This is a genomic window from Candidatus Krumholzibacteriota bacterium (assembly GCA_034520215.1).
Lineage (GTDB): Bacteria > Krumholzibacteriota > Krumholzibacteriia > Krumholzibacteriales > WJIX01 > JAGHBT01.
In genome coordinates, this window is the sequence record JAXHNR010000001.1 from 807,402 (window position 1) to 1,268,774 (window position 461,373).

The 461,373-nt window shown below is 41.3% G+C and carries 400 protein-coding genes, 14 tRNA genes, 1 other RNA gene and 2 pseudogenes (2 of these 417 running past the window's edge); 229 read left to right on the forward strand and 188 right to left on the reverse strand.

Annotated elements, in window-relative coordinates; all coding sequences use genetic code 11:
* The 13 genes from U5O15_03435 to U5O15_03495 form a co-directional block, all read left to right on the forward strand.
* Positions 1 to 229, forward strand: the final stretch of a protein-coding gene (locus U5O15_03435) for a DNA polymerase III subunit alpha (GenBank protein MDZ7859713.1). It extends 3,200 nt beyond the left edge of the window; 229 of the gene's 3,429 nt are visible here — the last part of the coding sequence; the start codon falls outside the window, past its left edge; the stop codon is at positions 227 to 229.
* Positions 210 to 974 carry a hypothetical protein gene (locus U5O15_03440; GenBank protein MDZ7859714.1) on the forward strand — a complete coding sequence of 255 codons (765 nt, stop codon included), beginning with the start codon at positions 210 to 212 and terminating at the stop codon, positions 972 to 974. The genes U5O15_03435 and U5O15_03440 overlap by 20 nt, the downstream gene beginning before the upstream one ends.
* Before the next feature lie 15 nt (positions 975 to 989).
* Positions 990 to 1,949 (forward strand): acetyl-CoA carboxylase carboxyltransferase subunit alpha, encoded by a 960-nt coding sequence (locus U5O15_03445; GenBank protein MDZ7859715.1) that lies wholly within the window; start codon positions 990 to 992, stop codon positions 1,947 to 1,949.
* Between the two features lie 233 nt (positions 1,950 to 2,182).
* Positions 2,183 to 2,353 carry a Trm112 family protein gene (locus U5O15_03450; protein ID MDZ7859716.1) on the forward strand — a complete coding sequence of 57 codons (171 nt, stop codon included), beginning with the start codon at positions 2,183 to 2,185 and terminating at the stop codon, positions 2,351 to 2,353.
* Positions 2,354 to 2,406: 53 nt separating this feature from the next.
* Positions 2,407 to 2,811 (forward strand): hypothetical protein, encoded by a 405-nt coding sequence (locus U5O15_03455; GenBank protein ID MDZ7859717.1) that lies wholly within the window; start codon positions 2,407 to 2,409, stop codon positions 2,809 to 2,811.
* A complete protein-coding gene (gene porU / locus U5O15_03460; GenBank protein ID MDZ7859718.1) occupies positions 2,811 to 6,743 on the forward strand; it encodes a type IX secretion system sortase PorU in 3,933 nt (1,310 codons plus the stop codon). Before U5O15_03455 ends, porU begins: the two co-directional genes overlap by 1 nt.
* 121 nt (positions 6,744 to 6,864) lie before the next feature.
* Positions 6,865 to 7,866: a PorV/PorQ family protein gene (locus tag U5O15_03465; GenBank protein MDZ7859719.1), complete on the forward strand. Its 1,002-nt coding sequence runs from the start codon at positions 6,865 to 6,867 to the stop codon at positions 7,864 to 7,866.
* A gap of 26 nt (positions 7,867 to 7,892) precedes the next feature.
* Positions 7,893 to 11,099 carry an immune inhibitor A gene (locus U5O15_03470; protein ID MDZ7859720.1) on the forward strand — a complete coding sequence of 1,069 codons (3,207 nt, stop codon included), beginning with the start codon at positions 7,893 to 7,895 and terminating at the stop codon, positions 11,097 to 11,099.
* A gap of 20 nt (positions 11,100 to 11,119) precedes the next feature.
* Positions 11,120 to 12,139, forward strand: coding sequence for a hypothetical protein (locus U5O15_03475; GenBank protein ID MDZ7859721.1), 1,020 nt, complete (start codon positions 11,120 to 11,122; stop codon positions 12,137 to 12,139).
* Positions 12,140 to 12,150: 11 nt separating this feature from the next.
* Complete coding sequence (locus tag U5O15_03480; protein ID MDZ7859722.1) at positions 12,151 to 13,026, forward strand: hypothetical protein; 876 nt, start codon at positions 12,151 to 12,153, stop codon at positions 13,024 to 13,026.
* A 223-nt stretch (positions 13,027 to 13,249) separates the two neighbouring features.
* Complete coding sequence (locus tag U5O15_03485) at positions 13,250 to 14,224, forward strand: NHL repeat-containing protein (protein ID MDZ7859723.1); 975 nt, start codon at positions 13,250 to 13,252, stop codon at positions 14,222 to 14,224.
* Complete coding sequence (locus U5O15_03490) at positions 14,221 to 17,622, forward strand: hypothetical protein (protein MDZ7859724.1); 3,402 nt, start codon at positions 14,221 to 14,223, stop codon at positions 17,620 to 17,622. Before U5O15_03485 ends, U5O15_03490 begins: the two co-directional genes overlap by 4 nt.
* The gene (locus U5O15_03495; protein MDZ7859725.1) at positions 17,588 to 19,276 is read left to right on the forward strand and encodes a POTRA domain-containing protein; all 1,689 of its coding nucleotides are present in this window, start codon (positions 17,588 to 17,590) and stop codon (positions 19,274 to 19,276) included. The genes U5O15_03490 and U5O15_03495 overlap by 35 nt, the downstream gene beginning before the upstream one ends.
* A gap of 37 nt (positions 19,277 to 19,313) precedes the next feature.
* On the opposite strand, the gene U5O15_03500 is transcribed toward U5O15_03495, so the two are convergent.
* Positions 19,314 to 20,888 (reverse strand): C69 family dipeptidase, encoded by a 1,575-nt coding sequence (locus tag U5O15_03500; GenBank protein ID MDZ7859726.1) that lies wholly within the window; start codon positions 20,886 to 20,888, stop codon positions 19,314 to 19,316.
* Between the two features lie 347 nt (positions 20,889 to 21,235).
* Between U5O15_03500 and U5O15_03505 the strand changes: the two genes are divergently transcribed.
* Together U5O15_03505 and U5O15_03510 are read left to right on the forward strand one after the other, a co-directional pair.
* On the forward strand, positions 21,236 to 22,288 hold the full coding sequence (locus U5O15_03505) for a DNA repair exonuclease (GenBank protein ID MDZ7859727.1): 1,053 nt from the start codon (positions 21,236 to 21,238) through the stop codon (positions 22,286 to 22,288).
* Between the two features lie 3 nt (positions 22,289 to 22,291).
* A complete protein-coding gene (locus U5O15_03510) occupies positions 22,292 to 24,625 on the forward strand; it encodes a hypothetical protein (protein MDZ7859728.1) in 2,334 nt (777 codons plus the stop codon).
* A 92-nt stretch (positions 24,626 to 24,717) separates the two neighbouring features.
* Here U5O15_03510 and U5O15_03515 read toward each other — a convergent pair whose 3' ends face one another.
* A complete protein-coding gene (locus U5O15_03515) occupies positions 24,718 to 25,662 on the reverse strand; it encodes a thermonuclease family protein (GenBank protein ID MDZ7859729.1) in 945 nt (314 codons plus the stop codon).
* A 498-nt stretch (positions 25,663 to 26,160) separates the two neighbouring features.
* Here U5O15_03515 and U5O15_03520 point away from each other — a divergent pair, with 498 nt between their 5' ends.
* The 15 genes from U5O15_03520 to U5O15_03590 all read left to right on the forward strand — a co-directional run bounded on the left by U5O15_03520 (position 26,161) and on the right by U5O15_03590 (position 42,265).
* A complete protein-coding gene (locus U5O15_03520; protein ID MDZ7859730.1) occupies positions 26,161 to 27,501 on the forward strand; it encodes a hypothetical protein in 1,341 nt (446 codons plus the stop codon).
* A gap of 144 nt (positions 27,502 to 27,645) precedes the next feature.
* Positions 27,646 to 27,807, forward strand: coding sequence for a hypothetical protein (locus tag U5O15_03525; protein ID MDZ7859731.1), 162 nt, complete (start codon positions 27,646 to 27,648; stop codon positions 27,805 to 27,807).
* 124 nt (positions 27,808 to 27,931) lie between these two features.
* The gene (locus U5O15_03530) at positions 27,932 to 28,726 is read left to right on the forward strand and encodes a hypothetical protein (GenBank protein ID MDZ7859732.1); all 795 of its coding nucleotides are present in this window, start codon (positions 27,932 to 27,934) and stop codon (positions 28,724 to 28,726) included.
* Between the two features lie 257 nt (positions 28,727 to 28,983).
* Entirely contained in the window at positions 28,984 to 29,820 is an 837-nt protein-coding gene (locus tag U5O15_03535) for a metallophosphoesterase (GenBank protein ID MDZ7859733.1), read from the forward strand.
* A 141-nt stretch (positions 29,821 to 29,961) separates the two neighbouring features.
* The gene (gatC, locus tag U5O15_03540) at positions 29,962 to 30,300 is read left to right on the forward strand and encodes an Asp-tRNA(Asn)/Glu-tRNA(Gln) amidotransferase subunit GatC (protein MDZ7859734.1); all 339 of its coding nucleotides are present in this window, start codon (positions 29,962 to 29,964) and stop codon (positions 30,298 to 30,300) included.
* 62 nt (positions 30,301 to 30,362) lie between these two features.
* A complete protein-coding gene (gene gatA, locus U5O15_03545; GenBank protein MDZ7859735.1) occupies positions 30,363 to 31,793 on the forward strand; it encodes an Asp-tRNA(Asn)/Glu-tRNA(Gln) amidotransferase subunit GatA in 1,431 nt (476 codons plus the stop codon).
* Positions 31,794 to 31,872: 79 nt separating this feature from the next.
* A complete protein-coding gene (gene gatB / locus U5O15_03550) occupies positions 31,873 to 33,309 on the forward strand; it encodes an Asp-tRNA(Asn)/Glu-tRNA(Gln) amidotransferase subunit GatB (protein MDZ7859736.1) in 1,437 nt (478 codons plus the stop codon).
* A 201-nt stretch (positions 33,310 to 33,510) separates the two neighbouring features.
* Positions 33,511 to 34,143, forward strand: a complete 633-nt coding sequence (locus U5O15_03555; GenBank protein MDZ7859737.1) for a lamin tail domain-containing protein — start codon at positions 33,511 to 33,513, stop codon at positions 34,141 to 34,143.
* Positions 34,144 to 34,443: 300 nt separating this feature from the next.
* Positions 34,444 to 36,135, forward strand: a complete 1,692-nt coding sequence (locus U5O15_03560; protein MDZ7859738.1) for an ATP-binding protein — start codon at positions 34,444 to 34,446, stop codon at positions 36,133 to 36,135.
* Between the two features lie 266 nt (positions 36,136 to 36,401).
* Positions 36,402 to 36,926, forward strand: coding sequence for a cob(I)yrinic acid a,c-diamide adenosyltransferase (locus U5O15_03565; protein MDZ7859739.1), 525 nt, complete (start codon positions 36,402 to 36,404; stop codon positions 36,924 to 36,926).
* Positions 36,927 to 36,932: 6 nt separating this feature from the next.
* Complete coding sequence (gene meaB / locus U5O15_03570; GenBank protein ID MDZ7859740.1) at positions 36,933 to 37,898, forward strand: methylmalonyl Co-A mutase-associated GTPase MeaB; 966 nt, start codon at positions 36,933 to 36,935, stop codon at positions 37,896 to 37,898.
* A gap of 56 nt (positions 37,899 to 37,954) precedes the next feature.
* Positions 37,955 to 39,619, forward strand: a complete 1,665-nt coding sequence (locus U5O15_03575) for a methylmalonyl-CoA mutase family protein (GenBank protein ID MDZ7859741.1) — start codon at positions 37,955 to 37,957, stop codon at positions 39,617 to 39,619.
* A 23-nt stretch (positions 39,620 to 39,642) separates the two neighbouring features.
* Complete coding sequence (locus U5O15_03580) at positions 39,643 to 40,044, forward strand: cobalamin B12-binding domain-containing protein (GenBank protein ID MDZ7859742.1); 402 nt, start codon at positions 39,643 to 39,645, stop codon at positions 40,042 to 40,044.
* Positions 40,045 to 40,171: 127 nt separating this feature from the next.
* On the forward strand, positions 40,172 to 41,353 hold the full coding sequence (locus U5O15_03585; protein MDZ7859743.1) for an acetyl-CoA C-acetyltransferase: 1,182 nt from the start codon (positions 40,172 to 40,174) through the stop codon (positions 41,351 to 41,353).
* A gap of 60 nt (positions 41,354 to 41,413) precedes the next feature.
* Positions 41,414 to 42,265 (forward strand): 3-hydroxybutyryl-CoA dehydrogenase, encoded by an 852-nt coding sequence (locus U5O15_03590; GenBank protein ID MDZ7859744.1) that lies wholly within the window; start codon positions 41,414 to 41,416, stop codon positions 42,263 to 42,265.
* A 121-nt stretch (positions 42,266 to 42,386) separates the two neighbouring features.
* Here the strand turns inward: U5O15_03590 and U5O15_03595 are convergent, their stop codons facing one another.
* Positions 42,387 to 43,940 carry an acyl-CoA carboxylase subunit beta gene (locus U5O15_03595; protein MDZ7859745.1) on the reverse strand — a complete coding sequence of 518 codons (1,554 nt, stop codon included), beginning with the start codon at positions 43,938 to 43,940 and terminating at the stop codon, positions 42,387 to 42,389.
* A gap of 574 nt (positions 43,941 to 44,514) precedes the next feature.
* Here U5O15_03595 and U5O15_03600 point away from each other — a divergent pair.
* Together U5O15_03600 and U5O15_03605 are read left to right on the forward strand one after the other, a co-directional pair.
* Complete coding sequence (locus U5O15_03600; GenBank protein MDZ7859746.1) at positions 44,515 to 45,108, forward strand: hypothetical protein; 594 nt, start codon at positions 44,515 to 44,517, stop codon at positions 45,106 to 45,108.
* Positions 45,109 to 45,150: 42 nt separating this feature from the next.
* On the forward strand, positions 45,151 to 47,994 hold the full coding sequence (locus U5O15_03605) for a M6 family metalloprotease domain-containing protein (protein ID MDZ7859747.1): 2,844 nt from the start codon (positions 45,151 to 45,153) through the stop codon (positions 47,992 to 47,994).
* Positions 47,995 to 48,063: 69 nt separating this feature from the next.
* Here the strand turns inward: U5O15_03605 and U5O15_03610 are convergent, their stop codons facing one another.
* The gene (locus U5O15_03610; protein MDZ7859748.1) at positions 48,064 to 48,237 is read right to left on the reverse strand and encodes a hypothetical protein; all 174 of its coding nucleotides are present in this window, start codon (positions 48,235 to 48,237) and stop codon (positions 48,064 to 48,066) included.
* A 112-nt stretch (positions 48,238 to 48,349) separates the two neighbouring features.
* A complete protein-coding gene (locus U5O15_03615) occupies positions 48,350 to 50,980 on the reverse strand; it encodes a glycogen-binding domain-containing protein (protein ID MDZ7859749.1) in 2,631 nt (876 codons plus the stop codon).
* 169 nt (positions 50,981 to 51,149) lie between these two features.
* Here U5O15_03615 and U5O15_03620 point away from each other — a divergent pair, with 169 nt between their 5' ends.
* The 32 genes and pseudogenes from U5O15_03620 (at position 51,150) to U5O15_03775 (ending at position 79,867) form a co-directional block, all read left to right on the forward strand.
* Positions 51,150 to 51,932, forward strand: a complete 783-nt coding sequence (locus tag U5O15_03620; GenBank protein MDZ7859750.1) for an enoyl-CoA hydratase-related protein — start codon at positions 51,150 to 51,152, stop codon at positions 51,930 to 51,932.
* 141 nt (positions 51,933 to 52,073) lie between these two features.
* A tRNA-Leu gene (locus U5O15_03625) sits at positions 52,074 to 52,158 on the forward strand.
* A 49-nt stretch (positions 52,159 to 52,207) separates the two neighbouring features.
* Positions 52,208 to 53,515, forward strand: a complete 1,308-nt coding sequence (gene tig, locus U5O15_03630; protein MDZ7859751.1) for a trigger factor — start codon at positions 52,208 to 52,210, stop codon at positions 53,513 to 53,515.
* Positions 53,516 to 54,127 carry an ATP-dependent Clp endopeptidase proteolytic subunit ClpP gene (gene clpP / locus U5O15_03635; GenBank protein ID MDZ7859752.1) on the forward strand — a complete coding sequence of 204 codons (612 nt, stop codon included), beginning with the start codon at positions 53,516 to 53,518 and terminating at the stop codon, positions 54,125 to 54,127.
* Positions 54,128 to 54,190: 63 nt separating this feature from the next.
* Positions 54,191 to 55,441 (forward strand): ATP-dependent Clp protease ATP-binding subunit ClpX, encoded by a 1,251-nt coding sequence (gene clpX, locus U5O15_03640; GenBank protein MDZ7859753.1) that lies wholly within the window; start codon positions 54,191 to 54,193, stop codon positions 55,439 to 55,441.
* A 59-nt stretch (positions 55,442 to 55,500) separates the two neighbouring features.
* Positions 55,501 to 57,918: an endopeptidase La gene (lon, locus tag U5O15_03645; GenBank protein MDZ7859754.1), complete on the forward strand. Its 2,418-nt coding sequence runs from the start codon at positions 55,501 to 55,503 to the stop codon at positions 57,916 to 57,918.
* 43 nt (positions 57,919 to 57,961) lie between these two features.
* Positions 57,962 to 59,098 carry an aminotransferase class V-fold PLP-dependent enzyme gene (locus tag U5O15_03650; GenBank protein MDZ7859755.1) on the forward strand — a complete coding sequence of 379 codons (1,137 nt, stop codon included), beginning with the start codon at positions 57,962 to 57,964 and terminating at the stop codon, positions 59,096 to 59,098.
* A 129-nt stretch (positions 59,099 to 59,227) separates the two neighbouring features.
* Complete coding sequence (locus tag U5O15_03655; protein MDZ7859756.1) at positions 59,228 to 59,638, forward strand: hypothetical protein; 411 nt, start codon at positions 59,228 to 59,230, stop codon at positions 59,636 to 59,638.
* Between the two features lie 282 nt (positions 59,639 to 59,920).
* Positions 59,921 to 61,201 (forward strand): adenylosuccinate synthase, encoded by a 1,281-nt coding sequence (locus tag U5O15_03660; GenBank protein MDZ7859757.1) that lies wholly within the window; start codon positions 59,921 to 59,923, stop codon positions 61,199 to 61,201.
* A 243-nt stretch (positions 61,202 to 61,444) separates the two neighbouring features.
* Positions 61,445 to 61,517 (forward strand) — tRNA-Lys (locus U5O15_03665).
* 178 nt (positions 61,518 to 61,695) lie between these two features.
* A complete protein-coding gene (dnaE, locus tag U5O15_03670; GenBank protein MDZ7859758.1) occupies positions 61,696 to 64,455 on the forward strand; it encodes a DNA polymerase III subunit alpha in 2,760 nt (919 codons plus the stop codon).
* A gap of 80 nt (positions 64,456 to 64,535) precedes the next feature.
* Positions 64,536 to 64,609: transfer RNA gene (locus tag U5O15_03675), tRNA-Glu, on the forward strand.
* 173 nt (positions 64,610 to 64,782) lie between these two features.
* Complete coding sequence (gene xerA, locus U5O15_03680) at positions 64,783 to 65,691, forward strand: site-specific tyrosine recombinase/integron integrase (GenBank protein ID MDZ7859759.1); 909 nt, start codon at positions 64,783 to 64,785, stop codon at positions 65,689 to 65,691.
* A gap of 231 nt (positions 65,692 to 65,922) precedes the next feature.
* Positions 65,923 to 66,627 (forward strand): hypothetical protein, encoded by a 705-nt coding sequence (locus tag U5O15_03685; GenBank protein MDZ7859760.1) that lies wholly within the window; start codon positions 65,923 to 65,925, stop codon positions 66,625 to 66,627.
* A gap of 315 nt (positions 66,628 to 66,942) precedes the next feature.
* Positions 66,943 to 67,719: a hypothetical protein gene (locus U5O15_03690; protein ID MDZ7859761.1), complete on the forward strand. Its 777-nt coding sequence runs from the start codon at positions 66,943 to 66,945 to the stop codon at positions 67,717 to 67,719.
* A 131-nt stretch (positions 67,720 to 67,850) separates the two neighbouring features.
* The gene (locus U5O15_03695) at positions 67,851 to 68,801 is read left to right on the forward strand and encodes a hypothetical protein (GenBank protein MDZ7859762.1); all 951 of its coding nucleotides are present in this window, start codon (positions 67,851 to 67,853) and stop codon (positions 68,799 to 68,801) included.
* 199 nt (positions 68,802 to 69,000) lie between these two features.
* A pseudogene (locus U5O15_03700) lies at positions 69,001 to 69,304 on the forward strand (BrnT family toxin).
* The gene (locus U5O15_03705) at positions 69,301 to 69,519 is read left to right on the forward strand and encodes a BrnA antitoxin family protein (GenBank protein ID MDZ7859763.1); all 219 of its coding nucleotides are present in this window, start codon (positions 69,301 to 69,303) and stop codon (positions 69,517 to 69,519) included. Before U5O15_03700 ends, U5O15_03705 begins: the two are co-directional and overlap by 4 nt.
* A gap of 199 nt (positions 69,520 to 69,718) precedes the next feature.
* Complete coding sequence (locus U5O15_03710) at positions 69,719 to 70,636, forward strand: hypothetical protein (protein ID MDZ7859764.1); 918 nt, start codon at positions 69,719 to 69,721, stop codon at positions 70,634 to 70,636.
* Between the two features lie 308 nt (positions 70,637 to 70,944).
* The gene (locus U5O15_03715) at positions 70,945 to 71,184 is read left to right on the forward strand and encodes an AbrB/MazE/SpoVT family DNA-binding domain-containing protein (protein ID MDZ7859765.1); all 240 of its coding nucleotides are present in this window, start codon (positions 70,945 to 70,947) and stop codon (positions 71,182 to 71,184) included.
* Between the two features lie 2 nt (positions 71,185 to 71,186).
* Positions 71,187 to 71,582, forward strand: a complete 396-nt coding sequence (locus U5O15_03720) for a putative toxin-antitoxin system toxin component, PIN family (GenBank protein ID MDZ7859766.1) — start codon at positions 71,187 to 71,189, stop codon at positions 71,580 to 71,582.
* A gap of 288 nt (positions 71,583 to 71,870) precedes the next feature.
* Entirely contained in the window at positions 71,871 to 72,050 is a 180-nt protein-coding gene (locus tag U5O15_03725) for a hypothetical protein (protein ID MDZ7859767.1), read from the forward strand.
* A 4-nt stretch (positions 72,051 to 72,054) separates the two neighbouring features.
* Positions 72,055 to 72,684, forward strand: coding sequence for a hypothetical protein (locus U5O15_03730; protein MDZ7859768.1), 630 nt, complete (start codon positions 72,055 to 72,057; stop codon positions 72,682 to 72,684).
* Between the two features lie 87 nt (positions 72,685 to 72,771).
* Positions 72,772 to 73,680 (forward strand): restriction endonuclease, encoded by a 909-nt coding sequence (locus U5O15_03735; protein ID MDZ7859769.1) that lies wholly within the window; start codon positions 72,772 to 72,774, stop codon positions 73,678 to 73,680.
* Positions 73,681 to 73,759: 79 nt separating this feature from the next.
* On the forward strand, positions 73,760 to 74,101 hold the full coding sequence (locus U5O15_03740) for a cupin domain-containing protein (protein ID MDZ7859770.1): 342 nt from the start codon (positions 73,760 to 73,762) through the stop codon (positions 74,099 to 74,101).
* Between the two features lie 236 nt (positions 74,102 to 74,337).
* Positions 74,338 to 75,114 carry a DUF169 domain-containing protein gene (locus U5O15_03745; GenBank protein MDZ7859771.1) on the forward strand — a complete coding sequence of 259 codons (777 nt, stop codon included), beginning with the start codon at positions 74,338 to 74,340 and terminating at the stop codon, positions 75,112 to 75,114.
* A gap of 2 nt (positions 75,115 to 75,116) precedes the next feature.
* A complete protein-coding gene (locus tag U5O15_03750; GenBank protein ID MDZ7859772.1) occupies positions 75,117 to 75,581 on the forward strand; it encodes a 4Fe-4S binding protein in 465 nt (154 codons plus the stop codon).
* Positions 75,582 to 75,585: 4 nt separating this feature from the next.
* Positions 75,586 to 76,488, forward strand: a complete 903-nt coding sequence (locus U5O15_03755) for a CPBP family intramembrane glutamic endopeptidase (protein MDZ7859773.1) — start codon at positions 75,586 to 75,588, stop codon at positions 76,486 to 76,488.
* 278 nt (positions 76,489 to 76,766) lie between these two features.
* Positions 76,767 to 77,960, forward strand: coding sequence for an XRE family transcriptional regulator (locus tag U5O15_03760; GenBank protein MDZ7859774.1), 1,194 nt, complete (start codon positions 76,767 to 76,769; stop codon positions 77,958 to 77,960).
* A gap of 9 nt (positions 77,961 to 77,969) precedes the next feature.
* On the forward strand, positions 77,970 to 78,467 hold the full coding sequence (locus U5O15_03765) for a DUF4411 family protein (protein MDZ7859775.1): 498 nt from the start codon (positions 77,970 to 77,972) through the stop codon (positions 78,465 to 78,467).
* 266 nt (positions 78,468 to 78,733) lie between these two features.
* Complete coding sequence (locus U5O15_03770) at positions 78,734 to 79,129, forward strand: ORF6N domain-containing protein (protein MDZ7859776.1); 396 nt, start codon at positions 78,734 to 78,736, stop codon at positions 79,127 to 79,129.
* A gap of 456 nt (positions 79,130 to 79,585) precedes the next feature.
* Positions 79,586 to 79,867 carry a helix-turn-helix transcriptional regulator gene (locus tag U5O15_03775; GenBank protein ID MDZ7859777.1) on the forward strand — a complete coding sequence of 94 codons (282 nt, stop codon included), beginning with the start codon at positions 79,586 to 79,588 and terminating at the stop codon, positions 79,865 to 79,867.
* Between the two features lie 155 nt (positions 79,868 to 80,022).
* Here U5O15_03775 and U5O15_03780 read toward each other — a convergent pair whose 3' ends face one another.
* From U5O15_03780 to U5O15_03795, 4 genes are all read right to left on the reverse strand, one after another.
* Positions 80,023 to 80,820, reverse strand: a complete 798-nt coding sequence (locus tag U5O15_03780; protein ID MDZ7859778.1) for an ABC transporter ATP-binding protein — start codon at positions 80,818 to 80,820, stop codon at positions 80,023 to 80,025.
* Positions 80,814 to 81,791, reverse strand: a complete 978-nt coding sequence (locus tag U5O15_03785; protein MDZ7859779.1) for an iron ABC transporter permease — start codon at positions 81,789 to 81,791, stop codon at positions 80,814 to 80,816. Before U5O15_03785 ends, U5O15_03780 begins: the two co-directional genes overlap by 7 nt.
* Positions 81,792 to 81,889: 98 nt before the next feature.
* The gene (locus U5O15_03790) at positions 81,890 to 83,014 is read right to left on the reverse strand and encodes an iron ABC transporter substrate-binding protein (GenBank protein ID MDZ7859780.1); all 1,125 of its coding nucleotides are present in this window, start codon (positions 83,012 to 83,014) and stop codon (positions 81,890 to 81,892) included.
* A complete protein-coding gene (locus U5O15_03795) occupies positions 83,011 to 83,133 on the reverse strand; it encodes a hypothetical protein (protein MDZ7859781.1) in 123 nt (40 codons plus the stop codon). Before U5O15_03795 ends, U5O15_03790 begins: the two co-directional genes overlap by 4 nt.
* Before the next feature lie 118 nt (positions 83,134 to 83,251).
* On the opposite strand from U5O15_03795, the gene nikR reads away from it, so the two are divergent.
* The 27 genes from nikR (at position 83,252) to U5O15_03930 (ending at position 111,331) form a co-directional block, all read left to right on the forward strand.
* Entirely contained in the window at positions 83,252 to 83,659 is a 408-nt protein-coding gene (gene nikR / locus U5O15_03800; protein ID MDZ7859782.1) for a nickel-responsive transcriptional regulator NikR, read from the forward strand.
* Positions 83,660 to 84,642: 983 nt separating this feature from the next.
* Positions 84,643 to 84,834: a type II toxin-antitoxin system VapB family antitoxin gene (locus U5O15_03805; GenBank protein ID MDZ7859783.1), complete on the forward strand. Its 192-nt coding sequence runs from the start codon at positions 84,643 to 84,645 to the stop codon at positions 84,832 to 84,834.
* Position 84,835: 1 nt separating this feature from the next.
* On the forward strand, positions 84,836 to 85,192 hold the full coding sequence (locus U5O15_03810) for a PIN domain-containing protein (GenBank protein ID MDZ7859784.1): 357 nt from the start codon (positions 84,836 to 84,838) through the stop codon (positions 85,190 to 85,192).
* 369 nt (positions 85,193 to 85,561) lie between these two features.
* On the forward strand, positions 85,562 to 86,380 hold the full coding sequence (locus U5O15_03815) for a hypothetical protein (protein MDZ7859785.1): 819 nt from the start codon (positions 85,562 to 85,564) through the stop codon (positions 86,378 to 86,380).
* Between the two features lie 423 nt (positions 86,381 to 86,803).
* Positions 86,804 to 87,838 carry a 4Fe-4S dicluster domain-containing protein gene (locus U5O15_03820; GenBank protein ID MDZ7859786.1) on the forward strand — a complete coding sequence of 345 codons (1,035 nt, stop codon included), beginning with the start codon at positions 86,804 to 86,806 and terminating at the stop codon, positions 87,836 to 87,838.
* The gene (locus U5O15_03825; GenBank protein MDZ7859787.1) at positions 87,838 to 88,665 is read left to right on the forward strand and encodes an FAD/NAD(P)-binding protein; all 828 of its coding nucleotides are present in this window, start codon (positions 87,838 to 87,840) and stop codon (positions 88,663 to 88,665) included. Before U5O15_03820 ends, U5O15_03825 begins: the two co-directional genes overlap by 1 nt.
* A complete protein-coding gene (locus U5O15_03830; GenBank protein MDZ7859788.1) occupies positions 88,665 to 89,411 on the forward strand; it encodes a cytochrome B in 747 nt (248 codons plus the stop codon). The genes U5O15_03825 and U5O15_03830 overlap by 1 nt, the downstream gene beginning before the upstream one ends.
* Positions 89,408 to 90,721, forward strand: a complete 1,314-nt coding sequence (locus U5O15_03835; protein ID MDZ7859789.1) for a Ni/Fe hydrogenase subunit alpha — start codon at positions 89,408 to 89,410, stop codon at positions 90,719 to 90,721. Before U5O15_03830 ends, U5O15_03835 begins: the two co-directional genes overlap by 4 nt.
* A gap of 43 nt (positions 90,722 to 90,764) precedes the next feature.
* Complete coding sequence (locus U5O15_03840) at positions 90,765 to 91,280, forward strand: hydrogenase maturation protease (protein ID MDZ7859790.1); 516 nt, start codon at positions 90,765 to 90,767, stop codon at positions 91,278 to 91,280.
* A complete protein-coding gene (locus tag U5O15_03845; protein MDZ7859791.1) occupies positions 91,273 to 91,620 on the forward strand; it encodes a hydrogenase maturation nickel metallochaperone HypA in 348 nt (115 codons plus the stop codon). Before U5O15_03840 ends, U5O15_03845 begins: the two co-directional genes overlap by 8 nt.
* A gap of 4 nt (positions 91,621 to 91,624) precedes the next feature.
* Complete coding sequence (gene hypB, locus U5O15_03850) at positions 91,625 to 92,305, forward strand: hydrogenase nickel incorporation protein HypB (protein ID MDZ7859792.1); 681 nt, start codon at positions 91,625 to 91,627, stop codon at positions 92,303 to 92,305.
* The gene (hypF, locus tag U5O15_03855) at positions 92,241 to 94,556 is read left to right on the forward strand and encodes a carbamoyltransferase HypF (protein MDZ7859793.1); all 2,316 of its coding nucleotides are present in this window, start codon (positions 92,241 to 92,243) and stop codon (positions 94,554 to 94,556) included. Before hypB ends, hypF begins: the two co-directional genes overlap by 65 nt.
* Before the next feature lie 182 nt (positions 94,557 to 94,738).
* Positions 94,739 to 94,966 carry a HypC/HybG/HupF family hydrogenase formation chaperone gene (locus tag U5O15_03860; GenBank protein MDZ7859794.1) on the forward strand — a complete coding sequence of 76 codons (228 nt, stop codon included), beginning with the start codon at positions 94,739 to 94,741 and terminating at the stop codon, positions 94,964 to 94,966.
* Positions 94,963 to 96,036, forward strand: a complete 1,074-nt coding sequence (hypD, locus tag U5O15_03865; protein MDZ7859795.1) for a hydrogenase formation protein HypD — start codon at positions 94,963 to 94,965, stop codon at positions 96,034 to 96,036. The genes U5O15_03860 and hypD overlap by 4 nt, the downstream gene beginning before the upstream one ends.
* A gap of 71 nt (positions 96,037 to 96,107) precedes the next feature.
* Positions 96,108 to 97,118, forward strand: a complete 1,011-nt coding sequence (gene hypE, locus U5O15_03870) for a hydrogenase expression/formation protein HypE (GenBank protein ID MDZ7859796.1) — start codon at positions 96,108 to 96,110, stop codon at positions 97,116 to 97,118.
* 21 nt (positions 97,119 to 97,139) lie between these two features.
* Complete coding sequence (locus tag U5O15_03875) at positions 97,140 to 97,985, forward strand: ARMT1-like domain-containing protein (GenBank protein MDZ7859797.1); 846 nt, start codon at positions 97,140 to 97,142, stop codon at positions 97,983 to 97,985.
* 167 nt (positions 97,986 to 98,152) lie between these two features.
* The gene (locus tag U5O15_03880; GenBank protein ID MDZ7859798.1) at positions 98,153 to 100,261 is read left to right on the forward strand and encodes a hypothetical protein; all 2,109 of its coding nucleotides are present in this window, start codon (positions 98,153 to 98,155) and stop codon (positions 100,259 to 100,261) included.
* A 52-nt stretch (positions 100,262 to 100,313) separates the two neighbouring features.
* Entirely contained in the window at positions 100,314 to 102,299 is a 1,986-nt protein-coding gene (locus U5O15_03885; protein ID MDZ7859799.1) for a sodium-translocating pyrophosphatase, read from the forward strand.
* A gap of 283 nt (positions 102,300 to 102,582) precedes the next feature.
* Positions 102,583 to 103,698: a redox-regulated ATPase YchF gene (ychF, locus tag U5O15_03890; GenBank protein MDZ7859800.1), complete on the forward strand. Its 1,116-nt coding sequence runs from the start codon at positions 102,583 to 102,585 to the stop codon at positions 103,696 to 103,698.
* A gap of 77 nt (positions 103,699 to 103,775) precedes the next feature.
* Complete coding sequence (locus U5O15_03895) at positions 103,776 to 104,216, forward strand: archease (GenBank protein MDZ7859801.1); 441 nt, start codon at positions 103,776 to 103,778, stop codon at positions 104,214 to 104,216.
* Positions 104,217 to 104,266: 50 nt separating this feature from the next.
* The gene (locus tag U5O15_03900; protein MDZ7859802.1) at positions 104,267 to 105,763 is read left to right on the forward strand and encodes an RtcB family protein; all 1,497 of its coding nucleotides are present in this window, start codon (positions 104,267 to 104,269) and stop codon (positions 105,761 to 105,763) included.
* 45 nt (positions 105,764 to 105,808) lie between these two features.
* A complete protein-coding gene (locus U5O15_03905) occupies positions 105,809 to 106,297 on the forward strand; it encodes a methylated-DNA--[protein]-cysteine S-methyltransferase (protein MDZ7859803.1) in 489 nt (162 codons plus the stop codon).
* A gap of 145 nt (positions 106,298 to 106,442) precedes the next feature.
* Entirely contained in the window at positions 106,443 to 107,396 is a 954-nt protein-coding gene (locus tag U5O15_03910) for an L-threonine 3-dehydrogenase (GenBank protein MDZ7859804.1), read from the forward strand.
* Positions 107,397 to 107,413: 17 nt separating this feature from the next.
* Entirely contained in the window at positions 107,414 to 108,646 is a 1,233-nt protein-coding gene (locus U5O15_03915; protein ID MDZ7859805.1) for an aminotransferase class I/II-fold pyridoxal phosphate-dependent enzyme, read from the forward strand.
* A 372-nt stretch (positions 108,647 to 109,018) separates the two neighbouring features.
* Positions 109,019 to 109,786 (forward strand): hypothetical protein, encoded by a 768-nt coding sequence (locus U5O15_03920; GenBank protein ID MDZ7859806.1) that lies wholly within the window; start codon positions 109,019 to 109,021, stop codon positions 109,784 to 109,786.
* Between the two features lie 122 nt (positions 109,787 to 109,908).
* Entirely contained in the window at positions 109,909 to 110,613 is a 705-nt protein-coding gene (locus U5O15_03925) for a hypothetical protein (protein ID MDZ7859807.1), read from the forward strand.
* A gap of 49 nt (positions 110,614 to 110,662) precedes the next feature.
* Positions 110,663 to 111,331: a hypothetical protein gene (locus tag U5O15_03930; protein ID MDZ7859808.1), complete on the forward strand. Its 669-nt coding sequence runs from the start codon at positions 110,663 to 110,665 to the stop codon at positions 111,329 to 111,331.
* Between the two features lie 95 nt (positions 111,332 to 111,426).
* Here the strand turns inward: U5O15_03930 and U5O15_03935 are convergent, their stop codons facing one another.
* Positions 111,427 to 112,062 (reverse strand): TonB family protein, encoded by a 636-nt coding sequence (locus U5O15_03935; GenBank protein MDZ7859809.1) that lies wholly within the window; start codon positions 112,060 to 112,062, stop codon positions 111,427 to 111,429.
* A 137-nt stretch (positions 112,063 to 112,199) separates the two neighbouring features.
* Here U5O15_03935 and U5O15_03940 point away from each other — a divergent pair, with 137 nt between their 5' ends.
* From U5O15_03940 to U5O15_03950, 3 genes are all read left to right on the forward strand, one after another.
* On the forward strand, positions 112,200 to 112,829 hold the full coding sequence (locus U5O15_03940) for a CDP-alcohol phosphatidyltransferase family protein (protein MDZ7859810.1): 630 nt from the start codon (positions 112,200 to 112,202) through the stop codon (positions 112,827 to 112,829).
* A 34-nt stretch (positions 112,830 to 112,863) separates the two neighbouring features.
* On the forward strand, positions 112,864 to 113,388 hold the full coding sequence (locus U5O15_03945; GenBank protein ID MDZ7859811.1) for a nitroreductase family protein: 525 nt from the start codon (positions 112,864 to 112,866) through the stop codon (positions 113,386 to 113,388).
* 147 nt (positions 113,389 to 113,535) lie between these two features.
* A complete protein-coding gene (locus U5O15_03950; GenBank protein ID MDZ7859812.1) occupies positions 113,536 to 114,984 on the forward strand; it encodes an HD domain-containing protein in 1,449 nt (482 codons plus the stop codon).
* Positions 114,985 to 115,037: 53 nt separating this feature from the next.
* On the opposite strand, the gene U5O15_03955 is transcribed toward U5O15_03950, so the two are convergent.
* Positions 115,038 to 115,439: a hypothetical protein gene (locus tag U5O15_03955; GenBank protein ID MDZ7859813.1), complete on the reverse strand. Its 402-nt coding sequence runs from the start codon at positions 115,437 to 115,439 to the stop codon at positions 115,038 to 115,040.
* 286 nt (positions 115,440 to 115,725) lie between these two features.
* On the opposite strand from U5O15_03955, the gene U5O15_03960 reads away from it, so the two are divergent.
* Positions 115,726 to 116,088: a response regulator gene (locus tag U5O15_03960; protein ID MDZ7859814.1), complete on the forward strand. Its 363-nt coding sequence runs from the start codon at positions 115,726 to 115,728 to the stop codon at positions 116,086 to 116,088.
* Between the two features lie 78 nt (positions 116,089 to 116,166).
* Here U5O15_03960 and U5O15_03965 read toward each other — a convergent pair whose 3' ends face one another.
* The 3 genes from U5O15_03965 to U5O15_03975 form a co-directional block, all read right to left on the reverse strand.
* Entirely contained in the window at positions 116,167 to 116,766 is a 600-nt protein-coding gene (locus U5O15_03965) for a hypothetical protein (protein MDZ7859815.1), read from the reverse strand.
* A gap of 77 nt (positions 116,767 to 116,843) precedes the next feature.
* Positions 116,844 to 117,638 carry a DUF116 domain-containing protein gene (locus U5O15_03970; protein MDZ7859816.1) on the reverse strand — a complete coding sequence of 265 codons (795 nt, stop codon included), beginning with the start codon at positions 117,636 to 117,638 and terminating at the stop codon, positions 116,844 to 116,846.
* 114 nt (positions 117,639 to 117,752) lie between these two features.
* The gene (locus U5O15_03975) at positions 117,753 to 118,103 is read right to left on the reverse strand and encodes a hypothetical protein (protein ID MDZ7859817.1); all 351 of its coding nucleotides are present in this window, start codon (positions 118,101 to 118,103) and stop codon (positions 117,753 to 117,755) included.
* Between the two features lie 58 nt (positions 118,104 to 118,161).
* On the opposite strand from U5O15_03975, the gene U5O15_03980 reads away from it, so the two are divergent.
* Positions 118,162 to 118,686 carry a DMT family transporter gene (locus U5O15_03980; protein MDZ7859818.1) on the forward strand — a complete coding sequence of 175 codons (525 nt, stop codon included), beginning with the start codon at positions 118,162 to 118,164 and terminating at the stop codon, positions 118,684 to 118,686.
* Positions 118,687 to 118,739: 53 nt separating this feature from the next.
* Here U5O15_03980 and U5O15_03985 read toward each other — a convergent pair whose 3' ends face one another.
* A complete protein-coding gene (locus tag U5O15_03985; protein ID MDZ7859819.1) occupies positions 118,740 to 119,870 on the reverse strand; it encodes a tetratricopeptide repeat protein in 1,131 nt (376 codons plus the stop codon).
* 313 nt (positions 119,871 to 120,183) lie between these two features.
* Here U5O15_03985 and hflK point away from each other — a divergent pair, with 313 nt between their 5' ends.
* The 10 genes from hflK to U5O15_04035 all read left to right on the forward strand — a co-directional run bounded on the left by hflK (position 120,184) and on the right by U5O15_04035 (position 131,150).
* Complete coding sequence (hflK, locus tag U5O15_03990) at positions 120,184 to 121,161, forward strand: FtsH protease activity modulator HflK (protein MDZ7859820.1); 978 nt, start codon at positions 120,184 to 120,186, stop codon at positions 121,159 to 121,161.
* Positions 121,158 to 122,099, forward strand: coding sequence for a protease modulator HflC (hflC, locus tag U5O15_03995; protein ID MDZ7859821.1), 942 nt, complete (start codon positions 121,158 to 121,160; stop codon positions 122,097 to 122,099). The genes hflK and hflC overlap by 4 nt, the downstream gene beginning before the upstream one ends.
* 256 nt (positions 122,100 to 122,355) lie before the next feature.
* On the forward strand, positions 122,356 to 125,358 hold the full coding sequence (locus tag U5O15_04000; GenBank protein MDZ7859822.1) for a hypothetical protein: 3,003 nt from the start codon (positions 122,356 to 122,358) through the stop codon (positions 125,356 to 125,358).
* 18 nt (positions 125,359 to 125,376) lie between these two features.
* Positions 125,377 to 126,768: an FAD-dependent thymidylate synthase gene (gene thyX / locus U5O15_04005; protein ID MDZ7859823.1), complete on the forward strand. Its 1,392-nt coding sequence runs from the start codon at positions 125,377 to 125,379 to the stop codon at positions 126,766 to 126,768.
* Positions 126,769 to 126,948: 180 nt separating this feature from the next.
* Complete coding sequence (locus tag U5O15_04010; protein MDZ7859824.1) at positions 126,949 to 127,143, forward strand: hypothetical protein; 195 nt, start codon at positions 126,949 to 126,951, stop codon at positions 127,141 to 127,143.
* Between the two features lie 149 nt (positions 127,144 to 127,292).
* Positions 127,293 to 127,853 carry an LPP20 family lipoprotein gene (locus tag U5O15_04015; protein MDZ7859825.1) on the forward strand — a complete coding sequence of 187 codons (561 nt, stop codon included), beginning with the start codon at positions 127,293 to 127,295 and terminating at the stop codon, positions 127,851 to 127,853.
* Positions 127,854 to 127,871: 18 nt separating this feature from the next.
* Positions 127,872 to 128,480 carry a penicillin-binding protein activator LpoB gene (locus U5O15_04020; protein ID MDZ7859826.1) on the forward strand — a complete coding sequence of 203 codons (609 nt, stop codon included), beginning with the start codon at positions 127,872 to 127,874 and terminating at the stop codon, positions 128,478 to 128,480.
* A gap of 32 nt (positions 128,481 to 128,512) precedes the next feature.
* Positions 128,513 to 129,847: a hypothetical protein gene (locus tag U5O15_04025; protein ID MDZ7859827.1), complete on the forward strand. Its 1,335-nt coding sequence runs from the start codon at positions 128,513 to 128,515 to the stop codon at positions 129,845 to 129,847.
* A complete protein-coding gene (locus U5O15_04030; GenBank protein ID MDZ7859828.1) occupies positions 129,831 to 130,874 on the forward strand; it encodes an LPP20 family lipoprotein in 1,044 nt (347 codons plus the stop codon). The genes U5O15_04025 and U5O15_04030 overlap by 17 nt, the downstream gene beginning before the upstream one ends.
* Before the next feature lie 114 nt (positions 130,875 to 130,988).
* Positions 130,989 to 131,150 carry a hypothetical protein gene (locus U5O15_04035; GenBank protein ID MDZ7859829.1) on the forward strand — a complete coding sequence of 54 codons (162 nt, stop codon included), beginning with the start codon at positions 130,989 to 130,991 and terminating at the stop codon, positions 131,148 to 131,150.
* 117 nt (positions 131,151 to 131,267) lie between these two features.
* Here U5O15_04035 and U5O15_04040 read toward each other — a convergent pair.
* Positions 131,268 to 131,355, reverse strand: a tRNA-Leu gene (locus U5O15_04040).
* 121 nt (positions 131,356 to 131,476) lie between these two features.
* On the opposite strand from U5O15_04040, the gene U5O15_04045 reads away from it, so the two are divergent.
* From U5O15_04045 to U5O15_04105, 13 genes are all read left to right on the forward strand, one after another.
* Positions 131,477 to 131,638 (forward strand): hypothetical protein, encoded by a 162-nt coding sequence (locus U5O15_04045; GenBank protein MDZ7859830.1) that lies wholly within the window; start codon positions 131,477 to 131,479, stop codon positions 131,636 to 131,638.
* Positions 131,639 to 131,788: 150 nt separating this feature from the next.
* Complete coding sequence (locus U5O15_04050; GenBank protein MDZ7859831.1) at positions 131,789 to 132,184, forward strand: response regulator; 396 nt, start codon at positions 131,789 to 131,791, stop codon at positions 132,182 to 132,184.
* A 243-nt stretch (positions 132,185 to 132,427) separates the two neighbouring features.
* A tRNA-Ala gene (locus tag U5O15_04055) sits at positions 132,428 to 132,503 on the forward strand.
* A gap of 62 nt (positions 132,504 to 132,565) precedes the next feature.
* Positions 132,566 to 133,963, forward strand: a complete 1,398-nt coding sequence (locus tag U5O15_04060) for a putative sugar nucleotidyl transferase (protein ID MDZ7859832.1) — start codon at positions 132,566 to 132,568, stop codon at positions 133,961 to 133,963.
* A gap of 67 nt (positions 133,964 to 134,030) precedes the next feature.
* Positions 134,031 to 134,831, forward strand: a complete 801-nt coding sequence (locus U5O15_04065) for a dihydropteroate synthase (GenBank protein MDZ7859833.1) — start codon at positions 134,031 to 134,033, stop codon at positions 134,829 to 134,831.
* Positions 134,832 to 135,436: 605 nt separating this feature from the next.
* Positions 135,437 to 135,724: an HU family DNA-binding protein gene (locus U5O15_04070; GenBank protein MDZ7859834.1), complete on the forward strand. Its 288-nt coding sequence runs from the start codon at positions 135,437 to 135,439 to the stop codon at positions 135,722 to 135,724.
* A 323-nt stretch (positions 135,725 to 136,047) separates the two neighbouring features.
* On the forward strand, positions 136,048 to 136,410 hold the full coding sequence (locus U5O15_04075) for a PilZ domain-containing protein (GenBank protein ID MDZ7859835.1): 363 nt from the start codon (positions 136,048 to 136,050) through the stop codon (positions 136,408 to 136,410).
* A 263-nt stretch (positions 136,411 to 136,673) separates the two neighbouring features.
* The gene (locus U5O15_04080; GenBank protein MDZ7859836.1) at positions 136,674 to 138,728 is read left to right on the forward strand and encodes a response regulator; all 2,055 of its coding nucleotides are present in this window, start codon (positions 136,674 to 136,676) and stop codon (positions 138,726 to 138,728) included.
* Positions 138,729 to 138,763: 35 nt separating this feature from the next.
* Positions 138,764 to 140,125: a sigma-54 dependent transcriptional regulator gene (locus U5O15_04085; protein ID MDZ7859837.1), complete on the forward strand. Its 1,362-nt coding sequence runs from the start codon at positions 138,764 to 138,766 to the stop codon at positions 140,123 to 140,125.
* A 114-nt stretch (positions 140,126 to 140,239) separates the two neighbouring features.
* Complete coding sequence (locus U5O15_04090; protein MDZ7859838.1) at positions 140,240 to 141,724, forward strand: sigma-54 dependent transcriptional regulator; 1,485 nt, start codon at positions 140,240 to 140,242, stop codon at positions 141,722 to 141,724.
* Between the two features lie 329 nt (positions 141,725 to 142,053).
* Entirely contained in the window at positions 142,054 to 143,112 is a 1,059-nt protein-coding gene (locus tag U5O15_04095; protein MDZ7859839.1) for a hypothetical protein, read from the forward strand.
* 46 nt (positions 143,113 to 143,158) lie between these two features.
* Positions 143,159 to 144,334, forward strand: a complete 1,176-nt coding sequence (gene glgD / locus U5O15_04100) for a glucose-1-phosphate adenylyltransferase subunit GlgD (protein MDZ7859840.1) — start codon at positions 143,159 to 143,161, stop codon at positions 144,332 to 144,334.
* On the forward strand, positions 144,331 to 145,599 hold the full coding sequence (locus U5O15_04105) for a glucose-1-phosphate adenylyltransferase family protein (GenBank protein MDZ7859841.1): 1,269 nt from the start codon (positions 144,331 to 144,333) through the stop codon (positions 145,597 to 145,599). Before glgD ends, U5O15_04105 begins: the two co-directional genes overlap by 4 nt.
* Here U5O15_04105 and U5O15_04110 read toward each other — a convergent pair.
* Positions 145,554 to 147,371, reverse strand: a complete 1,818-nt coding sequence (locus U5O15_04110; GenBank protein MDZ7859842.1) for a LysM peptidoglycan-binding domain-containing protein — start codon at positions 147,369 to 147,371, stop codon at positions 145,554 to 145,556. The two genes, U5O15_04105 and U5O15_04110, sit on opposite strands and share 46 nt — an antisense overlap.
* 280 nt (positions 147,372 to 147,651) lie before the next feature.
* On the opposite strand from U5O15_04110, the gene U5O15_04115 reads away from it, so the two are divergent.
* The 28 genes from U5O15_04115 (at position 147,652) to U5O15_04250 (ending at position 181,028) form a co-directional block, all read left to right on the forward strand.
* Complete coding sequence (locus tag U5O15_04115) at positions 147,652 to 148,941, forward strand: GGDEF domain-containing protein (GenBank protein ID MDZ7859843.1); 1,290 nt, start codon at positions 147,652 to 147,654, stop codon at positions 148,939 to 148,941.
* Between the two features lie 105 nt (positions 148,942 to 149,046).
* Entirely contained in the window at positions 149,047 to 150,825 is a 1,779-nt protein-coding gene (locus U5O15_04120; protein MDZ7859844.1) for a ComEC/Rec2 family competence protein, read from the forward strand.
* A 166-nt stretch (positions 150,826 to 150,991) separates the two neighbouring features.
* Positions 150,992 to 151,414 (forward strand): Hsp20/alpha crystallin family protein, encoded by a 423-nt coding sequence (locus U5O15_04125; GenBank protein ID MDZ7859845.1) that lies wholly within the window; start codon positions 150,992 to 150,994, stop codon positions 151,412 to 151,414.
* Positions 151,415 to 151,440: 26 nt separating this feature from the next.
* Positions 151,441 to 153,774, forward strand: coding sequence for an endopeptidase La (gene lon / locus U5O15_04130; protein ID MDZ7859846.1), 2,334 nt, complete (start codon positions 151,441 to 151,443; stop codon positions 153,772 to 153,774).
* 39 nt (positions 153,775 to 153,813) lie between these two features.
* Positions 153,814 to 154,884: a glycosyltransferase family 9 protein gene (locus U5O15_04135; protein ID MDZ7859847.1), complete on the forward strand. Its 1,071-nt coding sequence runs from the start codon at positions 153,814 to 153,816 to the stop codon at positions 154,882 to 154,884.
* Between the two features lie 199 nt (positions 154,885 to 155,083).
* Positions 155,084 to 156,139 (forward strand): lipopolysaccharide heptosyltransferase II, encoded by a 1,056-nt coding sequence (waaF, locus tag U5O15_04140; protein ID MDZ7859848.1) that lies wholly within the window; start codon positions 155,084 to 155,086, stop codon positions 156,137 to 156,139.
* 560 nt (positions 156,140 to 156,699) lie between these two features.
* A complete protein-coding gene (locus U5O15_04145; protein ID MDZ7859849.1) occupies positions 156,700 to 157,386 on the forward strand; it encodes a response regulator in 687 nt (228 codons plus the stop codon).
* Entirely contained in the window at positions 157,387 to 159,156 is a 1,770-nt protein-coding gene (locus U5O15_04150; GenBank protein MDZ7859850.1) for an ATP-binding protein, read from the forward strand. It abuts the gene before it with no gap.
* Between the two features lie 101 nt (positions 159,157 to 159,257).
* Entirely contained in the window at positions 159,258 to 160,118 is an 861-nt protein-coding gene (locus tag U5O15_04155; GenBank protein ID MDZ7859851.1) for a phosphate ABC transporter substrate-binding protein, read from the forward strand.
* 8 nt (positions 160,119 to 160,126) lie between these two features.
* On the forward strand, positions 160,127 to 161,308 hold the full coding sequence (locus U5O15_04160) for a PstC family ABC transporter permease (protein ID MDZ7859852.1): 1,182 nt from the start codon (positions 160,127 to 160,129) through the stop codon (positions 161,306 to 161,308).
* Positions 161,309 to 161,341: 33 nt separating this feature from the next.
* Positions 161,342 to 162,688, forward strand: coding sequence for a phosphate ABC transporter permease PstA (gene pstA, locus U5O15_04165; GenBank protein MDZ7859853.1), 1,347 nt, complete (start codon positions 161,342 to 161,344; stop codon positions 162,686 to 162,688).
* 15 nt (positions 162,689 to 162,703) lie between these two features.
* On the forward strand, positions 162,704 to 163,480 hold the full coding sequence (pstB, locus tag U5O15_04170) for a phosphate ABC transporter ATP-binding protein PstB (protein ID MDZ7859854.1): 777 nt from the start codon (positions 162,704 to 162,706) through the stop codon (positions 163,478 to 163,480).
* Positions 163,481 to 163,489: 9 nt separating this feature from the next.
* Complete coding sequence (gene phoU / locus U5O15_04175; protein ID MDZ7859855.1) at positions 163,490 to 164,152, forward strand: phosphate signaling complex protein PhoU; 663 nt, start codon at positions 163,490 to 163,492, stop codon at positions 164,150 to 164,152.
* Between the two features lie 52 nt (positions 164,153 to 164,204).
* Positions 164,205 to 165,107 (forward strand): DUF3108 domain-containing protein, encoded by a 903-nt coding sequence (locus U5O15_04180; protein ID MDZ7859856.1) that lies wholly within the window; start codon positions 164,205 to 164,207, stop codon positions 165,105 to 165,107.
* The gene (locus tag U5O15_04185) at positions 165,097 to 166,044 is read left to right on the forward strand and encodes a hypothetical protein (protein ID MDZ7859857.1); all 948 of its coding nucleotides are present in this window, start codon (positions 165,097 to 165,099) and stop codon (positions 166,042 to 166,044) included. The genes U5O15_04180 and U5O15_04185 overlap by 11 nt, the downstream gene beginning before the upstream one ends.
* 271 nt (positions 166,045 to 166,315) lie before the next feature.
* Positions 166,316 to 167,014 carry a sugar transferase gene (locus U5O15_04190; protein ID MDZ7859858.1) on the forward strand — a complete coding sequence of 233 codons (699 nt, stop codon included), beginning with the start codon at positions 166,316 to 166,318 and terminating at the stop codon, positions 167,012 to 167,014.
* Positions 167,015 to 167,137: 123 nt separating this feature from the next.
* Positions 167,138 to 167,932 carry a polysaccharide biosynthesis/export family protein gene (locus U5O15_04195; GenBank protein ID MDZ7859859.1) on the forward strand — a complete coding sequence of 265 codons (795 nt, stop codon included), beginning with the start codon at positions 167,138 to 167,140 and terminating at the stop codon, positions 167,930 to 167,932.
* Positions 167,933 to 167,943: 11 nt separating this feature from the next.
* A complete protein-coding gene (locus tag U5O15_04200) occupies positions 167,944 to 169,311 on the forward strand; it encodes a hypothetical protein (GenBank protein ID MDZ7859860.1) in 1,368 nt (455 codons plus the stop codon).
* An 11-nt stretch (positions 169,312 to 169,322) separates the two neighbouring features.
* Complete coding sequence (locus U5O15_04205) at positions 169,323 to 170,168, forward strand: XrtA/PEP-CTERM system-associated ATPase (protein MDZ7859861.1); 846 nt, start codon at positions 169,323 to 169,325, stop codon at positions 170,166 to 170,168.
* A 33-nt stretch (positions 170,169 to 170,201) separates the two neighbouring features.
* Positions 170,202 to 170,969 carry a CpsD/CapB family tyrosine-protein kinase gene (locus U5O15_04210; protein ID MDZ7859862.1) on the forward strand — a complete coding sequence of 256 codons (768 nt, stop codon included), beginning with the start codon at positions 170,202 to 170,204 and terminating at the stop codon, positions 170,967 to 170,969.
* A 14-nt stretch (positions 170,970 to 170,983) separates the two neighbouring features.
* Positions 170,984 to 172,210: a hypothetical protein gene (locus tag U5O15_04215; GenBank protein MDZ7859863.1), complete on the forward strand. Its 1,227-nt coding sequence runs from the start codon at positions 170,984 to 170,986 to the stop codon at positions 172,208 to 172,210.
* Between the two features lie 12 nt (positions 172,211 to 172,222).
* Positions 172,223 to 173,353: an alkaline phosphatase family protein gene (locus U5O15_04220; protein ID MDZ7859864.1), complete on the forward strand. Its 1,131-nt coding sequence runs from the start codon at positions 172,223 to 172,225 to the stop codon at positions 173,351 to 173,353.
* Positions 173,354 to 173,359: 6 nt separating this feature from the next.
* The gene (locus U5O15_04225; GenBank protein ID MDZ7859865.1) at positions 173,360 to 174,865 is read left to right on the forward strand and encodes an oligosaccharide flippase family protein; all 1,506 of its coding nucleotides are present in this window, start codon (positions 173,360 to 173,362) and stop codon (positions 174,863 to 174,865) included.
* Between the two features lie 12 nt (positions 174,866 to 174,877).
* Positions 174,878 to 175,555, forward strand: coding sequence for a glycosyltransferase family 2 protein (locus U5O15_04230; GenBank protein ID MDZ7859866.1), 678 nt, complete (start codon positions 174,878 to 174,880; stop codon positions 175,553 to 175,555).
* Between the two features lie 52 nt (positions 175,556 to 175,607).
* Positions 175,608 to 175,982, forward strand: coding sequence for an EamA family transporter (locus U5O15_04235; protein MDZ7859867.1), 375 nt, complete (start codon positions 175,608 to 175,610; stop codon positions 175,980 to 175,982).
* Between the two features lie 275 nt (positions 175,983 to 176,257).
* Positions 176,258 to 178,645 carry a hypothetical protein gene (locus U5O15_04240; GenBank protein MDZ7859868.1) on the forward strand — a complete coding sequence of 796 codons (2,388 nt, stop codon included), beginning with the start codon at positions 176,258 to 176,260 and terminating at the stop codon, positions 178,643 to 178,645.
* A 16-nt stretch (positions 178,646 to 178,661) separates the two neighbouring features.
* Positions 178,662 to 179,798 (forward strand): glycosyltransferase family 4 protein, encoded by a 1,137-nt coding sequence (locus U5O15_04245; GenBank protein ID MDZ7859869.1) that lies wholly within the window; start codon positions 178,662 to 178,664, stop codon positions 179,796 to 179,798.
* Positions 179,799 to 179,810: 12 nt separating this feature from the next.
* Positions 179,811 to 181,028 carry a glycosyltransferase family 4 protein gene (locus tag U5O15_04250; GenBank protein MDZ7859870.1) on the forward strand — a complete coding sequence of 406 codons (1,218 nt, stop codon included), beginning with the start codon at positions 179,811 to 179,813 and terminating at the stop codon, positions 181,026 to 181,028.
* Between the two features lie 59 nt (positions 181,029 to 181,087).
* Here U5O15_04250 and U5O15_04255 read toward each other — a convergent pair whose 3' ends face one another.
* The 4 genes from U5O15_04255 to U5O15_04270 are packed head-to-tail and all read right to left on the reverse strand — an operon-like array spanning position 181,088 to position 185,275.
* A complete protein-coding gene (locus U5O15_04255) occupies positions 181,088 to 182,542 on the reverse strand; it encodes a trehalose-6-phosphate synthase (protein MDZ7859871.1) in 1,455 nt (484 codons plus the stop codon).
* Positions 182,535 to 183,332 (reverse strand): trehalose-phosphatase, encoded by a 798-nt coding sequence (gene otsB / locus U5O15_04260; GenBank protein MDZ7859872.1) that lies wholly within the window; start codon positions 183,330 to 183,332, stop codon positions 182,535 to 182,537. The genes U5O15_04255 and otsB overlap by 8 nt, the downstream gene beginning before the upstream one ends.
* Before the next feature lie 27 nt (positions 183,333 to 183,359).
* Positions 183,360 to 184,601, reverse strand: a complete 1,242-nt coding sequence (locus U5O15_04265) for a glycosyltransferase (protein ID MDZ7859873.1) — start codon at positions 184,599 to 184,601, stop codon at positions 183,360 to 183,362.
* Complete coding sequence (locus tag U5O15_04270; protein ID MDZ7859874.1) at positions 184,601 to 185,275, reverse strand: DUF5752 family protein; 675 nt, start codon at positions 185,273 to 185,275, stop codon at positions 184,601 to 184,603. The genes U5O15_04265 and U5O15_04270 overlap by 1 nt, the downstream gene beginning before the upstream one ends.
* Before the next feature lie 248 nt (positions 185,276 to 185,523).
* Between U5O15_04270 and U5O15_04275 the strand changes: the two genes are divergently transcribed.
* Complete coding sequence (locus tag U5O15_04275) at positions 185,524 to 186,255, forward strand: sugar phosphate nucleotidyltransferase (GenBank protein ID MDZ7859875.1); 732 nt, start codon at positions 185,524 to 185,526, stop codon at positions 186,253 to 186,255.
* On the opposite strand, the gene rfbD is transcribed toward U5O15_04275, so the two are convergent.
* Positions 186,256 to 187,110 (reverse strand): dTDP-4-dehydrorhamnose reductase, encoded by an 855-nt coding sequence (rfbD, locus tag U5O15_04280; GenBank protein MDZ7859876.1) that lies wholly within the window; start codon positions 187,108 to 187,110, stop codon positions 186,256 to 186,258.
* Positions 187,111 to 187,132: 22 nt separating this feature from the next.
* Positions 187,133 to 187,588 carry a dTDP-4-dehydrorhamnose 3,5-epimerase family protein gene (locus U5O15_04285; GenBank protein ID MDZ7859877.1) on the reverse strand — a complete coding sequence of 152 codons (456 nt, stop codon included), beginning with the start codon at positions 187,586 to 187,588 and terminating at the stop codon, positions 187,133 to 187,135.
* Positions 187,589 to 187,959: 371 nt separating this feature from the next.
* On the opposite strand from U5O15_04285, the gene U5O15_04290 reads away from it, so the two are divergent.
* The 51 genes from U5O15_04290 to leuS all read left to right on the forward strand — a co-directional run bounded on the left by U5O15_04290 (position 187,960) and on the right by leuS (position 239,035).
* A complete protein-coding gene (locus U5O15_04290; GenBank protein MDZ7859878.1) occupies positions 187,960 to 189,066 on the forward strand; it encodes a DegT/DnrJ/EryC1/StrS family aminotransferase in 1,107 nt (368 codons plus the stop codon).
* Positions 189,067 to 189,157: 91 nt separating this feature from the next.
* Entirely contained in the window at positions 189,158 to 189,880 is a 723-nt protein-coding gene (locus U5O15_04295; protein ID MDZ7859879.1) for a sugar transferase, read from the forward strand.
* 25 nt (positions 189,881 to 189,905) lie between these two features.
* Complete coding sequence (locus tag U5O15_04300) at positions 189,906 to 190,949, forward strand: Gfo/Idh/MocA family oxidoreductase (protein ID MDZ7859880.1); 1,044 nt, start codon at positions 189,906 to 189,908, stop codon at positions 190,947 to 190,949.
* Positions 190,930 to 191,577: an acyltransferase gene (locus U5O15_04305; protein ID MDZ7859881.1), complete on the forward strand. Its 648-nt coding sequence runs from the start codon at positions 190,930 to 190,932 to the stop codon at positions 191,575 to 191,577. The genes U5O15_04300 and U5O15_04305 overlap by 20 nt, the downstream gene beginning before the upstream one ends.
* Before the next feature lie 12 nt (positions 191,578 to 191,589).
* A complete protein-coding gene (locus tag U5O15_04310) occupies positions 191,590 to 192,741 on the forward strand; it encodes a glycosyltransferase (protein MDZ7859882.1) in 1,152 nt (383 codons plus the stop codon).
* Positions 192,742 to 192,795: 54 nt separating this feature from the next.
* A complete protein-coding gene (locus tag U5O15_04315; protein ID MDZ7859883.1) occupies positions 192,796 to 193,893 on the forward strand; it encodes a glycosyltransferase family 4 protein in 1,098 nt (365 codons plus the stop codon).
* Between the two features lie 86 nt (positions 193,894 to 193,979).
* A complete protein-coding gene (locus U5O15_04320) occupies positions 193,980 to 194,567 on the forward strand; it encodes an SPOR domain-containing protein (GenBank protein MDZ7859884.1) in 588 nt (195 codons plus the stop codon).
* Positions 194,568 to 194,587: 20 nt separating this feature from the next.
* Positions 194,588 to 195,601: a galactose-1-phosphate uridylyltransferase gene (gene galT / locus U5O15_04325; GenBank protein MDZ7859885.1), complete on the forward strand. Its 1,014-nt coding sequence runs from the start codon at positions 194,588 to 194,590 to the stop codon at positions 195,599 to 195,601.
* Between the two features lie 28 nt (positions 195,602 to 195,629).
* Positions 195,630 to 197,141 (forward strand): glycogen/starch synthase, encoded by a 1,512-nt coding sequence (locus U5O15_04330; GenBank protein ID MDZ7859886.1) that lies wholly within the window; start codon positions 195,630 to 195,632, stop codon positions 197,139 to 197,141.
* Positions 197,142 to 197,162: 21 nt separating this feature from the next.
* Positions 197,163 to 197,238 (forward strand) — tRNA-Gly (locus U5O15_04335).
* 12 nt (positions 197,239 to 197,250) lie between these two features.
* Positions 197,251 to 197,323 (forward strand) — tRNA-Cys (locus U5O15_04340).
* Positions 197,324 to 197,468: 145 nt separating this feature from the next.
* A tRNA-Leu gene (locus tag U5O15_04345) sits at positions 197,469 to 197,554 on the forward strand.
* Between the two features lie 353 nt (positions 197,555 to 197,907).
* Positions 197,908 to 199,284, forward strand: coding sequence for an HD domain-containing protein (locus U5O15_04350; protein ID MDZ7859887.1), 1,377 nt, complete (start codon positions 197,908 to 197,910; stop codon positions 199,282 to 199,284).
* Between the two features lie 207 nt (positions 199,285 to 199,491).
* Entirely contained in the window at positions 199,492 to 199,797 is a 306-nt protein-coding gene (locus tag U5O15_04355) for a hypothetical protein (protein ID MDZ7859888.1), read from the forward strand.
* A 222-nt stretch (positions 199,798 to 200,019) separates the two neighbouring features.
* The gene (gene dnaK, locus U5O15_04360; protein ID MDZ7859889.1) at positions 200,020 to 201,945 is read left to right on the forward strand and encodes a molecular chaperone DnaK; all 1,926 of its coding nucleotides are present in this window, start codon (positions 200,020 to 200,022) and stop codon (positions 201,943 to 201,945) included.
* A gap of 50 nt (positions 201,946 to 201,995) precedes the next feature.
* Positions 201,996 to 202,072, forward strand: a tRNA-Val gene (locus U5O15_04365).
* A gap of 33 nt (positions 202,073 to 202,105) precedes the next feature.
* A complete protein-coding gene (gene thrS / locus U5O15_04370; protein ID MDZ7859890.1) occupies positions 202,106 to 204,028 on the forward strand; it encodes a threonine--tRNA ligase in 1,923 nt (640 codons plus the stop codon).
* Between the two features lie 181 nt (positions 204,029 to 204,209).
* The gene (gene infC, locus U5O15_04375) at positions 204,210 to 204,755 is read left to right on the forward strand and encodes a translation initiation factor IF-3 (GenBank protein MDZ7859891.1); all 546 of its coding nucleotides are present in this window, start codon (positions 204,210 to 204,212) and stop codon (positions 204,753 to 204,755) included.
* The gene (gene rpmI / locus U5O15_04380) at positions 204,736 to 204,933 is read left to right on the forward strand and encodes a 50S ribosomal protein L35 (GenBank protein ID MDZ7859892.1); all 198 of its coding nucleotides are present in this window, start codon (positions 204,736 to 204,738) and stop codon (positions 204,931 to 204,933) included. Before infC ends, rpmI begins: the two co-directional genes overlap by 20 nt.
* A gap of 60 nt (positions 204,934 to 204,993) precedes the next feature.
* A complete protein-coding gene (gene rplT, locus U5O15_04385; protein ID MDZ7859893.1) occupies positions 204,994 to 205,350 on the forward strand; it encodes a 50S ribosomal protein L20 in 357 nt (118 codons plus the stop codon).
* Complete coding sequence (pheS, locus tag U5O15_04390; protein MDZ7859894.1) at positions 205,347 to 206,387, forward strand: phenylalanine--tRNA ligase subunit alpha; 1,041 nt, start codon at positions 205,347 to 205,349, stop codon at positions 206,385 to 206,387. The genes rplT and pheS overlap by 4 nt, the downstream gene beginning before the upstream one ends.
* Before the next feature lie 4 nt (positions 206,388 to 206,391).
* Positions 206,392 to 208,791: a phenylalanine--tRNA ligase subunit beta gene (gene pheT / locus U5O15_04395; protein MDZ7859895.1), complete on the forward strand. Its 2,400-nt coding sequence runs from the start codon at positions 206,392 to 206,394 to the stop codon at positions 208,789 to 208,791.
* A 12-nt stretch (positions 208,792 to 208,803) separates the two neighbouring features.
* Positions 208,804 to 209,088, forward strand: a complete 285-nt coding sequence (gene zapB / locus U5O15_04400; GenBank protein MDZ7859896.1) for a cell division protein ZapB — start codon at positions 208,804 to 208,806, stop codon at positions 209,086 to 209,088.
* An 80-nt stretch (positions 209,089 to 209,168) separates the two neighbouring features.
* On the forward strand, positions 209,169 to 209,465 hold the full coding sequence (locus U5O15_04405; GenBank protein ID MDZ7859897.1) for a cell division protein ZapA: 297 nt from the start codon (positions 209,169 to 209,171) through the stop codon (positions 209,463 to 209,465).
* A 68-nt stretch (positions 209,466 to 209,533) separates the two neighbouring features.
* Positions 209,534 to 209,717, forward strand: a non-coding RNA gene (gene ssrS, locus U5O15_04410) — 6S RNA.
* A gap of 126 nt (positions 209,718 to 209,843) precedes the next feature.
* Positions 209,844 to 211,412: a ribonuclease Y gene (gene rny, locus U5O15_04415; GenBank protein ID MDZ7859898.1), complete on the forward strand. Its 1,569-nt coding sequence runs from the start codon at positions 209,844 to 209,846 to the stop codon at positions 211,410 to 211,412.
* A gap of 135 nt (positions 211,413 to 211,547) precedes the next feature.
* Positions 211,548 to 212,339 carry a TIGR00282 family metallophosphoesterase gene (locus U5O15_04420; GenBank protein ID MDZ7859899.1) on the forward strand — a complete coding sequence of 264 codons (792 nt, stop codon included), beginning with the start codon at positions 211,548 to 211,550 and terminating at the stop codon, positions 212,337 to 212,339.
* On the forward strand, positions 212,339 to 213,241 hold the full coding sequence (locus U5O15_04425; GenBank protein MDZ7859900.1) for a bifunctional 5,10-methylenetetrahydrofolate dehydrogenase/5,10-methenyltetrahydrofolate cyclohydrolase: 903 nt from the start codon (positions 212,339 to 212,341) through the stop codon (positions 213,239 to 213,241). Before U5O15_04420 ends, U5O15_04425 begins: the two co-directional genes overlap by 1 nt.
* A gap of 134 nt (positions 213,242 to 213,375) precedes the next feature.
* Positions 213,376 to 214,833 carry an exodeoxyribonuclease VII large subunit gene (xseA, locus tag U5O15_04430; GenBank protein MDZ7859901.1) on the forward strand — a complete coding sequence of 486 codons (1,458 nt, stop codon included), beginning with the start codon at positions 213,376 to 213,378 and terminating at the stop codon, positions 214,831 to 214,833.
* A complete protein-coding gene (gene xseB, locus U5O15_04435) occupies positions 214,815 to 215,042 on the forward strand; it encodes an exodeoxyribonuclease VII small subunit (protein ID MDZ7859902.1) in 228 nt (75 codons plus the stop codon). The genes xseA and xseB overlap by 19 nt, the downstream gene beginning before the upstream one ends.
* Entirely contained in the window at positions 215,035 to 215,925 is an 891-nt protein-coding gene (locus tag U5O15_04440; protein MDZ7859903.1) for a polyprenyl synthetase family protein, read from the forward strand. Before xseB ends, U5O15_04440 begins: the two co-directional genes overlap by 8 nt.
* A gap of 1 nt (position 215,926) precedes the next feature.
* Entirely contained in the window at positions 215,927 to 216,367 is a 441-nt protein-coding gene (locus U5O15_04445; GenBank protein ID MDZ7859904.1) for a divergent PAP2 family protein, read from the forward strand.
* A gap of 19 nt (positions 216,368 to 216,386) precedes the next feature.
* Positions 216,387 to 218,288 (forward strand): 1-deoxy-D-xylulose-5-phosphate synthase, encoded by a 1,902-nt coding sequence (dxs, locus tag U5O15_04450; GenBank protein ID MDZ7859905.1) that lies wholly within the window; start codon positions 216,387 to 216,389, stop codon positions 218,286 to 218,288.
* Positions 218,285 to 219,142: an NAD(+)/NADH kinase gene (locus U5O15_04455; protein ID MDZ7859906.1), complete on the forward strand. Its 858-nt coding sequence runs from the start codon at positions 218,285 to 218,287 to the stop codon at positions 219,140 to 219,142. The genes dxs and U5O15_04455 overlap by 4 nt, the downstream gene beginning before the upstream one ends.
* Positions 219,115 to 220,860: a DNA repair protein RecN gene (gene recN, locus U5O15_04460; protein ID MDZ7859907.1), complete on the forward strand. Its 1,746-nt coding sequence runs from the start codon at positions 219,115 to 219,117 to the stop codon at positions 220,858 to 220,860. Before U5O15_04455 ends, recN begins: the two co-directional genes overlap by 28 nt.
* Positions 220,838 to 220,911 (forward strand) — tRNA-Arg (locus U5O15_04465). Before recN ends, U5O15_04465 begins: the two co-directional genes overlap by 23 nt.
* Before the next feature lie 286 nt (positions 220,912 to 221,197).
* Positions 221,198 to 221,503 carry a hypothetical protein gene (locus U5O15_04470; protein MDZ7859908.1) on the forward strand — a complete coding sequence of 102 codons (306 nt, stop codon included), beginning with the start codon at positions 221,198 to 221,200 and terminating at the stop codon, positions 221,501 to 221,503.
* 126 nt (positions 221,504 to 221,629) lie between these two features.
* Positions 221,630 to 222,685, forward strand: a complete 1,056-nt coding sequence (locus U5O15_04475; protein ID MDZ7859909.1) for a sensor domain-containing diguanylate cyclase — start codon at positions 221,630 to 221,632, stop codon at positions 222,683 to 222,685.
* A 45-nt stretch (positions 222,686 to 222,730) separates the two neighbouring features.
* On the forward strand, positions 222,731 to 223,669 hold the full coding sequence (locus U5O15_04480) for an SDR family oxidoreductase (GenBank protein MDZ7859910.1): 939 nt from the start codon (positions 222,731 to 222,733) through the stop codon (positions 223,667 to 223,669).
* 57 nt (positions 223,670 to 223,726) lie between these two features.
* Positions 223,727 to 224,680 (forward strand): SLBB domain-containing protein, encoded by a 954-nt coding sequence (locus U5O15_04485; GenBank protein MDZ7859911.1) that lies wholly within the window; start codon positions 223,727 to 223,729, stop codon positions 224,678 to 224,680.
* A gap of 22 nt (positions 224,681 to 224,702) precedes the next feature.
* The gene (locus U5O15_04490) at positions 224,703 to 226,370 is read left to right on the forward strand and encodes a GNVR domain-containing protein (protein MDZ7859912.1); all 1,668 of its coding nucleotides are present in this window, start codon (positions 224,703 to 224,705) and stop codon (positions 226,368 to 226,370) included.
* Positions 226,371 to 226,375: 5 nt separating this feature from the next.
* Positions 226,376 to 227,080, forward strand: a complete 705-nt coding sequence (locus tag U5O15_04495) for a CpsD/CapB family tyrosine-protein kinase (protein ID MDZ7859913.1) — start codon at positions 226,376 to 226,378, stop codon at positions 227,078 to 227,080.
* Between the two features lie 49 nt (positions 227,081 to 227,129).
* The gene (locus U5O15_04500; protein ID MDZ7859914.1) at positions 227,130 to 228,242 is read left to right on the forward strand and encodes a DUF5683 domain-containing protein; all 1,113 of its coding nucleotides are present in this window, start codon (positions 227,130 to 227,132) and stop codon (positions 228,240 to 228,242) included.
* A gap of 20 nt (positions 228,243 to 228,262) precedes the next feature.
* Entirely contained in the window at positions 228,263 to 229,225 is a 963-nt protein-coding gene (locus U5O15_04505; protein MDZ7859915.1) for a hypothetical protein, read from the forward strand.
* Between the two features lie 771 nt (positions 229,226 to 229,996).
* A complete protein-coding gene (locus U5O15_04510) occupies positions 229,997 to 230,800 on the forward strand; it encodes a sugar transferase (protein ID MDZ7859916.1) in 804 nt (267 codons plus the stop codon).
* 105 nt (positions 230,801 to 230,905) lie between these two features.
* Positions 230,906 to 232,948: an ATP-binding protein gene (locus tag U5O15_04515; GenBank protein MDZ7859917.1), complete on the forward strand. Its 2,043-nt coding sequence runs from the start codon at positions 230,906 to 230,908 to the stop codon at positions 232,946 to 232,948.
* Positions 232,949 to 232,955: 7 nt separating this feature from the next.
* Positions 232,956 to 234,380 (forward strand): sigma-54 dependent transcriptional regulator, encoded by a 1,425-nt coding sequence (locus U5O15_04520; protein MDZ7859918.1) that lies wholly within the window; start codon positions 232,956 to 232,958, stop codon positions 234,378 to 234,380.
* On the forward strand, positions 234,367 to 234,912 hold the full coding sequence (locus tag U5O15_04525) for an LptE family protein (GenBank protein MDZ7859919.1): 546 nt from the start codon (positions 234,367 to 234,369) through the stop codon (positions 234,910 to 234,912). The genes U5O15_04520 and U5O15_04525 overlap by 14 nt, the downstream gene beginning before the upstream one ends.
* A gap of 2 nt (positions 234,913 to 234,914) precedes the next feature.
* Entirely contained in the window at positions 234,915 to 235,958 is a 1,044-nt protein-coding gene (gene holA / locus U5O15_04530; GenBank protein MDZ7859920.1) for a DNA polymerase III subunit delta, read from the forward strand.
* Between the two features lie 43 nt (positions 235,959 to 236,001).
* Positions 236,002 to 236,337, forward strand: a complete 336-nt coding sequence (gene trxA / locus U5O15_04535) for a thioredoxin (GenBank protein MDZ7859921.1) — start codon at positions 236,002 to 236,004, stop codon at positions 236,335 to 236,337.
* 184 nt (positions 236,338 to 236,521) lie between these two features.
* Positions 236,522 to 239,035: a leucine--tRNA ligase gene (leuS, locus tag U5O15_04540; GenBank protein ID MDZ7859922.1), complete on the forward strand. Its 2,514-nt coding sequence runs from the start codon at positions 236,522 to 236,524 to the stop codon at positions 239,033 to 239,035.
* 135 nt (positions 239,036 to 239,170) lie between these two features.
* Here the strand turns inward: leuS and U5O15_04545 are convergent, their stop codons facing one another.
* Positions 239,171 to 239,833, reverse strand: coding sequence for a tetratricopeptide repeat protein (locus tag U5O15_04545; GenBank protein MDZ7859923.1), 663 nt, complete (start codon positions 239,831 to 239,833; stop codon positions 239,171 to 239,173).
* A 462-nt stretch (positions 239,834 to 240,295) separates the two neighbouring features.
* On the opposite strand from U5O15_04545, the gene U5O15_04550 reads away from it, so the two are divergent.
* The gene (locus tag U5O15_04550; GenBank protein MDZ7859924.1) at positions 240,296 to 242,761 is read left to right on the forward strand and encodes a SpoIIE family protein phosphatase; all 2,466 of its coding nucleotides are present in this window, start codon (positions 240,296 to 240,298) and stop codon (positions 242,759 to 242,761) included.
* Between the two features lie 583 nt (positions 242,762 to 243,344).
* Here the strand turns inward: U5O15_04550 and U5O15_04555 are convergent.
* The 21 genes from U5O15_04555 to U5O15_04655 form a co-directional block, all read right to left on the reverse strand.
* A tRNA-Arg gene (locus U5O15_04555) sits at positions 243,345 to 243,418 on the reverse strand.
* Positions 243,419 to 243,481: 63 nt separating this feature from the next.
* The gene (locus U5O15_04560) at positions 243,482 to 243,994 is read right to left on the reverse strand and encodes an adenine phosphoribosyltransferase (protein MDZ7859925.1); all 513 of its coding nucleotides are present in this window, start codon (positions 243,992 to 243,994) and stop codon (positions 243,482 to 243,484) included.
* Positions 243,995 to 244,013: 19 nt separating this feature from the next.
* The gene (locus U5O15_04565; protein ID MDZ7859926.1) at positions 244,014 to 244,826 is read right to left on the reverse strand and encodes an RNA polymerase sigma factor RpoD/SigA; all 813 of its coding nucleotides are present in this window, start codon (positions 244,824 to 244,826) and stop codon (positions 244,014 to 244,016) included.
* 12 nt (positions 244,827 to 244,838) lie between these two features.
* Positions 244,839 to 245,402 (reverse strand): M23 family metallopeptidase, encoded by a 564-nt coding sequence (locus U5O15_04570; GenBank protein MDZ7859927.1) that lies wholly within the window; start codon positions 245,400 to 245,402, stop codon positions 244,839 to 244,841.
* 58 nt (positions 245,403 to 245,460) lie between these two features.
* Positions 245,461 to 245,537, reverse strand: a tRNA-Pro gene (locus U5O15_04575).
* Between the two features lie 80 nt (positions 245,538 to 245,617).
* Positions 245,618 to 246,106, reverse strand: coding sequence for a small multi-drug export protein (locus U5O15_04580; GenBank protein ID MDZ7859928.1), 489 nt, complete (start codon positions 246,104 to 246,106; stop codon positions 245,618 to 245,620).
* Between the two features lie 109 nt (positions 246,107 to 246,215).
* Positions 246,216 to 246,977, reverse strand: coding sequence for a 5'/3'-nucleotidase SurE (gene surE / locus U5O15_04585; GenBank protein MDZ7859929.1), 762 nt, complete (start codon positions 246,975 to 246,977; stop codon positions 246,216 to 246,218).
* A gap of 84 nt (positions 246,978 to 247,061) precedes the next feature.
* Complete coding sequence (locus U5O15_04590; GenBank protein ID MDZ7859930.1) at positions 247,062 to 247,766, reverse strand: glycosyltransferase family 2 protein; 705 nt, start codon at positions 247,764 to 247,766, stop codon at positions 247,062 to 247,064.
* 42 nt (positions 247,767 to 247,808) lie between these two features.
* A tRNA-Pro gene (locus U5O15_04595) sits at positions 247,809 to 247,885 on the reverse strand.
* A 91-nt stretch (positions 247,886 to 247,976) separates the two neighbouring features.
* Complete coding sequence (locus U5O15_04600; protein ID MDZ7859931.1) at positions 247,977 to 248,342, reverse strand: MerR family transcriptional regulator; 366 nt, start codon at positions 248,340 to 248,342, stop codon at positions 247,977 to 247,979.
* Between the two features lie 35 nt (positions 248,343 to 248,377).
* Positions 248,378 to 249,415: an NAD(P)H-dependent glycerol-3-phosphate dehydrogenase gene (locus U5O15_04605; protein ID MDZ7859932.1), complete on the reverse strand. Its 1,038-nt coding sequence runs from the start codon at positions 249,413 to 249,415 to the stop codon at positions 248,378 to 248,380.
* A complete protein-coding gene (plsY, locus tag U5O15_04610) occupies positions 249,416 to 250,030 on the reverse strand; it encodes a glycerol-3-phosphate 1-O-acyltransferase PlsY (protein ID MDZ7859933.1) in 615 nt (204 codons plus the stop codon).
* A gap of 1 nt (position 250,031) precedes the next feature.
* The gene (gene der, locus U5O15_04615) at positions 250,032 to 251,360 is read right to left on the reverse strand and encodes a ribosome biogenesis GTPase Der (protein MDZ7859934.1); all 1,329 of its coding nucleotides are present in this window, start codon (positions 251,358 to 251,360) and stop codon (positions 250,032 to 250,034) included.
* 12 nt (positions 251,361 to 251,372) lie between these two features.
* Positions 251,373 to 252,665, reverse strand: a complete 1,293-nt coding sequence (locus tag U5O15_04620; GenBank protein MDZ7859935.1) for a DUF512 domain-containing protein — start codon at positions 252,663 to 252,665, stop codon at positions 251,373 to 251,375.
* An 81-nt stretch (positions 252,666 to 252,746) separates the two neighbouring features.
* A tRNA-Gly gene (locus U5O15_04625) sits at positions 252,747 to 252,819 on the reverse strand.
* 15 nt (positions 252,820 to 252,834) lie between these two features.
* Complete coding sequence (miaA, locus tag U5O15_04630; GenBank protein ID MDZ7859936.1) at positions 252,835 to 253,755, reverse strand: tRNA (adenosine(37)-N6)-dimethylallyltransferase MiaA; 921 nt, start codon at positions 253,753 to 253,755, stop codon at positions 252,835 to 252,837.
* An 11-nt stretch (positions 253,756 to 253,766) separates the two neighbouring features.
* The gene (mutL, locus tag U5O15_04635) at positions 253,767 to 255,533 is read right to left on the reverse strand and encodes a DNA mismatch repair endonuclease MutL (GenBank protein MDZ7859937.1); all 1,767 of its coding nucleotides are present in this window, start codon (positions 255,531 to 255,533) and stop codon (positions 253,767 to 253,769) included.
* Positions 255,534 to 255,713: 180 nt separating this feature from the next.
* On the reverse strand, positions 255,714 to 257,240 hold the full coding sequence (locus U5O15_04640) for a VCBS repeat-containing protein (GenBank protein ID MDZ7859938.1): 1,527 nt from the start codon (positions 257,238 to 257,240) through the stop codon (positions 255,714 to 255,716).
* 63 nt (positions 257,241 to 257,303) lie between these two features.
* Complete coding sequence (locus U5O15_04645) at positions 257,304 to 258,113, reverse strand: ABC transporter permease (GenBank protein MDZ7859939.1); 810 nt, start codon at positions 258,111 to 258,113, stop codon at positions 257,304 to 257,306.
* A complete protein-coding gene (locus tag U5O15_04650) occupies positions 258,103 to 259,032 on the reverse strand; it encodes an ABC transporter ATP-binding protein (GenBank protein ID MDZ7859940.1) in 930 nt (309 codons plus the stop codon). Before U5O15_04650 ends, U5O15_04645 begins: the two co-directional genes overlap by 11 nt.
* 10 nt (positions 259,033 to 259,042) lie before the next feature.
* Positions 259,043 to 260,509 carry a BamA/TamA family outer membrane protein gene (locus tag U5O15_04655; GenBank protein ID MDZ7859941.1) on the reverse strand — a complete coding sequence of 489 codons (1,467 nt, stop codon included), beginning with the start codon at positions 260,507 to 260,509 and terminating at the stop codon, positions 259,043 to 259,045.
* Positions 260,510 to 260,835: 326 nt separating this feature from the next.
* Here U5O15_04655 and U5O15_04660 point away from each other — a divergent pair, with 326 nt between their 5' ends.
* Positions 260,836 to 261,966, forward strand: coding sequence for a hypothetical protein (locus U5O15_04660; protein MDZ7859942.1), 1,131 nt, complete (start codon positions 260,836 to 260,838; stop codon positions 261,964 to 261,966).
* An 89-nt stretch (positions 261,967 to 262,055) separates the two neighbouring features.
* On the opposite strand, the gene U5O15_04665 is transcribed toward U5O15_04660, so the two are convergent.
* From U5O15_04665 to U5O15_04745, 17 genes are all read right to left on the reverse strand, one after another.
* Entirely contained in the window at positions 262,056 to 263,720 is a 1,665-nt protein-coding gene (locus U5O15_04665; protein MDZ7859943.1) for a peptide MFS transporter, read from the reverse strand.
* 418 nt (positions 263,721 to 264,138) lie between these two features.
* Positions 264,139 to 266,421 carry a GAF domain-containing protein gene (locus U5O15_04670; GenBank protein ID MDZ7859944.1) on the reverse strand — a complete coding sequence of 761 codons (2,283 nt, stop codon included), beginning with the start codon at positions 266,419 to 266,421 and terminating at the stop codon, positions 264,139 to 264,141.
* A 97-nt stretch (positions 266,422 to 266,518) separates the two neighbouring features.
* Positions 266,519 to 269,101 carry a DNA mismatch repair protein MutS gene (mutS, locus tag U5O15_04675; GenBank protein ID MDZ7859945.1) on the reverse strand — a complete coding sequence of 861 codons (2,583 nt, stop codon included), beginning with the start codon at positions 269,099 to 269,101 and terminating at the stop codon, positions 266,519 to 266,521.
* A gap of 1 nt (position 269,102) precedes the next feature.
* Positions 269,103 to 270,155, reverse strand: coding sequence for an SPOR domain-containing protein (locus U5O15_04680; GenBank protein ID MDZ7859946.1), 1,053 nt, complete (start codon positions 270,153 to 270,155; stop codon positions 269,103 to 269,105).
* Positions 270,136 to 271,290 carry a hypothetical protein gene (locus U5O15_04685; GenBank protein ID MDZ7859947.1) on the reverse strand — a complete coding sequence of 385 codons (1,155 nt, stop codon included), beginning with the start codon at positions 271,288 to 271,290 and terminating at the stop codon, positions 270,136 to 270,138. Before U5O15_04685 ends, U5O15_04680 begins: the two co-directional genes overlap by 20 nt.
* Positions 271,291 to 271,310: 20 nt before the next feature.
* On the reverse strand, positions 271,311 to 271,634 hold the full coding sequence (locus U5O15_04690) for a LapA family protein (GenBank protein MDZ7859948.1): 324 nt from the start codon (positions 271,632 to 271,634) through the stop codon (positions 271,311 to 271,313).
* Positions 271,635 to 271,646: 12 nt separating this feature from the next.
* Entirely contained in the window at positions 271,647 to 272,951 is a 1,305-nt protein-coding gene (miaB, locus tag U5O15_04695) for a tRNA (N6-isopentenyl adenosine(37)-C2)-methylthiotransferase MiaB (GenBank protein ID MDZ7859949.1), read from the reverse strand.
* An 11-nt stretch (positions 272,952 to 272,962) separates the two neighbouring features.
* Complete coding sequence (mtaB, locus tag U5O15_04700) at positions 272,963 to 274,321, reverse strand: tRNA (N(6)-L-threonylcarbamoyladenosine(37)-C(2))-methylthiotransferase MtaB (protein MDZ7859950.1); 1,359 nt, start codon at positions 274,319 to 274,321, stop codon at positions 272,963 to 272,965.
* Between the two features lie 87 nt (positions 274,322 to 274,408).
* Positions 274,409 to 276,499, reverse strand: a complete 2,091-nt coding sequence (gene rpsA, locus U5O15_04705; protein ID MDZ7859951.1) for a 30S ribosomal protein S1 — start codon at positions 276,497 to 276,499, stop codon at positions 274,409 to 274,411.
* An 83-nt stretch (positions 276,500 to 276,582) separates the two neighbouring features.
* Positions 276,583 to 277,446, reverse strand: coding sequence for a 4-hydroxy-3-methylbut-2-enyl diphosphate reductase (gene ispH, locus U5O15_04710; GenBank protein MDZ7859952.1), 864 nt, complete (start codon positions 277,444 to 277,446; stop codon positions 276,583 to 276,585).
* On the reverse strand, positions 277,439 to 278,788 hold the full coding sequence (gene cmk / locus U5O15_04715; protein ID MDZ7859953.1) for a (d)CMP kinase: 1,350 nt from the start codon (positions 278,786 to 278,788) through the stop codon (positions 277,439 to 277,441). Before cmk ends, ispH begins: the two co-directional genes overlap by 8 nt.
* Before the next feature lie 115 nt (positions 278,789 to 278,903).
* Complete coding sequence (gene hisC, locus U5O15_04720) at positions 278,904 to 280,007, reverse strand: histidinol-phosphate transaminase (protein MDZ7859954.1); 1,104 nt, start codon at positions 280,005 to 280,007, stop codon at positions 278,904 to 278,906.
* A complete protein-coding gene (locus U5O15_04725) occupies positions 280,004 to 280,756 on the reverse strand; it encodes a pseudouridine synthase (GenBank protein ID MDZ7859955.1) in 753 nt (250 codons plus the stop codon). The genes hisC and U5O15_04725 overlap by 4 nt, the downstream gene beginning before the upstream one ends.
* Positions 280,746 to 281,486, reverse strand: a complete 741-nt coding sequence (gene scpB / locus U5O15_04730; protein ID MDZ7859956.1) for an SMC-Scp complex subunit ScpB — start codon at positions 281,484 to 281,486, stop codon at positions 280,746 to 280,748. Before scpB ends, U5O15_04725 begins: the two co-directional genes overlap by 11 nt.
* Positions 281,487 to 281,488: 2 nt before the next feature.
* Positions 281,489 to 282,241 (reverse strand): segregation/condensation protein A, encoded by a 753-nt coding sequence (locus U5O15_04735; GenBank protein ID MDZ7859957.1) that lies wholly within the window; start codon positions 282,239 to 282,241, stop codon positions 281,489 to 281,491.
* Positions 282,242 to 282,751: 510 nt separating this feature from the next.
* Complete coding sequence (locus U5O15_04740; protein MDZ7859958.1) at positions 282,752 to 283,171, reverse strand: hypothetical protein; 420 nt, start codon at positions 283,169 to 283,171, stop codon at positions 282,752 to 282,754.
* A 110-nt stretch (positions 283,172 to 283,281) separates the two neighbouring features.
* Positions 283,282 to 285,018, reverse strand: coding sequence for a carbon starvation protein A (locus tag U5O15_04745; protein ID MDZ7859959.1), 1,737 nt, complete (start codon positions 285,016 to 285,018; stop codon positions 283,282 to 283,284).
* A 293-nt stretch (positions 285,019 to 285,311) separates the two neighbouring features.
* On the opposite strand from U5O15_04745, the gene U5O15_04750 reads away from it, so the two are divergent.
* Positions 285,312 to 285,806, forward strand: coding sequence for a hypothetical protein (locus U5O15_04750; protein ID MDZ7859960.1), 495 nt, complete (start codon positions 285,312 to 285,314; stop codon positions 285,804 to 285,806).
* Positions 285,807 to 285,924: 118 nt separating this feature from the next.
* Here U5O15_04750 and U5O15_04755 read toward each other — a convergent pair whose 3' ends face one another.
* The 3 genes from U5O15_04755 to uvrC all read right to left on the reverse strand — a co-directional run bounded on the left by U5O15_04755 (position 285,925) and on the right by uvrC (position 289,930).
* Complete coding sequence (locus U5O15_04755) at positions 285,925 to 286,929, reverse strand: PhzF family phenazine biosynthesis protein (protein MDZ7859961.1); 1,005 nt, start codon at positions 286,927 to 286,929, stop codon at positions 285,925 to 285,927.
* Positions 286,930 to 287,217: 288 nt separating this feature from the next.
* Complete coding sequence (xerA, locus tag U5O15_04760; protein MDZ7859962.1) at positions 287,218 to 288,132, reverse strand: site-specific tyrosine recombinase/integron integrase; 915 nt, start codon at positions 288,130 to 288,132, stop codon at positions 287,218 to 287,220.
* Positions 288,116 to 289,930 carry an excinuclease ABC subunit UvrC gene (gene uvrC / locus U5O15_04765; GenBank protein MDZ7859963.1) on the reverse strand — a complete coding sequence of 605 codons (1,815 nt, stop codon included), beginning with the start codon at positions 289,928 to 289,930 and terminating at the stop codon, positions 288,116 to 288,118. The genes xerA (U5O15_04760) and uvrC overlap by 17 nt, the downstream gene beginning before the upstream one ends.
* A 46-nt stretch (positions 289,931 to 289,976) precedes the next feature.
* Here uvrC and rpsT point away from each other — a divergent pair, with 46 nt between their 5' ends.
* Positions 289,977 to 290,222, forward strand: coding sequence for a 30S ribosomal protein S20 (gene rpsT, locus U5O15_04770; GenBank protein ID MDZ7859964.1), 246 nt, complete (start codon positions 289,977 to 289,979; stop codon positions 290,220 to 290,222).
* A 2-nt stretch (positions 290,223 to 290,224) separates the two neighbouring features.
* On the opposite strand, the gene U5O15_04775 is transcribed toward rpsT, so the two are convergent.
* The gene (locus U5O15_04775; protein ID MDZ7859965.1) at positions 290,225 to 291,934 is read right to left on the reverse strand and encodes a proline--tRNA ligase; all 1,710 of its coding nucleotides are present in this window, start codon (positions 291,932 to 291,934) and stop codon (positions 290,225 to 290,227) included.
* A 152-nt stretch (positions 291,935 to 292,086) separates the two neighbouring features.
* Here U5O15_04775 and U5O15_04780 point away from each other — a divergent pair, with 152 nt between their 5' ends.
* Complete coding sequence (locus U5O15_04780; protein MDZ7859966.1) at positions 292,087 to 293,922, forward strand: bifunctional homocysteine S-methyltransferase/methylenetetrahydrofolate reductase; 1,836 nt, start codon at positions 292,087 to 292,089, stop codon at positions 293,920 to 293,922.
* 40 nt (positions 293,923 to 293,962) lie between these two features.
* On the opposite strand, the gene dapF is transcribed toward U5O15_04780, so the two are convergent.
* The 21 genes from dapF to U5O15_04885 all read right to left on the reverse strand — a co-directional run bounded on the left by dapF (position 293,963) and on the right by U5O15_04885 (position 319,752).
* Positions 293,963 to 294,805, reverse strand: a complete 843-nt coding sequence (gene dapF / locus U5O15_04785) for a diaminopimelate epimerase (GenBank protein MDZ7859967.1) — start codon at positions 294,803 to 294,805, stop codon at positions 293,963 to 293,965.
* Positions 294,798 to 295,856, reverse strand: coding sequence for an Ig-like domain-containing protein (locus U5O15_04790; GenBank protein MDZ7859968.1), 1,059 nt, complete (start codon positions 295,854 to 295,856; stop codon positions 294,798 to 294,800). Before U5O15_04790 ends, dapF begins: the two co-directional genes overlap by 8 nt.
* A 4-nt stretch (positions 295,857 to 295,860) precedes the next feature.
* On the reverse strand, positions 295,861 to 296,796 hold the full coding sequence (gene argF, locus U5O15_04795) for an ornithine carbamoyltransferase (GenBank protein MDZ7859969.1): 936 nt from the start codon (positions 296,794 to 296,796) through the stop codon (positions 295,861 to 295,863).
* Positions 296,797 to 296,808: 12 nt separating this feature from the next.
* On the reverse strand, positions 296,809 to 298,149 hold the full coding sequence (gene hslU, locus U5O15_04800) for an ATP-dependent protease ATPase subunit HslU (protein MDZ7859970.1): 1,341 nt from the start codon (positions 298,147 to 298,149) through the stop codon (positions 296,809 to 296,811).
* Between the two features lie 13 nt (positions 298,150 to 298,162).
* On the reverse strand, positions 298,163 to 298,690 hold the full coding sequence (hslV, locus tag U5O15_04805; protein MDZ7859971.1) for an ATP-dependent protease subunit HslV: 528 nt from the start codon (positions 298,688 to 298,690) through the stop codon (positions 298,163 to 298,165).
* A gap of 184 nt (positions 298,691 to 298,874) precedes the next feature.
* Positions 298,875 to 299,822: a tyrosine recombinase XerC gene (locus U5O15_04810; protein MDZ7859972.1), complete on the reverse strand. Its 948-nt coding sequence runs from the start codon at positions 299,820 to 299,822 to the stop codon at positions 298,875 to 298,877.
* Between the two features lie 148 nt (positions 299,823 to 299,970).
* Positions 299,971 to 302,160, reverse strand: coding sequence for a type I DNA topoisomerase (topA, locus tag U5O15_04815; GenBank protein MDZ7859973.1), 2,190 nt, complete (start codon positions 302,158 to 302,160; stop codon positions 299,971 to 299,973).
* Positions 302,161 to 302,170: 10 nt separating this feature from the next.
* Positions 302,171 to 302,593: a DUF494 family protein gene (locus U5O15_04820; protein MDZ7859974.1), complete on the reverse strand. Its 423-nt coding sequence runs from the start codon at positions 302,591 to 302,593 to the stop codon at positions 302,171 to 302,173.
* A gap of 52 nt (positions 302,594 to 302,645) precedes the next feature.
* On the reverse strand, positions 302,646 to 305,681 hold the full coding sequence (gene secA, locus U5O15_04825) for a preprotein translocase subunit SecA (GenBank protein ID MDZ7859975.1): 3,036 nt from the start codon (positions 305,679 to 305,681) through the stop codon (positions 302,646 to 302,648).
* A 118-nt stretch (positions 305,682 to 305,799) separates the two neighbouring features.
* The gene (locus tag U5O15_04830) at positions 305,800 to 307,782 is read right to left on the reverse strand and encodes a PQQ-binding-like beta-propeller repeat protein (GenBank protein ID MDZ7859976.1); all 1,983 of its coding nucleotides are present in this window, start codon (positions 307,780 to 307,782) and stop codon (positions 305,800 to 305,802) included.
* A gap of 512 nt (positions 307,783 to 308,294) precedes the next feature.
* Positions 308,295 to 308,963, reverse strand: a complete 669-nt coding sequence (locus U5O15_04835; GenBank protein ID MDZ7859977.1) for a DnaJ domain-containing protein — start codon at positions 308,961 to 308,963, stop codon at positions 308,295 to 308,297.
* A 9-nt stretch (positions 308,964 to 308,972) separates the two neighbouring features.
* Positions 308,973 to 310,046: a tetratricopeptide repeat protein gene (locus U5O15_04840; protein MDZ7859978.1), complete on the reverse strand. Its 1,074-nt coding sequence runs from the start codon at positions 310,044 to 310,046 to the stop codon at positions 308,973 to 308,975.
* Entirely contained in the window at positions 309,992 to 311,353 is a 1,362-nt protein-coding gene (locus U5O15_04845; protein MDZ7859979.1) for an NHL repeat-containing protein, read from the reverse strand. Before U5O15_04845 ends, U5O15_04840 begins: the two co-directional genes overlap by 55 nt.
* 200 nt (positions 311,354 to 311,553) lie before the next feature.
* Positions 311,554 to 313,107 carry a glutamine-hydrolyzing GMP synthase gene (guaA, locus tag U5O15_04850; protein MDZ7859980.1) on the reverse strand — a complete coding sequence of 518 codons (1,554 nt, stop codon included), beginning with the start codon at positions 313,105 to 313,107 and terminating at the stop codon, positions 311,554 to 311,556.
* Positions 313,108 to 313,115: 8 nt separating this feature from the next.
* Entirely contained in the window at positions 313,116 to 314,666 is a 1,551-nt protein-coding gene (gene purH, locus U5O15_04855) for a bifunctional phosphoribosylaminoimidazolecarboxamide formyltransferase/IMP cyclohydrolase (protein ID MDZ7859981.1), read from the reverse strand.
* Positions 314,663 to 315,580, reverse strand: coding sequence for a phosphoribosylaminoimidazolesuccinocarboxamide synthase (locus U5O15_04860; protein ID MDZ7859982.1), 918 nt, complete (start codon positions 315,578 to 315,580; stop codon positions 314,663 to 314,665). The genes purH and U5O15_04860 overlap by 4 nt, the downstream gene beginning before the upstream one ends.
* Positions 315,555 to 316,193, reverse strand: a complete 639-nt coding sequence (purN, locus tag U5O15_04865) for a phosphoribosylglycinamide formyltransferase (GenBank protein MDZ7859983.1) — start codon at positions 316,191 to 316,193, stop codon at positions 315,555 to 315,557. Before purN ends, U5O15_04860 begins: the two co-directional genes overlap by 26 nt.
* A gap of 256 nt (positions 316,194 to 316,449) precedes the next feature.
* Complete coding sequence (locus U5O15_04870; GenBank protein MDZ7859984.1) at positions 316,450 to 316,893, reverse strand: hypothetical protein; 444 nt, start codon at positions 316,891 to 316,893, stop codon at positions 316,450 to 316,452.
* 321 nt (positions 316,894 to 317,214) lie between these two features.
* A complete protein-coding gene (locus U5O15_04875; GenBank protein MDZ7859985.1) occupies positions 317,215 to 318,726 on the reverse strand; it encodes a glycosyltransferase family 39 protein in 1,512 nt (503 codons plus the stop codon).
* A gap of 128 nt (positions 318,727 to 318,854) precedes the next feature.
* Entirely contained in the window at positions 318,855 to 319,265 is a 411-nt protein-coding gene (locus U5O15_04880) for a hypothetical protein (protein ID MDZ7859986.1), read from the reverse strand.
* Positions 319,266 to 319,278: 13 nt separating this feature from the next.
* Entirely contained in the window at positions 319,279 to 319,752 is a 474-nt protein-coding gene (locus tag U5O15_04885) for a DUF5683 domain-containing protein (protein MDZ7859987.1), read from the reverse strand.
* A 535-nt stretch (positions 319,753 to 320,287) separates the two neighbouring features.
* On the opposite strand from U5O15_04885, the gene U5O15_04890 reads away from it, so the two are divergent.
* The 6 genes from U5O15_04890 to amrB all read left to right on the forward strand — a co-directional run bounded on the left by U5O15_04890 (position 320,288) and on the right by amrB (position 327,656).
* Positions 320,288 to 321,229, forward strand: coding sequence for an ABC transporter ATP-binding protein (locus tag U5O15_04890; GenBank protein MDZ7859988.1), 942 nt, complete (start codon positions 320,288 to 320,290; stop codon positions 321,227 to 321,229).
* Positions 321,230 to 322,000 (forward strand): ABC transporter permease, encoded by a 771-nt coding sequence (locus U5O15_04895; protein ID MDZ7859989.1) that lies wholly within the window; start codon positions 321,230 to 321,232, stop codon positions 321,998 to 322,000.
* A complete protein-coding gene (locus tag U5O15_04900) occupies positions 321,997 to 323,559 on the forward strand; it encodes a GldG family protein (GenBank protein MDZ7859990.1) in 1,563 nt (520 codons plus the stop codon). Before U5O15_04895 ends, U5O15_04900 begins: the two co-directional genes overlap by 4 nt.
* Before the next feature lie 4 nt (positions 323,560 to 323,563).
* Positions 323,564 to 324,460 carry a DUF4340 domain-containing protein gene (locus U5O15_04905; GenBank protein MDZ7859991.1) on the forward strand — a complete coding sequence of 299 codons (897 nt, stop codon included), beginning with the start codon at positions 323,564 to 323,566 and terminating at the stop codon, positions 324,458 to 324,460.
* 472 nt (positions 324,461 to 324,932) lie between these two features.
* Positions 324,933 to 326,090: an AmmeMemoRadiSam system radical SAM enzyme gene (amrS, locus tag U5O15_04910; protein MDZ7859992.1), complete on the forward strand. Its 1,158-nt coding sequence runs from the start codon at positions 324,933 to 324,935 to the stop codon at positions 326,088 to 326,090.
* A 93-nt stretch (positions 326,091 to 326,183) separates the two neighbouring features.
* Complete coding sequence (amrB, locus tag U5O15_04915) at positions 326,184 to 327,656, forward strand: AmmeMemoRadiSam system protein B (protein ID MDZ7859993.1); 1,473 nt, start codon at positions 326,184 to 326,186, stop codon at positions 327,654 to 327,656.
* A 19-nt stretch (positions 327,657 to 327,675) separates the two neighbouring features.
* On the opposite strand, the gene U5O15_04920 is transcribed toward amrB, so the two are convergent.
* Genes U5O15_04920 through nadB form a run of 3 tightly spaced genes read right to left on the reverse strand, consistent with a single transcriptional unit; the run spans position 327,676 to position 331,928 of the window.
* Entirely contained in the window at positions 327,676 to 329,955 is a 2,280-nt protein-coding gene (locus U5O15_04920) for a hypothetical protein (protein MDZ7859994.1), read from the reverse strand.
* Complete coding sequence (locus tag U5O15_04925; protein ID MDZ7859995.1) at positions 329,930 to 330,298, reverse strand: Minf_1886 family protein; 369 nt, start codon at positions 330,296 to 330,298, stop codon at positions 329,930 to 329,932. Before U5O15_04925 ends, U5O15_04920 begins: the two co-directional genes overlap by 26 nt.
* 49 nt (positions 330,299 to 330,347) lie before the next feature.
* Complete coding sequence (nadB, locus tag U5O15_04930) at positions 330,348 to 331,928, reverse strand: L-aspartate oxidase (GenBank protein ID MDZ7859996.1); 1,581 nt, start codon at positions 331,926 to 331,928, stop codon at positions 330,348 to 330,350.
* A gap of 238 nt (positions 331,929 to 332,166) precedes the next feature.
* Here nadB and U5O15_04935 point away from each other — a divergent pair, with 238 nt between their 5' ends.
* The 3 genes from U5O15_04935 (at position 332,167) to alr (ending at position 335,166) form a co-directional block, all read left to right on the forward strand.
* A complete protein-coding gene (locus U5O15_04935) occupies positions 332,167 to 332,739 on the forward strand; it encodes a hypothetical protein (protein ID MDZ7859997.1) in 573 nt (190 codons plus the stop codon).
* A 122-nt stretch (positions 332,740 to 332,861) separates the two neighbouring features.
* Entirely contained in the window at positions 332,862 to 334,010 is a 1,149-nt protein-coding gene (locus U5O15_04940) for an amidohydrolase (protein MDZ7859998.1), read from the forward strand.
* 4 nt (positions 334,011 to 334,014) lie between these two features.
* Positions 334,015 to 335,166: an alanine racemase gene (gene alr, locus U5O15_04945; GenBank protein MDZ7859999.1), complete on the forward strand. Its 1,152-nt coding sequence runs from the start codon at positions 334,015 to 334,017 to the stop codon at positions 335,164 to 335,166.
* Here alr and lpxK read toward each other — a convergent pair.
* The 36 genes from lpxK to U5O15_05125 all read right to left on the reverse strand — a co-directional run bounded on the left by lpxK (position 335,163) and on the right by U5O15_05125 (position 376,086).
* The gene (gene lpxK, locus U5O15_04950) at positions 335,163 to 336,323 is read right to left on the reverse strand and encodes a tetraacyldisaccharide 4'-kinase (protein MDZ7860000.1); all 1,161 of its coding nucleotides are present in this window, start codon (positions 336,321 to 336,323) and stop codon (positions 335,163 to 335,165) included. The genes alr and lpxK overlap by 4 nt on opposite strands.
* Positions 336,310 to 336,993, reverse strand: a complete 684-nt coding sequence (locus tag U5O15_04955; GenBank protein MDZ7860001.1) for a lysophospholipid acyltransferase family protein — start codon at positions 336,991 to 336,993, stop codon at positions 336,310 to 336,312. Before U5O15_04955 ends, lpxK begins: the two co-directional genes overlap by 14 nt.
* A gap of 66 nt (positions 336,994 to 337,059) precedes the next feature.
* Positions 337,060 to 338,223, reverse strand: coding sequence for a lipid-A-disaccharide synthase (lpxB, locus tag U5O15_04960; GenBank protein MDZ7860002.1), 1,164 nt, complete (start codon positions 338,221 to 338,223; stop codon positions 337,060 to 337,062).
* Positions 338,220 to 339,188: a Gfo/Idh/MocA family oxidoreductase gene (locus U5O15_04965; protein MDZ7860003.1), complete on the reverse strand. Its 969-nt coding sequence runs from the start codon at positions 339,186 to 339,188 to the stop codon at positions 338,220 to 338,222. Before U5O15_04965 ends, lpxB begins: the two co-directional genes overlap by 4 nt.
* A gap of 30 nt (positions 339,189 to 339,218) precedes the next feature.
* Positions 339,219 to 339,995, reverse strand: coding sequence for an acyl-ACP--UDP-N-acetylglucosamine O-acyltransferase (lpxA, locus tag U5O15_04970; GenBank protein ID MDZ7860004.1), 777 nt, complete (start codon positions 339,993 to 339,995; stop codon positions 339,219 to 339,221).
* Between the two features lie 9 nt (positions 339,996 to 340,004).
* On the reverse strand, positions 340,005 to 341,315 hold the full coding sequence (locus U5O15_04975; protein ID MDZ7860005.1) for a bifunctional UDP-3-O-[3-hydroxymyristoyl] N-acetylglucosamine deacetylase/3-hydroxyacyl-ACP dehydratase: 1,311 nt from the start codon (positions 341,313 to 341,315) through the stop codon (positions 340,005 to 340,007).
* Positions 341,290 to 342,354, reverse strand: a complete 1,065-nt coding sequence (gene lpxD / locus U5O15_04980; protein ID MDZ7860006.1) for a UDP-3-O-(3-hydroxymyristoyl)glucosamine N-acyltransferase — start codon at positions 342,352 to 342,354, stop codon at positions 341,290 to 341,292. The genes U5O15_04975 and lpxD overlap by 26 nt, the downstream gene beginning before the upstream one ends.
* A 66-nt stretch (positions 342,355 to 342,420) precedes the next feature.
* Positions 342,421 to 342,963, reverse strand: coding sequence for an OmpH family outer membrane protein (locus U5O15_04985; protein MDZ7860007.1), 543 nt, complete (start codon positions 342,961 to 342,963; stop codon positions 342,421 to 342,423).
* A 69-nt stretch (positions 342,964 to 343,032) separates the two neighbouring features.
* On the reverse strand, positions 343,033 to 345,291 hold the full coding sequence (bamA, locus tag U5O15_04990) for an outer membrane protein assembly factor BamA (GenBank protein MDZ7860008.1): 2,259 nt from the start codon (positions 345,289 to 345,291) through the stop codon (positions 343,033 to 343,035).
* Between the two features lie 339 nt (positions 345,292 to 345,630).
* On the reverse strand, positions 345,631 to 345,792 hold the full coding sequence (locus U5O15_04995) for a hypothetical protein (GenBank protein ID MDZ7860009.1): 162 nt from the start codon (positions 345,790 to 345,792) through the stop codon (positions 345,631 to 345,633).
* Between the two features lie 100 nt (positions 345,793 to 345,892).
* The gene (locus U5O15_05000) at positions 345,893 to 348,385 is read right to left on the reverse strand and encodes an ATP-dependent Clp protease ATP-binding subunit (protein ID MDZ7860010.1); all 2,493 of its coding nucleotides are present in this window, start codon (positions 348,383 to 348,385) and stop codon (positions 345,893 to 345,895) included.
* Positions 348,372 to 349,439 carry a protein arginine kinase gene (locus U5O15_05005; GenBank protein ID MDZ7860011.1) on the reverse strand — a complete coding sequence of 356 codons (1,068 nt, stop codon included), beginning with the start codon at positions 349,437 to 349,439 and terminating at the stop codon, positions 348,372 to 348,374. Before U5O15_05005 ends, U5O15_05000 begins: the two co-directional genes overlap by 14 nt.
* A gap of 11 nt (positions 349,440 to 349,450) precedes the next feature.
* The gene (locus tag U5O15_05010) at positions 349,451 to 349,948 is read right to left on the reverse strand and encodes a UvrB/UvrC motif-containing protein (GenBank protein ID MDZ7860012.1); all 498 of its coding nucleotides are present in this window, start codon (positions 349,946 to 349,948) and stop codon (positions 349,451 to 349,453) included.
* A 3-nt stretch (positions 349,949 to 349,951) separates the two neighbouring features.
* Positions 349,952 to 350,629: an ABC transporter ATP-binding protein gene (locus tag U5O15_05015; GenBank protein MDZ7860013.1), complete on the reverse strand. Its 678-nt coding sequence runs from the start codon at positions 350,627 to 350,629 to the stop codon at positions 349,952 to 349,954.
* A 75-nt stretch (positions 350,630 to 350,704) separates the two neighbouring features.
* Positions 350,705 to 351,961: an FtsX-like permease family protein gene (locus U5O15_05020; GenBank protein ID MDZ7860014.1), complete on the reverse strand. Its 1,257-nt coding sequence runs from the start codon at positions 351,959 to 351,961 to the stop codon at positions 350,705 to 350,707.
* Positions 351,962 to 351,974: 13 nt separating this feature from the next.
* Positions 351,975 to 353,459 carry a lysine--tRNA ligase gene (gene lysS / locus U5O15_05025; GenBank protein MDZ7860015.1) on the reverse strand — a complete coding sequence of 495 codons (1,485 nt, stop codon included), beginning with the start codon at positions 353,457 to 353,459 and terminating at the stop codon, positions 351,975 to 351,977.
* A gap of 1 nt (position 353,460) precedes the next feature.
* Positions 353,461 to 354,577 (reverse strand): peptide chain release factor 2 gene (gene prfB, locus U5O15_05030; protein ID MDZ7860016.1). Its coding sequence is split into 2 segments (ribosomal slippage): positions 353,461 to 354,495 and positions 354,497 to 354,577, totalling 1,116 coding nucleotides; the frame shifts between segments, so codons are not numbered across the junction.
* Between the two features lie 72 nt (positions 354,578 to 354,649).
* Positions 354,650 to 355,255, reverse strand: a complete 606-nt coding sequence (coaE, locus tag U5O15_05035; protein ID MDZ7860017.1) for a dephospho-CoA kinase — start codon at positions 355,253 to 355,255, stop codon at positions 354,650 to 354,652.
* Positions 355,255 to 357,966 carry a DNA polymerase I gene (gene polA / locus U5O15_05040; GenBank protein MDZ7860018.1) on the reverse strand — a complete coding sequence of 904 codons (2,712 nt, stop codon included), beginning with the start codon at positions 357,964 to 357,966 and terminating at the stop codon, positions 355,255 to 355,257. The genes coaE and polA overlap by 1 nt, the downstream gene beginning before the upstream one ends.
* 4 nt (positions 357,967 to 357,970) lie before the next feature.
* Positions 357,971 to 358,564, reverse strand: coding sequence for a nicotinate-nucleotide adenylyltransferase (gene nadD, locus U5O15_05045; protein MDZ7860019.1), 594 nt, complete (start codon positions 358,562 to 358,564; stop codon positions 357,971 to 357,973).
* A complete protein-coding gene (gene bamD / locus U5O15_05050) occupies positions 358,554 to 359,336 on the reverse strand; it encodes an outer membrane protein assembly factor BamD (protein MDZ7860020.1) in 783 nt (260 codons plus the stop codon). Before bamD ends, nadD begins: the two co-directional genes overlap by 11 nt.
* Positions 359,320 to 360,234, reverse strand: a complete 915-nt coding sequence (locus U5O15_05055) for a tetratricopeptide repeat protein (GenBank protein ID MDZ7860021.1) — start codon at positions 360,232 to 360,234, stop codon at positions 359,320 to 359,322. The genes bamD and U5O15_05055 overlap by 17 nt, the downstream gene beginning before the upstream one ends.
* A gap of 7 nt (positions 360,235 to 360,241) precedes the next feature.
* Entirely contained in the window at positions 360,242 to 360,937 is a 696-nt protein-coding gene (locus tag U5O15_05060) for a hypothetical protein (protein ID MDZ7860022.1), read from the reverse strand.
* A gap of 150 nt (positions 360,938 to 361,087) precedes the next feature.
* The gene (gene rimO / locus U5O15_05065; GenBank protein MDZ7860023.1) at positions 361,088 to 362,443 is read right to left on the reverse strand and encodes a 30S ribosomal protein S12 methylthiotransferase RimO; all 1,356 of its coding nucleotides are present in this window, start codon (positions 362,441 to 362,443) and stop codon (positions 361,088 to 361,090) included.
* Positions 362,427 to 364,568 (reverse strand): DNA translocase FtsK 4TM domain-containing protein, encoded by a 2,142-nt coding sequence (locus U5O15_05070; protein MDZ7860024.1) that lies wholly within the window; start codon positions 364,566 to 364,568, stop codon positions 362,427 to 362,429. The genes rimO and U5O15_05070 overlap by 17 nt, the downstream gene beginning before the upstream one ends.
* 159 nt (positions 364,569 to 364,727) lie before the next feature.
* Complete coding sequence (gene thiE, locus U5O15_05075) at positions 364,728 to 365,786, reverse strand: thiamine phosphate synthase (GenBank protein ID MDZ7860025.1); 1,059 nt, start codon at positions 365,784 to 365,786, stop codon at positions 364,728 to 364,730.
* A 507-nt stretch (positions 365,787 to 366,293) separates the two neighbouring features.
* Positions 366,294 to 367,637, reverse strand: a complete 1,344-nt coding sequence (accC, locus tag U5O15_05080) for an acetyl-CoA carboxylase biotin carboxylase subunit (protein ID MDZ7860026.1) — start codon at positions 367,635 to 367,637, stop codon at positions 366,294 to 366,296.
* Between the two features lie 5 nt (positions 367,638 to 367,642).
* A complete protein-coding gene (locus tag U5O15_05085) occupies positions 367,643 to 368,779 on the reverse strand; it encodes a type IV pilus twitching motility protein PilT (protein ID MDZ7860027.1) in 1,137 nt (378 codons plus the stop codon).
* A 182-nt stretch (positions 368,780 to 368,961) separates the two neighbouring features.
* Positions 368,962 to 369,450, reverse strand: coding sequence for an acetyl-CoA carboxylase biotin carboxyl carrier protein (accB, locus tag U5O15_05090; protein MDZ7860028.1), 489 nt, complete (start codon positions 369,448 to 369,450; stop codon positions 368,962 to 368,964).
* Between the two features lie 9 nt (positions 369,451 to 369,459).
* On the reverse strand, positions 369,460 to 370,017 hold the full coding sequence (gene efp / locus U5O15_05095) for an elongation factor P (GenBank protein MDZ7860029.1): 558 nt from the start codon (positions 370,015 to 370,017) through the stop codon (positions 369,460 to 369,462).
* Between the two features lie 28 nt (positions 370,018 to 370,045).
* Entirely contained in the window at positions 370,046 to 371,008 is a 963-nt protein-coding gene (locus U5O15_05100) for a tetratricopeptide repeat protein (GenBank protein MDZ7860030.1), read from the reverse strand.
* Positions 371,009 to 371,105: 97 nt separating this feature from the next.
* Positions 371,106 to 372,119 carry a DUF4837 family protein gene (locus U5O15_05105; GenBank protein MDZ7860031.1) on the reverse strand — a complete coding sequence of 338 codons (1,014 nt, stop codon included), beginning with the start codon at positions 372,117 to 372,119 and terminating at the stop codon, positions 371,106 to 371,108.
* Positions 372,120 to 372,243: 124 nt separating this feature from the next.
* Positions 372,244 to 372,915, reverse strand: a complete 672-nt coding sequence (locus U5O15_05110; protein MDZ7860032.1) for a zf-HC2 domain-containing protein — start codon at positions 372,913 to 372,915, stop codon at positions 372,244 to 372,246.
* Positions 372,916 to 372,917: 2 nt separating this feature from the next.
* Positions 372,918 to 373,556: a sigma-70 family RNA polymerase sigma factor gene (locus U5O15_05115; protein MDZ7860033.1), complete on the reverse strand. Its 639-nt coding sequence runs from the start codon at positions 373,554 to 373,556 to the stop codon at positions 372,918 to 372,920.
* An 81-nt stretch (positions 373,557 to 373,637) separates the two neighbouring features.
* Entirely contained in the window at positions 373,638 to 374,294 is a 657-nt protein-coding gene (locus U5O15_05120) for a hypothetical protein (GenBank protein MDZ7860034.1), read from the reverse strand.
* 64 nt (positions 374,295 to 374,358) lie between these two features.
* Complete coding sequence (locus U5O15_05125) at positions 374,359 to 376,086, reverse strand: tetratricopeptide repeat protein (protein MDZ7860035.1); 1,728 nt, start codon at positions 376,084 to 376,086, stop codon at positions 374,359 to 374,361.
* 336 nt (positions 376,087 to 376,422) lie between these two features.
* Between U5O15_05125 and U5O15_05130 the strand changes: the two genes are divergently transcribed.
* Together U5O15_05130 and U5O15_05135 are read left to right on the forward strand one after the other, a co-directional pair.
* Entirely contained in the window at positions 376,423 to 377,313 is an 891-nt protein-coding gene (locus U5O15_05130) for a DMT family transporter (protein ID MDZ7860036.1), read from the forward strand.
* A 96-nt stretch (positions 377,314 to 377,409) separates the two neighbouring features.
* Positions 377,410 to 377,628 carry a DUF378 domain-containing protein gene (locus tag U5O15_05135; GenBank protein ID MDZ7860037.1) on the forward strand — a complete coding sequence of 73 codons (219 nt, stop codon included), beginning with the start codon at positions 377,410 to 377,412 and terminating at the stop codon, positions 377,626 to 377,628.
* A 727-nt stretch (positions 377,629 to 378,355) separates the two neighbouring features.
* On the opposite strand, the gene U5O15_05140 is transcribed toward U5O15_05135, so the two are convergent.
* Positions 378,356 to 379,327, reverse strand: a complete 972-nt coding sequence (locus tag U5O15_05140; GenBank protein ID MDZ7860038.1) for a DUF523 and DUF1722 domain-containing protein — start codon at positions 379,325 to 379,327, stop codon at positions 378,356 to 378,358.
* Between the two features lie 26 nt (positions 379,328 to 379,353).
* The gene (locus U5O15_05145; protein ID MDZ7860039.1) at positions 379,354 to 380,694 is read right to left on the reverse strand and encodes a deoxyribodipyrimidine photo-lyase; all 1,341 of its coding nucleotides are present in this window, start codon (positions 380,692 to 380,694) and stop codon (positions 379,354 to 379,356) included.
* A 400-nt stretch (positions 380,695 to 381,094) separates the two neighbouring features.
* Here U5O15_05145 and U5O15_05150 point away from each other — a divergent pair, with 400 nt between their 5' ends.
* Positions 381,095 to 381,397, forward strand: a complete 303-nt coding sequence (locus U5O15_05150; GenBank protein ID MDZ7860040.1) for a T9SS type A sorting domain-containing protein — start codon at positions 381,095 to 381,097, stop codon at positions 381,395 to 381,397.
* A gap of 114 nt (positions 381,398 to 381,511) precedes the next feature.
* Here the strand turns inward: U5O15_05150 and U5O15_05155 are convergent, their stop codons facing one another.
* Positions 381,512 to 382,462, reverse strand: a complete 951-nt coding sequence (locus tag U5O15_05155) for a DUF523 and DUF1722 domain-containing protein (GenBank protein ID MDZ7860041.1) — start codon at positions 382,460 to 382,462, stop codon at positions 381,512 to 381,514.
* A 324-nt stretch (positions 382,463 to 382,786) separates the two neighbouring features.
* Here U5O15_05155 and U5O15_05160 point away from each other — a divergent pair.
* The 6 genes and pseudogenes from U5O15_05160 (at position 382,787) to U5O15_05185 (ending at position 387,445) form a co-directional block, all read left to right on the forward strand.
* Positions 382,787 to 382,966 (forward strand): annotated as a pseudogene (locus U5O15_05160) (rubrerythrin).
* Between the two features lie 30 nt (positions 382,967 to 382,996).
* Positions 382,997 to 384,730 (forward strand): 2-oxoacid:acceptor oxidoreductase subunit alpha, encoded by a 1,734-nt coding sequence (locus U5O15_05165; GenBank protein MDZ7860042.1) that lies wholly within the window; start codon positions 382,997 to 382,999, stop codon positions 384,728 to 384,730.
* Positions 384,730 to 385,590: a thiamine pyrophosphate-dependent enzyme gene (locus U5O15_05170; protein MDZ7860043.1), complete on the forward strand. Its 861-nt coding sequence runs from the start codon at positions 384,730 to 384,732 to the stop codon at positions 385,588 to 385,590. The genes U5O15_05165 and U5O15_05170 overlap by 1 nt, the downstream gene beginning before the upstream one ends.
* A 27-nt stretch (positions 385,591 to 385,617) precedes the next feature.
* Entirely contained in the window at positions 385,618 to 386,370 is a 753-nt protein-coding gene (locus U5O15_05175) for an ABC transporter ATP-binding protein (GenBank protein MDZ7860044.1), read from the forward strand.
* Positions 386,367 to 387,305, forward strand: a complete 939-nt coding sequence (locus tag U5O15_05180; protein ID MDZ7860045.1) for a SufD family Fe-S cluster assembly protein — start codon at positions 386,367 to 386,369, stop codon at positions 387,303 to 387,305. Before U5O15_05175 ends, U5O15_05180 begins: the two co-directional genes overlap by 4 nt.
* Positions 387,302 to 387,445 (forward strand): hypothetical protein, encoded by a 144-nt coding sequence (locus tag U5O15_05185; protein MDZ7860046.1) that lies wholly within the window; start codon positions 387,302 to 387,304, stop codon positions 387,443 to 387,445. The genes U5O15_05180 and U5O15_05185 overlap by 4 nt, the downstream gene beginning before the upstream one ends.
* A gap of 336 nt (positions 387,446 to 387,781) precedes the next feature.
* On the opposite strand, the gene U5O15_05190 is transcribed toward U5O15_05185, so the two are convergent.
* From U5O15_05190 to U5O15_05200, 3 genes are all read right to left on the reverse strand, one after another.
* Positions 387,782 to 388,126 (reverse strand): cupin domain-containing protein, encoded by a 345-nt coding sequence (locus U5O15_05190; protein ID MDZ7860047.1) that lies wholly within the window; start codon positions 388,124 to 388,126, stop codon positions 387,782 to 387,784.
* 127 nt (positions 388,127 to 388,253) lie between these two features.
* A complete protein-coding gene (locus U5O15_05195) occupies positions 388,254 to 388,622 on the reverse strand; it encodes a hypothetical protein (protein MDZ7860048.1) in 369 nt (122 codons plus the stop codon).
* Between the two features lie 228 nt (positions 388,623 to 388,850).
* The gene (locus tag U5O15_05200) at positions 388,851 to 389,741 is read right to left on the reverse strand and encodes a PLP-dependent cysteine synthase family protein (GenBank protein MDZ7860049.1); all 891 of its coding nucleotides are present in this window, start codon (positions 389,739 to 389,741) and stop codon (positions 388,851 to 388,853) included.
* A 479-nt stretch (positions 389,742 to 390,220) separates the two neighbouring features.
* On the opposite strand from U5O15_05200, the gene U5O15_05205 reads away from it, so the two are divergent.
* Genes U5O15_05205 through U5O15_05215 form a run of 3 tightly spaced genes read left to right on the forward strand, consistent with a single transcriptional unit; the run spans position 390,221 to position 395,877 of the window.
* Positions 390,221 to 391,396 (forward strand): efflux RND transporter periplasmic adaptor subunit, encoded by a 1,176-nt coding sequence (locus U5O15_05205; protein MDZ7860050.1) that lies wholly within the window; start codon positions 390,221 to 390,223, stop codon positions 391,394 to 391,396.
* 21 nt (positions 391,397 to 391,417) lie between these two features.
* Positions 391,418 to 394,594, forward strand: a complete 3,177-nt coding sequence (locus U5O15_05210) for an efflux RND transporter permease subunit (protein MDZ7860051.1) — start codon at positions 391,418 to 391,420, stop codon at positions 394,592 to 394,594.
* Positions 394,591 to 395,877: a TolC family protein gene (locus U5O15_05215; protein ID MDZ7860052.1), complete on the forward strand. Its 1,287-nt coding sequence runs from the start codon at positions 394,591 to 394,593 to the stop codon at positions 395,875 to 395,877. The genes U5O15_05210 and U5O15_05215 overlap by 4 nt, the downstream gene beginning before the upstream one ends.
* 67 nt (positions 395,878 to 395,944) lie before the next feature.
* On the opposite strand, the gene U5O15_05220 is transcribed toward U5O15_05215, so the two are convergent.
* The 17 genes from U5O15_05220 to U5O15_05300 all read right to left on the reverse strand — a co-directional run bounded on the left by U5O15_05220 (position 395,945) and on the right by U5O15_05300 (position 416,815).
* Positions 395,945 to 396,388 carry a hypothetical protein gene (locus tag U5O15_05220; protein ID MDZ7860053.1) on the reverse strand — a complete coding sequence of 148 codons (444 nt, stop codon included), beginning with the start codon at positions 396,386 to 396,388 and terminating at the stop codon, positions 395,945 to 395,947.
* A 127-nt stretch (positions 396,389 to 396,515) separates the two neighbouring features.
* Positions 396,516 to 397,613, reverse strand: coding sequence for a CDP-glycerol glycerophosphotransferase family protein (locus U5O15_05225; GenBank protein ID MDZ7860054.1), 1,098 nt, complete (start codon positions 397,611 to 397,613; stop codon positions 396,516 to 396,518).
* 184 nt (positions 397,614 to 397,797) lie between these two features.
* Positions 397,798 to 398,187: a glycerol-3-phosphate cytidylyltransferase gene (gene tagD / locus U5O15_05230; protein ID MDZ7860055.1), complete on the reverse strand. Its 390-nt coding sequence runs from the start codon at positions 398,185 to 398,187 to the stop codon at positions 397,798 to 397,800.
* An 11-nt stretch (positions 398,188 to 398,198) separates the two neighbouring features.
* Positions 398,199 to 400,088, reverse strand: coding sequence for an ABC transporter ATP-binding protein (locus U5O15_05235; GenBank protein MDZ7860056.1), 1,890 nt, complete (start codon positions 400,086 to 400,088; stop codon positions 398,199 to 398,201).
* Between the two features lie 170 nt (positions 400,089 to 400,258).
* Positions 400,259 to 401,350, reverse strand: coding sequence for a glycosyltransferase family 4 protein (locus tag U5O15_05240; protein ID MDZ7860057.1), 1,092 nt, complete (start codon positions 401,348 to 401,350; stop codon positions 400,259 to 400,261).
* Complete coding sequence (locus tag U5O15_05245) at positions 401,347 to 402,096, reverse strand: glycosyltransferase family 2 protein (GenBank protein MDZ7860058.1); 750 nt, start codon at positions 402,094 to 402,096, stop codon at positions 401,347 to 401,349. The genes U5O15_05240 and U5O15_05245 overlap by 4 nt, the downstream gene beginning before the upstream one ends.
* Before the next feature lies 1 nt (position 402,097).
* On the reverse strand, positions 402,098 to 403,249 hold the full coding sequence (locus tag U5O15_05250; protein ID MDZ7860059.1) for a glycosyltransferase: 1,152 nt from the start codon (positions 403,247 to 403,249) through the stop codon (positions 402,098 to 402,100).
* Between the two features lie 3 nt (positions 403,250 to 403,252).
* Entirely contained in the window at positions 403,253 to 404,227 is a 975-nt protein-coding gene (locus U5O15_05255) for a glycosyltransferase (GenBank protein ID MDZ7860060.1), read from the reverse strand.
* Between the two features lie 27 nt (positions 404,228 to 404,254).
* Complete coding sequence (locus tag U5O15_05260; GenBank protein MDZ7860061.1) at positions 404,255 to 405,583, reverse strand: glycosyltransferase; 1,329 nt, start codon at positions 405,581 to 405,583, stop codon at positions 404,255 to 404,257.
* Entirely contained in the window at positions 405,583 to 406,446 is an 864-nt protein-coding gene (locus tag U5O15_05265) for a capsular polysaccharide synthesis protein (GenBank protein ID MDZ7860062.1), read from the reverse strand. The genes U5O15_05260 and U5O15_05265 overlap by 1 nt, the downstream gene beginning before the upstream one ends.
* Positions 406,446 to 407,399 carry a glycosyltransferase family 2 protein gene (locus U5O15_05270; protein ID MDZ7860063.1) on the reverse strand — a complete coding sequence of 318 codons (954 nt, stop codon included), beginning with the start codon at positions 407,397 to 407,399 and terminating at the stop codon, positions 406,446 to 406,448. The genes U5O15_05265 and U5O15_05270 overlap by 1 nt, the downstream gene beginning before the upstream one ends.
* Before the next feature lie 149 nt (positions 407,400 to 407,548).
* A complete protein-coding gene (locus U5O15_05275; GenBank protein ID MDZ7860064.1) occupies positions 407,549 to 408,817 on the reverse strand; it encodes a hypothetical protein in 1,269 nt (422 codons plus the stop codon).
* Between the two features lie 247 nt (positions 408,818 to 409,064).
* The gene (locus U5O15_05280; protein MDZ7860065.1) at positions 409,065 to 410,675 is read right to left on the reverse strand and encodes a C69 family dipeptidase; all 1,611 of its coding nucleotides are present in this window, start codon (positions 410,673 to 410,675) and stop codon (positions 409,065 to 409,067) included.
* A 490-nt stretch (positions 410,676 to 411,165) separates the two neighbouring features.
* Positions 411,166 to 412,095, reverse strand: coding sequence for an NAD(P)-dependent oxidoreductase (locus U5O15_05285; protein ID MDZ7860066.1), 930 nt, complete (start codon positions 412,093 to 412,095; stop codon positions 411,166 to 411,168).
* A gap of 141 nt (positions 412,096 to 412,236) precedes the next feature.
* On the reverse strand, positions 412,237 to 413,397 hold the full coding sequence (locus tag U5O15_05290) for a THUMP domain-containing protein (protein ID MDZ7860067.1): 1,161 nt from the start codon (positions 413,395 to 413,397) through the stop codon (positions 412,237 to 412,239).
* Positions 413,398 to 413,459: 62 nt separating this feature from the next.
* The gene (locus U5O15_05295; GenBank protein ID MDZ7860068.1) at positions 413,460 to 414,476 is read right to left on the reverse strand and encodes a sugar isomerase; all 1,017 of its coding nucleotides are present in this window, start codon (positions 414,474 to 414,476) and stop codon (positions 413,460 to 413,462) included.
* A gap of 128 nt (positions 414,477 to 414,604) precedes the next feature.
* Positions 414,605 to 416,815 (reverse strand): DUF4954 family protein, encoded by a 2,211-nt coding sequence (locus tag U5O15_05300; GenBank protein MDZ7860069.1) that lies wholly within the window; start codon positions 416,813 to 416,815, stop codon positions 414,605 to 414,607.
* A gap of 426 nt (positions 416,816 to 417,241) precedes the next feature.
* Here U5O15_05300 and U5O15_05305 point away from each other — a divergent pair, with 426 nt between their 5' ends.
* Together U5O15_05305 and U5O15_05310 are read left to right on the forward strand one after the other, a co-directional pair.
* Complete coding sequence (locus U5O15_05305) at positions 417,242 to 417,787, forward strand: hypothetical protein (protein ID MDZ7860070.1); 546 nt, start codon at positions 417,242 to 417,244, stop codon at positions 417,785 to 417,787.
* A gap of 45 nt (positions 417,788 to 417,832) precedes the next feature.
* Positions 417,833 to 419,155 carry a UPF0164 family protein gene (locus tag U5O15_05310; protein ID MDZ7860071.1) on the forward strand — a complete coding sequence of 441 codons (1,323 nt, stop codon included), beginning with the start codon at positions 417,833 to 417,835 and terminating at the stop codon, positions 419,153 to 419,155.
* A 125-nt stretch (positions 419,156 to 419,280) separates the two neighbouring features.
* Here U5O15_05310 and rnc read toward each other — a convergent pair whose 3' ends face one another.
* From rnc to rfaE1, 13 genes are all read right to left on the reverse strand, one after another.
* On the reverse strand, positions 419,281 to 420,039 hold the full coding sequence (rnc, locus tag U5O15_05315; protein ID MDZ7860072.1) for a ribonuclease III: 759 nt from the start codon (positions 420,037 to 420,039) through the stop codon (positions 419,281 to 419,283).
* 23 nt (positions 420,040 to 420,062) lie between these two features.
* Entirely contained in the window at positions 420,063 to 421,316 is a 1,254-nt protein-coding gene (gene fabF, locus U5O15_05320; GenBank protein ID MDZ7860073.1) for a beta-ketoacyl-ACP synthase II, read from the reverse strand.
* Between the two features lie 118 nt (positions 421,317 to 421,434).
* Positions 421,435 to 421,671: an acyl carrier protein gene (acpP, locus tag U5O15_05325; GenBank protein MDZ7860074.1), complete on the reverse strand. Its 237-nt coding sequence runs from the start codon at positions 421,669 to 421,671 to the stop codon at positions 421,435 to 421,437.
* A 29-nt stretch (positions 421,672 to 421,700) separates the two neighbouring features.
* Positions 421,701 to 422,444 carry a 3-oxoacyl-[acyl-carrier-protein] reductase gene (gene fabG, locus U5O15_05330; protein MDZ7860075.1) on the reverse strand — a complete coding sequence of 248 codons (744 nt, stop codon included), beginning with the start codon at positions 422,442 to 422,444 and terminating at the stop codon, positions 421,701 to 421,703.
* A gap of 82 nt (positions 422,445 to 422,526) precedes the next feature.
* On the reverse strand, positions 422,527 to 423,471 hold the full coding sequence (gene fabD, locus U5O15_05335) for an ACP S-malonyltransferase (GenBank protein ID MDZ7860076.1): 945 nt from the start codon (positions 423,469 to 423,471) through the stop codon (positions 422,527 to 422,529).
* A 38-nt stretch (positions 423,472 to 423,509) separates the two neighbouring features.
* Positions 423,510 to 424,514, reverse strand: coding sequence for a beta-ketoacyl-ACP synthase III (locus U5O15_05340; GenBank protein ID MDZ7860077.1), 1,005 nt, complete (start codon positions 424,512 to 424,514; stop codon positions 423,510 to 423,512).
* Positions 424,511 to 425,512, reverse strand: a complete 1,002-nt coding sequence (plsX, locus tag U5O15_05345) for a phosphate acyltransferase PlsX (protein MDZ7860078.1) — start codon at positions 425,510 to 425,512, stop codon at positions 424,511 to 424,513. The genes U5O15_05340 and plsX overlap by 4 nt, the downstream gene beginning before the upstream one ends.
* Positions 425,513 to 425,597: 85 nt before the next feature.
* The gene (gene rpmF / locus U5O15_05350; protein MDZ7860079.1) at positions 425,598 to 425,786 is read right to left on the reverse strand and encodes a 50S ribosomal protein L32; all 189 of its coding nucleotides are present in this window, start codon (positions 425,784 to 425,786) and stop codon (positions 425,598 to 425,600) included.
* Between the two features lie 29 nt (positions 425,787 to 425,815).
* On the reverse strand, positions 425,816 to 426,352 hold the full coding sequence (locus U5O15_05355; protein MDZ7860080.1) for a DUF177 domain-containing protein: 537 nt from the start codon (positions 426,350 to 426,352) through the stop codon (positions 425,816 to 425,818).
* 12 nt (positions 426,353 to 426,364) lie between these two features.
* Positions 426,365 to 426,769: a nucleoside-diphosphate kinase gene (ndk, locus tag U5O15_05360; protein MDZ7860081.1), complete on the reverse strand. Its 405-nt coding sequence runs from the start codon at positions 426,767 to 426,769 to the stop codon at positions 426,365 to 426,367.
* Between the two features lie 82 nt (positions 426,770 to 426,851).
* Positions 426,852 to 428,168 (reverse strand): cyclic 2,3-diphosphoglycerate synthase, encoded by a 1,317-nt coding sequence (locus U5O15_05365; protein ID MDZ7860082.1) that lies wholly within the window; start codon positions 428,166 to 428,168, stop codon positions 426,852 to 426,854.
* 68 nt (positions 428,169 to 428,236) lie between these two features.
* Positions 428,237 to 428,710, reverse strand: a complete 474-nt coding sequence (rfaE2, locus tag U5O15_05370) for a D-glycero-beta-D-manno-heptose 1-phosphate adenylyltransferase (protein MDZ7860083.1) — start codon at positions 428,708 to 428,710, stop codon at positions 428,237 to 428,239.
* A 4-nt stretch (positions 428,711 to 428,714) separates the two neighbouring features.
* Entirely contained in the window at positions 428,715 to 429,692 is a 978-nt protein-coding gene (gene rfaE1 / locus U5O15_05375; GenBank protein MDZ7860084.1) for a D-glycero-beta-D-manno-heptose-7-phosphate kinase, read from the reverse strand.
* A 656-nt stretch (positions 429,693 to 430,348) separates the two neighbouring features.
* On the opposite strand from rfaE1, the gene U5O15_05380 reads away from it, so the two are divergent.
* The gene (locus U5O15_05380; GenBank protein ID MDZ7860085.1) at positions 430,349 to 430,672 is read left to right on the forward strand and encodes a DUF3467 domain-containing protein; all 324 of its coding nucleotides are present in this window, start codon (positions 430,349 to 430,351) and stop codon (positions 430,670 to 430,672) included.
* A gap of 33 nt (positions 430,673 to 430,705) precedes the next feature.
* On the opposite strand, the gene U5O15_05385 is transcribed toward U5O15_05380, so the two are convergent.
* The 5 genes from U5O15_05385 to U5O15_05405 form a co-directional block, all read right to left on the reverse strand.
* Positions 430,706 to 431,629 (reverse strand): lysophospholipid acyltransferase family protein, encoded by a 924-nt coding sequence (locus U5O15_05385; GenBank protein ID MDZ7860086.1) that lies wholly within the window; start codon positions 431,627 to 431,629, stop codon positions 430,706 to 430,708.
* Positions 431,629 to 432,765, reverse strand: coding sequence for a DUF362 domain-containing protein (locus U5O15_05390; protein ID MDZ7860087.1), 1,137 nt, complete (start codon positions 432,763 to 432,765; stop codon positions 431,629 to 431,631). The genes U5O15_05385 and U5O15_05390 overlap by 1 nt, the downstream gene beginning before the upstream one ends.
* A 163-nt stretch (positions 432,766 to 432,928) precedes the next feature.
* Positions 432,929 to 434,035 carry a DNA-processing protein DprA gene (gene dprA / locus U5O15_05395; protein MDZ7860088.1) on the reverse strand — a complete coding sequence of 369 codons (1,107 nt, stop codon included), beginning with the start codon at positions 434,033 to 434,035 and terminating at the stop codon, positions 432,929 to 432,931.
* A 163-nt stretch (positions 434,036 to 434,198) separates the two neighbouring features.
* On the reverse strand, positions 434,199 to 434,951 hold the full coding sequence (locus U5O15_05400) for a mechanosensitive ion channel family protein (protein ID MDZ7860089.1): 753 nt from the start codon (positions 434,949 to 434,951) through the stop codon (positions 434,199 to 434,201).
* A gap of 220 nt (positions 434,952 to 435,171) precedes the next feature.
* Positions 435,172 to 436,695, reverse strand: a complete 1,524-nt coding sequence (locus U5O15_05405) for an aromatic amino acid ammonia-lyase (GenBank protein MDZ7860090.1) — start codon at positions 436,693 to 436,695, stop codon at positions 435,172 to 435,174.
* A gap of 457 nt (positions 436,696 to 437,152) precedes the next feature.
* Between U5O15_05405 and U5O15_05410 the strand changes: the two genes are divergently transcribed.
* Complete coding sequence (locus U5O15_05410; protein ID MDZ7860091.1) at positions 437,153 to 438,385, forward strand: serpin family protein; 1,233 nt, start codon at positions 437,153 to 437,155, stop codon at positions 438,383 to 438,385.
* On the opposite strand, the gene obgE is transcribed toward U5O15_05410, so the two are convergent.
* The 21 genes from obgE to U5O15_05515 form a co-directional block, all read right to left on the reverse strand.
* Positions 438,366 to 439,358 carry a GTPase ObgE gene (gene obgE / locus U5O15_05415; protein ID MDZ7860092.1) on the reverse strand — a complete coding sequence of 331 codons (993 nt, stop codon included), beginning with the start codon at positions 439,356 to 439,358 and terminating at the stop codon, positions 438,366 to 438,368. The two genes, U5O15_05410 and obgE, sit on opposite strands and share 20 nt — an antisense overlap.
* Position 439,359: 1 nt before the next feature.
* Positions 439,360 to 440,745 (reverse strand): FAD-linked oxidase C-terminal domain-containing protein, encoded by a 1,386-nt coding sequence (locus tag U5O15_05420; GenBank protein ID MDZ7860093.1) that lies wholly within the window; start codon positions 440,743 to 440,745, stop codon positions 439,360 to 439,362.
* Positions 440,746 to 440,912: 167 nt separating this feature from the next.
* Complete coding sequence (locus tag U5O15_05425; GenBank protein MDZ7860094.1) at positions 440,913 to 442,103, reverse strand: pyridoxal phosphate-dependent aminotransferase; 1,191 nt, start codon at positions 442,101 to 442,103, stop codon at positions 440,913 to 440,915.
* A gap of 32 nt (positions 442,104 to 442,135) precedes the next feature.
* The gene (coaD, locus tag U5O15_05430) at positions 442,136 to 442,624 is read right to left on the reverse strand and encodes a pantetheine-phosphate adenylyltransferase (GenBank protein MDZ7860095.1); all 489 of its coding nucleotides are present in this window, start codon (positions 442,622 to 442,624) and stop codon (positions 442,136 to 442,138) included.
* A 35-nt stretch (positions 442,625 to 442,659) separates the two neighbouring features.
* Entirely contained in the window at positions 442,660 to 443,214 is a 555-nt protein-coding gene (gene rsmD, locus U5O15_05435) for a 16S rRNA (guanine(966)-N(2))-methyltransferase RsmD (GenBank protein ID MDZ7860096.1), read from the reverse strand.
* A 164-nt stretch (positions 443,215 to 443,378) separates the two neighbouring features.
* A complete protein-coding gene (locus tag U5O15_05440) occupies positions 443,379 to 445,382 on the reverse strand; it encodes an AMIN domain-containing protein (protein ID MDZ7860097.1) in 2,004 nt (667 codons plus the stop codon).
* 1 nt (position 445,383) lies between these two features.
* A complete protein-coding gene (locus tag U5O15_05445; GenBank protein ID MDZ7860098.1) occupies positions 445,384 to 445,842 on the reverse strand; it encodes a hypothetical protein in 459 nt (152 codons plus the stop codon).
* Entirely contained in the window at positions 445,817 to 446,434 is a 618-nt protein-coding gene (gene pilO / locus U5O15_05450) for a type 4a pilus biogenesis protein PilO (GenBank protein ID MDZ7860099.1), read from the reverse strand. The genes U5O15_05445 and pilO overlap by 26 nt, the downstream gene beginning before the upstream one ends.
* Positions 446,435 to 446,452: 18 nt before the next feature.
* Positions 446,453 to 447,007: a PilN domain-containing protein gene (locus U5O15_05455; protein ID MDZ7860100.1), complete on the reverse strand. Its 555-nt coding sequence runs from the start codon at positions 447,005 to 447,007 to the stop codon at positions 446,453 to 446,455.
* The gene (gene pilM, locus U5O15_05460; protein MDZ7860101.1) at positions 447,007 to 448,080 is read right to left on the reverse strand and encodes a type IV pilus assembly protein PilM; all 1,074 of its coding nucleotides are present in this window, start codon (positions 448,078 to 448,080) and stop codon (positions 447,007 to 447,009) included. Before pilM ends, U5O15_05455 begins: the two co-directional genes overlap by 1 nt.
* A gap of 238 nt (positions 448,081 to 448,318) precedes the next feature.
* A complete protein-coding gene (locus U5O15_05465) occupies positions 448,319 to 449,092 on the reverse strand; it encodes a prepilin peptidase (GenBank protein MDZ7860102.1) in 774 nt (257 codons plus the stop codon).
* Positions 449,089 to 449,760 (reverse strand): hypothetical protein, encoded by a 672-nt coding sequence (locus tag U5O15_05470; GenBank protein ID MDZ7860103.1) that lies wholly within the window; start codon positions 449,758 to 449,760, stop codon positions 449,089 to 449,091. The genes U5O15_05465 and U5O15_05470 overlap by 4 nt, the downstream gene beginning before the upstream one ends.
* 7 nt (positions 449,761 to 449,767) lie before the next feature.
* Entirely contained in the window at positions 449,768 to 450,538 is a 771-nt protein-coding gene (locus U5O15_05475; GenBank protein ID MDZ7860104.1) for an ABC transporter permease subunit, read from the reverse strand.
* Between the two features lie 27 nt (positions 450,539 to 450,565).
* Complete coding sequence (locus tag U5O15_05480) at positions 450,566 to 451,546, reverse strand: ABC transporter ATP-binding protein (protein ID MDZ7860105.1); 981 nt, start codon at positions 451,544 to 451,546, stop codon at positions 450,566 to 450,568.
* Positions 451,547 to 452,174: 628 nt separating this feature from the next.
* The gene (locus U5O15_05485; protein MDZ7860106.1) at positions 452,175 to 452,609 is read right to left on the reverse strand and encodes a type II secretion system protein; all 435 of its coding nucleotides are present in this window, start codon (positions 452,607 to 452,609) and stop codon (positions 452,175 to 452,177) included.
* Positions 452,610 to 452,872: 263 nt separating this feature from the next.
* Complete coding sequence (locus U5O15_05490; protein MDZ7860107.1) at positions 452,873 to 454,255, reverse strand: sigma-54 dependent transcriptional regulator; 1,383 nt, start codon at positions 454,253 to 454,255, stop codon at positions 452,873 to 452,875.
* A 3-nt stretch (positions 454,256 to 454,258) separates the two neighbouring features.
* Positions 454,259 to 456,001: an ATP-binding protein gene (locus tag U5O15_05495; protein ID MDZ7860108.1), complete on the reverse strand. Its 1,743-nt coding sequence runs from the start codon at positions 455,999 to 456,001 to the stop codon at positions 454,259 to 454,261.
* A gap of 23 nt (positions 456,002 to 456,024) precedes the next feature.
* Positions 456,025 to 457,236 (reverse strand): type II secretion system F family protein, encoded by a 1,212-nt coding sequence (locus tag U5O15_05500; GenBank protein MDZ7860109.1) that lies wholly within the window; start codon positions 457,234 to 457,236, stop codon positions 456,025 to 456,027.
* A 22-nt stretch (positions 457,237 to 457,258) separates the two neighbouring features.
* Complete coding sequence (locus U5O15_05505) at positions 457,259 to 458,350, reverse strand: type IV pilus twitching motility protein PilT (GenBank protein MDZ7860110.1); 1,092 nt, start codon at positions 458,348 to 458,350, stop codon at positions 457,259 to 457,261.
* A 24-nt stretch (positions 458,351 to 458,374) separates the two neighbouring features.
* Positions 458,375 to 460,069, reverse strand: coding sequence for a type IV-A pilus assembly ATPase PilB (gene pilB, locus U5O15_05510; GenBank protein MDZ7860111.1), 1,695 nt, complete (start codon positions 460,067 to 460,069; stop codon positions 458,375 to 458,377).
* A 439-nt stretch (positions 460,070 to 460,508) separates the two neighbouring features.
* A protein-coding gene (locus U5O15_05515) for a Plug domain-containing protein (protein MDZ7860112.1) crosses the window boundary here: on the reverse strand, positions 460,509 to 461,373 show its end. 950 nt of this gene lie beyond the right edge of the window; 865 of the gene's 1,815 nt are visible here — the last part of the coding sequence; its start codon lies off the right edge, out of view — the gene reads right to left on this strand; it ends in the stop codon at positions 460,509 to 460,511.

A 461,373-nucleotide genomic window follows, 5' to 3' on the forward strand; every position in this document is an offset into this window, starting at 1 on the left:
GGTATGTTTGAGCTTGCGCTCAGAGCTTTTTAATGAAAAGGAACTTCTTTCTTTAAAACAAACCGTGTCTCGGTTTCCGGGAAAGAAAGAGTTGTTTTTTAAGTGGTGTAAGAATGGTGATAATAAGTTTTCCGTCCGATCGAGGAGTTACAGTGTATCTCCAAGTCTGGAGTTTGTAAGAAGCCTCGAGAAAATTACTGGAGTAGAAAATGTCGAAATTGTTTTATAGTTTTTTGTTGGCGGTTTTAATAGTTTTCGCGGGTTTCGGCCGGTCATACGGGCAGTTTAGAGAGGATATAAGGATTGTTGAAAGTCCAACGGCCGGGATTATCCCTCACGGAAGTTATATGTACGATGGATCTGTCGGTCCCCTTAATAGTCTCTTGTTCGGCTGCGACGTCGGGTTCCGTGACCGTTTGATGATCGGTGTCTCATTTGGACTTCAGAATTTCATTGGCCGCGGTGAAATAACTAGTAATGACCGGCCGGGAATAAGAATAAGGTTGAGATTAATTGAGGAAATAATCGGAGGTCCGGCTCTTGCTGTGGGAATCAATACTCAAGGGCAGGAAAGATGGCTGCAAAATTGGGAACGATACGAACGTAAGTCTAAGGGGTTTTACGCGGTGCTGAGCAAAAGTTACTATATGCTCAGGTATTTTTCACTGCACTGTGGTGTTAATTATTCACTTGAGAACAAATATGAAGAAGGACCGGATCTATTCGCGGGGTTGACCCTCGAAGCTTTCAGCGGACTGGTCCTTATGGTTGAATACAGCGGAGCTTACGATGATGACAACGGTGACATTCCCTCGTGCTTGACGAGGGGAAAGGGTTATCTGGATACCGGCGTTCGCATCGATTACAAAGAGAATCTGAGGTTAAAATTCTTATTCAAAGATCTGCTTGATAATTATACGGCGAATTCAGGGATTTCCAGAGCTGTGGGAATTTCTTACGTGAACTATTTCTGATGATTGGTTGGAATAATGACTGGAAATACGAAGAACCTACAATTCGAAACCCCAATAATAGATCTTGAAAACAGGATAGAAACCCTTAAGCAAAAGGGCTTTTCAGTAGAGTCCAAAGAGATAAAGAAGCTTAAAAGCACACTTGGCGATCTTGAAGAGAAAGTTTACGGGAATCTCACGCCGTGGGAGGAAGTTCAGCTTGCCCGTCATCCGGACAGGCCGACAATGTCGCAGTATCTGGATTTAATGTTCGACGATTTTCATCAGCTCCATGGGGACAGGTTTTACGGCGACGACCCTGCTATTGTAGGCGGTGTTGCTACAATGGGAGAGAGAAGACTTATGGTTATTGGACATGAAAAAGGTCGAAATACAAAAGACAGGCTGAGACACAACTTCGGGATGGCCAATCCTGAAGGTTTTAGAAAATCGCTTAGACTAATGAAGATGGCAGAAAAATTTTCTTTACCAATTCTTTCTTTTGTGGATACTCCCGGCGCTTATCCGGGTGTTGGAGCTGAAGAGAGAGGGCAACCTGTCGCAATAGCGTCCAACTTGAAAGAGGTTTTTAAGATAAAAACCCCGATTGTAGTTGTTATTATAGGTGAAGGCGGGAGTGGGGGAGCTCTGGCTCTGGGTATTGGAGACAGGGTGATAATGATGAAACATTCAATATATTCGGTGATTTCTCCGGAGGGTTGTGCTGCCATTCTCTGGAAAGATAAAGGCAAAGCGCCTGACGCGGCTTCATCTCTGCGCCTGACCTCGGATGATTGTCTGGAATTTAATGTTGCCGATGTAGTAATTGATGAAATACATGGCGCGGCCCACAGGGATCCGGAAGGTAATTCTCTCAAACTGGCTAAATGTATTGAGGATCAATTCGAAAGCCTCTTGAGTATCTCTATCGATCTTCTTCTCGAAAGGAGAATTAAAAAGTTCACCTCTATTGGTGAATTCAGTTCAGACCGATGAACTTATTTGTGTGTGCCCGAGTGTACCCGGCAGCCGCTTTCTCTGTGGATTTTTTAAGTTTTATTACGGGTTTTTCCGTTTTGAAGACTTGACCTTAATGTACTAAATGTTCTATAATTATATATGTCAGCTATTAAACAGGAATTAGTATTACAGGTCCCTGTAATTTACGATACGAAGAGTTGTGTCTAAATCAGGGGCTTTTCTTTGTTTTGAAGGTGTGCGTGTAGACTATGGCGATAAAAAAAGAACTTCTGGAAATTCTGGCATGCCCCAAATGCAAGGGTGGAGTTGCCTGCGATGATTCAGGAGAATATCTGGTTTGCGATAAGTGCCGGCTGCAATACCCTATTGAGGATGATATCCCGGTGATGCTTATTGAAAAAGCTGTTAAAATGGATTGATCTTATGTAACTGCTGTCCGCATCGATCCGGAAGTACCGCGGGAGTATGCTAATTGACTGTTTTTACACATTTTGCCGCTGGAGCTCTAGTCGGATATTTCTCCCCTGGTGTATTCAGCGCGTCTATTGGCGGCCTGCTGAGTCACGTGTTGCTTGATGTAATACCTCATTATGATTTTGAAAGTCTGAGATTGGAGATATTCTTAGGTGTTGCTGTTGTGCTGACTCTGGTTTTTACGGGGAGTTGTTCGTTGGTTATCTGTCTTGGCGGTATTTTCGCGGTTATACCTGACCTTGAGAATCTTTTGTGGAAGACGGGTAAGTTAAGAGAAGATCAAAAGGTGTTCCCCGGACATGCCGGAATTATTTCTCACGGGAGAAAGACCGGAAGAAAAAGTATTTTGATTCAGGTCATCTTCGTTATGGCTGTTGTTATTTTTTTGATATGGAGTGTCTGATGAAAAAGATCTTTATGATTATCTGGATGGCCGCGCTGATATTTCCTGTTATCGCGAATTGCGCGAAAGTCAATATTCTTGACTACGATATATCCGGTGTAACAGTAGAGGTGAAAATAGATACTCTGATCATCTCCCCCGCCGGAGACGCGAGAGATGAAGAAGAAAGCAGAATCACGATACCCGGATTTGAAGAAACAAGGTATGAGGGGTTTCCGGTTCTTCCGGCTCGCAGGTATCTCTTCGAAGTAACTTCCAAGAAGGGTGTTGGAGTGAGAATCATCGAGAATAACAAGCGGACCCTGGATGGAGTCAAACCAATTATATTTGATGCCGGTGATTCCAAGAGCAAGAGATTAGTAAAAGACAGTTCCGGGGTAGCCGCGATTAATATAAGTGATTTTGTAACTATAGCCGGAGTGGGAGATTTCAGAAAGACACCAATTGCTCTTATTGATATCCGCCCTGTAATTTTCGATAAAGAGAATGAAAAACTTCTCTATTCTTCCAGGATCGTTTTCCGTCTGACATTTCCGAAGGCTCAAGTGTCCGGCAAAGAAGGCGTTTTGGATATGCCCCGGGACCGTTTTATTGCAAACGCGGAGCAGGCAAAACTATGGAGAAATAAATCACGGCCGGTTCAGAGCGCGGGGCCTTATTCTTTTGAGTTCAGCCTCGCTGATGAATGGGTAAAGATAAGAGTCGATGATCCCGGTATCTACAAGATAACCTACAGTGATTTGTACAATTTTGGAGTCAATCCGTCTGATATCGATCCATCAGATATACGTTTATTCTCAAGCCCGGTCTATCCAACGACAAGACCATTTCAGCAGCCGGCTTCTATAGATTCCGGCGGTAGTTTCGAGACAGATTATCATATGTCCGAACACGCTATAAAATTTCTGGGCAACTCATCTGACGGAACCTTTGATCCTGGTGAATCGGTGATTTTTTACGGTGTCGGAGTCGAGGGGTGGCGGGATTATCTGGATCCCGGGACTGATAGGGAGGATACATTTGATAATATCTATGAAACAAGGAATGTTTACTGGATGGCCTGGAGCAGAGATTTTGAAGGTACTGCGAAGAGAATGAAATCAAGGGATGTCTCACCCTCCTATGACGTTTCTCTTGAAACGCTTAACACGTATGAACATAGATTGCATATCGAAGAGGATAATGAATACGATCCGGTTTTTTCCCCAGACAGATGGCTCTGGAAAAATCTCGCTCCCAACATATCGGGATCTTACACTGATTACTTTAACGTAAGTGATATAGCTGAATCAAATTGCAAGGTACGAACTATCGGGCTGATTCGTACTGAAGGAGGTACTGCTGATTGTTATTTGAATACAGAAAATGTAGGGGAGCTCGAGTGGATATATTCCTTTAATACCGACATACTGGTTGCCGAAGCCGCAACGTTAAACGAGGGAGAGAACAGTTTTAAATATGATAAAGCTGATGATGGAATAGAGATGAATATTTACTGGTATGAAATATTTTTCGACCGGTACCTGATAGCCGATCCTTCGGGCAATTTTCTCGATTTCTTTGCTCCCGAGACAAGCGGGTCCGCGAATTTTGTTTTAAGAGGTTTTCCAGAAGAGGAACGGTTCATCTTTGATGTCTCCGATTACCTCAACCCTGTTATTTTAACCGAAGCTGACAGCAGAGCCGACACTATAAGTTTTGATGACAGTTTCACACCCTCTTCTAACCACTATTTTGCCGTTTCTGAATCGGGTCTCAGAAACGCAAGCATAGAATACGCAAGGAATATTCCCTCCCTCAGGGATGAGGCCGCCTCGCCCGCTATGTTAGTTATTTATAATGATCTTTTCAGTCAATCTGCCCGGCAGTTTGCCGCGTATAGAGCTGAGCATTTTCCGGAAACAGGCTCCGGATATGTTAAGGCCGTCGATATAGAAGATGTTTATAATAATTTCTCCGGAGGGCTTAAAGATCCAATCGCCATACGTAATTATCTGAAGTTCCTCTATGACAATTATTCAGAAAACGGGGATCCGGTTATTGAATATGTTTTTCTGATTGGTAAGGGTAATTATGATCCTAAGGATATTATGGGAAGGGGGGAAGATTTCATACCCTATTATTTCGACGGCAGCATGGAATTTGACGATTACCTGGTAAAACTTGATGAAGGGGGCGATCTGCTGGTTGATCTCTCGATTGGAAGATTGCCTGTGATAAAGGAAAACAGCCCCTTTGTATTTTTGAATAAACTATTCGGGTATGAAGCATTAGATAATTATGGTTCCTGGAAAAACAAAGTTGTATTTGTAGCCGATGACGAGATTTCAAGTAACAGTATCACTGATACTGTTCATTTGAGCCACACGGAAGGGTTAAGCAAGAGTTTATCTGCCAGGCAGGATTATCTTGATATAACCGAAATCTATCTCCATGATTATCCGACTGTAAACTCCTTGAAGCCTGAAGCGACAGCTGATCTGATGAAGGAATGGAATGAAGGCGCTTTGATAGTTAATTATATTGGGCACGGATCTCCAGTACAGCTCGCGGATGAACTTGTAATGAGGAAGAATGACATCTATTCTCTGAAAAACGAAAATAGACTCCCTCTGTTTCTAGGATTTTCATGTTCTGTCGGGGACCTCGATCAGATTTTCACTAAAAGTCTGGCGCATGAGTTGGTTTTAGCCGAAGGCAGAGGGGCAATCGCGTCGGTTTCAGCAGTTACTTACAGTTACAGTACTCCGAACAGAGATCTCGATTCATACTTTCTGGATAATGTATTCCCCGACAGTATCCAGTCAGGAACCCAGCCTGTCGGCAGAGCGCTCCTTTTTGCCAAGATGACTGATATCAGTGATGAATGGAATAACAGAAAATACACGTTGATTGGAGACCCTGCTATGAAATTGATCTTGCCGGAATTAATGGTTGAGCATGTAATCGATGATATCGATACACTCTCCAGCGGATATATGTACAATTTGAAAGGGGCTGTTATCTCTGGTGGTGAGATATATTCCGGATTCAACGGAACTGCCGATATAATCGTCAGAGATGCCAAAAGGCAGTTCAACGCGCTGGGGATCGATTATGACCATTCAGGCTCTGTCTTGTTCAGAGGAACTGCTGACGTTTCTTCCGGAGAATTTAATTCTAATTTTGTTGTACCTTTGAGATGCCATTATGGAATAGGCGGCGAAATAAGCAGTTACGTAAGCTCCGGTAATTCCGACGGCGCGGGTATTTGCGATACGATAGTTGTCTTACAGGGGGATTCTGTAATGGAGAATGACGGCCCTCCGAGTATTGATATGTATTTTGAAAATAATGCGACCAAGGTCAAAAGCGGTTCAAAACTGGTAGTTGAAATAGAGGATGAAAACGGCATTGCCATAATTGGAACAGACCCGCAGAATTCGATCTTTCTCGAGTTCGATGAAAATGGTTACCCGATATATGTAACTGATAATTTTCAGTACAATTACGGATCATACACAAGCGGCCTTGTGGAGTACTTTCTGCAGTCAGAGTTCGAACGCGGCAGTCATTCCGTTGTCGCGAAGGTTTTTGATAATATGGGAGTTATGTCGAGTGACACCCTTCAATTCGAAATTGTCGAAGAAGGACTTTACAGTATTACTGATATTTTCAATTTTCCGAATCCGTTCAGAGAAAACACAAATTTTGTTTTTCAATTGAGCGGCGGAGCTGAAATCAATTTAAAGGTGTTTACAGTTTCAGGTGTTGAGATATGGCGAAGGGAGCTTGTTTGTTCGGAGGGCTTTAACAGTATCAGCTGGGATGGAAGAGACCACTCGGGAAACAGGCTTGCCAATGGAACCTATTTATATGTTCTCAATGCCGAATTTGACAATTCGTTAAACCGCAGTGAGACCGCGGAAGGAAAGGTGATATTAATGCGCTGATCAACCAGCGACAGGTCTGCATCGATAGACAGAATCAGTACGGATCTTTATTACTAAAAGACTTGACCGCGTAAGGGCTGGATTATTATTTTAAGCAGGTATAAGAGAGAGGAAATAAAGCATGAAAAAAAGTATTATTATTCTGTTGTTTAGCTTCATTCTTGCGTTGAGTTTCGCGCAGGATTCTTCGGCTCAAGGTACAAGCGGCGCGTACAGCCTCAAAATTCCACCCGGAGCGAGAGCCAATGGTATGGGGCAGAGTAATGTCGCTTTAGTTGAAGATGCAACCAGTCTATGGTGGAATCCGGCTGGTATGTCAATGGTTGAAGGTTCAGTTGTTGATCTGATGCATTCTCAGCTGGTACCTGGATTGGCTTCGGATGTTTTCTTTGAATATATAGGCGGAGTTCGTAACCTGGGCGGAGGTATTGCTGTCGGTGCCGCGATTCAGTATCTTACATATGGAGAATGGCAGGCGATGTCGGATGATCCTAACGCGCCGCCTCTGGGAACCGCGAGTTCATTCGAGGTCTCTCCCGTTATAGGCGGATCTATCAAGTTAATGGATAATCTCAGCATTGGTATGAACTTCAAGTTTGTATATATCAGCCTTGCTCCAAAATGGGCCACGGTGGAAGGAAAAGAGGGAAAAGGGCATTCTGTGGCAGTGGACATGGGAGCAATCTGGAGAGTCCCTGAGCTTGATTTCTTCGGTCGACGAATAAAAAGGTTAAATCTCGGAATGTGCCTGTCGAATTTTGGGCCTTCAGTTAGCTATGTGGACAGTGATCAGGCGGCCCCTCTTCCTCGAACAGTAAGGGCCGGATTTTCCTATACCCCTTATCTGGATGAAGTCGTGGAGCTTAGATTTGTTGGAGACATAGAAAGGGAACTTATTATTGTCGATGTCTCCAATATATATCACGCGGGTTCCGAATTTGTCTATTCAGATCTATTCGCGGTGCGAGCCGGATATATATATGACGAAGACGGTGATATAAAGGCCCCGACGTACGGTCTGGGTTTTATCTTCAATGACCGTATCAGAGTAGACTACGCGAGCGTACCTCAAAGCGTTGAGCTGGGAAGGGTTCACCGCTGGTCGATTGGAGTCTCGTTTTAATTTCCCCTGGAGAGGTAGTAATCTGATTGAATCTATTCTTTAGAAAAAAACTGTATATAATATTATTTCTGCTCTTTCTTCCGCTTCCTCTGCTTGGACTGGATAACGACAGCGGATATATTCCTTTGCTGAAGAAAAGGGTGTCGGGGAATTACGCTGTTACGGGAAGAGTAAAGGGTGTAAAGAGACCCGCGCGGAGGAGAAAGAAATTCAATTTCGACAGGCCGTCGGGAAGGGGATTCTCGAAAGAACCCTTATCCAGGCCTCTGCTTGGTTCAATCCCCCCAGTTTCGGGTACATGGCGCGTGGCTGTGATACGGGTAGGATTTAAGACCGACAGGGATGATGACCTGTCGAGCATAGAGACCGGGGGTGAATTTATGCTTCAGCCCGATTCAACTGTAATTATTGATCCTCCTCCGCATAATAAAGCTTATTTTAATTCTCACATGGAGGGACTTAAGAATTATTATCATTTTCAATCGGGCGGCAGATTGGATATTACATGGGAAATATTTCCCGTTGAGGAGGATTCCAGCTATAAACTGACAGATATTGCCGATTACGGCCCGGGATATTACGGCGGCTGGACAACAGAAAAGCTGGTAGAATTCTTAAGAGATGCTCTTACGGTAACAGAAGCTGACAATGATATAGATTTCACTGAATTTGACGCTATAGTTCTAGCTCACGCTGGGGCTGACCTGCAGAGTGATGTCAACAATGACTCTCCAAACGATATACCCTCTTTTTTCGCGAGACTGGGAGAAGATGATTATATTACGGTTGAAGGCGGCGCTAAAGTTATTACCGATTGTTCAGTGATCCCTGAAACCGGTCTGCAGGATGACTACTACGGAGGTATTGCCGCGGTTCTTGCTCATGAATTCGGTCATCAGCTCGGGCTTCCCGATCTATACAATACTTACACAGGATCTCCTTCGGTAGGCGTCTGGGACAATATGGACAGCGGCGGTCAGATGAACGCCGTAATCGCAGATCCTTCAAATGGTGAGATTTATGTTGTCTCAGGTGTGATTCCAGGGGGCTTAAGCGCCTGGTCGCGGTACTACATGGGTTGGATAGACGAGGTTGACACTCTTGAAGCATTCAACAGCTCAATCGATTTGAGAGCTGTTGAAAAATCCCCTTCCGAGATTATCAGAGTAGATATTTCAAATGATGAATACTATCTTATCGAAAATCGCTGTTGTGAGATTAATGGGGAAATGACTTACTTCGTGCCGGATACTCTGACATCTGTTATCGTGGGGTTGGGGCACATCATTAATGGCGATTCACTGAAATTAACCAATGAATATGACGTTCTTCTTCCCACCGCGTCAGATACAATTTCAACGGAGACGGGCCCCGGGCTCTTGATATGGCATATCGACGAAAGACTGATAGCTGAGAGATGGAATGAGAATATTATCAATACGGGAGATATATTCGGCGTAAGACTTATGGAGGCTAACGAATTCTTTGACCTAGGGGACCCGACTTCATGGTACGGGCTTGGATGGTACGATGACGCTTATTACGAGGGAAATAATTCTTTTTTTTCCGATCCATTCGCCTGGAGCAACCTCAATGTCGCGTCCGGTGTTAGCGTGGAGAATATATCCGGGAGAGACACTCTTATGACATTCGGAGCCGGCGTGAGGGCACTTAGAACGAGTATTACTATAGCCGCCGATACGGCGCTGTCGGAAATGGGGATCGTCACACTCGAAAAGCCCCGGGATGTTCTTGTTGTTGATGTACTTGGAAGGGGATGGTTGGCGGACAGCCCGGCACCCGTTTTTTCACTCGGCGAAGCCCCCGTTACACCGGTCGCATTTGCTGACAGCTTCTCTTTAGGAGAAAGCGCCGTTGTGATAGCTGATAAAACAGGTGTGATTAACGCTTTTTCAACTCTGAGCTGGAATCAATTTTCCGGCTGGCCTGTCGAGACGGAAGGAATAAGCACACATCCGGTAGTTCTGAAAAAGGATGAGGGTGTATATATCGCCGTGGCTGATACGACAGGGCGCGTATTAATTTTCGATTCCACGGGAAATTTAAGCCGAAGCAGGCAGCTCTCGGGCCGAGCCGGGAATATAGCGAACATGGCAGTCTGTGAAGATCAGAATCATTACGCGGACAAACTGATCTATTTAAGTGGTGATTTAAGCGGCGCAGCTGACGTTAATCTCAACTGGTGGGATTTTGAACTGGATAGTGTGGATTCTCTGTCCCTTCCGCTCAGGGCGGAAGAAACGGCGGGGGACGCGGTATTACTCGCCGGAGACATTCTGCCCGACAGGAGCGGAATAGAAGTTTATGTTGTTATAATGTCACGGGGGCAGATTATCCTTTGTTCAAAGGAAGGGATTGTATCGAGCAGGGAAATAGGCAAGGGTATCGAGAGTTTGCCTCTTATTATCGATATCAACGGTGATTCTTCACTCGATTTAGTTTGTACTGAGGGGGAGGTTATCTACGCGTCGGGGCCTTCAGGCGCCGACCTTACAGGGTGGCCTCGTAATATCAACGAAATGCATATTACAACCTTCAGGGAACATATTGCCTCACCCCTTTCTGCCGCTTCAACAGGGGATGAGTCTTATATTATAGCCGTAACTGAGAACGGCCTTTTGTATACTCTGGACCACAAGGGGGAGTTCGCGGGGGGAGGGTATCCGGAAAGGATAGCCGCTTCAATTACTCAACCGGTTGAATTAACGGCGGGTGAAGACAATGAAGGGCTGATAACATATATTGATCTACTCGAGAACGGAGACGGAACTTATTATTCGCGAAGGCCCGAAGAGACAGCCGTGGAATCGAGGGAAGGTCCTTTTTCCTCTGAAGACATTTCTCTTTCCTGGTCCGCGGTCTTTGGCAATCGCCGGAGGACCTCGTTTGCAGTTTCAGGGGAGCGCTGGTCTGAACCCGCTGAAGATTGGGAGAATATGGCAAATTTGATTATCTACCCTAATCCCTCCAGCGGCAAACTGGTCGGTTTTCACTTCTCCGCTCCGTCGGGCGCCGAGGCGAGACTTCAGGTTTTCAATATCCTGGGGGAGATTATTCTTGAGAAGACCAAGATATGTATCGGAGGAGAAGAACACGGGTTTTCCGTCACGGGGATGTCTGATAAAGCGGCGGGAGTGTATATAGGAAGAGTTGTTATTAAGTCTGAAGGTAAAAGCGCGGAGATTATTGATAAATTCGCTATAGTTAAATAGCCCAAGGGGAGAAAAATAAATTGAGAGGAAAACTGCTTAAATTCTGCGTACTTTCTTCAGTGTTATTTTTGCTGTTAATTCCGGTTTCTGAGGGGAAAGCCAAAGGACTGCATAACACAGGGAATCTTTCCAGTCGCCTGACGCTTAATTCTAACACTCAGAATGATGAAATAGAGAATAATATCGCTTCAGCATCTGTTTTTAATACAAGCGGTTTGCCCGTGGATCTTGAAACTCTTAAAGGGTCTGAGACTATAAAGCTTCGCGGAGAACGCCTAAAAAGACCTGCATATTCATTTGGAGATCTAATGATTAGAGATAACTCTTTAGACGGTTCTTTTTCCGCCGCAGATAAAAAGAGAATAGCAGTTTCTATGGTTTCATCCGCTCTTCTCCCCGGACTCGGAGAATTGTATCTGTATCTTGATTCCGGCTCGGACGATCTATCCTTACTTACACGAGCGATAGGGTTTATGGCCCTCGATGCCTATTTATGGTATGGGTATAAAGCAAATTATGACGAGGGCAAGGATATAAAACGGGAGTATGAAGAGTACGGAGACGCCCACTGGAGCGTGGATTCATTTCTGGTTTATCATCCGTGGTGCAGAGATCAGGGTGAAGATCTATGTCCTACCTGGGAGTATTACAATGAGAATGCTAAAGATTCTCGCTATTATTTCTTTTATACATCCAAAGAGGATGACCGTGAGGAGTACTATGAGAATATGGGTAAGTATGATGCCTTTCTCTACGGGTGGGATGACTGGAACGGCGAGTATGAAGATTTAGGGGGAGTTCCCAACTACTGGACACCACACAGGACTCATTTTGTCTATCTGAGGGATGAAAGCAACAAGTTTCTCCAGAGGGCGGACAACCATATCATGGGATTAATAGCATCCCGGGTTGTTTCAGTTATTCACGCCGGCTGGGTTGCCTACAGAGAGGGAAAGAACACCGGAAATTCAGAGGGATGGTCGCTTAAATTGGAAAACAACGCCGTTAGATCCAGATTAAGTTTAAATTACAGATTTTAGGGGGTACCGCTTTGCGCAGGATTCTGATATTCACACTTTTATTCCTTCTTCCCGGTCAACTGACCGCGGGTTCAATCACTTTCCCCTTGAATGGTGAAAGCAAAGCAGATGGTGATAATGAAGAAAATATACTTTTCCCCTCTGAATCTTCACTTTATTCAGGGCGAGCGACAGGTGAAATTCCCCTTGATATTTCATCCTCCCCCTCGGCCGGCTATTCAGCATCTATGCTGAAAGAAGAGGAAGCCTCGGATACGGGGAGCAGTCAAATCAGCGATATTTCTGCTTCCGGCGCGGCTGCCAGGAGTTTTCTTCTTCCTGGCCTGGGACAGAGGAAAATGGGGCATTCTATCAGATCAAAGATATATTTCTTTCTGGAAGGAGCCGCCTGGATAGGACTTGGAGCATTTACGTGGCAGAGTATCGCACGCAAGGATGCCTATGAGGATTATGCCGTTGCGTTTGCCGGCGTAGACGGCACCGGCCATTCCGACAGTTATTATGAAACTATAGGCAATTATATGAGTAACGACGGAATAGGCGGATATAATGAAGATGTTAGGCGTGAAGCGAGAGATTACTACAGCGATCCGGATGCCCGTGACAGTTATTATCAGGAGAACAGTCTAACGGGGGATGACGGCTGGAGATGGGAGACGGAGCGTGATTATGACCGCTACAATTCTCTTCGCAAAGGGAGTCATTCAGCGGAAAGAAGAGCAATATACACATTGTTTTATATGCTCGGAATAAGAGTAATCAGCGCGGTGGACGCCGGCAGATTGGCCTCGGGCGGTGATTCAGATAATGAATCCGCGTCTGGTATTTCTGTCAGTATGGAGCAGAGCAAAAGAGGTGTTTCTCTGCTTTTAAACACCTCATTCTAAGATATTTTCGAGTAAGGGGATTTTGCCCAAACGTGTGAGCTGAAGCTTGTCAATGCCAATGTCTCTTAGATAGATTAACTATTTACGCCGCCAGGGAGTAAGTTTTTTATTGATCTTTGAGCCTCGAATATTCTGAATCGAGTTGGATTTTTACCGCCCCTTAACCGTAGAAGTTTTATGTCCCTGATTAAGCGCAGGGGCAGAATACGGGGAAACGCATAAAATGACGAGAAGATTATTTTTCGCTGCTGAATTTGTCCTTTTTTCCCTCTTTTTGCCGGTTGACGGATATACCAATGATATTGCTGCTGCTGCCGAAGACAGCACAGCGGCAAAGATGATAATGCCGGCCGACTCTACCGATGCCGTTATTGAATTGGAGGGTTCCGGGAACTACCTTGGTAAAGGTGAATTGAGAGAACCTCTGGGAATATTTGCCGGACCCAGGGGCGATGTCTATGTCGCGGACGCCATGGCGGGCAAGGTGTATAAGTATGATCAAAGTGGTAATTCAGTTGAGTTTGAGCTTCCCTCCTTTTCCGGCTCTGTTTATCCAATAGATCTGTCGGGGTCTGCCGCGTTCGTTTATATCCTGGACTATTCAAGTAACAAAATACTCCGTTACGATTACAGAGGGGCCTATCTGGACATACTGATAGACTTCGCTGAATATAAGAATCTAAAGCCCGTTTCACTGTCGGTAGGAACCGGCGGAAGATTTCTGATGACAGATATAGAAAGTCACCACTTTACAATCCTCAATCCTCTGCTGGATATAGAACTTCAGATTGGAGCCTACGGATGGGATAAGGGCTATTTTGATGAACCCATGAAAGCGTCCCTGCTTCCCGGGGGACGAATCGCGGTTGCCGATTCAGGAAACAGGAGAATACAAATTTTTTCCTCTTCGGGAAGATTCCTTATGCTTCTCGGGTCAAGTGAAGAGTATGAATTCTGTTATCCGAGATCAGTCTGCGGCGACTCCGAGGGTAATATATTTGTAGCTGACACGGAGTGTGGTGAAGTCTTCGTTTTCTCGCCTTCGGGAAGGTTTATTATGAGCCTCGATTCGTACTGCGGTAATGATATTGCCCCTTCGGCTCTTTCAGTTAGTTTCGAGGGCAAATTATTTGTAGCCGACACACAATCATCCTCCGTTATTATCTACAGAATAGTTTATCCGGATTCTCGGCCATGAAGTATTTTCGAAACGCCTTTCTTTGTTTTCTGATTTTTCAATTTATACGGGGTATTAATATTCAATCCGCCGAGGTGCCAGCCCCGGCAAAATCGGCGCGGCAAATAATTCATAAAAAAAGATATATTCTTAAAGAAGGCCAGACAAGCCTTCTTCTGGGGGTTACTTTTATTATATCCGGGACGGAAGAGATATCAATTGACGGCCGGCCGCTTAAGGAAAAAGATTACAGAATCAATACCCTGAGGGGAACTCTTGTTCTGGTTGAACCTGCCCGGAAGGGACAGGTCCTTAAGATAGAATATTCAAGATACCCCTTTTCCTTTCCGCCTCTAATGGCCAGAAGGTTTCCATCCGTGGAAGAAAGAAAAACCGGCTATAATATTCCTGGGTTTGCCGCGGAAAGTGTCTCTGGAAATTCTAAGAGCAACCCATACCGTTTTAATGTTTCAGGCAGTAAGTCGGTAGGGTTTTCTGTAGGATCCAGAAAGGGACTTGGAATTGATCAGAGTTTGAATATCACCCTTTCAGGCAAGCTGGCGCGTGATCTCGAAGTAAACGCCTTTCTCTCTGATGACAACTTGCCGGTACAGGCTGAAGGAAACACTGAAGAGCTCAAACGGCTGGACAAGATCTCGATTAATATAAAGAGCAGGCATACCGAGGTCGACCTCGCGGATATTAATACAGCTATGGTGTGGTCTGAATTTTCCTCGTTTAGAAGAGAACTGAGAGGGGGAAACGTAGAGGTAAATGCCCGTGGGCAAAGATTCGTCATTGGAGGGGGGATAACCAAGGGAAGATTCGAAACAGTTGAGATAACAGGCTCGGAGGGAGTCCAGGGTCCCTATGAACTTTTGCCCGCGAGAAGATTTAACGGCGTGATAATAATTCCGGGTTCTGAATCTGTTTACCTGAACGGCTCAGCAATGAAAAGGGGAAGTGAAAATGATTATATAATTGATTATACAAGAGGCTCGGTAACTTTTTCCGAGAGAGTTCCCATCACGGATGATTCTGAAATTGTCGTTGAATATCAGGTTGGCGAAAGAAACTATGAGAGAACTACAATTAACGCCGGATGGGCTTCATCTTATTTTTCTGACGCTCTCAAGTTGAGAGGTTTGTTTTTCAGGGAAACTGATGACAGCAAGAGGCCTATTGGAGGTGAATTTACCGATGAAGAAAAAGATTCACTTAAAAAGGCGGGCGATGACCCGGATAAGGCCTTCGCGTCAGGAATTGAGGAGATAGAAGAAGGGGGAAGCGGATATACTTACAACGAAGCGGATTCGTCAACTCCGGGGCATTATACTTTCGTTGAGTCAGGAGCTCATTACAGACTGGATTTCTATGAAGTCGCCTCTGGCGGGGATTATGAAACAGATGGATTTTCGAGCAGAGGAAAGCTTAAATATAAATATGTAGGCAGGGGCAATGGAGATTACAGAATAGGCCGGCCGCTGGCTCTGCCGGAGAAAAAGAATGTGGCGGCATTATCCGCGGAAGCCGGCGGTGAACATTATTTCTTTAATGCCGAGGGAGACCTCAGCAGTTATGACAGGAACACTATGTCTGATATCGGAGACGGTGATAATGTTGGATACGCGTTTGATATCAAAGGGGGTCTTAGAGACCTTGATATTATGTCGTCCCGTTTGGCGTTCAGCGGGGAATACTCTTCCCTTAGTGAAAGATTCAAATCGCCGGACCGCGCCAGAAAACCCTACTTCTACCGTAACTGGAACCTTCAGGACCAACCGCTGTCCGGCAGGGAAAATATCTCCGGTCTTAATCTTCAGCTCAAAAGGGACCGGTTGTGGCAGATTGAAGGAAAGTACAAAAGGCTTGAAAGAACAAACGGACTTTCCGCTGATATGGCCGAATCTTCAGGACACATAGGCGATATAGGCAGGAGAGGTATAAGATTCGAATGGTTCAAGACGGAAACGGGAAGTGACAGAAAGAGAGATTTTGCCCTTGCTGAGGGTAAATTCGCGTTATGGAAGCTTATTCCCGGTATCTTTTTCGACACCGAACGATACAGCAGCCTGTCAGACGCGAAGCCGGATACGGGCAGGTATTACTACAGGAATATTATTTCACTTTCTTCGAGGGATACGGGTGATTTCTCAGGGAAGCTGTCTTTTTCACATAGAGCTACTGATAATTTGAGAAATTCAGATCGATTCTGGTTCAGGGCGAGAGAAAATGACGAGGTAAGGTTTTCAGGGTCTTATTCGGGAGGGCGGAAAGTTGTCGATTTTTTTATAAGTCATCGGAAAAAAAAGGATATTCAATACGGCAGCTCCGGTGTCCATGATCTGGCAAGAGTGAGATATCGCGATTCATGGAGCAGGGTGGGATTAACATCCGATCTCGGATACAGAATTCAATCGGGGGAGGAGAGGAGACGTCAGAGAGCGGTTATATTCGTTGGTGAAAATGAAGGAGATTATGATGAAGAGGGAAGAGAGGTCGGCCAGAAAAGAGGGGATTATATGGTGGTATACATCCCGGGCGGAGAGAAACAGGTTGTTAGAGAAGTAAATTTAACATGGCGGTTGAGTTTCGGAAAGGGAATAAGGGGGATCGGGCTTGGAAAGGGTAAAGATTCAGGATGGTTCGGCTTGATAAAGAGGAATGTTTCCATGGACAATTTCTTTTCCGTGACTGAAAAATCAAAGACAGACCAGCTGATGAGACTTTATACGCTGGATCCGGAAATTCTTCAGCGCGATGATGTAACACTCTTCGGTTCCAATAAATTACGTCAGGAATGGAATTTCCTGAAAGATGTAAAGAAATACAACCTGGGATTTATTATGACCAGGGAAGATGAAGAAGATAACAGAACTGAGGGCGCCCTGGCTTCCCGTTATATGAATGAATATAGACTCCGCGCCGCCGCAATACCAAATTCTTCCTTGAGTATATCGCTTGAAGCAGCTAAGGGTGCTAATCGCAGCCGTTCAGGTAATCCCGCTGCTCAGAACTACAGTGTAGAGTCGACTCTCTTCTCGAATAAAATAGAATACCGTTATGGACCTAATTCAAGAGTTTCTATGGAATTCGCTTACGAAAAAAGGGAAGATGAGTTTTCGTTATCCAGGCAGAAGTCTTATTCAGCCAGGCCGGCTGTGAATATGTCTTTAGGTGTGAAAATAAATATTTCAGCTTTCCTGAAGATGACATATACCGGGGTTGAGGAGGATAACGGGCAACCCCTTTTCTTTCTTGAAGACGGGATGAGACAGGATTGGAATATTAACGGAAGGTACCGTTTTGGCAAGAATATATCGATGGGCATAAACTACACGGGAAGAAGAGAAAGAGATTATACGGATGAGATGAGGATTGTACATGTTTTTAAGGTGGAAAGCCGCGCTTCTTTCTAGTTTCCTTCTTAGCGCGGTATTTATTACCGATGCCGGCGCTGAGGTTATTAAGAGGGTAACGCGGAGAGGATTTAATATTATTGGAAGCGAAGAGTCGATAGCTCCTTCATTTCTGAAGGAGGGGACCGAATATAGCGATTCTGTTGTTGAGTTAGAGATAAACCGTCTCGATTCACTCTATTTTCTGCATGGACGTCTGGCGGCACGAATATCTGTTGATACACTCAGGAAAAATTCCGGTATTGATATTGAACTTGAAGTAAAAGAAGGAGAATTAACCCGCGTAGATGAAATAAATATATCCGGGGACAGATCATTGTTAAGCGGCAGAAAAGGGGGGCTTGATAGACTCAATAAAGGCGATCCGTTCTATCCGGATGTTATACAAAAGATGATGAGTAACACCATGTATTTGTATAATAATTCCGGCTTTCCCTTCGCTCAGGTCTGGATGACACTTTTCCGGCTGGATGAAGAGAAGAATGAAGTTGATATATCTTTCTCGATTGTAAGCGGCCGTAAAGCGGTGATATCAGAAGTCGTATTCGAGGGTTTGACCAGAACAGACAGTTCTTTAGTCCGGATGGCTTCCCGTATTGATATACCGAATGTATTCAGTGAAGAGATGATAAGAAGGGCGAAAAGGAATCTTGAAAGGAGCGGTCTTTTTAAATCTGTCGGCGAGGGGAAGATTAAGAAGAACAGGGAAGACGTTTTTATACTCGTCATGCCTGTAGAGGAAAAGAAGAACAGTAGTTTTTTCCAGGGAGCGCTCGGGTTTTCACGCAAAGACAATAGCGGTGACTATAAGATGAACGGCCGGCTTGATATTCAGCTCGATAATATAGCGGGAACGGGAAGAAAAGCGGGTTTATCCTGGTTCAACGACGGAATAAAATATTCGGAAACCCAGATAAGATATAATGAGCCGTTCTTGTTTTCCACACCTGCCGCTGTATCATTTTCAATAAAACAGGCGGTTGATGATTCGCTCTACAACATGCATACGGGATTGTTCGAATTAAAACTGCCGTACGGGCCCTGGGGAGTTAACAGTGTGATTGGAATTTCCGCGGATAGAAATATAATTCCATCGGGGGGTAATTTGAAGAGGAGCGTCAGGCAGAGTCTCAGGCTTGGAATGGAAAAGACCTCGGGGGCGATCTTCAGGTTCGACGGGCGGATTGAAGGGGGAAGAAAGAAGAATTACCCGAGGGATGGGGCGGCCAAAATAGATTGGCAGTTTATCTATTCAATTGATCTCTCATTGACTATACCGACGATTGAAAACCAGAGTTTATTCTCCGGCGTGGTTTCCAAGGGGGTTTTTTCCCGCGGTGATATTCATGTAGCGGAGATGTTCCCGATGGGCGGCGCGAGAACACTCAGGGGTTTCCGCGAAAATCAGTTCAGAGGTGAAAGGGTAAGTTATGTAAATTTAGAATACAGGCTGGGAGGGGAAAGCCGCGTATTCATTTTTGACGATATCGGAAGTTATTTCAGAGATCCGGGCGGCTGGAAATTGAAAAACGGATTCGGCTTCGGTTTAAGAACATCTTCTGATATAGGAACTGTCGAATTGAGTTTCGGTCTCGCCGGAAAACTCTCGATGGATGAAGCCAGAATCCATGTTTCCTTACTCGAAACTTTCTGATCCCAATTGAATATTATGCCCCCTTCTTATAGTATTCTTAATTACCGGGGGCAAGTCTCGTGCCCTGCTTCGCGTTCCAGAGTCTGTACTCAAGTGTATTTATGATAGATTTGGCGGTATTAATAGATTCTGCCGCCCTGGAGGTAGTATAATCGGACAGATAATTTCTCGCCCCTTCTTTGTCCCTTTTATACAGTTTAAGCGCAGTTTCCTCGACCTTTCCCTGCATTCTGAATTGATAATTTTCGAAATCAGACCAAATTTCCTTTACATGGTCTATTACGTTTTTGTAATCGGAGTCGACAAGTCCCGCCATAAGACCGAAAATGTAGGAAGCTGAGTCCATATCGAGGTGTCCTTTTTCTTCCGGCATATTAAAGTGGTATTCGTAAAGGCTTTTATCAGTATCGTAGAAACTGACCGGGGCGTTCCTGAAGGCTTTTGGAATATCTCTCGCGCATAGATACCAGGGCACGAATCCGCTGCTGCACGGTTCGTAGAGAGCTCTCCAGATTACTGTACCAATTTCCGCGGGCATCCATTCGCGAAGCTGTATTACGGTTGTGCGGCGCGTGTAATATGTGCATATAGGGCGGCTTTCGGTTTTGTGCGGGGATCTCTCGTATCCGTTGGAAGAGTCCAGTTCTGTTCCCTCGTAATGATTTCTCATAATATTCATCATCTCTTTCAATGACAGTTTTCTGTCAGGTTTTATCGATACGGGCATTTTCCCCCGGTCCGCTTCTTCCCTTGAGAGAGGAAAATCTCTATTGACCGCTTTTGCCATAATCCAGCACCGCCGGGTATTTCTTATGTCGGTATGTGAATCTTTACTGGCGTATGTTTTCGCGAAGTCGAATTTGCCGTCTCTTTCCGGGTTGTACCAGCCTCGTTCTTCCGCGTATTTTATTAAATTGTCTGAACATGTAAAATTATCTTCATCGTCGGTATCGACATCGCGAATTGTGTATGTGTTAGCGATTGGAACAACTTCGTCCTCTTTTACCCTGCGTGCGACATATTGTTTTCCCCTTACCATCTGAAGGATCCACGCTTCTGATGGAGATACGATGTCAAGCGTTCTTCCTGACCCCCTGTATCCATATCTGTCGAGAAGTTCTGAGGCAAGCTGGACAGCTTCTCTTGCTGTTTTGCAACGCTCAGCGAGTATAAATCTCAGCCGCCAGCCGATCCCGCCCTTTGAGATATCTCCCCTCTTTTCAACTTCTTCTATTGAGTCCTCTCTTGATGGGCAGGCGTCGCTTCCAATCGAAAGCCCCCATTCGTTGACTACGGCATTTGAATATTCACTGCCCGGAACCTGATCCCAGAAATAGGCGTATGTCTCCGCCGCTTGCGGTATCATGTTACCCCCGCTGAGTTTTATCATCGCTCCTTTTTTATGTTTCTTCCTCGGCACAAACCAGAGATAGTCGGCATAATCAGCATCGTCGTCTTCGGTTTTGGCAAAAAGTATCGATCCGTCCTCGGTAGTACCCCTGCCCGCTATGAGGGTAGTACAGCTGTTTGAATCACTGAAAGTTAAGAATATTAAAATAACTACTGTTATGATTACAGTACTGACATTTTCGATTCCTGATTTTGTTATCATTGTTCTGCTCCCAGTTCTTTGATATATTTTACCGCCGTTCATTCCTATATAATATCTATTACAGATCGGCTCTACGGGCAAGGTTTAATATCGCCACTTTTGAATCGACTGAAAAACGGCGGCCGGGATATCAAAATTTTCAAATACCCCCGGCATTTGAATGGATCTAATTTGAAATTAACCGCCAGATCTATTATCCGGAAAAAAAGGTGTACGGATTTGCTCAAAAGCTGGTATTAATAGAGGGTGAATAGTGCCTGCTGCCGAAGTGTATCGGCACTTAAGGTTTCAGGTGGATTTTTTAAATTAATAACAGCTGATTCGAGCGGGTAAAAACAGGTGACAGTATGAAAATATTGCACACAGCGGATATCCATTTACGGCATCATCAGGATGAAAGGTGGAAAACCCTTCAGAGGCTGATTGAAATTGCCCGGGAGGAAGGTGTTGGAATATTTGTTATAAGCGGCGACCTTTTTGATCATGATATTGACGGCGACGCTTTGAGGCCCAAAATCCGCAGCCTCTTTTCTGACAACGGGTTTAAGGTGGTTCTTATCCCCGGCAATCACGATATAGAATCTTACGGAGGCGGGGAATATCTTGGAGAAGATGTTGTTAAGTTGACCGATTTGAAAGAGCCCTATAAGTATGAGGATTTATGTATATGGGGATTACCCTTTGAAAATATAGAAGGTGAGAAGATTCTGCGGAAGCTTGATTGGCTGGCGGAAAACATCGAGAACGAAAAGAAGAATATTCTGCTATTTCACGGGGAGCTTTTAGACGCTTTTTTTCACAGGAAAGACTTTGGCAGTGAGGGAGAAGGAAGGTATATGCCGGTCAAGCTTTCTTACTTTAAAGATTTAAATATCGATTATGTGCTTGCCGGACACTTCCATTCAAAATTCAGGGTGTGGGAGATAGAAAATGGCGGATACTTTGTTTATCCCGGATCACCCGTATCGATAACGAAAAGAGAGACGGGAAGAAGAAAGATCAATATCTTTGAGCCGGGCAGGCAACCCGGAGAATATTCTCTGGACACTCCGCATTTCGAAGAAATAAATATCGAACTTGATCCATTCAAGGATGAAGATCCGGTTAAGATAATCACCAAGCATCTCGAAGATGTTCATCGCGGCGCCAGGGTTATATTGAGAATCAACGGTTTTATAGACAGCAAGAGAACCAATTTGAATGAAACGGAACTTGCCGGAAAGATAAGCGAAATCGCCGACGGTAAAGTGTTTGAAAAGAATCTCGAATTCAGAGATATCAACACCTTTGAAAGCGTTCTCTTTGAGGATTTTAGAAATAAACTTGAAGGGAAGGGCTTCGACGAGGTTAAGAAAAAGCATCTGCTTAATTTGACACTCAGGGCGATGATGAGGGGATAAGCTTTGAAGATAAAGGAATTTTCCATAACACATTACGGTCCGTTAGCCGATAGAGGCAGGACCGTTCTAGGTGATTTTAATCTGTTATGGGGGGGGAATGAATATGGCAAGACCCTTACAATTGACGCTCTTGTAAAGATGCTGCTGGGAGGGAAGAAGGCTGGTTGCTTCGAAATGATAAACCGGGTGGAGGAAATTCCGGAGGGTTATCTGATCTTAGATAATAATAACGTGGAGGTAAAACTGCCCGAGGCCGGAACTCTCACGGATAATGCTGACCTGAGTGTTTCGGAGTGCCGTAATATCTTCGTTGTAAGGAACAGCGATCTGTCGATTGCCGCCGATCCGAAAGATGAAAGTGATTTCTACACAAGTGTAACCGACCGTTTGACGGGCTTAAGGACCGGGGAAATCTCCAGGATAATGAAAAATCTCGAAGATATTGGTAAGATAACACCAACGGGAATTTTCAAAGACGTTGAAGGTGAGAAACTGAAGACTCGAATTAACAGCGCGGAAAAACTTATCGAGGAGATAAATGTTCTGTCCGATCAAATCGACGAAGAAGGATTTGATGAATTTGAACAGGAATCGGCCAGGCTGAATAGAGAAATAGCAAGAATTGACGAAGAGATACAAAGTCTCGAATATGCACGGGAGAGAGAGAAATATAGAAAGGCAAAAGAGGCTTTGGAGGAGTTGAAAAAAGCTCTTTTGAAGAAGCGGGATTTTGGAATTTTCAATGAAGACGACAGGCAATTATGGAGAGATTGTGAAAGGGAAATTCAGGACTGCGCCGGTAAAAAAGAAAAATTATCCGTAGAGTTAACAGAGATCCGGGAAGAACTTAAAGAAATAGCTGAAAAATTGGAAGAGAAGGAAAGGGAATTTAAAATTCTCGATGATAGAAAAAAAACATTAGATTATGATATAAGACCGCAACTGGAGGATTATAAATCCAGTCATAAGAAACTTGAAAAAAAGAAGAAGAAAAACAGTTTTATTTCGGGAATAATGATTATCTCCGCTATTTTACTCGCGCTCTCGATGGCGGGAATAATTTTTTCTTCAAAATCGTTATTTTATATTTCCGCTGCGTTGTTTTTTATTCCGTTGCTAACCGCAGTGATAGTTAAGGGGCAGATAGCAAGAGGAGAGGGGAGGCTCACGGAGAAATTTGAAAGCAGCAGGATTGCCTTATCACAATTTGGATTGGATGCCGGGGATTTATTCGGTGTGATTGAAAAAATACGGCAGTTTGACGAAGAATATAGAGGGAAGAATGATAAATTACACCAGATAAGAAGAAAGAAAGAGAATCTTGAAAGCAGATTCGATAACCTGGATAAAAAAAGAATCCCGGAAGTTGAGAATGAAATTAAAGCTGCTGAAAGAGAAATCACAAGATTAAAAACAGAGTCCAAAGAAGAATCTTTTGAAAGCTATAAAAGAAAGCTTGAATTGAAGTATGAATTAGGAAGATTAATCGAAAAAGAGAAGAATATTTTATCAACTCAGTTTGACAGGAAAGGGGATGAACTAGAAGAGAATATCTTATATTGGGAGAAGGAAACAGCAGGTCTTAAGAGGTACAGGGATAAGGCCGCAGGTAAAGAATACAATGAATCCTACAGAGTGGAATTAAAAGAAAAGAAGAAAATACTGGGTGACAAGCATGAAGAAATAAATAATAAAATGAAAAATATTCTGGGTAAACTAGGGGATGTCCAGCGCCGGGCTAATAACATTCTGATAAACCGGCACGATCATTTACTCTGCTCTACCTCGGTTGATCTTAGGGCGGTTAAGGATAAACTCAGGGAGTTTATGGCAACAAGGAAAGACACAAAAGAAAACGTTATGGAAATAATAAAGATCTTTGAAGAAATAGAGAGAGAGGAAAAGGAGAAGGTTTCAGAGCTTTTTGGAAAAGAGAGCCTGATTTCGGAATTTTTTGCTGAAATAACAGGAGGATTTTATAAAGAGGTTATTTACAACAGGGAAACGGATAATATAGAAGTAAGAAGAGAAGATGGCAGAATACTCGAAGCCGTAAAGCTTTCAGGAGGCGCATATGACCAGTTGTATTTTTCTGTACGCCTCGCCCTTGGTGAAAAACTTCTGAAAGATAAAAGGGGTTTCTTTATTATGGATGATCCATTCATTAAAGCCGACCCGGAAAGATTACAAAGGCAGATGGAGACTTTAAAGAATATTGCTCGAAGAGGATGGCAGATTATTTATTTCTCCTCAAAGGGAGAAGTTAAAAGTGTTCTGGAAAAGGATATCAGAAAAGGCGCGGTCAAATATATTGAAATCAAGAGTATCTTTTCCTGAAGATATGCGGATTGTTTAGAGCTTAACCGGAAAAAACTTTTAATAATTGAATAAATAAGGATAGAGAATACGAGATACTGCTTCAGATTTTTCTAATACCTGTATACATCAACCAGACTGTCGCTCTCTGTATAGAGATAGGCTTTATCACTGTTGTTGTTCCATATCGTTCCGGTTTCGAAATAGAATACAGTACCTGTAGAATCGCGCACGGCTTTGCCGCTTCTCAGTTTTATATCCTCTTCGGGGGTTATTGCCGTATTTTCAGGAATTATTAATTTGTCTCCAAATTCATCCAGAATATACCATTCTGAAATATCAATATTGCGGCAGGTGGAGTTCGCGAGGAGCAGGTATTCTTCATTTCCGCGGTTGTATATATAGATGATAAATACACCCTTCTTTTTGGGTTCCCAGAGTCCTATTCGCTTTTTTATTGCCCGATTTTGAAGCGCCGAGAGTTCATCATACAGACAGTTGCCCTGTTTTGTGTATAAACGGGCGTAACCCTTAATGAGCAACTCCGAATTGATACAAGTTCCGTCCTTAAGACACACAAATGCGAGAAGACGGCAGAAAGAGTCTCTTTTCCTATCCTTATCGAACACGAGATAGAGTCTTTTTCCCTTAAGTCTGGCCGAGAGATACTTCAGCGCTTCTTTCGCCGGACGTTCTTCTCTGTCAAGTTCAGGGGCGTCTATACCGAGCAGTCTTACCGTCTCATTGTGGTTGAGGCCGGGGTGATTTTCTTCGATAATAACTTCAAATGTGTCGCCGTCTTTGCATTTAACCGCTCTTGCGCGAATCGAATGTTTAAAGGTGATTTCTTTGGAATCTATAAAAATCTTAAATGATGATTCTTCCCCGCTATATTCCCACGATCCATTCCGGTTGAGAACAAACCTTCTGCCGTCTCCAGAGGTGACAATGGTTTTTTGACTGATGATGTAACCGGAGTCGCAGCTGGGAATCAGTATTATTAAAAATATAATAAAAGCAATAAATTGTTCCCGTAAGTGACATTTGAATATAATCACGATAATTGCGTTCCTTCAGATAGTGACTTTCCCTATTTTCTGTATGGTATTCAAGATGGTCTTTTATATCAATAAAAAGTATTGTTGGAGTTCCCCCTGAAAATTCGGCAAGTATTGTAATAACATTGCGAGATACAATCAGTTATCAGGATTGGTAAGTGGAATAGGGCTTTCATTGCTGATGAGTGCGGCTGATTGATATTTTCAAAACCCTCCGGAGGGCGAGCGGGCAAGGATTTCTGGCCCGAAGGGGCAGAAAGAGCGAGCCCGAGGCGGGAGTTGCGGTTTCCTCGCCGGGGAAACCGACAACGATTTTGAAAATATCAATCAGCCGCATACTGTTACAAATCATCGACTACCTTATAGGTTATAAAAATTGGGAAAACTCCACAAAGTATTGTTTATTGTCTTTGTTTCAAATGAGGTTTGAGTAGAAATTGTTCCGCTGTTATAATCTGTTATATCAATTATTAAATTTATATTGAGCGGGGAGATGTTATGGGAATGCGTAACTGGCCGGATCAGAAAACAGCAATTCTCGTTATTCACGGCATAGGGAATCAGCAGCCATTGTCTACACTTGATCTTTTCGGGCGGTCGCTTATCCGCTCATTTGAAGAAATGGGTCTGTCTGATCTGAAAGTAGAGCATCGTATTGCCAAGAGGGAATGTGATGATTCAGGCTACCGCAACGATAATTACATCAGGATCATAAATAAAAGCGGTAAATTCCCTGTAGATATTTACGAGTTTTACTGGGCTCACATTACCGAGAATAAGATGAAACTAAGAGATATTCAGAAGTGGGTCTGGCAGGCGGCAGAAGGCGCTAGAAGATTCTATAAAAATAATGCGGAGCTCGCGAAGAAATGCGGTGACGAGAGTATTTTCTTCTCGGAAAGCGGAGAATTCAGGGTCAATAAGTACAGAGCTGTTTTGATGGGAGCCGCGGGGGTCATCCCTTTTTATAAAGGTTTGTGGCTTAGCTTAGCTTCTATTCTCTCTAAAATTCCAATTTTTGGATCTCTCGGGCGGAAGATAGTAGACTTGGTGAATACGAAGATTTCAAATTCACTGGAAGATATTATTGGAGATATCGCGATTTATAATTCCGTTGATCCAAGGTCGTCATTCTATCGAATTCGAAGGGAAATACTGAAAGGCGCGGTTGATATGTTGAGATACCTTCTTGGATTAGAGGGGAATAATGCGGGAAGCGGGATAAACGGGAATGAAGACGCCAGTGATTACGGCAGAATAATTATAGCCGGGCATTCACTTGGAAGCCAGATAGCTTTTGACGCCGTAAACCATCTTACTCGGATGATATCCGGCGGAGATATAGATGGTTTTGATGAAAACGGAAATTACCTGAACTCTCAAGGGGATGCTGTGGATATTTTCGCCCAAGGAGCCACTCTCACGAATATAAGCGAAAAGGTGTGCGGATTAATTACATTCGGAAGCCCGCTTGACAAAATCGCCTTTTTCTTAAGGCGGCAGACGGAAGATGATCAGTATTTAAGGTGTCAGATGATTCAAAACCGCAGTTCTTTCAAACAGAAAGAGAGTATTGACATCTCGAATGTTCAATATATACTTGCATCGCCCTATAAGAGGATATTCGAAGATATCAGATGGTACAATTATCATGACGCGGCCGATCCGATAAGCGGCAGGCTCGATTATTACTCCAAGGTTAGGAATATAAGACGTTCATACGGGAAAGGATCGAACCCGTCCACACACGGAGCTTACTGGAGCGACAGAGAGATGTTCGATCAAATTATTAAAGATTTTATAATTCCCTCCAAACCGACAAAACATATTTCACTCTAAACAGGCATTTTCTCAGACTTTAAACCTGATAATATTAGAGGGGCGGAAAGTACGGTGCCTCAATTTATATCAGGACATTCCTCGAAAATCAAGAGCAATATTTTAGTAACGGCATAACTATCAAGTAATTACCCATATTGATAAGTGGAATTGATATTTAGTTTCTATCCGGCTATTGGTATTGTCAAAAACGCCGTCTATTTCCCCTGCGAGGAAATAGCGTCTCCCGCTCTCAGACTCGCTCTTTCCCATTTCCCTAAAGGAAATGGGAAAACCATGCCCGCTCGTCTTCCGAGAGGGTTTTGAAATACCAATAGCCGGATATACAAAGGAATGTTAAAAATTGGGTAAACTCCAAAATTTATATGATTTGAATCAACACCATGGATATGCTATAAATAAGAGTATAATCTTAAAGAAAGGTGCAGATATGAAATATAAAATAATGTTTCTCATTGCGGCAGTCTCTTTAGTTATCACGGGGAGCTGCGGTAATGATTCGATTGAAGGGGCAGATGGTATGAAAATTATTTTCTTACACCACAGTACCGGGAATATTATATGGAACGGCGGAGTCAAAGAATGGTTTAAAAATTACAACAAAGAAAACAAGACCCGCTACAGAATAAAGGAAAGAGCCTTCCCGAGTAAATCCCCATACGGCTGGAATAACTATCCCTACGATTACTGGAATATATGGGTTAAAAACGCCGGCGAGAAAAAGTACATGAAGGAACCCACATTGGAAATACTTACAAAAAAATATGATTTAATTATATTTAAGCATTGTTTCCCAGTAAGTAAGATTGTGCCCTGTCCCGCCGGCGGCCCGTCTGTTGATTCTGATATTAAGTGTATTGAGAACTACAAACTGCAGTACAACGCCCTGAAAGAAAAGATGCTTTCATTCCCCGAATGCAAATTTCTTGTCTGGACTGGAGCCGCGCTGGTCAAAGAAGCCACCGATGAGGTTTCAGCAGGCCGGTCCCGGGAGTTCTTCGAATGGGTACGCAGGGAATGGGACAGCTCCGGTGATAATATATATATATGGAATTTCTATGAATTGGAAACCGCGGGCGGGATCTACATGAAAGATGAATATGCCGTATCTTCTTCTAATTCACACCCGACAGCCGAGTTTGCCGCTATGGCGGCTCCTATTTTCTGCCGGCGTATCGTAGATATTATGGAGAATAAACCGGACAGTACTGAAAGTTCGAAGTAAGAAGCTCTGATATTTGATACTCTTGCAGCTTTTTTAAGGGTTACCGGGAAGAAATTAGAGTGATTACAGGGTAGGGTTGTGTGTTCAAGTCATGATCGCATCGGTGACTTAAAAATTATCTGTTTATCTTACTCATAGAGATATCCTCAGCTTAGAGTTTCTTTTCCGTCTTGCTGAATGAATTGAAGCGGACTACAATATATTTTTGTCGGGATTATCGGGTCATTATGGTGTATAACAGAGGGGTGGAGGCCGGAATGAAAAATAAATATCTAATTGTTTTGTTTATCCTGATCTTCTCCGCCCTCTCATGTGGAATAAATTCGTGCGGGAATGAAGAAGCTGCTCCGGGAGACGGTTTATTTGTATACGGTGACAGCAGAACAAACCACGATGACCACAGGAGGGTTGTTAGAGCTATTCTGAAGAAAGACCCAAAAGCAGTTTTTCACACTGGAGATCTGGTTGATGACGGAACCATCCCCGGTCAATGGGAGATTTTCGATGATATAACTTCCGAGCTTCGAAGCGAAGCTGAGTTTTTTCCGGCTCTGGGGAATCATGAAAAGGATTCTGACCTTTACTTCGACAGGTTTGAACTTCCCAATAATGAAAGGTGGTATTCGGTAAACCGTGCGGGGGTCCATTTTATTATTCTTGACAGCTGTTCCGGTATAGAAAAGGAGTCAGAGCAGTACAAATGGCTCGAATCTGATCTAAGGGAAGCCGAGGGCGGCTTTTCTTTTATTGTGGCCGTCTTTCATCATCCTCCATTTAGTACAGGTCCGCACAGCGTGGACGAAATGGGACTCAGAGAGATTATAGTTCCCCTTTTAGAGAAATATGATGTTGATATTGTATTCAGCGGTCATGACCATTCCTATGAAAGATCACTTTGCAACGGTATATACTACGTTGTGTCAGGGGGAGGCGGAGCGCCGCTGTACGATCAGGAAAGAGACAGTAAATACAGCCAGGTATTCAGGAAGATCAACCATTTTTGTGAAATCTCCGTTACACCCGAAAGTTTAGTTGTTTGCGCGTATGATACGCTAAACGCCAGGATAGACAGGTTTTCAGTTCCGTCAGAATAGTACTGCCATCTTTTCTGGCGCCTACTTTTTCTTTATATGTTACAGAGTGTTCAAAGAAGATCAGGTCATACTGGAGTTTGTCAGTATAATTTCAGCTTGACGTTAAGGGTGATGAAAAAAATTGACTTCAATAGAGGTTAATTGTTAAGCTCGGTTAAATTAAAGCGAGAGAGGAAAGAGAAACTTAAGATGCTCTCAGATGATGAAATAAAACATATCGAAAAATTAGCTAGGATAAGACTAGGCGATGAGGACAGAGAAAAGCTTAAAGGGCAGTTGTCTGACATAATAGAATTTGTCCGCGTACTTCAGAAAATAGACACCTCCGGGTTTGAAACGGTAGAGCATATAGCGAGATTTAAGCCGATACTAAGAGAGGGAGGGGCCGGAGGCGAACTCGAACGTGAAAAGGTCCTCGAGCAGGCTCCGGATCGTGAGAACGGTTTCTTCAAAGTGCCGCCGGTAATTAATAAAAAATAGCAGAGCGGGAAAATTCGCAGGAGAACGGCTAACCGGGAAATCAGGTTATGGAATATAACAAAATGTCGATATCGGAATTAAGGAAATTATACTCTGAAAATAAAGTAAAACCCTCTGAAGTCGTAAGGTCTTGCCTTGACTCTATTAGCTCTAATGACAGTAGAATAGAGGCATTTATTAATGTAATACCTGAAGATGCCATGAAAAGGGCGCGCCATCTTGACCTGGAATCTTCCGGGGGGATGCCGCTCTATGGAATCCCAATTGCCGTAAAGGATAATATATGCACAAAAGGATATGAAACAACATGCGCTTCGAAGATTCTCGAGGGTTACAGGCCCCCTTATAACGCAACTGTGGTAGACAGACTGCTCGAAGCCGGAGCTGTAATACTAGGGAAGACGAATATGGATGAATTCGCGATGGGTTCGTCAACAGAGAATTCCGCGTATAAAATAACAAAGAACCCTTATAACACCGAGTACGCCCCCGGAGGTTCAAGCGGAGGGTCGGCGGCAGCGGTGGCGGCATCTATGGTACCTGTTTCACTGGGATCCGACACGGGGGGTTCTATCAGACAGCCTGCCAGTTTGTGCGGAGTGGTGGGATTGAAGGGTACATACGGAAGAGTATCCAGGTACGGGCTGATAGCCTTTGCGAGCAGCCTCGATCAAATCGGTCCGATTACAAGAACAGTTGAAGATTCAGCTGCTGTAATGAATGTGATCTCGGGATGGGATTCAAGAGACGCCACGACTATTCCGGATAGTACGGGTGACTTGACAAGAGGTATTGAAAAGGGGGCGGAGGGCATGAAAATCGCAGTTCCGCGCGGTTATGAAGAGATGGATGTTGCCGGCGAAATAAAAGAGATCTTAAAAGGTACAATAGAAAAGCTCGAAGCGGAGAACGCGAACGTGGAATTTGTGGAATTGCCTGATATGGATGCGTCGATAGCCTGTTATTACATTCTGGCTAATGCTGAGGCTTCTTCGAATCTTGCGCGTTACGACGGTGTAAAATACGCCTTCAGAGCGGAATCGGAATCACTCGAAGAGATGTATGAAAGGACGAGGGGCGAGGGGTTCGGCGATGAAGTAAAAAGAAGGGTTCTTCTCGGCACATATGTTCTTTCAGCAGGTTATTATGATGCTTATTATAAGAAAGCGCAACAAGTTAGAGCCATGATATGCAGTAAATTCGAATCTCTTTTTTCAAGGTATGACCTTGTTATGCTTCCCACGGTTCCGGGGCCCTCTTTCAGGATTGGTGAGAGGATAGACAATCCTATTGAGATGTATTTGTCGGATATTTTTACTACTCCGGCAAATATTGCGGGGTTACCGGCGATCTCTGTACCGGCGGGTTTTGCCGAAAACGGACTCCCGCTTGGAATACAGCTTCTGGCCGGATATGCCGGTGAAGCAAAGCTTCTCAGGGGAGCGGCTGTACTGGAGCGAATGTACGGTTTTAACGGGAATAAAACGGAATAGATTACATAACAGGCTTGCTAAATATAAAATTAAGAGTTTTTTCTGTAAACCTTGAATATATATCTGAGAGGATAGATCGATGAACGAAAATAGTTATGAGACGGTCATCGGACTAGAGGTTCACGCTCAGCTTCTTACCGAAACAAAGTTATTCTGCAGCTGCAGGCCTGAGTACGGGGCTGACCCGAACACACGTGTCTGTCCGGTATGTATGGGGCTTCCCGGGGCACTGCCCGTTTTAAACAAAGAATCCGTAACGATGGCCATTATGATGGGATTAGCATTGGAATGTGATATAGCGCCTGAAAGTGTATTTTCAAGGAAGAACTACTTTTATCCGGACTGTCCGAAGAACTATCAGATCTCCATGTATGATAAACCATTATGTGGGAATGGTTCTCTCAAGATCGAGACGGACGCGGGCGAGAGAACTATAGGGGTTGAAAGGATACACCTCGAAGATGATTCAGGTAAGATGTCGCATGAAACAGGCAGAGGCAGTCTGGTGGATTTTAACCGTTGCGGTGTCCCTCTTATAGAGATAGTAAGCAGACCCGATATCAGAACGGGAGGTGAAGCGGCTGAATATCTTATGAGGCTTCAGCAGATTTTAAGGTATCTCGGAATATGTGACGGTAATCTTGAAGAGGGTTCAATGCGTTGTGATGTCAATATTTCTCTCCGCCGGACTGGAAGCGGGAAACTTGGAACAAAAACTGAAATCAAGAACCTGAATTCATTTAAAGCCGTGCAAAAGGGGATTGAATTCGAAGTAGAGAGGCAGCGCAGTCTTCTTGAGCGGGGAAAGAGGGTAGAGCAAATTACGAACCTGTGGGATCAGGACAGAGGACGGCTTGTTATGATGAGAAGCAAGGAGGAAGCCCATGATTACAGGTATTTCCCCGAACCGGATCTTCTTCCTCTCGAAGTGCAGGGAGAATGGATCGAACAGGCGAGAGAGATGATCCCCGAATTACCAATTGAACGGGAAAGAAGATTTAAGAATGAATACGGGCTGAGCAGCTATGATTGCGGTGTCCTCTGCGCTGATAAGGGTGTTGCTGATTATTTTGAAATTGTTGCTAAAACCACAGGCCTTGCAAAGAAGAGTTCAAACTGGGTAATGAGAGAGGTGATGGGAGAGCTTAATAATCTGGCTTGTGCGATTGAAGATTTTCCGGTCTATCCCGAAAACTTAGCCAAGTTGATAAAACTCGTGCAGGACGGAACTATTAGCGGTTCGGCGGGGCGGGAAGTATTTGAGGAAATGATAAAATCTGGCGGCGGTCCTGAAGAAATCATAAAAAGACTCGGTCTCGAGCAGATAAGCAACTCGATAGAGATTGAAAGTATAATAGAAGAAATCATTTCCGATCATCCGGATGAAGTTTCGCGTTACAGAGAAGGAAAGAAGAAACTCCTTGGTTTTTTTGTGGGGCAGGTTATGAAGAAAAGCCGAGGCAAGGCTAATCCGAAGCTGGCCAGGGATATAATCATCGGGAAACTTGGCGGTTAATACTTTTTAAGGTCAGTTTATTCTCGTACATACCATCTTGAAAAGAAGGAAATTGACTGATTGTTTGTACTTTTTTTAAGATTTTGCTTGAACAGAAGTTTAACCGCTGTTAAAGTGAAGCCGTACTTGAGTCTGTGCGGCACAGTTCTTAAGTTAGACAGTTAGTGCTTTTTTTTGGTGTAGTGTGAAGGGAGGAAGATGATGAAGAAAGCGCTTTTTTATTTCTTGTCGATCTTCATTTTAATTACAGCAGTCCTCTCAGCGCGAGGTTCAGCCGACGTGCTTATCAATGAATTCATGGCTGATCCCGCGAGGGACTACGATGGTGACGGTGATTATAACTACCGGAACGATGAGTGGATTGAGATCATAAATACCGGCGACAGTGCCGTCGATCTTTCCGGATATCTCCTTTGCGACGGAAATGAAGATGGATACTTCAGATACGGATTTACAGGGATTCTTCAGTCCGGTCAAATACGTATTATCTTCGGAAGCGATTCGAGAATCTGGGAAGAAACAAACGATTTTCCCATCTACGGGTTAAGTTTGAATAATTCCGGGGATAACGTGTCATTGTTCAGAGTAGGCGGTTCGGATACTCTGCTTGTCGATTCAATTGATTATGAAGACAATGCCGCCCAGGACGACCGTTCGGTAGGCAGGAGCCCGGAAAATATAAATATCTGGGAGTTATTTGATGCTTATAATCCCTGCCCCGAATGCGCGCCGATAGGGGGGAACGGTTACGTTCCTACTCCCGGCTCCGTAAATACGTGTGTCACTGACGCGGAAAAAGCGAGCTGGGGTAAAGTTAAATCGATGTGCAGGTAAATTACCCGGTATAAAGCGGACGATTCTATAGATTATTGTCCGAAAATACCGGGAAAATTTCCGCCGGGACCTGTTGTATAGAGTAAGCCGGCGGAAATATCGGATCTAAAGAACTGATGTCGCGCGGGCTCTTCTCCTAAAGAAATTAATTTTTGTTGGAAAAGAGCCCTGAAAAATCCCCTGTGTAGGAAAATCAATATTTGCCGGATGCACTGCGGATTTGGTTTATCTAAGAGTCCATCTGGCTCAAAGTGAGTAATTATCTTTGCGTAATTTCTTTCAGTGTGCTAATTTAAAATTATGAAATCAACGGAAAATAAAAAAGGAAAGACTGAACTTAGAACCTGCTGGGATTTTTTTGACTGCACGGAAAAGAATTGCCCGGCTTATGGTCAGAATAAAGTGTCATGTTGGGAAATAACCGGGCATAGATGCCGAGATAAGGTCTTTGGCAGAATAGAAGAAAAACTCATCAGATCCTGTTTCAACTGCCCCTTTTTCAAGACGCTCAAGCAGAGGATGAAAGGTCGAAGGTGGGAGGATATTACACTTCTTGAAACCCTCGAAGACGCTCTCATCCGTTCATCGAACTACTCTAAGAAGGTAGAAAATCTCTATATGGAAGTCATTAGGCGCAGTAAATTGATGAATTTACTTAGCGAAGTGAGCAAGATTATAACGCGCCTGGATAAGGAAGAAGACATAATACTCGCGATTTTAACTGTTATTACAGCCAATGAAGGATTGTCCTACAACAGAGCGTTTGTATTTCTGAAGAGGGATGACCCCGACCTTCTAAGGGGTAAGTACGCCCTCGGGCCGTCAACCCCCGAAGAGGCGGGCAACCTTTGGAAGGTGCTGGAGAAGGAAAAGGATATTTCTATTGAAAAACTGGTCAGAAAGGGGCAGAGATTGGCCTATATCAGAAATAGTCCTTTATCGCGTTTGACTGAGGGACTTTCGCTGGATCTGAATGATTCTGAGAGTATCATCTCGAAAGGTATTTCGGAGGTTCGTTTTGTCAATGCTAAAGATTTGAAGAGTGAAGGGGATAAAAGAATCGCCGAGAAGCTGGGGCTTGAAGAATTCTGCTTCTGTCCGATTGCCACTGAGGAAGAACGTCTCGGTCTTGTATTGGTAGATAATCTATACTCCGGTAAGGAGATTACACCGGAAGACGCGCATCTTTTAGAGCTCGTCGTTAGTCACGCTACAACGTCACTCAGGGCGGCCCAATTAAAAGAATCTTTAGAGACTAATATCCAGAGGCTTAAGGATTCTTACCGGATATTGAAAGCGAATGAAGAACGTATGATGAAAGCTGAAAGACTCGCTATTTCGGGTGAAATGACATCTTCCGTTCTTCACGAGATTAAAAATCCCCTTGTGTCGATTGGCGGCTTCGCGCGAAATCTTTACAAGTCCGGTAATCTCAGTGAAAAGGACAGGGAGAAGGCCGAAGTTATAATGCGTGAGTCTCTGAGGCTGGAGAAATATCTTACAAATCTGCAGACTAGTGTAAATGAATTGAAATTGGAAGAAGGAGATATAAATCAGGTTATCGAAGAAACTTGCCAGATATTAAATTCTGATATAGAAAAAAGAAAGATAAAGTTGGAGAAGAATCTGGATTCTGATATTTCAAAGTGCAGATTCGATGAAGTTAAGATTCACGAGGTTCTGCTTAACATTATTCAAAATTCAATTGAAGCGGTTAGTAAGAATGGATATGTAAAGATACGTACATGGCAGGATGAGTCGAAGATATATGTGGAGATTTCAGATAACGGTGAAGGGATTCACAGCGAACGTCTTTCTAAAATATTTTCACCCTTTTACACGACTAAAGAAGACGGAGCCGGATTGGGACTTGCTTTTGCCCGTAAGATTGTACAAGACCATGGCGGCAAGATTTCAGTATCCAGCTCGAGAGGAAAGGGCGCGAGTTTTATAATAACTCTCAAACGTCTGGTAAAAGAGGCAAAAAAGTAAAAGGATATAACACATCCGGTTTTCTCTCTTCACGCCCGCGAGGGAGTGGCGCGTCCGGGGCTGACAGCAGGTCAAATTCCTCTAAAATAATCTAAGATATAGTATTTTGAATAAATTTCTTCTTTCATCATCTGCAGATATTTATATTTTTCATATTAACAGGAACAATCAGTAATTGACAAAATAAGATTATACCTTTATGCTACTGTCTCTTATGGCTGTTGTCCAAATTATATGCTGGATATATATGGGAGTACTAAAGGAAAATGGGTTCGAATAAAGGAACTGTGCAGGTATATACCGGGAATGGAAAAGGGAAAACCACCGCTTCACTGGGTGCCGCGCTCAGGGCCGCCGGACACGGCTGGCATGTTGTTATGATCCAGTTTATGAAGGGGCGCCTCTACGGCGAACTTATCAGCAGCCGGGAAATAGACGGTTTGATTATCGAGCAGTACGGCCGTGATGAATTTGTTGACCCTCTGAATCCGGAGCAAGTGGATGTAGAGCTTGCTGGAAAGGGCTGGAGTAGGGCTAAAGAATTGATCGATGATGGAAAGATCGATATGTTGATTCTAGATGAAATAAATGTTGCGGTATCGTTTGGACTTATATCTGTGAAAGATTTAGCGGAATTTATTGAAAAGAAACCCGAAAGACTCGAACTTATTCTCACTGGGCGTTACGCGGATGAAAAGATTATTGAGCTGAGTGATACTGTCACCGAGATGGAAGAGATCAAACACCATTACCGCCAAAAGATTAAATCCAGGAAGGGTATAGAGTTCTGATAAGATATGGTTCGAAATGTTAGAATAGATTCCGTTCTTGAAGACTTTCGTAAAGGGAAAAGCGCTGCCGCGGGCAGACTTCTTTCAATTCTTGAAAATGGAGGGAAAGAAGCCGAAAAGGCAGTAGAGTTTATATTCCCCTACATAAGGGGGGTGTACAGAGTTGGTTTCACTGGTCCCCCAGGCGCTGGTAAAAGCACGATCATCTCAAGGTTAACCTCGCATTACAGAGAAGACGACAAAAGTGTGGGGATTATCGTCGTTGATCCGACCAGTCCTTTCAGCGGGGGAGCTCTTCTCGGGGACAGGGTGAGAATGCAGCAGTTTTCCGATGATCCGGGAGTGTTTGTAAGGAGCCTTGCCAGCAGGGGAAGTCTGGGCGGGATTTCAAACTGTACAGATGAAGCAATAGATATTCTCGACGCCTACGGCAAAGATATAGTGTTTATTGAGACAGTCGGCGTAGGACAGTCGGAACTGGAAATCGCCGATAAAACTCACACGGTTGTAGTGATTCTGGTCCCCGAATCCGGTGACTCTATTCAGGCTATGAAAGCGGGGCTTATGGAGATAGGAGATATCTTTGTAATGAATAAATCGGACCATCAGGACGCGGAGATGGCTGCCAGAGAGATCGAATCTGTCTTGAAGTTAAAGGATGTTTCGGAAAATCAGTGGTCTCCGAGGGTGATTCTGACCTGCGGATTGAGAAATGAAGGGATTGATAACCTCAAGAAAGCTATTCAGGAACACAGGGATTTTCTGACCGAGAAAAACCTCATGAAAGAAAAGAACAAAGAGATTCTATTTTTACGCGTGAGAAACGCCTTGCTTGACCGTCTTGAGAGAAGGATAAGGAGCAGCCCGAGAATAAGAAAATTGCTCGATGAGAAAATGAAAGAAGTGTACGCGGGCGATATATCACCCTACAGTGTCGTCGATGAGCTTGAGAAAATGATAAATATTGAATAATATAAATATAGAGTTATCGAGAGGAAGCTTTAGCTTAAGGATCCGAAAGGGTTATTATGAAAGAGGAAGAAAGAAAACGGTACGAAGAGAACAAGAAAAGGTACTTCGATAAAATAAAAGACCTCAAACAACAGGATATAGATTTCACAACAGTTTCTTCGCAACCTGTTAAGCCCATTTATACTCCTGATGATACTGAGGAACTGGATTATAACCTTGATCTGGGTTTTCCCGGTGAATATCCATATACACGCGGTGTTTACCCTAATATGTACCGCGGAAGGTTCTGGACCATGAGACAGTTTGCCGGTTTTGGTTCAGCTGCGGACACAAACGGCAGATATCACTATCTCCTGGGCCATGGACAGACAGGACTCAGTGTTGCCTTCGACATGCCTACGATTATGGGTTTAGACTCGGATCATGAGCGTTCTCTGGGTGAGGTTGGGAAGTGCGGTGTGGCTATAGATTCACTTCGGGATATAGAGATACTCTTTGACGGAATAGACCTCTCGAAGATCACAACTTCCATGACCATTAACGCCCCGGCATCAATTCTACTCGCTTTTTATCTTACCGCGGGTGAGAAGAAAGGGATCGGGCTTGATAAAATGGGGGGGACAATACAGAACGATATTTTAAAGGAATATATCGCTCAAAAATCATGGATATTCCCTCCGGAACCTTCAATGCGTATCATAACAGATATATTGGAATTCTGCTCTAAGAACGTACCAAGGTGGAATACGATCAGTATCAGCGGCTATCATATAAGGGAGGCAGGTTCTACCGCGGTTCAGGAACTGGCTTTCACTCTCGCTGACGGTTTTGCCTATGTTGAAGCCGGGATAGAAGCTGGACTTGATGTGGATGATTTTGCTCCCAGATTATCTTTTTTCTTTAATTCTCATCTGGATTTCTTCGAGGAGATCGTAAAGTACCGGGCCGCAAGGAAAATATGGGCAAAGAGGATGAAAGAGAAATACGGGGCGAAGAAGGAAAAATCTCTTCTTCTGAGATTTCACACACAGACCGCGGGTTGTTCTTTGACAGCGCAGCAACCGGAGAACAATATAGTGCGCACTGCTTTCCAGGGGCTTTCAGCGGTACTTGGCGGCACTCAATCCCTTCATACCAATTCTATGGATGAAACGCTCGCGCTTCCATCCGAGAAAGCGGTCCGTATAGCGCTGAGGACCCAGCAGATCATTGCTCACGAAACAGGAACGGCAAATACTATTGACCCTCTGGCGGGCAGTTATTTCATCGAAGCCCAGACACGCAAGATGGAAGAGCAGGCTGAGGATTATTTCAGGAAGATCGATGAGCTGGGAGGGGTTATTAAAGCGATAGAGAAGGGTTTTTTCCAGAAAGAGATAAGCAGAGCGGCATATAAATATCAGAAGCAGGTAGAGGAAAAGAAAAAGATAATAGTGGGGTTAAACAAGTTTGTTATGGAGAATGAAGAGATAGATATCCCTATCCTCAAGATTGATCCCGAAGTTGAGAAAAATCAGAGCGAAGCTCTGGCCCAGGTTCGTGAAGGTAGGGACAATGACAAAGTTAAGAGGGAACTTGAAAGGTTATCCAAGACAGCTGAAAGCACAGATAATATCATGCCTGTAATGCTCGATTGTGCCGGATGTTACTGCACAGAGGGTGAGATAATATCCGAGTTGAAAAAAGTGTTTGGTGAATATCAGGAGCCGATATTTTTATAAAGTAAACGCTGGAGGAAACAGAGATGGATAAGAAGATCCGAGTGTTGGTTGCCAAGCCAGGTCTTGACGGTCATGACAGAGGGGCGAAGGTTGTAGCAAATGCTCTGAAAGATGCCGGAATGGAGGTTATTTATACCGGTCTTCATCAAACCCCCGGGATGATCGCGGAATCAGCGGTTCAGGAGGATGTTGATGTTATAGGACTAAGTATTTTATCCGGAGCTCACATGACGATGTTTCCGAAAGTTATCGAATTGCTCAAGGAAAAGGGAGCCGATGATATTATGGTTTTCGGAGGCGGGATTATCCCCGCTGAGGATATAGAAAGTCTTGAATCTTCAGGTGTCGCGAAGGTTTTTGGCCCCGGGACTAATACGAAAGAAATTATCGATTTTCTGAAGGCGGAGTTTGGAGGTGAGAAATAGCAACAGGTATAACAACTATAAATACCAATATAACAAGCATTAATAGTATATACTTAAAGTAACTTATTAATTGTTTATAAGCGATATTGTAAGGGGTATCGCTGAATGTGTGAAAGGAGAAATCTTGATGAGTGAAGTAGTTATAACAGGGGCTGTAAGGACAGCGATAGGTAAATTTGGCGGAGGGCTCTCGAAACTACGCGGACCTGAGCTGGGCAGCAAGGTGGTTGCTGAAACGATCAAGCGTGCAGGTATAGATGGTCAGCAGGTTGATGAAGTGATTATGGGAACGGTGCTCGGAGCGGGTTTAGGACAGAACCCCGCCCGCCAGGCAGCTATCTACGGAGGAGTGTCAACATCGGTAGGTGCTATGACAATCAACAAGGTTTGCGGTTCTGGACTTAAAGCGGTAGTACTCGGCGCTCAGGCAATAAAACTGGGTGATGAGGAGATAGTGGTAGCCGGAGGCATGGAAAGTATGAGTAATGCTCCGTATATTCTACGAAAAGCCAGAACGGGATATAGATTGGGAGACGGCAAACTGGTTGACTCCATGGTTTATGACGGACTGTGGGATATTTATAATGATTTTCATATGGGTAATACGGGAGAACTCGTAGCTGAAAAGTATAGTGTTTCAAGAGAGCAGCAGGACGAATATTCTCTGAGAAGTCACGAGAAAGCTGTAAAAGCCCGCGAGGAAGGCTGGTTTGACGAGGAAATAGTTCCTGTCTCTGTGCCCAGGAGCAAAGGCGAACCTGTAACAATAGATAAGGATGAAGGCCCGCGTTCAGACACCAATATGGAAGCTCTCTCCAAACTCAAACCTGTATTTAAAAAGGGAGGTACCCTGACAGCGGGTAACTCTTCGCAGATAAGTGACGCCGCCTCCGCTATGACCCTTATGACGGACAAGAAAGCGAAGGATATGGGCGTGGAACCTATTGCCAGAATAACAGGGTATGCTACAGGGGGAATGGATCCGGAGTGGGTTATGATGGCTCCGACGGTAGCGGTTTCCAAACTCCTTGATAAAACGGGGATGAAAATCGACGATTTTGATCTAATTGAACTCAATGAAGCTTTTGCTGTCCAGCCGTGCGCTATTATTAAAGAGCTGGGTATGAATGCCGACAAGGTTAACATTCACGGCGGAGCTGTGGCTTTAGGCCATCCCATCGGGTGTTCCGGAGCAAGAGTACTCGTTACTCTTCTCTACGCGCTGAAGAGAACGGGAGGCGGCAGGGGCTTAGCGACTCTATGTCTCGGAGGAGGAAACGCTGTCGCTCTGAGCGTTGAGATGATATAGGACTATAATAAATTTATCGCAAGCTAATAAAAGCGTTCTTTCTACGGGAGGTCAGTTTATATGAATATAAAAAAGGTTACGGTCGCGGGCGCGGGTACAATGGGCAATGGAATCGCTCAGGTATTCGCGCAGAACGGGTTCGAAGTTACAATGCTGGATGTAAAAGAGGAGTTTCTGAAGCGGGCGGTGGAAACTATAAAGAAGAACCTCGGAAGAATGTCCAAAAAGGGGAAAATAGAAGAGAAAGAAATAGATGTCATCATGGGCAGGATAAAGACAGTTACTGAAGCCGAAGATGCCTCGGATTGTGATTTTCTCGTCGAGGCTATATTCGAAGATTTCAATGCTAAATCTCAGATTTTCAGAAAGTTTGATTCTCTATGCGGCAGCGATGTCATCTTCGCGAGTAACACCTCTTCTATATCAATAACATCCCTTGCTTCTGAGACGTCAAGGCCCGGGAAGTTTATAGGAATGCACTTTATGAATCCGGTGCCTGTTATGAAACTGATCGAGGTAATAAGAGGCTTAGCTACAGATGACGAGACGACAAATAAGGTGGTATCACTTAGTAAAAAACTTCAGAAGGTTCCTCTTGAAGCTAATGATTATCCGGGATTTGTAGCAAACAGAGTGCTCATGCCCATGATTAATGAAGCCTGCTTCTGTCTTATGGAGGGTGTTGCTGAAAAGGAAGCCATCGACGGAGTAATGAAACTTGGGATGGCTCATCCTATGGGACCGCTCGCTCTCGCGGATCTGATCGGTCTTGATATATGCCTTAATATTCTAAGGGTTCTTCAGGACGGTTTTGGAGATCCTAAATACAGGCCCTGTCCGCTTCTTGTCAAGAAGGTCGAGGCGGGACATCTGGGGAGAAAGACAGGTCACGGTTTTTACGAATATGACTGATTAGCCATTCTCTCGCGGGGATACCTTTAAGTACTTTATTGCAAGAAGAGGTTAAGAGACCGCCGCGGCATTCTTTTATATGGAAGTTTCCCTGTAAGCCCCCCTGAAGCGCGGTATAGTCCTACAGCGGAATATTACCGTGTTTTTTAGGAGGCAGCTCCTGTCTTTTATTCAGCAGATTTTCAAGGGCTTGAATTATCATAGGTCTTGTGTTTTCAGGCATTATTACATCGTCTAAGTAACCCATACTGGCGGCTATATAAGGGTTGGCAAAGGCTTTTTCATATTCATTTATCTTTTCCTCCAGTTTTTCTTCCGGGTTCTCTGAGTTCTTGATATCTTTTCTGTATAAGATGTTTGCCGCGCCCTCAGCCCCCATAACCGCGAGCTCCGCCGTGGGCCACGCAATATTGTAATCTGAACGAATATGTTTGCTGGACATAACGCAATACGCCCCGCCGTATGCCTTCCTGGTCACAATGGTGAGTTTTGGGACCGTGGCCTCACAGTAGGCGAAAATAAGTTTAGCGCCGTGTTTAATAATACCTTGCCATTCCTGGTCAGTTCCCGGCAGAAAGCCGGGCACATCTTCCAGTGTAAGAAGGGGAATGTTGAAAGCGTCGCAGAATCTTACGAACCGGGCGGCCTTGATTGAGCCGTCAATGTCGAGAACTCCGGCAAGATGAGCCGGTTGATTGGCGACTATTCCTACAACGTGTCCATTCATTCTGGCTAGTCCGATAACTACATTCTTGCTGTGAAGGGCTTGGACTTCAAAGAATTGACCGTTATCGACGATAAGTTCAATGACTTTGAGTATATCGTAAGGGGTTCTCGGATCATTAGGGATAATTTTATTCAATTTCTTTTCTGTGCGAGCGGGATTGTCGCTGGAAGCTGAGACGGGCGGGTTTTCCAGATTATTCTGTGGAAGGAAAGAAAGCAGTGTCTTTATCATATCGATACAGCTTTCGTCATCTTCGGCTAGAAAGTGAGCTACCCCGCTCTTGGTATTGTGAGTAACCGCGCCCCCGAGTTCTTCCTGAGATATATCTTCATGTGTAACTTTTTTTATAACATTGGGCCCCGTAATAAACATATGACTCGTGTTTTCGACCATAAACACAAAGTCTGTAAGGGCGGGAGAGTAAACCGCTCCTCCCGCGCTAGGTCCCATTATTGCCGAAATCTGAGGGACAACACCGGAAGAAAGAGTGTTTCTGAGGAATATATCCGCGACTCCCGCCAAGCTCGCTACACCTTCCTGGATTCTCGCTCCCCCGCTGTCGTTCATTCCTATTATCGGCGCGCCGTTCTCCAGAGCCTTTTCCTGCAGCCGGGTAATCTTACGGGTGTTGGCTTCGCTTAGAGACCCGCCGAGAACGGAGAAGTCCTGGGCGAAGGCGTAAGCGTGTCTTCCGTTTACCAATCCATATCCGCATATAACGCCGTCACCGACTATTTTCTTTTTTTCCATTCCCGGCCATGTTGAACGGTGGGTAACGAAAACGCCGGTTTCCTGGAAAGTTCCCTCATCGAATAAAATATGAATACGTTCTCTGGCGGTAAGACGTCCGGAGCTGTGGATCTTTTCTATACGGGCTTTTCCTCCCGCGAGGAGCACTTTTTTTCTGTTTTCTCTTAGCTTTTTATATTTTTCTTCTTTCGATTCCAATTTTCCCTCCCCCTGGGAGATCTTTCGGTTCAGTAAATTTTATATCCGCGTGCGTAAATTATAATAGGGGAAAATCCCCTCATTGGTCAATCGGAATAAATTTTGGAGTTTCCCCAATTTTTATAACCTATAAGGTAGTCGATGATTTGTAACAGTATGCGGCTGATTGATATTTTCAAAATCGTGGTCAATTACTCGCCGGCCGAGCAAGTCTGCGGGCTCTCCCGCCTCGGGCTCGCTCTTTCTCCCCCTTCGGGTCAGAAATCCTTGCCCGCTCGCCCTCCTTTGTGCTTTTTAAGGAAACAATCAACGCATAAAAATAATGTTTCAAAAATCTATTCCATTTAGAGGTAAAGCTAACCATTGGATATTATTCGTTATAACGGCTTTTGTTCTAGCTTTATAGATGGTCCCAGACAATTAATTCTGTTGTTTTTTCCATGTTCTGGTATTAATATTAAAAGAAGAGTATAATAGGCAGATCCGCGGTTTTTCTCTAACGATTGACACGTTTATTTGTATTTAGATCCGGATCCTGCAAGTTGTAATTCACACTTTTATATGGGAGTTGAATATGAAGCTGCATAAACTTCTTTTTGTGACTGTTGCCCTTTTTGCTATAGCGTTTTTCATCTTTTCATGTTCTGATAAAGATAATAGTTCGGCAAAACTTGATTCAAAGTCTGACGGCAAGCAAGAGAGCAATATCAAAAAGGGAGAGAAAGAGGAAATTCTTTCGTATACTTCCGAGGAAATCAGTTTTGGTGTTTACTTTGATAAAGAAGCAAAAAAGAGGACAATTACCCTTGAGGATGACCAAGAAGAATTCAAAGGTTATCTCATTGTCAAATACCCTGAAGAGAAGAGTATAAATGCTGTTCAGTGGAGGCTGAGCCTGCCTGAAGGGGTTGAACTCGTTTCAGACGATTATTACGAGGAAAGAAATCTGACTCTCGGAAGAATTAAGGAAGGAATAAGCGAGGCGTTTCCATGTGTTTCCGGCCCTAACCTTCTTCTGCATACTTTTACTTTCCGGGTTAATGATAGTTTGAAGAACGCGGTTATATCTATTTTACCCGATAAAAAAGCTGATTTTCTGGGTGTAGTTGATTGTGACGCGAATATTGAAATAAGAGCCGCTTCCTACAAGGCGGTTGTAAATCCCTAGAGGCTGAACGGGAAATGCGTTTTGTGTTTAAGGTCAAAATCTATGCAAAAAAGGTATAGCGGAATAATTCTGCTCCTTTTCATTTCAGTTCTGGCCATCGTCAGAACTGTGGAGGGCGGAGTTGTATCTCCGCGAAACGGCGGCCGATTCCCTCGAGCTGTCATTAATTTACTGGAAAAAAATAAAGAACTTTTTGTCTTAGAGCACAGGTGGGCGGACAGAAAAATGCTCGAGGGAAGAGAAGGCGCCTCAGGCAGGCAGGTTCTTACTTATGGTTCAGGAGCAAATGACGCGCAGAGGGGTGTTATATCGGGAGATTTGAATATTCCGGTGTTAATGGGGCTTTACAGCGATTCGGTTTATACAGTTGGGACTTCAGCTGATTCTGTCCTTCTCCATAGAGCGCTCTTTAGTGGACCAACAGAGACTGGTACTATGAATGATTATTATGATGAAGTTTCTCTCGGGCTGCTGAATGTGGAAGGGGATGTGTACGGCTGGGTTCCATTATCCGGTTCAGAGGTATACTATACAGGTGGATTTGAAAACTGGGGGCTCAATCCGGTTGAATCCAGAACCGGTGAGTTTATTTCACATACCGTTATGGGCGTTGACCCTTATGTTGACTTTGGTAATTATGATAATGACGGCCCTGACGGGATACCCAATTCCGGCGACGATGACGGGTTTGTTGATATTCTGGTCATTGTTACACCGACGAGAGGAGCGGAATGCGATTGGTTAACAAATCATATGTGGTCTCATTCCGCGCGCTTCTCAATCTGGAATGAGGGCGGTGACCCTCTTGCCACTAATGACCAGTCCGCGAACGGCGGCAGTATACTGATTGAGGATTATATAATAGGCCCGACAGTGTCGTGCAATTCAGACAGATTGATAGAGATTGGGCTTTTCTGTCATGAGCTGGGGCATATGCTTGGACTTCCCGATCTTTATGATACAGGGCTCGGTTCTGGTATAGGGAATTGGGGAATTATGGGACGCGGAGCTGTTGAACATCCAGAATCTCCGGCTCATCCGTGCGCCTGGTCGAAGCAGCAGCTGGGATGGGTCGATGTAATCGATGTCGGCTGGAGAGAGCGGAAGATAAAGCTTGAACCTGTGGCGCTATCTGGAGAAGTCGTAAGAATGAACCTGCCGGACGCCAGATTTAAAAGAAGGTTTTGCGGTCAGGGCGAGAACAGTTATTCTCTTCTCTGCGCTTGCGGTGAAGGGGAGGCGGAGGTAAGAGGGTGGCCTGACGGCTATGGCGCCGGATATGGAAACGGATGGAAAGAATCCATGACGAAGCAGTTCAGTCTTAGCAATTCTTCACCCTGCTCACTTTCCTACGCCGTTAAGGCGGATCTCGAGGAGGGGTATGATTTTGGATATACACTTCTAGAAGCCGGCGGAGAGACAGACACCCTGGCCGTTTACACAGGCAGAATATTTTACCCGGATGAAATGATTGTTCTGTCCGATTATCTTGCGGAGGGGCAGTCTGACTTTACTCTGCGTTTTCTCTTTTTGTCAGATTTCAATAATAGTGATGAAGACGGAGGGTACGATTCTGACGGCTGCCGGGCTTTCAGTATAGATAATATATCTGTAAAGGGCGGAGGCCTGGATTATTATTCTGATTTCGAGAATGACGCGGGCGGGTGGAGGCGTGACTCCCTGTCTTCAGAATACTTCCTCGTTTCATATAGAGACCGAAGGGGTTTTGACAGGTATTTGCCCGGAGAAGGACTGCTGGTCTGGCACGCTGAAAATTCAATTGCCTATTCAGAACTTAAGAACAGCGGAGGTGTTTCTAACGAGCAGGCAAGGGGTGTGGTTCTTGAAGAGGCGGACGGTGATTACGATATTCTTTCTGGAGATAATTACGGTGATGAGTTTGACCCGTTTCCGGGAGCAACCGGCAGTAGGTCTTTCACATCGGAGACAACACCCGACAGCAGAAGTAACGGGGGCTTTGTAACACCGGTCAGTATACGGGATATTAAGTCCGGTTACCGATATATTGAAGCCTTTTTCAGGGCCGGCAGTCCCGAGCCTGTGATATCAATGGTAACCCCCGATACAGTTATGAAGAATGATAGTAACAGAGAGTTTTATCTAGATATCTCCGGAGAAAATATTCTGCCTCCAACAGACTGCCGTCTACTAGCTCAAACGGGGTATATCGAGGCCCGCCATGTTAATTGGCTCGGTGAAGGAAGGGTTATAGCGGAATTTAATACCGATGAACTCTACGGCGGCTCCTGGTCTCTTAATATACTAAACGGAGATGGACAATCCGCGGTATTGAATGACGCGGTTACCGTAAGTTCAATCTATTCTTACGCGGAGATTCAGATAAAGTCTTATTTTGCTGATATAGAGTGGGTGGTTGAGGGTGATACCCCCTTCAGGGCACTTGTATACAGAATGAGGACCGGATACAGTGATACTGTTATAGTGACTCCTGACACACTCTTTAGCGACAGCGGCAGATTTCATTTTAGAGATATAGAGCTTCAGCCGGACAGAGATTATTCATATAAGATCGTTTCCTTCTCGGGCTCTGTAAGTGAACCTATTGTGTTTCCGGGCCCATACAGAATCGAAGAGATGGGACTGACTCTCTTTCAGAATTATCCGAACCCTTTTGAAAGATCGACGACTTTCCAATTTTTCATGCCCGAAAGCGGAAAGGCGAAGATACTTTTCTTCGACGCGTTGGGACGGAAAGTAGATAGTATCGCGGAAAAATTTTACCAGGCAGGATATAACAGAGTTGTTTTTGAAGCCGACCCTGCCGTTTTTACACCCGGAGTATATTTTTCCGTGTTGGACGCGTCTGGTAAGCGAGAAGCTATAAAGATAGTGATCTTAAGATAATTGCCTATTTCATTCAAGTTATGTGATTTTGGAGTTTCCCCAATTTTTAACGTTCCTTTGTATATCCGGCTATTGGTATTTCAAAACCCTCTCGGAAGACGAGCGGGCATGGTTTTCCCATTTCCCCCAAGGAAATGGGAAAGAGCGGGCCCTAAGAGCGGGAGACGCTATTTCCTCGCTGGGGGAATAGACGGCGTTTTTGACAATACCAATAGCCGGATAGAAACTAAATATCAATTCCACTTATTATTATGGGTAATTACTTGATAGTTAAGCCGTCACTAAAATATTGCTCTTATTTTCAGAGGAATGTCCTGATGTGATTAAGATGGAGTTTTAAAGCCCTCCCGAGGATTTATTTGACCACTAGAACTGAATTTTTTTTACCAAAACCGTCAGGTTCCTCAAGTACGCGAGAGGGATCGCTGATTCTCAGTTTATTGTCGATCAGGAACTTGTAAGTGTGTTTTCCCGGCGAAAGAACTATTCTTGTTTCCCATTTGCCGTCTTCGACTTGTTTCATTGGATTTATTTCAGGATTCCAGCTGTTGAAAGAACCTATAACCGATATTTCCGAGCACCCCTTTCTCGAAAGGGAGAATAATATTTCTTTTGGACTTCCTGAACTTTCATGACTTTTTTTATTCTTATCTGCGCCGGTATTGATGTTCGCGTATTTAAGGGTAAGCCCTTTGATTGTGTTTTCCATTCCGGCGATCGGCCGCCCGCTTTTATCTGTTATTTCAAAGGATATATGAGAGGGTGACTTATCCCAGCTTGCGGCTATGAGAATTGAATTCTTTCCAGCACTCAGTTTTATGTTTGCCATTGTATTATCCGGAGTAATATCCGAAAATATCTTATTTGAGTTTACCCACAGTGATATTTTGTTTGAGGTATCGATGTGGAAAAAGGCTTCCTTTTTGTTCTTCAGTTTCATAATCGTGTAAAGAAGACAGTTGCCGCCGGAATTTCCGTTGTACAAGCGCTGCAGAAAAATTTCTCCGTTATTACCCACGGCGCCGTAAGGGACTTTATTCCAATAAATAAGCTCTTTATTGCTTCCGATATGAGAGTCGCCTATATGATCCTGATACCGCGAGCCGTTTTTTAGAATTCTGTCTTCACCCGATAGGGGGCCGAGATGAATCCAGTCCGAAGGGTTTGTAAGAATATCATTGAACTTGGCTACTGACTTACCGCCTATAATCACCTTGAGTGAAAAGGGGAATTTGCCGGGCGGCAGAAAATCCGGGTATGAAATGGTAAGGGGCAATTTAGTTATACTCGATTCCTTACTAATTCGGAATCCAGCGGGAAGTTCAGGTTGGCTGTACAAGGGCGCGCAGAATGTTCCTTTCAGAACTCCCTGAATTGAATAGGCGGGATTATATCTCAGAATAAGATTTAAGGGCAAATTCTTTCTGAGTCTTTTCCCCTCGGGGTAATTGAGTGTTATTTCAATTCCTTCTTTTATAGTCAGGCTTCTCCTTTTGTGAATCTCGACCCTTTTATTCCCAGTCATAAAATCGATAAATAAAGGAAGTTCCACAATGCCCGGTTCGGCTGATGGTGGAAGTGAAAAGGATTCCGTGAATGTAAGCGCCTTTCCACTGGGCTTTAAAGGGGTTAATCCGATCTTGCCTATTTCCCACCTGTTACCATTAATCTGAAAAATTACTCTTTTTATATCAGCATTATTATCAAGGGTTTTAAGCGTGGACTTAAAGTTAATTCTATTTCCTTTGATTATAGGGGAGGGTGGGAAATGAACCTTAAGTTCAAATGAATCATCCTTTGAAAGTTTTTCAGAAAGTTGAGCCTTCGCGCGCATTAATTCCACGGTCGATATTCGGCATGATTTAACGATAACTCTTCTAAGTTTTGGAGACAGACTATCCCATCTTGATTCATCGACTACTTTCCAGAGTTTCTCCCCTGAATCAAGCACAGAAGAGATTTGTGACATTTCTGACAAGAGATGGTTTATAGTCGAAATTGATTCTATGTAGGAATCCAAGCTCATATTAGCGCCGCGGAGAGATTGCCGCACTTCGCTGACCTCTGAAATAATCAAATTGATCCTTTTTTCATCAACTAGAGATTTCTCTTTAAGAAGCGCCGGAAGATGAACCATAGATGCTATTACAGTCCAGTCCTTAATGAAGATATTCCCTGAGTCTCTTTTCATCCGGAGCATGTCTCTTAATTTTCCCTCAGGAGAGCTTGGAGCCGCCCCTTCTCTGTTCTGTGGCTCAGAAAGAAGAGTATTGCAGCTTTCTGAACCGGGAAAGAAGTCGAGAAATGAGAGCAGATTGATAATTAGTGCTCTTTGAAGAGGAGATTCAAGAAATTGCGCCGATTCTTTTCCATAAGAGTTTTTCCACCTGGAAAATACATTATTTGTGATTCTTTCCTTTGTAATCTGGTCGAGTTTTCTATTTAGAACAAGGGGGATTAAAAGCTCGGGCGAGTATGTCCGGATAAAATAACCGTTTTTGTCCAGTGGAAAGAAGGAATCCCTGTTGTAGTCATAAAAGGTTTCTGTTATAAGGTCTGAGTATTGATATGTCCATAGTAAGTATTCAAGAGCGTCGGCGTGTTTGCCTATTCTGGAAGAGATAAGCAGTAGTGTGTAGACTTCAAGATTTCCAAGTGAGTTCGTATAGGGAGAGAGATAAACACCTTCTTTGTTATTTATACCGGCAGTACCGAAAAGAAGTCCGGATTTATTTGTTTCTAAGCTGCTGAATCTATTTATAACCAGCTGTGATATTTGAGGGTAGAACCTTTTAAGCATTGCGGGGTCGTTTTCCAGTAGGTAGTATGAGGTAATCGCAAAAGCCGGAATATCTTTAAGAGGACTTAGAAGGTGCGACTCAGGAATATTCTCGAGTTTTTCCCCGCTCTGCAGAAAAGATATAACTTGTTGTTTTATATGCAGGCTATCATCCGCGGAGTACAAATCGGAGGAAGCAAATGCCATTTGCACCGAGAATATTATTGTAGCCGCGAGAAGAAATTTATGTTTAAGATTGAAAAACATATATAAATGGTGTAAAAAGAAATAACGAAAATTGCTGTAATTTAGTTAATTACTATGAAAAGCATTGTATGTGCCACTTTATCAAATTATTAAGGAAAGGAGAGAATAAATGGGTTTTAAATGTATAAAATTGGAAAAAAAAGACGCGGTTGCAAAGGTTATAATCAACCGTCCGGATAAATTGAATGCTCTGAGTATTCAGACAGTCATTGAGCTTAGTGAGGCTTTCAGCGAGATAAAGAAGGATGATGATATAAGGGTTGCTGTTTTCTCGGGAGCCGGCGGAAAGGCCTTTGCCGCGGGCGCCGATATAAAAGAACTTCTCGTTCTGGATATGATCGAAGGTAAGAACTTTTCTTCACGCGGTCATAAACTTTGCAATTTGATAGAGAATCTCGGCAAACCGGTTGTGGCTGTTATAGACGGATTTGCCCTTGGCGGAGGATGCGAGCTCGCTATGGCTGCTACCGTAAGGATAGCTACAGAGAACGCGAAGCTGGGCCAGCCCGAGATAAATCTCGGAACAATTGCCGGTTACGGGGGTACACAGAGACTCACCAGGCTGCTGCCGCGCGGAATCGCGATGGAACTCCTGCTGACTGGAAGAGTGATCGGCGCCAAGGAAGCTCTCAAGTTGGGTCTCGTAAACAAGATTGTAAAAAGCGATGAGCTTGAGAAAGAGGTTGATGATTTTACAGAATTACTGCTAAGCAAACCCCCATTCGCTACTAAATTGTGTATGGAGGCTGTAAATCACGGAGTAGAAGTTTCATTTGAGGAAGGCTGCAGAATCGAAACGAATCTATTCTCTATGACATGCGCGACTGAGGATATGAAGGAAGGGATGAAGGCCTTTCTGGAGAAAAGAAAACCTTCGTTTGAGGGGAAATAGAACAGCTTACGAGATGCGCCACGATTGATTATTGCGTTTCGATCTGTTAGATATTATTTTAAGTTGCAACGCTTGTGAGTATGCGTAATTGGATAATTTAAATCTGGTTGATATGAAGCAACTTATAGGATTGCCAAATATGCGAGAGTGGCGGAATTGGCAGACGCGCTGGATTTAGGATCCAGTGAGCATACTCGTGGGGGTTCAAATCCCCCCTCTCGCACCAGGAAATATATTCCGACCGAACATGAAAATATGATTCAATTCGATTCAGAATGGAGAAAAGAATGGATGAAGACAGCATAAAGGTTGGCGTCGATGAAAAAGAAGACTGCAGAAGAATCATTTCGATAGAAATTGATCAGGATGAGTACAGGGAAGAGAGAGGGAAGGTTCTCGACAGTTTTGTCAAGGAAGCTGCCCTGCCCGGTTTTAGAAAGGGTAAAGTTCCGCCAGGCATGGTGGAAAAACGCTTTTCCGACGAGATACATTCTGAGGTTATAAAATCGATAATTCCCAAGGCTTACAGCCATGCGGTTGCTTCAGAGAACCTTCAGCCGATCGGCGAGCCAGTTTTCAAGGATCTGGTTACTGAAGAGGATAAACCTCTCACATTCAGCGTGGAACTCGAGGTCGCGCCGGAAATAGAATTAGACGATTACAGAGGGATCGAGGTCGAAGAGAAGGAGGTTGAAGTTGAAAAGGGAGATATAGAACGTGTTCTGGAGAATCTCAGTGACCGCTACGCTGACTACGAGACAGTAGATCGAACCTGTGATAATGAAGATGTTGTAGTAATAGATTATCTTCCTCTGGATGAAAATGGAGATGAAGAAGAAGAGAAACGGGTCAGCGACTACTCCATTCAGCTTGGCGCGGGCCAGATTCTCGCTGATTTCGAGAAGGAATTGAAAGGGTGCGAGGCGGGTGATAAAAAGGATGTTCAGATAACCTATCCGGATAATTATAAACCTGAAGAGCTCGCGGGAAAAAAGATAAACTACAGGTTTGAAGTTAAGGAAGTAAAAGAAAAGCATCCAGCTAAACTCGATGACGATTTCGCTTCGAAGATGGATAAGAGTTTTGAATCCCTCGATGACCTCAAGAAGGACATTGCAAAACGTCTAATCGAGGAAAAACATAAGGAAGCAATGCAGAAAAAGCAGGAAGAGGCTATTGATAAACTTATTGAAGCAAACCCGTTTGAAATCCCTTCCAGTATGATAGAGCGCTACAAAGAATCTATGAAAGAGGAAGCTGAGTCGAGAGGAGTAGCGGTTCCGGAAGGAGAGAAGGAGAAAAAGGAGCATGACGAGGTTCTTGACAAGATAGCCAGGAGAAATATCAAGAGGTATTTTCTGATAGATCATATTATCCGCAAAGAAAAATTATCCGTTGATGACAAGAGCGTTGACAGAGAAATAGAATCTATCTCTGAAGGCAGCTCGCACTCTATGGAGGATATAAAGAACTATTTTCTTAAGAATAAGGAGCAGTATAACAATCTTAAGAGAAGTTTACTCGAAAAGAAGGTTTTTGAAATTATTCTGGGGGAAGAAAAAAACACAAAGAAGGAGTCTTAAATGAGTAGGATTAAAAATATACCGATTCCCTTTGTAATCGAAACAAAGGGCCGTGAAGAGAGAAGTTATGATATATATTCCAGGCTTTTAAAAGACAGAATTGTTTTTATCGGCCAGACAGTCGAGGATAATATGGCTAATGCCATAATCGCGCAGCTTCTCTTTCTCGAGGCGGAAGATGCCGAAAAAGATATCTTTATTTATATTAATTCTCCGGGTGGTGTTGTGTCCGCCGGACTGGCTATTTATGACACCATGCAGTATATATCATGTGATATATCAACAATTTGTATGGGGCAGGCCGCAAGTATGGGCGCGGTTCTCCTCGCCGCGGGCACAGAGGGTAAGAGATCGGCGCTTGAACATGCCAGAGTTATGATCCATCAGCCCTCTGGAGGATCACAGGGGCAGGCCAGTACGATAGAGATCTATACCAATGAGATACTCAAGCTTAGATCCAAGATAAACGATATACTCGTGAAGCATACGGGACAGAAGCTAAAGAGGGTAGAAAAGGATACAGACAGAGATTACTTTATGTCAGCTGATGAAGCTTTAAAGTATGGAGTAGTTGACAAGGTTCTTTCATCCAAGAATAATTCAAAAAAATGAGAACAAAAGGGTAAAACTGTTGTATAATTAAATAAGGATGATTGGATATAAGGATGTGAATTTATGAAGAAAAAATCACAGACACCGAGTTCGATTAAATGTTCATTCTGCGGACGCGGACAGGATGAAGTCGCAAAACTTGTTTCCGGACCTTCGGTCTACATTTGTGATGAGTGTATCCGTTTGTGCAACGATATTCTCGAAGAGGAGATGGTCGGTTCGGTATTTCAAGATCAGGACCATTTTCCGCTGCCGGAGGAAATCAAGGAAAGTCTTGACTCTTACGTTGTAGGACAGGAAGAAGCCAAGAAATCTCTCGCCGTTGGTGTCTATAATCACTACAAGAGGATCAGGCATGAAAAAAATACGGATGATGTTGATATTGAAAAGAGCAATATTCTTTTGATCGGTCCCACGGGAGTTGGTAAAACCCTCCTTGCCCAGACGCTGGCCCGTTTTCTCGAGGTTCCATTTGCCATAGCCGATGCTACAAGCTTGACTGAAGCCGGTTATGTGGGTGAGGATGTCGAGAACATTCTCGTAAGGCTTCTTCAGAGCGCGGATTACAATATGATGGCTTCAGAAAGAGGTATCATCTATATCGATGAACTGGACAAGATCGCGAGAAAGAGCGAGAATCCGTCTATTACGCGTGATGTTTCAGGTGAAGGCGTTCAGCAGGCTCTCTTGAAAATACTCGAGGGAACCGTTGCCAATGTGCCTCCCCAGGGTGGAAGAAAACATCCGCAGCAGAAGTTTGTCGAAATAGATACAACTAAGATACTCTTTATTTGCGGGGGAGCATTTCAGGGGCTCGAAGAGATTATAGAACGGAGAATAGGGAGGAAAGTAGTTGGTTTTGAGGCTGACAGGGGGCCTGATCATAAAAAACATCTCAATGAAGTAATGAGTCATGCGCAACCTGAAGATCTTGTCAAATATGGACTTATTCCTGAACTTGTCGGCAGGATACCCATTGTTTCAACACTTCATAATCTTGATGAACATGCTTTGATAGATATTATGATTAAACCTAAGAACGCCCTTATCAAGCAGTACAAGAAGCTCTTTGAAATGGAGGATGTTGAACTTGAATTTACTACAAAAGCATTACATTCTATAGCTAAGCTTGCTATTAAAAGAAAGACGGGCGCGAGAGGGTTGAGGTCTATTCTTGAAGGTGTAATGCTGAATATCATGTTTGATATACCATCGACTCCTGAAATCAAGAAAGTAGTTATAAATGAAGATACAATAGAAAAGCGGACTGATCCAGAACTGATATACAGAACGGGAAATAAGAGGATGGCTTAGAGGATAATTAAAAATAAAAAACAATTTGAATATAAAAACAGATACCGAGATGGAGTGTCATGGCAGAAGACAATGAAATAAAGATGGACGAAAAAGACGCGGAATATCCGATAATACCATTAAGGGATGTTGTGATATTTCCCTCGATGGCGACTGCTATTTTAGTCGGGCGCCAGCCTTCAGTAAACGCGGTTGAAAAAGCGATTGAGTCTGACAAACTACTTCTTGTAATAACCCAGAAGGACCCTGTAGTAGATGAGCCTGAATACGATGATCTATACACCGTGGGAACTATTGTTAGAATTGGTGTGTTCTTCCGTCTCCCCGACGGTACTATAAAGGTGATGCTCGAAGGGGTAAGCAGGGTAAGTGTTGACGAGTATCTGGAAAGGGAAAACCACACCTCGGCAAGGGTGTCGAGGATTCTCGAAGTCGAAAAGGACAACAAACAGCTTGAGGCCCTTCACAGAAAAGTAGAAGGCCTCTTTACAGATTATGTAAAGATGAATCAGAGAGTGCCGAATGAGGTGCTTTTCGCCGTAAAATCAATCGATGAACCTTCAGCTTTTGCTGATAGCATAGCCGCCCATCTTATCGTAAAGAACGATGTAAAGCAGAAACTTCTTGAGACGGGCCTGGTAAATGAACGGATGTTTACCCTTATCGGCATACTTACAAAAGAGCTCGAGATACTCAAGCTTGAGAAAGGCATCGATGACGAAGTGACAGAGAGAGTTCAGAAGAGTCAGAAAGAACTTTTTCTGCATGAAAAGATGAGAGTGATAAAAGACGAACTGGGGCATAGTGATAAGTATAGTGAAAATGACGAAATAGAAGAGAAGATCAAAGAAGCCGAGATGAGCCGGGAAGCTGAAAAGATTGTTTTTAAGGAGCTCAATAGGCTTAAAATGATGTCTCCGATGAGTCCTGAAGCTACGGTTGTAAGGAATTACATAGATACCATGACATCTCTGCCGTGGAATAAGCAGACGGAAGACGCCCTCAATATTCAAAAGGTCAAGGAGAGGCTCGACGCCGATCACTACGGATTAAAGAAGGTCAAGGAGCGAGTTCTTGAGTTTCTCTCCGTGGTAAAACTTACCACAGAGGTTAAGGGCACTATTCTCTGTTTTGTTGGTCCTCCAGGTGTCGGCAAGACATCTCTCGGGAAATCGATCGCCAACGCTATAGGCAGGAAATTTGTGCGGTTTTCCCTCGGGGGTATCCGGGATGAAGCTGAGATAAGGGGTCACAGGAGGACATACATAGGTTCAAGGCCCGGAAGAATTATACAGATGCTCAAAAAAGCCGGAAGCAAGAACCCCGTTATCATGCTCGATGAGATAGACAAACTGAGCGCTGATTTCCGCGGCGATCCCGCGAGCGCTCTTCTTGAGGTTCTCGACCCGGAGCAGAACAGAAATTTTATAGATAATTATCTTGAGGTTGATTTTGATGTTGGTAAGGTGATGTTCATTACTACAGCTAACGTTTTGCATACTATACCTCCCGCGCTGAGGGACAGAATGGAGATTATCCGTCTGCCGGGATATCTGCAGTATGAAAAAATTGAAATAGCAAAGAGATTCCTGATGAAGAAACAGATGCTCGAGCATGGAATAAAGAGAAAGCAGTTGAATATTACTCCCGCTACTCTGCGTGATATAATACAGTTTTATACCAGGGAGTCGGGAGTAAGGGAACTTGAAAGGAAGATTGCTGAAATTTGCAGAAAGGTTGCCAGGAAAATTGCCGAAGCGGAGGATGATTTTGACGGAACCGTCAGAATTACAAAGAAGAATTTGCCGGACTATCTTGGTATCCCTTCATATCAGGAGAGCGAAATCGATCAGAAAATGACTGTGGGAATGGCAACCGGACTGGCTTGGACACAATCCGGCGGAGAAATCTTAAATATCGAAGTTACACTTATGCCCGGGAAAGGGGAGTTAATACTTACCGGACAGCTGGGAGATATTATGAAGGAATCGGCCAGAATAGCCTTAAGTTATGCCAGAAATAAAGCGAGATTGCTGAATCTGGACAATGATTTCTTCTCCTCTGTCGATCTGCATGTGCATGTTCCCGAAGGGGCGATTCCAAAGGACGGACCGAGTGCCGGAATATCGATGGCGACAGCCATGATCTCTTCTTTCTTTGACATACCTGTCCGCAGAGATGTCGCAATGACTGGAGAGATGACGCTGAGAGGCAAGGTCCTTCCGGTAGGCGGAATAAAAGAGAAATCCGTGGCAGCTCTTAGAGCCGGTGTTAAAACACTGCTTCTTCCGAAGGCGAACAAGAAGAATATCAAGGAGCTTCCAAAGCAGGTAAAAGATAATATAAAGATAACAGTTGTTGATTCCATGGATGAAGTTTTGCCGCATGTTCTTACAAAAAAGCTTTCCTGGGGAATTAAGAGAAGGCATAGAACGGGAGGTTTGTTCAAGAGACAGCCTTCTCAATCGGCAAATTGAGAGAACATGGGACGCTTTGCGATAACCATGGGGTAAGGGATTTATGAATCAGGTTATGCTTTCTCCCGGGCCCGTTTATTTGCGCCCTTCTGTTCTGGAGAAGGCTTATTCCGCTCATCATAGAACAGATTCATTCAGAAAATTAATTATAGAGATTGAACGGATGGTTCGGGTGGTTCTCGGAACGGAATCTCCGGTTTATGTTATTACAGCTTCCGGTACCGGCGTTATGGAGACTGCCGCCGTTAATGTAACCCGTCCCGGATCGCGTGTTCTTGTCATCTCCGGCGGAAAGTTCGGAAGGAGGTGGGAAGAGATATTTGATGTTTATAACTGCCGGGTCGAGAGTCTCCGTTTTGAGCCCGGGAAGAAGTTTGATATCCCCGCGATGTTAGAGAAGATAGAAAGGGTAAACCCTGAGTGTGTGGCTGTTACACACGTGGAATCGTCAACGGGAACACTTTTCCCCCTCAGGGAATTCTCCGCCGCTCTTCCAAGAAAGAGGCCCCTTCTGCTGGTCGACGCGATCGCTTCACTCGGTGTGGAAGATATCAAGATGGATAAGTGGGAAATAGATATTGTCGTTTCGGCAGGCCAGAAGGCCCTTGCCTCTCCGGCCGGAGTTGGAACTGTTTCTTTGAGCAAAAGAGCGATGAAGCTTGCCGGAGAATGCAGAAGGCCCTTGTATTATTTCTCTCTGCCAAGATATGAAAGGGGCAGAAAAAACGGAGATACACCTTTTACACCGGCTATTCAGTCTGTTCAGATGCTTCATTATTCTCTTTCGGTCCAGGAGGATTACGGGTGGTCTGAAATGAGAAGGAGACACAGAGAATCTTCCAGAGCGATAAATTCAGCATACAGGCGTCTTAATCTTATCAACATTTCAGAATGTCCCTCGTCAGCCGTTCAAGCGGTGCTTATGCCCGGCGGATCTGACAGCCGGAAATTTGTTGAAACCCTCGCCGAAAGATACAACGTAATAGTTGCGGGTGGACAGGAAGAGTTGAAGGGAAAAATAATAAGAACTGGATTTACCGGCCTTTGCAGCTGGGAACGTTTAGATTACGCGGTGCGGAAAATAGGAGAATTGCTTGCGTCCGAGGGGGTTGCCGTGGACTTAGACGCCGCGGTAGCTGAGATGCTTGCCGTAGAGGGGCAGAAGGATATTTTTAGTTGAAGTTCAGCTTCTAGGGGCTGTCTGTTGTAATATTAACGGATGAGGTCCTATAGAGAAAAAATATGGGGTATTAATTAACTTGACAGATTTGACACTTAAGTGGTAAAATTGATACTGGAGGTGGTATAGGTGTATCTAAAGGCACCTATAAGACGCTTAGTATTAATAGCGCTTATCGCGGTATCCTTATTATTTGGTCTTCTTACGGGGAGTGAGAACTTTATGTTGGAACTGCCCGTCTATGAGGACCTTAAATGTGAGATATGCCATAAAACCTCAGGTCCCGTAACCGGCAGCGCTGAACTGAACCCTTTCGGAACAGATTTTCACACGAACGGGGACACGTGGGACGAAGATCTGGCCGACATGGATTCTGACGGCGACGGCCACAAAAATGGTATAGAAATAGGGGATGAGGATGGAGACGGGATTACTCAGAACACTAAAGTAAGGAGCAATCCGGGTGACTTTCTCGATAAGCCGAGTTCAATTACTAAGAAAACGTGGGGTGTAATAAAGAGTCTTTATAAGGACAGGTAGAAGCTCTAATTGAGCGGATAATATTATTACAAGTTGAAATCTCCTTCAGGGGGATTTTTTTATGGGGCTGGTTTATTTTTCTTAATGTTAAGTTTCAGGAAGAAAGCGCTCTTTGCGCCCTCTGAATTCTCGCAAGAGGGTGCTTTCTCAGAATTACAATCAATAATTTTCAGCACCTGCCGGCGATAATATTAAAGTAATGAACTAGAAAGATGTTGCATCGGCAGTCATTTTTAAATAGACTTCCCTACGGATTGAATAATTGATTATAAAAGGAGGGTTATGTCTGCTACGGTAATAGTCGGAGGGCAGTGGGGAGATGAAGGTAAAGCGAAAATTGTTGACTTTCTTATGTCCGAACATGAAGTGGTTATAAGATTTCAGGGGGGAGCTAACGCCGGACATACAGTTGTCTCCGGTGACAAGAAGTTTGCTTTTCATCAGATACCTTCGGGGATTCTTTATCCCGGCATAACGGCGATTCTTGCCAATGGAATGGTGATAGATCCCTTCTCATTTATAGAGGAGTTAGATGAACTCATAAGGAGTGGAGTAGATACAGAGGGCAAGTTGTTTATAAGTTCCTCGGCGCATATGGTTATGCCGTATCACAAGATTATTGATAATCTCAGCGAAAGTGACCTCGAAGAGAGATGTATCGGGAGTACCGGCAAAGGAATCGGCCCGGCTTATTCCGAAAAACATTCAAGACGGGGTATCAGGATGGAGAGTTTCCAGCTGGAAAAGAAAGAACTCTTCGATCTTGTCTCGGAAAATGTTGAGTATGCCAACAAAAAACTCGAGCTTTACAACGCTCCCGCTCTTTCACCTGAAAAGATAGCTTCTGATATAGTGAATATCAGGGATGTTCTCGTTGGTTTTATAACAGACACTCATCCGATGATTTCCGGCATGGTTTCTAAAGATAAGAGGATAATGCTGGAGGGCGCTCAGGGGGGGCTTCTCGATATAGACCACGGAACATATCCTTACGTTACATCCAGCAACTGCACTATCGGGGGTGCAATAAGCGGCAGCGGAATACCTCCGTCGAGTATAAACAGATCGTTAGGTATTTTTAAGGCTTACACGACACGTGTTGGAAATGGTCCGTTCCCCACTGAACTGTATAACGAGAAGGGGGTGTATCTACAGAAGAAGGGCAACGAATTTGGAACAACAACCGGACGGCCGAGAAGGTGCGGATGGTTCGACCTTGTAGCGGCTGGATACACAGCTGGAATAAACGGCCTCGAAGAAATAGCATTAACCAAACTTGACGTGATGTCGGGGCTGAGAAAGATAAAGATATGCGTGGCATACGAAGTGGATGGAGAGAGGATCAGCTATTTCCCAACCAGCTTCAATGTGCTGAAGAAATGCGAGCCTGTTTATGAAGAGGTGGAGGGCTGGGACGAGGAAATAGATTCCGCAGGCGGGTATAAAGCCCTGCCCGCGGCCGCGCGCAGTTATATAGAAAGAATAGAGAAAGAACTCGATGTTCACGCGACTGTTATCTCAGTAGGCCCAGAAAGGAATGAAACGATAATAAGAGAAAGATAGACGGAGTTTGAAGCCGTGCTGTGTTTTTTAAGGCCGTAATGTGAAAATAAAAGCACCTAAGTTCTCTAACTATTTGACAGAAGCGGTTTCTATTATTAACTTTTATCGTCAGGATTGAAAGTTTTAACAGAAGCAGGAAGAATAACAGAAGGATCCGGGCGCTTAACTTTCAAAGGCGTCTTCGGCGGGCGAGTGAAGCGGAGGATGATCTTCGCTCCTCAAACGTCTTGCAGTAATAAACAGGGGCCGCTAGCTCATCCGGCAGAGCATCTGCCTTTTAAGCAGGTGGTGCCAGGTTCGAGTCCTGGGCGGCCCACTTTAATTTCAACAACACTGTTTCAGAGGGTAGGAACCCATAGCATTACACCTGAGTCATATATCCCCCACCTCTTTTTTTTAACGCCAATTATTAAATATTTATATTGATTAGATTTTTCCCCTCCTGCACTATCTAAGGAAGATATTGCGGTTTTTCTTGAAAGGGGTAATATAAATTGGCGTATGTTCCCCTCCATGTCCATACTATAAACAGTCCCTACAGGGGAATGCTGACCTGTGAGGAGCTAATCGAGCAGTCTGTCCGAAAAGGATTCGGGGCAGTTGCCGTTACCGACTGCTGGAATACCTACGCGCATCATAAGTTCTACAGGCTCGCGCGTGAAGCCGGGATAAAACCGATACTTGGTCTCGAGATCCAGCACGAATCCCTTTCCGAAAGAGACGGGTTGTATCACCTGACATTATTAGCGGAGACAGACACCGGATATGAGAACATCGTTTCTCTCGCGGCTCTGCACTATGCTAAAAAGAATTCAAAATATGTAACGGCAGAGGAGCTGGCCCAGAGGAGCGAAGGAATAATCGCCCTTACAGGCTCTACCCGCGGAGAAGCCGCCCAGGCCCTCCTGCACGGAAATCAGGGAAGAGTAAAAGAGGTTCTGGAAAAACTGTCCAGCTTCTACGGCAGCGATAACCTCTTTTTGGAGTTGATGAATCACAATACCGAGAAGGACTGGTTTATCTGCGAAAACTTTTCGAGGTTTTCAAAGAAGATGGGCATACCTTCAGTGGTAACGAATAATGACAGATTCATTTCACCTGATGACGCCGATGGGTATTTTATGCTCCGCTCTATTGAGATGGGCGAGAAAAGGAAGGAAGAGAAAGAGGCCGCGGATGAATATTATCTTAAAGGGGAAAAAGAGCTCGAGCCTTTCTTTTATACGGTGAGAGATGCTATCGATCTTACCGCCCGGATATCCCGAAGATGTAATGTTGAACTTAGATACGGTTACAGTCTGGGAATAAACTCAATCGAAGATCCAAAGGGGAAGCTTGAAGAGAAATGCAGAAGCCAGCTGCGCCGGTGCTTCTCGGTCAGAGGGGGAGAGATAGCTGAAAGTCTCGAGAATAATCTGGCGGTAGAACTAGAATCTGTTGAGAGAGAAGAGATAAGCGGATTCCTTCTCTTTCTTACCGAACTGCTAAAAAAATGCCGGGAAGAAGGTGTGGCGCTGGAAGTTGTAGGCGGAAGCCTGCAGGAGAGCTTTATTGCCTATCTTTTAGGAATAACTATGCTTAATCCACTCGAGCACGGACTTGTTTTTGAATGTTTTTGTTCATCGGACAGGTTGTCTCTGCCGCAAATTGAATTTATAAAGGCGTATGGAAAGAGGGAGTTGATTTTCGATATCATATCATCTCTTATTCCCGGTTCGTCGATTTATTACCAGGTGTCGCGGGAGGAGATGTCATACGCTAAGATTATACAGGAAGTTTGCAGTGCGCTTGAGGCGGGAAAGAATATACAGAGCGAACTTGAAAATATTATCCCGAAACTTAAGAAAAAGAAAGACCTGCAGGCCATGCTCGAAAGTTCACCAGCGTTAAGGACCCTTTACAGCCAGAGTGATTTAGTAAGAAGGGCGCTGCACTTGGCTGGAATCCTGAAGGGAAAGATCTGTCATTTTAATATGAACTCCTCACGTGTTTTTATTCTTCCAAAAGGCACCGGCAGACAAATTACACGTATATACCTGCCGTCCGGAGAGTGTTTTCTGCAGTGTAACAGATATACAGTTGATCATCTGGGTGGGTGGACCTTTGTATTACACCACTCTCACGTTCTCTCGGCTATTGTAGAGACGATAAGACAGATACACCTTGAGAAACCACCTGTAAAAGGTGACAAGATGTTGATGCCTGCCGAATTAGAGGATATATCCCTAGACGACAATGATACTTTTGATATGATATCTTCAGGGGACACTACCGGGGTCTACCTGCTGGAAAGCCGGGGGGTAAGGGATATTCTAAGAAAAATAACCCCGCGGAATTTCAATCAACTTGTAACCGCGCTTTCTCTTTACAGGCCTGCTCCCCTTGAGGGCGGTCTTTGGAAGACATATGTAGATAACGGGTCTAAAGGGGATGGAGTAGAGCTTCCTGACAGTTCTCTCGCCGAGGCGCTAAAGGATACAAGAGGGGTTTTGCTCTTTATCGAGCAGGTGAGAAAAATAATAGAGCTGTCCGCCGGATTAAGGGGAAAGACAGCTTTTGAGATTGAAAGGGCGCTTAAGACTAGAGATTCGGGAGCTCTGATGAAGGCGAGGCTGAATTTTATCCGAGGAGCGATGGAGAACGGAATCAGTGAAAATAAGGGTGACCGGATCTTCGACTTTCTCATCAAGAATATAAAGTACACTCATGATAAGGCATTGAGCTGCTCGCAGGCCTATCTGACATTCAGAAGCGCCTATATGAAAACTCACTACTTCGAGCACTATTTCGCGGCTCTTCTAAGTGTTTACGGGAATTCTCCCGACAAATTCAAAAGATGCGCCGATTATTTTAAAAGCAGGGGAGGGAAGCTTCTGCCTCCGGATATAAATTCAAGCTGTGAATATTACACTGCCGAAGGGCTGGATATACGCTCACCTTTAAGCAATTATAAAGGAATAGATATTGAAACCGTCAGACAGATCGCTTCAGAAAGAAGAAAAGACGGAGAGTTTAAGGGGCTTGACGATTTCCTGAGGCGTCTTGCGGATATCCCTGAAATGACTGTCTGCGGGATGATAGAAGAAGGTTTCTTCGACAGCATCGATCCTGACAGAACTTCAATGATAGATAAATGCGTGATGATCTATAAAGGGAAAAAGATACAGAATCCCTCCGGCTCTGAATCTCCGCGGAATGAGAATAGCAAAAGAGAGGAAAAACCAGGCCAGTTTTCACTTTTCGATGACGAGTAACTATAATTTATTTTCTGGTTGACAATTAAGCCTTCCATTGATATTTTGCATCAGTCCGAGATATGACAAGAAGTTTTAGTGTCCCCATCGTCTAGTCAGGATAGGACACTGCCCTTTCACGGCGGCAACACGGGTTCGAATCCCGTTGGGGGCACTACAACTTCTTTTCATCGTTAAGGCAAAGCAAAGCCCTGCCGCCGCGGAAATACACTTGCCATATAACCTATATTCCTGATAAACTAAAAGATGCGGATTTCTAATCGGGGACAATTCTGTATAGAGCTAAAACATATACATTAGCTGGTAAATGGAAAGGGTGAGGATGTGATGGGGAAGATTAGGGACCTGATGATAAATCAGCTTAAATTGAGAGGTTACAGCCCTCGAACGCTGAAAGTGTATATTCAGCATGCCAGGGCTTTTGTTCGTTTTACAGGGAAAAGCCCCGCGCGGACCGGAAAAAAAGAAATATTAAACTACATGATGTATCTTACGAAGGAGAAGAAAGTCTCCCTTTCCTATAGAAATCAGACCGTAAGCGCTCTGAAATTTCTCTATAAATATGTACTTAAAAAACCCTGGGTAATAGAGGAGCTTCCAAGGCCGAAAAAGGCCTCGAGGCTGCCTGTTGTTCTCAGCGCGCGGGAAGTATCAAGACTTCTCTCTGAAGTTCCAAACAGAAAGCATAAGGCTATAATGGTAGTTGCCTATTCAGCGGGATTGAGGGTTGGAGAGGTTGTAAGACTCAAAGTCAGCGATATTGACCCGGAACGCATGATGATACATGTTAAAGGCGGTAAGGGAAGAAAGGACAGATATACTATTCTTTCAGTCCTCGCGCTGAACGTTCTGCGTGATTACGCCTATTTCTATAAGCCGAAGAAGTGGCTATTTCCCGGAGGGAGGGAAGGGAGGCATATTACTGAGAGATCTGTACAGAAGGTAGTAGCCGGAGCTGCAAAAAAAGCAGGTATCAGAAAGCATGTCACAACACATACCCTCAGACACAGTTTCGGAACACATCTGCTTGAAAATGGAACTGATTTAAGGTACATTCAGGAACTGCTGGGACACAAAAGCGCGAGAACAACTCAAATCTATACACATGTTTCAAAAAGAGACCTGGCGAGAATAGTATCGCCCCTCGACAGAATGGATATAGACAGAGAGAAGAGCAGCGTGATAGGTGGCGGACCAGACAGAAAAAGTAATTGTAAAGAGAATGGAAACACTTAAAAACAGCAGCAGAACAAAAGGTACGCATATCTCCGACATTAGAGGAGATAACGAACATTACAAACGCGACAACAAAGCCAAGGAGGAATAACAAGAAACACCCACAACCCAAAAACAACCAGAGGGTTTAACATGAAACATACAAACGCAAATCCCGGGGGGATAACATATAAAAACAACAATCCCCCCGCAAATAAAGTGTTATGCGTAATACGATAGGATTTAGATCTCATGGATGAAACAGAAAAAATTGCGAAAGAATATATAAAGTTAAAAGGTTACAAGAACATTGAATATGAACCTGATGGTAATATACCTCCTGATTTTCTGGTTAATGGAGAAATTGCTATTGAAGTTAGGCGCTTAAATCAAAATATCAGAACAGAGGAGGGATATGAAGGATTAGAGAATGCTCACTTTCCTGTCTGGGAGAGAATAAGAGAACATCTAATATCATATGGCGCGTCCAAAACAGGAGAATCTTGGTATGTTACTTATTGGTTTGAAAGACCTATTCCTGATTGGAAGACGCTCAAAGCAAAAATTGAGAGAGTATTATTGAAATTCAGAGATCTAGGTCCTCACAAAAACACGGAATACGATATAAATAATCGTTTTAAAATTAAGATATATCGTGCTTCAAAAGAGCATTCAAAATTCTATTTGTTTGGAGGTTGTATTGATCGTGATGCATGTGGATTTGTTATGGCTAAGCTTTTGAATAACTTAGATATCTGCATAAAAGAAAAAACAGAAAAAATTAAAGCATATAAAGGCCAATACCCTTATTGGTGGTTAATCTTGGTTGACCATATAGATTATTCCATGGAAGAGATTGACCGGAAATTTTTTCAAGAAGAAGCAAAGATTTCGCACAACTGGGATAAAGTGATTTTGGTTGATCCAACTAACCCAGGAAGATCGTTTGAGATCTAATTGCCATTATCATTTATCTAACCCATGGTTATAATAGCTACTTATTTAACTATTACAGCAGATTTTCCCGCAATTAAGGTGGAGGGCTAAAAATATTTAAAATATAAATTATAGACTATTACTATTATTCTGAGTGATTATTAGTCAGTCTTATCGATCTTAAACGAATGGGATATCTATCGTTCTACGCATAACAGCAGATATGCGCTTCGCCCTTCGGGCTCGGCCTGACGGCACATCCGGCAGAGCCGGATGTCGCATATCCGCGAAATGTTATATGACAGATGCCTTTGCAAAATTCAGAGAGGACATTTTTTGGATATTAGAGAAATTGCAGGAATTGATCAAAATTATTACTCAATCAATCGAGAAGAACGAAACTACGCGGCCATCTTCTTTACAGCTCTGTGTCGGCCTGGAAATATCACGAAGTTCCTGGAGTTATGCGACTGCGATCTTTCAGAGCAGGTCAGCGATGATTTTGGAATATACTTCGAGTACGCCTATCTTCGCGATCTCTGGTATAGGATAGATGACGAGGAGATAAAGAAAGAGATCATTCGTGAGAACTTGAAAATTAAAGGAATTGACCAGCTTCTTTCCAAGCCGACTGTTGAGATAAACGAAAACTTTGGGGTGGCCGGAACAGCTTCAGACAGATACATCCAATTTCCAGGGAAGTGGTCTCTCAAAAAGTATTATAGGAATTTTCCTGACAGTGACGATCTGCTGAAAATCTGCAAGTTCAAATGGTCATTCAACATCAAGCCGGATATTGTTATTCACCTGGATAAGGATACAGCGATCTGCATTGAGGCAAAGTACGAATCCAGAGAAGGATTTTATCCGTCTTCGGGAGAAGAGAAAAAGATCTTTTATGACATGGGGCTTGATTTTGTTGGGCAGACCGAACTTCAAAAATACATGATGGAAGATCTACTTGGCATAGAGAGTGAGTTCATTTTCCTGGTTTACAAGAAACAGCAAAGCGATTCTCATAGGGTTATAAGCTGGCAGGAGGCATTTGACATTCTTGATTTAACTGATATGCCCAATTTTGCTCTTAGAATGATTGAAAACATATCGGGATAGGTTTACTATTAGGGGCATCCGTCAATATAACAAGGCATTCCCGCAACGCCGCGAAGCGCGGCTTGCCCTGCGGGACACCCTGTCGGGTGTCGGGAATGCCTGAAATGTTATGCGTAAGGCCAAATCATATTATGGACGAATCGTGGAATAAATTAAAAACCTATATTTTTAATCTTCAAAAGACTAACTATGTTGATTGCTTAGTACCAACATACAGATGCCCAAATAAATCAATACGAGCGCATTCAATACAAAAAAAAGGCGTCTTGGACTTGCTTAGCGAGAATGGCCACATATATAGAATCAAGAATGAACTTGACAGAGTATTTTGGGAGCGTGAAGGTATAAATAAAGCGACTACATTTAAGGGATTATGCAACAAACATGACACTGAGATATTCAGAGAGATCGATAGTAATCCAATCAATTTAGAAAATCCATATCATCTATTTTTGCTTGCTTATAGATCTGTGCTCAGGGAGATGACCGTATTGATAGACGGTGCTCTCAGAAACTTGCAAGGATTTAGGAAAAAAGTGTCTTTAGGTTTATTGGATGATGAAGAACCATCATTTGAAGAGGCAAGGATGAACGGTTTATTTGTAAATGCCGAGGAGTTCTATGAAATCAAAAGGTTGTTCGATAATATTTATCTGTCAGAGGAGCTCTCTAAAATTAAGCATAAGACAATTATTATTGAAAATATACGACCTGCGATTGCTATAAGCTCAATTTTCACATATGCTGAGACAAAGGTTAAATCCGAGGATACAGAGAGGATTATACTAAATGTATATCCAGAAAATAATTCTCTTATTGTAGTTTTTTCATATAGAAATACAGATGAAGAATATATTGAAGCTAGGATATCAAATGTAATTGAATCAAAAGGCATGAATCAATTGTATCAACTTTCAAAAATGGTTTTACGAAATTGTTATAATTTTATTGTATCACCAATTCTTTATCGTAGTTGGGATGAAGATAGGAAAAACATTATGCTTGATTTCTTCTTCAAAACAGCCACGCAAGACTTGATCAATTATGAAGATGAACGTTTGTTTCTTTTTTGGGACAAGTAATTTGGCCCTACGTATAACAGCAGTTTTGCGGCCTCCAGGCCTGACGGCCTTCCGGCGTAGATGGCCTTGTCACGCCGGCTGCAGGGCAGCCGGCGCGCCAGCCTGGCTGATGCCAGGCCCGGCCACCTCGCAAACGCTCGAAATGTTATATGAAAAACGCGCTGATTGGTATTGACAATAATTATAATATAGGTATAATATAATTATGATAAGGTTTGACTGGGACGAGAAGAAGAACAGGGCTAATCAGAAGAAGCACGGTGTCTCCTTCCAAGAAGCTCAGACGGTGTTCTTTGATGATTACGCCATAGAATACGACGATCCCTTTCATTCAGACAGAGAAAGAAGACAGGTTTCTTATCATAGGAAGGAGCCTGCACCTTAGAGTCCTTGTCGTATGCCATTGTCTAAGAGCCAGGGGATCTGTGATCAGGATCATAACGGCAAGGAAGGCGACAAAGAAAGAGCGTTATCATTACACGCATAGAGGTAATTTATCATGAGAAAAGAATACGATTTTTCGAAGATGAAAGGACGAAGGAATCCTTATGCCGCAAAGCTCAAGAAGCAGGTCACGATAAGGCTGGGGGTGGACGTTATCGCCTATTTCAAGGAGTTAGCAAAAGAGACGGGGATTCCTTACCAGAATCTGATAAACTTGTATCTTCGAGATTGTGTGGTTTCAGGGAAGAAGCCAGTTCTTAACTGGCAGCCGTAATGAAGGTCGCGTATTCTTGTGATATTAACTAGGAGGCGCGTTCTCCATATAACAAATGTGTTCACGGCTGTGCTTGGCACCCGGGCTGCAGAGCATCCCGGCCGCCAATGCTCGCGCAAATCGCTGACCGAAGGGAAGCGATTTCGCAAACCTGCGAAATGTTATATGATCAGTCGCGCAAAGATGGTTCGATAACATAATGGAACAACATTCAATAGAAGAACTGAATAATTATGATGCCTATCATAAAGGTGATAATTCATTCTCTGCCTATGCTCGATATCTCCAGAGTAAATGGAGGGTGAGGAAGGGGTATCCGAAGCAAAAGAATAAACTTGGAAATTATCTTCCAGTGGAATTTGCAAAGGAAACTAAAGCTAACTTTCTGACAAATAGAATAGGAAATCTGGTTCAGTCAGAGGTTGATAAATCTAAAGTCCTGGGAAGCATGATAAGTGAACCGAGAATTTGGAATAATCTATTGTCGTCTCAACCACTGTGTTTTAACCTCTTCGGTGAATTACATTTCGATTTAGATTTAGCGACAAAAGTTTTTCAAGCACTATTTCCCAATAAAATAAGCAAAGTTACTGACGTAAAATTCGAATATTCACCGGGACGCGGAGATAAGAATTACACAGGAGATCACTCCGCTTTTGATGCCTTTATAGAATATGATAACGAAAAGGCTCAATCTGAATACATAGGCATCGAAGTAAAGTATTCCGAAAATATGCGGCAAAGAAGAGAGGATTCCATAAAGACTTATCACAAACATAAGAGGGAGTATCTTAAAATTGCTAAGAGCGCCGGAATATTCCCAGAATCTTCAATTGAAATACTTCGAGAGAGTCCACTTCAACAAATTTGGCGAGATCATTTATTATCCTTAGCAACAGAAAAAGATTACAGTGGAGGGTTTTTTATTTTTCTCCATCCTGAGCAAAACAAAAAATGTCATGAAGCCTACAAAGATTATATTCAGCTCCTAAATTCATCTGATCCAGATATAACCAAAATCTATTCAATTACCCTTGAAAAGTTTCTTGATATTTTGTTCAAATTAAATAGTTCAACTTGGGTAATAGAATTAAGAGAACGATACTTGGGCATTTAAAGGTTTGTATGCGCGACCGACATATATCAACAGGTTTGCGGCTACGGGCCGGCGGCCCTTCGCGCAGGTGTCCTCTGTCACGCCGGGTGCTAGAGTTTAAGTATGGAGAGTTGGCCGCGACCACCACCCGCACCCGTCGCGACAACCTGGCTAACGCCAGGCCCGGCCACCTCGCAAATGCTCGAAATATTAATGATATGCCGCTATAATATTAGTGTCTTGGGTTGACAAACGATTCTTATCGAACTATAATCTTACTAGTAAGATAATCAAAGGAGCAAAAAATGAGAGATCCTTCTACTACGCGTATGTCATCAAAGGGGCAAGTAGTCATTCCAGAAGAAGTGAGAGATCGCTTGGGCCTAAAAACTGGCACACAATTCGTTGTCGTGGCCGAGGGGGATGTAGTGATTCTCAAGACCCTATCGCCGCCATCTATGGAACAGTTTGATGGACTTATTGCCAAAGCCAGAAAACAAGCTCGAGCAGCTGGAATGAAGCGTTCTGATATAGAAAAGGCTAAGAAAAAAGCGAGAAAACGCCATTGAGAGTGATACTGGATACAAACGTATTCATCTCAGGAGTGTTCTTTTCGGGGCCGCCATACCAGATTCTTGATGCTTGGCGTAAAGATAAGATAAAGCTAGTTATATCTCCTGAGATTTTTGAGGAATATAGGAGGGTAGGCGAAGAGCTGACGAAGGATTATCCCGGCGTCAGTTTAGGTCCATTTCTTTCATTGGCTGTTCTGGAATCCGAGATAGTTTTAGCTCCAAAGCTCAATGAACAAATATGCGCTGATCCAGATGATGACAAGTTCATATCATGTGCTATTGTATCTGGCTGCAGATGTATTGTAACCGGGGACAAGCAACTGAAGAAATTATCCGGGCATAGAGACTTGGAGATCCTTACACCCAGGCAGTTTGTTGATAAATATCTTTAAATGGTATAGTGGCTGAATTATAGTTTTATTAATTACAGCATCTTTAGCGGCACATCACATAACACAGTGTTCGCGGCTGTGCTTGGCACCCGGGCTGCGCAGCACCCCAGCCGCCAAGCTCCGCGCAAATCGCTGACCGAAGGGAAGCGATTTCGCGAGCACTCTAAATGTTATATGAAATAGCGCGCAGAATAAAATAATAAATGAGTGTCATAATCTCTCTTCCTATTCCCGTTTATTAAAAATAAAAGAGGTTGTAATTTTCAAGAATTTTATTTAAAATATTATATGACGATAATAATTGAGGATGGAGAGATTATTATGACAGATAAAGAGCCTAAAAAGATTGTCAGAGATATGCGGAAATTTGAGAAAAAGATTATCTCTTCTTCAGAGAAGTCTAAGAAACTCATCATAAAAGCAGGTATTTGCACACCTAAAGGTAATTTGACGAAACCGTATAAATAAACTTATGAGTTCTTCTATATACTCTACCCTCCCAAACTTAGTTTTAGGATTTCATGGCTGTGATCGAAGTGTTGCCGAAAAAATTATATCCGGAAAAGATAGACTGAAAGAAAGCTCCAATTCTTATGATTGGCTTGGTGGTGGAATATATTTCTGGGAGAATAATCCATCTCGAGCACTTCATTTTGCGAATACTTTGAAAGATAATCCCGAAAGAGCTAGAGTTGAAATCAAACATCCTGCAGTTATAGGTGCAATTATAGATTTAGGATATTGCTTTAATCTACTAGATCATGAAAATATCAAAATATTAAAAAAAGGGTATGATTTCTTAATCTCAGCTCTAAAGAAAGCAAACTTACCAATACCCAAAAACAAATCAGGCGGAGACAGTAGGGATTTGCTTTTAAAAAAACTTGATCGAGCAGTTATAGATTTTATTCACACATATAACGATGAGAACAATGAGCGGTCCTACGATTCTGTGAGAGCTGCATATATTGAGGGTGATGAGGTATACCCTACTGCGGGATTTAACGAAAAGAATCATATCCAAATATGCATACGCAATCCCAATTGTATAAAGGGCTATTTTCTTCCACTAGAAAGAACTAAGAAATATATTGTTCCCTAGTGGGTAATATTTACATAACACGACGTATAACCGCAAACGTTATATGAAAGCGGCGATTAGTATAGTTTAGATGAAAGGTGAATCATAATGACAATCCCTGATTTTCAAAGTATTATGCTTCCTTTACTTCAATTAGCAGCTGATGGTAAAGAACATTCCATCCGTAATGCTATAGAAGAACTATCAGACCAATTTGAATTGACCGATGATGAAAGAGAAGATTTTCTGCCAAGCGGGAGACAACATACTTTCGACAATCGAGTTGGATGGGCCAGAACGTACATGAAGAAGGCAGGGTTGCTAAAATATACTCGTCGAGGTCATTTTTGTATTACCGATAGAGGAAGAGAGATTCTTTTAGAAAACCCCCAATATATCAATATTAAATTGCTGAAACGTTTTCCCGAATTTGTTGAATTTCAATCTGGAAAGAAAAAATCCAAAGATGATGCAAAGCAGAAAGAAATTGAAACTAATGAAACTCCAGAAGAATTACTTGAAAATTCATATCAAGAATTGAGAAATAATTTAGCATTGGACTTACTTGATACCGTAAAAGATTTGTCTCCAAAGTATTTTGAAGAGATAGTGGTTGATTTATTAGTACAAATGGGATACGGAGGGTCTCGTATTGAAGCTGGTAAAGCGATTGGGAAAAGTGGTGATGAGGGCATAGATGGAATTATCAAAGAAGATAAACTTGGATTGGATATTATTTATATCCAAGCTAAAAAATGGAACAACAATGTAGGACGTCCAGATATACAAAAATTTGCAGGTGCTCTGCAGGGCAAGCGTGCTAGAAAAGGGATTTTCATCACAACGGCTGAATTCAGTAAAGAAGCCGAAAACTATGTTTCAAAAATTGAATCAAAGATAATTTTAATTGATGGTCGCAAGTTTGCCGAACTTATGATTGATCATGATGTAGGCGTATCCACTGTTGCTTCTTACAAGATTAAAAGGATAGATCTAGATTATTTTACAGAAAGTTAAATAATTTTTATGGCAGTAATAATCGCCGCCTCCATATAAAAAGTGTTATACGAAATTGAACAAATGAGGGAGGAATTCAATGCTGGAAGATAAGAACAATAAAAGCATCGACAGCAGTGTCGTTTTTAAATTAGCGGAATTAGCTGGGTATCAACAAGGATCGGTAGTTAGTCGAACACTAATTGATAAAAAAGTAGGAACGGTTACTTTTTTCTCATTCGATGAAGGTCAGGGATTGAGCGAGCACAGTACTCCCTTCGATGCTTTGGTAAATGTTGTTGATGGGGAAGCTGAAATTACAATATCAGGCAAACAATATTATTTAAAAGCAGGTGAAAGCATAATCATGCCAGCTAATAAACCCCATTCGTTGAATGCGGCAAAGCAATTTAAAATGGTTTTAGTAATGATCAAAGGATAATGGTACCTGGGTATGTTCAAATTCGTATAACAAAGGTGTTCGCGGCTACGGGCCAGGGGCCCTTCGCCCAGATGGCCTTGTCACGCCGGCTGTAGGGCAGCCGCCGCGCCAGCCTGGCTGACGCCAGGCCCGGCCACCTCGCAAACGCTCGGAATGTTAGGCGACATTGGATAAACATACAAGTGGGGTGAGAATATCGAATATGAAAGGAGGAACAACGCATGGAACTATCGCAAGTGAAAGAAAAAGCAAAACAAATAAAAGAATGGGTTGGTCTTAGTACATATCCCGTAGGAGTAAAGTTCATCTTTGGAAATGGACAGATAAGCGACATGAATATAGAAAGACTGCATGGATATAGATACTGTCAGGCGTTGATGAAAGCAAGACACGGAGAACATGTTTTACTCGATGCCGAGGGCATTGCCTGTCCAGCAGCAGCAGCGGCATTTGGTTTTAAACCCCTGCCCGAAGGGTTAAAAACGGGTAAGGGTCTAATTGGTTTTGGAATTACAAAGGAAGAATCAGTGGGAAAAAAGATGTTCACAGGGATGACTATTTTAAAGCCGGGTGAACTTGAAGCTTTATATCTTTTCCCTCTTGAAACAGCCATTATTGAACCAGATGTAGTTGTAGTTGAAGATCAAATCGAAAATCTTATGTGGTTTGCTCTCGCCTATCTGAATGTTAAAGGGGGAGAAAGGGTCGAGAGTTCAACAGCGATACTTCAGGCAACCTGTGTAGATGGTACATTGATTCCCTTTAAAGAGAAAAAAATGAATTTGAGTTATGGTTGTTATGGTTGCAGAGATGCAACAGATATCAAGCCGGATGAATCAGTTCTTGGATTTTCGTTCAATGATTTTGATAAAATATCTGAATACATTGAATATCTTTCATTAAAAGCTATACCCAATTCAAGACGGAAAAATGCTTTTACCCTACTAAACAAGAGAGATGCTGTAGAACTCTCTAAAACAGATATATTTCAAACAAAAAAGAAGGAGGAATAATAATGAGTTTTCCAGAAAAGTATGCTTCCTGGAAAGGAGTCCCTAGAGAAGGGATAGATTGGCATCCCCATATCGATGAAAGCAAATGCGTCGGTTGTGGAATGTGTGTGACTAGTTGTGGTCGTGAAGTATTCGACTATGATTATGAAAAGAAAAAAGCGATCGTTTCCAATCCTTTACAGTGTATGGTCGGTTGCACCTCATGTAAAACATGGTGTGTTTTTAATGCAATTTCATTTCCAGACGCAGAATATGTAAAGAATTTGATCAAAGAAAAAAAATTCTTTCACTCGCGAAAAAGCAATTGGAACAAAAACAGACAAAGGAATAAATATCCAACGTCGCCTAACAAGGGGATATGGGGTTCCAGACCCTGCGGGTCTTCCACCCAAATTCGCCCTAAAGGGCGAACTTCCCATATTCCCCAAACGTTGGGCGCAAGCGTGACTGACCGTTCCGACAGATAACAAAATGACCATTATTCTAAAAATATTTCAAGGATACCGAATTGCATTATTGCATTTCTTTTCGATTGCCCAAAAGTCGATTTTTCTAATGATCTATTTATGCGTTGCATTTATTTCTCAAGTAATATATGGACTTGATTATTTTGACAATACAATTATTGCAATTGGATATTCTCTTGGGACTTTTATATTTATCTCAATAGCATTTACCTTAACTTATTATTTCACGAATAAAAAACTGGATAATTTTGAAATTAAAAAACTTAATATCCAATTATTGATAATTGGTCTTGTAATAATTGTTCATCTTGTCTCAGTTTTTGGACAATTCCCTGATAGTTATTCACTAAAAAGCATGACCGATCCGATAAGGACAACATTGCACAAACAAATCTGGGAATTAGGATATTCTGGAAAAATCAATGCAATAATTTACAATTTTATTGTTTGCGTGATACTTCCTCTTACTTTGATCTTTTTGGTTTCTAAACAAAAAACAGGATTTTATTTCAAAAGGATTAATTTAAAAATTCTGTTATTACTATTACTTCTATATTTTCCAATTATTCTATTTGGATACAAGTCGTATAATGAGATAATTTCTGATATACCATATTATTTATTTATTGCTGCTATACCAGAGGAGATCTTGTATCGTGGATTTTTGCAGTCCAGGCTTGAGAAAAAATTAAAAAATCCAGTAAATGCAATTCTAATTTCAAGTTTAATTTTTGGATTTATTCATTTACCAATAAATATTAAAATGTATGGAGAAGTGACAGGATTTGCAACCTGCATAGGAAATAATGCATTCGGAGGATTGTTTCTTGGATATTTATTTTACAGGACACGATCAATTTGGACAGTGATAATTTTTCATTTAATTTCGGGAATAGCATTGACATAATGATTAAAATACGCCAGCGCTCAACACGCGGTATAAAACATTGGGGTTTAGGTGGTTATTGATACATTCTACCACGCATAAAGTTTGGTGTAACTGGACAGGGAGGTAGCCCGCAATCCCCAACGATTTCATACCGCCAAACGTTATGAGAAAGACTGCAATTATTGATTAATTTAAGAAAGTTGCTGAGAAAAAATTGCCGTTGAATTATAATATTAAATAGTGGAAGAATAGATTATTTTAGACATAATGTTTTAAAATTATATAAGAGAGAGAGTATGCCAAAAGTAAATCCAAATATACTTAAGTGGGCTCGTGAAACTGCTGGTTTATCTCTTCAAGAAGCAGTTGATAAAATAGGTCTTAATGGTGCACGTGGTGTATCAGCAGTTGATCGTCTTATCAATTATGAATTAGGGGATGATGAACCGAGTAGACCTTTGCTACTAAGAATGGCAAAAAGATACCATCGACCTCTTCTGACTTTTTATATGCCATACATACCACTTAAAGGTGATAGAGGTATTGACTTTAGGACTCTCCCTGAAGAATATACTGAATTTGACAATGCTAATCTTGATGTTTTAATTCGTGATGTTGAAGCTAGGCAAAGTATAGTAAGAGCACTTATCGAAGATGAGGATGAAGTTGAACCACTTTTTTTTGTTGGATCTAGCGATATTGAAGATGGTATAGACTCACTGATTTCTTCTATCTATGAAATAATAAATATTACCAAAGATGATTATAGATTAGAAAGAAATCAGCGAGAAGCATTTAAACTTTTACGTCGGAAAGTTGAAGAAGCAGGAGTATATGTTTTATTAATAAGCAATCTAGGCAGTTATCACACGACAATGGATGTTGGATTATTTAGAGGCTATTCCATAGCGGATGATTTAGCCCCCTTTATAATTATTAATGATCAAGATGCAAAATCTGCGTGGTCATTTTCACTTCTACATGAACTTGTTCATATTTGTTTAGGACAAACAGGAATAAGTAATGATATTGCGTATACTCAAATTGAAAAGTTTTGTAACGATGTTGCCGGCAAATTTCTGTTATCAGATGAAGAACTGGATGTTCTCTCAATTAATGATTCTTCTGATTTTGAAGAATCGCTAGAAATGATTAGCGACTTCTCTTCCGAGATAAATATTAGTTCTACAATGGTTTCTTATAGACTATATAGAAAAGGTGCAATTAGCTACAAGTACTGGGACCATTTAAGAATAAAATTCAGAGAATTATGGATTGAAAAAAAGAAAAGTAGACAGAAATATTCTAGAGATCAGGATGGTAGTCCATCCTATTATGTTCTCCAAAAACACCGTACGGGCAGTGCTTTAATTACAAGCATTAATAATTGGATGAACGCTGGGCTTATTACAACTACTAAAGCTGGAAAAGTCTTAGGAGTAAAACCAAAAAATGTACAAAAATTAATCGAATCTGTAATATATAGCTAGGGGATTTACGTGTTGTTTCTGCTTGATGCTAATGTTTTAATTGATGCAAATAGAGACTACTATTCAATAGATAGAGTTCCTGAGTTCTGGGATTGGTTAGAATATAAGGGCAATGGCGGCGAGGTAAAAATACCTATTGAAATGTATGAGGAAATTGCTGAAGGAAATGACAACCTTGGTAATTGGACTAAGCGCCCCGATATTGAAAGAGCTATATTATTAGATGAAGATGTCGAGGAATCTCTAGTAGAAAAAGTAATTAAAGAAGGATATGCATCTGACTTGACAGATGTTGAGGTCGAGAAAATTGGACGCGATCCTTTTTTAATTGCATACGGATTGCAGGATATCGAAGAAAGGCGCATTGTTACAACAGAAGTCTCAAAATTAACTAAAATTAGAGCTAATCGGCATATTCCTGATGTGTGCGATGATTTTGGTTTACTAGCAATCAATACTTTTGAATTTATTCGTGCTCTAAATTTTACTACAAGTTGGAATAGCTAGTAATATTTATAGATTTGTAATTATTTTCTCAATTGCAGTCTTTCTTATAACAAGGCATTCCCGCAACGCCGCGAAGCGCGGCTGCCCTGCGAGACATCCTTTCGGATGTCGGGAATGCCCGAAATGTTATCTGATATGCCTGGATAGAAATATTATTGACATAATTCAGAAGATAAAGTTATAATTTACAACAAGTTAGGGGGGACTGGTCGCAATTTGCGACCAGTCATTCATAAGGCTTTGATAGATATAGAGTTATGGGGAGAGTGCAATCAAATAACCGAATCGTGAAGGTTGAAAGTAAAATTCTTCAGGTTCGTGGTGAGAAGGTAATCATCGATGCGGACCTGGCCGATTTTTATGGAGTCTCAACGAAGCGCCTCAACGAGCAGGTCAACCGCAACAAAGAGAGATTCCCTGATGATTTCATGTTCAAATTGACCAGAGCGGAGAAAGCTGAAGTTGTCTCGGCCTGTCCTCATCTTGAGAAACTAAAGAGGACCAGATCGATGCCACATGCTTTCACTGAACATGGGGCGATCATGGCAGCGACAGTTTTGAGTTCTGATCAGGCAATTGAGATGAGTATATTTATAGTTAGAGCCTTTGCTATAAACTACGAAGAGCCGTTCAAGAGTATTCAGAGATTTCTCACAAGCTAGATATTCTGGAGCGACAGGTTTCCAAGCATGACAAGGAAATAGTCTCTTTGGTTAAGGTTATAAAGCGAATGCTCAGTCCCAAGTCCGTTGCAAAAAAGAGACGAATTGGGTTTAAAGTGTCAGATAAATAATTAAAGGGAGAGGTTTACGGCACAACAGATAACACTTATGAGGCCTTCCCTTCGGTCATAGGTTTCGCAAACCTGCGTAATGTTATGTGCAATGCGTATTAAGTAATCTTTTGGATTAATTATTGCTGTTTTTTAGTTGCACCATGTTAACGTATATGTTAACATCATGCAATTAGAGAGATAAAGTTTTACAGGACCAGTTCTGGCGCGAGCCCGATAGAAGATTATCTTGATGGTCTTGGTCCTAAACAGGCGCAGAAGGTGAAGAGAAGCGATATAGATTTAGTTGAGAGAAGAAAAAGAGATTATTTGAAGAGGAAAAACGATGAGCGATCATAAGCAATATGTTAAGGAAAGGAAAAAAAGAGATCCTGAGTTTGCCGAAGGTTATGAAATAGGATATGACAAATTCAAGTTAGGGATGCTATTAAAAGCTGCCAGGAAGGAAGCGGGGATGACCCAGGAGGAGGTAGCAAAAAAGCTGAACACGAAGAAGACAGCAATTTCAAGGCTTGAGAATCATTCTACTGATTTCCGTTTGTCGACTATTGAGAAATATGCTGAAACTTTGGGCAAGAAGCTTTATATTTCTTTTAGGCAGGGTTAAGTTAACCGCCCCAAGAGTGCGGTTATGGTTCCGGCGGGCATGAGAACGGGGGCTGTCAGCGACCGGGCAATGAAGTCGACCCCCAGCATCGGGCAGACAGTGACCAGACCCGGACTTTGCTGTTCATCTCATGGGTTGTGTTCACATTTTTATTGTTATATATGCTCAAGCTTCCCCGTCTCCGAATCCTCCACGGGCACAATATGTATAAGGTCGCCGTGTTTGTGAATTGCCACGCTTATCCCGAAAGCGCGTGTGATGTTTTTCCTAGTGAGGACCTGCTGGGTGGTGCCCGAGGCGAACACCTGGCCGTCCTTGAGGAGCACCAGGCGGTCGCAGTATTGTGATGCTAGATTGAGGTCGTGTATGGCCATAAGCGTGAGCGTATTCCGTTGGTGCGTGAGTCGTAGTACGAGGTTCATGAGGCCCAGCTGATGTTTGATGTCCAAGTTGCTGGTAGGCTCATCAAGGCATAATACCATGGGTTCCTGGGCCAGGGCGCGAGCGATCTGTACGCGCTGGTGTTGCCCTCCACTGAGTGTGTTGATATCGCGGTGTGAGATGTCGTTTAAGTACATGATAGACAGCACTCGGTTTACGACGTGGAGGTCATGGGCGGACGGTTCCCATTCCAGATGAGGTATACGCCCCGTGAGAACGGCATCGAACACAGGTTGGGGAAAAGATCTTTCCTGCACCTGAGGCACGTAACCCATCAGGCGGGCCAGCTCCCGCCGCTTCATCGATGACATATCTATTCCGTTGATAGTGATGGTGCCTCTGGCGGGACTGGACAGTCCGCACAGGCAGCGGATCAAAGTGGTCTTTCCCGACCCGTTGGGACCGATCATGCCGACCAGTGAGCCCGCCGGAAAGGAGAGTGTGATATCGCGCAGTACTTGTATCTTCCCGTAGGCGAACGAGACATCATCGATGGTGACGAGATCTACCAATGTTTTCGCCCCCTGATGATGAGGTAAATGAACAGGGGCGCTCCAAGAAAGGAAGTGAGGATGCCCACGGGCATGATGACCGGTGAGAGCAAGGTGCGCGCCACGGTATCTGATACCAGCAAAAGTAGAGCGCCTGCGATACAGCATCCGGGGATGAGAAAGCGGGCGTCCGTTCCCACAATGCGCCGAACGATATGGGGAACCACCAGACCCACGAACCCGATGATGCCCACGAAGGAAACAACCAGGGCCGTCAGGAGGGATGAGATGAGCAGCCCCAATATGCGGGTTCTGGAGGTGTTGACCCCCAGGGTGTGGGCCACCTCCTCGCTGCTGTTCATTGCGTTGTATCGCCAGCGGTTGAGGAAGAAGTAGATGAGGGTGGCCACGGTGCCCACCGAAATGATGGTCACCAAGGTCCAATCGGTTCGGCCCAGATCACCGAAGGTCCAGAATATGATGGATGCCAGTTGCACCTCGTCACTAGCGAAGTACCGTAGTGAGGTTGTTCCTGCGGTGAACAGGGACGCCATGGCCACGCCGGCCAGGATCATGGTCTCGGTGGACGCGTCCCTGATGCGGGCCAAAAGGAGGATGACGCCTGTGGACATCAGGGTCGAGGCAAAGGCACAGAGTGCTAAAAAAAAAGGGAGGTCGAAGGACACAGAATGGGCTTGCGTGGAGCCCGCGCCGAGGACAACGATGCCGAAGGCGGCGCCGAATGATGCTGCGTGGGAGACTCCCAAGGTCGATGGTGATGCCAGGGGATTGCGAAGAACGTTCTGCATGACCATCCCGGAGACGGCCAGGGCGGCCCCTGCGAATATGGCGGTGGCGATGCGCATCATGCGGATGTTCCATATCACGACCCTATGGGCATACGACCCATTACCAATGAATGCATTAAAAGCATCGATCGTGGTCATCGGGTACGGTCCCGTGGTAAGGGAATACATGGCCACCAGCACCACCAGGATGATCCCTGCCAGCAGCCAAATTCTCCTTAAGAGGTTCTGCTGCCTGTGCTGCGCAATAGGGTCTCGGGGCCTGTGGTAAGAGCTTTGGAATATTATATGGAACCTCCCAAGTTTTCAGTCACTCGAGGTCGATCTTTACAAAACCCATGGTATTCCTTTTCCATCTGTGCATATACGGGAGATCCCACCATGGAGGCGTATATCTCGTCGGCCTTGGCCGTTGGTTCCACATCAGCGAATCTCTCTGGATGCACAACCGACCCAACAAAGTAGCAGTTGGCAAGCATCGTCGCAAAATTGGTGTTGTAGGAATTGTAGGGCATGACGATATAAATGTGATCTTCGACGACTGCCGACAGCAAAGAGTATGCCTTGTCGTTGTTGATGCTTTCGACAACAAGATAATAACTCATAGCGTCGATGAACAGAATGTCCGGGTCCCAGGCCAAGAGCTGTTCCTTGTCGATAAACATATGTCCGGTGCCCGCCGAGGAGGCGACGTTGTTCACATTGGTGTATTCGAAGGGTGGAAAATCCACACGGGTTGAGAGTATCTCCCTTGCGCCCCGGAGAGCAACCCCGCCGACATAGGCAGAGGGCTTCTCATCTTCCGGGATGTTGGATGTCCGGGCGTCAAGGTCCGTCAAAATTCCGTCGATGTATGAGATTACCTTTTCGGCCTTGTCGCTTTTTCCCAGAACATTCCCCATGAGGCGAAGGGTATGTTCGAAAACGGCCCGCCTTTCTCCAAGGTCCCCCAGGTCAATTGCCACCACGGGTATGCCAGTCTTCGCCTGAAGGTCGTCCATGGTTCCCCCGGTGGCCGGCTCCAACTGTGAGCACGAGTGGAAGATCACGTCCGGCTGCTGGACCATGATAAGCTCCGCATCGCCCCCGTGCTTTGGTCCTATCACGGGGAGGTCCTTCAAGTCCGGTCTGGCGAACTGGTAAGGCGTGATGGCTTTCTTGGTTTCAACATCCTCAACTCCAACGATCATATCGGTAGCGTTCAGATATGTCAGCATTCTCACAGCTCCCGAGGCGACCCCTACCACACGATCCACCTTTACGGGGACGTCCACCTTTCGGCCAAGCAGGTCAGTGATTGTCTGCGTTTTTCCGTCATTTTCCGTTTCCAAGTTCAGGAATCTTGAAGATAGAATTACCACGGTGATCAGCAGTCCGACCAAGGCGATTATTATTAGTTTTCTTTTCATTCTTTTTCCTTCTGTTCGTTTGTCTGTCTAAAGCAGGGAACGCAGAGCTTGCTTCCCTGTTCCGTCTTTATGATCCTGGTGACCATCAATTGCTCATCGGTCTTTGATGAAGTTTTCAATACGTCTAACGGTAACACTAATTCTCTTTTATTACTACTGATGTAGATATTATTATATTAATTTTCGAGTAGCAATATTTTTATAACCGTAGCACAATTGTAGTGTGGAAGTACTACCATGACTGTCGAAAGAGTTGGAGTATCGTTCGAGCCCGGGTTACTGGCAAAGTTTGATGCCTTGATAGAAAAGAAAGGATATACCAACCGGTCGAAAGCCATCAGGGATTTGGTGCGAAAATCGCTTATCGAGGCTGAAATTGAAACGAAACCTGGCAATTTTATTGGAACTCTTACGATTATTTACGAACATGATGTGGGCGATGTTACAAATCGATTGCAGCATTTTCAACACCATCACCTTTCTGAAATTATATCCACGACCCACATTCATGTTGATAAAGATATGTGCCTTGAAGTGTTGATTGTTCGTGGAAAAGCTAAGAATGTACGAAATTTAACGGACGATATAAGGGCAATAAAGGCTGTAAAACATGGCGAGTTGGTTATAACTAAAACTTCATTTTGAAATTCATTCATAGGATACTATTGAGCAAAACGCACACATAGAAGAAATATGAAATAAGCCAAATACTATGATTTTCCAAGAGACTCTCTTCCTTCATGACTCTTCGGAACTTCGTGCCCCGCCCCGTTGTACTCTCCTCGCTTCGCTCGTCGGGGCGTATAACATGCGGATATGAGGCTACAGGGGTTGCACCCCTACCGCCCAAATTGCCATCGGCAACTTCTCATATCCGCAAATGTTATACGACCAGTGGTATGCTGAGGGGGAGGCCTCAATGAGTATCAGAGGCATTTGCGCACTCGCTTGTCACGTCGGCTGCGGAGGATACGCCGCGCCAAGCTTCGTTGTGCAAGATCGGTACGCTGCTATTGACCTTGATTAAATGATAGTGCGTAAGAATGTTGCGCTCCGCCCCAGTCGCAAGAGCGCGAAATGTTATGTACAACCCGTCTGTGGTCATGTATAGTATACTTAGGTTTTTAAAATAGGAGGAGAAATGACAGGACCATCACGAGCCAAGATGATTCTTGCTATTGTCTTGGGTGTACTAGCGGTAATTATCGTATTTCAGAATTTTCAGCCGGTCGAGACATACGTCCTTTTTTGGCGACTCACATTACCTCATGTAGTCTTTCTAGGAATTGTTTTCGCGGTAGGTATAATATTGGGAGCAGTACTCACAGCTATGTGGTATTATAGCCAGCTTAATAAAGAAGGGTCTGTTTAACCAGCGTTGACATTTTTTGTCATTGATTCGGCACATGAAGATTTCAATCAAGTTTTTGGCTCTAGTTTTATAATTATTTAACGGGCGGCTTATAACAAAGGTGTTCGGCGGCTGAGCCTGGCGCCCGGGCTGCAGGACATTCCGGCTGCCAAGCTCAGAGCAAATCGCTTCCCTGGGGTCAGCGATGTCGCAAACCTGTAAGTTGAGGTTATTTTTGACCTTGACACTTATGCACAATTGATGCATACTTATACATATGAGAACTACACTAAACATAAACGATGAGCTTATTAATAAAGCGGCCAGGTTAACGGGCGTAAAAAAGAAGACTTCCCTGGTGCATCTGGGCCTTGAAGCATTAATTGCTTTTGAGAGCGCCAAAAGATTAGCGGCCCTCGGCGGCACTGAGAAGGATCTTGGCGGCATACCTCGCAAACGAACAAGTTAACATGATCTTAGCAGACACTTCCGTTTGGGTGGACCATTTGCGTTCAGGTAATGTTCAGTTTTCAGATTACCTGAACGCCGGTCATATTGTTTGTCATCCCTATATTATAGGTGAACTGGCCTGTGGTAATATTAAGAATAGAAATGAAATACTAAGCATGCTCAGCTCTTTGCCAACAATCCAGCTTGCTGAACATGATGAAGTTATGTATTTAATTTCCGAGCATAATCTTCATGGCCGGGGCATTGGTTGGATTGATGCGCATTTATTATCGTCGGCATTGATGGCGAAATGTAAAATCTGGACTTTTGATAGACCTTTGGAGAAAGTCGCAGAGAATCTCAAAATATCGATATAGTTATGTGGCCCGGCCACGCCTCAAACGCTCAAAATGTCACACGATATGCCGGGGAAAAAAGAAGAGTTTATGTAAGATCAAATTAAAGACAGCAAGCCCGCGATAGAGCGGATTATTATTGTAGCATTTCCAGCATCTATGAGCGCAACTGTCAGTGATGTGATCAAGTAGTTGAATGCCCCGCTCCTGCTTATAAAAAGCCAATTGAGGCGGGCTTGTCAATCTTTTCTTTACATTACACCTCCCTCGCTTACAAAGTGATTTTAGTGTTGAAATTATTATTGAAAGTGTGGTATAATTATTAAGTATAAATTGGCGAGCGATCTTACATCCTTACATCTCATTTTTTTAAAGAAAGAAGAAGCAGAAATGAATAAATCAATGTTAATTTCGCTAATCTTAATGCTATCTATCGCTTTTACCGGAGCGGCCTCGGCGACAGACTTCGAAGACCTGGCTCTAAACGGTGATTGCGAAGGCTGGACCGTTTCGGGTGAAGTTGTAGCGGGAGATTATATAAATCTTACCTACACTATAGGGCTCTACGAAGGGATGACCCTTATAGAGGAATACTCGGGTAGCGAGCTTATCTACAGAACCGATCCCATGTTTAGTTTCAATGGCATTTGGGCCTCCGAGCTTTGCGGCGAATATTACGTAAAGGGAACCCTCGTATTGTCTCTGAGCACTTTTTCTCTGACCGAGGAACTTATGACTCCTACGTTTGTATGCGAATGCACCCCAGAGGACGTGTGCACCGGAACACCTGGTTACTGGAAGAACCATGCTGACGCGTGGCCCGTAGATGCACTCAAGATAGGCGGAGCGACATACAGCAAAGACGATCTTCTTGATATTTTCTCCTGGAAACCAAAGAACAACAGGCATATTAAACTTTTCCATCACCTTGTGGCCGCAAAACTGAATATTATAAGCGGCGCCACTTGTGACGGTATTGACGATGCCGTGGCAATGGCGGATGATTTCTTCATGCTTTACCCGCTTGGGACAGATATCGATAAGGGTATGATGGATATGATTGATGAGCTGAAGGAACCTCTTGAAATGTTTAACGAGTCTAATCCCTGCGGCGAAGGGATTGAGTTCGATGAAGAGGAGTCAATGCTGGGAGCCGGCTATGATGAAGATAAAACATCATGGGGCGCGGTTAAGAGTATTTACAAGTAAGTAAGCAAGATGAGCGGTTGTTTTTAACCGATCAGCATCTGCTTTAAAATCACAGTAACTAAAGAGGGAGCACTACCTATTGTGCTCCCTCTTAATTTGTCAAATCATTCCGCCGCATTCATTTTTTAGAATTTCATGTCATTTATTACAGCTTGATCGAAAGGTATATTTGCTGCCTAAAGGACCTGAAGCTGATTAATCCCGGTTATTTCCGATCTTCAGTTTGAGTTTTTCATGCAAAAGGTGTTATCTTATGATAGAAGTTGAAGAGCCCCCTTAAAAGCCGCTTAAAAACTCAGATTTCTGTTTTTTAAACTTAAAGCGGTGCTATCAACTAACGATTAAAGTTGACATTATTATCATTTTTTCATATTAATAATTTTAATATGGAAGTACTTAGATAACCAGAAAAGGAGATGGGCCTTGAGTAAAAAAGCAGTCTCTCAATCGGAATTGGAAAATTGGGTAGATAGTGTTATTCAGGGGCATAAGACGTATGGTGTAAAGTCGAAGCAGGATAAATATGATTACGGTATTCTTGAAAACGCCTCCCAGCTGAAGCTGGACTATGACGTTACAATTCGTTCGCCGAAATTTCTTTTCCTGCCGGCAGTTGAATCCATTGCTTCATTCAATCGCGAAAACGCGAAATACGAGAGTGAGATTGAGAATGAAGCCTTTGTAGTATTCGGGGTTCATCCATACGATGTTGTCGCCATCAATCAGATGGATACTATCTTTTCACAGCCTAATAGAGATGAACATTATATGACCCGAAGAAACAACGCGACAATTGTTGCCGTTGATGTTCAGACCCCTTCTGAGGATGTCTTCGCTGGATATATGGGAACAGCGACAGTCGAAGAAGGGTTCGATGTACTCGTTACCAGAATAGGTGATGACGCGTATCTCATAGACGCGGCTACCGAAAAAGGTGAAAAGCTCATTGCTTCTCTTTCCGGAGCGAATGACGCCGATGACTCGGATATTCAGTCACGCGCGGATGTCTGGGAAGAAAACAAGAATAAGCTGCGCCGGCATGAGCTTGAAGTGGAGCCGTCGGAATGGCCTGAATTGTTGAAGAAATCAGTTGAGAGCCCACTATGGGAAGAAAAATCGGAAAAGTGCTTTTCATGCGGTTCATGCAATCTCGTCTGTCCCACCTGTTACTGTTTTGACGTGCAGGAAGATGTGAATTGGGATATGAAGAGCGGCAAGCGCGTTCGCACTTGGGATGGATGTATGTTAACGAATTTTGCCACAGTCGCCGGTCCCCACAATTTCAGGGCCGATAAAGCCGAGCGTTACCGCCATCGTTATTATAGAAAGGGCGCTTATGTACCGGAAAAGATTGATGGTGAAATAGCGTGTATCGGATGCGGAAGATGTATTAACGCTTGTGTAGCAAAAATAGCTAATCCTGTTGAAGTAATGAATAGACTTGCGGAGGAAAAATAATGGCAGAAGATATGTATGTGCCACTGCAGGCAACAACTCTTCGCTCTGAAGAAATGACCGAAACAGAGCGGTTCTTTGAATTTAAACTCGACTCGGGTGAGCCCCTGGGGCATGAGCCGGGACAATTTGCTGAAGTCTCCATTCCGGGAATAGGAGAAGCGCCTATTTCTATTTCATCGTCATCAACACGTTCGGATACATTCGAGATGGTTGTCCGTAACGTGGGGAATGTCTCTAACGGGATGCATCAGCTCAGCAAGGGGGACAAGATTGGCATTCGAGGTCCCTTTGGAAAAGGCTTCCCCGTGGAAGAGGATATGAAGGGGAAGGATCTGTTGTTTATCTGCGGCGGTATCGGACTTGTTCCTGTACGTTCCGCCATTCAGCATGTTCTTGACAATAGAAGCGATTACGGTTCGATAAGCATTCTTTTTGGTGCTAAATCGCCGTCAGAAAGGCTCTTTGTAGACGAGCTAGCTGAATGGAAGGAAGATGACAAAATTGATTGCTTTATGGAGACGGTTGATAAAGGAGATGAATCATGGGCCGGTAATGTCGGTCTTATTACAACCTGCATTCCTAAAGTAGATCACGATATCAGTAACACTAAAGTAATAATATGCGGACCCCCGGTAATGTACAAATTTGTGTTAATTGAACTTGAAAAGCTGGGGTTTTCACACGATGATATATTCGTATCGCTGGAACGGCGTATGAAATGCGGGGTTGGTCTATGCGGACATTGTCAGATAAACGGTTATTATGTCTGCCAGGATGGTCCCGTGTTTAAGTACTCTGATATCGAAGATGAAAAGGGGGCAATTTAATGAGTAAACCGAGAGTTGCAATATTTGATTTTGCCTGCTGTGAAGGTTGTCAGCTGCAGATTGTCGATATGGAAGAGGAGATTATCGATCTTCTGTCTGTTATAAATCCGGTAGAGTGGCGGGAAGCTATGAGCGAACAAAGCGAGCAGTTCGATATTTCTATTATCGAAGGTTCTATAACACGGGTTGAAGACGAAGAACGGCTGCGCTCGATTAGAGAAAAGTCAAAGGTTCTTGTAGCTTTAGGCGCCTGTGCCGTAACAGGCGGGGTAAATAAACTTAAGAACAACTTTGATCTTGATGATGTTAAGCAATTTGTATATAAAGATGACGCCAAGATGCCGCATTTGAATACCAGTAAGACAAAAGCTGTCTGTGAGGTAGTTAAGGTGGACTATAACGTTCCGGGCTGCCCGATAGATGTCGATGAATTTGCTTATATTGTGAGATGTCTGGCGATTGGCAAAGAACCGGACCTTCCCACCTATTCAGTGTGTGTTGAATGCAAGAAGAAGGGTAATATTTGCAGATTTGAATACGGCGAATTATGTCTCGGCCCAATCACTCTCGCGGGCTGCGGCGCGAAATGTCCGACGGAAAGCGCGGCTTGTTTCGGGTGCAGGGGATGGGTGGAAGATCCGAATGTGAATGCCGCCAAAGATGTGCTTGAAGAATATGGTCTGACGGTTGATGACTTGAAGAGTAAAATGAAATTATTTGGTAGTCAACAGGAGAATACAATATGAGTAAAGCAGTTGATATAAACGTAAAACATGTTACCCGTGTTGAAGGACATGGGAACATTGTGGTAAAAGCCGACGATGGAAGTATTGAAAAAGTTGAGTGGCAGGTACCGGAAGCGCCCAGATTTTTTGAAGCTATGGTGCGCGGCAACAATTATGACGATATCCAGACGATTGTAAGCAGAATATGCGGTATTTGCTCCGCATCTCATTCACTTGCCGCTCTTAAAGCCGTAGAAGACGCTCTTGATGTTAAAGTGTCCGAGCAGACTCGCAAACTCCGGATACTTCTTAATTATGCTGAACAGATAGAGAGCCATGTCTTACACGTAGGTTATCTCGTTGCTCCCGATTTGCTCGGCGTTAAGTCAGTCGTGCCGCTTGTATCTTCTCATCCTGATCTGGTAAAAACCATTATAGCGGCGCACCGTTTGGGTAATGAAATGATGAGCCTTATAGGCGGAAGAAGGACTCACCCTGTATCCGTTAAAGTCGGAGGTTTTTCACGTATACCTACCGAGAGTCAGCTTAAAGATCTAAAGAAGAAACTTGAAGATTCGGTTCCAAAGCTTAAAGTGATAGCCGAAGCAGTACTGGGTCTCGCGGATAAACTTCCCGCTTTCGAGAGAGATACGGAGTATATCAGTATAACAAATCCCGATCATTACACATTCTATGACGGAGATATCTTCAGCACTGACATTGACAAGACGGTCGACATACACGACTTCGAATCGGTCGCGAATGAATATGTATCAGCGCAGAGTACGGCAAAATGGACTAAATGGCATAGAGATTCTTTCGCCGTAGGCGCGCTGGCTCGGTTTAATAACAACGCCGATCAGCTTCTTCCGCTCGCAAAGAGCATAGCCGATATGTTCGGGCTTAAGAAGGGATGCTGTAACCCCTACTTTAATAATGTCGCGCAGATTGTTGAAGTAGTTCAAGTTGTTGAGCATTCGCTTAAACTCATTGGCGAGTTGCTTGAAGATGGACTTGACCCTGAAGCGAGTAAACCTCCTAAAGTTGAAACAAAAGCTGGTGAGGGAGTAGGATGTGTTGAAGCACCTCGCGGAATTCTCTTTCACAGGTACAAGTTCGATGATAATGGTATATGCACCGGAGCCAATATCTGTATTCCGACTAACCAGAACCACGGAAATATTCAGAAAGATTTCGAAGAGCTTGTACCGCAGTTTATCAGCGCTGATAAGACTGAAGATGAAATTCGCCTCGGGCTTGAGATGCTTGTTCGCGCGTATGATCCATGTATTTCCTGTTCTACTCATTATCTGGATGTTGAATTTGTTTAGATAATGTAGAGGATTAACGAACAGCATAAACAACCCGTGAATTATGGAGACTAAAAGGGAATCTGAAAGCAGCTCCGGCTCCATTATAGTTGGAGTTGGCAATACAATGATGCTTGATGAGGGTATTGGGGTGCGTGTTGTCCGGGAGATGAAGAAAAGCGGTAACTACCCGTCAGGTTTCGAAATAGATGAAGTTGGCGCTTCTTCTTTCAATATAATTCACCTTATTTCTTCAAAGAATATTGCCGTTTTGGTAGACTGCGCCTACATGGGAGAGGACTCGGGCGTTATTCGTATGTTCACCCCCAAAGAGGCGGAATCAAGAAAAATAAGGACGGGGCTTTCTCTTCACGAAGGAGATCTGGTTCAGGCGGTCCGTCTGATGGAGCATACGGGAGTTATGCCGAAATGGCTTTATTTTTTCGGTATTGAACCGGTTGAAGTAGCGCCCGGCGATCGGCTGTCACCTCTTCTTGACGAGAAATTGGATGAGTATGCCGACTTTATTAATGAAAATATTTTATCAGTAATTAAGAAAATAGAGGATGCTGATGCATGAACTCAGTTTATGCAAAACAATTGTCGATACTGTACTTGAGCAGATGAAAAAGCACGATTTGCCTCGAGGTTCACTTTTGTCCACGAAAATAGATGTGGGTGCTATGCGGCAGATTGTCTATGAGCAGATGCAGTTTGCCTATGAAGTTCTGACAAAAAATACAATTGCGGCAGGTTCAGAACTTGACATCACGGTTCTTCCTGTAATAATTAAATGCAACTCGTGTGGCTGGAAGGGTGAAACAGATACCATAATGGCCTATTGCCCGGAATGTTTCAGTGTAGATACTATAATGCTTCAGGGCAAAGAGCTTACTTTGGAAAAATTGGAGGTCAGGTAATATTATGAGCACCGGTGAGATTAAGATATACAAGGACTTAATGGGAGAAAATGACAAATGGGCTGGTAATATACGTAAGATGCGGCGTGAAAATGGTATCTCGATGATCAATATTATAGGTTCTCCCGGATGTGGAAAGACAGCCCTTCTTGAATCTATGATAAAGAAATTGGGAGAGGTGTCCAATTTTGCCGTACTTGAAGGAGATGTTGAAACTACAAATGACGCAGTCAGGCTTAAAGCTCTTGATATAGAAGTCTCTCAATTGATCTCGGGCGGGGCCTGCCATCTTGAGGCAAAGCTTGTACACAACGCAATCTCTGATCTGGATCTTGAGAAAATCGATATGGTTATTGTTGAAAATGTTGGTAATCTTGTATGCCCCGCCGAATTTGATATCGGCGAAGACGCGAAGGTGGCCGTACTTAGCGTAACTGAGGGAGAGGATAAACCTGTTAAGTATCCTCTATTGTTTCAGGAAGCTAAATGCTCGGTGGTGAGCAAGATGGATCTGCTCGAGCATCTTGATTTTGATATTGAAAAGTGTATCTCCAACATTAAAAAGGTAAACCCGCGTTTACCAATATTCAAGCTTGCTTCGCTCACAGGCGAAGGTGTCGATGACTGGATTGCGTGGGTTCAGGAGCAGCTTGAAAATGCTAAAAAGAGTTCTGGCAGTAGTTAAAGGACGCATACAGGGAGTGGGATTCCGCCCCCGTGTGTATACAATCGCCGTAAAATTCGGACTTTCCGGGTTTGTTCGCAATACACCCGGTGGTTTGAATATTGAGCTCGAAGGTGAAGGCGGCGATATTGATCTTTTCTTTGAAGAACTGCGCCGTAACCCTCCGCCTGTGGCCAGGATAGACAATATAGATGTCGAAAGTATTCCTCTAAAGAATGAAGACAGTTTCCAGATCAGGGAAAGCGCGAGCGATGGTATTTCTGAAGTGTGCATTCCTCCGGATCTTGCTACCTGCAGCGCTTGCATCCGTGAGCTTTTTGACCCCAATAATAGAAGATACAGATATCCTTTCATAAACTGTACAGACTGCGGGCCCCGCTTCACAATTGTAAGGTCACTTCCCTACGATAGAGAGCGAACGAGCATGGCTGAGTTTCCACTCTGCGGGGAGTGCGAGCGAGAATACTACGACCCTCTAGACCGGCGTTTCGAAGCTCAGCCCAACGCCTGCCCTGAGTGCGGGCCCGTTCTCAGGTGTATTGATCCGGAGGGGAAAGAGTATTCCGGTGATCCGGTAACCGTAGCGGCTAATCTGCTTAAGAAGGGGAAGATAGTCGCGGTAAAGGGTCTAGGCGGATATCACCTGAGCTGTAACGCTCTTGATGCCGGGGCGGTAGAACGTTTGAGGAACAGGAAAAATCGCCCCGATAAAGCCTTCGCCGTCATGTGCTCTTCTATCGAGCAGGTAGAGGAGCATTGCAAGTGTACTTCTGAAATGAAAGAAGCCCTTCTTTCTGTTGCCAGACCTATCGTCGTATGCGCCAGGAACGAGGTTCAAAGAATAACCAATAAGGTTTCACCAGACACGAACGATCTTGGTGTTATGCTGGCGTATACGCCGCTGCATCACCTTCTCCTTGAAAGTGTAGGGGGGCCGATTGTAATGACAAGCGCGAATATGAATGATGAACCGATAGCGACGGATGAAGATGAAATAAAACAGATTCTGGGTTCTGTCGCCGACGCCGCCCTCGTTCATAATCGGCCGATCGTAAGACGTTGTGATGACTCAGTGCTTACATTCGTTGACCGGCAACCCCTCTTTTTCCGGCGGAGCAGAGGATTCGTGCCCGATTCAATCCCTTTGCCCTTTGAAGGCCCCTCGACCTTGGGATGCGGAGCGGAGCAGAAAGTGGCAGGGTGTCTGACCCGGGGCGATAAGGCCTATCTTACTCAGCATATAGGTGACCTGTCATCCTATGAAGTATATGATTTTTATGCTAAAGCAGTAAACGGGATCTCCTCACTATTCAAGATCAAAGCGGAAATCGCCGCCTATGATATACATCCCGGTTATCATACTACCGAGTTCGGGAAAAATGCCGGCCTGAGAGAGCAGTACGCCGTGCAGCATCATCACGCTCATATCGCGGCGTGTATGGCTGAAAACAAGCTTACCGGAAAAGTGATTGGAGTTGCTCTTGACGGCACAGGATATGGGCCGGATAAGACAGTCTGGGGAGGGGAATTTTTAATAGCGGATCTAAGTGAGTACAGACGGGTGGGGCACTTTAAGCAGTATCCAATGCCGGGCGGAGATGCCGCGGTGAGAGAACCCCTCCGTATGGCCTTAAGTTATGCCGGGAGTAATTCAGGAATGAAAGCCGATAAGCTTCCGACGTTTATAACCGATAAGATAGGTAAACGCAACGCCGCCGCGATGCTTCAGGCAATAGGGAGAGGTCTTAATTCCCCGCTTACATCGAGCTGTGGCAGATTATTCGATGCTGCAGCGGCCATTTGCGGAATATGCTCTCATCCTTCCTATGACGGGCAGGCTCCACAGAGATTTCAGAACATTTGCGATCTCAAAGAAGAAAGCGCCTATTCATTTGAAATTACGGGCGTGGAGGATGAAAATCTGATTCTGGATTTTTCAGAGATGATTGCTTCAATTATAGGTGATGTTGAAACCGGGCGGGGGGCTTCTTTGATATCGGCGCGTTTTCATAATACACTGGTTGAAGGTGCCGCGGCTATGTGTGAAAAAATAAGCGCTGATTCGGGTATCAAGGATGTAGCGCTTTCCGGTGGTGTGTTTCAAAACAGCATAATTCTGAGCAGACTGCGCAAGTTGTTAAATACAAGAGGCTTTAATGTATATTTTCACAGAAAACTGCCGCCTAACGACGCATGTATAGCTTACGGTCAGGCAGTAGTTGCCCTCGCTCGGCACAATATGAAGAGATAATTAAAAATAATTTGTTTCTCGGCATTATATTATTCATATTTTGTAAAAGAGCTTCGCAAAATCTTTAACCGCTTAGTTTCGGGCAATAGTCAAGCTGAGGATTTAACATAAGCAGGAAGATTTAATCCCCCGCCTAGAAATAGCGACGCAATAGCAGGTTGTTTTAATAAAGGAAGTAGAATATGTGTCTCGCGGTACCAGTCAAGATAGTTTCTTTATCAAAGGACCGTTATACTGCCGTGGTTGACGCGGGCGGAGTGCGGCGTGAAGCGAATGTCGCTATGATAGAAGAACCTCAAGTCGGAGATTATATACTTCTGCACGCGGGATTTGCTATACAGAAATGGTCAATCGATGATGTAAAGGAATATAACGAAATAATTCAGAGACGGGAAGATAGTATAGAATGACTGTTGATAAGCTGGTTGAATCAATATCGAATAAATCGGACAGGATCGGCAGGACAGTTAACCTGATGGAGGTATGCGGCACTCATACTATGGCGGCATTCAGGAGCGGGATTCGAACTCGTCTTCCGGAGCAAGTGCGTCTTCTTTCAGGGCCGGGCTGTCCCGTATGTGTCACATCTGACAATTATATAGATCATGCCATAGAGCTGGCAATGACTGAAAATACAATAATTACTACCTTCGGAGACATGATGCGCGTACCGGGGAGCAGGGGCAGTCTCTCACTTGCTAAAGCAAGAGGAAAAGATATTCGTGTTATATATTCGCCCCAGCAGGCTCTTGTGGCAGCAAGGAAGAATCCCGGCAGGGAAGTTATTTTTCTTGGAGTGGGATTTGAGACGACGACACCGCTCGTAGCCTGGACTATACAAAACGCCTATTCGCGAAAGATGCCGAATTATTCAGTCTTGTGCGCGCACAAAACTATTATGCCTGCCATGCGGGCCTTGTGCGACTCTGATGATGTGCGGGTTGACGGTTTTCTATGTCCGGGACACGTAAGTGTTATAACGGGGGCTGAAATATATAAGCCCTTATGCCGTGAGTATCACGCGCCTTGCGTGATCGCCGGTTTCGAACCTGAAGATATTCTCTTATCTATAGATATGCTCCTGAACCAGATAATCTCCGGCGAAGCTTCTGTTGAGATTCAGTATACAAGAAGTGTAACCGCCGCGGGGAACAAACTGGCACAGAAGTGTGTAAATGATGTCTTTAAGCCCTGTGACGCGTCATGGCGAGGTATGGGAGTAATACCGTCAAGCGGGTTGTCTGTCAGATCCTCGTATAAGGAGTACGACGCCGAATTAAAATTCCCCCGCATAAGGGTAAGTGAAGTAAAGCGTGACACCGGATGCCGCTGCGGTGACGTATTACGCGCCGTTATTACACCCTCAGAGTGCGGGTTGTTCAAAAAGGAGTGTACTCCGGATAATCCCATAGGTCCTTGTATGGTCTCCAGTGAGGGGACATGCGCCGCCTATTACAGGTATTCGCGTATAGATGAATGATTATGATATTGTTTCGTAATATTCAGTAAATTCAGCCCGGCAGATTGAGAAAAGAGGCAGAGAGTAAGTATATGAATAAAAAGATAATAACTTCAGCTCACGGCGGCGGAGGCACTGCTACTAAAGAGATAATAGATATTGTACGCGAGTATTTGGGAAACCCCGTGCTGGATCAACTTGGCGACAGCGCGCTTCTAAACCTCGGCAGCACCGAGATTGCTTTTACCACGGATTCTTACGTGATTGATCCGATTGTCTTTCCCGGAGGGGATATAGGCAAAATAGCGGTATGCGGCACTGTAAACGATATTGCCATGGAGGGCGCAAAACCGCTGTATATGAGCCTTTCGCTTATTCTTGAAGAGGGGCTTGAATTTGAATTGTTAGAGAGAGTGATTGCATCTGTTTCATCCGCCGCCAGGAAGGCTGATGTGCTTGTAGTTACCGGAGACACAAAAGTGGTAGAACACGGAAGAGCCGGCGGCGGTCTTTTTATCAATACGGCAGCTGTCGGCCGAAGATACGAAGGTTGCAATACGAGTGTATCGAATGCGGCTCCCGGTGATCTGGTTGTCGTTACAGGGACAATTGGAGATCACGGTGTTACTATAATAAATGAGCGTGAAGAACTTGACCTTGAATCCGACCTGCAGAGCGATGTAGCGCCTCTTAATACCCTGGTTGACGAGCTGCTCACGTCAGTGCCGGGAATAAAAAGCCTTAGAGATCCAACCCGCGGTGGGCTTGCAGCGGCACTTTGCGATATCGCCGGAGCATCAAAGGCTGGTATAGAGATAGAGGAAGATAAGATAAAAGTAAAGAGGGAGGTCAAAGCCGCTTGCGATCTGCTCGGGTTCGATCCCCTTAACATAGCGAATGAGGGAAAGGCGGTTATAGTCTGTTCTGAAGATTCAGCGCAGAAGGTTCTGGAAATTTGCAGCGATAATGAATTTGGAAGGGAATCCGTTTTGATAGGAAGAGTGGTCTCTGAACATCCGGAGACTGTTGTTCTTCGAACAAGAATGGGAGGGAAGCGTATTGTTGATATGCCGAGAGGAGAAAATCTGCCGAGGATATGCTGAGCTGGAGGAGGAGACTGAGCAATGAGAACATACCTTGATTGTATCCCCTGTTTCTTTAATCAGGCGCTGAGAGCGGGACGCATGGCCGGGTTGGATGAGAAAAAACTGAAGAACCTTCTTGATGAAGTGGGGACTGTGATGAAGGGTGTTTCTGCTGAAAAAACACCCCCTGAAATAGGAATGCTTATTTATGAAAAGGTAAGAGATATTACAGGACAATATGATCCATACAAAGAAGTAAAAGAGAATAATATTTCAAAATGTCTTGATTTGTATCCTTTGCTCAAGAGAGAAGTGGGTAACACCGAAGACAGTCTCCTTACGGCCGTAAGGATAGCCATAGCCGGCAATGTAATAGATTTTGGCCCGAATAGAGAGTTCGATATCGAAGAGGAAATAGAAACAGTATTGAAGAAAGAATTCGCGATATTCGATTACGATAAGTTCAGACATTATTTAAATAAAAGCGATAAAATCCTCTATATCGGTGATAATGCCGGTGAAGCTGTTTTTGACAGGGTCTTAATAGAGGAAATAAAAAAGCCGGTAATATATGTTGTTAGAGAAGTACCTGTTATAAACGACGTGACCCGAGATGACGCCATGCTGGCGGGTATTGACAGGGTTGCCCGTATAGAGTCTTCAGGGACTAGCGCTCCCGGGACTGTTATTGATACCTGCAGTGATGAATTTATGGAGATTTACAGAGAAGCGGATTTTATTATAAGCAAGGGTCAGGGAAACTATGAGGGGCTTTCTGAAGAAGATAGACTTATATTCTTTATGCTGAAATTGAAATGCTTTGTTATTGCCGAGGATATCGGGGTCAGCGAAGGGGATATTGTTTTGAAAGGGATTAATATCTAGAATCTGAAAGGAGATATGCCGCGGGCCGCAAGGCATACTGACGATACTATTTACACTGATGAGATTTTGGATTAAAGGTCATTTTATATTATCGTATAATTTGTTCTGGAAAAATAGAAGCTTCTATGTAAATATAACAGAAATTTAACCCAAGAAGGAGGCAGAAAGTGAAAACAAGCTTTAAAATATTAACAACGGCTACATGCGCTGTTATGGTTATGCTTTATTCCTGCAGCGGAGGCGGGGACAATCTCCAGCCGTCCTGGATGAAGGGGAGTGTGATGAAACTTGAAGATAAACTTGTATCGAAGTATGGGGAAGAACAGACCGATGAGATAAAAAGAGGGCTAGATCAGGTAAGCAGGTTCTGGAGAGAAGAAGACGGCAATTCTGATGTGTTCGAAAAGTTTGTTCTTGAGAATTATGCCGGTAAACCCGCAATGCGGGATGCAATGTTTAATCGGTTTGAACTTCTTTTTGAACAGATAGAGGGCCACATGAATCAGATTACTCTGGCCCTGAGGGCTCAGGCCGACCTGGCTTTGGGAACACTTTATCCATTCGACCGCATGTTCGCGGGTTACAGCCCCGGTTCTCATATCAAGGAGGACTTTTTCAAGAACAAACTCGCGTTTGTCGTCCTTCTTAATTTTCCTCTTACCACTCTGCCGGAGAGACTTGAAAAAGGAGCAGGTTGGACAAGGCGCCAGTGGGCGGAAGTAAGACTGGCTCAGAAGTTTTCAAAGAGGATACCGGCGGAGGTTCAACTTGCCATAGGTGAAGCCGGCGGAGAATCCGACAATTATATAGCGAGTTATAATATCTGGATGCATCATCTCGTAAGCAACGACGGGAAAAGGTTATTTCCGCCAAAGATGCGATTGCTTTCGCACTGGAACTTAAGAGATGAGATAAAAGCAGATTATGAAGATGAAAAACACGGGCTTGAAAAGCAGAAGATGATTCAGAAGGTTATGGAGAGGATAGTCGATCAGACAATACCCGAAATAGTGATAGATAATCCTCATGTTGACTGGAATCCCTTCACTAACGAAGTAAGTAAAGCAGAGGTAAAAGATTCAGACAGACCCGCCCCGGAAGATATGAAAGTGACAAACGACCGCGAACCGGATACAAGATACCGTATACTTATGAATACATTTAAAGCTGTAAAGAAGGCCGATCCCTATTCACCCGCGGCGCCTACTCATATTGAGAGGAGCTTTAATGAAAACCGCGAGATTCCCGAAGAACGGGCGAGGAAGATGCTGGTTGATATAGTTTCTTCACCGCTCGTAAAAGATGTTGCCGATATTATACGGAAACGTCTCGGCCGTCCCCTTGAACCTTTTGATATCTGGTATAACGGGTTTCGTTCACAGAGCGGTATAAATCAAGAGAAGCTCAATAGAATAGTATCTGAAAAGTATCCAACAGCTCAGGCCTACGACAGGGATATTCCCAACATGCTCATGAAACTGGGTTTCAGCCCACAGCGGGCCGTTTATCTGGGCGATAATATTGTAGTGGACAACGCGAGGGGTTCCGGGCACGCCTGGGGCGCTGAGATGAAATCCGGCAAGGCTCACCTCAGAACACGCGTCGGTGAAGACGGCATGGATTATAAAGGTTTTAATATAGCGGTGCATGAGATGGGCCATAATGTTGAGCAGACTCTTTCTCTGAAAGATCTTGAGCATACACTTCTTAAAGGAGTTCCCAACACAGCTTTTACAGAGGCTTTCGCGTTTACATTTCAGGCTCAGGATCTAAAACTTCTCGGAGTTGAAGGAGAAACAGGAGAGAAGCAGGAAGCGATGAAGGTGCTGGACGATTTCTGGGGTACCTACGAAATTGCGGGAGTATCACTTGTTGATATGGGGATCTGGCACTGGATGTACGATAATCCCGAAGCGGGTAAAGCGGAACTTAGAAAAGCCGCATTGAAGATAGCGGGTGATGTCTGGAATGATTACTACGCCCCCGTGTTCGGAAAGAAGGATGTATATCTGTTAGCTGTATATTCACATATCATACATTCATTCTTATACACACCTGATTATCCCATAGGGCAGATGATAGCTCTCCAGATAAAAAAGAAGATGAAAGAAGCCGGAAAGATAGGACCCGAGTTTGAGCGGATGGCTGTAATGGGGCGTGTAACACCTGATCTTTGGATGAAGAATGCCACAGGCAGCAGGGTAGGTCCCGATGCAATGCTGAAGGCCGCAGAAGAAGCAGTATTGAAATTGAAGCACTTTGAGGGGAATATGTAAGACAGATAAATTAGAAGTTATTTATTTTTTAATTTTTTTTTTGGAGGTAGCAATGGATAGTCAGTCCTTCGCGATACTCACGAAGATTATTCCTGTAATAGGCGGACTTGGAATAATTATGGCGCTGGCGACATATTTCAATGTCAGAAAGAAACCCGCGGGTAATGAAGTGATGCAAAAGATTGCCGATAAGATCCATAACGGGGCATTTGTTTTTCTTAAGAGAGAATATCAGATAATAGCATTGTTTATAATACTCGTCTTCGCGCTTCTTACTTGGTTACTAAGTGTGCAGACCGCTTTCGCTTTCCTCTTTGGGGCTTTATGTTCAATGGGCGCGGGACTTCTCGGAATGGAAGCGGCTACGAGGAGCAGTGTAAGAGCTTGTCAGGGAGCGAAAGACGGAGGAATAGGAAGAGCGCTCGCGATATCTTTCAGCGGCGGTTCCGTGATGGGTCTTATGGTAGCATCTCTCGGTGTTGTAGGGCTGGGGCTTTATTTCTTATTTACACAAGATCCTAAGATCATCAACGGATTCGCGATGGGAGCAAGCTCTATAGCTCTCTTCGCCCGTATTGGAGGCGGTATTTACACAAAGAGCGCCGATGTCGGTGCTGATCTTGTGGGCAAGATAGAAGCTGGTATTCCGGAGGATGATCCGAGAAACCCCGGCGTTATAGCCGATAACGTAGGTGACAATGTTGGTGATACAGCTGGAATGGGCGCTGATCTTTTTGAAAGCTACGTGGGAAGTGTTGTGGCGACTATGGCTATAGCCGCGGTAATGCCGGGTGAAGGAAAAATAATGTGGATGGCTTTACCGATCGTTATGATTACAATCGGACTTATCTCTTCTGTTATAGGGATATTTTCTATCTCCGCCCTTAAGAAAGTTGGACCGCAGTCTGCTCTAAGATACAGTACTTATATAAGCGGAATTATATTTATAATTGGAGCTTACATCGCGATTACTAATTTAGTTGGAGTGCTGAGTCCTTTCTGGGCACTACTATCGGGCATTATCGCGGGAATTCTCATAGGTGTAGAGAGTGAATACTTTACCTCCGGTCCGCCGGTACGTGAAGTCGCGAGAGCAAGCGAGACAGGACCTGCCACAACGATAATAACAGGACTCGCGGTAGGATTTCAGAGCGCTGTTCTTCCAATAATAACTCTTGTTATAGCGATCTTCGTGTCGTTTAAATACGGGGGTGGTTTATACGGTATAGCAATTTCCGCTGTAGGTATGCTTTCCACTATAGGTATAGTAATGTCTACAGATTCATACGGTCCTATAGCTGACAATGCGGGAGGAATAGCTGAGATGTCCGGGGCCGGAGAAGATATAAGAAAAGTCACAGACAAACTCGACGCGATCGGCAATACGACAGCGGCTGTGGGCAAGGGTTTTGCTCTTGGATCAGCAGCTTTGACCGCACTTGCCCTTTTCAGCGCTTATCAGAAGACTGTTGGCTTAGATTCGATAAATCTCACCTCATCGACAACAGTAATAGGTCTCTTCCTCGGCTCTATGATGCCGTTCATGATGGCTTCAATGACTATGAAGAGTGTGGGAAAGGCCGCCAATATGATGGTAAAGGAAATAAGGAGACAATTCAAAGAGATCGCCGGGTTGATGGAGGGTGAAGCTGAACCTGACGAAGGCAGGTGCGTTGATATCGTTACAAAGGCGGCTCTTAAAGAGATGATATTTCCCGGGCTTATTGCCGTAGGTTCTCCCCTTATTATAGGTTTTCTAATAGGTCCCGAAGCTCTCGGAGGATTCCTGGCGGGAGCCACAGCTACTGGCGTTCTTATGGGTATATTCATGTCAAACGCGGGCGGAACCTGGGATAACGCTAAGAAGTGGATAGAAGAGGGTAATATTGGAGGCAAGGGAACCGAGACTCACGCAGCCTCTATTGTTGGAGACACAGTTGGAGATCCCTTCAAGGATACTTCAGGACCGAGTATGAATATTCTGATAAAGCTTATGTCTGTCGTATCTCTTGTATTTGCGCCTCTGCTTATGTTGTAAGGAGAGTTAATCATCTTGTAATGTGTATGTTTTTCCGCCCGTTCCGCGAGCGGTCACATTTACCGGAGATTCAGTTCAAAAAATTTAAGCCGGATTTTAAGCCTCTGCCCCATATATGCTGTGCAGGGGCTTTTTTTTGTCTTATAATAACAATGGAGTGGCTGAAAAAGAACGCGGCGGATCTTCATCTGCAATCCCTGACCTATTTGACCGGGCAGTAGAGGATTTGCGATTGTTTTTTTTGGCAGTATAAAGATTATCGAGAGTCTTGAAGAGGCGGTTATTGTTCGAAGGAAGGAGCCCTATGGCACTGACGGTTGGAATAATAGGCCTTCCAAATGTAGGAAAATCAACCCTTCTCAACGCTTTGGCAAGTACTGAGGCCGAAGCGTCTAACTATCCTTTTTGTACTATAGATTCAAATAAGGGTGTTGCAGCCGTTCCCGACAAGAGGCTTGAAAGACTCGCAGAGGTTATTAATCCTGTTGACGTGATACCTTCTACAATTACATTCGTTGATATCGCGGGATTAGTGAAGGGAGCCAGCCGAGGAGAGGGATTGGGCAACAAGTTTCTTCATCATATCAGGGAGGCCGATGTCCTGGCTCACGTTCTGAGAGCATTCAAGGATTCGAACGTTAGCCATATACAGGGTGATATAGATCCCGAGAAGGATCTGGAGATCATCGAGACGGAATTATTCCTTTCAGATATTGAGCGCGTTGAATCTCAGATCGCGAAAGAAAAAACAAAAACCAGAGCACAAAAGAAGAAAGAGAGAAAGGACCTCGAATTTCTAAATGAGATTCGGGAAAAACTCTCCAGACAGGAGAGGATAAATAGTAATGACTATGCGCATCATAAGAGAGATATCTTATCTGATCTTAATCTCCTTATGGCAAAGCCTGTAATTTTTGTTATTAATTCGGGGGAGGATTCCGGAGATGATGAAGAATTTAAAAAAGTACTAAGTATAATCGGATCGAAGATATCAAAAGAGCACTCTGTAATTATTTCAGCAAAGGTCGAAAGTGAGATATCAAAACTTCCGGATGAAGAAAAGGGTGAGTACATGGAGGCTCTCGGAATAGATTCCGGCGCGGTTGACAAATTTATAGAAAAATGCCACAACCTTCTCGGTTTGATAAGGTATTATACAAAAGCCAAGGGTAAACTTCAGGCATGGTCAATAAGGGACGGGACAATGGCTCCCCGGGCTGCGGGAAAGATTCACAGTGATATGGAAAAGGGGTTTATACGCGCTAAAGTAATGAATTCTGAAGATTTGATATCTATTGGAAATGAAAATGAATTAAAGAATAAGGGGCTTTTGAGAACGGAAGGTCACGATTATACTGTAAGAGACGGGGATGTAATAGAATATCTCTTTAACGGTTAGAGACGGGTTGCAACGATTGTCACCCCCTGATTATGGAAAGGCGCTCGGAAAAAGAAGATTATCTATAGAAGTGGAATATGATGTGTGTATACGGCCATGAAACAATAGAGCATATTGCTGATATGGGGATAAGAGGATGGGGCGCGACTAAGGAAGACGCTTTCAGAGAAGTTGGGCTTGCTCTCGCGGAATTGATGTTAGATGTAGAGGATATAGACGCGGAGGATAAGATTGAAGTTGAATGTTCAGAACCTGAGCTTGAAGATCTCCTGGTCGAATTTTTAAACAGTTTACTCTACAGACTGGATGTTGAAGAGTTGGTATGTGTGGATTTAGATGTTGAATCGATAGAACACAACCGGGGATTTTATAATATTAAAGCGAACGCGGGATGTATAAAGAGAAGCAGTGTGAAAAAGAGATTGCTTGATGAGGTGAAAGCCGCGACCTACTATGGGGCGAAAGTAGAGATGTCCGGTTCAGGAATATGGGAGGCCGTCTGTGTTGTGGATATGTAGAATAGAAACAGCTGGGGGAACGGATTTAATTATGTTCACCGGCCCCTTACATGATTAAAGTTTGGATTTTAGACAGGGAGTTGAGTTTGAATAGCGGCGGGATAAAAATTCATAAAATTAATGATTATCTCTGGGAGATTCCGGCAAAAGGCGACATGATAGTGCCCGCCAGAATATACGCTGACAGAGAATCTATCGATTTTCTTCTTGAGGAAAGCAGAACTAAGCAGTGGGACGCCCTACTGCAGATAAAGAATGTGGCAAAGCTTAAAGGTATTCAGAAAGCCGCTTTGGCTATGGCGGACATACACCCCGGGTATGGATTTCCAATAGGTGGTGTTGGAGCGTTTGATCTCGATGAAGGGATTGTAACGCTGGCTGGAGTTGGCTTCGATATTAATTGCGGTGTCAGGTCTATGTTTGTCTCATTGGAGCGGAAGGATATAGAAGATAAAAAGGAAGAACTGGCCGGCGAGCTCTTTAAGTTAATCCCGGCTGGTTTGGGAGCGACCGGCTCATTAAAATTAACCCTTAAAGAGATCGATAGCGTTTTAAAAGAGGGGGCTTTGTTTTCTCTCAATCGCGGATACGGCGCCGCAGAGGACCTTGACTTTATCGAGGATAGAGGAAGGGTTGAAGGAGCGGACCCTGCTAAAGTAAGCATTCAAGCTAAAAAACGGCAATTAAAACAGATTGGTACACTTGGATCGGGAAACCACTACATTGAAGTTCAGTATGTGGATAAAGTATATTTTAAGGAAGCCGCACGAATTTTCGGACTTTCGGAAGGTTCTGTGGTTGTAAGTATTCACACGGGAAGCAGAGCGTTGGGCCACCAGATTGGCACTGATTATCAGAAGATATTAAGAAAAGCATCTCATCGCTACGGCATTCCGGTATATGAGAGGGAGCTGGTGGGCGCGCCGATAGGGAGCAGGGAGGGAAGCGACTATATATCCGCTGTACGGGCGGGGATTAACTGCGGTTTTGCAAATAGACAGGCGATATCGGGTTTGGTGAGAAAGGCGTTTAACAGAATATTTTCAACGCGCGAAAGTGATATAAGAACTGTTTACGAGGTTGGACATAACAATTTGAAAGTTGAGAAACACTTCATAAATGGTGGGGAAAAGGAGCTTCTCGTTCACAGGAAAGGCGCTACAAGGGCCTTCGGTCCGGGAAGAATGGAAGTTCCAGGTAAATATCGCGAAGTAGGTCATCCCGTTCTTGTCGGGGGGACGATGGGAACGGCTTCTTATATACTCGTAGGAACTGAAAAGGGAATGAAAGATACCTTCGGCAGCGCTGTTCATGGAGCCGGCAGGGTTAAATCGAGGAAAAAGGCGAGAAATGCGGTTAGAGGTGAAAAGGTGATAGAGGACCTTGCAAAAAAGGGGGTTATTGTTATGTCTCATAGTAAGAGAGGGGCGGCTGAAGAATCACCGTCTGCCTACAAGAATGTGGATCAAGTCGTAAATATTATGGAGGGAGCGGGTATAAGCAGGCGCGTGGTCAGGCTGAGGCCGGCAATATGTGTAAAGGGATAGGGTTTTGACTCTGAAGAACCGGGCCGAGATGTTAGAAAGAGAGAAGTGATAAAATTGGTATTCTATGACTACGCTTATTACAAATCGGAGATTGGACCTATAAGAGTCGAAGGAGAGAATGGAAAAATCACTTTGGTTGAGTTTGATGAAAGCGGACAAAAGTGTTACCGCGAAAAACCGCAGAAAACAGGCGGCGCTGTATTAGAATGCGTCAAACAGCTCGATGAGTATTTCAGGGGTAAAAGAAAGGAGTTTGATCTTGATTTAAGACTTGAAGGAACTGAATTTCAGAAGAAAGTTTGGAAAGCCCTTATTAATATTCCATACGGAAGAACAGTTTCATACGGGGATATAGCTAATAGAATAGGAAAGATAGGAGCGGCAAGGGCTGTGGGAAACGCAAATTCAAAAAACAGATTTGTGGTTATTATTCCCTGCCACCGTGTGATTGGATCGGGCGGAGAACTTGTGGGATACGCTAAGGGGCTCTATCGCAAAGAATACCTTCTTAAGCATGAGAAAAAGTTTCTTTAGGAATCAATATTTTACTTGCCTTTTCAGACGGCTTACTTATAATCGAGAGTGAATATATTATTTAGTTCCGCAATCTCAATGAGTGGTAAAACATAAATCGAATTCTTCTTAACCCCTCGGAAAAATAAGAAAAGGGAAGGTATTTATGAAGAGAATTCTTGTTACAGGATCGGTAGGACAGATAGGATCGGAATTAGCGATCTATCTACGCGAAAGGTATGGAGCGGATAATATAGTGGCGGGAGGCCGTAAGACAAAGCCGAGTAAGGAACTTAGAGAATCCGGACCTTTCGAAATAGTAGACTGCACTGATATAGAAGCGATACGCGAAGTTGTAGATAGATATCAGATAGATACGATATATCATCTGGCGGCATTGTTGTCTGCTGTAGCTGAGAGTAATCCCCAGCTGGCATGGAATGTTAATATCAATGGGCTGATAAATGTGCTTGAAGTAGCACGAGAACATGATTGCGCGGTGTTTACCCCCAGCTCTATTGGCGCCTTCGGACTCAGCACTCCGCTCGATAATACACCCCAGGACACGATTCAACGGCCGGGCACAATGTATGGCGTAACAAAGGTGTCGGGCGAACTGCTGTGTGATTATTATTATAAGAAATATGGTGTCGATACAAGGGGTGTTCGTTATCCCGGTATTATTTCCTATGTGACTCCTCCGGGTGGAGGTACGACTGATTACGCTGTGGAAATATTCTATGAAGCTATAAAAAAGAAAAAATATACCTGTTTTCTGAAGGAAGGCACAAAGCTCGATATGATGTATATGCCGGATGCTTTGAAGGCCGCGGTTGACCTGATGGAGGCGGACCCCGGTAAGCTTAAACACAGGAATGCCTTTAACGTAACGGCAATGAGTTTCGCGCCGGAAGAGATCGGCGAGGAAGTTAAAAAGATTATACCGGAATTTACAATGGATTATGATGTTGACCCACTCCGGCAGGAAATTGCCGAATCCTGGCCAAACTATATGGACGATACTGCCGCGAAGGAGCAATGGGGATGGAATCCGGATTACGATTTGCCCGCGATGTCTAAGGATATGATTGAAAAATTAAGAATCAAACTGGAAAAATGATTGGATAGGAGGAAGATATGGCGTTAGATCGATTAAACAAGGTATTGACAGATCAAGTAGATGAACTGGTTTCTAAAGGAACGGCAAAGGGTAAAGAGGATATAATTGTCGGAGTCAAAAAAGCTCAGGGAGAAAAGGGTCCCAGATATTTTCTTAAAGGTGAAGGAGAAAAGGAATTTCTCCGCATGAACTCGAATTCTTACCTTGGTTTAAGCCTTAAGGAAGATATTATCAAAGCTGAAGAAGATGCTTCCAGAGAATTTGGTGTGGGGCCGGGCGCTGTCCGGTTTATCAACGGTACATTCAAAGCCCACAGGGATCTCGAGAAGAAGCTCGCGGAATTTCATAAATATGAAGACGCGATGATATACAGCGCCGCTTACGCGACAATGATCGGTGTTTTTGCCGCTCTTACTTCCAAGGAAACAATAATAATAAGTGATGAACTGAATCATAATTGTATAATCAACGCGATTCGCCTCTCGAGGCCAAAAGATAAGAAGATATACAAACACAACGATATGGAAGAACTCGAAGAAAAAATAAAAGAATCTGTGGGCAAATGTAAGAGATTGCTGATTGTAACGGATGGAATCTTCAGTATGAGGGGGGATAACGCGCCTCTTGACGTTATTTCAGAGCTTTCAAAGAAATACGATTCTGAATTTCCTGAGAATATAATGTTAATGGTTGATGATTCTCATGGAATAGGCGCTATAGGCGAGACCGGACGAGGGATCGAAGAATACACAAGCGCGGACAGAGTCGACGTATTGATCGGCACTCTGGGAAAAGCCTTTGGTGTAAATGGAGGATATGTTGTATCAAGTGAAGCGGTTACCCGTTTTCTCAGAGAGAACGCGGTGACTTATATCTATTCCAATCCGATAACCGTTGGTGAAGCGGCCGCTTGTATTAAGGCAATAGAGTTTCTTGACAGTGAAAAGGGACTCGAACGCCTTAAATATGTGGGCAAACTGACGAAAAGATTTGAGAATGGATTAGACAAGCTTGGATTTGAATATATAAAGAGCGATCATCCAATTGTTCCGCTTATGGTCAGAGATACTGAGAAAACTACTGAAATTGTGAGTTATCTTAAAGAAAACGGCGTTTTATCAACTGGGTTGAATTTTCCCGTTGTGCCGCGCGGTGATCAGGAAATCCGTTTTCAGGTAAATGGGAATCACACCCCTTATGATATTGATTTTGTTCTAGAATTGCTTAAGAAGTATAAAGAGAATCATTGAGGCGGCCGGTAAGTTTGGGGTAAAGATTAGAAAATTACCTGCTGCTGCAAAGCATAATGGCTGCAACATTCAATATAGCAGACAGTTATGCTGTATGCTTAATGTAATTTAGAGCAACCTTTAGTTGACTGCTTGTTTAAATATTATTTTAAACTTTCCAAGTCGAGGGAAGCAGCATTCTTAGTATTAAAATAGAAACAGAGGTGGGGTACTGTTAGTAGAAACAGTACCCCACCTGTCATTACAGAAAAAAATAGATAAAATCTAATCCGGTAGAAATTGCCTGAAGTACGATTTTGCTTTATCTTAATGCCATGGATTAGTTATTCTTAAAGTTACATATGTATAGAGGAATTAATGAAGGGAGATATAATGAAAAAGCTGGGCGTATTGATTATAATTAGCATCTTATTTCTTTCGGTTTTGCCCGCAAATTCAAACTCTAATATAATAGATCCTTTCGAGATGAAAAAGATATTTGAACGATTCCCTAATGTTCAGGTCGTTCCGCTGGATAATGGCAATGCATGGGGGGTAATGCACGCCGATGTTTATGGAAAGATCTATCTTAAAAGAGCAACAGAGGGGGGTTGGAGAAGGGAATGGGAACTTACGAGCCTGGGTAGTAAAATAAGACGTTTCTTTGTTATTGATCTTGAAGGGGACGGGAAAGTCGAAATAGTTGTGGCTACGGCCGGCGGAAAGATTATTGTTTATGAAATGGAGAGTTATAATAGTATCTGGGAAAATATAGAAAGTGGTTTTAAGGAAATAAAAGCGATCGATATTGCCAATATCGATAAGGATAAACAATTTGAGATAGTGGTTTTAGCTGACAGCCATATATATATATTTGACGGGTTAAACAAGAACAGGGAATGGATGAGTGACAGAGAATTTGACGCCGAGAATTTACTTGTTGATAATGTCGACAGGGACCCGCAGTACGAGATAGTCTTAAACAGCGGTATTGTTATAGACGCGAAATTTCATAATATAGATTTAGAGTGGGGAAAATCGTTCGGTGAACGAATAATCGCATTTGACATGAATAATGACGGATACAAAGATATTATCGGAGAATTCAGCGATTATTCAATTAGAATTTTCGATGTTACAGCAAAGAGAGAAGTGTGGTAAATACCCGATAGTCCCAATAATTTGGGTTTACCTGATTAAAAACCTTGTAATTATTATGAGTCACATGGTATAATACGCGTTAATAAACCAGTACTATGATTATAACTGTAAGGAGGGGGGAAATGATAATGAAAAGACAATTCATACTGGGCTTAGCTTTACTTATATTATTTGCGGCGCCAAATGCCCAGACTACTACTATTCATGATAGCTTTGCTCTGGAAGGGTACGGTTCCTTTATGGACGATAATCCTACCTGGAGTGGAGACCTCACAGCTGGAACTCTTTCACCAGGCACATTCTGGTTAGAGATTGATGATTCAGGTTGGCCGGCTGATGATCCGGGAACACCTGAAAATGAAAGATGGGATTACATTTTCAGCAATTATTTTACGTACGATGATACAGAAGGAGCTGAATGCTGGGACGCCTTTTTCCCTAATACCGATCTCGGTGATTCGTGGATTGAATGGCGTTTTATGCTGGACAATGGAGATATAATAGGAGGTACAAGCGGGAGATTTATAGTTACTGTTCAGGATTTAAACGCGAATGGAATTATGGAAGACAGTGAATATCAGAATAAGGTTTGTTCGGGTACTCTAATCGCGTGGATCAATTTCGGTGCCGGAAGTTATTCGGGTTTCTGCGGCGATGGAAGTTTTTCCGGACAGTTGAACGTTACAGATCAATTAACAATGGAAGAAGAATTGTACGTTCCTTCTCCTTCATGGGCTACAGGGATGATGACTATGACAGATGAGGGTTGTTCTACTCCGACGGAGGAATCCTCCTGGGGGGCTATAAAGTCACTGTACAAGGAATAATTATGGTTTATGATTCTATGTTTTATTTTTTAGAGGGGAGTAAAATCTGATGAAGACAAATATAATAATAATTACATGCCTGCTCTTTGCGGCTACTCTATTGCCGGCGGGACTTTCGGCCCAGGCCTGGCCGGATTCACTTGATCTAGTATTTGGATTTGAAGGAATTGGGAATATGGTCACCATGTCACCTCCAGTATACTCAGGTGATATAACCGGCGGTTCTGCCGAATTATCAGGCGGTACATGGATGGTGGAGATAGATGATTCACAATGGCCGGATACTACCGATTATGAAACAAGATGGAATTATATCTTTGATAATTATTTCGAATACACCGGGACAGGATGGGAGGCTGTTTTTAATGGAACTAACCTTCCCGAAAAACCTCATTGGGAGATAAATACCTCAAACGGAAGCCTGTACGGCACACTTGTATTGTCAGTGGTAATGAGTGATTGTGATCTGGATGGAGTTCTTGATATAGAAGACAGACAAAGTGGAAGCTTCTCCGGAACTATGATGGTCATGAAATATGGAACTGGGTATTTCTCAAAATATTGCGGAGACGGCGCCTACAACGGTTCTTTCAGTAATTCAGATCCCGCGAATTTCGCTGATGATTTTGTCTGGGGTAACGGAGCTCTTTATTTGATTGATTGCTCAATCGGCACCGAGGAAATAACCTGGGGTGCTGTGAAATCAATGAACAGATAGGTTGATATATATTTCTTTTATCAGCCATTAAATTAAACCGATCGCTCATGTCGATTGAATGAATCTTGTGTTCTTTTCTTTCAATCAGCTGGATACTACCTGGGTTGGAATTTGATTGTTATCTTAAGCCACATTGCCTCAGGTTGACCGTTGACTAAACCGGGCGTAAAACGCATCTTTCTCGCGGCCTGAACAGCTTTCCTGTTAAAGCCCTCAGTAGATAATCCCTCCAATAATTCTACTTCCATTACTTTACCCTCTTTACTGACATAGAGATTGAGTATTACCTGTCCGTTGAAATCTTTATCTACACCTTCAGGATATTCAGGCCAGGGAATAAGGATAGGGCTTGGTTTAATTCTGGGATTAGTCTCCTTACCACTGCCGGGCTCATCCCCTTTATTTCCCTTTACAGCATTATTCAGCGAAAAATCAATAGGAGGAATATTATAGTCAAAAGCGGGAGTCTTTTCAGATTTCTTCTTGTCGATCTTAACTATAGGTTTTTTATCGGGGTTAGCCTCTTCATTATGATATGTATTGACGACTACAAAACGATCTTCTTCGAAGTATCTTTTTGAAGAAGAAGCTCCTCTACTTGATTTCCCTATATTTTTTCTTTCAAATACCTCAAGATATTCAGGCTGAAAAAAAGTAATAAAGAGGACGTGAGCGATTATTACAGTAAGAAGAATAATCAGCCAGCTTTTAAACCTTCTTCTCGGTCTCATGAATTTATATCGCTTTTTTTCAGTCATTGCTGTATTGTATAATATAATAAAGTAGAGATATCATTGTAATTGTAATCAAGGATAATATATACTTTCAACTGAAAGTCCGCAATGTTGCTTAGTTAAGGAATGGATGTATGGCAGGTATTTCGCGCGGTGATTTTACGGTCCCGAACTTTCTTACAGTTTTAAGGATAATGGCAGCTCTTTTTGCCGCTGTTTTATTTATTATGGAAAGGGAAGAGGGGATTGCTGCTTTAATGTGTATAGGAGCCGGTATTCTTGATTACTTTGATGGATGGTACGCGAGGAAATTTCATCAAAAATCAAAGCTTGGCGCTCATCTGGACCCCTTCGCTGATAAGGTTTTGATATCTGTAATATTTATTTTTATTGCCCTGGAGCTTCGCTGGCTGTGGTTTTCACTTTTCGTTTCTATAATTCTACTTAGAGAGCTGACTATTACTGCTTACCGAAGAATAATAAGAAAAAGATACGGAAGATTCATAAAAGCCAACATCTTTGGTAAAATTAAAACAACTGTGCAGTCCATTGTGGGCGACGCGATGTTGTTTTGCATTTTTGTTATTGGAGCGGATCCTTCAAGTCACAGTAAAGTGATATTTATTGCAATGTTGATTACACTTTTTGTTACAGTTGATTCAGGTTTCCGGTATATTCTTCCCAGCTGTCCGGACGGTAAGAAAAAATCGTTGACTGAAAGGATATATCAATGGATTCTTGGTTTAGGAGAGAGCAAGGTCTGAAAGTTAGATCTAATAGCTAGCGGGAGGTTATATTTTGGATTTTTATGAAACTGTGAAAAACAGGGTAAGCACAAGAAAGTACAAATCGGATCCGGTATCGGATGAAATTCTAAAGAGAATACTCGAAGCCGCCAGGCTCGCTCCATCGGGCAAGAACGGTCAGCCCTGGAGGTTTATAATTGTAAGAGATGATGAGGCTAGAAAGAAACTTGTTGAAGCCTGCAAAGGCCAAAGGTTCATATACGAAGCTCCCGTAACAGTCGTAGCCTGCGGTTATGAAAGCAAAGCTTATAATAAGATGGGAGGCTACTGGAACAGTCTGCCTGTCGATATCGGCATATCCTTAGAACACTTAATGCTTGCCGCTGAAGTTGAGGGTCTCGGAACATGCTGGATAGGGGCTTTTATAGAGGAAGATGTAAGAGACTTGCTTGATATACCTGAAGAAGTAAAAATTGTCGCGCTTACACCTCTTGGATATCCTGATTGCGAAAAAAGCTTTAACTCCAGAAAAAGCCTGGATGAAATTGTGATGTATGATAAGTGGCAGGATGAATAACTTAAATCCAGCTATTCACCATATATGAATATCTGATCAAAATGAGATTGTCAAATGACCGTTTGTTCTGTTATGTAATCTAATTGGTATTTTTTTTGCACCTATTCTGAATAACTACTGTAAAATCAAGTAAAACGAAAGATTCAAATGATTGATAAATCTGTTAAATCGGTTCCCGAAGGTTTACGCAAGCTCGAACAGTTTGTGTTTGGAATATCAGATCTTCTTTTTCAGGTCAGATTATATCCGCCCGGTCATGATTTCACCCAGAAACTATACAGAAAGATGCATCTGAATTTACAAGCCATTATTGGAAGAAGTCCCAATATAGTATTCAGAGTTATAGGTGGTTCAATATACTATATGAATTTCAGAATTGATGTTGAGAAAAGATATTGTAAAGGGATCAATTTATTCAGAGAAGCGATTGAAAAGATGTCGATCCGTGAGATTGAGATCAAAGCTGATATAGAGAAAGGAGAGATAAAGGCGTTCTTGGAAATCTGTCTAGCGGCTGTGGAAAGAGATAAATACGCGGATTTAGGCAGTAAATGGAGGGCCATACGCAATATTAAAATAAGAAACATAAATAAGAAGAGAGTCATTGTGCCTGATAAAACTGTATCATACGCCTATTTTGGAAAGATGGATGCGGATGACTGTAATACGGGAGTTGAGGTAAAGGGTAAGATAGGAGAAGTTCTAACTAAATTGAATAAATTGGAATCATCCCAGAGAAGGGTAGCAGGAAAGAAAGTATTGGAACTTATAAGCGAGTTCGACAAAGATTATTATGCTATTCTTCTACTTAAATCTCTTAAATCCTTCGATACTTACACATTTAATCATTCTGTGAATGTAGCTGTTATTTCAGCAGCGATTGCTTCGCGGGCAGGGTATTCTGAAGATGTGATCAGCACTATAGGACTCGCCGGTTTGCTGCACGATGTAGGGAAGCTGTGTATCCCAAGAGATATTCTTCACAAACCCGGAGGATTGACGCCTACAGAGTGGCTGTATGTGAAGAGGCATCCGGCTGAAGGAGCCAAAATATTAAGAGAAGAAGGCGGTTGTTCGTATGTTCAGAGGGTGGCTTATGAACATCACATCGGCTACAATATGAGCGGTTATCCAAATGTAGGGAAAAATCGGAAACTACTGGATGCTTCTTTCATAGTGCAAATAGCTGATACATATGACGCGCTAACCACTAAAAGGCCCTATAGAAAACAATTGAATCCCTTCGAGGCAGTTAGATCCATGCAGAATATGCGGGGAGAACAGTTCCATCCTCATTTTATGGATCTATTTATGACTGTACTTGGAAATTTGCCGATTGGAAAACTAGTCCAACTTGATAATGATGAGACGGCGGTTATTGTAGATACAGATGACGGTACCGGTAATTTCCCGAGCGTTCGAGTTATTAGGGATTCAAACGGATTTGAAGTAAGTAAAAATACTTTAATCGATTTAAACGAAAAAAACCCGAACACGGGAAAATACTCCCGATCGATAAAGAATGTCTTAGATACCCCTTTCAGGGATATAGATATAGGTAAATACACACATGGGAAAAAATCATATCAGCCTTAATATAAAAGGCTAAAAGATTTTTCGATGTGCGGAGTTGTCGAACAAATTATTTTCTATATCTTATTCGGTAATCCTATCTGTTCTATCCGGCCGAAGATAGAGCAGGTGAACGCAATATCTTCAAGGGTTGTATGGATGATCAATTCAATCGATTTTGATTTATGAACCGGGCTGCCTGATGTTCTGGCAATATAACTAGCGCCGTCGGTGGCAACGCACCAGCCCATAGGCGCGTATACGTCTTGTATAGATTCATCGGCATCGATTATTTTAACTCCGTAAATATCATCACCGTAAGAAGTTATGTTAATTTTTACTAAAAAATTACCATTTTCCATCGGAGTAACCGATTTATTTACCATATAGGGGCTGGAAAAGGCGGGGGGGCTGAGCAGAGTCCCCATACTCACAATTAGAAATACCGAAACCAAGAATTTAACATAGCGCAGATTCATGCTGTTTCTCCTGTCATAGGTGTAGTAGCAAGTTGATTTAGGTTCAGTGCATATACGTTTAGTAGTTTATGCACTTTTATTATACCATAAAACAGGTGGTTTTGTCGAGGGTGTATGAAATTGGGGAAACTACAATGAATTAAATATCAATTGAATAAAAATGAGGATTGATTTAATATAACTTTTTAAGGGTTTATTTAAAGTGAGATAATAAGGCGGGGTGTAGATAAATAAAACAGGCTATCTTTTAACTTAAGTTATTATAGAGTGTTTATTGGAGCAAACCGTGAAAAGTACTGTTTTAATCGTTGATGATGAAGTTCATCTGGTGAAAATTCTGCGTTTTACTCTCGAGCATGAAGGATACAATGTAATATCTGCTTTTGACGGCAGGGAAGCCGTTGACAAAATAGAATCGGAGAGGCCGGATATTATCATACTTGATCTTATGCTTCCCGGTATTGATGGCTACAAGGTATGCAATAAGGTAAAGGAGAACGAAGAGCTTAAGGAAATCCCAGTGATCATACTATCTGCGAGGAATTTTGAGAGTGAGAATATTGAAGAGAAGATTATGGCTGACGCGTTAATGAAAAAACCTTTTAATACTCAAGAGCTTTTAAAAGTTATAGATGACCTTATCCATTAATATGGAATTAATTCCGCTGGAGCTATCTGTTAACTGGATATTTTATTAGGGTTGCAGTAATGTCCTGTCTGATTTATTCTAGCTGGCCCCGCCTTGTTTTCTTTTAACTTCCTTTTTTCCTCTGAGGTAATTTCTTTTACGGTTGATTAAATTATTTATAGAAGTTTCAAGATTAATATAATCTTTAGACTCAAGGTATCCGTTTATCTCTTCAAGCTTCTCCAGTTCTCCTGATTCCCTCTCTTCTATCTTCGACAGCATAGATCTGAAGGAAGATTCAGTTCCCCTGAAAGGGCCTTTCGTGTTCAAATCACTTTTACTTGGGAGAGGGCCGTCGGCAATTTCTGTCATCTTTCTCCGAATTAGAATCAGGGTATTGAAGAACCTTGCCATTGTAATACGATTAAAAATGTAGAGAGAAAGGAGAATAATTCCTATCACACCGAAGGTATTGAAGAGAAGAAGGTTTTTGAGTTTTGAAACGATTGGTAAAAGTTCGGGCACCTGCCTTGCCATTGCGGATCCTGTTGCTATAAAAGCGAAATAAAAGGAAACCCCGAAAGCCACGGCAACAACGACAGTACTTGATGTAATCAAGAGAAGCACTCTCTTTTTAAGTTCCCCCACAGTTTCATCCGCAAATTCTTTGTCTGATTTTGAGCTTTGATATCCAGTCATGGCAGTTTTCCCTTCATTAACATGAGATTACGATATAGGCGCATTAAACATTTATAACAATAATTGTGCCATTATTTCTATGATTTGTGGTTTTGGAAGAAATCAAGGGCGGATTCAAATTCTTCAGTGTCTATAACAGTGTTTTTGCATGGGCCTTCAGGACGTTTGTTTGGTATGCCTATAACCGGAATTTTCGGAGCTATTTCCCGAATTCCTGATAGCAAGTCTCTTTCACAAGCTACAGCGACAATTGCCCTGGGAGATGTATCCGCGACCTGCTTCCTGGCAATGTTTCCTCCGGGAGCAATTTGATAAACTACATCCTGGAATTTCCCGCATATTCTCTTGATCTCTTTCAGCAGATCTTTTTGCAGACACCTCGGCAGCAGAGCGAGAACCGGGCCTTCTTTTCGCGGAAGGTTAACGAGACTGTTATTTACCAGGATGAAGGAATGGCTTATTCTGTCTCTCGATATACCGAAAAGAGCCGCAAGTTTAGAAACATAAGGAAGAAGGAAGAAAAAGAGTTTACTATTATCAAGGCAAGCCTTTACGTAAAATCTTTTGAGGAAAATATTCAATAACAAGAAGATATACCATAAGAAAAGCGCTGCCCCAGCTGCTAATATCGATATTATAAGGATAGTTACCCAGAGTTTGCCAAAGAGTTCAAATCGGGGCAGTGTGAGGTAAAGAAAAAGGAGACCCAGAATTATCAAACCGAAAAGCACTGCCAGTGATAAAAGTAGAAAGGTCTTCCTGCTCTCTTTAATTTCTGTTTCTAGAATTTCGCCCTGCCAGTTAATCCATTCATCTCCGAGCATTCGTTTTTTTTTATCAGGGGCAGCTTTTGATTTATCTTTATCAGGCATTTTGGCAATTAACTAAGAGAATGAAAGTTCATTTATACTTTTATCGAATACATCTTTGAATTTACATGAAGAGAGTTTAATATTCAATAATAATCATACTGCGGTCTTTTAAGCTTAAGAAAGAGTCGAGGTTATTTTGCGAAAGGAAAATATAAGGACAAAATTTGTTCTGCTGATCGGGATTATTTCAATTTCCTTCGCGGCCACATTTGTAAAGCTGGCTGACGCTCCATCTTCCGTAATTGCCTCTTTAAGGCTCTTATTTTCATCTGTTATACTTATTCCGTGCATATTTTTCTCGAGCAGTTTAAGGGCTGAATTCAGGAAATTCTCCTCTAAGGATATTTTATTATTATTATTGTCCGGCTTTTTCCTTTCCCTGCATTTCCTTTTGTGGATAACTTCTCTATATTTTACGGGTATAACTAATAGCGTTGTTCTAGTTACAACTTCACCTATATTCATTACACTTTTTTCGTCTTTTGTTTTCAAGGATGTAATTAGCAGGAGTTTTTGGGTCGGTTTGATCTTGGCTCTGGCAGGTTGCCTTGTACTTGGCGGGAACGATATAATAGGCAGTATTGAAATGTTGAAGGGTGACATGCTGGCTATATCAGGCGCGATATCGATCGCCGGATATTTTATTGTGGGGAGCATTTTGAGAAAGAAAATGTCTCTTCTTGCCTATATAATTCCAGTTTATATAACAGCTGCTGCATTTCTTACAATTACGTTACCCCTTTCAGGAAATTCACTGAGCGGATATTCCCCTGAGACTTATTTCTATTGTTTATTGATGGCGGTAATTTGTCAGATAGTAGGACATTCTTCATTCAATTGGGCTTTAAAGAGGTTAAAAGCGTCTATGGCCACAATGGCAATTATCGGCGAGCCTGTGGGGGCAGCTCTTCTGGCATTCTTGATTCTCGGGGATATACCTTCTATAATGACGGTCCTCGGCAGCCTTGTAATACTGACCGGCATATCGATTATTCTTCTCAATAACCCTATAAGGCCGGAGGCTTCAGATATTAAATCTGAATCTTAATTCGGCAGAGAAACTAGTTGATCAATAAGATAATAGAATATCAGGCGGAAAGTTTATTTCAGTTCATTGATTAAATCCTTAGCCATAATAATATATTTTTCATCACCATCCCAATTCTCAATAAACTTATTGAATGTTTTCTCCGCAAGCTTATTGTTGCCGGTTTTCATGTAAGCTCGGCCAAGATAATAAAGAAATCTGCCCGGACTATCCATTCTACTCACGGCGACTTCAAATTTTTTAAGGGCTTTCTCGTTTCTGCCGCTTTTCAAAAGTAAGATTCCGAAATTGCCTAAGATCTCATTGTTGTCTGGAGCTAAATTTTGGGCTTTAGAATATGCCTTTATCGCTTCAGCCCACCTAGACATTGCTCCGTAAACTTCTCCCATCCCCGCCCAGGCAGAGCTTTCCTTCTTATCTTTAAAGATAGACAGGTTGAAATAGTTTTTCGCGTCATTATAACGTTTCAGTTTTAGGGCTGATTTTCCAAGGTAAAGAAACATTTCAGAGTTTGTTTCTCCAATGTATCTTGCTTCAGAAAGTGTTTCTATGGCTTCCCTATACATCTGTCTTTTATACATGATTTTTCCAAGTAAAGTGAGTAAATCGATATTGTCGCTGTTGCGAAATTGTATTATTTGCATGTATGCCTGTTCATATTGGCCTTCGCGAAATAGAACGTCGGCAAAAAGGATATTTGCTTTTATATTACCGGGGGAAAGTCCCAAGGCAAGAGAAGCGTATTTTTCCGCTGTATTTATATTGTTATTGGAGAGAGCACATTCTGCAATGCCGAGATACGGCGGCAAATAATTGGTTTTTAATCTAATGCTGAATTTGTAGCTGGCTTTTGCCTCTATGCACTTATTCTGGCTTTGGAGTGAAAGTCCGAGTTTATAATGTGATATATGATCATTCCTGTCCAAATCGAGTGTCTTTCGAAAGTTCTTTTCGGCTTCTATAAAATTATGAGTCGCGAGGTACGCGTTTCCGAGGTTGAAATATATATCCGGGTCGTTCTTTCGATACTTCAGGGATTTATTCCATAGAAAAATCGCTTTTTCCATTTTATTATCAGCCGCCGCGTTTACGCCTTGATTGTAATAATTAACAGCTTTGTCCGAACATGAAAAAAAGATCGCGATGATTAATAAATGGATTGAAAATCGTAACGCGGATTTCATCATAACCCCCTTTTAAATATTCACCTCTTTTCTGATTATAAACAAAAACAATTGGGAATGCACTCAATTATTCTTATATCCATTCTTTAAATAATTTCTGATTATTGGAGGGAATCCCTTATCGGCTTTGATATTTAGAGTAGGTCAAGTTTTCTGTTGACTTCAATCAAGATTGTGGCTTAACCTGAATATTCATGATTGAATATCCAGTTAGAATATGCTTTGTTGACGGCAGCAAACATATTGTCATGAAAAGTTAGTTTTCTCAATTCAATTTGTTTTTGATTAAGTTAATGGAAAGAAGGTGATTGGAATGAAGGTTCAGGTAGGCGACAAAGAATACTCCTGGTCTGGCGGAAAGATAAGAAATATTATCGCAGCTGTTATAGTGATTATTCTTGTTGCGTCCGGGTTTTATTCTATAGACGCTGATGAAACCGGGGTTGTAATGAGATTCGGAAAATTTGTTCGCCAAACACAACCGGGGCTTCATATTAAAATTCCTCTCGGTGTTGAGTCAGTAACGAAAATTAAGGTAAAAAAAGTTTTCAAACAGGAGTTTGGGTTCAGAACTCTTCAGGCATCCGTTCGTACGAGATACAGTTCAAGGACTTATACGGACGAATCTATTATGCTTACAGGAGATCTAAATGTCGCTGAAGTTGAATGGATCGTTCAATACAGGATTGAGGATGCTTACAATTACATTTTTAAGATCAAGGATACAGAAGAGACATTGAGAACGATGTCAGAAGCTGTTACCAGAAAAGTGGTGGGCGACAGAACTGTAACCGGGGTGCTTACAAAGGAAAGAGTTGAGATAGCCCAGGAAGTACAGGATGAACTTCAGGGTCTGCTGGATTATTTTGAAGCGGGAATTCATATCGTCACTGTCAAGTTTCAGGATGTCAACCCCCCTGAACCTGTAAGACCGGCTTTCAACGATGTGAACAGCGCCAAACAGGATAAATCGAAAATGATCAATCAAGGCTGGGAGTCATATAACAACAGGATACCTCGAGCGAAGGGAGAAGCAGAGCAGCTCATCTCAGAAGCCAAGGGGTATGCTCTTAAAAGAGTAAACAGGGCCAAAGGGGATGTCGCTCTTTTCAACAATGTTTATCGTGAATACAGGAAAGCGCCCAGTGTTACAAGACGCCGTCTTTATCTTGAGGCGATGAACGAAGTTCTTCCCAAAGTTGAACAGATATTTATTATCGATGAAGAACAGGAAGGAATCTTGCCCCATCTAGATCTGGGAGGAAATATCAAAGGAGGTGAAGGGCGATGAAAAAGAATACAATTATTTTAACAGTCATAGCAGCCATAGTTGTTCTCATCATCCTCAACAGCACGCTTTACACGGTAAATGAATTTGAACAAGGTATTATTACACAGTTCGGTGACCCGGTAGGAGGAGCGATCACTGAATCCGGATTGCACATGAAGACACCGTTTATTCAGAAGTTCCACAGGTTTGAGAAGAGGATTTTGATTTGGGATGGTGACGAAAACCAGATTCCAACATCAGACAAAAAGTATATTCGGCTTAATACAACAGCCAGATGGAAGATTGTCGATCCGTTAAAGTTCTATCAGTCTGTGGGGAATGAAAGGGGTGTGCAATCCAGGCTTGACGATATAATCGATTCAGCTGCGAGGGATGTAGTTTCAGCCCATAATTTATTTGAAATTGTAAGGAATTCTAACAAAGTGTTAGATAGACAGGAAGAAAACTTGATAGCTCAGACCAGTAAGTTGGAGAGGGTATCTCTCGGAAGAGACAGCCTCAAAGTGATGATGATGGAGAAGGCATCCGAACTTGTTCCTCAATATGGTATTGAATTGATCGATGTTCAGATCAAGAGGCTTAATTATGTTCAGGAAGTGCGTCAGAAAGTATATGAAAGGATGATTTCCGAAAGGCAGAAGATAGCCGCCATGTACCGTTCAGAGGGTAAGGGTGAAAAAGCCTCTATTGACGGACAACGAGAAAGGGAATTACAACGTATTCAGTCGGAAGCCTATAAGGAAGCTCAAGATATCAAGGGTAAAGCGGACGCCGAGGCTACAAAGATTTATGCCGAATCTTACGGTAAGAACCCTGAATTCTATTCTTTTCTCAAAACACTTGAAATTTACAGAAACACCATAGGTGAGAATTCCAGGGCTATTCTTACAACTAATAGTGACATCTACAAATACCTGAAGAAGAGCAGAGTGAGATAAAATTTGTTTTAAATAAAGAACTTTTTCAGTCTATCCGTTTGATATTGATATACACCGTCGCGTAAGGCAGTCGGTGTATATCAATATTGTAGAGGGTCTCTGATTTATGGGATATAATTTTTTACCCGCCGCGCAAAGAATTTAAACAAATATTTATCGCAATATAGGTCTGTTTTTTATAGATTATAATAGCCGTTAATATGAAAGAGACCTGAAAATGGGAGAATGGATGCGAAAAACGAATAAGAGGTTCTGTATGAAGATACAATATTTAATATCTGTTTTCCTGATCGTTTCTTTCTTGCCAAGCGCTTTTCTCTATGCCTCGGACAGTTCTGATCTTGACTGGTATACGATCGAAACAGAGCATTTCGAAATACATTACCATAAGGGAGAAGAACAAAGCGCCGCCAGAGTGGCATTGATAGCGGAAGAGATTTACGACCCAATTACTGATTATTATGATTATAAAATCGACAAAGTTCATATTAATCTGAAAGACATATCTGACAGACCCGGAGGGGCGGCCTATTATTATCAGAATAGGATAAGTATAGATGTTTCAGAGTTTGAGTTTACTTTGAGGGGAACGGCAAACTGGCTCAGAAATGTTACTACGCATGAATTTACACACATGGTATCGATTCAGAAGAGTATGAAAATGCCCAGAAGCGTCCCTTCCGTATATTTCCAGGTCGTTAATTTTGAGAATGAAAAGAGGCCGGATGTTATTACCGGATATCCGAATTTATTCATTAATCTTCCATTTGCCGGTGAAGTTTTGCCAAATTGGTTCGCCGAGGGGGTCGCTCAGTCTCAAGTTACTCTTGCCCGTAATGATATCTGGGATTCTCACAGGGATATGATTTTAAGGGTAGCAGCTCTTAATGACCAGCTTCTAACTATCGATGAAATGGGAGTCTTCGGAAAGAATTCTCTTAATTCCGAATTACTTTACAATCAGGGATTCTCGCTCGTCAATTTTATCGCCGGGAAATACGGAAGAGGGAAAATTCACGAATTAACAGAAGAGCAGTCCCGAATTTACAGAATGACATTTGACGGAGCGTGTAGAAGTGTGCTTGGAATATCGGAGGATAAGCTATACGAAATGTGGGAGAGAGATATTATAAAGAAGTACACAAACGTAAAAAATGAAATTGATAGAACCGGAAGCGAAGGAGAGCAAATAGCCGGCGAAGGATTTCTTAATATGTATCCAGTCTCGGATAATAACGGCGGTGTATATTTTCTTTCCAACATGGGGCGTGATTATTCAAGCTTGGATCTTGTACATATGGATCAGTCAGGTGATATTTCTGTGATAACAGAGGGAGTTACATCCAGATTTTCCATGTCAGGTAGCGGTAAACGACTATCTTATTCAAAGATGACATCAGATAATGATAAGGGTTATGAGTATAATGATCTTTTTATTTACAATATAGAAACATCCAGCGAAACAAGAGTTACAAAATCATTAAGAACAACAGATCCGGAATGGTCTCCGGATGATAAATATATAGCTGCCGTCCTGACCTCGGATTGCTCAGAGAATATAGGGGTTTTCGATGTTGAAAAAGGAGAAGCCAGAGAATTATTTCCCGCAGCTGCAGGTGTGCAGTACTACGATCTGTCATGGGGCAAGAATGGGATATTGGCTTCAAGATTCGACTGTGCCAGCAGGGATATAGTATTGTTCGATCCCGAAAATGGAAGGATGGAAGAAATTGTCGAAAGCTTAGCTGATGAGAGGGATCCTGTGTGGGACAGGAAGGATGAAGGGTTTTTCTATTCGAGTGACAGAACAGGGATATTTAATATTTACTATCATAGCGGCGGGGAATGCCCGGATAAACTTGTAACCAGTGTTCTTGGTGGAGCGTTCGCGCCCGCTGTGGCGGGAGATGCTATTATATACCACAGTTATGAGAAGGAAGGCTATAAGATAAGTAAGATTACGGATTGGAAATCTTCTGATATAAACCGAGGAGAATGCCTCGTGGATTCAACACTTATAAACAATAGAAAAAGGTTTATATCTGACAGAGAGAAGAAAGATCGTGATAAATTTGCTGAACGAAGAAAAGATATATTAGATATCATTGAGACAAACAAAAATACCGGATCTACTTTTGGAACTGAGTACACTCAGCTTTATTTATTCCCGCGTATTATGATTTATGAGAAGAAACCCAGAATTGGGCTCACGTTACAGTATAACGATATTCTTGACAGGCAGTCTCTGCTGGCTTCTGGCTCTATTAATGGAGATGGTGAATACGATCTGGCGCTGGGATTTGAACTCCGGACAAGACGCCTTTTCCCTACCTTTCGCTTTGAATTATACAGAAGCAGGAAATATTACAATTATTTTAATCCCAATGAAGGCGGTAATGTGGATGTCAGGTACGATCTCTGGGATGCCTTTTTTACATTGAGTTATGAGTTGTCAGAGACAACCCTTTTTAACAGGAATGAACTTATGCTCCGTTATAATTACGGTGAGTACGGACTGAATATAAATGCCTGGGGAAAGTATTCATATGAAATGGGCTGGGCTTATTATAAGGGAAGCGAGATTTCTCTGCTCTTCTCTTTTTCAGATATAAAACCGGCTGTGAACGCCGAAATTAATCCAAGAAAGGGAAGGAAATTACTGGTTGAAGCTACAATGGCTTATGATAAACTCTTCGCGGGTGAATTCGACTATATGTTCATGCCTGATTATGCTGATAATAATTTCGGAAGGTATATTCTGACTTATGAAGAATTTTTGCCTGTCCCGCTTTTTGAAAGCGCGATTTCTTTCTATGCGAAAACAGGCGCGGTAGACAACAATGTTGATGATTTTTTTGACCTTTACCTTGGAAGCAGAGACGGACTCAGAGGATATTCATATTACAGTATTGGCGGAAAAAAGATGGCGATGGGAAGGATTACATACCGTTTTCCGTTGATCAGAAATATTAACAGACAATTCTTCTTTACATACCTCGGATCTATTTACGGGGGAGTTTTCGCGGAAGCGGGTAAAGCTTGGAACGATGATAAGGTGAATTTAGATGATTACAAAACTGACGCGGGCGTTGAATTGAGAGTAAAGGGCTTTAATTTCTATAATTATCCTCTCGCCGCTTCATTCGAGGCCGCTTATGGGTTTGATGATATTAAATACCAGGATCCATTCACAGAAACTGTCACATTTTACGAGGGTAATTCCTGGAAGTTTTACGGTTCTATCTCTTACGGTTTCTAGGAGGAGTTATTAAAGATTATGGAAGTTAAAATCGCGGGGTACAATATTGATTCTACTCTTATAGATGATGCCAGCGGCAGAAGCGATTCTTTTACTCCGGAGATTATTTCAGCGTCTTACGCGAGGATAAGCCGGGACCCGAGAAATATAAACCTGCTAAGAAGAGAAGCCAGAGAAGCTGTCAAGAAAGCAAGGGCTTCAAATGAAAAGATCGTTTTTGGACTCGGACACTCTTCTGTCGCGGAACACGCGGTTTTTAATTTCGATATTATGGATATATCCCGTCTTGCCGTTGAACAACTCGAGAGCTTCAGGCTTGCCTCTTTCACGGAAAAATCTCAACGCTATATTAAGATTAGAAAGGATATTTTTATTCCTGAAGAGATTAAAGCCTGCGGACTGGAGGAACAATTCAAAGAAGTTATGGTATACCTTTCTGATAAATATGATCAGTTATATTCTAAGATGCTAGGGAACGGAGTAAATAAATATGTTGCCAGAGAAGATGCGAGATACTTGCTGCCGCTTGCCGTAAAAACCCAACTTGGAATGACGGTAAACGCCAGAGAACTTGAATATATGATAAGCAGGCTTGCTTCTCACAAGCTTTCGGAATTAAATGAACTTGCTGAAAAGCTATGTGATATAGCCAAAAAAATCGCTCCATCTCTGGTACGCTATCCCGAAGCAGTCGATTATTTTTCAAACAAATTCAGAACCAGAAGTAATATTGAGGAAAATTCAAGGGGTTTCTCCCGCAGCGGCCTGGAGGAAGTCAAGCTGATTTCTGACACTAAGGACTGCGACAATATTCTTGTCGCGGCGCTGCTTTTTTCTTCGACTGATATTGGAGCCTCAGAAGCCAGAAAAAAGGCTGCGGGCATGAGTGAAGAAGAGCAAGCCTTCATTATCAAGAGTACGATGGAAAATATGCAGCCTCATGATTCTGTCTGGCGAGAATTCGAGCATGTACATCTGTTGTTTGAGGTTATTGTTTCAGCATCGTGTTTCGCTCAGCTCAAGAGGCATAGGATGGCCACTGTTACCCCGCAACCTTATTGCAGATCACTTGGTGTAAAGATCCCTGAATCGGTTAAGAGATCCGGTGCTTCAGAAGAATTCATGAAAGCTGCAGAAATGTCCGGTGAGCTCTACGATAGAATAAAAGATAAGATGACTTTTGCGGCGGATTACGCTTCTCTCAACTCCAGCAGACGAAGGGTTCTTTTTGATGTAAACCTGCGAGAGCTCTATAATTTCTCGAGATTGAGGAGTGACAAGCACGCGCAGTGGGAGATCAGAGCACTGTCTGAGAAAATGTGCGAAATATCTAAAAGAGGGCTAAAAGCCGGCGGCATGCTTCTAGGCGGCAAAGACGATTTCTCTGATATGATGAAAAAGCTGTACTGATAAGTTCTGGTGACTGTGGATTACTGAGAGGGGCAGGGCATATATATAATGAGAGATTCACGGTCTCTTGCAGAAATAATAAAGGGATGTCCGCCCAACACAGAAATCAGGACATTCCCCGAGAATCAGGGCAATATTTTAGTAACGGCATAACTATCGAGTAATTACCCATATTGATAAGTGGAATTGATGTTTAGTTTCTATCCGGCTATTGGTATTGTCAAAAACGCCGTCTATTTCCCCTGCGAGGAAATAGCGCCTCCCGCTCTCAGGCTCGCTCTTCCCCATTTCCTTGTGGAAATCAAGAATCCATGCCCGCTCGTCTTCCGAGAGGGTTTTGAAATACCAATAGCCGGATATACAAAGGAATGTTAAAAATTGGGGAACCTCCACATACGGAAATAGCTTGACAGGTAATTTATTTAATGTCTATTGTGCAAGGAACCAGTGTAACGCGCGTTTTTAGAAAGTGTTATAACAGAGTAGCATGGGGGTCTGGCACATCTCTTTAAAAGGAGGCTGATATGAAGAACGTTATATCTGTTCTGATGTGCTTTGCGATATTGTTTGTAGGGTGTGGTTCAGAGGCGCCTGATAAAAGCACTATGGGCAAAGACAGCGGTGATCTTCCGGACTGGGTCTTAAATCCGAAGCAGGTTGATTCAGAGAAAACTATTTACGGCGTTGGGATTGTTTCAGGGGTTAAGAACAAAGCGCTTGCTATAAAGACAGCAGAGAACAGAGCTATATCAAGTATTGCGCGTGTATTCAGAGTGGAAGTTGAAGCTATGATGGAAGATTACGCTTCGTCGACCCTTTCGGGTGATTTGAATTCCAGTGAAGAGCAGGATATCACTAATGTTCAAAGAACGTTAATCGACCAGTCCCTCAGCGGTGTTGTCGTCGAAAACAGGTTCGTGGATGAAGACGGAAGTGTTTATGTCAGGGCAAAACTCGATTTTGAAACATTCGAGAAAAATCTTGAAAAACTCAACACAATCGATTTGAAGATGAAGGAATATGTAAAGAGTAATGCGGAGGAAGCTTTCGGACGACTCGACGTCCAAATAGAGAAGGGGGATTGATCAAAAAAAGGAGAAAGAATGAAGTATAAATTATTCTATCTGATGCTGTGTATGGTCATGCTTTTTTCTCTCGGCTGTGGCGGTCCATCGGTTAATGTTACAAGAACCGAAGCGGATACTGTTACAGACCTGAGTGGTGACTGGAACGACACCGATTCAAGAATGGTTTCTGAAGAGATGATACCTGATTGTCTTTCGAGGCCCTGGCTTGGTGATTTCACTTCAGAAAATATGAAAAAGCCTGTTGTGATAGTTGGTTACATAAGGAATAAAACAGATGAGCATATCGCCACGGAAACTTTCGTTAATGACCTTGAGCGAGAATTAGTTAACAGCGGTAAGGTTTCTTTTGTGGCTGAAAAGGAGATCAGAGAAGCACTCAGGGATGAAAAATACGATCAGTCGATGAACGCTTCTGCCGAAACTATGAAAGAAATGGGAAGAGAATTAGGAGCTGACTTTATGTTATTCGGTTCAATTAATTCCATTACTGATCAAATAGAAGGCAAGAAGGCTAAATTTTACCAGATTGATCTTGAACTTATTGATATTGAAACGAATGAAAAGGTTTGGTTGGGACAGAAGAAAATCAAGAAGATTGTAGAAAGGGATAAATACAGGTTTTAGACAACTTAATTTTGTTCAGCCAGCAGTATAAAATGAAGCTGTTTTACAAGTATCTGATAGCTTTCTCATTTGTAACATTCGTGTTCCTTGGATGCGCCTCTACACTCGAGAAAGAGATGGAAGTAGACTCATTTCTTCCCCGCGGCGATTACTCAAGTGCTATAAAGGAACTTTCATCTAATATCGAAGTTTTCGGTACCAAAAACAGACTCCTTTATTTGTTGAACGCGGGAGTCATTCACTTCTACTCGGATAATTTCGCTGAAAGTAACAATTACTTCTCTGAGGCGAATAAACTATCCGAAATATTATATACTAAAAGTGTTTCAAACGAAGCTGCCGGTTTGATGAATCCGAACTTAATTCCGTATAATGGTGAGGATTATGAGAATGTTATGATAAATGTTTTTACGGCTTTTAATTATATTAAACTTGGAATGATAGAAGAGGCGGGTGTGGAAGCAAGAATAATAAATTCGAAGCTGAAATTACTTACACAGAAATACGAATCGGAGAATAAATATAAGAATGATGCTCTGGGCAGATATCTCAGCGGAATCATTTATGAAACCCGCGGTGATATAAACAACGCTTATATTTCATATAAGAAGGCGTATGAGGCCTATGTCGATTATAAGAAGATGTTTGAATTCAAAATACCCGGGCAGATCGAAATTGATATACTCCGTTTGGCCGAGCGTCTTGGATTTAGCGAGCAGTTCAAAACTTACAGCAAAAGGTTTAATGCCGATTCAATAAAGATAGAAAATGGAAATAGTGAAATCATTGTGTTTGCTATGACAGGGCTATGCCCATATAAGAAAGAATTCGAGACTAAGTTCTCGCGTGCTGATAAAGAAGGTAAAACTCATACATTTCAGCTTCTCATTCCGAAACTTATTGAAAGGGGGAGCGCGGTCGGGAATGTGACTGTCAAGTGTGAAAATGATTCGGCGAGCATTGTAAGAAATGCGCAGATCATTGAGAATATTTCAAAAATAGCTATAAAAAATATGTCTGATAAGATGCCTCAAATTCTGATTAAGGCCTGGCTTAGGGCTTTTACCAAAAAGAAAGCTTCTGATAAAATGAAAGAAAAAGTTGATACAGGAAATGTACTTGGTAATTTGCTCGTCGGAGCAGTTACTGACGGTGTCGCTGAAGAGTTGACTCACGCTGATATAAGATGTTGGAGAACACTTCCGTCCAGGATCTATTTTAGAAGAATTCAGGTTAACCCCGGGAGTTATGATCTAGAAGTTGAACTCAGGGATAAATACGGGGACTGTCTTGAAAAGATAACAAGGAAAGGGATAGTGGTTGAAAATGAAAGAAAGTATTTTGTCTTCGTTGAAAGGTTTATTTAGTATACCGATTTTATCGTTTATTCTGCTGACAATATATTTCAGTTCTTGTTCAGGTGTTAACGCTGATAATATTAAATGGGTAGATAAAATAGATGTCTACTATCCGGAGAAAGTGTATTTGACGGGGTTGGGGATTGGTGATACCAAAGAAAAAGCAGATAACAGAGCATTTCAGAATATTTCCAAATCTATCAAATTACATGTACGAAGCGATGAACTATCAAAACGGGAATATCAGCAATCAGGAAACCGAAAGAGTAAGTCGACTTTCAGCTATGAAGAGAAGATCAGGGTAGAGACAGAAACTGTACTGGAGAACGCTTCTATCGTAAAGCACGGATATGATGAATCCAAAGAAATGTACTATTCCCTGGCGGCTTTGAGAAAAGATAAATATTCAGACATTCTTTCAAGCAAAATCGAAGAATCTCAGAAGAGAGGGGCCAAGCTTTTGGCCGCTATTGAGAAAGAAGAGTCTAAGGTCATCAAACTTGGAAATATGTTCGATTTAGAAAGAGAAATAGAATTCCAACGAAACGCATTTGCCGTCTTGCGGGTGGTTTCAGATAATTATTCCAAGTATAAACCCCGGCCGGATCCTCTTCAGGTTGATAAAATGATCAACGATTTTCTGTTAAACAAATTTGTTTTTTCTCTGAGGGTAAAAGGTGATATGACAGAAGAAATAAACAGCATCTTAAGTGATGTCTTGACGAGAGAGGGTTATTATATTTCCGGTCAAAGAGGGAAAAGTTCTGATGTTGTGATAGACGGGAACATGAAAATAAGAAGGATGCCGGGGAGTGGAAAAAGATGGGTGCTTTTGAGCTGGAAATTTGATCTGAGTTTCACCGACAGCAGAAGCGGAGAAATTATCTTAAGCTACAGCATGCAGGACAGGCAGCAACAGCCGTCTGTCGAGATGGCAAGAGAAAGGATACTTTATCATTTCAGGGAAGATTACGCGGAGGATGTAATCTCCAGGTTCGAGCAGAAACTTCACGGGTATGTAAACAGAGGAAAATAGAATAACTTCCGTTCACTTTTAAACGGCAATATGACAGTTAACAGGACATTCCCCAAAAATCATGGCAATATTTTAGTAACGGCATAACTATCAAGTGATTACCCATATTGATAAGTGGAATTGATATTTAGTTTCTATCCGGCTATTGGTATTATCAAAAACGCCGTCTATTTCCCCTGCGAGGAAATAGCGTCTCCCGCTCTCAGACTCGCTCTTTCCCATTTCCTTGGGGGAAATGGGAAAACCATGCCCGCTCGTCTTCCGAGAGGGTTTTGAAATACCAATAGCCGGATATACAAAGGAATGTAATAAATTGGGGAAACTCCAAGACAGTTAATAATTGCTGTATTTCCGTCAGCAGAGTATCATAATTGAGTGAATAGATTGGAATATTGGTGCCGGAGGCGGGAGTTGAACCCGCATGAAGCCAGGCTTCGGGGGATTTTGAGTCCCCTGCGTCTACCAATTTCACCACTCCGGCATATAAAAAAAATATTCTAAAATTTGTGCGGTGTCAAGCTAAGTATATTTGGAGTTTCCCCGAAAATCAGGGCGATATTTTAGTAATGGCATAACTATCGAGTAATTACCAATATTGATAAGTGGAATTGATGTTTAGTTTCTATCCGGCTATTGGTATTGTCAAAAACGCCGTCTATTTCCCCTGCGAGGAAATAGCGTCTCCCGCTCTTAGGGCCCGCTCTTCCCCATTTCCTTGTGGAAATCAAGAATCCATGCCCGCTCGTCTTCCGAGAGGGTTTTGAAATACCAATAGCCGGATATACAAAGGAATGTTAAAATTGGGGAAAGTCCAAATTAATGTGACAGGTTGACGGCAAGTTTTGTTATAATATTAAATGCGGTAATGTTAATATAATATATTGGTTTCATCTTGAGAATTAAGGCGATTTAGAATGTATGATGAAGAAATAACGACCGGAAAGGTTCTTGTTGTAGATGACGACCTGCAGATACTCAGGCTAATTAGAAGAGGACTTGAATCATCAGATATGAATCTGGAAATTTTTACGACGAACAAGGGATCAGAAGCTCCTGTTTTATGCGAAAATGTCATGCCTGATATAGTTATACTTGATATTCTAATACCCGGTGAGAATACATGTCAGATAATATCTCAAATATGCGATGATTCTAATAAAGCGAAACCCCTTATAATGTTAATTTCGGGGCATTATGGAGAAATCAAAAGAATGATAGAGTACGGAGCTGATGATTTTCTTACAAAACCATTTGAAATCTCAATACTCATAAAAAAAGTAAGAGAGATGCTGAGGGGCAGGAATTCTTGAATATAAAGAAACTGATGTGTCAAGAGGAATTATATAAAGTGGGGGTTAACTAATAGCTTAATATTATATTAAACAGGGTTATTTGGATTTTCGGGATTAATATAACGTGTTGTAATAATCAAGGTAAGAGAATAAAATATGGTGTTTCTTATTTTCATTATTATAAATACCAGCTTGTTTCTTACATTGTCGGCGATTTTATTCTTGACCTGTTCAACTTAATTGCTAATATCACCTAAGTGGGGGGTTGTAGCTCAGCTGGGAGAGCGCTTGTCTGGCAGACAAGAGGTCACGGGTTCGAGCCCCGTCAACTCCACCATTTTTTATTCCGCCTTGATTGAACTTAGAGAAGGCGAATTTGATTCTACAGTATGGTTTATTATGGTAAAGGAACAAAAACCTATTTCGCTTTGCATATTCGAGGATGTCAAGTATCCCGATCTTTTTCCCCTTTCACTAAATAAAGCCGTCTTTGAGTTGTTTCTGGGTACCGATACACTCAGAGCAAGAATAGTTAAGGAGTTGAATCCGGAAAGAGTATATCTGCACTGCAGGCAATATCTTTCTAATGTACTCAAAGAACATTTATCCTTTGAAGAAACGGAATATGATGTGGGTATAAATGAATTATCCGGGGGTGATGTATTTTTCGTTAATGGGAGGATACTGGCTTTTGGCACTGAAATGATAGATCTCTTTAATAATGTTAAGAAAGACCATCTTCTTGTAAAAAACGGTATTCCGGTCGTAGCCAGATTTGCTGACAAGAAAGCTGAATCTTTTATGGATTTACTAAATGAGATGGTATCGGACAGTAAAACAGAAGCAAAATATAGTTACATAAAGGAAATTTCCGAGAATTCAAGCAAACTCGATACTATTGATTGGGCAAAGTATGGCAAGACAGATGAATTAATACGGGAATGGACCGTGAAAAACAAAATAAAGGTCCAAGAGACAAATCAGAAACTGATTTCCAGACATTGGCAGCTGATAGGATTAAATTCTGATTGTATTAATGATGATTTTTCTAAAATTCCTCTTCGAGGCAGTGATCCTGAATCTGCATTATTCAAGGGTGTGAAATTGATCAATGATGATGATATTGTGATTGGTTCTGAGGTTGAAGTTAGATCCGGAACTGTTCTGGATGCTACTGACGGCCCTATATTGATCGATGATAATGTTAGTATAGAACCTAACGCTGTAATAAAGGGACCTTGCTTTATTGGCAAAAAGTCTATTATCCGGGCAGGCGCGAGAATAAGCGCCGGAAGTTCTCTTGGAACTAAGTGTAAGGCCGGGGGCAAAATAGAAAAAACCATAATTGCCTCATATTCAAATAAACAGCATGAAGGTTTTATCGGGCATTCTTACATTGGTTCATGGGTTAATATTGGTGCCGGAACATGCAACAGCGATCTCAGAAACAATTATACAAAGATAGATGCTTGGAACTCCGGTATAATACTCGGAACCGGCCGCAGATTTCTAGGTACTGTCATTGGAGACCATTCAAAAATTGCTATAAATACAAAAATAAACCCAGGTACAGTCATCGGTTTTAATTCAAATATAGTTACTAATAATTTTCCTCCTAAATTTACTCCCAGTTTCACATGGGCATTTGAACCGGAATTCATTGAATATGATCTGGACAAAGCAATTGATACAGCTGAATTAATGATGGATAGAAGAGATGTGCCCATGACTACTGCTGTGAAAGAACTATTCCTAACTGTTTTCAGACACTGCAAACAGAGCGGTCACACGGTTTAATCTGTTTTTAAGGAAACTTTTTCACCATTTTAATTGATCTGAATTTTGTTCGTGCGGGGGATTTTCGATGAATAAGATAACCTTGTTCGGTGAGAAAATAATAAGCAGCAATAGTAATGTGAAAAAAATGCTGATTCAAAAGGACAGTAAAACCCTTTTTGAGATGGCTGAAGAACAGATATCAGCGGGCGCTTCAGTTATTGATATTAATACAGCTCTTTTGATGGAAGATGAATTGAATTCGATGCTGTGGGCTGTTCATTTATTGATAGAGAAGTTTAATGTTAAAATATCAATTGACAGTCCCGATTCAGGTGTTCTCGAAAGATGTATTAAAGAGTTTGGGAATAGGGTTATAGCAAATTCCCTCCCGGCCGACACGGAAGTTCTTAAGCGAATGCTGTCAATTATATCAGAATATCAATCCGGGGTTGTTATTATTTTAAAAAATAGAAGTGGAATTCCCAAGGACTCAAAGGGGCGTTTAAAACTTGCCGGCAGAGCTGTCAATTTGATAGAAGAAGCCGGTATTCCCCCCGAAGATGTTTATCTGGATCCTATTATTACAACAATTGGAACAGACATGAACGGAGGGAAATTAGTTCTGGATTCTTTCGCGGAGCTTAAAGAATCCTACCCGGCGTACCAACGTTTGGGGGGGTTGTCTAATATATCTTTTGGGTTACCTCTCAGGAAGCTGCTCAATAGAACTTTTCTCTCTATGGCAATTGCAAGGGGAATGAACGCCGTAATATGTGATCCAACTGACAGAAAATTATTAGAAACAATCAGGGCGGCGGAAGCTATCGCGGGTGCTGACCCCGGATGCAGAGATTTCTTGGCATATTACAGAAGTATCAATAAATAATTCCAACCCTGAGTTTACGTTTTTTTGATTCAACCGTAAGAGATTCAATAATTCCCGCCATTATCTTTAAATCAAGAGATAAGAGTTTAATTGCAAATCCATTAGTATATTGCGAATATTTTCACTGTTAGGAATGTGTTTATTTATTTACGCTGACCGTAACATATTGTTAAATAGGGGATTATAGGGTGACTTGGTTTAGATTTGAATGTGGCACGAGTCTTGATTAAATAACTGTCAGCACGCGGAAAGTTCCCTGTAGTTTCGTGGGTTATCATTGATGTGTTTCTCAATCCACAAGTTACTACATCCAATGGTACACGTTTCATGCGGGGAACTCATTTTCCTCAACCCACATCTAATTCTAACATAAATCTTAGTACACTAACAAGTAATATTATTCAGACCCTGATACGGGGGTTGGGAACCATACAAAAATAGCTATAAAATATAAATTTCTTAGAGAATGAAAAGGGCATTATACCTCTTGCTATTCACGAAATTATTTAATTTATCTTTTGACAACAAATGCCTTACTGTGATTTAATCTATTGAATGAATAGTTGAAATATATGATCAATGTTTACAGTTAATAATGGGGGTGAATGAGAATGACCAAAGCGGATATAGTTGAAGAAATAACAGAGAGTACAGATCTCAATAAGAAAGAGGCTTTTGTAGTTGTTGATCTTATAATCGAAAATATCAAAAAAGCACTTTCTGAAGGTGACAAGATTGAATTAAGAGGGTTTGGAAGCTTTAAAGTGAAAATGAGAAAGCAGAGAAAAGCAAGAAATCCGAGAACCGGCGAAACGGTTGACGTTCCGGCAAAACTTGTACCGTATTTCAAAGTATCAAAAGCTTTAAAGAAAAAGGTCAACTCTATTAGTTGACATAATCTCATATTCCGTTTTTAGTAAAATGCGGTTGCATATATTAACTGGGAGTGTATATTTCGATACAAAGTCAAATTTGTATTAAATGAGAGGGTGAGAAATATGCCGAGTGGAAAGAAGAAGAAGAGAAAAAAGATCGCAAAACATAAAAGAAAAAAGAGATTACATAAAAATAGACACAAGAAGAAAAAATGATCTGAAATGACAATCTGTGGGAGGCTGGTATTTTTTAATGCACAGCCGGTTCTCTCCGTCCCGTCTGATTCTAACGGGAACTGTTTTTAAGGAGTTTTATAATATTCTCCTATAAGTGGTATTAAATGAATATTAAAGAAAGAAGAAAGTCAGTAAGAGTAGAATCCCAAATCCCCATTGTTTTATCGGGCCGTGAAACAGAACACTATGGGAAGACGATCAACCTTAGCATGAAAGGTGTATATTTTTCTTCGGAAGTTTTTATTGAACCTCTTAAAAAAGTCAAGATGGGATTTATACTGCCTGAAGACGGCAGAGGGGATAATAGCCCTGATACCAGCCAAATTGAATTCGATGGGGTTGTTGTAAGAACTGAACCGCCGAAAGAAGATTCAGATTGTAATGAATACAGGGTTGCCGTGTTTATAACTTTTCTCTCTAAGAGATCAAAAAAGGCTTTATCAGAATACATAAACAATTTACTCTGAGATATTATTTTCCACACATAAGATCTTAAATAAATTCAGATTCCACATATCTGATTTTATAAACTTATTTGATAATCATACCGGCAGACATTTGTAATCTTCTTTTTATAGAAATTTATGAAAGAACGACTGATAGAAGCTGTTTTTTAATAGAATCAGAGAATTCTTTCTTGTTGCAGTCCTCAGGGGTATATGTTTATAATTCGCTGTATTAAAAGGTAAGGGCCTGCAAGGTCATGCTTATTTTCACAGAGGAATAAATCTTGAATTCCAAGGCTTCTATAATTGTTATTGACGATGAAGAATCTATCTTGAGCATACTCGAAGATTATTTGTCGGAGAAGAAATATGATGTTTTCAAAGTGTCTAACGGGCGTAAAGCGCATGCAATTCTTAAAGATATAAAATGTGATGTGGCCCTGATTGATCTTAAACTGCCGGATTGCTCCGGCTTGGACCTTGTGGAAGAATTCAATAAAATATATCCCAATATGAAATGTATAATTATGACCGCGTTTGCTTCTGTAGAATCGACGATTTCAGCTCTAAGGTTAAATGTCTTTGATTACATTCAGAAACCATTTGATATTTTAAGGATAGGAGAAGCTGTTGAAGCGGCCTGCAACAATAATCTTTTAATCAGAGAAAACGCTATGATAATTAACAAGCTTCAAAAAGCCAACAGGGAACTTGAAGACAGCAGAAGCCGGCTTAATCGTAAAGTGCTGACTACTAATGAACAATTGGCTCAGGCGAACGAATCATTGAAGAGACATGTTACAAGGTTGAAGATGCTCTACCATCTGGGCAGAGATATCAGTTCTAATGAGAATTGGGATGACGCCCTTGATAGATTCCTTATGGCATTGTGCAACTATCTGCAGGCGGACGGGGCTGGACTATTGCTTTTCAGCAATGAAGGGACTTCGCTTAAACCAAGAGCATACTATCAAGTAACTGATAAATTTCTCGATACAGCGTTACGCAAATTGTTAAAAGCTCAGGAAATGGATCTGCTGCAGCAGGAAATTTTCTGCTTGGAGTCTTGCGATAAAAGAATAGATACATGTCTTGGGGCGGAAAAGGCGTGGGAAAACACTGTAATTCCGCTTCTTTTCAAGGGCAGATGGCTGGGGTTTCTTATTTTGAGGAAGAAGTATGTTACAAGAATAGATTATCTCAATGACTATCACTTTATAAATACAATGCAGACTATATTTACAGAAGAAGTAGCTAACGCTGTTAATATCAGCAGACTGAGAAAATTAAAAGATTTCAATAAAACAATCCTGGAAAATATTAACAGCGGAGTATTAAAAACGGATAAGCAGGGAAAGGTAATCTTTCTTAATAGAAGTGCCAGAAAGATAATCGGCGAAGATGCTTCGAGTAAAATATATTTCAATGATTTATTTAAGTATGATGGTAAGAATAAAGACCTCTTTATGGAATTAGTCGCAAGTGGTAAAGAGAACTTTTCTTTTGAAGATACTTTGAAAATCGACAGCGGTAAAGAAATCCCCGTGAAAGTAGAAACGACACTGGTTGAAACAGACGATTTTAGTGGCAAAAGCCTTGTTACTGTTTTTGAAGACCTCTCCGAGCGAAAAGCGATAGAGAGAGAATTAAGAAAAGCCGACCGCCTAAGATCTCTTGGAGAACTATCAGCCGGTGTCGCGCACGAGATAAGAAATCCACTTACGGGGATAGCTACTACCGCTCAGCTTCTCAATGATAAGCTAAAGGGGGACAAGGAGAAGAAGAAATATCTGGATGTTATCCTGGGAGAAATTAACAGGCTCGATAATATTATCAAGAATTTACTTGATTATTCACGTCCGTCTGAGCTCAAACTCGTTAAAATATCCCTCGAGAAGATTGTGCGAAGCAGTATAGTTCTTTTAAAGAAAAAGGCGGATAAATATGGTGTTAATTTAAAAATTGAAAAGAGCATAAAAGATGACATATGTATAGTAGATAAAGATCAGATAAAACAGGTAGTATTGAATTTATCAAGCAATGCAATTCAGGCTTGTGAAGCCGGGGGGGAACTGAATGTAGAGATAAGAAGTTCCAGTAAATCCGGTTTTCTGAGGATTGACTTTAAAGATAACGGAGAAGGGATCGATAAGAAAACAGCTGATAAAATTTACAATCCCTTTTTTACAACTCATTCAGATGGTTCCGGACTTGGGTTACCTATTTCGAAGAAAATCATCGAAAATCACAAGGGAACTATTTATTATAGAAATAATAATGACAGAGGCACGACATTTACTCTTGAATTACCTAGAAAAAGTAAAATTACAGATAAATAAATTGGCAACCAAGATGAATTAAGAGGTGAATTATATTGAAGAAAGTAATAATTGTCGATGACGAACAAGCTATAAGATGGTCTTTGGGAGAGGCGCTCAAGAATGAAGGATACGAGACTGAAGAAGCTGAAAACGGGAAAAAGGCCTTGGAGGGGTTCAGCGCGGATCCCGCCGATATTGTGATTTTGGATCTCAAGCTGCCTGACATAAATGGCATAGAAGTACTAAAGAAAATAAAGAAAATAGACGAGCGGATCCCCGTTATTATGATGACAGCTTATGGTGAGATAGAAACTGCCGTTGAAGCTATAAGATGCGGCGCGTATGATTTTCTCTTAAAACCTTTTCAGCTCGAAAAAATGAAGATTACTATTAAGAATGCCTTAGACAAGTACAATCTTAAGAATGAGCTCAATGGGATCAGGGAAAAGAACAGAGAATCCTACAATTTCGAGAACTTCGTGGGTGAGAGTGACCTTATGATCCAGGTTTTTGAAAGGGTAAAAAAAATCGGTGAGAGCAAAGCGAGTACTATACTGATTCAGGGGGAAAGCGGCACTGGAAAAGAGCTTGTAGCTAGAGCAATTCATGAGAGCGGCGCTGGAAAAGATAAGGCTTTTATGGAAATAAACTGCGCGGCTTTGCCGGAAACACTTCTTGAGAGTGAATTGTTCGGGCATGAAAAAGGCGCTTTTACAGATGCTAAACGCAGGAAAAAGGGGTTGTTCGAACTCGCGGAAGGAGGAACGATTTTCCTCGATGAAATAGGGGAAATGGGTGTGACCCTCCAGACTAGATTACTAAGGGTAATTGAAAATAAGACCTTCCGGAGAGTGGGCGGAGTTAAAGACCTTAAGGTAAACACTAGGATAATTTCTGCCACAAATCGAGATTTAAAAGAGGAGATAAGCAAAGGTAATTTTAGGAATGACCTCTATTACCGTCTTCAGGTTATACCCATCCAATTGCCTCCGTTGCGTGATAGAACTGAGGATATACCACTTCTCGCGAACCATTTTATAACTATGTTCAATAAGGAATTCAAAAAGAAGATAAAGCCGGTCGGTAAGGAAGTCACGAAACTGCTACGGAAATACTCATGGCCGGGTAATGTGAGAGAATTGAAAAATATAATTGAACGCGCCGTTTTGCTTGACGCTGAATCTGAAATAATGATAGAGCATCTTCCTTTTGAAATACAAAACCCCAACGCGGAAAAAATTGACAAAAGCAGTATGAACATAGATCAGCTTTATCCCATGAGTATGAAGGAAATGGAAAAACTGCTGATTGCTGAAACATTGAAGAAGACAAATGGGAATAAATCAGAATCTTCGAGAATATTGGGAATCAGCCGTCAGACCCTCAGGGATAAGGTAAAGTTATATAAAGTGTAATATTTCACTACTCGTTGTTCAATTTTGAAAAGATCCTTTATGGCCGATTTTGCAGTTCTTTCAAGGGTGTAATTTGTTGACAGACAGGCAAATTACTGGCTAAGTTAAGGAGTTATGAATTTGAAGAAACCGGAAATATGGGTTCTCACAGAAAGAACTGAATTTAAAAAATATCTGGAAGAGCGATCGAGTTACCAGAGTATGCCCTGCTGTGAATTTAGAAATATATCTGAGATTTTGGCAAAAGAAGAACCAGACGGCGGTATTGTTCTTGTAATTGATCAGTTTGGTAAATTCTCAAGCTATTTGCCAATAGTAAAGCGTTTCCAAAAGAGATTTATTTCATATGATGTGGTGGTCTTCGGCAAGGATGAACCTGAGGATGTAATTCATGATGAGTATCTTGAAGGAATAGATCTTCATATCACTCCGGAAATGAATAAAGAAGATATCATATCCAGGATGAACAGGATTATTAATCTTAGGAGTATTAAGAGCAGCCAGAATATTATTGGCAGATCTGAAAGCGTCAATAAAATATTAGATAAAATTATAAATGTTGCGCCCACTGAGGTCTCGGTCCTGGTAGAAGGTGAGAGTGGTACAGGCAAAGAAGTGATGGCGAGAACGATACACAATCTAAGCCGTAGAGCGGAAAAAAGTTTCGAAGAAGTAAATTGTGGCGCTTTCGCGGAAGGGGTGCTCGAAAGTGAATTGTTCGGACATGAAAAGGGGGCTTTTACGGGAGCTGTTGCACACAGGCAGGGGCTCTTTGAGAGAGCCAATGAAGGTACAATATTTCTGGATGAAGTAGGAGAAATGCCCCTCGGGATGCAGGTAAAACTCTTAAGAGTTCTGGAAACAGGAACTTTTATGCGAGTTGGAGGCATGGAAAAGGTCCATTCGGATGTAAGAATAATTGCCGCTACTAATAAAGATCTTGCCAGAGAAGTTGAGAGCGGCAATTTCAGAAGAGATCTATATTACAGGTTACAGGTAATCCACATTGAGGTTCCTCCTCTGAGAATGAGGAAAGAAGATATCCCGCTTTTTGTTAATGCCTTTCTGACTGAATCATCAAAAAAACACAATAAGAAAATAAGAGGTATTGAGAAAGAGGGTCTCAGGTTGCTTTCTCAATATCCGTGGCCCGGAAATGTCAGAGAACTCATGAATGTAATTGATAACCTTGTTGTTATGAGTTCTTCGAGTTTTATAAAAGCCTTTGATATTCAGAATAGACTGGACGAGGAGCGTCAACAGCAAGCCTTTCCCGATTTGCCGGTTCATGTCAAGAAATCAAGAGAAGAAATGGAAAAAGATCTTATCATTAATTCTCTTCTTTCAATTCACAGGGATGTAAGAGAAATCTTAAGACTGCTCAACGAAAAAGAGGAAAAAACAAATCTCGGTACCGGTAGATGGATTGAAGTTACTGACAATATGGAGGAAAAGTTCAAAGATCTAAGCAGTATAGAGAAAGAGGCTATCAGAGAAGCCCTTTTAGTTAATAACGGAAATAGAAGAAAAACGGCGCAACAGCTCGGGATGTCTGAAAGAACTCTTTACCGCAGGCTCAAAGAGTATGATATTGATTGACTTGATATTCCGCGAGCATATTCATGATTATTAATATATCAACCTCATCATATACATAGATTATGCTCAGTTTGTAAGATCTATATTCAATCAACTGGAAGCTGTCCAAATTGGGAAAAGTCCTGATAATTGTGATATTGATAGAAGTCATTATATATTGACAATATCTATTTACCGCAAACTAATCTTTAGATCTTAATTGGCAAATATTATTTATGCCGGCAACAGAATATTTGTAATGCTGATAATCATCTGTTATAATTGTAATTGGATGGAGTATTCCAAAAACTAGTTAGTTATATCATTACCCCTGGAAAATGGAGAAATGAATGAAGATCAGAATATCGGCAATCTGTATATTCATGTTTTTTATTTCCGGTAATTTGTACGCTGAAAATTACGCGGGGGAATTTATGGCGCTCGGGGGAGGCGCTAGAGCCATGGCTATGGGCGGCGCGTTTACTTCTATAGCGGATGACGCAACTGCTCCTTACTGGAATGCTGCCGGCATACCGTATTTTTCAACTTTTACATCAAAATCTGAACGAAGTACGGAAAATACAGGGATAACACTTATGCATTCAGAAAGATTCGGGAATCTGCTGGATTATAATTATCTTTCCGCGGTGAGTTCAGTTGAGGATGGAAGATCGGGGTGGGGCATAACCTTTATTCATCTAGGAGTTCCGGATATAAGGGTGATACCGATGAATTCAGATATGATAGAAAATTCTGACGGGGATGATATATATGAACCCTGGGATGGTGAAGTTCTTAATTTTGATTACAGAGATTACCCTTTTGAGAGTGCGAATGATTACGCTCTGTTCTTTTCTTACGGTCAGAAAACAGACTTTGCTTCAGTTGGGGCCACGGTGAAGTTTATAAGGAATGATCAGGTAGCGGGTTATTCAAGCCTTGGTATTGGCGTGGATCTGGCATTGCTTAAGAAAGATATTTGGAGAGAATTAATTCTGGGAATGAAACTTCAGGACGCCACAGGTACTTTCATCAGCTGGAGTACGGGTAAAAAAGAATATATATATCCCGCGCTCAAAATCGGACTTGGTTACCCAATTCGCATTGAAAATATGAACAGCGTACTAATTCTCGCGGCTGATGGAGATTTCAGGTTTTCAAACAGAAGACAGGGGGCTCAATTCTGGCTGGGTAGAGCAAGCCTTGATTTTCACATCGGAGCCGAATTGTTCATCAGAGAACTTGTCGCTCTCAGGGGAGGATTAGACATGGGGAGGCCAACTGCCGGCGCGGGTTTTCTTCTTGAAGATTTCGGCAACTGGGGAGTATCATTAGGATTTGATTACGCTTTGCTGGTTCACGATGTTTTTGATACTACTCACAGAATGTCGATGTCAGTATCTTTCTGACAATCTTTTTTTACAGGCTTTTTTGCTTTATATACAGGGAGGCTGAGTGAAAGTAATTTCTTTTATTCTAGCCGGTGGTTCAGGAAAAGAACTCGGTGTTCTTACGAGACATAGGGCGAAAACGGCGATACCGTTTGGGGGAAGATACCGTTTAATAGATTTTTGTCTGAGTAATTGCGCGAATTCCGGGGTCAAGGATATCTTTGTTCTTGCTCAATACAACCCAAAATCATTAATCAATCATATCGGAATGGGAAAACCTTGGGATTTGGACCGTAAAACCGGTGGAGTATATATTCTGCAACCCTCCTATAACGGGGAAATAGCTCAATGGTACAAGGGGACAGCAGACGCGCTTCTGCAGAACTTGGACCTAATAAGCGATTCAGACGCGGATTATGTACTGATATTATCCGGGGATCAAGTATATACTATGAATTATCAGAATATTATAAATCAGCATATAGAATCTTCCAAGCCGGTCACAATTGCTTTTAAAGAGATAGATCCGTCAATGAATCAATCCCTTGGAATGTTAAGTGTTAACGATTCCAGAGTGATCACCGGTTTTGTGGAGAAACCCCGTTCGTCAAACTACAAGTATGCCTTTATGGGGATATATCTTTTCAACAGAGAGTATCTGATCAAATCGTTGTATAATAAGCCGAGAGATTTGGTTTTTGATTTGTTGATGCCCCAAATAGAGGATAGAATGGTGGGGGGATATGAATTTAAATCATTCTGGCAGGATGTAGGTTCACTGTCAGTTTATTATAGAACATCAATGGGTTTGTTGGAGGACCGTTCCTTTCTGCTGGATAAGGATTTGCCGATGTTTACAAGGAACAAGGAGCTGGCTCCTTCAAGATTTCTTTCAGAAAGCAATGTTACCAATTCGATTTTAGGAAGTGGTTGCACTATTAGCGGTAATGTTGAAAATTCCATCATTTTTCCGGGAGTATATATATCTGAAGGAGTATCCATTGAAGATAGCATCATACTGCCTTTCTCAAAGATAAATAGAAATGCTGTAATAAAAAGTGCGGTAATTGATAAAATGGTTAAGGTAGAAGAAGATGTGATTATCGGAGTTGATACTGACGATTCTTCCGGTGGATTTATAACAACTATAGGTAAGGGAAGTAAGATAAAGAAGAATACAAAAATCGGAAAAGGAACTATGGTTGAACCTGAGAGTATAGTTTCGGAGGATTTGGTTTGATTGATTTAGTTGCTTTTATACTGGCTGGCGGAAAGGGTCAGAGATTAAGTGCTCTAACAAGATACAGAGCAAAACCGGCTGTTCCGTTCGCTGGAGCTTACAGAATAATTGATTTTACATTGACAAATTGCGTAAGATCCGGGATATCACGTGTTTTTGTCCTTACTCAGTATATTTCACGTTCACTTGTGCGGCATCTTGGAATAGGGAAACCCTGGGACCTTGACAGAAGAGAGGGGGGGCTCGCGCTCCTTCATCCCCGGTTGGGTTATAAGGGAGCTGACTGGTATAAAGGGACAGCTGACGCGATTTATCAGAATATCCACGTCTTGGAAGAACTCGAGCGTGAAAATGTCCTTATTCTCTCGGGTGATCATGTCTACAGGGAAGATTACGGCAAGTTTCTGGAATTTCACTTAGAATCCGGGGCAAATGCCACAATGGGAGTTGTTGACGTTCCAGATGAACTAATAAACCAATGTGGTATAGCGACTGTCGATTCAGATGGAAATATTGAGATGTTTGAGGAAAAACCGGAGAGAAGCGACAGTAATCTTGCTTCAATGGGAATATATATTTTTAAGAGAAAATTCCTGATATCTATCCTCAAAAGGTTGAAAAAGAAATATGAGAACCTGGATTTCGGCAAACACATTATTCCATACCTAACTTCGAATAAACAGTTGTCCGCGTATAGATTCAAGGGATATTGGCTGGATATAGGAACAATAAAGAGCTACTTCAGAGCCAGCCAGGGTTTGCTTGATCCCCGCTTCGGGTTTGATTTCTACAGTAATTCAAGTATCCTGACAGTTCCCGACGACAACCCGCCAATGGCCATCGGGAAAGGTGTTTCTGTAAGGAATTCCATGATATGCGGGGGATGCTTTATAAGAGGTGATGTTTCTTCCTCTATTTTATCACCGGGAGTTGAGATCGAGGAAGGCGCGGTTGTAGAGAACTCGATTATTTTCCACAGGTGCCGGATTGGAGCGGGAGCTAGAATAAAGAATACTATTATAGACAAAGGTTCTGAAGTTGGGGAAGAAACATCAATAGGTTATGGGGATAAAAATATTGTTAACATTCTTCAACCATCATACCTTGATTCCGGGATTACACTGATAGGTAGAAGAACCATAATACCCGCGGGTATCAGTGTAGGCACCAATTGTCTTTTAACCGGGTCACCAAGAGAAGCAATGATTGATAAGAGGGATTACCCCGATGGTAATTTTTTTGTTTCGGAGAGAGAAGAACCCTGAACAGGATCGACAAAAATAGTCAGCCGGTTTCCGGGATAGAGTTTGTTCTTTTTTATATTTGTATTCCATTTCAGAATATCAGCGATAGAAGTACCGTATTTGCTTGAAATAGAGCTTAATGTATCTCCTTCTTTTACTATATAAATCATTTTTGTTTTCTTGGCATTACCTTCCACGGGGATAAAGCCGGGAGGGACGAAAATCGACAATTCCCTGCCCGGTTTGATAAGAGAAGAGTATTCGAGGTTATTCCATAACCTAAGGTCTTTAAGATCAGTTTCGAAGATTTCGGCAATTTCACTCAAGTTATCACCTTGTTTAACTTTATATATTATTTTCTTGTGATTCGAGGGAACTCTTTTCTTTTTAATTCTGATTTTGTCCGGCAAATTAGGCGCTTCAAGATAAGGAGAATGTGTTCCAGCAATCAAATTGTTTTCTACTTCTTTTACGGGAACCATAAGTGTCTGTCCGGCGCGGATTAACCGTGGAGTTCGAATCTTATTTATACGAATTAATTCCGACTGCGAAATATCATATAGTGAAGCTATTGTTGATATAGTTTCTCCACTCTTTATCACATGCCTGTGCCAGGAAACTCGCTGGGAAGGGTCAATGCCGGACAGTATTTTTAATACCTTTAATCCCTTTCCTTCGGGAACCTTTAATCTGATTGACATGTTTGGAGGAGTAGCCCATCTTTTGAGTGCCGGATTAAGTTTCTTCATGTGAGTGAATGTGCAGTTAGCAGCTTTCGCGATAAGTCTCAAGTCTGTGGATTTCTTTACTTCAATAAGATCGAATTTCAGGGGTGATTCTGTCGGCTTCTTGAATCCGTACTTTTCGGGTGATCTTCCGATAGTAAGAGCCGCCATGAACTTTGGGACAAACCATCGAGTTTGGTCGGGCAGCCTTAAACGCCAGTAGTTTCTGGTTTGCTGTCGTGAAATAGCGTATGCCACGCGATATTGACCGCTATTATAAGCCGCCAGAGCTAATTGCCAATCACCAAAAAGATTATGCAAATGTTTTAGATAGTGAGCCGCCGCGTAGGTAGAAGCGATTATATCTCTCCGTTCATCGATCCACCAGTTGATGCGAAGGTTAAACGTTCTTCCAGTACCGGCCAGAAATTGCCAGGGACCAACCGCTTTAGCATATGAACGAGCCCTGGGGTTCAGTCCGCTTTCTATTACAGCCAAATAGAGAAAATCACGGCTTATGTTATTTTCCACCAGAATAGGTTCGATAATATCTCTGTATTTTGCTACTCGTTCAAGCCATCTCTGAAAAGTTCTTCGCCCTTTACTCTGGAAATGATCAAGCCAGTGTTTTGTTCTCCAGTTGTAAACTATTTCTATTTTTTCTTCTACGACATGATTTCTGGCAATAGAATCAAGAAGGGCATTAACGTGAGTTTCCCATCCTCTTTCATTAATTTCATCAATAGCCCTATGTCTTAACGCGAGAGTTTCTTCCTTAAGTGAATCAAGATAAAGACAGATCGATTTTGAAGGGTTTGTGTTTATTAATTCAGAAATATTTTTCAGCAATGAGTCGCAGGATGAAACGGTAGTCTTCAGATCTCCGAGGTAATAGAAGTATGTTGCCCTGTCGTGAGCATTCCTGTACTGGATAAGATGTGGAAATATTAAATAAACACTTTCAGAACGATATTTCCTGTCAATACCCTTTTTGGCAAAGGGGAAGAAACAACCCTGGGCGGCAAATACCGTCGTTATAATTAGTAAAATTAAATATCTGTGTTTCATAAAGTTAACTCACTTTTAGGGATAAATATAGTTTATTTGACTCTATATATCAAGATTTTCGAATAATACCTAACTCATTCTTTTATATGTAGTAAAATTCTGTTTTATAAATAATTACTTACTATCGGGTAGAAAATATTTTCTGTTTAGTGTATACTTGTATGTAAGGAACTATTTGCGTGTGCGCAAGACGCTTGGATATCGATGATTTGAGCGGGATCGCTACAATTTTGTTTAATAGATAATATAAGAATTCCTCACTGGCAGACAAGTAGGCATTATGCACCGGGAATTAAAAAAAGATTATCACGATTTTCTTTTAAATCTTATTCCAAGACATTTACTTTCAGATGAGCGTATCGAGAGTATTATTGACGCTCTCTCCCTTAATGACCGCAAAAATCTGGTAAGAGAGGCATACCTTTCCATGGAGGAACTGCGCGAAAAAGGTGTTTTTATTAAGAAAGGGGTTAGAGAATCCGGAAATAGAATTAATATCGAATACGAAGAGGTCGGAAATCAAAAACGATTTACACTCGAGATGAATAAAAGTGAATTAAAGGCAGTATCACCATTAAAAAGTGAGGAAGAGCAAAAGGAACTTATCCCCGGAGTTTTCGCGAAGATAATTTCCGCTTTATCTTTAAATAGTTCCATGACTATTGTGGGTAAGATTAATAAAATATTGTCGTTGGCCCCGCGGGTTAAAGCAAATTCAAGAGCTTTTCTGTTACTGAACAACAAATTGAATATAGTCGGCACTCATAGCAGTAAAAATATTTTTGAAAAAGATATCGATGATATTTTAAAAAACCAGCTTTACGGAAAAGTATTAAAAAGAAAGAGACTTCTTATTATATTAGATTCTTTGGGAATGAAGAATAGCTTCTTCGAATTAAACAATAATGTAAAAAAACTCGTTTTGTTCCCTTTGATTTCTGCGGGAAAAAAGATCGGAGTCTTGGAGATACACTGTTTTAACGGTGATGATATTGGAAAAGCAACTTTACTAAATTTATTCATTGTGGGACAGGGAATAATAAGGCTGCTTAAAAATAGCATTCAATTAGAACAGATGGTGTCCGTAGATAAACTGACAGGTGTAAATAATCGAAATTATTATGAAACTCAAGTACCCCTTGAGCTCGAGAGAGCCTCGAGGGACAAGAAGTTTCTCGCGTTTTTGATTATGGATATTGATCACTTCAAGGTGTTCAATGATAAGTACGGCCACGATACAGGGGATGAAGTGCTGAGACTTATTGCCAGGACGATTAAGAGCCATTTGAGAAAAATTGATCTTTTCATCCGTTTTGGAGGCGAAGAGTTTGTTGCTGTGCTTCCCGGCGCCAATAGAGAGGCGGCGATGAGAACCGCCGAGCGTCTGAGAAATGTTATTGAAAAGACTAAATTCACGATGGAAGATGGGAAAGAGCTCAATATTACGATAAGCATAGGAGGGTCAATTTTTCCCGTTGACGCTAAAAATCAGACTGAACTTTTCAAAAACGCGGACAAGTCGTTGTTGAAGGCGAAAAGGAATGGAAGGAACAGAGTTATTTTCTTTTAGAGTTTTTTGAATTGGCAGTATCTATATCTTTGAATACGCACGGGGGTTTTCCGTTAGTAACGGTGTATAGCATTAAAATAGACCGAAGGCCGTTGGAGGTATGTGATGTTAGTGTGGTGGGGCCTTTTTTATATGCTCGGGGCTCTTGCAGTCCCTTCAATTACTACATTAGTAATTATTCAGCCGATAATATTAGTTCTGTACTTCTTATCCCGCCGGCGCTCTGGAAGAAGAGACGCGGGATACTTTTATTCAAACCCATTTAGAATCAGTCCGGAGAACAGGTTCTTTCTTATATGCATTACATCTATTGTGTTCTTAGTAAGTGGTATGGAATCAAATAGAGAAAGGGTTGTTAAACAGAATAATAAAACTTTTGATTCCACCCAGGATAAATCCGGCAATAGTTATAAATTAGAAAAAGATATTACCAAACCGATTAACTCTCTTAGAGAATTACTGCTTGAGCAGCTTTCAGGAAAACCGCTGTCGCTGAAAAGCAGGAAGATGCTCAGAGCGCTGATACTATCGGATAGAAAAGGACTTTCCTATAACTTAAAAAGTAACTACAGATATCTCGGCATCTCTCATTTTCTTGCTTTGAGCGGGTTGCATTTGGGTTTGATAGTAATTCCGCTATCGGCTCTTTTAATGCTCTCTGGTATTCCGAGAAGATGGAAAGAATTAATAGTTTTGTTTTTTGTGCTTTCTTACACTGCTTTAGCGGATTTTCCACCGTCACTTATGAGAGCTTCAGCGCTGTATTTTTCAATAAGTTTATATAGATTTATAAATATTCGCGCGAATTTTACGAATTCTCTTATTTTTGGATCACTTCTGATTTTACTTTTCGATAAATATATAATTTTCAACGTTGGTTTTCAGCTTTCGTTTCTTGCCGTAGCCGCGATAGGGTCTCTTGGAATTCCAATTATCGACAGGATAAGAGTAATTATTCCCGGGAACAATTCCAGCAAGATTGTTAAATTCATAGTTTATTCAGTAGTTATAACAATTTCAGTGAACCTCTTTACACTTCCTCTTATTTTATACTTCTTTAAAAGGGCCCCATTTATATCCCCTCTGACGAATCTACTCATGGTGTTGCCGATAACTCTTGTTTTATACGCGGGATTTATCTATTTGGTTATCCCGGTTGATATTATCCGGAATATTCTGTCTGTGCCGATAAATTTACTTTGCGAGGTTCTATGTCAGGCGCCTCGAGCTTTAGCAGGTCATTACTATCCGGCAATTTTCCAAAATGATATTGAGCTGAAAAGCTACTCGGCGGCCGTTGTCCTTATCTTCCTTTGCGCGGCAGCCGGGGTTAAGAAAAAAGGGTATTTTATAAAAATTTGCGCGGCAGTTCTTTTAATCTTTTCAATAATTTCCGGGCAGGTATCAAAAGCGCGGCGGGTTCAAATAAAGAGAAACAAAGAGAACAGCTCCACATACAAATGGTGGTGGAACAATAATAAATATTATTCAAATGGAGATGGGATGATTACTGTAAAAAACGGTATGGGAAGGTATGAAGCTCAACGTATAATAAACGATTTATACGAACGAGGAAAAGGAAAGATCAACACTGTGGTTATTCTGTCATCGGATCTCTGGAAAATCTCAGGGATTGTTCATTTAATCAACCGTCTTGGAGTAGATAGGATAATATGCAGCAAATATTTACTTATGTCGGAGCGGAAGAGGTTTAGTAAATATAGTGTTGATCTACGGAAGTTTGAGACAGTAGCACGGGGAGATATAATAAAACTTAAGGAGTCTAGAATGGAAGTAATATCACCGAGACTTATTTCGAGGGGTGAAAATGTTAGATTTAAAGATACAATATTGCGGTTTAAACTCTATCCTCAGATAGAATAAATGCTTTTTGCTGTAAAAATATTTGTATAATCAAAAAGATGATTAAAATTTTAGAACTCGGGAATAATCTCAATTGACTTTAAATGGTGCCTGCACTATTCTGTGAAGAAAATGGGTTTTGCCCTTTAAGAGAATCTTATGTAAACTTTGAATAATCGAGTATGGTATGGGATCACGTAATGAAGATCTGATTAAACGATTGGCAAATGCCTTTATATCAGGTGAAACAGAAGGTAAAAAAATGAAGTTTCACGCCGACCTTTCATGGGAACCCTCGGTTGATGTAATCGAGACAAAGAAGGATATAATCGTTATTGTTGATATCGCGGGAATGAAGGGTGAAGATATTAATGTCGTAACTGATGGTAAAATTCTGAAAATCAGCGGCAGGAGAGAGGGTGTATTTAATCCCGAGCAAAAGCAATTTCATAAATTAGAGATAGAAGTTGGTTGTTTTGCGAGGAAGATTGAGCTTCCGGTTTCAGTTGACCGCGAGAATCGTTCAGCCTGTTATGAAAACGGATTATTAAAGATAATTTTAAAGAAGACACCTGATAAAGATGATGTCAGGAAAATAGAGATAGACTGAATAGATATCTTAGAAGGATTGTAAAGTTGAGAGAATTAAAGGAAGAAAGAGAATTACTTCATAATATTCCTGAAGAGTTGCCCGTTATACCTATCAATGATGGAGTAATCTTCCCGTATATGCTTGTCCCTCTGATTCTATCTGACAGGGATTTGATTAAGCTCGTGGATAAAGCTCTTGATTCGAATAAAATAGTTGGAGTTTTTACTCAGAAAGACAGAGATGCAGAACGCCCCGACCCGTTGAACCTCTATAGTATAGGTTGCGCGATGCTTATACAAAAGATGGCCCGCTTTCCGGACGGACACATCAGAATAATCGGCCAGGGTCTCACTAGAGTGAAAATAAAGGAATATTCCAGGAAAACCAATCCAATGAGAGCTAAGATAGAAGTTTTAAAAGAAACTGCCAGCAAGAGTGGAAAAGCAAAAGCTCTCGTCCGCAATGTTCAGAAGGCATTTATGAGCATTATTGATAAATCAGAGAACTATCCGGATGAACTCAAAAATATTGTCATGGGTATTAAAGATCCCGGCCGCCTTTCAGATTTGCTGGCATCAAATTTATCGGTAGAGATAGATGAGAAACAGAAAATATTAGAAACTTTGAACAATTATAAAAGGCTCGAAAAAATATACTTTCATATCGATAATGAGCTGGAGATTGCCAAAATAGGAGATAAAATAAGAAAAGATATGCATAAAGATATGGATCGCGAACAGCGTGAATATTTTTTGAGAAAGCAATTACGTGTTATAAAGAAGGAGCTCGGTGAAGATATATCTATTGAACGGGAACAGTTACGTAAAAGGATCGAAAATGAATCTCTGCCTGAACAGGTAGCTGAAGCTGCAAAGAACCAGATGTCCAGACTCTCTATGATGTCTTCTAATTCATCGGAATATGTTGTAACGAGGACTTATCTCGATTGGATTCTGGATTTACCCTGGAATAAGGCTACAACCGATCTTCTCGACATAAATAAAGCTAAGAGAGTTCTAGACAAGGGACATTATGATTTGCAAAGCGTAAAAGAAAGAATTCTGGAGTTTCTTTCAGTAAGGAAGTTGAAGGAAGGTGTTATCGGATCGATACTTTGTTTTGTGGGGCCGCCGGGTGTGGGTAAAACATCGCTCGGTATGAGTGTGGCAAAGACTCTGGGGCGTAAGTTCGTAAGGATATCTCTAGGCGGCGTGAAGGATGAAGCTGAGATTAGAGGTCACAGAAGAACCTATATAGGGGCTCTGCCAGGCAGGATAATTCAGGGGATAAAAAACGCCGGCAGCAATAACCCTGTCTTTATGATGGATGAGGTCGATAAACTGGGGCAGGATTACAAAGGTGATCCCACTTCAGCTCTTCTGGAAGTTCTGGACCCTGATGAAAACAATATGTTTGAAGACCATTATCTCAGCTTGCCGTTTGATCTTTCAAAAGTACTTTTTATTACCACTTCTAATGTGCGGGAAACAATACCTCACGCTCTTCTTGACAGAATGGAGGTTATGGAAATTTCCGGTTATATTACCAGCGAAAAGTTACAGATCGCCAAGAAGTTTCTTATACCTAAGGAGATGAAGAAGAATGGCATTCTTCCAAATAAACTTCAAATATCTGATAAAGCTCTGATATCTGTAATAGAACATTATACAAGAGAGGCGGGTGTTAGAAATCTCGAGAGAGCTATCGGCGCTATTATGAGAAAGGTGGCCAGAAAACTTGCTGAGGGCAAAAGCGGACCCTACAGAGTAATCCCGAGAAATATCAAGAGCTATCTTGGTCCCAAGGAATATCCTTCTCTTGCCAAACTTCCGAAACCTCAATACGGTGTAGCTACTGGAATGGCAAAGTCGATGGCGGGAGGTGTTATACTTTTCGTTGAAGCTTTGCGTATGAAGGGAAGAGGCGGACTTAAACTGACTGGTTATCTGGGTGATGTGATGAAGGAATCTGCCGAGGCGGCAATGAGTTATGTGAAAGCGAATTATTCCGATGAACTCGCGGACAAGAATTTCTTCGAAAAGAATGATATCCATATGCATATACCGGCGGGAGCTGTTCCAAAAGACGGTCCGAGCGCGGGGGTGGCTATGGCGGTAGCCCTTTCGTCTGTAGCGCTTCACAGAAAAGTAAAGAATAATATCGCGATGACGGGGGAAATAACATTGACTGGCAAGGTTCTGCCGGTAGGCGCTCTAAAAGATAAGGTGATCGCCGCGCACAGATCGGGTATCGATACGGTTATTTTGCCCGCTATGAACAGAAAAGATGTTGAATCTATTCCGAAGAGAATAAGGAAAGGCTTGAAATTCAAGTTTGTAAATAGGCTTGTTGACGCGATTTCCTTCTCACTGGAGTAAATAGATTGAGATATATGTTATGTTGAAGGAATTTAGATTATGGTTGTTAAACAGGGTAAAATCAGTTTTATACATCGGCTTTGTTCTCATCTTGTCGGAAGATTTAAAGAAGACCGGCAATTTATACTCCCAGGTGACGTAACGAGTTCGACGAAGCTGCTTTTTATCGATTCCGGGGATATTTCAGACCTTTTATTTGTCTATCCGGTAATTAATTATTTTCACAGAAACTTTCCTCATATAAAGAAAACTATCGTTGTTGACAGCTCCCATGCTGAAATTGCTAAAAATGTTTTAAGGTTCAGTTCAGTAATTACATATGAAAGAGATAAATTAAAGTTCTATAGTCGCTATTTTTTTAATTTAGCAAAAAAAATAAAATCACAGAATTTTCAATCAGTCATAGTTTTAAGCGTTAATATTTCATTTGAAAGGTATTTGCTGGCATATTCATCTGGAGCTAGAGCTCGAATAGGGTTCGCTAGTCAGCTCTCATTTCCCTTCATAAACTGTGAGATATTTCCCCCGAATAATGTTTATCAGGGTAAGAAAATTGAAGGGATAATAAATTCTATTGGATTAAAAGCTGACGTGAAACCCACGGAAATAAGGCTTGATGAGAGCGATGTCAGCAGGGCTAAACAAATTATACACTTTAGGAAACCCCAGAAGAATATTGTAACGATCGGAGTTGACCCGGGCAAAGGAAAAGAAAAACATTATGTAATACCGGAAATAATAGCTTATCTGGCTAATAACGTGGCCGTCAGAATGAAAGCGAAATTTCTTGTCTTGACAGAACCGTGGCATAGTGAAACAGTAAATGAATTCTCACGGGGGCTAAAGAGTGAAGTTCTTGATATAGTTCCTTCTAACGCGAATGAGACAATTGCTCTTCTATCTACATGTGATCTCTTTATTTCCGGTAATACAAATCTATTGCACTATTCCGCGGCTCTGGGAGTGTCGACGATAGGACTTTTCACAGAACATGAAAATGAAAAATGGATACCCCCTTACGAGAACATAAGAATATTTAGAGGAAAAAGAGGCGAAAAACTTTCACTGAAGAATTTTTTCTCAATTGTGAAAGAGGTCTTGCCGGAATAGATATATTTTTTATAAGAATTAATTATTCAATGAATAAATGGGAAATGAGATATTAAAATTAACAGTAGTCTAATAGAGCCTTCTCTATTTTTTTGTCCCTTTATAAGATCCTGATTCTCTATTTGGTTTGATCTTTGAAGAATTATCAGCTCTGCTGTCTATAGAACAGCGTAGAGTAGAATCAGCCGGGAAATAATAGATGAATAGAATATTTACAGAGAACCCCTCAGGGAAGGAATACGGAATCTTCAGAATACTTGTATTAACGCCCAGCTGGCTGGGAGATGCTGTCATGTCACTTTCCTTTTTTCAAAAACTGAGGGGAGTCTTCCCTGATGGCTATATTGTCGCCGCGTGCAGTGATTATGTGTCCGAGATATACGAAAATAAGACTGAAATAAATCAAATCGTTACATACAGTAAAGGCGGGTTGAAAAACAAAATATCCCTTATAAAAGAATTACGTTCACACGCCCGGTGGGAAATATGTTTTCTGCTTTCTCCATCTTTCTCATCAGCTCTTACAGCATTTTTATCGGGAGCAAAAAGAAGAATTGGTTATGGAACTGATTCGCGTTCACTTCTTTTAACAGACGCCATAGATAAGACTTCTTACAAAAAGGGTCACATTTACGATGTTCACAGCAGGCTGATTGGACTCGCTCGTGAAAACGTAAATGAAAAGGAATATATTCCCTCTATTGAACCGCCCGGCAATTGGAAAGAGATAATAGAAAGTAAAGGGATTAAGGGTAAATATGCCGTGTTTTCAGCAGGAGCTTCCTACGGCCCCGCCAAACTATGGCCGGCCGAAAACTATTTGAAATTATCAGAACTGCTGCGCGAAAACGAGGGGCTTAATGTTGTGGCGGTGGGAGTGTCAAGGGAAAGGGAGTACTTGAATTCAATTATTGGTAAGAATAACGGATCGGGGGTTAATCTAGCCGGTGAATGTAATCTAAAAGAACTAATAGCAATCCTTAAAGGGGCTGAAGTGGTTGTTGGTAATGATAGCGGCCCCGTTCATCTTTCTTCGGCACTCGGAGTTCCTACAGTTGCGATTTTTGGTTCAACCAGCCCGTTGTGGACAGGCCCTCGCGGAAAACGTTCAAGAATAGTAAATAGTAACATCAAATGTTCGCCTTGCTTTAAAAGAGAATGTCCACTGTATGATTACGCAAAGTGTTTTGATGATATATTAACAGGAGATGTCTACGAAGTTGTCCGCGAAGTGATGTCTGCAGAGCAGGATTGAAACGATTTAGAAGACTGAAGGATTAAAGTAAAATGGCGGTAAAATGGAGTTTGTCCGATGTCTCACTTATAGTGATCACATTGAACGAAGAGGATAATATAGGCGCCTGTCCCGGAAGCGTCGCAAGTGTTTTTTCAAATATGTTTATCTTATGGAATTGCATATGTCAAATAAGAAATAATCAGCCCAATGTTTTTTTATTATCGAGGGAAAGCACTTTCACAGATAGGAATAACAGGAAAAAAGCCGTTATAAAAGGCAAATTTATCCCTCGGAATTCCTCTGAAAGAGCTGAAAACGGATGAATTTTACTTCTTCTGTTAGAATACTGTTAAAAATCTTACCGGAGCTTGATTAAATCCGCTTTTTGCATTGATTATTATTTATAATGGTATAAAATCGAACCTTGGCAGGAGCTAATATTAAGACTTTCTATTCAACACTGAAGTTAGATCGGGCTGCTTGTGAGCCAACGGTTTCGACTGAGACTGAGCAGAGCTCCTTCGTTGGGTCGGCAGCCTTCAAAAAATGAGCAGAAACCGGCCGGTAAAGGAAGAACAATGAACGATAAGAACATTCTCGTCGTGGATGATGAAGAAGACATTAACGAACTGGTTAAGTATAACCTCGAGAGGGAAGGGTTTAAGGTAACCTGTGTGAGTACCGGGGAGAAGGCGCTTCTGGAGGTAAGCAGGGGCAAGTACGATCTGATAATACTGGATCTGATGCTTCCCGGCGTGGACGGGCTGACTGTCTGTAGAAATCTCAAGAGCGATTCAGACACCGCTTCCATACCTGTAATAATGCTCACCGCAAAGGGAGAAGAGTCGGATATTGTGGTGGGGCTGGAGCTGGGAGCGATTGACTACATTACCAAACCATTCAGCCCCCGGGTCGTAGTGGCAAGGGTTAAAGCGGTGCTCAGGGCCGTGACAAAACGGAGCAGTGAAGAAGAGAGAATAATGATAGGAGCGCTGGATATAGACCCTAATCGTTATCTGGTAAAGCTTGACGGGGTAAAGCTGGATCTTACATCCACCGAATTCAAACTGCTGCGCTATATGGCAAACAGGCCCGGCTGGGTGTTTACCAGGAACCAGTTGATAGATGCTTCCCGGGGAGACGAATACATAGTTACCGACCGCAGCGTGGATGTGCATATTGTGGGTATCCGGAAGAAGCTGGGGAAATTCGGGAATTACATTCAGACGGTACGCGGTGTCGGATACCGTTTTAAGGAGTTTTAGATGCGCCGGAAAAGAATAATCTGGCATATACTTCCCTATCATTTTCTCATAGTTATAATAGCCCTGGTGGCAGTTTCGTGGTACGCATCCGCAACTGTTAAGAATTTCTTTATCGAAGAGACCGGAAGAGGGCTGGAAGAACGGGCAAAACTTATCAAACTGCATATCTTAGGTGATCAATCAACCAATCTTCGTGATATTGAAACAATCGACGCTCTCTGCGATACTATCGGAGTGGTAGCCGGAATGAGGGTTACTCTTATACTGCCCTCGGGCAGGGTAGTGGGGGATTCCGATAAGGATCCCGCGATCATGGAAAATCACGCCAACCGCCCGGAGGTAATTTCGGCCTTTAAAGGGGGGACCGGTTCGTCCATTCGTTACAGCGAAACCCTTAAAAGGAACCAGCTATACGTGGCTGTTCCGGTAATCGAAGCGGGAAAGCTTGTTGCCGTTATAAGAACATCGGTTCATCTGGGATCTCTCGAAGAGAGCCTCGGCTGGATGACCGGCAGGATATTCTGGGCGGGACTGGTAGCGGCTATCCTGGCTTTGATAGTGGGGGGGATTGTTTCCAGGAAGATTACCGGACCGCTAAAAGTTATAAGGAAAGGCGCAGAGCGCTTTGCCGGTGATGACCTCAGCTACCGGCTTCCCCAGCAGGGTCTTCTGGAAACTGACGTGCTGTCGGAAGTCATGAATGATATGGCCGAGCGCCTTGCTATAAGGATTGAGAATACCAGAAGGCAAAAGATGGAGCAGGAGGCGGTTTTCTTTAGTATGAATGAGGGGCTCCTGGTAGTAGATAAAGATGAAAAGATTATGAAGATGAATCCCCAGGCCAGGAAGATATTAGATACAGGGAACAGGGATGTTGTAGGCAGTCCGATTCAGGAGGTGGTCAGGAATTACGAGGTGGAACAGCTGGCGAAAAAGTTAATAGCCGGAGAAAAGACAGAGGAGATAGAGATAAAGCTTGCCGAAGAGAGCTATTTCTCGGTCAGTGGGGCTACGCTTTACGGAAGAGAGGGTGAGAATCAGGGTGCTGTTATCATGCTCAGGGATATTGCCAGACTGAGGAAACTTGAGAATATCAGGCGCGATTTCGTTGCCAATGTTTCTCACGAACTCAGGACACCCATAACTACCGTTAAGGGTTTCGCCGAAACGCTGCTGGATGAGAAGGGAAGGGATCCGGAGAAACAGGAGCGTTTTCTCAGGATTATCAGCCGTCATGCAGACCGGATGAACTACATTATTGAAGACCTGCTAACCCTGTCCCGTCTGCAGCAGACCCAGGGTGGGGAGGAGAGATTTCAGCTGCTCAATATACAGGATGTCCTGGATGAGACTCTCGATTTCTGTATGGCCAACAGCGAAGATAAGAATATTGAAATTATTACGGAGTATCCAGAGGATCTATTTATCAGAGCGGTACCGGTTCTTATCAGCCAGGCGATATCCAATCTTGTGGATAATGCCATAAAGAACAGTGAACCGGGCGGTAAAGTCAAAATAGTGATCACTGAGGATGAGGAAAGTGTGTATATCGACGTAATAGACAATGGGAGGGGGATAGGTGAGAAGCACCTTTCCAGGATCTTCGAAAGGTTCTACCGGGTGGACCGGGCCAGAAGCAGAAGAGAAGGAGGAACCGGTCTCGGGCTTGCCATAGTAAAGCATATAGCACAGGTTCACGGGGGGTGCGTGGAGGTGGAGAGTGAACTGGGGAAGGGCAGTAAATTCAGGATCGTAATACCCCGAAATTGACCTGATATTAAATATTAACGTATTCTTAACAATTTGCTAATAATACAATAATGGATCGGGGCTATATTTGTTCGTAACTTAAACCAAGAGGAGGTACGAACATGATAAGATGGATCAGAATCTTTTCTTCGATTCTCTTATTAACATCGGCTCTGTCATTAGGAACTTCTGACAGTGCTTATGCTGGAAAAGCGGATAAGATTGTTATCGACGGATCAACCACGGTTGGGCCGATAGCGAAAGCTTTTGCCGAGTATTATATGTCCAACAACAAAGATGTGAATATTACAGTAAGTGAATCAGGGAGTGGAAACGGAGCGAAAAGCCTTCTTAACAAAATGTGTAATATCGCTACCATGTCCCGTTTCATGAAGGACGGAGAATTCAGCGCCGCAGTCAAAAACGGCATCATGCCGGTGGCCCATGTGGTGGCTGTTGACGGGATTGCTATGATAGTGCATCCGTCGAATCCGATCAAGGAACTCAGTGTAGAGAAAGTAAGAGAAATCTACAAGGGTAAGTATACTAACTGGAAGCAGTTGGGAGGCCCTGATGTGAAGATAGTTATGATCAGCCGAGACACCAACAGCGGTACCTACGAAACCTTCGAGAAGCTGGTCATGAATAAGGAGAGGATAGAAGAGAATGCCGAATATGTCGGAAGTAACGGAGCCGTGCGTCAGAGGGTTCAGAGCACGCCGGCCGCGATAGGGTATGTGGGGCTCGGTTTTGTTGACCGCACCGTCAAAGCTCTCACTATAGAGGGTGTTTACCCTGACAGCAGATCGATAGCTTCGGGTGTATATCCGATCGCCCGTCCGCTCTATATGTTCACCGACAGATACCCGAGATTGGGCACCCACCTGCACGCATTCATTACACTTTATCTGACACCGCGGGGGCAGGAGATCATAGAAGAGATCGGATTTATCCCGGTAACTCAGTATAAATATAATAAATGAATAAGGACATGAACGGTTATAAAGTCGGAAAAAATTACCGCGAGAAGATTTCTTCCCCGAATATTTCGGGGAAGAATCTTCTTATGAGTGATGAAAAGAGGTGGTTCAGGCGTATAGGTTCTTTGACCGGCAAATCGATTCTGGCCGTGATTGCATCTGTATCGCTTCTTGCACTTTTCTTTATATTTTTCTTTATCATCAGGGATGCTCTTCCGTTCTTTCGCCTGGAAGGTGTAAAGAATTTCTTTACAAGTACAGCATGGTATCCCTCAAGGGAAAACCCGGAATTCGGCGCCCTGGCGATCTTTGTGGGGAGCGCCCTGGTGACGCTGGGGGCGGTAGTAGTTTCGGTTCCGCTCGGCATTCTTGCGGCACTCTGCCTCAGTGATATTCTGCCCTTTACTTCCAGACAGTACGTCAAGCCGGTAATAGAGATGTTGGCTGCTATCCCTTCTGTTGTATACGGATTCTTCGCTCTGATTGTATTCGCGCCCTATTTGCAGGAGAAGGGCGGCGCGGCGCTATCAATGGGAACCTGGATTGTTCTTACTCCGCTGGCACTCGTATTGTCGGTTATCCTTGGCGATATTCTGAGCTCCAGGGCGGGTAAAGCAGAGAAGAAGTTGAGGAGAGTAATCTTCGCTATGATTATTGCCGTAATTTCAATATGGGGCATATACTCTCTCAGTGATTTTTTCTCCGGTATCAAGGTAGTGAGCGGTACCAACGTTTTTAACGTCTCGATCATTCTGGGTATTATGGCTTTACCCTTAATAGTGAGTGTTTCCGAGGATGCCTTGAGTGCCGTGGGTAGAGATATGCGGGAGGGCAGCTACGCTCTGGGGGCAACCAGAGCGGAAACACTGCTTAAAGTAATAGTACCGGCGGCAAGGAGCGGGATATTCGCTGCTATCATCCTAGGGGTTATGAGAGCTCTGGGTGAGACTATGGTGGTATGGATGGCATCCGGGAACGCAGCCAGTATACCGGAGCCATGGTTCAATTTAATGGAACCGGTAAGGACACTTACGGCAACCATAGCCGGGGACATGGGAGAGGCAGATCAGGTAACCGGTTCGTCCCGCTACTATGTGCTTTTTGCCATGGCGATGTGTCTTTTGATCTTCGCGTTTATTTCAAATATGGTAAGCGAACATTTCGCGAAGAAGGCGAGGGGAATGTCGAAATAGATATAGATTAATTCTGAACAGAAAGATTTGAAGATGGAGATTCAAAGCAGAAAATTATTAAATATATCGTTCACCTCGGTGGGCGTTATGGCGATATTGCTGATGGCGATATCGCTGGTTGTGCTGCTCTTCCCGATCTTCATGAAAGGTATGGGGGCCTTTGTGTTCAGAGAAACAGTGGAGAACCGGGAACTGATGCTGCAGAGATTCGGACGGGGTAACAGGGAAGAGGTGATGGCGGATGTACGTGAAACGGAAGCGGCCAGAAAACCGGTCTATGAACTGATGGAGCGGTTCGAAGAAGAAATGTCGAAAGCGGATTCAGAATTCCGGAGAAAATACCGGAGTGAATACGGAGATATCAAGGAGATGATAGGTGAACTTCTGGGGCCCGGGCCGGGCGACAGGGAAGGGGCGCTTATAAGAAAAAGATATGGCAAAGTGCGTATGGACAGAGCCCTTGCCAAACTGGATCAAATACTCAAAGTTGAAACTTACGACTATTCCGATACGTCCAGTATGGGGAAGAAGGTACTCAAGCCCAGAAGAGAAATCTTCAGCGGAACTACTCTTGAACCTGTCTTTACGATCCTTGAAAAAGATATAAATAAGATGATGAAGCCGGGGCTTAAATTTTACTGGCGTTTCCTGTTTGATAAATCGCAGGATGCCCACTTCTTTGGCGGGATCTGGCCGGAGGTGCTGGGAACGCTCTACCTTTCGATTGGGGCGATGATATTCGCCATACCTTTCGGCATTGTCGCCGCCATTTATCTTGCTGAATATGCCGGGGAAGGCAGGCTTACAAGATTGATAAGAGTATCAATAAGCTCCCTTGCCGGAGTCCCCAGCATAGTATTCGGACTATTCGGGCTGGCATTCTTTATAAATACCATGAATATTTCGAACTCGAAGAGCGTTATGGCGGGATCACTGACCCTCGCTCTTCTGGTTCTTCCGATAATAATACGTGCTTCGGAGGAAGCGATTAAATCGGTGCCCAGGGGGTACAGAGAAGCTGCAATGAGCTTGGGTGGGGGGAAATGGCACACTATAATATCAGTGGTCCTTCCCGCGGCACTTCCCGGCATCCTGACCAGTATCATAGTCAGCCTGGGAAGGGCTGCCGGCGAGACAGCGCCGATCATCTTTACAGCGGCTGTGAGCGTGGGTAAACCGCTGGCAATCTGGCAGACTTTATCTCAGCCCACTCCAGCACTACCCTGGAGCGTGTACAATCTCGCTACAGAGCACGAGGCGGTCAATGAGATACGCCACGTTCAGTACGGGATGGTTCTGACACTAGTAGTTCTTGTTTTGCTTTTAAATCTTACAGCTATTATTATACGCAAGAGGGTTTCAAAGAAACTCAGAAGATAAAGAGGATTTGGCCGCATGAATGAAGAGGGAATTAACGGAAACAAGCTGATAACCACGGACGATTTCAGCGTCTTCTACGGCAGCAATGAGGCTGTGTGTGGTGTTACGATGGGGGTCAGAGCCGGAATGGTTACCGCCATTATCGGGCCGAGCGGGTGTGGGAAGAGTACCTTACTGAGATCGATAAACAGGATGAACGACCTGATACCCGGCTGCCGGGTGAAGGGTAAGCTGATGATTGACGACCAGGATATTAATATTCCGAAGGTAGACGTGGTGACCCTGAGGAAGAATGTGGGGATGGTTTTCCAGAAACCGAACCCCTTTCCCAAAAGTGTGTTCGATAACGTTGCTTACGGCCCCAAAATACACGGTATCAAATCCAGGGGTAAGCTTTCGGATATAGTGAGAAACAGTCTTCAGCAGGCGGCTTTATGGGATGAGGTGAAGGATAGGCTGGATCATAACGCCCTGGATCTTTCCGGGGGGCAGCAGCAGAGGCTCTGCATTGCCAGGGCTATTGCTATCAAGCCCAGCATACTGCTTATGGATGAACCGGCGTCCGCCCTGGACCCCACATCCACAGGTAAGATCGAAGATTTAATAGATGATCTCAGGGGCGATTATACTATAGTTATAGTTACTCATAATATGCAGCAGGCCGCGCGGGTTTCAGATTATACCGCGTTCCTGTACGAGGGAGAATTAATTGAATACGGGGAAACCGGAAAAATGTTTACCAATCCGGAGAAAAAAACAACAGAAGATTATATTACCGGAAGGTTCGGATAGGGGGATATATTGAAGATACACTTAAGAAAAGAGATAGATCAATTGAAGAAAGAACTGCTGAGTCTCAGTTCGATTGTAGAAAACAATCTCGAAGAAGCAGTCAGCGCGCTTATCGAAAGAGAACCTGAGAAAGCCCGGGATGTAATGAGCAGGGATTCAAAGGTCGATCTCAAGGAAGTTGAAATAGAAGAGGAATGCTTAAAGGTACTGGCTCTTCACCAGCCCGTTGCCATTGACCTCCGGCTGATAGTATCGATAATGAAGATCAATGATAACCTGGAGAGAATAGGAGACCTGGCCACCAATATAGCAGAGAGGGCCGCTTTCCTGTCCACCAGGAGCGAGTGCGAGATAAGTATGGACTTTGCTAAGATGTCAGGGAAGGTTATATCCATGCTTTCCAGAGCTCTCGATTCGTTGGTTAAGGAGGATCCCAAACTGGCGTGGGAGGTCTGCGGCGATGATGATGAAGTTGATAATATGAACAGGAATATGTACATAGCGGTTCAGGAAGGAATAAAGAAGCATCCCCATATGATGGAGGAAATTATACACATGCTTTCTGTTTCAAGGCACCTCGAGAGAATAGGAGACCTGGCAACCAATATCGCCGAGGATGTTATATACATGATCGAGGGAAGGATAGTTCGCCACAATCCGGAGAATTACTAAGGTACTTAGATTCATAAATAGATTAACCTATAAACGGAGGAATATTATACAAATGAAATATAGATTACTGGTAATTGGAATTCTGATCGTTGAATTATTATCAATATTTACACTGACCGGTAGTGTAAATGCCGTATCATCGGATCAACAGAGCAGTGAAGACAGCTTATGGGCAGATAGTGAGGAAGGCAAGGAATATGATAATAATGTTGAAGGGTATGAAATCGTAAAACCCGTTCCGGAGGTAGTTCCTTTCGGCGTAGGGGAAAAGTTTGAATTTTCCCTTCAATACGGGTTAATATATGCCGGAGATGCTACTCTGGAAATTAGAAATATAGCTGTTCTGGATTCTGTAAAGAGTTATCATATCTTTTCGACGGCAAGATCGAATAGAGCTTTTGACCTTGTTTTTAAGGTTCGCGATCATCATGAATCATTTATGGATTACGACAATCTGTATTCTCTCAGATTCGAAAAACACATCCGCGAAGGAAAATTCCGTAAAGACGAAATAGTTGATTTCGAACAGGAAAATCATTTGGCTGTTTACAAGGATAAAAATGTAATGATACCGCCGAATACACACGATTTTCTAACTGCTTTTTATTTTATTAGGACCGTTCCGTTGATTCCAGGGCAGGCAGTGTTTCTGGCTAATCATAGCGGTAAAAAGAATTATCCTATCTATGTCAAGGTGATAAGGAAAGAAGAAGTAAGTGTGCCTGCAGGAGATTTCAAGTGCGTAGTAATAGAACCGGTACTAAAGACAAGCGGCATTTTTAAGCAAAGTGGAAAATTGACAATCTGGCTGACTGATGATACTGTCAAAATGCCCGTTTTACTGCGTTCAAAGGTGTTGGTTGGATCCTTTGAAGCCAGGTTAAAGAGATACGAACTAACTGATAAGGAGCACCGGGTTCCGGATATTTCAAGGAGAGCTGTTAATGTCAGGTAAGTATGAAGAAATTGACCTTGAAAATGTGAAAGCTTTTTCAATAGATGAAAGAGTAAGCAAGGTTCGTCAAGCGGACTTTGGAAAACCGGTTAAGGGAGGTAAACCTTTCAAGAGATGGGTAGATTCACTTCCTGATCAGTTAGCCGTGAAAGAGTTAGGGAAACTCGTCTTTGCCATGAGAAAGGCATTATCTAGAAAAAAGTATGAAATAATATGGATGATGGGCGCGCACGTAATAAAATGCGGTCTTTCGCCATATCTTATTGAGCTTATTAAAAAGAAATATATAACTGCTATCGGAACTAATGGGGCGTCGGTTATACACGACCTCGAAATTGCTTTCTTTGGTGTAACATCTGAAAATGTTTCTTTAGGACTTGACGAAGGAAAATTTGGATTTACCGAAGAAACAGCCGACCTCGCGTTTGAAGCTATAGAGAGGGGTTATCGGGAGGAGCTTGGATTGGGAGAAGCTATTGGAAAATTTATTATTGATGAAAAAGCGAAATGGGCTGGAAGCAGTATCTTAGCTCAAGCTTATAGATTTGATATCCCTTTTACCGTTCATTTGGCTATTGGAACTGATATTCTCCACCAACACCCGGGTTTTAACGGATCGATGTGGGGAGACATGTCGCACAGAGATTTTCGGATATTTGCCGCTAAAATAAGGAATCTGGGTGAAAATGGAGGGGTCGTTCTCAACACGGGTTCTGCTGTCATTATGCCCGAGGTCTTTTTGAAATCCTTTAGTATAGCAAGAAATATCGGTGTAGATTTTAAAGATATCACGATGTGCAACATGGACATGATTAATCACTACAGGCCAACACAGAATGTTTTATGCAGACCTTCCGCTTTCGGAGGAGAGTCAATATCCTTGACGGGACATCATGAAATTATGATACCCTTGCTGTATTCATCGCTGTTATCATAACAGCTCAGCTGCAAAAATAGAGTTTTATTATTTTTAATCTGTCTTGTAATAATAAATATTTTATAGGAATAGATACTTTGGGTTGACAGAAAAGCAATTAATATGGTATAGTGTAGAAAATAGGAGGTATTCATAATATAAACGTTTGCTAATGTTGATAACATCGTAGTTTAGGTTTGGCGCTTATCGGGTGTTATGTAATTGAGGCAGACGTATTTTTGTATGCCCGGGCCTGATAAGAGCCTGGGCATTTGATTTACTGGAGGATAAAATGGCTGGTTGCCCGAAGCTACAACAAGCTGAAGCAGGACGCAGAGAAGGGGATCAGAGTCTGAAAGAATTTTCTTTATCGAAAGCAGAAGAAAAACGATTGTATCGTGTTACTAAGAGAATTTCTGATGTAATTATAGCCGTTGCAATCCTTTTGCTTGTTCTTCCATTGATACCGGTTATTATTATTTTGATAAAGATCGACACTAAGGGCCCCCTTCTTTTCAAACAAAAGAGAATCGGAAAAGACGGCAGAGAATTTAATCTATACAAGTTCCGTTCGATGGTTGAAGGAGCTGACAATACCGTAGAGTCACTCAGGCAACTAAGCGATAGTGAAGGGCCTATATTTAAATTGAAAAATGACCCGAGAATTACGAGTGTTGGTTGTTTCTTGAGACGTTCTAGTCTTGATGAACTTCCTCAGTTAATTAACGTATTAAAAGGCGAGATGAGTATTGTGGGTCCAAGGCCGAATTTACCGTCTGAAGTGGCGCAATATTTATCGTGGCAGAAAAAAAGGCTTGATGTCAAACCTGGGATTACTTGTTTCTGGCAGATTGCGGGTAGAAGCCATATTGGCTTTCATGAATGGATGAGGCTTGACCTCCAATATATCGAGAAAAGAGGTTTTCGAACGGATTTAATGATCATATTAAAGACTTTTCCGGCAGTAATTGAAAGGAAAGGCGCTTATTAAACTCTGGCATATATCTTGCCTTTACTTTATTTTGTAAAATAGTAAGATTATTTATAACTTCTAGTTTGTATGTCTCAAACTTAAAGATGCTATTATTATTTTAGGAAGTTATTGAGGTTCGTGGTGAATATAAGAGGCGATAAGTTTAAATATATACGCTGTTTGATATTCGTATCTATTTTTGCCGCTGGATGTTCAAGCGGGAACAGATTAATAGACACTAAAAATGGTGAAATTGAAACAAAGGTATTATCTCCTGACAGCATACCGCATTCATACTCAACTGGAAAATACAGATTTGGTTATGGGGATGCCTTTGATGTAAATTTTCTTTACAACGATGAATATTCGAAGCCGGGCATAATCGTAAGTCCGGACGGCAATATTAATTTTCCATACGTAGGAGAAATTAATGTAAATGGCATGACAGTTTCTCAATTGGATAGTGTGCTGACTACTACTTATTCACGAATACTTAAAAACCCGGATATTTCAATAATTCCACAACAATTCAGACCGCAATATGTCTATCTACTTGGAGAAGTAAGAGCACCAGGAGGGTATCAGGCATACAAGGCCAGGACTCTTCTTGAGGCCCTTTCTCTAGGTGGCGGTATAACAAAGAAAGCCAAGAGAAATGGGGTTATTGTAATACGGAGAGTCGGCCTCGAACACGTTGTGGCTATAGAGATTGATTTAAAGAAAATTGTTAACGATAATCGCTATGAATACAACATTCCTATAGAACCGTCAGATATTGTTATGATTCCGGAATCCAAAATTTATCAGGTGAGTGGATTCGTTGCTTCATTTATTGATATCATCAAAGATCCTCTGGATCTGTATTTAAGAGGATGGCAATTTGTCCAGATGAAGGCGGTATACGATTATTATAAATTAAGAGCAGCCGAGGAGTAAATAATAGATTTATGGAAACAGTAGAAAACAGGAAGAATGAATCAACAGTAAAAGATTTTCTTGAAGTCATATTCAGGAGAAAATGGGTTATAATTGGAATCGTCTTATTTTCTCTGGTGATGGTAATTTTTCTTAATATGAGAGAACCGGCGCTTTATGAATCATTAAGCACGATGCTTGTAAAGAGAGGGCAACCTGAAGGTGTTTTCAATCAATACGTCAGAACAATGCCGTGGGAAGAGGAAATAGCTTCACAGATCGAAATGGTTAAATCACAGATTGTGATTGAAAGCGCTCAGGAAAAATTACCCGAGCTTCTGCCAGATCATTATTCTTCCAGCACAAGGCTTAGTCCCGCGAACGCTGAAGCGGGGGTTGTATCTACTTCCAACGTAATCTGGGTAAAATATGTATCATCGGATCCTGCCCTTTGCGAAGCAGCGGTAAACGCTATTACTAAAGCGTACAGGGAACACTACGCGATGGTAAAGACCCCTCCTGAAATGGAAGATTTCTTTTCTGAAGAGCTGAATATGATAAAAAGAGAGATCGAATACTGGCGTAATATGAAGGTGGCGATTGGTGAGAAGTGGGGTGTTATTGATATTGGAAAGCAGGAAGATTTTATCCTGCAGAGGCTGCAACAATATATCAGTGACTTTGATGAAATTGTAGCTGATAAGGAGCAACTTGAGCAAATAATAGAGAAACTTCTTGTTGCCAGGAAAGGCGGGATTAAAGAGATGTATACCGCCTACGAGAATTTCCTGGGAAATAATAGCAAAACAACAAATATTGATAATATGTACAAGAGTTTCGTTGATTTAAAAATGCAAGAAGTAGACCTTGTGAGCAGATATACAGATAATAATAAAGAAGTAATAAATATTAGAAATAAAGTCAAAGATGTTGAGCAAATGCTTAATGAAGAAATGGGAATATTAATCAAAGTTAAAAAGACAAAGCTGGAAGTGCTTGAGAACAGAGAACAACTTTTATCTAAACTTATCAGCAATCTTGAATCAAAGAAAAATTCATTTTCTAAAAAGGAAGTAGAAATCAGTAGAATTAATTCAACACTCCTGCGGGTTGAGAAGACTTATAATGAATTGTTGGATAAACAGATGAATGCTAGAATTTCTATGGCAAGTAATCCGGAGTGGAAGATTACAATTTTAACTCCGGCGACTGACGCAAAAAAACAGAAAACAAGAGATTATGTAAGAATAGCCCTTGGGCCGTTCTTCAGTCTTCTATTTTCAATAGGATTCGCTTTCTTTATTGATAACCTGGATCACTCTATAAAGAATGTCGCTGAAGCTGAAGAAATTCTTGGAATTAGTGTTTTAGCAAGTTTCCCGGATGCCGAGACGAAATAATAGAAGGTACTATGTACGAAGAATTTTACGGTTTTAAGGAACTTCCATTCAATGTAACTCCTGACCCGAAATTTTTATACAGGAGCAGCAGTCATAGAGACGCTCTTGCTTATATAACTTACGGAGTTTTCCAGAAAAAAGGCTTTATCGCTTTAACAGGTGAGGTCGGTGTTGGTAAGACAACTGTTGTCAATGCTTTTGTGGACTTATTTAATCCTTCGGTCGAAGTCTCTTTTGTTTTTTCTACTAAATTTCCGTTTGAACAGCTTCTTTATTTAATTTGCAATGATTTCGGATTGGATGTTGAAGGAATGAACAAAGCGCAAATGCTTTTGAAGCTGAACAGGTTTTTAATTGAACAGTACGAAAAGAATAGAAATACAGTGCTTATAATAGATGAAGCCCAGAATCTTTCACCAGAGGCTCTTGAGGAGCTTCGAATGTTGTCTAACCTCGAGACAAGAAATAAAAAACTTCTGCAGATTATGCTAGTCGGGCAGCCCGAGCTTGAGACGATTTTAAACCTCAAGAAACTTCGCCAGCTTAGACAGAGAATTCCGCTTCTATTTAGAATACCTGTGCTGTCTCATGATGACCTTTCAAAATATGTTGACTACAGGCTTAAAGTTGCCGGAAGAGGGAGTAAAAGTCCACATTTTACTAAGGACTCAATCGAAGAAATCTATCATTACAGCAAAGGGATTCCAAGACTCATTAATGTGCTTTGTGACAGGGTGTTATTGGCTGGTTATGTCTCGAATGTTAGAACAATCAACGCCGCGATAGTAAGGGAGGGGATAAGGGATCTTGAAAATGAAACAGTACATACTACAGGAAGAATTAGTAAAACTATGTAACATTCTGTAGAGATTTGATTGAAGGGAGTTAATGTGAGTAAGATTTTTGACGCGCTCAGAAAGGCGGAAAAGAGGGGCGGAAGGCAGAGCGGGAATATCCGAAAAAGAAAAAAGCCTTTGAGAAAAGCGTCAAATGTTAATAAAAGTAATTTTCTTCAGGGAATGGATGAAGACTTCCGTCGATCTTTATTGACACTTAGAAATTCAGTCGATTCTGAAATGAAGGATAAAGGAACAAAAGTAATAATGTTCACGAGCGCCATCGAGGGTGAAGGAAAAAGTACTATTGCTGTTTTTCTGGCAAGGATGATTGCTGTTAATCAGCTGGAAAAAATACTTATATTGGATTGTGCCGTCAGAAACCCTCAGATACATAATTTCTTTGGGATCAGTGGTAAAAAGGGTATTATCGATTATTTATCGGATGAAGCTAAATTTTCTGATATAATACAAACTGTAGATGAAATGGTGCTGGATATAATTCCAATCGGCAGAACCGCCGACAGAAGTGTAATTCAGCCGCTTTTCCGTTCCGACAGGATGAGGGCTCTAATAAGCGAAGTGGCTGAAAATTATGATTATATTTTTGTGGATACTTCATCAATTCTCAGTGCGCCGGAAACACCGATATTGAGTTCCCTTATGGATGGAGTAATAATGGTTGTACAGGCCGGCCGTACAAAGCGAGAGGTTATAAGAAGAGCGGTGATGAACGTAAATAAACAAGGGGGAGAATTTGTCGGGTCTGTTCTTAACAGAAAGAAGTATTATATACCCGAGTTTATTTATAAACGTGTGTAAAAAGATTGAGGCTTATGTCCAATAAAAGACACCCGTGTTCAAAACACGGGCTTTTTTATCCAGATAACGCTAATAGCAGTCAATTTACCAGGTGGTACAGTAATCGGTTTTGTCCATTTATAGATTCCTCAACTCGTCTGATTACAGATAAAATCGGTAAGGATAACATAGAGGGTATTCTTCTGTGCGGAAGTTTTGCTACAGGGGAAGGCAGTGTTGTTCTAGAGAGCGGCAGGACTCTTTTTCTGTCAGATGTGGATATATTAGTTGGGATTAATTCTTTAAGCGTCCATCAAACTGTTTTGTCCGCAAAAAGGGAGCTGGGTAATAAATGCGAAGAACTATGGGATGAAGCGGAATTTAGAGGCCGTGTAAACATAGGAATTTATCACTTCAAAGAGCTGTCTTCACTGCCCCCAAGTCCCGGAGTTTACGACATGAAAGAAAGCGGGGTTGTTTTTTTAGAAAAGAAAGGATTTAAAGAGCGGTTTCCTTCATACAAGAATTCCGATATTACACGCAAAGAAGCTTTAAAACTGATAGAAAACAGGATTGTCGCGCATATTGGCGCTCACAGGCTTACTGAAAAAAAGGGCAAAGACTATAAATATGAATTAATATATTCTGTATCGAGAGTTTACACAGATATTTTAATGTGTTGTCTGATATTTGCAGGCGAGTATCAGACGGGGTATTTGAACCGTTTGAAATACCTTAGAGAAAATAAGGAAAATCCCCTCTTACAAGAACTAATCCCACAGAATATATTTGAAAAGATAGAAAGATGGACCAGATTAAAACTGGATCAATCGAATCTTGTCATCAATGTAAGTTCAAAGGATATGTGGGAAGAAAGTGCTTCAGATTTATTTAAATACTGGGAGTTGTTTCAATCAGAGATGTTTGGCGATAAAAGGGCGGGGAATGTTATAACCTTTCTGGAATCAAGAAAGAGTAACTATCCACTCCTTACGCGATTGAAATTATGGAGAAGTTACTTTAAACGTTTTTATCCATATTCAGCTTTTATTGGTTTTCTTAAAATAGGCGCAAATATTTATAGATGCAGTCCGGATGAGTTGATATTGAAATACGGGGTCATACTCTTGAAGGTGAGGATCGAAAAGGGTGAGAGAGTATATGTGGATCGTCCTCCCGGAAGTTTTCCGTACGATAGATCTGAGTGGAGTAAGGCGGCAGAAAAATTGTACTCTTTATGGATTGAACTTGTTTCGGGATAAGGAGTGATCAAATTGAAATGTCCCACAGTTGTCGTACTTCTTGACGCTCTTGGATATTTAGTTACAGAGCGTTTCGGGTTCAGGCCCGATGGACTTTCCCACAGAATAAGAATGCGTACAGTCCCCGGATTCAGCCAACCCGCTCTAACGAGTATTTTTACCGGTCTTCCTCCTGACAAGCACGAGTTGTGGATGATGTATTCATTTGCGAGGGATAAATCACCTTTCAAATGGTTGTCAATGATACCTGAGAGCGTTTCAGAGAAAAGGCTTTGGCTTAATCGGTTGATACACTGGAAACTCAGATGTTTCGATAATATTAAATCATATTACAGCTTGTATAATATCCCTCGAAATGTATTAAGATACCTGGATTTACCGGCAAAGGGGAATCTTTTTGTGCCCGGGGGAGTTGAAAAAGTAAATACTGTAATAGATGAACTGGCACACAGGGACTCGCGTATTTTTGTCAGGGATTATCATACACCGGAAGTTTTAGCTTTCGAGCAGCTTGAAGAAGCATTGGTAAAAAGGGAAGCTGATTTCTATCTACTTTATACCGCCGGGCTTGACGCCGACCTACACAAATACGGAACCAAACATGAGAATATTGATGCTCACTTGAGATGGTACAGTGAAAGGTTGGAAAACCTGCTTTCAATAAATAACAATATCAGGTTGCTGGTGTTCGGTGATCATGGGATGTGTGAAGTTAGCGACACTATAGATATCAAAGAAAAAATAGAAGCAGTAGGTCTCAGAATTCCGGAAGATTATATACCCTTTTATGATTCAACACTGGCAAGGTTTAAAGTATATTCCAAGAAAGCTGAAAGAGAAATAACGGATATTTTATCTGATTTACAATCCGGTATTATTCTAGACGATATTGAAAAGAAAAAACTTGGAATTTACTTCGCGGATAATGAATATGGAGATGTTATATTTCTTCTAAACGCGGGAAAAATAATTTTACCAAGTTATATGAGTGATTCTCCCGTGGCCGGGATGCACGGATACCATCCTGATAATGAATGTATGTATAGTTCTTTGTTTTCAAATGTTGAATTTAAAGTCAGTGATGGATCTATTATGGATATAGCTGATTTTATCCTGCCGGGATTTATACCTGGAAAGAGATGATTCACAGTGAGTTTTTCTAAAATAGGCATTGCTATGTCCTGGAATGTAGTTGCCAAGCTGGCAAGATTCGTCGCCGGCCCCGCAGCTTACATTATTATTGTAAGAAGCCTTGGAGAATACCGGTGGGGTATTTTGAGTGTCTTAAAATCTGTAACGGGATTCGCGTTTATTATCATAATGATGGGTGGAGGAAAAGGACTGCTCAAGTTTCTCCCTGAATTAAGAGTGAGAGGGGGGATGAAGCAGTTTCTAAATACAGTCAAAAAATTGTTTGTAATACAAACTCTTGTCTGGCTGATTATGATTCTTGCCGTCTGGTTATTATCGGACACTATAGAAGGTATATATGATGTGGAAAGCGGCAGTTTTCGGTTTCTACTTGTTGTTGCTGTAGGGTTCATACTATTTCAGGTAATGATGACCGTGATTATGAACATCCTGCAGTCATGGTATGAGACCAAATTACTGAGTTTTGTACTTATTGGAGGGAATGTCAGTTATCTGTTATTACTCCTGTTGTTTATAAACTTCTTTGATTTGGGAATCATGGGTGTTTTTCTCGCCGGTGGTATTTCAAACGCCTTAATGGTTCTTTTGCTATTCCCTAAAGCATCCGGTCTGGTCACGAGAGAAAAGGAAGAATCGCCGGATGTGCCCGGATTGGATAAGTTTATAAAGTTTTCATTACCTTTCGTCATAACCGGTATACTCAATCAAATTGTATGGAGGCAGTCTGAAGTATTATTTCTCGGACATTTTACAGGAATGGTGGAAGCCGGATATTTTGAGCTTGCCTATAGAATCCCACAGATGGTTCTTGAATTCATTCCACTTTCTATCTGGCCGTTGGTTATGGCGGGAATATCAGAATCGTATTCCAGGGATAAAAAAAGTCTGCCAAGGGCGGTTGATTTGTATTTCAGGCTCATTTATATAATAATTATTCCTATTACAGTTATGGGTTTTGCTTTCTCTAAAGAGCTGATTCCCCTTCTGTATGGCGTAAAAATGACCCCGGCAGGCACTTACACTCAGCTCTTTTTTATTGTATTTTCATATTCATTTCTCTATACTCCAGTAAGCATGGCTCTTTATGTCATGGGTAAAAGCTGGGTTAACATGTTAGTCTTTTTATTCTTGGCTATCTTGAACATTTGTTTAGATATCGTACTTATCCCGGCTTTTGGTTTGTTGGGCGCTTTTGTGCCTGTCGCGTTTGTTCTCTTTGTTGCTGTCGTAATATTCAATATTGTAATTAAGAGGTTTGGTAGAGATATCAAGGTGCCGATAAAGTTTATATCAAAATGTTACTTAGCCGCTGTTCCAGCGGGATTACTCGTGTTCACAGCATCAATATGGAATAGTCCGGTAATGCTTGCTTTACAAGTTATCGTTGGGTGTATCCTGGTCATTCTTGGATTCAGATGGATGAAAATTATAGGTGACAGGGAGAGAGAAATAATAATGAAATTGCCTATTCCTTTTAAAGAAATTATTATCTCGGTTTTTTAGGGAAAGGAAGAAATGTATAGAGAAAAAAAGATTTCAGTTGTTATACCATGCTATAATGAAGAAGAAGGAGTCGCTTTAGTAATAAAATCCCTTCCTGATTTTATAGATGAGATTGTGGTTGTCGATAATAATTCAACCGACAATACATCCGGTGTGGCAAAAGCACTGGGAGCGAGGGTTGTTTTTGAAAAAAGAAAGGGTTATGGGGCGGCTTATAAAGCCGGGTTGCCGTCCGTAACAGGTGATATTACTGTAACTATGGATGGAGACGGCACATACCCCGCTGAACAAATCGATGAATGTATAGATTATCTACTGGACAATAAGCTGGATTTTGTGTCGGCTTCTCGTTTTCCCCTTAAAGACAGAACTTCTATGAACATTTCAAATGTGATTGGTAACAGTATATTGACATTAGCAACATATATATTGTTTATGAGAGGTATAAAGGACTCACAATCGGGTATGTGGATATATAGAAGCAGTATATATAATAAGTTAGGAGTAAAGAGTGACGGGATGCCGCTAAGTGAAGAGATTAAGATCGCGGCTATAAGAAATTCAGAATTAAAATTTGATGAATATCATGTTAATTACCACCCGCGTGTTGGCGAAGTAAAACTCAATAAATGGAAAGACGGTTTTGAAAATCTTATCTACCTTTTGAAACTTAGAATGGGTCTGGTTTAGCTATTTTAATAGAATTAAAGGATTAATGGATTCATAAATATAAGGATATTATATGCTTAAAAATATGTTGATGATAATACTTACGGTAATATTGAATACAGCCGGACAATTTATGATAAAAGCGGGTGTTAATGAAATAGTCAGTAAAACGGGGAAGATTGATTTTAGCAATCTCCTCAGCTGGTTATTAAAAGCGGCTGTCAATGGATTTGTACTTGGCGGATTTTTTTCTTACGCTCTAAGCGCCGTGTTGTGGATTGTCATCCTCTCAAGAGCTCAACTCAGCTGGGCGTTTCCTATGGTAAGCCTGTCATATGTGATTACAGCACTGGTAGCTCCGGTGCTTTTAAATGAGGCATTTTCTTACATGAGGTTCATTGGAATATTAATAATTTGTCTCGGCGTCTTTTTTGTTAGCAGGACTTAGAGCCGCGCTGTGTGTTCTTTTAATAGTTTTGAGCGAAGGAGCACGCTGCTTTGAAAAATCAAACAGCGTTCCCTATATTTAATTTAATAGTAGTTATTTTATCTTTTCTGACAGGCGTCAGGATTGTACCTGGGCCTGAGCTTTTAGGAATCATTCTTTCATTCTACTCACTACTGATATTACCTCCATTTCTTTTTTTTAATCTCTCGGGTCATAATATAGTTTTCTCTGTGAAAGGCGTATGTGAATTATTTTTCACCGGCCTGGCCTATCTTTTGTTTCTTGTTTGTCTGGGATTTATCCCCGGAGTTAATTTTGCTATAATTTCAGCAGCAGCTTCAATTATTAACATATTCTTACTGGTAATTATTTACTTAAGCAGTAGGGATAGACAACGGGCGCACTCGGCGGACGGCGAATTGATCAGAAGGATGTACAGCGGAGAGAGAAGCTACGGAAGGGGGAAAATTCTTCTTTTCCTAGTTTTTTTTGCTCTCTGCTTTGCTGTTTTCTTCGAGGGAGGTGATATTTCCGTAGATTCTGATTCTCTCGATCACCTTAGTTTTATAAGAAGATCACTTGAAAGCGGGGAGATCCTTCCAGGCGATTCTTTCTATATTGACGGCGACGGCAAATCATTTGACCCCAGAAAGGGTATTTGGCATTCCGCATTAGCTTTACTTACTTATCAGTCAGACGCGGATCCGGTTTATCTTTGGAGAATGCTGCCCTCTTTCCTTTCATTTTTTGTTATTATTTCCTTTTTCTTTTTTGCAGTAGAACTTCTGGCCTCAACTTCACTGGCTGTTTTTGCTGTTTTGATCCTGCTGCTCTTTTTCAGGGGAGAAGGATTGTTGTGGTTCAGCAAGATTGCTTACAGCCGGCATATTGCTCAGGCAATTCTGTGGGCGCAGGCAGGTCTCATGCTGCGCCAGTTAAAGGAATACGGTAATGACAGGAGAACTTATATTTTTCTGTTTCTATTTGCTTTTGCGGGAGCGGCTGTCCATGTTATATTCCCTGTCTTACTATTTTTATTCCTCGCGGGGCTGTATATATTTGTAAACCTGCCTGGAGGAAATAAATGGAAAGAGAAATACAGGGGATTGGCGGCAGTTCAGTTAGCCGGCGCTGCTATCCCTCTGATATTCAGACTAATATTTACTACGGGTAAATATAATTTCATTCATTCGCACAGGCAGGGTATTCTTAAGCTGACAAACTCACTTGTGGTTATTGACCCACTGGTGATAGTTGAGAGTTTGGGAATTGCAGTTCTTTTTGCAATTATTATATCGCCATTCTACTTCCTTGTCGTCTGGAAAAGAAGAAGATTCAATGCTGTGGAAATACTTTTTATCTTGCCCGTACTGCTCGCAATTACTCCTTTTACGGCGACATTACTGGAGAATTATATGGGTTACCTCTACTTCAGAATTCTTTACGCCGCTCCCGCGGCGTGTTTTCTTTCCTTTATAATTTCTGATTTTATAAGGATTCTATTTACCGGTAGATCGAGAATGAATTACCGGGATATATCTTTTAAAAGAAGGATGATTAAACGTGTTGCGGCGTCAATCGTGCTGATACTTTTTGTTTTATTCCCCATTCGTTATTCTGGGGCTTCTTTTTCAGAAGTAAGGGCTGAGATTGTAATGGGGGAACACGATAATTGCGGAAGATACGCCACCTTTTTTGATCTTATGAACAGATTGATACCGGAGCATTCCACAATTCTTTCCGACCCTGTGACAAGTTATCTGATATCCGGATTAACAGATCACTTTGTCTATGTTGTATCTGCACAGCATGAATCGCCCGCAGATTTAAAGGCAACTGAACGCAACAGGAGAGCCAGAGATGTTTTCTGTACGCCGCTGAGGATAGAAAATAATAGCGGCTGGATTAATAAAGAGGGTATAGATTATATTTTATTCGATAGGAAAGGAGCAGCCAAGCCTGACTTTTATAGAATAAACGGTTGTAAATATATCAGCAAGTCGATTTGTAAATTTAGAAAAAATCCGCATTTTAAACAGATCTTGCAGCAAGAGGATTTCGTATTGTTTAAGGTAAGTTCCGACAGTATCGGCTATGAGCCCGAAGAGTACACATCTGTTGATACATTGGATAATGACCACGTAAGTATTTCCGAGAAGTCTATTTCCGTAAGTGTCGGCTCAGGTGTTATTCTTGAAGCTTTCGTCATAAATGAACAAGTGATATACTCCGGAGATAGTGTTTCCGGGACTTTCTGGTGGAGTTTGAATAATAATGTGGAATTCGGACTTCCCTTAATGTGGAGTGTCCGTTTTGACACCCAATTCCCCAAAGGGGTATTCTACCGATCCTGGTACAGTAAGCAATACAGAAGATGGATCGAGAGATCCAATGACACATTCTACCGTTATACTGTCACAAATACTTTAAAGGCAAACGGAAGGTATCCGGATACCTGGAAGAAAGGCGAGATAGTAAGGCAGGGTTTTTCTTTTGAGCTGCCGGAAGAGCTAAAGCCCGGTAATTACAGAGTTAGAGTAAAAGTAAGGCCGAGGAGTTATTTGCCAAATCGGAAGCTCAGTGACTATTTGTCGAATAAAGATTCAAGACATGGCGTGTTTATCAAGGATATTTTAGTAAGAAAGAGTGTGGGTAAACATTGATTCCGGTTGAATTAAGATGAAAAATAATAATTTCAAGAAGTCTCCTTTGGTAGTTTATTACTGCGATGCTTCCTATACAGGGGGAGCGGAGAAATATCTGTATTATCTGGCTAAGTTCATCTCCTCTGAACGATTCCGAACCCATGTTATTTTTGATCAGGATTCATCGGCTGACAAATTTGTTTCCCTGCTTTCAGATGAAGGATTGCCTTTTACAGACTTATCAGAAACTAAAAATCCCGAGAAGGCAAAATACTCAAGGTTAGCGGGATTACTCCGAAAGTTAAAACCGGATATCCTGCATATAAATCTACCCGGACCTTTTGACGCTGGATATAGTCTTATCGCCCCGCTAGCGCGCATCGTCCGAGTAAAGAACATTGTTTCAACAGAACACCTTCCGATGGTCAGCTCTTTTACTAAATCGCGTCTTCTTAAAGGATTAGGCACAAGGTTTATCAATCGTGTTATAACTGTAAGTTACGATAATAAGATGCATATTGTCCGAAACCATCATATACCTGAAAGGAAAATCAGAGTCATATACAACGGCATTCCCGACCCCGGGAAAAATATTGATTACAGCCTCGATTCTTCCGGAAAGAAGGAATGCGGGAAAAGATTTAATCTTGTAATAGTTGGTTCTCTTGAGGAAAGAAAGGGACAGGCAGATGCTGTTAAATTAATGAAGAGATTGCCGGATTATGTCAATTTATACATTGTTGGAGATGGGGAAGCCAAACCTGAATTGGAAGAGTTATGCTCAAATTTAAGACTTGAAGAACGTGTTAATTTTACTGGATTCATAGAAAATATGTTTGATTTTTTAAGTGGGATGGATCTAATGATTCACCCCTCAAGAGTTGATGCCACACCATACGTAATTTTAGAAGCGATGGCTGTAGGTCTACCCGTAGTCGCGAGCGGTATTTATGGTATACCGGAATTAATCCAAGACAAAAGAAACGGAATTCTCACTAAGCCGGGAGATGTTGGCGCTCTTGCCGAAGCTGTCATGTTACTGCTGGGTGACAGGGAATTATACATCGATATGTCGCGAAGTGCCAGAGAACGTTTTCTCCATAAATTCACAATTGAAAATTGTATTAAGGATACGGTTAATATATACAATGACCTTCTAAATTCTTCTTGAAGGAGGGATAGATTGAAGATAGTTATAGCGCTTTCATATTCTCCATATCCGATTAGAAGCGGGACCGACAGACTTGTCATGAATCTTATCAGAGGGCTCTCCGAAAGACACCACGTTAAGCTTGTTACAATGACCTTAGAGAAACAAAAGCTTGAAAAACTTCGTGAGATTGAGAATGAAAGAGTAAGCGTTACAGCTATAATTGCTCCGCAAAGAAGAGGGTTTGCCGGTAAGCTGTTTTGCAAGGTAAAAAATATTCTTCTGCTATTATTTTCGAGGATACCTCTTGATACTCTTTATGCCGCTCCCGGGAGATATCTTAAGCTGGTAACCGGCGTTGCGCGAAGTTGGAAAGCTGATCTAGTAATGGTAAATTACTGGCATTTGTATAAGCTTCATAAGATGTTAAAGGGTTTTGAGGTTGTTCTGGTAACCCATGACCTGGATTATCTAGTCCATCCGGGAAGAATTTCTTCAACTTCGGGATTTTTCAGAAGGCGGCTAAAGAGTATAGACATTGCAATGAAAATAAGGGTCGAAGAAGAAGCGTATAGAAGTTTCGATAAGATACTGACTGTAAACGTAAAAGAAGCAGAGGAGTTAAAAAAATATATCGATGACAAGAACAAATCTGTTAAAACGCTTCCGATGGCAATTGACCTGAGGAAATTCGATCCATCTGTTTATCGAAGAAAACACAACAGAGTTCTTTTGATCGGTAATTTTGCTTCTGATTTCAATGCCGACGCCCTTGACTATATGGTAAATTCCATATTCCCGCTTATTTTGAAAGAAAGGCCGGGGACAATTCTAGATATTGTCGGAGCCGGTGTACCCGAAAAACTTAAGAAAGAAAAAGGTGATGAAATTATTTTCAGGGGAAGGGTGGAGGATGTAGTTCCTTATCTAGGTAAGTGCTCGACATTGGTTATACCCCTGAGGTTTGCCGGCGGTGTCAGAATTAGAATGCTTGAAGCTGCCGCAATGGGTGTTCCTGTCGTCAGCACACCGGTGGGAGTAAGAGGTATGAATCTTTGTAATGGCAGAGAATATATCGAAGCTTCCGGAGCGGAAGAATTTGCGTCTGCTGTTCTCAAGGTATTGGAAGATGAAGAGCTTGCGCGTGAAATAAGTAAAAATGTGCGTTGCTGGGCGGAAAAGGAAATTTCACTCAGAACCTATCCGGAGAGGCTTCAAAACGTACTCGAAGCTTTTGAAAGCGAGAGTTGATCAGTAATTATAAAGATATATTTCTTTATGATCTTAAAAATGTTTAAAGTAAGACTGGCTTAACCTTTTCTTAATTTAGGGTATTTGTCCAGGTTGCCCGCGGAGGCGGCACTCAGGAATGAATCTAACCACCAGTATATATCATATTTCTGAATAGATTTCTGCAATCTGCCCATTTGTTTTTTTCTTTTTTTCAAGCTCATATTAATAGCTGAGTAAATAGCATCTGCCACTTCATCTATATTATATGGATTTACAAGCAATACATCATCCTTCATCTGTGAGGCGGCTCCCGCGAATTCACTTAGGATAACAGACCCTGATTTTTCAATGTTAGACGCGCAGTATTCCTTCGCTATTAAATTCATTCCATCCTTTAAAGGAGTTATTAAAGCAATTTCTGCGGTTCTGTAGTACGCGAGAAGCTCGCTTCTTGGCAAGGACCTGTGAATGTAATGTATTGGAACCCAGCCCGATCTTGTGTATTGGCCGTTAATTTCACTAATCAGATGTTCGATATTAAGCTTAAGTTCTTGGTACATAGGAATATTGCGTCTGCTCGGCACTACAACCTGAATCAGAGTTACTTTTCTATGGAGTTCCGGATGAGTCAACAGGAGCTTACAAAATGCCTGAAGCCTGTATGTAATGCCTTTCGTGTAATCAAGGCGGTCGATTCCAAGAATTAATTTACTGTTAGGTATGTCCTCATGTATAAACCAGGCATGATCAGCGACGGTTTTTGATCTTGCCATCTTAGAGAATTCATTGTAATCGATACTTATCGGAAAACTACCTATCTTTAGATTCTTATCACCTGCAAACACGTTTATAAACTTTCCGTTTTTTCTTGTTTTAGCGCCCTTGATAAATGTTTCAAGACATTGAATGAAATTTCTACTATCCCGTTCGGATTGAAAGCCTATTAGGTCGTAATCAAGTATGGCGAGAAGAATCTCTTTTCTCCAGGGAAGCTTGGAAAAGATGTCGAGGGGGGGGAATGGTATATGAAGATAAAAGGCCAGGTTATTTTCAAAATTTTCCGCACGGAGATATTTGGCGACACACATAAGGTGATAATCATGAATCCAGATAAAGTCGTTTTGTTTTGTTGTTTTTTTCAGAACGGAAGCGAATCTTTCATTAATCAATTTATAGAATTTCCAGTAGTCAGGATCAAAATTGCAGTATGCCTGAAGATCATGGAATAAAGGCCATATTACTTCGTTCGAAAAGCCCTGATAATATTTCTGTACTTCTTCTTCAGTCATCTGTACGGCTTCCATCTTGTATCCGGCTTTTTCTGAAGCAGCGTTTAATGAATCGGAAATGTCTGTAATTTCAAATGTGCCCGGCCACCCTACCCATAGCCCCCCTCTGTCTCTGAGAACAGGCGCGAGTGCCGTAACCAGGCCTCCTGATCCGGGTTCTACTTTCCAGCTCCCGTCAACTTTTTTAAAGACAAACGGGAGTCTGTTTGATGCAATCACAAGTCGTTGAGAAGAATCATTCATAATTAGTTTCTAACGCTCCTGCCAATTCGTTCAAGAAATCAAGTAGTTCACCGGGGGGTTTTAACCAGATATCTGCCTCCGTTGAACGGTATCGGGGTTTAGCTAGAACAGAGAGTCCTTTTCCCTTGAGAGCTCTGAAAGCATCTTCGTCGGTAAAATCGTCCCCCATATATATTACAGGTATTTCTTCCCGGTATTGATTCAAAATGGAATCCACAACATTTCCCTTGGTAATATTTTCCGGTCTAATCTCTATGCCACCGTCAAATTCGGAAATTGTCAAGTCATTTTTTTTAATAATATTCTCCCACATGCTTACAACTCTTTTTTTAAGATTATAAATTTTACTTGATGACAGCTCGCGCCAATGTAGAGCGAGTGAAGAATATTTCTGCTCACATCTTTTCCATAACCCCTTCTTTATAACCGCTTCTTTCGCTTCCTTGAGGCCATTTATTGTCTGCCGGGAAAGTTCTGTTGTCAGAAGATTGCCATCTTCGGTTATTTTCTCAGCTCCATGACAGCCCCATATTTCCGGGTACTTTTCAAGATCAAGCAACAGCCGTATGTCGCTAACAGATCTACCGCTTACTATTATGATTTTGCAATTATTTAAATCAATCAATTTAGTTAATATTTCTTTGATTCCTCTATACGGAACGGCTTTGGATCGTTTTTTTTTGAAAGGAGCAAGGGTACCGTCATAATCTAAAAGTATAATTGTTTCGGGGGAGATTGAAACCCTATGGAGAAAACTGGTGAGGTTGATTCTATTATTCAAAACTTTCATAGTTATTGATAATCAAAGATTTGGCTGCTATTCCAGTTCAATTCGTTCTTCCTGCCCGCGCAGCAGGGAAACTATAACAGTCAAATATTCCCTTAGGTGTCTTGTGAGAAGAAAATTTTCAGTGACGAAGCTTTTTGCCTTTTTCCCCATTTCATCCAGCCTGTCGCGGTGGAATAGGAGATATCGAGTTCTCAGCGCTGCTCCTTCAGGTGTTCTTACAAGAAAACCGGTTTGATGGTTTACGACCTGAATGCGTATACCTCCCGTATCACCTCCAACAACCGGCTTTCCTTTCCACATTCCTTCCGTAACGGTGAGCCCGAATCCTTCACGCGTTGATTTCTGTAGTATGATATCTGAAGATCTTTGAAGAGCGTTTATTGTTCTGTGGGCATCTGATGGTAGAAGAAGAATATGAATGTCCGGATCTTTCCCTGCGGCATTACGTACTTCATCAATCACCTTCTGAGATTCCGGGTCATCAGATGCTTCTCCGCCGGCGAGAATAAGCTGCAGGTCCGGGGCGAACTTCTTAGTAAGTCTGTATGCCTTAATAACGCCTACAGGATCTTTGAAATAGTCATACCGTGATACCTGAAGCATTGTTGGCCGATTAGTGTCGATGCCAAGGTCAGAGACTGTTTTTTCAATTTCATCTTCATCCAATTCAATGTTTTTCTCACTCAAGGGATCGATGCTTGGAGGAATCAGATATTGTATATGCGGTAGAACTTGAGAGAAGGCGGGAATCGAGAAGATACTGGCATCGTAGTTAATAATGTGTTTTTTGATGAACTTCCAGGTTGATCTGTTCGGGTGGCTTACATCGATATGACAGCGCCATATCCATCTTCCTTTTCTATTAGGGAAAGAAGCTAATAAAGAAGCCGGCTGAGGATCGTGAATAAACACAATATCAGCGTCATTCAAAGTGTCGCGCAGCCTGTGAGCGTTTTCCTCGTTAACTTTTTCGTATTCTCTTATCAGGTTTTTCTGTATTTTGATATCTTTTCCCTGCAGCCCGTTGTGGAAATTCTTTGTGCATTTGAAAAACTTAGGCGATCCTTCTATAACTTCCCAGCTGACATTGATGCCAAGTTCCTTCTTAAGCGGAATAAGTTTGTTTAGAATTTCCGCTACTCCGCCTCCCTGTCTTGTAGAGTTTACGTGTACGACTCTGATATCTTTCAGAAGCGCGGCAAGTTGATGAAGCTGATTTATTACTTCTTCTCCAACAATTTCGGAGTACTGTTTGAGCATTGTACTCATTATCCACTCTCCACGAAGTAATTCTTAACTATATTTGCCAGTTGAGATCTAAGTTCTGTAAGCGAGGAAAAAAAAGGATCTATATTTGATAAGAGGTGTATCAACTCATCGTACTTTCCCTCAAAACCGTATAACCATGTACTAAAATCGTCAATATTACCATAGGTTCTTCTTCTCGAGTCGATAAAATGGTAGAAGATGCTGCTCGAGGTCATATTGGGAATGGCATCAACTAAATCACCAGCTTTATAAATGGTTTTATTAGTGTCGAAGACAACTATTTGAGATGTTATGAAATGAAATTGTTCATCGATCTTACACCATGCAAAATGTTGAAGTTCATCCAGCCTCGCTTCAATAATTTCAAGTAATCTTTCACGGAGTTTTTCAAGATCCGGGTATTCTGTAGGATCAATAATTCCAATTTGTTCCGCCAGAACCTTGTCATGCAGCGTGTGTCTTATCCAGGAAGCAAAATCGTTGTTATATTCAGGGTCATCGAATCTCGGCTGGAGAAGATTTCCCCAGAAATGATAGTATAGGCTTCCCGATTCCACTTCCCCTATATTACGGTTGAGTTCTTTGAGATTTTGCGATTTTTTGCCTGTCGCCAGTGATGCTAAAGCGCAGTCCTTTATTTCGAAAGTTTTATTTGTATTTTTTCCTTCAGGCACCTTTGCTCCTTGAAATCAGCTAACTATAAATAAATCATCAGGTACTTGTTACTGTCACTATATTACATATTTATATGGTAGTTTGCAATATTTATTCTCCAATGATATTATTTGTGAATGAGAATGGTTGAACAATTGTCTGTTATATAATACTGTTCGGAGATAGTAATAAGACAGCTGAGAAATAAGTACAGCATTCTTGCGATTATCTGTTTTTTCAAACATTTCTACAGAAAGGAAGTACTACTATGAAAGGAGTTATATTGGCGGGAGGCCTTGGAAGCAGGCTTTTACCGCTCACAAAAATAACGAATAAACATTTATTGCCGGTATATAATAAACCTATGATCTTTTATCCGATAAAGTCGTTAATTAATGCCGGAATAAAAGATATTCTGCTTGTAACGGGAGGTAATAACGCGGGGGATTTCCTGCGATTACTTGGAAACGGAAAAGATTTTGGATTGAAACATATAGACTATACATATCAGGAGGGGGAAGGTGGAATCGCGGACGCTCTTAAGCTGGCGGAATATTTCGCCGGAGGAGAAAAGATTTGTGTAATCCTGGGAGATAATATTATCGAAAAGAATTTTCAGAATGCGGTGAAAGATTTTAAAAAACAAAAAAAAGGCGCTAAAATTCTTTTGAAAGAGGTTCCTGATCCTGAACGTTTCGGCGTACCGGTTATTGACGGTGATAAAGTTCTTCGCATAGAGGAAAAACCCAAAAAACCAAAATCTAAATACGCGGTTACGGGTATATACATGTATGACAATTCGGTGTTTGATATTGCCAGGTCGTTGAAACCCTCCGAAAGGGGGGAGCTTGAGATCACAGATGTTAATAATATCTTTATTGAACGTGGTGAGATGACTTGGGATGTTCTGAATGGTTGGTGGACAGACGCCGGAACTTTCGAATCACTTCATCGTGCCAGTATGCTTGTCGCGAAAAGCGGGTCGAACAAGATGGATTAATCAAATAAGTGTCGTTGTAATGTATTCCCCAAGGGCTTCTTTCCAGTCCCTCATAGGTTTTCTTTTGATCAATTCAAAATTATAATTCCTGAGTGCTTCCATCCTGGGCCTGGGAGCGGGAAGAGAGAAACAGTCTGAAGAGACGGGATTCAATTTGCAGTCGTTAATCCCCGCGATATTAAGAATTTCTTCTGCCACCTCAAAGCGGTTTACACATCCGTAATTAGCTGAATGGTATCTGCCGAAGAGGCCCGTCTTTAAGAAATCTGCAATTACAAGGGCAAGATCTTTTGTGTAGGTCGGAGAGCCGAATTTATCGTTTACTATATCAAGTTTTTTCTCTCGGCGAGCGAGGTTGAGTATTTTAGGCACAAATTTCTTATCCTCACTGCCGCCTCCGAAAAGCCAGCAGGTATAGAAAATATAAAACCTGCTGACTATATCACGGAGATACAACTCGCCGTGATACTTTGAAAGTCCGTAGATGCTTACAGGATCAGGATTATCGTATTCAGTATAGGGTGTATCTTTACTCCCATTATAAATACTGCCCGTGCTTACATAAACCATTACGGATTGAGAAGACCTTGCCGCAAGGGCGACATTTCTGGTTCCCAGTGAATTTACTCTGAAGGCTTCGTCGGGGTTCAGCTCACAGGCATCTACATCGGTCATTGAAGCCAGATGAATAATAAAATCCGGATTAAAATCTTTTATCTTTCGGCTTATCAGATCGGCGTTGCAGATATCGGTATCAGGGAGGTCGGTAGCAAGAACGTCATTCTTTTCTTTGAGAACAGGTGTGAGAGCCTTGCCGAGCATACCAGATGCTCCGGTTACGAATATTTTTGACAATTTTCATTTCCCTTTCTATTTGCTATCCGTCCACGCGCTGCCAATTGTACGGAATGTCATTATCATGCGGATGAATTCTGTGTTCGTCCGGATCCTCATAGTTGTAAGGCTCTGTAACTGTGTTTATAATTATTGACTCATCAGTACTTATACCTTTAAAGCCGTGACACACACCGGGCGGTATAGTCAAGCGTATTCGATTATGCCGGCCAACGAAAAATTCGTTCAATTCTCCCTTCGTGGGAGAATCTTCTCTGTTATCATACAGTACAATTTTTACCATTCCGCTGATCGCCGTCATATAGTCTGTCTGTTTGTGATGATAATGCCATCCTTTTACGACGCCCGGGTAGCAGGTTGTCATATAGACCTGACCGAACTTTGTAAAACCGGGATCATCAGACCTTAGAATTTCCATAAGTCTGCCGCGTTCGTCAGGAATGACCTTTAACCTTTTTACACTCACTCCTTCTATCATATAGTTTCCTCCGTCAAGGGATTTTTATTGTATCAAGAAATTCATACTAACTTCAAATTACATTTGTGTCAAGATAGCCGTTATAATTATTATCTGCTGTCAAAGGGTAGAGGCGGGAGATTTGAATTAATAACGGTTTACCAATGTTATACAAGATGTAATTCAGCGGGAAAATATAATGTTTTTCGATTCATAGGTTTCAGAATTCAAATATTTTCCTGTTTTCAAAGAAATATTGCAAAATCAACAAATAATTGCCTGTAGGGGTAGAATTATGTTGTTATAAATGCTATACTAAATTGTGAATGTGCGTGACATAATACATTAATTATTCATTATGCTGACAAGACGAAAGCAGAGGACCGTAAAATATGAATAATATCCCTTTTTTTAATCTTACCGAAGGAATAAGCAAGGTTCGCGATGAAATTGACGGAGCAATTGCTGAAGTTATAGATAATTCCGCTTTTGTCCTTGGACCTGGTGTTGAACGTTTTGAGAGTGATTTTGCCGATTACTGCGGAGTTAAAGGCTGTGCCGGAACGAGTAGTGGAACGACGGCGCTTCAGCTCGCACTAACCGGGTTTGGTATTGGAAGAGGGGATGAAGTAATAACCGTACCTAATACTTTTATAGCGACAGTTGAAGCGATTGCCATCACAGGGGCTAAGCCGGTTCTTGTTGATGTTCTTGAGGATACAGCGCTAATAGATCCCGCTAAACTGGAAGAAGCAGTGACACCCGAGACAAAAGCTATAATACCCGTACATTTATTCGGGCAGTGTTGTGATATGGATCCCGTGATGGAGACAGCACGGAAACACGGACTCAAAGTGATAGAGGATTCTTGCCAGGCGCACGGAGCCCAATATAAAGGGAGAAAAGCGGGTTCACTCGGGGATGCCGCTGCATTCTCTTTTTACCCGAGTAAAAATCTCGGCGCATTTGGCGAGGGAGGAGCTGTAACATCAGAAGATGAAGAATTTATAGACAGGATAAAGGCTTTGAGACATCACGGCCAGCTTAATAAAAACGAACATTCAATTCTTGGATACAACTATCGACTTCCCGCCATCCAGGCGGCTGTTTTGAGAGTTAAATTAAAACACCTGGATGAAGCGAACTCAAAACGCAGAGACCTTGCAAAAAGGTACAGAGATAATCTTGAAGACCTTCCGTTATGGTTCCAGCATGAGCAGGAAGAATGTAATGCTGTTTATCACCTTTTCCCCATAGGATATATGAATAAGCCGGAATTAACAGAAGCCCTTGACAGATCCCAGATTGGCTGGGGTGAACATTACCCCTTACCGGTTCACCTTCATCCTGTTTTTTCTGATCTTGGATACAGTGAAGGTTCTTTCCCCGTGGCGGAAGGCATAATGAAAATGAGTATAACACTGCCTATGTTCCCGGAATTGGAATTTCGGCAGGTGGATAAAGTTTGCGAAGTTATAAGGAGTGTTTTATCCGGTTAATTGTATTTTTTACAAAGGAGGGGAAAACAGATATTTGCTAACTGGGTGACTGAAATTGAGACAGGATGACATCGAAATTAGGCGAGATTCCATGGCGTTAGCTAAAATCAAGGAATTAAATTCATCTAAAAGGCGTCACAACGAAAGCAGCAGTCAGAATTGCAGTCGGTTAGGGTTGTTTCAGAAAACCGTAAAGCGCGTTGTTGATATACTTGTTTCTATTATTGTACTCATAGTTGGATTACCATTTTTCCTTGCAATAATCATTCTTATTAAGGTAACATCGAAAGGTCCGGGGTTTTTTAAGCAGGATCGTGTCGGAAAGAACGGCAGGATATTTACTTTCCTGAAGTTGAGAACTATGAAGGTCGATTCCGACAATTCACGACATAAAGAGTTCTGCAGAAAGTTTATAGAAAATGAGAATTTCGGCGTTGAAATAGAAGGCAAGGATCATAAAGTATTCAAGATCGTGGATGATCCTCGCGTAACGGGAGTTGGAAAGTTTTTAAGGAAGACCGGCTTGGATGAACTCCCGCAATTTATTAATATTCTCAAAGGTGAAATGACTCTGGTCGGTCCCAGACCACCGCTGAAGTATGAATATAAATACTACAATAACTGGCATAAGCAGAGACTCAACGTAAAACCGGGACTTACGGGATTATGGCAGGTTAGTGGAAGAAGCCGCGTTTCTTTTCATGAGATGGTAATGCTCGATTTGTACTATATAGAAAATTGTTCTTTGATGATGGATCTTAAAATTGTTTTAAAAACGATACCAGTGATATTCACAGGTTCGGGGGGTTATTAACGCGGAGGGGAAGATAGGAGTTGATTTGCTGACTGTTGGAATAATCGGTTGCGGGTACTGGGGGCCAAACCTCATACGTAATTTTATTAATCTTGATGATGTACGAGTCAAAACATGCTCTGATTTACTCGACGAGCGGTTAAATCACATGAAAAAAATATATCAGTCGATTGAAACAACAAAGGATTACAAGGATATTATTAATGATTCTGAAATCGACGCCGTAGTTGTGGCGACACCTGTCTCGACCCATTTTAAGCTGGCAGAGGAAGCTCTCAACGCGGGAAAACATGTTTTTTGTGAGAAACCGCTTACGAATAAAATAGAAGATGGCATAAGACTGATAAAACTGGCTGATGAGAAAGAATTAACATTGCTTGTGGGGCACACATTTGTTTATACCGCAGCTGTAAACAAAATGAAGGAAGTTATCGAATCCGGGGAACTTGGAGAAATATACTACCTTTCATCATCGAGGTTGAATCTCGGCCTCTTTCAGAAAGATATTAATGTTGTTTGGGATTTAGCACCCCATGACATTTCTATTATTAATTATATACTAGGCGATTCCCCGGTATCAGTTTCTTCGTCCGGCTTCTCTTATATAAGATCCCCAATAGAGGATGTGGGTTTCTTAACGCTGAGATATCCCGATTCTATTGTTGCTAATCTGCATGTATCGTGGCTGAATCCAAATAAAATAAGAACAACGACCGTTGTGGGAAGCAAGAAAATGCTTGTGTATGATGATATTTCGAGTCTGGAAAAGATTCGTATATATGATAAAGGAGTTGATGTCATTCCGCATTATGATACTTTCGGAGAATTTCATCTGTCATACAGGTATGGTGATATAGATATTCCGAAGCTTATAGACAAGGAACCGTTGAAGGTTGAATGTCAGCATTTCATCGATTGTATACATACAAAAGGTGTTCCTCTAAGTAGCGGCAGAGACGGGTTAGAAGTAATGCTGGTTCTCGATAGCGCTGGAAAATCGATGAGGCAGCAAAACAAAGAAGTAAAAATCGAATATCCCGATATATTGAGTGATTCTAATCGAAGATAGGATTTTTAAATTGATTTCTGAGAATATTATTACGGGGAGCGGTTTATCCGCGGATAAAAACACGGTAATAGGATATTTATCGCCCAGGGATGGGGTGGAAGATAAATTGATTATCGGAGACGAAGCTCGCGTAAGAAGCGGGAGTGTAATATATGCCGGTTCCACTATAGGTAATGGATTAGAAACCGGGCATAATGTGGTTCTGCGGGAAGAAAATGAGATTGGAAATGGATTTTCTATCTGGAATAACTCTGTTGTAGATTACGGGTGCAGAATAGGAAATAATGTAAAGATCCACTGTAATATTTATGTTGCTCAGTTTACGGTAATAGAGGATGAAGTCTTTATGGCTCCCGGGGTGACTATTGCTAACGATATCCACCCGGGCTGCCCTGATTCGCGTGAATGTATGCGCGGTCCGATTCTTAAACGAGCATGCCGGCTCGGAGTAAATGTTACAGTATTACCTTATGTTACAATTGGTGAAAAAACTCTTATCGGAGCAGGATCTGTTGTCACAAAAGATATTCCTCCCGGTGTTGTAGCTTTTGGTAATCCCGCCAAAACATACTCGAAACTTTCTGACCTCACCTGTAAGACAGGAAGAAGAGAAGCCCCCTATAGGTAAAGGTTCTCACTGATGTTAAATTCACCAGACAGCGGGAAAATATTCTTTCTTGCCTCCTCTCTTGTTACGGGTGGAGCGGAAGTTATAGTCAGGGACCTGGCGGAGTATATTTCATACACCGGATTTGAGGTTCAGTTTTTATGCCTTCACAGGCCCGGCCAAATCGGCAGAGAATTGATAGATTCCGGCTTCGAAGTTAAAAGCGGAATTTCACGTGGAAGGTTTGACTTCGGGACATATTTCAGATTATTTAGAATATTCAATAAAAACAAGGAAGCGGTTCTTTTTTCGCTGGATCATCATAATGCTATATTCTGGGGGGCCCTTGCCGCTAAAGCCGCCCGATTAAACAAAACGGTTTTATCCCTTCATTCAACCAGATTATCCGGAGAAGACCGTAATTTTAATATTATTGACAGATTAGTTCTGCCCGTGTATAAGAAAATAATTGCTTTATCGAAGAGGCATGCCGAATATCTTGTGGAAGAGGAAGGAATAAATAAGGGTCGTGTGACAATTATTAATAACGGTGTGGATATCCATAGATTCCATCCAATTGATTCTGAAGGAGAGAGAAAAGAATATAAAAGAAAATTCTCAATCCCTGAAAACAATCTCGCCGTTACTATAGTAGCGGCTATCAGGCCTGAAAAGAATCATGACATATTTCTTGACGCCGCTTTTTCAATTTCAAAAAAGAGGAGAGATATCACATTTATAATCGCGGGTGATGGTAAAGGGAGAATGAGATTGGAGAAAAAAGTGGATGAAATGTCAATTAAAGACAGAGTGATCTTTCTTGGAAACAGGAATGATATCCCGGAAATTCTTTCAGCTACAGATATATCGGTACTGTGTTCTGATATGGAGATATTACCGTTGACTGTGCTTGAAGCCATGTCTGCCGGGTTACCTGTTATCTCTACGGATGTTGGATCTCTTTCTGAAATAATCCGTAATGGCAGAGACGGTGTGCTGATAGATTCGAAAGACGCCGTTTCTTTGGCCGGGGCAATTGAAAAACTTGCGGATGATAAAGGGACGCGTTTGGAAATGGGCAAAAGTGCTAGAGAAAGAATATTGGAAAGATTTACAAAAAAAACTATGTTGAAACAGTATAAAAAACTTTTTAAAGAATTATCTTTTACTACTAAAGAAAATTAAGTAAAAGAATATCATTTATAGTTTATTATGATCGCTATTAGAAGGTAGATAAATTTGAAATTGAAGATAGCAATGATAGGATCAAAGGGGATGCCGGCTTTGTTCGGTGGGATTGAGCGTCATGTTGAGGAAATCAGTGTGCGGCTTGTTCAAAAAGGCCATGATGTAACTGTCTACGGCAGAAAGAGTTTCAGTATTGATGAAAAATACCGCAACGTAGATGTTAGAATTATGCCATCGCTTCAGACAAAGAATTTCGATACAGCTACAAGCTCGATTTTTTCAACTCTTTCCGCAATATCAGGCAAGTTTGATATTATTCATTATCATGGCATAGGTCCTTCTATATTCTGCTTTCTGGGAAGATTAGGAAAAAGTAAAATTGTTTCAACCATACATGCTCAGGATTACAGACAAGTTAAATGGGGCAGGATCGCAAGCCGTATGCTTAAATTTGGTGAAAAAGAAGCGGTATTAAGATCTGACGCGGCAATAGCTGTTTCTAAGCTCATGTTAGAAAAGCTTATGAAGAAGTACAAGAAAAAGTTGTATTACATTCCAAATGGGGCGAATATTTATAAAAGTAGTGATTTTCCATTGAATAATGAGTTCGGACTTGAAAGTGACGGTTATATTCTTGCGGCCGGAAGATTTATAGTTGAAAAGGGGTACCATACTCTGATCGATGCGTTCAGCAGGATCAACACTGATAAAAAACTTGTTATAGTCGGTGATAAAACCGGAAAGGATGAATATACCAGATCTTTATTGAAAAGATCAGACAGCCGTATAGTATTTACGGGATTTGTGAGCGGAGCAAAATTGAACAGACTCTACAGCAATTGTTATTTTTACGTTTTGCCTTCTTTGGTTGAAGGGCTGCCGATATCTCTGATTGAAGCAATGGCCTTCGCCAAACCGGTACTTGTCAGTGATATTCCAGAAAATATGGAAGTTGTAGAAGATATGGGAGTTACTTTTAAAAGGGGAGACGAAGAAGACCTGAAAGTGAAGTTGGAAAAGGTTTTAAAGTTTGAAGAAAGCCGCAGAAATGAAATAGGAGAAAGATGCCTTCAAAAGGTGAGCGATTTCTATAATTGGAATCTTATAACCGATCAGCTTGAAAATGTCTATTTCGAAACAACAAAATGATTGTAAGATTGATTTCGATTTCATATTTTACTTTTGATGCCTGATGTTCTTGACCGACCGGATTTACTCTTAGGGATATGGAATCTATGAAAGGGGAAAGGGCGATGAACAGAACGGGAAGGATTATTATTTTTGTTTTTCTATCAAGTGTTTATTTGTTTAACTTAAGCTGTGCGGGTAAACAGACACCCAGGACGGATGATTCTGTAGATGAAAAAGTTGGAAAGGATTTTGCTGATAATAAAGAAGCTGTTATCACTAAAGAAGGTCAGGAACAGAGAAGAGATGAGAATATATACGATATCGAGGAAGAAATGCCGGAAAACAGAGTATTAAAAGAAGTAGAAGGGATTGAAGAAAAAATAATCCCTTCAGAGGCAGATTCATTTTACGTTGAGGATATAACTGATAATAACACTATAAGAGAAAGTTACACTATAGGTTATAGGGTTCAAGTCTTCGCGTCGGAAAACCCCGCCAGAGCAAAAGATATAAAGAGACAGATTGAAAACGAAATATCGTCGAAAGTTTATATTGAATTTGAAGATGAAATGTATAAAGTAAGGGTTGGTAATTACAACTTCAGGAAAGAAGCGGAAGAGGCAAGAAAAATTCTCAATTCACACTTTCCTGATTGCTGGATTACCGAAACTACGATAAGAAAATTTGATTAATACGCAAAGGAAAAGTTATTATGCCGGAATTAAGAAAGAGTCCCATTCTTAAAAGATGGGTGATTATTTCCACAGAAAGAGGCAAAAGGCCTATAGATTTCAAGGTTGAACGAGATATACCTAAGGAAGGTTTTTGTCCTTTCTGTAGCGGTAATGAAGACAAAACCCCGCCTGAGGTACTTTCGTATAGAGACCCCGGTACTGGACCCGATTCACAAGGTTGGAAGGTCAGAGTAGTACCGAATAAATTTCCAGCTTTGCAGATTGAGGGAGATTTGAATAAGCGCGGTGAAGGGTTATACGATATGATGCAGGGGATAGGAGCCCACGAAGTTGTAATTGAATCTCCTGACCATAAAAAAAACTTACACTATCTGGGAAATAAACATATCGAGAGTGTTTTCTCCGCCATTCGTGAGAGAATGATAGACCTCAAGAAAGATCCTAGATTCAAGTATATTCTAGTATTTAAGAACTGGGGTAAGGAAGCGGGAGCTTCGCTTGAACATTCGCATATGCAGCTTATTGCTACTCCTATTATTCCCAAGAGAGCCATTGAAGAACTTGATGGCGCAAAAGCACATTACGCTCAAAAAGAACGTTGTATATACTGTGATATAATAAATCAGGAATTGAAGGATAGAGGACGTATCGTATATCAAAACGAGTATTTTATCGCTCTTTCACCATTTGCAGCCAGATTTCCCTTTGAGACCTGGGTGTTGCCGCTTAATCACCTATCAGCATTCGAAAAAACAGATAGGAACTGGTTTCCTTCCCTGGTGGACATCATGAAGACAGTTCTTTTGAAACTGGACAAAGCTTTGTTTTGCCCGCCATTCAATTTTATTATACATACTTCGCCCTGCAACGGGATTGATTTTGATTATTACCACTGGCATATCGAAATAATTCCAAAGCTTACAAAGGTAGCGGGATTTGAGTGGGGAAGCGGGTTCTATATTAACCCTACATCACCTGAAGAAGCAGCTGAAGAATTAAGAAACATAGATATTTCCGGTGATAATTCATAAATCTAGAAGAGAATGGAGAGAGTATCAAGTGAAACCTAAAAACCTCAATATTGCTATTATTTCATCTGAAATTGTTCCCTTTTCAAAGGTAGGCGGACTTGCCGATGTTATCGGAGCTTTGCCTGATGAAATAGCTAAGAAAGGGTATGAAATTACCATATTCACACCCTTATACAAATCTATCCCGCAGAATGATTTTAATATCAAGGAAGAAAGGATAAATGTTCCGGCTGTAAAAGTGGATGGTAAGGAGAAAAGTGTTCAGATATTTTCCACAAAAAAGCCGGGAACAGACATCACGGTGTACTTCATCTATAACGAGCAATATTATGACAGAGATGGTATATACACTGTTCCTGAGACGGGGGAGGCCTTTGAAGATGAAGATGAAAGGACTATATTCTTCAACAGGGCTGTTATCGCGGCTGTAAAAAAACTTGATATCTATCCAGATGTTGTTCACGCAAACGATTTTCATTGCGGGCTTATAGCTCCACTTATTTCGCTTGAGGAATCCGGAGATAAACATTTTGAAAAAACAGGCACAGTTTTCAGTATACATAATCTCGCTTATCAGGGTAATTACAAAGCAGATTTTATGCGGAAAGCGGGGCTGGATTTGGATCTTTTTTATCCTATGGGACCATTCGAATACTACGGCGGAGTAAATGTCATGAAGGCAGGTATAACCTACTCCGATATTATAAGTACGGTTAGCAGGAAATATGCTGAAGAAATCACACTGTCAAAGAAATACGGTCACGGTATGGAGAAGATTCTCTGGGAAAGAAGAGATGATATTATCGGTATTCTAAATGGAATTGATACAGATATCTGGAATCCCAAAACAGATGAACTGATAGAGTCTAATTACTCCGCGAATAACCTCGGCGGCAAAGCTAAAAACCGCTCAGCGCTTCTTGAAGAGTTTGATCTTACCGAGGACAGGGAGTCTCCCGTTATAGGTATTGTTTCGAGGCTTGTGGATCAGAAGGGATTTGACATCCTGGCTGAAGCTATGGATGAAATCATGAAGATGGATCTTAAATTGGTTATACTTGGGACAGGTCAGGAGAAGTACCATAAACAATACAGCAAAATGAAGAAAAAATATTCCTCCAAGCTGGGTCTTAAACTTGAATACAACAACAGGCTCGCTCATTTAACAGAAGCGGGAAGCGACTATTTCCTTATGCCTTCCAGGTATGAACCATGTGGTCTTAATCAGTTGTATAGTTTGAGGTACGGGAGTATTCCCATTGTACGAGCTACAGGTGGATTGAAAGATACTATAAATAATCTTTCCTCCTTCGGCAAAAGAGGAAACGGCTTTGTCTTCGAAGATTACAGCGCTTTTGAATTGACTAAAGTAATAAGAGAAGCTGTTGATTTCTTTAGAGATGGCAAAAAAGTTCAGATGGTGCGTAAGCGAATTATGATGGAAGACCATTCCTGGGAAAGATCTGCTGAAGAGTACATAGTAATGTATAAAAAAACGGCAGGCGGCAGTGAAAATGAAGTTGACAAAGCGGCTAAGTGAATAATATAATGAAAGTAGTGAGCGGGAATAGCTCAGTTGGTAGAGCGCAACCTTGCCAAGGTTGAGGTCGCGGGTTCGAGCCTCGTTTCCCGCTCCATATTTTTTATGCGGCGGCATAGCCAAGCGGCTAAGGCAACGGTTTGCAAAACCGTCATTCACCGGTTCGAATCCGGTTGCCGCCTTTTTTATCAAATTCCCTCTAATAAATAGATTTTTGTTTCTGACCCAGGACATTTGAACTTATCCGATTAAATAAAAGGTCTATGAATTAAATTTTATGCTTTTAATATTGTTTTAAATGAGCTAAATTCTCCTTATAAATAGATTGCCGGGATGGCGGAATAGGCAGACGCAGCGGACTTAAAATCCGCTGAAGTAAAAACTTCGTGCGGGTTCAAGTCCCGCTCCCGGCATTATTTTTTGAATATAACCTCCAGTGCGGTCCGATATTATTAAAATCTGACCTCTTCAGGTAGTAGTATCCCGTTTATTCTTCTTCAACAGAAAACAACCGCTTGAATATTAAAGAATTAACTATTTGCAAAAAAAAGAATTATATGATTTATGAAGCTTCGTAAATCGATAAATGTGAAGACTACACATTTTACTGTCATATTGGCATAGAGCAGTTAATCGTAATGATAAGTTGTACTTATAAGCATTACTTAGAAAAGTAGATGAATTCCTGTACTAATAATTAAATACCTTAAAATAGAAGCTGAGATAAACAGTTGACTAAAATAAATTTCTCGGATAGCTTTTCGATATGGACGAAAAAAAGATAATTGAAATTGGAAGGGAACATTACAACTGGGAGTATGAAATACTCCGGCGGGGCGAACTCTATCTTGTAGGCGGGGTCGTAAGGAATCTTCTTTTTGGTTTTGACGGGGAATCCTTGGATACAGATTATCTTGTGAGAGGTATAGAACTCAACAAATTGGTTACAATACTCGACAAGTACGGCAGGACAGATCTTGTGGGAAAGTCTTTTGGTGTTATCAAGTTTACACCGGAAGGCGGTAAGACCGTTGATATAGCTATGCCGCGCACGGAACATTCCACCGGTATAGGACACAAGGACTTCGAGGTTTACGCTAATCCCCGAGTAAGAGTAGAAGATGATCTTGTAAGACGTGATTTCACAATAAATTCCATTGCCTTGAATCTGAAAAACATGTCCCTTATTGATCCCCTCGAAGGCTCGAAAGATATTAAAAATAATCTGCTCAGAGTTAACAGAGAGGGATCATTCGCTGAAGATCCTCTCAGAATGATAAGAGGGGTACAGTTTTTATGCAGATTCAACCTTAAAATTGACCTTAAAACGAGAAGATATATTGAACACGCATCTTCAATGATAGAAAGTGTTTCCGGCGAAAGGTTAAAGGATGAGTTTAATAAGTTGCTTCTCCTCTCTAAAGAGCCCGGAAGAGGGTTTATTTTTATGAAGGAAACGGGGCTATTGAGTTATCTTATACCTGAACTGGAAGAAACATTCGGAGTAGAACAGAATGAATACCATCCTGATGATATTTTTTACCATTCGATAAAGAGTTGTAATATTGCTCCTCAAAGACTTAACGTAAGGTGGAGCGCGTTACTTCATGACCTGGGAAAGAAGAGCGCTAAAATGAAAAAAGCCGGAAGAATCGTTTTTTACGGGCATGAAAATGAAAGCCAGAGAATTGCAAAAGATATTCTAACCAGGTTCAGATATTCAAAGAGATTTACAGCTAACGTGTGTCACTTGATAAAGAATCATATGTTTAATATTACAGAAGATTGCAAAGATAGTACTGTAAGGAGATTTGTATCCAGAGTGGGGGTTGAAAATCTAGACGATCTGTTTGCTCTTAGAGAAGCTGACGCTTTGTCCAGGGGGGATACCGATTCTGCCTATAATGTTAAATGGCTTGAGAAAAGAATAGAGTATCTAATTAAAGCTGATTCCGCTCTTGCTACATCAGATCTGGAGATTGACGGATATGATATTATGAGGCTTACGGGATTAAAGCGTGGTCCGCGTGTTGGGGAAATACTCAATGATCTGCTGCAAAAAGTAATAGAAAATCCAGATTTTAATACGCGGAGAAAATTGTCGGAATTGGCAGTAGAAGAATATAGAAAAAGAAAAATATAGAATGAGGTTTCCACGGGATGATGTCAGGGGGTATCACTCATTATAAATCCGATTGAAATACAAAACCGAATATAAAGATTAATGAGGTATACTAAGCCGTGGAAACCTCAATTCATAAAATATGTTGGTTTAAAATGAAAATCAATAAATAAAGAGAAAAATTCAGCGAGTCGCATCGTAGTTTTAAGAGAATTGGCAGGAGGAGAAATGAATTCCGAAGAAATATTCATAAAGAAAATAATGAGACAGCGGTTTCCTTATAGGCCTGAAAAAGATGTTAAAACCCAGTCTCATAAATGGGAAGTCACGCCGGGAGAATATATAACCTCCTGGCTTAGACTGAATTTACTGAATTGCCGGAAGGGGAATAAATGTGACAGGGAGGAGAGGTGCAGTTTTTTCAGCTATCCTGATTTAGCAAAACAGAATTACAGTATTTGCCGTGAAATGATCTTAAGACTTGAAAATGGACAGATAAAGTGTGATTTTGATGTACAGAAAAATGAAGACTGACATATAGTGTCATTATGACACTAATGGCAGAATAAAGCTGACACAGAGATTGCTAAAATGAAATGACGGAGTTTGGCGATATGACCATAACATATTGTAATTATTGTAATTGTAAGTTTATTAGCCTATGATATTATTTGGCACGGAAGTTGTCTGTATATAAATCTGCATATAAATTTATGAATTTTATTTTTTTTTGGATTAAAAATGGAGGTAGATTAAATGGGTAAAATAATAGGTATAGATCTTGGAACAACAAATTCATGCGTTTCTGTTATGGAAGGTGGCGAACCGGTAATTATATCCAACCCGGAAGGCGGTAGAACTTCTCCTTCCGTGATTGGATTTAAGGACGGCGATAGACTTGTCGGGAATCTGGCAAAGAGACAAAGTGTTACAAATCCTGATAATACTATTTATTCAATAAAACGGTTTATGGGAAGAAAGTATTCAGAAGTTAAAAATGAAATTTCTGAAGTTTCCTATAAAGTAATAAAAGGTGATCAAGGTGATATTCGAGTAGATGTGGAAGGAAAGAAGTATTCTCCCTCGGAATTGTCAGCTATGATTTTAACTTATTTGAAGGAGTCGGCCGAAAAATACCTGGGCACTAAGGTTGAAAGCGCCGTTATTACTGTTCCCGCCTATTTTAATGACAGTCAGAGACAGGCTACAAAGGATGCCGGCAAAATAGCAGGACTCAAAGTTGAAAGGATAATAAATGAACCAACCGCGGCTTCCCTTGCCTACGGTTTGAATAAGGATGAGGAAAAGACAATAGTAGTTTTTGATCTGGGCGGGGGTACTTTTGACGTTTCTATACTTGAACTGGGTGAAAGTGTATTTGAAGTAAAAGCGACGAACGGAAATACTCATCTGGGGGGAGATGATTTCGACAAGCGGGTAATTGATTGGCTCGTTGATGAATTCAAGAAAGAGCAGGGAATTGATCTTTCGAAAGATCCAATGGCTCTTCAAAGACTCAGGGAAGCGGCTGAGAAGGCGAAATGTGAACTTTCTACGGTGCCACAGGCAGAAATAAATTTACCCTTTATTACAGCAGATTCCAGTGGTCCAAAGCATCTTAATACAAAAATCACAAGGGCTAAATTCGTAAGTTTAACAGGGGACCTTATAGAGAAAACTGTTGATCCATGCAAGAAAGCGATGAAAGATGCGGGGATCAAAAGTTCTGATCTTGATGATGTTATTCTGGTTGGCGGAACAACGAGGATACCGGCAGTTCAGGACAAAGTAAAAGAGATCTTCGGGCGCACTCCTCACCAGGGTGTAAACCCCGACGAAGTTGTCGCTCTCGGTGCCGCAATTCAAGGCGGGGTCCTGGCAGGCGACGTAAATGATGTTCTTTTACTTGATGTTACTCCTCTTTCTCTCGGTATTGAAACACTTGGCGGAGTTATGACCAAGTTGATTGAGAAGAATACAACTATTCCGACGAAGAAGAGCGAGATCTTCTCTACAGCCGCGGATAATCAGACCACTGTCGATATTCATGTCCTTCAGGGTGAAAGAGAAATGGCAACTCACAACAAATCCATCGGTAGGTTCCAGCTCGCGGGACTGCCGCCTGCACCGAGGGGTGTTCCTCAAATTGAAGTAACTTTTGATATTGATGCAAACGGTATATTGAATGTGTCGGCTAAGGACAAAGCGACAGGCAAGGAACAAAAGATAATCATTCAGGCGTCAAGCGGTTTGACCGAAGATGAAATTGAAAAGATGGTCAAAGAAGCAGAGGAACACGCTGAAGAAGATAAAGAAAAGAGAGAGCTTATAGATTTAAAGAACCAAGCTGAGCAGATGAGTTTTCAGACTGAAAAACAGCTGGAGGAGTATAAGGATAAGATTCCTTCAGGCGACATGGATGAAATACGAAAAGTTCTGGAAGAATTGAAGGAAGCATCCAAGACTGACGACAAGGATAGAATAAACAAGGCAATTGAAAATCACAATCAGGTCTGGCAGAAGGCGGCGCAGCAAATGTATCAGCAGAGTTCCGCCCAGCAGCAGAATGCCTCCGGTGACGCAGCGTCCAGCGAAGAAAGTAAAGCTTCCAGTGACAAGAAGGATGATGATGAAGTTATGGACGCGGAATATGAAGTTGTCGATGAAGATGACAAGAAATAAGATTTGCGTTGCCATTTTTAAAAATTTTATGTAGGTTTAACGGGACAGGTGGGCGATTAGCTCAGATGGTTAGAGTATCTGCTTGACATGCAGGGGGTCACTGGTTCAAATCCAGTATCGCCCACCATTTGTTCTTTTTCTATATAAGTATTTAAATATTATGAGCAAATTAACTTTTCCAGATGGAACCAGAATAGAAACAAACCCCAACGATACCTTTATGGATATTCTTGAGGGGTTGCCGCAGAAAGTACGCAAGAAAGCTGTAGCTGCTGAAGTTAACGGGGAAATACATGATTTAAGAGAAAAAGTTAAGTCTGACGGAAAACTTCTAATATTAACAACTGACGATGAAGAATCTCTTGAAATAATACGTCACAGCGCTTCCCATTTAATGGCTTTAGCGGTTATGCAACTTCGAGAGGATGTCCGTTTTGGAATAGGCCCCGCGATAGAAGACGGATTTTACTACGATTTCTTATTTGACAATCCTTTTTCCGCTGATGACCTGGAAGAAATAGAGAAAAAGATGAAGGAGCTGCGGCAGCAGGGACTTGAATTTACCCGGGAGGAATTGTCCAGTAAAGAGGCGGTTGAATTATTTGAGGATAAAAACCAGCCGTTCAAGGTTGAGCTGATAGAAGATCTGGATACTGACAAGGTTACTATTTACCGGCTGGGGGACTTTATAGATCTATGTTCAGGTCCGCATGTTCCCGATATAAAGATGGTAAAGGTTTTTAAGCTATTATCGATTGCCGGAGCTTACTGGCGTGGTGACGAAAAAAGGGATATGCTTCAAAGGCTCTACGGCACTGCTTTTCGAAAGAAATCAACCCTCGATGAGCATTTAAGAAAGATAGATGAAGCAAAACGTAGAGATCACAGGAAACTGGGACCGCAACTGCGTCTTTTTGATATAATTGAAGAGGCTGGGGCGGGGTTGGTGTTTTGGTACCCTAAGGGGTATATACTCCGTGAGATAATCGAGGAATACTGGAAGAGACAGCACAGGAAATACGGTTATCAAATGATTACTACTCCCCATATAGCTAAGAAAGAGCTCTGGGAAAGATCCGGCCATTATGATTACTACAGAGATAATATGTACATTGTAAATAGTGATGAAGGGCAGGAATATGTGTTAAAACCGATGAATTGCCCGGGGCATATTCTGATGTATAAAAGCCAGTTACACAGCTATAGAGATCTTCCGGTTCGTTACGCGGAACTTGGTACGGTGTACAGAAATGAGCGTTCAGGAACATTGCACGGATTGTTGAGAGTAAGAGGATTCACGCAAGATGATGCTCATATATTCTGTACTCCCGAACAATTAGACGAAGAAATTGACCGATGTTTTGATTTAGCGCATAAGCTTCTTACAACTTTCGGGTTTAAGGATTATGAAGTAGAATTAAGTATGCATGACCCTGATAATATGGATCAGTACGCCGGTTCCAAGGAGGAGTGGGAAAGGGCTGAAAACGCGCTGCTTGAATCGGTCAAGAAGAGAGATGTTCCATTCAAGAAAATTCCGGGAGAAGCAGTTTTTTATGGGCCTAAAATAGATTTGAAGCTTATCGATGCTCTCGGAAGAGGCTGGCAAGCTACTACGATACAGTTCGACTTTAACCTTCCAAGGAGATTTGATGTCAGATATGTTAATGAAAAGAATGAAAAGAAATTTGTCTATATGGTGCATAGAGCACTTCTCGGTTCTATAGAGAGGTTTGTAGGAACTCTAATAGAACATTACGCGGGTGAATTTCCCTTGTGGCTTTCACCTGTTCAGGTGATTGTATTACCTGTAGGAAGTGAGCATTATGATTACGCCGTGCGATGCGCGGATAAAATAAGGGAATCCGGTATAAGGGTTGAAACTGACCTTAGAAGAGAAAAGCTGGGATATAGGATAAGGGAAGCGGAATTGGGCAAGATTCCTTATATGGTTGTTGTCGGTGACAGAGAAATTGAAAATGAAGATGTTAATGTAAGGTCAAAGAGTACAGGGCTGGAAGGAACACGAAACCTGGATGATTTAATAAATGATCTTGTTGACGAGAACGATAATAAAGATTAAATTAGAAGTAACATAAAAAAAGGATTGAAGTAGAGGATTACACCTCTCACCTTGCGGTCTTAAATGAACTGGTAGGGTTTCATCAATTGCTAGATCTTATTTAGCGGGTGGAATAACTACCCGCTTTTTTTACAGGAGGTGAAAGATTAAAGGTAGCAAGAGATTCGGGCGTAATGACAGTGTGCGTGTTAATAACATGATCAATGTTCCGGAAGTAAGAGTCGTTGATGAAGACGGGAATCAAATGGGTGTTATGTCTAGTGAGGAAGCCTTGAATAGGGCTAAAGAATGGGGGATGGACCTTGTTGAGATTTCCCCAAAAGCAAAACCCCCCGTTTGTAAGATAATTGATTACGGAAAATATAAATACGAACAGAATAAAAATGCTCACAAAGCGAAGAAAAAACAACATGTTACTCGTTTGAAAGAGATAAAACTCAGTACAAAAATAGAGAAGCATGATATTGATTTTAAAATGAGAAACGCGGAAAAATTCTTCGATAAGGGGGACAAGGTTAAATTTACCATTAAATTCCGAGGTAGGGAAATGCAGCACCAGGAAGTGGGATACGAACTCTTAGAGAGTATTAAAAAACGATTTGAAGATATTTGTGATGTTGAAAAAGAGCCTAAAAGAATGGGCAAAACATTGAGCATGACTCTCGTGAGCGTTTCAGATAAGAAGAAATCGAAGAAAGGTGAAGATGATGCCGAAGATAAAGACTAACAGAGGAGCTGCTAAAAGGTTTAAATTAACAAAAAAGGGTAAGATCAAGCGGAAAAAGGCATTTGCCAGTCATATTCTTGCGAAAAAGAGTCGTAAAAGAAAAAGGCATCTCAGGCAACCCACCCTTGTAGACAAAACAAATGAAAAGAAAATTAAAAGGATACTTGGTAAGGGATAGAGACAGCATAAAAAAATAATTTTAATAAAATAGTTATTCAGACTAAGGAGGCATACAGCAATGCCCAGAACAAAACATAGTGTTGCGTCTCATAGAAAAAAGAAGAAGATTCTAAAAAGAGCCAAGGGATTTCGAGGAGCGCGAAGCAAATTACACAGGACGGCAAAGGAATCAGTCAATAAGGCTCTTCAATATTCCTATCGGGACAGACGAACGAAGAAAAGAAACTTCAGAAGGCTTTGGATATCCAGAATAAACGCTGCCGCGAGAATCAACGGAATAAGCTACAGCCGTTTAATAGGAGGGTTGAAAAAGGCGGAAATTGATATAGACAGAAAGATCCTTTCGGAAATAGCATTGAATGATAATAAAGGTTTCGAAAAACTCGTAGAAACCGCAAAGAAAGCCCTTTCATGATCAATCGGGAGAATATAACAGAGCTTGAAGAGAGGGCCCTGCAGGAAATTTCAGAAGCAGCTGATTCTAAGGACCTTGAAAATGTTCGAATCAGTTATCTTGGCCGTAAAGGTAAAATAACACTTGCCCTAAGATCTATTGGAAAGATTTCTGAAGCGGAAAGACCTGAAATGGGCAAATTGATAAACGAAGTAAAACTCAAGGTAAACAGCGCATATAAATCAAAAAATTCGGAATTATTGAGTGATTTGTCCGACAAAGCTCCTTACCCGGGAGATCCAACGTTGCCTGGCAGAAAGAATTGGCCCGGCGGTTTACATGTGCTTCACAGGGTTACTAAAGAGATAAAAGAGATCTTTTTCGGAATGGGATATTCGCTGACCGAAGGGCCGGACGTAGAACTTGATTACTATAATTTCGAAGCTTTGAATTTCCCGGGTGATCACCCTTCAAGAGATGCTCAGGACACATTTTACATTAACCGTGATATATTGATGAGAACTCAAACATCACCTGTGCAGGTTAGATTTATGGAGAAACACACACCTCCCGTGAGAATAATATCTCCGGGAAGGGTCTACAGAAATGAAACTCCGGATCCTTCACACTCCGCGGAATTTTTCCAGATGGAAGGTCTTTATGTGGATAATAATGTCTCAATGGTTGATTTGAAGAACGATATCACATTTTTTATAAAAACATACTTCGGGAGTGAAGCGCACGTAAGGTTCAGACCGCATTTCTTTCCATTTACCGAACCAAGCGCGGAAGTTGACATGTCATGCTTTGCGTGCAAAGGGAAAGGATGTTCAGTTTGTGGAAAGACAGGCTGGATAGAAATAATGGGCGCGGGAATGGTTCATCCGAATGTATTTCGTTTTGTGGGGTATGAGCAGGATCTTTATACCGGCTTTGCTTTCGGTATGGGTATCGACAGAATAGCGATGCTTAAATACGGAATTAGCGACATAAGGAAGTTTCTGGAAAACGATTTGCGTTTTCTTGAAAATTTCTGGTGGCAAAAAGGATGGGAATGATAGATTGAAAATAAATCTAAAATGGTTGAGAGAGTATGTAAATATTGAAGAGAATCCGGAGAATTTTGCTGAAGATCTCACTATGTTCGGACTTAATGTTGAAAAGGTCGAGAAGAAAGATCCGGAATTCGAAGGGGTTGTATTCGGCAGGATTGCCGAAGTGACAGAACATCCTAAAGCGGATAGATTGAAAATTTGCAGAGTTGATGTCGGCGGAGAGTCCCTTTTAAATATCGTGTGCGGCGCTCCAAACGTCAGAAAAGGACTTGGGGTGCCTGTTGCCGTTAGTGGAGCTGTGCTTCCCGGTAACTTCAAAATAAAGAAAACTAAATTAAGAGGGCAAGTTTCCGAAGGAATGATTTGCTCTGAAAGTGAACTGAAGATCGGGAATGATTCAAGCGGCATTATGGAATTGAATTCAGATTTTCCCTGCGGTACTGATCTGTCGGATGAATTAACCGGTACTGATGTTGTTCTTGACATTGAAGTAACTCCAAATCGCCCTGATCAGTTATCGTATATTGGAATAGCCAGGGAAGCCGCGGCTATGTATGACTTGAAATTAAACAAGCCCGGGATAATGGATTTGCAGACAGGAGGGGATTTCAAGATAGAGATTGAAGATTTTGAGGATTGTCCCAGGTATTCTGCAGCCCTTATCGATAATATTAAAATCAAGGAATCACCGGAATGGATGAAACGTTATTTGATTTCAATCGGAATCAAACCGGTGAATAACATTGTTGATATTACGAATTACGTACTGATGGAAACGGGACACCCCTTACACGCCTTTGACAGAGATAAACTTGCAGAAGCGAAGATACTTGTAAGAAGAGCCGTAAATGGAGAAAAAATAATAACTATAGATGGACGGGAAAGAGAATTAAAATCCCATAACCTTGTTATCACCGACGGCGTAACTCCTATAGCAGTAGCAGGTGTGATGGGAGGAGTAGAGACTGAAATTACAGAAGATACTAGATCTGTTCTACTTGAGAGTGCCGTTTTTAGCCCGAAAATCATCAGGCAGTCAAAACGTGAATTGAATCTTGATACAGAAGCTTCGTATAGATTTGAGAGAGGCAGCGATATTAATATAACAAGATATGCTCTTGGACGCGCATGTCGAATGATTGAGGATCTTGAAGCAGGTAATGTTAACAGGTTATGCCTCGATAGTTTCGAAGGGGATATCGAGAATTATAAAAAAGATATAATAGTGAGCCGCGGAAATGTTAACAGGATAATGGGAACAAATTTATCTTCAGAGGAAATAGCGTCACATCTTGAGAAGCTTAAACTGAAATCAATCGTAGATGAAGATATATTAACTGTATCTGTACCCACTTTCAGGCTTGACCTCAATGAAGAAGTTGATATAATTGAGGAAGCAGCAAGAGTATACGGATATAATAATATTAAAGGCGAGGGCGCCGGGTTAATAAATACCTTTCCGATTATAGATCCAACAGATAAAAGAAATGAATATTTAACTAATTATCTCGCTTCCAGAGGGTTTGCGGAAGTAATCACTTCTTCTTTTATGAGTGAAGAAGATTTAGAGATATTTGGATTGGCAGTTCAGGGAAAACACGATAAATCTGTTAAGATATCGAATCCTCTTACATCTTCACAATCTTTACTCAGGACTTCACTTATTCCCGGGCTTCTCAGGGTAATTGACAATAATTCTTCGAATGAACAAAGGGGACTGAAGATATTCGAAATGGGGAAGGTTTTTTATCATATTAACGACGGTGACGGATTGCCGGGGGAAGAGACGCATCTCGCGGCAGTTTTTAATCGAAACGCCGTACCCAGACAGTGGATTGAAAAGGAAAGGGAATTTGACTTTTTTGATATGAAGGGAGAGCTTGAATCGATTTTCTCGATATTCAATAGACTCGAAGATACTGAGATGGTAAGAAAGGAAGAGAGGAAAAATCCTCATATTTTCCAATGGGTTAAAAAGAATAAACTGATTGCCGAGTGCGGTAGAATTTCATCTCAAACCGCCGCACGATACAATATTGATTCACAGATATTCTATTTTGTAGTGTTTATGGATAATCTTAAAGGGGAAAAGTATTCAAGGGAAAGGTATACTAAACCAAGCCCGTATCCGGCGATAAAAAGAGATTTATGTGTTATAACTGAGGAAAGAGTAACCTTTTCAGAAATCAAGAAAGTTATATATAAGAATTCAAAGTATTTAGAAAGCATTCAGCTTTTTGATTATTACACCGACAGCAGTAATAAGAACTATAAGAGAAGTTATACTTTTACATTGAGCTTCCGTTCACATGAAGCCACTCTTAAAGATAATAAAATTGATAAAATAATTGAAAAGATATTAAGAGCCCTCGAAAGGAAACTGAAAGTATTTCTTAGAAAAGAATAGGAGTAAGATACAATGGAAAACAATAATCTTGATAGTTTCAAGCTTCTCGAATCTAAGATATCAAAAGCTGCTGACATGGTTGTCAGGTTAAAAGAAGAGAAAAAGAAATTCGAAGATGAAAATAAAGAGTTGAAAGATGAAATAAAAGTGTTATATAATAAAAATGAGGAATTGACCCAAAAGGTCGATACCTTGCAAAATGATAATCAAAATCGAAATGATTTCGAAAAAGTTAGAGAGGAGATTGGAACCAGAATTGAGGCAATGCTGGAGAAACTGGAAGAAATAGATATCTAGTAACCCGGCTTGGCAAAAAATGGATTCCGGGCATAAAGGGATGTGAAGATGAGTGTCGTAATCTTAAAAGAGGTTTCCTGATGATCGAAAAGAGTACTGAAGTGGTGGAAATTTTTGGTCAGGATTATAAAATAAAAGGAGTGGGTGATCCAGAATACATCCACATGATTGCTGGTTATATTGACAGGAAAATGAGAGAAATTGCTCATTCCAGCGGAATCATGTCACAGTCAAGAATTGCTATTTTGGCTGCGCTTAATATCGCAGACGAGCTTTTTCAGGAACGTGAGAATAATGTTAAAAGCCGCAAGGAATTTGAGAAACAAGCTGCTGGATTAAGTGAGCTCCTGGATTCAAAACTAGGTACGGCAAAATGAATTCCATCCCATATGAGATGTTGGTTTGTGTGTGGGGTTAAACTGGAACTGAAATAAAAACAAAGAAAAATTCCCTACTGTGCTTGTGATAGCAAATGTTTTTTTTAGCCAACACTTTTTATCTGGGAATCCAAACATCTAATCAGTAATGCCGGGCCATAGGTATGGAAGGCAGAGCTGATTATGAGGATATCCACCTTGGATTTTTAGGTCTAAAAAGATATTTCGCTCACGGCAACACGTGGGGAATTTGCCTCTCCAGAGCTGTCTCAATAATAAAGATTAACTTCTAACATATACTAGGAATCCGTAATTTTGAATTTTACAATGAGTGGAGGTGAACAGTCCCGACAGTTGTATACTAAGGGATGAGTAAATATGACTGGAACTTTGTTGTTTAATGTGGCGGCTGGTATCCTCGTTTTGTTTATTGGTTTTCTTATCGGCTGGTTTTTAAGCAGGAAAATATCAAAAAGCCATTTGAAGCATACTAAAGAATTTGCTGAAAATCTTATAGCTGACGCTCAGAGGGAAGCGGAAACACGCAAAAAAGCGTTGATGCTGGAAGCTAAAGATGAATGGTATAAAGCGAAATTAAATTTTGAGAATGAAAGCCAAGAAACTCGCGAGAAACTGAAAAAACTCGAAAAGGAATTGGGAGAAAGAGAACATAACATTGACCGGAAAGTGGATTATCTTGAGAAACGCGAGAATGAAATTAAAGAGAGGAAAAAGAATCTTGAATTGAAACTCGACGCGATAACCGACAAGAATAATAAGCTTTCGATAATTCTGGAAAAGCAAAACGAGCAGTTAGAGAAAGTGGCCGGCATGAGCGCGGATCAAGCAAGAGATCTTTTGATCTCAAATCTTGAAGAAGAAGCAAAACATAAAGCGGCCAAGAAAATCAGAGAAATCAAGGATGAAGCGGAACGAAACTCCACAAAGTCAAGCCGCGAGATTATTACTTTAGCAATTGAACGCTATGCCGCGGATCATGTTGTCGAATCAACAGTGTCAGTAGTGGACCTTCCTAATGACGAGATGAAAGGAAGAATAATTGGACGGGAAGGCCGTAACATCAGATCTTTCGAAAATGCTACGGGTATTGACGTTATCATTGATGATACCCCGGAAGCGGTGATTTTATCGGGCTTTGACCCTATAAGAAGAGAGGTTGCCAGATTATCTCTGGAGAAGTTAATAAAGGACGGAAGAATTCATCCGGGCAGGATAGAGGATGTAATAGAAAAAACAAGGAAAGAACTGATTGAGGAGATGAGGGAAGTTGGTGAAAGAACATACCTTGATATGAATATTCATGGTCTTCATCCCGAACTGGTGCTCTTGCTGGGAAAATTAAAGTACAGAACTTCATACGGGCAGAATGTTCTTCAGCATTCAAAAGAAGTTGCTTATGTTTCTAGTTTGCTGGCGGCGGAACTGGGACTCGATGTTGTAGTGGCTAAAAGGGCTGGACTACTTCATGATATTGGTAAGGCCGCGGATCATGAAATTGAAGGTACGCACGCGGAAATAGGAGCTGATCTTGTGCGCAGGTTCGGTGAAAAGGAGACGATTGTTAATGCTGTTGCCGCGCATCATGAAGATGTGGAAAAGGAATCGCTTATAGCCCATATTGTTTCAGCTGCAGATGCCATATCCGGAGCTAGACCGGGAGCGAGAAGAGAAACAATAGAGAATTATATCAGACGGTTGGAAAAGCTAGAGAAGATTGCTGACACGTTCGATGGTGTTGAGAAGGCTTATGCGATACAGGCTGGGAGGGAAATAAGGATTCTGGTTAATTCCAAACAGATAACGGATGACTATGCCGTCCAGCTTTCTGAAGATATCAGTAGAAAGATCGAAGATGACATGGAATATCCCGGTCAGATACGTGTAGTTGTTATTAGAGAAACAAGGGCAATTGATTACGCGAAATAACAGGCAAATTTATTGTCGGCAGCAGTAACCATGGAGAACGCGTACCGGAAATTGATTATTTTGTGTTTTTAGTTTCCCGAACTTATGGGATAAATGTGATTTTAATCCTTTGTGAATAGTAGTAACGGGTAATCTATGAAAGTATTGTTACTTGGAGATGTTCTTTCAAAGATAGGCAGGAACGCCCTTAAGACAGGGCTCCCCCAACTTAGAGAATCCTATCAGATAGATCTCTGCGTCGCGAATGTCGAGAACGCTGCCGGGATGTTTGGTATAACAAAGAAAGTTAAAAATGTTATTTCAAACTGCGGTGTGGATATAATGACTTCAGGCAATCATATCTGGGATAAATCCGAGGGTGTTGAACTTTTGGATTTGGACAATGATATCCTGCGCCCCGCTAATTATCCGGAGGATGTACCTGGAAAGGGATATTTAATAAAAGAAGTTAACGGAATCTCAGTTGCCGTCATTAATCTTCAGGGACGAGTGTTCATGCCGGCGATAGATTGTCCTTTCAGGACTGTTGATAAGATTTTGAGAGAACTTGAAGATCATATAAAAGTCATATTAGTTGATATTCACGCCGAAGCTACCAGCGAAAAACTTGCAATGGCATTTTATCTCGACGGGAGAGTTAGTGTTGTCGCGGGGACGCACACACATGTTCCAACTGGTGATGAAAGAATTCTGCCTAACGGTACAGCCTATCAAACAGACCTGGGTATGTCCGGGCCTTTTGATTCTGTGATTGGAATGAAAAAAAAGGAAACGATAAACAGATTTCTTAAGGGAATAAAGCAGAAATTCAGAGTTGGAGGGGAAATTCCGGTTATTGAAGGTCTCTTTGTTGAAATTGATAACAGAACAGGAAAAGCCAGAAAAGTGGAAAGAATATTAAAGAAAATAGATGGGGAGGAGTGTTAATGCATTCTGGAAAGGGAAATATTATAGACGGCAAGAATGCAGCTAACATGATTATAGATGACCTTGCCGGAGAAATAGAAATATTTTCAAAGAGCTTTCGAGCTCCCCGCCTGAGTGTATTAATGGTTGGCGATGATCCCGCTTCCAGAGTTTATGTCAGGAGTAAAGTTAAAGCTTCAAAAAAATGTGGAATTGAGACAGACGTTGTAAGTTTTCAGAGTGATATTAAAGAAAAGGATCTTATCAATAATTTGGTTAAGATTAACGAAGACGATTCAATAGACGGTATACTTATTCAATTACCGTTGCCGGAGCATATAGATTCGAAAAAGGTAATCCAAAACATTTCACCACAAAAGGACGTTGACGGATTTCATCCCTATAATTTGGGGAAGATAATGGAGGGAGACCCTCTTTTCGTTCCTTGTACTCCTTTAGGAATAATTGAACTCATTAAAAGGTATAATGTTGACACAGAAGGGAAACACGCCGTCATCCTGGGTAGAAGTTTGATAGTTGGAAAACCGATTGCTATGCTGCTCGCGGATAAATCAAATAATGGGAACGCCACAGTTACAATTTGCCATTCGAGAACATCTAATATTAAAGAGATATTACTAACAGCTGATATTATCGTGTGCGCCGTCGGAAAAGCGGAAATGGTAACTGGTGATATGGTCAAGCGGGGAGTTACAGCTATAGATGTAGGAATAAACAGAGTTAAAGACGAAACTAAAAAGAAGGGGTATAGATTAACTGGGGATATTGATTTCAAGTCAGTAAGCCCAATGGCTTCACTGATAACTCCCGTGCCCGGAGGTGTAGGCCCCATGACAGTAGCTATGCTTATGAGAAATACTTTTAAAGCGGCAAAGTTGAATTATAATAGCCCGAGGATATGAGTGATAAAATCATATCGTCTGTTTTATAGTTATATTCAGGCTTCAGGATTTATAAAGCAGAAAAGAGAGCATAATACAATAGAGTTTAATAATTGCAACTTGATGAACTAAACTCTGAATTTAATTACTAACAGATGAAGTTAGATAGAGAGGGAAGTATTATAACCGCTGAAGATGATATTTATACTGTTTCTGAAATTAACGAAGCTCTGAGACAGAATCTGGAAAGTGAATTTCCTTCAGTGAATATTATAGGTGAAATAGCGAATTTTAAGGCCCATTCGTCGGGGCATTTCTATTTTACGCTACGTGATGAAAAAAGTCTGATACCTGCCGTTCTATTCAGAAACTATGTTAATAATATTTCATTCGGACCTGATAACGGAATGATGGTATATGTACGCGGACGAATAACTCATTTTCCGCCGCGGGGTATGACGGAACTTATAGCATATTATATGGAGCCGGCCGGCAGCGGGGAACTTGAATTAAGAATGCGGCAGCTTCTAAGAAAGCTTGACAGGGAAGGGATATTGGACCTTGATAGAAAGAGGAGTATTCCCCCTTATCCGGAACGGATAGCTGTTATTACTTCAGCTACAGGTTCCGTAATAAAAGATATTACCAATACACTTGATAGAAGATGGCCCGTTGCCGAGATTATCCATATTCATGCTGATGTTGGAGGACAGGAAGCGGTCCGATCCATATCTGATGCTTTCGATAAGCTGAATAATTTAGATAATATAGATTTGATTATATTAGCCAGAGGAGGCGGAAGTATAGAGGATTTATGGACATTCAATACTGAAGCCATAGCCAGGGAGATAATCAAGTCAAAGTATCCTGTAATTACAGGCATAGGACATGAAACTGACACGACTGTTGCTGATTACGTCGCTGATTTGCGCGCAGCCACTCCTACAGCGGCAGCTGAACTTTCTGTGCCTTCATCAAAGGAAGTTTTAGATAAAATCACTGTTCAGATTCGTAAGCTTAGAAATTTATGCCTGCAGGAATCAAGGCGCAGGATTCACCTCGTAGATTACCTCTTAGAGAGCAGTGTGTTTCCGGCCGTCAAATATAGGATAGAACGGTTTGGATTAAGCGTTGACGATAAAACTGAAAGATTAGAGCAGTGGTGGAAATGGAATATGAAGATGAAATTGGATGATATGAAAAAGTTTGTTCAGGCAGCCGAAAGATCGGTAAATCAGAAAAACAACTTTTACAGAAGGGATTTTAACCGCCTCTCAGAATCACTTTTTACGAACAATCCTAAATATCTAGTAAAGAGTTCTATTGAAACTATGAAAAGGCTGATCCATATAATCAGATTTCAGGTAGAAAGAGATTTGGATTATTCAATGAAGGAATTTAAGGGAATGCTAAGATCACTCAAAAACCTTAATCCGGAGAATGTGCTCAAGAAGGGATACGCAATTTGCACTAAGAAAGATGGCGATGAAATAGTAAAGAATGTTAATGCTGTTGATGAAGGGGACAGCCTTCAGGTTAATTTCTATAGGGGGAATATTGAGTGTTTAGTAAAAAGTAAAAAAGGAGAAGGCAAATGGAGAAGAAAGATTTGAATTTTGAAGATTCAATGCAGAGATTGGAAGATATTGTGCGAAAGCTTGAAGATGAGGATATCCCTCTTGAAGAAAGCATAACGCTATATGAAGAAGGAGTTAAGATAGGGAAAAAATGTAGGAATATTCTTGATGAAGCTGATAAACGAATTAAAAAACTTTCAAAAAGTTGCCTCGATGATTCAAAAAGAGAAGTTAAAGATGAGTAGAACAGATCCTGAAAGTGTGTTGAAACTCGATGTAAAGAGAATCAACTCAAAATTAAATCAAATTTTGCCGCATGAGACTCACCCGCCGTCATCTCTTCATCAAGCAATGCGTTATTCTACTCTGGGAGGAGGCAAAAGAATAAGAGGGTTGTTATGCCTATGGTCGCATAAAATTAATGGAAATAAATACCCCGCTTCAGCTTTAGCGGCGTCTTGCTCAATTGAATTACTTCACGCGTACACTTTAATACACGACGATCTGCCAAGCCTGGATGATGATGATGTAAGAAGGGGGCAACCTTCCTGTCATATTAAATACGGATCGGCTATAGCAATTCTCGCGGGTGACGCTCTGCAAGCCCTTGCTTTTGAGACACTGCTTGAGTGTGATGGGCCGCCCGCTGAAAATATTTTATATGCTGCAAGGATACTTTCAAAATCAGCCGGCTCATATCATCTTGTTGGAGGTCAGGTTGCAGATATTGAGAATGAAGGACTGCCCGCGTCTGAAGAAAAAGTTGAATTTATTCATTCGAATAAAACGGCTGAACTGATTGCCTCTTCCCTTTCAGTGGGAGCGGTTATATCTGACGGAGAGGGAGAAAATAGTGAAAGAATGCATAAAATTGGCAGAAAGATAGGTTTTGCCTTTCAAATCGTTGATGATTTGATCGACATTGAAGGAAGCACCCGGATTGCAGGAAAAGCGTTAAGGAAAGACGCTGAAAGAGGAAAGATGACCTATCCAGCTGTTCATGGAATAAGTAAGTCAAAAAAACAGGCGCAAAGACTTACAGAAGAAGCACTAGACGAACTAACGGTTTACAAAGATATCGATAATCTCAAATTTCTTTTCGAGAAGATTCTTCAGCGCGTTTATTAATATGATTAAAATTCTTCTTTATAAATACAGTTTTTTGGTACCACTGCTTGTCGGTTTTATTGTTCAAAATCTCAAAGTGCTTATTTATTCGCTTGTTAACATGAGAATAGACTACGGCAGGATACTTGACGCGAACGGGATGCCCAATCTTCATTCAGCTGTTTTCAGCTCATTGTCTATGAGTATAGGAATAAAGTACGGGTTCTCCACTTTACTGTTTTCTGTAGTAACTGTCTATAGTATGATAATTATGCATGATACTATAAGAGTGAAAAGGGAAAAAGAAAAGCAGAAGAACATTATAAATATAATCATAGCGAATGTGAATGAATTCAAGAACATCAGGGAAGGAAAAATCAAAAGGGTATTGCAAATTCGAATATTTGATATAGCCGTTGGCGCTGTATTAGGAGTGCTTATTACATATCTTTTAATTTATTGATAATGGAGGCCGTATATTTATGCTTGAAAATATTAACAGCCCTTCTGATATTAAAAACCTTTCTGTATCTAAGCTGAAGGATTTAGTCGCGGAGATCAGAAAATATATAATCGAGACTGTGTCCGAGAAGGGAGGGCATCTGGCCTCAAGCCTGGGATGTGTGGAAATTATAATTGCTCTGCATTATATCTTCGACGCGCCGAAAGACAAGATTCTGTGGGATGTCGGACATCAAACATACGCGCACAAGATAGTAACGGGAAGGAGGGAAGAATTCAAGACTCTTCGTGAATATAACGGGATAAGCGGATTTCCGAATATCTTCGAGAGCGAACACGACGCGTTTGGAGTAGGCCATGCGGGCACTGCTATATCAGCGGCGCTCGGCTTTGCCGCAGCAAGAGATATTAGAGGGGATGATAATTTCGTGATAAGCGTTGTGGGCGATGGCGCAATATCATCGGGTATGGCATTCGAGGGCGTAAATCAGTCAGGTCACATGGGGAAAGATAAATTTATTGTTGTGCTCAATGACAATGAAATGTCTATATCTAAAAATGTAGGAGCGTTAGCGAAATACCTCACGAGAATTACAACGGGGCAATTTTATCTTCACATTGAAAAGGATATTTGGGAACTTATGGGAAAGATTCCAACTCTTGGCGGAAAAGCACAAAAGATTGCCAGTAAGATAAAAGAAAGCATTAAGAATCTGATCGTGCCAAATATGTTTTTCGAAGATCTGGGATTTAATTATTTCGGCCCAGTTGACGGAAATAATCTGGATCAACTGGTAAATATATTTTCAAATATAAAAAATATAAAGGGACCGGTTTTAGTTCATGCTGTAACAAAGAAGGGTAAAGGCTATTCTTATGCGGAAGAAAACGCTGAAAAATTCCACGGCATAGGAGAGTTCTATAAATCTACGGGAGGATCTAAGTCAAAATCGACAAAGAAGAAGTACAGCAATATATTCGGAGAAACTATTATGGAAATTGCCAGAGATGATGAAAAAGTTGTAGTCATTACTGCCGCAATGAAATCTGGTACAGGGCTCGTAGAATTCGCGGTAGAATTCCCGGACAGATTTTTTGATGTAGGGATTTGTGAACAACACGCGGTTACATTTGCCGCGGGGCTGGCCCGAGAGGGGTATAAACCTTTCGTTGATATATATTCAACGTTTCTTCAGAGAAGTTTTGATCAAATAATACATGATGTCGCACTCCAAAAATTGCCGGTAAGATTTTTGTTGGACAGAGCCGGGATTGTAGGTAAGGATGGCCCGACCCACCATGGAAATTTTGATCTGGGTTTCCTTCGTATGATTCCCGGGATGGTGCTTATGGCTTCTTCAGATGAGGAAGAGATGAGAAGGATGGTTTACAATTTATATAATATTCACGACGGACCTTCAGCCCTGCGTTTTCCCAGAGGAAGGGTAAAAGGTGTAGATCTGTCTGGACTTAAGAAAGGTTTGGAATTCGGGAAAGGGGTTTCAGTAAAGAAGGGAAATGATTTATCGATCTTGGCGGTTGGGACTATGGTTGACACGGCGATTAAAGCAAGTGAATTGTTAAAGGAGATTGATATAGACGCGGGAGTAGCAAACGCGAGGTTTATAAAACCAATTGATAAAGATCTGGTTATCACATGCTGTGAAGGTGGAAAGCCGATTTTTACTTTAGAAGAGAACGCAGTTGCCGGAGGTTTTGGAGACGCCGTGTCTGAAGTAATTTCTGAGTATGGATTATTGAACAGGCATAAAAAGATCGGCATACCCGACAAGTTCATTCCTCACGGAGCAAGAGGCCAATTGCTTGATTATATAAATCTAACACCGAAAGGTGTGGCAGATATTATAGAATCGAGCTTTAAAAAGAGCCAGAGGTTAAGGCCGGAAGGAAACAAAAAATGAAAATACAGAAATTGGGGATTGTCGCTAATATGAAGAAAAAGACAATCTATTCCGTTATTTCGGAAGCTGCGAGGATTATCCCCGATCAGATTGAAATTTATGGAAATAGTGATATTTCAAAATTGGTTGGAAAGAAGAGAGTGAAAATCTCGGATTCGTTAAATGAATGCGATACTGTAATTGCTTTCGGCGGCGACGGCACCATTCTTACAGCCGCAAGAATGATTGAAAAGAATGAGATTCCACTACTTGGAATAAAAGTTCGGAGCTTGGGTTTCCTCGCTGAAGATAATCTCGAAAGAGCAATAAACGCGCTCTTAAATGGAAATTGCAAGATACAGGAAAGGATGCGCTTAGAAGTCAGGTATCATAATGCGGAGGTAGAAGGACAGGTTACAGCCCTTAATGACGTTGTTATTCACGGCAGGGGATTATCACGAGTGCTGCATATAAAAATGAGTATAGGCGGAACCGTTCTCGGAGAATATTTATCAGACGGAGTGATTATAGCAACACCTACGGGTTCAACCGCTTATTCTCTTGCAGCCGGCGGTCCTATAGTTACACCGGTTGGTATGGAAGCCTTTGTTATTACACCGCTATGTCCTCATTCATTATCTGTGAGGCCGATAGTTATCAGCGGTGAAGAGTCGTTTCAAGTGGAAATAGTTGAAGCGGATGAAGAAACTCTTCTTACTGTAGACGGACAGGAAACACGTGAAGTAAAGGTTGGTCAGATATTGGCTTTTCAGAAAAGCAACAAGGTGACAAAGTTGATTGTTACCGAGAATTATAATTTCTACGACCTGGTCAGAAGAAAATTGGAGTGGGGAGGTGTTTTAAGAAAGCGCTGAGCTTTTTTATTCTTAATATGATCAATGAGTTGAGGATAAAGAACCTTGCCGTAGTTGAAGATACGGCACTCAAATTAGACAGTGGCTTGAATGTGCTGACAGGCTCAACAGGAGCCGGGAAGTCGATTATTTTAACTGCTGTTTCTTTGCTGTCGGGAGAACGGGCCAGAAAATCTCTTATAAGGAAGGGAACGGAAGAATTATTGGTAGAAGGCACTTTTAAAGTATCAGACGATTGGCCGTTAAAAGGGCTTCTCGGTATGGATAAGTCTGACTATCTTCTTCAGATAAGACGCTGTATAAACAAGAATGGAAGAAACAGAATCTGGATTAATGGAATATTATCTACCAATGCGACTGCTAAAAAGATAACGGGAAGACTTTTTGAACTTCACGGACAGCACAAACAGCAGGATCTTCTGAATCCGGATTCTCACATTAATTATTTGGATAAAAGAGGTGACTACGAAAAACTGCTTAAAGATTGTCGAAAGAAAATAAAAGAGTTCAGAAGTGTCTTTAACAAGTTAATAGTTCTTAAAGAAGAAAAAACTTCTGATATGGAAAGAAAGGATTTTCTGGAATATCAATATAACGAGTTGAAAAAATTGGACTTAAGGCCTGGTTTAAAAGAAAAGATAAAAAAGAAGATTAACAGATCTGAGAATATTCATAAATTTATGTCATCTTTAGAGAAATCGAAGAATCTTCTGGATAATTCTGATTTGAATGTGATAGATAATCTTGGAAAAGTCAGCAGGGAACTAAACAGTATATCCTCAATCGATGATAAGTGGGGAAAAGCCGCTTCGTCAATAGAGGGTGTAATATTGGAACTGAACGAAATTACAATGGAGATAGATCACTCTCTTGGAGATGTTCCGTTAGAATCTGGAGATATTGAAAAACTCCAGGAAAAATATGCCCTGATTCAAAGTGCTGAAAGGAAATACGGTAAAAGCTATAATGAACTGATAAAGTATATGGAAAACCTCGGAAAGACTTTAAAAAATCTGAAAGAGGGTTCTGATGATATTATTGAAGCCAGATTCAGGTTGAGAGAAATAAGAGATAAACTTAAACCGTTACTTGAAAAACTAAGTGTTAAGCGAAAAGAAAATGCCGATATCCTCGATAAAGAAGTAACACGTCAGCTAAGAGAACTTGGGATAAAGGGCGCTCTTTTCACTACGAAAATAAGTAAAATGAAAATAGAGTCTTTAATCAAAGAAGATTTTGGTTTAGATTTACCGGAGAGTGGATGGGACAGAGTGGAATTTATGTTAAGGACAAATATTGGTGAAGATATCCAGCCCCTTTGTGAAATTGTATCCGGAGGGGAACTATCCAGAGTAACATTGGTTTTAAGAAGTTTGCTTGTCAAAAAAAAGAGTATTCCGACTCTTATATTTGATGAAATCGATGCCGGCCTCGGAGCTGATATCGGGAATAAAGTTTCTGTGAAAATGGGAGACCTTGCAAAATCTTACCAGATAATATGTATTACACATCTCGCACAGATAGCAGCTGGAGCGCGACAGCACATCGTAATTAAAAAGAAAATCATTAATGGAAGAACCATATCAACAGCGTGTCACATAAATGGAAAAGAAAGAGTAGAGGAAATAGCTAGAATGTTGGGTGGAAAAAAGATGCTTAGCTATGAGCTGGCATCGGATCTTGTAAAGAAAAAAAGCGCCCGTAGCTCAGCTGGATAGAGCACCGGCCTCCGGAGCCGGGTGTCAGAGGTTCGAATCCTCCCGGGCGCGAAATATACAGAATCTTCTTTATTTGCACACTGCCCCTGAAAGGTTTAGATTAAGAAGTGGATTTATAGAAAAAGGTAGAAGAGATGACATTTTTAAGGGTATTTTTTATTTTTCTGATTTTGTATCTTATTTTTAAGACGCTAAAAAATTTATTCATGTCAAATAATGAGAAATCAATTAAGATGGATAGATCTGAGAAAGAGAAAAGCGAGCGATTTTACGGGAATATAACTGAGCAGAGAATAGAAGACGCAGAATACGAGGATATTGATACGGAGAAATAAAAATGGTTCTTAAATTAAGAAAACCTGACAGAAGACGTTTTAAATCAAAAGTTTTAGAGAAAAGAAGAAGAGAACGGGAGAAATACTATTCCGCAGTCTCTGTTTTAGTCGTAAAAATTATTCTCATGATTTTCCTCTTTATATTGCTTTCAGTATCATTGAGGCTGTTTCATAATAAGTTTCAGGAATCCCCTTTCATTATAAGATATATGATACCCGGACTGGTGATTGTTTTTATAATCTGGTTGGTCATCTCTATTTTCAGTAATATAAAGACGATACGGGATTCCTCTAAACTAAAAAGATAGATAGAATAAGCAATTCTTTCGTTAGCCCGTCTATAAAAGTTTCAAATCATATTATAAACACCGTTAATGGCATAACTTTTGCCCCCTAATAATGACAGTCAAACGATAATATTCAAAGGATTTGCTGTGCATAAATGGAAAGATGAAAAAGATATACTCCTTCAAACCTTTTCGGAAATAACAAGCCTTATAAGTCTTGGAAAAGACAGAAGTACAATATTCAATAAAATTATCAAGAGTGCTATGCAAGTGTTGCCCGCCAAAAAGATTTTCCTTATATACTATGAAGACGAAATTATAAAGAAATACAAGGTGGAAAATAAGAATAACGGACATAGCGTGGAGGTGGTTGACATACCTGATTCCTCAGGATTATTTAACTGGCTTAAAAGAGAGGTAATGGTCAAGAGGGTTAAGGAGAATGGTGTATTTTCACTTGATCTTTCTCTATTGGCTGATGAATGCTGGGATGAAACGGAGAAATGCGGCTCCATTATATCAGTACCAATTATGTCCAAACGTTCCGTTTTTGGTATTATATTGGCTTTAAATGATTCACAGAAACAAATATTCAGTGAGCGCGATATCTATTTCTTGAAAACACTGGCTAATCAGGCGGCCATAGCTTTTGAGAATTACCTGCTATACAAAAAACTCAAGATTGATTCGATCACTGATGAACTAACTGGAGTTTATAATTACAGGTTTCTTATGAGATCTTTAGAATTAGAGATAAAGAGAGCGTCGCGTTTCGAAGGCATTTTTTCATTTCTAATGATCGACGTTGACAACCTTAAGCAGTATAATGATTTAAATGGTCATTTGTACGGGAGTAAAGCACTTGAAAGTATAGCTGAAGTTATAAATAATGAATGCAGAGAGATTGATATAGTGGCGAAATATGGCGGAGACGAATTCAGTATTCTACTTCCTCATACGGATTGGAAGGGGGCTAAGTGTTTAAGCCGTCGCATACTTGAATCTGTTAATAATTATGAATTTGAAGGAGAATTTAACGGGGGATTGACATGCAGCATTGGAATATCTGTCTTTCCGGATGATTCACGGGATATTGAAGGAATAATAAACAAAGCTGACAAAGCACTTTATAAGGCTAAATCACAAGGAAAAAACAGAATAACAACATACTCTGAAGTTAATAATAAGCTTGAAACTTTTTAGAAACTCAGTCAAGGTTGTGTTAAGTTTGTTAAATGTGGAGGTAATATGTCTAAGTATCTTGTTACAGGCGGAGCGGGATTTATTGGTTCAAATATTGTTGAAGAGTTGGTGAATTTAGAAGAAGAGGTTACAGTACTCGATAATTTGTCAACCGGATATAAAAAAAACATTGAGCCGTTTCTTGGTAATATCACTTTTATTCAGGGAGATATAAGAGATATTGAAACTGTTAAGAAATGCTTCAAAGATGTGGATTATGTTCTTCATCAAGCGGCTATGGCTTCAGTCCCGAGAAGTATAGACGATCCGATATTAGTTAACGATGTTAATATCAACGGTACTCTTAATATACTTGAAGAAGCAAGAAAGGCCAAAGTTAAATGTCTTGTTTACGCGGCTTCTTCATCTGCCTATGGTGATTCAGATGTTTCTCCAAAAAGAGAAGATCTCATACCCTCTCCGCTTTCACCTTACGCGGTAAGCAAGTTGGTAGGTGAATATTACTGTTCAGTTTATTCTAGTATTTTTGGTCTTCCAACGGTCAGTTTGCGCTATTTTAATGTGTTTGGACCGCGTCAGGATCCAAATTCACAATACGCCGCGGTCGTTCCAATCTTTATTTCAAAGCTTCTCAACAATAAGAAACCCGAGATTTTCGGCGACGGTAATCAAAGCAGAGATTTTACTTATGTAAAAAATGTTGTAACCGCGAACATACTCGCTTCAAAATCAGCTGAAACAGCATCGGGAGAGATGGTTAATATCGCTTGCGGGGATAAATACACTGTCAATGATCTTTTCAGAAATATCAGCAATTATATTGGAAGTGATATTGAACCCGTCTATTCACCTCCGAGGGCTGGAGATGTAAAACATTCCCTTGCGGATATTTCAAAAGCGAGAAATATTATCAATTATTCGGTAGAAAAGTCGTTCGAGGAATCGATAAAGAAAACAGTTGATTGGTATAAACGGAAGATGTAGATATAATATTATCATTAGGAAGAATATAATATCATATTAGAGAAGAAGGCGGTAAAAATGCGTAGTGGTTTTTTTAGATTGATTACGGATGCTTTTCTAATAGTTCTTGCTGTGAGCCTCTTGCAAGTTCAGCAAATACAGTCACAGCAGATCAGATTGAGGGCTGGGGATAAGTTGGAATTAAAAGTTGAAGAACGCCCGCAGCTTGACAGACAACTCCAGATTGATTCTAACGGCGAGGTTTCGATCCCTGTTGTAGGAAGAATTCAACTCCGGGGGTTACGTCTTATAGAAGCTGAAAGCACAATACTTGAAGAACTCAAGAATTTTTATCCCAGCATTTCACAAATCGAACTTTCCCTGTATGGCGAAGAATCGAGAAGGCTTATTTATGTTCAGGGTGAAGTAATCAACCCCGGAAGGTACGAATTTGTCGAGGAGCCTAATGTATGGGAAGCAATTCGAGAGGCGGGAGGAGCGACTCCCAGAGCTATGCTTGAAGCTGTCAGAATCGTTCACGGTGAGGGTGATGAACAAAGAACATATTTGGTTGATCTGCAGAGAGTAATAAATGATGGTAATTTTGATTCCCTGCCTGAATTAAGAGCAGGTGATACTGTTATTGTTCCGGAAAGGACTGAAGAACAGGTAAGCTCGGAAGCGAATGTAAAGGTAATAGGGGCAGTCGCAAGACCGGGGGCGTATCACTTGACGGGAATAAACAGACTCGAAGACATATTAATAACGGCGGGAGGTTTTTCCGAAGACTCCAATATATCTGAGATTACCATTCTTCGAAAGAGGTCCAATGGCAGTGTTATGAAGATTGTGGTTAATTTTGAAGAATATCTTAAAGATGGTAATCTGGATAATGATCCTTTGATATATTCCGGAGATCTGGTGAATGTACCCAGAGGGACTAACCCGCTTGTATCATTATTCACATCTCCCGGGTATCTAATCACATTAATAACGGCAGCAATTACGACGACAACTGTTCTGATGAGATAAGGATACGAATAAGAGGCAAAAGATGGAAAACATTAGAAAGATAGTCCCTGATGAAGGAAAGAATAATGTGAACCTCAAGGAGTACTGGAAGGTTATATGGAGGAAAAAGTACTTCCTTATAGTTCCCCTGGTATTATCATCGTTAATAGCAATTATTGGAACACGGTATTTAACTCCAGTATATCAATCGTCAACTATTCTTTCAATGGAACAGGAAAGAATATTCACCGGTTCCGTTGACAGGTACGTTACAAACGGGGGAGAGAACAGGAGCCGGCTGAGGACAAGGCAGTATGGGGAATTAATAAATACTAAGATCAAAAGTAATTCATTTCTTAGTCTTATCATTGAAGATTTAGGGTTGATAAATAGCGATAATATAAAAAAAGTTTCGGATAGTAAAAATAAAGCAGAGTCGTATATTTCCCCCAGTGAACGATTGAACAGATATCTTATAGAAGTTCTGAGAAGCAAGATTTCAGTATCTTCGCCGACACCGGGTCTTTATGAAATATCTGTTTTGGATACTGATCCAGATAACTGTCATATCCTCTCAAAAAAAATCAGTGAGAAATATCTGCAAGTAATGCGGCAGGAGAAATTGGAAGGAATAAGAAGGGCTGGTGCTTTTAGTAATGAGCAACTGGCAATATATAGAGAGAAGATTGAAATGTCCGAAAAGGAACTGACAAGAGTCCAGCGGGAGATGTCTAATGCTAATTCTCACAGTAACCCTGTTAATTCGGAAAATGTCGGTGTCGCGGAAGTCAAGAAAAACAATCTTGAAGCAGACCTGGAAACTAACAGGATAGCGCTTGATAGAATAAGAAGAAAATTAGTTTCCGTGTTTGATATGGTGCCTACCAGTGAAAATGTTTCCAGTGACGAAGTTATTCTGAATCTTGAAAATCAGTTAAATGCCAAAGGGATTGAAAAGATTATAATGGAGATTTCAGCCGAACCTGAGATCTCCTCTTATGTTGATGAAATTCAAACGCTGTGGGAAAGGATGAGGAAAAGGATATCTTCAATTATTCAGACCGAATATTCCAGTGTTTCCCAGGATTATCATCCAATAATAACGGAATATTTTTATCAGCGTTACCGTCTAGCCCATACCAGATCTATGAGGAATAAATTGCACAGATATATAGATCAATATAATAATAATCTGAACAGATTACCGCTTCTACGCATGGAATATGAGAAATTGCAGCGGCAGATAGAAAATAACAGAACGATTCTTCAAGCATTTATCGAATCCAAAGCTTCAGCTCAAATCAGTGAAGCGATACAAAGCACAAACCTTGGACTTTATCTTAGTATAGTTGAAAAGGCTCAAAAACCGATAAAACCGATAAAACCGGATAAACTTAAAATAATTCTTATTTCTTTTATGTTTGGGGCTATGTGTGGCCTGGGAACAATATTGATAACTGAGTATGTCGATGATTCCTTCCGATCAATTGATGAGATACAAAGAATAATGGAATTACCCGTTATATGTACTCTTCCCAAGACAGTTAACCGTTTTTCATGTGAAAAGAAAGAACGAGGGCGAAGAATATTTATATGGATAGCAGGAATTATTTTATTTATATCAATTGTAAGCGGAGGTCTTTATTACTATGCTAACACACTCAAATCGTCTGGTTTAGGCATTAGTGTCAGTGAGAACTTAAAAGGGTGATAGAATTGAGCGGCGATACCGATAAAAGTATTTTCAAAACATTCGACCAGGAAAGTCCTATAGCTACTGAGATGAGAAGATTCTATTCTAATATTCAAAGTAATTCAAGAGGTGGTTCAATTGGCGGTTTGATGATAACAAGCGCAAACAGAGGAGAAGGTAAAACTACGGTTGCTTCTCATCTGGCTTTGACAGTTGCCAGGTTTAAGGAAAAGAAATCTTTAATTGTAGACGCTGATTTAAGGAGAGCAAAGATACATAAAATCTTTAACGTGCCGAAGAAACCGGGCCTTGCTGAGTGTTTAAAAGACAACCTTGATCCTCTTAAAGTTATCAGAGAAACTGAAATAGATAACCTGAAAGTTATGACAAGCGGAAAATTACTCGAATCGCCATCTCACCTTTTTGAAAAGGAAGCGCTCACTAATATTTTCGAAAAAATTAAGTTCTATTACGACATTGTTATTGTTGACAGCCCGCCTGTTCTGCCTGTAAGTGACCCGATGTTGATATCCAGCGCGGTGGGCAAAGTGGCTATGGTCGTTCTAGCCGGGAAGACACCGCGTGATGTAGTCCTGAGAGCAAAGAACATTCTTCTGGACGCGGACGCTGATATTATCGGGCTGGTCGTAAATAACCACTCAGAAGTTCTACCTTACTATTATGATTATAAGTATTACGGATATACACATGAACCAAGTGAGAAATAAAATTATGTAGGTTCAATTACCTGGAATATTATATATACGAAGGGAAATTATGAAACGGAGACTCATGATACTGAGAAGCATAACTTTCTTCACTTTAATTATTTTATCTGCTGAGATCAGAGCAGGGTCTAATACCGGAAATTCCTCCTGCCCTAACTTTGAATCTGATTCAAAAGAAGTTAAGTTAAGCCTTCGGCGAAACTTGATTGTGTCATCAAATCTTCCGCTTAAATACTGTAATTTTAAATATTCCAAGGAATATGACATCGTTCTGGAAGGTAAAAGATACGAAAGGAGAGAGGGAAAGTTAACAATCTGTAAAGATGGTGAAATATCGATCCGAGGTAAAAGAATAGAAACATGTTTCAAGAATGGAGTGCTCCCCGGATATGGCACATATCTTCGAGGTAAGACTCAGACTGCCGCTGTGGACTTTTTCTCGATAGCGGGAGCTTTGTACAAATTATATGGCGAAACGGGCGAGTATAATGATTTAAATGATAGATTGGACGAGATTAATATAGCTTTATCACAAGCTGAAACAGTCAGTGAAAAAAATGATTTGAACCGTCGATCATATGAGATTTCCCAGAAAGTAAACTTACAAAATGATTATAGAAAAAAGATTTTACTATTTTCCTCAGCGTTATACGCTTATCAATTGATCGAACCACTTTTTTCGGAAAAACCACCCGAGGTTTATTCATATTCCGATAAAACAAACATAAAATTCAAAGCGAGTAACAGAAGTGTAAAAAAGGCTTTTCTGTATTCATTTTTTAGACCGGGTAGAGGACAGTTTTATCAGGGGAAAACAAAGAGAGGCGTTTTCTTCTCATCAATTTTTGTTCTGTCGAGTCTCGTTAGTCTGGATTTGAACAATCAATACAATAAAGATGTGAGTGAATACAACCTGTGTGTGAGCAAATTAAATTCGTCTACTAATATAGCGGACAGAAGAAAATACTCTGATAGGGCTTCTTTGTTTTGGGAGGACGTGGAAGATTCAAAAGAGAAACGGAATATATCATTATATGTACTTGCCGGCATATGGGGATGGAATATCATCGACACATTAATTTACGGAAACGAATATTGCCCGGATAAGAATTATTCTTTTAATGTAACACCATTGGGTTGTGAACTGGCTTTCAATTTTTGATTTTCCGGAGGCGAACTAATATGAAGAAAAGAATATTCCTTGTTTCTGCAGTTATGCTATTTATTGTTTTTTCAGTTTCTGGATGTTTAGATGATGTTAAAATAGCTAATCCTGATGACATCTCCGAAGAAAATATAGAAGCGCCGCAGGGTGTTGCAATTAAGGTTGATAACGGTGAAATAGCACTTTCCTGGGAAGCCGTAGATAATGCCGGTCATTATAAGATATTTCGTAAAACCCAGTTGACTGAAGAAAGGGTTGTCGCGGAGCCAACTAATGAAGTCTATGTAGATGACAACCTTTTAAACGGCAATGAATATTATTATTCAATTGCCGGTGTCGGAAGCAGCGGACTGGAAGGATCCAGAAGCAGTTGGATTCGGGGGGTGCCTTCAGTCTATTCAATATTAATAAATAATGGAACAGTTTATACAAATTCCGTTGATGTAAATATTCAAGTAACCGCTCCGGAGATTTGCAGTGTTATGAAAATAGCAAACGATTCAACATTAGCGGGTGTAAGTTGGGAAAGGTGTGTTGAATCGAAAAACTGGACGGTTGAACATGTAGACGGGGAGAAACTTGTTTATGCTGTATTCCAAGACGCTTTTGGTAATGAATCATATCCGGTAAGCGCGTCTGTAATACTTGATACTTATTCAAGAATAATTAGTGTCTCAATCACCCCTGACAGTTCGTTCTACGATATTGGTCAAATGATCCACTTTTCCATGAACGTGGAAGATAATGAAGCGGGGGGAGAAGCCGGTATATTAATTGAGGGTTATTCAGATACAGTGGAACTTTACGATAATAATAGATTCGGGGACGGTGTCGCGGAAGATGGTATATACGAAAGAGATTTTTATCCCCCTTCGAGTCTTACCGGAACAGACCTTATTGTTAACGGAATATTTATTGACAAGGCCGGTAATGCGGCGCCTGCTTTTGAATTGGAAAAAAGAATATCATTTACTGAATAACACTGAATAGGCAAATTTTTCCGATAATAACATCGTGAGCGGGAAAGACTCTCATACGAATAGATTAAAAAAAATAGCGGGATTCGTACCTGCAGGACATTCCCCAAAAATCAAGGGCAATATTTTAGTAATGGCATAACTATCAAGTAATTACCCATAATGATAAGTGGAATTGACATTTAGTTTCTATCCGGCTATTGGTATTGTCAAAAACGCCGTCTATTTCCCCTGCGAGGAAATCGCGTCTCCCGCTCTTAGGGCCCGCTCTTTCCCATTTCCTTAAAGGAAATGGGAAAACCATGCCCGCTCGTCTTCCGAGAGGGTTTTGAAATACCAATAGCCGGATATACAAAGGAATGTTAAAAATTAGGGAAACTCCATTCATAACCGAGCTTGATTTAACTTATAAAAAATGATATAATAATACTCTCATATTTGGCATGAGTAACAGATTTAGCAGGAACACTAAAGTAGCAACAGCCCGGTATGGATTTAGGGACTTAAAAAAAACTGCGTAAAATTTACCAAAGGCTTTATTAATATGGGTAAAAGTACCCATATATATTGCCGCTACATTTGGGGAATAATTACCAAATACTGAGTTACTGTCTTGTAATTGCTATTATTACTAGATGTTATGCCGGTTTTTAAGAATCGATAAATCAGGGAATGAAAGAGATCAGATGTTGGTATGAGAATTGCCTTTTAGTAGATTGTAAATTTTATCTTAATAGAGAACTTTTTTTGTTTGAAAGTAGAGAGTGAAAAGATTTGACAATATTCAGAAGACTTAATACAGTACCTGCTACCGTACGAAGGAGAAGAAGCCGCTCAATTGATCCTTTCAGGGATAATATGAGTATACTTTTCAGAGATGTTCAGCAGATAAAACCTATCTTTGATTCCGATTTAAAGTTAAAGAGGGTTTTCGATATCATTATTTCTGTTATCGCACTCGTTATATTGTCGCCCCTTTTGGCCATAGCCGCTATTCTTATAAAACTTGAATCAAGGGGGCCTGTTTTCTACAGCCAGGAGAGAATAGGCTTAAATAGAAGGGCGGTCGATAGAAGAAGAAGAGATGCCGAGATAAAATTCGAAAAACGCTCGAAGAAGGATAGAAGAGCAGAAAACTGTTATGGCAAACCTTTTAAAATGTACAAATTAAGAACGATGAGGCAGGACGCGGAAATATCCGGGCCCGCATTAGCGAAGAAGAACGATTCGAGGATTACGCGAATCGGGAAAATTCTGCGCAGGACGCGCATTGATGAATTGCCGCAATTTGTAAATGTTCTCCAGGGAGATATGAGTTTAATAGGCCCAAGACCGGAAAGATCATTTTATATTAAAAGTATACGGAAAGAACTTCCTGAATTTACTTTGAGGTTAAAAACCAAACCTGGAATTACAGGATTAGCGCAAGTCGAGGCCGGATATGCTAATACAATGGATTTGATGGAGAAAAAACTTTCATATGATCTTCTCTATATAATGAGTCTTTCTTTTCTAACCGAGGCTAAAATTATAATCAAAACAATCTCGGTAATTCTTACCGGAAAAGGGGCTTATTAATCCCTTTTTTTTTTACAGTTAATATCTTACAATTGAAATTGCCTGAAGTAGTTTAGGCTGGAAATTCTTATTTCTTTCCGAGCTGACGGAAAGCAGAGGGTTTATATGTTTTCTAAAAGAAGTTTATTACTCCTCTTTGCTGTTTTCGCAACGATGATAGTTGCGGCTCTATTTGCGTCTCATTCGTTTTTAGCGCGGATTATTCTCTTTGGCGGTATCGTGTATGTTTCTGTCATTACCACTGCGGCTTACAGAAACCACACCAAAAAAGTCAAAAATATCCAAGATAGGCTTTCCAGTTTGAAGAGTGAAGGGTTATTCGTGGACAGCGGGATAATAGAGGGAAAAGATATATTCTATAATACTATACTTGCAATACTTAAGGATCTGGAGAGGACAATATTCAAACTTGTGGAGAAGAATATTCAACTTCTCAGTTTAAAAGAAATTGGAAGAAATATTATAAGTTCTCTGGATGAAAAAAAACTTACAGAATCTGTTTTTGATTATCTGATGCATGGGATAGGCTACAAGGAAGTTGCTTTTATCATTGCGCGCAGAAAGGAAAAAATACTTCAGGGTGTAATTAATATCGAAAAAAACAATAAGATTAAAAAAAGAATCCTCAATTTCGATATTTCAAATCTCGAAGGGGCGATTTTTAATTCATTACAAACGGGAAAATCTTTTTTAATTAGGGATACAGAACAGCACCCGCTTGAGAAAATTGGTAAAAAAGATTTATTCCCCGGAAGTACAATGTCATCTTATATTTGTGTTCCCATGATGAACTCTAAAGGAAAAACCCCTTGTGGTGATCCTGATAGATGCGTTCTAATGAAAGATGACCGGGAAGAAAGAAGAATGCCGGATGATCCGTACTTAACAGACAACAGGTGTTTATCCTGCCCTCATCTACCGCTTCTGGGTATGTTAATTGTGTCAGACGGATACAGGGCTACGCAACTGACGAATATCGATCAAGTTACAGTAGAGACCGTGGGAACTCTGGTGAGTTCAAATATTGAGAATTGGCTTCTTTATCAGGGGTTAAGGCAGGCTGAAATATTTATGGAAAAAGTCTTTGAGAGTATGAGTCACGGGCTTTTCGTTACAGACCTTGAAGGAAATATTACTTTCGCAAATAGAAGCGCTAAGGAAATGTCTAAGATGGATACAAATATACTTGAGCAGAAAAGTGTTTTTGATTTGATAATCGATAAGAATATTGGAAAGGAGGAATATTCACTTGGGAATATGTTAAGCAGAGAGGGAATAGTCAGTTTTCATGAAGGGTATTTGAAAAGATCTGACGGATATCACATTCCTATAAGAATGACTACATCGCAATTTCTTGGGGAAAAGGATGAAGTTCAGGGGGCTATAGTACTTTTTGTTGACCGGAGTGACATCAAAAAAATGGAAGAAGAAATTCGTCACCTTGATCGACTCGCTGTTCTCGGCAGATTTACTTCCGCGATCGCCCATGAAATCCGGAATCCATTAGCCGGTATAGGGGCTGGTGTTCAGTACCTCAAGAGAAGCGGCAGATATCCCCGGAAGGAGGATAAAAGTATAGATTCAATTCTCAGTGAAGTGGAAAGGTTAAACAGAATTATAACGGACCTCTTTAAAGTTGTTAAACCAAGTGATATTCTTTATCAGAAGGCTGATATTTCTGAATTGATTGATAAGAGCTACAATTCAATAAAGGATCTATTTCTGGAAAAGGGTGTTGAATTTAATAAACAGATAGATGATAATGTTGAACCTGTGGAAGTTGATCCCGATCAGATAATACAGGTGTTAATTAACCTTTTTAAGAACGCCGCGGAAGCAACTGAAGAAAACGGACGAGTTGAAGTGAAAGCAAAGAGTTACAATGAGAAAATTACGGACCATAATATCAGGGAAAAGAAGAAAATATTGAAAGTCGAAATTGCCGATAATGGAAAAGGAATTGACAAAGAAAGTTTGGGGAAAATATTTGAACCATTTTTCTCCAAGAACAAAAATGGGACGGGGCTCGGACTGTATATAACTCATAGCATAATACATCGTCATCACGGCAATATCGATGTTTTGTCCAAAGAACATAAAGGAACGACTTTCAAAATAACTTTACCTTTAGATAAATACGGAAGGTGATAGAAAAGTGAAACCGGTTGTCCTTCTAGTTGACGATGAAAATACCATAAGGATGTTTTTGGAAAAAACCCTTAAAGATGACGGATATGAAACTTTCTCAGCGGCAAATGGCACTGATGCTTTACAGATTGTTGAGAAAGAGCTTCCTGATCTGGTTATTCTTGACCTCAAGCTTCCCGATATTAATGGTATGGAAGTGTTGGAAAAAATAAAGAAAAATTATCCGGAGATTACCATTATTATGCTTACAGCTTTTGGTGATATTAAAACCGCGGTTTCCGCAATGAGGAGAGGGGCATTTGATTTCATAACTAAACCCGTGAATCTGGAACAGTTGCTTTTCGTTGTTGAAAAGGGGCTTAATTCTCAAAGAATAAACCGGGAACTTATAAATCTCAGAAGACGTGTTGACCTGGATTTTGGCAAAAACTATGTGCCAAGCGCAAGTGAAAGAATGAACAAGATCTATAAGACAGTAAAAACAGTAGCAGGCAGCGGAACAACAACTGTGCTGATTCAGGGCGAGAGTGGAACAGGAAAAGAAATAATCGCCAATATGATTCATAATTTCAGCAAAAGAAGGGATAAGGCGTTTATGGAAGTAAACTGCGCGTCCCTTCCCGAAGAATTACTCGAAAGCGAACTCTTCGGACATGAAAGGGGGGCGTTTACTGACGCACATGAAAGAAAAAGGGGTTTACTGGAGTTAACAAATAACGGCACACTTTTTCTGGATGAAATAGGTGAAATGAGTAAAACGATTCAGGTTAAGTTTCTAAGAGTATTGGAAAAAATGACATTCAGAAGAGTAGGGGGGACAAAAGATCTGAGTGTTGATGTACGGATTATTTCGGCTACAAACAGAGACCTTGAAGAAGCCGTAGAGAAAAATGAGTTTAGGAAAGACCTTTACTACAGGTTAAAGGTGGTTCCAATAAATATTCCTCCCTTACGTGAAAGAAAAGAAGATTTGTACAATTTTATAAAGCACTTTTTAAATAGATTTAACAAGCAGTTTAACAAAAATTTCAAGGAAATCACAGATGAAGCCTTTGAAGCAATACTTCAATATAAATGGCCGGGTAATATTAGAGAGCTTAAAAATGCCGTAGAAAGGATCGTGCTGCTGGAAGATGACGAGGTTCTAAGAATTGAACACCTTCCGAGTAATATAACAGAAAATATTGTTAAGATCGAAGGTAAAAATAAAATTCTGCATAAGATAGAAACCGCTCTGAGTAAACCTTTCACCGAAGAAGGTGTTCCATTTGAAGAGTTGATCAAATCATTAGAAAGGGACTTGATCAGTAAAGCTATGGAAGAAGCAGATGATAATCAGTCTAGAGCGTCAAAGTTGCTTCGTTTAAACCGTGATAAGTTACGTTATAGATTGAAGAATCTGGATTTTAGTCAATATAATGATAGAGTGTAGGACGGCAATGGTAAAATTAAGATCGATAACAATAGCATCAGCTATTATCGCCGCCGTTTTGTCATCCTGCGGATATTATAGTACTACCAGTAGAACAGCAGGCGATATCAAGTATATTAGTGTTCCATATTTTAATAATGAAACACCTGAACCTAATATTGAAATAGAAATAACACAGAGAATTATTGACGGACTAATCAAAGATAATACACTGAAGGTAGTTTCTGACGAAGACTCGGATGCTATTCTGGAGGGCAAGATCGTTGAATACAGGAATGATCCCTTTACTTTTTCCAAAAACTCAGCGGAAAACATTCAGGCTGAACAATACAGATTAATAATAGGATTAAGGATTTCTTTGTTTAATCAGAAGAAAAACGAATATGTGTGGGAAAACAAAATAATTAAATCGCATGGAGATTATTATCTTGAATCCAGCGGAACTGTGGAACAGAATTACGAAAAAGCCTTAGAAAATATCTATACTGATTTAGTAAACGGAATACTATCAAATACAGTTCAGGATTGGTGATAATGGCTTCAATTCTCAGTAGATATAAGAAAATCTTCTCAAGTATAGACAAAAAAAAGAAATCTAATGTCTATCTACTAAAGGGAAGAGAGAAATTCATTATGGAACAATTTGAAAAAAAGATTGCATCTTCAGTCCTCGGCGGTGATGTTAAGAACGCGTTTAATTTAAGTGTTACATATGGACGCGATGTTGACATCGAAGAATTTATATCAGCAGCTAATTCCTTTCCTTTTATGGCGGGAAAAAAGGTTCTCGTTCTTAGAGAATTGGAAAACTTGCGCGGAAGCTGCAAAAAACTAACTGAATACTGCGGGGATCCTGTTGAAAGTAGCATTGTTGTCATTATATATAATACACATGATCAAACGGGAAGAAGAATTAAACCTCCCCGAGGTTTTCAGGAACTTGAAAAAACAGTTGAAAAGAACGGAACCGTTCTTGAATTCAGAAAGCTCTACGAAGGGGATCTGAGGCGCTGGATTATTCAGAAAGCCGGAAATATGGGGGTCAAAATAAGCCCGGAAGCGAGTAAAACTCTTGTTGAAAGAATAGGGGGAAATATTTATGATCTTAAAAATGAACTTGATAAACTTGCTATTGTCTATGAGGACAGAAAAGTCGACATAGAAGACCTTAGGCAAGTTATTGGTAATTACAGATTTAACGGGATATATGATTTAATAGACACACTCGAGCCGCAAAGAGAATCTGAAACACTTGAAATATTATTTAAGATTATTAATTCTGGCACTGAGAGACCTTCCGTGATAGTATATAATCTGATTAGAAACTTTATCACCCTGTTGAAGATAAAATATGGTTACAAATCCGGCGGCTATTGGTATGCTAAAAGAAGAAAACAGGCAAATTCCTTTACTAAAAAGGAAATACTTTTATGGCTCGAGAATTTGCGTGTGGCGGATTTGAAAATTAAAAGAAGCTCTCTACCTCAAAGCCTAATAATTATAAGCTGTTTTTTACATTCGTTTGAGAATGAATTATATGAAGCGGATAATAGTTTAGAGAGATTACGTGTTAGCTAGGACATGAATTATTTTATAGACGGAAGAAGGGAAAAATAAATAAATGAGTGGTAAAATCAAAGAAATTGTGGACGGCAACTTTAATAGTGTAATCAAAGAATCAAGACAACCGGTTGTAGTGGATTTCTGGGCGCCATGGTGTGTCCCGTGCAAACAGATTGAAAAGATAATAGAAGAAATGGTGGAAAAATACGAAGGCGCAATATCGTTCTGTAAAATTAATGTAAGTGATAATAATGAAACGACCAAGAAATATGAAGTAAGAAATATACCCCTTTTACTGTTTTTCGAAAATGGGAAATTGATAGACAGGATAACGGGCTCAATATCGAAGGAACTTATTGAGGAAAAATTGAGAAAACTTGTCAAATTGGTTTAAAAAATATTTTATCATATCTTACGTTGTTGAAAACCCGTCAGCATTTTATTTATATTGATAATACAAATTCTAATTGGATCAATAAGATACTAAAAGATACCCGATGAATATTATAAGTTTAGGGTGAGGGTAAAGCGGAGATCATGTGCTGGTTTGAGTTATACTAAAACAAGGAAGTGAGGCATTGAAGGATACATTTGATTTCAAAGAAGTAGAACAAAAGTGGCAAAAGCGCTGGGATAAGGTTTTTAATTGTGATTTGGAATTACGGGGTAATGAATACTACTGTCTGATGATGTTCCCGTATCCTTCCGGGAACCTTCATGTTGGTCATGGAAGAAATTACATTATAGGAGATGCTCTCGCCAGAATAAAAATGATGGAAGGATTCAATGTACTTGCTCCAATGGGATGGGATTCATTTGGACTGCCGGCGGAGAATGCCGCCATAAAAAACAAGATAAACCCCTCCGAATGGACAAATAAGAACATTAAAGAGATGAAGAATCAATTCCGTCGGTGGGGGGTTATTTATGACTGGTCTAAAGAATTAGCATCATGTGATCCTGCATATTACAAGTGGACGCAATGGTTATTTGTTCAATTATATAAATCAGGATTAGCATACCGGAAAGAAGCGTCTGTCAACTGGTGTCCATCTTGCAAAACCGTACTAGCAAATGAACAGGTTGTTAACGGTGAATGTGAAAGATGCGGTTCTTCTGTTAAATCAAGGAATTTAAAACAGTGGTTCTTTAAAATAACCGAATATGCCGATAAGCTGCTTGATGATCTTTCAAATCTCGATAACTGGCCTAAGCGGGTTCGCACAATGCAGAAGAACTGGATCGGTAAGAGTGAGGGTATTGAGATCAGTTTCAAGCTTGATAAATCAGATAAAATCCTCCCTTGTTTTACTACGAGAGTTGACACGATCTTCGGCGTAACTTTTATAGTTATGGCTGCCGATCATCCTATGGCGGAAAAACTACTTGAAATTGGCGGAAGAGAAGAAGGTATTGAATATATAAACCGTATTAAGAAATTGAAGATGCAGGACAGAGCTGAAAGTGGGAGGGAAGGGTTTTTTACAGGCTGTTACGCAATAAATCCAGCTACATCAGAAAAGGTCCCCATTTATCTTGCCGGTTATGTTCTTATGGATTATGGCACAGGGGTTGTGATGGGCGTACCGGCGCATGATCAGAGGGATTTTGAATTCGCGCGTGATGCTAAACTCAATATACCAGTTGTTCAAGTGATCAAACCTGATGACTCTGATCTTGAAGAATTAATGGAAGCTTATATCGGCAACGGGTCGCTGGTAAATTCAGATAAATATGACGGGCTTTCAAATTTAGAGGCAATGGAAGTAATTACTGATTCTCTGGAAAAGCAAGGTCTCGCGAAAAGAACTACCCATTACAGACTGAGAGACTGGCTTATTTCGAGACAGAGATACTGGGGAGCTCCGATTCCAATAGTGTATTGTGGCAAATGCGGAGTTAATCCAGTACCTGAAGATGAACTTCCAGTCTATCTGCCCGATAATGTTGATTTTACCCCGAGGGGAGACGGAAAAAGCCCATTATCTACTTCTGAAATATTTGTTAACACAAAGTGTCCCGTGTGTGGAGGTCCCGCGAAAAGGGATACCGACACAATGGACACGTTCGTTGATTCCAGTTGGTATTTTTTGAGATATTTATCGCCAAATGATTCAAGTAGACCCTTTAACAGAAAAATTGCAGACAGGTGGTTGCCCGTCGATCAATATATAGGCGGAGTTGAACACGCTATATTGCATCTTTTGTATTCACGATTCATCGTAAAGTTCCTCTACGATAAAGGCTTTGTTGGTTTTGAAGAACCTTTCAAAAACCTGTTTACGCAGGGGATGATAACAAGAAACGGCTCTAAGATGTCTAAGAGCGCCGGTAATGTAATTAGTCCAAACGAACTTATTGATAAATACGGCGCGGACACTGTCAGGATATACACTCTATTTATCGGTCCTCCGGAGAAGGATGCGGAATGGAATCAGCGCGCGGTTGAAGGCGCATGGCGGTTTGTAAATAGAGTATGGCGCATATATTCTAATAATGAAGACATTTTTAAAGGTTTTGCTGCGTCTGAACATAAGAAAACGGATACTCTTGATCCGAAATCTATGCAGGACTCTCAGCTTGAACTTTACAGAAAAGTTCAGCAAACAATATCCAAAGTAAAAAGAGACGTTTTAAGCGGCAGTTTTCATTTCAACACCGCGATAAGCGCTCTGATGGAGCTCACAAATGAAATTTATAATTTTATCGATACCGATTCGGGATTATCTTCGAGTGATGAGTATTCCGTGAATTTGTTCAGGTATTCTTACCACAATCTTTTGATACTTCTTGCTCCGATTGCTCCTCATCTATGCGAGGAATTGAGAGAACTTTGCGGATATGGATCCACTGTTTTTAAGGAAAAATTACCCGTTGAAGACGAGCGTTACATGGAAGAAGATACTTTTACACTTATAATACAGGTTAACGGTAAGGTAAGAGCGAGAATTGACGTCGATTCAGAAAGCGATGAGGAAAAATTAAAAGAGATAGCGCTTGAGAATGAAAGAATTAAAAAGTACACGAATTCTGGTAAAGTAAAGAAGATTATAGTGGTTCCCAATAAGTTAGTAAATATAGTAGTATCATAAATATACAATAATAACCTAAGAACACTTATAAAGCTATTAGCAATATAGTATATTTATATTGGTTAACATAATATATATTATACGACATTATGGAATCATAATCACATCAGCTGAAAGTACTTTTGTCTATACTCTCTATCCCTTCAGGATATCTATTTTGAGTTGTATTTCCCTCTTGGCAAGACCTTCTTTAAACTCTCGAGCTTGTTCCAATAACTCGACAGCTTTTCCCTTCTTTCCGGCAAGCTTATATAATTCAGATGCTTTCTCAAGAAAACTTCCATCTTTTCCTGTTGAAGATTCTTTCTCGGAAAGTTCAACATACATTTCCGCGGCTTTTTCAAAATCACGTTCGTTCTCATAGGCTATAGCGATAGCTATCTTCGACGGTTCTTTATAGAACGAGTATTCATTGCAGTTATTTAAATAATCATTAAAATAATCTGTCGCGTCTGTGTTTCTGCCTTCAGCGAGGGCGCATTTGCCGGCAAAATACCTTGCGAATACACCATATTTACTATTGCCGTAAGCATTTTTAACAGATCTGAAAATATCTTCAGCGGAAGTTGTCTCGCCTTGTCTGTAAAGAGTAAGTCCCTCTGAGAACCTGTTTATACTTTGGATCTTGGATTCTTCCGCGTGGTTGGAATACCACACAATACCTGAAACGATTATAATAACGACAATTACAGCAGCAAATAAGTAATTCTGGTGTGTTTTTATGTATTCATGGGCTTTAACAAAGAAGGAGACAAACGCGTCTTCCCTTATCTCTTTTCTCGTCATTCTGTTTCTCAATTCTGCTACCTCCCTTTATTAAATTAAAATATATAGTTATTCTCGATTTTACAAGTTATTAATAAAATTAATCACTTTATAATAACGTGGAGTTTCCCCAATTTTTATAACCTATAAGGTAGTCGATGATTTGTAACAGTATGCAGCTGATTAATATTTTCAAAATCGTGGTCGATTTCCCCGGCGAGGGAATCGTACGCTCTGCGCCTTGGGCTCGCTCTTTCTGCCCCTTCGGGCCAGAAATCCTTGCCCGCTCGCCACTCGGCGAGGGTTTTGAAAATATCAATCAGCCGCACTCATCAGCAATGAAAGCCCTATTCCACTTACCAATCCTGATAACTGATTGTATCTCGCAATGTTATTATAATACTTGCCGAATTTTCAGAGGGAACTCCAAATAATAACTAATTGACATTATATTTCTGTTATGAGAAACTGGAAACTACTATATAAGGAGTAAAAATGATCAGATTTATAAGAAGCGGTATAATCGCTGCTGCGTTACTGATCATTATACTAGGGTATTTTGGACTAGAAGATTTCTTAGAATCCCCTTCTCTCGGAATCAAAGACCATAACCTCGAAATCATAGAAATTGAAGAAGACGGGTCTAACCTTAACTCATCACTGAAAATAGGCGATCTTATCGTAGCTGTTAACGGTACCAGGGTTAACAATATGAATCACTATAAATACTTGATTTTCAGAAATACTAACTTAATCCCCTTTATTTTTACAGTTAAGCGAAACGGTGAACTTATAGATATCAAAGTAAGAGTTGAAAAACGATCGATCGCCAAGAAACTTCAAAGATTCGGGTTAATTATCTCCGCGTTGAGCTTTATTACGGCGGGTTTTGTGGTTATTCGAAAACGCAGTGATATTATGGGGATTCTTTTCTCGATGAATTGCCTTGTGATGGCCTTTCTTTTTACGGACAGACCGGTTGTATCGTCAGATATTCTTCATATCGGCGGAGAGTTGATATATGACCTTCTGTTTATTTTTATGCCGGCCTTTTTCCTCCATTTCTTTCTCATGTTCCCGGGACGTGTTATTAAAACGGGAAGCACACGTTACAAAGCGGAGAAATACCTCTACTACCCGCCTACTATAATATACGCTATAAGTTTTATTCTCTCTCTAGCTAACTATAATTCCACAGTCAGCAGGTCTATTATTCATTTTCACGAAACTATTACATCTTTATACTGGATGTTCTACGCGATATTAATCCCCGTAATTTTTATTCGGTCCTACAGGGCTTCCCCCAAAGCACTCAAAACAAAATTCCGGATAGTGATTTTCGGCGTTGCTACAGGAATACTTCCAATGGCGGTGATGCTTTTTGTTATGCATGTCAAACCAATTTCTGTCTCTTACAATTATCTGTATCTCTCCTGGATTTCACTGTCGTTTATTTCAATAGCTTTTAGTTGGGCGATTCTAAAACAAGACGCGTTTAATCTGAGATTGGTTTTAAAGAGAGTGATCGTATATCTCGTTATTCCGCTGCTATTTACAGCAGTTTATTATGTTATCAATCAAATATCGGAAAGTAAAACCGCTCAGCTTCTTGATTTGAATCAGTACTATTTTTCGGCAATAGCGATAATCTTTTTCGCGGTTATCTTCGTTCCCGCGAGATCTATGGTTTTCAGTATATTTGACAGATATTCCTACCACAAGCGCGGAGATTTAAAGAGATCCCTCATGGAATTTTCACATAATATCCGTTCGTATAAAAGCGCTGAAGGGATTATAAGTTGTGTTGCAATAGAGATAGTAAGTATCTTTCAGCCTGAAAGTGTCCAGGTATTCTTATCAAGAGATGACTTTCATTTTGAGCTTAGTTATATATATCCGGAGGATAAAGAAATAGTAGTAAAAAAACTGCCTAAGAAAATTGAATTGCTCCGTGAGACCAAAAAAAAGAAATCCCCTTTAATGCTTGAATATTTTGACTCTATGTGGGTCAAGTATAAGTTCGATAGAATTTCGCGCGAATTTGTCAATTTAAACAAAAATTCTACTATTGTAGCTATATCAGTAGATGATGTTTTGAAAGGGTTTATTTTAGCGGGGCCTAAAATATCCGGAGGCATATATACGAGCGAGGATTCGGAACTGCTGAATTTTCTTGGAGAGAGAACTGCCGCTTCTTTGAGAAATTTGGAATTATCTCGTATCAACCTCGAGAAAGATGAACTCGATAACGAAATCAGGATAGCAAGCGTAATCCAGAAGAAACTTCTACCGGGTTCACCCCCCACTCTGCGCGGGGCGCAAATCGCGGCTAAAATCAAAACAAGCAAGCAAGTTGGAGGAGATTTCTACGATTTCTTCGACATGGGGGCGGGGATTACAGGGCTCGCTGTATCAGATGTCGCCGGGAAGGGAATACCCGCTGCTTTCCTCATGTCCACGATTCAGGCTTCTCTAAGTGCTCAGACTCAGTTAAAACGTAAATGTGCCGATGTAGTTTACTACTTGAATAACAACCTATTTGAAAAGAGCGACACTATTCGCCATGCAACTTTATTCTATGCTCTATACGATGAACGAACAGGTATACTCAATTATACAAACGCTGGAGCCGTACCTCCGGTAATTATCAAACGAAACGGTAAAATAGAAAGATTGAAAAGAGGGGGCCTTGTTCTCGGGATTGAAAAAAATACTACCTATCTTGAAGGGGCGGTCAAATTAAAGAGTGGCGATCTGCTCGCGGCGTTTACGGATGGAGTAATTGATCAGGAGGATGATGAAGGGAATTATTTCGGATTCGAAAGATTTCTTGGATTCATGGTTGAGAATTACCGGCTTAGTTTAGATAGATTGATTGATAAATTATTCGACTGCTTAGAGGATTTTGGCAATAAAAAAATAAAGGACGATACTACGGTTATAATTTTAAAAAAGAATTAAAACTTAAATAAATATCACAGGTATTCTGAGGTTAATCTTATAATCCTATATAAACTATAGTATAATTATACAATTATAGGTTACCGCGCATCTTTATAATTATATATATTTTCTATTACTGCAATAATACTGTGAATGAGTGGCATTTTACCGGCCACTCTATTTATTAGATTTGTGAAATTGTAAACCGTAAGATTATATAAATACTGTATAATCTATTCCCATAAGTATATGTAATTACTTAAATTTTGATAGATCAGTTATTTTGCATAATTATTATATCCTCCATATTCTGTTGTCCGGCACAATAAATGCGCCTTGAAGAAGTAAATAACTTAATGAGGAATAAGTTATTTTGGAATATTTTTCGTAGTTGGCCAGTATAGATTATAATTAGCAGGAGGTGAAAAATGTTACCTATATTTCTGATAATTGATCTATTGTGGTGGCTGAAGTAAAGCAGCAAGCAGATTGCACTGGTTATTAAATTTAAATATTCCCGATGAGATGGGGTGTCTTACCGGGAATATTTATTTTTTTATCTATATTAATAATCCGGCATAATAAAAAAGCATTTTAAAAACGCCCCCGGCATGACTCGAACATGCGACACCCGGTTTAGGAAACCGATGCTCTATCCGCCTGAGCTACGGGGGCAAATTAACGATAATATCAAATAGTATTTTAATGATTTAACACTAAGATGGCAAATAAAATTGCTCAATAAATCACTAATGAAAACACTTTTCTATCACTGAGTTTTTTTCTGCCTTCAAGATCTGAAAGTTCGATCAGAAAACATAATTCTTCCACTTCACCGCCAAGTTTGTCGATCATTCTGCAAGTTGCCGCAGCTGTTCCTCCTGTCGCGAGTAGATCATCGATAATAAGTACCTTATCTCCCTTTTCTATCGAATCTACGTGCATCTCTAGACATTCTTCGCCATATTCAAGTGAATAACTTTCTTTTATTTTCTTTGAGGGCAATTTCCCCTCTTTCCTGACCAGAATTAAAGCCTTTTTCAATCTTGAGGCCAATACAGAACCGAATATGAACCCTCTGGATTCTATAGCGGCAATTTTGTCTATTTCACGATCTGAGTATCTGTGGTAAATCCTTTCGCATATCTCACTGAATACTTCATTGGAAAGAAGCAGCGGCGTGATGTCGCGGTAGAGTACTCCCTTTATCGGAAAATCAGCTATGCTTCGAATCACTTCTTTCATATCAATTTTCACGTTTTCTCCTCTGTTATTCTTCTTGAGAATCAATCAACAGCTTCAATTTACCTAGCGCACGCTTCTCGATCTGCCTTACTCTTTCTCTTGAAACATTTATTCTTTCCCCAATGCTGGCAAGTGTATGTGTTTCCCCGTCGAGAAGACCATACCTGATTTTCAATATATACTTTTCCCTTTCAGATAATCTTTCAATTATATCAGCCAGTTCTTCATTCTCGATTTGTCTTAGAATTATTTTTTCCGGGTTTACGTCATCTTCAACCTGAAAATCGTCAGCCAGTTGATTGTACGTATCAATGCTGCTGGACATATCGAGCGCCTTTATATTCATTATAAGTTCTTCGAGCATTATAAATTTATTTCTGGATATTCCGAGTTGTTTTATTTGTTCATCAATGTCTAGATTGTCCCTGCTATTCTTTAATTCGAAGTAACTGCTGATCAATTTTAATATGTGGATGGGAATTCTGATAGTGCGGGAATAATTTGAAACTGCTTTGGAAATCGACTGCTTTATCCACCATGAGGAGTATGTGCTGAAACGGAACCCCCTTTCGGGATCATACTTATCAACAGCTTTAATAAGCCCCATATTCCCCTCTTCTATAAGATCCAGGAAAGAGATATTATATGTTCGGTATGATTTGGCAATACTTATTACGAGTCTCAAATTACACATAATGAGTCTTTTTTTGGCTTCTTCATCACCCTGTTGAACCTTCCTTGCCAGATCTATCTCTTCTTCTTTTGTCAGCCTCGGATATTTACCCACTTCAAGGAAATATCTCTGCTGAAAATCTTCAATATCCTTTATTTTTTTCATAAGGTTCTTTTTTTAAAGGGTCCTGTCTATATATAAGATCGGATTTACGGCATTACCTTTCACGCGGATTTCAAAATGAAGATGTGTTCCGGTTGTTCTTCCGCTCTTACCGGCTTTTCCTATTTTTTGACCGATTTTTACGTAATCTCCCATTTTGCAAAGTATCGAAGAAAGATGTGCGTAAATTGTGTGAATACGTTTTCCGTGATCTACAATTATGATTTTACCGTAGCCATTCCTTCTGCCGGCGAAGGCAACTTTACCCGAAGCGGAGGCGACAACAGGTTCACCCATTGTTGTGTCAATGTCAATCCCGGTGTGACGTTCCTTATATTTATAATTTGGACTGTTTCTAACTCCGAAACTGCTTGTAATCCTCCCGGCACTGTAGTTATTTACGGGGGGAGAAAATTTAATAGCTATATACGGGTTCGGATTATTAGTGGTAGAAATCTTTTTTTTGCTGCTTCTTCTTCCCAGTTTGCCGTGGTAAATTGGAGCTTCGGAACAACCGAAATAGAAAAGCAGCACGGCGGTTATTAATAATGCCCTTTTTGTTGGATTTTCGTTAAACATATTCACTTTGGGAATAATCTTTTTATCAATAACACTGACAACTTCTCTTTAGTGAAAATGGTCGGGGCGACTGGATTTGAACCAGCGACCTCCTACTCCCGAAGCAGGCGCGCTACCGAACTGCGCTACGCCCCGACAAAATCATTGCCATGCTAATTATAATTCACCAGCTTGAATGAATCAACTTCAAAGCCTTATAAATCAACCTTAAGTGATTAAATGCCCCAGAAGGAAATAACACCGAGGCTGGCCAATGTGACTATAGTTCCTGATATAAAGATTCCGGCAATTATAGCAGGGATCGCGTGCCTTAAAGGAATTCTAAATATAAAAGCTGCCGCGCAACCCGTCCAGGCGCCAGTCACGGGAAGAGGTATAGCCACGAACAAAATTAGCCCTAAAGCTTCAAATCTTTCTATTAATTCACTTTTACTCCTGGTTCTTTCAAATAACCAGGTAAAGAAACGATCGAAGAAACTATAGCGATTTGACAGCGATTCCGAAATTCTACCCAGGAAAAGCAGTATAGGTATAACGGGAAGAAAATTACCGGCAACTGAAATAATGTAGGCCTTTTGCCAGCTTATACCGATTGCCAGGGCGTATGGAATAGCACCGCGAAGCTCTGATATGGGAAGTGAGGCTATAAAAAAAACAATAAATTCTGCCGGGATTCTGCCTAAAGCTTGAAACGCTGCACTCAATATCTACTCCCTTAAATCCTGTAAAGATGGAAATTCTATTTTAATTATAAGTAAGCAATCATAGTACCAGATAATAAATAATTGAAAGATTCTCATTCTAAGAAGATTATTAAAAGCTGCCCCAATCCCAACTTTCCAATTCCGGTATTCTCTCTTTATCCGTCATTGAGATTGATATAGGAGTAACGGAGACGAATCCGGATTTGACAGCCTGGAAATCTGTTTTATCCTCGTCCCTCCAGCCGGGTTTTCCACCCCCTATCCAATAGTAATTATCACCCCTTGGATCCTTTTTTGCAATTATCATGTCATTATAGACTCTTGAACCAAGGCTGGTTATTTTAATACCTTTAAATTTATCTTCTCCGATATAGGGGATATTTACATTAAGAAGAAGTTTATCATCAATAGTTTTCTGTATCATCTTCCTCACAAGCATTCCGGAAACGCTGGATGCAACTGTGAAATCCCTATTCTTGCGGGAAGTAACAGATATAGCTATCGAATTTATTCCCAGAATATAACCTTCTATAGCAGCGGCAACAGTACCTGAATAGATAACATCTTCTCCCATATTAGGACCATGATTAATCCCGGAGACAACTATATCCGGCTTACTGTCCATAATGCCGTATACCGCCATTATAACGCAATCTGCCGGAGAACCGGTCACGCTGAACCAGGAATTACCGTACTCATGAACTCTTAACGGTTTATTCAGTGTTATAGAATGACTTGATGCGCTGCGTTCGACTTCAGGGGCTATTACTATAACATTGCCTATACTACTTAGAATATCTACGAGAGCTCTAAGACCGGAGGCCCTTATACCGTCATCATTTGTGACTAGAATATTTATGTTATCCTTCATAACTTCCCGTTAACTTTCCAGCAGCTCATATTTACCAGTACTTGTATTCCTGTATCCTTTTAGAAGTAGGATAGAGAGTAGAATCTACCAGAAAAATCTCCTTAAAACCAGCGATAAAAACCTGTATGTATCAATAAATGGATTTATTTTGCTTTTTTCTTCCGAATAGATAGTATCGATGTAAATAAAACCTATTTTTGCTTCTTTTTTCGCTGCTTTCAGAAGCAGTTCACTCTCTGTATCAAAGTGAGTGCTCTTAAAAATCATATTTCTTATTATTGATGTTCGGATGAGTCTGTATCCCGACTGGCTATCTGGGATTTTTGATCCCGTTAAACTGCTTATAATAAGAGATGTAATTTTATTGCTGAGTCTTCTCAAAGCGGGCATTCGGGCAGTCTTATTCATCCTGTTTCCGATAATTATATCAGCGCCGGTTTCCAAAAACTTCGTAATAAATTTCGGTATATATGAAGGGTTATGCTGGCCGTCTCCATCTAGAGTAATTAGGGCGGAAATATCAGGAGAATTCTTGATTTCATTAAACCCTGTGATTAAAGCTCTGCCCTTTCCGTAATTTTTTTCGTGACTGATCACTTTTACTCCAAGTTCTGCCGCCATATCAGCTGTGCCGTCATCTGATCCGTCATCGATAATAAGGATATTTTCCAATTTAATATAGTTTTTGACTTCTTTGACAACCGCTGTTATATGGTCACTTTCATTATAGACGGGAATTACCACAGCAATATTTTCATAGCATTTTTCCATAATAATTACTGTAAACAAAGAGTTATAACATAAAAGCTATTCTGTGTTTTGAATTAAAAATGGTCGGGGCGACTGGATTTGAACCAGCGACCACTTGCCCCCCATGCAAGTGCGCTACCGGACTGCGCCACGCCCCGACATGCAAACAATTTAACCTTTGCCATTAATAATTACAAGATAAATCTCTAATAGCAAGTAAGTTAAAGAATCCGGTTATTTCGAATGAGACTATAATTCATCAATCATTTTTTTTAGCTCGGCGAGTTCCTTTTTTACTGAAAGAAGAATCTTGCGATTCTGCGGATCAGAAAAGGGAATATTCAGCTGTTCAATAAGAACATCGGGGTTGTTTCCTGAATCTTTGAGTTTCTTTCTCGCGCCGGAGATGGTGAAACCGTTTTCATGAAGGAGTTTTTGTATACTTAGAAGGTATTTTATATCTCTGATTCTGTAGGTTCTGTTTCCAGCTTTGCTCCTTCTTGGCTTTAGTACCGGAAATTGAGATTCCCAGTAACGAAGCACATGTGCTTTAACACCGACAAGCTTACTAACTTCCCCTATTGAATAGTACAATTTGTTATTGAATTTTGTCATAGTTGTCTACCCTTTATCCGAGGGGCTTTCTTATATCAATACATTTCCTTCTTTGCTTTTCTAAGCATTAAATCTCTCATAGCTTTTCTGGGATTTTTTCTGTGAAATAGAACACTGTAGACCTGTTCTGCTATTGGCAATTCAACACCCTCTGCTGAACCTAATCTCACAGCAGCTTTCGTGGTTTTGACACCTTCGGCTACCATTACCATATCCCCCAGAACCTCCTTTAAACTTTTACCTTTGCCGATTTGTTCTCCCACATACCGATTTCTACTGTGTCTGCTCATGCAAGTGGCTATCAAATCTCCAATACCGGAAAGCCCGCTTAAGGTTTCTTTTCTGGCGCCAAGTTTTTTGGCGAGGCGTTTTATCTCAGCAAGCCCCCTTGTAATAAGAGCCGCCTTTGTATTATCTCCATAACCCAGACCGTCACATATCCCCGCTGCTATAGCTATTGTGTTTTTAAGAGCAACGCCGAGTTCAACGCCTATGATATCAGTGTTAGTGTAAACGCGGAAATTCTCAGTCATGAAAAGATTCTGTATCTTTTCAAGTACAGGTCTATTTATTCCTGCTACTACCACAGAAGTCGGCATCTTTCTACTTACTTCTTCGGCATGGCTTGGTCCGAGAAGACAATTTATCAGCCTCTTACTCTGGGGAAGTTCCTGACTGAGAACGGTACTCATACGGCAAAGGGTTTTATTCTCGAGTCCTTTAGCGGCGTCAATTATGATAGAATTTTTATCAAAATTCTGCTGGGAAGCTGTTAGACGGGCTACATCCCTTATAGTGTGACTGGGTGTAGCAAATACAATATATTTTGAATTCTCAAGGGCCTCGTTCAAATCCGATGTTATCTTAATAGACCAGGGTATGGAAATTCCAGGAAGAAAACGTTTGTTTTCATGGTCCCGTCTTATTGCTTCCGCGAGTTTTGGGAATTTTTCCCATAGAATAACATCATGACCATTCTCATTCAGCAGTATAGCAATGGTAGTCCCCCAACTTCCGGAACCTAATACGGTAATCTGTTCTTTCTTTCTTTCTTTGCTTTTTGAAGTGGTCATTTAAAATATCCTTTTTTCCGTACCCAGTTTAAGTCTTCTTATATTAGATCTATGCTTGTATATTACTGCTGTTGCAACAATTATAGAGAGAGCAATTATTACAATACTTGTTTCATATCCGAAGAACAAACGCATTAATATCAGTGAAATAGGCAAAAATAATGCCGCTGACATACTTGCAAGTGACACAATTCTTGTAAAAAAAAGAAGTAAGAGCCAGACAACCAGGCATATAGCGACAGCGAAAGGTGCGATCGCGAGAAAAACCCCGGTTGTGGTTCCGACTCCCTTGCCTCCGGAAAATCTGACAAATATAGAATAATTATGACCGAGAACAGCAAAAAATGCTGCTAAAGCAATAAATGTACTGCTGTCAATACCAAATAAAGAAACAGCTTTAACGGCCAGAAAACCTTTTCCTATATCGATTATCAGCACAGGTACAGCCGCTTTAGCTCCCAGCACTCTGAATGTATTTGCGGCTCCTAGATTTCCGCTACCGAATTCCCTGAGGTCAACACCTTTTAATATCTTTCCGAGGATAAAGCTTGTAGGTATGGATCCCAGTAAATAACCAGATGCAGAAACAAATAAAATATTTACTAATAATTCCATCCTAGTGCTCCCTTGATCTGAATCGGATTCTAACAGCTGTGCCTTCAAAGGTAAACACTTTTCTTATCTGATTATTGATATAACGTCTATAAGATCGAGGAAAATAGGAAGGATTGTTTACAAAGAGGGTGAAGGTAGGGGGCTTAGTGTCAGTTTGTGTTCCGTAGAATATTTTTCCAATTCCTCCTTTGTAATAGCCAGGTGGATTTATTGATGTGACTTTATTTAAGAACTTATTAAATTTTGCTGTAGGTATTGTTTTTATTCTCTCCCCTTGAATCTCAAAACATTTTGGTAGAATATTTCCTATTCTCGTTCCCGTCTTTGCCGAAACAGTAATGATAGGCGCATATTCTACAAATGGAATTGATTTATGAATAACTTTCTTGAAAGTGGGGTAATCTAGATCCTTCTTGTCTACAAGATCCCATTTATTCAGTAGAATTATAATTCCTTTTCTAGCTTTATGTGCCAGTGAAATTATTTTTATATCTTGTTTTGTTATCCTGTTATTTGAGACGTCAATAACTGCGAGTACAATATCGGCATTTTCCACACTTCTTTCACTTTTTAGGCTGGTAAGACCTTCCAGTCCCCTGCTCTTTTTTGATTTTCTCCTTATCCCAGCAGTATCAGTGATAACAACATCTTTGCCGTAATACTTAAAGCGGAGGTTTATAGTATCCCTTGTCGTCCCCTGTTCTTCAGATACGATATTTTCTTCCTTTCCTACCAGTTTGTTTACTAAAGAACTTTTGCCCACATTCGGTTTGCCAATCAAATCGATCTTAATGATATCATCATCGACTGAATGAAAAGTATCTTTAGGTTGTTGTAATCTGGATACTACTTCATCGAGCATGTCCCCTATTCCCCTGCCGTGGAGAGCACTTATTGTAAAGAGTCTGCTGAAACCGAGGGAATAGAAATCGTTTGATTCAATTTCATCATTCCCGCTCTCAACCTTGTTCACTACACATATAATCTTATTGCGCAGTTTCCTGACCGATTTAAGAAGCAACATATCTTCCGAAGTTGGACCTGTTTTCAGATCCGCAAGAAATATTATCACATCAGCGCTGACGGCTGAATTTACAATCCTTTTCCTTATTTCCTGCTGGAGCGTATCGTCACCTTCTGAGTCGAATCCACCAGTGTCAACAACTGTAAATTCTTTTCCGTTCCAGCTGGTCTTTTCTCTCATAGTATCTCTTGTTACCCCGGGGGCCGCGTGTGTTATCGCTTGCCTTCCGCCTACTATTCTGTTAAAAAGCGTTGATTTCCCGGAATTCGGTTTTCCTATTATGGCAACACTGCGGAGTTGCTTCATGATTCTTCCTTTTTATGTTTTAACTATAGTATTTTCCAGGAAATTGCTTTCCGGAACAATTATCTCTTTCTTCAATTCATCGCGAAGGTCGGCGATTGAATAGTTGTCAATCAACAGACCCTCATTATTAAAAGAGTTAGGCGGCAAAACAATGGGGCCGGAGATATTTTCGGATTTAGTGACCTTTTCAATAATATCCCTTCCGGATAGCAGGCCGGATACTGTAACAGAGTCTCCAAAGAGTTTGTTTGGTACAGATATCAGATTAATTTTAAGTCCAGCTAGATCCCTTTCGATGAGCGGTATTACGTATTCGCTAATCAGATTATATCCCATTTTCCCGGTAACAACGGTGAATTCGGATGCAATATTAGTTTGTCGTCTTAGGTTCTTGATTTCACTTCTTATCTCCTCTATGAATAGCCTTGACATTCCGACACCATTTGCCGACTGATCAAAATCTCCGTAATAATTATTGTCTGGAATCTTTTTCCCGGCGAGAAAAAAGAATTCGTCCGAAAGATAGAAAAACCTCTGATTTGTTTCAGGCCACCCCGTAAGCTGCCTGTCTTTATTTTCAGCCCATTCGAGAAGTTTCACGGCATTATCTTTATCGAAGCCTTTAATATCCTGAAGGTTTCTCCTGTGTTTCGTAAGTCCAATGGGAACGACAGCTACAGATTTACACGCGGGATAAAGTTCGGAGAGTTTATCAATGCTTTCTTCAAGTACCTTTCCGTCGTTTATGCCCGGAATTACTACTATTTGGGCGTGTATAGTAATACCTCCATCAGCTAAACCTTCTAATAATTCCAGAATATTATTAGGTATTGCACGCCCAAATAAATATTCACGAATACTTTTATTTACACAATGAACAGAAACATAAATGGGTGAAAGATGATAGTCTATTATTCTGTCAATCTCTTCTCTTCTTATATCATTCAAGGTAACATAATTACCGTAAAGAAAACTCAATCTGTAATCGTCATCTTTCTTGTAGAGTGTGCCTCTCAATCCCTTAGGCATTTGATCTACAAAACAAAAAATGCAATTACTGCGGCATTTAATAAAGTTCATTTCCTCAAATAGGACTCCGATTTTACTTAAACTGGAACTTTCTATAGTTTCCTTCATGATTCGGCCGTCATTTTTCTTTATAACAAGATCTATTTCGCCGATGTCATCCATGTGAAATATCATGTCAAGTTGATCTTCAACCGGGAAGGAATTAATCTTAATTATTTCATCGCCGGGATGAAAGATTTCTGTTTCATCCAAGACTTTTTTTATTCGTACTCCCATATTGTTTCTTCTATCCTTACATATAAAAACAGGGTTATTTTTCACCAAACATCAAATATTATGAAGAACAAGAAAAGAAAAAGCGGGCAACGGGATTTGAACCCGCGACCTTCAGCTTGGGAAGCTGATACTCTACCAACTGAGTTACGCCCGCGTAAGAATGAAAATATCAATTTAAGAACTCCCTGTCAAGTAGCTTGAGAGCAGCAGTATAGGGATCGGTCATTGAAGTATTAATCCAGGTGATTTTCTCTTCCTTTTTAAACCAGGTTATCTGACTTTTAGCGTATTGCCTCGTTCGCGCTGATATTTTTTCTTTCATCTCATTGTAATCAATAATATTGCGCAAACAGGATATCACTTCGGGATACCCCAGAGTTTGCATTCCCGGCCATTGGGGCTTTATTCCCGCGGCAAGAAGGTTTTTAACTTCATCAACCCATCCGTTCCCTATCATTTTTTCAACTCTGTTGTTTATTCTCTGATGAAGAATGGATCTTTCGGTATTAAGACCTATTTTCACAGATTGAAGATTGAATATGTCAGACTCATTTTGTTTTCTGATATGTTCACTCAGGGGTATGCCTGAAAGTGTATATACTTCGAGGGCTCTGGATATTCTATAAAGGTCATTTGGATGAATTCTTTCGGCGCTTTCTTCGTCACACTTCAGAAGCCGTTTGTAGAGCTCGGGAGTTTCCACATTAGTGATGCTTTCAGAAAACTCCTTTCGCTCATCCTCCGAAAGATTAATATCAAAGAGGCCGCGGAGAATGCTCTTAAAATATAATCCTGAGCCTCCCACCAGGAATGGGGTCTTTCCCCTGGAAAAAATATCGCCAATTATTTTTCTCGCTCTTTTGGAGAACCAAGCGGCATTAGACTTTTCATCAAGATCAAGAATATCAAGCATGTGGTGCGGCACCCTGCTACGGTCAAATTCTGTTGGTTTGGATGTTCCTATATTGATTCCCTTATATATTGTTTTTGAATCAATACAGACTATTTCCCCTTTTAACTTAAGAGCTAGTTTCATTGCCAGATCACTTTTGCCTATTCCGGTGGGCCCCATAATAATAATTGCTTTCATTTTTACTCCGTTTAAACTGATCGGTTAAAACGTTTTTCCAGATCAGAAAGATTCACGCGGAGTATTGTCGGGCGTCCATGAGGGCAGGTAAAGGGAAAATCTGTAGCGAATAGCCGGTCAACCAGGTTTTCCATCTCCTCTCTTGTGAGCTTTTGACCGAATCTTATAGCGGAATGGCACGCGAAACGTTTTAGAATTTCTTCAAGCTCCGTTTTATCTCTTCCTATCTCGCCAAGTATATCACGCAGAAGTAGTCCCTCATTCCAGTTTTTAACTCCGGCCGGGATACCCCTCACAACAATTGTCCTCATACCAAACGGCTCCACTTCGAATCCGATACGGGGAAGTATTTCCCAGTAATCTTCGAACTTCTTATATTCCCCGGGAGTCAACTCAATTGTTGCGGGAAAAAGCAATGATTGAATAGCAGGGGTATCCCCCGCTATGTTCTTTTTTGCCTGGTTATAAAGAATTCTCTCATGAGCAGCGTGTTGATCTATTATAACCATTCCTCCTCTGATCTGTATCAATATATAACTGTCATGAAGCTGCCAGTATAATTTTGTTGATTCGAAGGGACTTTTATCTTTACCTTTTTCAAAGAGGGATTCAGGGGATTCTCGAAAAACACCATCGTTCATGTCACCGTCAGCTTTGCTCGCTTTATAATATTCTATATTTGTAACAGAAGGTGATTCTTCTCTCCCCGTCTCTCGGATGTTTTTTGATTCATTCTCGGCGGGGAATATGCTTCTGTATACAGATTCTACCTTATTCTGGAATGAGATTGTTTTTTCCCCTTTTACAATATTCCGTATAGAAGAAAATATGAGACTGTGAATATCTCTCTCGTTTTTGAATCTGACTTCTGATTTTGTAGGATGTACATTAACATCTATCATATCAGGTGGTATTTCAAGAAATATAACGGCGACGGGGAAACGATTGTAGGGTATAACAGATTCATAAGCACGCTTTAAGGCGTATCCCATAACTTTGTTTGAGACGTATCTGTGGTTAACGAAAAAATGCTGTAATGTTCTGTTTCCTCTTGTTAATTCCGCGGAAGAAGTATAACCGAAGATTCTGAGCCTTCCACTTTCAGAATCGAAATAGTTTAGATCCCGGAATATGTCGCTCCCAAAGACGTCTTCCGTCCTGTCTTTAAGTTCAGCTGGATTAAAAGAAAATATTTCTCTGCCATTTCCATTCATAACGATACCGATTTGAGGGAAAGAAAGACTGAATTTTTGAACGAAGGCGGTAATTCGCCTGAGTTCGGCGGAATCACTTGATAGAAATTTCATTCTCGCGGGCAGGTTGAAGAAGAGTTGCTCGGAGATAACAGTAGTTCCCTCTTTTCTGGGTACCGGGCTTCTCTCTATGAATTTATCGCCCTTCCAGACCATCTTTGTTCCAACATCTTCACCACCCGACTTTGATACTATAGTAAGGCGGCTGACAGATTTTATGCTCGCTAAGGCTTCTCCTCTGAATCCAAGAGTTTTGATATTTTCTATATCGTTGAAATTAGAAATTTTGCTGGTCGAGTAATTATCCGTTGCCATAGCAATTTCTCCCTGAGGAATACCAACACCATTGTCCTTCACCTCGATATACGATTTCCCCCCATTCTTGACGGTTATAGAAATCTTTGTTGCGCCCGCATCCAGAGAGTTTTCTATCAGTTCCTTGACAATATTTTTAGGTCTTTCTATGATTTCGCCGGCTGCTATTTTCCCGGCGGTTTCTTCTGATAACGTTTTGATAGAAGCCAATAAATACCTCTTGTTCACAACTCAATTATTAACAAGACTCGCGAAGCGTGTTCTAAGATAACACACCTTATACAGGGCGGGCAACGTAAAATCTATCGAACAAGAAAAGATTCAACCCCCTTCTATAAAGACAGTTCCCCATATAGTTTATCGGTCGCGCTTGAATAAATTATCAAATTATCAGATGCGGCCAAGGTTTATAAGTACTGTGGCAGTTCCATCATATTCCGTGTTTACGTTGTAGCGGATAATAATATCTGAGTAATCATCGTCATTCAGATCGTAGACTGAAAGCCTCCCAAAGGCATTAACGTTTATTTCTACAGCAGCATCATCCGAGAATAATTTATCTTCATCCTCTACACCCCGGTATATTGAGAGTTCATCCTCATCAGTAGCATAAACAAAGTCTTTCCGTTTATCGCCGTCATAATCACCCTCGAGATTCATCGCGGGTGTATCGGTTTCTCCGGAGAAATCGATTTTGAGTTTTACTTCTTTTGAAAAATCAGGTCTTTCTGAAAAAGATCCATCTTTATTTAAAAGAAAGATATTAAAATTTATAGGCAACGATCTTGTAAGCAGTATGCGGATTATCGATGTAATACTTATCTTCACAGAAGGCATTATAAGATCCAGACGTCCGTCACCATTGACATCGCTGATCATGGTTTCAGCGGATGCTGTTCCCTCGGAAATTATAACCTGTTGCGGCGAATCACTGTAATCATCCGGGCTGCCGCGGAATATGTTCAAAACACCTCGTAAATTCGTAAGCCCCTTAGAGGTTTGTTTCGTTACGATAGCATCGGCGTATCCGTCCGCGTCGAGATCATTTATAGTTGTTGTCAGGTTGCTTGTGCCCTCTATTTTTTCCTTCCTCGTACGTACATCGAAATTTCTTTCTTTCTGAACCTCAGTAGAAAAACCACCATCATTCATCCTCAGATAAACGGAGAGTTTATCGTCGTTTGTTACTATTAAGTCGCGTTTGTCGTCATTGTTGTAATCAATCAAGTTGATCGAAGGAAATGAGAAAGAAGAAGTAAGTCCTGAAGTTATGAAAGTTTCATCTTTGAAAGAATTCCATTCCCTGACTCGTGTATCTATTTTTACGTTAACACTGTTTTGAGATGTAAAATCACCTGTAGAATCACGTGAAAAAATAGTTAAGCCGTCAAATCGAAATACGGCGATATCATCTCTGCCGTCTTCGTTCCAGTCTCTGACGAAGTTTACATGCGGAATATACGACCTGGATGGTGAAACCATCATACCTTCGACCGGAAAAATGACTGAAGGAGTATTGTTGTAGAAAGCACCGTCAATTGAGTAGCATCTTATCTCATTCGCGGTAGAATAGATTATCTCCTTCTTTTTATCACCGATAATATCCCCCGTATCGAATATTGAGGCGAGAGTGTCAATTTCCCAAGACTGATCTGCCGCAGGTGAAAAACCGTCATCCGGACTATGGTAAAAGATGGATATCCACCTTGATTCATCAGGGGATAATCCCTTTCTGTGTGTTATCAGAATGTCTTTTAAACCGTCAAAGTCGACGTCTTCAATATGTATATCCTGCAGCTTATCAGCTACTCCCAGTTTTGATATCAAAAAGTAATCTTTATCATCAGCTGAAGAACTTTCCGGAGTAATTATAAAAGTAAATATTACCAGACAAATATTTATTATCGCTTTCCTCATTAAACCTCTTTGTTTTGTCATTTTTGATCTTTACTCCCTAATCTTAGGATAACATATAATATTTCAAAATTTTATTTCCTTTTTTGTGATGAACAATTGTCCCGCTGCTATTGAAATGATCATATACACGCCTGAGACAGTTAACGTTTTCTTTATAAGCTCTGACCAGGAAAAAGGGAGAGGTAGGCCTTTGGCCATTGCGGTCATTTGTTCTAACGGGGATGAAATATAAGTGATCAATAAAAATCCTTTAAGTACGGGCAGGATCCCAATTACCATCATAAGAAAGCCAAAAGACAGTACAGTCGCTATTGACAAACCCGGTCGGCAGAATAGAGTTGAAATAGCGGAGGTAAAACAAACAACCGCGAACAAAGTCGATAGAGAGAGCGATAGAACAAGAAGAAGTCTCAAGCCAAGGCTCGACGCGGAATGAATAACGTAATTTTTCTCAACCAGATTCGTTAAACCAAATTTAATCCAGGAAAGAAATAATACAAGAATTGTCGAACAAAAAAGCAATAAAGCGGCAATAAGGCATAGATAAATAATTTTACCTGTAAGCCAAGTTCTTCTTGACACGGGACTTACCCAGACTGATTTAACCGTGCCCATTGCAAATTCATTAGAAATCTGAAACGAAGTAATAATAACGAGGGTAAGAACAATTATATTTATTAACCAGCTTAAGCTGGCAGATGTTACATAGAAACCGTTCGGCAGGCCAAAATAGTTCCTTAAGGCCGCGGCGCTCAAGCCGACAAAAACAAGAATGGTAAGCAGAAAAAATGCCGCTGGAACAACAAATCTCATTTTGTTCCTTCTGAGTTTGTAAATTTCAGTGGAAATAATTGCCGAAAAGTTACGATTCATAAATATCCTCCTTCGTTAGCCGGAGGAATACACTTTCCAGTGATTCTCTCTTTTTGTTAATCTTCTTTAGATCAATTGAATTCTCCCTTAAAAGCGCTTTGATATCATCGGTTTCCAGGCCGGGTTCAATTAGTTGTATCTTGTTATCTGATAGAGTAATTACGCCTTTGCCTTTAAAATGTTTTTTAAGTAACTTGACTGCCAAATCAGTATCATCTAAAACTAACTCGATTGTCTTCCCACAGGAAAGCTCGGACGGTTTGCCCGAAGCAACAATAATTCCTTTATTAATGATTATGATTTTGTCGCAGACCTGCTCTACTTCTTCCATTCGGTGTGAAGCCAGAAGCAGGGTTCTCCCCTCTTCGTGAGCAAGTCTGGGTAAAAACTCACGCACATTTGCAATACCGGCAGGGTCAAGGCCATTTGTAGGTTCGTCAAGAAGAAGCAGTTCCGGATTCCCGATAAGTGCTGAAACTAGACCCAGGCGTTGTTTCATGCCCCATGAATATTCTTTTACTTTTTTAGACTCCGTCCCTCTCAATCCGGCGAATGTTAGAAGCTTTTCAATATCTGTCGATTCTGTATTTCTCGACCATTTTGTAATTAATCTCAGGTTTTCCGAACCGGTAAGATATGGATAAAATGCCGGAGAATCAAATTGAACTCCCACCCTCGACAAAGCTCTTTTTTTATCCTTTTGAACATCTTTACCACCTATGAGTATTCGTCCCCGTGATGGTTTTAGAAGAGCGCAAATCAATTTAAAAGTAGTTGTTTTACCGGCCCCGTTAGGACCTAAAAAACCATAAACGCCCGGAGAATCCAGAACAATATTTATGTTTCTTAATGCCCTGGTTCTACCGTAATTTTTACTTAGATTCTCAATATTAAGTACAGGTGCTTTTCTGGTTATCATAATATAATTCCTAAAACGATCTTTGAGCTCGAATAATTATACGGGGTGTAAAGTTTTCACTTTCAAGATCTTCTGCTACATAAATACCAATATAAGGCAAGAAGGATTTCCCCGAGATTCCTACGCCGGCACTTTTTCTCCATTCTTCAAAAGATTTACTCAAGAATCCGAAAGGTGAATGTTTATTGTCAGAATCGGTTAAAATGCCAATATCTGAGAAAAGGAGAAGTTCGGCTCTCGTGAACAAAATATCAAGTAAGGGCAGTTTGGGCAGCTCGCTTCTCAGCTCTCCGGATACAAGCGCCAATCTGTCTCCTCTGTGAACCGTAAAGGGATAGTCTTCGACCCCCCTTATCCCCCCGTATCCATTAATGGAATGAGTTAACTGCCGGGGAATTTCATCAAAAGATGAAAAGAGTTTAAATCCCACATCGAATTTGAATCCCTCTGTAATTTCATTATAACGGTTCGTATTCATTTTAAAAGCGGAATAGGAAAAGTCTCCGGGGCCATCCGCTATACCTTTCTCAAAAAGAAAATCCAGTTTCCAGCCGTCATATTTCCATCCTGATTCGTCACGGGTATCAAAATTAAGGTCGATTCTTAAAGAAAGTCTTTTTCCATCATCAATAGCCGGATTTACTCTGAATTTGTCATCTCCTCTAAAAATCGATGGTATTGATCTGGCTTTCAATGAGATGTCATTTTCAAACGATAGCACCGATTCTACTGAAAGGGCCTCTCCTGAATCATAGATAAATCCTATTTCTCCCCCCCTTTTTTCGTAATAATCCGCAAAATCATCACCGCAGAGTTCTACTATAGCGCCGTTCTCAAGACGTGATAATTGCCATTTATCGTTTGTAACCGTTTTCTTAAAGGCGCGTGCCACGAAATCAAACTCCTCAGAGTAAAAGGGAATTTTCATTTGCGCGTTAAAGCCAAGGAAACCTCCGGTTTCTTTCCATATTGGAACTAATAAACGCGCGTACCATGATATATAGGGATCTTTGTGTTTATTATTGTGACGTTCGAGGCCCGCTCTTACAATATTATAATCAACACGGCAGGGATATCCCGGCTTTAAAGAATATTTTGTTTTTAAAGCATAGGGGTCCTCTTTCTTAATAAACACAATCTCTCCGTTCTCTTCGAATTGCCGGCTGTCCAGACGACACGCGCATTTGTAATAAAAAACGCCCCCTGATATTTCCGCCCGTCTGGATTCGAATTTACCGCTGTTAACAAGCTTTACTCTTCCAGTAACCTTGGCATTTCCCGTGAGAACCAGTCTTCCATTTATTATCCAAGCGTCTCCGACAAGTAATCCGCCGCTCTGTATATCAAGGGAACCGTCAATGATTATCAATGTTCCCTCTATAGTATCCCCTCTCGAGATCATAAATGGGCCGTATTTAACAGTATTCTTATTATTTTTCAGAATATCTGTTAGTTCTTGAGGGGACAGTTCAACCACTTTTTCATTATCTTTATATGATCTGCTTGCAGATAAATGCCGATATTGCAATACTAAACCGAGTATTACAGCGGTAATTATAATTATTTTATGTTTCATATATTTTTATAATATCACAGGAAACGCTTATAATTAAATATTAATTCGGCTACTTTGAAAATTACTTTTTTGTGTTGAATAAACAAAATTATTATAATAAAGGATAAAAATCAGGCATAATTTGACCGCGTGAATGACCAAAGTTATTCTAATCCAAATTATAAAAGAATCATTTAAGAGAGATAACAAGATAAAAGCGTCACAGGATCAATTGAAAGCAGCCGGCAATGCGCGAAATATTCAAGAAATACAAATTTATATTCTGTGTATATATGATTCTAATCTCTCTTGTTATTTCTTCCAGCAAGCCTCTTTCGGCACAATCTGACACCGAAGCCCTCAAGACAAGATACTATTTCTATAATGGTCTTGATTATGGCAGCGAAACCCTTATAAATCCTATAAGACTTATTCTAAATGGAGGATTAGGAATATTACAGGTTGACAGCCGCAGCAACAGGCTCTCAGATATAGACTTTAAAAACGGGGCTGACAACCTATGGATGAATCTCAGCGATCCTTTCGGCGCTATTGGAAGAGAAGGCGCGGGCAAATTTTTTCTGAATGAATTATTTCCCGTCAGCTTAAAATCTAATGACGCTCATTACTGGCCTAATTACACATTGCACCTTATTGGAGGCGGAATGTCATACAGGATGATGGCCGAGTGGTTTGAAATGCACAATTACGGACACCCCAGAACCTATTCTATATTGACTATTTCGCTGTATCATCTTCTTAATGAAGTAGTAGAAAACAACAAATTCGTAGGCTATTCCGCTGACCCTATAGCAGACCTTTATATTTTTGATCCCCTTGGAATATTGCTTTTCAACAGTGACAGAGTGTCGCGTTTCTTCAGTGAAACCCTTAATATGGCTGATTGGTCATATCAGGTTTGCTATAATCCTGAAAAGGGATCAGTTCAGAACATCGGTCAGAATTTCGTCTTAAAGTACTGGATTAACGATGATGAGAGTAAGGGGATTTTCTACCATATGGGCACTCACGGGGAATTAGGGCTGTCATTCAGGCGGCCCGGAGGCGATTGCATTTCTTTCGGAGCCGGACTCGTTCCTAAAAAATTAATAGATATCAGCAATAGCACAAACTTTCGCAGCCTGACGGCTGACCTTGTTGTTACAGCGGGTGTATTTTATGACCGCCACAATTCTCTTTTAGCTTCACTGATTTATTCTAAATCACAGGATTACATGTTGAGATTGAATCTTTACCCGGGGCTTTTTAAGATCAAGAATGTCTCACCGGGAATATTCATGTCTCTAAGTCAGGATAATGATTTGAGTTTTGGAATAAATTTCAAACTGTTCCCATTTGGTATTTCTAATACATTTTAAAAAATATAATACTTTCCCCGGGGGGTATTAACCTGAAATGTAGAAAGAGCCGGGGCAAGTCTCAGAAACCCCGGCTCTTATCTTACATATTAAGACTGTGATGCTTTTTCCAGTTTTTTCATCACGGAAAATATCAGTATTGCGGAAAGTAAACACATTACAATGAGAAGAAGGAAGAACTGCCACAATTCCCACAGATCCCAGAAATAACCAACAAGACCGGCAAGCAGATTCCCGACTGCTGTTGCGGCAAGCCAGCCTCCCTGCATAGTTCCTTTATATTTCGGAGGCGACACCTTCGAAACAAAGGAAATACCCATTGGAGAGAGACAAAGTTCAGCAATCGTTACTGTAAAATATGTTCCTATGAGCCAGTATGGGCTTCTCGTAACATCTGAAACTCCGCCCGCTAGCTCGTGTGGTGATTTCAAGCCTATAGAAGCTATCATCATAAATCCGAAAGAAATACCGGTAATAATCATCCCGATACCGATCTTCCTGGGTGTACTGGGTTCCTTGCCTTTCTTCTGTAGAAATGAGAAGAACCCAATTACAACTGGAGTCAGAAAGACTATAAAGATCGGATTGAAATGCTGGAACATCTGAGGGCTTATATCCATAGAATCATTATAACCGCTTATAACCCAGTAGCTGACAATGAAACCTACAAAAAACAAAATTCCGCCGATAATTTTCTCATTCTTTTTGCTTGCTTTCCTCAAGAGAAATACAAGCCCGATCAATGTAACTATAACCGGCAGAAAAGATTTCAGACTGAAGAATGTATAGGTTATATCGCTTACTTTGCTGGCCGTGTAATCCCTCGCGAAGATACTCAGTGTGAATCCATTCTGGTGGAAAGTCATCCAGAAGAACATTACGACGAAGAAAACAAAGTAAAGGGCGAAGAGGCGGTCTTTGGTCTGCCTTGGTGAAAGTTCTACGACCTGATCCTTATGTTCCTCGCTCGCCGCTTTCTGTTTCTCTGTCATATCGGCGACTTTATAGTGTTTTTTAAAAAACACAAATATGACCAGCGAAACTACCATGCTGACGGCAGCCACAGCGAATGCGCCGTTATAAGCTGTACTTACACTTTCTAAATAGTTTTTACAGAATATCCCCAAGTCCGCGGGAACAGTGCCTAATTGAATTTTAGCAAGATTCATAAGCTCGGTTGTATTTTGAAGATGCCCGCCTATATATTTATTGCCCAGATCCACAATCTTCTGGTTATAAGAAAAGCCGTCTTTTCCAAGTATCCAGTTAATGGCCGCAGTGGCGGCAGATGGCGCGAAGAAGGCACCGATATTAATGCCCATGTAGAAAATATTAAAGGCGTAATCGCGTACATGCTCATATTTCGGATCGTCGTACATGTTTCCGACAAGAGCTTGCAGGTTACCCTTAAATAAACCGGTACCAGCCGCTATTACAAACAGGGCAATAGCAAGGAGAATTACACCTTTGTCCGGAATAGCAAGAAGTGCGTATCCGGCAAATAAAACAACAGTACCAATAACTATTGTTTTACCGTATCCCAGCCATTGGTCGGCAATAATGCCGCCGAAAAGTGGAAGGAAATAAATGCCAAAAAGAAAAGCCCCATAGACAAGGCCGGCTGTGTGAGCGTCCCACTTGAATGTTGCTTGAAGATAGAAAACAAAGATTGAAAGCATCGTGTAGTAACCGAAACGCTCGCCCATATTGGCGAAGAAGGCTACAAACAATCCTTTCGGGTGGTCTTTAAGCATACCCTCTCCTTTAGGATTTAAGAAATACAGAACATTTTCAATATCGTACTATATTGAAAATAACATTGCAATCAATAAAGTTTGTGGAGTTTCCCCAATTTTTATAACCTATAAGGTAGTCGATGATTTGTAACAGTATGCGGCTGATTGATATTTTCAAAATCGTGGTCAATTCCCCCGGCGAGGGAATTGTACGCTCTGCACCTCGGGCTCGCTCTTTCTGCCCCTTCGGGCCAGAAATCCTTGCCCGCTCGCCACTCGGCGAGGGTTTTGAAAATACCAATCAGCCGCACTCATCAGCAATGAAAGCCCTATTCCATTTGCCAATCCTGATAACTGATTGTATCTCGCAATGTTATTACAATACTTGCCGAAGTTTCGGGGGAACTCCAAATAAAGTTTTATTGGTATTTAGAAACTATTCCAGTCCGTTCTTAGCTTCCATAATAAGAACGGACGCTGTTTCGGATTTGCCGGGGAAACGGGCGAATGAACTTTTAGAGTGAAACAGCTCCGGGTCAAAAAGATCATTTTCTTTAAGGTAATCGTCAATACAGCTTTTGATTCGCCTTTCAAGTTTTTTTATCCTGCCGTAACTTTCCAGGGATAAGACGGCGAAGATATCTGATTCGATCCATGAAAAGAAATCAGTTTTTCTTATGATGCTTTTTAATTTAGAGCTCATATGGTTTATATGAATCAACCCCTTACTCTGTTCATTTTTAAGGAGTTCTCGCAGCCCCTCTATTTTAAAGACAGTAACCGTAAAGGTTTGGTGGTATCTTTCCGCCCTCTCTATCTCTCCCGTAACCTTGCTTATAAAAAGTGATTGATTAAACTTCAGTAATTCTTCAAGGCTTTCCGGTTTTGATCTTTCTTCTATTATTCCCTTACCTTTAATTGTAACAGAGTAAATTGATTTAAGAATTTCCACTCCTCTGCTCAGCAACTTGATGTCACCTTTTCCGAAGATCGAAGAATCAAGGGGTGAAATGGTTTCCTTGTTATAACCAACGTATATAAGCTTTTCCTTATCATTAGATATTATAGGGTATGAAATCGTGGAATAATAGAAAGGGGGAGATTCAAATGTATTTACTTCCGTCGTCAAGTAGCTTGTGCACTCCGGCGCTGATCTTTCAATCGTCCTCTTTGTAATTTTGGAATCATACTTTTTAAGCCGTCTAAAATACTCCTCATCGGAAGGAAAATTATAAAAGGCGGTTTTTTCTCTTCCCTTTCCAAAATAATGCAAGCTTCCCATCGAGGCACTTACAAGTTTAGAAAGAAAGGAAGACAATTTGTTAATACTCTCTTCAATATTACCCGAAACTATAAGTTCCGGAGTCAAATCTGATAACTTTTCAAGTCTATCCATGTTCCGCTTGTGCCGTTCATCTTTGAGCTGAGAATTAATAAAAAACCCGAGTTGAAAACAAATGTTTTCCTTGTGTTTCATGAATTGTTCGAATGGATCTAACTTTGAAAATTCAATTACAAGAACTCCTACGGTATCATTGTTTACAAGCGGAAGATATATAAACGAAACTTTTTCCCTGTTTCTCCTATCTTCAGTGTTGGATAGATCGGCCTCTTCTGTTATTATCACCTCTTTGGAATTCAGGTATGCTTTACCCAGACTGCCGCTGCTGCAGTGTATTCTCGAAGAATATCCTTCATGCTGAATTTGGTTGTCGCTTCCGCCTAATATCAACCAATCGCCCTCGTCAGTTGCTGTATATATCGCTACTGTAGCAGCGTCAAACTCTTTAGATATGAATTTGCTCAAGAGAGAAAATTTTTCATGAAACTCACATTCTCTGCTGATCAAATGCCCGATGTAGTGCTGAAGCTCCTTTTCAGTTTTATTATATTTTACTGTCTCAATTTCCATATGTTTATAAAGCACAGGCGCAATTTCTTTTGATATAATTTCAGCTGTATCCCGGTCGCTTTCTGTAAGTTCCCGTTCATCTCTGTCTGTGGATATATTCAAGACTCCTATCAGATTATCTCGATAGATGATTGGAGCTGTAACCGCACTCTGTATCTTGTTTCTTTCTTTCTTAGCAAGTACACCGCGAACACCTTTTACAATATCTTCAGTTAGAATTACTTTTCTCAATGACGCGGCTTTTCCAGCAATGCCGTCCCCGAGTTTTTGTCTTGTATTTTCGATCACTTCACTACTGAGCCCTTTTGCGTAAGCAATATAAAGTTCTTCGGTATTCTCAGAATAAAGCATTATGGAACCTGAAGAAGCATCGAGTCTCTTGACAGCTATACCCAGAATCCATTCCAGAAGTTTATCCCTGTCAGAGAGCCTGTTTAGTTGTTTCAGAGCACTCTCAAATCTACTGGTACTAGAATATGGCTCAGATGATTCTGTTATCTTCTTATTTTCATGAAGTTTATGCGCATCTAATATGTCAATAACTTGCAGGCCTTGCGCCGTCAGCAGCTCTATTTCTTCCCTGAATTTGGTGTTATTCTTATCTGCTATGATATAATCAGCGTCTCTGAATATATTAATAAATGATTTGTCTGAATAAGTATTGATACCAATAATTTCAGCGATTTCAAGCGCTAAAGCCTTTTTATTGGTATCATAAATACCCAGTATATAAAAGTCTGACAGTTCGTGGAATTGGCTGAGGACTGAAAGCTGCTTTTCTCCTCCTCCAATTATTGCTATGTTCACTTTTTCCGACATCTAAAAAAACCCTTATCTATTCTTTGAGAATAGTATAGTTCTCACAATGCATTGATATGCAAATGTTAAGCCATAAGGAGTCTAATCAGTTTTTTTTAGACAATTTCTTGAGTTTTGAAAGAATCTGAATTGCTTGAATTGGAGTGATTCTGTTAACATCACACTCTTCAATTACTTTAATTATCTTTTCAATGTGATTTTCTTTTGAAAATAGCGAAGGTTGAATTTTGTCAGGAAGATTCCGCTCAGAAAAATCTGAGCTATTTCTCTGAAGAGACTGCAGGATAGAATTGGCCCTCTCAATAACTTTTTGGGGAAGTCCGGCAAGGCGGGCTACATGAATGCCGTAACTCTTGTCACTTTTGCCATGGACAAGTTTGTATAGAAAAATTATTTCATCGTTCCATTCCTTTATTGAGACCTTCATATTACAAAGCCGCGGGTATCTATCTGACAGAGAGGTAAGTTCCTGATAGTGTGTGGCAAAAAGGGTTTTTGGTTTTCTTTTTACTTCATCTAAAAGAAATTCTGTTACGGCCTGCGCGATACTAAGACCATCGCTTGTGCTTGTTCCGCGCCCCACTTCATCAAGAAGAACGAGACTTTTTGAAGTACAGTTATGAAGAATTTTTGCCGTTTCACTCATTTCAACAAGAAAAGTGCTTTCCCCGGCGGCAAGGTTATCACTCGACCCAACCCTTGTAAAAATCCGGTCCATAATTCCAATTTCAGCCGCTGAAGCTGGAACAAAACTTCCGGCATGAGCGAGAATAGAGATAAGGGCGGTCTGGCGAATTATAGTTGATTTACCTCCCATGTTCGGTCCTGTAATAAGCAGTATTTGCCTGTGAGAAGGCCTGAGAATGATATCATTCGGTATAAATTCCTTTTTCGATATAATTTCAACAACTGGATGCCGACCGTCCTTGATGATCAGATTATTTGAATCATTTACTTCAGGCCTGCAGTAATCCCTCTTAAGAGCTAAATGAGCCAGAGCTGAGATTGTGTCAAGTACGGCAACTCCGCGGGCTATTTTCTGCAGAACTAAGCTGTTTTCCGTGATTCTCCTACAAATGTCAGCATATATTCTCTTTTCATATTCAACTCTCTTCGCCTGGGCTGAAAGTACCGCCCCTTCCTTTTCTGTAAGTTCCTTGGTTACAAACCGCTTAGACGATACAAGAGTCTGTTTTCCAATGTAGTGTTCCGGCACTTTGTCCGTATGAACATTTGATACTTCAATATAATAACCGAATATCTTATTATAACCGACTTTGAGTGAAGATATCCCAGTCTGTTTCCGTTCTGACTCCTGAAGAGAAGCTATCCACTTTTTTCCTTCCTCTGATTCTAGTATTAATTCATCAAGTTCTTTATTGAAACCTCCCTTTATTACACCTCCGGCGCGCAGATTAGCCGGGCAGTCTTCGCTTATGCTATTCTTTATAAGACTTTTAATTTCAACCTGTTCATTCAGGCACTCAGTATGTCTTTCCAGATAACTTGCTTTTAAGTTTCCGGTTATATCGGTCAGCTTTGGGGAACGTTCAAGAGCCTCCAGGAGCTGCAGGAGTTCCCTGGGCCCCGCTCTACTCGTTGAAATCCTTGATATTATTCTTTCAATGTCAGGGTATCTCTTTAGAGTTTCCCTTATCTTACGAAGGGCAATCTGATTGGAATACAGAGCGTCCACAGCGTCGAGCCTCTGGTTTATATCTTCGGATTCACGTAACGGCCTCATAATCCAGGAGCGCAGCATCCTTCCTCCGGCTGCCGTTTTTGTATGATCAATATTCTTTATCAGGGTTATCTCATCAGAATCGCCCAGAAGCGGATTGAAAAGCTCGAGGTTTCTGACCGTTTGTCTGTCAAGGATCAACGCTTCATTAGAGCCTATAAACTTAATTCTTGTAATATGATTTAAGTTATTCTGCCGCAGATCCTTGACATATGAAAGAAGAGCGCCCGCCGCCGCGGTAGCTGTTTTCTTATTTTCAATACCAAACGCGACAAGGTTTTGAATATTAAAATGACGCATGAGAATCTCCCGCGCCCTATTAAAGTTAAAATAATAGGGCTTTACATCTTCGAATTTACAGGCCGGTGAATTTTTATCTATAAGATCGCTTATAGCAGCGGGGTCACCTGAGTAAATAGCTTCACGGATATTCGTTACGGCAAGTATGTTTTCTACAGCACTTATATCGTCTTCCCCGACACTGAATTCGCCGGTTGAAAGTGAAAGCACGGCAAATCCGACCAGTTCTTCTTCTTTCTTCAAAGAAAGAACATAATCATTCTTTTTATCACTGAGAGTCGCGGGTGAAAGTGATGTTCCCGGAGTTATGACATCCGTCACAGCTCTTTTTACAAGGCCTTTTGATGCTGAAGCATCCTCAACCTGATCGCATATAACTATCTTCTTTCCGGCTTGCAGAAGTTTTGCCGCGTATGCGTCAACAGCATGTATCGGTACTCCGGCAAGGGGAACAGGATTTTGTTTATCCCTCGAAGTAAGGGCTATATTAAGAATTCTTGAAACTTCCTCCGCGTCTTCATAAAAGGTTTCATAGAAATCCCCTACTTGAAAAAACAGGATCCCGTCATTGTGTTTTTGCTTCAGCTCATGATATTGAGCCATAAGTGGTGTTAGTTTTATAGCCATATTAATTGATTGTCAGAATTCTGCAGGTAAGTCCGAGCTTATCTGTTGCCAGAAGAGAATCTTCTTCTGCGCTTGTTCTCTCATTGTATCTGCCCACTCTGACCCTAAAAAGTTTCGTGTCGGAAGTTATATATTTAGATTCGACCCTGACATGCGGAAAAAGCCTGGAAAGTTTCGAGGAAACGCTTGAAGCATTCTGGCGATTCTGAAACGCTCCGAATTGAATAGTATACTCGTCTGGTTTGTTTGTAATTTTATCTTCTTCATTAACGGCCCGTCCCATTGATTCAGCTACTCCTTGGCCTTTTTCTTTGTTTTTCATTGAAACAAGGATACGCATTTTATCAATTGCTTTCGCTGACTCTATAGATTTTGGAAACAATTTCTTCAGTGAACGGTATACTTCAAAAGCCTTTTGTGAATCTCCGGTTATCTCAAGACACTCACCTAATTTAAAGGCAGCTAACGGGTTTGAATGAATCCCCCCTATAGTTTCATATTTTTCGATCGCGCCTTTATAATTACCTTCCTCCATATCAAGTTGGGCTCTTTCCATATAACTTCGATATAGATACTCTCCCTTATCAACCCTGAGGAAGTCTTTCCTCGCTTTTCTTAGTGCTCCCGATTCCTTAAAACACAATCCCCGGAAATAAAAGGCTTCCATACGTATACTTGACCCGGATGATACTGGAATATTCACCAGCAGCTTAAGCGCCCTGTTGTATTTTTCAAGTGAGTAATAAATTTTGGCCAATTCGGTTCTTGCAATAAAGGAAACGGGGTTTCCGGATGAAGCAATAATCTCTTTGTAAATCTTAGTGCTTTTGCCGATGTTTGTTTCGAGCCGAGCCTGAAAGAGTTTTCCATAATAATAGTTCTTTCCTCTCAAATCATCAATAAGCTTCAATAGCTCCTCTTTTGCATCAGTATATTCAACTTGATCGAAATGCCTTTTGACTTTGATTAGACTATATGGCACAGATGCGGTTATTTGAGTAAATAACATGAGGATGACCGCGAGCAGTGATAAACTAATCAGGAATTTCTTCATTGTGCTTTCTAAAGGTATCAATGCCACCGCAATTCTCACAATAAAAAAGAGGAATGTTAACCTGGTTATTACAAACAGTACAACTGTATCCGATCTCTTTCTGTCTTTTTACAGAATCCATTCTGAGTGTTTGAATTGCTTTATCAACATGGTCGTTATTAATATATATAAGGGCCATTTCTGTTTTTATTAAATTGTTGATTCTCAGCTGCCCCGCTTCATTTTCGAAAAGGCGGATTACCTTTTCAGGTTGACCTTTCTTTTCAAAGAAAGAAACAAGTGAAATAAAAATATCCGGATTTCCGGTGTGCTGTCGGTATAGATCTTTAAGAATCGCCTCGAGTTCCTGAAATTTCTGTTCCTCAAAAAGTGTCTCCTCGATCATTTTTATTGTAAGACTGAAAAAAGATATATCAATTTTCAAGAGAGAAACCCATTTTTCAATTGCTTTACCCTTCTTGCCATTTAAAACAAGCGCCTTTCCAGACATATATAATGCTGACGGAAAGTCAGAGTTGTATTTTAAAGCTAAATCGGAATATTTTAGAGATTCATCAATCCTTTTTTTATCCAGGCATATTGATGATGCTGATACAAGATAGGAAGCTACTACTTCTTTTGATATAGAAACATCGAGTTCAGCAGCCGCTTTTATATTCTTATAAGCTTTTTTGTAATTACCTATCATGTGGTGGAATCTATTGAGGGAGAGAAGTGCCTCTCTATTTCTCTTGATATTTTTAATAGCCTCAAGTGAATCTATTGCTTCATCTATTCTCCCTAAAACGCCAAGATCTCTCGCAATAGCCAGCTTTATCTGATCTTTCTCATCGCCCGAAATATCCTTTCTAATAGCCATACTCCTATGTATCTGAAGAGCTTTAACGCCTTGACCATTTTCTCTAAGCAGTTTACCTAGAAGTATATAGGCTCCAACCCGGTTTTCGCCCTTTTTTACCGCATTCTTGAGATAGCCCAGAGCAAGTTCCTTGTTTCCGTCCAAGAGGGCGTAAAGAGCTTCGATATATAGAGATTTTGGCAATCCCTTCCTCTTCTTCCTCTCAATCCAGATCAGGAGAGCAAGTAAAAGGAAGATTCCCGCGAGAATCGTAATCAAAATAATCTTAGTGTTCATAATAGAGCAAATTAATGATATCAGGGTTGAATTAGTTCATCTTTATCCAACGGTTCTTCATTCAAAGGTATATTCCTCAGTTCTGAAATCTCATCAAGAAGCTTTCTCCTTTCCTTCTTTCCTTTCCTGAGACGCAGCAGCAACTGCATTTCACGTATCCAGGAGCCTACTGCCCAGATGATCATGCCAGAGATAAAAGAAGTAATAATAACGAGGTTTAATGTAACATCGTAAAGCGTATGGTTAAAGAAATAAAAGGTAACTTTAGTTCCCGCATTCTCTGTACCTAGCCAAATAATCCCAATTGCTCCTATCAGTAAAACTATTCCCCTTATTATCCACACGGAATTACCTCCCTATATTTCTTCTCCTATAAATGTAAAACCTTCAAGTTTCTTGAGTTTTACATTTATAAACTCACCTTCTTTTAGACTTCCCGGATTAACGTTCACATTCCTAAAATGTGTTGTTCTTCCCTTGATGTAGTGATTTTTACCCTTTTTGGTTCTTCCGTCAAGCAGGATTTTGAATTTCCGGCCATTTAGTTTTCTAAAAATATCATAACGTATTTCTTTTACTCTTTTATTCAGTCTCTCGAGACGTTTCTTTTTTGTATCGATACTTACGTTATCATCCATTCTGTAAGCTGCGGTTCCTTCCCTTGGTGAGTATTTAAAAGTAAAAGCTGAATCAAATCGAGTGTATTCAACCAAATCCATTGTCTTTTCAAAATCTGATTCATCTTCAGTCGGGAATCCTACAATAATATCAGTAGTTATAGCGAGGTCTGGAACGATTTTTCTGGCTTCTTCAACACTGGAGATATAGTCTTCACGCGTATATTTTCTACCCATCAGCTTTAATATCCTGTTGCTTCCGGATTGAAGCGGAAGGTGTATATGATTACATACCCTGCTGTCGGCAGACATTAATCTGAATAATTTCATTCTTATATCTTTAGGGTGAGTAGTAAGGAAACGAATCCTGGGAATATCCGTCTCATCGAGAATCAATTCCATCAGACTGGTAAAATCAACACCTCCGTACTGATAAGCCATTACATTCTGTCCAAGTAAAGTTATTTCTTTAACTCCGTTTCCGTGCATTCTTTGTATTTCGTTAATCACGATATCCGGAGCTTTACTCCTTAAATGTCCCCTAAGATACGGGACAACACAGTAAGTACAGTAATTCTCGCACCCTCTGGTTATTGATAAAAACTTCGAGGTTTTGCTTTGCTCTTTATTACAACGTTCGGGGAGTTTATAAGTTGCGGCATGATTTCTCTCAAGAAGCATTGTGTTGGAGATTTTATCAAGATCCCCGGAAAGAATAGATACCAACTCTTTATAATTATCCGGTCCGGATATAATATCGATTCCGGGGACTATTTTCTTAAGCTCAACCCCCATTCTTTGAGCCATGCAACCACATACGGCAAGAATGGCGTTGTTAATTTTAGACAGTTTGTGAAGATGGTTGATTGCCCTTGTTTCAGCATGTTTTCTGATGCTGCATGTATTTACTATTATTATGTCCGCTTCCTGTGGATCTTTTATAATCCTGCTGTTTCCTTCTGTTAACAAAGCTCCGATCATCTCGGTATCGAAAGCATTCATCTGACAGCCAAAACTTTTTAGATAGATTTTTTTATTATTCATAGAGGTTGCTTTCATTTTTTGAGAAGAGGTTCACCGGTGATTTCGCCGAAAAAAACTCCGCCTCTATTCCCGCTGAACTTAACAGGTACAAGTTTACCCCTTAAATTTGCCGAGGATGCCCGTAAAATGATTTCGCAATAATTCCCTGTAATTGATTTATAAACTACTTCATCACCATCTAATTTCTCCTGCACAAGAGCGATTTCATTGCGGTTCTTTTGAGAAAACAAAAACTCCTTTTTCTTTGCTTTACCTATTTCTATAAGTTCACGGCTCCTTTTCTTCCTGGTCTCCGGGGCTATTTTACCGGGAAGCGACTCTGCTTTCGTTCCGGGTCTATCTGAATATGAAAAAACATGCAGGTAATTTATTGGTAATTCAGATTCGATGAGTGAACAAGTATTCTTAAAGTTTTCATCAGTCTCACCGGGAAACCCTACTATGATATCAGTGCCAATCGCCGCATCCGGCATGGAACTTACAATTTCCGTTGTTTTTTCAATATACTGTTCAACCGTATAGGGCCTTTTCATAGCTTTAAGTACATTGTTGTCTCCACTCTGAAGAGGAATATGAAAATGAGGAGCAACTCTGTTTGTTTCAGAAACCAGCTTAATTAATTCGGATGTAACCTCGGTAGGTTCAATACTGCTGAATCTTATACGAATACCCTCAGTGTTTTTTAGAATTTTTTTTATAAGGGTTACAAGATCGTCGGAGAAATCACTATTTTCGCCGTAACGTCCAATATGAATTCCAGTCAACACTATCTCTTCATATCCGTTTTCCACCAAACGCTTTATTTGACTGATTATATTGTCAGGAGCTACACTTCTGTTTCTTCCTCTCGTATAGGGTATAATACAATAGCTGCAAAAAGCGTCGCAGCCATCCTGTATCTTTATAAATGCGCGGGAATGCCCGTGAAATACATCTATCTCGCAATCTAACAGCGGCTTGTCTTCAGTAATATCTTCGAAATTCAATTCAGTCTTATTACCGTTATCTCTGATACTTTTGAGAAGATAGGGTATGTAACTTTTATCTTTATTATTTATCAGGTGGTTTATTTCATCCATCTTCTCTAAATCTCGAGGGTTGCTTTCTACATAACATCCTGTTGTTATAATTACCGAATCAGGGGCTTTTCTCCTCGCGCGTCTTATAGCATTTCTTGATCTGGCATCTGTTTTTCCGGTAACGGTACATGTGTTTATTATATAAAAATCCGCTTTTTCGTAAAATTCACGAAATTCAAACCCTATTTTCTCGAGATTAGACCGGATACATTCAGATTCGTACTGATTTAATTTGCATCCTAGTGTTTTAATTGAGAATGTGTTTCTTCTAATAACTCGTCCATTTTTCATTTTCTGATATAAACGGGTATTTAAATAAATGAGGGTGGATATATACCACCCTCATCAAGTTAGTAAAGACGTAGATTCATTTTAAACCTACTCTTTTTCCTCTTCATTGTTTTTATCTTCAGGTTTATCAGCTGAAGTTTCGTCGTCCCCGGAAAGTTCCTCTTCTTTCGAAGCTTCTTCTGTTTCTTCTTGAGGTTCTTTCACTTCTTCTGCTTCCTCCTTTTCTGAAGCAGGCGTTTCTTCAACGCTTGTCTTGTCCTGAGATTCTACTTCATCACTTTCCTTGTCATCTTCTCCTTCAACGAAATCATCTTCTTTCACATTAACTTCGGAAGCCTTATCTTCCTCAATATCCTTTTCGTCTTTTGGAACCTCAGGTTCGTTTTCGTCCAACAGTTCTGATGGATCAGGGGTCTTCAACGCTTCCAGGAATTCATTATATTCCGATTCATCCTTATCCTCAAAGTAAGCGTTTATGCTCAAAACAATTTTTTTGTTGGATGGATCCATTTTTATAACCTTCAACGGAACCTTGGAATCCGTATCGAAATAAAGTGAAGGCTTTTTCAAATTCTCCAGACCCATATGAGACAGTGGGACAAAGCCTTCAACATTATCTTTTATTTCAACCACGGCTCCGCGGTCGAGTAACCTGGATATTTTCCCCTCGGTTTCTTTGCCGACGGTAAATTCCTCCGCGAGTTTATCCCACGGATTCTCCTTGACCTGTTTTATCCCGAGACTTATTCGTCTTTTATCACTGTCAATATCGAGAACTACAACCTCTACTTCCTGTCCCTTCTTAAGCACTTCGGAAGGATGGCGCACCCTTTTTGCCCAAGACATATCAGAAATATGCACAAGGCCGTCTATTCCGTCTTCTATTTCTACAAATGCGCCAAAGTTCGTGAGGTTTCTTACCTTCCCGATAAGTTTTGTGCCAGGCGAGTACTTCTTCTCCAGAGATTTCCACGGATCGGGTTCAAGCTGTTTCAAGCCCAGGGAAATTTTTTCATTTTTCTTATCAACATTTAATACAACGGCCTCGATCTGGTCGCATATTCCTACAACCTTTGAGGGATGTTTTACATGCCGTGTCCAGGACATCTCGGAGATATGAATGAGGCCTTCAACACCTTTCTCAAGTTCTACAAAAGCCCCGTAATCAGTTATTGAAACAACCTTCCCCTTGACTGTTTCGCCCACAGGAAATTTTTCTTCAACGTCTTCCCACGGGTAAGGTGTAAGCTGCTTGAGCCCCAGGGAAATTCTTTCACGTTCTTTATCAAAATCAAGGATTTTAACCTGAAGCTTGTCGCCTATAGCGACGAACTCAGAAGGATGGCTTATTCTGCCCCACGTGAGGTCTGTTAGATGTAGTAGCCCGTCAATTCCGCCTAGATCGACAAACGCTCCAAAGTCAGTTATATTCTTCACTATACCTTCGCGAACTTCTCCAACTTCAAGATCGCTTAGAAGTTTGTCCTTTTCTTTTTCACGGCGTTTCTCAAGTACAATGCGTCTCGATACTACTATATTACGCCTGCGTTTGTTAATTTTAATGATTCGGCATTCGAGTTCTTCGCCTATTAGTTCCTCGAGGTTGGGTATTTGTCTTAAAGCTATTTGTGAGCCGGGAAGAAAAGCGTCAACTCCCATCAACTTTATCATCAAACCGCCCTTGATTCTTCTGTCAACAGTAGCTTTGACAGTTTCCGCGTTGTCATAGGCGTCCTTAATAGCGTTCCAAGCTTTATGGAAATCAGCTTTCTTCTTTGAAAGAACTACAAGCCCATCCTGGTTTTCAAGCTTTTCAAGAAATACATCAAATTCGTCCCCCGCTTTAACTTCTTTGCAGTCCTGAAACTGATCAATAGGGATAGCTCCTTCGCTTTTGAACCCTATGTCGAGAACGACTTCCTTTTCATCTACAGAATAAACCTTTCCCTTGACTATTCTGCCTTCCTTGAGCTGAACTATTTCTATATTCTCGTCAAGTGATCCGTCAGGTGAGAAAATATCTTTCTCGCTTTCTTTACTAAGCTCATCACTTGGTACCTGTCCAAATTCTTGCAAATAACTGGTTTTCCCGTTACTTTTGTTATCACCTTCTTTCTTTTTTGTATTTTTTTCTTCGGGGATATTCCCCTTTTCAAGATCTACCTGTTCGTTCTCCATTAATAAATCGCTCCTTTCGTATTTTTGTAGTTTATGATAGGTAGTTTCGTCGCTATACGCAAGCTAATTCTACTATAACTTTTCTAGCCGGAAGCCGCCAGTTCACTGAGTTTCTTCTCAACATCTTCGATCACCCAATCTGGTGTTGATGTACCCGTGGTCAGTCCAATTTTATCTACACCTTCAAACCAGCCGGGATCGATCTCAGCCGCAACCTCGATATGCTTGGAAGAAATGGCGTTTTCAAGACACATCATGTGCAGCCGTTTTGTATTTGAGCTTTTCTTACCCCCTACAACCAGCATCATATCAACTTCATTTGCAATACTCATAGTAGCTATTTGCCTTCTGACAGTAGCCTGGCATATAGTGTCATAGACTATAAGATCCGGTATATGGTTTTTCAGTACTTCAATAACTAAATCTGATTTTTCCCTTGAGAATGTGGTCTGTGTAATTACGCCTGCATTGGACAGAGATGAAAGAGACTCGGCTTCTTCAATGGATTTTATTACAATAGGTTTATTCGGGACATGTCCCGAGATTCCTATCACCTCGGGATGGTCGCTGTGTCCTATTATTATTACAGGCCGGTCTTGAGAGTAAAGCCTCTGGACGTATTCTTGGCTTCTTTTTACAAAGGGGCATGTCGTATCTATTAGATTTATTTTCCTTCGGCGCGCGGTATCAAAAATATCCCGTTGAACTCCGTGAGCTCTTATCACGACAGTATCTCCTTCGCTGACATCAAAAAGGGATTTTGCCGACTTAACTCCCATATTCTTAATTTTTTGAACTGCTTGAGGGTTATGGATTATCTCGCCGAGTGTGTAAATATTATCGCCCCCGTACTTGCTGACCCCTTCCATAAGAAGCTTTATAGCTCTTTTTACCCCAAAGCAGTAACCCATGTGAGGAGATGTAATTATCTTGAATTTTTCATTCACTTTTAAGCATCCTCATTTCTTCTATAATCATTGAAGATATTATTCTGTAATCTCTTTTCCTGTCGTCAGATTCATAGCTGTCATTTAGTAATATCGGCGGTCCTATAATCAATTCCAGTTTTTCACGTCTCAGCATTGCTCTAAGCAAGTGGTTCGAACCTCTAAGATAAACTGGTATTATACTGGCCCGCGCGCGCATAGCAATAAATCCTATGCCCACTTTTAACTCTTCAACCATATTGTCCTTCGACCTCGTACCCTGCGGAAACATAAGTATCGATTCTTTTTCTTTCAACTTATTTATTACTGTGGAAAGAGCACTCCTGTCGAAGCTATCCCTATCAATTGGGACAGCACGGTATTTTCTTAGCAGGGCGGAAAAAACCGGAGTTTCGAAAAGCTCTTTTTTGGCAAGTATCCATAACTTTCTTTTTAAAGAGGTGGCAACTATGGGAGGATCGCTCAAAGAACTATGATTGCTGGCGAAAATAAAACCGCCCTTGTACTTCAGGTTTTCTTTTCCGTATATTTTAAGTCCGAATATAAATCTATAAAGGAATCTTACAAGGAATATCGTAAATCTGTAATACAATTCCCCACAGAAAGGATATTCTTTATCACTCTCAAATCCTATTTTCTCAAGATATTCAGCTCTCTTCAAAACACGATCTTCAACCATAGTTACTTGTTCTTGTATGGTAATACCTGATGTATCAACAACTAACGACCCCGGAGATTTAACAAGAGGACTCATTTCCCTGGATGAATCAATTGAATCTCTTTTTAATATATTTTCTCTTATCTTTTCAGAATCGAAGTCCAGCCCCATAGATTTCAGTTGAGCTGCTCTTCTCGTTACTCTGGCGTCTATATCGGCAACCAGAAATGTTTTGAAATGCGCGTAAGGAAAAACAACTGTCCCAAGATCACGGCCCTCGGCTACTATCCCTCCATCTTTTGCTATCTTTCTCTGTAGTTTTACCATCTCGCGCCGCACGCAACCAAGCCGGCTGATTTTTGAAACCGAATTGGAAACCTTAGAGTCTCTTATCTCTTTTTCAATAGTTTTACCATTTAAAAGAATAACTTTCTTACCTTCAACATCGCCGAATTCCAGGTTGATTCCTTCTACTATTTCAGCGATACCTTTTATATCCTCTGGATCTACTCCATTTTCAAGAACGGCGTAAGTAACTGCCCTGTACATGGCTCCCGTATCGAGATAAGTTAAATTAAGCCTTTCAGCAAGCAATGACGCTGTAGTGCTTTTCCCTGAACCCGCGGGCCCGTCAATAGTTATGATCATCTTGCTGACGATTTTATGCTGTATTTTCTCATTCATCCTGCTCTTAATTACCCTCTTTGAATATAGAACCAACGCGAAATTATAATAATCGATAATGCAATAAGTAGAATAATCTTACTTCTGAAAAAATCCCTTTATCTACCAGTGGAGTTTAATTTATTATTGACTTTAACTCCTCTAGAAATCTTGCGTTCTCATGCGGAGTGCCTATCGTGACCCTTATTGAATTCTCTCCGAGACCGAAAGGCTTCATACTTCTGACAATAACACCCCTTTCCATTAGTTTTTCAACTATCCCGGTTTCAAGTTGTTCAGACGGTACGGCAAGCAGGAAATTGGTTTGAGAATGAGGTACGGTAAATCCAAACTTTCTCAGCTCACTTGCCACAAGCTCCATCTGTTCTGAATTTTCTTCCAAGCGGCTTTTTAATTTTTCTGTATATTTCAGAGCAGTTCTCGCGGCTGCCTGAGCCACTCTGTTTACGTTAAATGGCTGCCTTACCCTATGCAGGCATTTAACAAGGCCTGGATGTGATATTGAGTATCCTACCCTCAGCCCCGCCAATGAGTAAAACTTTGAGAAGGTCCTGAGTATAACAAGGTTATCCATAGATTTAAGCAACTCTACAGTGTCAGGAAAATCATCGGCTGTCACAAATTCATAGTAGGCCTCATCAAATACTACGATAATATTATCTGCCAGACCCTGAAGGAATTCAGCCACTTCATCAGCTGAGACATATGTGCTTGTGGGGTTATTCGGATTGCATAAAAAGACCATTTTTGTTCTGGGCGTTATGCTGTCTTTCATTTTTTTCAGGTCCATGCGGTAATTCTTCAGAGGAACCCTAACTTCCTTTACTCCCGCAAGCTTTATAATAAGGGGATAGGCAATAAAACTTGGAAACGGGTATACAACCTCTTCATTGCTGTTTACAAACCCCCTTACGAGAAGATCGAGGATCTCGTTTGATCCGTTACCCACAAATATATTCTCCTGCTTGACTCCGATATGCTCTGCCAGGTCTCTGGAGAGATAATGAGAACCGGAATTAGGATATCTGTTTATGAAATCAGCTTCTTCGGCTATAGCCTTTTTGATTTCCTCAATGGCTTCTCTAGGGTTTTCATTGGAAGCGAGTTTTATTATTTCGCCCTCAATATTCTTTTCTCTTCTAAGTTCTTCTATCGGTTTTCCCGGAATGTATGGTTTCAAGTCTTCCAAATGGGGCCTCATTAGACTTTTGAAATTCATTTATTCTCCTTTATTGTTACTCCTGTTTTTTCTCTCAATAAATTTTCTTCACTCTCCGACAGAGTTCTGATTTCTCCGATCTTTAGGTTGTCGAATTCCAGCCCTCCAATGCTCTTTCTATTCAAACTAATCACCTTATGGCCAATAGCATCAAACATTCTTTTGATCTGTCTATTTTTCCCTTCTCTTATTGTGACTTCGATGTCCGAGAATTTTGATGAAATTCTTTTTGTTTCAACTTTACAGGGGGCTGTTATGTAGCCTCCAATGTCTATGCCTCCCGACACGTTTCTTAAATCGTTCCTGCCAATCTTTCCTTTCACTCTGACCTGATATATCTTTGGTATCTCGTGTTTCGGATGAGTCAATCTGTAAGCTAGATCACCGTCATCAGTAAGCAATATAACTCCGGTTGTATCGATATCCAATCTTCCTACCGGATATAACCTTTCTGAATATCCCTCTTCTCTCGCAATATCGATTACTGTTTTTCTTCCACGGTTATCGCTCGCCGAAGACAGAACTCCGGCGGGTTTATTAAGAACAAGAAGGGTTTTTTCTTGCTTGTATTTAATTTCTTTTCCGTCAAATACGACAATATCTTTTTCAGGTTCAACTTTTAATGAAAGTCTGTTAACAGGATTGCCGTTTACTTTCACTGATCCGTTGAGTATAAATTTTTCACATTTTCTTCTTGAACCAAGTCCCGCGCCCGCGAGATAGCGGTTTATCCTGATTTTATTCGTCATCTGATATTTTTTGATCTTCTTCTCTGCCGCATTCATCCAATTTATTGTCTTCACTTTTATCTTCAGCGCCGTTGTTTTCCGGTATATTTTCAATCATCCCCCTCTGCGCCACATCCCGCCCGTCTTCATTTTCGATATCCTCATTACCGTCATTCAGTTTATAATTTAATATATCCAGAGCTTGAATCTCTGTTTCAAATTCCTCGATCGCGGGAAGTTCTCTGTAATTTTTAAGTCCCAGATACTCCAGGAATTTCTTTGTTGTGGAATATAGAAAAGGCTTTCCAATGCCATCTCCCCGCCCGGATACAGTAATCAACTCCCTTTCTGTAAGAGTCGAAAGAACACCGTCACTATTAACTCCTCTTATATCCTCGATTTCGTGCCTGCTTACTGACTGCTTATAAGCTATAATAGCAAGTGTTTCAAGTGCGGCTCTGGAAAGTTTTGACTTCCTTTTGTTTTTGTAAAGCTTCTTAACTATGGAAGAAAATTCGGGCAGTGTCGTCAGCTGAAAACCTCCGGCAATCTCGGCGATTTGGAAACTTCTAAAATTTTCAGCGTAGAAGGTGGAGAGTGATTCGATTGCTGATGTTATATATTTACCCGATGGGGCTTCTGTCAATTTTGCGAGTTTACGGGCAGAAAGTGGTGTATCAGACGCAAAGAGCAGGGCCTCAACCTGCTTTTCAATAATATGCTCACGCTGTTTATCGAAATCGTTATCCATAATTATCTTTCAGCCACAGGATCGTCTTCCTTAACGTAAAGCCAGATGTCGTTACGGCCGGACATCTGGCGTGCCATGATAAAACCATCACGCACGAGTTCTAAAATGGCTATTAAAGTAACGATGATCTCTATCCTTCCGCCTACGTCTTCAAAAAGTTCTGTGAATAGGACTTCAGAATTACCGCTTAGTTTATCCTTTATTAGTGAAATCTTTTCATCGACGGTGAATTTCTCGATCTCAACATTATATTTAATCTCTTCTTTTAAATCCTTCAAAATAGTCTTAAAAGCATCCATAAGATCAAATAGTGAAAGCTCTATTGTTTCGGAATCACCTTCTTCTCTTACATAGTCAGGGACAGGGCGAACAAAAACATTCCTTCTTCTTGTTTCCCTGCCGGCAAGATGATCGGCGGCTTTTTTGAATTTTTTGTATTCTATCAAATTCTTTACAAGATCTTCTCTGGGATCTTCATCTTCATCCTCGATTTCTCTTTTTGGCAGAAGCATCTGAACTTTTATCCTCATGAGAGTAGCTGCCATAACGAAGAACTCTCCTGCTACTTCGAGTTCAAGTTCTTTCATCATATCAATATAGGAAAGGTACTCACGTGTTATATGTGATATAGGTATATCGTAAATGTTTATCTTGTCTCTTCGAATAAGATGAAGAAGAAGGTCAAGGGGTCCTTCAAAATGATCCAGCCTTACCTGATATGCCGTTTCTTTTCTTTTTGATTCTTTTTCAAACATAAGATATCTTTCCGCCTGTCTCGCAAAAGGGAATTCCCCGATGGATGGTAAGCTAACGGGGTGTCTATGTCAACTTTTTAGTTTATTTGGAGTTTCCCCAATTTTTATAACCTATAAGGTAGTCGATGATTTGTAACAGTATGCGGCTGATTGATATTTTCAAAATCGTTGTCGGTTTCCCCGGCGAGAAAACCGCAACTCCCACCTCGGGCTCGCTCTTTCTGCCCCTTCGGGCCAGAAATCCTTGCCCGCTCGCCCTCCGGAGGGTTTTGAAAATATCATTCAGCCGCACTCATCAGCAATGAAAGCCCTATTCCACTTACCAATCCTGATAACTGATTGTATCTCGCAATGTTATTACAATACTTGCCGGATTTTCGGGGAAACTCCACTTTAGTTTATAGTCTGTTTTACTGAGTTTAGAATTTTTTTATATATGCGATAACAGGTATTACCAAAGGAAAACAGGACTGCACGGTAAGAGAAAATATTGCTTTTATTTGAAGATCTTCATTTAACTCTGAATATTCTTCTTTCAAAGTTTATTCTTCTCTCTGAAGGATAAAAGTAGTATAGAGAATAAAGGGTGAGCAGAAAAATCGCGGTCATATAAAAAGATGTAAGATCGAAGATATATGCAGCTATACAAAAATACGGAGTTATAAGAGCTAATCTTATCAATTTCTTTTCGAATGCCATAAATTTGTCGTTCCGTGTTGACTTTTTACCCTTCACACTATTCGCGAAATTGGCTCTTAGAAAGACGGGGCCGGCTAACGCTGAAATTGAAGAAATTACAAGGATGCCGGTGCTTAAGATTTTAGACGGACTGAACTTCTCCGGAAAAAGTATTCCATACCTTTTCAATAAGTAAACAGATATGAAGCCCGCCAAAGCCGGGATGAGAAAGCCTAAATATATCTTTTTCAAATATTCCACTATATCGCCTGATAAAGATTGATAATATAGTTTAATTGATAGAGTTATAACATTGTCTGCATATAGGTTATAACATAGCATAATTTACTACATAATAATCGTTATACTTGATTGTGATAATGACTTGTCCTTTCCCCGGTTTTAAAGAGTTTTAACAATCCTTCAAAAACAATCCATACCGCTATAATTAAAATTGCCATATTTATGATTTGAAGTAGAAAATTGCTTGAATCCCAAAACGTTATCTGATTGAGCAAAAGCGCCCAAACCGTCATCACCGACATAAAAGCCGCGGGCAGAGCTGAAACCAGAAATCTCATTTTCCCCTTCTGTCTGAGATAAAATGTGATTACTATAAGAGCCAGTGCCGCGAGAGTTTGATTGGTCGCTCCAAACAAAGGCCATAGTTTCAAAGCTCCCTTACCCCCCGCTCCAGTCGCGAAGGCAAGCACGAGTCCCGTAAAAACAGCTATAAAGGTGGCAATGTATCTCCCCGTAAGAAATTTCATTTTAAAATGCCCAAAGAGTTCTGAAATAACATAGCGCTGAATCCTGGTCGCGGTATCCAGGGTTGTTCCGGCGAATGAGGCCACAAAGACACCCATTATCACGAGGGCGATATTCCTTGAGAGCCCTGTAGAGGCAATCATATTTGCTGAACCGTCGACAAAAGCTCCGATTTTTGATTCAAGTCCCTTCGCGGCGGCCCATGACTCATAGTGCGTAGTCCAGGCATCTATACCTGTCAGTGTTTCTCCATTTTGAGCAACATAACCCATTCCTATACCGGCAGCTACGGCGATAATAACGAGTGTCGCCAGTGCGCCTTCCATCAGCATCGAACCGTAACCGACAAAGAGTGAATCTTTTTCAGTTCTCACCTGTTTGGCGGATGTTCCTGATGATACAAGTGAATGAAAACCGGAAATTGCTCCGCAGGCTATTGTTATAAAAAGAAACGGCCAAAGAGGCGGAGCACCTTCAGGCACGGACTGAACCGCTGGCGCTACAATTTCGAGGCCGCTTGTAAAAGCAGAAACTAGAATGCCGGCTACGAGCAGTGCCATGGCAATAACCAGCTGGTGTGAATTTATATAATCACGCGGTTGCAGGAGTGTGGTTACCGGAAGGACAGAAGCTATAAACGCGTATATTAATAGTATTATAGTCCATACGCCGGTTGGCGGTATACCTGCTACAGAAGGCATACCCAATGGAATATAGGTCCCCGCGACAACGGTGATATACATCAGCAGAACAGCAACAATGGACCATATCTTAACGTTCGCGCCTTTTTTGTAAATCATATACCCCAATCCAAGAGCAATTAACACTTGAAGCCAGACGGGGAATACGGCGGAAGGATACTTTGAAAAAACTACGGCTATAACCAACCCGAAAATGGCTATAATAATCCACAATTCTAGAAAAACTATTAGAAAGAAGAAAAATCTAGTCCGCGGACTTACATATTTGGAGGCATATTCAGCAATAGATTTACCCTGGTTGCGCATCGATATAATCAATGAACCGAAATCATGGACCGCGCCCATAACTATGCTCCCGGCAAATATCCAGATCAAAGCGGGCACCCACCCCCATATGATGGCTATAGCCGGTCCTACTATCGGTCCAGTCCCCGCGATTGACGTAAAATGGTGTCCGAAAATAATCTCTTTTTTTGTGGGAACGTAATCGATGCCGTCTTCAAGTTCCGCGGAGGGAACCGTGGCTTCATCGGATAGATTAAAAATCCTGTACCCGATGAATTTTCCGTAAAGATGATAGGCGATTATGTAACCGACAAAAACGAGCAGCATAATCAGCAGCGCATTCATAATTAACTTCCTCTTTTAGTTTATTAATTATTTTAAATAACACTGATGATTTTTTCACTTTCTGTATGCAAAATCAAGAAAAACTTCCTTATGCTATATATATCGGTAAAACTTCTTGTATATATGGTTTTTTAATGTTGGAATAATGTTTGCTTTCTTGTAGTTTTGATCTTGCTGCTCTAAACATCTGATTTTAGAGTAAAGGTAACCAGCCCTTACTTAAATCAGCCGGCCCTTCTGCGTTATCATTATCGGCAGGCAAGTTTTTAACTTTAGTGGATGGGAGAAAAGATATGTCAAAAAGAATTACTGTTTCTTTAATTATTATAATATTATTTTCTATATTCTTTCAGCCGAGCGTTTTCGCTCAAAGCAGGCTGGAATATCCTAACGATTTCGGAATTGAAATTGGAGGAAAATCCATCGTTTATTCTTTTACCTATCAGCGTATGCTCAATCATTATATTGGACTTGAAGGGGGTATTTCAGCTCTAGGAGGAGGCGATAGCGACGGCAACGCGACTGTGATTTTCTTCCCAGTTGGAGCCAAAGCCTATCTGCTTCCGAAAAATGGATCTCCTTTTATTACCGGCGGAATAGTGTTTATAAACGCGTCTGTGGAATCCGGACCTTTTGAAGATAGCACATCAAACTCATACACTTACGCCGGTTTGGGATTCGAATACCGCGCGGAGGGAGGATTTATTTTTCGCGGTACAGCGTATGGACTGATATCGGAAGGAAGTTTCTTTATATGGCCCGGCCTTCACGTGGGCTACGCATTTTAGGGCCTTATTCAATAAATAAATCAGTTTGTAAAAAAACCACCGGAATGTCAGTTAACATCCGGTGGTTTTTATAATATACCAGGTGTTTCTTTTGAGTAAATGTTACAAGTTTATATATTTAAGCTTGAACAAATTTTATTTTACTCGTTTTATCATCGATCTCTATTTTTCTTTCAATCGAAGTAGCAGCAAGTCCCCCTATATAGACAGAATTAAAATCGTCGTTTGCGTTTGATTTATCAATCTTGCAATAGACCTTAGATAACCTTTCTCTGTCATTCCCCTGCTTGAATATCATTGATTCATTACTGCTAATTCCGTGTCTGCCTAGATATGATCCAATCGCGACAGAGGACATACCGGAAGCTTCAACTTCCAATAACCCGATCGCGGGCGCAAAATGCCTCGTTTGCGCTATACAGTCATAAGCGGTATCCAATGAAAAAATATCTGTGGTCTGCACTCCCAATTTCCTGTTAAGGATACTTAATTTTATCAAATCCGGCTTGACGTTATATATGGTCTCAAGGTTTTTTATCGGTACTAACAAATGATGCAGCCCTGTGCTTACTTCTTCAATGGGTAATCCCGTAGTGTAAATTTCATTTGGGTCAATTTCAAATATTTCCGCTATACTTTCCGGCTTAACGTCTGAATGTTTATAATCTTTTACACTCTGTTTGATCATTATTTTTTCCAATAACCCGCCCTGATTAATTCTTACTTTATCCTTCATATCAGCTTTTGACGGTAAAACTGAATCATCCTTTCTCAGATAATGTATATCTACAGGTATATCACCTTCATTAGTTTCAATATATATTCTTGTATGACCATTGTTTAAATCTATTCGTCCCTCTTCAATAAGGGCAAAAGTGGCGCTAATTATACTGTGTCCGCTTATATTAACTTCATTGCTTTGTGTGTAAAACCTGATTCTAAAGGGTGATCTGCCAACTCCTGTTTCAGTAATATATGCCACTTCCACGAGACTGATCTCCTCGGCAATTTTCTGCATTTCATTTTCTGTTAATCCTTCAGCAGAAGTAATGACCGAGGATGGATAGCCATGGAACGGTAAAGTAGTAAATACATCCACATTCTTAATAATATAAGTTCGCATTTATTTTACCTCCCCATTAGATATTCGCATAAAGCACTATTTTAGAATTACTTTTATATAGTTGAGCATTCATTATAAACCCCGCTCTATGTAATTTATGTCCCCCTCTTTATTTGTTTTATTATATATATTGCATCCCGTTACACTGCCATAGGCGAAATTTTATAAAATAAACATTTTTTCCGGCCGCATCTAATATCATTAAGCAAATTCGGTTCCGTATATGGAAATACGCCAATTTTTTACTTTGTAAAATGGTAAAAAATAAATTCGCGGAACAAATTAAAACTATCCTCGCGGATGAAAGGTCCTGTGCACTTCCAGCAGATAGTTAGTATCGAGTTTTGTGTAAATCTGTGTCGTCGAGATGCTTGAGTGCCCAAGAAGCTCCTGAACTACACGGAGGTCGGCTCCTCCTTCGATAAGGTGTGTCGCAAACGAATGTCTGAGCGTGTGAGGAGTTACCTCCGGAGGAAAACCCGCTGAAGCAGAGTATTTTTTTATCATTTTCCATATACTTACCCTTGATATTCTTTCCCCGCGGTAGTTCACAAATACATAGGGACTTATTTTTGTTTTAACCAATAGAGGCCTCGAATCCTTCGAATATTTTTCTAGAGTTTTGAGTGCTTTTATACCAAATGGAACAACGCGCTCTTTTCTTCCCTTGCCCAATACCCTTAGGAAGCGATCTTCCGTATTAATCTTTTCAAATTTAAGATTGCAAATCTCTGAAACTCTCATCCCGGTCGAATAACCCATCTCAAGTATTGCCCGGTCTCTAAGCCCAAACTTTGTTTCATCAGGCTGCGAAATCAGGATATCCGCTTCAACCTGTGACAGCACGAAAGGTATTTTCTGTATTGCTTTTGGTGTTGAAATCTCTTTAATCTCGAGTTTATCAAGATACCCCTCACGGTATATAAACCTATGAAATCCTTTAACCGCACTCAGTATCCTTGAACAGTAAGAGGAGTTCTTCTTACTTCTAATTTCCGCAGCGAATGAAAGACTGGTTCTAAGATCCAACCCCTCAATACCGTAGAGATCTTTATCTTTTAAATACTTAATATACAGCTTTAAATCACCGATATATGCACTTATAGTTAAATTGCTTAGCCCTTTCTCTATCGTCATATAATCTATATATCGATCCACAAGAATTCTGATTATATCTTTTTTATCTTTATTCTTTGATTCCATGATAGATCTTTTTCGCAATCCTGATTCCTATACCCGGAATATCCGCGATGTCGTCTATTGACGCTTCTGAAAGCTTTTTAACACTTCCAAAAGCATTAAGAAGCATTATTTTCCGTTTCTCTCCTATGCCGTTTATTTCATTAAGCCTGGAACTTCTAATTGATTTCAATCTTAGTTTCCTGTGATAATCTATGGCAAACCTGTGCGCTTCATTTCTGATCTGCTGAAGTAATTTAAGAACAATGCTTTGTGAAGGAAGCTTTATTAAACCCTTTTCTCCGTATTTATGAATTTCTTCATTTTGTTTTGTAAGCCCAATAACAGGTATATTCCCAAGTCCTGCACCCTTAAGACTCCCCATAGCTGCCGAAACCTGCCCCTTTCCCCCGTCAATTAGTATTAGATCCGGTATTTCAGTGTCTTTAGACCTTCCCGCTTGTTCGAATCTTCTCGCTAAAACTTCGGCAATCATCGCAAAATCGTCAGAACCTTTCACTGTCTTGATCTTAAAATGCCGGTATCCCTTTTTGTGTGATTTGCCTCTGTGAAATACCACCATGGATCCCACAGCCATTGTTCCCTGAATATTTGAGATATCGTAACCCTCTATAATAAAAGGTGTATGGTAAAGCCCGAGCGTCTTTTTTGTTTCTTCCAGAACATTTTCTCTATCGCTTAAAACCTTTGGAGATTTAAAGAGTTTCAGCTCGGCGTTCTTCTCAGCGAGTTGAAGTATTTTATTCTTTCTCCCCCTCTTGGGAATCTTTATTTTGACCATTCGCCCGGCTTTTTTGCTCAGCCATTTTGCCAATAGTTCTCCTTCCGGAATATAGTTTCTTATATAAATCGAAGGCGGTATATCCATCACAGCATCATAGTAAAGTTTTATAAAAGACTCGGTAACCAGACTTATTTTATTCTCTCCCGTAGATGGGAGCATAAATGTCTCGGAATTCAGTATCTTGCCTTCACGGATTTTCATAACAACAGCACAGTAATAATCACCATCCCCTGACAACGCCACGATATCTTCATCACTTCCCAGAGGGTCAAACGCCAGCTGCTTTTCTGATATCTTCTTTACAGCTCTCATCTGATCCCTTAGCACCGCAGCCCTTTCATACTCTTTTTCGGCTGATAGTTTTCTCATTTCATCTTGTAGTTCCGATAATAATTTCTTGTTTCTACCGTTTAAGAAAAGTTTTACCTGCTCAACTAATTTCATATATTCTTCCTCTGTAATTTTCCCTGTACAAGGAGCTGAGCATTTACCAATCTGATAATAAAGGCATTCACGGTCGGTTTTTCGTTTTAATTTTCTATTCGAACATCTTCTTAAAGTGAATATATCACCAATTATGCTGAGTGTTCTTCTCAAAGAGCGAGTATCCGTGTAGGGACCAAAATAAACTGAATCATCCTTCTCGATATTTCTGACCACCATAATTCTTGGAAATGTATCAGTCATGGTTAATTTGATATAGGGATATTTCTTATCGTCCTTCAATTTAATGTTGTATAAAGGCCTGTATTCTTTAATAAAATTACATTCAAGAACAAGGGCTTCTATCTCACTGTCAGTTGTGACATAATCTATATCTCTCAACTTCTTCATAAGTGACGCTGTTTTCGAATCAACGACGGCGGACTTGCTGAAATAGTCTCTTACTCTGTTATTGAGATTTTTTGCCTTTCCCACATAGATTATCTTTCCCCCTTTACCTTTCATTATATATATTCCGGGATACTTCGGTATTTTCTTTATATTCTCTTTTAGTTTTGAGTCTTTTCTTGACAAATCAGAACCCTTCAATTATTTTCTTTAAATACTGGAGGTGTATTAAATGCCGGAACATAAGTCATGTTTGAAGAGAATGCGTCAAAACGAAACCAGGCGCCAAATAAATAAAAGATACAAGAGTTTTCTAGTTCATAGTATCAGATCTTTCAAAAAGATTGAAGATCCAGAAGCCGCAAAGGAAGAATTCCCCAGAATTACATCTATCATTGATAAATCCAGGAAAAAGGGGATCCTTCATAAAAACAAGGCATCCAGGATAAAATCGCGTCTTTCAAAAAAAACCAGCTGATATCAAACGCTCTTTTGAACTGCACTCAAAATCTTTTCCCTGACTTCTTCAATAGGAACGTCATCAACCTCGAGTGTGGCCCTGTGCATCAGTTCAACCTTTCCCTCTTTGAGCTTCTTGCCGACAGTGAGTCTAAGAGGTACGCCAATAAGCTCTGAATCCTTGAATTTAACCCCCGGACTTAAATCTCTGTCGTCAAGCAGGACATCCAGCCCATCACCCTCCAGTTCCTTGGTAAACCTTTCTGATATTTTCATCACCTCTTTATCTCTTGAATTAACCGGCAGCACTATTATATCAAATGGGGAAATCTCAGGGGGCCATATTATTCCCGCTTCGTCATAGTTCTGTTCTATGGCAGCCGCGGCCATTCTGCTTACGCCAAAACCATAACATCCCATTATAAAATGTTTGCTCTTTCCATCACTGTCGAGGAAACCCGCATTCATGCTCTTGGAATATTTTGTACCAAGCTTGAATATATGTCCCACTTCAACTCCGTTTTTCAGGAATAGTTTTCTTCCGCACTCCGGACATGAGTCACCTTCACGGGCCAGGGCGAGATTCCGGGTACTGTCTATATTAAAATCCCTTCCAAGAACGGCACCAACATAATGAACATCCTTTTTATTAGCTCCAATGACCATTTCGTCGAGGTTCTCAATCAATTTATCTGCAATAATCGAAACTCTGTCAGGAAGATTTACAGGGCCGGAAAAACCCTGAGGGCCACCTGTCAAATCTTCTATTTCATCCGGCTCGAGGAATCTCAATTCCGCGCCTTCAAAGAGGCTGACAAGTTTAGTTTCATTGACCTCTCTGTCACCGGGAATCAATACGGCAACATCCTTTTCGCCGACTCTGTAGAGCAATGTTTTAACAATTTCAGTTTTGTCTTTTTTTAGAAACTCAGCAACTTCAGCAACTGACTTGGTGTTCGGTGTTTTGATCTCCCTTATTTTCTCCAGTTTGGCTTTTCCTTCACTCTTTTTATTGATTTGGACAACCGCTTTTTCCAGATTCGCGGAATAACCGCACTCGCAGCCTAGAATTTTGTCTTCACCGTTATCCGCCAGAACCATAAACTCATGAGATTCATTTCCCCCTATATAACCTGATTCAGCGTCAACAACAGTGTATTTAAGTTCACACCGCTCTATTATTCTTTTATAGGCTTCCGCCATCTTTCTGTATGTCTCGTCCAGCGATTCTTCGTTCGCGTGAAAACTGTAAGCATCTTTCATTATAAATTCTCTCGCTCTAATAATTCCGTAGCGAGGTCTTATTTCATCGCGGAACTTTGTCAATATCTGATAGAGGCACTGCGGGAGATCACGGTAACTTTTCATTTCATCACGGGCAATCATCGTAATTACTTCTTCATGTGTGGGGCCCAGAGCAAAAACCCTGTCCTTTGAATCGTGCAGTTTGAAAAGTTCAGGTCCAAAACTATCAATCCTGCCGCTCTCTTTATAAATATCTATAGGATGAAGAATCGGCATCAATACCTCTTGAGCGCCGACTCTATTCATCTCCTCCCTTATAATTCTTTCAATTTTTTTGAGTACTTTTAACCCCATAGGAAGAAAAGAGTAAACTCCTGAAGTGAGCTTCTTTATCAATCCAGCTCTCAGCATTAACTTATGGCTCGGTATTTCGGCTTCTCTCGGATTTTCTTTAAGGGTTGGGATACAACTCTCTGACCAGCGCATCTCTCCTCTTTCTGTAGTGGCAATTAATGATAATTAAAGTTATTTTAATTCCAAACCTTCATTTTTTATAGTAAGCTAGTAGAGGACTGTTTGCAAGATTGAAGTACATATAGCGAAATATAGTATCACTTTTTTCTAAAGGATGGGATTAGATGAAAGTTGAACTAGGCAAGATGCTCGACGAAGGGTGCGTTATATTCGACGGCGCCATGGGCACGATGTTGTATGACAGAGGGGTTTTTATAAACAGATGCTTCGATGAAATCAATCTATCCAATCCTGATATGGTAAAGAATATTCATCGCGAATACATTAAGGCCGGAGCAGATATAATTGAAACTAACACATTCGGCGCTAATAAATTTAAACTGAAGCTACACGGGATTGAAGACAAAGTACGCAACATAAATAAAACGGGTGCTTTACTAGCCCGTGAGGCGGCTGGTGACAGCGCTCTTGTGGCTGGTTCGATCGGTCCTCTAGGAATAAAGATAGAGCCCTGGGGCCCAACATCTAACCTCGAAGCTCAAGAGGTATTCAAATCACAAGCAGAATCACTACTGGAAGGAAAGATTGATCTTTTTATTCTTGAAACTTTTGCCGACCTCAACGAAATCCACCAGGCGATAAACGCGGTAAAGGGAATTTGTGATCTTCCTGTAATTGCTCAGATGACACTCCAGAAAGACGGTTTGGGTCTATACGGCACAGAACTCTCCGTATTTACAAGGAGGCTTGACAGCTGGGGGGCTGACGTAATAGGAGTTAACTGCACTGTAGGTCCTAAAGTTATGCTCGAAGCTGTAAAGAAACTTGCCTCCTCGACTGATAAATATATATCCGTACAGCCAAATGCCGGAGTTCCCCAGAATGTCAATGACAGAAATATTTATATGGTATCACCTGAATATCTCGCTGAATACGCCGTAAGGTTTGTCAAAGCTGGCGCAAATATTGTCGGGGGATGCTGCGGGACAACCCCAAAACATATAAATGCTATATATAAAAGCCTTCGTGAAGGATCCCCTCCAAGGGTAATTCATATAGAAAAACAAACGAAAGAGGAAACCTTCAGGCAGGAGACAATAGTTCCTGCTTCAGAAAAATCACGCCTCTCATCCCTTGTAACCCGAGGTAAGTTTGTCAAAATAGTAGAACTCGTTCCGCCAAGGGGCTTTGACACAGGCGGTATCCTGCGCTCAGCGGAAAAACTTTCCGAATTCGGTGTTAACGCTATTAATATCCCCGACAGCCCCAGAGCTACATCAAGAATGAGCGCACTTTCTCTTGCCGTGCTTATTGAAAAAGAGATCGGTATTGAATCATTGCTGCACTACTGCTGCCGAGACCGGAATATACTCGGTATGCAGTCTGATCTTCTGGGGGCCCAGGCTCTTGGACTTAGAAATTTATTGATTATAACAGGTGACCCTATAAAAACTTATGACTATCCAGACGCTACCGCGGTATTTGATATAGATTCAATCGGATTGATGAATGTAGTTCGAAAATTAAACCACGGCTATGACATAGGAGACAGAAAACTTAAAACACCCACCTCCCTGTTTGCCGGTGTTGGAGTAAATCCAGGGGCAATTGATTTCGAAGAAGAGTTGAAGAGATTTTACTGGAAGGTTGACGCTGGAGCTGAATTTGCAGTAACTCAGCCTGTTTTTGATATTGACATCTTTGTAAAGTTCTTTAAAGCAACGGAACATATGGATATCCCTGTAATAGCGGGAATATGGCCTTTGTCTAGTTATAGAAACGCTGAATTTATGAATAATGAGCTTCCGGGAGTAACTGTTCCCGAGGATATAATGAAACGTATGAAAGAAGCCAGGAGTGGTAAAGAGGCTACACGTGAAGGTGTCAAAATCGCATCCGAACTACTTGAAGAACTTAAACCTATGATAGCCGGCGCCCAAATAAGCGCTCCATTTAACAAACACGCTCTGGCGCTGCAAGTTCTTGATTCAATCGATTGAATGAAAAACGCGAAATATAGTTTTCATTAAGTATTGTATCTTAAAGTAATCTTCTGTAATGATCAGCGGAGTAATGACCACTGAAAGACTCTACAGCGGGGCCTGACAGCAGACAATTCTGGGCGCCTGAATCAGTTTTATCAAAACTTACGGTCAAAACATCCCCTCCGGAGGTTTCACACGATACTGGAGACTCTGTCATTCCTAAATGTGATGTTATTACCGCTATAGCGACTGCTCCTGTTCCGCAAGCCAGTGTTTCATCCTCTACCCCTCTTTCATATGTTCTGTAAAATATATAATTTTTATTAATCACCTTTACTATATTAACATTCGTTCCATGGGGTTCAAACATGTGATTGTATCTTACGGGACTAATTATAGATAGAAAATCCTTCCTTGATATTTCTCTAGCATTATCGGAAATCAATACCGCGTGCGGAACACCGGCCAAGGCAAATGAAAATTCAGGAGCAACTTCTCCAATATCTATGTTCAGTTTTACACCGGAGACATCGCCCAGTGATATTGTAACTTTCCCCTTTCCAATCTTCCCTTCAATTATCCCGGAATCAGTTTCAAATTCGAAATATTCATTTATAATCGAATTATCAAAGGCAAATTTCGCCGCGCATCTTGCTCCGTTTCCGCACATCTCGGCCCTGCTGCCGTCGTTATTATAATATACCATCCTGAAAGAAGCATCTTCAGAGGGCTGAACCAGAATCAAGCCGTCGCCCCCTATGCCGAAATGCCTGTCGCACAGAGCTGATATCATGGCGGGTGATGATTTAAATGTTTCATCCATATCATCTATTACAATAAAGTCATTTCCCGCGCCGTGCATCTTTGAAAAAGGAATCTTTTTTTCCATCTTAATCATTTCCAAGTTCAAGGTTTTCTATCTCTTCAATCTCAGCGGGTTTGAGATTAATTGTGTCCCGCAGGCTTATGCCCGGTTCTTCATGTGTTAAACTGGAATCTTCCGGATCTGCATAATATCCTTTCGTACTGTCATCATTTATATCTATAAACGCGGATAACAGATAATCTCCGGGCAGAACACTTTCAAATTTGTAAACCCCGGCAGAATCAGCAAAAACTTCATAATCCTTCTTATCTTCACTGACATTCCTTAGTCTCATAGTGATGATCTTATCAAAACTTGTACTATTCTTGATTATGCCATTTATTTTTCCAGGTTCATCAGGGTCTATTATATTTAAAACAAAGTTGCTGTAAATACTGTTTAGTCCAGTAAGATATATGGTGTCCGGGTGAATAATATAGAATTCCTTGGAAGCAGAGAAATCACCATTATTATCGGTATCGACAAATGCCCATATCCTGAAACCTGAACTGTCTGTGGGCAGGTACCGGAAGGAAAAACTTCCATTCTCATCTGCTTCGGCAGTTCTTAATTCCGGCTTCTGATATAAATGTTCAAAAGTATCAGGCTCTGAGCTTGTCAATTTTGCTATTCCGTCTTCTGCAACTATATTCTTGAATTTAATGTCACCAGTTATTATTCCCTTTTCCAGCGAATCTGCTGTCGAGAAATAGAAAATTTCGCTTCTCTCGGATTCTACGTTGTGGTTATCCGTATAACCTTTTTTGAGGTAAAAAGAGAGGGTTGTTTCCGGCAGTAATTCTTCAAATTGGATTTCAACCCTGTTGCCGCTCACATCTATCTTCTTGAAAGTTACTTCCGGATAAACGATTATTCTTTTCCTCAAACTTTCAGAATCCAGTTTCTCACTGAAGATAATTTCAACCTTTTTTGTTCTGCTGACGCCTGTAGAATTTTCCGCCGGTTTTATTTCAATTAATTCCGGCGGTGTCTTATCCTCCGGACCGCCGGTTGGAGGTTCCATGACAGCACACGCGAAAACTAGAAAAAGGGTACTTGATAAATACCAGGTGAAATGCCTCAAACTCCTATAACTCACTTTCTGAGGGTATCAGCAGGGCTATAATAGCTCTCTGGATATGCAGCCTGTTTTCCGCTTCATCGTAGACAACTGAGTGTTTACCGTCGATTACAGAGTCTGTGACCTCAAGCCCTCTATGAGCGGGAAGACAATGCATAAAAAGGGAATCACTGTTAGTATGTTCCATTAGTTTATCATTTACCTGGTAGGACTTAAACTCTTCCATTCGTTTTTTCTCCTCATCCTCCTGTCCCATGCTTGTCCAAACGTCAGCATACACAACATCCGCGTCTTTGACGGCATCAAATGGGTTTTCTATGTATTCAAAGTCCGGATTTCCGTCAGATTTTAATTCTTCGAGAAAAGTGGGAGATATATTGTATCCCTTAGGAGAAGACAAAACGAATTTAAAGTCAAATCTGGACGCGGCATTCAGCCAGCTTCTCGAAACATTATTTCCATCACCTATAAAGACAACCTTTTTCCCGTCAATTGAACCAAGTTTTTCAGTGATTGTAAATATATCTCCAAGCACCTGGCACGGGTGAAGAAGGTCTGTCAAACCGTTTATAACTGGTACGCTCGCGTACTTGGCAAGGTCGTCAACCATTTCCTGGCTGAATGTTCTTATCTGTATAGCATCAAGGTACCTTGAAAGAACTTCTGCTACATCTTTCGGCGCTTCTCTCGAACCTATCCCTAATTCTCTGTCCGTCAAATAAAGACTCGAACCTCCAAGCTGCCTTATTGCTATTTCAAAACTAACTCTTGTTCTCAGACTCGGTTTATGAAAAATGCAGCCCAGGACACGCCCGGGGTGAGTTTGTTTTAAGGAGAAATTCTTAGCCTTAGGTTTCTGCTCTTTGCACAGATCCATTATAGCTACAAGTTCATCGCGGGAGAAATCCCTTAAAGAAACAAAGTCCTTTTTACTCAATTTCATTTCCGCTCCTTCCTAAAGGACATATCTTGCCATGTCATCATCTTTTACAATTTTTTCAAGCTTCTCTCTTACCTCTTCAGCGGTAATTGTGATTTCATTCATCTCTTTTGAAGGCAGTTCAAAAAGAATATCTTCAAGCAGTGTAGTCAATACGGTATGCAGACGTCTGGCGCCGATATTCTCCATTTTCTGATTTGCTTTAAAAGCCATATTTGCAATCTCTTTGATAGCTTTCCCGGTAAAGTTAATTTTGCATTCTTCTGTCGCTATCATAGCGCTATACTGTTTAATAAGCGCGTTTTTTGGCTCTGTAAGAATTTTTTCAAAGTCTTCGGCGGTTAGAGAATCCAGTTCTACTCTAATTGGAAATCTACCCTGAAGCTCAGGTATCAGGTCTGAAGGTTTTGACATGTGAAAAGCGCCAGCCGCCATAAAAAGTATATGGTCTGTCTTTACGGTGCCATATTTTGTGTTTATTGAAGAACCCTCTACAATTGGGAGAATGTCTCTCTGCACCCCTTCTCTTGAAACATCAGGGCCGCTGCCTCCGCCAGATTTTGCTATTTTGTCAATCTCGTCTATAAAAACGATCCCCGTTTCTTCAACAGCTTTGATAGCGAGAGAAACAACTTTTTCCATATCCAGCAATTTTTCCTTTTCTTCACTCAACAAAATCTCTTTTGCCTCTCCGACCGAAACTGCTTTGTTTTTCTTTTTATCAGGAAACATCTTCTTTAAACCTTCAGGTATATTAAATCCCATCTCCTCTATTCCGCTTCCTGAGAATACCTCGATCATAGGCGTTGCTTTGTCAACTGCTTTGACTGTTATCTGTCTTTCGTCGAGGTCTCCGTTTATCAATTTTTTTCTAAGTTTTTCCTTTGTTCTCTCTCTTCTTTCCTCCATCTCCGCGTCAGATGATTCTGGGGCTTTATCTGAAGCGGGCAAAAGCAAGTCAAGAATTCTGTTGATCATGTTTTGATGGGCTATTTCCTCTATCTCCTCAAACATTTTCTCCTTTTCAGTACTTATTGCTATGGAAACAAGGTCTCTGATCATCAGTTCGACATCCCTGCCGACATAACCAATTTCAGTAAATTTGGTAGCTTCCACCTTTACAAAAGGAGAACCGGCCAGATTCGCGAGCCTTCTGGCAACTTCCGTTTTACCAACACCGGTTGGGCCTATCATAATAATATTATTCGGCATTATTTCATCTTTAATGTCACCCTCGACATTTCTTCTTCTCCATCTGTTTCTCAGGGCTATCGCGACAGACTTTTTAGCTTCATTCTGTCCGATAATATATTTATCCAGTTCTTCGACTATTTTCTTTGGAATAAGTTTATCCATATCATCTATCACCTCAAAAGGAGAGAGTAGTTATACTGCTGTTTGTGTAAATACATATTTCAGAGGCTATTTCAAGTGATTTTCTCACTATATCCTCAGCTCCCAATTTTGTCTCATTAATATATGCCCTGGCGGCCGCGAGCGCGTAAGGTCCTCCTGAGCCAATTGCCAGAATTCCGTCATCAGGTTCAACGACGTCCCCTTTTCCGGAAATTATCAATGAATGCTTTTTGTCCATAACAGCCAGAAGTGCCTCTAGATGGCGGAGTATCTTATCGCTTCTCCATTCCTTCGCCATCTCCACTGCCGCTTTCATTATATTTCCGCTGTACTGTTCTATTTTACCTTCAAATTTAGTAAATAATGTCATGGCATCCGCCGTACTGCCTGCAAAACCGGCTAATACGGAGTTTTCCGTTATCTGCTTTACCTTAACCGCTCCGTGCTTCATCACAGTATCCCCGAATGTGACCTGTCCGTCACCTCCAATCGCGTAATGTTTGCCGCGACGCACACCCAGTATTGTAGTTCCCTTAAACATAACATTTCCTTTCTCAATCTGTTATCTAATATCATCAAATCAATATATAAATCAAGTATCTAATCTTTTATATAATCCTCCCAATATCAGCGTTTTTATAACAAGAGTATGAATGTGGAATCCGGGTTTTTCAATAACCCGTCCCAATTACTATTTTGTTAAACATGTATAAAAAATAAATAATTTATTTATCTAACGCCCTCGGATGCGCCTGATCATAAACCTCTCTTAATTTTTCTGTTGTAATATGTGTGTAGATCTGAGTAGTTGACAAATTGACATGCCCGAGCAATTCCTGCACAGCTCTGAGGTCAGCACCGGCATCCAATAGATGTGTTGCAAATGAATGCCTTAAAACGTGAGGGCTCAACTTGGATAAGTTCGCGGCGCATATTAGATATTTTCTTACAATTCTCTGAATGGTCCGGTTACTTATTCTTCGGTTTTTTCTTCCCAAAAAGAGGGGTTTATCCAGATTACCCTTGAAGAATTCCAGAAACTTCTGCCTGGACCTGCAAGCTGTTTCGGGAGCGTTATGTGCTTCCTTCAAATATAACTTCAGTGAATCAGAAGCCTTTCCAGACAGAGGTAAATATCTTTCCTTACTTCTTTTGCCCAAAACCCTTATGATGCCTTTTTCAAAATTACAGCTTCCTATGTTACAACCCGTAAGCTCAGAAAGTCGCATCCCAGTACCATACAAAAGTTCCAATATTGCTTTGTCTCGCAGTCCTTTACTATTATTCAAATCCGGTAGATCCATAATTCTCTCTATAGCTTTAAGATTCGCGAAGACTGGAAGTTCTTTATCAGCTTTAGGAGTCTGAAGCCCGATTGTTGGATTATGCTCGATAAAGCCTCTCTGCTTACAAAAAAAGAAAAGACTCTTCAGTGACGCGGATTTTCTCGCAACACTGCTTTTTGAATACCCCTTCTTTAACAGCAGGGCTAGAAATGATTTTACTGTCAAGTAGTCGATATCCACGAGGCTCGCGTTTTCTGAAATCTGCGCCTCAATATATTCAAAAAATTGCTTTATATCACACTGGTACGCCCTGAGTGTCTGATCAGAGACACTTCTTTCGATTCCAAGGTAAACCAAATATTCCTTCAAAGCTTTATATAATAGCATAACGGAAGTTTATCACAGTATTCAATAATCGTTCAAGTCTTGATAATAAAAGAGATACTGCCACAAATAAAAATATCGTTTTATCTCTATTTGCATTCTTAATATTAATTCTGTCAGCTAATATTCTTCTTAAGTATCAGTTTATTTATCAAGAATAAACTTCATGCTTACAGGCGGGACATTTAAAGAAATCGCCCTTACTTTTTGTTGATTTTTCAAGAAGAATGCTGCCTCCGCACTGAGGACATTCTCTGTCAACTGGTTTATCCCAGGAGGCAAAATCGCATTTTGGATAATTGCTGCATCCGTAGAATATCTTTCCCCTGCGCGTCCTTTTTTCAATAATATCTCCATTGCAATCATCACGGGGACACTTCACTCCTATTTTAACAGGTTCTGTATACTTACAATCGGGATAATTTGAACACGCGATAAAACGGCCAAACCTACCATTTTTATATTTTAACTTTCCGCCGCACCTGGGGCATTCTCGGTCGAGGTCCTCCTCGTCGAGAGATTTCGTAAATTTACATTCAGGATATCCCGGGCATGCCAGAAACTGGCCATTTCTACTCCACTTCTTTATAAGCTTTTTCCCACACTTTTCGCAAACTTCATCCGTCTCCTCCTGAACCAGTTTTTTAGCATCACTTTTTTCAACCTCGAATTTTTCAAGATCAATTTTCAAATGGCTGTAATAATCCTCTATCACATCCTGCCATTCTGTCTTGGCCATTTCAATTTCGTCCAGTTTATTTTCCATCCCCGCGGTAAACTCAATTTCGAATATATCATTAAATAGCTTATCGAGTATCCTCCAGACCTCTTCACCGAGTTTAGTAGGATAAAGTGTTCTTTTTTCCTTGGACGCGTATCCCCTGGTTTGGATTATAGCCAGAATACTCGCGTATGTGCTCGGACGTCCAATTCCGTTCTCTTCAAGTGTTTTAATAAGAGCGGATTCTGAAAATCTTGCCGGCGGTTCTGTATAGTGCTGTTTCCCCTCGAGTTTTTTTATCGTAATTACTTCCCCCTCGGAAATATCAGGAAGCTGAACATCTTCCTCTTTCTTTCTGTCAGGCATAATATCAAGAAATCCCTTTTTTTTAAGCACTCTGCCGTTTGACCTCAGCTGATAAATTCCCGCTTTTAGATCGGCGCTAATTGTTTGATAGACCGCGGGTGTGGAAAGGGAAGCTAAAAAACGCTGCCAGATCAGTTTGTAAAGAGCAAGTTGATTTTTCCCAAGATGCCTTGATAATGAACCGGGTGTTTTGAAACAATCGGTAGGTCTTATTGCTTCATGGGCGTCTTGAGCCGATTTGTTCTTCTTAAAATGCCTTCTCTTTCCGATAATACTTTCTTCTGCGAATTCCTTTTTTAAGTATGAAACACCGTTTTTATAAGCGTCATCACTTATTCGTGTAGAGTCAGTTCTCATATAACTTATGAGGCCGAATGAGCCTTCGCTGCCCAGCTCCACACCTTCGTAAAGCTGCTGAGCGAGAACCATCGTTTTCTTGGCTGAAAAACCCAGCCTTGAAGCGGCGTCACGCTGCATTGTGCTTGTAATGTAGGCTGGATAAGGATTCCTCTTCTTCTCCTTTTTAGAAATTTTATTCACATAGACTTTTTCCGCTTTGATAGCCGCGACCGCGGATTCGGATTCTTTTCTGTTCTTTATATCAGCCTTTTTGCCGTCTATCTTTACTAACTTGGTATCAAATGAATCGCCTTGGGCGTTCATTAATTCACCTTCAACAGTCCAATATTCAACCGGGGTGAATATTCTTATTTGATTTTCTCTTTCACATAATAGCCTGAGACCAATAGTCTGAACTCTGCCGGCGCTTAACCCCCTGTAAAAAACCTTCCACAGAACTGGACTGATAAGATATCCAACAAGTCTGTCCAATATTCTGCGTGCCTGCTGAGCTTTAACCTTGTTCATATCGATATTGCCCGGATCCGCTACAGCTCTCTCTATTGCTTTTTGTGTAATCTCGTTAAATACTATTCTCTTTATATCTACACCGCAATTATCAAGTATAGTGCTCAAATGCCAAGCAATAGCCTCCCCTTCGCGGTCCATATCAGTCGCGATCATTATATACTCACTTGATAGGGCCGACTTTTTGAGCTTTTTAATAACTTTAGTTTTGTCCTTCATATTCACATATTCAGGATTAAAACCATTTTCGATATCAATACCCAGCTTCTTCTTCGGAAGATCTCTAATATGCCCTACAGAAGCTATAACATCGTAATTATTATCCAAGTACTTCATTATAGTTTTTGCTTTAGCTGGCGATTCGACTATTACAAGCGGCTTGCTCATTATCTAATCCTTAATTAATTTTGATATTATCCGGTGAATTCTCTTTACTGAAATTATCCATCAAATCACCACTGAAACTCCTAACCATCCTCTTTACATCATCGAGGGTAGCGGGGTAAGATCTCTCAATAGAAATAGTTTCTAAGAGAATGCCGAGTTCAGGTTCTGAAATAGCTTCTGAATCGACAAGCTGTAAAACATAACCCTGAGCCTCAGTAGAAAGATTTAATTTCTCGGATTCACTCAGAACTCTTTTGAACTTACGGACTGACGGAATATCAAAGTTTCTCCGGAAAACTGATTCAATAGCTTCATTGATCTCTTTCTCCGTATAGCCCATTTTCTCCAATTTGTCTATTGGGTCTTCATTATCTGAACATTTATGAACCTCTGATATAAAAGAGGTGATGAACTTCTTTAAATCTTTTTTCATTATACTTTCCCTTTACAAAAATAGTTCCGAGAAGTATTGAAAATGGTAATTTTCACTTTCTTCCGCAACAGTTTTTATATTTTTTACCGCTTCCGCACGGACAAGGTTCATTTCTTCCTATTTTTCTACGTTTACGCTGTACTGTCTTTCTTCCTGATTTACCGGCTTCATCGGCACTCATTTGCCTCGCCCTCGTTAATTTATCATCCTTTACGCCGGGACTGCTGTAAGCGTCTGTTACTTCGTGTACTGTACGACCTTTTTCTTTCTCTTTACGGTCTTTTTCGAGCCTGGCGTGAAACAATCCCCAAAGAACCGACTTGTTTATATCATCCAGAACATCGGTAAAGAGAGCGAAAGCTTCCTGTTTATATTCTATTACAGGATCTTTCTGGGCGTATGACCTCAAATGTATTCCCTCTTTCAAATTATCAAGTTCGCGCAGATGTTCCATCCACTTAGCGTCAATACTTTGGAGCATGACCATCTTTTCCAGTTTAGACATTATCTCAGGAGATATTGTAGATTTTCTTATTTCATAGGCTTCGTGAGCTTTTTTCACAAAAGCGTCTCTTATGGAAACAGGGTCGATAAATTCATCTTCTTTCTCTTCGGGAACTTCAAACGGCACTATGAAGATCTGTTCCAGCTCCAAAGCTGCCGCTTCAATATCCCAATCTTCCTTATACGCATTTTCAGGAAGATACTTTTCAATTACTGAACCAATATATTCCTCGATGAAAACGCTTACAAGCTGGTCGAGTTTTTCGCTGCGGAGAATCTCATTACGTTGATCGTATATTACCTCGCGCTGTTTGTTCATAACATCATCATATTCAAGAAGTCTTTTTCTAATACCGAAGTTATACATTTCAACACGTTTCTGAGATTTGGATATTGCTTTTGTAATAAAGCTGTGCTGTATTGATTCTCCCTCTTCAAGCCCAAGCTTATCCATAATCGCGGAAACCCGGTCCGAACCGAAGAGCCTCATAAGGTCATCCTCAAGCGAAATAAAGAATTTTGAAGCTCCCGGATCACCCTGTCTTCCGGATCTTCCTCTAAGCTGTCTGTCAATTCGACGACTTTCATGCCTCTCGGTTCCTATAATGTGAAGACCGCATGGCATATCTTGAATGCAGGCACTTATTTTGTCATCATCGCAATCTTCACACTCTTCGGGATTTTCACAGTCTATACAGCAGTTTTCACACTTTACAACTCCCTTTTCCAGTTTAATATCTGTTCCCCTCCCCGCCATATTTGTAGCTATAGTTACAGCACCCGTTTTTCCCGCGTACGCTACTATCTCCGCTTCCTTCTTATGATGTTTCGCGTTCAATACGTTATGAGATATCCCCTCTCTCTTTAACATCCGGCTGAGGGTCTCAGAAAAATCAACAGATATTGTTCCTACAAGTATAGGTAATCCCTTTCCGTTCAGTCTCTTTATTTCATTGATTATCGCCTGTACCTTTTCCCTTTTTGTTTTGTATATCTTGTCGTCATAATCTATTCGCCGAACCGGTCTATTGGTAGGAACAACCTCAACATCCAGATCGTATATCTTATGAAATTCTTCTTCTTCTGTTTCAGCGGTTCCAGTCATACCCGCGAGTTTATCATACATTCTAAAATAATTTTGAAGGGTAATTGTAGCGAAGGTTTGTGTTTCTCCTTCTACTTTTACTCTTTCCTTAGCTTCGAGAGCTTGATGAAGCCCGTCGCTGAATCTTCTGCCCGGCATGAGTCTCCCGGTAAATTCGTCGACAATCAGCACCTTCCCCTCCTGCACAACGTATTCAACATCTTTTTCAAAGAGTGTGTATGCTTTAAGGAGTTGATTGAAATTATGAATTTTTTCACTCTTCGAGGCATATTCACGGTATGCGTTGTCTTTCTTTCTAATTTTTTCTTTGTTGGAGAGTGACGCGTCGGCATCGATTTCATGGAGTTTCTGCCCCAAGTCAGGAAGAACGAACAATTCTCTGTCAGCGCTGCTAAGTGCCTCTCTCCCCTTCTCAGTAAGATCCACAGTTCCCGCTTTTTCGTCAATTACGATAAACAGCTCTTCATCGAGCATGTGGAGTTTCTTCTCCCTCATGTAATCTGCTTCAACAGAAAGCATCATTCTTTCGTATCCTGTCTTTTTCCTCAGTTTCATAAACCTTTTATTTTTTGGGTCTCCCCTGCGGGCAAGAAGAAGGATCTTCCCAATCTCATATTCATCTTTCCCTTCGTTTTCCGAATCAGATAAGGAAAGATCCTTTAAGATATTATTTACCATTCTCTTTTGCTTCTTAACTAAATTCTCCACACGGCTTCTCAGCAATTCAAAATCATCTCTAATAGATGAGCCGGGTACAGGACCGGATATAATAAGGGGAGTTCTCGCTTCATCGATTAGAACACTGTCGACCTCGTCAATAATAGCATAGCGGTGTTCCCGTTGAACTTGTTCTTCCAATTCAAGTTTCATATTATCCCTGAGATAATCGAAGCCGAACTCATTGTTCGTGCCATAAGTAATATCGCAACTATAAGCCTCTCTTCTTTCATCAGTCATCATCTCGTTCTGAAGGCATCCCACAGTAACTCCGAGATATTGGTATATCCCCGACATCCATTCAGCGTCTCGTTTGGCTAAATAGTCATTTACGGTTACAAGTGAAGCGCCCTTTTTCTCGAGCGCGTTAAGATATAGCGGCATCGTTGCAACAAGTGTCTTGCCTTCTCCGGTGGCCATCTCGACAATAGAGCCTCTGTGAAGACAAATCGCGCCGGCAATCTGAACATCGTACGGAATCATATCCCATTCTATTTCATGCCCGGCTACGCCCCACTTATTTCCAACATTTCTCCTGCAAGTTTCATGAACCAAACCGAAGGCTTCATGCATAATATCATCAGTTGTTTCACCTTCCGAAAGCCTGCTTATGAATTCCTCGGTTTTTCTTGAAACTTCCTCCTTTGAAAGTTCCCTGTATTTAACACTCCATTCTTTTACAGCTTCTATATCAGGACTGAGTGTCTTCATCAGTCTTGTTTTTCGATCACCGAAGAATTTTTCTAGAATACCCTTAAACACATTTACCTCCATATCATCATCAACCTAATATATGAAGAACCTGTTATCAACAAGCAATAAAATTCCAATCTGAAATGGAGTCAATAACTCTGAATAATTCGGCTTTGAATATGCTGGATCAGTCATTCTCGGTAATATCGATTGAATGGAATAATCCGTTATTGGAACCAAAATATATTTTACCGTTGAAAAATAATGGTGAAGAATAAATTGCCGATCCGGTCGAATAAGTATCTATTATATTCCCGGTTTTAATATCAATTGCACTTAACTTTGTATTGTATCCGGTAATGAAAACAACTTCTTTGTGTATTACTGGTTTTGACCTTACAACTCGCCCAATATCCTGCATCCATAAAATCTTACCGCTCATATTAAGAGAATAAATCATGCCGCTCTCGGTGCCGATTATCACCCTTTTTCCGTCAGTCGCGGGTGTACTTCTTACCTTTCCTATAGCGTTGTGTTGCCAAAGCAGAGAACCTTCGGAAAAAGAGAAACCTGAAATCAGTTTATTATTTGTTCCTATAATCACTAAATCGTCATTCTCGGAACAGATTGGTGTTGAATAAATTTCACCCCCGGGATCTACAGTCCACAGAATATTCCCCTCAAGATCAAGCTTTATTAAATGGCCGTCAACCGTTGCTGTAATAATGTAATCATCTCCGGTAACAATAGAAGACCATATAGCTGAACCAAGATGTTTCCTCCATACTTTCTTTCCGCTCCTGACATTCACTGAGTGAAGATCCCCTGTCATAGTGCCTGTAATAAGAAAATCCCCTGTAATCGAGGGAGTGCTGATAATTTTACTGCCGAGAGAATTCTCCCAATTCAGACTCCCATCTTCCGAATTCAGACACACCACGTTCCCCTCGTAATCGCACCCAAATACTTCTCCCTCTTTAGAACAAAGTGGTGACGATCCAACACCTGCTCCCAGGTTATATTTCCAAATAAAATCCCCTCTTTGTGAGAAACTGTATAGAAAACCGTCTCTGCAGCCAAAAATTATATTCTTCCCGCATAAAACGGGAGAAGAGGTTACAGGCCGGCTGAATTTTTTCTTCCAGGCACTTTTGAGTGCAATATCAGCAAGCTTATTTCCAGATTCTTTAAGGCCTGAATCTTCTTGCTGTTTTACAGTGTATTTCTGTTCTGATCCAGTTATCTCTGGTCCCGAAGACTCGTCAATGCTACCATCCCCATTTCCATTTATGTTATTTGAAGATCGATTTTCAGAATCAATATTTTCTGAAATATCCCCCGCGGACAATAAAACATTTTCCTTCTGATTGTTATTTTCTTTTTTGGTTTTATCGGCAAAGGGCCAGAAGAAAATAACCGCCGCCAGGACTGCAGCCAATATACCGGATACCGCAGGTATCGATACCTTCCTCATTTTGTTCATATTCAACCTTTTCTCCTTAGTTACATTCCCTGAGTCCTTGAAATTCCAGTGAATTGACGGTAAATGTAAGTCCGTACCAACTCGGATCCCCCCTGAGTCCGGCACTTCAAATGACGGGAAAAAGACACTGTCAAGAAAGAGTTCTCCGTATCTGTCCGCGAACTCAGCCGAAGGAGTAAAAATAAGAGTGTGCTTTTCCGGCAATTCTCTTACCTTTCTCAACAAAAATAGCTCCTCGATCGATTTGTTAAAAAGGTCCGGCTGACCTTTATTTATATTTTCCGTAAGATTTTCTATAGCTGTGAGACGATAAATGTCGCCTGATTGATTTGAACTGTCGCCGCAAACTATGTTTAGCTCTCTGTTATGAAGAAAATAAATTTCATTTCCGCGTTTTATCAGAAAGAGAATTATAGAGCCTGAAAATATTTCTTTGAGATCCGCCTCTGCGGTTAAACTCTCCCTGATATTACTCAGCAATCTAATAAAATAGCTTCTTGAAGATCCCATTCTGGATGTTGAAATAGCTATCCTAAAAAACTCTCTAAGCTTAGCACTCCACCTTGGATTACCGGGAAGTATAAAGACAAAAAACTCCTCACCCTTTTCATTTCTTGGGATCTCGTTATATACAAAAGCCCTGTCTCTCGGGCTGTTTCCATAACATACAAATGCTGTTTTCCTCATATATACCACCTCGTATGTAAAGAGTACTCACGGCAACGAAAAAAATCAACAGGAATTATAAATTTGGAGTTCCCCCAATTTTTTACATTCCTTTGTATATCCGGCTATTGGTATTTCAAAACCCTCTCGGAAGACGAGCGGGCATGGTTTTCCCATTTCCTTTAAGGGAAATGGGAAAGAGCGAGTCTGAGAGCGGGAGACGCTATTTCCTCGCAGGGGAAATAGACGGCGTTTTTGACAATACCAATAGCCGGATAGAAACTAAATGTCAATTCCACTTATCATTATGGGTAATTACTCGATAGTTATGCCGTTACTGAAATATTACCCTGATTTTCGGGGAATGTCCTGGAATTATAAATTACATATAAAGTCGCAGCCTGAACTTAATTGTCCGTTGTTAAGCAACTGACTATAATGAACAGAAATAAATTAATGATGTTTGCTCTGAGAAACTTTTGTTAGAGGTAAGATCCGCCGTATTCAATTCTATTGAGGTTGATGAGAAACTTCTATCGGCGGTTACTTTTAAAGAAATTGATTATTCTGTCAATTGGTTTTTGATCTCTTCTTTCTCCCTGTTTTATTTTATAGATATATTTCTTTGCAATTTTGTTTTCGGGATCCCGTTTCAAAGCATCCATAAAATGAGTTAACGCCTGTTTATTCAAACCGGAATAAAAATACACTACACCCAGATTGACAGTGAATTCCGGATTATAAGAATCCATCTGGACCGCTTTTTTGCATTCTTCGCGGGCTTTGAGAAAACCGGAATTAGAAATCGCGAGACTGTACCCATACCAGCTATGATAAGCGGCAACAGAAGAGTCATGTCTTATTGCTGAATCCAATAGTACTACAGCTTGTTCATACGCTTTTTTTCTTATTGCCTCTTTGGCCTTTTTAAAGGCGACGGCCGCGGTTTTCTTGTTTTTTTCGATGCAAGCAGAATCTGCTTCCCTTCCAGATTTTATAGATTCATCATACTCGCGGCGCTTCTGGCTATCCGATAAAACGGAATAGGCTTCATTTACATCCTTTAATCTTGTGTGATTATCAGGGATATCACCGACCACATCGGGATGGATTACTTTTGCAATTGAAAAATAGTTCTTTTGGATTTCAGCTTTTGTGCTCATTGGGTCAAGCTCTAATATTGAATAATAATCCTTGGTCACGAATATTCCTTAATTTAAAACACCAACCAGTTCCTTTTTTAGATTGACGGCAAGCTCATTTCCCGGATCAATCTGAAGCACCTTTTCCAGATGCCTTGAACTTTCTTCGTTAAATCCGCATTCGAAATATGTCAATGCAATGTTGAGGTGCGCCTTCAAATATTGCGGATTTATTTTCAACGCAGTTTTTAATTCCATTATGGCATCATCTTTTGCCCCTTTATTTGCATAGGCTATCCCCAGTAAGTTGTGCAAATCCGCGAAATCAGGATTCAGTGAGAGAGCCTTCTTCAACTCTGATATAGCGGAATCATATTCACCTCTCTGAATATTCTCCAGAGCAATTTGTCTGCTGACTTGAACAGATGAAGGTTTTTCGCGGAGTATGGAGACGAACTGTCGTATCACTTCTTCTTTACCGGTGCCGTTTATTATTTCGCGGATGAGTTTATTAACCTTATTAAGATAGAATCCCGGCGCGCGGGATAGACTGTCTTTAAGTTCGGCAACTGATTTCTCATATCCACTTTCAGATAAATAGAGTAATTTGGCGTGAAAGATCTTCGCGTTGAAAAAATTAGGATTAATCGAAAGAGCTCTTTTTATATTATTTATAGCTTCTTCAGTTCTGCCTAGTTTTTCATTTAAATTCGCGCACATATAATATACGTCAGAATAATCAGGCGCAATCTTGATCATCTTCAAAAGTAAATCATACGCCTCCTGATATTTCCCTTTTCCCTCAAGTGCTTTCGCGTATTCTATATAAGCCTCACTAATATACATTCTAACCAGTTCATGCTTATCACTATTCCCGTAGAAATAATCATTTTTTGAGATATATCTCTCAAAATAATTACACGCCTTAGCGTAATCACCTTTACTTAGACAATCTATAGCTTTTCTCAAGGATGTCCTTGGGAATAAATTCAAAAAACTATGAATAAATGTCATCTCCAGTACCTTCCTATCATGGACTTGCCGTATATTGTTAGCAACAACCAGGCCAATCATTATATTATTGATTTTTATTCCCTTAGCCGCATCTGTTTCATCATAGATGCTCTTTTTTCTACTCTGCAAAAATCCACGGAAGAATATGTTGGACTGGCAATTGCGAGAATGCCTGTTATTTTATTATTAATTTTGTTTTTCCCTTTTAAGCTTCCTTTGACTACCTTGTCATGAATACCGGGGGGGAACAGATAATCCTCAAAAAGAGTGTATTTTTCATCCTCTTGTTCGGTTTCAAAGTATAACGAAAATGTCGAATATTCAGTAAGAAGGAAAAAGATATTTACCGAAAAATTGCCGCTTTCCTTATCGTAAGATATATTTTTTACTTTTAAATTCTTGATATCCGTTCCAATCCAGAAATACTTGCAGCCATTCCTTTGAGATACGAATATTTGACCAAACCTCTTGTAAATAGCGATCCCCCGGGGTTGATCAAATGAGATCTTATTATTATCGTTCTCACCTCCTAAACCGATAATATACCTGAGATTGCGATCAAATTTATGAACCTTGTTCTCGACAGAGTCAGTTACATAGATATTGCCATAATAATCAATATCAAGATGGCTGAAAAAGCCGCTTCCCGGCAGGGATTCATATCTGAATACTTCCGGCTCGCCTTCATCCGGAATTTTCCATAGTCTTTGTCCAAAGCTGTCAACAAGTGCGATAAAATAATCATCGTAATACAACCACTCATCACTTGAAGAAGCAATCGATATTGCAGTAGGACCAATAAGTTCAGGAGTTAGACTAAAACTGCTTTCAGCCTCCTTAATCCTATCACCTATTTCATATATCGCTATTCTGTTATTACCCCGATCTGTCACATAGAGGTGATTGCTGTCGAGGGAAACCCCAAAAGGATTATCGAGCGGCATACCATTATATTTTCTGATATAATAGAGGGGTATAAGTTTTCCTTCATGTAATTTATAAAGTATAACTCTATCATTTCCGCTGTCTGTTACAAAGAGATTTCCGTGCCTGTCGCCAGTGAGGTCCACGGGGTTTTTCAGTCCAGGCTTATTTCTTCCCGATCCGTCGGATATTTCCAGAGACAGCAACCCTTTATTATACAGGATATGTCCAGTTCCCTCGTCTACGCCGTAAATTGTCAGTTCGTCATCGTCGTATGTAGAAGTAGAATCATCCCGAGAGTACAATTTTGTGCAGAATAATCCCTGTGGGTTTATGAATTCTTCTTTAAATGCCGAATAAATACTAAGATGGGTTTGACTAACCTTATGAATCCCGAGGCAATGATACCATGGAGGATAAACTAATGTTCCTCTGTCATTTTTCTCTCTTGCGACAAAGAAATAAGCCGATACGGTTAAAATAAGGAAATAAACGGCTATTCTGCTTTTCATTCTATTTCACTTTCGAAATCAAAATCCGGAAAATATTCGATATTATCAATAAATTTCAAAAAACTTATACGAATACTGAACCTTTCAAGATAACTGCGTGCTTCTTTCCCGGCTTTAATTCACGCAGAAATCGCGCCAAGAAATTAATTATCATATCTTTTAAATGGATAACTTCTATAACGGCAATAGATATATTTTTGCTATTCCCATTCTATTGTCGCGGGTGGTTTTGAGCTTATATCATAAAGAACTCTGTTTATGCCTCTGACATTATTAATAATTTTGTTGGAGACATATTGGAGAAATTCATATGGCAATTTCGCCCAATCCGCGGTCATTCCGTCAACACTCGTTACGGCTCTTAAAACGACAGTTTGTTGATATGTTCTTTCATCCCCCATTACTCCGACACTTTTTACAGGTAAAAGTACTGAAAATGCCTGCCAAACTTTATCATAGAGTCCATATTCCCTCAATGCTTCAATAAAGAGATGGTCCGCGCTCCTGAGAAGCTCAAGCTTTTGCGGCAAGATCTCCCCCGGAATTCTTACTGCCAGACCCGGGCCTGGAAAGGGATGCCTGTTGTTCTGGTTCTCAGGAAGTCCAAGATAAGCTCCGACATTTCGAACCTCATCCTTGAAAAGCAGAGAGAGCGGTTCAATCAATTTGAAATCCATTTCATCCGGAAGTCCGCCGACATTGTGATGTGATTTAATTGTATCAGATGGACCAAACGTAGATCGGCTTTCAATTACATCCGGATAAAGTGTACCCTGAGCGAGAAACTCAAAGGGTCCGGATTCATTACTTTGTTGATCAAAAATATCAATAAAACAATTCCCTATTATCTTTCTCTTTTCCTCGGCATCAACTACACCCTTCAATCTTGAAAGAAATTCATCAGAAGCGTCAATAAATACCAGCTCAGACGAAAGGTTATCTGTAAGCATTTCTCTGACTTCTTCAGCTTCTTTGAGTCTTAGAAGACCGTTATCAACGAATACAGGGCATAATTGTTTCCCTATAGCACGGTCTACCAGAATTGACATGACCGAACTGTCCACCCCCCCGCTTACCGCGCAGAGAACTCTCGAATCGCCAACTAATTGTCTGATCCTTTCAATCTCCATATCAACAAATGATGCTGAAGTCCAGTCGGCATTACATCCACATATATCTAAAATAAAATTTTCTATGATCTTATCCCCGTATTCCGTGTGAAAGACTTCAGGGTGAAATTGAAGACCGTAAATTCTGTCTGAAGTATTACTAAAAGCGGCTATTTTACAGTCATCAGAGGAAGCCGCCGATATAAAACCTTCAGGTATACTTACAACTTTTACACCATGACTCATCCAGACTCTCTGTTTTTCCGGTGTTTCCTTAAAGATTGGGTTATAACTATCAGCTTTAATGATTGTATGACCGAATTCTCCGCTTGAGGATTTCTTTACTTCAGAGCCCAGCATCTTTGCGATAAGCTGCATCCCATAGCAAATGCCGAGCACTGGAACTTCGAGAGAAAAAATATCAGCTTTTAGCTCCGGCGCGTCACTCTTGCCGACATCCGCCGGCCCCCCTGACAAAATTATTCCGCGCGGGTTCTCGTCTTTGATCTCTTTCAGCGTTGAATTGAAAGGCAGTATAACTGAAAAAACATTCTTACTCCTTATACTTCTCCCAATGAGCTGAGTATATTGCGAGCCGAAGTCAAGGATCACAATTGAACTTCCCTGCCACTCCTTGTTTTCCATAGTATTACTCAATGTTTGAAATGCCTCGTTCCCGTCATTGCCATCGTAATACCCATCTCTTCCGCCGCTTTTATCACTTTCTTGTCTCTTATTGAACCGCCTGGTTGTATAACAGCCCTTACTCCAGCTTCAACAAGAACTTCTACTCCGTCGGGGAAAGGGAAAAAGGCGTCAGATGCCGCGCAGGCACCTTCTATATCGAGTCCACTGCTTCGTGCTTTTTCCACTGAAATCCTGCAGGAATCAACACGGCTCATTTGACCCGCTCCGACTCCTATTGTTCCATCGCGGTCACATATCACTATAGCATTCGATTTTATATGTTTTACTATTTTCCAGGCGAGTTTAAGAGATCGTAATTCATCATCACTGGGTTTCCGGGATGTAACAAAATCCAGACGGTCAAGCTCGTCGAAACCTGTATCCCTTTCCTGAACTAATACAAGTCGACCTGCTTCCTTTACATCGGTTCCGCCGATCTCTTTTTCCCATTCTGATTCCGGAATAACTATCAATCTCAGATTCTTCTTCTTGCTTAGTATTTCCCTGGCACTATCTGTAACACCCCTTGACAGAAGTACTTCGATGAAACCTTCGCCGGCAGCTTTCGCCAGTTTCTCGTCAACCACTCCATTGACCGCAACGACACTCCCGAATGCTGACATAGGGTCTGTTTTTCGGGCTCTTACGAAACTCTCATAGGGCTTACCGCAAGCTGCCGCGCCACAGGGATTCATATGTTTGTTTACAGTACAGGAACCGTATCCAATATCTTTTGAGAGCATAAAAGCGGCGTACATATCCATTATATTATTAAAGGAAAGTTCTTTTCCCTGCAACTTTTGAAAATCAGCAAGGTATTCATTTTGAGAATCCTTTTCATACAACACCGCTTTCAAATGGGGGTTTTCTCCATATCTAAGCCGGCGTAATTTCCGAAATGAAAGAACACGCTGCTCTGGAAAGATCTCCCCGCCTTTCAACGAATCGAAGTAATTTGATATAGCGGCGTCATAAGAAGCTGTATGATGGAATGCTTTTGACGCGTATCCGCGCCTTGCATCTAAGGGAATATCTCCGTCACCACCGGCAAGATGTTCTATTACATCATCGTAATCGGCCGGATCAACGATAACTGCTACTGAATGATAGTTCTTAGCTGCCGATCTTACTAATGTTGGGCCGCCGATATCAATTTTCTCGACAATTTCCCTCTGACTGAGATTGGAGTTTGAAGCGGCTTCTCTGAATTTATAAAGATTAACAACTACCATATCAATCATTTCAATACCGAGATCCTTCGCCTCGTCAAGGTGAATATCTCTGCTTCTGTCGGCAAGAATACCGCCGTGAACCATAGGATGAAGTGTCTTTACCCGTCCATTCATAATTTCCGGAAAACCTGTAATCTTACTTATTTCAGTCACTTTTATTCCTGATTCCTCTAAAGCCGACGCGGTTCCACCGGATGCTATAATTTCGATTCCCATTCCGGACAATTTACCCGCAAACTCCGCTATACCCTTTTTATCTGTCACACTGATAAGAACGCGTTTCATACTTTTACTCCGTACCTTTCTATATCTATATCGTCAAATAATCTTTCAACAGACATTTTATAACGCTCTGTCGTTTTCCGGACTATCTCAGCCGGCAATTCTGGAGCGGGAGGATTGTGATCCCATCCCGTTTCATCGAGATAATCTCTTATAAACTGCTTGTCGAGACTACGCTGTTTCCTGCCCGGCTGATACTCTTCAGCTAGCCAGAAACGTGATGAATCAGGGGTGAGAATTTCATCTATGACAACAATCTCTCCGTCTATAAAACCAAATTCAAACTTTGTGTCTGCTATCAATATGCCTTTCTCTGAGGCATATCTGCTGGCTCTATTAAAAATAGTCAAGCTTAATTGTTTTATTCTGTCTATTGTATCTTTCCCCACGATTGTGGCGGCTCTTTCCACTGTAATATTTTCATCGTGCCCGGAATCCGCTTTTGTAGACGGAGTAAATATAGGTTCCTCTAATTTCTGGGAATTTTCAAGGCCGGCCGGCAACTTTATTCCGCATACCGACCCATTATCACAGTATTCGCGCCATCCCGACCCGGTGATATAACCCCTGACAATACACTCGAGATCGATCCTTTCAGCCTTTCTGACAAGCATTGACCTCCCGTGAAGCAATTCTTTGAACTTGTTGAACGGTGCCGGATAATCGTTGACATCGATGCTTATTTTGTGGTTGGGAATATCTGTAAACCAGTCAAACCATCTTGACGATATAATATTAAGAACAACTCCTTTTCCGGGGATCAAACTCGGAAGAACGGAGTCATAGGCCGACACTCTGTCCGATACTATAATAAGGAGTTTATCATCAAGGTCATAGATATCCCTCACTTTACCCCTATGAAGAGGGTCAACTCCTAACAACTTTGAATAATCACTTATTTCCCTTGCATTTTTCATAAATAAAAACTCTCCTTCCTTTTGTCTCAATTCTTGATTCAGCAAACAGCTTAACAGCTTTCACGTAAGCTTTATGCTCTTCTTTAAGAATCTTCCTGCTCAGTGTTTCTTCGTTATCTTCCTGAGAAACCGGAACCGTTCTTTGTATAATAATGGGGCCTGTATCTATTCCCTTATCTACAAAATGTACTGTGCAGCCTGAAAAACGGACTCCATAGTCTATTGCTTGTTTCTGAGCGTTTAATCCTTTGAAGCTCGGCAGCAGCGCGGGATGAACATTCATTATCCTCCCTTCATATTCATCAAGCAAGTCACCCTTTAAGATCCTCATAAATCCCGCGAGACATATAAGACCAATCTCCAACTCCTGAAAAATATCGCTTATGAGACGGCTGGATTCAGAACTCATCGCGCCTCTTATTGGACCACAGTCAACAACAGTGCTTTCTATATTCATCTCTTTCGCTATGTTTAAGGCTCCCGCTTTGGGATTATCAACTATAAGATGCTTCAATACCGCCGGGAAATCATCCTCGGCGCAGTTTTCCGCAAGTGCCTTGAAATTTGTGCCCCTCCCTGAGGCCATTACTGCGACATTTATCTGACTGTTCATATGTGTTGCTCCAAAACTCCATTATTGATTGTGTTAGCCATAAAAAACTACAAAACAGGCTCCACCTGTTTTCGAATAGATAAGACTTACTTATTTTCAGTTAAGAGGTATTATAGATTTTAATCTGAGGATTTACAATAGAAAAATCAAAAGTGGAGAGTAACTGGAGTTTCTCCAATTTTTATAACCTATAAGGTAGTCGATGATTTGTAATAGTATACGGCTTTGCCGGAAAAGCCTTTTTATTCAAAAAAGATTATTTCCCTCCAGGATCTGATATAGAAACCCTTTCTCTAATTCCACTTATACCGGCAGAATTCTGCATCCTGAAATTTGTAAATCTCTTTATCTCAATATCCCAATCGTACAAATCTGATCCTGTAAAATCCAGTGTGTAAATTAATACAGAACCTTCGTCTGTTCCTTTGGTGTAATACACCCAGTGCTGGTTGTTTCGTATATCATCAGCTAGCAGAACATTTGGAAATCCCCATGAAGCAACCACTTCCTCACGCTTCATACCTCTAATAATCTCTCCATTAACTATTTGGGAACCATAATCACAGTCGGGATGAGAATTCACATAATCAGCTCTTAATTGATAATCAACACACTCCTCTCTTCCTATAGTTGTCATTTCCGAACAACCAAAGAAAAGAATAAGTGATCCCAGAAAAACCAATAAAAGGAATTGACGCATTCCGGCCTCCTTTCCCTCACTTATGGAGGTCTGGAGTTGTTTCCCGTTTACACATTTGAAAAGCTAAACCCTAACCCGCATAATACAATCAAAGCGAAACAGGAATTCTAATCTTCGGGGCCTCGTCACTTTTTGCGGTACAGTAAGCAGCCCACCTACCTATTAAATATTATACCACAGTAAAAGTTATCGTCAACCGCCTCAACCGTAATTATTAGTTATTTTTCTATGTTAATACAAGTATATCATAATATATACACTATAATATATCGTTCTAAATGCTATCTCATAAAAAAACTTGATTCAGATTACGATTATTTCTTATTTATCTGGGTCATTTTTAAAAAGAAATAATTTTATGCCGGAAAGCTTCCACTCTTTTACCTTCTTCATCCTGCGGGAATAAATCTCTGTAACCGGATCATCTGTCATACGGGCCCATTCTCTACACTTAAAAAGCCAGACTCGGTCTGCTTTCTCTGTTATCCTACTTATCTTTCCGATATCAACATCGAGGCCGGAATCCGAGGGGAATATCCTTACTTTAGTATTTTCCCCCCTATAATAATGATCAAACCCTTCGTTAACACCAATCAGGGTAATTATGTCACCTTGAATTTCATTTTCCCTTATTATCTCAACAGCTCCCCTGATATTATCCCTGGAATATTTATCATTCGTGAAATAATTAAAATCTGAGACCAGCATGGGAACAACTAATAAGATAATAACAAAATTGTACTTTGAAGAGCCAAGAGGCAATCCGGTAGAGAGCAGAGCTATGAAGAATGGGAAGAGAACAGTAAGATATCTAACGTTGAACACTTTTATATTATAAAGCACAATTATTGTTAGAGATAAGATAACGCATACCGGTATTACAAGAAAGAACAATAAGAGTTTAAATCTTCTTAATTTCAAATAACCGCTAATTAGAACTCCGCCGAACAATAAATAAACAATACCCAGTTCCATCTTAAAATCTTTAATGAGTTCAATCGCGGATGTTATGGAATGAAGCTCTCGCAGACTCGGCCCAAATGAGTAACCTGACGCGAACGCGTAGAGTATATAAGGATATGACCATATATTAAGCGTCAAATCTCCCCTTAACTTATCCCCTGCTGAAGAACTCGCGATATTTTTAATCTCAATACTCTGCAGATATGTGATCTCTCTGTAAATCCAGGGTGAAAGTATGACAACAATTATAAGAACCGCTCCAAAACCATATCGAAGATAATTCCCTTTCAATTTTCCCGCGGCAACAGAATAAACAAAAAGGCCTATACATAATAATAAAGCGGATGTATGAATTAAGCATGTCAATGCTAAAACAAAACCTAATGCAGCTGCTGATTTTAAATTTGGTTTTATATCAAACCTTCTAAATGCTATAAGAGACAATATTACAAAAAGGGTTAGCATCGCGTAGGCGCGAAGTTCCTGCGAATAGTATAAACTGAATGGACTTATAGCGAGAAAGAGAGAACCGGTCAGAGCGGCTTTTTCGTTAAATCTCTCCTTCAACCACTTATACAGAAAAAGTACTGAAATACCACCCGCGAGAGCGCTCGGTGTCCTCAGCCAGAATTCTGATTCAGACACCATACTCCAGAAGTGAAGTAAAAGAGAATACAGTGGGGCGTGTACATCCCACAGAAACTTACGGAAATATGAAATATCGGAAGGAGGTGATTTAAACATACCTAATGATTTGATTTCATCAACCCAAAATGACTGTCTCCCAAGTTGCCAGAAACGTATAAAGAACCCGAAGGCAACAATTAGCCATTTAAGAATATCTTTCCTTCTTCCTTTATAGACATTCATGGCTTATTTATACCGCAACATCATTATTATTACCAGAAAGTATATCGAAGATTTTAGGAAAAATTCAATAAGTTCGTTATTTGTTGAATACAACAACGGTTCAAAAGCGGTCGATATCATATATTAAGTCAAGGCGCGAGTGTAATTCCACACTCAATACCGGTGCGCCAGCCCTCCATATCGTTTGAATCTGCTGCTGAAACTCTAAAACAGAATTCCATATTAGCTGCTAACTCAGTGTAGGTAACTTCCTCTGAAACAAGATAATCACTTACTGATATTGTATCAATTGGGTAGAGCATTTCACCATATTGAGTGTAATTTACAAGGTAAACAAAAAACTCTTCTGTTAAAGCCAAATTCCCGGGTGAATAATCCCAACTAAGTGTTAAACTATAAGTCCCGGCTGTTATTTCAAAATTTTCCGGCGCGGGAAGCTCTTCATAATCAAAAGAAGTTGGTGATGTTCCATGTTCTTCTGAACAACCGGAAATTACGAGTGCGGTTATTAAAACACAGAATGTTATCTGCCTGATCATATCCCAACCCCTTCTAGAATTTGAAAGATTTTGTTATGAAAAATTCATTTTTATTAATTCTCATAGAAATAGGTACATTTTCGGGGTCATCTCCCCATATCATATCAATCATGCTCAAAGACCAGATTCCAATAGCGGCACCAGTCAGGACTTTCCTGTAAGTATTCATCCCATCGGCATCTTCCCAGTTTTTTTTCATTTGATCGTTATAATACTGAGCATCTCCTATATAGGTAGCGATTTTAAATAAAGATCTGGATCTATCAAGTGCTTCAATATCCCTGTCGTATTGTATATTGGCAACAACAATACCTGTTAGAGCGACAACTTCCATCGTCATAAAAAGGGCTCCCCTTCCGTAACGTCCTGATTTAATTTGCCCCCAACCCGGAAATATCGCTGAATAAACAATTCCTTCTTCCGTGGCACAATCCGCGGTTGAGCTGAATAACAAAACTAATAAAATCAATACAGTGACAAGGCGCATTCTTACCTTCCTATCCCAAAACGGATCTTCATTTATTGTTTCTACGCGAGTTTATCATCCATTGTTTCATAAAAACAAGATATTTTAATCGTTCATATACCACTCTGTCGATTCTACGCAAATCATCGTTAAATTAACAGTTGGAGTTCCCTCTGAAAATTCGGCAAGTATTGTAATAACATTTCGAGATACAATCAGTTATCAGGATTTGTAAGTGGAATAGGGCTTTCATTGCTTATGAGTGCGGCTGATTGATATTTTCAAAACCCTCCGGAGGGCGAGCGGGCAAGGATTTCTGGCCCGAAGGGGCAGAAAGAGCGAGCCCGAGGCGCAGAGCCAGCGGTTTCCTCGGCCGGCGAGAAACCGACCACGATTTTGAAAATATCAATCAGCCGCATACTGTTACAAATCATCGACTGCCTTATAGGTTGTAAAAATTGGGGAAACTCCACATTAACAGACCTTGAATCTTTAGGTAGAACCTATTATTTTTCATGTAAAATAGGACTGAATATTTTTTAACCAAGAGGAAAGATTGATAAGAGTAAAAAGAATATCTAAGTTCTACGGTTACAAGCCCGCGGTAAGCGATCTGACTTTCAACGTGGAGAAGGGTGAAATTCTCGGATTCCTTGGGCCGAACGGAGCCGGAAAAACAACCACGATGAGAATGCTGACATGCTATTTACCTCCAACCTCCGGAACCGCTGAAATATTCGGGCGTGACATTATTAGAGATTCCATGCATGTACGGCGAATGATAGGTTATTTGCCGGAAAAAGCGCCTTCTTACCATGAATTGAACGTTCACGATTACCTGGAATTTTCAGCGAAAATGAAGAGTATACCAAAAAACAAAATCAAGCAATCAATTGACTATGTAATAGAAAAGTGCGGCCTTACCAACGAATTTAAACAGACGATTGGTAATCTTTCAAAAGGTTACCAGCAGAGAGTTGGTCTCGCGCAGGCAATTATCAATGATCCGGAATTTTTGATCCTCGATGAACCTACCATAGGCCTTGATCCAAAACAGGTTCTCGAGATAAGAAAATTGATAAAATCGATCGGTTCCCGTACGACCGTTCTACTAAGTAGCCATATCCTCCCTGAAGTCAGCCAAATATGCGACAGAATAATTATAATAAACAAAGGCAAACTGATCGCGGTCGATTCACCGGAAAACCTTAGAAAGAAATTGAAAAGTTCAGCATCAACAATAATTAAACTCAGGAAAACTTCAGCTGCTAAGGATATTTCCGATATTCTTCTTGAAATCGGCGGTGTGCTTGATGTCACGGAAACTGACGGTACGGGGAACACCGTTATAATAACTGTTAAATCAAAACCAGAGAAAGATCTTAGAGAGAAAATGGCGGCTGAAATTGTACAAAATGAATTCCCTCTTCTTGAAATATACAACGAAGAATTGACTCTGGAAGATATATTCATGGAACTTGTGACGACGGAAAATTAAATGAGTAAAATAATCGCAATTTATAAACGAGAGATGAAATATTATTTCCAGTCGGTCGCGGCGTATGCTTCTATTTCTGTCTTTCTCGCGATATCCGGTTACTTCTTTTCCAGTATTTTCAAATATTATAATTTTCTTTCTCTCGAAATGAGAAGATCGGCTGATGTATCTTCTCGACTTAATATTATTGACGGAATAACCAGGCCTCTTCTGGGTAATATCAGTATTCTTATCCTTTTTACTGTACCGATACTAACTATGAGGCTCCTGTCGGAAGAGAAGAAACAGGGCACTTTTGAACTTCTTATGACTTATCCCGTCAGTGAAAGTTCTGTGATTGCGGGTAAATTCCTATCAGCTCTAACGATATTTGCCGTCATGATCTTCGGCACTCTTCTATACCCCCTGCTCCTCATTATCTACGCCGAACCTGAAATAATGCCGATCTTTTCCGGGTATCTCGGACTTTTCCTGGTTGGCGCCACTTTCATATCAATGGGTTTATTCTTCTCTTCTCTATCTGAGAATCAACTTGTATCAGGCATATTAACACTTGGAACCGCATTGTTTTTCCTTTTGATAGGCTGGCTCGCGCCCATTCTTGGACCTGATCTTTATCATTCTATATCTCAGCTTTCAATTCTTTTCCATTTCGAACCGTTCGCTAAGGGGATAATCGATACAAAGGATATTTCATATTACGTATTGCTCACTTCGTTATTCCTCTTTATGAGCAAGAAATCCCTTGATTCAACCAGGTATAAGACATGAGAAAATATTCGGCTGCTTTAAGAATTATATCCGTCATATTGATTGCTGTTAGTGCAACACTCTACACGATATTCGCGAGAAGCGAAACTATCATTTTTATAACTTTTTTTACAGGCATTGTCATTCTCATTTCTAATTCTATATTCAGATATTATCAAACAGGAATAGAAGGACACAAGCGCGCGGCTCGCTCCAGAACAGCTATTACCCTCTCGGTAATAATGTATATCATTATTATCGTTTTACTACAGGTAACATCAGCCCGCCATAATATCAAATACGATACGACGGCTAACAAGAGATTCTCCCTTTCTCCGCAAACAAAGAAAGTGCTCGGAGGCATTAATGAAGAAATTAAGATCACTTGCTTCTTTAGTGAAACTGCTGATGAAAAATCAGCCCATGAGGATCTCCTCAAAGAATACACCTATTTAAACAACAACATAAAATACCAGTTTATAAACCCCGACAGAGATCCAATGAGCGCCCGACGCTATGGTATAGATTCTTTTGGAATAACAGTTGTGGAAAGTGCAAGGGGACGGGAAAAGATCAAACAAATATCAGAAAACAATATAACAAACGCCATATACAGGGCGACACACATAAACAAGAAGAATATTTATTTCACCGTCGGACACGGAGAGAAATCTGTAAAGAACACGGAAAATAACGGGATCAGTGCTTTAGCCCAAGCCCTGAAATCTGAAAATTATAGAATAAAGGAGTTGCCGCTGGCCACAAGCACAGCTGTTCCATCCGACTGTGAAGTATTAATTGTCGCTGGTCCCACGAAAGATATACTTGCTGCTGAAAAAGATCTCATAGCTTCGTATTTGAAAAGTGGAGGAAACGCTCTTTTCCTCGTCGACCCGGTTATATCCCTTCCCCGTATAGCCGATATCGTTTCGTTTTATGGGATAGAAATTGACAATAATGTAATAGTCGACAGACTTGGTGTATTGACAAGCGGAACTTATCTGACTCCGGTTATAAACAGATACAGCGACCATCCTATTACAAAAGGTTTTAAATATTTCTCTTTCTTTCCACAGTCACGCTCAATATCGATATCACATGATCCCGGCGAAAAATATAAGGTCAATGCCATTTGCTTTACCAACAAAAAAGCATACGGAGAGAGAGACATAGACCTGATTCTAAAGGGAAAGACACGATTTGACGAAGGAACAGATAAACCCGGACCCCTTTCTCTCGCGGCGACCTCCAGAGTTCTGACTGACGGAAAATCCGCCGGATTTACAAAACAAAACCGAACCCCGAGGATCGCGGTCTACGGCGACAGCGATTTTCTGACAAATAAAATAATTAATCTTTATGGAAACAGAGATCTGATTATGAACACCCTTAGCTGGCTTTCCAGAGAAAAAAATCTCGTTTCAATTCGACCTGAAAATCAATTAGTCCAACCCGTTCTGCTGACTATGATAGAGGGAAGACTGGTTTTCTGGCTATCTGCTGTAGTTATGCCGGCTCTTATAGCAATTATAGGTTCAATAACTCTCGCGCGTAGGAGAAGAAAGTCTGAAAGCAATTGATCTTATGAAAATAAAATCAGTATATGTTCTTCTTATTATTTTGTTCATCTCTACCCTATTCGTATTCTCGGTTTATCGACCTACCGGAAGTGATGATAATTATAGGGATCAAAGGCGGCTTCTATCAACAAATAACCCCCTGGATATCACTAAGTTAGTTTTTAAAAAGAGTAAAGAAAAGAGGATTGAGATTGAACAAAGTAATTCCGGATGGATTATAACATATCCGATAAAAACAAAGGGATCGAAATTCTCAATAGATCTTATGATCAAAAGTGTTTTTGCCAGCCGCCTGAGAGCTGTTTTCCCCAATGTTCAGGATCTTTCACTATACGGCCTTGAAGATCCGGAATGTCAAATTCTGCTCTTTTCGAAGAATTCATCTAAACCGGACACGCTTCATATCGGAGATAAGACGCCCACCAGCAAAGAATGCTATTTCAGAATTAATTCTTCAAATGATGTGATTCTCTCGCCTGAAATTTCAATACTACTTAAAGAAAAAACCCTTTTCCATTTTAGAAATAAAAAGCTTATCGATATTGAAAACTACAATATCAATAAACTCACCTTCAGATCATCTAAAGGGGAGTTTACATTAAAGAAATCAAATAACGACTGGAATTCTGATGATATTTCCGTTCCTTTAAAAAACGTATCTATAGACAATTTTCTGGAAACACTACCCAAAGCTCTTATCTACAAATTCCCCTCTGAGAATAATGATAACCTCGCGGCATTCGGACTTGAAAACCCCGACTATTCAATTACGATTGGAACCCTTGATGAAGATATAACAATATACTTCGGAAACCGCGTGAGCGATAAGATTTACGCAAGAAAAAGCAACCGAGCCGGAGTACTTCTTATAAAGAGCGATATCCTGACAGTTTTTAATTGAAACTTTCTCTGCGCTCATTATCAGCCGGTGCATCCATTATAAAGAAAATTCTTCAAAAACAAAATATAGTCATATATTTAAAAAAGTACCGTTCCAAGTAGTGGAGTTCCCTCTGAAAATTCGGCAAGTATTGTAATAACATTGCGAGATACAATCAGTTATCAGGATTGGTAAGTGGAATAGGGCTTTCATTGCTGATGAGTGCGGCTGATTGATATTTTCAAAACCCTCGCCGAGTGGCGAGCGGGCAAGGATTTCTGGCCCGAAGGGGCAGAAAGAGCGAGCCCGAGGCGCAGAGCGTACAATTCCCTCGCCGGGGGAATTGACCACGATTTTGAAAATATCAATCAGCCGCATACTGTTACAAATCATCGACTGCCTTATAGGTTATAAAAATTGGGGAAACTCCACTTCCAAGTGTACTTGCGAAATATTCACTTCTAGTGTATTTTTATACTGGAGGGTTAATTAAATGCCGATACGATCCGATGAATATATCAAGGGAAAGAAACACCCCGCGGAAGTTCCCATATCCCGCCGAACTTTTCTTATGGCAACTGGTTCTCTAATAGCTTCAGGAACTTTAGGAATACCTTTCGGCAGCACATTTGCTGAAAACGCTGATTTCGAAGCCCGGTATTATGAAATAGCAGGCAGCGATAAGGTGCGCTGTCTTCTATGTCCGAGAGGATGCGTAATATCAGAAAACAAAAAAGGTTACTGCGGTGTCAGAAAGAACATAGGAGGAAAACTCTTCACGCTTACGTATGGCCGGGCATGCTCACTACATTTTGACCCTATTGAAAAAAAACCGTTCTTTCATGTTCTTCCGGGGACAAAATCATTTTCTCTTTCAACTGTCGGATGTAATCTAGAATGTAAATTCTGCCAGAACTGGCAAATATCCCAATCATCACCGGAGATGATAGAAACTAAATGGCGCTCACCGGAACAAATTGTAAAAAAGGCTGTTTCAGTCAAAGCTCCATCTATTTCCTTCACATACGGTGAACCTGTTGTATTTATAGAATACGCGCAAGATATAGCAGAAGAAGCTGCTTCGAAGAATATAAAATCATTCGTTGTTACAAATGGTTTCTACAGGCAGAAGCCTCTTGAAGACCTCTGTAGAATAACTGACGCCATTAAGATTGATCTCAAATCATTTACGGATAAATACTATCGCGATATCTGCGGCGGAAAACTAAAACCTGTTTTAGACTCTATTGTTAAAATAAGATCCGAAGGTGTATGGCTTGAAATAGTTTACCTGATGCTTCCCTCCCTAAATGATTCTCCTTCTGAAATACGAGATATGGCGCGCTGGCTGGTCAGAAACGTCGGTGAAGATACACCTCTGCACCTTTCAAGATTCTTTCCGCAGTACAAACTTAAAGATCTTCCGCCAACTCCCGTGTCATCCCTCGAGACCGCATACAAAATATGCAGAGAAGAGGGGTTAAAATTCGTTTATATCGGAAATGTCCCAGGTCACAGAACTGAAGACACCTTCTGTCCCGCCTGTTCAAAACCGATTATAGAAAGAAGAGGTTACAATGTAAATGTACATATTAATAATGGGCATTGCGCTTTCTGCAGAGAACCTATTCCGGGAATATGGGAGGTTTGATTAATATTGAAATATTTGAAGCTATTGATATTAACATTTATTATTCTATTAGTCCAAAGCAGATCCAGCAGCATGGAAGAAAAGAGGGATAAAATGCAAAAATCAGTTCGTAATCCAATTGTAGCGGGCTCATTCTATCCCGCTGATTCCACCATACTTAGAAATATGATAAAAGGGTTTTTCGAGGAAGCTGACACGGGTAGATTTAGTGGTAAAATCTTATCTCTTGTTTCCCCGCACGCTGGATACATCTACTCCGGCTCCGTTGCCTCTCACGGTTACAAAATAATTACAGGACAAAATTACGAAACGGTTGTCGTCATTTCCCCCAGCCACACGGACCTCTTCGATTACTCCTCCATCTTCAATGGCACAGCATATCGAACACCCCTGGGTGATATACCTGTCGACAGGGAAATCGTTGATAAAATTACATCTTACGATGATAATATACGCATAGACACTAAAGGTCACATAAAATCAGCTAAAGGCAGAGGTGAGCATTCATTGGAAGTTCAGCTCCCTTTCCTGCAAGTTGCTCTTAATGAATTCAAGTTGGTCCCTGTTGTAATGGGAAATCAAAATAGCAAAAATATTGAATCTCTTGCCGAAGCACTCATCGATGCTCTCAGGGGAAAAAATTTTCTTATTGTCGCAAGCACCGATCTTTCTCATTTTCATAACAGCAACGAGGCTGACCGGCTGGACAGCACCTTCATAGGCCATCTTGAAAAGCTTGACACTGATGGCTTAGCAAAATCCCTCGATTCAGGAGTTGCTGAAGCATGCGGCGGAGGCCCTGTCCTGGTTGCTTTAATGGCCTCTATCGGATTAGGCGCTGACAAATGCTCCATTCTTAAACATGCTGATTCCGGAGATGTATCCGGTGATACGAGCAGTGTTGTAGGTTATGTATCCGCGGCTATTTTTAACGATAATGAAAAAGAAGAAACCGCGCTTTCGGACGAGAAACACAGTAATAATCCAGCTGCCGTCACTGAGGATCATTCTCTCTCTCAAGATGATAAGGTATTTCTTCTGAAGCTTGCCAGGGAAGTTATCAGAACAAAATTATCAGGTCATAAATTAGATATTGAAATCCCTTCTTCTCCTATTATCAAAGAGATGCGGGGCGCTTTCGTTACACTTAAAAAGAGGGGCCGGTTAAGAGGCTGCATAGGATATATTGAAGCAGTAAAACCTCTAGTCGATACCATTTCTGATATGGCCGAATCGGCGGCTTTCAACGATTACAGATTCCCTCCCGTCAAAGCCGGTGAGATCTCAGAGCTCAGCATTGAAATATCAGTGCTCAGCCCTATTACAGAAATCGATGATCCTTCAAAAGTAAAAGTTGGACAGCATGGACTGATTATAAGCCGAGGTGCAAAAAGAGGATTGCTTTTACCCCAGGTTCCCGTTGAATGGGGATGGGACAGAGAAAAATTCTTGAACCAGACATGCATCAAAGCAAATCTTCCGGAAGAAGCCTGGAAAAGCCCCGACACAAAAATAGAAATTTTTACGGCTGATGTTTTTTCAGAAGAGGAATTTGATCTTCACTGAACCAACTGTTTATTACCTGTCAGTTGTCAGACAAATAAGCTTTCTTCCATTTTTTTGTCAGCAGCAGCATACTGGCGATGTGTATAAAAACAAAAAGAGCTATAGCGCCGGGGCTTCCCGAGAATGGATAAATAAATATTCCGCCCAGGATACCTCCAACACAGGCACCGAACATATCCCACGCGTAAAATACCGCCGGCTGCTGATTTGGTAACCTGTCGAGGGCTGAAGAAACAACAACTCTGTAAAATGTCCCCGTAAAAAAACCTCCAACGAAAGAAGCGGCAATAAAAGCAATCGAACCTGTTATTATGCCTATAGCAATCCTGCCTATAACTAACAGCCAGATAATATAGAAGAGAGAAAATACAATGAAAGCGGCGTGTATACCCTGCGGATCTCTCGAGAATTTAAAAGGGGTTTTGTAAGTACTCCAGGTCCCGATAGATATACCAGCCATAAAGAAAGCTGTAAGAAAAACAATCCCGTTGTACAAATAACCTGAAAATGACTGGTAAGCTAAAAGCAGATTAATCTGAAAGAGAAAACTCGTCAACCCTACCCCCCATACATCCAATTTAGCAGCAACTTCCTCTCCGGGGATCAGGAAAATCAGGGCAATAATGACAGCTCCGGCAAAAACGGGAAACCACTTGCTAACCGCGGTAATTTCGCCGAACCGCTCTGTTAAGTTTAACCCCTTTTTTTTTAACTCCAGAAACATTTCGTAAGCGGTTAAAATCGGGATGAGATCACTATTTACATCAACATCAGAGAGATCGTTAATCTTTGAAGATAAGACATTCAGTCTATCTTCTGAGAATCTGTATGGAATATAATCCATGTTTATGAATTTTGTATCCAATCCGCGCCTTTTCAGATTATCCAATATTTCATTCGCGCTTACTTTTTTTTCGGATCCGATAAAATGAACTACCGTTCCCGGCATAAGACTTACACCGCTAAAAACAACATCAAGGGACTTCTTGATCGTTCGCAATACCATTGACTGAGCGTCCGAGATGAAATTCTCGGAGGAAGAATGCGAAATTGAAAAAATTCCGTCAGGCATAAGCGCGCTCCTTGCCGTATGGAAGAATTCCTTTGTATAGTACCTGTTTAATTCGAGGTTCAATGGATCCGGAGTATTAACAATAATAACATCGTATTTGTAATTTGTTGATTTTAAAAACAATCTGCCGTCACCTACGAAATAATTCACTCTATCATCTTCAGTAAAATCTTCTATATCTAAGTTATCTTTCTTTGATATCTTAAGTACCATCTTCATAAGACGGTCATCAAGCTGAACACAATCTACACTTTCGACAGAATTATGTTTAAATATCTCCTTTATTTCGCCCGCCAATCCTCCACCTATAATTAAAACCCGTCTTGGATTCTTGTGAGAAAGGAGAGGAATATGAACAACCTCTTCAATGTTCTGAATATCGGGAATAGTAAAATATCTTGAACCGCCGGAGAAATAAGAGACAGCTTCGCCGTTTTGAACAGCTGCAATTTCGCCGTATCTGGATGAACCAAAACCTCTTATATTAAATTCAGGGAAAAGCCAGTTTATACTTCTATAATCAAGTTTATTGGAGAAAAACAGCATCCCCGATCCCAATATGATAATAAATATTATTCTACACCAGAACCTGCCTTCCATTCTAAAAGGACGTAGAATAACCGTTATGATTATAAAGGAGATTATCAATGAAATTTCAAACTGAGTAAAAAATTCTAACAGTACAAAAGAGAACAGCAATCCTCCCACCACTGAACCTGCCGCTTCCAGTATATAGACCCATGAAACACCAGTTGAGATAACTCCTGTTTTCTCTCCCCACCATTTACTTGCCGCGTTGTATATTAATCCATTAGCGAAGGCAACGGGAAACATAGCTAAAACACAAAACAGGATAGATTTGAAAAAGGGGGGCATTTCTCCGGGGGAAGTAACGAGTAGCCCTCTTCCGTACCTAATAAACAGAATAGTCGCTGGAAATATTAATGCGGCGAAAACTATCAATCCCCGAAAAGCTGAAAACCGTTTGGCGAATATGCCTTTGAACAGCCTCCCGCCTTTAATTCCCCCCACGCCAACCCAAAGAAGCCAACTTGAAATTAATAGACTTACAACAAATTCAGTCCCACTGAAAAGCCCAAGCATCTCTCTTATGAAAATAGCCTGGGAGCATATAGCATAAGCCCCTACGGCAAGCAGATCACGTTTTTTGATTATTGTCTTCACATCGGCAATTCTATTTCTATCTCTTAAAATATTCCTCTTCAAAAATCTTCTTAAAATTCGCTCCGTTTTTAAAATCATCTATTGAATCTTCAGCTGTCTTTGTTAACAAACCTGCTTCAATAAGATTAAAGACAATATTACCAAAATCTGTTGATTTCTTTATACCCCAGAAATTAAAAACCTCTTTTGACATAGGTCCAAACTGTTCTATAGCGTAATCTGTTATTCCAGCGAGTAATTCCTTTCCGGAAATGTGCCTTACAGACGAAAGTGCACTTATAGTTCTTTCAACTGCTACAATAACAAAGATATAGGCGTTCACCTTATATCTCGGGTCAACTTTACTAATCTCTTCAACAACCTTAAGGTGTTCTTCAATATCCACTTGAGCTTCCTTTAAAAAATTAGGTTCTATCCTCAAAATGGTAAAAAATTTATATTACACCCGGTTCGAGGATCGTATCTTTTTTCCATGCCGGGTTAGTGTATGGATAATCAGAATTGTAGTGCAGCCCGCGCGACTCTTTTCTTAATATCGCCGAATAAACTACAAGACTGCTGACCAGCACAATATTACGCAGTTCAACCATGTCAACAGAAACGCCATATCTGGAGTAAATCTTATTTATTGTCTCTCTTATCTGATAGACCCTCTTCCTGGCTATGTTCAATCTCTCGTCACTGCGGACAATCCCCACATAATCCCACATAATTCTCCTTACAAGATCCCAATCATGATCCAGGATTACAGTCTGAATGCGATGCGCGTCACCCAAGACCGGATAAGACAATTGATTTTTACTCAATATCAGATGATCCTTAATACAGTCTTTCAATACCTTCGAGCACTCATCGGCCATAACCAATGCCTCAAGAAGGGAATTGCTCGCAAGCCTGTTAGCACCGTGAACGCCAGAACAGGCGACCTCCCCTATCGCATAAAGTCCCTCGACATTTGTTCTTCCCTTTATATCTGTCTTTACACCTCCAACCATATAATGAGCGGCCGGTACAACCGGTATCATATCCTTTCCAATATTTATCCCAAATTCAGCGCATCTCTGATGAACAGACGGAAAACGCTTCTTGAGCCAGCTTGACGATTTGTGCGTAATATCGAGATAAACAAATTTAGCTCCGCTTCTTTTCATCTCACTGTCTATGGCTCTGGCAACAATATCACGCGGCGCGAGTTCTCTTAAAGGGTCTTTGCCCTCCATAAATTCAATACCCTTAATATTCTTAAGTATAGCTCCCTCGCCCCGCAGGGCCTCTGATATCAAAAATGACTTTGCTTCGGGATGATACAGACATGTGGGATGAAATTGAACAAATTCCAGATTAGATAATCTCGCACCAGCCATATATGCCATAGCGATTCCATCTCCCGAAGCCACATCAGGGTTTGAAGTATAAAGGTATATTTTGCCCGCTCCTCCCGTGGCAAGGACAGTTGATTTTGCTCTGACGGCTTTTATCTTATTTTTTCTCCTGTCCAGGACAAAACATCCTTTAACTGCGCCTTTATTATCTTTAATGAGATCAATCGCGAAATAAAACTCATTTATCTTAATCGATGAAATATTTTTTACGGTACTTATAACCTTTTCTGATATCTCAAAGCCCGTAAAATCACGATAATGGATAACCCTGGCATTACTATGTCCTCCTTCCCTTGTCAAATCCAGCAACCCCGTCTCTTTATCTAAATCGAAACGCACACCGATATTCATAAGATCTTCTATTTTGTCTTTTGCCCCGTGAACCATTGTCTTAACAGCATTTAAATCAGATAGTCCCTTCCCGGTTGTCATTGTATCTCTGAGATGACTGTCATATGAATCGTTCACGTCTAAAACAGCCGCTATTCCACCCTGAGCCTTAGTTGTGTTGGATGAATTTATTTCTCTCTTGGTTATAACTGTTACTTTCGCGTATGAAGACGCTTTGTAGGCTAGAAAAAGCCCCGCCAGTCCGCTTCCTATTATAAGAATATCAGTTTCTTCAATAGTCAAAGTTTACTCCAATTACTTTAAATTCTATTGAAATTCTATAAAATAAAGATAAATTCCGCAACAATTAACTGCAATTTGCACAAAAACGGATAACTAAAGAATCATATCAAGTTAAAGAATCATGTATCTATATATTATAATATTAGTTACCACATATCTAAGCTGCCGGTGTTTGGCATAATCATTGCTTAAGCTTATATATAAAAAGTGAGCAGTATCTATTAGAGGAGGTCACCTGATGTTGTCAAAGAAAATATTTATTATAATTATACTACCGGTCGTCGCCTTTGCGGCTTTTCAACTGGGTTGTGATAAAGATTCTACCTATAGCCAGCGAACTGTCTTATATGTAAGCAACATCAATGAAGGTGCCCCGTTTACAAGTGACGTTGTAAATGTAAATTCGGGAGATTCTACTGTTGTTGAAGATTTTACTACTGTCACCATTACAAATAGACCGTATTCCAGTATAGTCGATGTAGATGAAACATCTCTTGGAGATTTCCTTGTTACCGGTTACAGGGTTGAATATGAAACAACAGATGCAGGCATACCTGTCGAATCTTTTTCCGGAAATACCAGCATTCTTGTACCGGCAAATTCAACAGTTGAGGCAACAATTCTTCTTGTACCCCTTTCCGACAAAAACCAGCTCCCTCTCTATGGAATTAGGAATACAAATACGGAGTTAATCTCAAACGCCCGTATTACATTCGTAGGACATGAAGTACAGGCGGAAGACAGAACTATGAGCTTTGATGCTGGATTACAGGTAGGATTCGCTGATTATCTTGATGATTCCGGGAGTTAAAAATATCTGTCAAAGAGAACAAATATATATTATATACTACTACAATGACCCTTACACCAAAGAAATTAAGGGTCATTTAATTATGTATTTTGCTATTTTTTCTTTTATGTTTATTATGAATTATGAAAGTAAAGAATACCGATAAGTCATTGATAAATCTTAGAAGGAAACTTCACAGCCATCCTGATCTTTCCTGGTATGAACAAAAAACCGCGGGTGAAATATTTGATTTTCTCTCTCTTTATGAACCAGACGACATTATTACAGAAATTGCCGGTACCGGCCTCGCGGCAGTTTATAATGGAAAAAGGGGCGGCCCGACTTTATTAGTACGCTGTGAACTTGACGCTCTCCCCATAGACGAAATTAATGATGTAAGTTATCGCTCTGTGAATCCCGGCTGTTCACACAAATGCGGACACGACGGACATATGACAATAATCGCCGGACTTGCTGCTATTCTTTCCTCCTCAAGGCCAAACCGTGGAAAAGTAGTTCTTCTTTTCCAGCCCGCGGAGGAAAGAGGTGAAGGTGCCGCTCGCGTGATCGAGGATAAAAAATTCAATCGAATCAAACCTGATTACACTTTCTCCCTGCATAATCTCCCCGGCTTTGACCTTAATAGCATTGTTTTAAGCAATGGGATATTTGCTTCCGCGTCAAGCGGCATGGCAGTTGAACTATCTGGGAAGACCTCACACGCGGCCGAGCCGGAGAGGGGAAAGAGCCCCGCCCTCGCAATGGCGGATATCGTAAAGAATATCACGCTTATGCCCTCTAAAGAGACCGATTACAAAGATTTTGTTCTCTCAACTGTAGTATTCGCCAAACTTGGCGAAATCGCCCTTGGAACATCACCCGGTTACGCTAAAATAATTACAACCCTCAGGGCATTTCGCGAAGATGATATGAAATTACTTTCATCTCGGTCCATGAAGCTCGCGGAGAATACTTGCGGAGAATATGGAATAGACATAAAGATTGACTGGATGGAAGAGTTTCCATCAACTGTCAATGACCCCGGCTGCGTGAAAATATTATCAGAAGCGGCCTCTTTGAATGGCTTCAATACTGTTCTTATAGATGAGCCGTTTCGTTGGTCAGAAGATTTTGGACATTTTACAAAACTTTGCCCCGGTGCTATGTTCGGTATAGGGGCTGGACGAAACCACCCCCGTCTCCATAATCCTGATTATGATTTTCCGGAAGAAATAATTCCAACCGGTATCAAAATGTTCAGTGAAATAATAAATTTGATATTAAGCAGGTGATTACATGTTCAATACATCATATATTGAAATAAGCAAATCCGCGTTAAGAAATAATATAATATTCCTTAGATGTTATTTCGGCAACAAGATCCGGCTATCTTCAGTAATCAAGGGGAACGCTTACGGCCATTGTATTTCAAAGTTTGTTCCCCTGGCAGAAGAGTGCGGCATTGATCATTTCTCTGTTTTCAGCGCGTGCGAAGCCCTGGAAGCATTTAATGTCAGCAGCGGAAGCACAATACTGATTATGGGTTACATCAACGATGAGGAAATAGCCTGGGCTATTGAAAATGATATAGAGTTCTTTGTTTCCGATCCGGATAATCTAAACAAATCTTTGGAGATTGCAAAAAAAATAAAAAAGAAAGCAAAACTGCATATAGATATTGAAACAGGTATGAACCGTACTGGATTCCAAGCCCGTGAATTAAAGAAGGTTCGTGAAGTGCTTAAATCAAACGGGGAATATCTAATATTCAAAGGACTTTGTACCCATTATGCCGGAGCTGAAAGTATAGCGAATTACGTCAGAGTGAAAAAGCAGATAAGGAGATACAAACGGATTTTAAAAGGATTTATAAAGTCAGATATCACTCCCCAACTGTGTCATACCGCTTCTTCAGCCGCCGCGATTGCCTATCCGGAAAGCAGGATGGATCTTGTTAGAATAGGAATTATGCAATACGGATTCTGGCCAAGCATGGAAACTTATATTTATTATCTAAGCCGCAACAACGTAAAGGTCAATCCATTAAAGCGGGTTCTTACATGGAAAAGCGCTGTCATGGGGGTTAAAAGTGTAAAACGAGGAGAATTTATTGGATATAACACATCCTTTCAAGCTCCGGCAAATATGAAAATCGCCACGATACCTGTTGGATATTCTGACGGCTACAGCCGTTCGCTTAGCAATTACGGCCACGTTCTTATTAATGGATACAGGGCCAATGTTATAGGTCTTGTAAGTATGAACATGATGATTGTGGAAGTATCAAAAATACCTCAGATAAATAAAGGGGATGAAGTAGTTCTGATAGGTAAACAGAAAAACCGTTCGATATCCGTCTCATCATTCAGCAAATTTACCAGCCACGATATAAATTACGAACTTCTTGCCAGATTAACTGAACACATTCCCCGTATAATAACCGATTAATCTCCGGAACAAATCTCCCGTAAATCACTTTTTCTGAATACCATTTTCATGCTGACAGCATAAAGCTCTATACTTTCCGGAAACAATTCATGCGTCTTAAACCAGTCCTTCTCAGTAGTAAGATAACAGGCGCCTTTACCGGCTTCTGTTATCATAGATTCAATATCATCCTTATTGTAACGATAGTGATCTGAATATCTGAAGGAAGCCGAGGGGATTGAAATCTCATTTGACACCATATCTTCAAATGAAGCGTGAAAAGCGATTCCTGAATATAGAACGAGTCTTCTTTGCTTTAGCTTCCAGGGACTGATTCTTTGTCCGTTACGTCCGTAAAGACAGCAAAATTCGTGTCTTGAGAAATATACTCTCTTTCCTCGAATTAACCCTGATACCTCAGGCGGGACTTCCTCCCCTTCCGCTCTGGTAAATATTATCAGATCCGCTCTTTTGACAGCTTCAGGTTTTTCCCTGAGCGATCCCAGCGGGAGTACTCTTCCTCCGTCAAACGGGAGTTTGTAATCAAGAAGCAGTATATTCTTATCCTTCTTCAGAGATTTATTTTGATAAGCGTCGTCTAGAAGTATATCTGTCGGATTAAGTAATTTATCGGCTAATTCAGCTCCTCTGGCTCTATTGAAGTCAATTACAACGGATATACCAAGTTGTTTGTATATAGAAACTTCGTCTCCGAATCTCCTGGCGAAGAGTCTATCACTTAGGATGCTTTCCCTCTCATCGGCAAAATCAGCTTCCGTAAGATAATCACCTTCTCTACAATTGAGGTTTATACCCTTTGATATTACAATAGGTCTTTTCACTTTCTCGGCAAGGCTGCCATATCCCCTTGTAATAACAACCGGCATGCCGTCATTTCTCTTTATTTCCTCAGCTATGGCGATAACGCAGGGCGTTTTGCCGCCTCCCCCCACGACGATATTGCCGACAGAAATAACACGTGAAGAAAGATCTTTGACTTTGGAAACCTCATTCTTTCTTTTTAATAATCCAGTTTGGTTGTCATTAAATTGCCATTTTATTTTAAGCCATGAGATAAAAAAAAGGGACAAAAGAAACCTGAGCGGCAGAAATACGATCCAAAAACCTTTCCCCATGAACATCTTTTCAGCAATCGAGTATCTTTCATGAATTTTCATGAGGCCACACATCCGATCCTTTATGCCCGGCTTTTCTATCCAGAGAAGATGTCATTTCATTTAATCTGTCCTGAATTAGTATTCTTTTTTTCTCACGTTCTTCACTTCCCGCTCCCTGCCCCACAACGACCGGTTCCCCGTAAGAAACAATAACTTCAGTAAATGGAAATGGTAACTGAAATTTATCCCATGAATTAAACAAAATTCTCCTCCGTGCTGTACTTGAAATAGGTATTACTGCACTTCCGGTCATTCTGCTTATCTCGACAGCGCCCTGTTGGACTACACCCTTTGGGCCGGTAGGTCCGTCAACGGTCAGACCAACATCCAGACCACGCTTTAAAACAGATACGAGCTGACGTATCGCGCCTGCTCCGCCTCTTGTAGTTGACCCCTTAAGATGACCATATTGAAGCCATCTTATCGTTCTTCCCATCAAATCCCCGTCTGAGTGTTGTGAAGCCAACACCTGAATATTTTCTCCCCTGTGCGTGTAGCTCAATACAAGAAGCCGGCTGTGCCAGAAAGAAAATATCACGTTACCGGAGAGCTCTCTCGCTCTCCTTAGATTATCCTGTCCCTCAAACCTGAATCTCCAGGTGAACCCCAACAGACGGATGAAGATTGCACCGAGGAAACTCATTATTCCCGGATGTATTCTAACTTTCATAAACTTCCCTTAAAAAATATATCTATCACAGATTCCGGTAAGCCCCTATCCCGAAACAATTGCCTTTTAATAAAATGCCCTTCTTGTTTTTTTAGCTTCTATATTCTCCCCTCTTGCCAATTTAAAAGCCATTTCCGCCACATCGCTCAATTTACCCCCGCCTTTGAGTTTTTCTCTAATATTCAGCAGTTCTCCCGAAACCTTTCTGTACCTATCCGCGTCAGTTAAAAGGTCCAGAGCTTCGGTAGCAATATTTTCGCCATCGGCTCGACCCTGTATCATTTCCGGCACTATCATTCTTCCGGCGAGAACATTCGGCAAAGCTACGTATGGAATCTGTATAAGAATTTTTCCTAGCAGATAGTTAAACACGGATGTTTTATAGATAGTAATCATAGGTGTCCCAGAAATAGCAGTCTGAAGAGTAACCGTGCCGGATGCGGCTAGAACAAGAGTTACTTCTTTTAACTTGGTAAGGCCTTTTCTTGATACTTTAATGTAGGGATAAATATCGGCCGGGATTTCAATATCGTTCTCCTTTATCATAGGAGCAAGTCCCAATATGAAACTGGCGGAGGGAAATTTTTTGTGAATATTTCGTGCTCCTTCGAGTATTGGAGGCAGTATTCTCTTAACCTCCTGCAATCGGCTGCCGGGAAATAAAAGTACCTTAAAATCCTTTTGGTCCTCGGGTAATTCCTTTTTACCCCCGGGGTGAGCAATTTCTTCGAGAGCGGGATGCCGCGCGAAATAAACAGGAATCCGTGCATCTTCATAGAGACGCTTTTCAAAGGGTAATATTACCGTCATAAGGTCTATATTCCCCTTCATCTTTTTTATACGCCATTTTCCCCAAGCCCAAACCTGGGGGCTTATAAAGTACAAAACAGGTACGCCTCTTCGGTGAGCAAACTTAGCCAATCTTAAATTCATCCCCGGATAATCGACCGGGATAAACAGATCAATATTTCCTTTTTCTATGACCGCTTTTAGTTTTCTCTCAAGGGAAATTATCCCGGGAAGACCGGATATTATTTCTGAAAAACCCATAAGAGCGTATCGTTCCATGGGAAAGGAAACTTCCGCTCCCGCACGCCTGAGTTTTTCTCCTCCAAGCGCGATAATACGACAATTATTTTCAATTTTTTTAAGTTCTGAAACAAGGAGTCCAGCGTGATATTCCCCACTCGTTTCACCACAGGTAAGAAGAATATTCATGATCTCACTCAACCAATTTTTATACCTTCGATTATTTTTTCCGCTACTTTCAGGGCTTTTACCGCCTGTGCCGCTGTGACAACAACATCTGTGCTGTTTCTCACCGCGCTGATAAATGAATAAATCTCTTTTTTCAAGGGCTCTTCCATATCAACATCAACACGTAGAGGATCTATAAACGATGTGGGGTCTTCCGATACTGTATTAAAATCAATTCCATCCGCTTTACGAAATGCTTTCACCTCTTTCTTTCTAAAATCAGCTGAAAGATACAGATTTTCCTGGAAGAACCGTATTTTTCGAAACGGCTCCGGTGAAATTCTGCTGGCTGTAATATTCGCCACGCAACCACCCTCGAACTCAAGCCTTGCATTTACAATATCCGCGTATTCAGTTATCACCCCGGCTCCCGAGGACCGTGTTTCAACCAATTCATCATTACCCAGAATTGTGAGTATAATATCAATATCGTGTATCATTAGATCGACAATAACCGACACGTCTGTTCCTCTGGGAGTAAATGTCCCCAACCTGTGACATTCTATAAACATCGGGTTTCTGATCAGAGGAAAAATCGATTCAAACACTCCATTGAATCTCTCAATGTGTCCAACCTGCAAGATTCTATTTTTCTCTTTCGCTTTATCAACAAGTTTCTCTCCATCTCTCCAATCTGAAACGATAGGTTTTTCCACCAGAACATCCACTCCGCTATCTAGAGCTTTAGAGACAATATCAAAATGAGTAGTAGCGGGAGTGCAGACACTCACTATATCACATTCTTTGAACAATTGACTTACAGAAGAGGAAAATTCCGCGTTGTACTTGACGGCGGTTTTCTTGGCTCTTTCGCGATCAATATCATATAGGTATACAGAATCTATATCATTACAGCCTGAATATATTCTAACGTGGTTTTTCCCCAGATTCCCGGTACCAATTACACCTGCTTTAAGTCTACTGTTTGAAAGACTCAATTGAACCCCCGGATTGTCTAGAAAGATATATTATTTAGTGATTCCCCGCCGGCTGCTGGCGATAAAATCCACAATCATCTTAGTTTCAGTAGTTTGAGCAAGGTCATTATTTATTTTATCGATTGCCTGGGAAACATTAAGTCCATTCCTATAGAGAATGTTATAAGCTCTTTTTATGACTTCTCTCTGTTTTGATGTAAAACCCCTTCGCTGAAGGCCTATGCTATTTATGCCGTTGACCTTAGGCGGAATACCAGCAGCCTTCACAAACGGAGGAATATCCTTTGATATTCTAGTGCCTCCTCCCACGAAGGCGTGCGCTCCTATCGAGACGAACTGATGTACCGGTACCATTCCTCCTATTATAACATGTTCGTAAAGTTTAATATGGCCAGCCAGATTTACGGCATTTGCAAGAATTACGTTGTCTGAGAGAATGCAATTATGCGCTATATGAACATATGCCATCAAAAGACAGTTATTGCCGACAACAGTACTTTCACCCTCTTCTGTGGCGCTGTTTATTGTAACATATTCACGGATCGTGTTGTTATCTCCTACCTTTACATAACTTTTTTCACCCGCGTATTTTAGGTCCTGAGGTTGCGTACCGATCGAAGCACCGTGAAATATTTCATTATTTCTTCCTATCTCCGTGTTGCCGCTCAAAAGAACATTACTGCCTATCTTAGTATCCTTACCAACACGAACGTTCTCTTCTATTAAAGAAAAAGGCCCCACACTGACATCTTTATCCAGTACAGCTCCCTCCTTTACTATCGCCATCTTATCTATATATACTGCCATTAATACCTCTCAACGTTTTATTATCGATGATGTAAGTACCGCTTCAGCCACAAGTTTACCGTCAACATAGGCTTTACCCTTCATCTTGCAAAATTTCCTTTTAAGTGAAACCATCTCCAGCTCAAAGCGGATTTGATCTCCGGGAGCAACAGGTTTTCTGAACTTCGCTTTATCAATGCCAATAAAATATACGAGGTGTTTATCTGGATTATCAACAGAGGAGAGCAGAAGAAAACCTCCAACCTGTGCCATAGCTTCAACGATCAAAACGGCGGGCATTATCGGGTGCCCGGGAAAATGACCAATAAAAAAGGGTTCATTTATAGTAACATTTTTAATTCCCACAACCTTCTTGTCATCTTCAAGTTCCAATATCCTGTCAACAAGCAAAAATGGATACCTGTGAGGCATAATGTCCATTATATCATTTATGTTCCACGACTTATCCTTTTTTGCGTCAGATTTTTTCATGCCGGACTTATATGCTTCAGACAATTTTTTGGCGAATTTAAGATTATAGTCATGGCCTGATTTTATTGCTATAATATGAGCTTGCATAGGAGCGCCGGCAAATACGGTGTCTCCTATAAGATCGAGAATCTTGTGCCGTACGAATTCATCATCGTATCTCAATGGCTTTTCATTTAGAATCTTATTGTCTTCCACAACAATAGCGTTATCAAGATTCCCACCCTTTATAAGTCCCTGAGATTTCAGTAACTCCACATCGGACATAAGGGCAAATGTCCTCGAAGGCGCAATCTCTTTTCTGAATACTTCCGGATTGATTTCGAATGAAGCGTACTGCGTACCTATACATGTGCTATTATATTCAATTGTAAAACTGATTCTAAAGCCATTATAAGGAAGGGCAATTAATTCAATATCACCCTCCCTGTATGACACAGGTTCTGTTACTTTAAATAAATTTGCAGGAATTCCCTGACTTTTATATCCTATACTGTCAAATAATTTTACTATCTCCTCGCAACTTCCGTCGGAGGGTTCGGGGGGTTCCACCGCATCCAATTCAACAATCAAGTTATCGATATTAAGACCTGAAATCGCGGCCAGAACGTGTTCAACAGTTTGTATTTTATGACCCTCTTTTGATAATGTTGTATTGCGAATATTCTTCCCGGAATAAATAAACTCCGCTTTCGCCGGGATTTCCACCACGGGATCAAGATCAACTCTTCTGAAGATTATCCCTGTATCCGGGCCAGCCGGGTTAAAGACCATATTAACCTTATTCCCGGTGTGAAGCCCGATACCGCGGTAGGAAAACGACTTTTTAATCGTCCTCTGTTGACGAACCACTCTTATATCCTTTCTCGAGTTTTTCGATTTTTTCCTTCAACCTCCTAAATTCCTTAACTAGAGCCGGAAGACGTGCTGTCGCCGCGTAAATCTTACGTGCCTTCTTATGCTCTCTGGCCGGATAACCTGAAACGCTCGTATCCTCAGGAATAGATTTGGTTACCCCCCCCTGCGCTCCTACTTTAGCGTTATCTCCTATTTTAATATGTCCTACCAGCCCTGACTGTCCGGCGAGAATCACATTTCTTCCTAATTCCGTGCTCCCTGATATGCCCGACTGAGCGGCAACTATACAATTTTCACCAATAACAACATTGTGAGCTACCTGAACCAAATTATCGATCTTTGCCCCTTTCCCAATAACGGTCTGGCCTGTTGTTGCCCTGTCAATCGTGCTGTTAGCTCCAATTTCCACATCATCCTCGATTCTTACAATACCTATCTGCGGAATCTTCTTATGGACACTGCCCTCCTTTGCATATCCGAATCCATCGCTCCCAACTACGGCCCCCGAATGAATAATTACTCTTTTCCCAATACTGCAGCCTTCACGTATAGTAACGCCGGGATAGATCAGGCAATCGTCTCCAATTTCCACTCCATCCCCTAAATATACGAACGGTAAAATAGTCGTCCTGCTGCCTACACTCACACCTTTGCCGATGCAGACATTCTTCCCAATATGTATATCCTCTCCAAGTTCAACACTTTCATCAATAGATATTGATTTATCTATCTCTCTTTTGTATTTCTCAGTGTGGGGAGAATCAAAAAGCTTGACGATCTTTAAGAACGCGAGATAGGGATTCTCTGTTTTTATGAAAGATCCCGAATATTCGTCCGATATATCATTTGAAGTAATAATTGCCGATGCTTTAGTGACGCTCAAAAAGGATTCATATTTTGGATTGGCCAGGAATGTTATCTCCCCTTTAGTCGAACTTTTTATCCCGGATACTCCTGTAATCTCGAGATTATCATCTCCGATGAGCTTTCCGCCTACTATTTCAGCAAGTTCTCCAAGTATAAATGAAGACATAACTATTTTCCGATCAAGTACAGTTTCCTTACGAATTAATTATTAATAAAATTTATCAGCTTACGGCTACTGAACAGTTGAATATTCTTTTTTGAGCCTTTCTATTGTTTTATCTGTCAGATCAATAGAATCTTTTCCATACAACACGGCACCCTGAGCTGCGTCGAGCACTAATGTATATCCTTCTTCTTCCGCAATCTTTGCGATCACAGTGTTTATTTTTTCAACGATAGGTTCTGTCAATTCCTTGTTTCTTCTTGCTGCTTCGCCATTGTCTCCAAATATTTCCTGCATATACGCACGATATTCTTCAACCTTTTTATTCAGATCAAGCTGTTTCTCCTGAATTTTCGCTTCGCTCAGCATCAATTGCTGAGATTGAATTTCCTCTCTCATCTGTGCTATCTCAGCTTCCATCTCTTCAGCCTTCTTCCTCCAGTTCTGTACTTCTTTCTGATAGGTTTCTTCAGCTTCGATGGTTTCACTAAAATTAGCGAATATCTTCACAGTATCGATATATCCGATTTTGACTTCCTCGGACACGGCCAGACTGGCGGGTACTACTGTGAGCAAATAAACAAAAACTATTACTAATGATAACTTTTTCATAACAACTCTCCTTTCTTTAACCCTTCGTTAATACAATATATCACTTTTAAGAAATTACAAAACAACTTTTTAAAAGAATGTCCCAAAATTAAAATGCGGTTCCCAACTACCTCCACCCTCTTTGTCAAAACCATAACCGTAATCAAGGCCGAGATTTCCCATACCTGGTATTTCTACCCTTACACCAACGCCAAGGCCCCTTCTTAAATTAAAGGGATTCGCCTCTCTAAAAGAATTCCATGTATTCCCTGAATCGAAGAATAGAAGGCCGTGGATCTGTCTGGAAAAGGGAAATACTATTTCCTGCGTATATTTTACCATAAACCTTCCTCCGACATAAGGGTCATTGCCCTCCGGAACGACTCTATAGTAATCATATCCCCTTAACGGATAAGTTCGATTGCCGCCAAGCCTGAACTTTTCAAAATCTTCTACCACGGATCCTCCATAACCGTCAATCAAACCGGCATCAACATCAAGATGGAATGTAAACTTCCAGAAGAGATTCCTAAACCATGACATACCGGCTTTATACCTGATGAATTTTACATTTCCCAACAGGGGACCTCCGGCAAGCTCAGCGCTTAATCTTGAAATCGAACCTTTTGTCGGGTGAAAAGGGTTGTCTGTAGAATTTCTTACAATAGTCAAAGTAGCCGTGCTCTTATTCATTGGCCACTGAACATTTCTAAGAGTTCCGTAGACAGGATAAGCCTCATCAAAATTAGACAGCTCAACCTGCTCAAACCTGTAACCCAGGAGTATTCTAGTATAATCCAGAACGGGCATGGGGTGACCGAGCTGCAGAGAGAACCCCTTTCTTCTGTCTGTATAGTACTGTTGGTGAATTCGATCCTGCACCCAGTTAAAAACAGATACTGACAGTGCTGTCTCACTGTTAAATAAATGGGGTTCAGAATACTGGACATTCAAATTCTTCCTGTATTTTCCGAATTCCCAGTTAATACTGACATTCTTCCCTCTTCCGAAGAGATTATTTTCAGAAAGTCCTATAAATCCACTTAGTTTGTTTAGTTGTGAAAAACCGAACCCCAGCTTGAAATTTCCCGTTTGTTTTTCTTCAACACTTAAAAGAAGATTTATATCACCTTCATCATTTATCTTCTTAGGATCAAGTTTAGGCGGCTCCTTGAAATATCCGGATTGAAATACCTCTCTTACACTTCTCTGAACGTCCTTTAAAACAAAAAGGTCTCCCGGATAAATATCAAGTTCCCTGCGTATGACATTCTCATAGGTTTTTGTGTTGCCGCTTATCTTGATCTCATTTATTCTTGCCTGCTCATTCTCCTCTATAAGCAATTCAAGATTTATCTTCCGGCCATCCAATGTCTGGGAGGGAGTAATACGGCTCCATATATAACCCTTCTCCCAATAGAGACTATTTATCATCATCTGAGTATTTTCAATCATTGCTATCGAGAAGGGCTCGCCCTTTTTAAGCATAATAGATCTACTAATTTTTGAGTCACTTATTACATTATTCCCGGACCAGGTAATATCCCCCGCATAAAACTTTCTCCCTTCATCGATTTTGATAAAAATATCTATATGTTCACCGTCATCTCTCTGAACTTTTTTGTAGAGCTTTGCTTCAGCCTCGATATAACCCATATCGGCATATTCTTTCTCTATTTTCCCGAGGTCCTCTTCGAATATTTTTGGCTTGAACTCTCCTCCGCTTATCCATCCCTCTTCGCTTGTTTCGATAATATCCCGCAGTTCATCCGATTCGATCGCCCCGTTTCCAATGAAATCTATATGGGATATCTTAACCTTTTCACCTTCGAAAATCCTATATTCTAATTCAACTTTATGTTCTTCTTTGATATTTGATTTTTCCACTCTTGCACGCGCGTTGTTATAGCCCTTCTCACCGTACATTTCTTCTATCGACATAACATCGCGTGAAATAGCTTCAGGCCTGGCAAACAATCCTTCTCTCAATCTTAATTTTCCCCTTATCTCGCTTGTTTCAATTTTCTCATTTCCCAGCACACGAATTTTGCTGATTCGAGGATACTCTTCAACCCTCAGAGTTATTACAGCCTCCCCTTCTTCTTCACTGTAAAGCGCCTCAATATCTGAGAAATTCTTTGTTTGAACCAGTCTCTTAAGGCCTTGTGACACTTTTGCCGCTTCATATTCCTCGCCGGGTTTAAGACCGCAGATTAGTAGTATCTCTTTCGCGGAAACGTAGACATTCCCTTCAATTTCCACATCTCCTATAACAATTGCCATGGAATTTGAAGAGAAGAAAGAAATCAATATCAACGTTACGGCCAATAAGAAACTTGTCTTTTTCATCCAATACCCTTTTACTATTCTAATTTGATGAATCCTACCATATAAGCTCTATACACACAATCAAATGATAAAATTTCAGTCAACTAATTTATTATAAATTATTTATAAATTATCGGCGGCACTGCCGCCGTATTCAATATATATACATTAATCGTACATTGTAACCTTAATAATTTTATACTTATATAGCAAAGTATAGTTCCTGTGTATATTCCCGGCTTTAAAGGAAATTACACTTATGAATTTTACCAAACTACAAGATTGTAACTTATTACATAATATTAGAATTGGAGTTTCCCCTATTTTTAACATTCCTTTGTATATCCGGCTATTGGTATTTCAAAACCCTCTCGGAAGACGAGCGGGCATGGATTCTTGATTTCCACAAGGAAATGGGGAAGAGCGAGTCCTAAGAGCGGGAGACGCTATTTCCTCGCAGGGGAAATAGACGGCGTTTTTGACAATACCAATAGCCGGATAGAAACTAAATGTCAATTCCACTTATAATTATGGGTAATTACTTGATAGTTATGCCATTACTAAAATATTGCCCTGATTTTTGGAGAATGTCCTGTGATCAGTATTTATTACTATTTAAATTTCAGGAAAGCACTTTTTTACCGTTCTTAAAGATCAGCTTTTTCTTTTCTGGGTCATCGGATATAACAAGCTTTTCACTCTTATTAATTTCACCGCTTAATAATTTTTCACTCAAGGGGTTTTCAAGCAGTCTCTGTATTGCTCTTTTCAAAGGCCTTGCTCCGAGAGTTGGATCATATCCGTTAGCTAAAATTACTTCTTTCGCTCCTTTAGTAATCTCAAATTTAAAATTCTGAGTTTTGAGTCTTGAATAAAGATCTCTTAACAGAATGTCAATAATCTTCATCAGATCATCCTTGTTCAACTGACGGAAGACTATAAGTTCATCAAGTCTATTTATAAATTCAGGATTAAAAATCTGCTTTGTGGCTTCCAGCACTTTTGTTTTCATATGTTCGTAGCCTGATTTTTCTTCATCCTCCATCGATACAAAGCCCATACCCTTCTTACCCTTAATATCCTTTACTCCGGCATTCGAAGTCATAATAATTACTGTGTTTTTAAAATCAACTCTTCTGCCGAATGAATCTGTAATATTTCCCTCTTCAAATATTTGCAGAAGGATGTTAAAAACATCCGGGTGAGCCTTTTCAATTTCATCCAGGAGAACCACTGAGTAAGGCCTTCTTCTGACCTTCTCAGTTAACTGTCCGCCTTCTTCATAACCGACATACCCAGGTGGAGCGCCAACAAGCCGGGAAACTGAAAACTTCTCCATATACTCAGACATATCAATCTGAATAAGGGCGTCCTGGTTTTCGAATAAGGTAGCCGACAAAGTCCTTGCCAGTTCAGTTTTCCCCACACCCGTGGGGCCAAGAAAGACAAATGAACCTATTGGTCTTTTGGGGTCCCTCAATCCGGCTCTGTTTCTTCTAACAGCCCTGGCTACTACTTCCAGAGCTTCCTCCTGACCCACTACCCTCTTTCTCAGTTCATCTTCGAGATTGAGAAGTTTTATCGTTTCTTCCTCCTCTACGTCTGAGACGGGTATTCCGGTAATTTCAGCAATTACAGTCGCTATATCTTTATCAGTAACTATCGAGCTGCTTTCCCTTCTGCTTTCACGCCATTTCCTCTGCATATCCTCTAATTCTTTTTTTATTTCCTTTTCAGTATCTCTGAAAGAAGCCGCCTTTTCAAATTCCTGGGCCTGGATTGCCGATTCTTTCTCTTTTGTTATATTTTCAATCTTTTCCATTATTTCGATCTGTTCTTCAGGCATAGTTGAAATAGAAAGCCTCGCCCTGGAGCCGGCTTCATCAATAATATCTATCGCTTTATCCGGCAGGAATCTGCCCTGTACATACCTCTGGGACAGATATACCGCCTGCGCTATAGCTTCCTTTGTAAATTTAGTCCTGTGATGGGCTTCATACTTGTCACGCAGTCCCATAATAATATTTATTGTTTCCTCTTCATTGGGAGGATTTATCAGTATCGACTGGAACCTTCTTTCAAGAGCTCCGTCTTTTTCAATGTATTTTCTGTATTCGTCAAGTGTAGTGGCTCCGATACACTGAATTTCACCTCGCGCTAGAGCCGGTTTGAGCATATTTGAAGCATCTATAGCTCCTTCCGCCCCGCCTGCACCGACTATTGTATGAATTTCATCTATAAAAATGATTATCTGATCGTTATTGCTTATTTCATTTATTATAGTTTTAAGCCGTTCCTCAAATTGCCCTCTATATTTAGTCCCGGCCACGACACTTGACAAATCAAGATTTATAATTCTCTTGTCTCTTAAAAGTCCCGGAGTTTCCTTGTTGACGATCTTCTGTGCTAATCCTTCAAGAATAGCCGTTTTGCCAACACCCGGCTCACCAATCAGTACAGGATTATTTTTCTTCCTCCGGCATAAAATCTGAATAATTCTATTGATTTCAATCTCTCTGCCGATTATCGGATCAAGTTTGTTTTCTTTAGCAAGTTTGGTGATATCACGCCCGAACTGATTTAGATTCGGCGTTTCTCTATGGATTTTGGATTCTTTGTGAGCCCCCATGCCGCCGGAGCTCTGAAGGAGCTTCATTATTTCATTCCTGACCTTTTTTCTGTCCACACCCAATTCCAGCAAAACCCTCGCCGCCACTCCTTCACCCTCTCTTATCAATCCCAGTAGAAGATGTTCCGTACCAACGTAATTATGACTTAGCAGCCTCGCCTCTTCCACGGACAATTCCAGAATTCTCTTAGCTCTTGGTGTCAGAGGTATCTCTCCCAGAGTCAAAGTGCCGCCTGTGGGACGAACTATGTTCTCTATTGCTTTTTGTACTTGCTCGAGATTAAGGCCTAATTTTTTCAGAACTCTAGCGGCAATCCCCTCTCCCTCACGCACTATTCCCAAAAGGATATGTTCGGTTCCAATATAATCGTGCTGAAGCCTGTTCGCTTCATCACGGGCGAGATATATAACTTTCCTTACTCTTTCTGTAAATTTGTCATTCATAATCTCTGTTTCATCCTTTCGAGTGTATTCACCTGTTTCCATTCTCCTTTAAAATAGACCTTATTAAATCCGCCCGCGCTATATCCCTTTCATCTGGAGTCATTGCTTTTCCGGAATATTGCTGTAGATGAATCGGCTGAATCCTGCTCAGCATCTCATTAAGATTATTCAACTTAACTCCGGAGACAATTCCCATACCAACACCCATGCGAACTTCCGATATCAACTTCATGGCTTCTTTGGAACTTATAATTCTCGCGTTCTTTAATACTCCAAAAGACCTGCATATTCTATCTTCAAGCAAAGTGTGTGCCTCTTTCATCAAACTGTCACGAGCCTTTTTTTCAAACTCAATTACTTTCTTTATATGCATCTCCATATTTTCAGCTGTTTCTATCTCAGAGAGGCCCAGGGTAACGCTGTTGGATATCTGGAAAAAGTTACCTATCACTTCACTCCCTTCCCCATATGTTCCTCTTACTGAAAGTCTCACATGCCTCAAACCGTCAACGACCTGTCTTATATCATTATTGCTGACCAGTCCCGGAAGGTGAACAAGCGTTGATATACGGAGGCCGGTTCCTACATTTGTGGGACAGGCGGTCAAATAACCGAACCTTGCGGAAAAAGCGAAGTTTAGTTTTTTATCAAGCTGATTGTCCAAAGAATTAACCAGTGAAAAAACTTTCTTGACAGATAACCCCGCGTCAGTCGCGTATAACCTTAAATGATCTTCTTCATTTATCATAACTCCGAGACGTTCATCTTCAGAAACAATGAGACTCCTGTTTTTAAAAAACTTGACCATATTTCGAGAAATCAATCTTCTTTCAGCCAGTACCATTCTTTCCATATCTGACAGTTCGTCCATGTCAATAACTAACGCATCGCTTAAAAGTTTTGTCTTAAGTACCGCCTTCTTGATTTTGCTGTCTAATTTCTCCAGCAAACCTTCTTTTGACCAGTGGGGAAAAGCCCAATCCTCGAGATTTCTCGCTAATCTAACACGAGTTGAAAGAACTATATCATCTTCGAAGCTGCCATTTACAATCCAATCGACAGATTCGCCGGTTAATCTTTCAAAATCTTCTTTCATCTCTACCCGTCTTATGTTGAATTCTTAAGTCTATTTATTTTATCCCTGATTTGCGCTGCTTTTTCATAATTTTCGATTTCCACGGCACTGTTTAACTCTTCACGCAACTTGATCATTTTTCTTTCAAGGCTGACCTCTTTCCCAAACCTTGAAGGAATTTTACCCATATGTCTCGTGTCGCCATGTATACTTTTCAAAAGCGGAAATAACTGGTCGGCAAATGACTTGTAGCATTGCGAACAACCCATCAACCCTTCTTTTTTAAGGAAAGTGTATTTCATCGAGCAATTTGGACAGGTTTTACCGGCTTTCGTTTTTGAAACAGCATCGTTTGAAAACCCCATAAGCCCTCCCAGAAGGTCCCCTTTTTCTATATTACTCTTCTTAAGATAATCAAAACCCTTTTCTTCAGCACATTTTCTGCACAAATGAATCTTCTGAACCTTATTCCCCACAACATTCGTAAAATGAATCGTTGCTTGTCTTTTATTGCAGAATTGGCAGAGCATTAATTATTCTCCTTCGACTAGTACTCCATTCTCGAGCACAAGGCATTTATCAGCCTTATCCACTAGTTCCTTTTTGTGAGTAACTATAATAAAAGTTTGATTCTTGGTCTTACTGAGTCTGAAAATCATCGAATGCAGTAAATCACTGTTTTTATCATCAAGATTTCCCGAGGGTTCATCCCCGAGAATTATAGCTGGATCATTCATCAATCCTCTCGCTACAGCCACCCTCTGCTGTTCACCTCCCGATAACTCCGCCGGACGGTGAGAAAACCTTTTCGAAAGTCCAACTTCAGATAATAACTCCTCCGCTCTATCTATTAAAAGTTTCTTATCATTTCCGGATATAAGCGCGGGCATAATCACATTTTCTATAGCGCTGAACTCAGGGAGAAGGTGATGGAACTGAAAGACAAATCCAAAACAGCGGTTGCGCAGCTCATTTATTTCAGAACTTGTTGAATCAGCCGTGCCGTTGCCGCAAACCGTTAAATCGCCGCTGTCGGGAAGATCAAGTGTGCCGAGGATATGAAGGAGAGTGCTTTTTCCGGCACCGGAAACTCCATAAATTACTATAACTTCTCCTTCTTCAGCTTTAAAATTTACACCCTTGAGTACATCTATCCGTTCATTTTTTCCCTCAAAGGATTTAAAAATATCTTTTGCTGTAATAACACTCATATTTACCCCATACTAAATATAATTAATCAAAATAATAGACGCAAGATGGCAGTGTATAATTCAGGCATCTCCTTACTATTCATACTGAATAGCATCAAGTGGAAGAACGTGACATGCTTCCCAACTTGGATAGACAGTAGCTATAATGGAAATTACGAGAGAAGCGACACTTATCATAAAAATATCAAGCCCTTTCACTACAACAGGCAGAGTGTTTATAAAATAAACATCCGGAGGCAGATCAAGTTGAATCTGTTTTAATATGACAGTTGCGGTCAAGCCTCCTATTACTCCCAGAAAAGTACCTATAAAACCAATGATAGTACCTTCGATCATAAAAATTGACATTATTCCTCCCGAAGACGCACCCATAGAACGGAGAATCCCGATCTCAGCTCTCTTTTCCATTATCACCATAGTCAGCATACCGACAAGATTAAAAGCGGCAACTAGAATAATTAAGCCGAGAAGCAAAAACATCAGTATCTTTTCTACTTTGATATAGCTGAATAGATTTCTGTTCATATTTATCCAATTGTTTGTACCGTATTCAAATGAGTGCAGTAAATCCTGGATTTTTGAGTCAACCTTGTCAGCCCGGTATATATCGCGGAGTTTTATACCGAACCCCCTTGTAGAAGCCTCAAAGTCAAAAAAGTCTTTCGCTTCTTTTATACTAATATAGGCAAACCGCGAATCAAATTCGTATACACCTGTTTTGAAAAAGGAAATAACTCTAAATTCTCTAGTACTGGGTTTCATCACACCCGCCTGAAGCTGAGTTGGGGCGCTTACCAGGCTGACTTTTTCACCAATTGAAATCCTTAATGACTTCGCGAGTTCTTCTCCCAACACAATCCCGGGAACCTGTGTTTGATCCTCAAACCATTTCACATCAAATGATTTGACTTCTGGGTTGAAAGAATCAATCACAGCGGAAACATTACGTTCTCTCTCAAGATCCACACCCTTAACAATTACTCCCTTGATGTTTGCTTTCACACCCGGAATAAGTTCATAGTAAATGAGTGATTCGCTCCTTACAAAGGGCGATGTATCTATAACTTCGGGCAGTTTTTCAACTTCCACCGCGACAGAGTCGATCTTGGTCCAGGCACTTTTCGTCCTTGTAAAAACGAGGGCGTGTGTGTTGAACTCAACGATACGGTTTCTCAGTTCCTCCTCGAATCCGTTCATAAGAGAAAGAACTATTATCAGAGTAGCAACACCTACAAATGTGCCGCCCACAGCGATTATAGTAACTCTTGAAACAAAACCGCTGCGCCGTTTTGTTCTCAGGTGTCTCATTGCTATATACAGTGAATAGTGCATATTTCCACCTGTCTTAATCTCTGCCCTCTTCGGGCCTCATTTGGGGAAAAAGAATCACGTCTCGAATAGAATGTGAATTCGTAAGGAGCATAACAAGCCGATCTATTCCAACCCCTAATCCGCCTGTAGGAGGCAGTCCATGCTCAAGAGCCAAAATATAATCCTCATCGAGAGGATAGGATTCTCCGCCGCTCTCATCGCGCTCGGTCATCTGATCTTCGAACCGGCGGCGCTGATCAATCGGGTCGTTCAATTCACTGAAGGCGTTGGCAATTTCAAATCCCGCAATATATGGTTCGAACCTTTCTACAAGCCCTTCTCGTTCCCTGTGCTTCTTTGCCAATGGAGAAATCTCAATGGGATGGTCCATAATAAAAACAGGCTGGATAAGTTTAGGTTCTACCAGTTCAGAAAAAAGAAGATCTAAAATTTCTCCCCTGGACAATCCTTTGTCCACAGCGAGCTTATTATCCAGAGCGGTCTTCACAAGCCCCTCTTTGCTTGTATCAGTAAGATCTTTACCCGTCATTTCCTCGAGTACTCCAAAAAATGTCTTCTTTTCCCAGGGTGGAGTAAGATCTATTTCGTGTTCCCCGTAAGATATTTTATTATAACCATATAGGGCATCGCAAATAAAAACAAACATATCCTCTAAGAATTTCATTATATCATTATAATCCCAGTAAGCGGCATAACACTCCATCATTGTGAATTCGGGATTATGAGATCTGTCCATTCCCTCATTCCTGAAATCCCTTGAAAATTCGAAGACCCTTTCCATCCCTCCAACAACAAGCCTCTTTAAGTAGAGCTCATCTGCAATTCTAAGATAGAGATCCATATCAAGAGAATTATGGTGAGTTTTGAACGGTCTGGCTGAAGCGCCTCCATATATGGGCTGAAGTATTGGAGTATCCACTTCCAGAAAGTCATATTTCTTCAAATACTCTCTCATGGAATCTATAATCTTTGATCTCTTGATGAAAATATCCATTACATCTTCATTTACTATCAGATCCAGATACCTTCTTCTGTACCTCAGTTCTTTATTCTGAAGACCATGGTACTTTTCCGGAAGGGGAAGCAGCGACTTGCTGAGTAATTCAATCTCTTTTACTCTTATTGTAAGTTCTCCGGTGCGCGTTTTAAATAACACTCCATTTATGCCTATGATATCCCCAACGTCAAGCAGTTTGAAAAGTTCAAAATCACTTTCCTTAACCTTTTCATCTTTGATATAAAATTGGATTTTTCCACTATAATCCTTAATATCTCCAAAAGAAGTATGGCCGTGCCCCCTTAAGGCCATGATCCTTCCGCAAACTGATACCTCATCTTCTCCTATTAATTCCTTCCGGTCTTTCTGTAATTGTTCTATTAAGTGTGATCTTTCAAAGGTGTATGGATATGGTACTACACCCATCTTTCTGATCTTTTCCAGTTTAAGGATTCTCTGTTCTCTCTCTTGTATTCCGTCCTTTTTAATCTTTTTCCCCACTTTATTCTTTCCTTTCCTTCCACCTTAGATAAGCGTCTATAAACTCTTCAATTTTCCCGTCCATTACCGCCATAACATTGCCGGTCTGAAGATCCGTTCTGTGATCCTTGACTAAAGTATACGGATGGAACACATAACTTCGGATCTGGTGCCCCCAGGATATATCCTGCTTCTCTCCAGCCAGTTTGGCCTTCTCCTTTTCCTCCTCTTCAAGCAGTTTGGCGTATATCCTCGATCTCAACACCTTCATTGCCATCTCCCTGTTTCTGTGCTGAGAACGTTCGTTCTGGCACTGAACTACTATCCCCGTCGGGTGGTGAGTTATTCTAATCGCCGAAGATGTCTTGTTAACATGCTGTCCTCCGGCACCACTGGCACGGTATGTATCTATCCTTATATCATCCGGTTTTATATCAATTTCAATCTCTTCATCGATCTCAGGCCAGACCATAACTGAAGCAAATGAAGTATGTCTTCTGTGGCCCGCGTCAAAAGGTGATATCCTGACCAGTCTGTGTATACCGCTTTCAGCACTCAGTTTACCATAGGCAAAATCTCCTTTTACCTCCAGAGTCACATTCTTTATTCCCGCTTCATCGCCCGGCTGCATATCAAGAAACCTGTAAGTGAAATCATTATTCTCAAGATACTTAGTATACAATCTGAGCAGCATCTCGGTCCAATCCTGCGACTCGGTTCCCCCCGCCCCTGGATGGATGTTAATCAAAGCGTTATCATTATCATGTTCGCCGGAGAGAAGAATACGCAACTCGAACTTATCAACCTCACTGTTGAGCCTTTCGAGTTCCGGCGCTATTTCGGCTAATATTGACTCATCTTCTTCATTATTACTCAGGGCTACAAGCTCCTTTACAGAATTTATACGGTTGTTGATATCACTGTATGGTTCAATGACAGATTTTTTTTCTTTAAGCTCTTTTACAAGCTTTTCAGCTTGTACCCTGTTATCCCAGAAACCCGGATCCGACATCTTCTTTTCTATCTCGAAGATCCTCTTGCTTAAAAACTCAAGGTCAAAGATACCCCCGCACTTTATCGATTCTCTCTATTATTTTTTCCATATTTTCATTTATTTCATTTATACTGATCGAACTCATCTATTACCTCCACAGTTTATCCGATTGATTCACCGCCTGTATTTTCCACGACTTATGTCAGGAAAATTATAATTACTTTACACTCTTATCGATAAAATCAGCTCTCAACTTAAGAGCATAATCTTTCACTTCCTCTATAGAGCAATCTGTATCTATTACTATATCGCCTTTTTCCCAATCTTTGTAAATAGGCCTTTGCGATCTAACCCTCTTCTCAGCTTCTTCTTTATCTATGCCGTCTCTTGCCGCGAGTCTGGCTTTCCTGACATTTTCAGGTGCTCTTGTGACAACTACAAGTTTTTCCTCAAAGTCGAATTTATACTGAAAAAAGAGCACGGCATCAAGTACAATATACTTTACGGAGCCGTCAACGGATAATATTTCTTCTTCAACTCTCCTCTTTAAATAAGGATAAAGGATTCTGTTAAGCAACTCGAGTTTTTCTCTGTCTGAGAAGACGATTCTCCCAAGTTTTTCCCTTGAGATCAAACCGCTGTCATCAGTAACTTTCTTTCCAAATTCCCGCAGGACTCTCTCTCTGACCTTCCTATCCTCGAGAAGAAGATTTGCTATTTTATCCGCGTCAAGCAGAACCCCTCCATTATCAGCTATAATTCTCGCAACTGTGCTTTTACCGGAGGCGATAGGGCCGGTTACAACTACCACTGGCGTATCCATTAATGCGCCTCCAGCCAATTATTTCCGGTATGAATACTTACTTTCAAAGGAACTTTAAGCTCAACCGCGGACTCCATCTCACCTCTTACAATTTCCAGCATCATATCTTCTTCTTGGGGAGGTACTTCAAAAATAAGTTCATCGTGAACCTGCAGAATCATTCTGCTGTCAAGTTTCTCTTCGCGCAGCAGTTTGTCGATATTTACCATAGCTATCTTTATCATGTCCGCGGCTGTACCCTGTATCGGCATATTAACGGCTATCCTTTCGGAAAAACTCCGCAGCCTGCCGTTTTCACTTGATATATCTCTAAGTTCCCTTCTTCTGCCGAAAATGGTCTCGGCGTACCCTGTCTGACGAGCCTTTTCTTTGTACTCTTCCGTGAATTTTCTTACTCCGGGATACTTATCGAAATAATTCTCGATGAATTCAGAAGCTTCTTCAACCGTCACACCTATCTGTTTAGAAAGCCCCCTCGGACCAAGTCCGTAAATAACACCGAAATTTATGGTTTTAGCTACAGCCCTCATCTCATCAGTTATATTTTCTTCTTCAAGCTGATAAACCATTGCGGCTGTCCTGCTGTGAATGTCAGCTCCTTCCCGGAAGGCATTAATGAGATTCTTATCTCCGGATATATGAGCAAGTATCCTAAGCTCAACCTGAGAATAATCAGCATCCATAAGCAGGTTTCCCCTGCGGGGCACAAAAGCGCTTCGTATCTTCTTTCCAAGTTCTGAGCGTATGGGAATATTTTGCAGATTAGGGTTACTTGAGGAGAGTCTGCCCGTGGCAGTGACAGTTTGATTAAATGACGTGTGAATCCTGCCGGTCTTCTTATTCACCAGGTCCGGCAGAGAATCAATATAAGTGTTTGAAAGTTTAGAAAGCTGCCTGTAATCAATAATGCGCTTTGCGACCGGATGGATAGAGGAAAGTTCATTTAAGACTTCCATATTGGTTGAATATCCGGTTTTTGTCTTTTTGATTACAGGAAGTTCAAGTTTATCAAAAAGGATGCCCTGCAGCTGCTTGTTGGAATTAATATTAAATTCTTCGCCCGCGTATTTGTATATCTCATCGCGAACTTCCTTGATTTTGCCTGAAATTTCATCTGACAGATGCTTAAGTTGGTCCCGATCTATCGCGACTCCTTCAAACTCCATCCTCATAAGAACGAAAAGCAGAGGCATTTCTATTTCGTTGAATAATTTTTCAGTGCCTGAACCTGAAAGGAATTCGCTAAAAATATTCTTAAGCCTTAGCGTAAAATCCGAATCTTCAGAGGCATAATTTTTCAATCTCTCTGAGGGGACTTTCCTTATATCTTTCTTCTTATCTCCTTTCTCAAATAAATCCTTGTACGCGATCATTCTATGCCTGCAGAATTCAAGAGACAGATTATCAAGGGAATGAGACCTTCTGGAAGGATCGAGACAATAGGATGCTATCATAGTGTCGAATGATACACCTCTAACCTCTATACCGGCAGTCTTTAACACCATAAGATCGTATTTGATATTATGCCCGGCCTTCTTTATTTCTTTATTCAGAAGAACAGGGCCCAATTTTTCCTTTACCCTTTCAATCGGAATCCCCGCAGAGGATTCATCATCCAGCTCTAATAATCCATTTCTTGAGTCCTCATCTGAATCAAGCACCGGTAAATAGAAGGCCTTTCCCTCTTCAGCGCAGAAAGATATTCCTACAACCTCCGCCTCTATGGGATTGAGCGATGTTGTCTCTACGTCAAATACAAACTCTCCGGCAGAGACAAGATAAGATACAAGGTCGTCGAGTTCGTCGATATTTACCGCGGAATAATCAAGCTTTTTAATTTTTTCATCTTGCTCTGGAATTATACTCTTTAGAATTCCGTGAAATTCCAGCTTGAGAAGCATCTCAGTTAGTTTCTCCACATCGTATTCTTTTACTTTCATGTCTTCGAGATCAAAACCTTCAGGAACATCTATCAACTCAATGAGGTTCTTGGAAAAAAGGGCGTCTTCTCCGCCTTCTTTTATCTTATTTCTTATGCTCTTGGCTTTTATTTCATTTGAGTTGTCAAGTATTTTTTCGAGGGAACCAAACTCATTCAGCAGCTTCAGGGCGGTTTTTTCACCTACCCCTTTTACTCCGGGAATATTGTCAGCGCTGTCGCCCGTTAAAGCCAAAAAATCCGTTATCTGGTCGGGAGTTAATGAATACCTCTCTTTTAAATATTCAGGGCCCACCTGATCAGATAGATTCGTACCCTTTCCCGGCCTGATCAAATGTATCCTGTCAGAAAGGATTTGAAAAAGATCTTTGTCCCCTGTCACAATCTTCACGTCCATCTTCTTCCTTGAAGCATCCCGGGCGATTGTGGCTATAATATCATCTGCTTCATATCCGGAAATCTCATAAACAGAAATACCGAAAGCCTCAACGAGGTCATGCATGACTGGAACCTGTCTCGCGAGGTCATCGGGCATTTTGTCTCTATGGGCTTTATATTCGGGAAACAGCTTATGCCTTTCCGTCGGTTTATCACTGTCAAATACAACGGCCAGATATTCAGGATTGTAATGATTTAATATCTGAAGTAAAACCCTTGTAAAACCGTATAAGGCGCTTGTATTTTCTCCTCTGGAATTAGTCAGAGGATTCTTGATAAAAGCGTAATACGACCTGTAAGCAATTGCGTGACCGTCTACGAGAATAAGATTCATGTCATTATCGCCCATGCTTGTATAAAGAGTTCCTTTTTATAAAAAGCTCAACTTCCCTCGGTACAAGATAACGTACCGAATCGCCTTTGCTGACCAATCTTCTTATTTCACTTGAAGATATTGTATTCCGCCCCGATGTAAGTACGATAAGCGCCGCGTCCTCAGCAACACGCTCGGCTGAATGGCCCGGACGCGGCATAGATACAATAGTTGTGTTATCATAAATTACCTCGGGATTTTTCCAGCCGGGGATGTCAGCAAGCGAATCGCTTCCTATAAGCAGATGCAATTGATCCTGACTGTATCCCTTTTCTTTGAAAAAGAGCACGGATTGATATGTAAAAGAGATTTCCTCTCTTTCCTCAAAAAGAGATATTTCAAATTTCTTGTTGTCTTTTATCGCGAGCTGGACCATTTCTTTCCGTAATTTATAATCACTGAGAGCCTCGTTGTTCTTATGAGGGGGGTTTGCTGTAGGTATAAAATAAACTCGATCCAAAGAAACGAAATCCATAGCTCTTTGAGCGAGGATCATATGGCCGGTATGAATTGGGTCGAAAGATCCTCCGAATAAACCTATTTTCTCTCTAATAGCCATCTGTTTCCTCAGCAAGTAATCTTTTAAGATGCTTTTCGGCATAACGTTTTTCATCAATATCTATACCGAACGAGGTTACCTTTTTATATTCATCAATAGCTTTTTCCTTTTGATCTCTTTTTTCAAAAATCCTTCCCATAAAATAATGGCTTTTCACCCCGGGAATTGTGCCCCCGTACGTGCTGGCGGTCTTATCTAAATACAGTAATGCCGCGTCATAATGCCCCAGCGAATAATAGAGCTTAGCGCTCATAAACTTCTTTTTGGCAAGTTTTGTGTTAATTTTTTTAAGAAGCGCTTTTGCTTCATCCCTTTTAGGACTATTGGGAAAGAGGCGCATAAAACGCTCTATTCTGCTTTTAGCTTCAAATGTCTTTGTCTGATCCCTTTCAACCCTTTTCGACTGCTTGAAAAAACACAAACCCTCCAGGTAAAAGGCGTCATCTACGTACTCGCTGTATCCATAATCATTGATAAGAACCCTGTACTCCACAGAAGCAAGAGGATATTCTTCGTTCATTCTATAACACTCGGCTACTTTAAACTGAGCGTAATCACAGCGTTCGTCGCCGGCAAATGTTGTCAAGTAATCCTTAAATTCGAGAGCGGCGTTATTATACTCCCCCTTTTCGAACAGTTCGTCCGCGATTTCAAGCTTTCTGGTCGGTTGGTTTAATTTTACCGCCTTGTACGGCCCGCCACACGAAATAGTGAAAAGAAATACTGAAATTATAAAGCAATATTTAAACTTGTAATCAACGTAATTCTTCAAGTTCCTCAATCCTTTCTTTTGCTCTCTCGGAATATCTTCCGCTCGATCCTAAATTAAGATTTAATACTTCTTTATAAGAATCGATTGCTTTCTTGATAAACTTCTGGCTCGCGAACACCTCTCCCAGCATGAAATTAGCTCGAACGAGATTAAGCGTGTTGGCGGAAGAATCCTTCATTAAGATCAGTATATTTTTTGCTTCCTCAAATTCACCCGATTTTATAGCTTTTTCGGCCAGTTCAATTGAAAGAATTTCATAATTCCAGCGCGCGGTGGAAACAAAACGGCTTGCGGGATATTTGTTGATGAGAGCCCTGAATATATCGATCGCTTTTCCATTTCGTCCAGTCTCTTTATACGCAAATCCGAGGTTAAGCATAGCTTCTGCCGAGCCCGACGAATCCGCGTAACTGCTGTGATATCTCTTCAAGAAGCCTATCGCTTCATCAAATTTCCTTTCCTCCATCAGGAATTTTCCCGCTTCGAGATCATATTCACCAAAAGTAATATTTGGATTATAACTTACGGCTTGGACAATAAACCTTCTTCCGCTTGTAATTAATCCTTCATCCATATACTTAATGGCTTTATCCTGAAGGATCGAAGCAATTTCAGCCCCCCAGGTAGAATCGGCTTTGTAAATTTCACTGAAATACTCTTCGGCTTCACTCTCAACTCCGAGTCTGAGAAGAGACTCGGCGCCGAAAAGTAATAATTTCGGATCTCTCCCGCCGCCCCTTCTGAGGTGATGCCTGACTAGAAAAACAACCTGTTTATAGTTTTTATCTTTATACTCTCTCTCTACCTTTTCGATAACGGAATCCTGCCCGCATGAAACAAACAGAAGAGAGGTCAACAACGCCGGCAATGTCAGATTGAAAATAATATTACGCACCATACCCGTGCTACTCATCGGATTGATTGGAGAAAAAGAGATAAACCAGACCGCTTACAATACCGGTTACGATAACCGGCTGTATTAATTTGCCCACTGAGAATTCGTCTCTTTCAGGTTTTGTAAAACTGTAAGTTTCATTTTCCACCTTATCAAGAGATGAATATGGAATTACATCATCAAATTTCTTTTCTGTCTCACCAATCCATATTATATCTCCGGACCGATTGTCAATAAGTTGAACAAAGAGATGTAAATTGGCATATCTTTCCACTTCTTTAGCGCCTATCCACCAGCTTCTGTTTATCTCCGGATATGTCAGCGACATTTCAATTATCTGATAATTAAATTCATAATCAGGCTGAACAGCTAGAGCGGTGTCGGACTCACTCGCCTTTTCCCTCGATACATTTATCCCCTCGTCGGCTGTTTGTTTAAGAAGAACGTTATCGAAAACAAAATCAATTTCACCAACACCTCTGCTTTTAATGAAAGCAACTCGTTTTTCATTACCAATAGGTGGCATATTATCGAGTATTTCATCTAAAGCCCTGCCGGAAAGATTCTTGAGTAAATCAAAATTAGACTGTATCTGCTCGCCTGTTTTCTGTGGAGCGCTTGAAGCTGAAAGGGAACAGAAGAGAAATATTATAACAAGAATATCTATAATCTTCTGTGTTTTACCATATTTTCTAAATATCCTCACACTTAACCTCCATCACATATTGTATACGATTACTTGTGTAACTTAACATCTTTTATAATCGATATCCACACTAAAATGTCAATAAAAATATGACGCACGCCTACTTTAGGAGATTGATACAAATACGTCAATAAATAGACTCAGGTCTTATTAAAGTATCCCGCCAAAAAGGTCGTACGCCTCAGCTTTATCAATACGAACTTCAGCAAATTCACCGGGTTCGGCGTATTTACCTGACAGAAAAACCACTCCATCGATTTCATACGCCTGGCCGTAAAACCTGCCCTGCCCCCAAACCCCTTCTCGCGGACGTAAGTCTGGATCGATTATTTCATCAACCAGTACACGCTCGACAGCACCTGTTCTCTCAGCGAGATGATCGTTAGAAATATCCATTTGAATATCATCGATAATGTTTTTTCTTTCTTCAGCTGTCTTAATGTTTACAGCGCCCTGGTAGTTTAATGCTTTGGTTCCTTCTTCAGCTGAATACACGAATACGCCAACATGATCAATTTCAAACCTTTCTAAGAATTCTACAAGTTCTTCGAAATCATCTTCATTTTCTCCCGGGAATCCAACCATAACTGTTGTCCTGATCACCAGATTATCCACTTCCGACTTGAGACGGCTGAATAGTCTCATTAGATAATCTTTCCCATACCCTCTTCCCATCGCAGATAGAATCCTGCCGGAAACATGCTGAATAGGAATATCAAGATAAGGCAATATTTTCCCTTCAGAATAAATTCTCAATAATTCATCAACATCCACATGACCGGGATGAAGATACATCAGCCTGATCCATTCTGAGCTTACCGCTGAGGAGAGGTCTTCAAGAAGACCGCACAAGCCTGAATCACCTTCTAAGTCCTTTCCCCATACACCGGTATCCTGAGCTATCACAACAAGCTCTCTAACTCCTTTCTGACTCAGCCTGGAAGCTTCACTTAGTATATCATCCTTTTTTCGGCTGGAAAGCGGTCCTCTGATAGAAGGAATCAAACAATAGGAACAATTATTTGAACATCCGTCAGAAATTTTAAGGTAGGCGATATGACGCGGTGTAAACAATTTATTTAGAATCAGCCCATCCTGCAGGTTAAGAGCTTGAAGGTCCGGCCCCTCTATCAGCCCCTCTTCGGCCAGTTTTTCCGGCAGTCTTACCATCTCTGAAGCGGAAAGAAAAATATCTACCTCACTGAAAAGATCAAGGAGCTTATCGCCCTCTCTGGAAACGAGACATCCCAGTACAGCGAAAACCTGTTTTTCACCTTTAGCCATACCTATCCTGAGAATCTCATCAACTGATTCCTCCTCGGCCGCTTCAATAAACGCGCAGGTCGTAAGTACAATCAGATCGGCCTTCTCAACTTCCTTCTCCTCCTCGAATCCCGCGATTTCAAGTCTGTCCGCTACACGTTGAGCATCTACGATATTCTTGGGACATCCTAGATTTATAAAGTGAAATGTGGGAATATAAGAAGATTTATCCCTTTTCCTCATACTCTTCCCTCGTTACAAGAACTTTTCTCGCCTTACTGCCTTCGAATGGTCCCACAACACCTGACTGTTCAAGCATATCAATCAATCTGGCAGCTCTCGCGTAACCAACCCTCAAACGCCTCTGTATAAGAGAAATAGAGCCCTGCTGGTGTGTAATTACAAGTTCTCTTGCTTCATCAAACAATTCATCATCACAATCGGTAATACCAACTTCATTTTTATTTCTAATCTCTGCGAGATCTATTTTTTCATTGTCCCCTTGAAAATGTCTCCAGTAATCAGCTGTCTTCCTTGCGTCCTTCTCAGATATATAAGACCCCTGAAGTCTAACCGGCGCGGGAAGATTCTTCGGCAGATAAAGCATATCTCCATTTCCCAGAAGTTTCTCAGCACCGTTTGAGTCAAGTATTGTTCGCGAATCTGTCTTAGATGTAACCTGAAATGCAATTCTCGAAGGGAAATTCGCCTTTATCAGGCCTGTGACAATATCCACAGAGGGACGTTGTGTGGCAAAAATAAGATGTATGCCTACAGCTCGCGCCATTTGCGACAGGCGTGTAATTGAAGGATAAATCTCATTGCCCGTTGAAATCATAATATCGGCAAGCTCATCAATTATAGTCACATAATAGGGAAGAATATTTACTTTCTCTTCGGTTTCCTGAGATACAGGCTTTTCCTTTTCTACAAATTCGTTAAATCCCGCTATGTTTTTAACGCCGTATTTCGCGAGAAGCTTATACCTTCTTTCCATCTCGATTGTAAGCCAGTTCATTACCCTTATACTATCCTTAGCTTCGTTAATAACGGAATGCAGAAGATGAGGAATATTTTTATAAGTTATAAGCTCGAGCCGTTTAGGATCAATCAGAATAAATCTGCATGTAGCAGGCGTATGGTTGAATAGAAGGCTGGTTATAATCGAATTAATACAAACGCTCTTTCCACTCCCCGTAGCACCCGCGATAAGAAGGTGGGGCATATCGGCAAGGTCAGCGTAATATGGCTCCCCTGTAGCGGTTTTGCCGAGAGCAATTACAAGTCCCTTACTGCCGGGGGGATAATGCTCAAGCATTTCTCTTATCATTACCGTCTGCGGATTCGCGTTAGGTATCTCAATTCCCACGGCGCCCTTCCCCGGTATCGGAGCTTGAATCCTTATCGCTCTCGCGGCCATTGCGAGTGAAATGTCATCCGCTCTGTTCGCTATCTGACTAACGCGAATACCGGGCGCGGGAACGAATTCAAAAGTAGTTACAACCGGCCCCGGCCTTACCTGCTTAACATCTCCCTTAATACCAAAATCGGCCAACTTTGACTCAATAATATCTGATCTTGCCAGCAGGTCCTCCCTGCTGTGAGAAATGTCCGATTGATTGTAATCTGTCAATATATCAAGCCCGGGAAGAGGAGCATGATCCGCGGCTGTTATCTCAGCCGACGGTTCTCTCACGCTCTTATTCGCGTTCTTTTTCTTTTTATCCCTGACTGCGGATTTTGGAACGTCGATCTTTGGTTCCGATTTACGCTTCGCCTTATTATTCTTTTCCAATTTTTTTGCTATCCCGAAAAGATTATTTTTCCGTTCTTTTCCTGCCTTTGGTCTCTTTTTTTCCTTGTTCTTGGTTATCTTCTTCCTGCCGGATAACTTTTCTTTAAAGAGCTTCAGCGAGCCGAAGAAAAGAAAAACCGCGCTCAAGAGAAAGGACGCCGCTAGAATAAGCGCGGATCCCACTCTCCCCGTCAGCTTTTCGAGCAATTCTACCGCCCAGCGTGTAATTAAACCTCCACCCTGCTGCAGCCCCGCCCAGACACACAAACAAGATGCAACAAAGAGAAAAACAAAAGTACGCAGTACTTTTATGTGTCCCTCGGTTAATTTCCGGTTGATGAGAGAAAGATAACCCCAATAAGCCAAAAGGACAGGAACCACCCAGGAGAAAACCAATCCAAAGAGCTTTCTTAGACTTCCGCCTATATACACCCCCGCCGGACCGCACAGATTCTTATCAGCGGCCCAGAACATACCCCATTCATCACCCTCGAAAGACGCAAGCGCGAAAGCGGTAAAAACGGCGGATATTACAAGTAATATCCCTCTGTATATTTTTCTTTTATCTTTCATTATCAATAATATAATCTGCTGATAAGTTAAAACCCTTGGCTCACTCGAAAAGAATTTTCCCAAATGCTACATAATTTATTTGGAGCGTTTATCACGCCCAGCTGGAACTGTTAATTCGGGTTTTGCTCAAAATATCACATAAGGGCATTTATACCCATATCATCTTTTATCAATGATTTGGCGAAAGGTAAAGCAATTTTTCGCGATATCTCCTTTTAGTAAAGATGATATTACCGCGATACCGTCCGCCCCGGAATCAAAAACAGATTCTGTATTTTCTGGAGAAATGCCCCCTATAGCAACTAAAGGAAGGTCTGTTATCTCTTTGACTTTACTGATAAGTTTCGTTCCTTTAACAAAAACATCCCTCTTAGTTGCTGAAGAAAATATTGATCCTACTGCTACATAATTTACCAGACCCAAAGCCCCTGCTTTCATCTCCTCGATAGAGTGAATAGTAAGACCTATAATAGAACCCGGGCCTAAGATTTCTCTAGCTTCAGCGGGGTCCGGGTCAGAACTTCCCAGGTGTACTCCGTCCGCCCCGCACTCAGCGGCGAGGTATGGATCATCATTTACAATAACAGGAATATCATAATTACAGGTCTCAAATAGAATAACTGAAAGATCGGCAAATTTTTCCTCTTGCGTAAAATCTTTTGCTCTGTACTGAATAATATCAGCACCTTCAGAACAGAGAGCGGCTGCCGTTTCTTTAATCTTCGGCGCCGGCACAAGGGAACGGTCAATAATCGCGTAAAGAAACGGCGACTTCGGAATCACCGCAGATCGCTCTACTTTGCTAAGGAAGCTCTTTTCAAGACTGTAAACACGGAAACGGAATTCTTTAAATTCGACCCCGGATTCCGGCTTGATAAGCTTTGAGAATTCCTCAATCACCCTGAGACTTTCTTCAGCTCTGAAGAAATTCGCTTTCAAAACACTTTCGAATGAACGGCGGGTCAACTCCGCGGCGGAAGAGACTTTTCTTCCCACATCACCTTCGCTGTCTCTGCACCTGACTGAATTGTCCAGAAGACAGCTGACGCTTAATCTCACGTTATGCCTGAGGGATTTTATCTCTCCGGCAAGACGCGCGTTATTCATCCCGAGTCTTGCTATTTCCTCTATAACCCTCAATCCCTCAGCGCACCTGTTACCATTCGCGTCTAGAATCCTGATTAATGTTTTCTTTTCTTTCTCTTGCAGTTCAGCCATCAAAGCCTTTCGATCGCCATCTCTGAGGTTTAAACTAAAGCTCCTAGCATTGCCGCTCGTGATTATATACCATGTGGAAAGATTTTCCAAGGATCACTGTGGGTGGAGTTTCCCCAATTTTTATAACCCATAAGGTAGTCGATGATTTGTAACAGTATGCGGCTGATTGATATTTTCAAAATCGTGGTCGATTTCCCCGGCGAGTAAATCGTACGCTCTGCGCCTCGGGCTCGCTCTTTCTGCCCCTTCGGGTCAGAAATCCTTGCCCGCTCGCCACTCGGCGAGGGTTTTGAAAATATCAATCAGCCGCACTCATCAGCAATGAAAGCCCTATTCCACTTACCAATCCTGATAACTGATTGTATCTCGCAATGTTATTACAATACTTGCCTAATTTTCAGAGGGAACTCCAATCACTGTGGCTGTTAAGCGGGAATAGGAAGAGAGATCATGACCCACTTCCTTCTCTGAGAAAGCTTTCTTGTTTTGGGGAGGGGACTCTGTTACCTAATCAATCTTCATTTTATCAAGGAATGTCGTATCGAATTTCCCTTCCGCGAAGTCCTTGTTTCTCATAATTTCCTCAAGGAATGAAATTGTCGTCGGCACACCCTCGATAATAAATTCATCAAGCGCTCCTATCATCCTTTTACGCGCCTTCTCCCTGTTACTTCCCCAAACTATTACCTTGGCCAGAAGGGAATCGTAATTGGGGGGTATGACATATCCGGTATAGATATGGGAATCAACGCGTACTCCGGGGCCGCCCGGAGGATGAAAGAATGTGATCTTTCCGGGAACAGGAATGAAATTCCTGTCTGGATCCTCCGCGTTTATCCTGCATTCTATAGCCCATCCCTCTATATGAACGTCATCCTGTGAAATGAGAAGCTTTCCGGTGAAAGCCTGCCGTATCTGTTCTCTTATCAAATCCACATTAGTGACCATTTCCGTGACCGGGTGTTCCACCTGTACCCTTGTATTCATCTCGAGAAAATAAACATTGTCCTTTGAATCGACAAGAAATTCAACAGTGCCAAGTGAACCGTACTTTATATACTCCGCTCCCCTGACCGCGAAACCGGAAAGTTTCTCTCTCATTAGGTCATTTAATCCCGGAGACGGTGATTCCTCCAACAGTTTCTGGTGTCTTCTCTGGATACTGCACTCACGCTCTCCGAATATAATTACACCGCCCTTGCCGTCACCAAGAATCTGTACTTCTATATGTCTGGGATTCTCGAGATATTTTTCAATATACAATCCCCCGTAACCAAAGGAACCTTTCGCCTCAACGGTAGCTGTATGGAAATTTTCAGCAATCTGCTGAGCGTTTCTTATAATCCTGATACCTCTTCCCCCTCCACCTGCAACTGCTTTAACCATTACCGGATACCCTATATCATCACAGATCTTCACGGCTTTATCCGCGCTTTCCACCTCTCCCTTACTTCCCGGTATAACAGGCAACCCAGCTTCCTTCATAAGTTCTCTCGCGAGTGACTTGTCCCCCATCTTTTTCATCAGCTCCGGAGGAGGCCCTATCCAGCCTATGCCGCATGACATACATATTTCCGCAAAATCGGGATTCTCAGACAGAAACCCGTATCCGGGATGGACAGCGTCAGCATTCGTAATCTCGGCAGCTGCTATTATTGCCGGAATATTGAGATAACTCTTCTCGGAAGGCGCGGGACCTATACTTACATCTTCATCAGCTAATTTAACATGCAGAGAATCAACATCAGCAACCGAATGCACAGCAACTGTTTTGACATCCAATTCTCTGCACGCGCGTATAATTCTCAAGGCAATTTCACCGCGTGCGGCGACAAGAACTTTTTCAAACATTCAGCTTACAACTCTCCTGGAGAATCACTCACAGATTCAGTTTCTTCAAAATGATCCCAGGATTTGTCGCTTGACGACTTAACACCCTTCAATCTAAGTTCAAATTCATGACTGTTCGAACTATTCTTGAGAGCTTGCTCTTTCTCTATAACACCTTCTGTCAGCAACTTCATCAGGGACTGATCAAATGACTGCATTCCGTAAGAAGACACTCCTTCTTTAATAGCCTGGTTTATCAACTGTGTTTTCTCCTGATCTCTAATATAATCCCTGACAGCCGCCGTGACAATCATTACTTCCACTGCCGGCGCTCTTCCGCTATGCCCCTTAATTGGAATAAGTCTTTGTGATATAACAGCCTGAAGTGTTGTAGCCAACAGGAAACGTATTTCCTGATGCTGGTGAAGCGGAAAAAAGGATATAACCCTGTTGATAGTCTGTGTCGCGTCGATAGTATGAAGTGTGCTCAACACGAGATGTCCTGTGTCGGCCGCTTTAAGTGCTATCTCCATTGTGACCGCGTCTCTTATTTCTCCGACAAGAATTATGTCCGGATCCTGACGGAGAATATGCCTCAATGCCTCATGAAATGATTTTGTGTCATTACCTATTTCCCGCTGATTTATCATACTTCGTTTATCATGGTGCAAAAATTCAATCGGATCCTCAATTGTTATCACATTCTTACTCGTTGTATCGTTTATCTCTTTTACCATCGCGGCCAGTGTAGTTGACTTGCCGCTCCCTACAGTCCCGGTTACAAAAATAAGCCCTCTTTTTCGATGTGAAAGCTTCTTTACAATTTCAGGCAGCTTCAATTCTTCCGTACTCATAATCTTTACGGGGACATGTCTAAACACCATGGCTATAGAACCCCGCTGAACATAAAAATTCGCCCTGAACCTTGCTAAACCAGGTACTCCAAACGCGAAATCCACTTCCTTTTCTTCCATGAACATCTTCTTCTGATGTGGTGTTAATATCTGACTCGCGATATTCTCCATATCAGCTGTAGTTGGACTCTGATAATCCATTCTCCTGAGTTTCCCGTCAACCCTTATAACGGGCGGAATTCCGGCTTTGATATGAAGATCTGAAGCTTTACTCGTTATAACGGATTCAAGGATATCTTTAATTTTCATTTTAATACCTTCCAAATAATTCTGCTTTGATGCTTACGTTTTTTAAGTCCGGCATAATCAAGCAGTTATAGAAACAACATACGTATAGAAGATTCTATATTTAAAGACGAACGGCTTTTATTACTCAAATGCAATTTTTAAGCCGATTAGATGAGAAATGATAGATTGTCCCCATGAAATATCTAAATGGGCTGGATGTGGAAAAGGGGCTGTCCATACTCAACAGGTTGAGAGTCTTCCGCCAGAATTTTCCTTATAATGCAGTCTGACTCAGCCTCAATCTCATTCATAAGCTTCATAGCTTCAATAATACAGATTACATCACCCTTTTTTACCCTTTTTCCCACAGACACAAGGGGATCTTTTTCGGGTGCTGAAGCGCCGTAATATGTTCCAACCATGGGTGAAAAGATTGTTTCTGTATCTTTATCTTTTGATTCAGAATCTTTAGCATTCAAAGTGGAAGGACTGTCAGGGGAAACGCCCTCTTCTCTCTCAGGGAGCTGACCGGTGCCGGTAACGTCCCCTGAATACGGCTTCTGGCGGATAACACCGGGAACTGCTTTTCTCCTCGCAACCCTGACGCTTGAGAATAGAGACTTGACCTCTATTTCATCAAGATTCTCCTCTTTGAGAATCGCTAGAAGTTTCTTTAACTTTTTTTCATACATAAGCGGTACCTATACTCTTTCTATATATTTCCCGGACCTTGTGTCAATCTTCAAAATATCGCCCTGTTCTATGAAAAGGGGAACACTTACAGTGAGACCTGTTTCAAGAGTGGCGTTTTTAGAACCTCCCTGAGCAGTGTCTCCTTTAAGACCGGGTTCGGTTTCAGAGACTTTGAGATGAACGAATATCGGAAGTTCAACGGCTATAGGTTCAGTATCATCAAATAATATCGATATTTCGAGATTCTCCTTAAGATAAGGCAATTCTTTCTCGAGAAGGGATCCCGGAAGAGAGATCTGAGCGTAAGTTTCAAGGTCCATCACATTATACAGATCGTTTTTTTCGTACAGAAACTGATATTTGTGTTTTTCCACCCTAACCTCTTCTATCTTCTCGCCGGACCTGAATGTCTTGTCAATAACAGCTCCGTCAGGTATCTCTTTTAACTTCGTCCTTACAAAAGCCGGTCCCTTTCCCGGCTTAACGTGTTGAAATTCAACAATCGAACAGAGCTTCCCGTCAAGCCTCATCACCAAGCCATTTCTAAAATTACTCGTATCAGCCAAAATCCGTTCCTTTCCAATTTTACAGTAATTATCCTTCAGAATCCTTTTTATTCTTCATTCTATTCAGCCATCCTATAAAGTCATCCTTGTTTTTATATCTGTCATTCTCTTCAGACTCATCATTTTTGGGCTTATCCTCATCTTCTAAGCTTTCTGCGATAGGGGAAGCAGAATCTCTAAGTCCCGATTCCTCATCTGCATCAAGGGGCTCGTTATCGATAGAACCTGCCTCTTCATTCTCCTTATTATTCTCAAGGCTACCTCTCTTTGCGCCCCCGCCGGATGTATTTTCAGTGATATCACCGTCTATGTCGTCTAAGGATATCGTCATAGTATCATCATCGAAGGCCTTTTTTCTTTCACTCTCTTTAGATAACTCAAGTTTTTTGAGTTTATCTACCATTTTCAGGGCTTCCTCATTATTGGGATCTTTATCGAGAATTCCCCGGTAGATATTCATTGCTCTCGAGTAATATCCCTGAGCGGCGTATATACCTGCAAGTGTCATAGTTGCCGGTTCGGTTACCTTCCCGCTAAGTTCAATACTTTCATCTTCATCAAGGTCTATCGGCTTTGGGGTAAACTTTTCTGTCAAATGATCAAGAAGCCTCTTTACTTCGCTGTTTGTTGGATCTATAGATAAAAATTCTCCGTAATACTCCGCGGCTTTTTCCTTTTTATTTTCACCGGAGAAAATGTCACCCAGAAATTTCAGAGCGACCATATTTTCAGGGTCAATCTCTAGTACCCTTTCAAATTCAGTTTTAGACCTTTCGCTTGCTCCATTGTCGTAATAACATTTCCCGAGAATAACCCTCGCGCTGGCATAATCGGGAAATCTCCTTAAACCTTTCTCGCAAATCGCGATTGCTTTCTCAACATCCCCTCTCTTCCTGTATGCGTCGGCAAGAGGGGCAAATATTCGCGATTCAGGGGACTGATTAAACCTGTCGAGCAGGTTCTGAAATTTTTCGTTCAATTCGCCAGTCATATCCTTATATTCCTTCTTCAATCATGAATCAGCGGAAAAATATCAGAGTTTATAAAATAAGTCAAGTTCCGCCTGAATTTCAATCAATCAAAATCTATTAATACCTGAATGTTTCCGCGATTGCATGCAATTCTCTAAGTAATCTGTGTTTCTTAAAGCCGGGCGCGTATACAAGCAGGTCGATGATCCACAATCGGGTTTTCTGCCGGTTGCAAATAAAGAAACATCTGAACGGCCCTCCATAAAGCTCATCCTTCTTTTCCCAATATCCCTCCATTACAACTGCTTCGTAAGGACCGAGCTGCTCATTTCTAAAACTGACTATATCTTTCCGCATGACATCCTTATTGTACATATGCCATGCCATTACCGCTCTAATATTATAAAGTTTGAGCGAATCAGCTATCGTAAGTCTTTTGTTATCCCATTTCTGCCAGGAAATCGTTATCCCCCTGTGCGGCATTTTCCTGACCAACTCAACACCCGGCAGATCAGGCCGATCCTGATTCAAATCGTAAAGGAAGGAAACCCCTATATTAAATCCGTATTTTATCCTTAGATTATTTTCCACATCTTTTTTTTCCTTCTTCAAGAGGTAACGCCTTAGCCTCTTTCTGTTTTCCTTTTCAATAATCCCTCTTATAACAGCTCCATTCTTCCGGGCAATCTCAGCGAGTTTACCTCTTGTGGGAGCCGTCACAATAACTGTAAGCTGTCCCGTAACAGGATAATCACTCTTTTTAAAAATAAAATCTTTCCCCTCCAGAACCTTTCTGACTGCCGCGGTACCGATAAAATTTTCGATAAGGTCTCCGGTCATTCCGGAACGTACCACCCCGTATATAACCATATTCTTAGTTGCCGGTTCATCACTGATGTCGGCAGCGCGTATCATCCTTAATTTAAATTGAAGTTCAGTTCTCGAATAGTAATCGACTTTATGCTGAAGTGTACGGATAATATCGTCATTTATGCCGCCAGGAGTTCCGGACTCTGTCACCAGAACTATATCACCGTATGAACCGGCGGGTGGATAAGAGGTGCTCCTCTGGCATGATAAATTTAATGCTAATCCGGTTATAAAGATAAGAATAAACGTTTTTTTATTCACAATTGCCTCCTTGCTGTAGAATAAAGGCAATCGAACTCTGTTGCAAGATAATTATACCCTACACTTTTTCATGCTTTTTCAGGAAGTAATTATGATAGAAGGCACATAATGGGCCGTTTGCCGCTCAATTGTTCTTCTTTGAGTATTTTTCAAGAAGATTCCTAAGCATCACATTTTCTCTCTTTAGTTTAATTACCCTGCTTTTCAAAAGAAGATTTTCCTTAGTCAAATAACGCAGACGTGACTGCCTGAGAATTTCCGGAGACATCTGCCCGTTATAATTATTATCTAATCCGGAACCATACGGATCGTCCGACACCATTCTGAAACCTTCCGGATAACTGGTATTCGATAAGCCAACCGATCCATTATCTTCAGCTGAAACACTTGGTATGCCGTAATTTTCATTAGCGCCGCTTACATGTAAGGACGCCCCGAGATCTTCCTGCCAGTCTCCAAGGAAATACCAGGCCCCTAACAGCATAATAACTATCATTGCCGCCGCTCCCGCGAAAAACTTTAAGCTCCATCTGCTGTTCTCATTAAATCTGCTTTGTTTGCGCATTATGTCGGCTTTTCTGCGGGCTATCTTCCTTCTTACATTCCATTCGAAATTATCAGGTGCCTCAGGCTCTGAAAGCTGGTCTAATAATCCGAGACCGGCGTTCATCTCTTTCTCAAAACGCAGGCAAGCGGAACATTCCGCCAGATGCTCCTGAAGCTTCATTCTCTCAGCTTCATTAAGCAAATCATCTCTGTTCTTGAAGTAGTATTCTCTTGCTTTTGAACATCTCATCTCTATTTCTCCTTGAATCTGATATCACCTTTCAAGTAAGGCGTCACTGCTGTTTTAAAATATTTTCTTCCTCTGTTTATCCTGGAACGAACCGTGCCCAGCTTAGTTCCCGTAGAGGCGGATATCTCCTCGTAACTCAAGTTTTCAATCTCCCTTAGAACAAAGGCGGTTCTGTATTTTCCCGGAATCTCCTCTATAGCCTGCTGAATAAAATCCTGGAGTTTCTCTCTATCGGCATTTTGCTCTGAATCCTGGGATTTGTCCTCTATTTCCATCCATCCCCCGCCATCGTCAAGATTGTGGTTCCAGAGGCTCCATACCTTAGGCCTTCTTTTTCTGTTTCTTATTCTGTTCCGTACAAGATTGGTTCCGATAGTATAGAGCCACGTTGAAAATTTCGCGATCGGTTTGTATTTATCCGCGTTAATATAGGCCTTGACGAATGTTTCCTGGGCAAATTCCTCAGCTTCATCCGGATTTCCTGTAAGTCTGAGAAGGTAAGCGTAAAGTCTGTTCTTATATCTTGTCACAAGTTGATCAAAAGCCTCACTGTTACCCTCCTGTACAGAAAATATTAATTCCTCATCACTTTTCTGGCCTGATTTCTTGCGGCTATCTTTTCTGCTCTTGTCAATTATCAATGTAACTCCTTCTTACAGGCATACTCTTACTACAATATAATACTCTTTAAAATGCTCAAAGTTCCCCTTTTTTCATTAAATTTACCGGCTGCCGCTACTTTTAACGTTTTGAACGTCTAGATTGACTCTTAAAAAGTTATCGGCTGTTCTTATCGCAATATCATCCGGGTATCCGCGGAAGTTATCCCCTCCGCCCGGATAGCTGTAAAAAACGAGGCCTTTCCACATGCCATCAACATCTCCTATACTGAGAGCTTCGATACCGGACTTGTTATTACCTGAAATTTCAACCTCCCGCTTACGGTGTATACCGCTTATCTTCCACCCTCCTCCTCTTTCAGTATAAGCCCTCAGATTATTGATTTCGGAGAAAGCGGGCAGATCAAGAAGAAGAGCCAGGAATATATCAGACGGTTCAACACTCCCCCCCACGGCATCACGTATCAACTTGTCGGTTCTTTCCTCGTCGTAATACTGACCTCTCTTCTGGTCAAATAGAGTGATGCCCTCTTTTCCTATAAATACGGAAGTTTCTTCTTTAAGGGCGCCAAACATACTTGAATGGTCAAAATCTATTCTGAGAATCTGGTTTTCATACTGCATCCTGAAGACACCTCTGAACCTGTAGCGGGAAAATTCAAGTCTGGCTCTACCGCTTACAACAAACTTTTCTCCGAGATCCGGCCGGATTAACAGCCTGTTATAATCATCCGGAGTGGAAAGAGAAGCAGGTTTCATTCCTGCTCCACAGCCTCCAAGGGGCAAGATAACGGAAAGAAAAAAGATAATTTTTTTTCTGTATCTATTGTTTTTTAAGTTTTTCAGCGCTGATCGCATGCAGTTTCTCCATGACCTTCTGTCTTCCGGGGTTGAGTTCGACAGACTTCCGATATGCTTTTTCAGCTTTCTCGATGGCTTCAAGCCTGACATAGGTATCTCCTATATGTTCCCATATAGTGGGATCATCAGCGATACTGTCTGCGGCGTCCAAGAGGATCTTGAGGGCATCTGAGTATTCCCCCTTCTTGAACTTAATCCAGCCCAGGCTGTCCAGATAATATCCGTTTCCAGGATCATGCTTTAAAACCTTGCCGAGGAGTTCTTCGGCAAAATCGAGTCTGTTGCCGCTGACAGCCAGAAGGTAACCGTAGTAATTCATCAGTGTCGGGTCTTTGGGATTCTTCTTATAAAGCTTCTTAACTCTATGAAGGGCCTTATCATAACTCCCTTTTTCTTCAAATACCTGAGCAAGTTCAAGAGTTATATCTCTATCCCCGGGTTTAAGTTTTTCAGCACGGAGCAAATAATCCAAGGCGATCTCATTTTTACCCGCTTCATTGTAGATAATACCCATAATATAGTTCTGTCCGGCTGAATCACGGTTGACCAGTTTTTTCGCTTTATTTACGTAACGCGCGCTGTCGGAAGAAGATATTATTACCTCCTGCTGTGGAGATGACGGGCTGCCCGCAAGGTCGTGCGCCAAAAACAATAGCCCCCTGTAACTTGAAAAATCATTCGGTTCCATTTCCACGAGTTTTTCCAATCTCTCCGCGGCGTTTCTAAAGTTGTTCAGCTTGAGCTCAAGATCCGCGATTATTCTAAAGACCGCCGTCTTGTTACAATCCTTATCCATTAACTTCCTATATACCACGAGTGCTTCCTCGAATTCGCCCTTATTAAAATAGAACCTTCCCAACCTGATAAGATCTCCGACTCCAAGCTTTTCACTATCAAATAGCGGCTTTAAAATATCGATTCCGCGTGAAAATTCCTTGTCTTCGTTTATCATCCTGAAGAGTTCCCCGCTTACTTCTTTGTCGGCGGGATTGGCATTAAATGCTTTTTCCAGAACCCTCTTTGCCTCCTCCCTGCGACCCTCACTGATCAGAAGAGATGACATAAGTTGAGGTAAATCTTGATACGCGGGATCCTGGCTTAGAACGATCCTGAAAGATTCTAAGGCCTTTTCTGTTTTACCTTCTTTCGCGTAGAACAGTCCCAGTCTGTTGTTAGCAAAGATGTCATCCGGAAATGTCTTTTTAAGCTTTTCTAGGGTCTTACGGATGTTATTTTCATCCTCTAAATCAAAATATATTCTCGCGAGAAAGTTCAGAACGCTCTTTCTCCGCCTTTTGTCCAAATCTTCTTCTATAGCTTCCAGATTTTCAGCCGCTTTTCGCTTCTCCCCCGTCCTGACATTTGCTTCAGACAGATAGATAGACGCTTCAACGTTGTATTCTTCGTTACCGAGTAAGAATTTCGCGTATTCTTTTGCTTCATCAAATTTTCCTATATTCAGCGACACGCGTGTAAGGGCAAGCTTCAGCCACATAGATTCGGGGCACTTCTCCTCAGCCGCTTTATAGAATGTGTAAGCGTAATCAAGTTCATTCCATTCTTCGAGAAATGTTCCTTTAAGGTAATAGTTTTGCGCTTTCAGGTCATCACGCGACTGAGAAAATGCCGCTTGGTGAAATTGAAAGGTCACTGAAATGACTAAAAGAAAAAATAAAATTCTGCTTTTCATAAATCCTGCCTTTATTTTATTAACGAGCATCGGTCTTTCGCAGCGTGTCTTGTACTTTAACCCCACATCCTTAAAATCAACTATACCTGCTATTAATTATACCTCACAATCAAAGTTAGAGCAAATGTCTATTCTCTCGATCCGAAGGCAATAGATATATAATTTACAAATTACAAGAATGAATGTTCCAGCTGTGACCTGATTAAATAATAAAAACGCCCCCCTGATTTTAATCTAATGAATTAAAAAAGCCCTTGATTTTCCGCAGAGTCGTTTGCGGTTGAAATTTCAAATAGTTATTAGTATTTTCTTATAATCAGAAATGGAGCTTAATGAATGACATATATAGGTGAAATCGCGGCGGTTTTAACTGCAGCCTGCTGGGCAATCAATTCGATACTTTTTGCAGACGCGGGGAAAAAGATAGGTTCAAGGTCTGTAAACCACTTAAGATTATGGTTCGCCCTGATTCTACTCGGCGCAATGCATCTTATTATAATAAGAAAACCTCTTCCCGGTTTACTGTCTCAGACGTTTATATTTCTTTCTGTTTCGGGGGTCATAGGTTTTTTTATAGGCGATTCCTTCCTTTTTGAATCCTACGTCCTGATAGGACCCAGGATGGGAATGCTTATGATGACAGCCGTTCCGATCTTCAGCGTATTCTTAGGTTGGGTGTTTCTGAATGAAAAACTTGGCCCCTGGCAGCTTACGGCGATCAGTCTGACAGTTTTGTCAATCGCCTTTGTAACCAAAGACAAAAGCGACAACAGCTCTTTTCATCCGAGGCATCTTCTCAAAGGTATTCTGCTTGGACTGGGCGGAGCTATGGGTCAGGCCATCGGGCTGATGCTTTCAAAAAGGGGTCTGCAGGAAGGTATCAATCCTGTTTCCGCGAATCTTATCAGGGTTACGGCCGCAACGGCAGCTATATCTATCTATTTACTGATTAGCGGGAATTTTCACGTTGATTTCGCGAAACTCCGACAGAAGGGAATTACACCGAGGATCTTCGGAGGCGCAGTATTCGGCCCTGTTATAGGAGTTGTGCTGTCTCTTGTTTCTATTTCATACGCAAAGCTTGGAATAGCATCAACCCTTATGGCCACTTCGCCCGCGATGTTGATTCCACTGTCAAGTATCTTCTACTCTGAAAGGGTGACGGCTAAAACCGTATTCTGGACATGTATGGCAATCGCGGGAGCAAGCTGGTTATTCTTTCTTTAAATTTAAAATGTTATGAAAATTAATTGATTTTTTATCAATTTTCCCTTGATATAAAACCCTCCATGATATATAAAGAGCAAAAAGGGGGTGATTTTCATGAACAAACTGAATACTCTTGATTGGATTGCTCTGATCCTGGTTATTATCGGTGGATTGAACTGGTTTCTAGTAGGCATTTCCGGTTTCAACCTGGTTGCCGCCATCTTCGGCGACACAGCTGCTGATATATCGATAATGTCAAAGATCATTTACATCCTGGTGGGACTCTCAGCGATTTACACTATTTTTATTCTCGGAAAACTTCAGAAAAAGTAATCTCTCTGAAGGAACTTAAAAACTGTACCCTGTTTCCTCTTTGTCCGCACAAAGATGCAGCAATGCGGATATGGGGTCAGGAAATCATAAAGGAAGCGGTAACCGGGCTATTCAAATAATTATCTTTCCAGGGGCCGGTCTCCCCGGCCCTTCGGAAATACCGGGCAGCTTCCTTTTTCAGGACATTCCCCAAAAATCAGGGCAATATTTTAGTAACGGCATAACTATCAAGTAATTACCCATAATGATAAGTGTAATTGACATTTAGTTTCTATCCGGCTATTGGTATTGTCAAAAACGCCGTCTATTTCCCCTGCGAGGAAATAGCGTCTCCCGCTCTTTGGGCCCGCTCTTTCCCATTTCCTTAAAGGAAATGGGAAAACCATGCCCGCTCGTCTTCCGAGAGGGTTTTGAAATACCAATAGCCGGATATACAAAGGAATGTTAAAAATTGGGGAAACTCCAACTTCCTTTTTCTATTGATTACGAAGCCGGTGATCCTGCTGATTCAAGGTTATTCTATCTTCGGCTTCAAGCAGATTCTTTAGTAATCTTATCGAATTATCGTGAATCTCTGAAAATATTATTTTTAGCATATTACACTGGTGACTATAATTAATAGAAAGCGCGCTCGAGGACAGAGGAGTGGGTAATGGAAGATCAGAATAATTGAAGCTCCGGCATGAAACGGGATATACAACTGATAAGGCCTTCCCTGATAACAGACCTAATAGCTTCTGCCCTTTCCGGAATCAGATATTTCCACAAGCTTTTCCGGATAGGGATTCAGAAAAACCTGTCTTTTCAGATATTCATTGTCGAACCTGATAACGTACGATTTGAGAAGCTGAAGAATGGCGCTCAGCGGGATACGCTCGTCCCTGTACTGTTCCGCTGAATCGAGGAAAAACTTCTTCTCTTCGCCGGATAGATTGTCCGACACTCCCCCGAATATATGGTAGAGGGTGTTGATTATGGAGGTATACTTTGCCCTTTCGACGAAAATATCCCGCATCTTCTCCCGGTAGAGGCGGAATACTTCCTCCGCTGGAAAGTGTTCATAATTGGCCACGATTTTTCCGCACTCACGCATGGCCGTCTCATTATAGGCCATAAAGAGATACTTATGAGAACTGTGAAAATCAACCAGATCCTTCATCCTCACTCCATTACTGATCTTTCTGAATCTGGTATTGGCAAAGAGTTTTGTCAGGAAATGCTCACGTATACTGAAATTCCTGAGCCTTCCCTCATCCTCGATCGCAGCTTCGGGAAAATAATCGGCAATGCTCCCGCCGAATAGCCCCTTACCTCTCTGTGCTCCGGTCGGTTTGTCCAGGTTCTGATATATTTTTACATCGTTTATACCGCAGGAGGGAGAACGGTTCTTCATCAGAAAGCCGTCCGCGCTTTCTACTCCATCCAGGAAGGTACTGACGAAATTCAGCATCTTATCGGTATAATCAGCTCCGCTTGCTGGCTGAACCATTCTTATCTCATCCCCCCTCCTTCCTATCCTGACCGGATCCCTGGGAGTACCCAGGTCTATCTCCTCCTCGGGGCAGACGGTGATATAATCGACATAATCACCGAGTCTTTCTACGAACCGGTCAGGTATTGTCTGGCCGTTATATCTGCATTTTTTGAAACCGAGGCATTTACTCACTACCACTGAAGGCCTGGGAAAATCAGCAAACATTTCCATCCTCTTTTCTCAAATTAACGTTAATCGCCGAATCTTCTTATATATTCTTCCACATCAAATTTTCTTCTGCAGCCCTCGTAACTCATATAGCGCACCTTGCCGAATATTTTCCTCTCTTTCCACGCTCGGTCGTGAACCCCTCCTATAGCCCACGCAACACCTGCATACCCGTTCGGGTCTCTTCCATCAAGCTCATACCTGTTATTGAGATAAATAGCAATATCAAAAGCCTCTTCCGGCTCAGCGGTCCATTCAAGGATCTTCTTGGCCCAGTACATCCTCATATAACCGTGCATCTTTCCCCTCGTTAACATCTCTCTCTGCGCGGCGTTCCAGAGATTATCATCGGTTTGCCCATTCTCAAACTGCTCCTTGGAATAGATATATTCCCTGCGGTCACTTCTGTGACTGCTTAAAGATTCTGCGGCCCACTCCGGGAAACACTCAACAGAATCGTAATTGTTATCATACAGGCAGAAATTATCGGATAGCTCTCTTCGTACGATCAGCTGTTCGAAGTAACTCTCCTTAGCTTCTTTCGATATTGGAGCCTCCCTTATCCTGAGTGCAATCCTCTGAGCGGATATCTGACCAAAATGAAGATAGGGCGACATATTGGAAACGGCATTCAGAATAGGATTGTTGCTTTCCTTGGAATATCTTTCAATTCTGTTACTTATAAAATCGCCTAGAACCTTTTCCGCCTCCTCAGAACCTGGCCGAATCCACTGGACCACTGATACGGACCTATCAACATCAAGAGATTCATAGAGTTCATCCCATTCAATCACGGGCATTTTTATTTTCGATCGTTTTCGGACTTTCGGAAACTCTGTAAAGAACTCCTCCAGTTTTCTTTTGATCCTCGGCCTTATGGTATATGCAGCGTACTCCCTCTTATCTGAAGCCACATAAGCCGGCACTATGTTATGACTATCCACTTCGTGAAAAGCAGTCTTAATCCGGCGTTTTACCTGTTCTTTCCACTCTCTCTTGATCTTGAGCGGGTCAAAATCGGTGACTAACACACCACAACCCCGCTCAGCAATAAATTTTGGTATATTCTCTTCCGGTTTACCGCTGATAGCATAAAGGGGTATATTCTTCTTTTTAAGCTCGGCCTGGACCTTCTTTAATCCCTCCAGCATGAAAGTATAATGACGTATGGTCGCGCCGCCGAAGTCGGGAACAAGATTGAAAAATACTATAAGCGGGTTCGAACCCGCAAGGGATTGAGCATACAGAAGGGCCCAGTTATCCCTTACTCGCTGGTCCCTGCTCATCCAGTATATAACGGCTCCGCCGCTTACCGGGATATCGTTTAATTTGTTTATGCGCTTTTTATTAATTCTCAAACTCATATTCCTCTTTCCGCTGTGCTTTGCCGCTATCTCAATGAAAATATAACGCCTATTCTATAGTCGCCTGCATATTCACATTCTCATAGAGCCGATCCTCTCAACAGTTCTTCGGCCCGGCAGAAGAGGAAGTCTTTGTCGAATATATTCCGAACCTGCCTCATTCTCTTATCAACGACATTCTTTTAAACGATATTTCTGTTATCCTCCAATGGATTATTCTACAGATCCTCGCCTCTTTCAAGAAATTATTTATACAGAGTTTTTCAAGTTTTAAATTAATCGAGTATTTTATTGATCTCTGAAAGTAAACAACTTCGATCCATACGGAATAGCTCCCGAATCGGCAGATTTCACTCTAGACGCCTGGGGTCTTCGGGTTACTCAGGATGAAGTCACAGATATTTCAGATAAAGAGGTTGCTCCCCATAAATACCATGTTTACCAGAGCTACCCGAATCCGTTCAATCCGGTTTGCACTATACGCTACGAAATGCCGGTATCGGGAAGGATGAGTATAAGAATATACGACGTGGAGGGAAGACTGATTAGAAATCTCGCCGATAAATTCCGCAAGCCCGGCGTATACAGCGAAGTCTGGAACGGAAAGTCAGATAATGGCCGTGGTGTAGCTTCCGGAGTATACTTCTATCAGTTCAAGGTGAACGATTTTAAGAAAACCGGAAAGATGATCCTGATGAGATGATCGTATAACGAGGATCTTTATTACATTTTCAAACCCGGTTGCAGGTATCTTCAGGTGCCAGCAACCGGGCTTTTATTATATTTGGTTAGAAGCAATTGCTAATATATTGCAAATTCAGACGTGATTACGCAGCATTAACTCAACCGGGTGCGGATTGAGGTAGTGCTGCCGGGATAGATAGGGCTCCCTGTATTTTTTAGTGTAATGTTTTATTAATGTAACCGGAACGATCAGCGGTATGAGCCGATTGTGGTATTTCTCAATCACATCGAGCAATTCCTGTTTTTCCTCAGAGGACAGTTGATTTTTAAAATAGCCCATTATGTGCTGCAAGACATTGGTATTCTTTTTGACCGTTGCATTGAGTTTAAGGCCTTCCATCAAATTGATAAAATACTCGTCGAGTAGTTCCTTTTTTTCTTTGGCATGCGGGTCTGCGACGAGTTTACCCATAGCACGGAGATTGGACTCGCTGTGCGCCATAATGAGATATTTGTGGTCAGTGTGAAAATCAACCAATCCTTTACGTGTCGAGCCATTGGCAAGAAATTGCAGCCAGCGAAAATAGACGAAAACGCGTTCAATGAAGTTTTCCCGCAACCCCGCATCGTTAAGGCGTCCTTCATCTTCTACCGGCAGATAGGGAAACCGTTCCATCAAACGTGAGGCAAACATACCCTTACCTTTGCTCAACGGCATGCCGGCTTCACTATAAATTTTAATATCGCGCATGCCGGAACTCGGCGATTTAGTTTTGAAAACAAAGCCGCAAATCTCTTCCTTTTCCAGAAGATCGAGGCGTTTCTCCGCCCACGTTATCATACGTTCGGTGTGGTCAATTTTGGTTTTACCTGTCATCAGCCGCAAACCGTTATCGGTTTGCACCAGATGCATCGATTCACGCGGTATCGGTAGACCAGACTCTACTTCAGGGCAGATCGGCACCCATTCCACAAACGGCCCGACCACATTGACAAGATAACGATCCAGTTTATGGCCACCATCGTACCGGACTTTCTCACCAAGAAGACATGTGCTGATTCCAAGTTTTATTTTATCTGCCATTTTCCGGTTCCAAATCTGGTGTTGTCTGGAATATTTATCCTCCCCATTCGGGTTTAGAGTCTAATTATTCAGCAAGAGATTTTCAAGCAGAAAACAAAAAGAAAATCTTCTGTGATTAAAATTGGAAAAGAGTTTCGTAATAAGATTTACATTATTCGGATTGAAGATCTCTGACCCTATGGTAATTGATTAAACTATGCGTACACATCGGTTGATAATCTTTCAATACCCGGATTCAGGATGACATATCATTACGGACTTGACCTAATTTGTCATTACCTTTAGTATATCAAGTATCTTCAGGGATTAAAAAGGAGGAAACTAATGCCAGAATTCGGCCATCCTTTTTCCGGTCTTGCTAATGATCAGAAACTCACAGGCGCAGAGCTGATAAGAGCGATACGTTTCATGATTTCAGCTGAATATGAAGCCATTCAACTCTATATGCAGCTTGCCGAATCGACCGATAATAAACTCGCTAGAGAAGTACTGAAGGATATCGCCTGATACATACTCTTTGGAGGATAAATCATAATGGTTTCTAAGAAACAGGATATTTCAATTGTAATTACCGGTGAAGCGGGACAGGGAATTCAAACCGTGGAACGATTACTGGTAACCCTCTTGCATCACGCAGGATATTATGTGTTTTCAACAAAAGAATACATGTCACGAGTTCGTGGGGGCAGTAATTCCACCGAGATACGAGTTTCAACACTACCAGTGGCCGCTTACGTCGATCGCATTGATATCCTCGTTGTCTTAGATAACAAAGCATTTGACCATATCTCATATCGAATGACCGATGATACTATTATCATAGGGGATAAAACGCAGGTAAAAACAATTTCTCATCCTCATGTCTTTAGTTTTGATTTTCTTAATGCTGCAAAAGAAATAGGAAATAAAGTGTTCGCAAATACGATTGCAGTAGGCCTTCTTGCTTCTCTTTTTCATATTTCCAAAGATCTTATTCATGATCATATTACTTCCTTTTTTAAAGAAAAATCAAAACAGATTATCTCTGGAAACAAATCCGCAATAGAAAAGGGAATCGCATTTGCTCAAACCCTTTCAGAATCATCTTCAATCTCTGAAAAAATAAATAAAAAACACAAGAAAAAGAATGATGATAGCTCAGCACTCCTTCTTAATGGAACCCAAGCAATTGGTCTTGGTGCTCTCGCTGGAGGTTGTAATTTTATCTCATCATATCCAATGTCACCTTCAACAGGAGTGTTAACCTTTCTTTCTTCTGTAGGGGATAAAGCAAACGTTTTTGTTGAACAAGCTGAGGATGAGATCGCGGCAGTCAATATGGCTCTCGGCGCTTGGTTTGCCGGCGGACGAGCACTTGTATCAACTTCTGGGGGCGGCTTCGCATTGATGGCGGAAGGTCTCAGTCTCGCGGCAATGACTGAGACTCCTCTCGTGATTCATCTTGCACAACGACCCGGTCCAGCTACCGGTCTTCCAACCCGAACCGAGCAAGGTGATCTGCATTTAGCGTTATATTCCGGTCACGGTGAATTTCCTCGAGTGATTTTTGCACCTGGTTCACTGCAAGACGGATTCATGACCACAAAAAAAGCGTTTGATATTGCAGACGCCTTTCAAATTCCAGCTATCATTCTCAGCGATCAATATTTTGTAGATTCAAAGTATCAAACCTCTGCATTCAAAGATCTTGACAAAAAACCAAATCATCATATTGTGAAAACCTCTACAGATTACCTCCGGTACGATGATAATGAGTCAGGGGTTTCACCCCGTGGTATACCAGGATATGGATCTGGTTTTATTCACGTGGATAGTGATGAACATGACACTGATGGCAGGATCACTGAATGCGCTGAAGTCAGAAAACAGATGGTTGAAAAACGATTACGGAAAATACACGCGCTGAGGCAACAGAGTATTGAACCAACTCTCTTTGGCTCCAGTGAGTATAACATTTTACTGATTGGATGGGGGTCAACATTGCAGGTAATTGAAGAATCGCGAAACCTGATTGCTGATAACCGCGTCTCATTTCTGCATTTCTCCCAGGTGTTTCCACTTCATCCCAAAACGAAATCATATTTAGAGAACGCAAAAACCATCATTACCATTGAAAATAACGCAACTGCTCAATTCAGTGATCTCCTTGAAAAGGAAACCGGGGTATCGGTGGACGCTCATATTCTGCAGTACACTGGTCATCCCTTTTCTGTAGAAACCTTAGTTGATAGAATTCCAGAAACCATTGAAGCTGCGGAGGGAAACTGATGAGCTCACCTTTTGATCTTAAAAAGGATATTGACATTGCCTGGTGTCCGGGTTGTGGAAACTTCAGCATCCTTCGTATTATAAAAAAAGTATTAGAATCTTTAGCGATTGATCCTCAAGAATTAGTTATGGTTTCTGGGATTGGGCAAGCAGCAAAAATTCCACAATATTTCAAAACGCACTATTTTAACGGATTACATGGAAGAGCATTACCTCCTGCGACTGCCATCAAAGCGGTGAACCCTTCGTTGACTGTGATTGCAGAAGGCGGTGATGGAGACATGTATGGCGAAGGAGGAAATCATTTCATCCATACTATCCGCCGGAATCCGGATATCACTCATCTTGTGCACAATAATATGGTGTATGGCCTGACAAAAGGACAAGCTTCACCAACAAGTCAAAAAGGTTTCACTACACCTATTCAAATTCATGGAGTTATCTTAGAACCATTAAATCCACTCGCGGTTGCCCTTTCATTAAATGCATCATTTGTTGCTCGTGCATACGCAAAGGATCATGATCAAACCGCTGATATTCTATCTCAAGCAATCAAACACCCAGGATATGCACTGGTTGATATCTTTCAACCATGTGTTTCTTTTAACAAAGTCAACACTTATGAATGGTTCAAGAAACACACAAAATATCTTTCAGACCATGATACTTCAGATAGAGAACAAGCATTTCATCTCGCATTGCAAGCCGACCCCTTACTATTAGGTGTGTTTTATCAGCATGAGAAAAATGAATCTTTTGAACGTTCTCATCCCATTTATAGACATGATTCAACACCACTTCTCAAACGGGCGTATCAACCTGAAATCATCAAAGAAATCATCGAATCATACTATTTATAAAGGAAGAAGGAACACAAATATATGGGAATGCTTGAAGTAATAAACTTGAATTTAAAGATCAATGGAAAACAGATTTTACGTGATGTGAACCTGGATGTGTGGAGAGGTCATATTCACGCATTAGTCGGCACCAATGGTGCAGGCAAATCAACGCTTGCTTCCGCGATTATGGGTCTTGAAGGATATCGAAATGTCACGGGTGAGATCTATTTCAATGAGGAACATATCAACGACTTATCTATTGATAAGCGTGCTCGTCTTGGTATCACGTTTGGCTGGCAGGAACCCGCACGATTCGAAGGAATTAGTGTATCTGATTTCGTTGGAGCGGGAATTTCAAATGATAAAGAAGATGATAAAGAAAAAATGATTAATGATGCGTTGCAAAAAGTTGGATTGGAACCAGCTGAGTATCTTGCCAGAGCAGTAGATGAAACGTTAAGCGGCGGTGAACGTAAAAAGATTGAACTCGCCTCAATTATTGCGATGAACCCGCCTTTTATTATGCTTGATGAACCTGATTCAGGAATTGATGTGGCCACGCTTGAACGAATGGCTGATGCAATTAATATTCTAAAAAAACAAGGCACAACAGTATTGTTAATAACTCATAGTCTCGCGGTCATGAGGCAAGCTGATCATGCGTTTTTAATGTGTGACGGCCGAATCATTGAAAAAAACACTGCGGACAAAATCATCCCTTATTTTGAAAATAATTGTATCCCTTGTGACCATAAAAATGAACCTGATGACGATAGTATTCGGGAGCGGATAATATGAGTTCAAAAGAGAATCTTGCCTCTGAAATCACCGGAAGTGCCGGTATTGAAAGTGATATATTCAAACAAAAGGATATCGCTCATTTATTAATTCATCATGATAAAGTCGTTGGTATGCACGCAGTGGATGGACTGCAGATAGAAACAAAAAAAATAGAAAATGGAGTGAAAATAGATTTACGGGTAAAAGCCGGCATAAAGATAAAAGAACCCGTGCAGATGTGTTTTGGCATGATGCCGAAAAAAGGAATACAACGGATTGTAATGAATGCGGTCATTGAAAAAGATGCATCGATCAATGTGCTTGCTCATTGTACTTTTCCGAATGCCGTTGATGTTAAACATATCATGGATGCTGAAATAACCCTTAAAAAGAATGCCACCTACAAATATAATGAACGACACATTCATAGCAATCAAGGTGGTATTCAAGTTATTCCTAAAGCAAAAATTCATGTTGGAAATAATGCCCGGTATATAACAGATTTTGAACTATTGAAGGGCCGCGTTGGTCTGATCGACATTGATTATGAAACTGATTGCGCGGCGGAAGGCAAATTCGAGATGAATATGCGGGTGAATGCTACCCATGATGATGTGGTTAAGATCAGAGAAGCAGGCCATTTGAATGGTGAACACTCACATGGTGTACTTCTTTCTCGTGTCGCAGTTCGTGATAAGGCACAAGCAGAAGTGTATAGTGAACTCACCGCATCAGCTCCGTTTGCGCGAGGACATGTTGATTGTAAGGAGATCGTTCAGGATGACGGGATTGTCAGCGCGATACCGATTGTGAAAGTAAATCATCCCAAAGCTCATATCACTCATGAAGCATCACTTGGCAGTGTAGATTCAAAACAGTTACAAACCCTTATGGCGCGTGGCCTTACAGAAGATAGAGCAACAGATATGATCATTCAGGGATTATTACGATGAGAAATAAAGAGAGTGGTGTGAAACAGGACAATACGATCCGGCCTGAACTTTCAGAAAAACAAAGGAAAGATGAGCATGAAAGGCCCGGCCGGAAACCGATTGAACAGATAGTGCATTACAATCAATACCCAAAGAGATGAATAAGAGGTTTGGCGAAATATATTCATGCAGACCTTGGAGTGAAAACCTTCAATAAACAACCAAAGCTAACGGTTAGAATAACCGGCCGGAAACCGGGTGCGGCGGGATTGCCAGCCCGGGTCGGCCTGGTTACTAAGAGTTTTCATCCAAATCAGGATAGAGTTTTTTTATACAATCAGGACACAATGCGTGGCTGAAGTCCGCTTCAATGTTCTTAATTCAATAACAATTCTCCAACCTCGTCACAACACCGCGAAGCTTTTACACATTCGGTTGCCGATCAGACTCAAATACAAGCTGTAGCCTTTATCCGGCTTGTTCTGTGGAGCTTTTTTTCAGTCTTCGACAAACACCGTTTTCTTTGTCGGCCGTGGTGCCTTCACCACCATGAAGCGAAGCGGCTCTGAACTCTCATTGTACCAACAGTGCATTATATCCTTGGGACTCTCCACCAAGGTGTCGGCTACGACCTCTTGCTTCTCTTCGCCTATATCGACGATACCCTTTCCATTCAGCACGTAGAACGCAACGTCCACGGGCGTGATGTGACGCTTGAGTGATTGTCCCGGCTTTAGCGTAATAACGGTAATCATTGCGTCAGCAGTGTTGTAGAGGTTTCGAGCATCAACATTGTGAGCGTTGTCCATAATATCAATTTTATTCAGTCTTCTCGTGATCATCTCCTTCTCCTATCTCATTTTTTGCAGAATAATACTCACTTTCAGCTTCGGCCCGAGACTAAAGCAGCAAACATTCTGCAGGCGCTGTAACGACCAAGACCGTCAGCTGCAAGCTATAATCCCGCATTTACTTATCCTTTACCTTCTCGTTTAAGTTTTTGATTTCCTTTAGAATGGCATCCAGTGTTTTGGGATCATAAATCATGATGCTGTAGTCGCCGTTCGGATCAGGCTCTACACTAAGGATACTATAGTTCATACTCGAGTCAGGCTCCACAATCTGAAGTGAATATTCAGATGCTGAATGAGAATCACTCGTTTCGCTCTCTAATATATAAATTTTCGGATTATCCTTTATCATTTTCTCTATCGCTGACTTTGCCGAATCATCTCCTTCAATTGTCAGCCTTATAACTTGGGGTTGAATCTCCTTCTTAGTGCAGCTACTTCCACATAGAAACGCAATCGCCAACATAGTGTATATCGCAAATCTCATAATATGCCTCTTCTATCTTATGCAGGGCTGTTTCCCGATAAGCGCACGGGCAATACCCGTCCGCTTAATCGAGCAGTTAGGTTAAACACTTATAAACTTAATGGACATAAAAAATCTCTTACCAATTATGACAATAGAAGACTGAAGCTGTCAATGAAATTAGAACCAATAAGTATTATCTCCTTAATTACCAACACTGCGGTGGTCGATAAGACTCCCCTGCTCACTCTACTCGAAAAGTCCTGTACTAAGGTACTTATCCCCCCTGTCGGGTATAATAACCGCAATTTTCCCAACCCCTGTTATATCCGCCACTTTCTCAGCCGCGCAAACCGCAGCCCCCGAACTCATTCCCGCAAAAATACCGTCTTCCCTTGCCAGTCTTCTAGCGGTAAGAAAGGCATCTCTTCTGGACACGTATATCCGGTCATCCACTATATCGGGTCGGAAAACCTCTCCGCTGAAATCCTCCTCAGGATTCTGCAGACCCTGTATCCGATAACCGCCGGGGGGTATAACGGCGAATACTCTGGTTTCCGGCGAATACTCTCTGAACCTCCTTGCAATTCCCATTAAAGTTCCCCCGGTTCCGACTCCGGCAACGACGGCACCTATATCTTTCAAATCCCTCAAAAGTTCTGCAGCTGTACCGCGGTAGTGTGCTTCTGTATTGTCTGTGTTGTTGAACTGATCGGACAGCCAATACCTCCCCGGGTCCCCTTCGACCAGTTCCCTGGCCCTCTCCAGTGCGCCCATAGTGCCTGAGTCACCCCCGGTCAACTCCAGCCGGGCTCCGTAAGATTTTACCAGAAAACCTCTTTCACTGCTCATCCGTTCAGACATGACTATATGTACAGGATATCCCCTTCGAGCTCCCACCATGGCCAGAGATATCCCCATATTGCCGCTGGTCGCCTCGAGAATAGTCATGCCAGGTTTCAGGTCACCTCTCCGCTCAGCCATTTCTATCATATTAAGAGCCACCCGGTCTTTGATCGAACCTGTTGGATTCTCACCCTCCAGCTTGGCGTAAATCTCCGCTCCCTGCCCGTTCTCGAAACCCCTTAATCTCACCGTTGGTGTATTTCCGATCTTCAATAGAATATTTTCGTATATCATCGTAATTACCTCCCACAATAAAAAAAGCTCCCGGAAAATTCCGGGAGCTTTTCGTCAATACCTTTATTTTAAAAAAGTCATCAATAGACGTATCCCGGATATTTATCGGGATTACAACAACAGTTTACATATATGATGACTTTTTTCATATCTTTCTCCTACTTTATTAACAGCATTTATTATACCATAAAAATGCAAATATTTCAAATAATATAGAGCATTACCGCCTTGTTTTCAATTATGTTTTTTAGATCCACTAACGCGGATTACACCTTTTATAACTTGGTTTATAAGAAAACAGCCCGTCCCGTTAAATCAATAAAGAGATCCAGGTCGCTGACTGTGTCCCTTTATAAAATATCTAAAAAATATTAAAACCAATGCAACTTATTGTTTGGTTATTTGTACGATAAATTATAACTTATATTCATATATTTATAAGAATTAACTTTCCATGTGAAAAGAATGAAAGAGGAAATATGAATAAACGCAGATCATTGATAATAACGGCTGTTATCATAGCAGCCGGCATTATCATAAGCGTCATGCTTAGTAACCAGCGTGACCCTGTAAGCCGCAGATCTAAACCAGCGGCTGCAGAACGTGTCAGCACTGTCTCTTCCCGAAGCAGTGACATAAGAACTACCGTAACAATTAGCGGCCCTCTTACCGCTTTAGACCGCATAGATGTCTACGCGGAAGTAAGCGGCATTCTAAAGCCCACAGGTAAACGTTTTAAACCCGGGAACAGTTTTAAAGAGGGTGAAACGATGATTCAAATTGACGACAGCGTCTACAGGAACAATCTGCTCGCTCAGAAAAGCACTCTACTGAATCAGTTGACCACTCTTCTTCCCGATTTATCGATCGATTTCCCCGAGAGCACCGGCAGGTGGAGATCATATCTTAAAGATTTTGATCTGCATAAACCCCTTCCCCCTCTTCCCGAACCTTCAAGCGAAAAGGAACGTTACTACATCGCTTCACATAATATCTTTAACCTATTCTATACGATCAAGAGTATGGAATTTACACTGGCAAAATACAGTATAACCGCACCTTATGACGGAGTTGTTACCTCTTCTGCGATAAATCCCGGAACACTCGTAAGGCAGGGGCAGAAGCTCGGGGAATTTATAAGCACCGAGAAGTATGAAATGCGCGGAGCTGCCGATCCAGGCCAAATCGATCTTATAGCCGCAGGCCTGCCCGCGGAGCTTACCTCCTACGGTCTGCGGGGGAAATTCAAGGGAACTATCAGCCGTATAAATAATGTTATTGACAAGAATACTCAGACCGTAGCGGTTTATATAAGGGCAAGTGACAGTCGTCTCCGCGACGGACTCTATATGACAGCTTCTATCGAGAGTAAACTCCTCAGAGATGTTACTGTCGTTCCGGGCAAATCACTTGCCGGTAGAGACATGGTATGGGTCTACAGCGATTCTACCCTGCAGAAAACCAAAGTGGAAGTCGTAGCCGCGGAAGAAGAACAGGTCATCGTCCGGGGACTTCCAGATGGAACCCGCGTTGTAACTCAGCCCCCCGGCAAGGCGCGTGTTGGTATGAAAGTTGTTGATATATCCGAGAAACCGGAGACCGAAAACAGCAAGAATAATGAAGTTTCAAAAGACAGGCCGTCAAAAAGGGAATAATAAGAGAAGGAGCGATAAGAAGTGAAAAATATTATACGCCCATTTATACAATATCCGATACTCGGCAATGTCATTATCGTTGCTATCCTTCTTTTCGGTTACGTCGGATTTTCGAGTCTGAATACCACTTTCTTTCCTCCCCAACCCAGCAGAACTATTATCATCAACGCGAGCTATCCGGGAGCTTCGCCTGAGGAAATGGAGGAAGGGATAGTTACCAAGATAGAGGACAATCTCAAAGGTATATCCGGTATAGAACGTACAACTTCGGTCTCAGGTGAAAATTTCTGCTCGATATACATTAGAGTATTGACCGATTATGACACCAATATAGTACTTCAGGATGTTAAGGACGCTGTAAATCAGATCAGTTCTTTTCCCCTGGGGATGGACAGGATATCTATCTACCGTAGAGAACCTTTCAACTTCGCTATTGATCTTATGATAATCGGAGATGTGGATTTAAAAACATTGAAATGGCACGGACGCCAGATTGAAAGGGACCTGCTTTCGATAGAAGGTATTTCTAAGATATCACTCTCGGGATTTCCCGCCGAAGAGATAGAAATAGCCGTTAGTGAAGAGGAACTTCGCGCGTACGGACTCACATTCAGTGAGATACTAAGTGCCGTAAGGAACGCCAATATCAAATCAACGGGAGGAAAGATAAAGGGCGAAAAGGAAGAACTTCTCATCCGCGCCGACGTCAAGGGATATCACGCTGAGGAACTCGCGAATCACGTGCTTAAAGCAAGCGATGAGGGCGCCGTGGTCCGTATTGGCGATGTTGCCACTGTAAGTGACAGATGGTCTGAAAATCCGAACAGAATTTATTACAATGGAAAAACCGCCGTCAGGGTTTCCGTCGACAATACAAACAAGGAAGATCTCTTTTTCATAGCCGACAGAGTCAAGGAATACGCTGAGAAATTCAACAGCACTCACAGTGACGTTCAGGCCCTCGTCCTTCGTGACGGGTCCGAGATCATAAATGAACGCATTAATCTCCTTCTTGGAAACGGTTTAATAGGTATTGTACTTGTAGTCCTTCTGCTGTCACTCTCTCTTAATCCGAATATCTCTTTCTGGGTAGCGCTCGGTATTCCTATTTCTTTCGCCGGAATGCTTATGATCGCCCCCTTCTACGGACTTACGATCAACGTAATGTCTCTTATGGCTATGATACTCATACTCGGAATTCTCGTTGACGACGGAATAGTTATAGCTGAAAATATTTATCAGCACCACGAACGAGGCAAAAAACCCGTCCAAGCCGCGCTTATTGGAACCGTTGAAGTGCTTCCCTCTGTTATCGCTTCTGTTCTTACTACCGTTGTGATATTTATGACTTTCTTTTTTCTCGAGGGCGGAATGGGCGATCACAGCCGTGATCTGGCCTTCGTCGTTATAGCGACACTTCTTCTCTCACTAATCGAAGCTGCTTTTATTCTACCTGCTCATATCGCGCATTCGAGAGCTCTGTGCGTAAGGGAAAAAAGCCGCCTCGAACGCGAGTCAACCAGGATGCTCGGCTGGGTACGAGATAAGATATACATGCCCGTTCTCCGGTCTTCTATTAAATCCCCCTATATCTCAATCGCGACGGTACTGGCAATATTCATAATAACGATCGGAGCTATTCGCGGAGGGATTCTAAAGACGACCTTCTTTCCGTATATAGAGGGTCGCTCGGTCTCTATAAACCTGGAGATGCCCGCGGGAACACCCGCTGCTGTTACAGACAGTTTAACGGGCTACATAGAAAAAGGTGTATGGGAAACAGATGAAAAATACAAAAAGTCACACAGGGGAGAAAATCTCGTAAGGTCTGTATACAGGAGAGTAGGATCGGGTACGCACCAGGGCCGTGTTTACGCTATCCTTGAAAGCAGCGAAGAGCGGAATTGGACAAATCTCAGAGCCGCAAACGAATTCAGAGAGAAAATTGGTAAGATCAAAGGCTCAGAGAAACTCAGCTTCGGCATGAGCAGGCGCTGGGGAATGCCTGTAATGGTTGCCCTTAAAAGCAATAACTTCGAGCAGCTCCGGGGCGCGACCGAGATGTTAAAGGAAGAACTTAAGAAGATGCCGCAGCTTAAGGATGTTACAGACGACGACCCCCCCGGATTGCGGGAAGTCAAAGTCAAACTAAAAGAAAAGGCATTCGCTCTCGGACTTACAACATCTGAAGTCGTAAGCCAGGTTCGTAGTGGATTCTTCGGTGGTGAGGCCCAGCGCATACTCAGGGGAATAGATGAGGTAAAGATATGGGTTCGTTACAGCCGTGATGACCGCTCTTCAATGTCCGACCTCGAGAATATGAGGATCCGTGCTCCGGGCGGGCAGTCATACCCCCTCGGCGAAATCGCCGACTTCTCGATAGAAAGAGGAGTAATGTCGATAAATCATACGGACGGGCAGAGAGTCATAAATGTCATGTCCGATGTAACCAGCACTAAAGCTTCCGTGCCAACTCTGCTAGCCGATATTAAAGAAAACGTAATGCCGGAAGTTAAAGAAAGATATCCCGAGGTTCGCTACAGCTTCGAAGGGGAAAGCTACGAGAATAAGAAAACAATGGACGCGATATCCCGGGTCGTTCCTGCAATTCTGATAATGATGTTCCTTTTAATAGCCGTTACTTTTCATTCATTCGGACAGGCGGTAATAGTATTTCTGCTTATTCCCTTCAGTATTGTCGGTGTGCTATGGGGGCATTACATTCAGGGCTATATCGTCAGCATACTCTCTATGTTCGGCGCTATAGCACTTATGGGAATAGTGGTAAACGATTCACTTGTACTTGTAAGTACGGTTAACCGGAAATTAAAAGCGGGCCGCAGTTTCGATGACTCCCTATTTGAAGCAGCAATATCGCGTTTCCGGCCCGTTGTGCTGACTTCTCTCACTACTATAGCGGGATTGGCTCCTCTTGTCTTTGAACAGAGCCACCAGGCACAGTTTCTATCTCCTATGGCTATCTCAGTTGCCTACGGCCTACTTTTCGGAACCGTTCTAACCCTGATAATGCTCCCGTCCATGCTTAAAACCTTTAACGATATCAAGATTAAACTCTATAAGACAATTAGCGGAAAAGAAGTAAACGGCAGATTTGTTGAAACTGCCGTAAGGGAAGAGGAATTCCTCCGCAGGCAAAACAATGACGGTCATTCAAATGAAAAAGGATGCGAAAAATGAAACACCTTATATCTATTCTATTTCTTGCACTTTTCTTCTCGCAAACTGCCGCCTCAGAGGCCGTACTGACCTTTGAAGAAGCAGTATATATCGCCATTGAACGTAATCCGCGGATAGCTGCCGCGCGTAATGACGCCGAAATTGCCTCAAATAACGCCCATGCCGGTAACGCGGGTCTTTTTCCCAAATTGGACTTTACGGGTTCCGCGAATTACAATAGAACCGATCCGCCTTCCGGAATTGAAACAGAAACCTCTTCTACAAGCGCCCGCCTGGGTGCCACCTACACTCTTTTTAACGGCCTTGGTAATATCTACCGTTACAAGCGCCTTAAATCGGAAGAAAGACTTGGAGAACTTAACGCCCGTGAGCGGATAGAAAATATTATTATCCATGTAAGTAAAGCATATTACGGGGCCGCAGAGGCCTTTGAAACCCTGCTTGTTTCAAGGGAACTTCTTGATATTTCCAGAGAAAGACTGGAAAGAGTTAAAAGCAGAAGCGATTTCGGTCAGGGTGGATCTGTCGATGTCCTAAACGCAAAGGTTAATTACAATACTGACACCGTTACGGTTGTCCGTTCTGAATTCGCTTGGGAAGAAGCAACTCGAAACCTCAACAGCTTACTGAACAGGAATTTAGGCAGTAAATATAAAGTGGATTCCAACGTGAAATTCGCCAATCTCGAACCTCTAAGTCAGTTAAGGGAAAAAGCTCTAAAACAGAACAGCTCTTACCAGATTGCCTCAGAGTCGGTGAAGCGGGCAGCTTTTGGCCAGAAAGTTACAAGATCCGCCTTTATGCCCAGACTCGACCTATCTACCTCTTACGGCTGGGAGGAATACAGCAACGAAGGCCTGAACCTGGATTTTAACGACCCAACTTCAAACTGGGGTGTATATGCTACGTTGAGTTTTAATATATTCAATGGATTCCAGCGTCGGATAGATTCTAAGAACGCGGCCTTAGAAGTTAGGAGCCGCAAGATGCTGGAGGAGCAGGCGCGTCTCGATATGGATAGAGAACTTATAAACGCTTACAAATCCTACAGCAACAGCAGGGCCATTCTGGATCTGGAGAAAAATAATCTCGAATCAGCCCGCATCAATTTTCAGCACACAAGCAAACTATACGATCTGGGGCAGGTTACATCGACACAATTCAGAGAAGCACAGCTAAATCTCACGAGAGCTAAAACAAGTGTTATCTCCGCTACCTACCAGGCAAAGCTAGACGAGATCGAACTCTTCAGAATCACCGGAAACCTGGTAAATGAGATCTAATCCTACTTTAGAGGAAGCCGAAAATCCCTAAGCTATGATTTTAATCAGCGAAAAGTTCACATTAAGATTATTTTTCAGCGGCGCTTCCCAGCTTAACCTCACGCACAGCTTCGGCTACAACAAAAATCCGTTCATTGTTACTTACAGGATCAACCGGGACAATGAAAAACCCCTTTTTCTTTTTATTGTACCCGAGGCTCTTTCCCCTTAGTATCTCGCCGTCGTGGAATTCTACCATGATTGATAAACCCCTCAGGTTAGAACTGTCAACCTTGCTGAACGACTTCTTTTCAGCGTATTCTTTCCTCCCGTCAAGTATCTTTACAAAAAAGAGGGCTTTCAGATCGGCGGTCTTAATCTCATAAGTTTTCCCGAGATCGGCATCTAACTCAGATACTAGGTGAAACATATCTTTAACAGGCGTAAAGTCATGTGTGTGCCCTTTCAATAACCTGCCGTCCGTAAAATGGGCAACTACTCGATTCCGTTTTTTATCTGTTGCGTCTTTCATTATGAGCCCCTTCTGCCAAGTCCAATAGATATTAGATATTACATAAATGACGCACTACCCTGAACAATCATCCTCGAATTACATATCTTTGTAAAGAAATTTTCAGCTGCCCGTGCCTTTTTATTTATTACCTGCAACCTGCGCGGCTCATTATTTCATCGATCTTTTTCTTAACCCGCTCACTTGATCTGCCGTCAAGCCCGGTAAAAAAGTAGTTTCTGTATTCCTTAAGCTTAACCTTCATCTGGTCAGTCGGATTCAACGCCTCTTTCACGCAGGGAAGAAGATCTTCAGGACTTTTCATATGGGGGAAAGCACCAGCCAGCCAGTCTTTAGGATCAATAGACAGCACCGGCATCCCGTCACTATGCTTTAACTTGTCAAAGGGAAGTTCATAAATAACTCCATGGCGGCCCAGTGCAAGAAATTCATTGATAACACTGGAAGTATCACTGATTAATGTATCTGATATGAAGATGTAGGGATAAATGTCGTAATCTTCTTTCCCAATCAGGAATACAGAAGAATTATCCCGCGAGAGCTTTTCATAGAATCTGTGCTGGGAATGAGGCGCGTATTTACCTCCCCAGCTGTAAGGATGCAGTTTTACAATAAGATTATATTCCGGTATGAGATCGGTAATACTGTCCCTTATATATTTTATACAACTTGGTTTATAAGACGGGGCGTACAGAACAACCTTTTTATCAATATCCAACCCCGTAAGTCGTTTTATACTTTCCTTGTCATAATACCCTTCCCGGAAGAAGGGATCAAGCTTTGGAATACCCGTTATGTAGAAATCGGCCTTTTCCTCCCAACCAAGACTCTTAATGTAGTCATACCAGTACCGACCTTCCAGAAAGACATGATATCTATAGTTTTTCTGTTTTACAATATTTCGTATGCGCAGTGTTTTTATTCCAACACCGTGATCCAGATGTACTTTGACACTTTCGCCGTATCTTTCGGGCTTCTTTAGGGCGTCGCCGCAGACAACTAAATCAAATCCATCTGTTTCATCCGTCAACTTGTAACCTTCCCTTTCAAGCCGGGAAGCTATTCGTTTTTTCTCACTTAAGAGGAAAATCCACAAAAATCTTTTCTGATCCTTCCCTATTCGTATATAGAGATCATAGTTCGGATCCTTCTCCAGCTCTCTGTACAAGGGATAAAGTGAATTAAAGTAATATTCCTTTTTCAGATCGAATAATACCTTTATCATCACCTTACCCCCTCGGTTTAAACAGAATAGTTTGTATGTTTTGCGGTGGATCGTCTCCTGAGTCACGCATTATAAAATACTTTAAGTATTAAGTATAACTACATAGTATATTGAAATATAGCCAGGCATTTAGACCTTTACTGAATTTGATTCCCGCCCTTATAAAGTTGTCATTCCCCTGAGGCTACCGATCTCTTAACCCATCTCTAATGCTCGTAGTCGAAATACCGCCGGTCCTTTCAAGATATCTAACCTCACAGTACTTCCGCAAATAATCAAATTTCCCTTCCCAATCATCACCTATCGCGAATATATCCACTTTATTCTTCTTTATATCATCAACCTTCTGCTCCCAGTTTTCTTCCGGTATGACTTTGTCAACATATCTGATGGCTTCAACAATTTTAGATCTGTGCTCATATGGATATACGCATTCTTTCCCTTTAATCAGGTTAAACTGATCGGTAGAGACTGCAACAATCAAATAGTCGCCCAATTCTCTTGCCCTTCTTAGAATTCTCAAATGCCCATAGTGGAAAAGATCGAAAGTTCCGTATGTTATAACAGTTTTCATCTGTCAGCCAACTATTTGTCGAATTGCAGATCGTAGAGATATTTATACTTACTACTCGAATCGAGAAGCTCCTCGTGAGTCCCGATTTCAAGTATCCTGCCGTCTTCCATAACAACTATTCTGTCTGAATTCAGTATAGTGGAAAGTCTGTGGGCGATTACTATAACCGTCCTGTCCTTCGTGGCTCTGCCTATGGCTTTCTGTACGTTCTTTTCGGATTCGGAATCCAGGGCGCTGGTTGCTTCATCGAAAATCAGAATCGGCGGATCTCCCACTATAGCTCTGGCAATACAAAGTCTCTGTTTTTGCCCCCCGGAGAGATTTGAACCCTTGGGGCTCAGCACTGTATCATAGCCGGCCGGAAGCTTATCGATAAATTCATCGGCATAAGCAATGCGAGCGGCCTTTTTAACATCCTCTACTGTGACTTTCTTATTTGATCCGTAACTGATATTGTTAGAGATAGTATCGTTAAACAATATAGACTCCTGAGTGACGGTTCCGAATAAATTATGCAGGTCGCTTATCTTGATATCCTTTATGTTAATCCCATCAATATCGATGCTGCCTTCGTCGGGATTATAAAATCTTTCAATCAGATTGACAAGAGTCGTCTTTCCCGAACCGCTGCTTCCCACAAGGGCTACCTGTTCTCCCTTCTTAATCTCTATGTTAATATCTGATAACACCTTGCCGTCATTATTATAACTGAAATTCAGGTTGCTGATTTTTATAGAATCTTCAAATTCGGAAATCGAAACAGCATCGGGGCTTTCAGATATCTCGGGAACTGTATCAAGCACTTCGTATATTCTGTCCAGTGATACCATAGCTTTTTTTATTTCTATATAAGCCTTGGTTATATTCTTAATCGGATGAAGTATTGAAAATACGGCAAGCATAAAAAACATAAAGCTGCCGAAAGTAAACTCAGTGGGATTATCAAGTACCATTTTGCCGCCGATAATAAGCACGACGATACCTACAAGGGTGCCATTGATTTCCGACAACGGAACACTCAGAGCTTGGTAAACTTGAGCTCTCCGCCATGACTTGTAGAATTTGAGGTTATGAGTTATGAATCTTTTGTACTCAAAGTCCTCTTTTGAAAACGATTTAACAATCTTAAACCCGTTAAATACCTCCTCGATCTTCGAAAAGAGTATTCCGTATGTCTTCTGAATCCTCTTTGAATATTTCTTTACCTTTTTACCCAGAAAGGAAATCAGAATACTTACTACAGGCACAATGACCGCGGTATATAGAAATAGTTTGTAATTTATAAGTATAGCAATAGTTACATTTACGATTATAAGCGCAACGTCTCTGAGGGAACCGAAAAACGAACGAATAAAAAGATTACTGACGATGTTTGCATCTGACGTCAACCTGACTTGAGAATCCCCTATTGTTATACTCCTGAAAAATGTCAGGGACTGATTAAGATATTTTCTGAAAAGTTTGTTTCTTAACTGATAAATCACTTTGCCGCGTAAGGTCGCGAAAATAATCCTGTTGACGTAATAAAATGAATTCTTAATTACAATAAGGATTATCATCGTTACGCCGATAAGAAAAAGCAGCAGCATCTGGTCCGTGTAAGACAGTAAATCCTTATAGCTATCAAGCAGCAATTTAAGGTGATCTGAACTGAAGAGATTTGAAAACCCAGATTGAGAAAAGAACTGAGCGGTTGAAGAATAAAATCTGTTGTAAAATTCGCCGAACGTGTTGTAGATATTATCTTTATGCATTAATCCAAACACATAATCAAAAAGGGGAACCGTCATCCCCAGGCTTATACTGCTTAAAGCGGCGAATATAAGTGTTGTTATAACCCCGGAAATCATCAGTTTCCAGTATCTGATCATCATGTAGAATAATTTCTTTATATTTTTCATATTGGACTATTCTGACATAGGCTGAGCGGTTTTCCGTAATTGTAATTATCTATAATATTCACTTAAAAAATAGGTAACACAACTCCCTTGCGTGAAAGAAAAACTGTCAATAAGTATACAATCTATGAAATAATATGCAAGGTATGTATTTTTAAGGGCAAGAAGCCGGGCTAATTATCCATGAGCTCTTGATATAATTCTATGTTTCCATTAATAGTCTTCCGAATATCAAAATTTCTAACTGTTTCGAAAGCTTTGCGCCCAAGTTCCTCTCTCTTACTTCCGTTATCTAATAATTTTATAATTGCCTTTGCAAGTTGCTGAGAATTCTGCGGTTCAACCAATAAACCATTATCCCCGTCGGTGACAGCTTCCGGAATCCCTCCGGTTCTACAAGCAATCACAGGTAGCCCAAATGATTGAGCATCTAAAATAGAAGTCCCGAGACCTTCCTTCTTGGATGCCAGTACGAACAAATCACAATTCTTAAGAAAATCTTCCACATCTCTTCTGAATCCGGCAAAAATAAAATTTTTCTCGATCCCGAGATATCTGACAAATTCTCTCATTTTTTCTTCTAAGACTCCCGTACCGTAAGCACAGAATGTAACGTTCCTGTTCTTTTTCAATACAATCGAGGCGGCATTTATCAAGTTCTGATAATCCTTATGCCCTACAATTGCCGCGACAGTACCTACTAAGATATTATTCTCCGGAATCCCGAGCTCTTTTTTCAACCCCTTATATTTACTGTTGCCGTTGAATTTATTTAAATCAATTCCTGAATGAATCGTAACAAGTTTCCTTTCATCAATTCCGTCTTCAATAAGTACTCTCCTGACGCTGTCAGATACACATATGATTTTATCTAATAAATAATTACGGTATTTAATTCGACTCAAAATGTTTTTCTTTATGTGAAAATCAACCCTGCGAACAGCAATTAACTTGATTTTTCGGCAAAATATCCCGGCCCATAATCCAACTGCCAGCGCGTGACCGGAATGAAGATGCAGTATCTGTCCACCGATATCCTTGCAAAACCGGGCAATCTTGTATCCCGCGATAATATCGAATTCGCTCCTCATATTTAATGCTTTGTGGGGTAGGCCGTTACTTTTACAGTATTTTTCAAATTCAGATCCAGGCTGACAGATAAGAACTGTGCTATATCCGTTCTCATGCAGATATTTATGTAAATACGCAGCCTGTCTCTGCCCTCCTCTCCATTCCATTTCAGTATCAATATGTACGATTTTCATTTATTATGTTTCTCCCACAGTTTTATATACTTCAGAAAGACGTAGAAAGCTGAGTTAAAGGCTAATATCAATCCCTCTTTTCCGTCAAGGAAACCCATATTTATAAAATACATCTTTATGAACCTGAATTTCGCCCTCAAGATAGCTTTAAATACTGAGGATTTCTTTCCTTGATTAAATAATTGTCTCGCACCAAGTGTTGTATATTTGTCGATCTTTTTAAGATGGTCTGAAATTGTGTGATATGAATAATGCATTATTTCTTCTTCTATCCGTCCCGTTTCACCTTTGATCTCAACATATTCATGAACATCTCTGCTGTTATAGCTGCCGTATTTCCTGTTGAACAATCTCAGACAATATTCTCTATTCCACCCTGAATGCTTTATTAGCCTTCCTATATAAAATGTTATCCTTTTAAACTTAAAACCGCATTTGTCTATCTTCTCCGAAAGGATTTCTCTGATCCTCTCTGCCAATTCCGAGCTTACTTCTTCATCAGAATCAATTGATAGTATCCAATCGTTAGACGCCTTCTCTACAGCCAGTTGCCTTGTTCTTCCAAACCCTAACCATTCTGTTTCTACGACCCTGCATCCGTACTCACGGCAGATAGACAAAGTCTTATCAGTAGAACCGGAATCTATTACAACAATTTCATCCGCCCATCTTACCGATTCAAGGCAGCGTCTGATATTTCTCTCTTCATTCTTTGTTATTATCACAACAGATAATTTCTCTGACATATTATAAATCCTTTAATATTTTTTTGATTTTATCAGCCCTCTTCACCCATAAATACTGCTCAGCTTTTTTTAGCACGCTCAAGCGCATTTCCGCGTAAACCTCTTTATTTTCAAATAAAAGATCTATCTTCTCAGATAGTTTTTTAATATCGCCGCTTTTGTAGAAAAACCCCGTTTCCTCTCCGTCAATTAGTTCTCTCATGGTTGGTAAATCCGAGGAAATCACAGGTATACCGTAAGAATAAAAATCAAACAGCTTAAGTGGAGAAGTTAAATACCGGTTAAAGTAAGTATCCATAAGAGGGACAACCCCGATCCTTATTCTATCAATATACTCCCGCATTTCGACCTTATTTACCCAGCCGGTAATGGTGATTTTTTTTCTGTTATATAAATTTTCCGCAATTCTGTAATATTTCTTGATTTCACTGCTGTTTTTACCGCCTATTAATAAAATGTCCGGCTTAGAATCAGAAATAGATGCTGCTTTTATTATATCCTCAACCCCTTTATGTTTTTCTAATGATCCTATATACCCCACATATTTTCTATTATTAAATTCGCTCTTTGCATCAGTATTTATCCTATGAATACCAGTACGGCAGACGAATATATTCTGCTTGGGAAACTCCTTTAGATATTGTTCCCTTTGTATCTGCTGCAAACAGATTACTCCGCTGATCCGAGGAATATACTTTCTTTCATAATTATGATATCTCATTTTTTTACTTATATTTATATCATCCCTGCTGCTTAAATCGGCAAAATAATCATGTGATTCAAATAGAGCGGGGATGTTATAATTCTTTTTTAATTCGGCCAGATATGGCAGGAATGAAACGTTTCGGGATATAACCGCGTCGATTGTTCTTTCTACAATCAATTTTCTTAGAGTTTTATAAACATACCTGTAATAAATTCTATTAGAATTTATATGAAAATGATTTTCATAGGGATAAATAAATAGATTACTACTCTTCTTAACTCCAAAATAATCGGTTAATACTTCTTCTATAGTTGAGTTGAAGTTCTTCTTGATGAATAAATGGCATTCACGAAACACATTCGCCAACCCAACCGCGTTATATGTCGCGAAGGTAGTACTGGGGGAATTAGACGGCCACTGCCCGGTATGCACATAAGCAATCTTCAAAAACTATTCTCCAATTCTCCTTTTTAATAATCTTTCACCTTTTACCCTGGTTTGTTCATTCTGAATATACTTCTTCAGCTTCCGTCTGTACTTTGCCGCCTTCCTGTTTTTCCTCTTAACAAAATCGCTCATTATTGAATGCCTGTCTCTTTTATTATCCCGTCTTTTCATATTATCCGAATAGTCATGATAAATAACCGTTTCCGGCCAGTAAATTAATGATTCGCTCCCGTATTTCCCGGCAATTCTAAGGGATAGATCCCATCCCTCGTGCCCGAATAATAAAGGATCCATACCATTCATTTCTAAATACACAGATTTTCTAAAAGCCGAATTGCCCTCAATGTTTATAATAGATGGAACTGGAATACCTCCCAGATCATAATGCTGAATTCTCTTATTCTCGGAAGTTTTCCCCTTTGGGAGGACCCTTCCCCTGAAACCGCAGATATCGTAAGTACTAAAAGCGTTACTTACAGTTTTAACGTAATTTTCAGCAACCAGGGCGTCGTCATCGAGAAAGGCAATAATCTTCCCTCTCGCAAAATGTACTCCTATATTTCTTCCTTCGGAAGGAATAAGGTTTTGGGGAGTTTTAATGTACAGTATTTCCATTTTCTTAAGTTCATCCTCAACATCATCATTGCCGCCGTTATCAACTATAATAATTTCATACACCTTTTCTCTGTTTTTTATAACAGAAGATATGCAGTCTAAAAGAAGTTTATTAGTTCTATAGGCTACGATAATTACAGACAATTCGGGCAGCTTATCTTTCCTGTTATCTATTTTAAGAAAAGTGTCGTAATCTATTAATTTCCTGTAACACCGCATATAGCCTTGAGCCTTCTTTATTCTTCCGCCGTAGAGAAAGCTGTTTGCCCTGTTAAAGCAATCAAGAGCCAGAGCTTGCCGGTTACAACCCTTACTTATTTTTTTATTTATCCTTCTACTTATTAACTTATTTATTATGAACATGGAGATTCTCAAATCTTAGTTTCATATTTATAGATATATTCCGGTCTTGACTGAATTTTCAGGCCCGAAAGCCCAATCCCAATTCTTTATTGGAGTACGCCATGTCTGGCCGTATTTTGTTTTGACATACTTTAGAGTGTCATCGGGAACATAAAAATTATTTCCCAGAAATTCAGTCTCCTTTAATTCAAATTTATCATAATAGTATTTTATCAGATTTTTTCCTCTCTCAGTATCCAGCCAGGCCGCGTGCCAGTATCTCCCGTCTTCTTCATAAAAAAAGAAGATATCTAATCTTACGTCATTTCTAATGAATGACAGCTCCAATCCCAATTCTACTTTTCCAAATATATGATGCAGCTCCCAACCGTTACCTATAAATTCCATTATTATTCTGTCATCATAATCTTCTATAAAAGCCCCTATATCCAGATCAAAATCATGCGGTATAAAGCCATTTTCTCTGAAGCATCCGAGCAGTGTTCCATCGGTAAGCCAGAAACGCATATTCAATTTATTCAGTATCTTCTTCACGCTGATCAGATTTTCTAATCCGACGTCCTTCTTAAGGGGCAGCCTGTTTATGTTGATCTTTTTTTTCTTTTTCCGGATTTTCTTCCATAAATCTTTAAGTTTTGATTTTACACTTTCATTATCTTTTTCACCTCTTCTTTTGAGGGCATTTCTTATTGCCAAATCAAAATTTTCTTTGCCAATAGCCCTTTTCTTACCATGCGCTTGAGATTCCGGTAAAACTCTGTAAAAATAAAGAGGTTCATTTATAAAGTGCAGATGTGTAACCTCCTCCATTTTCAAAAATAAATCTTTATCTTCAGCATATTTAATACTCTCATCATACCCTTCTGTCTTCAGGTAAGAAGATTTTCTGAAGGTCTTAAAATGACTTACATAATCGAACTCAATATTACTCCGGCCCTTGGGAATCTTCTTACAATAACCGAGTTTTTCTATTTTCATATCTTTGTCGCAATACCAGAAATTAGTGTATACAAAACCAGCTTTTGAGTGCTTGGAATAATAATCTGTTATCTTTTCGACACAGGTAGGATCTAATTTATCATCAGGATCTAAAATGCCTACCATATCATTTTCAGATAATTCAATTAATCTTTTTAATGTTCCGATATAACCTAAATTCTGTTTATTATAGTGAATGGAAATATTTTCAATATTTTCGTACTCTTTATAAACTTCTCTGGAATTATCCGTACTGGCATCGTCAAGTATTATTATATCCCATTTATCTGAAGTTTGATTTATTACGGAATTAAGACATTCTCTTAAATAAACTCCATTATTAAAATTTGCTATTAGTATTGATATTTTCTCTTTCATTATTTTAAACCTAAACTTAATTTGAATATTTTAGATAAAAGTATATTTTTATTTAATAATTCTTCCCTATCAATATTTTTCAATGGTTCGAACATAAACTTATTATATAACATTACTGCAACAGTGTCTTTTTCTACAATTGAATCCAAATTTATATCAGTTATAAAAAATTTTTCCCAACTATTCCAAACTATGGGAGCAAATTTATTAAATTCAATATTGTGATATTCGTACCCTTCAAACAATTTCCATAGAATAGAATAGCCAAATTCAGACCATTTAATTGAATTCAGTTTTTCTACTTTCATGTTATATCTCAATTTCATTTTACTGCTCAAGTCTCTCAATTTTTTTAGATTAAAAAGATTTACAATATCAATGGTCTTGTAAATATATTTATATTTATTTTGCTTAAATGCTGGTTTGTTTTTTTGGTATAATTTTTCATTTAACTTCATATCCATAAGTTCAATCCATTCTTTTAAAACAGAACAATATTTTACAGCTCCAAAAAATCCAATTGAGGGTTTACCATATTCAATACCGTATCCAACATACTCATACTTTTCCAAATATTGCTCAATGTTAATTTTCTTTAACAAAATAACATCACTATCTAACCAAATCCCCCCATATTTATAGATAATCTTTGCCCTTATATAATCAGCTTTTTGGGCAATTTCTTCAAGCTTATCAAGATCCCTTCTAAGGTTTGGTAAATATTCATAAACGGTTTTTTCATTTAAAACAATAATTTTATAATCAGGAGAATGTTTAATGATTGTTTCTAAACATAAGTCGAGATATGCGGGTTTCTCAGATCCTTTGTTATTCTCCCAATACATCCAAATCGTTTTGTTCACTAAACACCTCTTTTAATAATATAATTCTTAAACCCGCCTATTTGTCTTCCGCCGTTAAAAATCTTCTCAAACAATGTAATTAAACGGTATTTAAACTTCTCATGCTTATGGAGTTCTCTAAGAGGGTTTGGTTTACCGCTGTATTGGAGTTTGTCTTTCCAGTCTAATTTGCCGATCATCTTAGTCATCACTTCGGGGTGTGACTCTTCAAATACAGCCAGTCTGTTTAGCGGCCCGTAATCAAATTCATCCGGGAAATCCTGATACATTTCAGCTACTTTCTCACTTCCCCTGTGTACGGTATCTAAGGCCTTCTTCTTGTTTACCATTAAATGAGGGGGGCGCACCCAGCCGTAATGGTAAACATAAGCGTCAACGGCCGCCACTTTTAACTTATAGGTGTTCTCTTTTTGACGGTAATTCACCCCGTCGAATTCCGGAATACGGCGAAATGATTGAGCGGATATCCACGAATGTATATCTTCCCTATTGCGGATTATTCTGATTTCATTCTGATACCAGCCGTGACCCGATTGATAATGGTCATAGTCACCCCAGAAATGCCTGTACTTGAAAAGTAACCCTTCAACTTCTTCCATCTCTAGCAGTTCAAGGCATCTTTCTTTTATGACGGGCAAGGATTTTTCATGAATCACTTCGTCAGCTTGAAGATAAAACAACCAGTCTCCCGAGCAGAATTCCTTGGCAATATCTGTTTGATGGGCATTCTCCATTCCGCGTGGATATTTCTCCAAATCCCACACTGTATCAATTATTTTTATCTTAGGATCACCAATTGCCGCGATTCTCTCGCGTGTATTATCATCATCATCACCCCTGCCCACAGCGATAACAAATTCGTCACAGATAGGGAGAATCGACTTAATAGATTCAACAACCGGGTAATATAATTTAATCCCGTTTTTTACAAAAGAAAATCCGCTAATTCTCATATTTTCTCAACTCTTCTAAACCATACGTTTCAAGTCTAAGTTAAATGACAACAAATTCAATTCAAAAATAATATTCTCTCCGGACAAAAAAGGGGGTCTCTTATGAGAGCCCCCATCCTTCAAACTGTTTCCCGTCACAGCAGATCTTCCTATTTTATTGCCGCTTTAAGCGCAAACTGCACGCGGAAGCTGTCATATTCATCAGAGACTGTTGTAGTAGTCACTCCTCCGCTGTTTTCTCTTGTGGACCATTTTGTCTTCAGATAAGAAAATTCTAACATACCCGTAACATTATCCGTTATCCCGTACATCGCGTTCGCGAAGATAAGGGAATTCATGTCGCGGAATGTTTCGCTGGGGCCTATCGGAACATCAAATTCAGTGTCGTCCGGGTCGTCGAAAGAATAGCCAGTGTTAAACGTCAGTTTAGAAGAGGGCTTCACTGAAAGCATCCCCCATCCACCCGTTGTGGGAAGTGGCTCATAGATGCCGTCTGTGTTCTGAAGTACGCCTCCGAAATAAGTCTGAAGCGCTTGCCCGATAAAGTATTCACCCTTCAGGGTCAGATGTTTGTTAATTTTTAAGGCTAAATCACCGTTAAAGGACCAGGAATCGATACTTTCTTCTGTTACATTGTTCGGTGTAATTGTCTCATCTGTTCTGTTATATTTCTCCTGTCCGTAATGACCTGATACTCCGAGTGAGAGCTTTCCTTCTTCAGAAAATCCCGAGGCTATTCCAAGTCTTCCCTGGAGGGCGGGTATCGCGGCGTCGGCGCCGTTGTCAACACCGTCTCCGGTGTTTACATTTATAGTATCATTGTAACCAACGCTGAAATCTCCGCCCATATTCCTGGTAACGGCAAGATCGAGCGATAACTCCGCTCTGTCGCTGATATCCGCCCAGGTCGAGAACCTCACCTGAGGCCTTCTGTAACCAATATTCCCTTCACCCCAGGCCACACTGTAATTTACGGTCTTTGGCACCAGAGGGGAGATGACATCCCAGCTCTGACCCGCGAGAATAGACCATTTCCTACCTGTAATCTTGAAATAGGCGTGCCGCAGCATCGGGGTTGCTTTATTCTCGGCGCTTGCTCCGCCTCCGTAGAAATCGAACTCCAGGGTAGCCTGCGTCTTTACGCGTTCCTCTTTCCAGAGAAAATCGAAACCCAACCTGCTCTCCCTTGTACTGAAATAAAGGGCGTTATCAGCTTCTTTATATTCGGGAACGTAGAGATGAAAATTCCCGGGATGCATTTGGGCGTTGTCATAGGCAATATCCGACTTGAAATAACCGTGGAAGTTGAATTGATACTTTCCCCATTTCTTCCCGCACTCTCCGCCGCTTATTTCCGGCGCGATAAATGTCAAAGCGAAAACGGCTATAAGTAAATTGAATAAAATTTTATTCCTCATATACTTCTCCTCTCCCTCTGGCAGCTTTAAAACCGTCACCCGCGCCTTCAACGCGGGATTGAGGTAGCTGCGTGCAGATAAGTTTTCAGGGTCAAGGCGCGACCCTGAACAAACAGATTACTTTCATGTAACAGATTACTTTCATGTTATGTAGAATATTCACTCCTCACAGTCAACTTTTATTTTATCAAACTCTTCTCGCACGGGCTTACGCCGCCTGCTTCCGCGACGGAGATTCAGTGCCGTGTTAAAACTTCTCGTCATACTTTGTCCAGAGCAGGTCGCCTAGATTCCATGCCTTTTCCACAACGCGTTTTCCCTGCCGGAGTGTGTAGTCCGTCAAAAACTCCCGTCTTCTTCTCTTATTCTTAATCATAAGAGCTTTTTTCTCGAACTCCTCCTGATCGGCAAATAACTTCTTCTGAACAGGATCCCAGCAGTTTCGAACGTCATGGCGCATATCTCCCCAGCGCTGTGCGGTGAGGGTTCCAAGGCGGTTAAAAGCCCACCAGGCTGATTTTCTGGTATATCCATCAGGTCTTCCGGGAGTTTTATACGACTCCGGAAGATCTTCAGCACCGCAATAAACGGGAATATAGACCGAGGTCGCTATATTGTCCATGGCGAGCCAGACGACTCCTCCAATCTCGTCGGGCAGCCACTCTCTTGTTTGTATAATCGTACCGTACATCGTGTACCACCGCGCGATTGTCCTCTCTCCCAGAAATCTTATATCTCCTTCGTCCGACACCTGAAACCAGCTTCCGGGAATGTCGTCTATTTCGAGCTGATCATAGGGCAGAAAGGGATTTGCCAGCGGAGAGACTACTTCTTTCCCGTCTTTGTCTCTTACCGTTATCTTCCGGGTCATATCGTAGGGCGTACCCTCATAATAATCCTGAAAAACAGCTATTATATCCTGAACGGAAACCTTCTCGTCCGGTTTTACCGAAAAGGGGTAATTCTCCGATGTTGGACTAAGATTCAGTGAAGGAGCAAGCAGGTCGAATACTCTCCACTCTCTTCTTCGTCCGGCGATAGATTTTCTGCTATCGGGGGCATACGCGTAACAGAACTCGAAAGTTTCCCCCTCACTCCACCATCCGTTCTCTTCCGCCACACTGTAGATATTATCAGACGCCATGAAGTGGTCTGGATCATCGAGATCAATTTCCCTTATTCGGCTGGCATTGGCATTTACAGAAACATGATCGTCAGGGACTCTCTGGGCGGCCCACACGGCTCCGATTTTACCCTTTCCGGGTCCTACTATCTCAAAATGCCATACTTCTCTCTTGTCTGATATAGTCAGACATTCGCCCGCGTCACTCCAGCCGTATTTACTCGTTAATTCATCCGCTATCCTTATAGCTTCACGGGCGCTTGAAGCTCTCTGGAGCATCAGCATGCACAGCCGCTGACAGTCAATCAGGCACTCATCGGACTGCAGCTCGCTTCTGCCGCCGAATGTGGATTCACCGATTGCCAGCTGCTTCTCATTTATGCACGGATACGCGGTGTTGAGATAACCGTAGGTCTTTTCAATCTGAGGGATACTTCCTATTGGAACATGCTTGTATGCCGGCATAGCCAGCGAATCGTCCGACTCTCTCCTGAACATAGTTACCTTTTCATTCCTGCCGTGTCTCTCTGCCGGCCTTATATCCATCCAGGAACGGGTTTTGTGGCTGTCGTCGGTGTGTGAAGTGATAACAGAGCCGTCCACCGTGGCATTCCTGCCGGCTGTAATAGAGGTACAGCCCTCCGGCACACCTCCCTCCCAATCACTCTTATCCCGCGAAAATAACACCGCGGGTATCAATAAAAAGATAAAAATAACAGATATTATCCTTCGCATTGCAATCTCCTTTTTAGAACCTGAATTTGATATTCTGATCGATTTATATTCATCCGTAGGATACTAATATTTAATGTAGCACCCTGTCAAAGGATAAAGGGGGTGGAGTTTCCCCGAAAATCCGGCAAGTATTGTACTAACATTGCGAGATACAATAAGTTATTAGGGTTGGTAAGTGGAATAGGGTTTTCATTGCTGATGAGTGCGGATGATTGATATTTTCAAAACCCTCCGGAGGGCGAGCGGGCAAGGATTTCTGACCCGAAGGGGCAGAAAGAGCGAGCCCGAGGTGGGAGTGGCAATTCCCTCGCCGGGGGAATTGACCACGATTTTGAAAATATCAATCATCCGCATACTGTTACAAATCATCGACTACCTTATAGGTTATAAAAATTGGGGGAACTCGAAATAAAGGGGTTGGAACTTCTTGCAATTTCACAGGCAATTTTTATTTTCAGAGGGGCCCAGAGCCCTTCAAACTGACGCTGATTCAATAACCTTTTGCAGTATCAACGAAGAGCTCGCTCCTTTTATTTTTGTGAAGTGATTCAAAAACATCTTTAAAACTCACCTCGATGTCATAGGCGTCAGTAAGAGCCGCCTGATGAGGTGTAATATAAACACTGTCATTCATCCATAACTGCGATGAAGCCGGCAGGGGCTCTGAGCTGAAGACATCTAACGTCGCTCTGGATATGTATCCTTTCTCTATTGAATCTAAAATCGTCTTCTCCTCGACCAGCCCGCCTCTTCCGACATTTATAAAATGAAGGTTCTTAAAATTCGAGAAGAATCTCGCGCTGAGCATATTCTTGTTCTTACCCGCGGCTGGCAATGTGGATATCAGAATGTCTATCTCCGGAGGTTCGCCAAGGAAATCACCGGCAGAATATACTTCCTTAAAACAGGAAACTTCTCTGCCGTCCGTATTGACACCCAGAAGCTCAAAATCAAATCTTGAAAGAAGTCTCGCCACTTCTCGACCCATATTTCCCGTTCCAAGTACAGCGGTTCTATTCTTTTTCTCAGGAACTTTTTTTTGCCAAACCCTCGATTTCTGCTGCTTATAAAGCTCATATAAGTTCTGCTCAGCGGCAAGAATATGAGACAGGCAGTACTCAGCCATTTTTCTTCCCATATTTCCCACAGTCCGTGATACTATGATATCTTCATTCAGGTCATCCCTCTCAAGAAAGGCGTCCGCCCCGGCGCCGAAAGAGTGAATCCATAAAATATGAGAGATATTGAGGTTTCGGGGCAAGGTGAAGGCTGCAAGGGCATTGTACTCATTTAGTGTTTCCTGATCAACGCTCTCGAAATAATCTATTCTGATATTTTCCTCTTCAGCATATTCTTTTATCCGTTCATGGAAATCCCGCGAGAGTCTTCCGGAAGTTATTATTCTAAATTTATCTTTCATGTTACATCATCCCTCAATAAACACCGCGCTTTTTCCCTCGTGATACTACCACATCAAAAAAAAAGAGAAAAGAAATCATCTGCTTTGAAAGTACTCCCCCAGCCACAATTTCTCTGTTATCATTTTAAAACACCAGATCTTCTAACGAATTTCGTATTTGGCAAGGTAGCCTCTCAGTCCGCCGCTGTTTATCTCTTTCTCCCAGGATGCCTTGAGGAAAACACTTTTAAAAAGTTTTTTTCTGCCGAGATAGATGTAGGCAACCGCACCGCTGCATCGTTCCTTCAGGAAACTGACAAATTCATCGAGCAGAGCTTTTGCGCCCCCGGTATCATTGGAGCGTATCCCGTACGGGGGGTTACATATAATAACAGTTTCCTTAAGTGAATCTATCTTTTGAAATGGCCTGCGGGTTATATCAACATTTTCCCCCCCGGGAAGCCGCTTTAGATTATTCCCGGCTGCCCTGACAGCATCTTCAGACAAATCACTTCCAGCAATCAGTCCCTTCGGAAGCGTTTTAATCTGTTTTTCATAATCCTGTTTAACCTTCTTCCAGAGTTCTTCATCAAAATCGGGCAACTGCTCAAATCCAAACTTACACCTGAGATAACCTGCCGGAATACGGCAAGCGTACATATATGCTTCGGCCAATAGTGTTCCGGAGCCGCACATTGGATCATACAGCCGCCGCTGGCCACTCCACCCGCTGAACTTTATTATCGCGGCAGCTACTGTTTCCTGCATGGGCGCGCTGACCGAATCGAGCCGATAGCCCCGTCTGTGAAGCGAGCCGCCTGAAGTGTCAACACTGATAGTAGCCTTGTTATTGTGAATATATAGATTCAGCCACAAGTCCGGATCTTTAGGATCAACATTGGGTCTTCGGCCGCTTATCTCGCGGAAATAATCGACGACAGCGTCTTTGAGCCGCCGCTCCGCGTATTGCGAGTGGCGTATACGGCTTTTCGAGACATTAGCCTTGACGGCAAAGGTCTCGTCAAGAGACAGCAGCCTCTTCCATGGCAAAGACTTAGCCGTTTTATAGAGATATTTCTCGCTGTGGCAGTCGAATGTCAGAATCGGCGCGAGCACTTGTGATGCAAACCTTGAAGTGTAGTTTACACGGTATAGTGTTTCATGATCGGCTGTGAAATATATTCCACGATAGGTTGTCTTTACATCAGAGGCGCCGAGCTTGCTTATCTCTTCAGCTTCCAGTTTCTCCAATCCATTAGCGATTTGCGCAAAATACCTATTAGTTTTCTGGTAAGCGAATCTATCTTCTAATGAACGTTTCACCTTTTTGGCTCCGATACAGTATACCCCTTTTTTTGAATATCTTAAAGTGAAATAAGTATTTACTATTCAATAAACTCGTTGCCCACTTTACGCGCGCGCTCCGGCTTATCTAAATTAATATCCAGCGCTAACCCTATTTCAACAAGCAGGTTCCATCCGGCGGTTAAAAATATGTATGGATTCATATTCCCCCCGTCAGGAACACGTATAGTTGTAAACGGGGTATCTCTATCCGCGATCGCGACGACTGTCAGTCCGACACCTTCAACTAAAACTTCCTTAAATTTTTCTATTTCCTCTTCGATTGGATCTATTACAAACACAATATCATTACTGTCCATAACCTCTTCGATACCGTGTACCGCGTAGGTACCTTCCAGAAAGTCAGATTTTTTCCGGGTGATTTCATTCGTTTTAAGAGTAAGCTCTTCTGCTACACCGTCATCATAACCCGCGAAATAAATCGTAGGCGCCTTCGCGGCTTTTTCAACGATATCACTCTTTACCGGCATGGAAAGGGTTTCTCTGATCTTACCTGCTAACTCTTTAAGATCGGCTGAATTACTATTACCGGCAATGTGCCATAGTATCGATTCGTAAAAAAGAGCCTGTTCGACTACACTCTTAGTAGCCGCTACAGCCTGCTCCCATCCGCAATTTAAAACAAAGGTTTCATTACACGCCTCTTCGAGAAGTGTTCCCTCATTGGCAGTAAGAGCAAAACGTAATTCATTGCCCTGATCGGCCAGTTTCTTGGCCAGTAAAACAACCTCCTTGGTCCGCCCCGAGTTTGAAGCGCAGAAAACCGCGAATTTAGACAGATCGTACTGCGCCGACTGGCGTGAACCGTCTGTTGATATAGAAAGATCGAGCCCCATTGTCAACCCTTTTCGTATTGCATTTTTTGCGGGATAGATTCTACTTGAACCTTCACCTGTAAGTAGCAGTCTGTCAATATCTTGTATTTTGCCAGCCACTTCTTTTGTCTGGCCCGGATCAAAATTCTCAACAACGCTTACAGTATCGACCATCTCCCTTGCTAAAGCGTATTTCGAATACTTCTCTTCTTCTATATTCATTCAATGCTCCTTTCTAAAAAAATATTAACTTAACTCCACTCGGGATCTGCCTTTAAATCCCGAAACTGAATCTTAAATTACATATATTAAAATATAACAACCGTTACAAAATGCCGTTATATCATCTGTTAAGAATCCCTCTGACTGATTTCACCTGCCAGCTTCTTAAAATCCTCTGTTTCCTTACGCACCTGTTTTACAAAACTGTTATCTTCGATCGTTCCAATCGCGGCTTTCATCTCCTCAGCATTTCTGTATGTATTCTTTGTGAACTTATTATCGAAATCCTTCTTTCTGGATTTATAGACGGCTTCATTAACAAATTCCTGAATCTCAACAACTCTTTCAAGCGCCTCAAGCCAATCATCTTCAGTAAGCTTAGTATTGGGACGACCTATATCTCGAAGTGTGGCAAAGGCATGTTTCTGTTTTTCAAACGGATATTTTTCCCACAGCTTGTCATATCTGCCGTGAATATCCTCCCAGGAAGAAAGCTCCCCCTTAACTATATCTTTACGCAGGCGGTCAACATCTCCTTCAGCGATAAGCTGCCCTCCTATATTTAACCATCTCTCTTCGCGCTCACATTCGAGTTCTTCAACCATCGATGAAAATCTTAATGAAGGATCAGATGCCATATATTCTATCAGATTCTTTAAAGCGTAATAATGAAGCATATCATAATAAGCGTGGTATGCCTCACGAACTTTCAAAATCAGGACCTTCCTTTTTGACTTTTCCATATTTTCGCCCAGAACTTCCAGTTTGTCTGTCTCCCCTATAGATCCATTTAGAAGCTTACGCCCCACTGCGGCCAGCTTATCTTCGTCTTCATTGCCGTCTAATTCACCTTTTTGGCGGAGGCTCGCTTTCGCCACCGATATCTCCAGCAGTCTACGGGCCTTCATTATTTCTTCCGCTGTATCCGGAGCTAAAGGATCGAATTCAATATTCTGTATCTTCCTTTCACGTTTGTCTCTATTCTTAAACTTGGAGGAATTTCTGGCCAGAGCATACATATTATTCAACCACCAGAATGCCGGAAAGACTTCAAGCCTGCCCTTTACATCATTATTATTAACTAGTGAAAAGGGCAGAGGAATATCGAGTTCAGCCGGATAATCGGCTTTAGCAAGGAGAACAAAGGAAGCAAAACGGCACGAATGCTTAACGCTGACACATAATCCCGGCCAGAATCCTCTACCCGCCTGAATTTCATTGTCGTTCGCGCGGCTGTTGTGATTTGAACCTATCGTAGCGCCCGCGGCCATATTACTCTGGCCCATCACCACAGAGGCTATCAGGAACGAATTGTTGTGATGCTGCTCATGAGCCGGAAATATCAGATTGTTGAGAACTTCACAACATGAAATCGTAGAATTATCCCCGAGGAAGGAGTTTATAAGCCTGGCTCCGTATTTTAGATTGGAATTATCGCCAAGAATGAATCTCACAGCCTTGCAGCCGTAGAAGACATGACAGCCGAAACCGATAATACCATTTACCAGCTCTACCCCTTCGCCTATCTGCGTCTTCTCTGTTTCCGATGAGTTAATAGTAAGATTTTTTAGTTTGTTTATTCCTTTAATATAACAATAGGAACCGATCTTGACATCTTTTAGAATACGGGAATTCTTGATAACACACTGACTTCCGATAGTACCGTAATATCCTCTGCTTGAATCAAAACTCTCCTGAGTGATCTCTTTCAACTTTTCCCGCATCGCTGTATCATCTCTGTATTTTGCCCATATATAGGCGTCAGCTGGTATTATACCCTCGAAGGGCAACACACTGCGGCACCCTGTTTCATTCATCAGGTCGAGCCATACGCGTACTTCCTCCCGTTCACCTTCCTTTATAATTCCGTTTCCGAATTTCGCGTAATTTGTAGTATGCATTTCATTGATATTTGACAAAATAGTCCGGTCACCAACAATAAAATGTGATAAATAAAATACATCGTGGATCGCGACGTCATCTCCTATATCACACGCAATTATCAAGCTGTTTTTAATTCCGACCGGAACCTTCAAATCATGGTGGTCGAGAATTACGTTTCTCACGTTTCCTATTCGAACACGGCCGTAGAAATCATTATTCTTTATCTGTCCGGGGTCAAATGTGTCAGTTACGAATATTTCATCCCAATTATCGGAAGTATTGTTATTCTTCACAAGCCTGCGTACTTCATCGGAGGTCAGATTACGCCACCTTTTTTCAGGCCATAAAGCCTGACTATAACGATGGTAGTATTCATCTTTTCCCTTAGGAAGATACTCTTTCGGAATAAAATCTCTACCTATAACATCTGCCGGTAAAATTCTTACACTATCCAATTGTTTCTATTCCCCCTGTCAAATCTCTCATTTTTGATATTATTTTTAATTTATCGCCAACTGGAAGTGTACAATCACGGAAATAAAATTTCAAGATTATTTATTTTGGAGTTTTCCCAATTTTTAACATTCCTTTGTATATCCGGCTATTGGTATTGTCAAAAACGCCGTCTATTTCCCCTGCGAGGAAATAGCGTCTCCCGCTCTTGGGGCCCGCTCGTCTTCCGAGAGGGTTTTGAAATACCAATAGCCGGATAAAAATTAATATCAATTCCACTTATCAATAGAGGAATGTCCTGTGGTAATTACCCTGTAACTTTGCCGTTACTGAAATATTGCCCTTATTTTCGAGGGGAAACTCCAGGTATACCCAGTCGTTGACAAAAGGGATGATTTGCGCTATATTAAATCAATGGAGACATGAAGATGAAAAAGATAAACCCCTATTTTCTCAGCTTACTTTCCGCTCTCGCGCTTATCCTTTTTACTTCCGGATGCTATACGATACTGAACCATCCCCGTGTAGAAACTGAATCACAGGAAGACTATCAGTATAATTCCTGTTCCGACTGCCATGGTCAAAACGCCTATTTTGGTTATTACCATACTCCCCTCGCGTATCCCCGCATGTGGCATGATTACTACGTTCAACCTTGGTGGTACAGTGAAATCGACAATTCCGAGGGACAGAATATACCGACAAGAAGTATAATTGGAGACAGAGAAATAAAATTTAATGATAATGATTTTATCACAAACCCTGCTAATATACGCGGAGGGTCTTCAACGGTCAGGGAAGTCAGAGAGACGGACACAGAGAAAAGTGACACAAAAAGCGGTTCAACAAAGGATAATAGAACAGAAAGAATCAAGAGGTCCGAAAGAAAAGCTCGGGATAGTTCCACAACAAGAAATAATAGCGATTCCAGAGATGACAACGAAGACAGATCAAGTGATAAAAATCGCCGGTAAGTTTTATCATACGGCCATCCATTTCTTTTCGCTGTGAGGTGAAAATTGAACAAAGGAAAAATAGTAATTTTTACTGTAATAATGCTCTTTTCTGCCATTTCTTCCCGTTCACAGATAATCGGGACGATGCAGGCTGACAGGCTGGACCTTCTTAACACATACCAGTCGGGAGGAAGAGCGGCATCACTGGGCGGAGCTTACACCGCTGTAAGTAACGACGCATTCGCTCTAATCTACAACCCCGCCGGTCTGACTCAAATAAATAAGAAGGAATTATCATTCGGTATATATTACAGCACAGAAGATCTATCCACTAACTACGACAGATATAATTCTCTGCTTCCTAATTCTTCCACCGGGATAAGTCACCTTACAACGGTATACCCCTTTCCCACTTACCGCGGAAGTTTCGTTATCGGGTTCGGTGTTTTCCGAGTTGCGAATTCAGACCTTGAATATTTCAAGAATTCCCGCCGGGATGATCTAAACGGCACTATCCGGAACACACTCATTCAGACGGGAAATATATATCAGTACCGTTTCGGCGCGGGGGTCGATATCTCACCGAGGATAGCAGCAGGGGCTAATCTCGTAGTATGGGACGGATCTTCGGGGTTCGTAGAAGATATTTCCTTCGAGCACACAGCGAGTGATTCATCCTATCTTTTCAGTGATGACGTTTCTGTCAATCTGGACGGACTGAGTATGGAAATGGGTCTGCTGTTCAGATTGTCCAAGACACTTAGAGCCGGACTAAAGATAAGCACTCCGGCATGGTTATCCTACGACGGAGACGCCGTTGAATACTATGACTGGAGTTATTCAAACGGCGCAGAGTGGACAACAGATCCTTATTACTATTATATCGAAGATGAATATACGCTTCCTATGAAACTGAGAGGAGGAGTGTCATACCAATTTAAGAACCTTCTTCTATGCGCGGACGCTGAATATTGTGACTATACTCAGACTAAATATAACGGCAAAAAACTATATAACAAAATTAACCGTAATGACCCTGTCCTGGAGAAAACACTCGATTTAAGTTTCGGAGCAGAGTTTGCTCTCCCCTTCTATCCCGCGAAACTCCGGGCGGGTTATTCCTATATTCCCACCAGATTTATCGGAATGGAAGAATTGTCCTACATAGAAGAAACATCCGAAACAATGAGCATTATATCTGAATGGTCAGCCTTCGACGTTATAAAGAACCGCCAGCTCTATTCCTTCGGCATAGGAGGGCTTATAGACAAGGTTCTAAAGCTCGACCTAACTGTCTCAATAGGAAGTTTTGAGAGGGAAACGGAATATCTGACAGAAACTGTAGATATAACTAAAACTTCGCTTTCAACATCTTATAGATTTTAATAAGATCTCTCCTGACTAAAACTACACCTGTTTTGTCTGATATTCGAACTATATAGCGGGGAGTGCTTTCTCAGGGGAATATTTATCCAATCAAATACTTGAGACTTTCTGAAACTACTACTAAATCAGTCCTTTCCTAAAAGGTTCGCGAGAGCTTCCTTCGCGGCCATCTGCTGGGCGTCTTTTTTATTTTTGCCTCTTCCTCTTCCGCGAATTTTTCCATCAATATTCACTTCGATAAAAAACATTTTATCATGTTCCGGCCCCCTAGTAGACTTTACTCTGTAGTCGGGGTATTCGCCGTATTTCTGCTGTGAGAGTTCCTGAAGTTCACTTTTGTAGTTTATATGATCTCTGTGTTCAATATCTTCACGTAATGTGCCCAAGATAAAATTCGATATAAAATTCCTGGACGCTTTGAGACCGCCGTCAATATATATTGCTCCGATAATTGCTTCCATAACGTCGGATTGTATTGAATCCTTACCGTGGACCCCGTCCCTGTAGGCATTATCACTAAGAATTATATGCTCCTTGAGATTGATTCTCTCCGCTTTCTTTGCCAGAATATTCTTACTTACCAGGAGTGACTTCTTTTTTGTAAGCTCTCCTTCATTTTCATCGGGAAATCTCTTCATAAGGTAATCAGCAGTGGCAAGCCCCAGAACAGCGTCTCCAAGAAATTCAAGCCGCTCATATGTGGTATCCATATTCCCATTTAAGGATTCCCCCAGTACTGAGCTGTGGGTTAATGCCTCTATGAGATTATCTCTATTGTGAAATCGGTAATCTATCTTATTTTCTAGAATGTCAAGATGATATATACCGGTATCGTCAGAAGCCCCTCTGAAAAAGGCCTTTAAACGATTTATAAAGCCGCTCATAAGAAATCTCTTCAGTTCAGCAATCAAAACTTCTTTAAAACAAGGCTTACGTTATGTCCGCCAAATCCAAAGGAGTTACTCAACACATAATTTAATTTTTTCTCACGTGCTTTGAGTAAATGGTTGAGTCGGCAATCTTCATCAATGTTTTCAAGATTAGCTGTCGGCGGCATAACATTATTTACAAGCGCCATTGTAGAGATGATAAATTCCACTCCCGCAGCGCCTCCTAGAAGATGACCGGTGCAGGATTTAGTGGAACTTACATCTACAGAACTATCTCTTCCGAAAAGAGATAATATAGCCTGCGCTTCCGCCCTGTCGTTATACTGAGTCGATGTGCCGTGCGCGTTTATATATCCAATGTCTTCCGGTGTAATTCCAGCGTCCTTGAGGGCCATACACATCGAGCTTAGAGCTCCTTCTCCATCTGGAGAGGGAGCAGTAATATGATACGCGTCCGCTGTCATACCAACTCCGGCTAACTCTGCAAATATCTCAGCTCCTCGTGCCTTCGCGTGTTCAAGCTCCTCGAGAAGTATAATCCCCGCTCCTTCGGCCATAACAAATCCGTCACGATCCAAGTCAAATGGACGGCTGGATGTTTTTGGATCATCATTCCGGGTTGAAAGTGCTTTCATCTGACAGAAACCGCCAAGAGCCATGGGAGAAATAGTTGCTTCAGTCCCGCCGGTTACAACAGCGTCACAGTATCCGCTCTTTATTGCCATCCATGAAGTTGCTATAGCGTGACCGCCTGAAGCACAAGCGGATACTGTGGCGTAATTAGGCCCCTTGAACCCGTATCTAATAGAAACCAGACCTGAAGCCATATCAGAAATCATCATAGGTATAAAGAAAGGACTGATCCTTGAAGGTCCGCCTTTCATATATCTTTCGTGCTGTTTTTCAAAAGTTTTAATCCCACCTATTCCTGACCCAATTATCACCCCGAAATTGTCACCATCGGCCTTGTCGACATCCAGATGACTGACAGTTTCAGCTGAAGCCGCCACAGCCAGCTGGGAAGAACGATCCATCCTCTTCGCGTCTTTCCTTTCGATATACTCGTTAGGATCAAAGTCTTTTACTTCGCCGCCCACCTGTGAACTGTAATCACTTACGTCAAAAGCCTTTATTATATCGATTCCAGTCCTGCCGGCGACGATGTTTTCCCAGTTTTCTTCCACAGTCTTACCACATGGGCTTATAACCCCCATTCCCGTAACTACTACTCTTCTGCTGCTGGCGGACATATTCCCCCCTGTACTATCCATTAAAAACCCCCTTTACAAAGGGCTTTGATAATACTTCTGAAGTTTTATACCCATAACCCCGGATATCGATCTTATCTCTCCTCTAACTTAAAAATTCCCGTAGAGGAAAGCGCTAATACTACTCCTTTACGTTATCCTTAACATAATTAATTGCTTCGCCTACTTTTGTTATCTTTTCAGCTTCTTCGTCCGGAATCTCCATACCGAATTCTTCCTCGAGAGCCATAACCAGTTCTACCGTATCGAGAGAATCAGCACCGAGATCGTCGATAAATGAAGCCTCTTCCTTTATCTGATCCTGATTGACTGAAAGTTGTTCTTCTATAACCTTCTTTACTCTGTCTTCAAGTGCCATCTAGCTTTTACCTCCTGTTTTTTTAAGCACTAAGCCATAACCATTCCACCATCACAGTTAATAACCTGACCTGTGATATAACTTCCAAGCTCGGAGATGAGAAACAGCACTATACCTGCCACATCACTTCCCGTTCCAAACCTTCCGAGTGGTATCTGATTAAGCATGCTTTCCCTTATATCATCGGGAAGCTTCGCCGTCATCGCTGTCTCGATAAATCCCGGAGCAATCGAGTTGGCGGTTATGCCGCGAGGAGCTAATTCCCTCGCTACCGATTTCGTAAACCCTATAACACCGGCCTTACTGGCTGCATAATTACTTTGACCCGCGTTTCCCATAAGACCTATAACCGATGCTATATTAACTACGCGGCCAAACCTTTTCTTAAGCATATGCTTTGTAACCGCCTTGGTAAAATTATACGAGCCGGTCAAATTAACCTTTATAACACTTTCCCATTCTTCATCCTTCATGCGAAGAAGAAGGTTGTCCCGCGTAATCCCCGCATTGTTTATCAAGAAATGGACCTGATCGCGCCATTCCAGAACGCTTGAAACACATTCAGCGACACTCGCTGAATCCGCAATATCACACTCGAGAGCGAGCCCGCCGACTCCCTTCTCTTCTACCAGGGAAACAGTTTCCGCCGCACCTTCAGGGTTAACATCAACGACAGCTATATCAACGCCTGAACCGGCTAGAGTAAGAGCTATTTCCCTCCCTATACCCTGACCGGCTCCGGTAACAATCGCGGTTTTACCTTTAACATCCATTATAAGATTATCCCCTTTTTACATAAACCAATCAAATACACAACGTGACAACCGAAAAATCTTCAGTTAATTAAGCAATACTTTATATAAAATCGTTCGCCGAGGCAACAATCTTTTTTATTTCTTCAACAGTGCCGGCTCTTGTTACTGTTCTTCGGCGGTCAATCCTCCTCATTAGCCCTGCGAGCACCCTGCCGGGTCCCGCTTCAATAATATCCCCGTCCCACTTCTTCAGAAGTAAATCCATAGAATCAGACCAGAGAACCGGACTGGTAAGCTGCCTTGAAAGAGCGTCTATAATTTCATCTCTGCTTCTTACAACAGTTCCATCTACATTAGATATTACATCCACTTCAGGGTCACATATTTTAAAATCTTTTATAAAGGATACGAGTTCATTCTCAGCTGAAGAAACAAGAGGAGAATGAAAAGCCCCGCTGACATTAAGCTCAAGAACCTTCTTAGCTCCCTCTTCCTTCGCCACTTCCATGGCCCTCTCTACCGCCTCGATATGTCCTGAAATAACTATCTGCCCCGGGCAATTAATATTGGCCACAACGACAATAGAGTTATCTCTTGAAGAATCCTTGCATATATTCTTAACGTTGGATCTGTCTATGCCGATTACCGCGGCCATTGTGCCGGGTTGACGTAATCCGGCTTCATACATAAGCTCCCCGCGTTTCCTCACTATCTTCAGAGCATCCATGGCTTCGACAGCACCTGCGGCTACAAGGGCTGAATACTCTCCAAGACTGTGTCCCGCTGTAATTACAGCTTCAATTTGAGCCTCTTCCTTAAGAACGTTCCAGACTGCTATGCTGTGAAGTAATATCGCCGGCTGCGCGTTCCTGGTTTCTGTAAGAGTAGCTTTATCCCCTTCAAAGCAAATACGGGACAGTGGAAAGCCCAAAGTTTCATCACCCTCTTCATACAATCTCGCGGCGGTCTTAAACTCCGCGGCAAGGTCCTTACCCATCCCTTCAAACTGTGAGCCCTGTCCGGGAAATATTACTGCTTTCTTCATCCTGTACTGCTCCTTCTATCGGTTACTTCTAACAAAGATTATCTTCTGAATAAAACAGCCCCCCACGTCAATCCTCCTCCAAAGGCTGCAAGAAGCACAAGGTCACCTTTTTTTATAACTTTTTCATCCTGTTCTTCAAGTTCTCCCAGCGCTATGGGTATACTGGCTGTTGAAGTGTTACCCATTCTATCTATATTAATAACAACTTGCTGCTTCTTTAACTTCAACATCCTTCGAACACCCTCTATAATCCTGATATTTGCCTGATGAGGTATCAGAAAATCTACATCGTCTGAACTTAGCCCGGCCGCACTCAGTGTTTCCTTAGCCGCCTGAGACATTGCTTTTACAGCGTATTTAAATAATTCGCTTCCCTTCATCTTTAAATATTGCTCCCCTTTTTCAATACTTTCAGCGGTAAGAGGACTTCTCGAACCACCTCCCGGAAGATAGAGCAGATCAGAATATCTGCCGTCCGTCTTTATAAACGTTGACAAAATACCTTCTCCGGGAGGACATGATTCTAAGACCACGGCCCCCGCGCCGTCTCCAAAGAGAACGCATGTCGATCTATCTGTATAATCAGTTATACGGGAGAGAATTTCCACTCCAACTACGAGAATCTTATCGGCCTTACCTGATGAAATGAAGGCGTCCGCAATTGTTACACCGAAAATAAACCCGGAACACGCGGCTGTCAAATCATAAGTCGCGGCATTTCTAGCTCCGAGCCTATCCTGAAGCAAACATGCAGTTGAAGGAAATATCATATCAGAGGTAGCGGTACCGACTATTATCTGATCAAGCTCCTCAGCCTTGACACCGGCCCTCTTTAACGCCTTTACAGAAGCTTCATAACTGATATCACTGGCCGCTTCATCATCTCTTGCGATATGTCTTTCGCGAATACCGGTTCTTTCAACAATCCATTCATCAGAAGTGTTTACAATCTTTTCAAAATCTTCATTAGTAAGTATTTTCTCGGGAATATGGTATCCCACACTTTTAATTTTTGTTCCCCTTAACTTTCGATCACTGCTCAAACAAGGTCCTCCTTCATTCTCATAATAATTTTACGGTTTATTTCATCCCTGACAAATCTGCTTATACTTATTATTCCATTCTTGACCGCCCTGGATGAACTCCCTCCATGCCCTATAAAAACCGCTCCTTTAACTCCCAAAAGAGGCATCGCGCCGTATTCCGCGTAGTCCAGTTTTTTCTTAAGATTTCTAAAAGCCGGCTTCATAAGAAACCCGCCTAATTTGGGTAAAAAGGCATTCTTCATTTCATCTTTGAAGAAAGAACTTAAATAAGTTACGATACTTTCAGAGAATTTAAGAATTACATTGCCGACGAACCCGTCCGTAACTACTACATCCACTGTGCCTTCAAATATATCGGTCCCCTCAACATTACCAACGAAATTCAATTTACTATCTTTCAGAAGGGTGTATGATTCCCTGACAAGTTCATTCCCCTTGGACTCTTCCTTACCAATATTCAATAACCCGACCTTCGGGTTGACCGTACCCATAAAGGTTTCAGAATATATTGATCCCATATAGGCAAACTGTTCGAGATGGTGGGGATAACAGTCAGAATTAGCACCGCCGTCGAGCAGTACCGTATATTTCCCTCTAGTCGGCATAAGAATGGCAATAGCGGGACGGATTATCCCTCGGAGCCTTCCAAGTGATAACAGCGATGAAGCCACAACGGCTCCCGTATTCCCGTTGCTGAAAACCGCGTCAACTCTTCCCTCTTTATGCTCTTTTACGGCAAGTGTAATCGAAGAGTCTTTTTTTCTTCTTATGGCAGTCGCCGGGCCTTCAGACATTCCCACAATTTCTGAAGCGTGCACAATCTCAATATGAGCGGTATCATAACCGTTACGCGAAATATCTTCTTCAATTAATCTTCTTTTCCCAACCAGGACTACATCAAATTCGCCTCTGGCAGCCTTCACTGCTTCAACAGCCCCCTTTATCATAGCACCGGGAGCATCATCACCACCCATAGCATCAACCGCTATTCTCATTATTTCTCCATTAAACAAATATCCATATTATTACCATAACTTACTAAGAGGTTAATAATAAGCTTGAAAAAACTAAAAACTATCTCTAGCTTTTCTTTTCTTCCTGCTTTATAACTTCACGTCCTCCATAGTATCCGCAATTGGGGCATACTACATGAGGCGGTTTCGGTTGGTGACAGTGAGAACAGCTGGACACAGTAGGAGTTGATATCTTCCAGTGTGTCCTTCGTTTTCTTTTTCTGGCTTTCGAAAGTCTTCTCTTTGGTACTGCCATTTAATCACTCCTCATCGAACTCTTAAAAATTATCTCTTTCCGCTATTCTTTAATTTATTCAAAGCTGCCCACCTGGGATCCGTTTGTTCCCTTTCGCATCCGCATTCTTCGATATTCAAATCATTTCCGCATACAGGGCAAAGACCTTTACATTCCTCTTCGCACAAAATCTTCATCGGTATATTAAGAACTACGGATTCCTTTACTCTCGGGAAAATGTCGCAGCAGTATTCCTCCTCACTGCTTAATAACACGTAATCACCTTCACCACCGCCGATAGAGGCCTCATCACCGGATGATCGTTGAAATATAACATCGAATCCGGTAACTACCTTTGTAACACAATCTTTGAGGCACCTGCTGCATTCCCCGTGGATGTCACATTCTACTTCAGCGTCAAGCAAATACCGGCTCCCCATTGAAGTGACATCAGCTTTTACTCTGATTTCACATTTCAACGGACCAATTTCATACTCGGGTAATTCAAACACATCTTCAAACGAAAAAGTCTCACGTCCGTCAGTCTGCCCGAGATTCACTTCCATCTTTGGAAACTCATTAACCATAAAAAGCTTATATTAATCTTCATCAAACACGATAGCAAGCTCTTTTTCCGCCGATTCTGGTGAATCTGAAGCGTGAACCGCGTTTTCCTGAAGATCTGTTCCGTACATATAGCGGATAGTACCGGGATTTGCTTCCTTCGGATCTGTCGCTCCAACAAGTTTTCTTAAAAGCTCGATACTATCCTCTTTTTCAAGTTCAATACCAATAACACTTCCTGAAGTAATATAAGAAATCAGTTCGTTAAAAAAAGGCTTATCTTTATGGACAGCGTAAAAACTCTCCGCCTTTTCCCTTTTGAATTTAAACTGTTTCAAGTTTGTTATTTCAAAACGGTTCGTAATAAGCAGATCAATGATCGCTCCCTGGCTGCCGCTTTCCACCGCTTCAGGTTTTATCATCAAAAAGGTCTTAGTCAAAATATTCCTCCATTTCATCACTCTTCATCTTGTGCTATTGCATTTTTATAAAATTCAGAGTGTTATATCGTTTTTAAGAATATTACTTTATAAAATCCTTCAGAACGTCTTTAAGGTCAGGTCTGCCTATTTCGTCCAGATCGTATGACACTCTCACCGACTGCTGCGGGATATCGATTATTCGCCCCAGGTCTATCGGCGTACCTATCACAACCGTATCACAGTCAACCTTGGAAATAGTTGTTTCCAGATCCTTTATCTGTTCTTCGCTGTAACCCATAGCGGGAAGTAAAACACCAATCTCAGGATAGAGCTCGAATGTTTCAGCCATACGGCCTGTCGTGTACGGACGAGGGTCTACAAGATCCGATGCTCCGTATTTAAGAGCTGCCATGACACCAGCGCCGTACTTCATTCCGCCGTGAGTCAAAGTCGGTCCATCTTCCACACAAAGCACTCTCTTGCCGTTTATAGCCGCCGGATCATCAACTGTAAGTGGCGAAGCCGCGTCAATAACGACCGCGTCCGGGTTGTAAATGTTTATATTCTCTCTTACAATTTCCACACCTTCAAGATCAGCGGTGTCAATCTTATTTATAACAATAACATCAGCCATCAAGAGATTAGTAAATCCCGGATAATAACCAATTTCATCACCCGGCCTGTGAGGATCGGCAACAACTATGTTGAGGTCTGTCTTATAAAAAGGTATGTCGTTATTGCCGCCGTCCCATAGTATTATATCCGCTTCTTTCTCGGCTTCACGCAGAATGGCTTCATAATCAACGCCGGAATAGATAATTACACCGTTGACAATGTGAGGTTCATACTCTTCCATCTCCTCTATTGTGCAATTGTGTTTTTCCAGATCTTCCAACGAACCGTACCGCTGAACACTCTGTTTGGCAAGGTCACCATAGGGCATGGGGTGTCTTATAGCTACGACCTTCTTGCCGGCATCGGTTAAAATCCCGGCAATCTTTCTCGTGGTCTGGCTCTTTCCGCATCCAGTACGGACGGCACATACTGATATTACAGGTTTGGTGCTCTTTATCATAGTCGGCTCCGCGCCGGCTAAAGTAAAGTTAGCGCCGAGTGAATTTACATACTGCGCTTTTTCCATTACATACTGGTTTGGAAGATCACTGTATGAAAAGAATACTTCCTCGACGTTCTTTTCCCTGATAAGTTCACCCAGCTTCTCTTCAGGATAAATGGATATACCCTCAGGATAAAGTTCTCCCGCTAGTTCGGAAGGATATTTTCTATCGTCAATATCCGGAATTTGTGTGGCGGTAAAAGCCACTACTTCATATGATTTATTACCTCTGAAAAGGGTATTGAAATTATGAAAATCCCTTCCAGCGGCGCCCATTATCAAAACTTTCTTTCTCTCCATACCTGCCTTCCACCTCCATGGTAATCGATAGGGGAAACTCCCCCGGTTCAAGCCTTATTATATCCCGGCTACTTCGTTAATTTATTTATCAGATTGCTGGTTGAATAACCTTCAACCATTTTTATCCTCTTTACTTCTCCACCATTGCGGAGCACAAAATCAGCACCCGCTATCTCCTCTAAGGAATACTCATCCCCTTTGACAAGTATATTCGGATTCAATTTCCTGATTACTTCAACAGGTGTATCCTCCTCAAAAACAGTTACATAATCAACGCAAACGAGATGAAGGAGGATAAAAGCTCTGTCATATTCCTTCGTAAGAGGCCTTCGGTGCCCTTTCAGACGTTTTAGTGAACGGTCACTGTTAATACCTACAACAAGACAGTCACCAAAACCCCGCGCTTTAACAAGCAGTTCAACGTGCCCGCGGTGAAGGATATCAAAACAGCCGTTTGTAAAAACCACTCGGCGGCTTAGCTTATCTTTTCTGAAACCGGAAAGTTCATCCGGGTTTATAATTCTCTCTTTATACTCATTCATAATATTAAGAAGTAAAGGAAGAAACAAGTTCTTTTAGATCGACAACAGCAGTGCCGAGCTTACGTACAACCAGACCTGCCGCCGCGTTGGCTAACTCTATCGCTTCATCAAGTTCCGCTTCGGCCGCGAGTGCCGCGGCTAAAACACTAATAACGGTATCTCCCGCGCCCGTAACGTCGTATACTCCGCTGGCCATCGTTGGAAAATGATGATGCTTTTCCCCTCTTCTAAACAATGTCATCCCCTCTTGGCCCCTCGTAATAAGTACGGCTTCCGCCTCGAGGTCATCCAGGAGAGACTCTCCTACTTCCAGAAGATCCTTCTCGGATTTGATCTTTCTGTTATAGAACGCCCCCGCTTCATTTTTGTTAGGTGTAATAATGTAAGAACCATGGTAGAGGGAAAAATGTTTCTCCTTTGGATCAACAAGCATGGGTATTGAATTAATCTCGCATAAGCGGCGGACATTTTCCATCAATTTTTCCGTCACTACACCCTTTCCATAATCAGAAATGACCACAGCGCCGACATCTTTCAATACATCTTCCACAACGTCAAGTATCTCATTTAAAACTTTTCCTTCTATATCCCCCTCGGATTCAAAATCGGCTCTTACAACCTGTTGGTTGTGCGCGACAATCCTGATCTTTTCAGTTGTTACCCTTGACTTATCTCTGACAAGACAATCAGTTGTAACACCAAGTTTACTGATGAGGCTCTCAAGTTCCTCGCCAGCGGTCCCTTCACACAAAATACCTACAAGGGAGCATTCAGAACCGAGCGAGATAAGATTCCACGCGACATTTGCCGCCCCGCCGGGTCTTACATCTGTTTTTTCAACTTTTACTACAGGGACAGGCGCCTCAGGGCTTATTCTATCAACAAGCCCCCAATAGTACCTGTCAAGCATTACATCTCCGATAACAGCGACAGATGAGCTTCTTATCTTTTCTCCTATTTCCTCTAATCTGTCCTTATTCAATCGTCATCCTCTCTGGCGGTACATTTTGTCCAGAAGATAAAAAAAGATATCAGCTTGAGCATTTAACGCTTCAAGTTTAAAAAAATATAGCGTTAAATTGCTCCTCAATCAAGAAGAAGATAAATTCGTCGGGATAAATCCTGCCCTTTAAATCAAAAAAACATGATCAGAGAAATAAACCCACCTGCTGTAATCATTCACTTGTTTCATAGCAGGACTTTCCCCAATTTTTAACATTCCTTTGTATATCCGGCTATTGGTATTGTCAAAAACGCCGTCTATTTCCCCTGCGAGGAAATAGCGTCTCCCGCTCTCAGACTCGCTCTTTCCCATTTCCCTAAAGGAAATGGGAAAACCATGCCCGCTCGTCTTCCGAGAGGGTTTTTTAGGTACCAATAGCCGGATAGAAACTAAATATCAATTCCACTTATCATTCTGGGTAATTACTTGATAGTTATGCCATTACTAAAATATTGCCCTGATTTTTGGGGAATGTCCTGGTCTCATAGCAATTGACTAATCAAACTGTATTGTTTAACCTTAACTTAAGAAAGTGAATAATTTAATGTTAGCCGATATGCGATTATTTGCCCGTCTTCCGCGCGAGTATTGGCAAACAGCAGAATCAGGTTAATTTTTTCAATGAAAGGATAATCATGAAGAAGAAACAACATCAAATCCCCGTACAGCTCGATGAAAAAGAAGCTGAAGGAGTATATTCCAATTTTGTCCTTACCTCTTTTACCCCGGCTGAATTTGTTATAGATTTCGCCAGAATGCTTCCGGGATTAAAAAAAGCTAAAGTTCATTCCAGAATAGTAATGACTCCTCAATCCGCGAAATCACTTGTAGGATTACTCAGCCAAACAGTGAGAAATTACGAGAGTAAATTCGGCGAGATCGAGGTTAAAGGAAAAAAAGGAAATCAAACAATTGGATTTCACGCAAATTCAAACCTTGGTTCAGACAAGAAGAACTGAAAAAAATACATCAACAGCATGCGCCCGGACAAATTATACCCTGTTATTTTCGGGCGGTTTTGTTTTCCACCTCTTATGGGCCCAGAAATATTGATCCGGATATTTTATGACGGTCTCTTCCAACGCCTTGACGTGAAGAGCGGTTAATCTCTTTATTTCTTCTTCCCTGTCCGCTTCCGGATTCATCTGAATTTGAGGGCAAAATACCGCGTGATGAGTTTCATCTTTCCTTCTTACAATAAAAGAAAAGATTATAGGACAGTTCACGCGACACGCGAATTGCGCGGCGCCCGGATATGTAGAAGAAGGTATCCCGAAGAAATCCACAAAAATGCCGGCTTTCCTGGCGTCCTGGTCGGAAAGCATCGCGACGACTCTGTTCTTCTTCAGCGAAGCAAAGATGCCTCGTATTGAAACACCAACGGGTATGGTCCCTATTCCAGCTTTTCTTCTAAGCCGGTTAATGTAGGAATCGACAAATTTGTTCCCCTGCTGTCCAACGAGAAAATCTGTCGGGATTCCAGTAGCGGCAAACGCCGCTCCCATAAGCTCCCAACTTCCTAAATGACCTGTAATCGCTATAACCCCATTACCCTTTTTGAGCGCTTCTTCCATATATTCCTTACCGGAGAAGGATACAAGCTCCCGCAGGTCATCAGCAGACAACCTCCCAACAGAAGCGAACTCGATCATAGATTTCGCGAAGTTAATGTAGGATCTTCTGCCGGTTCTCAGCCGCTCCCGGCTGCTCATTCTGTCTCCGAAAGCTTTCTTTAGATTATTCAGTGTAACAGATCTTCTTATTCTGAAAATATCGAATGCCAGTATGCCGAGTATTCCGCCAAACTTTACTGAAACCTTAAGGGGCAGAAGCGAAGGCAGAATGGAAAGAATATACACTCCCATCAGCTCTAAGCGGTGGCGTATTCTCTTCCAGTTATCTATATTTCCCCCCATCAAGTTACAAGTTTTGCCAGACGACTCATCTTGATTTCAATGGCGTCTTCCGGACACAACTCATGACAGCACATACAAGTAATACATTTATTATTATTTATTCCGCACACTCCGTCCTGATAGGATATAGCCTCAACGGGACAGCTTCTCTGGCAAAGACGACATCCGGTACATACCGATGGATCAACTATAAGTTTTAACCACACAAAGGGTGATATCATACGGGCCAAAGGCCTGGGAATCATCCTGAGTTTTCTGTTTGACGGCAAATCAAAAGATACGGGTCTTACCTCTTTGCCGTCACCGGTTACCTGTATACTCTCAATATCACCAACCCCCAGTTTAATCTCATCCGCCATCCTCGTTGTATCTATCGAGCCGGGTTTAAAACCAATTATTCGCGCGGCTACGGCGTCAATAGCCACCGCGTCTTCACCGGCTATAACCAGCCCCAGCTTCTTTGGATTCCCTGAACTTGGACCGTCACCCTCCATCGCCACAACCGCATCGACGATACTGAGAGAGGGTCTTACCTTACTGTATAGCTCAACCAGCATCCTCGCGAATTCTCTCGGTTTCGGAAACTCCTTGTGCAACTCTGACTTTCTAAAACCACAGACAGTGCCGAACATATTCTTTAAAGCGCATGTTAAGAGTGTGAGTGTATGTGTCTTCAACTTAGCGATATTTATTATCACATCGGCATCTATAACAGGTTTCGCTATATAAAAAAGATAATCTCCGCTTTTTACCTCCACTGACCCTGAAGCTTCAAAATTTACGAGTTCTACTCCGATTCTGCGGGCCATCTCCTCAATACCGGTGTTTTCCCATACTCTCTTTACTCCGCGCAACACCCCTCCCGGACTGTCGCCTATAACCGGATACCCGCCGCAATCTGTTACGATCTTTGCCACAGCTTCTATTACGGACGGATGCGTAGTTATCGCTCTTTCAGGTCTCTTCGCGGAGAGCATATTCGGTTTGAGAAGCACCCTTTGTCCCGGCTTAACAAAGTGCTCAATGCCGCCGACATGCTCGATACTCCTGCTTACAGAATCATAAACATCAGCAATTCCGTAACCGGAACACTTTGTAATAGAAACAATACTGTTTTTAGTATTCCGTGTACTCAAACTTGAATCCTCTGCTAAAATCCCCTTTCCGGAAAATAAAATATTATCCAACTCAAAGCAACCGGCAATTACATGCGAATCACTTATTTGAGAGAAGCGCGCTAAACCAGCTTGATCTCTATTCTAAGCGGGACTTTCCCCCAAATATTCAGCAATGAATCCACTAAATAGATCGAATCTCTTTCGCCGCGTACAGCCCGGCTCCAAAAGACCTGCATAGCCCCTTCATCTCCAACCTCAAAAGGAGAGGCAGAAGCGACACTATTTTAATATTACTTTCCAGCGCGAGTTCATCGACATGCCTGGGTTCTAATTCAAGGATGTCAAGCACCCTTCTTTCATTACTTGTCAATGAAACATTTTCATCCTCTGATCTATTTCCTTCTCCCCTTAAATCGAACAGGGGCATAAGTACCCCCAGTATATCCTCGGCACTTTCAACTAGCACCGCTCCCTCTTTTATTAGTTTGTGCGGCCCTCTGCTGCCTCTGCATTCGACCGGACCCGGTACGGCTAAAACCTCCCTCCCCTGCTCAGCCGCCCAGCCGGCAGTGAGCATCGCTCCACTTTTGATTCCGGCCTCTACGACTACTACCCCTTTTGAAATACCGCTTAGAATCCTGTTTCTCCGGGGAAAATTATATTTCAACGGCGGTGTTCCCACGGGAAATTCAGTGATAACACATCCATTCCGTGATATATCTATCGCCAGCGAAGAATTTTCCCTCGGGTATGCTATATCGATTCCGCATCCAAGAACGGCAACAGTGCCACCTTCTCTTTCAAGGGCCCCTTCATGAGCGGAAGTATCGATACCCCTGGCCAGCCCACTGACAACAACCACACCAGAGGCGGATATACTCCTTGCCAGACTTTTTGCCGTCAACCTTCCTCTTCTGCTGCAGCTTCTGGAACCTACAATACAAACCTTTCTCTTTCCAAGGCTTTTGATATTTCCTTTACAGAAGAGTAGCGGCGGAGGATATTTAAGTTCTTTTAAAAGAGCGGGATATTCACCGTCTGATATTGCTATAATCCGGCACATTCCGCTTTTGTCTGCTGAAAGCTGCTCTTCAATAAATTCTCTATTAATACCGCTGATTCTTTTCCCGATAAGAGCGCCCAGTTCTCTTCTTCCGGTTCGCTTCCGAAGCATCCCTGACATTTCCTCCAGTGAAATCCTATCTCTTAATCTTATCCATGTGGGAACAGTTACCCCTTCGACAGAAAGAAGATTTAGCCATAATCTTGCTCCCCTTGAACACATCATCCACACCTCCGCTTTCTCAAACGACTAAACATTTTAGCTTTGAATCATTAATAACCGGCGGGTAAAATCATATCCCTGCCCGAACCACACTACAAGGTGCTGCCGGAAGGCAGCACTTATATCCATTTTAACCTATAATTCTTTTATCCATCAAGGGGTTTTGTCATTTGTCCTGGGAGGGTGGTTTTCCAGGCTTTCGGTCAAAATGCTCACTGTAAATCCTCTGAGTAGGATAGGCAAAATTAATATCTTCATTTTCGTCAAAACGGTTAAGAATATCTTCCCAGATCTCCTGCTCAGTTCCCCTTCTCGCGCGCGGATCGCACATGTAACGCATTGAAAGCATAACCCCGCTGTCCTTAACAGATGTGTATACGGTAGGTGTTAATTTCTCGTAATGAATAAGAAACTTCCCCTTCATTCTGTTAAGCTGGCTGCGGGCTGTATTAGCTAAATGTTCCGCGTGGTTTAAGGCTACTTCTAAGAGGATCTTCTTTGCCTTTTTCCAGTCACTCTCAAAGGTAATAAGAACGGGGATTTCATTCCAGATATACTCGAGCCCCGCACTGTAATTCGCGAGCGCGTCAGTAAAAATCTTGCCGTTGGGTACGTGTATAATTCTCCCGGTGGACTGATCCGCGTCAACCCAATTCCCCACCTCTATAAGAGAAAACTGAAATACTCTTATATCAACAACATCCCCCGTCGATCCCGCGATCTGAATTCGATCTCCGGGTTCGAAAGGATGGCGCCATATAATAAATACCCAGGCGGCGAAATTAACTATCGGATCTTTAAGCGCCAAAACAAGACCGGCGGATATAATACCAATGTATGTCAATACCGTCTGCAACCCCTGTATCCAGATCCTGCCTACGAGCAGTACGGCGATAAAAACCGAAATATACGCGGACATCTTCCGCCATTGATACCGTCCCCTTATTTCTTTCACCCGCTTAACTGCGATTCTCAGCGTAATACTACGAATAATCCAAATTGAGAATATAAGCGCAATTGATGAAAAGATTTTGAACTGTATAGCCTTGCTAATCCCTAAATTATCACTAATCCATGAAATATAAATATCCACAAAATCCATAAGTTTGGCCTCACTCTTCCTAAATCACAAAAAAAGTTTAACCGAGGCTTCCAACTTCTTTCTCGACCTCTTCAAGTATCTCGCAGGATCGCACGAGCTCTTTCATCTTTGTATGGTCAGGATAAAGAGGCCTGTCCACATCCAAGAAATCAATGTACTTTCTTATTACTTCTTTTGCCTTGGTTACTCCCTTTCCGAACTTAAACTCACGGAAATCGAGCGCCTGGGCCGCCGCCATAAATTCAATTCCCAAAATGCCGTACGCGTTATCCAGTATCTGGAAATTCTTAATCGCCGTATTCATGCCCATAGATACAAAGTCCTCCTGATCGGCTGCCGCGGGTATCGATTGAATCGACGCGGGGCTTGAAAGTATCCTCTGTTCAACTATCTGCGTATCGGCCGTGTACTGGCTGAGCATCAGCCCGGAAAACATACCGGCACCCTCCGTTAGAAATGCCGGAAGCCCCACACTCAAGGCAGGATGGTTAAGTCTGTTCATCCGTCTTTCCGACATGACGCTCACCATAGTAACAGCGACACCTACCATGTCCATGGGAAGGGAAACGGGTGATCCCTGAAAATTAGCGCCGGATATCTGTAAATCCTCATCGGGGAAAAAAACCGGATTGTCTCCTACTCCGTTAAGCTCCACTTCAACCTGCTTAACAGCGAATTCAATCGCGTCATGCGCCGCGCCAATAACCTGAGGAGCCGAACGCATCGAATAAGCGTCCTGAACCTTACATTTTATCTTTTCATTGGCAAGATCTCCGCCTTCGACAAGTTTTCTGATCGACTCGGCACTCCTTACGGCTCCCGCAAACCCTCTGGCCTCATGAAGCTTCCGGCTGTAGGGCTTCATGTTTGCCTTAAGAGCCTCTAAAGACATTGAAGCAGCTATCTCAGCCTGCTTTAGCCAATTCTTGGTGTCATGCAGCATAATAGCGCTCATAGCGGTCAATACATTGGAACCGTTTATTGTCGCGAGTCCGTCTCTGGCCTTCAATCCCGGAATTTCGATCCCCGCTCTGTCCATGGCATCTTTCCCATCGAGAAGTTCACCTTTGTAATAGGCCTGCCCCTCGCCAAGCAGAAGAAGAGCAATCTGAGACATAGGCGCCAGGTCGCCGCACGCGCCTACAGAACCTTTTTGACATATAAATGGTGTTACACTCTTATTCAACATTTCAACCAGCGTCTGCGTTATTACCGGCCTGCATCCGGAATTGCCATTGGCGTGAACATTTATTCTGCTTGCCATCGCTCCTCTCACATACTCAAGTGGAGCAGGATCGCCGATTCCCGCAGCGTGGTTATAGATAAGATACTTCTGAAACTCCTTTACCTGTTCGTCATCTAAAACAACCTCTGAAAATTCGCCAATCCCGGTATTAACACCATACATGATTTCTTTGGCTTCTATCTTTCTTTCAAGCATAGCACGGCATTTCTTGATCCTCTCAAGAGCTTCATCTGAGAGTTCTACCTTTTCACCATGACGGGCTATCTTAACTATTTTTTCAATCGTCAAGTCGTTGCCGCTGAGTGTAATCGCCAAATTAACCTCCCCGTTGACCTGTAGTATTTACAGGTTTTCCCGTTCTATCATTAATAAAACGCTGACAAATCTCACAACGTCAGCATATTTCTACCAAATTGAACGCGTTTTTTTCCGCGCAACCGTCAATATACTTTATATATTTATCTGAATCAAAACCGATTGTCCATAAAAAAGATAAAACCGTCGTCACTGAATAAGTTTGTTCTTCTTAAAAAAGAAATTCACTTCAAAATGAGACCTTAATATTTATCGATTGTGTCCTCCCCTACAATTCAGAAGTTTACCCGGCATTTTATATTTATCAACGCAAATGTAACTAATGGCTGTTACCAAGTTCATATCCTCTTTTTCATATCTTATCACTATAACATTGATAAAATTACAACTTTGTGTATAATAAATAGTATCGGGAACTTCTTTTTTTACTGGTCTGATTCTAATTCGGGGGTGCAAGATGTCACTTTCAAATGTAATTCCTATTCATTTTCTGCTTATCATCGCGTACTCGCTAATGCCTCAGACACCTACGGGGGAGAACACTGAAAAGATGATAAATAAAAATATTGTTAATGCTTATACTGAATTCGGGTTTGATCTATATAAAAAGGAAATAAATACTCATAAGGACGAGAATATATTCATATCACCAGTTAGTGTCTCTCTGGCCCTAGCGATGACAACCGGCGGGAGTGACGGAGAAACAGAGAAAGCGATACTGAAAGCTCTTAACCTCGAAGGTATAAAGCGCGAAACATTCAAGAGCGCCAATAAAAACCTTATTTCGAATTTACTCAAAGAAGATAAAGATGTAGAGCTTTCGATCGCGAACTCCATCTGGCTTAAGAAATCAATCCGTTTTTATGAAAATTTCAAAACCGACACTGAGAATTACTTTTTCGCCGACCTCTTCGCTCTATCTACCGCCGAACCCATAAACGAATGGGTAGAAAAGAAAACAAATGGAAGAATAAAGGATATCATTGAAAGCGTCTCCCCCGCCGATATCGCGTATCTTGTAAACGCGATATATTTCAAGGGCAGCTGGGCAGAGGAATTCGACAAGAAACTAACGAAACCCAAAAGCTTCTACCTTAAAGGCGGAGAAGAAATAAAAGTAGATATGATGAAGCGGCAAGACAGATTCAAATATCTTAAAACAGAAGATTTCGAGGCGGTAACTATTCCGTATGGAGACGGAAAAACGAGTGTTTCTCTCTTTCTGCCAAATAGAAATTCATGCCTTGATACCTTACATGAAAATATCTCCCTCGAATCCTGGAAACGCTGGAGATCTGATTTCAGAAGGCGGGAAGGTACCGTTGAATTACCAAAGCTAAGGATAGAATACAAGTCAAAACTCAACAACTCACTCTCAGCCCTGGGAATGGGAATAGCTTTCTCTCCGTCTGACGCGGATTTTTCAAGAATGTGTAGAGTCGACGGCAAACTAAATGTATATATAAGCAAAGTGCTTCATAAAACATTTTTAAAGGTGGACGAAAAGGGAACCGAAGCCGCCGCGGCAACGGCAATAGGAGTAACTCTGACTTCAACGGCTCATAAACAGATCGAACCTTTTCATATTGTATTTAACAGACCGTACTTTCTGGTTATAACGGACAACAGCAGGGGCCTGCCTCTGTTTATAGGGTCGGTCCAGGAACCGCCTAAGTCAAATTCCGATTAACTATTTCGTGCAGCCTGCCGGTTAAAACGGGAAGGCCTTTGCCTGTCAGGGCGGATATCGGATATACTTCTTCATTCAGAACTGAAGAAAAATCATCACCAAGGGGTTCTTCAAGCGTGTCGATCTTGTTTAAGGCGACAATCCTGGGTTTTGATAAAAGATCGGCATCGTAGGCTCCCAGCTCTTCAATCAACAGATTATACGCCTCTGCTATCTCAGCTTCTGAAACATCGATTACGAATAAAAGAACGCGGCATCGTTCAATATGCTGCAGGAATTGTATCCCCAGTCCTTTCCCTTCATGCGCTCCCTTAATAAGCCCGGGCACATCAACCATACAGAAAGACGAGAGCTCATCAATTCTGACAATACCGAGCACGGGATACAATGTAGTAAAAGGATATGAAGCAATGCGCGGATGAGCGGCGCTGACAGAACTTATCAGTGTTGATTTTCCAGCGTTTGGAAACCCGACGAGCCCCACATCCGCAATCAGTTTCATAGTCAGCTGTAAAGTCTTCTTACTGGCCGGTTCTCCGCCTGTAGCTCTCCTCGGGGTCTTGTTTCTGGATGAACGGAAAGTATAGTTACCTCTTCCCCCTCTCCCCCCTTTAAGCAGCACAATCTCATCGCCGTCATCTTTAAGGTCAGCCAGCAGACGGCCGCTTTCAGAGTCCTCAACAAGAGTGCCCTTAGGAACCCTTATTACAACTGATTTTCCGTTCCTTCCGGCTTTGCGGGCGCCGGATCCCGCCCCGCCGTTTCCCGCTTTAAACCTTCTGCGATACCTCAGGTCAACTAAAGTATTGATGCTCGGATCAACACTCAATATAATATCCCCGCCATCTCCTCCATTTCCGCCGTCAGGTCCGCCGCGAGGAACATATTTCTCTCTCCGGAAACTTACACAACCATCACCTCCGTCACCCGACTCCACTTCTATCGTAACTCTGTCTATGAATGACTTAGCCAATTCAGCCGCCTCCACATACTATTTTATCAAAATATTTACCGGGATTCATTCCAGACCCCGGATCCATTACATTTTTAACCGCGTTCTGGAGGCGAAGCTCCGTCTCGCTGAACGCCAAATCGAGATAGGGGCGTTTCGTTGAACCGATCCCGTGCTCACCACTTAAGGTGCCTCCCGCGGCAATTACATATGAAAAGAGATCATGAACAAACTCGCCGGCTCTAACCATCTCCATCTTTTTCCTTCTGTCAGTCATAATATTAACATGCAGGTTTCCATCTCCGCAGTGTCCGAAGATATAACAGTCCAGTTTTTTCTCACTCGCAAGCTTGTGAATCTCCGTTACCGATTCGGAAAGCTTGCCCAAAGGCAGGGCGATATCTTCATTAATCTTTGTAATCCCTCTTCTCGCGAGACTCGCGCTTATCGATCTTCTAAGATCCCAGAGGAGTTCCCTCTCTTTATAATTTTCAGCGGTTATAAGAGAAAACCCTTTACTGTTACAAAAGTTCTTAAGAAGTCTCTGTTGATCGGCGGTTTGAATCTCTGTTCCTTCAACCTCGAGAAAGAGATAACTTAAGTCTCCTCTTTCCTCAATTACCGGCAAAATACCAAGATATTCAGCAACGCACCGCATTGTTTTAGAATCAATAAACTCGAGAACACTCGGCCTGAAACCTGAACGAAGAAGATTAGAAGCTGTGATCATCGCGTCTCCGTCACCACCGCCGCCCAGTAAAAATGTTTTCCTTATCTTTGGAATCGGAAATACCTTCAAACGGGCTGAATAAATAATCCCCAGCGTACCTTCAGAACCTATAAGAAGAGAAGCCGGGCCGCGCGTTTCCCCTTCAAGAATTCTGCCGTCTGGAGTAATCCACTTGAGCGACATCACATATCGACGCGTTACACCGTATTTATACGCCCTCGGTCCACCAGCGTTCTCAGCAATATTACCTCCTATTGTAGAAACCTTGTAGCTCGCGGGGTCGGGCGGATAAAAAAAACCAAGGGGCTCTAAGTACTCCTGAAGCTTGCCATTTACAATCCCGCTTTGAACCTCTACTTCATCCATTTCCCGTTTATAAGACAGAACCCTTCTCATCTTTTCCGTCGAAACGACAACACTGCCTTCAACGGGGACTGAACCTCCGGAGAACCCAGTTCCGGCGCCTCTCGGGATAAGCGGGATTTCGAGCATCGCCGCGTTTTTAACAATTAAAGCCAGGTCATGCTCGGATTCCGGAAAAGCAACTCCACCGCAAAATCCTCTTATACCGGTAGCATCATAACCATAGGCAACTCTGAAGTAATTTTCAGTACGCAGGATTACATCCCCGATACGATTTTTAAGTTCGTTTATTCTCCTTGGGAATTGGTCCGCCATCTAAAACTCCAAATCTTACCCTTATCCATGTTGCCGAATCAAACCGAAGATTTATGCGACTCATTCTTCTATGACCGGTTAATCATATAAAATATTTAATCGAAATAATATTACTTGTCACATTTTATGACATACTTAAAAACAAAGGCACAAAACTCTCAGTATTATCAAGTATAATTCCGGACAAATTCTTCAAAGCGGTCAAGAGCGATATTTAATTCTTCTTCACTCGCCGCGAATGAGAAACGGATTGTATTATCACACCCGAAAGGTCCACCCGGAATTAAAAGAAGCCCGTTCTCCTTTAGAAGTTTCTCACAGAATTCTCCACTGCCGGAAACGCCGCACCTGTCATACATCGAAGATACATCTACCAGAAAATAGAATGCTCCACCGGGATCAGGATATTTTATCTCAGGGATTCTCCCAAGTCTCTCTGAGAAGATCTTTTTCCTCTTCTCGAATTCATTACGCATCCTATCTCTGTCTTCAGCGCCTTCTTTAACGGCTGTTAACGCCGCCCACTGGGAGATCGCGTTAGGACATCCGGTAGCGTGCGCTTGATACGCGCTCATTCTGAAAATTACTTCACTGTCGGACATCGCGAATCCTATCCTCCAGCCGGTCATAGCGTAACTCTTAGAAACACCCGTTATAATAACAGTACTATCTTTCAGTTCAGGGACCAGAGAAACCGGAGAATAGTGCTTATTCCCCTCATATGTCAAAAATTCATATATTTCATCGCTGATAAGAGAAACCCCCTCACGTAGCAGAATTTCACCTATAGCTTTAACCTCATCAGCGCTGTAAACAACGCCGGCGGGATTATTGGGTGAATTATACAGAATTGCTTTGGGTTTTGATTTTGCTATCTCGGACTCAAGTTTCTCCGGGGTAAGCTTGTAGTCATTTTCCGCGCTGAGCTTGACAATTCTGGGCTTAGCTCCGACGAGTTTTACCATCTCCGGATAACTTACCCAGTAGGGCGTGAATATTAAAACCTCATCGCCCGGATTAGTCAGAACAAAAAGAGCGTTGAAAATAGAGTGCTTTGCTCCGTTAGATATCATCACTTCCGAACTGCGATAGGGCAGGCCAATCCGTTTTGAATATAGATCCGCTACTGCTTCTCTTAACTGCGATATCCCCGCGGCCGGTGTATATCTGGTCTTACCCGTTCTTATTGCTTCATAAGCACCTTCTTTAATAACATCCGGAGTCTCAAAATCCGGCTCGCCGGCCGCCAGCCCCACAACATCCTCTCCCGCTTCACGCAGGTTGTTAGCTTTTGTATTCAAACTGAGAGTAATTGAAGGTTCTATATTCTTTGCTCTTTCACTTATCACATCACTCATAAATCTCCTCCTCAAAACAAATCACTGTTATTCTAATCCCGCGGAAACCACTTTCTAAGGCTTTTCGCTACCGGTTCCGGCACGAGACTGTCAATTTCACCGCCCAGACGATAAATTTCTTTTACAAGGGAGCTGTGCAGGTAGATATATTTCTCACTGGGCATGAGAAACACAGTTTCAAAGTCGGGATTGAGCTTTCTGTTCATAAGCCCGATCATAAGTTCATACTCAAAATCCGATATCGCCCTCAAACCCCTGATAACAACATCTACTTTCCTCTTTCTGAATTCATCGACAAGAAGACCTTCGAAAGTCACGCATTCGATTCCCCGGCATCCCTCTAAACTCTTACTGGCTATTTCATGCCGCTGCTTGAGCGATAAAAGAGTGTTCTTGTGAGTACCCGCTGCCACGGCAACAATAACTTTGTCAAAAACACGAGCGATCCGCTTAACAAGGTCAACGTGACCGTTTGTTATCGGATCAAAAGTGCCGGGGTAAAGAGCAGTTTTTAAACTCATGACCTCCCCTTCCGCAATTCTTAAGAAACATTCAATCAGCTCTCGATATATCTGAAGTAATTTATACAGGTATTCCCGAATTTTTTCGCTTTATATTTCTCCATTGGCCGGGTGCTGACAGGTTCGAGTTCTTCACTGCTTTCAATTACAAGAAGCCTGCATATCTTCCTTCCGGCTCCGTTTATGATCTTTAAAATCTCCTCGGCATAGCTGCTCTTATATGGAGGATCCGCAATTATGATATCGTACCTGTAACCCTTTGATACAGCCTTCTTGAGAAAACGGACAGAGTCGGTCCTTATAACTTCAGCGTGATCGGAACTGAATCGGCATTTTTCAATATTTGATCTTATAGCTTTCACGGCGTTTCCGCTAATCTCCACAAAAGTAGATTTCTCAGCACCCCGGCTCAAAGCTTCTATGCCGAGGCCGCCTGAGCCCGAGAATAGGTCAAGCACAACAGAATCCTCTACTTCATTCTGCAGGTGATCAAAAACAGAACCCTTTACTAATTGTGTGGTAGGCCGAAAATCCTTCCCCCTGGCTCCTTTAAGCTTGGTTCCACCCTTCTTTCCGGATATTACTTTCAAACTCAGCCTTTCCTAACAATCCAAATTCAGCAGAGCACGCAAACACTTCAGGATAAATAAGATTCTCGATGCGGGCAAGTAAAATCATTTTTCTCCGCCGCATAAAAAAACCCCCGAAAGTTATAAAAACTTCCGGGGGTACGACGGTAAGTGGAGGGGCAAAATTATTCCACGATCGTCGGAGTAACAAAAATCACAAGTTCCTGTTTTTTCTTCGACTTTGAAGAAGATGAAAAAAGGGCGCCCAGATAAGGTATATCTTTCAAAAAAGGTATGCCTCTTCTTACATTCGTGTCAAGTTTCTTGATCAATCCGCCGATAATTGCCGTTTCTCCGTTTGCAACCTCGACTCTAGTGTCAGCTTCAGCAGTAGCGATTATCACGCCGCCCTGCTGAGTGGACTCCGACTGAAGCTCACTTACCTCAGGATGGAGGTCAAGAGTGATGGTTCTGTCTTTATTTACGTGCGGAGTAACTTTAAGCATTATTCCAATCTTCGTAAGCTCTGTTAAAGGGTTTCCGGCTTCATCCGCGACGATTAGAGGTATTTCTTTTCCAACCAGTATGGTGGCTTCCCTATTCTCCATAGTGGTAATCCTGGGATTAGAGATTATATTTGCTTTATTTGACTCTTCCATCATCTCAAGAATTGAATTAAGTTGTCCCCACGATTGAACACTGCCGATCTTGAGCGTTCCACTTGTAAGGGGAAGGGATTCTTCCAGGCCGGCACTTCCAATAGCGTTGACATCGGATTTATGAAGATTCAGCAAATCCCATTTTATTCCAAGCTCGCGTTTCGCTTCAACATCCATCTCAACCAGTTTAGCGTTGATATTAACTTGTACATGTTTAGTATCGAGTTCTTTTACTATCGCCGATATTTTATCAAGATTCTCTTCTATATCGTTAATGATCAAGGTGTTGCTTCCAGGATCCACGTCTATTTTACCCCGCTTGCTTACTACATTCTTTAGAGCGTCACCGATTTCCTCCGCGTTTGAATTATCTACAAAAACAATTCTTGTTCTCAGGGGAAGGAGACTTTTTTCTTTGCTTTTAGCGCTTTGATGGTCTAGTTCTTCGCGGAGCAGACGCTTACTTTCACCTACTCTGATCATCCCGTACTCTTCTCTGTAGCCGTACCCATGAGCCTTCAGAATAACTTCGAGAGCTTCCTGCCAGGGACAATCTTTTATATGAACAAAGACATCTCCCTTTACATCATTACCCGGAACGATATTAATATCGGCATAATCTGAAATTGTCTGGAGCACCGTTTTAATATCAGCCCCCTGGGCATCCAGAGTTATTCTTTTCGACCCCATAGGTATACCGGATCCGACAGCCGGAGCTCCCCTGACATATGATTTTGACCAGGGAAGATTGTCAAATCTTTCCCGCGAGGCTGAATTATCAACAACTATTTCACTGCCTGCACTCGATATTACGGTTTGATTTTCCGCGACGCGACTTATAGCGGAAACCGGTTTATCCGCGGTATCATCACTGTTTCCTTCGATCCAGGGAGAATCAACCTTTTGTTCGTCTTTTTTGATATTTCTTTCAGCTTCGCTCCTGTTTTCTGTTTTATCTGAATCGCCTGACAGATTAACCGCTTTTTTAGAAAGATTCTCTTCCATCATCGGCTTTATATTCTTTTCTTCTGTTTCAGGGAGTCCCTGAACTTCACTTACGGGATCCGGAGCATCAACAGTATTTTCTGTTTTACTGTCATTTAATGAAATATCGCCGACATCAGATCCATTAGTATCAGAAATAAGCAGAACCTGTTTATTATTAACTTCGAAAATACGATGATTGACACTTTTTTTCAGGTCAAATACAAGTCTGCTTACAGGCACGGGAGCCGTTTTGAACTGGCTCGTTCTCACTCTGTATATCAACCGGGATTCGGCTTGATAAGTAGATTCACCCAATTCATTTTTCGCGCCCACACAATCGACTACAAGCCTTTTCGGGTCATCGGTAAAGAAAAGTTTGAATTCGATATCACCCGACTTGTCAATCTCAATTCTCAAATCTCCGTTTGCTTTCATGATCTGGAGATTCTTAATTTTCCCCGCGGTGTCAGACGCCCCTAAAACATTAATTGGGACAACAACCAGGACCAATAATATCAATGTTAATTTGAGAAACCTTTGCATCTTAATCTCCTTTTTCCTTCTCTCCCTCTAAGATGAGAGTTACACTGTTAGTTTGACCGTACGATACTACTCGCGCTACCAGAGAGCGTTCGGAAACGGAAACAATACTTCCATTCCTTATCGGGTCCCCTACCTTTAATATATGTCCAATTCCATTTTTGTCTTCGAGCATTGCGTATTTTTCCATTCCTCCGGAAAGCACACCAACCAGACTGACCTTCTGGATATTAATAAGATCGGAGCTGCCTTCCTCAAAATCGCCGGATATAAGGCTCTGAAAGGGATCTCTGTGGTTAAACGCCTGATAATAATAATGTTTTGTTCTAAGATTATCCTGTCCGCTACTCTTTTCCGCCGCAAAACCTGCCTGGGGCAGCATTAATCCCAGAAGAATTAAATAAACCGTTAATCTTTCCCATACCACTGAGGTATTATCAGGATTTGTCTTTATTCTTAACATCCGAAATTTCACCACCTTTCAGAAGTGTATAGGCAGTCACCGTCATTTGAGCTTCAATTGTCCTGGTTTTCCCTATTCCACCGTCATCTTTATTATCATAAGAGGATATTTCCATATCCGATACATTAACAATACGGTCGAGATTTGCCACTTTCGATAAAAATATACCCACCTGGTGATATCTCCCCTTTACTCTGATATTTATCGGATTCTCGGTAAAAAAGTCCTTTCTTATCCTCTCTTTAGGTTCGAAAAGGGTAAAATTAACACCTGCCTGATTTCCCGCCATAGTTATCTTTCTCAGTAATCCGGCTATTTCATCCTCTTCGGGCAGCAATTTAAGCGCCGCCTCCCATTTCCTGTGTAATCTGTTGTATTCTGTCTCCAGCGCCCCAAGATTGCCGACGGTTTTTCTGGCCTTTTCAAGTTCTGTGCTTACCTTATCATATTCCCTCTTAAGCGATTCTTCCTTCACCGCCCTCGGTTTGTATAAGAAAGGCATGAAAGAAGTGAAGAAATAAACATAGGCAACTATAGCCAGAAACATTCCTATCACCATTGTTTTTTGTACCTGTGGATCTTTTAAATCCATCGCTTCTACCTCTTTCCGTTATTGCGGTATTGCGTTGCCGACTAAAGAAAACTTCATTACTTTATTTTTGTGTATCGTCCCTTCCTCTACTACACTCAAATCTACCTTTGTAAATAAGGAAGATGTCTCCAGATTTGTCATCATATCCGCTACTTTGTAGTTGTTAAAAGTGATGCCGTCAATAGCATACTTCCCCGGAGAAAGTTCAGTTATATCAGTCAACCAACAGTTTCGAGGAATTTTTATACTGATATCATTCAACAGTCTTACCCTGAAGAATCGATATTTATCCAGCGAAGTAATAAGTTGGAGTCTTTTATTAACCTCTCCGCGCTCCTTTGTGATTTTCTTTATTTTTGCCAGTTGTGGAGCAAGCTTTTTAGATTCCATGCGGGCGGTTTCTATCTTTTCTTCAAGATTGGCTATCCTGTGACTCTGTAAAAAACTAAAAGCAAGCACGCTCCCTATGACAATTAGAACCGCGCCAACCATATATACCGTTGATAAATCGGGAAGATCGAAACTGCGTTTTCTATCTCTGTCCTCCGGTGGCAGCAGATTTATTCTAATCATTATTCCCCCGCCTTTCTCAGGGCGAGACCAATGCCCACTGTAAGTAATGGCGCGATCTCGTCCAAATCCTCTCCATATTCAGTGAAAATCCCTTCATCAAAATCAACCTGGGAAAGAGGATTATGTATTGAAAATTCAATGTCATGTTTATCCGAAAGTATTTCCTGTAAGAAGGGAAGCCTCGCGCCTCCACCGCTTAGAATAATTTTATCAATTTTATCCGCGTCACCTGCAGCCTTGAGGAATGAAATACTCCGTTCTATTCCCAAAGAGAGTTCTTTTGCCTTCTTTCTGAATATTTCCTTTACGGATTCCTCGTCTATATCACCGAGGTCGCCTCTTACGACTCGCAACGCCTCTTCATAGTCAAGACCTTGTTCCTTCTGAAGCTCCTCGATAAAACTGCTGGTTCCCACACTGATATCTCTGGTAAAATGGGGGCTGTGGTTTTGAATTATATTTATATTGGTTACATCACTGCCAATATTTACAAGCCCAACAACTTCATCTTCCCCTTCTTCGCTTGAAGTGTAATTTTCTTCATAACTGTTCTGAAGGGCAAAAGAGTCAACATCTATAATCTTAGGGTTTAACCCCGCGTCTCGAATAAGCTCAGCGTAATCTGTAACCATATCTTTTTTAGCCGCGACCAGCAGTACTTCCATCTGATTGGCGCCGATATCTTCATCAAGTATTTGAAAATCCAGACATACATCGTCAATATCGAAAGGAACGTGCTGCTCAGCTTCCCAGAATATCGCTTCCGCGGCATCCTCAGCTGACATTTTGTCCATAACAATTTTTTTAACTATGACCGCTCGTCCTGATACAGCGGAGACAACATTCTTCCCTGTGATCCCGGACTTACCGACGCATTCCGCTATAGTTTCTACTACGAGGTTCCTGTCCATTATTTCATCTTCCACGATTGCTTCCGGTAAGAGTTTGCTTATACCAAAATGGACTATCCTCGGTATCTGGTCCGAATGTTCTATTTCAACAACCTTAATCAAACTGGAACCAACATCAATGCTGATCGTTGACGGTTTTTTCCTAAATGGTAAAGATATCATTCGCGCACCATCCTTCTTATACAAGGAAACTGTGCTTTCCAATACTGAATTTTTTATTACATCTTTTGACTAACTGCATTGTTTAAATTCCAATCAAGTAATGCACGCAACATATGTGCCAAAGGTCTGAAATTAAAGTCTTCGTAAGGGTTTGAATTGCAGATGGTTAGTAAACAGGATATCTTAAACCTTCGTGAGAGATTTACACAATTGCAAGGTTTTTGTGCAAAATGATAAATTAATAAAAATTCAGAAAGTACCAGTTTATAAAAAAATCTCCCAGCAGCAGACAAAGAATCCCCGCTGGCGCGAGGAAAGATCCAAAAGGAACAGCTGTCCTGCCGGTCCCCCCTTTGTGTATCAGAAAAATGCCATAGAGGGCTCCAAAGAATGAAGCGACGAGTATCACAGGTAAAACAAGTCTTATTCCCAGAAACGCTCCTATCATGGCCATAAGTTTAATGTCCCCTCCGCCCATACCCTCAGTCTTTCTAAAACTTTTATAAGCGAAACCCACCAGATAGAGAGAACCGCCTCCGGCTAAAGCGCCGTACAATGAACTCGATAAAGTGATATTTGTACTTAAATAAGCCCATATAAAGCCAATCAGTATAAACGGCAGGCTGATCGAATCGGGTATGATTTTGTGCTCCCAGTCTATCAATGTAACGGCGATAAGAGACATTATAAATGGGTATATAAATAAAAGATTCAGGCTGAATCCTGAAAAATAAAAACAGAGTAACGCTAGAATACCGCCAAAAAGCTCAATAACCGGATACCTTGGAGATATTTTGTTTTTACAGCCGGCGCATCTTCCCCTGAGAAATATATAGCTGAAAAGGGGAATATTCTCATACCACCTTAATACGCGCCCGCAGGCAGGGCACGAAGACCGAGGGCGAATAACAGACCCGCCTCTCGGTACTCTGTATATAACCACGTTAAGAAAACTGCCGGCCGCGAGACCGACTATGAAAATGAACATTAACGCTACGGGATCGGTATTCAATCTTTTTCTTCCTTTGAAAGTTTCTTTTCAAGTTTTTTAATATATCCCTTCGCCAGTTTATCCATGAAGGGATCGTCGGAACTATCGGCCAGCCTTCTCCACATATTTATACTAGTTTCGATATCTCCTCCCCTGGCCGCGGCGCTAGCGGCGAAACGCATTGCCCGTTCGTTGGCACCGGGCATATCCGCGGCAAGTCTGAAATAGCGTTCAGATTCCTTATAATCACTCCCGTCAAGGTAATAGAGAAATCCGGCTTCGAAGGCCAGCCACCACTCTTCGGGATTATTCTCAATTCCTTTCCTTAGAATCTCAATCCCTTCCTTTAGCTCCCCTAAGTCCTGAGCCATAATGACAGCGCTTAGTTTGTAAGCAAAGATAAACTGGGGGTCGAGGTCTGTTATTACATCGGCAAGATGCCTGAACAGTCTCAAGCTGTTCTTTCCCATCCTGTAACCGCCGTAATACTGCACCGTCTTAAACCATAAAATATCTGAAACAATATTTCTGTAACCCAGAGAGAGCATTTTTACCGCTTCACTCGAGGGGAGATACATTATATCGGCTTTGCTATTCTTGCCGCTTAACCCTTCCACACTCTTAGATGCTCCCACAAGCAGCAGGGCAGCCGCTATTATAAACAAAGTATTTCTAAAAATTCTCTTCATATTTTCTTTACACAAACTCTCTTTTACGGAAAATAAGACAGGAGAAATATATAATAACAGAGCAATAAACGATCGCGTAGCCCACTGTGACCATAATATCTGAATACTGAAAATTCATTCCGTGGACCGCTTCATGACGCAGATTGAAAAGCTTAAGATTCGGTAAAATATAATAGAAAGTATCCACGATAAACTTCATCGCCTGTGAACCGAATTTCTCAGCGAAAACACGCAGATCACCGCTCAAACTTCCGGCGATAAACATACATAGAGTGAAGAAAAATGTCAGGATGGGGGACGTAAATGTGCTGAATAAGATTACAATCGAAGTTATAACGGCCATTTCAAGAAGAGAAAGGAAGATAGCGGCGAGTATTCCCGCAGTTATACTGCCTCCGCTAAATACAACAACAACGACAGTTACCGCGACCATAATCATAACCATTATTGTAAGAGCGGCCATTATACCAAAAAACTTTCCGACAAGATATTCCAGCCGAGTGACAGGTCTTGTAAAAATCATATATACAGCTCTTTTATCCACTTCCTTGTGTACAAGTGTGCTTCCGGATACAACCGCTGTAAATATGCCGAAAAGTGAAATAAACGCCAACGCCACGTCGGTTATTATCTTATCCTTTGCCGCTCCCACAGAAAGGGGCGAAAGTATATATGTGCTGATAATCAGGATCACTCCGAAAAAAAGGACTATATAGAGGAGTTTACCCCTGATTAATTCGCGGAACGTATTAAACGCTATATTTACTATTCTTTCCATAACTTCCCCCGTATTTCCATAGAGATACTAAATTGAACTTTCAACCCGGGCTTTATCAGAGTTACCCGTGGATTTTATCTCTTTATTCATTCCTGTAATCTCTTTTACAAACATATCTTCCAGAGAGTATTTAACGGAAGCAACCTTAATTATTTCAGAGCCTTTATTTAATAAATACTGCAACACACTCCTTGTATATTCCTGTTTTTTTACAACCAGAAAGACCTTATCACCCACTCTATTTACAGAATCCGTATATTGCGCCACAATTTGCTCTCCGCCATGCGGAAACGCTTTCGCTGTTATCTCAACTTTTCCTTTTCCAATCTCAAACAGTTCATCGAGCCCAACATCTTTTACTATCTTCCCTTCACGAATAATACAAACCCTGTCGCAAAGAGTTTCCATGTCAGAGAGTATATGCGATGAGAAAAATATCGTTTTCCCCTTCTTTTTAAGCTCAAGAAGAAAATCCCTTGTCATCTTTCTTCCCAGAGGATCAAGCCCGGAGAATGGTTCGTCAAGTATGAGTAAATCCGGGTCATGAATTACAGCCTGAGCTAGCCCCGCGCGCTGCAGCATACCCTTTGAGAAACCGCTCAATCTCTTTTTCCCGTCCCCCGCCAGACCTACCCTGCTTATGACATTCGTTATGCTGTTATTTAATTCTTCACCGCCGATACCGCTCATCTTTCCGCAAAACTTAAGGAACTCCTCGAGCGTGAGGTGTGGATAAAAAAATGGATTTTCAGGCAGAAAGCCTATTACTCTCTTCGTATGAGTATCCGTGATAGACCTGCCGAGCACACTGACACTTCCCGAGTCGGGTTTTATGAGCCCAAGTATAATCTTTATCGTTGTTGTTTTTCCCGCTCCGTTAGGTCCTAAGAACCCGAGAATCTCCCCCTCGCGGGCGGAGAAGGAAATGCCGTGAAGAACTTTACTCTTCTTAAATATAAAATTGCCCCTGAAAGTTTTTGTGATATCTTTAACCCTTAGAATATTCATAAATTGTAACCGCCTTTAGATCTAAATTCAGGGCTTAACAAAATTAAATTCAAGGTTTTGATTATTAATGAATGCCGCCTGAACAATATCTTTGCATCCATATTGATAAATATGACAAATTCCTTGCTGTTAACCTTATTTTCACTTACATACTTTGCTTTTTGCAGAAATTATGCCAGAATCCTCCGAAACGCGGCAATACGAAGTTCTTGTGGAGTTTCCCCAATTTTTATAACCTATAAGGTAGTCGATGATTTGTAATAGTATGCGGATGGTTGATATTTTCAAAATCGTTGTCGATTTCTCGCCGGCCGAGGAAACCGCTGGCTCTCCCGCCTCGGGCTCGCTCTTTCTGCCCCTTCGGGTCAGAAATCCTTGCCCGCTCACCACTCGGCGAGGGTTTTGAAAATGTCAACCATCCGCACTCATCAGCAATGAAAACCCTATTCCACTTACCAATCCTGATAACTTATTGTATCTCGCAATGTTAGTAAAATACTTGCCGGATTCTTGAAATCTATTATGGAAGTTTTGGCTGAGGATCACCCCCCCCGGAATTTTTTTAAGATATAAAAAAACGGGCGGCCCGTGTGAGCCGCCCGCAGCAATACTGAAAATTTAATCTTTCTTACTGTCCACTCGTCAATGTGAGTACCAGTTCTCCGGCTGTTTCACCGCAACCGGTGATAGTATAACCCATTGAAACTCCTGAAGCGTTTGTTGTATCTACGTAACCTGTCTGACCAGATGTAGCAGCGGTTCCATCGATCGGTTCCGTAGAAGCGTTGGTAAATGGATTTGACAGGAGAGCACCGCCGGGCAACAAATCAACCATATTATCGCCACCTGAAAGAGTAGTTGATAGATCTGTAGCGTATACTCCGTTATTCTGGACGGCAAAATCTTCAGCCGCCAGCTGTACTGTATGGCAGTTTGACTTAACTGAAGCCTCTTTCGCTCTCGACTGCATACTGATAAAGTTAGGAATAGCAATCGCGGCGAGAATACCGATAATCACCACAACGATCATAAGCTCTATTAGCGTGAAACCCTTGTTATTCATCCTGCACCTCCTTTTAGGTACTTACTTTCAAAGTTTATACTTTGAAAATCAAAATTTTACGGCTTTTAAAACCGTCGAAACTCTTTTTTTTAAGACCTCTTTCGGTCTCACCTTTAACAATGGGCAATTTATATGCCAAAGCCGTCACAGGATTCATAAATGCTAAGCCTTTGCCTCATTTGAAGTTATATTAGCACCGAACTTAAGATATATTGCCGTTGATTGTAAATTGCCATTTCGGACTCCAGCTTTGCAACGGTTCATTATTCTGACCCCACCTTCTGTCCTTCACGGCTTAGTCCGTAACGCTGGATTTTCCGGTAAAGCGTTGACGCGTTAATCCCTAATATCTCACTGGCCTTCTTCTTTTGCCATCCCGTTTCATCGAGAACTGAGATTACATACTCCTTTTCAAGCTCCTCTAAGGTTATCTTCTCCCTGTCTAAACTCAGCTTTCTTTTACTTCTCGAATGAAAACTTATCTTGTCCGGAAGATCATGCGGTTTTATTTTATCACCCTCCTGCAGTACAATTGCCCGTTCAATTATATTTTCCAGTTCACGCACGTTCCCCGGCCAATCGTAATTTACCATCAGTTCCAACGCTTTGTCTGAAATTGTCTTTTTTCTTTTTAATTTTTCTGATGCCGTCTTAAGAAAATGTTCGACAAGAAGAGGTATGTCGCTCGGCCGATTCTTAAGAAGAGGAATCTTTATAGGTATAACGTTCAAGCGGTAATAAAGATCCGGACGGAAATTGCCCGCCCGCACCTCTTCTTCCAGATCAGCATTGGTTGCCGCGATTAAACGCACATTTACTTTTATGGGACTTGTCCCGCCAACCGGCACTATTTCTCTTTCCTGAAGAACCCTCAGCAACTTAACCTGAATCGCCGGTGATGTTTCCCCGACTTCATCTAGAAAAAATGTCCCCCCGCAAGCCACCTTGAATAATCCATCCTTATCTCTGATAGCTCCGGTAAAGCTCCCCTTAACATGTCCGAAAAGCTCACTTTCAAGGAGATTCTCCGGCAGGGCTCCGCAGTTAATGGAAACAAAGGGTTTATCAGACCTGTTACTTTCATGATGTATTGATTTCGCGACAAGTTCCTTGCCTGTTCCGCTTCTTCCTCTTATAAGAATAGTACTGTCGGTGGCGGCAACCTTTTTCACCCTCTGAAAAACCTTCTGCATCGGTTCGCTCTCACCTATAATATTCTTATAACTATCCTTTTTCCTCTGATTCTTATTTATATAGGCATTTTCATTACTGGTTCTACGCGCCTCAACCGCGTTATGAACTATCATCTTTATTTCATCATTCTTTGCCGCCCTTTTAACCATATAGTGAAAAGCGCCTTTATTAAGAGCGTCAATCGCTGTTTTCTGTGAAGCGTAGGCGGTCATAATTATGACGGGAAGGTTCGGTTCGTGGCTTTTCACAGCTGAGAGAACTTCAATACCGTCAATCCCCTTCATTTTTATATCGGTCATAACGGCGTCATATTCCGTATTCTTTATCTCCGATATAGCCCGCTTACCGCTGTTGACCGTTTTGACGTTATACCCTTCCTTATTAAGCATTATTGAAAGGTATTTACACATACTGTTTTCATCATCAACTATTAATACTCTCTCGCCAGCCATTTATCAAAACCTCCCGCAATTTATACTAGTAAGTTCATATTTAACCTCATCGATGCCTATCCTGTTTCTATTATCCTCTACAGGAATCATGATCTTAAACGTTACTCCTTCTTCCGAATTTTCAGCACTTATAGATCCTGAATGACTTTCGACAATCCTTCCGGCAGTAGCAAGGCCTAACCCCGTGCCGCCGTCCTTCGTTGTAAAGAAAGGTTCAAAGATATGTTCCAGAACATCTTCCGGTATTCGCGGCCCGTCATTTGTAAATTCTATTTCCGCGTACTTAGTTTTATCGCTACCTTCCTTGAGCATATCTTCAACCAATCTGACTCTGATATAGATGTTCCCGTCTCTTCGAACAGCTTCACAGGCGTTAAGTCCCAAATTGAGAAAAACCTGCCTGATTTGTTCGTCATCGGCATAAATTCTTACCCCTTCAACATCGCTTTCAAAGGTGATATTAGCTCCTCCGCGGATATAGGAACCGTGCTTTAAAAGAAGAATCGTTTCTTTCAGGCAATTCTCTATATCTATAGAGTCAAATTCCGGTTTTCGAAGTCTCGCGTATTCAAGGAAATCGGTAATCATTCCATCGAGCCTGTCTGACTCGCGAATAATCAGATCCATAAGTTCACCGTTCTCTCCAGTAAGATCGAGTTCATCCTTGAGCATTTCAGTCGACCCGCATATAGACGCGAGAGGCGCTCGAATTTCATGCGCGATTGCCGCTGAAAGCTCTCCGACAGCAGCCATTCTGTCTGATCTTCTTATTTTATCCCTCATCCTTTTTACTTCGGTTAAATCCTGAAACAGGGCTACAACACCCTTCTTTTCCCCTACTTCATTTTTCAAAAGTGAAATATTTATACCTATAGGCAATATTCTCCCGCCACTCCTCGAGAGTGTTATTTCACCCCTGTTTCGCTGAACTCCCGTCTCCATAACAAGCATCAACTGCTTGAATAGGGGAGTCATACCCGGAATAATCTCTTCAAAATGTTTCCCTTCCGCGGCTGCGTTTTTCTCAACTTCCAGGATTCTCCTGGCAGCGGGGTTCATCGAAACAATACAGCCTTCCAAGTCTATTACAACCAAACCGCTGCTCATGTTATTTACAATAGAATCATTATTCAGCTGTATTCTCTTTATCTCTTTTTCCCTGTCGGCCAGTTCCTTACCGCTTCTTTTTACTCTTTTAGAGAAATATCCGCTTATCAGCCCCGTTGAAACGAATACTCCCATATGTATGTATCCTCTAAGTAATGAATCAAAAAGATTCTGCCGCGTGAAAATGAGGGCTCCCTCCGGAGACCTTACATGGCCGCTGATCTCGAGAAGACTGTAGACAATATAAGCCGAGGCCGCTACGAGTGAAGTAACAAATCCTCCCGAGACGCCAAAATACAACCCGCCGACAAAAATTGGAAGTATATAGAGTATTGAAAAGATCGAGCCCGAACCGCCGCTGTAGTGAACTATAAGTGTCAGAACAGCAAGGTCAATACCTATCAGAAGACGAATCAGTTTGTTGAACGAAACTCCGTTTCTGTAGGCAATATAAACTGCTCCCGTCCCGAGATATACTACACCGAGAAGACTGTAAAGGGCGACGGCTGACAATTCTCTGCTTTGAAACTGCAGGGCAATAATAGCCGCTCCTACTATCAGTGTCGCCACAACAATCCTGATATAGACAATGTTTCTTATCTTTTCATCATCCCGGTAAGCACGCGGTATGAAATTCATGGCTTCCTTCCCCGAAAAGAGATTTAACCTCCGGAAACAACAGAAATCAATTTAAACATAGGCAGATACATCGATATCAGCATTCCTCCGACAATAACTCCCATTACAACAATCATAATAGGTTCTATAGCGGAGGTAAGAGCATCTACGGCACCGTCTACTTCTTCATCGTAAAAATCGGCTATCTTCTCTAGCATTTCGTCGAGAGCACCCGTCTGTTCACCAACACTAATCATTTGAACCACCATGGGCGGAAAAACTCCACTCTGTTTAAGCGGTTCAGCGATAGTATTCCCCTCTCTGATGCTTTCTCTCGTCTTGACAACCGCATCTTCTATCACCTTGTTTCCGGCTGTCTTAGCGGTTATATTAAGTCCGTCAATAATGGGTACACCGCTGGCAGTGAGAGTGCCGAGAGTCCTGGTAAACATTGCGACCGCGCCCTTTCTTATCACTGTCCCGAGAATGGGTAAATTCAGCAGAAACCGGTCAATTCTCCTTTTACCATTATCTGTGCTGTTATATTTTTTGATACCAAAATATATTCCAATTCCCGCTCCCAGAAGCAGATACCAATTAACTCTGAGAAAATTGCTCAGCCCCATTACAATTTGTGTCGGCAGAGGCAGATCACCTCCAAAATCAATGAACATCTTGGCAAAAGTAGGAATAATAAACATAAGCATAAAGATTGTGGCACCGCCCGCGACAAACAAAACTATTGTCGGATATGTCAAAGCTCCTTTTATTTTACGCCTCAGGGAATCCTGTTTTTCAAGGAAAAGGGCTAATCTATTAAGAATAAGATCAAGGATTCCACCCGATTCACCGGCATCCACCATATTCACAAACAGCTCACTGAAACATTTATGTTTTGACAGAGCCTCGGATAACGTGGAACCTGATTCAACATCTTCCATAACTTCTGTTACAATTTCTCTGAAATTATCCTTTTCGATCTGGCTGGACAGAATATCCAGGCATTGAACGAGGGGCAGTCCGGCATTAATCATGGTCGCGAACTGACGCGTAAAAATTCCGAGGTCTTTAATTCCGATCTTCTGCTTAAACCCGAAATTAATATTCAGATCTTTGGGTTTCTGCCGAACCTGGGTAAGAATAATCTTCTTCTTCCGAAGATGACTGGCAAGCTCGATCTTGTTGTCAGCTTCATACTCTCCGGAAACGTCCTCGCCGGCGGGTGTCCTTCCCTTCCATACAAAAGTGGTAGCCATTTATATTCCCCCTTTGTCCAAATTACTTTCTTAGTTGATAGTTTTTACTTGTATTCTTTTCTCCAAACATCTGTTTGAGTTCTATTGTATCAGGACTCCTTCTAATCGCTTCATTTCTGGCTATTTCCCGCTTAACAACAGCTCTGTAAAGCGCCTGATTCATAGTCTGCATTCCATATTTCTGTCCCGCCTGCATGAGCCCGTATATCTGATGAACCTTGTCATCTCTGATTGTCGCGCTTATTGCCGGAGTGCAAACCATAACTTCAGCCACAAGTACTCTTCCCTTTCCGGATATATGGGGAATAAGCTGCTGCGTGACAACACCTTTCAAAACAAAAGCCAACTGAGCTCTGACCTGCGACTGCTGAGTCGGAGGAAAATTATCAATTATTCTATTAATAGACTCAAAGGTGGAGTTTGTATGAAGGGTCGCGAAAGCCAGATGCCCTGTTTCAGCTATTGTTAAAGCGGCCTGCATCGTTTCCCGGTCTCTCATCTCTCCTATGAGTATTACATCCGGGTCCTGACGGAGTACATACTTAAGCGCTATAGCAAAACTCTCAGTATCCGCTTTTACTTCCCTCTGATTAACTATACATTTTTTATGTCTGTGTATATACTCAATCGGATCTTCTATTGTAATTACATGCTCCGAGCGTTCACTGTTTATCTTATCAATTATACTCGCTAGGGATGTTGATTTTCCACTGCCCGTCGGACCTGTTACCAGAATTAATCCTTTCCTCGATTCAGCAAAATCTTTTACGACGGGTGGAAGACCCAGAGTTTTAAAATCAAGTATTTCATATGGAATTTTCCTGATGGCAATACTTGTAACTCCCCGCTGCTGGTACACATTCGCTCTAAACCGTGAAAGCCCCTGAATCCCAAATGAAAAATCCAGTTCCTTGTCATTTTCATATCTCTTCTGCTGATCTTCGGTCAAGACACTGTACGCGATTTGTTTAGACACATCCGGAGTAACAGCATCATACGCAGTCGGTTCAATCTTGCCGTCTATTCTAAGAACGGGCGGAGCGCCGGCCGTAATGTGCAGGTCGCTTGCATTCTTTTCGATCATCTCCTGAAGCAGTGTCCTGATATTCAACATGTCCCCTTTTCTTTCAAAATACTGTTAATCATCACTTGTTTCCTTCAAAACTTCTTCAACGGAAGTAATACCGCTTTTAATTTTGTCTACGCCGTCTCTTCTCAAAGTAAGCATACCTTCCTTGATAGCTTGGGTTTTAATCTCGGCGTTTGAAGATCTGTCTAAAATCATTTCTTTTATTCTTGCCGACACAAGCATCACTTCATATAATCCTGATCTTCCTTTGTAGCCGGTATTGTTGCATCTGGGACATCCAACCGGCTGATAGATCTCAAAATTCGATTCCTCTTTTTTCAACCCGAGTTCTTTGGCCATCTCCGGATGCATTTGTGTTTCTTTCTTGCATTCCTTGCATAAACGGCGTACAAGCCTTTGAGCCAATATAAGATTCGTAGAACTGGCAACAAGAAAGGGTTCAATCCCCATGTCTATCATTCTGTTTATAGTGCTCGGAGCGTCGTTTGTATGTAAGGTACTCAGCACAAGGTGTCCGGTAAGAGCAGCTTTTACCGCTATTGAACCTGTATCATGATCTCTTATCTCACCAACCATCACAATATTGGGATCCTGACGCAGAAAAGCCCTCAGAGCTGAGGCGAAAGTAAGTCCTATCTCCGGATGAACATTGACCTGGTTTATACCCTCGAGGTTGTATTCAACCGGATTTTCGGCGGTCATAATATTATGATGCGGTTCATTTATTGTGCTGAGAGCGGAATAAAGAGTAGTTGTCTTACCGCTTCCTGTCGGACCGGTAACCAGAACCATTCCGTACGGTGATTTTATCGCTTTAGTGAATTTCTTATACAATCCGGGATTAAATCCGAGTTTAGTTAAATCAAGTTCAAGGTTACTCTTATCAAGAATCCTCATTACAACTTTTTCCCCGAATATTGTCGGAAGTGTACTAACGCGCAGATCTATTTGTTTAGACGCGATACGAATTTTTATACGGCCGTCCTGAGGTATTCTTTTCTCCGCTATATCGAGTTCCGCCATGATCTTCAGCCTGGATGTGATAGCATTCTTCATTCTGTAAGGCGGGGACATCACTTCATGAAGAACACCGTCAATTCGGAATCTGACCCTTACTTTCTTTTCAAAAGGCTCTATATGGATATCACTGACATTCCTGTTAACCGCGTCTGTAATAAGGGAATTGACCAATTTAACAACCGGAGCATTAGCATTCTGCGCGTCGGCCAGCCCCAGATCTTCTTCTTCTTCTTCTTCGACAATTTCAAAATCTTCTTCCATGTCGCGCATCACTTCAACGAGCGAATCAGCTGAATCATAGAAGCGGTCTATAGTCTTTTTTATTGAACTCTCTGTTGCTACCACGGGACGAACTTCAAGTCCGGTAATAAATTTAATATCATCTATCGCGAAAATATTATCAGGGTTGGACATCGCGACTGTTAATGTTCTTCCATCACGCCTTACGGGTACAACCTGAAATTTAGTGGCAACCTCGGCAGGTATCAATTCCACAGCCTGTTCATCCGCCTCGATATCTTCCAGAGCAATTGCCTCTACCTGATAAAGCTGTGAAAGAAATTCTGAGAGCATTTCTTCAGACAGGGCGCCTATTTTTACCAGGTTATACCCTATACTGCCGCCGGATTTATTCTGTTCTTTAGCTGCCAGCCCAAGTTGATCCTCAGTTATAAGATCGGTCTCCAGCAGTTGTTCTGCAATATTATCTTTCAAATAGCTCATCCACCCGTAAAATGTTTAAGAAAAAAATAGTTCCAGATAATAAGTGCAATTTCATTCTTCTAAGTGCAATTTCATTCTTCATATCCGTAATTTTGTATAACTTTCCAAATATTTTCAACTTTCTCAAAGCGCAATTAATATGCCATTATCCTGCTTATTTCCTTCCGGCCTCTATGCTGCAGCCAATTCAGGGTATATATGCTCGAATTGCAATCTGTTACTTGAACTAAAATCCATCTACTATATCGCTTAATGACCAGCGGTTCTCAGACCAATAAAAATAAAATGACCAATAAATTAACGGATACTAATGTTTGGACAAGAATCTCTACCAAGGTGATTTTGCATTATGCAAATACTCTGGAAGATAATGCGAATTAGAAATATAGCGTATAAAACGCGCAAAGACTGGCTTGAAACTTACCGGGTGGGACAAAAATCAATTGACCAGATCCCATATTATCCCGATTCTAAAATGTCTTTCAGACATGTAATAGCCTGGAACAGTCTGATAACTAAAGTTCATTATATTCTTAACCTGAACCTTTATAAGAGCGGACATGAGAGTAATTGAAGCAGAAAAATTCTGTACAGCGGCAGGCTCGAGGTCCACTGACCCCCAATTTCTTCTTCCAGTCTCGATTGTATTAAAACGCAGGGTAAGTGTCTCGGAATCTTTAAATACGGGTATTTTCAAATAGAAGTTCCCGTTAACCCGGTATTGGGGTATTCCATATCTATAATCATTGGAACTGATAAAATACTCGCCCGAAATATTATAACCATAGCGCGCCCTGCGGTATTTTCCAGAGGTGCCGTATTGAGCCTTCACGCCTGAAACTTCCTGTGTTTCAGAAGAGTTATATAATTTGTCGCTTCCGCCGGCAGACCTGACGCAGCGGTCTTCATGTCTTAGAAACAAGTTCAGTGAAATCCCCGAACTGAAACGTTTTCCTGCTGATATTTCGTGAGCTATTTCAGGTTGTAATTCTCTGTTGGCAATATAATTTAAATCATAACAATCTAAGATGGTATCAGGTTCGGGATGGAAAAGCATCGCGGAGGAAGGAAGCACCAGCTTCCTTGAGATTATCAGAGTTTCATATGATCTTTCTCCCCCCTTATGTGTTATACCGAATTCTCCTCCCAAATAATTTCCGGCCTCACTGTGACCTCCGCCGTAAACACCCGCTCTCAAGGCAAATTTTTTCTTAAAAGGGGAGAAAAGAACAAAACCTCCTTGATAATTTTCTACTTCAGGGTCAACATTCTTACCCTCGAATCTGTTTTCATATATATCACGC

Coding starts and splice junctions, on each gene's coding strand:
- U5O15_03440 (MDZ7859714.1), top strand. CDS start 210: ATGTCGAAATTGTTTTATAGTTTTTTGTTGGCGGTTTTAATAGTTTTC.
- U5O15_03445 (MDZ7859715.1), top strand. CDS start 990: ATGACTGGAAATACGAAGAACCTACAATTCGAAACCCCAATAATAGAT.
- U5O15_03450 (MDZ7859716.1), top strand. CDS start 2,183: ATGGCGATAAAAAAAGAACTTCTGGAAATTCTGGCATGCCCCAAATGC.
- porU (MDZ7859718.1), top strand. CDS start 2,811: ATGAAAAAGATCTTTATGATTATCTGGATGGCCGCGCTGATATTTCCT.
- U5O15_03465 (MDZ7859719.1), top strand. CDS start 6,865: ATGAAAAAAAGTATTATTATTCTGTTGTTTAGCTTCATTCTTGCGTTG.
- U5O15_03485 (MDZ7859723.1), top strand. CDS start 13,250: ATGACGAGAAGATTATTTTTCGCTGCTGAATTTGTCCTTTTTTCCCTC.
- U5O15_03490 (MDZ7859724.1), top strand. CDS start 14,221: ATGAAGTATTTTCGAAACGCCTTTCTTTGTTTTCTGATTTTTCAATTT.
- U5O15_03495 (MDZ7859725.1), top strand. CDS start 17,588: ATGTTTTTAAGGTGGAAAGCCGCGCTTCTTTCTAGTTTCCTTCTTAGC.
- U5O15_03500 (MDZ7859726.1), bottom strand. CDS start 20,888: ATGATAACAAAATCAGGAATCGAAAATGTCAGTACTGTAATCATAACA.
- U5O15_03505 (MDZ7859727.1), top strand. CDS start 21,236: ATGAAAATATTGCACACAGCGGATATCCATTTACGGCATCATCAGGAT.
- U5O15_03520 (MDZ7859730.1), top strand. CDS start 26,161: ATGGGAATGCGTAACTGGCCGGATCAGAAAACAGCAATTCTCGTTATT.
- U5O15_03530 (MDZ7859732.1), top strand. CDS start 27,932: ATGAAATATAAAATAATGTTTCTCATTGCGGCAGTCTCTTTAGTTATC.
- U5O15_03535 (MDZ7859733.1), top strand. CDS start 28,984: ATGAAAAATAAATATCTAATTGTTTTGTTTATCCTGATCTTCTCCGCC.
- gatA (MDZ7859735.1), top strand. CDS start 30,363: ATGTCGATATCGGAATTAAGGAAATTATACTCTGAAAATAAAGTAAAA.
- gatB (MDZ7859736.1), top strand. CDS start 31,873: ATGAACGAAAATAGTTATGAGACGGTCATCGGACTAGAGGTTCACGCT.
- U5O15_03555 (MDZ7859737.1), top strand. CDS start 33,511: ATGAAGAAAGCGCTTTTTTATTTCTTGTCGATCTTCATTTTAATTACA.
- U5O15_03560 (MDZ7859738.1), top strand. CDS start 34,444: ATGAAATCAACGGAAAATAAAAAAGGAAAGACTGAACTTAGAACCTGC.
- U5O15_03565 (MDZ7859739.1), top strand. CDS start 36,402: ATGGGTTCGAATAAAGGAACTGTGCAGGTATATACCGGGAATGGAAAA.
- meaB (MDZ7859740.1), top strand. CDS start 36,933: ATGGTTCGAAATGTTAGAATAGATTCCGTTCTTGAAGACTTTCGTAAA.
- U5O15_03575 (MDZ7859741.1), top strand. CDS start 37,955: ATGAAAGAGGAAGAAAGAAAACGGTACGAAGAGAACAAGAAAAGGTAC.
- U5O15_03580 (MDZ7859742.1), top strand. CDS start 39,643: ATGGATAAGAAGATCCGAGTGTTGGTTGCCAAGCCAGGTCTTGACGGT.
- U5O15_03585 (MDZ7859743.1), top strand. CDS start 40,172: ATGAGTGAAGTAGTTATAACAGGGGCTGTAAGGACAGCGATAGGTAAA.
- U5O15_03590 (MDZ7859744.1), top strand. CDS start 41,414: ATGAATATAAAAAAGGTTACGGTCGCGGGCGCGGGTACAATGGGCAAT.
- U5O15_03600 (MDZ7859746.1), top strand. CDS start 44,515: ATGAAGCTGCATAAACTTCTTTTTGTGACTGTTGCCCTTTTTGCTATA.
- U5O15_03605 (MDZ7859747.1), top strand. CDS start 45,151: ATGCAAAAAAGGTATAGCGGAATAATTCTGCTCCTTTTCATTTCAGTT.
- U5O15_03615 (MDZ7859749.1), bottom strand. CDS start 50,980: ATGGCATTTGCTTCCTCCGATTTGTACTCCGCGGATGATAGCCTGCAT.
- U5O15_03620 (MDZ7859750.1), top strand. CDS start 51,150: ATGGGTTTTAAATGTATAAAATTGGAAAAAAAAGACGCGGTTGCAAAG.
- tig (MDZ7859751.1), top strand. CDS start 52,208: ATGGAGAAAAGAATGGATGAAGACAGCATAAAGGTTGGCGTCGATGAA.
- clpP (MDZ7859752.1), top strand. CDS start 53,516: ATGAGTAGGATTAAAAATATACCGATTCCCTTTGTAATCGAAACAAAG.
- clpX (MDZ7859753.1), top strand. CDS start 54,191: ATGAAGAAAAAATCACAGACACCGAGTTCGATTAAATGTTCATTCTGC.
- lon (MDZ7859754.1), top strand. CDS start 55,501: ATGGCAGAAGACAATGAAATAAAGATGGACGAAAAAGACGCGGAATAT.
- U5O15_03650 (MDZ7859755.1), top strand. CDS start 57,962: ATGAATCAGGTTATGCTTTCTCCCGGGCCCGTTTATTTGCGCCCTTCT.
- U5O15_03660 (MDZ7859757.1), top strand. CDS start 59,921: ATGTCTGCTACGGTAATAGTCGGAGGGCAGTGGGGAGATGAAGGTAAA.
- xerA (MDZ7859759.1), top strand. CDS start 64,783: ATGGGGAAGATTAGGGACCTGATGATAAATCAGCTTAAATTGAGAGGT.
- U5O15_03685 (MDZ7859760.1), top strand. CDS start 65,923: ATGGATGAAACAGAAAAAATTGCGAAAGAATATATAAAGTTAAAAGGT.
- U5O15_03695 (MDZ7859762.1), top strand. CDS start 67,851: ATGGACGAATCGTGGAATAAATTAAAAACCTATATTTTTAATCTTCAA.
- U5O15_03705 (MDZ7859763.1), top strand. CDS start 69,301: ATGAGAAAAGAATACGATTTTTCGAAGATGAAAGGACGAAGGAATCCT.
- U5O15_03710 (MDZ7859764.1), top strand. CDS start 69,719: ATGGAACAACATTCAATAGAAGAACTGAATAATTATGATGCCTATCAT.
- U5O15_03715 (MDZ7859765.1), top strand. CDS start 70,945: ATGTCATCAAAGGGGCAAGTAGTCATTCCAGAAGAAGTGAGAGATCGC.
- U5O15_03725 (MDZ7859767.1), top strand. CDS start 71,871: ATGACGATAATAATTGAGGATGGAGAGATTATTATGACAGATAAAGAG.
- U5O15_03730 (MDZ7859768.1), top strand. CDS start 72,055: ATGAGTTCTTCTATATACTCTACCCTCCCAAACTTAGTTTTAGGATTT.
- U5O15_03735 (MDZ7859769.1), top strand. CDS start 72,772: ATGACAATCCCTGATTTTCAAAGTATTATGCTTCCTTTACTTCAATTA.
- U5O15_03740 (MDZ7859770.1), top strand. CDS start 73,760: ATGCTGGAAGATAAGAACAATAAAAGCATCGACAGCAGTGTCGTTTTT.
- U5O15_03750 (MDZ7859772.1), top strand. CDS start 75,117: ATGAGTTTTCCAGAAAAGTATGCTTCCTGGAAAGGAGTCCCTAGAGAA.
- U5O15_03755 (MDZ7859773.1), top strand. CDS start 75,586: ATGACCATTATTCTAAAAATATTTCAAGGATACCGAATTGCATTATTG.
- U5O15_03760 (MDZ7859774.1), top strand. CDS start 76,767: ATGCCAAAAGTAAATCCAAATATACTTAAGTGGGCTCGTGAAACTGCT.
- U5O15_03775 (MDZ7859777.1), top strand. CDS start 79,586: ATGAGCGATCATAAGCAATATGTTAAGGAAAGGAAAAAAAGAGATCCT.
- U5O15_03790 (MDZ7859780.1), bottom strand. CDS start 83,014: ATGAAAAGAAAACTAATAATAATCGCCTTGGTCGGACTGCTGATCACC.
- nikR (MDZ7859782.1), top strand. CDS start 83,252: ATGACTGTCGAAAGAGTTGGAGTATCGTTCGAGCCCGGGTTACTGGCA.
- U5O15_03805 (MDZ7859783.1), top strand. CDS start 84,643: ATGAGAACTACACTAAACATAAACGATGAGCTTATTAATAAAGCGGCC.
- U5O15_03810 (MDZ7859784.1), top strand. CDS start 84,836: ATGATCTTAGCAGACACTTCCGTTTGGGTGGACCATTTGCGTTCAGGT.
- U5O15_03815 (MDZ7859785.1), top strand. CDS start 85,562: ATGAATAAATCAATGTTAATTTCGCTAATCTTAATGCTATCTATCGCT.
- U5O15_03825 (MDZ7859787.1), top strand. CDS start 87,838: ATGGCAGAAGATATGTATGTGCCACTGCAGGCAACAACTCTTCGCTCT.
- U5O15_03830 (MDZ7859788.1), top strand. CDS start 88,665: ATGAGTAAACCGAGAGTTGCAATATTTGATTTTGCCTGCTGTGAAGGT.
- U5O15_03835 (MDZ7859789.1), top strand. CDS start 89,408: ATGAGTAAAGCAGTTGATATAAACGTAAAACATGTTACCCGTGTTGAA.
- U5O15_03840 (MDZ7859790.1), top strand. CDS start 90,765: ATGGAGACTAAAAGGGAATCTGAAAGCAGCTCCGGCTCCATTATAGTT.
- U5O15_03845 (MDZ7859791.1), top strand. CDS start 91,273: ATGCATGAACTCAGTTTATGCAAAACAATTGTCGATACTGTACTTGAG.
- hypB (MDZ7859792.1), top strand. CDS start 91,625: ATGAGCACCGGTGAGATTAAGATATACAAGGACTTAATGGGAGAAAAT.
- hypF (MDZ7859793.1), top strand. CDS start 92,241: ATGACTGGATTGCGTGGGTTCAGGAGCAGCTTGAAAATGCTAAAAAGA.
- U5O15_03860 (MDZ7859794.1), top strand. CDS start 94,739: ATGTGTCTCGCGGTACCAGTCAAGATAGTTTCTTTATCAAAGGACCGT.
- hypD (MDZ7859795.1), top strand. CDS start 94,963: ATGACTGTTGATAAGCTGGTTGAATCAATATCGAATAAATCGGACAGG.
- hypE (MDZ7859796.1), top strand. CDS start 96,108: ATGAATAAAAAGATAATAACTTCAGCTCACGGCGGCGGAGGCACTGCT.
- U5O15_03875 (MDZ7859797.1), top strand. CDS start 97,140: ATGAGAACATACCTTGATTGTATCCCCTGTTTCTTTAATCAGGCGCTG.
- U5O15_03885 (MDZ7859799.1), top strand. CDS start 100,314: ATGGATAGTCAGTCCTTCGCGATACTCACGAAGATTATTCCTGTAATA.
- U5O15_03895 (MDZ7859801.1), top strand. CDS start 103,776: ATGATGTGTGTATACGGCCATGAAACAATAGAGCATATTGCTGATATG.
- U5O15_03900 (MDZ7859802.1), top strand. CDS start 104,267: ATGATTAAAGTTTGGATTTTAGACAGGGAGTTGAGTTTGAATAGCGGC.
- U5O15_03910 (MDZ7859804.1), top strand. CDS start 106,443: ATGAAGAGAATTCTTGTTACAGGATCGGTAGGACAGATAGGATCGGAA.
- U5O15_03915 (MDZ7859805.1), top strand. CDS start 107,414: ATGGCGTTAGATCGATTAAACAAGGTATTGACAGATCAAGTAGATGAA.
- U5O15_03920 (MDZ7859806.1), top strand. CDS start 109,019: ATGAAAAAGCTGGGCGTATTGATTATAATTAGCATCTTATTTCTTTCG.
- U5O15_03925 (MDZ7859807.1), top strand. CDS start 109,909: ATGATAATGAAAAGACAATTCATACTGGGCTTAGCTTTACTTATATTA.
- U5O15_03930 (MDZ7859808.1), top strand. CDS start 110,663: ATGAAGACAAATATAATAATAATTACATGCCTGCTCTTTGCGGCTACT.
- U5O15_03935 (MDZ7859809.1), bottom strand. CDS start 112,062: ATGAGACCGAGAAGAAGGTTTAAAAGCTGGCTGATTATTCTTCTTACT.
- U5O15_03940 (MDZ7859810.1), top strand. CDS start 112,200: ATGGCAGGTATTTCGCGCGGTGATTTTACGGTCCCGAACTTTCTTACA.
- U5O15_03950 (MDZ7859812.1), top strand. CDS start 113,536: ATGATTGATAAATCTGTTAAATCGGTTCCCGAAGGTTTACGCAAGCTC.
- U5O15_03955 (MDZ7859813.1), bottom strand. CDS start 115,439: ATGAATCTGCGCTATGTTAAATTCTTGGTTTCGGTATTTCTAATTGTG.
- U5O15_03965 (MDZ7859815.1), bottom strand. CDS start 116,766: ATGACTGGATATCAAAGCTCAAAATCAGACAAAGAATTTGCGGATGAA.
- U5O15_03970 (MDZ7859816.1), bottom strand. CDS start 117,638: ATGCCTGATAAAGATAAATCAAAAGCTGCCCCTGATAAAAAAAAACGA.
- U5O15_03975 (MDZ7859817.1), bottom strand. CDS start 118,103: ATGAATATAGGTGAAGTTGTAACTAGAACAACGCTATTAGTTATACCC.
- U5O15_03985 (MDZ7859819.1), bottom strand. CDS start 119,870: ATGAAATCCGCGTTACGATTTTCAATCCATTTATTAATCATCGCGATC.
- hflK (MDZ7859820.1), top strand. CDS start 120,184: ATGAAGGTTCAGGTAGGCGACAAAGAATACTCCTGGTCTGGCGGAAAG.
- hflC (MDZ7859821.1), top strand. CDS start 121,158: ATGAAAAAGAATACAATTATTTTAACAGTCATAGCAGCCATAGTTGTT.
- U5O15_04000 (MDZ7859822.1), top strand. CDS start 122,356: ATGAAGATACAATATTTAATATCTGTTTTCCTGATCGTTTCTTTCTTG.
- thyX (MDZ7859823.1), top strand. CDS start 125,377: ATGGAAGTTAAAATCGCGGGGTACAATATTGATTCTACTCTTATAGAT.
- U5O15_04015 (MDZ7859825.1), top strand. CDS start 127,293: ATGAAGAACGTTATATCTGTTCTGATGTGCTTTGCGATATTGTTTGTA.
- U5O15_04020 (MDZ7859826.1), top strand. CDS start 127,872: ATGAAGTATAAATTATTCTATCTGATGCTGTGTATGGTCATGCTTTTT.
- U5O15_04025 (MDZ7859827.1), top strand. CDS start 128,513: ATGAAGCTGTTTTACAAGTATCTGATAGCTTTCTCATTTGTAACATTC.
- U5O15_04050 (MDZ7859831.1), top strand. CDS start 131,789: ATGTATGATGAAGAAATAACGACCGGAAAGGTTCTTGTTGTAGATGAC.
- U5O15_04060 (MDZ7859832.1), top strand. CDS start 132,566: ATGGTAAAGGAACAAAAACCTATTTCGCTTTGCATATTCGAGGATGTC.
- U5O15_04065 (MDZ7859833.1), top strand. CDS start 134,031: ATGAATAAGATAACCTTGTTCGGTGAGAAAATAATAAGCAGCAATAGT.
- U5O15_04070 (MDZ7859834.1), top strand. CDS start 135,437: ATGAGAATGACCAAAGCGGATATAGTTGAAGAAATAACAGAGAGTACA.
- U5O15_04075 (MDZ7859835.1), top strand. CDS start 136,048: ATGAATATTAAAGAAAGAAGAAAGTCAGTAAGAGTAGAATCCCAAATC.
- U5O15_04090 (MDZ7859838.1), top strand. CDS start 140,240: ATGAATTTGAAGAAACCGGAAATATGGGTTCTCACAGAAAGAACTGAA.
- U5O15_04095 (MDZ7859839.1), top strand. CDS start 142,054: ATGAAGATCAGAATATCGGCAATCTGTATATTCATGTTTTTTATTTCC.
- U5O15_04110 (MDZ7859842.1), bottom strand. CDS start 147,371: ATGAAACACAGATATTTAATTTTACTAATTATAACGACGGTATTTGCC.
- U5O15_04115 (MDZ7859843.1), top strand. CDS start 147,652: ATGCACCGGGAATTAAAAAAAGATTATCACGATTTTCTTTTAAATCTT.
- U5O15_04120 (MDZ7859844.1), top strand. CDS start 149,047: ATGTTAGTGTGGTGGGGCCTTTTTTATATGCTCGGGGCTCTTGCAGTC.
- U5O15_04125 (MDZ7859845.1), top strand. CDS start 150,992: ATGGGATCACGTAATGAAGATCTGATTAAACGATTGGCAAATGCCTTT.
- U5O15_04135 (MDZ7859847.1), top strand. CDS start 153,814: ATGGTTGTTAAACAGGGTAAAATCAGTTTTATACATCGGCTTTGTTCT.
- waaF (MDZ7859848.1), top strand. CDS start 155,084: ATGAATAGAATATTTACAGAGAACCCCTCAGGGAAGGAATACGGAATC.
- U5O15_04145 (MDZ7859849.1), top strand. CDS start 156,700: ATGAACGATAAGAACATTCTCGTCGTGGATGATGAAGAAGACATTAAC.
- U5O15_04150 (MDZ7859850.1), top strand. CDS start 157,387: ATGCGCCGGAAAAGAATAATCTGGCATATACTTCCCTATCATTTTCTC.
- U5O15_04155 (MDZ7859851.1), top strand. CDS start 159,258: ATGATAAGATGGATCAGAATCTTTTCTTCGATTCTCTTATTAACATCG.
- U5O15_04160 (MDZ7859852.1), top strand. CDS start 160,127: ATGAACGGTTATAAAGTCGGAAAAAATTACCGCGAGAAGATTTCTTCC.
- pstA (MDZ7859853.1), top strand. CDS start 161,342: ATGGAGATTCAAAGCAGAAAATTATTAAATATATCGTTCACCTCGGTG.
- pstB (MDZ7859854.1), top strand. CDS start 162,704: ATGAATGAAGAGGGAATTAACGGAAACAAGCTGATAACCACGGACGAT.
- U5O15_04180 (MDZ7859856.1), top strand. CDS start 164,205: ATGAAATATAGATTACTGGTAATTGGAATTCTGATCGTTGAATTATTA.
- U5O15_04185 (MDZ7859857.1), top strand. CDS start 165,097: ATGTCAGGTAAGTATGAAGAAATTGACCTTGAAAATGTGAAAGCTTTT.
- U5O15_04190 (MDZ7859858.1), top strand. CDS start 166,316: ATGGCTGGTTGCCCGAAGCTACAACAAGCTGAAGCAGGACGCAGAGAA.
- U5O15_04200 (MDZ7859860.1), top strand. CDS start 167,944: ATGGAAACAGTAGAAAACAGGAAGAATGAATCAACAGTAAAAGATTTT.
- U5O15_04205 (MDZ7859861.1), top strand. CDS start 169,323: ATGTACGAAGAATTTTACGGTTTTAAGGAACTTCCATTCAATGTAACT.
- U5O15_04215 (MDZ7859863.1), top strand. CDS start 170,984: ATGTCCAATAAAAGACACCCGTGTTCAAAACACGGGCTTTTTTATCCA.
- U5O15_04230 (MDZ7859866.1), top strand. CDS start 174,878: ATGTATAGAGAAAAAAAGATTTCAGTTGTTATACCATGCTATAATGAA.
- U5O15_04235 (MDZ7859867.1), top strand. CDS start 175,608: ATGCTTAAAAATATGTTGATGATAATACTTACGGTAATATTGAATACA.
- U5O15_04245 (MDZ7859869.1), top strand. CDS start 178,662: ATGAAAAATAATAATTTCAAGAAGTCTCCTTTGGTAGTTTATTACTGC.
- U5O15_04255 (MDZ7859871.1), bottom strand. CDS start 182,542: ATGAATGATTCTTCTCAACGACTTGTGATTGCATCAAACAGACTCCCG.
- otsB (MDZ7859872.1), bottom strand. CDS start 183,332: ATGAAAGTTTTGAATAATAGAATCAACCTCACCAGTTTTCTCCATAGG.
- U5O15_04265 (MDZ7859873.1), bottom strand. CDS start 184,601: ATGAGTACAATGCTCAAACAGTACTCCGAAATTGTTGGAGAAGAAGTA.
- U5O15_04275 (MDZ7859875.1), top strand. CDS start 185,524: ATGAAAGGAGTTATATTGGCGGGAGGCCTTGGAAGCAGGCTTTTACCG.
- U5O15_04285 (MDZ7859877.1), bottom strand. CDS start 187,588: ATGATAGAAGGAGTGAGTGTAAAAAGGTTAAAGGTCATTCCTGACGAA.
- U5O15_04290 (MDZ7859878.1), top strand. CDS start 187,960: ATGAATAATATCCCTTTTTTTAATCTTACCGAAGGAATAAGCAAGGTT.
- U5O15_04295 (MDZ7859879.1), top strand. CDS start 189,158: ATGGCGTTAGCTAAAATCAAGGAATTAAATTCATCTAAAAGGCGTCAC.
- U5O15_04310 (MDZ7859882.1), top strand. CDS start 191,590: ATGTTAAATTCACCAGACAGCGGGAAAATATTCTTTCTTGCCTCCTCT.
- U5O15_04320 (MDZ7859884.1), top strand. CDS start 193,980: ATGAAAGGGGAAAGGGCGATGAACAGAACGGGAAGGATTATTATTTTT.
- galT (MDZ7859885.1), top strand. CDS start 194,588: ATGCCGGAATTAAGAAAGAGTCCCATTCTTAAAAGATGGGTGATTATT.
- U5O15_04350 (MDZ7859887.1), top strand. CDS start 197,908: ATGGACGAAAAAAAGATAATTGAAATTGGAAGGGAACATTACAACTGG.
- U5O15_04355 (MDZ7859888.1), top strand. CDS start 199,492: ATGAATTCCGAAGAAATATTCATAAAGAAAATAATGAGACAGCGGTTT.
- dnaK (MDZ7859889.1), top strand. CDS start 200,020: ATGGGTAAAATAATAGGTATAGATCTTGGAACAACAAATTCATGCGTT.
- thrS (MDZ7859890.1), top strand. CDS start 202,106: ATGAGCAAATTAACTTTTCCAGATGGAACCAGAATAGAAACAAACCCC.
- rpmI (MDZ7859892.1), top strand. CDS start 204,736: ATGCCGAAGATAAAGACTAACAGAGGAGCTGCTAAAAGGTTTAAATTA.
- rplT (MDZ7859893.1), top strand. CDS start 204,994: ATGCCCAGAACAAAACATAGTGTTGCGTCTCATAGAAAAAAGAAGAAG.
- pheS (MDZ7859894.1), top strand. CDS start 205,347: ATGATCAATCGGGAGAATATAACAGAGCTTGAAGAGAGGGCCCTGCAG.
- zapB (MDZ7859896.1), top strand. CDS start 208,804: ATGGAAAACAATAATCTTGATAGTTTCAAGCTTCTCGAATCTAAGATA.
- U5O15_04405 (MDZ7859897.1), top strand. CDS start 209,169: ATGATCGAAAAGAGTACTGAAGTGGTGGAAATTTTTGGTCAGGATTAT.
- rny (MDZ7859898.1), top strand. CDS start 209,844: ATGACTGGAACTTTGTTGTTTAATGTGGCGGCTGGTATCCTCGTTTTG.
- U5O15_04420 (MDZ7859899.1), top strand. CDS start 211,548: ATGAAAGTATTGTTACTTGGAGATGTTCTTTCAAAGATAGGCAGGAAC.
- U5O15_04425 (MDZ7859900.1), top strand. CDS start 212,339: ATGCATTCTGGAAAGGGAAATATTATAGACGGCAAGAATGCAGCTAAC.
- xseA (MDZ7859901.1), top strand. CDS start 213,376: ATGAAGTTAGATAGAGAGGGAAGTATTATAACCGCTGAAGATGATATT.
- xseB (MDZ7859902.1), top strand. CDS start 214,815: ATGGAGAAGAAAGATTTGAATTTTGAAGATTCAATGCAGAGATTGGAA.
- U5O15_04440 (MDZ7859903.1), top strand. CDS start 215,035: ATGAGTAGAACAGATCCTGAAAGTGTGTTGAAACTCGATGTAAAGAGA.
- U5O15_04445 (MDZ7859904.1), top strand. CDS start 215,927: ATGATTAAAATTCTTCTTTATAAATACAGTTTTTTGGTACCACTGCTT.
- dxs (MDZ7859905.1), top strand. CDS start 216,387: ATGCTTGAAAATATTAACAGCCCTTCTGATATTAAAAACCTTTCTGTA.
- U5O15_04455 (MDZ7859906.1), top strand. CDS start 218,285: ATGAAAATACAGAAATTGGGGATTGTCGCTAATATGAAGAAAAAGACA.
- U5O15_04470 (MDZ7859908.1), top strand. CDS start 221,198: ATGGTTCTTAAATTAAGAAAACCTGACAGAAGACGTTTTAAATCAAAA.
- U5O15_04480 (MDZ7859910.1), top strand. CDS start 222,731: ATGTCTAAGTATCTTGTTACAGGCGGAGCGGGATTTATTGGTTCAAAT.
- U5O15_04485 (MDZ7859911.1), top strand. CDS start 223,727: ATGCGTAGTGGTTTTTTTAGATTGATTACGGATGCTTTTCTAATAGTT.
- U5O15_04490 (MDZ7859912.1), top strand. CDS start 224,703: ATGGAAAACATTAGAAAGATAGTCCCTGATGAAGGAAAGAATAATGTG.
- U5O15_04500 (MDZ7859914.1), top strand. CDS start 227,130: ATGAAACGGAGACTCATGATACTGAGAAGCATAACTTTCTTCACTTTA.
- U5O15_04505 (MDZ7859915.1), top strand. CDS start 228,263: ATGAAGAAAAGAATATTCCTTGTTTCTGCAGTTATGCTATTTATTGTT.
- U5O15_04515 (MDZ7859917.1), top strand. CDS start 230,906: ATGTTTTCTAAAAGAAGTTTATTACTCCTCTTTGCTGTTTTCGCAACG.
- U5O15_04525 (MDZ7859919.1), top strand. CDS start 234,367: ATGATAGAGTGTAGGACGGCAATGGTAAAATTAAGATCGATAACAATA.
- holA (MDZ7859920.1), top strand. CDS start 234,915: ATGGCTTCAATTCTCAGTAGATATAAGAAAATCTTCTCAAGTATAGAC.
- trxA (MDZ7859921.1), top strand. CDS start 236,002: ATGAGTGGTAAAATCAAAGAAATTGTGGACGGCAACTTTAATAGTGTA.
- U5O15_04550 (MDZ7859924.1), top strand. CDS start 240,296: ATGATCAGATTTATAAGAAGCGGTATAATCGCTGCTGCGTTACTGATC.
- U5O15_04565 (MDZ7859926.1), bottom strand. CDS start 244,826: ATGAAAAAAATAAAGGATATTGAAGATTTTCAGCAGAGATATTTCCTT.
- U5O15_04570 (MDZ7859927.1), bottom strand. CDS start 245,402: ATGTTTAACGAAAATCCAACAAAAAGGGCATTATTAATAACCGCCGTG.
- surE (MDZ7859929.1), bottom strand. CDS start 246,977: ATGAAGGATAACATAAATATTCTAGTCACAAATGATGACGGTATAAGG.
- U5O15_04600 (MDZ7859931.1), bottom strand. CDS start 248,342: ATGACAAAATTCAATAACAAATTGTACTATTCAATAGGGGAAGTTAGT.
- U5O15_04605 (MDZ7859932.1), bottom strand. CDS start 249,415: ATGACCACTTCAAAAAGCAAAGAAAGAAAGAAAGAACAGATTACCGTA.
- plsY (MDZ7859933.1), bottom strand. CDS start 250,030: ATGGAATTATTAGTAAATATTTTATTTGTTTCTGCATCTGGTTATTTA.
- der (MDZ7859934.1), bottom strand. CDS start 251,360: ATGAAGCAACTCCGCAGTGTTGCCATAATAGGAAAACCGAATTCCGGG.
- U5O15_04620 (MDZ7859935.1), bottom strand. CDS start 252,665: ATGGGAGTACGAATAAAAAAAGTCTTGGATGAAACAGAAATCTTTCAT.
- miaA (MDZ7859936.1), bottom strand. CDS start 253,755: ATGAAAGCAATTATTATTATGGGGCCCACCGGAATAGGCAAAAGTGAT.
- U5O15_04640 (MDZ7859938.1), bottom strand. CDS start 257,240: ATGAGGAAAGCGATAATAAATATTTGTCTGGTAATATTTACTTTTATA.
- U5O15_04645 (MDZ7859939.1), bottom strand. CDS start 258,113: ATGAATCGTAACTTTTCGGCAATTATTTCCACTGAAATTTACAAACTC.
- U5O15_04650 (MDZ7859940.1), bottom strand. CDS start 259,032: ATGATAACCAGAAAAGCACCTGTACTTAATATTGAGAATCTAAGTAAA.
- U5O15_04660 (MDZ7859942.1), top strand. CDS start 260,836: ATGCGCGAAATATTCAAGAAATACAAATTTATATTCTGTGTATATATG.
- U5O15_04665 (MDZ7859943.1), bottom strand. CDS start 263,720: ATGCTTAAAGACCACCCGAAAGGATTGTTTGTAGCCTTCTTCGCCAAT.
- mutS (MDZ7859945.1), bottom strand. CDS start 269,101: ATGGCTATAAAACTAACACCACTTATGGCTCAATATCATGAGCTGAAG.
- U5O15_04680 (MDZ7859946.1), bottom strand. CDS start 270,155: ATGAAGAAATTCCTGATTAGTTTATCACTGCTCGCGGTCATCCTCATG.
- U5O15_04685 (MDZ7859947.1), bottom strand. CDS start 271,290: ATGAACACTAAGATTATTTTGATTACGATTCTCGCGGGAATCTTCCTT.
- miaB (MDZ7859949.1), bottom strand. CDS start 272,951: ATGAATAATAAAAAAATCTATCTAAAAAGTTTTGGCTGTCAGATGAAT.
- mtaB (MDZ7859950.1), bottom strand. CDS start 274,321: ATGAAAAATGGACGAGTTATTAGAAGAAACACATTCTCAATTAAAACA.
- rpsA (MDZ7859951.1), bottom strand. CDS start 276,499: ATGGAGAACGAACAGGTAGATCTTGAAAAGGGGAATATCCCCGAAGAA.
- cmk (MDZ7859953.1), bottom strand. CDS start 278,788: ATGAATGAGAAAATACAGCATAAAATCGTCAGCAAGATGATCATAACT.
- hisC (MDZ7859954.1), bottom strand. CDS start 280,007: ATGAATTTCAAAAGTCTAATGAGGCCCCATTTGGAAGACTTGAAACCA.
- U5O15_04725 (MDZ7859955.1), bottom strand. CDS start 280,756: ATGACGAATAAAATCAGGATAAACCGCTATCTCGCGGGCGCGGGACTT.
- scpB (MDZ7859956.1), bottom strand. CDS start 281,486: ATGGATAACGATTTCGATAAACAGCGTGAGCATATTATTGAAAAGCAG.
- U5O15_04735 (MDZ7859957.1), bottom strand. CDS start 282,241: ATGTTTGAAAAAGAATCAAAAAGAAAAGAAACGGCATATCAGGTAAGG.
- U5O15_04745 (MDZ7859959.1), bottom strand. CDS start 285,018: ATGAATGCGCTGCTGATTATGCTGCTCGTTTTTGTCGGTTACATAATC.
- U5O15_04750 (MDZ7859960.1), top strand. CDS start 285,312: ATGTCAAAAAGAATTACTGTTTCTTTAATTATTATAATATTATTTTCT.
- U5O15_04755 (MDZ7859961.1), bottom strand. CDS start 286,929: ATGCGAACTTATATTATTAAGAATGTGGATGTATTTACTACTTTACCG.
- xerA (MDZ7859962.1), bottom strand. CDS start 288,132: ATGGAATCAAAGAATAAAGATAAAAAAGATATAATCAGAATTCTTGTG.
- rpsT (MDZ7859964.1), top strand. CDS start 289,977: ATGCCGGAACATAAGTCATGTTTGAAGAGAATGCGTCAAAACGAAACC.
- U5O15_04775 (MDZ7859965.1), bottom strand. CDS start 291,934: ATGCGCTGGTCAGAGAGTTGTATCCCAACCCTTAAAGAAAATCCGAGA.
- U5O15_04780 (MDZ7859966.1), top strand. CDS start 292,087: ATGAAAGTTGAACTAGGCAAGATGCTCGACGAAGGGTGCGTTATATTC.
- dapF (MDZ7859967.1), bottom strand. CDS start 294,805: ATGATTAAGATGGAAAAAAAGATTCCTTTTTCAAAGATGCACGGCGCG.
- argF (MDZ7859969.1), bottom strand. CDS start 296,796: ATGAAATTGAGTAAAAAGGACTTTGTTTCTTTAAGGGATTTCTCCCGC.
- hslU (MDZ7859970.1), bottom strand. CDS start 298,149: ATGGATAAACTTATTCCAAAGAAAATAGTCGAAGAACTGGATAAATAT.
- hslV (MDZ7859971.1), bottom strand. CDS start 298,690: ATGTTTAAGGGAACTACAATACTGGGTGTGCGTCGCGGCAAACATTAC.
- U5O15_04810 (MDZ7859972.1), bottom strand. CDS start 299,822: ATGCTATTATATAAAGCTTTGAAGGAATATTTGGTTTACCTTGGAATC.
- topA (MDZ7859973.1), bottom strand. CDS start 302,160: ATGAGCAAGCCGCTTGTAATAGTCGAATCGCCAGCTAAAGCAAAAACT.
- U5O15_04820 (MDZ7859974.1), bottom strand. CDS start 302,593: ATGAAAAAAGATTTAAAGAAGTTCATCACCTCTTTTATATCAGAGGTT.
- U5O15_04830 (MDZ7859976.1), bottom strand. CDS start 307,782: ATGAGGAAAACAGCATTTGTATGTTATGGAAACAGCCCGAGAGACAGG.
- U5O15_04845 (MDZ7859979.1), bottom strand. CDS start 311,353: ATGAAAAGCAGAATAGCCGTTTATTTCCTTATTTTAACCGTATCGGCT.
- guaA (MDZ7859980.1), bottom strand. CDS start 313,107: ATGGAAAACAAGGAGTGGCAGGGAAGTTCAATTGTGATCCTTGACTTC.
- purH (MDZ7859981.1), bottom strand. CDS start 314,666: ATGAAACGCGTTCTTATCAGTGTGACAGATAAAAAGGGTATAGCGGAG.
- U5O15_04860 (MDZ7859982.1), bottom strand. CDS start 315,580: ATGAAAAATGCAAGGGAAATAAGTGATTATTCAAAGTTGTTAGGAGTT.
- purN (MDZ7859983.1), bottom strand. CDS start 316,193: ATGAACAGTCAGATAAATGTCGCAGTAATGGCCTCAGGGAGGGGCACA.
- U5O15_04870 (MDZ7859984.1), bottom strand. CDS start 316,893: ATGCGTCAATTCCTTTTATTGGTTTTTCTGGGATCACTTATTCTTTTC.
- U5O15_04875 (MDZ7859985.1), bottom strand. CDS start 318,726: ATGAATGTCTATAAAGGAAGAAGGAAAGATATTCTTAAATGGCTAATT.
- U5O15_04880 (MDZ7859986.1), bottom strand. CDS start 319,265: ATGATCAGGCAGATAACATTCTGTGTTTTAATAACCGCACTCGTAATT.
- U5O15_04885 (MDZ7859987.1), bottom strand. CDS start 319,752: ATGCGCCTTGTCACTGTATTGATTTTATTAGTTTTGTTATTCAGCTCA.
- U5O15_04895 (MDZ7859989.1), top strand. CDS start 321,230: ATGAGTAAAATAATCGCAATTTATAAACGAGAGATGAAATATTATTTC.
- U5O15_04900 (MDZ7859990.1), top strand. CDS start 321,997: ATGAGAAAATATTCGGCTGCTTTAAGAATTATATCCGTCATATTGATT.
- U5O15_04905 (MDZ7859991.1), top strand. CDS start 323,564: ATGAAAATAAAATCAGTATATGTTCTTCTTATTATTTTGTTCATCTCT.
- amrS (MDZ7859992.1), top strand. CDS start 324,933: ATGCCGATACGATCCGATGAATATATCAAGGGAAAGAAACACCCCGCG.
- amrB (MDZ7859993.1), top strand. CDS start 326,184: ATGCAAAAATCAGTTCGTAATCCAATTGTAGCGGGCTCATTCTATCCC.
- U5O15_04935 (MDZ7859997.1), top strand. CDS start 332,167: ATGTTGTCAAAGAAAATATTTATTATAATTATACTACCGGTCGTCGCC.
- U5O15_04940 (MDZ7859998.1), top strand. CDS start 332,862: ATGAAAGTAAAGAATACCGATAAGTCATTGATAAATCTTAGAAGGAAA.
- alr (MDZ7859999.1), top strand. CDS start 334,015: ATGTTCAATACATCATATATTGAAATAAGCAAATCCGCGTTAAGAAAT.
- lpxK (MDZ7860000.1), bottom strand. CDS start 336,323: ATGAAAATTCATGAAAGATACTCGATTGCTGAAAAGATGTTCATGGGG.
- U5O15_04955 (MDZ7860001.1), bottom strand. CDS start 336,993: ATGAAAGTTAGAATACATCCGGGAATAATGAGTTTCCTCGGTGCAATC.
- lpxA (MDZ7860004.1), bottom strand. CDS start 339,995: ATGGCAGTATATATAGATAAGATGGCGATAGTAAAGGAGGGAGCTGTA.
- lpxD (MDZ7860006.1), bottom strand. CDS start 342,354: ATGTCTTCATTTATACTTGGAGAACTTGCTGAAATAGTAGGCGGAAAG.
- U5O15_04985 (MDZ7860007.1), bottom strand. CDS start 342,963: ATGAAAAAGTTATCATTAGTAATAGTTTTTGTTTATTTGCTCACAGTA.
- bamA (MDZ7860008.1), bottom strand. CDS start 345,291: ATGAAAAAGACAAGTTTCTTATTGGCCGTAACGTTGATATTGATTTCT.
- U5O15_05000 (MDZ7860010.1), bottom strand. CDS start 348,385: ATGGAAACAGGTGAATACACTCGAAAGGATGAAACAGAGATTATGAAT.
- U5O15_05005 (MDZ7860011.1), bottom strand. CDS start 349,439: ATGAAAGAAGATTTTGAAAGATTAACCGGCGAATCTGTCGATTGGATT.
- U5O15_05010 (MDZ7860012.1), bottom strand. CDS start 349,948: ATGCTCTGCCAATTCTGCAATAAAAGACAAGCAACGATTCATTTTACG.
- U5O15_05015 (MDZ7860013.1), bottom strand. CDS start 350,629: ATGAGTGTTATTACAGCAAAAGATATTTTTAAATCCTTTGAGGGAAAA.
- U5O15_05020 (MDZ7860014.1), bottom strand. CDS start 351,961: ATGCACTATTCACTGTATATAGCAATGAGACACCTGAGAACAAAACGG.
- coaE (MDZ7860017.1), bottom strand. CDS start 355,255: ATGGATACGCCAGTGGTAGTTGTAACCGGCCCTATCGCCTCCGGTAAA.
- polA (MDZ7860018.1), bottom strand. CDS start 357,966: ATGAATCTTATTCTCGTAGACGGTCACGCAATTGCTTACAGGTCGTAT.
- nadD (MDZ7860019.1), bottom strand. CDS start 358,564: ATGGCTATTAGAGAGAAAATAGGTTTATTCGGAGGATCTTTCGACCCA.
- U5O15_05055 (MDZ7860021.1), bottom strand. CDS start 360,234: ATGGTGCGTAATATTATTTTCAATCTGACATTGCCGGCGTTGTTGACC.
- rimO (MDZ7860023.1), bottom strand. CDS start 362,443: ATGAGGAAAAGGGATAAATCTTCTTATATTCCCACATTTCACTTTATA.
- U5O15_05070 (MDZ7860024.1), bottom strand. CDS start 364,568: ATGAAAGATAAAAGAAAAATATACAGAGGGATATTACTTGTAATATCC.
- thiE (MDZ7860025.1), bottom strand. CDS start 365,786: ATGGCTGAACTGCAAGAGAAAGAAAAGAAAACATTAATCAGGATTCTA.
- accC (MDZ7860026.1), bottom strand. CDS start 367,637: ATGTTTGAAAAAGTTCTTGTCGCCGCACGCGGTGAAATTGCCTTGAGA.
- U5O15_05085 (MDZ7860027.1), bottom strand. CDS start 368,779: ATGAAAATTAAAGATATCCTTGAATCCGTTATAACGAGTAAAGCTTCA.
- accB (MDZ7860028.1), bottom strand. CDS start 369,450: ATGTATGAAAAAAAGTTAAAGAAACTTCTAGCGATTCTCAAAGAGGAG.
- U5O15_05100 (MDZ7860030.1), bottom strand. CDS start 371,008: ATGACTGGCGAATTGAACGAAAAATTTCAGAACCTGCTCGACAGGTTT.
- U5O15_05110 (MDZ7860032.1), bottom strand. CDS start 372,915: ATGAGATGTTCAAAAGCAAGAGAATACTACTTCAAGAACAGAGATGAT.
- U5O15_05120 (MDZ7860034.1), bottom strand. CDS start 374,294: ATGAAACCTGCTTCTCTTTCCACTCCGGATGATTATAACAGGCTGTTA.
- U5O15_05125 (MDZ7860035.1), bottom strand. CDS start 376,086: ATGAAAAGCAGAATTTTATTTTTTCTTTTAGTCATTTCAGTGACCTTT.
- U5O15_05130 (MDZ7860036.1), top strand. CDS start 376,423: ATGACATATATAGGTGAAATCGCGGCGGTTTTAACTGCAGCCTGCTGG.
- U5O15_05135 (MDZ7860037.1), top strand. CDS start 377,410: ATGAACAAACTGAATACTCTTGATTGGATTGCTCTGATCCTGGTTATT.
- U5O15_05140 (MDZ7860038.1), bottom strand. CDS start 379,327: ATGTTTGCTGATTTTCCCAGGCCTTCAGTGGTAGTGAGTAAATGCCTC.
- U5O15_05145 (MDZ7860039.1), bottom strand. CDS start 380,694: ATGAGTTTGAGAATTAATAAAAAGCGCATAAACAAATTAAACGATATC.
- U5O15_05155 (MDZ7860041.1), bottom strand. CDS start 382,462: ATGGCAGATAAAATAAAACTTGGAATCAGCACATGTCTTCTTGGTGAG.
- U5O15_05165 (MDZ7860042.1), top strand. CDS start 382,997: ATGGTTTCTAAGAAACAGGATATTTCAATTGTAATTACCGGTGAAGCG.
- U5O15_05170 (MDZ7860043.1), top strand. CDS start 384,730: ATGAGCTCACCTTTTGATCTTAAAAAGGATATTGACATTGCCTGGTGT.
- U5O15_05175 (MDZ7860044.1), top strand. CDS start 385,618: ATGCTTGAAGTAATAAACTTGAATTTAAAGATCAATGGAAAACAGATT.
- U5O15_05180 (MDZ7860045.1), top strand. CDS start 386,367: ATGAGTTCAAAAGAGAATCTTGCCTCTGAAATCACCGGAAGTGCCGGT.
- U5O15_05185 (MDZ7860046.1), top strand. CDS start 387,302: ATGAGAAATAAAGAGAGTGGTGTGAAACAGGACAATACGATCCGGCCT.
- U5O15_05190 (MDZ7860047.1), bottom strand. CDS start 388,126: ATGATCACGAGAAGACTGAATAAAATTGATATTATGGACAACGCTCAC.
- U5O15_05195 (MDZ7860048.1), bottom strand. CDS start 388,622: ATGAGATTTGCGATATACACTATGTTGGCGATTGCGTTTCTATGTGGA.
- U5O15_05200 (MDZ7860049.1), bottom strand. CDS start 389,741: ATGATATACGAAAATATTCTATTGAAGATCGGAAATACACCAACGGTG.
- U5O15_05205 (MDZ7860050.1), top strand. CDS start 390,221: ATGAATAAACGCAGATCATTGATAATAACGGCTGTTATCATAGCAGCC.
- U5O15_05215 (MDZ7860052.1), top strand. CDS start 394,591: ATGAAACACCTTATATCTATTCTATTTCTTGCACTTTTCTTCTCGCAA.
- U5O15_05220 (MDZ7860053.1), bottom strand. CDS start 396,388: ATGAAAGACGCAACAGATAAAAAACGGAATCGAGTAGTTGCCCATTTT.
- U5O15_05225 (MDZ7860054.1), bottom strand. CDS start 397,613: ATGATAAAGGTATTATTCGATCTGAAAAAGGAATATTACTTTAATTCA.
- tagD (MDZ7860055.1), bottom strand. CDS start 398,187: ATGAAAACTGTTATAACATACGGAACTTTCGATCTTTTCCACTATGGG.
- U5O15_05235 (MDZ7860056.1), bottom strand. CDS start 400,088: ATGAAAAATATAAAGAAATTATTCTACATGATGATCAGATACTGGAAA.
- U5O15_05240 (MDZ7860057.1), bottom strand. CDS start 401,350: ATGAAAATCGTACATATTGATACTGAAATGGAATGGAGAGGAGGGCAG.
- U5O15_05245 (MDZ7860058.1), bottom strand. CDS start 402,096: ATGTCAGAGAAATTATCTGTTGTGATAATAACAAAGAATGAAGAGAGA.
- U5O15_05255 (MDZ7860060.1), bottom strand. CDS start 404,227: ATGTTCATAATAAATAAGTTAATAAGTAGAAGGATAAATAAAAAAATA.
- U5O15_05260 (MDZ7860061.1), bottom strand. CDS start 405,583: ATGAAAGAGAAAATATCAATACTAATAGCAAATTTTAATAATGGAGTT.
- U5O15_05270 (MDZ7860063.1), bottom strand. CDS start 407,399: ATGAGAATTAGCGGATTTTCTTTTGTAAAAAACGGGATTAAATTATAT.
- U5O15_05275 (MDZ7860064.1), bottom strand. CDS start 408,817: ATGAGGAATAAAATTTTATTCAATTTACTTATAGCCGTTTTCGCTTTG.
- U5O15_05280 (MDZ7860065.1), bottom strand. CDS start 410,675: ATGCGAAGGATAATATCTGTTATTTTTATCTTTTTATTGATACCCGCG.
- U5O15_05285 (MDZ7860066.1), bottom strand. CDS start 412,095: ATGAAAGATAAATTTAGAATAATAACTTCCGGAAGACTCTCGCGGGAT.
- U5O15_05295 (MDZ7860068.1), bottom strand. CDS start 414,476: ATGAATATAGAAGAAGAGAAGTATTCGAAATACGCTTTAGCAAGGGAG.
- U5O15_05305 (MDZ7860070.1), top strand. CDS start 417,242: ATGAAAAAGATAAACCCCTATTTTCTCAGCTTACTTTCCGCTCTCGCG.
- rnc (MDZ7860072.1), bottom strand. CDS start 420,039: ATGAGCGGCTTTATAAATCGTTTAAAGGCCTTTTTCAGAGGGGCTTCT.
- fabF (MDZ7860073.1), bottom strand. CDS start 421,316: ATGGATAGTACAGGGGGGAATATGTCCGCCAGCAGCAGAAGAGTAGTA.
- acpP (MDZ7860074.1), bottom strand. CDS start 421,671: ATGGCACTTGAAGACAGAGTAAAGAAGGTTATAGAAGAACAACTTTCA.
- fabG (MDZ7860075.1), bottom strand. CDS start 422,444: ATGGATGTTAAAGGTAAAACCGCGATTGTTACCGGAGCCGGTCAGGGT.
- fabD (MDZ7860076.1), bottom strand. CDS start 423,471: ATGAAGAAAGCAGTAATATTTCCCGGACAGGGCTCACAGTTTGAAGGG.
- plsX (MDZ7860078.1), bottom strand. CDS start 425,512: ATGAGAATAGCGGTTGATGCTATGGGTGGTGATGATGCTCCCGGTGCT.
- rpmF (MDZ7860079.1), bottom strand. CDS start 425,786: ATGGCAGTACCAAAGAGAAGACTTTCGAAAGCCAGAAAAAGAAAACGA.
- U5O15_05355 (MDZ7860080.1), bottom strand. CDS start 426,352: ATGGTTAATGAGTTTCCAAAGATGGAAGTGAATCTCGGGCAGACTGAC.
- U5O15_05365 (MDZ7860082.1), bottom strand. CDS start 428,168: ATGGAGAGAAAGAAAGTTTTGATAATGGGCGCCGCTGGAAGGGATTTT.
- rfaE2 (MDZ7860083.1), bottom strand. CDS start 428,710: ATGAATGAGTATAAAGAGAGAATTATAAACCCGGATGAACTTTCCGGT.
- U5O15_05380 (MDZ7860085.1), top strand. CDS start 430,349: ATGAAGAAGAAACAACATCAAATCCCCGTACAGCTCGATGAAAAAGAA.
- U5O15_05385 (MDZ7860086.1), bottom strand. CDS start 431,629: ATGGGGGGAAATATAGATAACTGGAAGAGAATACGCCACCGCTTAGAG.
- dprA (MDZ7860088.1), bottom strand. CDS start 434,035: ATGATGTGTTCAAGGGGAGCAAGATTATGGCTAAATCTTCTTTCTGTC.
- U5O15_05400 (MDZ7860089.1), bottom strand. CDS start 434,951: ATGTCCGCGTATATTTCGGTTTTTATCGCCGTACTGCTCGTAGGCAGG.
- U5O15_05410 (MDZ7860091.1), top strand. CDS start 437,153: ATGTCACTTTCAAATGTAATTCCTATTCATTTTCTGCTTATCATCGCG.
- U5O15_05420 (MDZ7860093.1), bottom strand. CDS start 440,745: ATGGCGGACCAATTCCCAAGGAGAATAAACGAACTTAAAAATCGTATC.
- U5O15_05425 (MDZ7860094.1), bottom strand. CDS start 442,103: ATGAGTGATGTGATAAGTGAAAGAGCAAAGAATATAGAACCTTCAATT.
- coaD (MDZ7860095.1), bottom strand. CDS start 442,624: ATGAGTTTAAAAACTGCTCTTTACCCCGGCACTTTTGATCCGATAACA.
- U5O15_05440 (MDZ7860097.1), bottom strand. CDS start 445,382: ATGCAAAGGTTTCTCAAATTAACATTGATATTATTGGTCCTGGTTGTT.
- U5O15_05445 (MDZ7860098.1), bottom strand. CDS start 445,842: ATGTTAAGAATAAAGACAAATCCTGATAATACCTCAGTGGTATGGGAA.
- pilO (MDZ7860099.1), bottom strand. CDS start 446,434: ATGGATTTAAAAGATCCACAGGTACAAAAAACAATGGTGATAGGAATG.
- U5O15_05455 (MDZ7860100.1), bottom strand. CDS start 447,007: ATGATTAGAATAAATCTGCTGCCACCGGAGGACAGAGATAGAAAACGC.
- pilM (MDZ7860101.1), bottom strand. CDS start 448,080: ATGATATCTTTACCATTTAGGAAAAAACCGTCAACGATCAGCATTGAT.
- U5O15_05470 (MDZ7860103.1), bottom strand. CDS start 449,760: ATGAAGAGAATTTTTAGAAATACTTTGTTTATAATAGCGGCTGCCCTG.
- U5O15_05475 (MDZ7860104.1), bottom strand. CDS start 450,538: ATGGAAAGAATAGTAAATATAGCGTTTAATACGTTCCGCGAATTAATC.
- U5O15_05480 (MDZ7860105.1), bottom strand. CDS start 451,546: ATGAATATTCTAAGGGTTAAAGATATCACAAAAACTTTCAGGGGCAAT.
- U5O15_05485 (MDZ7860106.1), bottom strand. CDS start 452,609: ATGAATAACAAGGGTTTCACGCTAATAGAGCTTATGATCGTTGTGGTG.
- U5O15_05490 (MDZ7860107.1), bottom strand. CDS start 454,255: ATGGCTGGCGAGAGAGTATTAATAGTTGATGATGAAAACAGTATGTGT.
- U5O15_05495 (MDZ7860108.1), bottom strand. CDS start 456,001: ATGAATTTCATACCGCGTGCTTACCGGGATGATGAAAAGATAAGAAAC.
- U5O15_05500 (MDZ7860109.1), bottom strand. CDS start 457,236: ATGGCTACCACTTTTGTATGGAAGGGAAGGACACCCGCCGGCGAGGAC.
- U5O15_05505 (MDZ7860110.1), bottom strand. CDS start 458,350: ATGTTGAATATCAGGACACTGCTTCAGGAGATGATCGAAAAGAATGCA.
- pilB (MDZ7860111.1), bottom strand. CDS start 460,069: ATGAGCTATTTGAAAGATAATATTGCAGAACAACTGCTGGAGACCGAT.